Origin of the sequence: Ruegeria sp. HKCCA5929 (assembly GCF_013034525.1) — a bacterium.
Taxonomy (GTDB): Bacteria; Pseudomonadota; Alphaproteobacteria; order Rhodobacterales; family Rhodobacteraceae; genus Ruegeria.
The window spans coordinates 169,731-626,429 of the sequence record NZ_WQGE01000001.1; the positions used below are offsets into that span (position 1 = coordinate 169,731).

The window sequence follows — 456,699 nt, forward strand, 5'->3', positions numbered from 1 at the left end:
TCTTGCGCTGTTGTCGTGGTAGCGATCTAGAAAAGAACAAAGTGGGGTGGTCGCATCGTTTTGATGCCTGCTTCGAACACAGAACGAGGTTGAGATGGCAAACGAACCCCAGATCATTGGTGCTGCGCCGGGGCGTAAGGAAAAGCCGCAGGCCGACAAGGCAACCAAGCGCAAGAACACCAAGGATGCAATCCGCCGCACGTTTCTGTCGCGCCTTCCAAAAGGAGGTGTCGCAGTTGAAATCGGTGTCTGGCAAGGAGAGTTCTCGCCGACCATTCTCAAACTGATTGAGCCCAGTCAGCTGTTTCTTATCGATCCTTGGAAACACATCGGGGAAGAGTCGCACACAACCGCATTTGTTGGCCGGACCGAAGACGAAAAGATGGAGGCCATCTTCCAGAAAGTGGTCAAGTCGTTCGAAAAAGAGATTGAAGAGGGCAAGGTCGGTATCATCCGGGATTTCTCGGTGCCTGCGCTTGAACTGTTTGATGACGAAAGCATCTCGTTTGCCTATGTCGATGGCGACCACTCTTATGAAGGCGTGACTGCCGATCTGGCGGCACTGTTTCCCAAGATCAAACCTGGCGGGATCATGGCCTTTGATGACTACCACCGTCGGGGCTGGTGGGGTGATGGCGTCATCCGGGCGGTGAACGAGTTTCTTGGTAAGTATCCACGCGCGTTGCGCATCCGGGCAATTGCCGGTGCTCAGATCGCCATTGAAAAGATTGTTCCGCAGGATGACAGCAAAGGGCAGGCCAGTTAAGCGACGGGATTGAGTGGCAGCGATGGTTAAGCCTGAAAAAATCCTCATCACGGCGATGAAGAACGAGGGGCCCTATATTCTGGAATGGGTCGCCCATCACAAGGTTTTGGGGTTCGACCGGATCATTGTCTACACCAACGATTGTACGGACGGCACAAACCAAATACTTCGCCGTTTGCAGGACTTGGGCCATGTCGAGTTTCACAAAAACCGCGTTGGAACAGGTGGGATTCACCGGTCCGCTCTCAGACAGGCGCGCCGTCTGCCGGTCGTGAAAGAGGCCAAGTGGATTTACGTGGGCGATGCGGACGAGTTTCTGAACATTCACGTCGGCAATAACAAGCTGGACGACCTGATCGAAGCGACACCGGGGGTCGATGTCATCTCGATCCCGTGGAAGATTTTTTCGAACAACGGTCGACACGTGATGCGTGATACGCCTGTGACGCAGCAATTCTTTGACGGTGAGTTGGACTATGAACAGGGTGGGGCAGGGCGCCGTTTTGTGAAATCCATGTTCCGGCAAGGTGAAGTTTATTTACGCTATGGGCTTCACAACCCTCATCCCCGGGCCGAGTTTCAGGCGGCGGTATTCCGTTCCGTGCCCGGAGGGCATGCCAAAGAACCCGCGCCTTTTGGCAATCACGTCTCGCCACCCTTTGGCTTTGAAATCGCGCAAATAAATCACTACGCGGTTCGATCTACTCAAGCTTACCTGGCCAAACGAAGTCGGGGCAGGGCGAACCACTCATCTCAGACGCTTGGTACGGACTATTGGGATCGCTGGAACCGCGGCGGCGCAACGGATGAAACTATCCTGCGATACAAGGATGAGGTTGACGCGGTGTTAGAGGAGTTTCGAGCGGATGACCGGCTTAAACGGTTACACAGAAAGTCTTTCCGCTGGCACAAGGCGCTGATCAACGATCTTCTGAAACAGCCAGATTACAACGAACTGTACCAGAAACTGCTGGCAAAACCGGCGGTGGAGTTTGTCAAAAAAGACCGCATCGTGCGGGAGCGGCTTTCGGCAGAGCCCACCCCTGCATCCGGTGAACAGACGCCAGAAACCTAACAGATCACCCCTCGGAGAAAAAACTATGGTTGCGGATCGCTCTCTTCCGACGATTGGGATGCTCTGGATGGAAGGCCGTCTGAGCTTTCTGGAACAGATGTGCATGCTTTCGTTTATCGAACAGGGCCACAGGCTGGTTTTGTTTCACTATGGGCAGGTCGAAAACGTACCGTCTGGCGTTGAATTGGTATCTGCCAACGAAGTGCACGAGCCGAAACAGTTCATCATGAACAACCAATTCAAAACGCCGGTTCCGCAATCTGACATCTTCAGATTACAGTTGATGAAAAAGACGGATTTCCTGTGGTGCGATACGGATGTGGTGGCACTGTCTCCGATCCCTTGGGCTGATCACATCTTTGGCTACTTCAACAGAGACACGATCTGTAATGCCGTGATGCGGCTGCCCTCGGACAGTCCGGCACTGGACGCGTATATTGAGTACAGCAATGATCCTTACCCGATCCGTCCCTGGGTCGAAGGTGATGAACGGGCAGAGCTTGAGCGGATGAAGCGCGCCGGCGAGTTGCCGCATGCTTCGGATCAAGAGCACAGCGTTTACGGACCGGGTGTCATGACATGGTATCTGCGCCAACATGACGAACTGAAACATGCCAGTCCAATCCCGGTGTTTTATCCGTTGCCGTTCCGTCAGGCCGGGCAAGCCAACGATATTCACGTCCGAGAGTTCAGAAAGACATACATCAAGGACGACACTCTTGCGGTGCACCTGTGGGGTCGCCGGATGCGGTGGTGGATCGCAAATGGCATCAAACGGCATTCTTTCCTGGACAGACGCTTGCGAAACCTGGGCATCCGAGCAAGCGATGCGCCTCTGCCGCGCCATGGCAGAAAGGGGCCCAAACCGATCGAGTTTCCGGCCGACCTGCCCGCGTTACGGCCAACAACAGTAGACATCCGAAAAGCCACAGGCGGTGCAATGTCTACGGCCCTGCTGTCAGACAGAGAAGACTATTTGAAAGTCGCGCAGGCAGAGCTGGACAGGATCCAGTCTGACAATCTCTATGGCGTGAATGATCTGCCCCGTCCGGGCCGTTTGCGTGGCTGGGATCACTACGGCAGTGAGGCTGCGCGTCTGAATGCGCTTGCCATGTCGCTGTTCAACTATGCCGAAAGCCACCGCCGTCTACCTGATCTCTGCGCGCCGAAAACCTTTTCGGAAAAGCTGTTGGTGATGAAGCTGTTTGGTGTTGTTCCCGAAGCGCTTGTCGCAGAACAAGACAAAACAGTGGAGCAGGTGCCGGACGGTCTGACTGTGCCAAGGTGTGTATGGCATTCACACATACCGACCCTGCCTGAAGCGCTTTCTGACGAGCCCGGTGAATACAGCCTGAAAGGCTCGGCCAGCGTTGCGCACAGGATTGGCGTGTCGCTTCCGCTGGATGACGCTGAGCGCGACGCGGCAAACAATCAGATGGCCGCGTGGCACAAAACCAAAACGCCGGAAGGGTTCTGGACCGGGGACTGGTGGCGCGTTACCCGGCAGCCCAACTATTGTCTTGAGGAAGATCTGACAGCCGGTGAACACACAGTCACCGATTGGAAGTTCTGGGTGATCGCTGGCTGTGTTCATTTGGTGCAGGTCGACCGTGACCGGGGGCGCGGACGCATTCAGATGCTGCACGACCGAGACTATACATTCCGTCCAGATGAGTTGTTTTTCCCAACCAGTTCGGACACAGAGCCGCGGCCCGCGCAATTCGACGAGATGGTCGGGATCGCAGAAGCTCTGGCGCAAGAGGTCGAATTTGCCAGAGTAGATTTGAGCTTGGTGGGGGAAAGGATCTGCCTGCGCGAGGTTACTCTGTCTCCGCTTGTCGGAAAACTGAAAATACGGTCAGACGCGCTGGATCAGCGATTGGGCGCGGCGTGGGTTGGTACGTCGTTGTTCCCGAACGAAAATTAAGCTGCATGCCAAATCTGGTATGGGGGCAAGGCGTTCGCTCTTGCTTACTCGACCACTATTTCCTGACGCAGCTTTCCGGTCGTTTTGTCAAAGATCAGAACACGGTTGTCATCCGTGACAACCGCGTACCAGTTAGAGCCGATGGTCAGCGCCTGGGCCTTCGCACCGTCCGGCAACTCGATCTGATCCGGAAGGGTGGGGGTGCGGTCCGATAGGCGGATGACAATCAGGGCGAATGTCACTAGAACCCCGCCAATCATCACCGCGGTCAACAACATGACCATCCGCCGCAGCAATCGCAGCTGCGGTGTTTCCTGCGGTTCTTGGGGTTCGGAAGGGACAGTCATGGGCACCCGCCAGATTGAGTTTCAGATCGCGGCTGATCCGCCGTCACGCCTTGATAAGGCGCTTTCAAGGGATGTGCCAGATGGTGAAAACCTGTCGCGCACCCGGCTCGCGCGCCTGATCGAAGAAGGTGCCGTCCAGATCGATGGGCGCGAGGCGCGTGACCCTAAGGCAAAAGTTGCGGAAGGAGCGCAGGTTACCATTGTCGTGGCCGAGGCCGAGGACAGCCATATCGGCCCCGAAGACATCCCGCTTGAGGTCGTCTTTGAAGATGCGGATGTGATTGTTGTGAACAAACCCGCAGGCATGGTCGTGCATCCCGCGCCGGGTTCGCCCAGCGGTACGCTGGTAAACGCGCTGCTGCACCATTGCGGGGATGATCTGTCAGGTGTTGGTGGGGTCAAGCGCCCGGGCATCGTGCATCGCATCGACAAGGAAACCAGTGGCCTTTTGGTGGTGGCAAAATCGGACGCTGCACACCACGGCCTGGCCGAGCAATTCGCAGCCCATAGTGTCGAACGGTATTACCGCGCCGTTTGCTACGGGGTGCCGGACGCCAACGATCCACGTTTGCGCGGTGTCAAAGGGGTCAGTTTCGAACCCGGCAACATCATGCGCGTGACCACGCAGCTTGCGCGGCACAAGACCGACCGTCAGAGGCAGGCTGTTCTCTTCCATGGGGGTCGCCACGCAGTAACGCGTGCACGGGTCGTTGAGAGTTTTGGTACACCCGCAGGGCTGGCTCTGATCGAATGCTGGCTGGAAACCGGACGCACCCATCAAATCCGGGTCCATATGGCCCATGCAGGGCATGGGCTGGTCGGAGACCCGGTTTACGGCGGCAAGCGCAAGCTGTCTGCCAAGGCCTTTTCGGTTTCGGCTGCTGAATCTGTCCGCGATTTCCCGCGTCAGGCCCTTCATGCAGCGGTTTTAGGTTTCGAACACCCGGTGACCGGCGAAAACCTGCGGTTCGAGGCCGACCTGCCGCAAGATATGAAATCCCTGATTGCAGGCCTGCGCACACCAGTGTCACAATAAGCAAAGTCCCGTGAGAAAGAGTTTCTTATCTTCCCTTAACAGAAGTTTAATTTCAGACTGATAGCAGCACCTCTTGAATAGGCAGGGTTCCTTACCCATATCCTATGTTAAAGACTTAAACATTTGTCGGAGGGACATCATAATGGCAAACTACGCAAATCTCCCCGCACCGACGCCCGAGGGCGGCCTGAATCGCTATATGCAGGAAATCCGCAAGTTTCCTCTGCTGGAGCCGGAAGAAGAATACATGCTGGCCAAGCGCTGGGTCGAAGAGCAGGATACTGAAGCCGCACATAAGATGGTGACATCTCACCTGCGTCTGGCGGCCAAAATCGCTATGGGTTATCGCGGCTACGGACTGCCGCAGGCCGAAGTGATCTCCGAGGCGAATGTCGGCCTGATGCAGGCGGTGAAACGGTTTGACCCTGAAAAAGGCTTCCGTCTGGCAACCTACGCCATGTGGTGGATCCGCGCCTCGATCCAGGAATATATCCTGCGGTCGTGGTCATTGGTGAAGCTGGGTACAACCTCGGCTCAGAAAAAACTGTTCTTCAACCTGCGCAAGGCCAAGGCCCGTATCGGCGCGTTGGAAGAGGGCGACCTGCGTCCTGAAAATGTCAAACAGATCGCCAATGATCTTGGCGTGACCGAAGAAGAAGTCATCAGCATGAACCGCCGTATGTCCGGTGGGGATGCCTCGCTGAACGCGACCGTAGGGTCCGAAGGTGAAGGCACGATGCAATGGCAGGATTGGCTGGAAGATGAAGATGCCGATCAGGCGGGCGACTATGAAGCGCGCGACGAACTGGAAGCACGCCGCGAGTTGCTGACTGCTGCTCTGGATGTGCTGAACGATCGGGAAAAGGACATCCTGACTCAGCGCCGGTTGATGGATCAGCCGGTGACTCTGGAAGAGCTGAGCACGCAGTATAACGTCAGCCGCGAACGTATCCGTCAGATCGAGGTGCGCGCGTTTGAGAAACTGCAAAAGAAAATGCGGGATTTGGCCCGCGAAAAAGGCATGCTGGCAACCAGCTGAGCTAAACACCAGCCCGCAATCTCTGCGGGCTGGTTTCGTTTTACCCCTTTGAAAATTCGTTATGGACCGTTGATCTATGTGACCGGATCGACCCGTGAATTGACTCGCGAACGCCAAAAGCGGCAGAGAGGTCACAAAGAAACGGATGGAGAGTGCGATGCAACAGCCTGTTCAGTTTGGCGTTTTGGGGGCCGCGAAATTCGCGCGCGAGCATATGGCTCCGGCAATACATGCAGCAAATGGAGCTCGTTTGGCTGCATTGGCAACATCTGACGTAGCAAAGGCAGATTCATTTCTGTCCTTTTGCCCGGACCTCAGGGTGTTGGACAGTTACGAGGCTTTGCTGTCAGATCCCGGCATCGACGCGGTCTATATCCCCTTGCCGAACCACATGCATGTCGAGTGGAGTCTAAGGGCAATGGACGCCGGTAAACATGTACTGTGCGAAAAACCAATGACCATGAAGGCCGCTGAGTTTGACCAACTGATCGCCAAGCGCGACCAGACCGGAGTGCTTGCGGCCGAAGCCTATATGATTGTGCATCACCCCCAGTGGCAGCTGGCACGTGATCTGATCGCGGATGGTGCCATCGGGAACTTGGTGCATGTGACCGGCGCGTTCAGTTTTGACAATCGGGCGGACACGGGGAACATTCGCAACCGGGCCGAAACGGGCGGCGGCGGATTGCGAGACATTGGTGTCTACGTCATCGGCGGCGCGCGCTTTGCCACTGGGGCAGAGCCTGTGGCGGTTCAATCTGCAATCCGCTGGCAGAACGACATAGACACCTTTACCGAAATCCGCGCCCAATTCCCTGGCTTTACTTATTCGGCTTACGTGTCCATCCGAATGCACCCTCATCAGGAAATGGTGTTTCATGGCGAGGGCGGTCTGATCCGTCTGACAACGCCTTTCAATGCGCGTGTGTTTGGCGAGGCACGGGTAGAGCTGCACCGCCCAGGTCTTGAAGTGCAAGTCACCAGGTTCCCTGCGGCAAACCATTACAAGTTGCAGGTAGAAGCGTTCTGCCGGTCGATCCGGGACGGTGCGGATTATCCCTGCCCACTAGAGTTTTCGCGCGGCACGCAAGAGGTGATTGATCGTGTGTTTGAAGACGCGGTGCCGCTGTAACTTGCTCAGAGCCTAGAGGCTCGGCTATCCTGTTGTTCCATGTTTCAGGAGGAAACCCATGGCAGGTGGCTGGGCACGCGATGGAGCGGTAAGCGAACAAATCGAAGCTTCGATTTCGGACGAGCTGGCGCGGATGCAAGCTCAGAAGCGCCCCGTCGGCGAAAGCCTGACCCATTGTGCGGAGTGTGAAGAGCCGATTCCGGAAAAGCGACGCGCTGCGTTGCCGGGCGTTAAGCTGTGTCTGGATTGCCAGCAAGACCGCGATGGCGTGACTAAAGTTCGGGGCGGAATGAACCGCCGGGGCTCTAAAGACAGCCAGCTGAAGTAAGTGCGGCTCAGTGATGCTCGGAACCAAACTGATGCAAAACGGTCTGGTCCTGGGGTTTCTGGCGGCGTTCCTTTGGGGCACGCACAGTGTCATCGTGCGCTATCTCACAAGTGATCTGGGCGGATTACAGATTGCTGTCACACGCCTGTTTATCGCCGCTCTGGCGATTTATTGCATGTTGCGGGTGATGCGGGTTTCTGTGTCGATTCAACTGGGCGATTGGAATTTTCGTCTGGCGGTACTGGCGACTGTGGTCAACTACATCCTGTTCCATATTGGCCTCGAGCACACAGGCGCGGCAAATGCGATGGTGCTCGAGAATACCGCGCCGTTCTTTGTTCTGGTTTTCCTCTATTTCTTTGCAGATACGAAGGTGACGCGCATAGACGTTTTGGCAACAGCACTCGCAATTTTTGGCGTTTTCTTAACGGTTTACCGGGATTTTCAGGGGGGCGGCGAACCTTTGTTCGGCGATCTTCTGGAAATCGGTGCGGGACTCAGCTGGGCTGTGTTTCTAATTTCCAGCAGCCGTGCAATGCGCAGTTCGAAATCGCCGGGAGAGAGGTTGAATTTCCTGTTCGGCATTTTCCTTTGTTCCGGCGTATTGCTGATACCAATGGCCGCCTTTTCATTGCAAATACCAACGGCCAACGACGTTTTGTTTTTGATCTTGTTGGGGGTTCTGCCAACCGCGTTGGCCTACTATCTTTGGTACGAGGCCGCCGCGCGGGTTTCGACTTTGACTGCGACGTTGCTTTTTGCAGCTTCGGTCGTGTTTACTTTTGTCAATTCGGCCTTGTTTTTGGGCGCAACAATCACGCCGCTTGCCATCGTGGGGGCGACGCTGATCGTAGGGGCTATCTTTCTGACATCAATGAAGAAAGCGGAATAGGCGTTCGTCGCTACACTGCCGTTGCTGATAAGGGCAGGGACATTATGTATTGGGGCCCGGCCTCGCCATGAGGCCAGATATCTCCGGTCTCTTCGAAACCAGCGCGGCGATACACAGCGACGGCAACGGGATTTTCGAGGTTTACGGTCAAAAACAGAGCATTCGCCTTTGGGTACAACGCAGGCAGGCATGTCCTCAACAGGCTCATGGCGGCGGCTCCATGCCCTTGGCCCTGAACGCTATGGTCGAGGATAACAGCCCTTAAGCCAAGATCGGTTTGAGAGGCAAAAGGATAGTCTTGCCAGTAAAAGCGATCGATTTTGAACAGGCCCACAGGGCGTTGGTTCAGCATTATTTGATGGAGATCGAACCGTTCGGCAGGCTCGGCCAAAGCTTCTTCTACAGTACCCGCGAATTTTAACTGATCGGGCCGCAGCGTGATACCCTCGACCCGGTCTGCCTCATTGCGGTTCAAAGGTTGGAGTGCAATCACCCCTCCATCGCTTCCAGCTCATCAATAAAGCCCGAGATCATCGACAGACCTTTGTCCCAGAATTTCGGATCGCTTGCGTCTAGGCCGAACGGGGCCAGAAGCTCTTTGTGATGTTTGGACCCACCGGCGCGCAACATTTCGAAATACTTGTCTTCAAACCCGTCCGCGCCGCTTTCGTAAACAGAATACAGCGCGTTCACGAGGCCATCGCCGAAGGCATAGGCGTAAACGTAGAAGGGTGAATGGACGAAATGCGGGATATAGGCCCAGAAGGTCTCGTACCCTTCCATGAATTCAAATGCGGGCCCAAGGCTTTCGGCCTGAACGCTCATCCACAGGGCGTTTATGTCGTCCGGAGTCAGTTCGCCCTCGCGACGCGCAGCATGCAGCTTGCATTCGAAGTCGTAGAAGGCGATCTGGCGGACCACAGTGTTGATCATGTCCTCGACCTTACCGGCCAGCAGGACCTTGCGTTGCTCTTGGGTTTCGGCCTGTTCCAACATCTTGCGGAAGGTCAGCATTTCGCCAAAGACAGACGCTGTTTCAGCCAGTGTCAGCGGGGTTGATGACAGCATCTCACCCTGATCGGCGGCCAGCACCTGATGCACGCCATGGCCCAGCTCGTGTGCAAGTGTCATCACGTCGCGCGGTTTGCCTAGATAGTTGAGCATCACATAGGGGTGGACATCAGTGACTGTCGGGTGGGCAAAAGCACCCGGCGCTTTGCCGGGTTTCACCGCTGCATCAATCCAGCCCTTTGAGAAGAAGGGCGATGCGATCTCTCCCATGCGTGGATCGAAGGCATTGTAAGCGTCCATGACGGTCTTTTCCGCCTCGTCCCAATTGACAACACGCGAGTCTTCCATAGGCAGTGGCGCGTTGCGGTCCCAGACCTGCATCACGTCAAGACCCAGCCATTTACGCTTCAGCTCATAATACCGGTGGCTCAGCTTGGGGTAGGCGGCCACAACGGCCTCGCGCAGCGCCTCGACCACTTCGGGCTCTACATCGTTCGACAGGTGACGCCCGGTTTGGGCGCTGGGCATGTTGCGCCAGCGGTCGACAATTTCCTTTTCCTTGGCCTGTGTGTTGTGAACACGGGCAAAGGTCTTGATGTTGTCCTGAAACACCGATGCCAGTTCCCGCGCAGCTGCTTCACGCTTGGCGCGGTCCTGCTCGGTCAACAGGTTCAGGGTGCCTTCGATGTTCAGCTCTTCGCCATTAACGTCAAAGGTCAGCCCGGCTATGGTTTCATCAAACAGACGTTCCCACGCATCGCCGACAACGCCCAAGTCGTGCAGGAACTTTTCCAGCTCATCGGACAGCTGATAGGGCTTCATCGCGCGGATGCGGCGGAAAACGGGCTCATAACGGGCCAGATCGGCATTGGCGTCGAAATGCGCCTTGAGCACGTCATCGTCGATACGGTTGAGTTCCAGCGTGAAAAACACAAGCGGCGTGGTGAAGATCGTGATTTTTTCCTGCATGTCCGACAGGAACTTGGCGCGCTCGGCATCCGTGGTCAGTTGATAATAGCGCAGACCGGCAAAGGACATGATGCGCCCGGCAATGGAATTGATCTTTTCGTTGCGCAACACACAGGCCAGCAAGCCGTCTGCGTCCAGATCGGCCAGTTTGCCTTCGTAGTCTGCGGCAAAGGCGGCGCATTCGCCTTCCAGCCAGCCCAAGTCGCGCTCAAGCTCGGGTGCGTCTTCCGAGGTGTATAGATCGCTCAGATCCCATTCCGGAAGGTTGCCAAGATTGTCGGCACCGCCCATTGCGTTTGCGTCTCGGACAGGAAAGGGAAGGTCGCGCATGGATCACCTTTTGTAGATAGCTTTTGCAAACATCTAGGGCTGGTGCGCGCAGATCACAAGCGGCCAGTCCAACAAGAGGCCAGACGGAAGCAGGGTTTTCGGATCGCAGTTTAACTGGTTCGATTGGACAGAAAATGCGCGGCCAACTGATCCAGAACCGGCCCGCGTACATCAGGGGCCTCCATGAGCACTTCGTGTTCGCCGTCTGGGATTTCTACGAGTGTACCGTTTGGCCAGTTTTTCATGCGCGCGCGTATGGCCTTGCGGTCGACGATTTGTTCATGTCTGCCAAGGAAGGTCAGGCCAGGTGTGTCAGGTGCGGGCTGCTCCATCAGCCATACACATTCGTCCAGCGATTCGCGCAACCAAAGATTCGAGGGTGCCCCAAGCGCCAATTCAGGATGGGCTTTCAATTGATCCTGCATCATCCGAAACATCGCCGGATCGCGGGTCAGCATATTGCCCTCGAAGGGTTGCGACAGAACATAGCTTTCCAGCGTTGTGGTTGGTGGCGTTTTTTCGCCAAGACCAAGTGCTGTGCCCCAATAGGCCGTTACGCGGCTGAGGGGTTTCATAACCGGGGTAAAGAAAATGCCCCACATCGGACCGGTGAAGGCGCAGGCTGCAAAGCACTTCTGCTCAATCACGGCGCGCAACCCAATGGCACCCCCCATCGAGTGTCCGATTACGAACCAGGGCTTCGGCAGATCAAGCGTTCGGGCAAGGTCAAGCGTGGCCTGAACGTCGCGCTGATAGTCTGTAAACTGATCGACATGTCCGACACGAGGGTCGTCCAGCAAGCGATCTGCCAGTCCCTGACCACGCCAATCAACAGCAAGCATGGCAAAACCGCGTTGGATGAACTCGGCAGCGGTGCTTCCGTATTTTTCGATGTATTCGGTTCGACCGGGAAACATCAGCACGGTGCCCTGCGCTTCGCCTTCAGGCAGCCAATGGCCAACGCGGATTCGAATCTGGTCCGAGGTCATCACCCAATGGGCATTCCCACCGGCGGGACCGCCGGCCACGTCTTCAAAGAAAGGGGCCGGCGTCAATTCCATCAGGCCAACACCGACGCAAGCTTCATCGCAACGCCCATGTCGCCGTCAATGGTCAGTTTGCCGGACATGAACGCACCGGTGGGGTTCAGTTCACCGCTGAGGATTTGTTCGAACGTGTCGGCGTCGGCGCTCATGGTCACGTCAGCGTCATCGTCGCTGACACGGGCACCGTCAGAATCCAGAACGATTGCGCCCAGATCGGCGATTGCAAACTTGGCCGAAGCATCAAACGCGCCGCCTTCCAGTTTTTCATTCAGCGCGGCTGCTGCCTTTTCAAGAATCTCGCTCATGCTTTTCCTCATTTTGTTAGTGCGCCGTGAATGGACATCCCCGGTCGCAACGCTACACTGACTATTGTTATGAGCATTGCAATCCACAATCTCAAAGGTACCGTTGCGGCACTTGCCGTTCTAGTCACGTTTTCCACCAGTTGCTTCGCGCAGCAGGCGGATTTGCGTGATGAAGACGCGCTGTTGCAGCAACTTGCCCAATCGACACCCGAACAAGCAATGGCCCTGGACAGGCAGCTGCAAGCCTTGTGGGCGCAATCCGGCTCAGCCTCCGCGGATCTACTGCTGGAGCGAGGTCGAGAAGCGCTTGAAGACGGGGACATAGATGCCGCGCTGGATCACCTGACGGCATTGACAGATCATGCGCCCGAGTTCGCCGAAGGCTGGCATGTACGCGCTTCGGCGTTTTTTGGGATCGAACGGTTTGGCATGGCAGCCGCCGATCTTGAACATGTACTGACCCTTAACCCCAACCACTACGAAGCGATTTATGGGCTGGGTTTGATCTTTGAAATCGTAGGAGAGCCTGAGAAAGCGTATGATGCTTATTCGCGGGCCTTGGCTATACATCCCCACCACGAAGAAGTAACCAATGCGGTGAATCGACTGAAGCCTCAAGTTGAAGGCGCAGCGCTGTAAGGTCCGGGGCAGGGGGCAATGGTGAGCGGGTCATCCCGAGTAGTGGCCGTATTGGGCCCGACAAACACAGGCAAAACCCATTACGCAATCGAACGGATGCTGGGGTACCGCACCGGCGTGATTGGTCTGCCGCTGCGGCTGTTGGCACGCGAGGTCTATGACAAGATTGTCGCTATTCGCGGACCGTCGGTTGTGGCTTTGGTCACGGGCGAAGAGCGCATCGTGCCGCCCCGCACGCAATATTGGGTCTGCACAGTCGAAGCCATGCCTGAAGGCATGGGAGCAGATTTTGTAGCAATCGACGAAATCCAGCTTTGTGCCGATCCCGAACGAGGTCATGTTTTTACCGATCGTCTGCTGCGGTCCCGTGGCACGAACGAGACGCTTTTCCTGGGTTCGGATACCATGCGCGGCCCCATCGCGGCGCTGGTTCCCGAAGTGCAGTTCGTCCGACGTGAACGGATGTCGCAGCTTGTCTATACAGGGTCCAAAAAGATCAGCCGGATGCCCGCGCGCAGCGCCATCGTCGGATTTTCGGTCGACAATGTTTATGCCATCGCGGAATTGCTGCGCCGTCAAAAAGGGGGGGCGGCGGTTGTCATGGGCGCGCTCAGCCCGCGAACGCGCAACGCTCAGGTTGACCTCTATCAGAATGGCGAGGTCGACTATCTGGTTGCCACCGACGCCATCGGGATGGGGCTGAACCTGGATGTGAACCACGTCGCGTTTTCATCCCTCACCAAATTTGACGGCCGCCGGATGCGCCCGCTGGCCCCGAACGAACTGGCGCAGATTGCGGGCCGGGCTGGTCGTGGGATGTCTGATGGCACCTTTGGCGTGACGGGCGAGGCTCCGCCGTTAGATGAAGGCGTGGCGCAGGCCATCATGGACAGCCGCTTTACGCCGATGAAAAAGCTGAACTGGCGGAATGCCGCCTTGCGGTTTGGCTCCATCGACGCGCTGATCACTTCGCTTGAGGCCAACCCAAATGACGAGCATCTGATCAAAGCACGCCCTGCGGACGACCTGAATGCGCTGAAATCCCTATCACAAGTGACCGAGATCGTTGCCCGCGCCAGCGACCCGCAATCGATCCGTTTATTGTGGGACGTGTGCCGAATCCCCGATTTTCGCGGCATCAGCCACGCAGAACACGCCAGCTTGCTTGAAGTGATCTATGGTCACCTGCACGAGCGCGGATCGATCCCGGATGATTTTATGGCGCGGCAGATTCGTCGTATCGACCAGACCCAGGGTGACATAGATGCGCTGTCCAAAAGGTTGGCATATATTCGCACTTGGACATATGTTGCGCAACGAAACGGCTGGGTCCGTGACGAATCGCATTGGCGTGACGAAACGCGCACTGTAGAAGACAGACTGTCAGACGCCTTACATGAGCGTTTGACTCAGAGATTTGTGGACCGGCGTACATCTGTTTTGCTGCGCCGGCTCAAACAGAAGGAGGCCCTTTTGGCCGAAGTAAATGACAAGGGTGAAGTGACCGTCGAAGGCGAATTCGTCGGTCGTCTGGAAGGGTTCCGGTTTACACCGGACAAAAGCGCGCAAGGGACCGAGGCGAAAGCTTTGAAATCGGCTTCTTTGCAAGCACTCGCGCCGCAATTCCATCTGCGCGCCGATCGCTTCTACAATGCGCCCGATACCGAAATTGATTTCACGGATCAGGGTGGCCTGATGTGGGGCGAATATGCCGTCGGCAAACTGGTTGCCGGGGCGGAACCTCTCAAGCCAATGGTCGAAGTTTTTGTGGACGAGTCCGCAGGGCCGGATGTCGAACAGAAAGTGCAGCGCCGATTGCAGCATTTCATCGACCGTAAGGTGGCGGCTCTGTTTGAACCGCTCTTGAACCTGTCGCGCGATGAAGAACTGACCGGTCTGGCAAAAGGGTTCGCGTTCCGCATGGTCGAAGCACTGGGCGTTCTGCCGCGTGCGCAGGTCGCGCAAGAGGTCAAGGATCTGGATCAGGATGCCCGAGGCGCGCTGCGCAAGCATGGCATCCGCTTTGGCCAGTTCACGATCTTCATGCCTCTGCTGCTGAAACCCGCACCCACGCGCTTGCGTCTGGTGCTGTGGGCGTTGTCCAGCGGTTTGCAGGAATTCCCCGAAGCGCCACCTCCGGGTCTGGTCACTGTGCCCGTCGCCAAGGATGCGCCGCAGGGCTATGACACCATGTGCGGTTACCGTGATGCGGGCGAGCGTTCGATCCGGATCGATATGCTGGAACGTCTGGCCGATATGCTGCGCGCCGAAGACAGCCGGGGCGGGTTCGAAGCCAAGCCGGACATGCTGTCGATCACCGGCATGACGTTGGAACAATTCGCAGACCTGATGCAGGGCCTGGGCTACAAGGCCGAGCGTGGCGAGCGTGAAAAGGTGAAAGCGGTCGCCGCTGAGCAACCTGCGGCGGAAGCGGCGGAACAGCCTGCCGCCGAAGATTCTGCGGCACCTGAGGCTACGTCGGAAGAGGCCGCCGCACCCGCCGAGGCGTCAGCCGAGGCCACGACAAGCACCGAGGCGGCAGCCGAGGCACCAGCACCTGACGCCGCACCGGATGAGCCTGAGGCCGAGGTTTTCTATAACTTCACCTGGGGCCGTCAACGCCAGCAAAACCGTGGCCCGCGCCGCGAGCAGGGGCAGGGCAAAGGCAAACCGCGTGGTAAACCGCAGGACGGTCGTGGCAAGCCGCACGGCAAGAAGGGCGGCAAACCACAGGGTGCGAAATCGTTCTCGGCGCGGCCTCCGAAGAAGGAAAAAGCCATTGATCCCGATAACCCGTTTGCAGCAGCGCTGATGGGTTTGAAGGACGGCAACTGATCCGTCATGGATCAGGCCAAACTGCGGATCGACAAATGGTTGTGGCAGGCGCGGTTCTTCAAGACCCGCAGCCTGGCCGCCAAACAGGTCAGCAGCGGCCATGTCAGATTGAACGGAACCCGGGTGCTGAAACCGGCGCAGGCTGTAGGTCCGGGTGACGTTCTGACCTTTCCGCAAGGGCGAATAGTGCGTGTTGTGCGTATCGAAAAACTCAGGGACCGCCGTGGTCCGGCCCCCGAGGCGCAAACGCTGTATTTCGATATGACCGAAAAGCAGGACGTACCGCCTAAGAATCCGGGTTTTGAGGGAAAAGGTCGTCCAACCAAGAAGGATCGGCGCGCTCTTGATCTTTCTCGCAAAGAAGATCGCTGATCCCATCTTGAAGAGAAGGCCAGACTGAATTAGCTAATCGCACAAACCGCAAACGGGAATCCGCTCATGACCTATGTTGTCACCGAAAACTGTATCGCCTGCAAATACACCGACTGTGTCGAAGTGTGCCCGGTGGACTGTTTCTATGAAGGTGAGAATACATTGGTTATTCACCCGGATGAATGCATCGATTGTGGCGTTTGTGAACCTGAGTGCCCGGCAGACGCAATCCGCCCGGATACTGAGCCGGGAATGGAGCAATGGGTCGAGTTCAATCGCAAGTTCTCGGAACAGTGGCCGGTGATTGTGACTAAGAAAGATCCGCTTCCCGACGCTGAAGAGCGCGACGGTGAAGAGGGCAAAATGGAGAAGTATTTCTCTGAGGCACCCGGCGAAGGCGGCTAAGCGATTCGCGACTGCAGCCTGACGTCTGGCACGAAGTTCACGAAGTAACCCGTTGAAGGTGCGTGTAATTCGAAAAATTCCCGTAGGGTAAACTTTCGGGTGTCATATTTTTGTGGTATACTCCTGACCTGTATGATGACCGAGATTGGGATGCACTCCGAAAGTATGCTCACTTTGGAGTTCTGAATTTGTGACAGAAACGCCGCCTGACGGGGCTGAGACAGTCCCCGCATGTGGTGCTTTTGTTGTCTGTGTCCCGGTCCGCAAGCAAGGAAAAAACTGAATGACAAAGTCGAAAAAGCTTGAGTTCCGCCCCAACGACTATGTTGTCTATCCCGCCCATGGTGTGGGTCAGATCATCTCGATCGAGGAGCAGGAAGTTGCGGGCTTTTCGCTCGAACTGTTTGTCATCTCATTTGAGAAAGACAAAATGACATTGCGCGTGCCGACCAACAAAGCAACCGAATCCGGTTTGCGGTCGCTAAGCTCGCCCGATGTTATCAGTCAGGCGATGAAGACACTGAAGGGCAAGGCCAAGGTCAAACGCGCCATGTGGTCCCGCCGTGCCCAGGAATATGAACAGAAAATCAACTCGGGCGATCTGATCTCGATTGCTGAAGTTGTCCGCGACTTGCATCGCACCGACGATCAGCGCGAGCAGAGCTATTCCGAGCGTCAGCTTTATGAAGCCGCGCTAGAGCGTCTGACCCGAGAGGTCGCAGCCGTGTCCGGTGCTGGCGAAGTTTCGGCCGCGAAGCAGGTGGACGAAGTCCTGACCTCGCGCGCTGCTTGATCGCATCAGATTACTGCCTGAGGCCGCTCCAAACGGGGCGGCCTTTTTCGTGGCTTGGTGATTTGTGCAACTGCCGTTAATTTCACTTTAGATGCAGCACGATACAGGGCGGATATGAAGCAAACGGTGAAATACCTGTATATCGGACATGACCCGATTTCGGTCTGGTTTCGCTACGGCCTGATCCTGTTCGACATTGTGTCGATCATCTTCTTCGTCGCCACTGCTCATTTTCCTCACGGGCCGGGCGTCACTGTCGCAAGCCTGCTGATTGGTTTTCTGATTTTGCTGGATTTCTCAGCGCGGCTTTGGATCGCCAAGGACCGTTGGAAGTTGTTGCGCCAGATTTACACGCTGGCGGATATCGTTGTTATCGTATCCCTGGTGCTTGATCCGTTCCTGACGGGCAACCTTGCGTTTTTGCGGATCTTGCGCGCCTTGCGGTTGATCCATTCCTACCACTTGCTGCGGGACTTACGGCGCGACAGCAATTTCTTCCGCACCCACGAAGACGCGGTGATCGCCGCCATTAACCTCATGGTTTTTGTCTTTGCAACTTCGACCGCCGTTCTGGTGTTCTTTATTCCCGCAGATTCGCAAACGCCCTATATTGACGCGCTCTACTTCACCATGGCGACCCTGACGACCACCGGGTTTGGCGATATCACCCTGCCCACGCCAGGTGGTAAGCTGTTTTCGGTCTTCATCATGGTGGTTGGCGTGGCTCTCTTTGTGCGACTGGCGCAGGCTATCTTCATGCCTCAGAAAGTCCGTCACAAATGCCCAAGCTGCGGTTTGTTCCGGCATGATCCTGATGCCGTGCATTGCAAACACTGCGGTGCCACTTTGCGGATCGAAACCGGAGGCGCGTCTTAAATCAAAGCGACGCAGGTCAGCAGAAAGGTAATTTCGGAGACCAATTGAGTGGCCCCCAGAATGTCACCGGTCTGACCACCAATTTTTGCCTTGGCGATAAGGGCGATGACTGCTGTGCTGCCAGCCGCAAAAACCACGGCAACAATAGCGCCTGCGCCCAGAAAGAGAAGGGCGAGTGCTGCGGCCAACCCCAGGGCTGCTAAGACGGATGTCACTCCGGGCGTGCCGACCGAACGGCTCAGGCCTGACGTACGCGCTTGTGGTAATCCGGTCATCACCACAGGCATCAACGCCCGAGATACGATGCAGGCGGACAGGATCGCCCCAAACGCTCCGGCGGTCAGCAAGGCAGAGATGGCCGAGATTCGAACCAGTTGAGACAGGATCAAGGCAAGTACGCCGTAAGTCCCGATATGGCTGTCCTTCATGATCTCCAGGCGCCGTTCGCGGGTAAATCCACCCCAGAGGCCATCGAACATGTCGGCAAGGCCGTCCTCGTGCATAGCGCCGGTTGTGGCGATCAGTGCGGCCATCAGCAGACCGGCAGACGCCATGACAGGCAGCCCCAATGCAAGCGCGCTCCACCCCACAAGGCAGGCAAGCCCTCCGACGATCAGACCCACAAAGGGAAAAGCCCAGACCGACTGAGCTTGCCGTGAGAAAACCGGATCAGGCAAACGCGGCACGGGCAGGCGGGTGAGAAGCACCAGCGCCAGCGGAATATCCATCAGAGAAAAGAGTTTCGTGTCGTTTTTATGCACGCCCGTGCCTTTCGGGGTCTTGTTGGATTCAGTGCTTCGGTTAAACACACAGGACCACTCTGATGCAATGAGGCTTTCATGCTGCCTGAACTGAATGATTTGAACGCGTTCCGCGCTGCACTGTCGGCGGCTCCGGGCCCGGATGCCGCTGCGGCGCAAGGCGCGAGCGAGCGTAACGGACAACTGACCAAACCCCCCGGTGCGCTTGGCCGGCTTGAGGACTTGGCGATCTGGTATGCGGGATGGCGCGGGGATGCGCGTCCGCAGATCTCAGCCCCGCAGGTCATCGTCTTTGCCGGAAACCACGGTGTCACCGCGCAGGGCGTATCGGCCTTCCCGCCGGAAGTCACCGTGCAGATGGTTATGAACTTTGAACATGGCGGTGCGGCGATCAATCAACTGGCCAAGGCGGCGGGCGCAATAATGAATGTGCACGCGTTGGATCTGGACAAGCCGACAGCGGATTTCACGCAAGCTCCGGCCATGAGTGAAGATGAATTGCTGAGCGCATTGCGCACCGGCTGGCAGGCCGTTGATCCGCAGGCCGATCTGTTGGTTGTGGGTGAGATGGGTATCGGCAACACAACCCCGGCTGCGGCCATCGCCTGCGCGCTGTTTGGCGGGGATGCAGAGGATTGGACCGGTCGCGGGACCGGCGTGGATGACACAGGTCTTGCCAACAAAACCCGCGTTGTGGCTGAGGGTGTGGCGAAACACTCCTCAGAGGACGGCCTTGAGGTTCTGCGCTGCCTGGGAGGGCGCGAGATCGCCGCAATGGCCGGGGCGATTGCCGCCGCGCGCGTGCTGCGCATTCCGGTTATTCTGGACGGTTTCATTTGTACTGCCGCCGCAGCTTGCCTTTGGAAACTTTCAGACAACGCATTGGATCATGCGATTGCAGGGCACCAAAGCGCGGAAGCGGCGCATGGGGCCGTATTGTCAAAGCTGGGCAAGGACCCGTTGCTGAGCCTTGGTCTGCGTCTGGGCGAAGGCTCTGGCGGGGCGCTGGCGATCAATATTCTCAAAAGTGCTGTGGCGTGCCATTCTGGTATGGCAACATTCGCCGAAGCAGGCGTTTCCGACGGCTAAGGTATTGCCTGACCCAGGGTTTAATCTGGGTCAGGCAGATTTCTTTGCGTGCTCTTCCGCTAGTTCAAGCAATGCGGTTTCCAGATCCTTTTCCAGCTTCTGAGCGCGCTCGATGTATTTCTTGTTCTCGGCTGTTGGCATTCCGGGAACCCAGAGCTCGGCCAGATCACGGACTGACGTCCGGTCGTGGTGATAAAAGGTCTGTTCGGCCTGCGCGGCCTCGTATTCACTCAGCCCAATATTCTCCAGAACATAACGCCCTGCGCGAAGCGAGCTGTCGAACAATTCACGGACAATGTCGTTGGCCCCCGCCTGATACAGCTCGTACACGTGGGTCCGGTCGCGGGCTCGGGCGATAATGTGCAGATCGGGGCGCTGCCGTCTGGCATACCCAACCAGCCGCGTCACCTGCTTGTGGTCATCCATTGCCGCCACAAGAACCGACGCTTTTTCCAACCCCGCAGCGCGCAGCAATTCGGGGCGCGTCGGGTCGCCCAAAAAGCCTTTAACCCCAAACCTGCGCATCAATTGAACGGTTTCAATGTCATGGTCCAGAACCACTGTTTTGAAACCGCTGGCGCGTACCAGCCGGTTCACGATCTGACCAAACCGTCCGATGCCCGCAATGATCACAGGGCCTTTTTCGTCAATCTCGTCGGGTTCGGGATCTTTGGCGGTGTCGCCTATTTTCCGAGATAGAAGATCATAGATGATGAACAGAAGGGGGGTGATCAGCATGGTCAGGGCAATGATCATCAGCAGTTTCTGTGACAGATCAGGCGGGATAACGTTCTGCTGCGTGGAAAAGGCCAGCAGCACAAATCCAAATTCACCGGCCTGCGCCAACCCAAGCGTGAACAGCCAATGGTCGCGCCCGCGTAGTTTAAAGGCTTTGCCGACCAGAAACAGGATGATCCCTTTTGCAAGGATCACAAGCAGTGCCAAGCCGATCAGGTCCAGCGGGTCATCGAAGAAATAGGCAACGTCGATCCCGGCCCCAACCGTGATAAAGAACAGCCCAAGAAACAGCCCTTTGAACGGTTCAAGGTCGCTTTCCATTTCATGGCGAAATTCTGAACTGGCCAGCACGACGCCCGCCAGAAACGCGCCCAAAGCGGGCGACAGTCCAACAAGCGTCATCAGGAAAGAAATACCAACCACAATCATAAGCGCCAAAGCGGTATACATCTCGCGCAGGCGCGTCGCGTGGATAAACCGAAAGAGAGGGCGGGTAAGATAGACGCCTGCCAGAATAACAAAAGCAATTGCGCCAAGAGTGACCAGAGTGACGGCCCAACCCGGCAAACCTTCGACCAGCGAAAGGCTGTGATGGCCCGCTGCGTGCAGATCACCAGCCCCCCGATCAATCGATCCATCTGCTTCGATATGAGGCATCGCGGGCAAAGCCAGCAGCGGCAATAGCGCCAGGATCGGAATAACTGCAATGTCTTGTGTCAGAAGCACCGAAAACGTGGCTCGCCCACCATTTGTCTGCATAAGACCCTTTTCTGACAGGGTCTGCAGGACGATTGCAGTCGATGACAGCGACAGGGTCAATCCGACCGCCAACGCGACGGACCATGGGTGGTTTGCGTACATGGCCACTGCAGCAATCGCGGCAGTAGACAGCACAACCTGAAGGCCGCCCAGGCCCAATAAACGATCTCGCATGTCCCAAAGGGCACGAGGTTCAAGCTCCAGCCCGATCAGGAACAGCATCATCACAACACCGAATTCGGCGACATGTTGAAGGTTTTCCGTTTCGGCCCCAACCAGCCCCAGCACTGGCCCGATGATGATCCCGGCGGCCAAATAGCCCAGTACCGACCCCAGCCCCAGCCTTGCGGACAGAGGCACCGCGATCACAGCCGCAGCCAGATAGATCGAAGCCTGATATAGAAAATCGTCCATTTGTCTCCTCGTGAGCCCGTTCAGGTGGGCAGGGGGGCGTCGCGTTTCAGTTGGTCCATGACTATCTGGCTTTGGACTCGGGCAACAGCAGGATGCGGCAGGATGACCTGATGGAGCAAGCTGTTGAGCGCGGAAAGATCGTCGCAATAGACATGTAACAGGTAATCTGCCTCTCCTGTCATCGTCCAGGCGCTGGTAATTTCGGGGCGGGTATCGACCATGCGGGCAAAGCTTTGGGATTGTTCGGGGCCATGTGTACCCAAATGAACCTGAACAAATCCTTGCACCTGCAAACCAAGCTTCAGCGGATCGAGCCGGGCGGCATAGCCCGTGATGTAGCCTTCGGCCTCAAGCCGTTGTCGGCGTCGACCTGCCTGGCTGGGGGAGAGGTTCAGCATCTCACCCAGTTGATGCGCGGTCAGATGCGCGTCCTTTTGCAGGGCAGATAGAAGACGTTTGTCAGTAGCATCCAACACGTGCGGAAGAATCCCGGTTTCTTTGAAATTCATGCGCGTTTTGCGCGTATACTATGAGTTTACACGAAAACAATGCGCAGAAACAGCGTCTGGAAAGTCATATTTTTGAATCAGCAATAAATTTTCTGTCTTCAAAGGAGACGCGCCATGGGTCCTTTCCCGCATAACGCCCCGAAATCTGTGATCAGTGAAGAAAACCCCGCCGGGACCGACGGGTTTGAGTTTGTTGAGTTTGCTCATCCCGAACCGCAGGAACTGCGCGATCTGTTCGCCAAGATGGGCTTCGATCTGGTGGCCCGTCACAAGGACAAGCCGCTGGTCGAACTTTGGCAGCAAGGGGATGTCACCTATATCCTGAATGCCGATCCGGACAGCTTCGCGGATAAATTTGTGGCCGAGCACGGTCCATGTGCCCCGTCGATGGGGTGGCGTGTTGTCGACGCACAGAAGGCGTATGATCACGCTGTATCGAAGGGCGCCGAACCTTATGATGCACCAGACAAAACGCTGGATGTTCCAGCGATCAAGGGTATCGGCGGGTCGCTGATCTATTTCATCGATCAGTATTACGATACGTCGCCCTACAATCAGGAATTCGAGTGGATCAAGGAATCCAAGCCGCGTGGTGAGGGATTCTATTACCTCGATCACCTGACCCACAATGTCTACAAGGGCAACATGGACAAATGGTTCAAGTTCTACGGTGACTTGTTCAACTTCCGCGAAATTCGTTTTTTCGACATTCAGGGCAAGTTCACAGGGCTGTTCAGCCGCGCCTTGACGTCACCTTGTGGCCGTATCCGAATTCCGATCAACGAAGACCGCGGCGAGACCGGGCAGATCGTGTCGTACCTCAAGAAGTACAAGGGCGAAGGGATTCAACACATCGCTGTGGGCAGCGAAGACATCTATGCCTCAACCGACGCGATTGCCGAGAATGGTTTGAAGTTCATGCCCGGCCCGAACCGCGCCTATTACGAGATGTCGAAAGATCGCGTAACGGATCATGACGAGCCGTTGGATCACATGATGAAGCACGGCATTCTGATCGACGGTGAGGGTGTCGTGGATGGCGGCGAAACCCGCATTCTGCTTCAGATCTTCTCAAAGACCGTGATCGGCCCGATCTTCTTTGAGTTTATCCAGCGCAAAGGGGATGACGGTTTTGGCGAGGGCAATTTCCAGGCCCTGTTCGAATCCATCGAACGTGAGCAGATCGAAAGCGGCGAAATCTCTGCCGCCTGACATTTTCGCGAAACGCCGGGGTAATCTCCGGCGTTTTTCTCCCTACTAGCGATCAGCTGCGGGGCATCGAAAGCGTCACGTTGCGGCCCTTTTTCTGATAGCGCAGTTCGCTGTCACTGATGGCGATGACCTTGCCGCCGTCAATGCGATCCCCGACTTTCAATTTCTTGTAACGACCGCTGGGCAAGCGCACCAAGGCGCGACGATTGGCAGGCGTGCCATAGACCCCGATCAGGTTCAGCTTGCGCAGGTTGATGGCGTTGTCGATTGTCGCCTGTCGGGCCACTGACGCGGTTGACGGGATCTTAGGCGCAACGGCTTTGGGCTGAAATGATCCCGCGTCGTCAGAGTTTTCTACCAATGCCGCAGTTGATGCCAAAGTGGACGGCTTCGCAACGGTCGGTCTGGCAGCAACCAGTCCTGCCGGTCGCGCCTTGGGGCGGGGGACGCGCATAATGTCCAGCTCGGCGACAGGTACTTCGACCTCTTCTGGGGCTTCCAGGCCCGCAGGGCGCGCTTTGGGTCGTTTTCCAGCAAGTTCCTCCAGCGACTGGCCGCCAAGCTGCTGACGTTCAAACGTCTCTTCAAGGTTTTCTGGGCGCGGTCTAGGGCGTAGCCCCGCCAGCCTTTCGTCGACCTCTTCAACAACAGGTTCTTCCTCGAACCGCAGCGGAGCTTGCGGTGGCACCTTGGATGGACGACCCAAATAGACTGTGATGCCTTCCGGGTTCAAAGCACCTTCAGGCGTGGCGACAACAAGCCCCCGATCATCCAGATCGAACCGCGTGCCTGCAGCACTGGGCAATCCCTCTTGGCTGAACGGCGCGTCCGTGTCGAAGCTTGATGCAGGCGGCAATGCCACAGCATCATTGGACAGATCAGATTTGTCGATTGACGTCAGATAAAGGTCTTCCGGCTCAACGGCTTCAGGCTCTTGCAGGGGTGCGGGAGGCGTTACGTCAACTCCTGTTTCCGCAAGGACCTCCTTTGGAGCTTCCGGGTCTTGAGCAATCGGCTCGACCGGTGTTGGCGCGACTTTGAGCGCCTCAAGGATCGCCGCATCCGTAGGAGATAGCTCGGGCTGCTCGCGGGCCTCGTCAACTTGTGGCTCCGGGGACGCGCTTTGCTGGGGATCGACGGCTGCTATTTCGGGCGTCGAATCAACGACGGGCTCCGGCTCCGATACAGCCGACTCAAATGGGTTTGGCTGAGCTTGTTCGGTCTGTTCCTCGGCCTGTTCTAAAGCCGGTTCGGCGAGGGGGCTCTGCTCGGGCTCGACTGTCGCAACCTCGGGCAACGGATCAGCGGGGGCCTCGGGCTGCGGCTCTGATACGTCCGGAGCAATCGGGGTCAGCGCGGCTTGCTCTGGCGGCTCAGAGGGGCCCGAGGCCAGCCACGCGCCAAATACGCCGCCAAGCAAAACCACGGCGGCAAAGGCGGGAATGGCAAAGCGCCTTGAGGCAGGTTGAGCTGTGGCACGTGCGGCCGGGGATACGTCCGGCGCGCGGAACGTATCCGGTGCCGCTTTGCCCGCAATGGGATGAGCTGGCAGATCGGAAGCGTCATCTTCTTGGGGCGGGACCGTTTCAATAGTTTCCGGAGGCTGCGTCGTTAGGGACGGCTCAGGTTGATCGGTCTGTTCTGTAAACTCAGGTTCTCGCGGGAAAGCGCTTGCACCTTCTTCCGAGGTGAACACTGTCGGCACAAAACCATGACCCACGGCGAAGGTCCGCGCTTCGGCTAATGTCTCTTTGGCTACGGCGGCGACATGGGTTGTGCCGCCGGTGGTCTGGCTGTCATAGCTGAGGTCGGACAGAGCGTAAGGGGTCGCATCGGACAGCGCCGCCTCAATCCGGGCCGTCCGGTCCGCGTCAGGCAAATCATCTGTTTCGACGTCCAGAAAGCGCACCTGATCAGGTGGCAAGACGATCTTGCAGCTCAGGTCATTTTCCAGCGCAAATGCTTTTTCCCGCAACGCCTGCATTTGCTCGGGCAAATCCTGCGCGTCCAATGGAATCGAGCCAATGGCGTACCAATCCCCCTCCGATTGGTGGTGCAGTAAGATTCCGGTTGTTGAAAAAGACAGCGCAAAGGCAGGTTTCATAATCCGGAGGAACCATAATTATCAGCGTCAATGCAAACGACTTTGTGTTCGCAGACCGACAATAAAGCAGGAACCCGCCGAGGGAAAGAAAAAGGCTGGGTCTGCTCTTGCATGGCCATGGGGCGACAACCCATTTTGAGACAGAGTAAATTGGAGTGATAACCTTGAAGACATTCGCTTTTCTGGCTGCGATGATGGCAGCAACAGCCGCAGGCGCAGCCCATGCGGAAGAACGTCGCATCACCGTGGACGCCACCGGAACGGTGCAAGTTGCGCCCGACATGGCGACGATCACGCTGGGTGTGACCAACGAAAACGCTGAGGCCGGAGCGGCCATGCAGGCAACGTCGGATGCGGTTGCCAAAGTCCTGGCGCGGTTGGCCGATATGGGCATCGAAGACCGGGATGTTCAGACCCGTGATTTGTCACTGTCACCGGTTTGGTCGGGGCGGCATGGGCAGAATGGGGAAAAGCCCGAGATCACAGGGTTTACCGCGTCGAACCGAGTGTTTGTGCGTGTGCGCGATCTGACACAGTTGGGAGCGATCATGGATGCGGTCATCCAGGACGGCGCCAATGACTTTGGCGGGCTGAGCTTTGGTGTGCAGGACCCGAAACCGCTTGAGGCGCAGGCCCGAGCGCAAGCTGTTGGAGAAGCCACTGCCAAGGCCGAGCAACTGGCGCAGGCGGCCGGTGTCACGCTTGGCCCGGTCCAGACAATTTCGGAACGTGTGGCCGGTGTCCGCCCAATGGCCGAGATGCGCGCCATGAGCATGGCCGGTGCAGGCGGGGTTCCTGTTGCAGGCGGAGAGGTCTCAGTCTCGGTCAGTGTCTCGATGGAATTCGAGATTTCGGACTAAAATCAAGATTTTGCACGGGCCATCAGCGGTTTGCGTTGTTGGCCCGCAGCGTCGAAATTGTCCGGTGAAAGCCAGGCTTCGAACGCATCCCGAATGCGCGGCCATTCGCTGTCGATGATTGAATACCACGCAGTATCCCGGTTGCGCCCTTTGTAATGGGTCGCTTGCCTGAAAATCCCCTCAAAGGTAAAGCCCAGCCGCTCTGCCGCGCTGCACGATGGCGCATTCAGAGCATCACACTTCCATTCATAGCGGCGATAGCCCAATTCATCGAACACCCGCTTCATCATCAGATACATGACTTCGGTGGATTGCGGTTTGCGCTGCAACAGGGGCGAGAAGTGGATATGCCCCACCTCGATTGCGCCTGCAGCGGGCTCGATCCTCAGGTACGAGGCCATACCAATCGGTACGTCATTGCCGTCCAGTACGGTGTGAAACATCGGGTCCGCATCCATGCAGGTGGCGCGGGTCCAATCTTCGAACGCAGGCTCGTTGTCGAAAGGGCCGTAGGGCAGATACGTCCAGTTGCGACCATCCCTGTCATTGGCAAACGCCCGGAAAAGTCTGGGCGCATGCCTGTTCACGTCCAAAGGCACGACAGAACAATACCGTCCTTCCATCGGAGTATACGGCGGGGTCGGGCGTGGAAATTCGCCCGAAACCGGCAGGCCGATGGGCTGGCCAAGGTCGTTAGTGTCGTGCCCGGCCATCGTCAGGCGCTGGCCTTGGACAGGGCCTGATCCAGATCGGCGATCAGGTCGTTTGCGTCCTCGATCCCGATGGACACGCGCACAACACCCGGACCTGCGCCAGCGGCTTCTTGCTGTTCCGGGGTCAACTGACGGTGGGTGGTGGAGGCCGAGTGGATAATCAACGAGCGCGCATCGCCCAGGTTGGCCACATGGCTGAAGATTTCCAGCGCGTTGACCAGCTTGATGCAGGCGTCATAGCCACCTTTAACGGCAAAGGTGAACAGCGCACCGGCTCCGCGTTTGTATTGCGACTTGACCCGGTCGTGATAGGGCGACGAGGGCAGACCCGCATAGGTGACGTATTCAACGCGGTCATCCGCTTCCAGCCAGGCCGCGATCTTCTGGGCGTTCTCAACGTGGCGTTCCATCCGCAGTGACAGGGTTTCAATCCCCATCAGCGTATAATGCGCGGCTTGCGGGTTCATGGTCATACCCAGATCGCGCAGACCGATGGCGATGCCGTGGAAGGTGAACGCCAGCGGGCCAAATGTTTCGTGGAATTTCAATCCGTGATAGGCAGGCTCGGGTTCGCTGAGCGAGGGGAACTTGTTATTTGCGGACCAGTCAAACTTGCCCGAATCCACGACGCAGCCGCCGGTGACTGTACCGTTGCCGGTCAGATATTTGGTGGTCGAGTGCACAACCAGCGTCGCACCGTGTTCAATGGGTCGGCACAGATAGGGAGTGGCCGCGGTGTTGTCGACGATCAGCGGAATACCCGCCGCATCAGCAACGTCCGCTAAGGCGCGGATATCAGTGACATAACCGCCGGGATTGGCGATGGATTCACAGAACACAGCACGGGTGTTTTCGTCGATGGCGTCCTTCACCGCGTCCAGATCGTCAGTGTCGACAAACTTGGCCGACCAGCCAAAGCGTTTGATCGTCTGGCTGAATTGCGTGACCGTGCCACCGTACAGTCGGGTCGAGGCGACAACGTTGCAGCCCGGTCCCATCAAGGGGAACAGTGCCATGATCTGTGCTGCGTGACCGGACGAGCAACACACGGCCCCAACGCCGCCTTCAAGCGTCGCTACACGTTCCTGTAGAACGGCGACGGTTGGGTTGGTCAGGCGGGAATAGATGAAGCCCACTTCTTGCAGGTTGAACAAGGCCGCCGCGTGATCGGCATCGCGAAACACGTAAGCTGTGGTCTGATAGATAGGTGTCTGGCGCGCTCCGGTCGCCGGGTCGGGGCGGGCGCCCGCGTGAATCTGCAGCGTGTCGAAACCGTAGGTGGGGCCGTCAGACATCTTGAAAATCTCCTGTTGGAATTTGTGTTGCTGAATCTTTAGGTGAATGCGCGCTTGCGCACAACGATCCTGTCAGCGCAGCCAAAGCCCTTTGCTTTTGATCGTGTTGCGAATGGCCTGTTCGCGCCGCGGCAGGTTGTCCTGATCAAACAGGGCGCGAATTTTCGCGCCTTTCCCCTGCAGGACCAGCTTTTTCAGCGGATCATATTGCTTGAGCACTTTCTTGACCTTGTTCGGTGCCACAACGGTTTCCAAAACGTCGATCACATGGTCGCTTTCACGGGCGTAGAGCAGGGGGAAAAGGCGGTAGTGACAACTGACAAAGCCGTCGAGCAAACCGTCGGGCAGCGCATCCCGACCTCCTCCCAACGAATGTACCACAAGGGGCAGAGCGGCCTGATCCAGCCATGGATCCAGGTTCTGGCCCGTCAGTTCGGGAATATGCGCGTCTCGGATCGTTCTGGCATAGTCCAGATATCGTTCGCCAAAAACCCTGGGGCAATTGAAAAAGAAATAGCCCGCGTTGAAATACAGATATCGCCGCCAGTAATCATGCGGTTGGCTAGTATCCAATGAGCTTTCGAAATCCAGCCCGAACCGCTGGTACAGCGCGCGCCAGATGCCATCGAAGCCAGGGCCGTAGAGTGTTGGCTTTGGCCATGTTCCTTCAACCTTCAGCGACGCGCCGGGGCGGTCGAAATCAAAAGGTACGCGTGCGATGTCTCCGGTGATCAATGTGTCGGTGTCAAAGAACACAAACGGCTCGCCCTCTGGCAAGGCCAACAGAGCCTCGATCTTGTTGCCGTAGGGATAGCTTTCTCCAAAGACATGCGAGTCGAATGGCAGGACTTCGGCGTCCAACTGTTTCAGCGCCTTTAGAACGTCTTCGTCCTGAATGCTGGGGTTTTGATTCCAACGCGGCCCCGGGTTGGGCGTGGCGACAAACAGCCTGCCTTCAAATTGCGGTGAGCTGTGACGCAACGATGCGGCAAACAACAGGGCCTCGTACTGCAGGCGGTTGTTTTGCCCGACAACTGCGATGTTAAATTTCTGTGGATTTGCCTGCATCTGCGCCTGTTCCCGATAGGTGCGCGACCCCGCACCCTTCGTCTCGGAGTACAACACCTGACCCAAGCCGTCAAAAGCCGAAAATTTGCAATTCCAGTATAAGATCCCATTTCTATCACGGTCGTTAGATGAAAGGGGCGAACATGCGGATCAACGCGGATTTCACGAAACGGGTTGCGGTTCATTTTGACCAAACCGAATGGATTGCGTCCCCGGCCGCAGGGGTCGAGCGGAAAATGCTGGATCGCATCGGCGAAGAGGTCGCCCGCGCTACGACTATTGTCCGCTTTGCACCCGGCAGCGCGTTTTCTGCACACACGCATGATGGTGGAGAGGAGTATCTGGTTCTTGACGGTGTCTTTCAGGATGAAACCGGGGACTTTCCTGTTGGAAGTTATGTGCGCAACCCGCCAACGTCGTCTCATACCCCATCTGCCGCTCAAGGGGCGACCATTCTGGTCAAGCTCCACCAGTTCGATCCGCAAGATCGGACCGAGGTGCACAAGTCTGTGAACGGTGAGGCTGATCTGCATCTGTTCAAAGACGATCATGAAGATGTTCACGTGCAAAGCTGGGCTGCAGGGGACAAGATCGAATTGGATGCAGGTGAGGGGATGGAGATCTTTGTCATCGCCGGTGGCTTTTCCGAGGGCGGCGAACACTTTGCCAAATGGGACTGGTTGCGCCTGCCGCCGGGTACGCGCACGCAGGCGATTGCAGGGCCGGATGGCGCACGGGTTTGGACCAAATCCGGTCATCTCGGCGGAATGATCTGAGGGTCTTCGCCTCAAAATTATGCAAAACCACAGGAAACCGGGTCTTTTGGTCCGGTTTTTCAATTTTTTGACCATTTGATAAATTTTACCAATTGATAAAATTTTTTTTTGTGGCAAGCTGAGGTCATAACAAACATATCTACAGGGAGTAGAGTGATGGCACAGGGCCAGATGGCACCCGGCATCGTTGCTGGGCGGCTTTCCAGCGATGAGCTGACCTCGAATTTCACCGATCTGCATCCGCCACTGGCCCCGCATGAGGCCGCCGTTGCCGCTGATCGATGCTATTTCTGCTATGACGCACCATGCGTGACCGCGTGTCCGACGGATATCGATATTCCGTTGTTCATTCGCCAGATTCAGGCGGGACAACCACAATCGGCAGGGCGGACCATTCTGGAACAGAACATTCTGGGCGGCATGTGCGCTCGGGTCTGTCCAACCGAAACCCTTTGCGAAGAAGCCTGTGTGCGCGAAGCGGCCGAAGGCAAGCCGGTTGAGATCGGACGCCTGCAACGTTTTGCGACCGATGACATCATGGCCTCTGGCGCGCATCCGTTCGAAAGGGCGGCGCCTACGGGCAAGACTGTTGCTGTTGTTGGGGCAGGACCTGCCGGTTTGGCCTGCGCGCACCGTCTGGCCATGTTAGGCCATGACGTCGTGATTCATGAAAGCAAGCCCAAGCCGGGCGGCCTGAACGAATATGGGATCGCTGCTTACAAATCGACCAACGATTTTGCACAGGCCGAGGTGGACTGGTTGCTGAAAATCGGCGGGATCGCGATCGAGACCGGATCGGTGCTGGGTGACAGTATCTCGCTGGATGGTCTGCTTGAGAATTACGACGCGGTATTCCTGTCCATCGGTCTGGCTGGGGTGAACGCCCTGCGCGCTGGGGGGGGCGACAAGGATGGCGTGCGTGCTGCTGTTGATTTCATCTCGGACGTGCGGCAGGCCGACGATCTTGCAAACCTGCCCGTTGGTCGCAACGTCGTCGTCATTGGTGGCGGCATGACGGCTGTGGATGCTGCTGTGAAATCCAAGTTGCTGGGCGCGGAACACGTTACAATTGCCTACCGCCGCGGCCGCGACGCCATGGGAGCAAGCCGCTATGAGCAGGACCTTGCGGCCTCGCACGGCGTTCGGATTCTGACCAATGTGCAGCCGGTGGCCGTGCATGGAAACGGAACTGCTGCCGAGATCGAACTGGAATACACCTCCAGCCAGAACGGTCAGCTTACGGGCACCGGAGAGACGATCCGTTTGCCAGCAGATCAGGTGCTCAAAGCCATCGGTCAGACGCTGGATGGCGCACCCGAAGGGCTTTCGCTTGACGGCAATAAGATTGCTGTCACCGGGGCCGGGCGCACCTCAATGTCGGGTGTCTGGGCTGGTGGGGACTGTGCGGCAGGGGGCGAAGACCTGACCGTAACCGCAGTTGCCGAAGGCCGGGATGCGGCGATGGACATCCACGCGACACTCGTTTCGTGATAGGGTGGGGTATTCACCCCATTCCTTTCGCTGCTGAGGTATTCTCATGTCCCAGATCGAACAAGCTGTTGCTCAACACTACACCACCGGTGCCCTGACCGAACGCGTCCGTGCGGCGCTAGAAGCCAGCGGTATTGACCCGGATGCGGCCACCGTTGCTGATCTGAAGGCAGGGGACGAGTTCCATACGGGCGGTGTTCTGGCGACCGACAACCTGTTTGCGCAACTGTCGCCGACCCATGCAACCCGTGTTCTGGATGTGGGATGCGGGATCGGGGGCACTTCGCGTTATATCGTGGACCGTTATGACTCGATGGTTACCGGAGTCGATCTGACACCCGAATTTGTTGAAACGGCCACCGCGTTGAGCAATCTGGTCGGGCATTCGGAAAAGGCCACTTTTCATGTGGGCAGTGCCTTGGACATGCCTGTGCCAGATGCCGGGTTTGACCTGGCTGTCATGATGCATGTGGGCATGAACATCGAAGACAAGGCCGGACTGTTTGCGGAAGTGTCGCGGGCGCTGGCCACGGGCGGAACCTTTGCCCTGTTCGATGTCATGGGCGGAGACGTCGATGAACCCCTGGCTTTCCCGCTTCCCTGGTCCACGTTGCCGGAGACTTCGTTCGTGCACGCGCCAGATGTGTACAAAGACGCAGCCGAAGCGGCGGGGCTGGAACTTGAGACCGAAACCGACCGCACCGATTTCGCGATACAGTTCTTCGAAGATGTCTTTGCCAAGATCGCTGAAAGCGGCCCCGCGCCGCTGGGGATTCATCTGATGATGGGCGAGACGGCGCCCGAGAAATTCCAAAACTACGTCACAAACCTCAAAGCCGGGCGCATTCGCCCGACTGAAATGATATTCAAAAAATCCGGCTGAGCCGGGAAGGGAGAAGCCATGGCCGATCTGACGACAAACTTTCTGGGCATTTCCAGCCCCAATCCCTACTGGCTGGCCTCTGCGCCGCCGACCGACAAGGAATACAACGTTCGCCGCGCCTTCGAGGCCGGATGGGGCGGTGTGGTTTGGAAAACGTTAGGGTCCGAGGGCCCTCCGGTCGTGAACGTGAACGGCCCGCGCTATGGAGCGATTTACGGCGCGGATCGGCGGTTGCTTGGTTTGAACAACATCGAATTGATCACAGACCGGCCATTGGAGGTGAACCTCGAGGAAATGGCGCGGGTCAAGGCCGATTACCCGGATCGCGCGCTGATCGCTTCGATCATGGTGCCGTGCGAGGAAGCGGCTTGGAAGGCTATCCTGCCACGCGTTGCTGAAACCGGCGCGGATGGGATCGAACTGAACTTTGGCTGCCCGCACGGTATGAGCGAGCGCGGCATGGGCTCGGCCGTCGGGCAGGTGCCGGAATACATCGAAATGGTGACGCGGTGGTGTAAGCAGTACTACGACCGCCCGGTCATCGTGAAGCTGACGCCGAACATCACCGATATCCGCAAACCTGCAGCTGCGGCAAAGAACGGTGGCGCGGACGCCGTGTCGCTGATCAACACGATCAACTCAATCACAAGCGTCAACCTGGATACGTTCAGCCCCGAACCCTCAATCGACGGCAAGGGCAGCCATGGTGGCTATTGCGGTCCCGCAGTGAAACCGATTGCCCTGTCGATGGTGTCCGAGATCGCGCGGGCCGAGGCAACGCATGGTCTGCCGATTTCCGGTATTGGCGGCGTCACCACATGGCGCGATGCGGCCGAGTTCATCTCATTGGGTTGTGGCACGGTGCAGGTTTGCACCGCTGCAATGACCTATGGCTTCAAGATCATCGACGAACTGACCGCCGGTCTGTCCGAATGGATGGATGAAAAAGGATACAGCAGCATCGACGAAGTAATCGGTCGTGCCGTACCCAACGTCACCGATTGGCAGTATCTGAACCTGAACTACATCGCAAAGGCAAAGATCGATCAGGATCAGTGCATCAAATGTGGTCGCTGTTATGCGGCATGCGAAGACACCAGCCACCAGGCGATTTCGATGTCGGAGGACCGCGTGTTCGAAGTGATCGACGAAGAATGCGTGGCGTGCAACTTGTGCGTCGACGTGTGCCCGGTTGAAGACTGTATCTCGATGGTGCCGATGGCACCGGGTGAGGTCGATCCGCGCACAGGTAAAGAGGTGCAGCCGACCTATGCGAACTGGACGACGCATCCGAACAATCCGATGGCCAAGGCGGCCGAATGAACCGATTTGGAAAGATCATCAAGGGGCCGTTCTTGCGGCCCCTTTTTTCAAGGGGTCAAAAGCTTTCGGTACAGGGTGTCCACAAAAGGGTCGGCCCCTTCAAACGGATCCTCTTCCCCCAAGATCGCACGCACCTGAACTTCGAAATCTGCGTAGTGCTGCGTCAGCGCCCAGATCGAAAACATCAGGTGATAGGGGTGCACCCGCGCGATTTTGCCCTGATCCATCCAGCGCGTCAGGATCACGGTTTTTTCGTCAACCAGTTCCTTGAGATCCTTGGACAAAGCCTCGTGGATACGCGGCGCGCCCTGCACCAGTTCATTGGCAAAAAGGCGGCTTTCGCGTGGTAACTCCTGACTCATTTGCAGCTTGCGCCGAATATAGGCCAGGATTTCCTCCATCGGATCGCCATCCTGGTCCAGATCGTGCAAGGGGGCCAGCCAGGTTTCCAGAAGGCCGGACAGCAGCTCGGTGTGGATCGCCTCTTTCGACGGGAAATAGTACAGCAGGTTTGGTTTGCTCAGTCCTGCCTCTGCGGCAATCTGATCCACGGTCGATCCACGAAACCCGTGGGCTGAAAACACGTTCAGGGCGGCCTCGAGGATCGCAGCACGGTTCTTTTTCTGAATGCGAGTCGGTGCGCGGTCTTTCGGCATGTTTTCAGCGTGTCTCTTTTTTCGACTATAGGCGCGGAATTCAGTGAAAATTCAAGCTGTGCCGCGCAATTTCTTGACTGATCTCGAACCCGTGATAGCGTGAGTTTGACCAGATGGTCAAATCAAGACACCAAAAGCGAGCCAAATCGCAAGCAAACAGGGAAGATGAACATGGCAGCTCCGGCGCAGAATCTCAGGATCAATGGCGACAGGTTGTGGGACAGCCTGATGGAGATGGCCAAGATCGGCCCCGGTGTGGCCGGCGGCAACAACCGCCAAACGCTGACGGACGAGGACGCAGAAGGCCGCGCCCTGTTCCAGAAATGGTGCGAAGAAGCGGGCTGTTCTATGGGATTGGACCAGATGGGCAACATGTTCGCCCACCGCGAAGGGACGGACCCTGACGCGTTGCCGGTTTATGTCGGATCGCATCTGGATACGCAGCCGACGGGCGGGAAGTACGATGGTGTCTTGGGCGTTTTGGGGGGACTGGAAATCATCCGGACCCTCAACGATCTTGGGATCAAAACAAAGCACCCGATCGTGGCGACCAATTGGACCAATGAAGAGGGCACGCGATATGCGCCCGCCATGCTGTCTTCGGGGGTGTTCGCGGGAATGCACACGCAGGATTGGGCGTATGAACGCGAGGATGCCGAGGGCAAGAAGTTTGGAGATGAACTGAACCGCATCGGCTGGCGTGGCGATGAAGAAGTTGGCGCACGGAAAATGCACGCGTTCTTTGAGCTGCATATCGAACAAGGCCCGATATTGGAGGCTGAAGGTAAGGATATTGGCGTTGTCACGCACGGGCAGGGGCTGAGCTGGACCCAGATCACGGTGACCGGCAAGGATGCCCACACCGGGTCAACCCCGATGCCGATGCGAAAGAATGCCGGGCTGGCAATGGCGCGCATTCTGGAGAAAGTGGACGAGATTGCCTGGTCTCATGCGCCTCATGCGGTGGGTGCGGCTGGTCATATCGATGTCTATCCGAACTCACGCAACGTGATCCCGGGCAAGGTGGTATTCACGGTCGATTTCCGCTCGCCCGAATTGGATGTGATCACGGACATGGAGAACCGCCTGCGGGTGGCGGCCGAAGACATTGTGGAAGACATGGGCTTGCAGATCGAATTCGAAAAAGTTGGTGGATTCGATCCGGTGAAATTCGATGATAGTTGTGTGTCCGCCGTACGCAACGCGGCTGAGCGGTTGGGCTATTCGCATACGGACATCATCTCGGGTGCCGGGCATGACGCCTGTTGGATCAACCGCGTGGCGCCAACCGCGATGATCATGTGCCCATGCGTAGATGGTTTGAGCCACAATGAGGCTGAAGAGATCAGTAAGGACTGGGCGGCAGCCGGGGCGGATGTCCTGTTGCACGCGGTCGTCGAGACGGCTGAGATCGTGGAATAGGGGGCTCTGCCCCCGTCGCCCGATGGGCGACTCCCCCGAGGTATTTTTAGCCAGATGAAGCAAGCGGCGCAGACCGCATCAGGGAGTTTGAAATGAGCACAGTTATCAAGAACGGAACCGTCGTCACTGCTGATTTGTCGTACAAAGCGGACGTCCTGATCGAAGGTGGCGTGATCACCGAGATTGGGATGGATCTGAAGGGTGACAAAGAGTTGGACGCCACCGGTTGTTATGTGATGCCGGGCGGGATCGATCCTCATACCCATCTGGAAATGCCGTTCATGGGCACGTACTCCAGCGACGATTTCGAAAGCGGCACGCGCGCGGCTTTGGCTGGTGGCACGACAATGGTGGTGGATTTTGCGCTGCCCAACCCGGGGGAAAGCTTGCTTGATGCGTTGAAGCGCTGGGATAACAAATCGACGCGGGCGAATTGTGATTATTCGTTCCATATGGCGGTGACGTGGTGGGGCGAGCAGGTGTTCAACGACATCAAGACCGTGATTGAGACGCGGGGCATCAACACCTTCAAGCACTTCATGGCCTATAAAGGCGCGCTGATGGTGAATGATGATGAGCTGTTTGCGTCATTCAAGCGTCTGGCCGAATTGGGTGGAACCGCAATGGTCCATGCCGAAAACGGCGATGTCGTGGCCGAGTTGAGCGCCAAACTGCTGGCAGAGGGCAATACCGGGCCAGAGGCGCACGCCTATTCCCGTCCGCCGCAGGTAGAAGGTGAGGCGACGAACCGGGCCATCATGATTGCGGATATGGCAGGCGTTCCTCTTTATGTGGTGCATACGTCTTGCGAAGAGGCGCATGAAGCCATTCGTCGCGCCAAGATGCATGGCAAGCGGGTATGGGGCGAGCCCCTGATCCAGCATCTGACCCTGGATGAGAGCGAGTATTTCCATCACGACTGGGAACACGCAGCGCGGCGAGTCATGAGCCCTCCGTTCCGCAACAAGCAGCATCAGGACAGCCTGTGGAACGGTTTGCAATCTGGAACGCTGAGCGTTGTGGCGACGGACCATTGTGCGTTTACGACTGAGCAAAAACGCTATGGCGTTGGTGATTTCACCAAGATTCCGAACGGGACCGGAGGGTTGGAAGACCGAATGCCCATGCTGTGGACCTATGGTGTGAATACGGGGCGACTGACGCCGAACGAATTTGTCGCTGTCACATCAACAAACATCGCCAAGATATTGAATTGCTACCCTAAAAAGGGTGCGGTTCTGGTCGGCGCTGATGCTGATCTGGTGGTTTGGGATCCAAACAAGGCCAAGGTGATTTCGGCTGAGACGCAGCAATCATCGATCGACTACAACGTCTTTGAGGGCAAGGAAGTGCGCGGGTTGCCGCGGTTCACGCTGACCCGTGGTGCGGTGGCCGTGCATGATGGTGAGATCAGGACTCAGGAGGGGCACGGGAAGTTCGTGGCGCGTGAAGCCAATACGCATGTGCACAAGGCGCTGAGCACCTGGAAAGAACTGACCGCGCCGAGACCGGTTGAACGGACGGGTATCCCGGCAACCGGGGTTTGATCAGTTTGGGCTGCTGCGCAGGCAGCCCTAACACCACTCTTTTCAAGGCACTAGAATGAATACTGCAAGCACGACCCAGCCCGTCATCGAGGCAAGGCAACTGGACCTGACGTTCCAGACCAACGACGGGCCCGTTCACGCGCTCAAGGATGTGAACCTGACCATCGACAAAGGCGATTTCGTCAGCTTCATTGGCCCTTCGGGCTGTGGCAAGACCACATTTCTGCGCTGTATCGCGGCGTTGGAAACCCCGACGGGGGGAACGCTGACGGTAAACGGGATGACCCCGGATGAGGCGCGACGGAACCGGGCCTATGGGTATGTGTTTCAAGCGGCGGGTCTGTATCCTTGGCGGACCATTGCAAAGAACATCAAACTGCCGCTTGAGATCATGGGCTATTCGGCGGCTGAGCAGGAAGAGCAAGTTAAAAACGTCCTGAAACTGGTTGATCTTGAAGGGTTTGGCGGCAAGTTCCCCTGGCAACTTTCAGGCGGCATGCAACAGCGGGCCAGCATTGCACGAGCCCTTGCCTTTGATGCTGATATCCTGCTGATGGATGAACCCTTTGGCGCCTTGGATGAAATCGTACGCGATCACCTGAACGAACAGCTGCTGGCGCTTTGGGCCCGCACTGAAAAGACGATTGGGTTTGTGACCCATTCGATCCCCGAGGCAGTATACCTGAGCACCAAAATCGTGGTCATGAGTCCAAGGCCGGGCCGAATCACCGATGTGATCGACAGCCCGTTGCCCAAGGAACGGCCATTGGACATTCGGGATACGCCGGAGTTCATAGAAGTTGCCCACCGTGTGCGCGATGGCTTGAGAGCAGGGCATTCTTATGACGACTGAACTGAACGCAGATCGAATCCGGCGCGCGGTGCCTGAAGACGTGATTGCCTGCGCCACGGTCGTGCACAATTGGGCCATGCAAACGGATTGGATGCCAGAGGAACTACCGGTGGAAGAACTCTCGACCATGATCGGTGATGCGTTCGACAGCCGTGAAATCTGGGTCGCTGGTGATCCGGTTGATTGCTATATGTCAGTGGATCCCGCGCTCAATAAAATCGGAGCGTTGTATTGTGGTCGGACGGGACAAGGCATTGGCAAGCGCTTTGTCGACAAAGCAAAAGAGGGCAGAAATTTTCTCTGGCTGACAACGCACAGACCCAACACCGCTGCGCAACGCTTTTATCGTCGCGAAGGGTTTGAGGTGACCGCGGAAGAACCTCCTGTACCTCCTGACACCGTGCCTGTCTTTCGGATGGAGTGGCACGCATGAAGCAGATCGTTGCCGTACTCACTGTTGTCGTTGCAATTGCTCTGATCTGGTACGTGGCCTGTGTGCCGATGAATATCAAAGGTGTTCTGAGTGAGCTTGAGCGTGGCGGGGCCGAGGTGCAGCCGCCCACCGCAAGCGCGCGCCGCGATTTGGGGGAAATCGGGCTGGTTGCAGGCAACACGTTTGCGATCCCTGTCGCTTGGGAACAGAAAAAACCCCGCTTGCCTTCGCCCCATCAGGTTGTGATTGAACTGTGGGAAACGACGATTGAGAAGAAAGTCACCTCGAAACGATCGCTTATCTATCATGGTTGGGTGACGCTCAGCGCGACGATGCTTGGCTTTGTGATCGGTACCGGGTTGGGTATTCTGCTGGCAGTCGGCATCGTGCATAGCCGCGTGATGGATTTGTCGGTCATGCCCTGGGCCATCGTGAGCCAGACGATCCCCATTATTGCGTTGGCACCAATGATCATCGTCGTCCTGTATTCGGTTGGCGTTCAGGGGATCATTCCCAAGGCGATCATCTCAGCCTATCTCAGCTTCTTTCCGGTGGTCGTTGGCATGGTCAAAGGGTTGCGTAGTCCCGACACTATGCAGTTGGACCTGTTGCGAACCTATAGTGCTAGCCTCTCGCAGGGTTTTTGGAAACTGCGCCTGCCTGCGTCGATGCCTTACCTGTTCACATCTTTGAAAATCGGTATTGCTGCCTCTTTGGTAGGCGCGATCGTGGGAGAGTTGCCGACAGGGGCCGTTGCAGGGCTGGGTGCGCGTCTGCTCGCGGGCAGTTACTATGGTCAGACGGTTCAGATCTGGTCGGCCTTGTTCGCAGCGGCCATCCTGGCCGCCTGTTTGGTCGGGTTGCTCGGACTGATTGAACGAATGGTCTTGAAGCGAATGGGGATGGCGCAATGATATTTGTTATCTTTGCTCTGCTGCTGTGGGCTTTTGGCTGGTGGTTGAACAGCCGCCTGGCCAGTGGACCTCACGCGGACAGTCAGATCGTACGCATTCTGGCACCGGTGATTTTTGGGCTGACTGTTGTCGGCGCGTGGGAGTTGTTGGTTCGGGGGCTTGAGGTGCCGCTGGTCATCCTGCCCGCGCCGTCAGCTATCGCGTTACGCTTTGCCGATAGCCTTGACATTTTGTGGGCGGATTTTGTTCAGACCATCCTGAAAGGTGCGCTCAGCGGCTATATCATCGGCTGCGGGTCAGCGTTTCTTATGGCCATTGCCGTGGATCGGTGGGACTTTCTGCGCCTTGGGCTGTTGCCTGTCGGGAATTTCGTGGCGGCACTTCCCATCGTTGGAACGGCACCTATCCTGGTTATGTGGTTTGGGTTTGATTGGCATTCCAAAGCGGCTGTGGTCGTTGTGATGGTGTTCTTTCCGATGCTGGTCAACACAGTGGCCGGTCTGCGTGAAGCCGCGGCGATGCAGCGCGACCTGATGGAGACTTACGCTGCAACCTATTGGCAGAGTTTTATAAAACTTCGTTTGCCTGCGGCGATGCCTTTCATTTTCAACGGGTTGAAGATCTCGACAACTTTGGCTTTGATTGGAGCCATTGTGGCCGAGTTCTTTGGCTCGCCAATCGTGGGGATGGGCTTTCGGATTTCCACCAGCGTGGGTCAGCTGTCGCTTGATATGGTCTGGGCCGAGATCGTGGTGGCCGCGCTTGCCGGTACCGCCTTTTATGGCCTTGTCGCAGGCATCGAGAAGGTCGTGACGTTCTGGCACCCGTCACAACGTGGATAAAATGGGAATAACTCAACAGACCTCGAAAACGGGGCAACCAAAAGCAACTAGGAGAAATGAAGATGAATAAGCTACTTAGCGGGGCGGTCGCCGCCTTCAGTTTGGCAGCCAGCACGGCGCTTGCGGCGGACGAGGTGACGCTGCAGTTGAAATGGGTCGGACAGGCGCAATTTGCCGGCTATTTTGTAGCAGAAGCAAAAGGTTTCTACGACGAAGAAGGTCTTGATGTCACAATCAAACCGGGTGGCCCGGACATCGCGCCGGAACAGGTTATTGCTGGAGGTGGTGCCGACGTCATCACCACATGGATGGCCGCTGGTCTGGCGGCGCGTGAGCGTGGCGTACCGCTGGTGAATATCGCACAGCCGTTCAAAACCGGTGGCCTGCAGGTCAATTGCCTTAAGTCCACTGGCGTCGAAAGCCCTGAGGACTTTCCCGGTCGCACCATGGGTGTTTGGTTTTTTGGCAATGAGTATCCGTTCTACGCCTGGATGGCGTCCTTGGGCATCGAAACAGATGGAGCGGACGAGAATGGGGTGACTGTTCTGAAACAGGCGTTTTCCGCGGACCCTCTGATCCAAGGGCAGGCGGATTGCATTTCCACTATGACCTACAACGAATACCGCCAGATCCTTCAAGCCGGTATCACACCTGAAGAGTTGGTGACATTCAACTATCTTCAGATGGGTTTCGGGATGCTCGAAGATGGCCTGTATGTGATGGAAGAGAATCTGAGCGATCCTGCGTTCGTCGACAAGATGGAGCGTTTTGTTCGGGCCTCGATGAAAGGCTGGAAATACGCGGCTGAAAACCAGGAAGAAGCTGCTGAGATCGTGCTGGAATTCGATGAGACCGGTGCACAAGAACTGGACCATCAGGTCTATATGATGGGTGAGGTTGCAAAGCTGATTGAAGGATCTGATGGCGCGCTGGACCCCGCTGATTATGAACAGACAGTAAAAACACTGCTGTCCGCCGTTTCTGCGGAAAATCCAGCCATCACAAAACAGCCTGACGGTGCCTGGACGCATCAGATTACCGACGCAGCGCTGAACTAACGCAAGCCGTCAGTTCAAGGCTTTCAGCGCGGCCCCAATTGGGGCCGCGTTTCTCGTTTCAGATGCCGGATTTGTGTCTGTACTCGATGGAAAAACAGAGTAGTATTTACCTGTAAATGAACGCATTTCATACGAAATGCAATCTTTCAGGAATAAAATGCAGGGATTTGCATCAGAATTCAGCTCAGCCATCGCTCTGATCTTTCAAGGAGACTCGGAGCTTTGGGCAATTGTGCTTCTGTCCCTGAAAGTTTCCATATTTGCGGTGCTGATTTCAGCGCTGATTGGTATGCCGGTTGGGGCTGCTTTGGCCGTGGCCCGGTTTCCCGGACGGCGGGTTCTGATCGTTTTGATGAATGCCCTGATGGGGTTTCCGCCGGTCGTTGTGGGGTTGCTGGTTTACCTTATGCTGTCGCGTTCAGGGCCTCTGGGCGTTCTGGAACTTCTGTATACACCAACTGCGATGATCATCGCTCAGGTGGTTCTGGTTACCCCGATCGTTGCGGCATTGACGCGGCAGGTGATCGAGATGCTGGCCGAAGAGTATTCCGAGCAGCTTCGATCCCTTGGTGTGTCACGGCTGGCATCCGTTCCGGTTTTACTGTGGGATGCGCGGTTGGCTTTGGTCACAGCTTTGCTGGCTGGGTTTGGACGCGCCATTGCCGAAGTGGGGGCGGTGATCATCGTCGGTGGCAACATCAATCATGTGACACGCGTGATGACAACAACCATCGCGCTGGAAACCTCGAAAGGAAATCTGGCGCTTGCGTTGGCGTTGGGCGCAATTCTGATCGGGATTGCCGTGGCCGTGAATGCAATGGTCAGCGCCGTAAGCCTGAGGGCCGAGCAGGAGGGGTTACGCCATGCGTGATGTCATCTGCGATATGGTGAACCGCATTGAGGTTGAAGACCTTCAAATCCGCAACAAGGGCCGTGCGTTGCTGGATGTGCCTTCATTGGTTCTGGATGGTCCGGGCCCAACCCTTATTCTTGGCCCAAACGGTGCGGGCAAAAGCCTTTTGCTGCGCTGCCTGCATGGTTTGATCGCACCTGACCACGGCCGTGTGGTGCAGGATGGACAGCCGCTGAGCGCTGCGCAAAAGGCGCGTCAGGCTATGGTATTCCAACACCCGGTTTTGCTGCGCCGCTCTGTGTCCGGCAATCTGGACTTTGTTCTAAAACGCCAGGGGCTGGGGCGGGCGGTCCGAAAGACCCGTATCGCTGAATTGCTGGTCGAAGGTGGGCTTGACGGCAAGGCGCGTCAGCCTGCGCGGTCGTTGTCGGGTGGCGAGGCACAAAGGCTTGCGGTCCTGCGTGCGCTGGCGTTGGAGCCCGACACGCTGTTTCTGGACGAGCCCACCAGCGCGCTTGATCCGGCTGCAACGCAGATGATCGAGCGGATGGTGCTGCGCGCCTCGGCGCGTGGGGTGCGGATCGTGATGGTGACGCATGACATCGGGCAGGCACGACGGTTGGCATCGGATGTGGTCATGATGCAGGGCGGGCATGTGGTAGAGCATGGCGCTGCAAAACAGGTGTTGGACGCACCGGAAAGCGACGCATCGCGCCGCTATCTGGCAGGCGGGTTGGTTACTTAAAAAGAAAATCGGAGAAAATGATGTTCCGGGCAGTTATTCGGGCAGCAGCAGTGGCTCTTGGCTTAACGGCGGGGTCGGTTTCGGCGGAAACACCGTTCATAGTGGTGCAATCGACGACCTCGACACAAAACTCTGGACTGCTGGAGCATATTTTACCGTGGTTCGAAGCCGAATCCGGCATAGACGTGCGTGTCGTCGCGGTGGGAACAGGTCAGGCGATCCGTAATGCAATCAACGGGGACGGTGACGTGCTGCTGGTCCATTCCAAGCCTGCGGAAGAGAAGTTTGTTGCCGATGGCTGGGGCGTTGAACGCAAAGACCTGATGTACAACGATTTTGTTCTGGTTGGCCCGAATTCTGATCCGGCCGGAATTCGTGGCGGCACGAATATTCTGGCTGCTCTGAGTGAGATCGCAGAGGTTGAAGCGCCCTTCGTATCGCGTGGAGACGACAGTGGGACGCACAAGGCTGAGATGGGCCATTGGTCGGATGCTGGCCTTGATCCTTCGGGCGCCTCAGGAACGTGGTATCGCGAAACCGGCTCGGGCATGGGCGCAACCTTAAGCGTGGCCAGCGGAATGGACGCCTATACGCTGACAGACCGGGCCACGTGGTTGTCCTTTGGGAACCGAGGCAATCTTGAAGTATTGGTCGAGGGCGATCCGCGCCTGTTCAATCAGTACGGTGTCATCCTTGTGAACCCTGAAAAGCATCAACATGTGCGGGCGGCATCCGGTCAACGCTTTATCGACTGGTTGACGGGTCCGGACGGGCAGGAGGCGATCGCGTCCTTCAGGCTAGAAGGACAGCAGGTGTTTTTTCCCAATGCCCAGTAAATTGGCCTGCGGCCAACCCTTGCGGGGCGAGTATTTTTGAAAAGATGAAGCGGTGGGCGGGGGATCAGCCGCTGGCACCATTGTGGTGGATCGTACCGAGGCCCGACAGGTCATAACCGCCGAATTCGCGGGCCCGTTGTGTGAAATGATCCGAGCGCAGCAGTGTCATCAGCTTTTGCAGCGGCGGATCGAAAAAAGATCTGCGCCAGATAGCCAGGTCCAGCCGCTCGGAATGGGTGGGGACAAAGCCAAGGTTGTACAGCCCGGCCAAGGCACCCAGTCCAAAACCAGCCTCGGCCTTTTGATCGTGCAGCGCTATGGCAAGTTCTTCTTCGGTGCGGGCGCAACCGGGGAAAACGTCCAAGTCTTCGCGATTTAGCCCATGTGCCTCAAGTTGCGCCTCAAACAGGCGCTGGCTGGCTGCACTGTCCTGACGCAGGATGACGCGTCTGGATCTGAGGTCTTGGAACGATTTGATGCCCGATATGCCCGGAGCAAGCAGTAATCCCCGTTCCCGTCGGGCGATTTCACAGAGAACGACCGGGGCTTCTCCCAAGGCGTCGCGCAGGGAATTGGTGTTGAACCCACCGTCTTCGTGGATGTGCAATACCGCGGCCTGCGCAGTGCGGTCGCTCAGCCGCGTCAATCCATCGAAAGAGCCATCATAGTAGGTGGCAAGCCCTGATCCGCTTTCGCGCAATGCCCAGTCCAGCAAAGGATCATGACTGCCAGCAACAATCGGGGGCAGGGGCGGTTCAGCCACCTGCGGACCGGACCGCGAGGCGTTGAGCCAGGCGATGATTTCGGTTCTTGGGAACAGCAGCTTGCCCATGGCGCGCACGCAGGGCACCTCGCCCGAAGAGGCAAGGTCATAGGCTTTCCGCTCGCCAATGCGCAGCAGATCGGCCAGTTCTCGGGTGGTCAGGTATTGAGACATTCAGTCGAGGCGCACCGCTGGACCCGACGTGGTATCAGCAGCACTGAACCCGAACCGATCCAGTGTGGATGGGGCTGCGACTGTAATCACGACCATCGCGGCAACTGCGGCAAAAAAGGCTTTCATAGTCTCCTCCGGTTCAGTTCTGGTCGTCCGTCGCGCGGCGCAGGAAGGCGATCAGGTCGTCCCGATCCTGCTGTTCTGTAATTCGTTGCATCGGCATCTTCGACCCCGGAATGTAATGATCCGGCCCCTCATCGAAAAGGGCATTTATTGTCTGTTCATTCCAAACAATATCAGAGTCTTGCAGCGTATCCGAGTATAAATATCCGGGCAGGGTTCCGGCAGGTCGTCCAAAGATACCGTGCAGCGTCGGCCCAGCTCGGCGTTCGCTGTCGGGTGTCAGGCTGTGGCAGATCGAGCATTTGCGGGCGAATTGGCGCTCTCCGTTTTCCATTTCGTCGGGATCTTTTAGAAAACTGGGCTCGGAAGAGGCCATTTGCTGTTGATCCGACAGGTCACCCACGGGCCAGCTGTACATGGCCGCGTCTATGCCACCGGCGTGGATGTTCTGACCATCGTCCGAGAATGACAGCGCCCAGACCGGTCCGCGCAGCGTTGCGCGAAAATCCTGCGTGATGCGCCATTCGGTTGTGTCGATCATCATGATATAGCCTTCACCGTCGCCGACGGCCAAAAGGCTTCGGTCCGGGCTGAGTGCAAGGGCCAGGATCGGGCGGCGATCCAGAGTAAAGTCGCGTTCTTCACCGGTTGTCAGATCGAGGATTCGCGTCACTCCGTCCACCGCGCCATAGGCGATCCAGTTATCCTGCGCATTAAAGATCAATTCGTTGATGCCAAAGCCGTGTTCAACCAGCCGGTCCGTTTCTTCGCCGGTTGCGACATCCCACACGCGTAAGGCCCCATCGACGCCAGCAGAAAAAAGCTGTGACCCATCCGGTGAAAAAGTGACCGCATTCACGCCGCTGCCCGTAGGGCCGAACAGGTCGGGGGTGGTGCCATCAATGGGCCAAATACCGATTGTGCCGTCCCAACTGGCCGTTGCGACATGCGTTTTGGACGCGGCCACGGAAACGATCTTGCCTTTGTGCTGACCGACAATCTCTCCGCCCGGCCAACGGCGCAGGGTAAAATCATCTCCGGCGGAATAAATTGCTGTACCGTTGAAAACGACCGCGTTCACGGCGGCTTCGTGTCCTTCCAGCCATTGGGGTGTCTGGTCCGACCATAGCCCGACAGAATTGTCGAAACTGGCTGTTGCGATCCGACCGTCTGGCGCGGTGGCAATTCCCATGATCGGCCCGCCATGGCCTTTGAGCGTGAGGAACTCCGCCCATGCGGGCAGGGGGGTCAACGCACAGGCAAGGATCAGCCAGCGCATCTATTCGGCGGGTGAGGCCGCTGCCTTGCCAGCCTCTTTTTCCTGCACCTCTTCCAGCCACAACGAGTGGTGTTCGCGCGCCCATTGTTCTTCGACTTCGCCCGAACCCATGGCGTCAAACGCGCCCTCCATTCCGACCGAGCCGAGGTAGATATGCGCGATAATGATGGCGATGAAGACATAAGCGACCATCACGTGCCAGACTTGGGCATATTGCATCTCTTCCTGAGGCGACATTTGCACGGGCAGGTTCAGGCCAAGCGCTTGTGGAATGCCGGTGGCATTGGCAACCGAGAAGGTCTTGGCGAACATCGGCAATTCAAACGGAAACAACAGCGACAGACCGGACAGGCTGATCGAGACGCCCAGCAATATGCAGGCCCAAAAGATGATCTTTTGCCCTGCGTTGAACTTCTTGGCGGGCGGGTGGCTGTTTTTGCTGAACAAGCCTCCTCCGGCTGCCAGCCATTTCAGGTCGGTGCGGTTGGGGATGTTATGGGCAATCCAGTTCACCGTGATGATGATCAGCCCCAACATGAAGGCCCATGCCAGATTGTTGTGTAGCCATTTGCAGCCTTGCGCGATGGTTGCGAAACCTTCCTTGCCGAAAATCGGGATCAGGAAGTCGCGGCCATAGAGCGTCAGCAGGCCGGTAATTGCGAGAACGATGAAAGACCCAGCGAACAGCCAATGACCGAAGCGTTCAAAACTGGTGAAGCGCAGGACGGTACGGCCGGTCTTTTCTCCGTCGATGCGAATCTTGCCTCGGATCAGGAAAAACAGAACGATGATGGCCAGCATTCCTGCTATGATGTAACCGCCATATTCGCGTAACGGCCCAGTGCGGAATTCCCACCACCACATGCCGCCATCTTGGATCAGTACACTGTCAGCAGGTCCGCGCGAGGATACGGTCACATCGGCCGAGCCAAAGCGCAGCGCGCGGTACACGTCACTGTCCGAGGATACGCCGCTGGGTCCAAACTGGCCCAACAGACCTTCGACATTGCCCTGGCCAGTGTTTTCTGAGCGAAAACTGTTATCGACTTTCTCTCCACGCTGACGCGCGAGAATATCCTCAAGCGTGGTCGCACCACCGGTCGAGGCGCGCTCATTCGTGGTGGCGGGTGCCTCAGCCTCGTTGGTTTGCGCAACGGTGGCCTGTGCCAGCCCAATGGTGAACAGCAATGCGATGAGTAAGCGGAACATCTGAACCTCGGTCAAAATCCCTGATCAGGCGACCCACGGATGCGGGTCGCCTGTTTGGCTCATGAAAAAGCGGTCTTAGCCGTCTTTCTGGTCGTAGGCGGTGCCCCAACCCCACGCGCCCGAGCCGAACCCGCGCGCAACGACGCGCTCGCGGTAGATGGCCGAGACCACGTCGCCGTCACCGGCGAGCAGGGCCTTGGTGGAACACATCTCAGCGCAGATGGGCAATTTGCCCTCGGCGATCCGGTTGCGACCATATTTTGCGAACTCTGCGGTCGAGTGCGTTTCCTCGGGGCCACCGGCGCAGAAGGTACATTTGTCCATCTTGCCGCGCGATCCGAAGTTGCCTGCCTGCGGGTATTGCGGTGCGCCGAAGGGGCACGCGTAGAAGCAATAACCACAACCAATGCACAGGTCCTTGGAGTGCAGGACGACCCCTTCTTCGTTCTGATAGAAGCAGTCGACCGGGCACACCGCCATGCAGGGCGCATCCGAACAATGCATACAGGCCACCGAAATCGAGCGTTCGCCCGGGTCACCGTCATTGATCGTCACCACCCTGCGGCGGTTCACGCCCCACGGCACCTCGTGTTCGTTCTTACACGCGGTGACGCAGGCATTGCACTCGATGCAGCGTTCGGCGTCGCAGAGAAACTTTGCTCTTGCTGCCATGTTCTCTTCTCCTCCCTTACGCTGACCAGATTTTGCAGAGAGTCGCTTTGGTCTCTTGCATCTGGGTCACGGAATCATAGCCATAGGTCTGGGCGGTGTTGGTACTTTCACCCAGCACATAGGGATCGGCGCCTTTCGGGTATTTCTCCCTCAGGTCTTCACCCTGGAAATGGCCACCAAAGTGGAACGGCATGAAGGCCACGCCGGCACCGACCCTGTTGGTCAGCATCGCCATCACCTTGACCTTGCCACCCTCAGGACCTTCGACCCAGACCTGCGATCCGTCACGAATACCAAGGTTGTTGGCATCGCGCGGATTGATCTCGACGAACATGTCCTGTTGAAGCTCGGCCAGCCACGGGTTCGACCGTGTCTCATCGCCGCCGCCTTCATATTCGACCAGACGACCTGACGTGAGGATTATCGGGTAATCCTTTGAAAAGTCGTTCTTTTGGATCGAAGCATAAAGGGTGGGTAGGCGATAGGCTTGCCGGTCTTCGTAGGTCGGATAGTCCTCCACCAGATCGCGCCGGTTGGTATAGAGCGGCTCGCGGTGCAGTGGGATCGGATCCGGGAAGGTCCAGACGACCGCGCGGGCTTTGGCGTTCCCGAAGGGCGCACAGCCGTGCTCGATCGCGACCCGCTGGATACCGCCGGACAGGTCGGTCTTCCAGTTGGTCTCTGGCCCCGCAACGGCGTCGATGGCCGCGCGTTCCTCAGCCGTCAGATCACCGTCCCAGCCAAGATCCATCAGCATTTGCATCGTGAATTCAGGGTATCCATCCTGAATTTCCGATCCAACGCTATAGACCCCTTCGGCCAGCAGGTTGTCGCCATCGCGTTCCACGCCAAAGCGCGCGCGGAAGGTCAGGCCACCTTCGGCCACTGGTTTGGACATGTCATAAAGGTTTGGTGTTCCCGTATGACCCATCTCCGGTGTTCCCCAGCAGGGCCAGGGCAGACCGTAATATTCGCCATCGTTGGGTCCACCAATGGCTTGCAGCGTGGTTCTGTCGAACGTGTGCTGGTTGGCCATATGGCTTTTCAAACGCTCTGGCGACTGACCGGTATATCCGATGGTCCAGAGACCCGCGTTGAACTCACGTGTGATGCTTTCAACATTGGGGGTTTCCGGATCGTCCATCTCGATATTGCGGAACAATCGATCCGCCCAGCCAAACTTGTTGGCGAACTTGGCCATGATGACCTCGTCCGGCAGGCTTTCGAACAACGGTTCTACCACCTTGTCGCGCCATTGCAGCGACCGATTCGACGCCGTGACCGAGCCACGGGTTTCGAACTGTGTGCAGGCCGGCAGCAGGTAGACGCCATCGGTGCGGTCATGCAGCACGGCCGAGACGGTGGGGTACGGGTCGATCACGACCAGCATGTCCAGCTTCTCCATCGCCGTCTTCATTTCCGTCATCCGGGTCTGCGAGTTGGGCGCGTGGCCCCACAAAACCATGGCGCGGACATTGTTGTCCTGATCCATGTTGGCCGGGTCTTCCAGAACACCATCAATCCAGCGAGAGACCGGGATGCCACGTTCGTTCTGAAGCGGTTTATCCTTGCCTTCCTTGTCCTTGATCGTGGCGAACTGGCCTGCCAGCCATTCGGGATCTTCACCCCAGACACGGGCCCAGTGACCCCATGCACCCTTCGACAGGCCGTAATAGCCGGGCAGGGTGTGGGACAGAACACCAAGGTCCGTCGCGCCCTGCACGTTGTCATGGCCGCGGAAGATGTTGGTGCCGCCGCCCGAAGTGCCCATGTTGCCCAAAGCAAGCTGGAGCACGCAGTAAGCGCGGGTGTTGTTGTTGCCGTTGGTGTGCTGCGTCCCACCCATACACCAGATCACAGTGCCGGGGCGGTTGTTGACCATGGTACGAGCAACGCGCTTGAGCTGTGAGCCGGGAACACCGGTTACACGTTCGGTCTCTTCCGGGTTCCAATTGGCAACTTCGGTACGGATCTGGTCCATCCCCCAGACGCGGGTGCGGATGAACTCTTTGTCCTCCCAACCGTTGTCGAAGATGTGCCACAGGATACCCCAGATCAACGCAACGTCTGTGCCGGGACGGAACCGCACATATTCATCCGCATGCGCCGCGGTGCGCGTAAAGCGCGGGTCGCAGACGATCAGCGGAGCGTTGTTCTGCTCTTTCGCGCGCAGAACGTGCAGCAGCGAGACGGGATGCGCCTCGGCCGGGTTGCCGCCGATGATGAAGATGGCCCGTGAGTTGTGGATGTCATTGTACGAATTGGTCATGGCGCCGTAGCCCCATGTATTCGCAACACCCGCAACAGTGGTCGAGTGGCAGATACGGGCCTGGTGGTCCACATTGTTCGTGCCCCAGTAGGCGGCGAACTTGCGGAACAGATAGGCCTGTTCGTTATTGTGCTTGGCCGAGCCCAGCCAGTACACGCTGTCCGGCCCGGATTCCTGACGGATGTTCATCATGCCGTCGCCGATCTCGTTGATCGCCTCTTCCCAGCTGATGCGCTTCCACTCGCCGCCTTCCTTTTTCATCGGATACTTCAGGCGACGCTCGCCATGGGCGTGCTCGCGGACCGAGGCCCCCTTGGCACAATGTGCACCCAGGTTGAACGGGCTGTCCCAGCCGGGTTCCTGCCCGATCCAGACGCCATTCTGCACTTCGGCAACAACGGTACAGCCGACCGAACAGTGGGTGCATACGGATTTAATATTCTCAACGGCGGTGTTGGCCGCTGTTTGGGCGCTGGCAGGCGTCACGGTTCCACCCGTGGCGCTGATCGCGGCAAGGCCGCCGATCGTCAGGCCCGAGCCACGCAGGAATGCGCGGCGGTCGACGGTTTTCTCGCCGACCTGGGACAGGATACTTGTCCGCTGGGGGCGTCTCGCAACCCCGTTGGTCTTTTTCCTAAGCATTTCTTTCCTCCCTTGCTGGCCATGAGGATCACGGCTGGCTTGGTAACTGCGAAACCGACGTCAGGGCCAATCGCAACCGTCAGTCGGGTAAGTGACATCGTCCGGCTGATGCGCCGGGCGCAGTCGAGGCGGCTTAGAAGCGCGCGCTTTCCAGATATGCGCGGGTATGCGCTGTATCTTGCATGCGGGTCTCGTCCGTCGGCAGCTCGGCTGCTTCGGCTTGACCGCTCAGGCTGGCGGCGGCAACGGCAGCGGGCGCTGCGGTTCCGGCCAGTTTGAGGAAGTCGCGGCGCGTTGCGCCTTCTTCCTTGGTCTTGCTCATGGGCTTCTCCTCTCCCATTTGCGATCTAGCGCCAATTCAAGCGCTGGCGAGTGGCGGGTTATGCCGCCGTCATTCGGAAGGCCTCGCGTTCGATTTCCATGAACACCCGACCGGCGGTGCCGACCGAGGCATAGAGAACCGACGCTTCGGCGGCTTCCAAATCCGAATAGAAATGTGCGGCCCAGGGGCCGATATGTTTGTTCCAGAACGTTTTCTGGTCTTCTAACGTCGCCGGCGATCCGAAACGGCCAACGATCATGCCCGCCATCATCTCCATCAGTGAGGCAACGTTGTCTTCGGGTTCAAAAACGTTCTGCGCACGGGTGATCCCGCGTACAGCCATATCGTTGCGCAATTGCGCCAAAGGTTTTTCGTTCAGGAACCCGGTCAGATAAAAACTGGCGTAAGGCAGCAACTCACCACGTCCCAAGCCAATGAACAGCGCGTTGAACTCGCGCTCGGCAGCAGCAGGTTTGGTGACCTTGGCGACGCGTGCCATAGCCTGAATGGCCTCGCCCAGATCGGTGTCATCTCCGCTTAGGCCGGCCATCTGGTCCAGAAGCAACTGATCTGGCGGACCAGCCAGAAGCAGGCCCAGAAAGTTGTAGAAATCCGCGCGCAGCCGATCCTCGGCTGAGATATCCATATTTTGCGCGTTGCTTGCGGTCATTCGTTATCCTTCGAATTCAAATCTCATGCGGCGCGGGGCCGGGGGCATTTCGATTTCGTCCTCGACCTCGGTTTCTGCTTCTGTCTCTGCCAGGACCGCCTCTTGAACAGGGGGAGTATCACTCGGGGGCTCTGCATTTGTCGCCGGATCAGGTGTTGGCTCATCTTCAAGGGCGAACTCATCCTCAGGAGGGTCTTCAGCCGCCGCCAGGGCTTCGACATGGGCCAGCATACCCTTGCCAACCTGATACGCTGTTTGGAGGTTCTCAATCACACAGGCCGCGTCTGTGTAGTCCTCACCATAGTCGACCAGCCCGTCGACGTTGGCCAAAACGGGGTTCAGTCGCCACAAGCGCCGCAAGGCACGGCGGCGCAGCCGGTCGGGTACAGCTTTGGCCATGAAACCCGATACATCATCTCCGGGCTGCAATGTGTCCGGGTCCGGCAGATCAAACTCGGCCAATAGCTCAGCATCGCTTTTTTCCTCAAGTTCAGCGTGCTGTGCAGCGATCGCCTGTTCTTCAGCCGCGACAACCTCAGCCTCGGCTTCAGCCTGCACGGCTGCCTTGCGTCGGGACCAGAAGTCGCGGACCTGGGTCATTGCACAACCCTCCGCGGCGCGCGGTAGACATCCGAGGTTTGCCTGATCCGTGGGTCGCCTTTGCCGTCCTCTACCAGATCGGTACGCTTTTTATCCCGCCGACGCTTGATGAACACCTCGTCTTTATGATGCTGAAGGGTGAAATCCCGCACCCAGGCAATCAAGCCTTCGGTCATGGGGATTTTCTCGACAATTTCCTCGCCGGTGTCCGCATAGTCCTGCCCTTCAAACGGTGAGGCAGTGATGAGAACCGCGTTCAACGGAACGTCGCCCTGCAATTCGTCGCGCAACACCAGATAAAGAGAAGGCAGGCCGTCTGACAGATTGACCATGTAGGCTTCGGTCTCATCCGCCCAAAGTGTCAGGGGCAGGGTGGCTGCGTGGTATTCAACCGCATCGCCCTCACGACGCAATTCCTGCCAATCAGCAGGGCCGGCGCCGGGCAATACGGCGACTGCACGCCAGTTCCAACGGGCCCAACGCGTGACCCCGGGCGTTTTGCGTACGATGACGCCAACCGGCATTTCGATCTGGCTTGCGGCCTTGGCCACTGGCTCCTCCCCGAAAGGCGCTCCCCTGCCTTTGCATGAACACTATGGTACACAATTTGTGTTTGTGCCAAGCCTGCGCTTTAGTACTTTGGTCGTAGGTTTGGGTCGCAACTGCGTGATTGAGGCCAAAAACACTTTTGTTTCCATCGATTTTAGGTCCGAATGCAGGCTGGCAAACGGTTCGCGACAGGGGGTTGAAGTTGCCGTGCCCTGCGTACAGCCTAAGCTTCATGGGATCAGGAGAGCGTCCTGCGGGAGGGAAAATGGGCACCAAAATACTGCTATGCGATTGCGCTGGAACTCAGGTTTTGGATCCCGACAGGATCGAAAGCGCCTGTGGTGTCAGCTGCTCCAAGGTACACACGGCGCTTTGTACAACCCAACTGCAATCCGCGGTCGAGCTGATGCAGGAGGGAGCAACCACAATTGCCTGCCTGCAGGAACAAGAGGTGTTCCAGTCTCTGGCAGAAGATCTGAATATTGAAATGCCCGGCTTCTTTGATTTGCGCGACCGTGCGGGCTGGTCCGATCAGGGTGCAGATGCAACGCCTAAAATGGCGGCGCTGGCGGCTGAGGCGCAGTTGCCGCAACCCGTGACGCCCAGCGTCGATGTCGTAAGCGAAGGAACCTGTTTTATTGTTGGTCCCGGCGCAGTGAGTTTTGATCTGGCTGAAAAGTTGGCAGGAACCTTGGCGGTGACCGTTTTGGCGATCGATCAGGCAGAGCCAATCTCGCGCGCGTATGACGTGATACGTGGGCAGGTGAAATCAGTATCCGGAGCGCTGGGCGGTTTTTCACTTCGTCTGGACGCGTTGCAACAGGTTCTACCGGGTGGGCGCGGTGCCTTCGCATGGACTGACCCGAAAGACGGGGCGCAATCCACATGTGACATTATCCTGGACCTTGCAGGTGGCACGCCGTTTGTACAAGCCCCGGCCAAGCGTGAAGGGTATCTGCGCGCTGATCCAAAAGACGCGGTGGCTGTCGAGCGTTTGGCTTTTGAGGCCGCACAGCTTGTTGGGACATTCGAAAAACCCTTGTACGTGCGGTTGGAAGAAACCCTCTGCGCCCATTCGCGGGCGGAACAAGTGGGCTGTTCAAACTGTCTGGATGTTTGCCCAACCGGTGCAATCACCCCAGCGGGTGAACATGTGAGCATCGACCCGATGGTATGTGCCGGATGCGGTGCGTGTGCCGCACTGTGTCCGTCGACGGCGATCACTTACGAGGATCCGACCGTTTCGGCGCTGTTGTCCCGGATGCACATCCTGGCGCGCACCTATCGACGAGCAGGAGGGGCCGCGCCCCGGTTGCTTGTTCACGATGCGCATGGGGCCGAGATGATCCGGCTGGCAGCGCGTTTTGGTCGCGGTTTACCTTCGGACGTTATCCCGCTGGAACTAAATGTAATATCTGGTTTCGGTCACGCCGAGATGTTGGCTGCTTTGGCGCATGGATTTGCCCGGGTCGACGTGTTGCTTGCACCCACGACGGAACGTGGCGCGCTGGATCGTGAGGTAGCGTTGGCACAAGCGATTGCCGGATCAAATGTTATCGGGCTAATTGATGAGGCTGATCCGGATGTCATGGCTGATCTGCTCTATGGTCAAGACGTGCCGCTGCCGCTGGCCGATCCTGTTCTTCCGCTGGGCAACCGGCGGCAGATTACACGATTGGCCGCGCAGGCGCTAAATCCGCAGGCCGAAGCTCCACTGGCGCTGCCCGAAAACGCACCTTACGGGGCGGTGGCGGTGAACACCGACAGTTGCACCCTGTGCCTCAGCTGTGTGTCACTGTGCCCGTCGGGGGCTTTGATCGACAACCCGGACAAACCGCAACTCAACTTCCAGCAGGATGCCTGCCTGCAATGCGGAATGTGCAAGACGATCTGCCCAGAAGACGCGATTACTCTGGTACCGCAACTGGATCTGAGCGATGCTGCGCTGTCTCAACAGGTGCTCAACGAAGAAGAACCCTTTGCCTGTGTCGAATGCGGCGCATTGTTTGGGGTGAAATCTACGGTCGAGCGGATCATGGAGAAGCTTTCCGGCACGCATCCGATGTTTGCCAGTTCGGATCAGGCGCGGATGATCCAGATGTGTGACAATTGCCGGGTGAAAGTGCAGTTCGAACAGCAGGATAACCCGTTCCAGTCAAAGCCCAAGCCGCGGGTTGTCACGACCGACGACTATTATTCGGACAGAAAGGATCATTGAAGCTGCAGCGGAGCCCCCAAATCTGCGGCTTTCATCCGTGACACAAAGGCGAGTATTGCGTCCAGATCGCCCAAGGTCATTTCAACAGGATGAATCGGAGAGGGGCGCTCGGGGTCAAAAGGTGGCGTCAGCCCGTCGATCTGTGTAAATGCGGGGTGGGGGTTGAGCGCAAAAAACGCCTCGAACCGTTCGGACCAATCCGGCATGGCGCGCAAGACGGCAAAGGAAGGGGTCGAACCCAGCCCGTTCATTCGGTTCTTGGGCCCGATCACATGACACCGTCCGCAATGGGTCATCGACAGTTCTTCGCCCAGCACGGTGTCGCCGTCGACAGCCTCGTCTGCCTGAACGACATTCAGATCGAAGCTGACGGTGAAGGCTCCTCCCTGAGAAGGTGTAAAACTCTCGACGGTGCGTTTGCCGATATCCGAGAGCAGCCAGTCGCGAAATCGGGCCTGACGCTTTTCGTCTTCAATGCTCAGGTGATACACCACCCCCTCACGGGCAAAGACGGGATCACCTGGCGGCGCGGAATTAAGCACCATAACACCCGCATCGTCCGCAATAACGCGTATCCCGGTCTTGAGAGAGAAGCGAGGAAGAATATGTTGCAACAGACCCGAGTCTTTCACCTCGGCCGGGGCCGCAAGGCCAATCGCCTCCTGAGACAAGGAGGGGGTGGCAGAGAACGTCAGGCTCAGGCACAAGAGGACAAAGCGCATGGCTCAGCCTAACGGGGCAGGGCGCGGTGCGTCAAATAAACTGAAAGAGACGGAGACACATGCAATGAGCGGCAACCAGACAATGGTGATGCGCACGCCCCTGTCAGCAGGGCACATCGAAGGAAACAAGGCATGAGTGTTCGTGACGCGGTTCTGGCGAACCTGAAAAAGATCACCGACCCGGTATCCGGGCAAGATATTGTGAGCGCGGGCATCGTGCGTGCGCTGAACGTTGAAGGCGACACAGTACGCTTTGTGCTTGAGATCGACCCAAAGCACGCGGAAAAGATGGAGCCCGTGCGCGCGACGGCCGAGAAAGCCGCGCAGATGGTTGACGGTGTGGCCAATGTGTCGGCGATGATGACCGCGCATTCCGATAAAGCGCCGCCGGATCTGAAACCGAAACCCAAACCGTCTCAGACCGGGCCGCAGGCCGTTCCCGGTGTAGACAGGATCATTGCCGTTGCTTCGGGCAAAGGCGGCGTCGGCAAGTCTACTGTCTCGGCTAACCTCGCCTGTGCGTTGGCGGCTGAAGGACGGCGCGTGGGTCTGCTGGACGCGGATGTCTACGGTCCCTCTCAGCCCCGAATGCTGGGTGTATCCGGTCGCCCGGCCAGCCCTGATGGCAAGACCATCCTGCCGCTGCGCAATCATGGCGTGACCATGATGTCCATGGGGCTGATGACCAACGAAGGTCAGGCCGTGGTTTGGCGGGGCCCGATGTTGATGGGTGCGCTGCAACAGATGATGGGGCAGGTGCAGTGGGGCGCGTTGGACGTTCTGATCGTCGACCTTCCGCCCGGCACCGGGGATGTGCAGTTGACGCTGAGCCAGAAGTTCCAGGTGGACGGTGCCATCGTGGTTTCGACCCCGCAGGACGTGGCCTTGATCGACGCCCGCAAGGGGATTGATATGTTCAATCAGCTCAAAACCCCGATCGTGGGCATGATCGAAAACATGTCCACTCATATCTGCTCGAATTGCGGTCACGAAGAACATGTGTTTGGTCATGGCGGTGTCGCGTCCGAGGCGGAATCGCTGGGTGTACCGCTGCTGGGTGAGATCCCGCTGCATCTGGACATCCGCGTGGCCGCTGACGGAGGCGCGCCTATCGTGGTCAGCAAGCCCGATAGTCCGCAGGCCGAGTCGTTTCGCAAGATCGCACGCGACCTGATCTCGAACGGTTTCGCATGAGCCAGCCGGTCTTTCCCCCTTTGTTGACGGGTCACCCGGTTCAGGGTGGGGAAGACCCGTTTGACAGGGCGCAGGCTATGGCCGCGCTGGGATGCGACGCGGGAACGGTCGTTTACAACGTTCAGGCCGACCGTCTGCGCGTTGCCATCGTCTTTGCGCCTGAAGTGCCGCTTCAGGACGCAATGGCGATGTTGCCGCTGTGCGCTGTGGGATTTCAGAATGCGCTGGGCGCTCTGGCCCCGCCAGAGGTTGCTGTGCATCTGGGGTGGAATGGTTTGATTTGTGTGAACGGTGCGAAATGCGGGATGTTCCGGGTTGCTGCGTCTAGTACATCGCCCGATCAGGAACCTGACTGGCTAATTGTTGGATGGGAATTGGCGCTGTTGCAAACCAGCGAAGCACCGGGCGCAACACCGGAAGTCACCGCGCTTTATGAAGAGGGGTGTGCTGATGTTTCCGCAAGCCAGTTGGTAGAAAGCTGGTCGCGTCATACGCTGACTTGGCTGAACCGCTGGCAGGAAGATGGCAACGCACCGCTGCATGCCGAATGGATGGGCTTGCTGCGCGGCGTCGGTGATCCACTTGACGATGGCGGAGTTTTTCTGGGCACCGACGAGCGGTTTGGAATGCTGATCCGGGACGGGTCTGATACGCGCCTGCGTCCCCTGACCGACGTTTTGGAGAACGGATGATGAAACTGGCCCGCGCAATCCATTTCGACGAAAGTGATATGAACGTGTTTCATTCTCCGGCGCGAACCGGAGAGTGGTGTGTGTCTGGCGGGTTCGAGTTTTCGAACTGGAGCGACGCCGATCTTGAGGGCAAGGCACGGCAAGCTTTCGCAAATGGCTGGTTGGGTCTGGAAACCTTTGGTCGTGTGACGTTTGTAGCGGTGACGCAGATCGAACCGGCAGAGAAAGATCAGATCACGCGCAATCTGGCCGAACATTTTGTGCAATTCTATGGCGCGCCTTCGGTCGAGGCGGCAATGGGCGTCGCACAATCCGAAGTCGAGCACATGTCTGACCTGTGCGAAGACCATGCCGCCAATACGCTGCTGACCGTGGCCCGTGAGTTGAGTGAGGCGGGCGTGCACGAAAGCTATCGCGTCATTACGCCCCAAGATGCTCAGCTTGAGGCGCTGGCCGTGCATGGATCTCTGGATGACTAGATCAGATCGACAAATCCGCCGAACTGGCCGCGTTTGAAGATCAAGCCTTTGCCGGTGCGGTACATCACCTGTTCCACTTGACCGACAATTATCAGGTGATCGCCAGCGTCGTGCCGTGCGTGCAGACGGCAGTCAAACCTCGCCAGACATTGGTTCAATTGCGGGCGACCGGTCTCGTCCTCGGTCCAATCTGCATGAGAGAAATCCGTACCGTCACGCGCAAATCGCAGCGCCTGCTCTTGTTGATCCTGTGCCATCACATGAATCGAATAGTGTTCGCAGCTGCTGAAAGCGCCGAAACGGAACGATTCCTTGGCCAGACACCACAACACCAGCGGGGGGTCCAATGAGACCGAGGCAAAAGAATTCACGGTGATCGCGTGCGGTCCACCTTCGGTTTGCGTGGTGATCACGGTGACGCCGGTGCCAAAGCACCCCAATGCCTCGCGAAAGGCAGGGCTTTGATCCGGGGTTGGTGTGAAGGTCTTTTCCGTCATTACGCGCGTCTTCCTTGGCCGCGCATCAGGTGCCACGCGTGGCTCGGTTTGTCTATGAAAAGCTGACTGTTGCTTGCGATTTAAACTGTCAGTTCAGGTCTTCCAGCAAACGCCCGTGTTTTCGGGTTTCCATTATGACTTCGCCAAAGGTGGTAAAACCACGCGCCTGTAGGATCGGCAGCATCTTGATCAGCGCTTCTGCCGTGGCAACCGCATCGCCGAGCGCCGTATGGCGCAGCGCCTCGGGGATCGTGATTTCCAGCCGTTCGCACAGCGCGTCCAGCGTATGCGTGTCGCTGGCTCCGAACAGAACGGCAGACAGCAAAACGGTGTCGAGGATCGGGTGATCCCACTCGACTTCCATGCGCTGAGCGTGACGACGCAGGAACGCCATGTCGAAGGGCGCGTTATGCGCCACGATCACGGCATCGCGTGCAAATTGGTGAAATACGCGTCCGGCCTCAGTGATGTCGGGTGCTCCCTGAACCATACGGTCACTGACCTTGTGCACTTTGGTCGACGCAGGTGGTATCGGAATGCCCGGATCCACCAGCATGTCCAGATGCTCGCCCTGAACGATCCTGCCGTTCAGTACGCGCACCGCGCCGATCTGTACGATTTCATCTTTGTGCGGCAACAGCCCGGTTGTTTCCGTATCGAAGACCACGAAACACAGGTCGGACAAGGTGCGATTCTCGAACGCGTCGTCGCCCGGTGTGTCGAGAAGTTCGAAATCGTAAACCAGCGGGCGTGCTTCGTCCGGGGAAATCTGGGCGGCGCTGTCTTCGAAGACCAACATATAACCGGGCGCGTCCCCAAGCGGTTTCATCCGGGCGGAATAGGTCTGTCGGCCATCCACACTGGATAGGGTGCAATAAACGTCCTTGCCGGTTTTGCACAGTTTGGCATAGGCATCCGTGAGGCCCGTGGTTTCGAGGTATTCAAAAAGTGACGCATTCAGGCGGGGATGTGCGATCTGGGCCAAAACCTCGGCGGCCTGACCGTCATAAAGCACAATCTGGTGTTTTGGGCTGGCCAGCAACATCGCGACCGGAATCTCGGTTAGCAGGGCGGTAAGGCGTTGTTTCTCAGCCGCCAGATGGGCGGTTTCCGAGGCTACAGCTTCGGCAGTTCGCATCGCATTTGAGGCCACTTGTTCCGCCAGTCCGGCTGCTGCCGGGGCCAGATCGCCGAGATAACGCGCTGCCTGCATGTCCAGATCCGTGCTGACCCCGGCATGTGCGCGTGCGCGCAATTGGGCCGAAAGGCGTTCGATTGGCTTGGCAACATTGTCGTCAAACAACAGCCATACGCCGGCAATCAGAGCCAGCAAGCCGAACGTGATCAGGATTTCGGCAAAAATGAAAGAGTCCAGAAGTTCGGGGTTCTCGGCGCGGGCATAGGTGATCCAAAGGGCGATTGCGCTGATCGCAATTCCCCCCAACGCCAGCAAACAGAAGAACAGAAAAATCCTGAGCCTCAGGCTCAATTTGGTTAGCATGATCAGACCCCGCAGGTGGTCTCGATAATCGGATCGGTGCCCTCAGCCCGGTACCAGCTTGCGTTGATCAGGCGACCGTCGTCGGCAAATTCCGCCCCGTCTACAAGGTTGGCGCGACTGTTTTCGGCACAATTGACGGCCACAGGCAAATGCGTGACAGGGGCCCAACGCCCGAACAGATACAGGTCGACCAGCCGTTGATCGGGAACCTGATCATTGGTTCGGACCGATTGTGTGTCGATGGCCGAGAAACGGTCTACAAAAGGCACTGCGTAGGTCCAGGGACGATAGAAGGCGCGGCTTTCGATCTCGTGCACAATGGCCATTTCGTCAGGCAGTTGATCGCGGGTGCGGTCATACCATGAATACTCGCTGGCAATGGTCATGCCGATCATGCCCAGACCTGCCGCAACCGGAGTGGTCCATTTTGGCAAGCGCCCACCGGTCAGCTTGTTCAGCACAAGCACGACGCCCGCAAACGCGAAGCCCGCAAAGATAGTGCCGATCAATTCCAGAAACATGAGGTCTCTCCGTTCTTGGGGGTCTTAGCCCAGCATACCTTTGCCGTGGCCAACCGCCGATTGCATCGTTTTTACCACAACAAACGCATCGCGTAGATGACTTCGCTCAAAGTCCGAAAGATCGGACGGGGGTAGATAATTGTCGGGTTTTTCACCTGATTTGACCAGCCGAACCTGATGCTCCAGCCGGGTTTCTGCGATCAGGTCATATGCGTCTAGCAGATCCCGCGCGCCAGACGGACTAAGGACACCGCTGGCCTCGGCCGCTTTCAGGCGGGCCCGTGTGTTGGCTTCGGTCAACTCGCCCCGCAATGCGTAGATCCGTGCCAGATCAACGATTGGGACGACCCCGTTGTGTTTAAGATCCAGCGTGTTGCGATGTTCGCCCGAGCGGATCGTTGCAAATCCGCGCAGCAGACCCAGTGGCGGCGTATGTTTCAACGAGTTCGAAATCATGTGCGCGACAAAGATCGAGTTTGCTCTGGCGGCTGCAAGAGTGTCGGCCTGCAGGTCGGCAAACAACTCAAACGTGCCGCCGATGGGGCGCAGGTCGAACATGACCGACGCCAGCATTTGCGCTTCGGGGCTTGGCTTGGCGATCCAGCCCTTGAAATAGTCGCGCCAGACGCGCACCGGCTGGCACCAGCGCGGATTGGTCGCCATCATGTCGCCGGGACAGTAGAAATACCCGCAAACGTCTAACCCGTCCGAGACGAATTTGGCGAGTTGCGTGAAATAGGCCATGTCTGCGTCGGTTACGCTGTCATCCAGCATCAGACAATTGTCCTGATCCGATACGCCCGTTTGTTCCTGCCGCCCCTGAGACCCACATGCAAGCCACAGATAGGGCACCGGAGCCGGGCCTAGTTCCGCTTCGCCGAGTGCCAGCAGGCGGCGTGTGACCGTATCCGCGATATCAGTGATCAGGCGGGTGACAATTTCGTGCCGGTTTCCGCCGGCGACCAATTGTACAAGAAGCTGCGGGATTTCTTCGGTCACGCGTGCCATTTCTTCGGCGGTGTCAGCCTGCGCGATACGGCGTACCAGCTCGGCCGAGTTGACCGCCTGATAATGAGTCAGATCGGTCTGGGTCACGATCCCAACCAAACGACCGCCCTCGGAAATCGGGATATGGCCGATGCCACGCTCCATCATGATGTGCAGCACATCCGATCCGATATCGCTGGGCGACAATGTAACCGGGTTTGCGGTCATGATTTCAGAAATGGGCGTAGAGGCAGGCAGGCCGTCTGCAACGTATTTGCCCGAGATGTCCCGCAGGGTCGCAATGCCCTGCAAACTTTCACCGTCCGTGATGCAGAGCGACGAGATATGCTTGTCGCGCATGATCCGCGCTGCATCCTGAACTGACGTGTCAGCGGGGCAGGTGGCCGGGTTATGCGCCATTAATACGTCGATCGAACTAGTGGCCAGGCTTTGCGGACCACTTCGGTCGCCACGTGTGCGGTCAAAGAACTTTGCCACCACATCATGGTTATCGATCAAACTCCGCACAAGATCCGGTGGCAGAACCATTAGGACCGAGGGCGTGTGCGCGCGGGCTTTGGTGGCGGCTTTGCCGTCTTTCAGCAAGCCCCTTTCGCCAAAGGAATTGCGCAGACCCAGATGAGAGACGATGGCACCGTTCTCATCGGTAATTTCGACCTGTCCTTCATAGATCACGAACACCCCGGGTAACTTGTGGCCAAGCTCGTAGACTGAGGCGTCTTCCTCAACTTCCCAGACCTCGATCTGTTTGACGATCTGATCCAGGGCGTCGGCAGGCAACGCGTCATAGGGGTGAACGGATTTCAGAAACCGGGCTATTTCGTCATGGGACAGGGGCATGTGTTGTCTCCGGTGTTCTGGTTAAAAAATCCCGCCCAGTGATGTGCTGGGCGGGAACAGTGGATCGAAAGACGCGGTCGAAGGCAAGAACCAACGACCGCATCAAGCTCATTTGTTCTGAGCTGCGCCCGCACCACGGGGAATGCGCACGCTTTCGACCAGATCCTTGATCTCCTGCGGAGTCTCTTTGGTCATGCCTGCAACAACGTAGGCAGTCGCAAAGTTGATCATCGCACCGATTGCACCGAACGAGGTCGACTTGATTGGACCCAGCAGCGGGTCAGCATCGGTGAACGAGTTGGTGCCCGGAATGAACAACCAGCCCTTGTGCAGGAAGATGTAGACCAGGGTCACAACCAGACCAGCCAACATACCTGCAACCGCGCCGGTGTTGTTGATGCGGGTCGAGAAGATCCCCATCATCAGCGCCGGGAAGATCGAGGCTGCCGCCAGACCGAACGCCAGGGCCACGGTTTGCGCCGCAAATCCGGGTGGGTTCAGACCCAAGTAGGTTGCAACAACGATGGCTACGGCCATTGCGATACGTGCAGCCAGCAGTTCACCCTTTTCAGAGATTTGCGGGTTGATCGCACCTTTGACAAGGTCGTGGGACACAGCCGACGAGATCGCCAGCAACAGGCCCGCAGCGGTTGACAGAGCAGCAGCAAGACCACCTGCCGCGACCAGACCGATCACCCAACCCGGCAGGTTGGCGATTTCGGGGTTGGCCAGAACTAGGATGTCACGGTTGAACTTGGTCAGTTCGTTTCCAACCCAGCCCTTTTCTTCCGCGATTGCGGTCATGGCTTCGGACTTGTCGTTGTAGTACTGGATCTTGCCGTCACCGTTCTTGTCTTCCCAATCCAGAAGACCGGTTTTCTGCCAGGTTTTCATCCAGTCATAGCGCGGATCGGTATCGATTTCCTCAACCGAAACAGCGCCACCGTCGATGCCACCATTGGGCCACATCATGTCGGTGATGTTCAGACGCGCCATTGCGCCAACCGCAGGGGCGGTCAGGTACAGCAGGGCGATGAAGACCAGCGTCCAGCCAGCCGACCAACGTGCGTCAGACACTTTCGGCACGGTGAAGAAGCGCATGATCACGTGCGGCAGACCGGCGGTACCGATCATCAGCGACAACGTGAACAGAACCATGTTCAGCGTGTTCGAATGGTGTGCTGTGTACTCGTTGAAGCCCAGCTCGGTCACGATCGCGTCCAGCTTGGTCAGCAGGGGCTCACCGCTGGCGGTGTCACCAAACAGACCCAGAGCAGGGATCGGCGTGCCGGTCAACTGCAGCGAGATGAAGATCGCCGGGATGGTGTAGGCTGTGATCAGCACGCAGTACTGAGCAACCTGAGTGTAGGTCACACCTTTCATCCCGCCAAACACCGCATATGCAAAGACCACACAAGCGCCGATCAGTAGACCGGAGGTGTTGGATACCTCAAGGAAGCGGCCAAAGGCCACGCCCACACCGGTCATCTGACCAATCACGTAGGTCACCGAAGCAACGATCAGACAGATCACCGCAACAACGCGCGCGGTCTGGCTGTAGAAACGATCACCGATGAATTCCGAGACGGTGTATTTGCCGAACTTACGCAGGTAAGGCGCAAGCAGCAGAGCCAGCAGCACGTAACCACCGGTCCAACCCATCAGGAAGGTCGAGTTGTCATAGCCAGTAAAGGCAATCAGGCCCGCCATCGAAATGAACGAGGCCGCAGACATCCAGTCCGCCGCTGTCGCCATACCGTTGGTGACCGGGTGAACGCCGCGACCGGCGGCGTAGAATTCTGATGTGGAACCCGCGCGGGCCCAGATCGCGATGCCGATGTATAGCGCAAAGGACGCGCCAACAAACAGCAGGTTGATGGTAAACTGATCCATTGTCCCCGCTCTCCCTTATTCTTCGTCTACGCCGAATTCGGCGTCCAGCTTATTCATGCGCCAGGCGTAGTTGAAGATCAGCACCAGAAAGACCAGGATCGATCCCTGTTGTGCGAACCAAAAGCCCAGATCGGTTCCGCCGACGGCGATCCCCGACAGCAACGGACGCAGCAGAATGCCGAATCCAAACGACACCAGCGCCCAGATGATGAGGCTGATGTAAATGAGGCGCAGGTTTGCTTGCCAATAGCCCTTATCGGCTTCGGACGCCTGCGCGGAGTTTGTTGAATGATCCGCCATCGCGGGTTCCTCCTTCGCTTCCTCGTTGGGCGGCCCGTGCCCAATTCCTCCAGTGACGCGGACCGCTTCTCGATGTTACCAAACGCCCCGTGACGCCCGGCAAAACTTCTCTGTTCCGCCAAGGCGGTTCATTGAAGTATTCCTTTAAGGATCAAGGCCTTGCGGCCGATCTCCTCCCCTTACTTCATCGCGCCGCTGACGATCTCCTCCAGGTCGCGGGCGATGTCTTCAATCTTACCCATGGCATTGGTGCGTTGCAGCACGCCATGGCTTTCGTAATAGGTGATCAGCGGCGCGGTCTGCGCGTGATAGGCTGCCAACCGTGACGCCACGGTTTCGGCATTGTCATCGGCGCGACGCTTGAATTCAGTGTGACCACACTTGTCGCATTTGCCGTCTTCGGCAGGCTTCTTGAACGTGTCGTGGTAACCTTCGCCACAACCGGCGCAGGTGTAGCGGCCCGAGATACGGATCACCATTTCGGCGTCTTCGACTTCTAGGCTGATCGCGGCGTTGATCTTCTGATTGTTCGACGCGAGCAGTTCGTCCAACGCTTCGGCCTGAACCGTTGTACGCGGAAAGCCGTCCAAAATGACACCCTTGGCGCAATCTGGCTGGGCCATGCGGTCACGCAGGATGGCGATGACGATGTCGTCACTGACCAGATCGCCCGCTTCCATGACGGCTTTGGCGGCAAGACCAGCTTCTGTACCGGCCGCAACGGCCTCGCGCAGCAGGTCGCCGGTGCTGAGTTGAACCAGCCCGAACTTTTCTTCCAGCATTCGCGCCTGTGTGCCCTTCCCGGCGCCGGGAGGGCCGAGAAGGATCAGAACGGCGGGAGTGGTGAGCGTGGCAGCGTCCATCACATCCTCACTTGTTCGCACGGTTTTCGATCAGGTCTTCGACCACCGACGGATCGGCCAGTGTCGACGTGTCACCCAAGCTGCCAAAGTCGTTCTCGGCAATCTTGCGCAGGATACGGCGCATGATCTTGCCCGAGCGGGTCTTGGGCAGGCCAGGGGCCCACTGGATCACGTCCGGCGAGGCAATCGGGCCGATTTCCGTGCGGACCCAGGTGCGCAGCTCTTTCAACAGCTCATCCGAAGGCTCGCGGTCATTCATCAAGGTGACGTAGCAATAGATGCCTTGTCCTTTGATTTCATGAGGATAGCCCACTACAGCGGCCTCAGCTACAGCGGCATGAGCCACCAGCGCGCTTTCGACCTCGGCCGTGCCCATGCGGTGACCGGATACGTTGATCACGTCATCGACGCGGCCGGTGATCCAATAGTCGCCATCTTCGTCACGGCGGCAGCCGTCACCTGTGAAGTAGTAGCCTTTGTAATCCGAGAAATAGGTCTTCTCGAACCGTTCATGATCGCCCCAGACGGTGCGCATCTGACCGGGCCAGCTGTCTTTGATACACAGAACACCCTCGACGCCATTGCCTTCGATCTCAACGCCCGACTGCGGGTCCAGAACCACGGGCTCAATTCCAAAGAACGGCTTCATGGCCGAGCCGGGCTTCATTGCATGGGCACCGGGCAGGGGGGTCATCAAGTGACCGCCGGTTTCCGTCTGCCACCATGTGTCCACGATCGGGCATTTGCCCTTGCCGACGACGTCATTGTACCAGTTCCAGGCTTCGGGGTTGATCGGCTCACCCACGGTGCCCAGTGTGCGCAGATCGCTGAGGTCGCATTTCTCAACGAACTCATTGCCTTGACCCATCAGAGCACGGATCGCAGTTGGTGCGGTGTAGAACTGGTTCACCTTGTGTTTTTCACAAACCTGCCAAAAGCGCGAGGCATCGGGGAAGGTCGGAACGCCTTCGAACATCAGCGTGGTCGCACCGTTGGCCAGCGGGCCATAGACGATATAGCTGTGTCCGGTGACCCAACCTACGTCCGCCGTGCACCAGTACACATCGCCTTCGTGATAATCGAAGGTGATCTCATGCGTCATCGAGGCATAAACCAGATAGCCGCCGGTGGTATGCACAACGCCCTTGGGCTGTCCGGTCGAACCGGATGTATAAAGAATGAACAGCGGATCTTCGGCGCTCATCTCGGCGGGTGCACAGTAGTCGTCCGCCTCAAGGGCCATTTCGTTGTAGTCAAAGTCGCGCCCGTCGATCCAGGTGGTCTGACCACCGGTGCGCTTGACTACCAGACATTTCACGCTGTCTTTGCAGTGCAGCAGGGCCGCATCCGCGTTGGACTTCAGCGGTGTCTTGCGACCTCCGCGGGGCGCTTCATCAGCAGTGATGACAACCTTGGCGTCACAGCCATTAACCCGCGCCGCCAGTGCGTCGGGCGAGAAGCCTGCGAAAACAATCGAATGGATGGCACCGATCCGGGCGCAGGCCAGCATCGCATAGGCGGCCTCGGGGATCATCGGCAGATAGATGACAACGCGGTCACCCTTCCGAACCCCCAGCGATTCCAAGATATTGGCCATCCGGCAGGTGCGGCGGTGTAGTTCGGCATATGAAATATGCTGCGCCGGATCATTTGGATCGTCCGGCTCCCAGATGATCGCGGTTTGATCGCCACGGGTCTTCAGATGACGGTCAAGGCAGTTGGCCGAGACGTTTAGTGTGCCATCGGCATACCAGTTGATCTTGACCGAACCGAAGTCGTAATTGACATCCTTTACCGTTGAGAAGGGTTTGATCCAGTCGACGCGCTTGCCTTGCTCGCCCCAGAATGAGTCTGGGTCACTGATCGAGGCTGCATACATGTTGGCATATTTTGCAGCATCGACATGCGCACGGGCGACGGTTTCTGCGGATGGCGGATATGTCTTGGCATCTGCCTGGGCAGCGGTTGTCATCGTTGAGGCTCCTCCCTCTGGACTGGATTACGTTGGGTCGTTTTTGCCCGATAGTTCAGCAAAGTCGATCCCGTTCCTCCCCAATCGAAGTATTACCGGCTTTGGAAAATAAATAAATAAATTGCCGTAATCTTTGAATTTGTTTGTAAAGAAATTTTAATCCGTATTTCATATTTGTAAATTATGCGGCCAATGTTTGTAAAAAAGTATGTGAAACAGGGTGTTAATTGTAACAGCTACTTTCGGTTGTTTTATGCTGACACAGGGACGTCCGACCTGGCTTCAACTTATTCTCGATGTCTGGACAGTGCATCAGCACGACCGTCAGGGTTGGCACATCCCAATGTTGGCGCTAGCTTCTTTTGCAAGCGCTTCGGGAAGAGGCGCGTCAAAGGGAGAGAAAATCATGAATAAGATGTTGAGCGGTGCCGCCGTTGCCGCCCTGAGCTTTGCGTTCGTTAGCGAAGCTGCCGCGACCGAGTGGAACGCTTCTGTCTGGGGCAAGCGCCGCGCGTTCACTGAACATGTCGAAAAGCTCGCTGAGCTGGTCAATGAAAAGACTGGCGGGGACTTTACGATCAATGTCAGCTACGGTGGCCTATCCAAGCCGCGCGAAAACCTGGACGGCATCGAAATCGGGGCTTTCGAGATGGCTCAGTTCTGCGCTGGCTATCATCGCGACAAAAACCGCGCGATCACTGTGCTGGAACTGCCGTTCCTTGGTGTGAACAACCTTGAAGAAGAGGTTGCCGTCAGCCACGCGGTGTACGACCATCCAGCAGTCAAGGATGAGATGGCGCAGTGGAATGCCCGCATCATCATGACCTCACCTATGCCCCAGTATAATATCGTGGGCACGGGCGAACCTCGTGATCAGTTGGCGGAATTCGATGGAATGCGGGTTCGTGCAACCGGTGGTTTGGGCCAAGCCTTTGAGGCTGTGGGCGGTGTGCCGACCTCGGTCCCCGCGACCGAAGCCTTCAACGCGATGGAATCGGGTGTTGTGGACACAGTGGCCTTTGCCCAGCACGCGCATCTGTCGTTTGGCACGATCAATGAGGCCGATTGGTGGACGGCCAACCTAAACCCTGGCACGGTGAACTGTCCTGTGGTTGTGAATATCGACGCCTATGAAGCACTGCCTGCCGATCATCGCGAAGCGCTGGACAGCTCAATTGACGAGGCGATCGATCACTATCTGGCAAACTACGGCGGCCTACTGGAACAGTGGGACAGCGTCCTTGAGGAAAAGGGCGTGCAGAAGGTCATGATTGACGACGCCGTGATCGAGGAATTCCGCACCAAGGCCGCAGATCCGATCCGGGAAAAGTGGATTGCGGATATGTCGGATCAGGGGCTGCCGGCTCAAGATCTGTATGATCTGGTTCAATCCACGCTGCAGCAACAGCGCGGCGGTAACTGATCCTTTAAGCCGGGTGCCCCGTTGGGTGCCCGGTTCTCTCTCAAATAACAAGGAACGACCGGAATGGCAGGACAGGCCACGGTGCTGGAAGACGGAAGCCGTCTGAGCCAGCTGGACCGGCATTTGTTAAAGCTTGAACGTTTTCTTGCATTAATCAGCGGCCTGGCGGTTTTTGGTCTGATGGTATTGGCCGTGGTCTCCGTCAGCGGGCGCAACGCTTTGAATGCGCCGTTGCCCGGTTATGTCGACTGGATCGAACAGGCGATGCCTTTGATTGCCTTTCTGGGCATCTCATTCGTGCAGCGTGATGGTGGGCATATTCGAATGGACATCGTCATCTCGCGACTTCACGGTCGGGCTTTGTGGCTGTTCGAGCTGATCTCGGTTCTTCTGATCCTGGTGTTGATGCTGGCACTGGTGTGGGGCAGCTGGTCCCACTTCGACCGATCTTTCGATTTTGGTGCGCCGCTCTGGAGCAGGGACAGTTCCATCGACATCGGTATTCCTCTGTGGCCTGCCAAGCTGTTGGCACCCGTCGCCTTTTCAGTGCTGTGCGCACGGCTGGTGCTTCAGGTGTGGGGCTATGGGCGTGCATTTGTGCTGGGGCTCGAGACCCCTGTTGCGGTGCCGCTCCTTCAGGATGCTGCGGCCCAAGCGGCGGCTGAGGCCGAGCAGTTCGAAGGGCAGGACTAGAACATGGACACGATTGATATTGGCCTGTGGGTCACAGGTGGTCTGCTGGTTCTGGTTGTTGCCGGTATGCGGGTGGCTTTCGCAGCAGGGCTTGCGGGTTTGGTTGGGCTTGTTTGGATATTCTGGGCCAAGTTTGGCTATGACCCGGACCGGTTTGGCAAAGCCTTGACGGTTGCGGTCAAGACCGCGGGGCAGGTTCCGCATTCCAAGGTTGCAGCGCATACGCTCAGCCTGATCCCAACCTTCATCCTGATTGGCTACCTGGCCTACTACGCGGGCCTGACGCGCGCCTTGTTCGAAGCCGCCAAACGTTGGGTGGCCTGGGTTCCGGGCGGGCTTGCTGTGTCTACGATTTTCGCAACGGCTGGTTTTGCCGCCGTATCCGGGGCGTCGGTTGCCACTTCTGCCGTCTTTGCCCGCATCGCGATCCCAGAGATGCTGAAAGTTGGGTATAATAAACGCTTTGCAGCGGGTGTTGTCGCTGCCGGTGGCACGCTGGCCTCGCTCATCCCGCCGTCGGCCATTCTGGTGATCTACGCCATCATAGTCGAGCAGGACGTGGGCAAGTTGCTGCTGGCCGGATTCATCCCGGGCGCGTTTTCCGCAATCATTTATGGCCTGCTGATTGTCGGGATTGCAGTGATCTTCAAAACCGTAGGTCCACCGGTTACAGGCTTCACCTGGAAAGAGCGTTTCTCCGCTTTGCCTGGTGCTATACCAATTGTGGCTGTGATCCTGATCATCATTTGCTTTGTCTACAACCCGTTCGGAGACAAAGCCTGGGGCACCCCTACGGAAGGTGGCGCAATCGGGGCCTTTATTGTGTTCTGTTTCGCCCTGTTTCACGGAATGCGCTGGAAGGAATTCAAATCCGCGCTTTTGGAAACCGCCAAGCTGACGGCGATGATCTTTTCAATCATCTGGGGCGTTTTGATCTATGTGCGGTTTTTGGGCTTCGCAGATCTTCCCGGAGCGTTTTCCGACTGGATTACCGGGCTTGAGATGTCCCCGATGATGATCCTGATCTGCATCCTTCTGGCCTATGCTGTACTGGGCATGTTCATGGACGCAATTGGGATGCTGCTGCTGACATTGCCCGTCGTCTATCCAGCGGTCATGGCCCTGAACGGAGGTGAAACTGTCAGCGCAGCCGAGAGCGCCTTTGGCATGTCTGGCCCGATGTGCGCCATCTGGTTTGGTATTTTGGTGGTCAAGATGGCCGAGTTCTGCCTGATCACGCCGCCCATTGGGCTGAACTGCTTTGTCGTGGCCGGGGTGCGCCCGGACCTGAGCGTTCAGGACGTGTTCAAAGGCGTGACACCGTTTTTCATCGCCGATGCGATGACGATTGCAATGCTTGTGGCATTCCCAGGGATTGTGCTCTACCTGCCGTCGCTTGCGGGTTAGCAGGGAAGCGAGGCTCTGCCTCGCGCTCCGAGGTATTTATGGCCAGATGAAGCAAGGGATCTGATCTTCATCTGGCTGAAAATACCTCGGGGGAGGCGCGCGTAGCGCGGCGGGGGCAGAGCCCCCATGACAACGCCTCACCCAGCTCGCATCAGCATTCCGAACAGATCGCGCGGATCATCGGGATCGGCCAGCATGTCCAAAGGCTCAAAGAAACCTGTGCCTTCGATCGCTTGCTTTACATAGCGCAGGGCTGAGAAGTCTTCGATTGCGAAACCTACGCTGTCGAACAACGTAATCTGACGATCATCGACACGCCCTTTGGCCGCGCCAGTGATGACCTGCCACATCTCAGTTACCGGATGATCCGCGTCCAGGGCCTGAATTTCTCCTTCGATACGGGTCTGTTCCGGGTATTCAACGAAAATGTCCGAACGGAGCAGGATGTCGCGATGCAGTTCTGTTTTGCCCGGACAGTCGCCACCGATGGCATTGATGTGAACACCGGGGCCGACCATGTTATCGGTCAGGATCGTGGCGTATTTCTTGTCTGCGGTGCAGGTGGTGATGATCTGGGCGCCTTCGATGGCCTCCTCTGGCGTGGTGCAGGGAACAACAGTCAAACCCTTGCCCTGCAGGTTTTTGGCACATTTTGCCGTTGCGTTCGGGTCAGTGTCGTAGAGCCGGACGGTATTGATGCCACACATTGCCTTAAAGGCCAGACACTGGAATTCAGACTGCGCGCCGTTGCCGATCATCGCCATCGTGGTGGCGTTTGTTGGGGCGAGATAACGCCCAACCAATGCCGAGGTTGCCGCTGTACGCAGGGCGGTCAACAGCGTCATCTCGGTCAGCAGTGTTGGGTAGCCAGTATAAACATCCGCCAACAGACCAAAGGCCGTGACTGTTTGCAAACCTTCCGAGGTATTCTTGGGATGGCCATTGACGTATTTGAAGCCGTAGGCCTCACCATCCGAGGTCGGCATCAGCTCGATCACGCCATGTGGTGAATGCGCTGGAATACGTGGGGTTTTGTCAAAACTTTCCCAACGTTTGAAATCGGCTTCGATCTGTGCGGCGATCTGGGTGATCATCTGCTCGACGCCAATGTGATGAACCAATCGCATCATGTTGTCGACGGATACAAACGGCACGAGGGCTTTGTCAGAAGGTTGGGTCATCAGAAACTCCGGGTGGGGCGGTCAAAAATGCGGCGGCCCATAAGCGAGGCGGCCAGATCGACCATCAGTTTGGCGGTGCGGCCGCGTTCATCCAGAAACGGGTTCAATTCAACAAGATCCAACGAACTGACCAGCCCACTTTCATGTAGCAATTCCATCACCAAATGGGCTTCGCGCTCGGTTGCCCCGCCAGGAACCGTAGTGCCAACGGCGGGCGCTATGGCGGGATCGAGGAAGTCAACATCCAGCGACACATGCAGCAGGGCATTTTCGGCGCACACCCGGTCCAGAAAGGCCAGCAGAGGTGCTTTTATCCCATGCTCATCAATACTGCGCATGTCGGCCAGCATGGCGTGGTCTTGCTCGAGTGCTGAACGTTCAGCTGGATCGACAGAGCGCAGGCCAATCATTCCAACGCGGTCCGTTGGGACCGTGGCAGACAGGGGGGGAAAGGCATCAAAACCGGGTCTGCCGGTAAAATAGGCCACCGGTGTTCCGTGCAAGTTGCCGCTGCCTGTGCTGTCCGGTGTGTGAAAGTCGCTATGGGCGTCCAACCAGAGCACAAACAGCGGCCTTTCGACCTGTGCCGCATATGCGGCCATCCCGGCGACGGTGCCCATGGACAATGCATGATCGCCGCCCATGAAAATAGGTACGCCCTGACGCGCGGCCGCCTGCGCCGTCGTGCTGAGAGCGCGGGTCCAGCCCACACATTCGGGCAAAGAAAAGAGGTGAGGGTGGTCGACTAGGCCGGTTTCTTCCGGGGTTACGTCACCCTGGTCCTGAACGGAATGGCCAAGATCGGTCAAAGCCTCTTGCAGCCCGGCCACACGATAAGCGTCCGGGCCCATCCGGCATCCTTGACGGCGTTTTCCGGCGTCCATGGGGACGCCCACCAATATGATAGTTTTCATGTCCATATGCTCATTTAGGCTGGCAGAGTGTCTTGCGTGAAGGCAGCAAAATGCTCAAAATGGGTCAAGAAAGTCCTTAATGAGAAAAAGATATGGACGATTTGGACAATCGATTGCTCAATGCGTTGCAACGTGATGCGCGCGCCAGCCTGTCTGAGCTGTCAGAAACGCTCGGCGTGACGCGCACCACGGTGCGCAGCAGGTTGCAACGGCTGAAGCAGTCCGGTGAAATTGTCGGCTTCACCGTTCTGACCCGAAGGGATCTGGCACAAAGCCCGGTGCGCGGTTTGATGATGCTGGAGATTGAAGGGCGCGGGACAGAGCGTGTCATGGCGCGTATAGCGGCCTTGCGGCAGGTGACAGCAGTGCATTCGACCAATGGCAGTTGGGATCTGATAGCCGAGATCTCCGCCGAAACCCTGGCCGAGCTGGATGAGGTTTTGTTTCAGATCCGCCGCTTTGACGGTATCACACGATCCGAGACGAATCTGCTGTTGTCCACACGAAAGGGGCGGCTCTAGTTCTTTGAGATGAATACAATTTGTGCCAGTGTTTCTTGGCAAAAGATGACAAAGCGATCGCTGGATCGATTGGATTTGCAGACAGGCAGGGACGTGCAGCATGACCACTTCGCAGAAATCTGACGAACCGCTCGCCTTGCAATGGGCAGAACGTATTACGACGATTCTGGAGAAGCCTTGGCTGCGCATTGCGATACCCATTGTCGTAACGGGCATTGCCCTGACGTTTTTGCACGAGTTGTCGGCCCATGTGAAATGGTCGGATGTGCAGAACGACATTTCGGCGACGTCTTGGAAACTGATGTTCATTGCGCTGTGCTGGACGGCGTTCAGTTTCTTTTCCTTGTCACTTTACGACGTGTTCGCTGTGCAGAGCGTGGCTGATGGCAAAGTACCCTTGCCGGTGGCCGGAATGGCAGGAGCCAGCGGTTATGCTGTATCAAATTGCCTCGGTTTCTCTTACATCACCGGAACCGCGATCCGGTATCGGATCTATGCATCGCTTGGTCTGGATCTGGGGCGCGTGGCCGGGGTGATTGCGACCTCTTGGGTGGCGTTCTGGATGGGTCTGGTTCTGATAGTGGGTCTGTTGTTGACCTTTCATCCCGACGGCATCTCGAAGGTGGTGCCGGTCAGCGCAACAGTGGAAACCGCCATCGGGCTGTGTCTGCTGGGTGGGCTGCTTGTCCTCTTCATCTGGTTGTCCACCGGTGGACGGCGGTTTTCATTGGCCGGTGTGGGGTTCAACCTGCCGGGCGGAAAACTCGCAAGCCTTCTGACGCTGGCCGCGATTGGCGATCTGTTCGGCGCATCCATGGTGCTGTATGTCCTGATGCCGGACGATCTGGGCGTTGGCTACCCGTATTTCTTCACGATTTTTATTGCCGCTATCGCTGTAGGTATCCTCAGCCACGCACCGGGTGGTATTGGCGTGTTCGAGGCGACACTGATTGCCGGGCTAGGGGCATCGGGACGATCTGACGTTATTGCCGCGCTGTTGTTGTATCGTGTGGTTTATACCTTTCTGCCATTCACCATTGCCAGCCTGTCGATTGCTGTGGCGTCGGCTCTGACACAACGCCGCCGGATCAGCGGGGCTGCAACCTGGGTGTACCGCGCGATCCGACCAATGGTGCCGATTGTTGCTGCCGGTGTGGCAGCGGTGGCAGGGGTGATCCTGCTGGTGTCAGGGGCGCTGCCTGCGGGGTCACAAAACCTTGGCGTTTTGAAGGATGTTTTGCCGCTGTCCTTTGTTGAAGCCTCGCATCTGGTAGGCAGCGCTATCGGAGTTCTGCTTTTGCTGGTTTCGCGCGGCTTGTTCCGCAAGCTCTACCGCGCGTGGGTGGTGGCGATGTTGTTGATGGCGGCGGGCTTCTTCGCGTCCCTTGCCAAGGGTTTGGACACGCACGAAGCGGTGTCGATGTTGGGGACGATAGGTGTTTTGGCCCTGTTCCGTGGTGCGTTCTACAGGGTCAGCGGCGCTTCGATCTTTCGCCTGAACATCCCATGGCTGATCAGTGTTGTTGTGTTGCTGGCGGTCATTTTCTGGATCGGGCTGTTCGCGTATTCCCATGTGGAATACCAAAACGCTTTGTGGTGGGAGTTTGCTTGGAATGGCGACGCTTCGAGGTTCTTACGCTCGAGCTTTGTTGTGGCTGTGATCGTCGGAGTGGTGGCCGTGAACTCTCTGTTCGGACGCGAAATTCCAACACCACAACGCACCGAAATCCCCGAGGTTGTCGAACGGTTGGTGATGGAATGCGAGGATACCGAGTCCCAGATCTCGTTGACCGGCGACAAGCAGTTTCTGATCTCACCGGATGAAACGGCCTTCATTGCTTATGCCGATACGGGCAACGCGGTGATCTCAAAAGGGGAGCCAGTAGGGGATGAGGTCGCAGGCCGTCAATTGATCTGGCAGCTTCGGGAAATGGCGGATCGTGAAGGAAAGCTGTGTGCGTTCTACAGTGTCTCGACCAAATATCTGCCAACCTTTCTGGATCTGGGTCTGTCGATCCTGAAAATAGGTGAGGTCGCGCGCGTGCCGTTGCAAGATTTCTCGCTGGACGGAAAGTCGCGCAAGCGGTTCCGGCAGGCCAAGAACAGGGCCGAGCGGGAAGGCTATGTATTCGAGATTATCCCAAAGGAAAAACTAGCACCGGTATTGCCAGAATTGCGCGAGATTTCAGATCATTGGCTCGAGCAAAAGGCCGGTGCCGAAAAAGGATTTGCGCTTGGGGGCTTTGACGATCAGTACCTGTCTTATTTCGATCACGCGGTATTGCGCGACGGAAACTCCGGCAAGATCAAGGCGTTCGCCAACCTGTTCCAAGGCGGCAACAAATCCGAACTGTCGCTGGACCTGATGCGCTATGAGCCTGACAGCCCCAGCTTTGTGATGGACGCACTGTTTGCCGAGATGATGGTGTGGGGCTCGGAACAGGGCTTTCACTGGTTCTCGCTGGGGGCTGCGCCGTTTTCAGGCATAGAAAACCGGCAACATGCCTCGCTCTGGAACCGGATCGGAGGGTTCGTTTATGAGCACGGCGAACAGTTTTATCATTTCGAAGGCTTGCGCAGCTTCAAGCAGAAGTTTGACCCGGAATGGAGCCCGAATTATCTGGCCAGCCCCGGCGGGTTGGCCGCGCCGCGTATCCTTTATGAGGTCAATATCCTGATCTCAGGCGGGCTGCGCGGTCTGACAAAGTAGGATCAGTTCAGGCTGGCACCGGTTGGGGTTTTCTGCAGCAGATCGCCCCAATCGGTGCGATAGGCCATTTCGGCCAACACGGTCTCGGGCAGAAACTCCTGATTTTGACGGATTTGCCAACCGCCGCCCAACCCCTTGTACACCGCGACCAGATTGCTGGATACTTGCTGACGCGCTTCGATCAGATTGGCTTGTGAGCGTAACAACGCGGTTTGCGTGTTCAGAATACGAGAATAGCTGGCAATGCCGTCCGTGTACTGGCTGACCGCAATCTCAGCCGCCTTGCGCGAGGCGTCGACGCTTTGCTGATAGAATCCAACCTGTTTACGTGCCTGCGTATAGGCGACCATGGCGCTTTCAACCTCGGAATACGCGGTCAAAACGGTGTTCTGGTAATTGGCGATCAGCGCTTGATAGGCAGCATCCTGTGCGCGGACATTGTTCTTGATGCGGCCATAGTTCAGCACGTTCCAGACGACGCCAGCGCTGGCCAGACCGGTGGTGCTGTTGCCGCTGAACAGGTCGCGCCCGCCCGAAGCCTGTAGGCCAATCGAGCCGGACAGCACGAATTGCGGATAAAGATCCGCCATCGCGATGCCCACCTGTGCCGATTGCGTCGCAGCAGCCAGTTCCGCGGCCCGCACATCCGGGCGGCGGCGCAGAAGTTCGGCAGGTACACCCACGGCGACATTTGTCCTCGCGGACGGGATGCGGCCCGAGTTCCCCAACAAGCTTGTCATCCGGGATGGCGTGACACCCAACAGCACGGCCAGAGCATTTTTGGTCTGTTGCAAGTCACTTTCCAGCTCGGGCACCAAAGCTTTGGTGTTGTTGAGCAGGGCGGTAGACTCCTGCACGTCCAACTCGGTGGTGACACCGTTGTTGAAACGCAATTGGGTCAGGTCCGCAGAGTCTTGCTGCAACTTGATGTTTTCGCGGGCGATTGCCAAAGATTCCTGTAACGCGCGGATGTTGACGTACAAAGCAGCCACATCCCCGGTCAGTGTCACCAACGCGTCGTCGTAATTGGCCACCTGAAGTGCCAGATTAGACCGCGCGGCCTGCACCCCGCGCCGCTGTGCGCCCCAGACGTCCAGCTCCCACTGGGCATCGAAACCGACTTGCGAAGTTGAAAATTCCGTATCTAGTGGGATGATGCGGTTGATATCGGCAATGGGTCCAAGACTGTCGCTGATTTGTCGGCGCTGCAACGACCCGCCAATTGCTTGGGATTGCGGGTAAAGCTCACCAAATGCGATGCCTAACTGTGCACGGGCCTGCAACACGCGAGCCCCCGCGACCTGAAGGGTCAGGTTTTGCGCGTAAGCTTCGGCAATCAGCCTGTTGAGGGTGGGGTCATTGAACGTCTCCCACCATTTCACCACGGGTGCGCTGCGCGATGTCAGGCCGCTTTGGCCGGTGCTGGGGTTGTTCACTTCGATCCATTGCTTCACGACCGGAGAGTTCGGGCGCACGAAATCCGGTCCCACTGGTGCGCAAGCCACCAGAGTAGCAGCGCAAAGGGCAGTTCCCAGAAAACGGCGGAGTGTCATGGCGCGCATCCTCAGATATCCAGCGGTCGGATGAAGTTGGCGAAGGAATAGAGGCGGATGTTGATGCGCCTCAGGAATTCAAAGCTTTTTCCCATGCCCGTGTAAATTGCCACGGCCGCATGGCCACCTGCGGGGAAAGTATGTCCTTCGGGTAAATCGACCGTGATCTGTACAGCGATCCGACCGGGCAGTTTGGGCAATTCAAAACCGGGCAGGCGCCCAGATGGGATGAGCTGCCCTTGCCGTGTCGCCCACCAGATCGCCTCGACTTTGCCGGTCAGGATTTCACCGGGGTAAAGGTCAAGCGCCACTTCAACCTCTTGCCCCGGCTCAACAAACTTCAGGTTCTGCTGGCGGAATGTGGCAAGGAGATAGGGGTTGTCCTCGGTTACGAAACTGGCAATCGCGCCCAAACGAATATCACCAACGACAAGCCCCGGGCGCGCCTGCTGCGAGACGATCATCCCGTTTTCAGGGGCATAAATCGTTGTGTTTTCCAGGAAATACTCGGCCTCAGAAAGCTGCGCCTGGGCCTGAAGAATGCCGGTATTCACACCGTCGATCTGCGATTCCAGCGCCAGCTGTGCCTTGTTCAGATTGGCCTCGGCCTGTTTCACGCCGGCTTGATCTTCGGCGACTTGCTCGTTCCAACGGTCCAGCTCGTCCTGTCGTGCGCCGCCGGCAGGTACCAGGTTCTCGTACCGGGCCTGTTCCGTTATGGCATAGGCCAGTTGCGCATTCGCCCGCTCAACAGCTTCGGTTTTGGCGATGACATCCTGTTCCAGAATTTTCGCGTTCTGCTCGGCCGCGACCAGTTGCGCCTTGGCATTGTCCACCGCTAGCGAAAACACCGTATCATCGAAACGATACAGCGGGTCGCCCTTGGTCACTTGAGTGTTCGGCTCAACCAGCACCTCGGTCAAAATTGTGGGCTGCGTCAGTTTAGGTACGATCTGTATCGTCGAACGCACCACATGGCTGTCTACCGAAAAAGGCTGAAAGAAGCGCAAAGCCACAAGAAAGATCAACAGCAGGTGTGCACCCACCCAGAACGAGACGATGCCCCAGGCAATGTTGAATTTCAGCAATTCCAGCTTGAAGAAAATGAGCCAGACAAAAATGATGTAGAAAAGAGTGATGCCAAGGGCGACGAACATAGGTCTTGCTTTCCTTCGGTCTTAGCCTTGCTGGGTATCGTCTGTGTCCAGACGATCCTGGTATTCCGATTTTACCTTGCCGCCCAGACGTTTGATTTCATCGCGAATGGCGTCTTTCTCTTCGTCCGGACCACGGCGCATGTCGACGGTGACACCATCGTGAAACGCCCACATAAAGGCGTGAACCCAAGGAACCACGGCTAGAAATCCCATCCATCCCATGATCTTGACAGCTTCTGCGTGCGGGTGATTGCGTTTGATCGCGATCCGTCCCGGAAGCCCCATCAGAAACAAGAAAACTGCCATCACTGCAGCAAGCAGCAGGATCAATGCCACAAATGTCAGGTAATCGTAATAGCCCAAAGGCTGGCCCAATAGTCCCATGTTGCCTCCTGCCGGGGTGCGGGTCCCGCTGGTTGTTTTCTGGGGATCGGTCGGCGTGTTTTGTTACCGGGCTTGGCAGAAAAACCTGACTCGGGTGCATCACCGCCCAGGCTCCCCATCCCTGCAATGATCACTTTGTGGCGATACTGTCAGGCCATTACCCGTCTGGCAAGAACAGGTCGGGAAAAGACACGGATAAATTACGTCAATCGGCAATGTGCAGCGCCGTATTCCAGTCTACGCATTTTTGACCAAGTTCGTGGGGCAGGTGCTTATCGGTATAGAAACTGTCGATCTCGCTGAGCGAGGCGATCCGAGCCGGAGCAGAGCGTTGGAATTTTGATTGATCAGCGACCAAACAGGTACGACGCGCCTGTGCGATAATGGTTTGGCTGACCTGAACCTCCTGAAAATCGAAATCCAAAAGATCACCGTCGCTATCTAGGGCCGAGCATCCGATAACGGCCAGATCGAACTTGAATTGCCGGATTGTCGATACAGTCAAATTTCCGATCAACCCGCCATCAGCCCGCCGAAGCACGCCACCTGCCATCACGATTTCGCAGTCTGGGTTTTCAATCAGAATGTTGGCGACATTCATATTGTTCGTCACGACCATCAGGTTCTTGTGGTTCAGCAATTGCCGTGCCACGGCCTCGGTCGATGTGCCGATATTCATGAAGATCGACGCCCCATCCGGAATATCCAGGGCGCAGGCTTTCGCGATGCTGGTTTTGGCATCCGCATTCAGGGCACGGCGATCTTCATAACCGATATTTGAGACGCCAGACCGCAAAACCGCGCCGCCGTGGACCCGGTCAAGCTTGCCCGCATCCGCCAGCTCCGTCAGATCGCGTCGGATCGTTTGAACAGTAACGCCAAATCGTTCGGCTAGCCCCTCAACGGTGACGCGCCCCTCAGAGCTGGCAATTTCCAGAATGTCGGATTGGCGAAAGGAAAGAGACATAGGGCGGGTCCAAGGTAATGCGTTCTTTCGTTTTTGTTCTTTTGGGTGAAATTGGCAAGAAGCGCTGCGTATTTTTCATATCAGCGTTGCAAAAAGAAAATAAACGAACATAAACATTGACCATACGAAGAACATTCTGGCTAATGCGCCTGATCATGCCTGGCGGGGAATCATTGGACATGCAGTCGACAGAAGACCAGATCACAGACCTTTTCATCATCGGCGGCGGCATCAATGGCTGCGGTATTGCCCGAGACGCCGCTGGACGGGGCCTTTCAGTGGCGCTGGCGGAAATGAACGATCTGGCATCGGCTACGTCTTCGGCCTCGACCAAGCTGTTTCACGGCGGGTTGCGGTATCTGGAATATTTTGAAATCCGTCTGGTGCGCGAAGCGCTGATCGAACGTGAAACCCTGCTGCGGGCCATGCCGCACATCAGCTGGCCGATGCGATTTGTGTTGCCATATCACAAAGATATGCGGTTCGATTCCGAGACACCGACATCGCGTTTGCTCAGCACGGTGATGCCGTGGATGCGGGGGCGGCGTCCGGCATGGCTGATCCGGTTGGGGTTGTTCTTGTACGATAATCTGGGTGGGCGCAAAATTTTGCCCGGAACAACGTCACTGAACCTGCGTACGGCCCCTGAAGGAAACCCTCTGCAGGACAAGTTCGAAACGGCCTATGAATATTCCGACTGTTGGATCGAAGATTCCCGTCTGGTGGTCCTGAATGCGCGGGATGCTGAGGCGCGCGGCGCACAGATCATGGTGCGGACCGAGGTGATCTCGGCCGAGCGTGTGGGAGATCTGTGGGAAGTGACCGTGCGGGACCGCGACAGCGATGAGACCCGTGTGATCAAGGCGAAAATGCTGATCAACGCGGGCGGTCCGTGGGTTGGCGACATCATCCAGACCAAGATCCGTGTGAACTCGCGCGAGGGTGTTCGGTTGGTACGCGGCAGCCATATCGTGACGCCCAAATTGTACGATCACGACAAGTGCTATTTCTTTCAGGGCGAAGATGGCCGCATCATTTTTGCCATTCCATATGAGCAGGATTTTACCCTGATCGGCACAACTGATCAGGATCATCCGAATCCGTCCACCAAGCCGGTTTGTACCGAGGCTGAGCAGGAGTATCTCTGCGCCTTCGCATCGAAATACTTCAAACGCGCCGTGACCCGCGATGATGTTGTATGGACCTATTCCGGTGTGCGTCCTCTGTATGACGATGGGGCCAGCAGCGCCACTGCAGCGACGCGTGATTATACGTTGAAGGTCGATGCGCAGGGTGGGGCACCCGTTTTGAACGTGTTTGGCGGCAAGATCACCACCTATCGCAGGCTTGCGGAAAGCGCGCTGGAAAAGGTGGCCGAGTTCTTTCCGGATCTGTCCGGTTCGTGGACAGCAGGTGTCGCTTTGCCCGGTGGAGACTTTCCAGTTGATGCCGTCGACACTCTAAAAAGCGACCTTCTTGCAAAGTATCCGTTCCTCACCACCGCTTGGGCCGCACGCTTGATCCGCGCATACGGCACTGAGGCGCGTGATGTTCTAGTTGGTGCAAAACAGGCCGCCGATCTGGGCGAAGACTTTGGCGCAACCTTGACTGCGCAAGAGGTCGCTTGGCTGATGGACAAGGAATATGCGCGCACCGCCGATGACATTGTATGGCGGCGCAACAAACTGGGTCTTCGTCTGAACAAGGATCAGATAGCGCGGATCGATGAATGGATGGCTGAGCGTCGCGCCGCGTGACAGGGGTCGTAAGACCCTTGGCGGTGGACTCCTGTTGTGTTAGCCCTTGGAGACGGTCGGCAGACACCGAGGCGCCGCTGCTCTGGTTCAGAGTGCTAAACCTGCCTGTGAGACATAATTGACATCGCAACACTCAGGGCGTTGCTTCGTCAGGTCAGCGGCCAACGAATGCGCAGAACGCCCGATGTGGATGTGTGATGAGCAAAACGCCAGTCCCCTTACATATTGATGATCTGACCCCGTTCGTTCGAACCTTGTCCAACCAGCTAGGAGCCGCCAGCCCATCGCACCTGACGCTGATGAACATGGTCGCGCGTGCAGCCGGGTTTCAGAATGTGCAACATATGCGGGCCGACAGTGCCGCAAACCGCAGGCTACAGAACCGGTCCGATCCACCAGCGCCGAATGCCCGGTTGGTTGAACGCACGCTTCATCTGTTCGACATAGAAGGCAGGTTGAGGCAGTGGCCTTCGAAGCGTTCGGTGCAAACCCTTTCGCTTTGGGCGCTCTGGGCTGCTGTACCGTCAAGCAAGACTTTGCATGAGGCCGAGGTTAACGCGTGTCTCAATGCCGAGCATTGTTTTGACGATCCGGCAACTTTGCGCCGCACGATGATTTCCTGCGGGTTGCTGACGCGGCGCAAGGACGGATCAGAGTATCGCAGGGTCGAACAAGAACCGCCGGTCGATGCAAAACAGGTGATCCACAACATCGCCAGACGACGGCGCGAAAGATCGCAATAAGAAAAAAGCCCCGCTGAACTGCGGGGCTTTTTTGGATCATGCGGCGGTTTCGGACGGGCCGGGATCGTTTTTACTACCTTTCAACCACTCTCGCATGCTTTGCATCAACGCGTAGAGAACTGGCACCACGATGACACCGACCACGGTTGCAGCCAGCATGCCGCCAAAAACGGCAACACCAATCGCCTTTTGGCTGGCGGCACCCGCGCCGTTTGCAGCCAAAAGGGGAACAACGCCCAGCAGGAATGATAAGGCTGTCATCATCACAGCCCGGAACCGCTGGAAAGCGGCCTCTGCCGCAGCATCTTTGATCGACAAGCCATTGGCACGTTGCTCCATCGCAAATTCAACGATCAGAATACCGTTTTTCGACGCAAGCCCCACAAGCATGATCATCCCGATCTGCGTGTAGAGGTTGATGTCGCTGCCAACGATCGCCACGGCTGCCACGGCCCCGAACAGGGCCACAACAACGGAAAGAAGGATCGAAACAGGCATCGTCCAGCTTTCGTATTGTCCGACCAGGAACAGGTATCCAAACAGGATCGCAAGCCCGAGGATGATGATCACCAAACTGCCCGAGGCCAGCTGTTGCTGCGCCGTGCCGGTCCATTCGAACGCATAGCCGGGGGGCAGGGCGGTTGCAGATTCTTCCGTCATCACCGTGATGGCGTCGCCACTGGACAGACCCGGTGCGGGCACTGCCGTTACCGTCGCCGAGCGGAACAGATTGTGGCGTTTCAGAAGAACCGGGCCAAGCACGTTTTCCACATCAATCAGCGTACCCAGCGGAACCATGTCGCCTTTTTGAGACCGGACATACAGGTTGGCAATGTCTTCGACATTGTCCCGATAAGTGCCGTCCGCCTGAATCATCACACGGTAAACGCGACCAAACAGGTTGAAGTCGTTGACATAGTAGGACCCCAACTGCGCCTGCATCGTCTGGAAAACCTCGGCCACTGAAACGTCCAGCGTCTTGGCTTTTTCTCGATCAAGATCGACAAAAAGCTGCGGAACGTTGGCGCGGAACGTGGTGTAGGCTTGCCCAATCTCGGGCCTCTGGTTCGCAGCGTATACGAATGACCCTACGGCCGAGGCCAGATCCTGCGGTGAGCCACCACCGGTCTGCTGTACCTCCATCTCGACACCCGCCGACATGCCCAGACCTTGAATGGGCGGCGGGTTGAAGGCCACGATTGAGGCGGCAGATTCGGCGTTGGCGATGGCAAGGACCTTGGCCAGGATTGCATCCGCGCTCAGGTCTTCTTCCTGCCGGTCCGCCCAGTTGTCGAGGTTCACAAAGATCGCGGCACCGTTGGTGATTGTGCCGTTCAAAAGCGAGAACCCGTTGACCAGAACTGTGCTGGCCACTCCGGGGATTTCTCGTATCTGATCGTCCAGACGCGCCGTCACGGTTTCCGTCCGTTCCAGAGTGGCGGCGTCGGGCAGTTGAACGTCAACAAAGAGATAGCCGTTATCTTCAAGCGGGATAAACCCGGCCGAAGTGTTCGACATGATTGTTCCGGTGCCCAGACCAAGACCGACGACGACGGCCAGTGCGATGGCAGGGAAGACCAGCAGCTTACGTACAATCGCCACATAGCCGTTTCGAACCGTGCCGATAAAGCCTTCGAACACAGCCAGCAGCCCCTTGGGCGGGCCTGAACGTTCCCGCAGAACCAGACCACACAGGGCAGGCGACAGCGTCAGCGCGTTGATGGACGAAATCACAACTGCGGTCGAAATGGTGACGGCGAACTGCGAATACAGTCGTCCCGAGATGCCGGGCATAAAGGTCACCGGCACAAACACAGCCAGCAGAACCAGTGTGGTTGCAATGACCGGGCCGGTGATTTGGCCCATCGCCTTGCGGGTTGCTTCGGCAGGAGGCAGCCCTTCGTCTGCGATGATACGTTCAACGTTTTCGACCACCACGATGGCGTCATCCACCACAATGCCGATGGCCAAAACCAGCGCGAACAGCGAAATCGTGTTCAGCGACATGCCAAAGGCCAGTAGGAACGCAAATGTCCCGATCAGTGACACCGGGATGGCGACCGCGGGGATGACCGTTGCGCGCCAACTGCCCAGAAATACAAACACAACCGAGATCACAAGGATGAAGGTCAGGATCAGGGTCGATACAACGTCGTTCAGAGATGCCTCGACAAAGTCGGTGGTGTTGAACGGCACTTCATATTCCACGTCTGTCGGGAACGCACGGGACAGGCGTTCCAACTCTGCCTGCACACGCTCGGACACCGCCAGCGCGTTTGCGCCAGGCGCTTGGTAGATGCCGATCACCGTGGCCGGAACAGCCTGGAAATAGCCTGAGGCCGAATAGAATTGCGCCCCAAGTTCCGTCCGGGCGATGTCCTTGACGCGCACGATAGCGCCGTCAGCCCCGGTACGGATGACAATGTCCGCGAACTCATCCGCTGACGTCAGGCGACCCTTGGATTTGATTGTATATTGAAACGTTTGCCCTTCAGGCACCGGAGGAGAACCGATGGATCCCGCAGACACTTCGATGTTTTGCTCGCGGATCGCGTTGATGACGTCGCCGGGTGTGATGGACAGGGCTGCCATCTTGTCCGGGTCCATCCAAATACGCATGGCGTATTCAAGGTTGGTCAGGACGTCCGCCTTACCCACGCCCTGCACACGCGCCAGCGCGTCACGCAGGTTGATTGAGGCATAGTTTGACAAAAACACGCTGTCATAGGTGCCGTTGGGCGAGGTCAGCGTGACCAGCATCAGCATGTTGGTCGACGATTTCTGCGTGACCACACCCGAAGACGTCACCTCGGTCGGCAACGACGACATCGCCTGCGCAACGCGGTTCTGAACGTTTACCGACGCGATATCAGGGTCGGTGCCGACCTCGAATGTGACGTTTAGCGAGTAAGATCCGTTGTCCGAAGACGTGGACGTCATGTAGATCATGTCGTCCACACCGTTGACCTGCGCTTCGATTGGTGCGGCGACGGTGTTTTCAACAGTTTCGGCGTTGGCGCCGGTATAAGTGGTTGTAACGCTGACCACCGGTGGCGTGATGTCTGGGAACTGCGCGACGGGCAGAACCATATAGCCGATGCCGCCCATGATGGTCAGCACCAACGAAATGACAAGCGCCAGCTTTGGCCGGCTGATGAACAGGGCTGAGAACATCAGTTATTCTCCCGGCTGCTCAGAGGCTACGACCGCGTCTACGGCCACGCCGGGGCGGACCCGCTGCAGGCCCTCGACAATCACACTTTCGCCTTCACGCAAACCGTCGGTCACGATGATCGCAGTGCCAACCGTGTCGCCGGTGGTGATATAGCGTTGCTCGACCATCTGTTGGTCATTGACCACCAGAACAAACTCACCCCGCTGATCGCGTTGCAACGCGGCCTGAGGCACCAGTACCTGCAAGGTTGGTTCCAGCGCTTCGATCTGAACGTTCACAAAGGCACCATCCAGGATCAGACGGGCGGTATTGTCGAATTGCGCCCGGACCGTGATAGCGCCCGTTAACGGATCGATGCGGTTGTCGACGAACACGATGCGGCCAACTTCATCCAGTTCGGTGCCATTGGGCAGAATGACATGCACATTGGGGCTCTGCGAGCTTTCCGCCAATGAAGCGGAACTTTCACCGTAGGTTTGCAAAACCGACGTAAACAGCTTTTCGTTCAGTGAAAAGTTCACGTAGATCGGCGTTTCACTCACGATATTGACCAGCGGCGGATTTGTTGGCCCCACAACGTCACCCACGCTGGTAGTGATGCTGCCGATACGCCCATCGAACGGCGCGTGGATCTGTGTATAGCTCAGGTCTAGTTCAGCCTGCTGGATCGCTGCGTTTGCGGCTTTGACTTCGGCCTCAGCCACCAGTTCGTTGGCGCGGGCAATGTCGCGTTCCGATTCCGGTGTGGCGTCGCGCTTATACAGCTCTTCCTTCCGGGCCAGATCGACCTTGGCCAATTCAAGATTTGCTTCAGCCCGGTTCAGATCGGCCTTGCGGGCTTCAAGCGTGGCCTCATAGAGGTCGGGCTCAATCGTGAACAGAAGATCACCTTCCTTGACGGTTGCGCCATCCTCGACCTCGCGGCTGTTAAGAAACCCGTTCACGCGGGCAACAATATCGACGTTGTTGATCGCCTCGGCGCGTCCGATAAAGGTGGCTTCGTCGGTAATCTCTTCAGTGTACGCTGCCGAAATTGACACTTTCGGAGGCGCGCTTTCTTCCTGGGCGGCGAGTGGAGACGCCAATCCCACAGACAACAGCACAATCGCTGCGGCCAATGGCCTGCTGGTCCGGGTGGAAGAAAAAAGTGCTGGGGACATGGCGAAAGCCTCGTGCGTGACGGTAAGAAATAATGCCGGGCACACCGCGTTAGAGGCCCGAGTCGGAAGAACTTGGTATCAGGATGACTTTTTTAACTTGGTTTCTCAAGCGCGATGACACGGGAAACGGCTGCAGGCAGCACAAATTATTTCAGCGCTTTGGCTGGTTTAGAAGTTCACTTTGCTTTCGTTCGCAAACAAAACGGGGGTCGTATGGCCCCCGAAGATCAATTGCACTGAAAGAGGGTCAGGTGCGCGTACCTGCAAATCTTTCCTGCCAGTCTTCGCGCTGCTCGTCCGTGATTTTCGCGAATAGAACATCTGGCACAGTAAATGCGTGACCGGCGGGCAGGGCGTCCAATGCCGCGGCCACATCTTCGGGCCAGCCTGTGTCCAGTGTGTTCATCGCGCTGAGCATACGGGCTGAGGTGTCCGGTACGAACGGCGCGCTGAGCACAGCGTAAAGACGGATCAGGTTCAGTCCCAGTCGCACCTGAGCGGCGGCCTGTTCAGGGTTTTCTTTGAAGGTCGACCATGGGGCCGCAGCTTGAAGGTATTCATTGCCCGCAACCCAGATCGCTCGTAGCTCCTGCGCGGATTTGCGAACCTCCATCGCTTCCATATGGCCTTCATAGGCGCGGACGCGGCGGGTCAACTCGTCGATCAAGGCGTGTTCGCGTTCACCATAGCTGCCGCCTTCTGGCACAGCTTCGCCAAACTTCGAGCGGCAGAACTTGGTGATGCGACTGACGAAGTTGCCCAAAACATCAGCTAGGTCCTTGTTCACCGATTGTTGGAAATTTTCCCAGGTGAACTCACTGTCGCTGCTTTCGGGCGCATGGCTCAGCAGCCACCAGCGCCAATAGTCGGCGGGCAGGATCTCAAGCGCCTGATCCATGAACACGCCGCGCCCCTGGCTGGTCGAGAACTGGCCGCCATCATAGTTCAAGTAGTTGAAAGACTTGATATAATCGACCAGCTTCCAGCGCTCGGACGATCCGGTGTCTTCATTGTGCGAATTTGTGCCCAGGATGGTGGCCGGGAAAGACAAGGTGTGGAAGGGGACGTTGTCTTTGCCCATGAATTGCACATATCGCACGTCATCCGCGCCTCTGTCGGTGCGCCACCAGCGCTCCCAATCGGCATCGGTTCGGCCGCTGGCATCCGCCCATTCCTTGGCGCAGGCGATGTATTCGATGGGCGCATCGAACCAGACGTAAAAGACCTTGCCTTCCATGCCGGGCCAGTCCTGATCTCCTTTTTTGACCGGAACCCCCCAGTCCAGATCGCGGGTGATGCCCCGGTCTTGAAGACCGTCGCCGTCATGTAGCCATTTCTTGGCAATCGATGTGGTCAGGACCGGCCAATCGGTCTTGCTGTCGATCCACGCGTCCAGTTGATCCTTCATCGCCGACTGGCGCAGATAAAGATGCTTAGTTTCGCGCACTTCCAGATCGGTCGAGCCGGAAATGGCCGAGCGTGGCTCAATCAGATCGGTCGGATCCAATTGCTTGGTGCAGTTCTCGCACTGATCGCCGCGTGCGCGGTCGTACCCGCAGTTGGGGCAGGTGCCTTCGATATAGCGGTCGGGCAGAAACCGACCATCTGCGTTGGAATAGACCTGTTTCTCGCTGACCTCTCGGATCAGGCCGGCGTCGTCCAGCTTGCCTGCGAAATGCTGGGTTAGGCGTTTGTTTTGTTCGCTGGACGAGCGGCCAAAGTGATCGAAGCTGAGGCCGAACCGGTTGGCGATATCGGCCTGAACCGCGTACATGTCAGCGCAATATTCGGCCACGGGCTTACCGGCTTTGGCCGCCGCGAGTTCCGCGGGCGTGCCGTGTTCATCTGTGGCGCACAGGAACATGACCTCATTCCCCCGGCCACGCTGGTAGCGTGCGTACAGGTCGGCTGGCAATTGCGAGCCGATCAGATTGCCGAGGTGCTTGATCCCGTTGATGTAAGGGATCGCCGAGGTGATGAGAATCCGAGCCATTTTGCGTGTCCACGTAACTGTCTGCGCGCTCGTCTACCTTATGTAACCCGCCAGCAAAAGGCCGGGTTTTGCGTGGATGTCCTGAAATGCCACGATCCGGTCAAAAAACGCTTTATCAATTGAATAGCGATTGCAGGTCAACAGATGTCCACACTACCCATAGGTTGAAAACAGAATCACGATCTCTTGTATTTTTATTACGACTACCCATATTGATTGTATACAAAAGTATACAAAAACGAGGGCATATTGCTAATGTTCGACTTCCTGCTTGAGGGTGCATTCGTGCCCTTTACCATGGCGCTTGCGCTGCTGTTTGGCCTGCTGGCCCTAGAGCTGATCGCTCTGGTGCTGGGTGGAAGCCTGCTGGCAGGCGAGGGCGAGGTCGATCTGGATGCTGTGGACGTCCCGGATCTGGATGTCGCAGACTTCGATCTCGACATAGATGCCGACATTGAATTGGGCGAGTTTGAACTTGCCGATATTGAGACGGACGTGCCTGATGCCGCCGCTGCCGGGCCGATGGCTTGGTTGGGGATTGGCAAGGTGCCCTTCATGATCTGGCTTGTTGTGTTGCTGGCGGGTTTTGGTCTGTCGGGCATCGGCCTGCAATTGGCGCTGCGTGATTTGTTGGGCTTTGATCTGCCAAGCTGGATGGCCGCAATCCCGGCAGGTGCGTTTGGTCTGTGGTTCGCACGTGGCTTTGGAGCCGTGTTCGCCCGCCTGTTGCCGAAGACCGAGACTGAGGCGATGTCCGAACGGATGCTGGCCCGCCGTCGCGGAGTGATCTCACAAGGAACGGCGTCTCGTGGCCGCCCTGCCGAGGTGCGCGTGATGGACCGGTTCGGAAACACCCATCACCTGCGCGCCGAGCCGCTGCAAGACAAAGACATCCTTGAGCAAGGCACCGACGTGTTGGTGCTGCGCGACAGACGGCGCGACCGGTTCGTTCTGGTCGGCTTGTCGGACTAACCAAATTACCAACTCTTAAATCGGAGGATTTTGCATGGAAGTTTCATTCCTGGCGATTACGGTCGTCACCATTCTGGCCGTCCTGTTATTCATGGGCCTTGTCCTTGGCCGCCTTTATAAACGCGCGACCCGCGAAGTGAGCCTGGTGAAAACCGGGGCGGGCGGTAAAAAAGTCATCATGGATGGCGGTGTGGTCATTGTGCCGTTGCTGCACGAGGTCAGCCCTGTGAACATGAAAACCCTGCGCCTTGAAGTGCAGCGCAGCGGTGAAGCCGCGCTGATCACTCAGGACCGCATGCGCGTGGATGTGGGCGTCGAGTTCTACGTCTCGGTCATGGCGACTGAAGAAGGCATCGCGCGCGCCGCACAGACGCTGGGCTCACGCACCTTTGACGTCGAACAGCTGCGCGAGATGATCGAAGGTAAACTGATCGACGGTTTGCGTGCCGTGGCCGCGCAGATGACTATGGACGGGCTGCACGAGAACCGCGCTGACTTCGTGCAAGAGGTGCAGAATGCGGTGTCCGAAGACCTGTTGAAGAACGGCCTGTCGCTGGAATCCGTGTCGCTGACTGCGCTTGACCAGACACCGTTCGAAGCACTGGACGAGAATAACGCCTTTAACGCTGTGGGTATGCGCAAACTGGCCGAGGTGATTGCAGCCTCGAAAAAAGAGCGTGCGCAGATTGATGCGGATGCCGAGGTTGAAGTGCGTCGCGCCGCGATGGAGGCCGAGCGTCAGAAACTGCTGATCGAGCAGGACGAGGCACAGGCGCGGATCGAACAGACTCAGAAGGTCGAAACCCTGCGCGTGGCTCAAGAGGCCGAGATTGCGGCGCGGACCGAAGACTCGGTGCGCGAAACCGAACGTGCCCGGATCGCCCGTGAAGAAGCCATCCGCGGGGCCGAGATCGAGCGCGAGCGCAAGATCCGCGATGCTGAGATTGCGAAAGAACGTGAGATCGAAGTGGCGGAACAAGAGCGTCAGATCATCATCGCGCAGAAATCCGAAGAGGAAAGCCGTGCGCGTGCATCTGCTGACCTCGCCCGGGCCGAGGCGACAAAGGCGACCGAGGCCGTCGTGACCGCCCGCGAAGTGGCCGATGCTGAACGCCAGAAGCAGATCGTATTGATCGAAGCGACGCGCGAAGCGGAACGTCAGGCGACTGCGATCCGTCTGGCCGCGCAGGCCGAGAAAGAGGCCGCCGCTGACCGTGCCGAAGCGCGTCGTGAAGAAGCTCAGGCCGAAGCGGATGCGTTGAACATTCGAGCCGAAGCCAAGAAGAACGACATGCTGGCCGAAGCGGAAGGTAAGCGCGCCATTGTTGAAGCCGACAACGCTCTGTCCGCGGCGCAGATTCGTATGAAAGTCGATATGGCGCGCATCGAGACGATGCCGTCGATCATCTCGGAAATGGTGAAACCGGCCGAAAAGATCGACTCGATCAAAATCCATCAGGTTGGTGGGATCGGTGCCGGTGCTTCAGGCGGTGGAGCGGCCAACAGCGACAAGCCGGTGGTCAATCAGGCGTTGGACTCGATCATGGGCATGGCTGTGCAGATGCCCGCGCTCAAGAAGCTGGGCGAGGAGCTGGGTCTGTCGATGGAAAACGGTGTCGGCGGAGTAGTGAACGGTGCGTTAGAGGCGACGCCTGAACCAACAGACGCGGTCGAGATTGTCGAGGAAGAGACGTCGCCGACTCAGTAAAAAACGAGCAAAGAACAAATGGGCCGGGAATTTCCCGGCCCTTATTTATTCTTCCCGAGAGCGTTTCAACAGGCGCCCGACGGTAAAGGATGTACGCGGAGCGTAGACATAGTTTGTCCGCTCTTCCGGCGTCGGGCGAGTGCGCATCCGTGCAAGACCAAATATGATCAACCCCAGATGTCCGACGGCCACAAAGGCAAACAAAGCGCCGGGGCCAAACTGCTCGATCAGTGTCGAGGAAATATAGGGCGATGCAATTGCGCCCAAGGCATACCAGAACATCAGGGCCGCAGACAGTTCGACCCGTTCTTCACTGGTGGCAAAGTCATTTGCGTGGGCCGAAGACAGCGAAAAGATCGGAAAGGTCGTCAGACCAAAGAACCCGGCGGCCAGCATCACCCCAAGTGTCCCGGTCCCGCTTGCAGCCATCGTGAACCCGCAGCTCAGTACAGCAGCGGCAGACAACCAGATCAGAACCCAGCGTCGGTCATATTTGTCGGCCAGCCAGCCCAGTGGATACTGTGCCAGCGCCCCGCCCAAAACAAACGAGGCAAGGAAGAACGCGATCTGGTCCACGCCCAGCCCGACTTCTTGCCCGTAGACCGGACCAACCATGCGGAAGGACGCAGAGCTGAGCGCCGAGACGATCACGCCGGCCACAGCCAGCGGGGAACATGCCCATGCAAGCTTGGGCCGCAGCCGCTGCGTGTTCGGTGTTTGCGGTTGGCTGGCACGTGTCAGGGTCAGGGGCAGCAGCGAGGCACAGCATAGGATCGCCAAAAGGTTGTAGGACACGTAAGAGGCAGGCGGCAGTACCGCGATCATCAACTGTGCGCCCAGCGAGGCACCCAGATCTACAAGCCGATAGGTCCCCATGGCCCGCCCGCGCGTTTCATTTGTGACCTTGGCGTTCAGCCATGCTTCGATCACGGTGTAGCATCCCGCAATACAGGTGCCCGACGCGATCCTGAGAACCGCCCAGATGTAGGGATTGTCTGTCAGGGTGTGACCGATCAATCCCATCGCGCCCAAGGCGGTGCAGACTGCGAAAGCACGAGAATGGCCGACACTGCCCATCAGGCGCGGTGCCCACCAGCACCCTACAAAAAAGCCAATAAAATGGGCTGAACCCAGCAGACCGATCTGCTCGGTCGTGAATTCCAGCGTGATTCCGGAAATAGCATCGAGCGGACCAACCCCGCCCGTCGACAGCTGCAACAGAATGGCCGAAAGAAAAAGGGCGGCAAAGGAAATGATCGTGCGCATAGTGATCTCAGATTGGCGTCGTTGCCGCACAATGCGCGCATCTATTCGACTTTATCGAGTCATTTTTTGCGCTTTGTTAGTTAACGCGCACGGCTGATCTCGGCATGGATGTCCAGACCGACGTTGTCGCGAACCAGATCAGGATAGCCTGACGCGCCAAAGTCATGCCGGTTGAGGGCTCCGGTCAGGCCGATGGACAACGTGTTCAGATCGTCTGCCGCTGTGCCTGCCTGCCGATATAGATTGGCGTTCAGCGTGATCGGCCGCGTTACGCCTCGTACGGTCAGGTCCCCCGTAATGCGGGCCCCGTCCGAGATGCGCCCCTGTTCGCCAAGCTCAATTTTCGTTGAGACAAACCGGATCGTTGGGTGCTGTTTGGCATCCAGTACACTTGGGCTGAGCATGGGCATTCGGGCAAAAGGCAACCGCGTTCTGGCCTTGCTGACGTCCAGCACAACCGAGACTTGACTGTTCTGCAGTTGGCGCGTGTCGATGTTAACATCGGCGGATCGGATTGGCATGGATCCCGACTGCATTACGCCCGACAGATTGAAGCTGAAGCCGACCCTGGTGTCTGTTGTCGACAGAACGTAGGGGCTGAGCGTCGCGTGCGACGGTCGGGCAATGGGCAGGGACGCCAGCCCGGCAAGGAAAATGCGTCGGTTCATTACTGTCATGCCCGAAGGCTAGGGCGTGCACTGTGACCGGCCAATCAATCATTGCGTGATCGCGGCTTTTTCAGGCCGGGGCTTCGTTGGTCGCGATGCGCTTGAGGTGCAAGCCGGACCGGGCGGCGGTCATGGTGGCCTGCCATGTGACCGGGGGCAGGGCACGGGCGCGGCGGCGGGTCAGGGTCCAGCGCCGGGCCTCGCCCTGATGGGCCGCAGCCATGTGCCAGCGCGTCTCGATCCCCTGCGCGCCACCGTCACCAGGTGTCAGCAGCAGGCCAAGCGGAGCCCGCCCCATCGTGCCGCCCTGTTCGGCGGCCAGATGCATCCGGCGCACCGGTGTCAGACCCGGCGCGCCTGGCAGATCGCCGATGATCAACGGGATCGCCCCGCTGCGGAGCGCCTCTTCCATGCACCACAACAGATCTTCGGCGCGGGTGGGGTGGACAAAGATGAACCGGGCCGGATCGGCAAAGGGCATCATCCCGTCCGGGTTCAGCTGACCTGGTTCCCACGCGGGCGAGATCCACAGCACGGGCCCCTGCGCCTGACTGGCCAGCCACACGGCAAAGCTGCGCCGGGCAGGACCACATGCCTCGTGCACGCGGCCCAGTTGCAGGGTGATTTGACTATGTAGGTTCAACCCCGGAGCAGCGCGCGCGGGTTTTTGATCAAGAAGATGAGCCGCCATGCAGGCAGGCTAGCATGTTCTCATTTTGTTCTCAATGATCGAATGCAGCCCTGAAAGGGTCAGCGCGACAGGATCATGCGCCCGTTTGCGAATTGGATGTTGGAAAATCGATGAAGGTAATCCATCCCCAGCAAGGACTTGTGCAGCTCGCCCTCATTAACCCAGGCAGATACGTTTTGATCGGTGATGGGGCCGACGGTCAGAGTTTCAAGCCGGACCGGGGCGGTGCGCACCTCGCCATTGGCGGTCAGGGCGCGTCCAAAGTAATTCAGTTGATCCGGGTCGATACCTGCACGTTTCGCGTCCTGTGCGCTTAGGACAATTTGGCTGGCACCGGTGTCGACAAGAAAGTTGATCGGCTCGCCATTCACCAGAACGGGCAGATAATAGTGGCCATCATATGCGCGGGGTACCTCAATCGTTTCGCCAGTAACCGTCATCTGCGGAGCAGGGTTAACCGTAGAACGGATATCTTCCCAAAGACCAATAATCGCGATGACGCCGACAAAAATGAACACCCAGGCCATCACCTGTTGCAACGTCTTGTTCAGGGACTGTCGATTGTATGAGATGAACCAGAACACCAGCACTGTGCCAAGTATGACCAGATACACCAGTTGTCCAAAGCTGCCGCCATCCATGTGGTTCACCCCACCAAAGTTACGTGCTGTTTATATGGGGGTTTAAGATGCAAAACCAAAGGCCTTGAGGCCATCCAGAATGAACTGCACCGACAAAGCCGCCAGCAGCATCCCCAGCAACCGGGTCAGCACATTCAACCCGGTTTTGCCCAGAATACGTGCGATCAGACCGCCTGACAGGAAGAAGATCAAAACGACGGCCATTACGGCCAGCATCACCAAGATTGCCTCGGCGATGCCCAGAAACCCCGGGTGCTGACCGGCCAGAAGGATGATCGTCGCAATCGACCCGGGCCCCGCCACCAAAGGAATAGCCAAAGGAAAAACGGACGGATCCGGGTGTTCTTCTTCTTCGGCCCGATCCTCGCGCCGTTTGGTGCGCCGTTCGAACAGCATGTCCAGCGCGGTCAGGAACAGCAGCGCACCGCCTGCAACTTTGAACGCCTCCATCGAGATGCCGACAAAGCCCAGAACCGCCTCACCAAAGGCTGCAAAGGCGATCAGGATGCCCGAGGCCACAGCACAGGTGCGATAGGCCGTCATGCGACGGGTCCGGGCATCCATACCCTGCGTCATCGCAACAAAAATCGGAGTTGTGCCAAACGGATCGATGACCACGAACAAGGTCGTGAACGCGGTGATGAAGAAAGCGAGGTCGATCATCCCGCAGCCTCCTGTTGCAGGTCTTTCAAAACAGCCAAAGCCTTTTCAGCCAAGGTGCTGGGAACGTACACGTGGTCATGGTGATAACCGGCAACCATGTTTGCCGGAATGTTGTTTTCCGCAAGGGCGGTCGAAACGGCAGCGGTCAGGCCCACCCCCTCAAGCGACGAATGAACCTGCAGAGTGATGCAGCGCATGGGCACCGCGTCTTCCGGTGCGGCGCCAACGGGGATGATCAGCGACAGACCTTCGGCTTCGATGCAGCTTGCCCGTGTGCCTTCGGGCCAGGCTTCCTCTTGTGGCCAGACAACAAACGCAAATTCGCCCGGCTGAAGCGCGGGGCGCATGCCTGCAATCATGGCGTTGGTTTCAACGACAGGCTTCATCATGCCACGTTTTCTGCCTGTTCCAGCCGTTCTGCCGCAGCAACCCATAGTGCCTCGGCCTTTTGCATCGCCTCGGTCACTTCCGCGAATTTGCGGTTCCAGGTTTCCAGATCGTTGATCTTGTCGTCTTCATACAAAGCCGGGTCCGACAGTTTGGCCGAAAGTTTGTCATGCATATCCGTCAGCTTTTCGATCCGATCCTCGCATTTGCGCAAATCGGCCCGCAAGGCCAGCATAGCCTCGCGCGAGGGGCGTTTGGGCTTGCTGACTTGCGGCTTTTCTTTGACCGGTTTGTCCCGTGCCAGCAACAGAGAGCGGTACGCTTCAAGGTCGCCGTCGAAGGGCTTGACTGTCCCGTCCGAGACCAACCAAAGCCGGTCCGCGACAAAGCTTAGAAGGTGCATGTCGTGGCTGACTAACACGACTGCACCGGAATAGGCGGTCAGTGCTTCGACCAGAGCCTCGCGGCTTTCGATATCAAGGTGGTTGGTCGGTTCATCCAGGATCAGCATATGCGGCGCATCAATCGTGGCGATCAGCAGCGACAGGCGCGCTTTTTGGCCACCGGACAGACGACCAACCTCGGTTTCGGCCTGATCCGCGTTCAGTCCAAATCCAGCCAGCCGAGAGCGCCACTTGCCCGGGGCTTCGTCAGGACGCAGACGGCGCAGGTGGTCCAATGGCGTTTCGTCCACATAAAGCTCATCCACCTGATGCTGTGCGAAATAGCCAATGCGCAGCTTGTTGGAACGGCTCATCTTGCCCGCCATCAGGGGCAGGCGGTCTGAAAGCAGCTTGGACAGGGTCGACTTGCCCTGACCGTTTTTGCCCAACAAGGCAATCCGGTCGTCCTGATCAATCCGCAGGTTCAGGCGACGCAGCACCTCGGTCTCGCCATAGCCGGTGACACCACCTTCGATCTGGATGATCGGCGGCGAAAGTTCTTCAGGTTCGGGAAATGAAAACGCACGCAGGGCGGCCTCTTGCGGGGTTGAGACCAGTTGAATGCGCTCGATCATCTTCAGGCGGGATTGGGCCTGAACGGCCTTGGACGCCTTATAGCGGAAGCGATCCACGAAGCTTTGCAAATGCGCAATACGGGCCTTGGCCTTGGCGTTTTCGGATTCCGCCTGCGCCAGACGTTCGGCGCGTCGTTCGGCGAACTTGTCATAAGGCACCGCGTAATAGGTCAGCTTGCGGTCTTCCAAATGCAGGATCGAGCCGACAGCACGGTTCAATAGCCCTCGGTCGTGGCTGATGATGATCACCGTGTGCGGATATTTGGCCAAATAGCTTTCCAGCCACAACGCGCCTTCAAGGTCCAGATAGTTGGTTGGTTCGTCCAGCAACAGCAGATCGGGCTGCGAGAACAACACCGCCGCCAGAGCGACACGCATTCGCCAGCCGCCCGAGAATTCAGAACAGGGCTTTAGCTGGTCTTCATCGTCAAAACCCAAGCCTTTGAGGATCGAGGCAGCGCGCGCCTCGGCGGACCAAGCGTCGATGTCAGCCAATCGGGTCTGAATCTCGGCAATCCGCGCAGGGTCTTCGGCGCTGTCGGCTTCGGCCATCAAAGCGCTGCGTTCTGTGTCAGCGGCAAGAACCGTGTTGATCAACGAGACATCGGACGAGGGCACTTCTTGCGCGACACCGCCGATCCGTGCGCGTTTGGGGACCGAGATATTGCCCGATTCCAGCGCCAGTTCCCCTCGGATCAGGCGGAACAGGGTGGTCTTGCCGGTGCCATTGCGGCCCACTAGGCCAACCTTGTGACCGTCTGGAATAGTTGCGCTTGCGCCGTCAAATAAGGGACGGCCTTCAACGGCATAGGTGATGTCTTCGATCCGTAGCATGGGCCGCTCTTAGCAGAGGCGTGATGCCGCCGCCAGCGGCTTGGCATGTTCAAGCGTCACGCAATGTGTTAGCGCTGTGTCGTTTGCTTTTCTGAACGGTTTTTCCCATGCGCGCGGCCCAAACGCCCCCTCATCTGATCACGCTGATCTTTGCCACTGCGTTGTCGGTGCTGTCGCTGAACATGTTCCTGCCGTCGCTGGCCCACATGAGCGAAGATTTCGGCGTGGATTACGGCCTTATGAACCTGTCGGTTGCCGGTTATCTGGCGATTTCAGCCGTGCTGCAACTGATCATGGGGCCGCTGTCTGATCGCTTCGGGCGCAGGCCGATCCTGTTGATGTGCATGACGATCTTCGTCGTCGCCTCAATCGGTTGCACACTGGCCGAGTCGATCTGGGTGTTCCTGGGTTTCCGTCTTTTGCAGGCCGCAGTGGTGGCCGGGTCGGTTCTGTCCAGCGCATCGATCAGAGACCGGTATCCACCGAACGAGGCGGCCAGCAAACTGGGGTATGTAGCGATGGCCATGGCTTTGGCGCCGATGCTTGGACCGATGCTGGGCGGCGGGCTGGATATGCTCTTTGGCTGGCGCTCTGGCTTTGTGCTTTACACTGTGCTGGGGGCAGGGCTGTTGGTTTTGCTGTGGTTTGACATGGGCGAGACCAACATGAACCGCTCGTCCACCTTTTCAGCCCAACTGCGCGAATACCCGGATCTGTTTCGCGCCCGCAGGTTCTGGGGTTACGCCCTTTGCGCGTCGTTTTCGATTGGCGGGTTCTACAGCTTCATCACCGGCGCGCCACTGGTCGCCGCCGCTTGGTTCGATCTGAGCCCTGCGATGATGGGCCTTGGCATTGGAATCATCACCGGCGGGTTCATGGTGGGTAACTTCGTCACTGGCCGGATCGCGGCGCGGACACGTCTGACCACGATGATCCTGATCGGACGGATTGTGGCCTCGACCGGGCCATTCCTCGGATTGCTGCTGTTTCTTGCTGGCCTTGGGTCGGTCTGGGTGTTCTTCGGTTCGGCCATATGCGTGGGATTCGGCAACGGGCTGACCAACGCCAATGCCTCGGCAGGCGTCATGTCCGTGCGCCCCAGGCTGGCAGGCAGCGCAGCAGGGTTGTCTGGTGCGATGGTGGTGGCGCTGGGCGCAATCCTGACCTCGATGACGGGTGCATTTGTCAGCCCCGAAAACGGGCCTTTTCTGGTGCTGGGCATGATGTGGGCATGCAGCTTTGCCGGGTTGCTTGCAGTGCTATATGTCCGTCGCCTCGACCGGATCGACCCGTTGCCGGACACATTCTGAACGCCAAAGCGGCGAACGGGCCATCATAACGCTTTTCATAAGCCAAAGACCGTGATACGCGGCGCGCGATGGATTTCGGCGCGGGCCCCGCGCCACATTGTAAGGAGAGGCCGACATGGCACTGGAACGCACATTCTCGATCATCAAACCCGATGCAACCCGCCGCAACCTGACTGGCAAAATCAATGCCAAGTTCGAAGAGGCCGGCCTGCGCATCGTTGCGCAAAAGCGCATCCACATGACCAAAGAGCAAGCCGGCAAGTTCTACGAAGTGCACGCCGAGCGTCCGTTCTATGACGAACTGTGCGAATTCATGTCGTCGGCTCCGGTCGTTGTTCAGGTTCTGGAAGGCGAAGGCGCCATTGCAAAGAACCGCGAAGTTATGGGTGCAACCAACCCTGCAGACGCGGCAGCTGGCACCATCCGCGCCGAGTTTGCCGAGTCGGTTGGCGAAAACTCGGTCCACGGTTCGGACGCACCTGAAACCGCAGCGGTAGAAATCGCGTACTTCTTCTCGGGCATCGAACTGGTCGGCTAAGCCACCGCTTCTGCCAAAGCATTGGGCCGCTCCGCTTGGGGCGGCCTTTTTTGTTCAGACTTGCTTTAGATCTTGTGGTGCAACGCGCACGCCAATGGCATCCAGATCGGCGATCATCTTATTTTCCGGCGCGGCACTGTTGCCTGCCTTTATCGCGTCAAAGCGCTGCCGTAGGGCTTTCTTTTCTTCGCCTTTGCAGTCGTTCCATGGACGGCCCTGCAACCCCATCACCAGAACGTAGTAGCCGATAAAATGGGCCTTGGTTCCGGCGCGTAAAAGACGGGCATAAGCCTCGTCTGGCCCCAGCTCTCGCAATTCTTCCGCCGAATGAATACCTGCACGGGCGCAGGCTTGTTCGAAAGCCGGGCCAAGGTTTCGGATCGATGAAACAGGGTCGCTCATTCGTTCGTTTTACGTTCATCCCGCAGCCCTGTCACCCGAGGATTACGTTTGGTCAAAACGGAATGTCTTGATGTTTTCTCAAGCTTGCGTTTGCATGAGGCGAGGCTTTCGCGGAGGGTCGAGTGTTTGAACACAAAAAGACCAAGGAAGGATCGGCAGAAGGGGGAATGACTGTGCCGCCTGAAGCTCTGTTCTTTCTGTCCTCGCTGATGGACACGAAAGCTCTTGAAGCTTCTTTGACGGGTTTAACTTTGGTGATTGAGCAAAAAGGCACAAGCAAGCCTTTTTCGCTGTTGGATTGCCATGATCAGACCCAGCGCGCAGCGGGTCGAGTGCTGATCGAAAGCGGTGCGGCGTTGCACTTGCTGCAAAAAGGCCAACGCCCGTTGTCCCAGAACGGCATGGGTAAAGGGCGATTTGTTCAGGACCTGCCTGACGGTGAAGTTCGGGCAGCGTTGCAGGATTTTCCAAAGCTCAGGGCCCTGATGCAGATCGGGGTTGGTAAGCTGGAAGAGAAGTCTTTTGTCGTGCTGGATGAGCTGCAAAAGACCCAGGTCAGAGGGGTGATCTGGTCTATGAGGTCAACCTCGGGGCGGGCTACGGTTGTTCGATTGCATGGATTGCGCGGTTACGAGCGTGCCTATCAAAAGGTCTGTTCTTCAATCGTTGAACTGCCGGGCTGCGCACAGGACGTTGAAGCGTTGTATGCGGGGCTGTTTCCGGGCTTGGTGACCTACCGGGCAAAGCCCGAGATCGCGCTTGGGAAAACGGAACCTTCGCTTGAAGTGGCGACAGATATTATCCACACCTATCTGAAGGTTGCCCGGCAAAACGAAGAGGGCATAGTCGCCGATATTGATACAGAGTTTCTGCATGATTACCGTGTGTCGTTGCGTAAAATCCGGTCTGTGGTCAGCCTGTTCAAAGGGGTGTTTTCCGAAGACCAGACCGCCGATCTGAAACGCGTTTTTTCGGACCTCATGGCACCAACCGGGCGGCTGCGCGATCTGGATGTGTATCTTTTGGAAAAAGATATGTATTTCAGCCTTATACCGGCCAATCTTCATTTAGGATTGCGGGCGATGTTTGACCAGTTTCAGAAAGAGCGCAAACAGGAATTGTCGCGCTTGTCTCGCAGATTGCGCAGCCGTGACTACGACGCCTCGATGAACCGGCTGATCGAAAAGTTTGACGGCACCGCTCATTTGCAACCCGGGCTAAATTCGGACCGGGGCGCTTATGACTATGCCTGTGCGCTGATCTGGAAACGTTATCGCAAGGTATGCAAAATCGCACGTAGCATCACCGATGACACTCCGGATGAGACGGTTCACGACCTGCGTATCGACTGTAAGAAACTGCGCTATTTGATGGAGTTCTTTGCCCCGCTATTTGACGCCAAGGCATTCAAAAAAATCCTCAAGCCTCTGAAAAAGCTGCAAGATAACCTGGGCCTGTTCAATGATTATTCCGTGCAACAAGAGGCGCTGCTGACATTTGTCTCGCAGCAAAGCAACGCGCAGGGTCGCGTGGACGCACAGATCGGTTTAGCCGCGGGAGGGTTGATTTCTGTGCTGGATCAACGCCAAAAATTCGAGCGCAGCCGTGTCATCACCAGTTTTCAGCATTTTGACAGCCCTGAAACCCAGCATCTGTTCCGCAGTTTGTTTCACCAGAATGAGGAGTAAGGGATGAAGATCATTGCCTGCTACAGCAACAAGGGCGGTGTCGGCAAAACCGCAACCTCGGTGAATCTGGCATATGCCTATGCGCAGGCGGGGAAGCAGGTTTTGGTGTGTGATCTCGACCCTCAGGGCGCGTCGGGCTTCTACTTTCGTGTGAAGCCCTCAAAGAAGCTGACGGACGCGCGGTTTTTCGAGGACGTGGAACGGTTTACCAAAGCGATCCGGGCCAGCGATTTCGAAGGTTTGGACGTGCTGCCTGCAAACCTGACTTTCCGTGATTTCGATGTCTTCCTGTCCCGGATGCGGAACAAACGCTCGCGCTTGAAAAAAGCACTGGTTTCGGCCGGCAGTGACTATGACGTGATCATTCTGGATTGCCCGCCGAACTTTTCGACCCTGTCAGAAAACATCTTCAAGGCGGCGGATGAAATCGTCGTGCCGGTTATTCCCACAACGCTGTCTGAACGCACATTCGACCAGTTGGTAAGCTTTTTTGATGAACACAGGCTGCGAAAGAAAAAGCTGAGGGCGTTCTTTTCGATGGTCCAGCAGCGGAAGGTTCTGCATCAGGAAACGATGGTATCGATGCGCAAGCTGTATCCTAAACGGTTTCTGCAGACGACGGTGCCTTTTGCGGCGGACATCGAAAAGATGGGTCAGCTCCGCGCCCCGGTCAGCACCTATGCCGGGCGCAGCGTGGCCTGTGCATCCTACCGGGCGTTGTTCGAAGAATTGGAAAATGGAGTGGTTGCAACCCAATGAGCAAGGAAATCGAACGCAAGTTTCTGGTGGCTACCTTGCCGGACCTGAGTAGTGCGCAGAAAGCCGTTGTGCGACAGGGATACTTGACGGCGCCTGATGACTCGACCGAATTGCGGTTGAGGCAAAAGAACGATGCGTTTTTTCTGACTTTGAAAGGTGGCGGTGGTTTGGTCCGTGTTGAGCGTGAGGCACAGATTACGGAAGAACAGTTTGAAACGTTCTGGCCCGAAACCGAAGGTCGCCGTGTCGAGAAAGAGCGGTACACCGGACAATTGCCGGATGGGCTCATGTTCGAGCTGGATATCTTTTCGGGCGATCTGGCGTCTTTGCGTCTGGTTGAAGTGGAATTCGACTCGGAAGAAGATGCCGCGGCTTTTTTCCCACCGGATTGGTTCGGGGCGGATGTGACAGAAGACAAACGCTATAAAAACAAGACGATGGCGACAGAAGGTATCCCTGTTTAAGGGTTCTGGGCCAGATAGATCGTCGCCTGTAGCCCAGGATCACAGTTTTGGGCTGCAAACCTGCCGCCATGCATATGCGAAATCGCCGCGACCAATGCCAGTCCCAACCCGGCGTTGCGCTCTGTCCGCGCAGGGTCAAGTGTAACGAATGGAAGTTGCAGGCGATCCAGTTCTTCGGGTGGGACGCCTGGGCCTTGGTCGCGCACGTGCAGGCATGCAAAACCGTTTTCGGCATCCAGCGAAATCGTGATGGTCGAATCCGCAGGCGCATATCGCATCGCGTTTTCAAGCAGGTTGGACAGGGCCTGTGACAGAAGCGGGCGGTGCCCTTCGATCGGGGGGGCAGAGCCAATGACGTCTAGTGAAATACCCTGATCGGCGGCAACAGGGTCGTATAGTTCAACCACATCACCGACCAATTGCTGCAAGTCGATGGTTTCAAACTGTTCGCGCCCAAGCCCGGCTTCGGCGCGTGAAATCTCGGTCAGTTGTGCCAGCACGCGCAGCACGTGGTCTATTTCAGCCGTTGCACGGGCGACATCGACTTCACGGTCCAGATCGGTTTTTCCCGGCTCTGACAGGGCCTCGACACGCTGGCGCAGGCGCGAGAGCGGAGATCGCAGGTCATGCGCTATGGAATTCGACGTGGTGCGCAGGTTGCTGATCAATTCTTCGATCCGGTCCAGCATGTTGTTCAACGTGCCCGAGACCTGGTCAAATTCGTCGCCTGTTCCGCGCAGGGGCATTCTTTTGGATAGATCGCCAGACACGATGTTTTCGGCCGTGCTGGCTATGTCCGAAAGTCGTGCAAAGACCAGACGCGTGAACAGCCAGCCGGTGATCACGCTCAGCACAAAGGCGATCCCCAGTGCCAATGCGACCGACCTGAACAGGACGCGATCAAACTGCTGACGTGTGGCGGCATCGCGACCAACCAGCAGACGTTCGCCGCCCGGCAGGCGGATTGAGGCGGCAGAAACCGGGACAAGCTGGTCATTGTCGGCGCGGCGAAGCTCCAGATCGACCCAACCGCTACCTGCTGCCACATTTACGGGCCAGGATTTCAGGTTGCCGACCAGCTTGACGCCCATCCGATCCGTCAAAAGGTAAAGCGCGTCACGTTCAGAAGCGCTTGGCAGGCGACGCTCAATTGCGGTGATCAGCCCAAGCAGACCTCGCCGTTCATATTCATCCGCCAATCCCGTCAACTCGGCAGAGACGACCGAGCGTGTCTCGGATTCAATGCTTCGGTTTGCGGTGACGTACACCACAGCCAGCACCGAAGCAGTCAAAAAGGTGCTGAGAAACATGCTGGTCGCGACCAGCCTTGTTCTGGAATTGTTCAGGGAAAGCCGCAGGTTATCCATCAGACATCATGTAACCCGCACCGCGGACGGTTTCAATCAACGGGGTATCGCCGCCTTCATCCAATTGTCGACGCAGCTTTGAAATATGGACGTCGACAACATTGGTGTTTGGATCGAAATGATAGTCCCAAACGCCTTCCAGCAGCATAGTGCGCGACACCACTCGGTTCTTGCGACGCAGAAAAAACTCTAGGATCTGGAACTCGCGCGGGGTGAGCGTAATCTCGTGCCCGTCGCGGGTGACTTTTCGGGTCAACAGATCCATCTCAAGGTCTTTGCAGGTGAGCGTTGGCGTTTCTTCGGATTCCTGCGGACGTCTCAGAAGAGCTTCGATTCGGGCATGCAATTCCTGAAAGGAGAACGGCTTGACCAGATAGTCGTCCGCGCCCGAGCGCAGACCCTTAACCCGTTCGTCCACCGCGCTCATGGCGGTCAGCATTAGGACGGGTGTTTTCAAACCGGCTGCGCGAAGAGATTTGATCAATGACAGCCCATCCAAGCCTGGCAGCATCCGGTCCAGTACAATGGCGTCGAACCCTCCATCTGTGGCGTGATACAACCCTTCGCGGCCATCTTCTGCAGTTTCAACCACATAGCCTTCTTCGCCGAAGCCTTTGGCGATGAAGTCCCTAGTGTCAGCGTCATCTTCCACGATCAACAGACGGCGGCTCATGGGCGGACTCCTTTCTATCGGGATTTAAACACAATTTTCAGGTGATGCACATTGAATTCGGGGGATCTTGCCGGGTGCTGGGCATGCACCCGGCAAGCCCGGCGGATAGTGGACAACTCTGTTCCGCCGGGTGAGGCGCGCGCCGAAAATCCCCATCAAGCGGCGCGCGCGTGTTCAAGGTTAGGCCAGTTCAACCGCGACGAAGATCTGGCTGCCACCGCGATTGATCAGCACCAACGCCGGATCGGTTTTTTCGCTGTCCAGTGCCGCCTTCAACGCGTCAGGCGTGAACGTGTCCTGGTTGCCAAGTTTGACGATGACGTCACCACGCTGCAGACCGGCCTTTGCGGCTGGGCTGTCCGGTTTCAGGTCTGTAACCACAACGCCTTCGACCGTCTCGGCCACACCGGTCTCGGCGCGTACCGTCTCGGTCAGCGGGGCGACTGTGACGCCCAGCGTCGTGCCTGCAACTTCAGCTTCGACCGGCGCATCGGCCTGAGCAGACGCCGTCTGGTGTTGGCCAACGGTCAAAGTCAGCGTTTCCTCTTTACCGTCACGCAAGACTTTCAAAGTACTGTCAGTACCAACTTTGGTTGTGCCGACCAGAATGGGCAAATCACTGCTGGAATCGACGGCTTCGTCATTGAAGGACAGGATCACATCACCCTGTTTCAGAACGCCATCCGCCGGGCTGTCGGTTACCACGTCGGAAACCAATGCACCGGATGACGCATCGATCCCCAGGGCTGCCGCGAGTTGCGGGCTGACGTTTTGGATCGAAACACCCAGCCAGCCGCGGCTAACCTGGCCATCGTCACGCAAATCGGCGGTGATGTGTTCTACGATGTTCGACGTCACGGCAAAGCCCAGGCCCACCGACCCACCGCTGGGTGAATAAATGGCTGAATTCACTCCAATAACCTCACCATCCATGTTGAACAGGGGTCCACCTGAATTGCCCTTGTTGATGGCCGCGTCCGTCTGGATAAACTCTGCGTAGGGGCCTTCGGAAATGTTGCGACCCTTTGCCGAGACGATACCGGTGGTTACGGTTGAACTCAGACCAAACGGGTTACCGATGGCCACAACATCTTCGCCGACGCGGATGACATCGCTGTCGCCCATCTCAACGGCCTGAAGTGCGGTGTCTGCATCGATTTTCAAAACGGCGATATCGGTCAGTGGGTCTGTTCCGATCACCTCGGCCTCAAAGGTACGGTCATCGTTCAGCCGCACGGTCACGGTTGAAGCGTTTTCCACGACATGGTGATTGGTGACAATGTATCCCGCTTCATCCAGAACAAAGCCCGAGCCCAAACCCTGTGCTGGGCCTTGCTGGGGGGCGTTGAAGCCTTCGGGCGCGCCGAAGCGTTTGAAGAATTCGCCAAACGGATGCCCGTCGAAGTCAAAGTTTTGCCCGGGTGTCGCACCGGGTACGATTTCTTGTTCCGCGATGATGGTCACGACCGAAGGTGAAACGGTTTCGACCAGATCAGCCAATGCCTCGTCCGCCATGGATGGAATGGCAGTTGTTGCCAGCATGGCTGCGCCCAAGGCACTGATGCCCATCCAGTTGGAGGTCCGGGGAAGTAATAGCGATGATTTGCGGATGCTCATTTCTGTCTCCTGTATGTGTCGCGCAGGTGCGACTGCGCGTTGAAACAAGAGATGGACCGGCAGGATTGGTCTTTCCTTAGGGATATGTGAAGAAATCTTAATTTTGCCACAAACCCAGTGTTCTGTGTCGGCCGACGTCAGTACGGGATTCGCTAAATTTACCGGGTTGTCGGCGTGCGAATCGGAGGATTGTTGCTGAAATCGACGTCAAACTTTCAAAAGCATTGAATTATTTTTGTTTTGTTGACAATGATCCGTCGACAGGATGGGGAAAAATACAGCTCCCTCAATGGTTGTGTTCAGGTTGGCGTTTTGCTGGACTTGACGTGAAAACTTTGACGTGAGCGAGGTGTAAGCACGAATAAGTTTGTGCATAACCTCGAATCGTTATCGTGTGTACAATCGTTCAATCCCCTATAGGTTGATTGACCCGTGGAGCGTTGTTGCCCAAAAACCATTCAAAGTTGAGCTAAGTTAACCATACCTTCCAATTTTACGTTGTTTCGCGTGTTCAGATCAGTGAGGATGAACATGCCCAAGTGAGGGGGAGCCAAAAGCGCTAGGGGGCGCTGCTGGTTCACTCAGTCACCGAGAGTTTTAGCGGCGTGTTAACGAGGGGGTCTTGTTTAGGTTTGGTTGCTATGTAGTCGGGTTGTCGTGAAGGCAAGCTGACCAGACTTTTGGGATTGAGAAAAGTGGTAGTCCTGTTTTGGGCACCGGCCCGGTCTTCAAGACCGGGCCGTGTTTATTTTAGGAGCCGATTTTTGAGCCAAGCGTTCCAGTCATCGGGTGTATCCAGGTCCAGCAGAGCGTTTCGGTCTGGCAAGCGGTGCAGATGTACTTTGCCTTGATGAGCCCGCACCACCTGCTGAGCACCGTCATCGCCCTGCAAATCTGAGAGTTGGCGAAAAAGGCTTCGGTCAAAGATCACCGGATGACCGGGTTTGCCCTGCGCGGTGGCACCGCGCCAGACAAGGTTGTCGGGGTGGGTTTTGCGTGCGTTCACAACCGCAGCCAAATCGGTACTGGAAAGATCCGGCAGATCGGCCAACAAGACCATAACTGCCGGAGCGTCAGGTGAAACCCGTCGCATCGCAGCGCGCAGGCTTGCATTCATGCCCTCTGATGCGTCCGGGACCGGTACTGTCTGAACATCCATGCCACTCAGCGCGTCATATCTAGGGTGCGGGTTTGGGGGCAGGGCAGCAAGCACGGGGCCGACAGCCTGAGCGCTGCGTGCTGATCGCGTCAACAAGGGGACCCCGTCAATCATTTGCATCAACTTGTCCACGCCGCCCATGCGGCTGGATTGTCCGGCGGCCAGCAGGATGATGGGAATATCAGTCATGCCGTCACAATGCCGCCGGTCAACCGGAGTGTCATCCCCTCATAAGTGCACCGTCCGGGTCAAACAAAGGCGTTGAGAGTACTTTTGCCTTACACATCTGCCCAAGGATTTCGATTTCGACCTCTAATCCATCGGACACGCGGTCAGAAGGTAAGAAACCCATCGCAATAGATTTCTGTGCGAAGTGAGAGTACCCGCCCGATGTACAGAAACCGACCACAATACCGTCCAGCCAGATCGGCTCATAAGCGTTCACATCTGCGTCGTTTGCATCAACTTCGAAGGCGACCAATGTGCGGGCGGTTCCGTCAGCACGTTCCGCCTCGGCAACGGCGCGGCCGATAAAGTCGCTGTTCTTACGGAATGAGATAAAGCGGTCCAGCCCAGTTTCCGCAGCGGTGTAGTCGGGCGAGAATTCTCGCATCCACGAGCCGAAAAACTTGTCCAGCCTCAGGCTCATCATTGCGCGCATCCCAAATGGAACCATGCCATGCGCTTGGCCGGCTTCCCACAAGGTCCACCAGAGTTGCCGCTGCGCCATAGGATCACAGTAGATCTCGTACCCAAGATCGCCGGTATAGCTGACCCGCTGAACGATGCATTCGGTCATGCCAACGGTCATGCGGCGAACATCAAGAAACCGAAAATCACTCAGGTCATCTCGGGTGCAGGCGGCCAGAACCTGCGTTGCCTTGGGACCGGCGATCTGAAACCCGTTCAAGCGGTCGCTGATGTTCTCGATGGAAACGCCATCCTGCGCATTTTGCAGGAACCAGCGCATGTGGAACGCCTGGCTGCCATAGGAGGCCGTCAACTGAAACTCGGTTTCGCTCAGGCACGACACGGTGAAATCGCCAATCAGTTTGCCTTTAGGCGACAGCATCGGTGTCAGGGACAGGCGTCCGGGTTTTGGAATGCGCCCCGCCATGATCCGGTCCAGCCAATCCCGGGCCGCTGGTCCGGTGATCCGGTATTTACCGAAGTTATGGACCTCGTTGATGCCAACGTTCTCACGCACGGCACGCACTTCGCGTCCCGTCGCTTCAAAGGCATCAGAGCGGCGGAATGAAGGCGTTTCGTAGTCCGGCTCATCCCCTTGGGCAAAGTAGTTGGCGACCTCGAGCCCATATTGCTGGCCCCAGACTGCGCCCAGATCGCTGAAGATGTCGTACATCGGCGTCGTGCGGTTTGGGCGCGCTGCTGGCAGTTCCTCGTTCGGGTAGGCGACGCTGAAGCGTTTCTGATAGTTCTCGATGACTTTGGGGCGGGTATAACCGGGGCTGATCCAGTCGCCGAACCGGGCCACGTCCATGGCAAAAACGTCGCGTTCTGGCTCTCCCTCGATCATCCATTGCGCCAGCGTCAGGCCGACACCGCCACCCTGGCTGAAGCCCGCCATGACTCCGCAGGCAGACCAGTAGTTGCGTATGCCTGGAACAGGCCCGACCAGCGGATTTCCGTCGGGCGCGAAAGTGAATGGTCCGTGGATCACCGATTTCACGCCAGCCTCGGCCAGAACCGGGAAACGTTTGTAGGCGAACTCGATGCTATCGGTGATTTTGTCATAGTCATCAGGCAGCAGTTCGTGACCAAACTCCCACGGCGTGCCGTCCACGGCCCAGGGTTTGCAAGGCTGCTCGTAGAACCCGATACAAAGCCCAGGTCCTTCTTGTCTAAGGTAGCTTTCGCCAGCCGGGTCCATCACATGAGGATGCTCGCCACCCGCATCAATGATCGCTTCGATCTGCGGGATCGAATCCGTGACCAGATACTGGTGCTCCATCGGGTGCAGAGGGAAGTATACACCGGCCATCGCGCCCACTTCACGCGCCCATAGGCCGCCTGCGTTGACCACATGCTCGGCGTGAATGGTGCCCTTGTCGGTGACCACATCCCAAGTACCATCGGGACGTTGGTTGGTTTCGCGTACCATGCAATGGGTTTCGATTGTTGCCCCACCCATGCGAGCGGCCTTGGCATAGGCATGAGTGGTGCCCGACGGATCCAGATGCCCGTCCAGAGGATCATACAGCGCGCCGATGATGCCATCGGTATTGGTGATAGGCGCGATCTTCTTGATCTCGTCCGGTCCGACGATTTCCGTCTCAAGCCCCATGAAACGGTGCTTGGCGCGTTCTGCCAACAGCATGTCGAAGCGGTCCTGATTGTCGGCCAGCGTCACGCCGCCCACATGGTGCAGGCCGCAGGACATGCCAGTGATCTCTTCCAGTTCCTTATACAGCCGGATGGTATAGCCCTGCAGCGCGGCCATGTTTGTGTCACCGTTCAGCGTGTGAAACCCGCCCGCCGCATGCCAAGTCGACCCGCTGGTCAGTTCAGAGCGTTCCAGCAGCATGACATCTGACCAACCCAGTTTGGTCAGGTGATACAGAACGGAACAGCCGACGACACCGCCGCCGATGACCACCACGCGGGTTTGCAATTTCATAGGGACCTCCGATTGATTTCCGCCAGTGTGCGCAGCGCGCCCTTGGGCGCAATGCCAAATGCGACAAAACTTGTCGTGGAAGTCATTTGCGGGGCGGGATAGACGCGCCAGACGTTGGTCACGCGCTTGTTACAGAATCAATCTAAGGGCCGCGCGACTGCACCTTCATGAGACACTCAGATAGGAAATGAAATGAGTAAATTCGATCTCAACCCCCAAGCGCTGAGCCGCCGGGAATTCATGGCGAAATCCGCGGCCCTGGGCCTGAGCGCAGCTGTGGCCAGCACGATCTGGGCCGAAGCGGGTCTTGCGGACACGCCCAAGAAAGGGGGACATTTTGTTCTGGGATTGAAAGGGGGCGAAAGCACCAACACGCTGGATCCTGCCCTGTCGGCGTCGCATGTGACCGCCAAGGCGTTGCGGGCGTTTGGCAACACGCTGACCGTTGTCACAGCGGAGGGCGGCATTGCCCCAAGCATCGCAGAAAGCTGGGAAGCAACAGAGGATGGCAAGGTCTGGACCTTCCGTATCCGCAAAGGCGTAGAGTTCCACAACGGCAAAACCCTGACGCCAGAGGATGTTCAGCTGACATTAGCGCGTCACTCGAACGACGACGCTCAATCCGGTGCGCTGGGGATCATGCGCGGGATCGAGGATATTCGGGTCGATGGCGACAACCTGGTCATCACCCTGACCACTCCGAATGCTGACCTGCCTTATCTGATGTCGGATTATCACCTGATCATGCAGCCGGGCGGCGGCATGGACAACCCGGCAGACGGGATTTCGACCGGGGCCTATAAGGTGGTCGCGGATGAACCGGGTGTGCGTTACGCATTTGAAAAGTTCGCCAACCACTGGGATGACAGCGTTGGCCACTATGACAGCCACGAGATTTTGGTTCTGAACGATGACACCGCCCGCTCTGCTGCTCTGCAGGCGGGGCAGGCGCACGCGATTAACGTCGTTCCGCCACGCACCGCCAAACTGTTTGGTCGCGCACCAGGCGTAACGCTCAACGCATCGTCGGGCCGTGGGCACTACATCTTTGTCATGCATTGCGACACCGCGCCTTTCGACAACAAGGACCTGCGTTTGGCGCTGAAATACGCCATCAACCGCGAGGAACTGGTGGAAAAAGTGCTGCGCGGCTATGGCTCGGTTGGCAATGATATTCCGATCAACGAAGCCTATCCTCTGTTCGACGACTCGATGGAGCAGCGTGCGTTTGATCTGGCCAAAGCTGCCGAGCATTACAAGGCATCCGGGCATGACGGATCACCCATCGTTCTTCACGTCTCAGACGCGGCATTTGCTGGTGCGATTGACGCGGCGCAGCTGTTTCAGCTGTCAGCGCAAGAGGCGGGCATCCCGCTGGAGATCCAGCGTGAACCGGCAGATGGCTATTGGTCCGAGGTGTGGAACAACAAGCCGTTCTGCGCGTCTTATTGGGGCGGGCGCCCGGTGCAGGACCAGATGTGGTCCGTCGGTTACCTGTCCACCGCAGACTGGAACGATACCCGCTTCAAGAACGAACAGTTCGACGCCCTGCTGCTGAAGGCGCGCGCCGAGTTGGACGAGAGCAAGCGCAAAGAGATCTACGGTCAGATGGCCCGGATCGTCTGGGAAGAAGGCGGTCTGATCAACCCGATGTTCAACCAGTTCATTGATGGGTATTCGGACAAGGTGACAGGTTGGTCCGCGCATGCGAACGGCGACCTGATGGATGGTTACGTCGCCAGCCGGACCTGGTTCGCCTAAGGCTTTGACAACGACCGGTGCCCGGATTTGGGGCACCGGTTTTCGCTATGCTTAAAGCGGACGCACTTTCAGAGCAGTGATGCGATTGCCTTCGCGAGCGGTGACCTCGAACCGGAATCCGTGGAACGAAAACACCTGACCCACGACCGGAATCATCTGTGCTTCGTGTATGACCAAACCCGCAAGGGTGTTGGCTTCTTCATCCGGCAAGGACCAGTCCAGCGCACGGTTGGCGTCGCGGATGGTCATAGCACCTTCCACAACGAACTGACCATCATCTGTACGGGTGACCGGCACCTCTTCTTCGATGTCAAATTCGTCTGCGATTTCGCCTACGATCTCTTCCAGAATATCTTCCAGCGTAATCAGGCCGCGCAAAGATCCGTATTCGTCAACCACCAGTGCAAAATGGCTGTGCATCCGCAGGAATTCACGCATCTGGTCGTCCAGAGTGGTGGTTTCCGGCACGAAATAGGGGTCATTGGCAACTTTACCGATATCAAAGCTGGCCAGACGGTCAGTGCCGCCATCGCTGCCACCGGCTTGCGCATACATGGCGCGGAACAAGTCTTTGGCGTGCACAACACCCACAATGTTCTCCGGTTCGTCCCGAAAGACGGGCAGGCGCGTATGTGGGCTTTCCAGGCATTGTTTCAGGATCGCTTCGGGCGGGGCGTCGGCATCAATCATCTCGATGTTCGAGCGGTGCAACATGATCTCTTCCACCGCGCGGTCACCCAGATCCAGCGCGCCCAGAATTCGGTCGCGGTCTTCCTTTTCGACCACGCCTTCGGAATGGCCAAGTTGTAGGGCTCCGGCGATTTCCTCGCGCACGGCCAGAATGTTGCTGTCGGGATCGATCTGCACCCCAAACAGGCGCAAGACACCGCGCACCAGCAATCGCACAGCGGCAACGATAGGCGAAAACACCGTTACAACCACGCTGATGATGGGTGCAACCGCAGATGCGGCTTTTTCAGAATTGGTGATGGCGTAGGTCTTCGGCAGCACTTCGGCAAAGATCAAAACCAGCAAGGTCATCACCAACGTTGCCAAGGCCACGCCGCTTTCACCAAACAGTCGTGTGAAAAGTGCAGTCGCCAGAGACGCCGCCAGAATGTTGACCAGGTTATTGCCCAGTAGAACCGATCCGATCAGACGCTCGTTGTCATCGGTGATCTCGAGCGCCTTTTTTGCCCCGCGTGATCCTTTGTCGGCCTGCGCCCTGAGTTTTCCGCGAGAAGAGGCCGTAAGCGCTGTTTCCGAGCCAGAAAAGAAGCCGGACAAGACGAGCAAAAGGAGGATAGCACCAGAGGTAAACCAGAAAGTGCTGTCGATCAGAGAAGGTGAGGGTTCCATTGGTCCTTGAGAGTTAGAGTTCTGCATCCGTTATGGGGATGCCACCCCGCCGGATCAAGGGCTTAGCCTTCGTCTTTCTTGGGGTCTTTGCTCAGCGGGTGATGCTGCAACACCAGTTCCGCCAGACGTTCGTCCAGAACATGGGTGTAAATCTCGGTTGTTGCGACGTCGGCGTGACCCAACAGGGTCTGGATCGAACGCAGATCAGCGCCATTGGCCAGAAGATGCGTGGCAAAGGCATGTCGCAATGTGTGTGGCGTGACTTTTTCGGGTGAAACACCGCCGTGTACGGCCAGTTCCTTGACCAGCAGAAAGAACCTGTGTCGCGTCAGATGGCCCGATTTTCCGCGCGAAGGGAACAAAAAGCGGGACCGTTGGCCACCTTTCTCCACGGTCTGCTCTTCGGCGTCGTCGCGCACGGTCAGCCAAGCGGCCAATGCATCCCGCGCGGGTGGGGACAGGGGCACCATCCGTTCCTTGCCGCCTTTGCCCAGCACCAGCAGCATACGCGGATCGCCGCGCGCCGAAGAGACGGGCAAGGACACAAGCTCGGTCACGCGCATGCCGGTCGCATAAAGCAATTCCATCAGACATGTGTTGCGCACGCGGTCCGCCTGGGTGCGTCCGGTTTGCCGTGCGGCGTCCAGCAGCCGGTCCACCTCGGGCACATCCAAAGTTTTTGGAAGACGTTTCTGCCGCCCCGGACCTTTGATTTGAATGGCGGGGTTCACGTCGCGCCAACCTTCCTCAAAAGCAAACCGATAGAGTTGCTTGATGGCCGACAAGCGCCTTGCACGCGTTGATCGGGACAATCCCTGCGCATCGCAGTCGATCAGGTAGGCTTCGATCTGATCACGGTCGGCCTGTTCTAACCCGGTCGCTCTGTGCTCCAGCCAAGCAGCAAGATCTTTCAGATCACGACCATAAGCCAGCAACGTGTTTGTCGCCGCGCCAAGTTCGGCCGCCTGTGCTTGCAGGAAGGTTGAGATCCAAAGCTCGTTAGATGCCGGACCGTTCATGGTCACTGCGCTTGCAGGATCAATAGTGTCAGGGCGGCGCGGCGGGCTGTATCCTCTAACCCCACCTTTCTAAAGGTCGCGATTGCTCCGGTCAGATCCACCAGATTACCGCGCGCGCCATGGGCAAACAGTTGCATTGCTTCCAAAATGGCCTCGCCCAACTGACCGTTGGACAGCAGTGTGTCGATATCACTGGGTACGGGTGCCGACCATTCAAACCCTTGTGCGATGGCATCTGCCTTGGGTGAAGGCGATATGGCCCGGCCAGGATCGCCCTGGGCAAGCGCCGCCAGGAACAAAGTGTCGGTCGAACTGTCCGGTGTCGCAAGGGCCGCGCGTTCGTACATGTCCGACAACATCAGGATGCGCCATCGCAGGTTTTCAGTCGCGGGCACTGGTAAGGAAACCTGCGATAAACGTTCTGCGAAAAGCTCTGCAAAGGGAACCTCAAGGCCCACACTGCGCATTTGTTGCCAAACAGCAGGCAGTGTTTTTCCGATGGCGTCCGCGTTGTCCGTGTCCAACGCGCTTTCAAACCGTTGTACTGCCGAAACTCGGTCCCAGACAGCGCCGGATGCGGCGGGATCCCGTTCGGTATATAGGCCCAAAAGCTGATTTGGGGTCAAAGCGCCAATCCGCGTCAGCCGTTCTGCGGCTTCGATCTGGGCTTTCCAGCCTGCAACGTCGCGCAGATCTGCATTTGCAAATGCACGAGGTAAAGGTGCCGATGGCAGGCGTTCTCCGATAGCCTCAAACAGGCGGAAGTTCAGCGGGTCGGGGGCCTCGGGCTGCGGCAGATATGCCGCGTCTTCGTACAGCTCGGGGCTGAGAAACCGGTCAAGAACCGCCAATTCTTCTGGTGGAAGAAGTTCTAGCGCATGTGCGGCTTCCAGGGTCAGCGCTGCGGACACCCAATCCCCGCGTCGGGCTTTGCAAAAGATCTGCGCCGCATAGTCCCGCGACAGATGCGGTTCAGCAATAAGCGCAGTGCAGCTGCGGTCTTCATCGCCGGTCAGTAGTGTCGCGTCAAACCAGCGTTGAAACCGCTCTTGCGTGTCCGTGGGTCCAGCCAATTGCACAAGCGACTGCACCGGATCTGCGGCGCCCAGTTGCATCAGCCGATCCAGACGCGCCAACAGCAAAACCTCTTGCGCGTCTGACCCGGATGGGGCGCGTGTTTCCGACAAGAGCAACGTGAACAACAAGCGCTGCATGGCGGGGTTGTGACGGACCGGGGTCTTGGCAATCAGGTCAGCCAGACGCTTGGGATCACTGCTTTGCCAAAGATCAATCGGAAGGCCTGTCACAGATGATGACACAAGACCGAGCGGACGCGACAAGGCTTCCAATGAGGTGACTTCGATATCCGGTAACGCGCCGTTCTGCGTCACTGGCGGTTCCAACAGAACAGTTCCGGGCAGGTTTTCAGGAGGGTTTGTCAGCCATTCGATGGCCGACAAAGGGTCCTGTGCCTGCGCCGATCCTGCCAGAAAGATGGCGAAAAGCGCCGATTTAGTTGACATCCAGTTCGACCGGTTCGCGGATTTCACTTTGAGGCGCCGAAAAATCCGCGCCGAAGAACGGCCCGACATAGGCATAAGCCACCAGCCCAATGAAACCCAGGCAAAGAACATATATCACGAATTTGATCAGACGGCCCATGGCGCCACGCTGCCTCAATTTTTGATTTTGGCCAAGTTATAACTGGCATTTTTCCCAAGATCACGTCATTCACGGTGAAATGAGCGAAATTAAGCATAACAAGCACATCTCGGACACACAGGGCAGATTTCATCTGCACAAAACCGTGGTTCTGGTGGGGATGATGGGGGCAGGCAAGACCGCTGTGGGCCGCGCCTTGGCCGCGCGCCTTGGCGTTCCGTTTCTGGACAGCGACGCTGAGATCGAATCAGCCGCCAACATGACCATCCCGGAAATCTTCGAACGGGATGGCGAACCCTTTTTCCGTGCGAAAGAAACGCAGGTTATCGGACGTCTTCTGGAGGAGAAAAAGGGCATCCTGTCCACCGGAGGAGGGGCGTTTCTGCAACCTCAGAATCGCCTTGCAATCAGCCAGAAGGGCGCTTCGGTCTGGCTTCGGGCCGACCTGAACGTTTTGTGGAACCGGGTACGTCACAAAGACACGCGTCCGTTGCTTCGAACGGCTGATCCTTATGCGACACTAAAGGCTCTCTACGAGGCGCGCGTGCCCGTTTATGCCGAGGCGGATTTGATCGCAGAGTCGGATGGCGAAACCTCGATCGAAAATATGGTGGACAGGGTTGTCGACGCTTTGTTGGCGCGCCCCGATGTTTTGGAACTGAAGTAATGCATCAAACAGTACATGTGGATCTGGGCGACCGTTCGTATGATGTTGAAATCGGGCCGGATCTGCTGGCGCGGGCAGGAGAGTGGATTTCGCCCTTGCTACCGCGCCCCAAAGTCGCTGTCCTAACCGATGAAAACGTGGCTGACCTGCATTTGGACGCGTTGCGCGCGGGACTCAGTGCTGCGGGGATCGAGATGACCGCGCTGGCTTTGCCCGCTGGCGAAACCACAAAAAGCTGGCCACATTTCGAACGCGCGGTTGAATGGCTGCTGGCCGAGAAAGTCGAACGCCGTGACGTGGTTGTGGCTTTGGGTGGTGGTGTCATTGGCGACCTTGCAGGTTTTGCTGCGGCTGTCCTGCGCCGCGGGGTCAGGTTTGTGCAGATCCCCACCTCGCTGCTGGCACAGGTCGACAGCTCGGTTGGGGGCAAAACCGGGATCAATGCGCCTCAGGGTAAAAACCTGATTGGGGCGTTTCATCAACCATCGCTGGTTTTGGCCGATACCTCGGTCCTGGGGACCATGACCCAGAGGGATTTTTTGTCGGGCTATGGTGAGGTCGTGAAATACGGTCTGCTGGGTGACGCGGAATTCTTTGACTGGCTCGAACAAAACGGCCCAAGCGTGTCCACCGGAGACATGGCGGCGCGGGTGCGGGCCGTCACGCGTTCTGTGCAGATGAAAGCCGATATCGTTGCACGGGATGAAACTGAACAGGGTGATCGTGCTTTGCTGAACTTGGGGCATACGTTCTGCCACGCGCTTGAGGCGGCAACAGGGTATTCCGACCGGTTGCTGCATGGCGAAGGCGTCGCCATCGGCTGTGCGCTAGCGTTTGAACTGTCCTCGCGTCTTGGCTTGTGTTCGCAGGAAGACCCAAGCCGTGTGCGGGCGCATCTGCGCGCGATGGGGATGAAAACCGATCTTGCCGATATTCCGGGTGATCTACCAAGTGCCGACGCGTTGGTGGAACTGATGGGGCAGGACAAGAAGGTTGTTGACGGGCAATTGCGCTTCATCCTCGCGCGCGGCATCGGGCAGGCTTTTGTTACGTCTGATGTTCCGAAAGACGCTGTTCTGTCAGTCCTGTCAGACGCTTTGGCAACGGTGTGAAACAGGGCCCTAGCGGCCCTGAATCACCATGAGTTCACCGATATTCTCACGCGTGATATAGCCCACCATGCGCCCGTCCTGCGTGACAACTGCAATGGCCGGTGCACCTTTGTGCAAATGTGCCAATACGCCCTCGAGCCCTGTCGTCAGCGAAACCGAAGGGATATTGGCATCCATCACCGAAAGCGCAGTAGTTGATCGAGGCTGATCGCTGGCCAGAGCGGCGAACAAGCGATCTCGGGTTACGAAACCCAGCAGGCCACGATCATCCTCCAGGACAGGAAATTCGTGCTGTGTTGTATGAATGACGGCTTGCGCCGCTGTGCTGAGCGTGTCGCCGGGGGATAAGGCGTGAAACTCGGTGATCATGGCGTCCCGGGCCAAGACGCGGCGGGCGGCGGACCGCAATGCAACATCTTGGCTTTCTGCGTTGGCTGCGATGAACACAAATACCGCAATCAGGACAAGGATGGGGTTTGCGGTGCTAAGACCAAGAAAGCCAAGGCCGATGGCGACGATCTGGCCACCTATTGCGGCCAAACGCGTTGCCTTGACCCGGTCCATGCGCAGGCACAGCAGAGCCCTGAACACCCGCCCCCCGTCCATGGGAAAGGCGGGTATCATATTGAAAGCAGCCAGCAGCAGGTTGATATAGGCCAGCCTGTCCAACAACCCTGTGCCGGGCGCGTCTATCTGCGAAAAAGTTTCAAAGGGCGTCCCCGCGCCAAGGGCAACAAGCACGATCCAGATGACGATGTTCACTGCAGGACCCGCAAGCGCCACATAGACCTCTTGCATCGGTTTTTCCGGCATGCGTTCAAGCCGGGCCAACCCACCGATGGGCAGCAGAGTTATGTCAGGGGTTTTGATACCATAGCGCCGGGCCATGAGGGCATGGCCAAATTCATGCGCAACCACACAAGCAAACAGCGCGAGGACAAATACAAGGTTGTCGATGGCCGCCGGAAGGCCGCCCACGGAATAGGCTGCAAAGCCGACCCAGGCCAACAGCAGAAAGAAGGTGACATGGACCCTCAGTTCGGACCCGAGCAACCGGCCGAGAGAGAAGGACCATGTCATGTTGTATCTCCGTTTCGTTTAGAACGGAATCTCGTCGTCGTCGATTCCACCCGATGCAGGCGCTGGTGAGCTGGACGGGCCACCGTAAGGGTCGCCGTAGCCACCGCCAGCTTGGCCGCCGCCATAACCACCGCCACTGCCGCCGCCACTTTCGCCACGGCTGTCCAGAAGGGTCAGTTCACCGCGATAGGGGCGCAGAACCACTTCGGTCGAATAACGGTCCTGACCGGACTGGTCCTGCCACTTGCGGGTTTCCAGCTGACCTTCGATGTAGACCTTGCTGCCCTTGCGCAAATATTGTTCAGCAATGCGGGCCAAAGGCTCTGAGAAGATGGCAACCGAATGCCATTCCGTACGTTCGCGACGCTCGCCTGTGTTGCGGTCTTTCCAGTTTTCCGAGGTGGCAATGCGCAGATTGCACACTTTGCCGCCGTTCTGAAACGACCGAACCTCGGGGTCGCGGCCAAGATTACCTACCAGAATGACCTTGTTGACTGAACCCGCCATGTAATTCCTCGTTCTGTTTCGCGTATATGCGCCGAATCCGGCGCGGCTTGTTTCGTGAGACCCTATACGGCCTGCATCGTGGTTGGAACACAGTTGATACAACAGTGTTCAACAAGAGTCTTACTTTGATGTTTACCAAGCTTTCATTTTTGTCGGGAATACCTATACTCCCACTGGTTTCTGATCGAGCAGGATTGGCATTGATGCGTTCTTGGGTTGCTGGGTTTTCTGTTGTCTGCCTTGTGCTGGCTGTTGCGCCTGTGCAGGCGCAAACGCTGTCTACCAAAAGCCGAAAGGATATTTTCCTGAAGCAATCCAAAGTGTTGGATTCGCGCGCAGCCACGCAGTATCGGGATTCTGAGCGTCTCAAGCCCAAAACCTCGCGTGCGCAGACCAGCAAGCGTTATACCGGCAAGTATCGCGGCCAATATCTGGATCTGGCGCGTCAGGCAGCCCGGTTGCACAACATCCCCGAAGATCTGTTTCTGCGGCTCGTGCAGCAGGAAAGCGGTTGGAACCCGCAGGCGAAATCTCACAAAGGCGCGCTGGGACTGGCGCAGCTGATGCCTCAGACCGCTGAGCTTTTGGGGGTCAACCCACACGACCCAAAACAAAACCTTGAGGGTGGGGCGCGTTATTTGTCGTGGCAGTATCGCAAGTTCAAATCCTGGCCGCTGGCCCTGGCCGCTTATAACGCAGGTCCAAAAGCGGTCGAAAAGCACGGTGGCATACCGCCATACAAAGAAACCCAGAACTACGTGAAGGTCATCTGGGGCGGATAGGCATGATGCTGCGGCGCAGAGGGCGCGTTTCTTGATTCTCTGCATTCGGACCAACTAACCTGATCGGGTATCGCCCAGTCACAACTGAGGTCTGCCATGCCCGCTGATCACCCACAGATTCCAAAGGAAACGCTGGCCAACTGGCAACAATTGGTCGATCTGGTGGCTGAGTTGGCAGATGTGCCTGCAAGCCTGATCATGAAGACCGATGCGCCGGATCATGCAGTTCTGATTACATCGGACCATCCAGAAAATCCCTATCCGGTTGGGATGAGTTTTCAGTTGAATCCCAAGCTTTATTGTCAGGGTGTGCTTCAACGGGACGGAGAACTGGTGGTCGAGGATGCCTCCTGTGACCCGGTTTGGTCCGACAACGAAGACCTGGAACACGGGATGACGTTCTACATCGGGCTGCCCTTGAAGTGGCCGGACGGATCGGTGTTTGGCACAATCTGCGTTCTTGATCGCAAACAAAACCGCAGGGCGTTGTTGTTTCGCGAAGGGTTGACCCAGTTTGCGCGCATGGTCGAGTCAGATTTGGCTTTGTTGCAAGAGGTTTACCTGCGTCGCGCTCTGGAAGAAAAGCTGAACGAAACGCTGGCGCAACTTGAAACCCGTGTTTCGGACCGCACCCGTGAGTTGCAGGAAACGAACACCGCATTGCGGGTGTTGCTGTCTAGTCTGGAGGATGATCGAAAGAGCCGCGATCTCGAGATCGTTGAACAGGTCCGTGGCCGGGTTTTACCGTATCTTGAGAAAGTGCGCGCGCAACTTGCCGATGACGAGGCACAGAATGTCTATCTCGATCTGGCAGAAAAAAACCTGAGCGAGATAACGTCGTCTCTGTCAGACAAACTAACAGACGCCTTTGCGGTCATGACCCCGACCGAGATTGAGATCGCGCAGATGGTCATGTTTGGAAAAACAACCAAAGACATTGCCAAGGCTCTGTCCCGAGAGACGTCAACAATCGATTTCCACCGCAACAACATCCGCCGAAAGCTGGGTCTTGAAGGGCGCGACCAGAACCTGCGAAGCCATCTGCTCTCGATTTCGTGAACATCAAATATGGGGAACGCCCCCATATTTCACCCCTATTTTTTCGGTCTGAGCCAATATGCATTGGCTTGTTACGCTCTGTCATGAGGTGCGGACGAACTGCACACATCCAACAGAGAGGAACATCCCATGGATCGCAAAGATCTGAAGCCGACCATCATGAAAGGGGACAAGGATCACCTTGCACCAGGGCTTTCACGACGGTCGTTCTTCATGGTGGCAGGCGCTGCTGGTGTTGGCGCGACAGCTTCTGTTCTGGGGGCGAACCCAGCCCAAGCGCAATCACAGGCGTGGTTGCAACCCGGGAACAACAACCATGTGATCGACCTGCAGGGGTCCACCGGGCAGGCCAGCACCGGGGCGGTTGGTATCGATTATTACGGTCATTGCGCTATCAAGATCACGTCACCCAACGGGGCGACGGCTCTGTTCGATCCCTGGCGTGATGATCCGTCGGGGGCGTGGGGTTTGTGGTTCCGAAACGAGTTTCCTCAGATCCCTGTGGATATCACTCTGTCGACGCACGCGCATTTTGACCATGACGCAATTGAACGGCCAAGTTCGACCATGGTGCTGGACCGGATGGTAGGCAATTTTGAATTCGCCGATCTCAAGATCACCGGCTTTGCAGACAAGCACGCCTGCGTTGCGCCCGGGTGGTATGATTGGACCAACGCGCTGGCCGAGTTCGGGGCAGAAGCCTGTCCGCCGAACAATGTGGGCCACATGGATATGGTGGTCTATCTGGTTGAAACCGGCGGAATTCGAACTCTGATCTGGGGCGACAACCGTCATAACCCGCCTCAGGAGTTCTGGGATGCCATCGGACAGGTGGATGTTCTAACGCTGCCAGTGGACGGATCAGAACATATCCTCAGCTTTGAGCAGGGCAATGATATTGTGTCTAAGCTCAAGCCTAAGGTTATCATTCCTACCCATTACCTGAACGAGGTCACCTCTTACACACTGACCACGCTGCAATCGGCGGATGATTGGGTGAAAGGGCAGCAAAGCTATAAAATGCTCGAAAGTGCCAGCTTGCAGCTTGAGGCCGGTGACGTTGCCGGAATGAACCAAGAGTTCATGCACTTCGGAAACAATGTCATGACAGGCTGAGGACACACCGGGAACCGCTACTCACGCATATTCCTAAGCGCCGCCTGTCTCCCCGCAAAACGCGGCGCCAACAGAAAGGGCCGGTCAATGACCGGCCCTTTTTAGGTCTAGTTGGCAAGGTTACTCTGCGGCGACTTTGATCACCGGCTCCATCTTCGCCAGAATGTCTTCGGTTAGATGGCATTTCACCTGATGCCCATCCGCGAGGGTCTGCACCGGTGGCACATGAGATTCGCAGCGTCCATCCGGCACTTCGGACTTCCAGCGGCATCGTGTCTGGAACGGGCAACCCGGGGGCGGGTTCATGGCAGAAGGGATATCGCCTTCCAGAACGATATGCTGTTTCTCGATCGAGGTATCCGCAATGGGAACCGCACTCAGCAGCGCCTCGGTATAGGGGTGGTAAGGTGGGGCAAAAACCTGATCGGTGGTGCCCAGCTCGACCACATGGCCCAGATACATCACCATCACGCGGTCGCTGAGGTAACGCACAATGGACAAGTCGTGGCTGATGAACAGCAAGGTGGTTTTATGCTCGCGCTGGATTTCCATCAGCAGGTCGGTCACGGCCGCCTGCACCGACACATCCAGGGCCGAGACCGGCTCGTCCGCAACCACGATGCGTGCATCACCGGCAAACGCGCGCGCGATACCCACGCGCTGCTTCTGACCACCCGACAACTGACGCGGCATCCGATCTGCAAAGGCGCGCGGCAGTTTCACAAGATCCAACAGCTCCAGCATCCGCTTCTTGCGCTCGGCCTCAGAGTTTCCGACGCCAAAAATCTCTAGCGCGCGAATAATCTGACGCCCCACGGTCATCGATGGGTTCAGCGTGTCGAATGGGTTCTGGAACACCATCTGAACTTCGCCAACGGTCTTGGCATCCCGTTCCTCAATGGGCACCTGTTCGATATTGCGGTTGTCTAGAAGGATTTGACCGTCCGTAGCGGTTTCAAGCCCCATCAGTACTTTGGCGAAGGTAGACTTGCCGCAGCCGGACTCGCCAACAATTGCAAGCGTTTCGGACTCGTGGGCCTCAAAGCTCAGCGTCTCGTTGGCCTTAACGACCTTCGTTTCGCCGCCACCAAACAGAGCATTTGCCGCAACCTCGTAGTATTTCTTAAGGTTGTCCATCTTCAGGACGGTCCGGCCAATCTCACCTTTCTCTTTCTGCTCACCCACGGTGATGGGGGCGTTCCAGTCGATTTCCTGGAATTTCAGACAGCGCGTGTGGTGCCTGTCGTTTCCGGGCACAGCCTCCATCAGAATGTCTTTTGCGTCGCAGCGCCCTTCTTCGAAATAGTCGCAGCGCGGCCCAAAGTTACAGCCTGGAGGCCGCTCATGGGGCAGGGGGAAGTTCCCCGGAATGGCTACCAGTGGGCGAGAGTTCTTGTCGGCACCCGGCAAAGGGATCGAGCGGAACAGCGCCTGCGTGTAGGGGTGTTGCATCTCGTCAAAGACGTCCTTGATCGAGCCGCGCTCGACCGCTTCACCCGAATACATCACGCACAGACGGTCGCACGTTTCCAGCACCAGACCGAGGTTGTGCGAAATGAACAGCATCGACGTGCCGTACTTTTTACCCAGGTCCTTGACCAGTTCGACCACCGCGGCCTCAACAGTCACGTCCAATGCTGTTGTAGGCTCGTCCAGGATCAGCAGCGCCGGTTTTGACATCAGCGCCATCGCAATAACGATCCGCTGCTGCTGACCACCTGAAAGCTGATGCGGGAAAGAATTCAGCATACGCTCCGGGTCAGGCAGACGCACATCCGTCACCACTTCCAATGCCCGTGAATAGGCTTCTTCCGCGCTCACGCCTTCGTGGATCATCGGCACTTCCATCAGCTGTTTGCCGATTTTCATCGCCGGATTCAGCGAGGCCATCGGTTCCTGATAGATCATCGCGATTTCATTGCCGCGAATGTCGCGCAATTCTTCCGCCGACATTTCCGCCAGATCCCGACCTTTGAACTTGATCGTACCACCCACGATCCGACCGTTCTTGCCCAGATCCTGCATGACACCCAGCGCAACGGTTGATTTTCCGCACCCGGACTCGCCGACCAAGCCCACAGCCTCGCCGGGCTGCACACTGACCGAGAAGTCCATCACAGCGGGAATTTCCCGCAGGCGGGTAAAGAATGAAATTGACAGCTTGTCGATCTCCAGGATCGGGCCGTCATATTCCGCCATCTTGCTCATTTTGCTTACTCCTCACCAAATGCGGGGATCCCCTTCATCTGGCTAAAAATACCTCGGGGGTCCGGGGGCAGAGCCCCCGGCCTCGATCACATCAGTCCTTCAGACTTTCTTCGCGCAAACCGTCAGCCAGCAGGTTCAGACCAAGAACCAGCGACAGCAGGGCAAAGGCAGGCGGAAGGGCAGGGTGCAGGTAGATCGACAGAAGCTTGCGCCCCTCGTTGATCGTGGATCCCCAATCCGGGCTTTCAGGTGGAAGGCCCAGTCCGAAGAAACCCAAAGTTCCCAGAAGGATCGTTGTATACCCGATACGCAGACAGAAATCGACGATTAGTGGACCACGCGCGTTCGGCAAAATCTCCCACAGCATGATGTACCAAGGTCCTTCGCCACGGGTTTGCGCCGCCGCGACGTAATCCCGGGTTTTGATGTCCAGTGCCAGACCACGCACGATACGGAATACCGTGGGCGAGTTGACGAACACAACTGAAACGAACACCACCAGAATACCGCCTGGAATGTCGAACAGATCCAGATAGGTGGGCAGGCCCCAAATTCGATAACTCTCGGTGTTGATGATGTAACCGCCAGTCGAGATCAGTGACAGGTACAACCATATCGCTACACCCAGAACCCCGATCAACAGAGGCGTGCGGAAATTCGGGCGCGTATAATAGCGCGAATTCAACAATACTCCGATGAACAGGATTGGGAAGATGAACAACACGGCTGCCATATAGTTCGGCACACCTGTCGCCACGATTTCCGGTGTCACCAACAGGTAGAACAGCAGAATGACCGGGAAAGCGAGGATCAGGTTTGCCAGAAACGACAGGAACGTGTCGAGGCGACCACCATAGTATCCCGCAGGCAGACCCAAGGTGATACCCACCATAAAGGCAAACATCGTCGCCAGTGGAGCAATCTGCACCACGATCCAGGCACCGCTGACCATGCGGCTGAATACGTCCCGTGCCAGATTGTCTCCGCCCAGAAGATACCAGGCAAACTGGCCTTCTTCAGGGTTTGGAATAGGCGTGCCGGGGACCTTGTTCTTCATGCCAGACAGCTGAACAAGCGGGTCATGTGTAACGATCAGGTCCAGTGCGCCGAAGATGCCGGTGAACACCCAGAACATCACAAGGCCAAAGCCGATCATGCCGATTGGGCTGTCGTAAAGTTTGCCATACAATCCCAGCCGCCGTTTGAACGCGATGGACATGGCAAACATGATGATCAATGCCACCCAAACGGGCAGGAACTGCTGTGAAATCGCGCCGATTATTCCGGCGCCGGTGCCCATAAGGACACCAAGCACCAGATAAGCGAGCACCAATCCGACACAGGCCAGGAAGCTGTACTGCAACGCCAAGTTAATCAGGCCACGAATGCCGCCGCTTGAACTGACGGACCCATCCGAGTTTACGACAATTTGCTGCTCTGGCAGAAAGATGCTGGCAACGATCCAGGTTACGATTGAGATAATCAGCGCAGCCAGTGCGATCATCAGCAATGGGTTCAGGAAGGCGATAGAGCCGGTCCAGGTCAATGGTTCCATAATCTCACCCTCCTTAAGAAATGCGGATACGCGGGTTAAGGTAAACGTAGCCGATATCCGAGATCAGCTGGGTGAACAGCACCACAAAAACCGACACAACAGAAATCGCCAGCAACAGCTGGATGTCGTTGTTGCCTGCCGCCTGAACCAGCGCCCAGCCAAAGCCCTTGTAGTTAAAGAGGGTCTCGACGATCACGACACCATTCAGCAGCCACGGGAACTGCAGCATGATGACCGTGAAAGGCGCGATCAGCGCATTACGCAACGCGTGCTTCATGACGATGTTGCCGAAGGACACACCCTTGAGGCGCGCGGTTCGGATATATTGCGCGGTCATCACCTCGGTCATCGAGGCGCGCGTCATGCGGGCGATGTAACCCATCCCATAGAGCGAAATTGTTAGAACCGGCAGGAAGAAGTTCTCGAATGTCGGGTTTTCCATTGCCGACGTCGCCGTGCCCTTGAACCATTTCAGGCCGACGGTCGAAGAGGTGAAGATCGCGATGAAAATCACGCCGGATACATATTCAGGCGTCGCGGTCGTGATGATCGAGAAGGTCGACAGCGACCGATCCATGGCAGATCCTTCGCGCATCCCCGCCAGCACACCAACAAGCAGCGCCGAAGGCACCATCAGAACCAGAACCCAGAACATCAAGTAGCCGGTATTGCCAAGCCGCACACCGACGATTTTACCAACCTCGTCCTTGAAAACTGTGGAATAGCCCCAGTTTCCTTGCAGAACACCACAATAGCGGGGCGTGTTTTCCTCGGTCGAACCGGGTCGTACGCAAGAGCCCAGAAAAGTCCCGTCGTCCAGTGTTTTTGTGAAGCCCGGCATCACGCCAAGCCACTGGCCGTATTTGATCAGTGTGGGTTGCAGGTAGCCTCGATTGTCCAGCCAAGTTTCAACTTGCTCGTCTGACATCCGCTGGTTGCCTTGGGTTTTGGCCAGCTTTTCAAGGTTCGGGTAGAGGTTGGTCAAAAAGAAGACCACGAAAGTAAGACATAATGCCGTAAGTAGCATCACGCCGAACCGTCGGAGGATAAAGAGTCCCATGTTGGCCCCTGTTGTTCGGGTGTTCCGCAGATCAGTGGACCATTTTCTGGCCTCGGACATCCGACCCCGTGTCGGCAATGTCTGCGGCTGGAAAGGGGCGCCCGATCAGGCGCCCCTAGTGAGAAGCAGGCTGGCTTTACGCGGCCCAACCCCACTTATAGTGATGGTGCTCGAACGACACGTGCATGTCGGTACCGACCAGACCGTCCTTCATGTGACGATAGAGCGACCGCCAGTAAGGCTGGATTGTTACGCCTTCTTCTTGGATCATCGCTTCGCCCTTGGCGACCACTTCGCGCCGTTTGTCGGCATCCGCAATGGCCAGCGCTTGGGTTAGCAGCGCGTCGAACTCCGGGTTAGCCCATCCGAATTCGTTCCAAGCCTCTCCAGAACGATAGGCCAGTGCCCAAATCTGAACGCCCAACGGCCGGTGGTTCCAGTTGGTCGAACTGTACGGGTACTTCGCCCAGTCGTTCCAGAAGGTGTTGCCCGGAAGAACCGTCCGCTTGACCTTGATACCTGCGTCACGCAGCTGAGCGGCGACAGCGTCGGTTGTATTCCGACGCCAGTCGTCGTCGATCGAGATCAATTCGTGCTCGAAATCGGCCATGCCGGCCTCTTCCATAAGCTTGCGAGCGCCTTCCGGATCAACTTTCTGTGGCGGCAGTTCGAAATAATCCGGATGGATTGGGCCGACATGGTGGTTTTCGGCAGGCGAGCCACGGCCACCAAAACCCAGCTCAAGGCAAACAGCGTTGTCTACGGCCATTTGCAACGCCTGACGCACACGTTTATCAGCGTAGGGCTGCTTGCCGTCGACTTCTGCCAGCTGGTTCGGGCGGATTACGATAGTGTTCATCGTGACAACCTCGGACTTTACATAGCCAAGACCGTCCATCACGTCGATGAATTCACCGACTGATTCATACAGCATGTCGACTTCGTCGGATTCCAATGCCGCCAACCAAGCAGACGGGTCGGTGCCGTAGTCAATATACTCGATGCTGTCCAGCGCCGGGCGACCAAAGACCTCTTCACCCCACCAGGTGTGGTTTTCGTTGCGTGTTAGTACGGCTTTCACGCCGACTTCCAACTCGCTCATCAGGTATGGGCCTGTGCCGACATTGTTCAGTAGGTCGGTTTCGTTGAACGAGCTGTGAACGATGGCCGCCGGATAGTCAGCCATACCCGCGATCAACGAGATGTCCGATGCAGGCAGGTTCAGTTGGACAGTATTTGCGTCAACAACCACGATACCACCTTCAACGGCCTGGCCTGTGTCCGCGTCAACCAGTGTCGCAAAACGACCAGCCATCGAGTTGGTTTCCGAGCTCTTGTCACACCAGCGCGCGACGTTGCGAGCCACGTCGTCCGCTGTGAAGTCGTCGCCGTTGTTCCACTTGACGCCCGGACGGACTTTCAGAGTGTAAACAGTCGCGTCTTCGTTGACTTCCCAGCCTTCCAGCAGCATGCCGCGGAATGTACCGTCCGAGTTGTACTCGACCAGATATTCCAGCGTTCCGCGTGATACGTTGGCGATTTGCGACCAGTCATAAGTGCGTGGATCTTTCAGCGCGCGTACTTCCTGTTGAACGCGTAGTGTACCGCCTTCTTTCTTGGCGTCTTCGCCTTCAGCATATGCTGGTGCTGCCATGCCGATCATGCCGTAGGCGGCGGCTGCGGTAACGCCCAGACCAGTGGCGCGGGCCAGGAACTCACGACGGCTCAGTTTGCCGTCACGGTATTCCTGTGCGTGCATCTCGGCCGCCCAGTGCACCTTGTCATTGGTGGTTACGTCATTCGTCATAGATGTCTCCCTGTGACATTAGATTTTGTTGATTGATTATGCTTCTACGCGACTTGGTTGTTACCTGTCGCCAGATTAAAGGGTTCTGATTGTTGGTCTCTGAGCATCCCCATGGCGGTATTCGGCACCAGAAATCAGGCTAGGTCAATGTTCGAATTCGTCATTGAGAGTACAAAAACGACATTCTCGCTATGTTGAACACCTCGCTTCGCAACTGCGGCGAGCTTTGGGTTTGTGCGGTATAGCTTCCATGCATGGCGCAAGGTTAAGCAAAAAAATATTCAAAAACAATTTGTTATGCGGTATTTTTTGGTCAAGGCCAGAAAGGCGTCAAGTTTGGTATCATTTTGAGGGGTCGATCTGATTCCATGCCTTCATGCGAGCCCGAAACCAGGTGCGTTGTCGTTTAGCGAATTGTCGTGTCGCAATCGTTGCGCGATCGCGGGCTTGATCGAGCGTCATTGAGCCGCTCAGATACGCTCTGAGCTCTGGTACCCCGATTGCTTTGCAGGCTGGCAGGTTGGGATCAAACCTGTCCAGCATTGCGCGTACCTCTTCAATAGCGCCTTGCTCTAGCATTTGATCAAACCGGCGTTCTATTCGTGCCAAAAGCCAAGCCTTATCAACGTCTAACACAATCGGCACTGTGTCTTTCAGATTCAGAACCGGCGGCGGAGTGTCGGACTGCCAGGACAGCAGGCTGCGTCCGGTGGCGCGCTGCACTTCCCAGGCGCGCTGCACACGCGCCCGGTTCTGTACGTCCAGACCGGCCAGTGTTTCATCATCGACCCCTGTAATGAGCTCAGGCAGTGAGATCTGGTCTGCCTCAGCCCGTATCTCTGCTGGGGTGGTAGGGATCTGTGCCATGCCTTCGGTCAGCGCGGTGAAATACAAACCAGTGCCGCCCACAATGATCGGACGTTGCGCACCGTTCAGCAAGGGCGTTACCTCCCGCAGCCAATGCCCGGTCGAATAGTCCTGATCGTATGCGATATGACCATACAGGCGATGCGGCGCGCGGGCTTCTTCTTCTTCTGACGGGCGCGCCGAGACAACCCGCCAGCAATCATACACTTGGCTGGCATCCGCGTTGACGATCACGCCACCAAATCGTTCGGCAACCTCAAGCGCCAGGGCGGATTTCCCGGAAGCAGTGGGACCTGCGATCAGAACCGGTTTGTCATCGGGAACAGGAGGCAGCTGTTGAAAATACTGTGCTGTTGATTGCTGGGTCATTTGCGGTTGCCTCAATCCTCACCAACCGCATTGAACCTGCGGAGCTTTTGCTTCATTTTGCGCCGGAAATTAAACCCGTGCCAGCCCGGAGCGCAACATGAGCCTTTCCCCTTCGTTAGAAACCGCTGAATCCCCGAAAACAAAGTATAACAGGGTGATGCTGAAAATCTCGGGCGAGGCGTTGATGGGAGATCAGGGATTCGGCCTGCACCCGCCAACAGTTCAGCGTATCGCGCAAGAAGTGAAGTCGGTTCACGATCTGGGCGTAGAGATCTGCATGGTCATTGGCGGCGGCAACATCTTCCGGGGGCTGAGCGGATCGGCGCAAGGAATGGAGCGGACCACAGCCGACTATATGGGTATGCTGGCCACTGTAATGAACGCACTGGGAATGCAGTCGGCACTGGAAGAGATAGGGGTGTTCACCCGCGTGATCTCGGCCATTCGCATGGATGAGGTGTGTGAACCCTATATCCGCCGCCGCGCGGTACGGCACCTAGAAAAAAAGCGGGTTTGCATTTTCGCTGCCGGTACTGGCAACCCGTATTTCACCACAGACACTGCAGCCACTCTGCGCGCCAATGAAATGGCGTGCGAGGCCATTTTTATGGGTAAAAACGGTGTTGATGGGGTTTATGACAAAGACCCCAAACAACACGCCGACGCCGTGCGGTATGACACCGTGACCTACGATGATGTTCTGGCCAAGCGTCTGCGCGTTATGGATGCCTCGGCCATTGCGCTGGCGCGCGACAACAATCTGCCTCTGATCGTCTTCGGTCTGGACGAACCCGGCGGGTTCCGTGGAATTCTGGCGGGCGAGGGGACGTATACCAAAGTTCAGGGTTAAACCGGACGCTGAACTGCTTACAAAACCTCGACGCTGTGCCGGGGTTTTCTTTTATGCTGCGCCTTGACGGTCATGGATGTGACTGTCTATGTGTCCGTGCTCTTTTTACGAAAGAGCTGCCCCGTAGTTCGCCACTTTGACGTGCGACTACAGGCTGGGCTGGAAGACCTGCCGTGATTTCTGAGATGCCCGGAAACATGTGCGGGTATCTCATTGATCAAAATGCGAAATAATAAGGAGCAATGAGGCATGAGCTCTCTGGATATTGACTTCGTGCGGGCGCAGTTCCCGGCTTTTTCCGAACCCAGCTTGCAAGGGCAGGCGTTCTTTGAAAACGCAGGTGGGTCATACACGTGTAAACCGGTGATCGACAGGCTGACGCGGTTTTACACCCAACGCAAAGTCCAACCCTATGCGCCTTACGAGGCAAGCCGTCTGGGTGGTGCGGAAATGGACGAGGCCCGCGTCCGCATGGCTGCAATTCTGGGCGTCGACACAGACGAGCTGAGCTTTGGCCCTTCGACAACGCAAAACACCTATGTTCTGGCGCAAGCGTTCCGGCAATGGATGAAGCCTGGCGAAGCTATTGTCGTAACAAATCAGGATCACGAGGCTAATTCTGGTCCTTGGCGGCGTTTGGCCGAGGCAGGGATCGAGATAAGGGAATGGCAGATTGATCCTGAAACCGGCTCGCTGAACCCTCAGGACTTAGAGAACATGCTAGACGAAAAGGTTCGTCTGGTTTGTTTCCCTCATTGTTCAAACGTGGTGGGTGAGATCAACCCAGTAACGGAAATCACCGCCATTGCGCATGCCGCCGGTGCATTTGTATGTGTGGACGGCGTATCTTACGCCCCGCATGGTTTCCCGAATGTTGGTGATCTGGGGCCGGATATCTATTTGTTTTCTGCCTACAAAACCTATGGTCCGCATCAGGGCTGCATGGTCATCCGCCGCACGTTAGGAGAGTTGCTGCCCAATCAGGCGCATTATTTCAACGGTGATGTTCTGCACAAGCGCTTTACCCCGGCAGGTCCGGATCATGCGCAGATCGCAGCCAGTGCAGGCATGGCGGATTATGTCGAACTGCTAAATGCACATCATGGTGGGCCAGACAGTGACGCAGCCGCGCAAGGCGAGTTTGTGCATAACCTGATGCGCATGCGCGAAGTGTCTTTGCTGCAACCTGTGTTGAATGCTGTCAAGGATCGCAACGCAGTCCGCCTGATCGGAACATCCGATGCGACCCGGCGCGCACCGACAGTTGCGTTGTCCCTGAACCGACCTGCGGGCCCTGTTGCCGAGGAACTGTCCCAATACGGCGTCATGGCGAGCGGTGGTGATTTTTATGCCGTACGTGCGTTGCAGGCCATAGGGGTCGAGCCAGAGCAGGGTGTGTTGCGGGTGAGCTTCACGCACTATACCTCGCAACAGGAAATTGATCAGCTTTTAGACGCACTTGAACGCGTTTTATGATCCACTTTCCCTGAGCCTTCGTAGTACGAAGAAAACCTCAGGGCGGACATGAAAGACGAGCACACTCCGATTATTATGTGGTTCCGACGGGATTTGCGCCTGTCGGACCATCCAGCCTTAACCGCAGCGGCTGAAAGCGGTCGCCCGGTTGTTCCGGTCTTTCTTCACGATGACCTTGTCGAACAGTTGGGGGCCGCCCCAAAGTGGCGCTTGGGGTTGGGGTTGGAGGCGTTTTCCAGATCCCTTGACGGTCTCGGCAGCCGATTGATCCTGCGTCGCGGCGACGCGCTGGCCCAATTGCAAGCTCTCATCCAAGAGACAGGTGCCGGCGCTGTCTATTGGTCCCGATCTTATGATCCCGCATCGATAGCGCGCGACAAAAAGATCAAGTCGGTGTTGACGGAACAGGGTGTCATGGCAAAGTCCTTTGCCGGGCATTTGCTGTTTGAACCCTGGACTGTGGCGACCAAAACCGGCCAGCCGTTTCGCGTCTACACGCCCATGTGGCGCGCTGTTCAAGGGCGGGGTGTACCTGCGCCTAACGCCTCTGTGACGGGATTGCTTGCTCCTGCAAAATGGCCGTCAACTGAAGAACTGCACAAGTGGCAGTTGGATCGTGCCATGAACAGGGGCGCGTCGATCGTGCGCCCCTATGTACACCCCGGCGAGCAAGCTGCCCACGAACACCTAAACGTGTTTTTGGACCGTGTTGCGCTGTATTCCAAATACCGCGATCGGCTGGATATGGACGGAACATCCAATCTGTCGGAATATCTCTCGCTAGGCGAGATAAGCCCGCGTACAGTCTGGCATCGGGTTCAGCAGGCCGCATTGATGGGCGTATCAGGCACAGATGCCTTCCTGCGCCAGCTTGTTTGGCGCGAGTTTGCCTATCACCTGATGTACCACACGCCACAGTTGGTCACGGGCAACTGGAAGCCGGAATGGGACAGTTTTCCGTGGAACACAGATCCGAACCACCCCGAAGTTGTTGCCTGGACGCAGGCAAGAACCGGTGTCCCCGTGGTCGACGCAGGCTTGCGGCAAATGTATGTCACGGGCCGAATGCACAACCGAACCCGGATGATTGTCGCCAGTTACCTGACCAAGCATTTGATGACAAACTGGAAAATCGGAATGCAGTGGTTCGATGACTGCCTGATCGATTGGGACCCGGCCTGCAACGCAATGGGATGGCAATGGGTGGCGGGCTCGGGCCCTGACGCGGCACCGTTCTTTCGCATTTTCAACCCGCAGACGCAGGCTGAGAAGTTCGATCCGGATGGAACTTATCTGAAGCGCTGGATCGCTGAAGGCGAGAAAAGCCCGAGTGACACGGCCATTTCGTATTTTGAGGCTGTTCCAAAGTCTTGGGGTTTGCGCCCAGACGCAGATTACCCTGCACCGATTGTTGCTTTGGCCGAGGGGCGAACCCGTGCGCTCAGTGCATATGAAAGCCGAAAATCCCACTAAGGAATTGAAAACTTGCCAGAAACAGAATCGCGGCCTAGCCTTACATCAATACCGCAGAGGGGAGAGCGGATGATCCTGACGACAACCGAAGGGCAGAAGGATCTGCCCAGATATTTCGCGCAAGTCTTCAAGATGCTGACCAATATGGAACATGGGCGTCTGGATATCACGTTGCCAGATGGCCGAACATTTCGCGCCGAAGGCACCAAGCCGGGGCCGGTGGCTCAGGTCGACGTCCATGACGATGACGTCTTTGCGCGTTTGATCCGCGAAGGAGAGCTGGGCTTTTCCGACGCCTATCTTGATGGTCACTGGAGCACGCCCGACCTGCGATCCTTCATGGACGTCGTGCATTTGGGCTCTGAAACCGTATATGACGGGTTTACGGGAAAATTCCTAGTACAAGCCTATGAACGGCTGAGATTTTGGTTGCACCGCAACAACCGGGCGCAGGCAAAGAAAAACATCTCGTATCACTACGATCTGGGCAATGATTTCTACGGCCTGTGGCTGGACGAGACGATGACCTATTCCAGTGCGATCTTCGAAACAGGGCAAGAAAGCTTGGAAAAGGCACAAACCGCGAAATATGCAAGCCTTGTGGATGAGATGGGCGCGAAGCCGGGCGATCACATACTGGAAATCGGCTGCGGCTGGGGCGGGTTTGCGGAATACGCCGCCAAGGAACGTGGCCTGCGCGTCACATGTTTGACGATCAGCCAAGAGCAGTTCAAGTATGCCAAAGAACGTATTGAAAAGGCGAGATTATCAGATCTGGTAGAATTCAAGCTGCAAGATTACCGCGACGAACAGGGCCAATATGACGGCATCGCTTCAATCGAGATGTTCGAGGCCGTCGGTCAAAAATATTGGCCCGTTTATTTCGAAACGGTACGAGAGCGACTAAAACCCGGTGCGCAAGCGACGTTGCAGATCATTACCGTGGGTGATCATCGCTGGGACTACTACAAGAATGGCGTTGATTTCATTCAGAAATATATCTTTCCGGGCGGAATGCTTCCATCGCCGTCGATCTTGCGACAACAGATCGACCAGGCTGGCTTGAGTGTGGTGAATTCGAAAGAGTTTGGCAAAAGCTATGACCTGACACTGCGCCGCTGGTACGAGACGTTCAACGACAAGTGGGATCAAATTGCTGAGATGGGCTTTGATGAGCGTTTTCGCCGCATGTGGAATTATTATTTGACCGCATGTGGCGCGGCCTTTGACACAAGCAATTGTGATGTGACACAGATCACCATAGCAAAACCAAGTTAATGAACGGACTGTCATATGCCCACAGCCTCGCGTCTTGTCGCCGCTCTTTGCCTTGTCGTGCTGGCTTTCATTGTCTCAGGGATGATCATCGACAATGGTGAAGAGGGTAAGGACTATGGTTACTTTACCTATGTGAACATGGCGTTAGGCGCGGTCTGTGGCTGGACCATCATGGGTAAGCGCGCCGGGCGAGGATGGACGGCGGGGATCAACAATGGCCTGACGGGTGTCGCGTCGCTGGTGTTTTGGGCCTTGTTCGTGCAGGGGTGTTACGAGATGTTCCGCCTCGCCATGCGCAACAGATATGGCGGTCCCTTCGAGGCAGTTCTGGCTATTTTCAAAATCGGGGTCGATTATGGCAAACTGCTGATCACACCTGAAATACTTCTTGCGTTTGCTATTGGGTCAGTTGTTGCCGGTTTGGCCACCGAACAGGCCCACCGCCAATGGCGTTGAAGCAATCCATTATCTGAGAGTTCGAGTTTGCCTAACTTATTTTTCTATGGAACGCTGCGGTATTTGCCGTTGCTCGAACGTGTTTTGGGCCGCTCTTTACAAGAGATTTCAGTTCAAACGGCGATGTTGCCTGATCATGCCGTTTGGGCTGTTCAGGGTCAGGATTTTCCTATGATCCAGACGTCACGGGGTGACAGCGCCCAAGGCGTATTCGTTCAAGATTTGTCGTCCAAAGACCTGGCTCGGTTGGCATTTTATGAGGGTGCGTTTGATTATGACCTGACACCCGTAAAGGTGGTTCTGCATGACGGGACCAAACAGGAAGCACAGGTCTTTTTCCCTGCACCAGGCAGTTGGGAGCCGGACGGGCCCTGGTCTTTGCAACGGTGGGTGGACCGGTTGGGGGAGATTACCGCTCTGGCTGCGGAAGAAGAGATGGCATATTTCGGTCGGCTGGAGCCTCAGGACATGGCTGGCAATATTCGCGCTATCCAAACCCGGGCGTGGGCCAAGATTCTTGCGGGCAAACGGCGCACTGGCGATCTGAGAGATACAAGAAAGGACGTTATCGTGCATCGCCACAATCGTGCCTATGTGAACTATTTCGGGATGGAAGAGGTTGACCTTCAGCATCGGCAGCATGATGGCACTATGGGCCCCGTGCTGCAGCGGGGCAGCCTGATGCAAGGCAGTGCAGTGTCCGTTCTGCCTTACGATCCGGTGCGCGATACTGTGCTTGTTGTCGAACAATTCAGACCACCGGCTTTTTTGATCAACGACCCCGAACCCTGGCTGTGGGAGGCCGTGGCCGGGATGATAGATCCAGGCGAAGAGCCGGAACAAGCAGCCCATCGTGAGGCGATGGAAGAAGCAGGTGTAACGTTTGACCGGCTGGAGTACGCGGGCGGGGCATATTCGTCTAGCGGGTCTTCCACCGGTTTCATGTATCTGTTTGTCGGATTGGGTGACTTGACCCATACCACCACAACTGGCGGCCTTGATACCGAAGGCGAAGATATTCGAAGTCAGATACTGCCTTTTGATACGTTCATAGAGATGACGGATCGTCATGTTTTCAAAGACGTACAACTTGTGGCACTGGCCTATTGGCTGGCGCGCCACCGGGACAGGTTGCGCGCATGACTATCATGCTTGTGGTCGCGGCGGCGCGGCTGTAAATCTTCTCTGATACCAAACGACAAGAGGGCGCCATGCGCATTGCACGAGACCTTGCCGACGCAGTCGGGAAAACACCACTGATCCGGTTGAAGCGCATCAGTGAAGAAACCGGTTGTGAGATCCTCGGAAAGGCCGAGTTCATGAATCCCGGCCAGTCCGTCAAGGACCGTGCGGCGCTTTACATCATCCGTGATGCGGTAGCCCGAGGCGAGTTGAAGCCCGGCGGCACGATTGTCGAGGGAACGGCGGGCAACACCGGGATTGGTCTGGCACTGGTCGGTGCGTCCATGGGGTTCAAGACGGTGATTGTAATCCCGGAAACCCAGTCGGAAGAAAAGAAAGACATGCTGCGCCTTGCGGGTGCGCAGTTGGTTCAGGTTCCGGCCGCACCCTATCGCAACCCCAACAACTTTGTGCACTATTCGCGTCGTTTGGCCGAGCAATTGGCAAAAACCGAACCCAATGGCGCGATTTGGGCAAACCAGTTCGACAATGTTGCCAACCGTCAGGCGCATGTGGAAACAACCGGCCCTGAAATCTGGGAGCAAACCGACGGCAAGGTCGATGGTTTTGTCTGCGCTGTTGGCTCTGGCGGAACTCTGGCCGGCGTGGCCGACGCTTTGCAGCCCAAAGGTGTGAAAATTGGCCTGGTCGATCCGATGGGGGCAGGGCTTTATTCTTACTACACCACTGGTGAAATCGCGATGGAAGGCAGTTCCATTGCCGAAGGCATCGGTCAAGTGCGCATCACCAAGAACCTTGAGGGCTTCAAGCCGGACTTCTCGTACCAGATGACGGATAATGAGGCGTTGCCGCTGATCTTCGATCTGCTGCGCGAGGAAGGGCTGGTCATGGGTGGCTCGACCGCCATCAACATGGCCGGAGCGGTGCGTCTGGCAAAGGATCTTGGGCCGGGCCACACCATCGTTACCATTCTGTGTGACTACGGAACCCGCTATCAGTCCAAGCTGTTCAACCCGGAATTCCTGCGCGAGAAGGAACTGCCGGTACCGGATTGGATGACCGAGGCCCCCCGAGGCATTCCGGGCGTGTTCGAGGACGTATGATGCTGGCGCAGGTCCGCCTGTTTCTTACCCTGTTCTTTCTGTGCCTAGTTGGGTTCGCAGGCGGCGCGGATGCGCAGCTTAGTAACCGGCAGAGCGAATATTATCAGGGGTGGTTGAAAACGGCGGACCGTGCAGAAGATGTGATCGAGGCGAACCGTGCCTCGGACGCAGCTCTGGAAAATTTACGTTCAGAAATTAATAGTTACAGGGACGACTTTAACAGAGCGAGAAGCGCCAACACCGACCGTATTTCCACGTTGGACAGTCAAATCAACGCACTTGGTCCCAAGCCCGAAGGGGACGCGACCGAGCCGGAAGATATTGCAACGTTGCGGGCGCATCTGGAAAAACAGCTAAACAGCTTGCGCGTGCCGCGGATTATTTCCGAGGAGGCATATAGCCGTGCCAACGGTTTGATCAGCGAAATAGATCAGATCCTGCGTACGCGGCAGACCAAGGAGTTCTTTGAACAAGGTCCGTCGCCGATAAACCCCGCATACTGGGGTCCGGCATGGGTGGACGTAAAAGAAGCAATCCAGAGCCTCGGAAATGAAACGATCACCAACTTTCGTTCAGACGTTGTGCGCGAACAAATCCGTGACCGCGGATTGGCAATTTTCGTACTGCTGGCCCTTTCCGCTGTACTGCTGATTTTTGGCAAAAAGTGGTCCGAACGTGGGGGGGAATACTTAAGACTTTGGGGCGGGTCCGGCACTGGGGTTTGGTCTTTCGTCATTTCGCTTTTACGCATTCTGTTGCCTTGGATTGGGGTTCTGGCCGCGGTAACTGCGATAAGCCTGACTGGTGTTACGGGACTGAGGGGAAGCCTGCTGCTGCAAAACATCCCGTATTGGGCAGGGATAATCCTGTTCTACGACTGGATTGGTCGGCAGGTATATGTGATCGGCGCGTCGCAGGGGTTCAAACGGCTGTCCGCTGCAAAAATAAGAGAGCTGCGCCTGTACATCGACCTGCTTGCCGTGATGCTGATTTTGCACGAATTGGCACTGCTGTTCGAACGGATCGAAAACATCTCGGATGCGACCCGAGCCGTTGTCAGTTTCCCGGTCATTGTCGCAACAGCTTTGTTGCTGCTGCGCATACGCCAGATTCGCACCACGGACGGTCCGCCTGACCAATCTGCATCAACTCGAGCGGCAGGCTTCAGCCAATTGGTCGAATTCTTGCGCCGGGCATTGTTCTTATTAGGGATAGCGTCTCCTATTCTGGCGATCTTTGGGTACACCAATGCGGCCGAAGCAATCGTGTTCCCTGCTGTGAAGACTCTGGTGCTCATCGGGGCGTTGGTCATCCTGCAAAGATTCATCAGCCAGATTTACGGCTGGATTACCGGGCAAGGGGACGCGGCTCGTGAGTCTCTTTTTGCGGTACTCGTCGGTTTTGCACTGGCCATAATTGCGCTGCCTATTCTGGCGATATATTGGGGTGCGCGTGAAACCGATCTGTTGGAAGCGTGGTCACGCTTACTGCTTGGTTTCGACATTGGCGGTGTCACGATTTCACCGACCAACTTCCTGACTTTTGTAGCTGTCTTCGCGATCGGTTACGCGTTGACACGGTTGCTGCAAAGCGGGTTGCGCAATTCACTTCTGCCGAAGACCAAAATTGATCCGGGTGGCCAAAACGCGATTGTGGCTGGTTCGGGCTATGTCGGCATATTTCTCGCTGCGCTTGTGGCAATCATGGTAGCCGGGTTTGACTTGTCGTCGCTTGCGATTGTCGCCGGTGCTTTGTCGGTCGGCATTGGCTTTGGTCTACAAACCATCGTGTCCAACTTTGTCTCTGGCATCATCCTTTTGGTGGAACGCCCCATTTCCAAGGGGGACTGGATTGATGTGAACGGTATGATGGGTTATGTGCGCGATATCTCGGTCCGCTCGACCCGGATCGAAACCTTCGACAGAACAGATGTGATCGTTCCAAATTCGGATCTGATCAGCGGCGTGGTGACGAACTATACCCGAGGCAACACAATTGGGCGTGTCATCGTGCCCGTTGGTGTCGCCTACGGTACCGATACGCGCCAAGTCGAAACCATTCTGGGTGAGATCGCCAATAACCATCCGATGGTTTTGGCAAACCCGGCGCCCAGTGTTGTGTTTCAGGGCTTTGGCGCGGATTCCCTTGATTTCGAGATCCGCGCAATCCTGCGTGACGTAAACTGGGTGCTGTCGGTGAAGTCCGACATGAACCACGAGATCAACCGCAGATTCTCGGACGCGGGTATCGAGATTCCGTTTGCTCAGCGCGACATCTGGTTGCGCAATCCCGAAGCTTTGCAGGCGGATGTCAAAGATCAGAGAGACCCTGCCAAACCCGTGGAAAGCAAGCCCGAGGCCCCATCACAAAAACCCGCTGACCTTACAGAGGCTGATTTGGATCCAGACGCTGGTGACGAAGTTTAACGGCGTTATCCAACGTCCTTGAAACGATCTGAAATGGCCGGGTGAGAGCCGCACGGGGGCAGGGCAACTTATTTGGGTCATTCCCGATTTTTCGCCGCATTGGGGCCTTGCAAATCTGACCACATTCGTTCACATATCGCCGGCACGGAGAGGTGGCCGAGTGGTCGAAGGCGCACGCCTGGAAAGTGTGTAGGCGGGAAACCGTCTCCAGGGTTCGAATCCCTGTCTCTCCGCCATAATCTTCCTAACTGTGATGATCTTTGGTGCACGGGTGCAGATCGGTTTGATTCACCGATGCCGCCACTGAAAATCACATGAAGGATGAAGGGGCAGGAGAAGCTTTTGAAACCAGCTGGGTGTGTTGGCTTCATCTACTCGTTTTACTGTTTTAAGTTATTCGGGTGCAAAGACCTGCGGCAGTTTTCAATTGACTTGCCTGAAAACTCTTTTCCGGTCGGAGCATACTGATCATAAACGTTAACAAAAATATCAATTTGATATAGAGTTGTGGTGTTATTGATCAGTAACGCGCGGGTATTCGTGTGACACAGACACTTTATGAAAAGTATGGCGGCTTCAAAACAATCAGCCGCGTCGTGATGACCTTCTATGAGATGGCATTGGATTCTGACGACATCGGCCATTACTTCGAGGACATTGACATGCCCCGTTTGATTGACCATCAGACGAAGTTTGTGTCTTCGCTAATCGGAGGACCTGCATCATTCAACGACGACAGAATTGAAGCTGTTCACCGGCATCTGAACATCTCACATGATGAATTTGACGTCATGGCGGAACTGTTCGGCGATGCGCTGAGCGCCCATGGCATGTCGGACGGGGATATCAAAACAGCGCTGGCCGCAATTGAGGGCAAACGGTCCATCATCGTCGTCCGGACTGCGGCATGAGCATACTGGCAATCAATGAGCAACTGTTGCGTGCCATTGGTGTTGGTGTCGCCGTGGTGCGTGCCTCGGATCTGGAGTTCGTGTTTCACAATGGACCTTTCGCGGAATGGTTTGGGACCCCGGAAGAAGGGAATACGCTTGGAGATATTCTGCCGGATCTCGACCCCAAAGAACTGGAAGATGTCAAACAGTCTGGCCTGAGGTACTCGGTTGAGCTTCAGATCAAACCAAAACGCCGGACGTTGATCTTTGCGGTGACAGTGTCGCTGGCCAATGGGTTGTCGGAGCAGGTGCTGATTGTGGAATGCCAGAACATCACCCGCATTCGCGAGCTGGAAAGCATGATCGACAGCTATTCCACCATGGTCGAGCGCAATACCCGAGAACTTGAGCGCGAAAAAGAAAGGGTTGAACGCCTGTTGCTGAACCTGATGCCACGGGCCGTCTATGAAGAATTCAAGACATTTGGCGTCGTCACACCTCAGCTGTATCAGCAGGTTTCGGTGGTGATGTTGGATTTTGTCGGGTTCACAGATTTTGCAGCCAAGACCGACCCAACCGTGACCCTGAGCGAGCTGAACGATATCTTCACGGCTTTTGACCGTATCGTCGAACAGTTTGGGTGTGAGCGGATCAAGACAATAGGTGACGCATACCTTGCTGTGTCCGGTATGCCTGACCCGACCCCTGATCACGCCACGGCTGTTGCGCATTGTGCCGTGCGGTTCCTCCGTTATCTCGAGCGCCGGAACGAAAGTCATCCGCACAAATGGCAGGCCCGGATTGGCCTAGGGATGGGGGCTGCGGTCGGATCGGTCGTTGGAATTCAGAAATATGTCTATGACGTTTTTGGCCCGGCTGTGAACATAGCGTCCCGCTTGCAAGTCTTCGCCAACCCAATGAACATCGTGGCACCGGAAGAGATGAAGTATGCACTGATCGATGAATTTCAGGTTTCCGACCTTGGTTGTGTTGACATCAAGGGAATGGGCGAGATGGACCTGATTAATGTGACCTCGGGTCTGAGTATGCCACAAGGTAACCGGTTGCTGTGACCCGTTTCAGTCGTCTTGAGGAATGAGGCCCAAACCGCGTAGGTAAATGCCAATCCCACTTTCCAGCAAATCCTCTGGCGGAAATGGAGAGGTTGCGCCAGTGTTGCGGGCAAAAAGCTCAACAACACCGTGGCTCATCGCCCAGATATGGGCACTGAACATCGATGCAGGTGGGCGCTTTTCTGGCGGAATATGTTGGGACAGGTCCGCCGCCGCTTTTTCCAGAACCGACTTGGCGCGGTTAGCGGCCAAAGAAAGCTCGGTCGTGCGGTTCAAAGAGATTCCGCTTTCGAACATCGCGATATAGTGGCCGGGGTTCTTGCGGGCAAAGGCCAAATAAGCCCGTCCGGTTGCCTCGAACGCTGCCAACGCTGATGGCTGCCCCTTGTCATAGGCATATTGCATCAGATCTGCGAACATCTCGAACCCTTGCCGCGCCGCCTCGGCAATCAGGTCTTCACGTCCCTGAAAATGGCGATAGACGGCTGCAGGAGTTACTCCGGCGGTTTTTGCGGCTTCGGACAGGGTGAAACCAGTAGGCCCTTTTTCTTCAATCAGGGACAACGCGGCTTCGACCAAAGCCTGTTTCAGGTTCCCGTGGTGATACCCGCGTTTCGTCATTCCGGCCTCAGCTGTCTTGATGCAGTGTTTGAAAACAACGAGATAGAGCAAACACGCAGATCCGTCCAACCCTGTCCGTCAAAACACTTCGTTGGAGTGCAGGGTTACGCATCCCAGACATCCGGGCCACCGCAAATCTGCGGATCAATCTTGCCGATGCTCTTCTTGTCTTTCTCATCATAGTCCAACGCATGTAGGACTGTACGGATGGCTGCAAGACGCGCACGCTTCTTATCGTCTGAACGCACGATCGTCCAAGGGCAGGCGTCGGTGTGCGATCTGGTCAGCGTTTCCGAGATCGATTCCGTATACTCATCCCATTTGTTCAGACCCGCCACATCAATCGGGCTAAGCTTCCACTGTTTGAGCGGATCCGTCTCGCGCGCCAAAAAGCGGTTCAACTGCTCGGCACGCCCGACATTGAGCCAGAATTTGAAGAGATGGATCCCGTCATTCACCAAACCCATTTCCAGCGGCAGAACTTGACGGAAGAACCTCTCACGCTCTTCCTGCGTGCAAAAACCGAAGACATTCTCGACGACACCCCTGTTGTACCAGCTCCGGTCAAAGAAAACGATTTCACCAGCGGCGGGCAGGTGGGCGATATAGCGTTGAAAATACCATTGGCTGCGTTCCGCGTCTGAAGGTTTTGCAAGCGCCACATTGCGCGCGCCGCGCGGGTTCAGGTTTTCGCGGAACCGCTTGATGGTGCCGCCTTTACCAGCGGCGTCACGCCCTTCAAAGATGATCGCCACCCGATGACCTGTTTCTTTCACCCAGGACTGCATCTTGACCAACTCAATCTGGAGAAGCTCCATCTGAGCGTCATAATCTTTGGTCTTCATCTTCTCGCGATATGGGTATGTGGCGTTTAGAATATCGCCTTTTCCCGATTTCTTGATTTCTTCCCGTACCGCCTTGGGGGCGTCTTTTTGATAATATCTTTCGATAGAACCTTTTTCGGACCGGGCCATATGTCACCTCGCGATAAAATCCATATCTTACTATGGATTAGAGCCCGGATTAACGCAAACCCGCACGCTGGGCCGCACGATCTATGGCGGCGGCGACCTCGGGGGCGGCGACCACCTGCGGCATGTGGCCGATGCCGGGCAAGTCGATCAACTCGGCCCCTGGGATTTGGTCGATCAGGCGTTCGGAATGCCATTCAAGACCAACCGTGTCGTCAGCGGTTCCGTGAATGATTTCCGTTGGTACAGAAATCTCGCCATATCTGGGCTGCAGACGGGTAATCTCATCCAGCAGATTGGCGCGTTGCTTGGCATTTGCATGCATTGAGCCACGCCGGATCGTGAGGCCGGGGCCGAAGTGCTCCGCGTACCCCTCAGGCGCGGTCTGTGGCGCAAATACTTTGTCCAACGCTTGCGCTACATACCAGTCGGGCACGAAAGAGCTGATCAGGGGCAGGACCAGCGCATTGCCTGCGGTTGTTGAGGCCAGCCGGTTAAACCCATCCAAAGGTGTTTCCCACGGGATGGCCGCAGGCGCGATCAGAACCAGGGCCGAGATGTGTTCAGGACGCGTTACTGCCCACGCAAGCGAGACCGACCCGCCATAGCTTTGGCCTGCAACGATGGGTTTTTCGGCCCCAAGCTGAGCTGCTGCCCGTTGCAGGATATCTGCCTGCTCGATGATGGTTTCGCCGTCGGGGTTGAAGCTTTCTGAATACCCCAAGCCGGGGCGGTCGAACACGATAACCCGAAAGTTCTGTGCCAGAATGGGGGCCAGCGCGAAGGTCATATCGCGCGTGTTCCCGCTAGAGCCATGGATCAGAACCACGTCCGGGCCTTCGCCCATCACAACGGCGTGTACGGCGATGCCATCAACATCAAGAACCTGACCTTCGGGTGGAAAGGCCGCTTCGGCCATCGCCTCATTCCTGGCGCTGCGCCAAGCGGTCAGCACGGCAAGGCCCAGTACGATGAGGCCAAGGAGTATGAACGCTTTACTTGCCAATTTTGCTCATATCGAAAGGCGTGGACTGGTAGATTTCGTTGATCCAGTTGCCATAGAGCAGATGCGCATGGCTGCGCCACCGGTTTTGTGGCGTTTCTGATGGATCATCATCCGGGTAATAGTTGATCGGCACGTTGATTGGTGTGCCATTTGCTACGTCCCGGTCATATTCCTGCTTCAGCGTATCGCTGTCATATTCGAAATGGTTGAAGATATAGAGCGCGCGGTGCTCAGGATCCTCGACCAGGCAAGGCCCAACATCGTCGCTGCCCAATAGAGTGTTCAAACCGGGGGCGCTGTCGATTTCACCCTGTTTCATCTCTGTCCAGCGGCTGACAGGGATCACGCAGTCGTCTGAGAACCCGCGTAAAAACGGCGAGGCCGGGTTCAGGTTCCGGTGACGGAAACAACCAAACGCCTTGGCGTCCAGCATGTGTTTTCGCACGCCGTGGAAATGGTTGATCATCGCCATTCCGCCCCAACAAACACCAAAGGTCGAATGAACATTCGTCTGCGTCCACTCGAAGACTTCGCTGATTTCGTCCCAATAAGTAACGTCACCAAATTCCAGATGCTCGATCGGAGCGCCCGTGATGATCAGGCCGTCGAACTTCTCGTCTTTGACCTCCTGAAAGGGGCGGTAGAACTCAGACATATGCTCGGCCGCAGTGTTTTTGGTACGGTGTTCGGTCATGCGGATCAGGGACAGGTCGATCTGCAAGGGGGTTGCACCGATCAGGCGCGCGAACTGGTTTTCCGTCTGGATTTTCTTGGGCATCAGATTCAGCAATCCAATGCGCAACGGGCGGATATCCTGACGCATGGCCTGATCTTCGTCCATAACCATGACGCCCTCTTTGGTCAGGACGTCAAAAGCGGGAAGATCAGATGGGATTTTGATGGGCATGTGTCAGACTTCGAAGAGAGTAAGGAAAACTGCTAGTTAGGCGTTCTTGGGTTCGTTCTCAAGGGTGCGTTCGATCAACTCATCGAAATCACCGGCGTCGCGGATCTTGCCGATATCATCGGCTGCAATCGTCACACCCCAGTTCTTGGCCATCGCCTCATAGCGCGGTTGGCGGTGCGCCAGAGCCTGCGCATAGGTCCAGCGAACGAAATCGTCAGGGTCCACATCAGATTCGGCACACCCTTTTTGATCCAGATACTCGGCCCATGTGCGGGTCAGGAAATCTGCCTGATAAGACATTGGTTTCGGTGCTTTATCGAACCTGCGCACCAATTCGGCTGTATGACCTTCATCCCCCTGCAACCAGATCATCAGGGTTTGGCGCGACAGTTCTGACAAGATCTGATCTTTGGGATCCTCGGGGTCGACCCATTCACAGATCGAGCCACCCGTATCACAGATAAAGTGCGGGTATTGATACAAACGCTCGGCGCGGTCGATAAAATATTCGGTATCCAAAAGGGCGTGGATCTCGGCCAGACGAAACTGCTCCTGCCGGCGGCGGTACTCTGGCATTTCCAACCCGCCAAGCGCCGGATTGCCCGGTTTGCCAAGATAGGCGGCAACAGGGGTCAGGTTTTCAAACGAGATATTCGAGCCGATATAGATCGAGTCCGACAACAGTAGGTCGCGCAGGAACGGAACCTTCATAGCCTCGGCCTTGGCGTTGTCGGTGATGTATTCACCCATGTAACGCGTGCCGATCCGGTAATCGATCGAGTAGTGGAACCAGTTCCCCGAATCCCTGAGGATGTTCGAGACATACGTTTTGCCCAGGCCGGACATGCCAAAGAACAGCACTTTCTTACGACGTGCGGTGCGCCAGTCTTCGGCTGAGGAGTAGATCATTATGCGCTGTCCCTTTTTTGCCTTTGCTAAATCGGGCAACGGGCGGCGTCAATCACGACGGCCAGAGTGATTGAGAACCAAAAGACCTGCGGCAAGAATAGCAAAGCCAAAATAGGCATTGGGCGACAAGGCTTCGCCACGCAGTAACGCCCCCAATACGATGGCGACTGGGGGAATCACCAGCGTCACCAACATTAGGTTGCCGCTGCCGGCCATGGCCAGAACACGGTAGTACAAAAGGTACGCCCCGGCAGTTGCAAAAATTGCGTAATAGCCAATGGCCGCCCAGGTGATTGCTGGCAGCGCAAGACTTGGCAAACCATCCGTTATCAGGGTTAGCGGCAGCACCAAGATGGTCGATCCGGTCAACATGCCTGCTGCGGCAACGATTGGGGGAAGATCGGTCAGCGCATATCGGGCCCATGCGGCTGCGAAAGCGTATGATACTGTTCCAGCCAGAACAGCAAGCTGGGCTGTGCTTTGCAGGCTGAACGCTGTGAAGTTTTGTACGCCAATTGCAATCGTGACGCCGACGAAGCCCAGACAAACGCCAATCAGTCGGGATTTTGTCAGCCGTTCATCGCGAAAAAAAATAGCTGCAACCAGCACCCCAAACACGGCGGTCGAGGCGTTCAGGATCGCGGTCAGGCCGGTGTCGATGTAAAGTTGCCCCCAGGCCATCAGACTGAAAGGGATCACGTTGTTAAGAAGACCCATGACCAGGAAGGCAGCCCAAACCCTTGGAGCACGCGGAAATTCGTGCCCCTGAGCCCAGACCACCAGCCAAAGCACCAGCATGGCCCAGAACGTCCGATGAAGCACGGACGTCATGACCGGAATAGTATCCAGCGCGATCCGGATTGAGACAAAGGACGCGCCCCAGATGATGCCAAGTAGCAAAAGCTCGGCCCACGCGCGGGGCGAAAGGTGTTTTTGTGCATTCATGGCGTCACTGTCTCATTCGGAAGGTGAAACTGCGACCCGGTTCTTGCGAAAAAGCCCCGCTGAAACAGCGGGGCTTTGACATGTTCTAAGATGGTGGCGATCAGTTCAGAGCGTAGGTGATCTGGAACCCAACACTCCAGGCGCTGTTGCCCGTGAATGTTGCGCGCGCACCGGGGCCAGCGCCGTCTGCTGTTGCGTCGCCAATATCCGTATAGCGAATGCCGCCAGAAATCTGTGCATTTTCAAGCGAGTAGGTGCCACCTACGCCAATGCTCCAGAAACCGTCGGTCGGGCCGAGGTTTGAAACCGGTGTACCTTGAGACGACTCGTAGCCAAGAGTCACAGCGCCGGAGAACTCTTCCGAGAACTGGTAGCCCAGTCCCAATGAGTAGGTGAAGGTGGCATCGTCATAGTCAACAAGGTTGCTGGCCAGCGGATAGTTTGGCGGATTGTAGACCAACTGTGGCCAGTCGACCCAACGAACAGATCCGAACAGAAGGGTTTTCGGGGCAACACCTGTCTGGAAGTCCAGATTGACGGATTGTGGCGTTTCAATTTCGCTGTTTGAGTTGAACGTCGCAACCGTTCCCGGTGGGATTGGGGGAATTGGCGGTGGGTTCAGAGATTCGGTCTGTGAAAGATCGTGGCTGATCTTCGAGTTGTAGGTCAGAGACACACGGGCCGCGATCTCGGGCTTTTCCCAGGCTACACCGATTACGTATCCAAACGCTGTATCGGCGTTCGTATCTACGTTATAGCCTGCGACAAGCGGTACGGTGACTGATGCTTCAACGCGCTGCGCGCGAATGCCGCCGATTGCGCTAAAGCCTCCGTCGAATTTATAGCGCAGCAATGCAGTGATCGCGTCGGTGTCCGCTGTTGCTCTCAGAACGTCAGTCCGACCGCCTGGAATTGGGTTTATCGACAGCGGATAGCTGGCTGCATACTGGATGTCAGCACCAAACGGCTGGTCATACATGATTGCAAAATCGAGTTTTTCGGTCAGGGCCGCCTTGTAGCCTAGGTGCGGCGTGAAGAAATCATTAGCCACTTCGCCAGAGTCCTGAGGCTGGCCAATGTTTGGACCCGCCAACGCGGGCATAGTGCCGCTCACACTCGGATCAGTGTAGCCAAGACGGAATTGAACAACTGAACCTTCTTCGAAAATCAAATTGATCCCCTGACCGCTTCGGTCAAGGCCACCTGCATGGGCAGTTGCTGCCCCAACGCACAGCGCGCAGGTTGTAAGTAGCGTTTTTTTCATTCTGTCCTCCCTATGGGTCTCCTGCGGGTTATGTTGGCGACTGTTGTGAGTGAAATGATCGCCTGCCCGTTTTATTCCGCACGATACTTTCTTTTTGGTTACTTTAAGGTCAACTGGTGACGGAGCGTTACTTGGTGCGACTCATGTTTGGAGTTGTTGCCAAATTGCTACGATTTTCGGACCAGATGTTTAAGAAGATGCCAGAGAAAATGACCACAGCGCCGATCATGACCCAATGGTCGATGGGCTCGTGATACAGGATCATCCCGACCACTGCGATCGTGGGAAGACGGGCAAAGTCGAAGGGAACCACGACAGTGGCCGGGGCAATGGCCAGGGCATTGGTGATACAGAAATGCGCCAGTAATCCGGCTAGCCCAACAAGAACCAGATAGGGAGCAGTGTTTGTGTTTGGCAGTGAAATCTGACCATCGAATCCGGCCGCTGCGGCACCCAGGACAGCCTGCATGGCCGTCAGCCAGAAGACGATGCATCCAATACTTGCAAACCGGGTGAGTTTCTTGGTGGTAATTGTTGTAAACGCGAAGAAAACAGCAGAAAGCGCCGCGGTAACAAGACCCGGGCTTAGCGGGGCAGAACCGGGGCGAGTGACAATCAGAACGCCTGCAAACCCAATAAGCGCTGCGACTATCTTAAGTGGGGTCAGACGTTCCTTCAGGAACATAGGGGATAACAGTATGACCCAGAGTGGTTGCGTGAACTCAAGGGCAAAGACTTGTGCCAACGGCGCAACTGCTACGGCGTAGAACCAAAGGTTCTGTCCGGTGAAATGCAGTGTGTTTCGTATCGCGTGCAGCCCCAGGCGTTTCGTTGAAACCTGCGCCCAGTTCTGGGTGATTGTCAGGACAAGCGCCACAACAAGAAACCCGACGATGCTGCGATACATCATGATCTCGAACGTGTCGTGGGTGAGGCTTAACTCTCGTCCGGCAACGGCCATGGATGAAAACGAGGCGATGGCACCCGTCATCCATAGAGCAGCCTTAAAGACGTGACTTTGCCCGTGGCTCATTACTAACGCACCCAGAATTAGTCGCGTGGCCAAACATGCGATGGAGTGCAAAGCCAGGCATTAGAAAAGACAGTTAAATGTGTCTAGCAAATCAAACGCCGAAGAAGGAGTGGATGCAAGAATGTTTCAGTGTATTTCTGTGGAAGCGCGTTGAACGCACACAACATTCCGCGCGTTCCACCTTTTATCTCAGTGCGGCGTTCGCCTATCATTCCCACTCAATCGTGCCCGGCGGTTTTGAGGTAATATCATAGGTGCAGCGGTTGATGCCCTTAACCTCGTTGATGATCCGCGTCGCGGTTTCACCAAGGAACTCGTGGCTGAAGGGATAATAATCTGCGGTCATACCATCAACCGAAGTGACAGCCCGCAGCGCGCAGGCATAGTCGTAGGTACGGCCATCGCCCATGACGCCCACGGTGCGCACAGGCAAGATGGCGACAAACGCCTGCCAGATTTCATCATACAAGCCGTGCTTGCGAATCTGGTCGATATAGACGGCATCGGCTTCGCGCAGGATCTCCAGCTTTTCGCGGGTGATTTCACCGGGGCAACGAATGGCCAGACCCGGTCCGGGGAAGGGGTGGCGGCCAATGAAACTCTGCGGAAGGCCGAGTTCTCGGCCCAGTGCGCGGACTTCGTCCTTGAACAGCTCACGAAGCGGTTCGACCAGCTTCAGACCCATCTTCTCGGGCAGGCCACCCACATTGTGGTGCGACTTGATCGTCACTGACGGACCGCCCGAGAAGGACACCGACTCGATCACGTCAGGATAAAGCGTGCCCTGAGCCAGGAACTCGGCCCCTTCGATGGTGTCGGCATGTTTCTGGAACACGTCGATGAACAGCTTGCCGATGGTCTTACGCTTAGTCTCCGGGTCGCTTTGACCTTCGAGCTCGCCCAAGAACAGCTCGGATTCGTCCGCATGGATCAACTGAATGTTGTAATTGTCGCGGAACATGCCCACGACCTCTTCGGCTTCGTTCTTTCGCAGTAGACCGTGATCGACAAAGACACAGGTCAACTGATCCCCGATTGCCTCGTGAATCAGAATCGCAGCAACCGAGCTGTCGACACCACCGGACAAACCACAGATTACCTTTTTGTCGCCGACCTGCTCGCGAATCTTGCGGATCATCTCTTCGCGATAGGCGCCCATGGTCCAGTCGCCCTTGAAGCCCGCCAGTTTGACGAAGTTTTCGTATAACTTCGCGCCCTTGGGAGTGTGATGCACTTCGGGGTGGAACTGCACTGCATAGAAGTGGCGCGCAGGGTCCGCCGTGATCGCGTAAGGCGCGTTGGGCGAGGTGCCAAAGACCTCAAAGCCGGGTGCGATCTCACTGACGTGGTCGCCGTGGCTCATCCAGACCTGCTCATCCCCATCAGCGAACCAGCCATCCAGAATATCCAACGTGTTTCCGGGGGTGACAAAGGCCCGACCGAACTCGGCAGTGCCGTGACCACTTTCCACCTTGCCGCCCAGTTGATGCATCATCACTTGTTGGCCGTAGCAGATGCCAAGAATTGGAACGCCGTAATCGAATATCTCTTGCGGAGCACGGGGCGAACCCTCGCGCGTCACGCTGTCAGGGCCACCCGAGAAAATCACGGCACGGGGGGACATTTCCCGCACGAAATCCATCGTGACATTCTGGTAAGGGTGGATTTCACAATAAACATTCAGCTCACGCAGGCGGCGGGCAATAAGCTGCGTTACCTGGCTACCGAAGTCGATGATCAGAAGGCGGTCGTGGGATGTCTGGGTCATGTCTGCGCCTTAGGGCAAGCCCGGTGATTTCGCAAGGGCGACGTCCAATTCCTTTGGATTTTCGGGCCTCCACAAAAACCCAATTGTAAAAGTTTTGTAACAAAAATATGACAACCTGAAAGGATCCAAGTCTGGATTCGTCTGGATAAGGATCATGAATTGCCGATTTCGATAGAAATTGCCGCGCTGAATCTGGCGCTTGCGTTGTTTTGCGGGGCACTAATAGGGTCCGAACGGCAAGTCCGGCAGAGAATGGCCGGTTTGCGGACAAATGCGCTTGTAGCCCTGAGCGCCGCGGCCTTTGTTGTGTTTTCTGCTCTTTTTCCGGACGAAGTCAGCCCAACCCGTGTGGCCGCACAGGTCGTGTCGGGCATTGGCTTTTTAGGGGCCGGAATCATTTTCCGCCACGGATTCACGATCCACGGGCTGAACACGGCGGCAACCTTGTGGTGTTCGGCCGCTGTTGGAATGATGGCGGGGACGGGGGCTTGGTTATTCGCCTTGATGATGACTGGCTTTGTCATTTTTGTGAACCTTGGCCTTAGGCCCCTTGTCAAATGGCTCAAACGGACAACGCGCGCCGGCGTTCCGCTGACGCAGGAATTCAAGATTCTTTTGCAATGCAAAGAAGAGACGCAGGCCGATGCGCGCGTCGCGGTTCTCAAGGCGCTGGCCCAAAATGACATTCGCATCGTTGGGTTCGAGAAAGGGGACAGTGCTGACGGTTCGCAGACCATAGCGGTTCTTGTTTCGATGGAGGATCACCCCGAAGAGCTGCAGCACAAGGTGGTCGCGCCGTTGATGCTGGAGCCGAGTATCGAAAGCATTGAGTGGGATAGTGTTTCAGAGGCCTGATTAACTTTGAGGACGTGTTTGCTGCTCGGCAGGGTACCAATGTCGCTTTTCCCCCCAGAGCGCCGCAATCCCGATGCCCGAGTTCTGGTAAACCTGTATCACAAGCTCCAATCTAACCAACCAGACGGGATTTTCTCATGGCAGAGGCAAACACCCGACGCAGGGCAAGAGGTGGCGGTGGCGCCGCCCGCCGTGCCGAGCGTACCGCGGTCCGTATCGAGACCGCGAAATACATTGAACGGAACATTCCGAATTTCGAGATCCTCAATGAAGAGGCGCTTGAAATCATCGAGAACAACGCGGAAACCGTGTTGGAAGAAATCGGTGTCAACTTCGTTGACAACCCCGCTGCGCTTGAACGCTGGCGCGATGCTGGTGCGGATGTTGATGGTGAACGTGTTCGCATCCCGCGTGGCCTCGCGCGCGAGCTGATCAAAACCGCCCCCAGCGAGTTCACGCAGCACGCCCGCAACCCCGAGAAATCGGTGGTCATCGGTGGCCGCAATATGGTTCTGGCACCTGTTTACGGCCCTCCTTTTGTGCGTGATGCGCAAGGCGGCCGTCGCTATGCGACCATGGACGATTTCAACAAGTTCGTGAAACTGGCCTATATGTCCAAGTGGTTGCACCATTCGGGCGGCACGGTGTGCGAACCAACCGACATTCCGGTGAACAAACGCCACCTGGACATGCTGAAGGCGCATATGACCTTGTCAGACAAGCCTTTCATGGGATCGGTGACAGATCCTAGCCGGGCGCAGGACTCGGTCGAGATGTGCGAGATCCTGTTCGGTAAGGAGTTCGTACAGGAAAATACAGTGATGACCTCACTGACCAACATCAACTCGCCGATGACGTTTGACGATGTGATGATGGGCGCGCTGGAGGTTTATGCGCGCAACAACCAGGCTTGCATCATCTCGCCCTTTATCGTGGGCGGCGCGATGGCTCCGGTTTCGGTTGCAGGTACCCTGACGCAGGTTTTGGCCGAAGTTTTGGCTGGTGTGGCCTACAGCCAGATCATCCGACCCGGTGCGCCAGCGATCTTTGGTGCATTCGTGACCTCGATCGACATGAATTCGGGCGCACCCACCTTTGGCACGCCTGAAGCAGCACACATTACCTACGGTGCGGGTCAGTTGGCACGGCGCTTGAACCTGCCTTACCGGTCTGCAGGGTCCTTCTGTGGTTCAAAACTGCCAGACGCGCAGGCGGCTTACGAGACAGCAAACTCACTGAACATGGGCCTGTTGTCCGGCGTGAACTTCATGCTGCATTCCTGTGGCTGGCTTGAGGGTGGCCTTGTTGCCGATTTCGAAAAGTTCGTCATGGATGCAGACCAGTTGGGTATTCTGCATTCATTGGCCAAGGGTGTCGCGTACGATGGCAACGCGCAGGCCATGGACGCAATTCGCGAAGTGGGTCCTGGCGGTCACTATCTTGGTTGTGCGCACACGCAGGCAAACTTCAAGGAATCCTTCTGGAAGTCTGATCTGCTGGACTACAAGCCCTACGAAACCTGGCAGGAAGAGGGCGCACGTGACACGCGCGCATTGGCGTCCGCGCGGGTCGAGCATTTGCTGGCAAACTACCAGCAACCGCAAATGGATCCGGATACCGCCGCAGCGCTGGAAGCCTATATCGCCGAGAAAAAGGCTTCCATGCCGGATGCGTTCACCTGATCACTGAAAAGCTGAGGCGCGGTTGGCTTGATACAACTGCGCCTCACCCAACAGCGCGATAAGCAGATCCAGATGCCGCACCAGGGAATAGGCCGCATCTTCTTCTTTGCGCCGTTCGTTTACTTCTTTCTCCATCTCCATCAATCGCAGTAGGGCCTGTCCGGATCCGGGTAGCGACCCGTATCCCAGAATGCGCTGCAAGTGCCTGTCCCGATTGTAATCTCTGGCCCCGAACTTGGCCGCCCGCGCCAGCATACGAGGGCGGCGAAGGGTTGCGATCATCGTCATCAGGTCCTGCATATTTTGTCCCTTTTCCTTAAGATTTCCGGGATCCCTTGTTGCACAACCTAAGCGGGTGTTGCCTTTGCGTCAGTCTCGCCGAACGATGGTTTCACGACTGTTTATCTTTTTGAATCAAATCTGGTTTGTGCCTCGTGCGGTTAACGAACGAGTAACGAATGGACCTCTAGTTAGAATTGGTTAACCCGCATTCCGAGGGCGAAAAGTAGCAGTTTGTTTTGTCGATGAGGGCAAATAATGATGGAAAACAACATGGCTTTCACCATTCCGGCATGGGTTCCAGAGGGGGCGCAAAGATACCTTGCCCATACCGAAACCGGCCGTTCGATCCGCGATATAGCGCGATCAGCTGGATGCCATGCGTCAACCATCCTTAGGCAAATTCGACGTATCGAAATGCGTCGCGATGATCCTCTGGTTGATGCGGCCCTGCAATCGCTTGCTGAAACGCACTTTTCTGTTTCCGGCACGGGTAACAGGTCATTTGCCTCTCAGGATGAGGCTGCTGAAGAGCAGGAGTTTGAGCGCGAAGCTTTGCGTATTCTGCGTCGCCTGAGCGAAACCGGATCCGTGCTTGCTGTAGCCGAGGAGATGGACAAGGCCGTTGTTGTCCGCGACACAGGTAACAGCGCTGCAACCAGAACTGCAGTAGTCGATTGCAAGATTGCACAGGCCTTGGCGCTCAAAGACTGGATTTCCTGCGACAATCCTGGGCGTATCTCGCGTTATCGGATCTCGTCAGCGGGACGAACGGCATTAAGCCACTTGATCGCTCAGGCCGAAAACCAGGCCCGGGCCGGGACAGAGCCTGGATTCGCCGAAGCGCAAAGCGGGTTTCAGGCAAAGCCGTCAGGTGGGCTTGCTCAAAGCATTAGTCGTATTCGATATAGCGCCACGGAAAGTCCATTGACCGCTTTGGCACGGCGCCGCGATCGGGACGGAAAACCGTTTCTGGATGAAACACTCGTGAAGGCCGGAGAGCGTTTGCGCGAAGACTTCGAACTGGCGCAAATCGGTCCGCAGGTTTCTCAGAACTGGGATCATTTCCTGACCGCGGGTGGTCGCGGCACCTACGACAGTGACGCGCATGGGGGCAGGGGGTTTTCCGATGCTAGGGATAGAGTTGCGCGCGCACTGTCAGATCTGGGTCCGGGTTTAAGTGATGTTGCGCTGCGCTGTTGCTGTTTTCTTGAAGGGCTGGAACTGGCGGAAAAACGCATGGGGTGGTCGGCCCGGTCCGGCAAGATTGTCCTACGCATAGCTTTGCAGAGGCTCAAACAGCATTACAAGGATCAGGCTGAACGTGACCGCATGATCGGTTGAGAGTCACTAGAAACAAAAAGGCCCGCGCAAAGCGGGCCTTTTTCATGCCTTAAGCCAGTGATCAGGCCAATTCCGGTTCCGCCGCTGCCTGAAGATGCGTCATCAGATTTTCCGGCGAAGACACGCCATAGGGATCTTCGGGGCAGTTATCCATCAGGCCGGGCTCTTCGAACCACGCTTCGACCACGCCATCATTGACGATGGCGGCATAGCGCCACGAACGCATGCCGAAACCCAGATTGTCTTTGTCGACCAACATACCCATCTTGCGCGTGAACTCTGCCGAACCGTCCGGAATGACTTTGACGTTTTGCAAGCCTTGATCCTGCGCCCATTTGTTCATCACAAAGCTGTCGTTGACGGACATGCAGTAAATCTCGTCGATCCCTTGGGCGGTGAAATCGGAAAAGCCTTTCTCGAAACCCGGCAGTTGGTAGGTCGAGCAGGTCGGCGTGAACGCACCGGGCAATGAGAACAGGATCACGCGCTTGCCAGCGAAGTAATCGGCGGTTGTCTTGTCTTCCCAACGGAACGGGTTTGGGCCTTCAACAGCCTCGTCCCGGACACGTGTGTGGAAGGTCACGTCGGGCAGTTTCGCTCCGGTTTTCATGCTCAAGCTCCTGTGAGTCAGATGTGATCTGCGCGGGGCTTAAAACAGTTCCAAAACACCTTCAATCGAAGAAGTGCTGCGCTTGCGAAGTTTTTTCTTGCCTTTGCGCTTTGAAAACAAAAGGTAAAAATATAGTTTAGCCTTAAATCATTTTGCTTGCGGAAAATACGCGCATAGCGGCTATGCGTCGCTGGTGTAACAATGGCGACTTGTTTATGTTATAGGTACACAAAGTTGACCCAAAGTCAGGATAACAGCCCGTGCGAGATCTCAAGATCCCAGAACAACGCCATCCGGAAAAAGCGCATCGCCCGGATAACGCGCAACCCAAAAAACCGAACTGGATCAGGGTCAAGGCACCGGGTGGCAAGGGCTATGCGGATACCCGCAAGATCATGCGTGACAACAATCTGGTAACGGTTTGCGAAGAAGCGGGTTGCCCCAATGTTGGCGAATGCTGGAGCCAGGGTCACGCCACCATGATGATCATGGGTGAGATCTGTACGCGCGGCTGTACCTTTTGCAACATCGCCACCGGGCGACCTGACGAGTTGGATGCGTTTGAACCGGGTCGCGTGGCACATGCGGTTGAAAAGCTGGGCCTGAACCACGTTGTTATTACGTCGGTGGACCGCGACGACCTGAATGATGGTGGAGCAGAGCATTTCGCGCAGACCATTCGCGCAGTGCGCCACCGTTCCCCGAAGACCACGATCGAGATTCTGACACCTGACTTCCTGAAATGTGAGCCTGAGGTGTTGGAGGTTGTGGTTCAGGCGAAACCCGATGTGTTCAACCACAATCTGGAAACCGTGCCGGGTTTATACCCCGAGGTCCGACCCGGCGCGCGGTATTTTCACTCGCTGCGTTTGCTGCAACGTGTGAAAGAGCTGGACCCGTCGATTTTCACCAAATCCGGCATCATGGTTGGATTGGGCGAAGACGAACAACAAGTGCGTCAGGTCATGGATGACATGCGCGCCGCGGATATCGATTTTTTGACCATTGGTCAGTACCTGCAACCGACCCCAAAGCACCATGGTGTGGATCGCTTCGTCACGCCGGAAGAATTCGCCTCTTACGAAAAGGCGGCCTATGGAAAAGGCTTCCTGATGGTGTCGGCAACGCCTTTGACCCGTTCGTCTTATCACGCGGGTGACGATTTCGCCCGTCTGAGGACCGCGCGTCAAGAAAAGCTGCAGCAAGCGTGACCCCGGATCTTGTCGCACGGCTGACCCGCCTGCGCCGCGAATTGCATCAGAACCCGGAACTTTCGGGGCAGGAAGTGCAAACTGCGGCGCGCGTCGCTGATTTGTTGCGCGAAGCCGGAGCAGATCGAGTTCTGACGGGCATCGGGGGACATGGGGCTGCCGGTGTTTTCGAAAGCGGACAACCGGGTCCAACTCTAGCCATTCGGTGCGAGTTGGATGGCCTTCCGATCCAGGAAGTGGCTGATCTGCCTTATGTCTCGCAAACAGATGGCAAAGGGCATCTCTGCGGCCATGACGGCCATATGACAATGGTTCTGGGTGTCGCTGACGCTTTGGGTCACAAACGTCCAAATTCCGGTCGTGTCGTTTTGATTTTCCAGCCTGCCGAAGAGACAGGGCATGGCGCGGTCGCATTCCGGGCAGATTCCCAGTTTGCCGGAATTTCCCCGGACATCGTGTTGTCCTTGCACAACTTACCGGGGTTGGAGCTTGGAGCGGTCGAACTCTGTACCGGTCCGGCAAACTGTGCCTCGCGCGGTATGCAGGTTGTGCTGACGGGTAAGACCTCGCACGCGGCTGCGCCTCAAGATGGCGTGTCACCAGCGGGTGCCTTGGCCAAACTAATGCCAGCCTTGGCTGATTTGGGGGCGGGTGGCGACTTGAACGACGACTACGCCTTAACCACCGTCACGCACGCCAATCTGGGCGAGCGCACTGTGGGTGTTGCCCCCGGACGAGCTGAATTGTGGGTGACGCTGCGCACAGTCTCGGACCAACGGATGACGCGCCTGATCGACGAAGCTGAAGCGATGGTCCGCAAGACGGCGCAGGACGAGGGACTTTCGGTGGAGATTTCTTACGATGAGGTCTTCGAAGCTTGCGTCAATCACCCGGAAACCGTCTCAATTCTGAAGCGATCCTGTGTTGATCAGGGAATTAAATGCCGGTTGGTCGATCAGCCGCAGCGATTTTCCGAGGATTTCGGGCAGTTTGGCAAAAGCGCAAAAGCCGCGATGTTCTGGTTGGGATCGGGTTGGGATCATCCCCAACTGCACAATCCGGACTATGATTTTCCAGATGCGTTGATACCCGTAGGTGTTGGGATCTTCCTTAACGCTATTGATGCCACTCTTGGAAGGCGATCGTCAGTTTGAATTCATTCAGTTGGCGAGATCACCAACAATTCCAACGGCTTCTATGACTGTTTTTGTGTCATCCGATATCGACAAAATCTCGTCGTCCACCCGAATATATCTTTGACCCGGGCCCAGTGGCTTGAGCTTCCAATTGTCGAGATCGTCAATGTAGTCAAATCGCAAGTCATCCGGCAACTTTTGGCCGCGCGTATATCTTTTGATTTGGCCGGGTGGAACCGCCTTGCCGTTTGACTTGATGGCTTTTTCCACCTTGTTTTTGTTGGCCCCTTGCCCTTTGCCTTTGTTGTCCTTTGCAGCGCCTGCACTGGCAAGAGCTACGACCGCCATAACAACACCAACTGTCGCGACAATACGCTTCATCAACAGATCTCCATCGTTTTAAAGAACTTTAGAGGAAAATATGAGCTTATGTCTATTTATATTCAGATAGCAGAATGGTTGGTTGGGAACCTACCCAAAAAGCAGTGAGTGAAGGCCAACCTATTCGCCCGTAAACCGAACTTTGCCGATAAACGGCAGATTTCTGTTTCGCTGCGCGTAGTCGATGCCGTAACCGACCACAAATTCGTCCGGGATCTCGAACCCGATCCAGTCTGAGCGGAAATCCACTTCACGACGACTTGGCTTGTCGAGCAGAGCAATGGATTTCAAGCGTGCAGGTTTGCGGCTTTGAAGAAGTTTGGTGACATGATTCAGCGTGTGACCTGTATCCACAATATCTTCAACGACCAGCACATCACGCCCTTCAATTGCGCCACGCAAGTCCTTGAGAATACGAACTTCCCGACTGCTTTCCATGGCGTCGCCGTAAGATGACGCCTCAAGGAAATCCACTTCGATCGGCAAATCCAATTCGCGGACCAGATCGGCGATAAAAACAAAACTGCCGCGCAACAAGCCCACGACAACCAGCTTGTCGGTGTTGCCGAATTCTGCTGTGATTTCGCGACAGAGCTCTTCAATTCTGGCAGCGATGGCCTTGGCCGAGATCATCTCATCTATCACATATGCGCGGTCAGTCATCGTTGCCCCCTTGATCTTTGGCGCGCAACATACGACATGACGCGCCATTGTCACCTGCAAATACCGGACGTCATGCCTATCCATTCGGAAACTCGCCACCTGCCATACACGGCCCAGCAGATGTATGATCTGGTGGCGGACGTGGCCAAGTATCCGCAGTTTCTACCGTGGTGCGCTGCAGCTCGTATCCGCAAGACATATTCAGTGGGCGAAGCGCAGGTGATGGAAGCTGATCTGGTCATCTCGTTCAAAGTGTTCCGCGAACGTTTTGGCAGCCGGGTGACTCTGTTTGCAGACCAGAAGAAGATCGATACCGAGTATCTGGATGGCCCCTTCAAATACATGAAGTCCGACTGGCAATTCGAGGATGCGCCGGATGGAGGCTGCAATATCTCGTTCCACGTGGATTTCGAGTTCAAGAACGCGATTCTGCAGGGGATCATTGGCGTCGTGTTCAACGAAGCCATGCAAAGGATCGTACGTGCGTTCGAGGCGCGGGCCCAAGAACTCTACGGCTAGGTCTTTACGCCGCAATTGCGCTCGCTAGACTGCGCCCATGACGGAATTCACTACATCATTGGCCGCGTTTGCGGCGGGACCGATTTCAACAACATCTCAGGCGCGGATTGTGACGTCTCTGTCCTTGCTGGACTGGGTTGCGGTTGGTCGAGCGGGTGCGAACGAACCTGTCTCATCCATCATTCGCAAGATGGTTCTGGACGAGGGTGGCCAGGCACAGGCCCATCTATTTGGCGGAGGTGAAGCGCCATTGCGCGGAGCCGCGTTGGTGAATGGCACAGTGTCTCATGCGCTGGATTACGACGACACGCATTTTGCCCATATCGGGCATCCGTCTGTTGCCATCCTTCCGGCGGCGCTTGCTGTGGCCGAGTGGGATGATCGTATTCTGGTCGACTTGCTCGAAGCCGCTTTGATTGGGATGGAAACCTCAATTCGTGTTGGCCTGTGGTTGGGTCGGGGCCACTATCAGGTCGGGTTTCATCAGACAGCCACGTCTGGTGCATTTGGGGCCGCCGTCGCCGCAGGGCGATTGTTGGGCTTCGATATAAACCAGATGCGATCCGTTTTGGGTCTGACCGCCACCCGTGCAGCCGGACTGAAGGCGCAGTTCGGGACGATGGGCAAGCCATATAACGCGGGCCTTGCGGCGTCAGCCGGGATCGAAACAGCTTTGCTGGTTCATCACGGGTTTCAGGCCAATGCCGATGCGCTGGAAGGGCCTTTTGGATTTGGCGCAACTCATCAGGGCGCGACGGATTTAAGCGCGCTGGACGGTTTGGGCGATGAATGGTTGTTCGAAAGCGTCAGTCACAAATTCCATGCCTGCTGTCACGGCTTGCACGCTGCGCTCGAAGCGGCACGGGAACTGGACATCGCCGAGCCTGAAGTGGCCGAGATCAAGATCAAAACCCATCCGCGTTGGATGAGTGTGTGCAATCAGCTGACACCTGCAAGCGGGTTAGGGGCTAAATTCTCATATCGCACTGTCATCGCGATGCAGGCCTTGGGATATGATACCGCCTTGCCCGGCAGTTATACGGATAAGGTTTGCGCTGACCCACGCATTACGTCCTTGCGCGACCGCATCACTGTTGAAGCAGATGAAAGCTTGTCAGAGACACAGGCGCATTTGGCCTTGCTGCGCCGCGACGGTATTCGTCGTGAGGCAACGCATGATCTGCTGACCCCAATGTCACTGTCTGACCGCGAGGATCGTGTACGTGCCAAAGCGGCCAAGTTGATCGGCACGGATGAGGCGGACGCGATCTGGTCAATGCTGCGCACTGGAGGTCGCGCCCGCGATCTGGCTGTCAAACTGACAGGTTAAACCACGCGCCAATGCAACGGAAAGCCGGGGTCGAAAACGGTGACGGGTCCGTCTCCGGTTTCGATCTTGTCGGGGTATTCGACCGGCTCGCCCTTGGTCAGCGTGATGGTGTCCTCGTTCACGGGCATTCGATAGAAAGCGGGACCATTCAGCGACACAAAGCCTTCCAGCTTGTCCAATGCACTTTCGCGGTCGAACATCTCGGCCACCAGGGACATAGTGTTGGTTGCCGTGAAGCATCCCGCGCAACCACAGGCCATTTCCTTGTTGTCATCCGTATGCGGAGCGCTGTCGGTGCCAAGGAAATAACGCGGATCGCCCGAGGTGGCGGCTTTCAGCAACTCCAACCGATGCTCTTCGCGTTTAGCGACGGGCAGGCAGTAATAATGCGGTTTGATCCCGCCAACCAGAATGTGGTTGCGGTTGATGATCAGGTGATGCGCTGTGATTGTCGCGCCCAGGTCTGCCTCATTGGCTTTGACATACTGAACACCGTCTCGGGTGGTGATATGTTCCATCACCACGCGCAGACCCGGAGTGGCCTTGCGGATTGGGTCCAGTACACGGTCGATGAACACGGCCTCACGGTCAAAAATGTCAATCTCCGCGTCGGTGACTTCACCGTGCACACACAGGGGCAAGCCAATCTCGGCCATACGCTCCAGCACAGGACGCACGTTGTCAAAGTTCCGCACACCGGAATGCGAGTTGGTCGTAGCCCCTGCGGGGTACAGCTTCACGGCCTTGACCAAACCGCTTGCATGGGCAGCCGCCAGATCGTCTGGGTCCGTATCCTCGGTCAGATAAAGTGTCATCAACGGCTCAAACGTCATATCGTCGGGCAGCGCGGCCATGATGCGGTCGCGATACGCTGCGGCGTGCGCGCCGATGACGACCGGGGGCACCAGATTGGGCATGATGATCGCACGGCCAAAATGGCGTGCAGTTTCGGGCAGAACGGCCTGCAGCATGGCGCCATCGCGCAGATGCAGATGCCAGTCGTCGGGGCGGCGGATCGTGAGGGTATCGGTCATGGCTTTCCGCTAGCATAGCTGTTTAAAAAGACCAACCGCGACCGCGCGCCTTGGCAAAAAAACTTGTCAACCAACCCGAACGTCGTAGCTGTGTCTTGGCGCGAGGTCTTGACGCGCAGGTCGGTGCATGACCTGTTTGTCCGCTAAGGAGAGAGGGGTCCATGACGCAACCAAATTCAATTGATGCCGTGCAGCAGATGTTGGGAGCCCAGGGCTATGTCTGTGGACGCGCCCTTGCGACTGTTGTTTTTCTGTCGTTGAAACTGGGCCGACCGCTGTTTCTGGAAGGTGAAGCGGGCGTTGGGAAAACCGAGATCGCCAAAGCGCTGGCCGCGGGGTTAAATCGTCGCCTGATCCGCCTGCAATGCTACGAAGGTCTGGATGCGTCCTCCGCCGTTTACGAATGGAACTTTCCCGCGCAGATGGTGGCGATCCGTACGGCTGAGGCGTCGGGCGGGGCGGACCGAAGCGCGCTTCAGGCAGAATTGTTCTCTGACGAATACCTGATCGAACGCCCCTTGTTGCAAGCGATGCGGCCTGATGAACATGGCGCGCCGGTTCTGCTGATCGACGAGCTGGACCGCACCGACGAACCTTTCGAAGCCTTCCTGCTTGAGGCCCTCAGCGATTTTCAGGTCACGATCCCGGAACTCGGCACCGTCAAAGCGCCCGTGCCGCCCGTTGTCATTGTCACGTCAAACCGCACGCGCGAGGTGCATGACGCCCTCAAACGCCGCTGCCTTTATCATTGGGTCGATTACCCGGACTTCGAGCGCGAGATGGCAATCCTGCACGCCCGTGCACCTGAAGCGGCTGATGCGCTCAGCCGTGAGGTCGTGGCCTTTGTTCAACGACTACGCACCGAGGACCTGTTCAAGAAACCTGGTGTGGCCGAGACCATTGACTGGGCCAAATGCCTGCTGGCGCTGGATGTGATGAACCTCAGCCCAGAGGTGATCGGCGACACTCTGGGCGCAATCCTGAAATACCAGGACGACATCCAGAAACTGCAAGGGTCCGAGGCGAAACGCATTCTGGACGAGGCCAAGGCCACCCTCGAACCGGCCTGATGCTTCATCTTTTCACAAATACTCCGGGGGTATGGGGGCAGAGCCCCCATGGATGCTGATGGCAGAACAACTCCCTCTGGACATACCGGACAACCCAAAGCTGGCGCAGAATATCACGCACTTCGCCCGTGCCCTCAGAAAGGCGGGTTTGCCAATTGGCCCAGGGCGCGTGATTGATGCCATCAACGCCGTGCAGGCGGCTGGGTTTACTAAGAAACGGGACTTTTACTGGACGCTGCACGCCTGTTTTGTGAACCGCCCGGAACATCGAACGGTGTTCGCGCAAGTCTTCCGAATGTATTGGCGCGATCCACGATACATGGAACACATGATGGCCATGATGCTGCCCGCCATTCGCGGCGTGCAGGAAGAGCGTAAAGCGGATGCGGGAGAAAAACGGGCGGCCGAGGCACTGTTGGACGGCGTCGAACGGGATATGCCTGAACCTGCCGCGCAAGACGAAGGCGAAACTGAAATCGAGATAGACGCCACTCAGACGGCGTCATCCGAGGAACGACTGCGCAATCTGGATTTTGAGCAGATGAGCACCGCTGAAATAGCGCAAGCCAAACGCGTCTTGGCGCGGATGACTCTGCCGGTCAAACCCATCGAATCCCGCCGGGGGCAGGCAAGTCATCTCGGGCACCGCATAGACCGGGCCCGCACTTTGCGCGGGGCTATGCGGCAAGGCGGCGAGCTGCACGACATTTACAGGCTACGGCCCAAGCCACGCTGGCCTAACCTTGTGGCGTTGTGTGATATCTCAGGATCGATGAGCCAGTACAGTCGGATTATCCTGCATTTCCTGCATACGGTATCGAACGCCAAGGGGGCGGGCTGGGCCAAAGTTTATGCTTTCACTTTCGGCACCCGCCTGACCAACATCACCCGACATTTACGTCAACGGGATGTGGATGCAGCGCTTGCCGCTGCCGGGGCCGAGGCGCAGGATTGGGAAGGCGGCACGCGCATAGGAGAGTGCCTTCACCAATTCAACCGTGACTGGTCGCGCCGCGTCATGGGGCAGGGGGCGGTTGTCTTGCTCATTACCGATGGGTTGGAGCGGGGCGATCCTAAGGTTCTGCAGAAAGAGATCGAGCGCCTGCACCTGTCTTCAAAACGGCTGATCTGGCTGAATCCGTTGCTGCGCTGGGACGGGTTCGCCCCAAAAGCGCAAGGCGTGGCGACCATGCTGCCGCATGTGGACAGTTTCCGGGCAGGGCATTCCATTGCCTCACTCGAAGACCTGGCCGACGTGATCTCAAAACCCGACGACCAGGGTCAGAAAGCCCGGCTGATGGCCGCGCTTTCCGGTTAGTCGATTACGACAGCTGCTCGTCATTGCACTTACGCGCCATTTCCATGGCTTTGTATGTGCCGGTCAGATCCACGGTGAAGGCATACGCTGTCTCGGGGAACACGATCATGACCTTTTTCTTGGCCAGATCGTCCGCGAATTGAGGGTTGTCCGACAGAATGTAACCACCTGAATAACCCTTGGTGATGTTGCCTTTCATACCAGTGGCTTCACCCAAGTAGATGTTGTCACCAATCAGGATGGCAACCTCTTGCGTCTCACCCCGTTTGATATCGGTATCGGCTTTGGTGAATACGCCGACATAACCGACGCTGCGATCTTCGGTCAGACCCATCTGCACGACGTTTTCCGCATCATCCACGGCCTCAATCAGGCAGGATTTCCGTTCATTGTCGATGAAGACTTTCCAGCCCTCAACTTCTCCATACCGTTGGAATGTGTCAGCCCACGCCGCCGTCGAGGCCAAAAGACCTACTGCGGCACCCAGTGTCAAAAAACGTTTCAACTGCTTGTCTCCGATATATAAATTTTGGATACGCAGTCCGGTATAATACCGGTTGCATGTGCAAGCTAGAGCTCTGACACCTAACAATCAATCCTATGATTTGTTGAATGTGGTTCAGCCATTGATAGCGTTGAAAAAGAGCAGACATAGACCTTTTGGCAAGACTGCTGCGCTTTTCTTCGCGTCAATCCTGCCTATGTTGGAAACGGGTGACATCTGGAGGGTTTGATGGAGCGATTCGACAACAGCCCGGAAACGGCTTTGGACTGGCACCGCAGCGGGCGGGGCGCGGCCCTGGCGACCGTTGTCGAAACCTGGGGCAGCGCGCCGAGACGCGTAGGGTCTCAACTGGTGATCGGTGGCGACGGGCGGATTGAAGGCTCGGTTTCCGGCGGCTGCGTAGAGGGTGCGGTGATCGTTGAATCGCTTGAAGCCTTGGATGAGGGCGAAGCCCGGCTTTTGGAATTTGGTGTCAGCGACGAGGATGCCTTTGCCGTTGGTCTGGCCTGCGGCGGAACGATCCGTGTTCTGGTCGAACCCATTGGAAAGGTCCTGCCCGAGCCCATGCTGGCCGAACTGGTTGCGGCGCGCGCCGCACGCGCGCCGGTGGCGTATGAAGTGAATACAAACACCGGGCACAGGGCTTTGCGCCGCAACGCGTATGCGGAACGGCTGCGTATGGATCGGTCCGGTTTTGAGGAGGACGGCGAAACCTTTGTGGCGGTTCACAACCCACCTTTGCGGCTGATCGTTGTGGGTGCCGTCCATATCGCACAGGCACTTGTACCGATGGCGCGCATTGCGGGCTATGATCCGGCCATCATCGATCCGCGCGATGCCTTTGCATCCAGCGCGCGATTTCCGGGGGAAACGATCCTGACTGATTGGCCGGACGAAGCGGTGGCCAAGCTGGGGCTGGACGCGCGGACCGCCATTGTCTTGCTGACCCATGATCCCAAGCTGGACGACCCGGCGCTGCAAGCGGCACTTGATGCAGGTGTATTTTATATCGGCGCTCTGGGCTCGACGCGCACCCATGCCAAACGGGTGGATCGCATGAAAGCTGCAGGGTTCACTGAGGAACAGATTTCCAGAATTCACGGCCCGATCGGATTGGATATTGGTGCTGCGGGACCTGCAGAAATCGCCGTTGCTATTCTTGCTCAGATGACAGCGGTCTTGCGGGGCAAAGCATGAGGTTTGGCCCGGTTCCCGTAGCGCAGGCCGAAGGGGCCATTCTGGCGCATTCGGTCACTGCAGGTGGGCGCAAGCTGCGAAAGGGACTGGCATTGCAGCCCGAACATATCGTGCAGTTGACGCAAGCTGGTCTAAGCGAAGTCATTGTCGCACAGCTTGATACCGGTGACTGCCATGAGGACGAGGCCGCACGTAACTTGGCGGCAGCCCTTGCGCCTGATGCTGCCGCAGCCAACCTGCGCGTGACCGAGGCGTTTACCGGGCGGGTCAACCTTTTGGCCGATGGACCGGGGGTGGCCGTTCTGGATGTCGCTGCGCTTGAGCAGTTCAACCAAGTCAATCCGATGATCACAGTGGCCACGGTGCCCCAGCATCAGCAAATGGGACCAGGTGGTATGGTGGCGACCATCAAGGTCATCTCTTACGCTGTGCCGGCAGAGGATGTCCAACGCGCCGCCGGTTTGGCACAGGGCGCAATACGTTTGGCGCGTCCGGTTCACCAAACAGCCGGGCTGATCGTGACGGACATTCCGGGCGGACCATCAAATGAGAAAGGGATTGCCGCCATTCGAGGGCGGGTCGAGTTGCTGGATATGAACCTGTGTGATGTGCAGATCGTTCCGCACCGGGTCGAAGCTCTGGCCGAAGCAGTCTCGCAAAGCGATGGGGATGTGCTGATGATCCTGACAGGGTCTGCGACGTCGGACACTGAAGATGTAGCACCGTCGGCTGTGCGTCTGGCTGGCGGGCAGGTGGATCGCTTTGGAATGCCGGTGGATCCGGGAAACCTGTTGTTTTTAGGCGCTTTGCAAGATCGCCCGGTGATTGGATTGCCCGGTTGCGCGCGCTCTCCGGCGTTGAACGGTGCCGATTGGGTTCTATCCAGGATCGCGTGTGGAATTGAGACTAGGGGTGCAGACATCGCAGCGATGGGGGTTGGCGGGCTTCTCAAGGAAATCCCGACCAGACCGCAGCCCCGTGCCAAACGTAAAACCTAGCCGTATAGCTGCGCGCGGGCCGCGACGCAGCCAGGTTGTTAGGGCTTCCTGAGCTTTGGCAAAACACCGGGCCGCCAATAGGCGCCCGTGTCTTCCCTTGCTTTTTGATACTGTTCCACGCGTTCCCGGGCCTCTTTGCCGCTGGCCTCAAAAAGATGCCCGAGCAAACATTCCAACACGACCATCGCGCCGGAAAAGCTTGAGAATGGGTGCAATGTCCGGGTGCTGACAGGCAGGACCACATCCGGTTCAACCCCGGGCGCGATCACCTCGCTGTCCGACAGCAACACGATGCGCATGGACCTGTCACGAGCAAATCGCATCGACTGGATTGTGTCGGCGGAATAGGGATGGACGGTGATGGCAAACAAACAATCTTCATCTGTGGCCTCGACTAAATCGTCGATAGCTGACCCCATGTGGCGGGGCACCAGTTGCAATCCGGGATGGGCCATGCGGCCTGCGTAGTGAAAGTAATAGGCCAGGGCGTGGCTGGACCGGGTCGCGGTAACGTAACAGCGCCGCGCGGAAACCATGTGCCCGATGGCGTGTTGCGTCAGATGCGGATCCATCAGGCGCAGGGATCGCGAAACAACATTCATCTCGTTCTGAGCGAATTTGACTTGCGCCAGATGAAACGGGTCTTGCCCCGCCGAAGCTTCTAACCAGCCTTGCCCCAGCCGGTCTTCGCTGTCCGTTGTCAAGGCGCGGCGAAACGGTTGGCGAAAAGCATCGAAGCTGTCAAAGCCCATGCGCTGTGCAAGCCGTACCAACACGTTTGAACTGATGCCGATCCTGTCGGCGGTTTCGCGGATCGGGTTCAGCCCAAAGTCGCCAGGATGATCGACAACATACTTCGCCGCGACCTGCATTTGCGCAGGCATCTGATCGATCTCGCGCCTTAACTGATCCGTGAGTGCCATCAGGGTAGGGGTCATGGCTAAAATAAAAACATATGTTTTATATGGGGTAAATTGAAAACGAATGGAGTGGGGTCTAGGTGCACCCTTGTACAAGGAAAGAACAGATGAATCCCATCCCTGCCGACGACAACAAAACCCTCTATATTCTAGTCGCGCCCAATGGCGCGCGGCGAACTGCAGCAGATCATCCTGCCCTGCCGGTCACGATAGATCAGATCGTCAAAACTGCGCGGGCCTGCCACCTTACAGGGGCGCAGGGCACTCATGTTCATGTACGGGACGCGAAGGGTCAGCACTCGCTGGACGCTGGATCATATCTGGAAACGATCGCCGAATTGCGCCGCATCGCGCCGGGGTTGGATGTTCAAATCACAACCGAAGCGGCAGGGATATTTGACGTTCCCGCGCAGCTGGCCTGCTTGGAGCAGGTGCGTCCAGACTGGGCCTCGATTTCGGTACGAGAGATTGCGCGCGACCCCAACCTTGCACCGCGTGTCTATGCGCTCTGCGCTGATCAGGGAACGCGGGTGCAGCATATTCTGTACGATGCGGAAGACGCTCGGCTGTTGGACCAGTGGCAGCAAGATGACATTGTCCGTAAGGATCAGACGGACCGGCTGTTTGTTCTGGGACGCTATAGCGACGGTCAGCAATCTGTACCGGCAGATCTGGATGCCTTCCCGAACTGTCAAAACCATTGGATGGTCTGCGCGTTTGGCACACAAGAACACGCCTGTCTGGCCGAAGCAGCGCGGCGCGGGGGTGATGTGCGCGTTGGATTTGAAAATAGCCTGACGGGGCCGGATGGCACGCCGTGGGCGGATAATGCGGCTTCGGTCGCGGCTTTGGTTGAACTGCTTGGAAAGGCCAGAACATGAGTCACGTATTCCCGCGCCACACCAAATCGGATCTGCCCATCGCAGCAGGTGGGGATGGCTGCTATCTGATCGACGCGCAAGGCAAGCGGTATCTGGACTGCGGTGACGCGGCCGTGTCTTGCCTGGGGCATTCCAACCCTGCAGTGATCCGCGCGGTTCAAGAACAGGTGGAACAGATCGCCTTTGCCCACAGCGGTTTCATGACCTCTGAACCGGCTGAGGCGCTGGCGAATCTGTTGATCCAGCATGCGCCGGGCGATTTGGACAGGGTCTATTTCGTATCGGGCGGGTCTGAGGCAACCGAGGCGGCGATCAAACTGGCACGTCAGTATTTCCTTGAAATCGGTCAGCCCGAGCGTCGGCATGTCATCGCGCGAAAACAAAGCTACCACGGCAACACGCTGGGCGCTTTGTCTGCCGGGGGAAACGCCTGGAGACGGGCTCAGTTCGCGCCCATGCTGATCGAGATGACGCATATTTCGGCCTGTTATGAATATGCCGAAAAACCCGAGGGCGAAAGCAGCTTTGACTATGGTCAGCGCGTTGCCAACGAGCTTGAGGCCGAAATCCTGCGCCTGGGCCCCGAGACTGTCATGGCATTCATGGCGGAACCGGTGGTTGGTGCAACGCTCGGCGCGGTTCCGGCGGTTGAAGGGTATTTCAAACGTATCCGAGAAATCTGCGACCAATACGGGGTGCTTTTGATCCTGGATGAGGTAATGTGTGGCATGGGGCGCACAGGCCATCTGTTTGCCTGCGATCATGACGGCATCGAGCCTGATATACTGTGCATCGCTAAAGGCTTGGGGGCCGGATATCAGCCGATCGGAGCCATGCTGTGCACTGGTGCGATCTATGATGCAATTCGGGATGGGTCAGAGTTTTTCCAACATGGGCACACCTATATCGGTCACCCGGTTGCCACAGCTGCTGGGCTCGCGGTGGTTCGTGAGCTGACGGGCCGAGACTTGCCAGCCCGCGCCAGGGTCATGGGAGACAAAGTGCAATTGGCCCTGGAGGCTGCGTTTGGTCAGCACCCTAATGTTGGCGATCTGCGTGGGCGCGGGTTGTTCCGAGGTATTGAGTTGGTGTCGGATCGGGGTACCAAAGCTACGTTCGATCCGTCCCTAGGCATCGCCGGAAAGGTGAAGAAGGCCGCAATGTCTGAAGGCTTGATCTGTTACCCCATGGCAGGGACACGGGATGGGCGAAACGGGGATCACATTCTGCTGGCACCTCCGTTCATCATCGAAGACGCGCAGATTGACGAACTTGTCGGCAAGTTAGAACGGGCGCTGAACGCAGTCATCTGACAGCTGTAGAAACGAAAAGGCTCTCGCCAATCCAGCGAGAGCCTGTGATCTTGCAGCCTGTGTTCGGCTTATTTCTGGGGAAGCGGGCCGATCATCATGATCATCTGACGGCCTTCCATCTTCGGCATGTTTTCAACCTTGCCGATTTCCTTGATGTCCTCGGCCACACGCTCCAACAACTCGCGCCCCAGGTTCTGGTGCGCCATTTCACGTCCGCGGAACCTTAGCGTAACTTTGACCTTGTCACCTTTCTCAAGAAACTTGACGACGTTCTTCATCTTGACGTCGTAGTCATGGGTATCGGTGTTGGGCCGGAATTTGACCTCTTTCACCTCGATGACTTTTTGCTTCTTGCGGGCTTCGCTTTCGCGTTTTTGCTGTTCGTATTTGTATTTGCCGAAATCCATGATCTTGCAGACCGGCGGGTTCGCATTGGGCGAGATCTCGACAAGGTCAAGGCCGGCATCGGCCGCAAGTTGCATGGCTTTGGCGGGATGAACCACCCCGACATTTTCACCTTCGGCACCAATCAGGCGAATTTCGGGGGCACGGATTCTGTCATTGACGCGCGGGCCGGTTTCTCGTTGAGGCGGCGCGTTGTGAGGTCTGCGAGCTATGGGTTCATTCCTTTGATAATTGCAGAATTTCGAGCCCGGAATTTAAACCGGGCTGCGCCGCACTTCAAGCGGCATAAATACAGGATGATGTGAAAAAACTTGTTTTATCGGGCATTCTTCGCGTTCAGAGCCGGAAAGCCCCGAACGCAGATTGGAATTACCCAACAAAGGCTTTTTCGATCACGAATTCCTTCGGGTCGGAATTTGCTCCTTCGCGCAGGCCGAACCCTTCGAGGATTTCTTTGATATCCAGGTTGAAGGCCAACGATCCACAAACCATCGCGCGGTCGGTTTCAGGCTTGATACCGCCTTCGATGCCCAGATCTTCAAACACGGTGCCGTCCTGAAGCAGGGTGGTGATACGGCCCATTTTGGGGCTGTCTTCCCGGGTAGTGGTCGGGTAATAGCGGATTTTGTCCGCAAACCCTTCGCCCATCAGTTCAGCCAGCAGTTCGTCCTGACGGATGTTTTCGATTAGCTGACGGCCATATTCCAGTTCGGCAACTTCGCGGCAGGTGTGGGTGATGATGACCTCGTCATAGTCCTCATAGGTCTGCGGTTCACGCAGCAGCGAGGCAAAAGGTGCAAAGCCAGTGCCGGTGGCAAAGAACCACAGGCGTTTGCCGGGCAGCAGGGCGTCATGCACCAGCGTACCAACCGGCTTGGGGCGCAGGATGATCTGATCGCCAGGCTTGATGTGTTGCAGTTTCGAAGTCAGCGGGCCGTTCTGAACCTTGATCGAATAGAACTCCAACTCTTCGTCCCAGGACGGCGACGCAATCGAATAGGCGCGCAGCAACGGTTTGCCGTTATCACCCAAAAGGCCGATCATCACAAACTCACCCGAACGAAAGCGCAGCGAGGCCGGGCGCGAGACCTTGAACGAGAACAGGCTATCAGTCCAGTGCTTCACCTCGGTGACAGTCTGGGCATCTGGCAGAACGGGGGCCTTAACGGCGGTTGCTTCACTCACGGATTTCATCTCTGTCATCATTTCACTGCCGGTCAGCTAAACCGACATCTCCGTTTAATCTTTGATCCAAGTCAGGAAAAGGGGACAGATTGCCCCCTTACATCACAAGCTGGCGATGGCGGTGTCAGCCGCGCAAGCGGGCCTGATAGTTGTTGTCTTGCCATTTGGAACGCGCCAACCACTGATCTTCGGGCTGACGATCCGCAAGGGCGTGATCAATTTCGACCTCATCGAAACCGCTGCGGCGGGCCATGGCGTATTGGTCCGCCAGCACGTGGCCTTTGGCGCGCAGGCGGCCTGTGTAGCCTTTCAGGCGCAGGACGCGCGCAATGGTAAAGCCGCGTCCATCCGCTGAGGACGGGAAATTGACGCGCACCATCTTGGCACTGCCCAAACGGTCTATCAGTTCATCCGGGTCGGCGTCCGAAGCGACATCCAGCGCGACCACATCATTGGCGGCATCGTCCAGAGTGACAAAGCCGTCGGTCCAGTCATCGGGCGAAAAGCCCTCATCCGTTACGATTACGTTCATGTTTTCTCTCCGGCGCGCATCATCTTGCCATCGACAAAATGGATGCCGCATTCTTCCTTGTTCTGGTCGCGCCAGCGCCCGGCGCGGGGGTCTTCGCCCTCTTTGACCGGCGAGGTGCAGGGCGCACAACCGATCGAAGGGTATCCTTTGGCCGCCAGCGGGTGCCGGGGCAGGTTGTTTTCTTCCATGTAGGCGCGCACATCTTCGCGCGCCCAATGGGCCAGCGGGTTGACCTTGATCCGGCCCGTGCCGTCCTCGACCTCAAAGAAGTCAAGCGCGGCGCGAGTGCCCGACTGAAACCGTTTGCGCCCGGTGATCCAGCCGCAATAGCCCGTCAGAGCCTTTTGCAGCGGGAAAGTCTTGCGCAGGTTGCAGCACGCATCCGTATCCCGCAGACGTAACGCACCATAAGGGTCGTCACGCTGAACATCCTCATCATCTGCACGAATGATTTGAACATTCTTCAGGCCCAGACGCTCGCTGACCTCCTGCTGGTACTCCAGCGTTTCGGTGAACAGCATCTGCGTGTCTACGAACAGCACCGGGGTCATCTTGTCGACCACCGCGGCCATGTGCAGCAACACAACCGACTCAGCCCCAAAGCTTGAGACCAGAGCCAATTTGTCAATTTCCTCCAACGCGCCGTGCATGACGTCATGCGCACTGTGGTGTCGGAACCGGGCGTTCAGCGTTTCGACTTTTTCGGTCAGCTCGCTGCGGTCTTTGCCCAGTTCCGTCTGGATCAGGTCAAGCGGCATTCGCCTGAGCCTCGGGGTAGAGAGCGGCCTTGAACGGAGCCATACCGACGCGGCGGTAGGTCTCCAGGAAGGTTTCTTCAGCGCTCTCCCGCTGGGTCAGGTATGTGTCGACGATGCGTTCCACTGCCGGCACGATTTCATCATAGGCAAATCCTGGGCCTGTGCGGTCGCCGACTGCGGCGGTTTCAGTCGCGTCGCCACCCAGGGTGATCTGGTAATTCTCGACGCCTGCACGATCCAGACCCAGGATGCCGATGTGGCCCACATGGTGGTGACCACATGCATTGATGCAGCCCGAGATCTTGATCTTCAGGTGGCCAATATCATGCTCCAGCTTCAGGTCTTCGAAACGTGTTGCGATTTCCTGCGCCACGGGGATCGAGCGGGCCGTTGCCAGCGCGCAGTAATCCATGCCGGGGCAGGCAATAATGTCGCTGATCAGGCCGATATTGGTGGTCGCCAGTTCGTACTCTTTCAGCTTTGCATGGATCGCAGGCAGGTCCGACTTGTGGACATGCGGCAGGATCACGTTCTGCTCGTGGCTGATGCGCAGCTCGTCATAGGCGAACTGTTCGGCCAGATCGGCCATTACGCGCATCTGCTCGGCAGTCGCATCGCCCGGCGTCGCGCCATGTTTCTTGATCGAGATCGTGACAATCGCGTGGTCCGCGTTTTTGTGCGGTGCGATATTGGTGTCGACCCACGAACGGAAAACCGGATCGTTGGTGTAGGCGCTTTCGAACGACGCAACCGAACCTTCGCGGAAGGCAGGGGCAGCAAAGTGGCCCTTGATTTCTTCCAGCAGCGCCATGTCGGCACCTTTGAACTGCGGGCGAACCTGCAGGAAGCGCTCGTTGACCTTGGCGCGGATGGCATCGATACCGTGCTCATGCACGGTGATCTTGATGCGCGCTTTGTATTTGTTGTCACGGCGGCCGATCTGGTTCCAAACCGAAACGGTGGCTTCGAGGTAAGCCAGGAAGTCGTCAAACGCGACGAATTCGGACAGTTCCTTGCCGATCATTGGGGTCCGGCCCAGTCCGCCGCCCACGATCACGCGCGCGCCCAGAACACCATCACGCTCCACCAGTTGCAGGCCGATGTCGTGGGCTTTGATCACGGCGCGGTCGTTTTCGCTGCCGGTGATGGCGATCTTAAATTTACGCGGCATGAACTGGAATTCCGGGTGGTCGGTCGACCACTGGCGCAGCAGTTCTGCATAGGGGCGCGGGTCAGCGATCTCATCCGCGGCGGCACCGGCAAAGTGATCTGCCGTCACGTTGCGGATGGTGTTGCCCGAGGTCTGAATGGCGTGCATGCCAACCTCGGCAAGCGCGTCCAGCATATCTGGCACGTCGTTCAGCTTGGGCCAGTTGTACTGAATGTTCTGACGGGTGGTGAAATGGCCATAGCCTTTGTCCCACTTTTCGGCCAGCAAGGCCAGCTGGCGCATCTGCGCGCTGGACAGGGTGCCGTACGGAATGGCGACCCTCAGCATGTAAGCATGCAGCTGCAGATACAGGCCGTTCATCAGGCGCAGGGGTTTGAATTCGTCTTCGGTCAACGACCCGTCAATGCGTCGCTCGACCTGGGCGCGGAACTGTGCGTTACGCTCTGCCAGAAACTCGTGGTCAAACTCGGAGTAGCGATACATGTCTAGCTGTCCTTGGTTGCAGCCCCGAACCTTGGGGCCATAGAAGGGGAGAGAGAGGGCCTGAGGTCAGGCCCGGGGCTGCGAGGAAGATTCCTGTTTGCCGTGGGCATAGTTGGACGGACCAGTCCGGCGGAAGTCTTCCCGAAAATGGGTGGGCTCAGGGCCGTGTTCACCAGCAACGGCGTCAGCCAGATAGGCACCCACAATCTTGTTCGCCTGACGCGCGGCATCCAGCAGACGCACCTGAGCGTGCGCTTCGTCGGTGATCAGTTCCGCATCGGAAAGATCGCGCGACCAGCGGTCGTCTTCGGTTTGATAAATCACATCACCTTCCAGCAGATCATTTGCGGTGACGACTTTGGGGGTGAAAGCGCGGGCCATCAGGCAAGCTCCTTATTGAATTCAGTCACGGCCTGAGCCGCTTCGCGCGGGGCAAGGCCATAGAAGGTCAGGGCAGGGCCGTCCAATTCAGCGGCGGCCAGATCAGTTGGCAGTTTGTCCAATGTGGTGGCCAGAATGCGTTGGTTCGGGCGCGAGGCGTTTTCGACCAGCGTGATCGGAGTTGCACGATCCGCACCGTGCATAATCAGACGCCCTTGGATGAACCGGGCCGATTTCTTCCCCATGTAAACCGCAGCAACCGATCCTGCGCGGGCCAGCGCGGCCCAGTCGTGATCGGCAAAGCCTTTCATGTCGTGCCCGGTCAGAAACCGCACGGAAGAGTTGCGGCCCCGACGGGTCAGGCTTTGCCCAATGCTTGCAACAGCCGCAGATGCAGCTGTAATGCCGGGGATGATTTGCCAGTCAATGCCAGCGGCCTCGACCGCTTCGATTTCTTCATCCAGACGACCAAACACGGTTGGGTCCCCTGACTTGAGGCGCACCACCCGCTTGCCCTTTTGGGCATAGTCCACCAGAAGCGCATCAATATCGCTTTGCTTCCAGGACGGACCAAACCCGGCTTTGCCAACATCAACCAGTTCTGCGGTTTGGCCGGCCAAATCCAGCACAGGTGCACTGATCAGGCGGTCATGCAGAACGATATCAGCCTGCTCAAACGCGGTGAGCGCTTTGAGCGTCAGCAATTCGGGATCACCGGGACCGGCGCCGACAAAGTCGACATGTCCTTTGGATCTGATTGTGAGCATGTCCTGCATTGGATCGTCTCGGGTGTGGTTTGACTTGGCTTCCAATATAGGAAATATTCCCACTAAAGCGCCATATGGGCGGATAAATAAGAACACATGTTCCATTATTGTTGAGAATTGGAACGAAAACCTCGAATTGGAAGGAAAACTGGAATGTCGGTTCGAATAGACGAAACGGATCGGAAAATTCTGGCCGAGCTGCAACGCGATGCGGGTCAGTCGCTGGATGAAATCGCGGCCCGTGTAGGCAGTTCCAAGACGCCGGTGTGGAATCGCATCCGTAAGCTCAAAGGGGCCGGTATCATTGGTCAGCAAACAGTTTTGCTGGACGCCGAAGCGCTTGGATTCGAGGCGACATTCTTTGTCTTGATCCGTACGTCCGAGCACGAGGCCGAATGGCAGCGCAAGTTTCTGAAAGCGTTGCGCGATCACCCCGAAGTGCAAGAGGCCCACAGGCTGGCTGGCGACATCGACTATATCCTCAAGGTCAGGGTCAAGAATGCACGCGCCTATGACGTTTTCTATCAATCACTGATTTCAGAGGTGCGGGTGCACAACGTCACGGCGCTTTTGTCGATGGAAGAAATCAAATCCACCACAATGCTGCCGTTGAACGCATTGGTTGATAAGGCGTAGCAGTTCGGGCTGACAGCAAGGTGGAAACGCGACTTCAGATTTGTACCAGAACCTGCTCCAAGCCATGGAAATGATAACTGTCCGAATAAGTCGGGGGCGCGGCCAGCCGTAGGTCTGGACAGGCAACGAACAGGATTGGAAGCGCGATACGCATTTCCAACCGTGCCAAAGGCGCACCAACGCAGAAGTGGATTCCGCCACCAAAGCTGGTGTTCACATCGATGGACCGCGTGGGGCGGAAAGCGTTCGGTTCTTGCCAGACAACGGGGTCGCGGTTCGCGGCCCCCAGCAACAAAGCAACCTGATCGCCGCGTTTGAATCCATGCCCAAAAATATCGACATCCTCGTAGGCATAGCGCGTAAACATATGCAGGGGCGGGTCAAAACGCAGGATTTCTTCGATCGTGGCATCAATCTTGTCTGACCGCAAAACGCTTGGGTCGGTCTGTGTTTCAAGCAGGGTTTTGACCCCATTCCCCAAGGAGTGCACTGTTGCCTCGTGACCGGCATTCAACAGCAGAATACAGGTCGCGACCAACTCCTCTCGGGAAAGTTTCTCGCCTTCTTCTTCTGCAGCGATCAATCGTGTAATCAGATCGTCACGCGGATCACGCCGCCTCTGGTCGATGTAGTCTTCCAGAAACGTTGTGAATTCCTGCGCCGATTGTGCAGCCTTGTCTTCGGTGTCCCGCGTTCGATTGGCTTGGTACATTGCCACCATGTCGTGCGACCAGCGCAGCAAGTCCGGTGCCATTTCTTCGGGTACTCCCAGCAGACGACAGATCGTAATCACGGGGACCTGAGTGCAATAGGCATGCAAAAGGTCAAACGGCTCTTGTGGGAAATCCCGGATCAGATCGTAACAAAGAGTTTCAATCGAAGGCTGCAATGCCGAAATCGCCCGCGACGTGAAGGCCCGCATGACCAACGCCCGCAGACGCGTGTGCCGTGGTGGCTCGGCTTCAAGCAGCGAATGGGCCTCGACCGACAGCCATGGGGCCAGATGCGCAGGGCCTTGTGTTGCGTGTTCGGGCGGAACTTCGCGCCCGAACCGGCGATCCTTCAGCAAGGTGCGGACGGCCTGGCAGGACACAGCGGCAACCATGCTGTAATCGGTCCAATAGAACAGATCTCCGGCTTGTCGGGCTGTGTCGTAAAACGGATAGGGGTTCTGGACGAAACCCGGTTCTGTCGGGGATTGTGAGAGCGACTTCATGCGACGCACACTTGCCACGCGCCGCGTTGAATGCAAGACCCTGTACATGCACAGGGTTTGGTTCATAGCCGGTTTTCTGATTGCCGTTGGGGTACTGTCCGGATTCGTCTGGTCTTATGGCTACCGTCAGGCATTGTCCCAGCTCAGCGAAAAGGCCGAGGCCGATCTTGAACTGGCGGCCGACCGGCTGAGCACGCAAATGCAAGTGTATCAAGAGCTTGCAGTGCTGATGGCGACCCATCCGATTCTGCAAGAATTAGATCAACAAGCCGACAAGCGACAAGCTCAGGCAATTTTTCTGGACGTTGCCGACAAGACAGCGGCAGTCAACATGATGTACCTGGACCAAAATGGGCAGGTCTTGGTTTCAGCGCAGCCTGTTTCTCAGCCCAACATGGCCGAACACCCCGCTTTCCGTCGTGCAATGCAGGGGGCCTTGGGCAGTGCGCATGAGGTTACGCCTGTCGGAGATGATCGGATCTATTCCTATGCTGCGCCCGCTTTTGGCCCATTTGGTCAGATCACAGGTGTACTGATGGTTGTCGCCGATGTTCAGGATGTCGAGCAGACATGGCGTGGCAGTACGGAGGCGGTTTTCTTTGTTGATGCAGAAGGTGTTGTGTTCATCTCGAACAGGTCGGACCTGCTGTTTTGGTCTCGCCAGGAAGGAGAGGCAGGGCTTACACCGCCCAATGGCGCGACGGTCGACTTTGCTTCGACGCGCGTCGGGGGGCACGAGCTGTGGAAATTGAACTGGGGGCGCTATCTTCCGCGCGATGCTTTGCACCTTACCCTCGAATTGCCGGTCATCGATATGACTGCCGAGGTATTGGTGGACGTGGCCCCAGCCCTGCAACTTGCGCGACTTCAGGCAGCCGCAGTCGCAGCAATCTGTTTGGCATTTGGTGCAATGCTTTTTCTTGCGATGGAACGGCGGCGGACGCTGGCCGAAGCCAATGCGGTTCTGGAAAGCCGAGTGGCCAAACGGACCCTCGACCTGACGGTTGCAAACGACAGCTTGCAAAAGGAGGTCGCGGAACGACAGGAAGCCGAAGCGGCGCTGCGGCGCGCACAGGCGGATTTGGTACAGGCCGGAAAGCTCAGCGCGCTTGGTCAGATGTCAGCAGGGATCAGCCACGAGCTGAACCAGCCCCTGATGGCGATCCAGCAGTTTGCTGATAACGGCAAAGCGTTCGTGGAACGGGGAAAACCCGAGAAAGCGGGCGAGAACTTGGGCCGCATTTCTGAGATGGCTGCGCGCATGGCGCGGATCATCAAGAACCTGAGGGCCTTTGCCCGCAACGAAAGCGAACCGATGGGGCGCGTGGATTTGGTGCAGGTTCTGAATACGGCCGTTGAACTGACCGAAGCCAGGCTGAACACGGAAAACGTGGCCATGGATTGGCAACCGCCAAACGCGCCTGTTTACGCTTGGGGTGGTGAGGTAAGGCTTGTGCAGGTCTTTGTGAACCTGATCAACAACGCCGCAGATGCGATGAGCCAGCAGGATGAACGCCTTATTCAAATAGTGATCAATAATGGCGAGAGGCTTTCTGTCACTGTGCGAGACATAGGCCCCGGCATCGAAAACACGGAAAAGCTGTTTGAGCCGTTCTACACCACCAAGGCCGTAGGTTCGTCCGAAGGTATGGGGCTGGGGCTTTCGATTTCTTACGGGCTGGTTCAGAGTTTCGGTGGAAACATTCGCGGGACCAACGCGCCCACTGGCGCGATGTTTACTGTGGAACTGGAATACTATCGGGAAGACGAGGCGGCATGACCCGAAAAGTTCTTTTGGTCGATGATGATGCAGCCGTGCGCGAGGCTTTGGCACAAACGCTTGAGCTGGCGGATGTTCAACCGACGACGGCAGGCTCTTTTGTCGCGGCCAAGGATCATATCCGAGCGGACTTTCCTGGTGTCATCATCTCGGACATCCGAATGCCGGGTCGGGATGGGTTTCATCTGTTGACCTACGCAAGAGAGGTCGATCCCGATCTTCCCGTCATTCTTCTGACCGGTGAAGGGGATATTCCCATGGCTGTTGATGCAATGGGTAAGGGCGCGTTCGATTTTCTGGAAAAACCCTGTGCCGCGTCCGATCTGCTGGATGTGCTGGAGCGTGCATTCGCAGCCCGAGCCGAGGTTATCGAGCAGAGGGCAATGAGATCCGAACTGGAACGCGGTGACCCGGCCGCACGATTGCTGTTTGGCCTTTCTCCGCAGGCCGAGGCGTTGCGCGAAAGGGTTCGCGCCGTTGCACCCACACGGGCCGAAGTTCTGGTGACTGGCCCTCCTGGCAGTGGCATCTCTAAAGTGGGCGAGGTTGTGCACCTGATGTCATCTGTGGGGCAGGGACCGTTTGTGAAAAGACCGGCCTCGACGCTCAGCCCCGAAGATCTGGCCCGCAGTTATGAGGATGCAGCGGGTGGGTCGCTGTTTCTAGACGAAGTTTCGGCAATGCCGCAGGCCACGCAATTTGCGGCGCTTGAACTGATCGAACAAGGGCCGGGTGGTCGGATCATTGCTGGCACCACCGCTGATCTGTCTGCCTTAAGTGCCGAAGGCCGTTTCAATGCCGATCTTTTCTATCGGCTGGACGTGATGCGCGTTCGGATTCCATCTTTGGCAGAGCGGCCAGACGATATTCCCGTTATCTTTCGTCACTACGTGGCTCAGGCAGCTGAGCAGGCAGGGATTCCGGTTCCTGAAATCTCATCGGAACATCTGGCAGCGTTGATGGCCAACGATTGGCCCGGGAATGCGCGGTCGCTTATGTCCGCTGCGATGCGCTTTGTTCTGGGGATGCCGGAAGAGGTCGCACAGGCCACGGATCTGGGCCTCAGTGAACAAATGGCGCGTGTTGAACGATCGTTGCTGATCGCGGCGTTGGGGCGGCACAATGGAAAAGCGTCTGATGCGGCAAAGGCGCTGAAGCTTCCGCGAAAGACCTTTTATGACAAGCTGGCGCGCTACCAAATCCGGCCAGAGGATTACCGCAGGTAATTCAGCCGACAAACGCAACCTCCATATTGATTCGCATGGATGATTCGGAAACTGTGCGGAAATCCGCACAAGTGGCATTTTCATGTGTGCGGATTTTCGCACGTTGAAGAAAAGGTGATTCTTGGCGTTGTGTTTGGTTTGATGTAACACAATGAAATTACATGAATAAATGCCCTCATCTGACTGTCAGACGGAAATGTTGTGTGGTTGCGGCTGAGTCGGTTCACTGCACGCCATACGGCGCCAACCCGGCGCTGATCGCTTGTTTCTTGGAAGTCTGGGAGGAAAACAGATGAAGATTTTGACAACAGCAGCAACGGCTCTGGCGCTGACGGTCACCGCAACTGCGGGGATGGCGGCATGTGACGACGGTGAGATTGTTGTGAAGTTCGCGCATGTGACAAACACCGATAAACACCCCAAAGGCATCGCGGCCTCGCTGCTGGAACAGCGCGTCAATGACGAGATGAACGGCGTGATGTGCATGGAGGTCTATCCGAACTCGACCCTCTACAACGACGACAAGGTGCTTGAGGCGATGCTGCAAGGCGACGTTCAACTGGCCGCGCCGTCCTTGTCCAAGTTCGAGAAATTCACCAAGCAGTTCCGCCTGTTCGACCTGCCATTCATGTTCAAAAACATTGATGCCGTAGACGCATTCCAGGCGTCGGCCGATGGTCAGGCAATGAAAGACAGCATGCAGCGTCGTGGTCTGCAGGGTCTGGCCTTCTGGCACAATGGCATGAAGCAGATGTCGGCCAACAAGCCGCTGGAAGATCCGTCAGACGCAAACGGCCTGAAATTCCGCGTACAGTCCTCGGACGTGTTGGTTGCACAGATGGAAGCGATCGGTGGCAGCCCACAGAAAATGGCGTTCTCGGAAGTTTACGGTGCGCTGCAGCAGGGTGTTGTGGACGGGCAGGAGAACACCTGGTCAAACATCTATGGCAAGAAGTTCTTCGAAGTTCAGGACGGCATCACCGAGACCAACCACGGTATCATCGACTATCTGGTTGTGACCTCGGTTGACTGGCTGGACAGCCTGGACCCGGAAGTGCGTGATCAGTTCACAACCATTCTGGCCGAAGTGACCGAGACCCGGAACAAAGAAGCCTTTGCAGTGAACGAAGCGGCCAAAGCCTCGATCACTGACGCGGGTGGTATCATTCGTGAGCTGACACCTGAACAGCGTCAGGCGTGGGTTGATGCAATGAAGCCTGTCTGGGATCAGTTCGCAGGTGACGTTGGTCAGGACAAGATCGACGCGGCACAGGCCATCAACGCCGGTTTCTAAACCGGATCGAGGCCACGCGTCCGGGGACTGGGGAGTATTCGACGCGTAGGCCGGGCGGGCTGACAAAGCCCGCCCACACACACTCTCTCATCATCAAAAAATGCGGGGACAGATAGATGTCTGGTGCGAAATCCGGCCAAGGCGGGCTGGTCGACCATATCGAAGAAACCCTGATTGCGTTGCTGTTGGGCCTGATGACGGTCGTAACCTTTGCCAACGTGATTGCGCGGTTTGTATTTAATTCCAATATCCTCTGGGCGCTTGAACTGACGGTGTTCACCTTTGGCTGGCTGGTGCTGCTGGGTGCGTCTTATGCGGTGAAGAAACATGCGCATTTGGGTGTGGACGCTATTCTGAACATGCTGTCGCCAGCACCACGACGCATTCTGGCGCTGATTGCAGTGGGCTGCTGCCTGGTGTTTTCTTTGCTGATGCTGAAAGGGGCCTACGACTATTGGGCCGTCTTTGCCGATTTGCCGCCCACATCCGGGCGCTGGTTCCCGACCGGGTTCAATTTCGACGCCCGCAGCCAGAGTTTTTATGAGGTCGACGACATTCCGATGGTCGCGCCTTTGAGGTTCCTTGAGGACCTGATCAACTACGGCGAGTATTACGAAAAACTGCCCAAGGTTGTCCCGTATTTCATCCTGCCTTTGTCGATGTTGCTGCTGGTCATCCGTTTTGCGCAGGTCGCAGTTCAAATTTGGCGTGGTGAGACGGATCGCCTTGTCGCCAGCCACGAAGTCGAGGACGAGATCGAAGAAGTCCGCGCTCAGCAAGGAGAGCATAACTGATGGACGTCATTCTTCTTTTCTCGATGGTCATCGGCCTGCTGCTGATCGGGGTTCCGATTGCGGTTGCGCTTGGCCTCAGCTCGACCCTGTTCCTGCTGATTTATTCCGACAGTTCTTTGGCCTCGGTCGCGGGAACTTTGTTCGAGGCGTTCGAGGGGCACTTTACCCTTCTTGCGATCCCGTTCTTCATTCTGGCTTCGTCCTTCATGACAACGGGCGGCGTGGCGCGGCGGATCATCCGGTTCTCGATTGCCTGTGTTGGGCACTTGCCCGGTGGTCTGGCGATTGCAGGCGTGTTTGCCTGTATGCTGTTTGCCGCACTTTCGGGTTCGTCCCCGGCAACCGTTGTGGCCATCGGTTCGATCGTCATCGCCGGGATGCGGCAGGTGGGCTATTCCAAGGAATTTGCTGCTGGTGTGATCTGTAACGCGGGTACACTTGGCATTCTGATCCCACCATCCATCGTGATGGTTGTCTATGCCGCTGCCGTCGAGGTTTCGGTTGGGCGCATGTTCCTGGCGGGTGTCATTCCGGGCCTGATGGCGGGTCTGATGCTGATGATCACAATTTACGTCATGGCCAAGGTCAAGAACCTGCCCAAAGGTGAATGGAAAGGCTGGGGAGAGGTCTTTATCTCGGCCCGCGAAGCCGGTTGGGGCCTGTTCCTGATCGTCATCATTCTGGGCGGCATCTACGGGGGTATCTTTACCCCGACTGAAGCCGCTGCTGTTGCCGCTGTCTACGCGTTCTTTATCGCCAGCTTTGTCTACAAAGACATGGGGCCGCTCAGCACAGAAGAAGGTCAATCGAACCTTTCATTGCTGAAGAAGCCATATGCGCTGGTGACGGCTTTCTTCCACCCGGACACGAAGCACACGCTGTTCGAGGCGGGCAAGCTGACGGTCACGCTGCTGTTCGTCATTGCCAACGCGCTGATCCTGAAACACGTGCTGACGGATGAGCAGGTGCCCCAGCATATCGCAAGTGCCATGCTGTCAGCGGGTCTTGGGCCGGTCACTTTCCTGATCGTGGTCAACGTGATCTTGCTGATCGGCGGTCAGTTCATGGAACCCTCGGGTCTGCTGGTCATCGTGGCCCCGCTGGTGTTCCCGATCGCCATCGAACTGGGTATCGATCCTATCCACCTGGGTATCATCATGGTGGTGAACATGGAGATCGGGATGATTACTCCTCCGGTCGGGCTGAACCTGTTCGTGACCTCTGGCGTGGCCGGGATGCCGATGATGAGCGTTGTGAAGGCAGCACTGCCGTTCCTGGCGGTCCTGTTCGTCTTCCTGATCATGGTGACGTACATACCGTGGATATCGACCTTCCTGCCCAACACCTTCATGGGGCCGGAAATCATCACAAACTAGCGGGCCTGACCTGTATCGCCGGGCGGTTGCGACTGCCCGGCCTTTTCATGCCTTGAAACACCCGCGCAGGTGCTTATCTCGAGGACAGAGGACGACCTCCCCAACATGGGTAGATCATGCGGGACGACCCGCTTTGACAAGAGGTCATCTCATGGCATGGATCATGCTGCTTATTGCCGGAATTCTTGAAGTTGTCTGGGCGGGTGCGATGAAGCAATCCGCCGGGTTCACGCGGCTTTTGCCGACCGCGATCATGGGAGTGTCCATGATCGGGTCTTTCGGTTTGTTGGCGCTGGCGATGCGCGAGTTGCCGCTGAGCACCGCCTATACGATCTGGGTTGGTATCGGCGCGGTGGGGGCTTTTGTGGTGGGGATCACTCTGCTGGGTGAGGCGGTAACGCCGCTACGCATTCTGGCGGCGCTGCTGATCATTGCCGGAATTATCACCATGAAGCTGGCCTGATCCGTTGACGGTCGGGGCGTCATTGGGCAGGCTGCCGGTACACGCCCCAACCAAGGATCATCCCTATGTTGACCGAGACCGACAGCCGCCTGCTGCGCATCGCCTTTGATGAGGCGAAAGTCGGGTATGATGAGGGCGGCTGTCCCATCGGTTCGGTCCTGGCCCGTGGGGGCGAGGTTGTGGCGCGCGGACGGAATCAGAGAGTTCAGGGCGGTGATCCGATTGCCCATGGCGAGATGGACGCGTTACGCAAGGCCGGGCGGCAGAAAACCTATCGCGACACGGTGCTGTATACGTCGCTGTCGCCCTGCATGATGTGTTCGGGCACCATCGTTCAATTCGGTATTCCGCGCGTCGTGATCGGTGACACGCAGAACTTCGGAGGCAACGAAGACTTCCTGCGCGAGCGCGGGGTCGAAGTGGTTATAGCCAACGACCCCGACTGCATCGCGCTGATGCAACGATTTATCGAAGAAAAACCAGAGCTTTGGGCCGAAGATATTGCCGAATAACGACCGGGGTCAGATGCTTTCCAGCGCCTGAATAATGCCCGAGAAATCCGTAGCCTTCAGACTGGCCCCACCGACCAAAGCGCCATCCACATTCGAGACCGCAAAGATATCGGCCGCATTGCTGGGTTTGACGGACCCGCCGTAAAGCAGTCGCACTGACCGGCCCACGCCTTCGCCAAAACGACGTTCCAGCCGGGCGCGCATGAAGTCGTGAACCTCGCCGATCTCTTCCAGGGTGGGAACCTTGCCAGTTCCAATCGCCCAGATCGGCTCGTATGCGACGATCAGGTTTTCACCTGTTGATTGATCCGGGATCGAGCCGGACATCTGACCGCCGATAATATCGAGCGTGTTGGCCGCCTCACGCTGTTCCAGACTTTCACCGACGCAAATGACCGCTTTTAGGCCCGCGTCCATCGCCGCGCGGGCTTTGGCGCGTACGTCCTCGTCATGCTCTCCGTGATCCACACGACGTTCTGAATGGCCCAGAATGACCGAAGTCGCACCGGCATCCAGCAGCATATCTGCGCTGATGTCGCCTGTATGCGCCCCAGAATGTTCCGCGTGACAATCCTGCCCACCAACAGTTATCGCCGAGCCAGCCACAGTATCGGTGGCGCGGCTGAGCAAGGTGGCGGGAGGGCAGATCAGAATATCGACCGACGCTTCGGGATGGCTTTGTGACAGCGTTTCAAGTTCACTCAGCGCCGCGCCGGTTCCGTTCATCTTCCAGTTTCCAGCCGCCAGCTTCCGCCGCATACCCGTATCTCCCTGATCATTCGATGATTTAAGGATGCGGATAGCATTGTCTGCGCAATCTTACAATTCCGCTTGCAGACCTGACAGGGACTGGTGCCTCGACCGATGATTTAGCTTTGCTGAGCGATGGTTTCGTCGAACTTGATCGATTCACCGCAGCCACAGGAATCAACAACATTCGGGTTTTTGAACTTGAACCCCGATTCCAACAGTGAGACTTCGTAGTCGATCTCGGTTCCGAACAGGAACATCTGGGCCATCGGTGCGATCATGACGCGCGCGCCGTCCTGTTCGACCACCTCATCATGAGGATCTGCCTGATCAACATATTCCATGGTGTATTCCATGCCTGCGCAGCCGCCTTTCTTGACACCAATGCGCAGGCCAGCGTGACCGCCTGAATTCATCAGGCGGGTGATCTGCTCTGCGGCTTTAGGCGTCATGGTCACAGCCTGTTTGCCGGGAATGCCGAACATGTAAGTCTCCGTTGTCGCGCGTCCTACCCAATTTAGGGCTCAATGGTCGCAGGCTCAAGATCGACCGGGTTAAAGATTTACGCAAGAACGCTCATGTTGCGATGCAAGGTTGACGCCGTGCAACCTTGCATCGCGCAAGAAAGCGGGTTTAGCTGTGTCTGAACACGCAATTTGCAGTGTTGGGAGAGAACATTTTGGGATGGAAAGGATATTGTTATGAATAAGTTATTGAGCGCTTCTAAACCTGTTCTGCAAGGATCGATCTTTGCTCTGGCGGTTGCCGGTTTCCCATCCGGGGATGCATCAGCCGCCACGGACGCTGAAAGGCATCCGGTCAACTGTGCAACAGCCGAGGGCGATCTGCGCGCGATTGAGGCGGAAAAGAAACATGCCGAAGACAAGCAATTGGAAAGCGTTGCCTCGCTGACTCCTGCAGGGGCTTTGCTGGGTCTGGTCACGGGAACCGAGCACAAACACTTGCAAATGCTGTCTGGCGACTATGTCAAAGCGCTGAGCGACCGGGCGGCAGAAATCAAAGAAACCTGCAATCTAAATTGATTTGCATTCGGGCAAACAGGCAAAGCGCAGGGCTATCGGTTTACATAAAGCCTAGTTCCAGTCGCGCTTCGTCTGACATCATCTCCATGCCCCAGGGCGGTTCCCAGGTCAGTTCAACGTCAACTTCTTTGACGCCCGCGACCGGTTCGATTGCTTCCATGATCCAGCCGGGCATGTCACCGGCGACGGGACAGCCGGGCGCGGTCAGGGTCATGATCACCTTAACTGCGTTATCCGCAGTAATATCAATCGTGTAGATCAAGCCGAGGTCATAGATGTTGACCGGAATTTCCGGGTCATAGACTGTGCGGCACGCTTCGACCACGGCGTCGTACAATGGGTGTTCAATTGTTGACGGCGCAATCAGCGGGGTGCCTTCAAACTGTTCGCTCGGGTGAGTCATCTTTGCCTCGGGTCAGTTGCCTGACTGATTATATAGGGAATAGCCGCAACAGCGTCCAGTGGTGGCGTGGCGCTCAGACGAGCGCCATCGCGATTCAGTCATTAATATCATGCTTGAAGGTTTTGACCTGACCATGCGGCAGCGCAAAGAGTTTGCGCAAGACAAGCCATGCGATCAACGACAGCACTGCAAAGACCAGCGCGAGGACATGCAGTGACATTGTCAGGCCCGGAATCACGAGAACAAGACCCGTAATCGCTGCGCCAATGGCGAAGCCAAGAAAGATAAACCCTGGCAGAACAATCTCGAGAATCCCCAGCGCCAGCGCGGCGGCCAGCCAGATCCACCAGGTCAGCCAAAAGGGATCTGCCATCATTTTCCTCCCTTCAGCATTTTGAACGCATCTCCAAATGCTTCAAGCGCGTTTGCGGGCACAACTATGGTTTGCTTGCCAGAACCGTTGCCCAAAGCATTAAGGGCTTCAACCTGTTTCAAAGCAACCTGATATTGCGCGGCCTCGATCCCGTTGTCCTGAATGGCCTTGGCGACCACGCCCGTAGCATAGGCTTCGGCCTCGGCCTGAATACGGCGGGCCTTGGCGGTTTGTTCAGCGGCATAAAGTTCGGCATCAGCGTGCAGTTCCACGGCGCGTTTCTGACCCTCGGCCTCGGTCACTTGCGCGCGGCGGGCACGTTCCGCGTTCAACTGCTGCAGCATGGCATCACGCGTGGCCTGATCCAGATTCACATCCAAAATTTCAGCGCGGGTGACTTCGATACCCCAATCGTCAACGGCGGTTTCGACGCTTTCCTGAATGCGTGTGATCAACTGCGCGCGGTTCGATTGTACCTCGTCCAGATCCATCTTACCAATTTCAGCGCGCACGATCCCGGCTACAGTCGTTGCAATCGCGCCGTCTACGTCCCGGATGCGGTAAACCGTCTTTTCCGGTTCAAGAATGCGATAGAAGACCGAGGTGTCGATCTGCACCAGCACATTGTCCTTGGTAATCGCGTCCTGCGTCGCATTCGGCAATTGGCGTTCCAGGATCGAGATTTTGTGGCGTGCAACATCCAGAAACGGAACGATGAAGTTAATGCCGGGGCCAAGCACCGAATGCAGGCGGCCAAACCGCTCAACCACGTATTTCTCAGACTGCGGCACAATCTTGATGCCTTTGAGAATAACAACAATCACCAGCACAGCGGCCAGCAGCAAAACAATGTTTGACGAAATCAATCCGATGATTTGATCTTCGATCATTCTGTCCTCTTATTTTTGTGTACTATGGTATACATATTGGGATTGAGTCGCCCAATTTCAACTCTGGTATGAGTGGAATGGGCCGGTATGCAAATGCCTGAACGTATGAAAGTGGTCTGGAAATTTGCCGCTGTGGCGGCTTTGCATCCAACAGCGTTTGCGGTATCGGGCGGGGATGAAACTGATTATCGACACTGATCCCGGCATCGACGATGCCATGGCCATTGCTTATGCCGCCGCAGCACCGGAAATTGACCTGATCGGTCTTACCACGGTGTTCGGAAACACGTATGTTCACCAATCCAGCCGCAACGCGCGGTTTTTACTTCACAAGCTGGGGTTGGACTTGCCTGTGGCCGAAGGGGCTGCGGTGCCGATGGGGGCGGACACACACGCCCCGTCAGAGCACGTTCACGGCCCCGAAGGTTTTGGTGATTTGACCGATATCCCCCAGATCGGACAGAACCACGCGTTGCCAGCAGCCGCGTTTCTGGTTGAGATGGCCCGAGCCCACAAGGGCGAACTGGTGGTCTGCGCCGTGGGTCCGTTGACCAATATTGCAAACGCGATGCGCCTGGACCCGGAATTCGCAGGCAACCTGCGCGAACTGGTGATAATGGGGGGCGCGGTCTATTGCCCCGGCAACATCACCCGGCACGCCGAAGCCAATATCTATCACGACGCTCTTGCCGCTGAGGCGGTCTTTTCCGCACCGCCCAACACTGTTCTTGTTGGTTTGGACGTGACGCTGAAGACGCTGTACGAAACGGCGGACTTCGAAGCATTGGCGCAAAAGTCACCCGATATGGGGGCGTTTCTGCGCGACATCTCCAGATTCTATCTGAAGTTTTACAAAGAGATCGGGGGGCTGGAAGGTTGCGGCCTGCACGATTCAACAGCCGTGATTGCGTGTTCCCATCAAGCCATGTTCGATATGGTTGAAACCGGGCTGCGGGTTGTCACCGACGGCGATCAAATGGGGGCGACACAACCAGATCCTGAACGACCCGCGATCCGGGTGTGCCGCGATGTGGACGGGACAGGGGTTGTAAGTCTGTTCACGGACCGCGTGGCCTCGTTGCCCTGACGGGTTGCAAAGACGGAACGGATCGGGCAAAGCCTGCCCGGTTCGGCGATCCGAGGCGATGACATGGCGCAGAAATTCTCATTTGAGCTTAAGGCAACAGACGGCAAGGCACGCACGGGCGTGATCAGCACACCGCGTGGAGAGGTGCGGACGCCGGCCTTTATGCCTGTGGGCACAGCCGCGACCGTCAAAGCAATGATGCCCGAAAGTGTGCGTGCCACCGGGGCGGATATTCTGCTGGGCAACACCTATCACCTGATGCTGCGTCCAACAGCGGAACGGATTGATCGTTTGGGCGGGTTGCACAAGTTCATGAACTGGGACCGCCCCATTCTGACCGACTCGGGCGGGTTTCAGGTCATGTCCTTGGCAGGGCTGCGCAAGCTGACCGAAAAGGGCGTGACCTTCAAATCTCATATCGACGGATCAAAACACGAACTGACGCCCGAGCGGTCAATGGAGATTCAGCGCTTGTTGGGCTCGGACATTGTGATGTGTTTTGACGAATGCCCCGCGCTGCCCGCCGACCGGGATCGCATCGCCGAGTCCATGTGGCTGTCGATGCGTTGGGCCGAACGGTCGCGTGACGCGTTCGGCGATCGTCCGGGTCATGCACTGTTTGGCATCATGCAAGGTGGTCTGGAGCAGGACTTGCGCGAAGAAAGCGCCGAAGCACTTAAATCCATTGGGTTCGAAGGCTATGCAGTAGGCGGGCTGGCCGTGGGTGAGGGGCAGGAGGCCATGTTTGGCTGTCTCGACTACGCCCCCGACTTTCTGCCTGAAGACAAGCCACGTTATTTGATGGGTGTTGGCAAGCCCGACGATATCGTTGGCGCCGTCGCGCGTGGGATCGACATGATGGACTGTGTGTTGCCGTCGCGTTCGGGTCGCACGGGGCAACTGTTCACTCGTCGCGGCGTGGTCAACATCAAGAACGCGCGCCATGCGGATGACCCACGCCCGCTGGACGAGAATTGCACATGTCCCGCCTGTTCGAACTATTCGCGCGCTTATTTGCACCATGTATTTCGGGCAAACGAGATGATCTCGGGCATGTTGCTGACCTGGCACAACCTGCATTACTTCCAAGAGATCATGCAGGGCATGCGCGATGCGATTGCTGCGGGAACCTTTGACGTCTGGCAGGCCGAGTTTCACGCGCAGCGTGCGCAAGGCGATATTGAACCCTTGTAACCTTTCCCTTCGGGTGACTATTGCATGGTTTCCTGGTATTCTGGGGCCACTTCAAGCAATGCCATTTTAGTTAATGACCCCGGAGAGTTTTTTATGTTTCGCCTTGTTCTCGGCGCAGCAATTTTCTGCGCGACGCCAGCCATGTCAGATGTCTGGACTTTTGAAACCCCATCCGAAAACATTCAGTGCTCGGTAGGGGAAAGTGCGTCGTCCTCGGATATTCAATGCACCATCATAGAAAAATCCGGCCCACCAGCGATGCCGCGCCCTGCGAATTGTCAATCGGACTGGTGGCATGATTTTCTGATGTTCGACACCGGCCCGGTAGAGATATTGTGCCAGCCGCTGAATCGTAACAAAGACGGCTACGATCGTGCTGAATATGGGGTCACCGGTCAGTTCGGAGGATTCAGCTGCAGCTCTTCGACAAAAGGTCTGGAATGTCGCAACAAAGACGGTCACGGTTTTTTCTTGTCTCGCGCAGTGCAACGGGTGTTCTGACCTTTGAAGTGCGTGTTGCCTATGCATGTCGTGTTAATTTCGGTGGATATGTTCTTTGGACGTCTTGCAGTCCCGAAAACCTCGGTTCATGCTGAAACACGATACACGGCGGTAAGGTTGAAAAAGGGCGATGAGGCCCCACCTTTATCGTCCAAGACAGGAGACGACCAAATGTTGCCTCGATGAGGGACAAGCGCCGTCTTGCCAACGATAAGGATAGAGCATGCAAGAGCCTCTGAATTCCTCATACCCCGTCCTGCCGCTGCGCGACATTGTGGTGTTCCCGCATATGATTGTGCCTCTTTTTGTAGGCCGCGATAAATCGGTCCGCGCGCTGGAAGAGGTAATGCAGGATGACAAGCAAATTCTTTTGTCCAGCCAGATCGATCCCGGCGTCGATGATCCCGATGTAGACGGTATCTATCGCTCGGGCGTTTTGGCCAATGTTCTGCAACTGCTGAAATTGCCCGATGGCACCGTGAAGGTGCTGGTCGAAGGGCAGGCACGTGTGCAGATTACCGAGTTTCTTGAAAACGAACAGTTTTTTGAAGCCCGCGCTGAATATCTGACCGAAATCCCTGGTGACGTTACCACAACCGAAGCCCTGTTGCGCACTGTCGCGGATGAGTTCGAGCGCTATGCCAAAGTGCGCAAGAACATCCCCGAAGAGGCGCTGGCGGCCGTGGGTGAAACCACCGAGCCTGCCAAGTTGGCTGACCTTGTATCAGGTCATCTGGGCATTGAAGTGGAGCAAAAGCAGGAACTTCTGGAAACCCTCAGCGTCAGTGAGCGGCTTGAGAAGGTCTATGGCCTGATGCAGGGCGAGATGTCGGTTCTGCAGGTCGAGAAAAAGATCAAAACCCGCGTCAAATCCCAGATGGAGAAGACGCAGCGCGAGTACTATCTGAATGAGCAGATGAAGGCCATTCAGAAGGAGCTTGGCGACGGCGAGGACGGCTCGAACGAAGTTGCCGAGCTGGAAGAGAAAATCGCCGAGACCAAGCTGTCGAAAGAGGCGCGCGAAAAGGCCGAAGGCGAGCTGAAGAAGCTGCGCAACATGAGCCCGATGTCGGCTGAGGCCACAGTCGTACGCAACTATCTGGATTGGATCCTGTCATTGCCGTGGGGCACCAAATCCCGCGTCAAAAAGGATCTGGGCCGCGCGCAGGACATTCTGGATGCCGATCACTATGGGCTGGAGAAAGTCAAAGAGCGTATTGTTGAGTACCTCGCGGTTCAGCAGCGTTCGAAAAAGCTGAAGGGCCCGATCCTGTGCCTTGTTGGCCCTCCGGGTGTCGGTAAAACCTCGCTTGGTAAATCGGTTGCAAAAGCCACGGGGCGCGAATTCATTCGCATCTCGCTGGGTGGTGTGCGCGACGAATCCGAGATCAGGGGTCACCGTCGGACCTATATCGGCTCGATGCCCGGCAAGATCATTCAGGCGCTGAAAAAGGCGAAAACCACGAACCCACTGATCTTGTTGGATGAAATCGATAAGATGGGTCAGGACTTCCGTGGCGATCCAGCCTCGGCGATGTTGGAAGTGTTGGATCCGGAACAGAACAGCACGTTCATGGACCACTATTTGGAGGTCGAATATGACCTGTCCAACGTGATGTTCCTGACCACGTCGAACAGCTATAACATGCCTGGGCCTCTGCTGGACCGGATGGAGATCATCCCGCTGGCCGGTTACACCGAAGAGGAAAAGAGCGAGATCGCGAAACAACACCTGATCAGCAAGCAGGTCAAAAACCATGGTCTGAAAGCCAAGGAGTTTGAACTGACAGATGAGGCGTTGCAATCGATCATCCGCACCTACACCCGTGAGGCGGGCGTTCGGAACCTTGAACGTGAAATCGCCAAAGTGGCGCGGAAATCGCTGACCAAGATCATCAAGAAAGAGGCGGAAACCGTTGAAGTTACGCCGGAAAATCTGGATGAGTTTTTGGGTGTGCCGAAGTTCCGGTATGGGCTGGCCGAGCAGGATGACCAGATCGGTGTTGTAACAGGTTTGGCCTGGACCTCGGTTGGGGGCGATCTGCTGCATATCGAGGCGCTTAAACTGCCGGGCAAAGGGCGGATGAAAACCACCGGTAAGCTGGGCGATGTGATGAAGGAATCCATCGATGCGGCTTCGTCTTATGTGCGGTCCATCTCGCCCAAGATCGGGGTGAAGCCGCCACAGTTCGACAAGATCGACATTCACGTCCACGTGCCGGATGGGGCGACGCCCAAGGATGGTCCGTCGGCTGGTCTTGCGATGGTGACGTCGATTGTTTCCGTACTGACTGGCATTCCGGTGCGCAAAGATATCGCGATGACTGGTGAGGTTTCTCTGCGCGGGAACGCAATGCCGATTGGTGGTTTGAAAGAAAAACTGCTGGCCGCACTGCGTGGTGGGATCAAGACAGTCCTGATCCCGGAAGAGAACGAAAAGGATCTGGCGGATATCCCGGACAATGTGAAGGAAGGGTTGGAGATCATTCCTGTCAAACATGTCTCGGAAGTTCTCGAACAGGCGCTGGTGCGTACACCCGAGCCGATTGAGTGGGACGAAGCGGCAGAGGAAGCTGCAGCTGCGGCTGCTGCTTCAACCAAATCCGCGGATGCATCTGCTACAGCGCACTAGGCTGCGTATACAAAAAACGGGGAAAGGCAGAGCGTTGCTCTGCCTTTTTTTATAGTCCGATTACAGGCTGTTTTGGATCAAGTATTTCTTCTTCCGCTATGTATTTCATGAATTTTTCATCCGACAGCGCTGAACGTATGGCCAGCGCGAAGATGATGGCGGAAAACACGACGCAAAGCACAATATCCCACCCAAACGGGATCTGTTTCAAAGCCCCGGTTCCGAATTGACCCAAGAATGAGATTAACCCGAGCCCGGCAAAGTAAGGCATCAACCAAACGGCTTCGGTCAGGTCCATTTCATCAAGGCGCCCTCGGAACCGGATAAGCAGCAGAATTTTTCCGACGATCAGCGCGATCCCAAGGCGCCAGACGGTGTCCCAACCGCTCCAATACACTATCAGTGTTGCAATGGCGAAGGCGGTCAACGCGACCAGACGTACCGCTGGAATGCGGATCGAACGGGGTTGGTCTGGAAGAAGATCCCTTAGGCAAACCACGGCGATTGGGCCAACCGCGAATGACAAAACAATAGCGGCACCGTTCAGGGCGATGACGGTGGTAAAGGGAACGGTCAAAAGGAACAGGGTCCCGATCAAAAAATTCAACGCCAAGGCCCATACCGGAACCCCAAACGAAGACAGGTTTTGCAAACGTTTTGGCAGAAAACCGTTTTGGGACAGGGCAAGGGCAATACGGGCATTCGACCCGGTCGCGACCAATCCGTTGCCAAAGGGGCCAACGACTGATCCGACATTCAACAGGCTGATGAACCAGACCAATCCAACCGACATGATTACAGCGTCTAACGGGCCTTCGCCGCCAAAATTCAACTGTGCCCAACCATTGGTTAGCAGTGATGGATCCAACGCGCCGATGAAAGCTACCTGGAGGCCAAGATAGATTGCGGCGCACATGATGATCGACAGGACCAATGCTGCGGGGATGGCGAACTTTGGATTGCGCACTTCACCCGCCATATCAACGACATGACGGAAACCTATGAAAGAGAAAATGACGCCTCCGGTCGAAACCGCGGCCATGATCCCCTGCAGCCCATATGGTGCAAATCCGTCTGGTTGTGTGAAATTGTCGGCATTGAAACGGCTGGCAATCAGCAATGCGGACAGGACCACTGGAATAGCTATCTTTGCCCAGGTCAGCGCCGCATTGACATGTGTGAAGAACTTGACCCCAAGCGCGTTGACCGCAACGAAAAGCAGCATGAAGACAAGGGCTACAAAAACTCCGGCTCCTGTTAGATCGCCCGTATCGGCAGCGTGCAGCCAGGGGGCGTAAGGCGCGAGGTATTTCAGCATCGCCTCCACTTCAATGGGGGCAGTGGTGTTGTAGCCAATCCATGCCGTCCACCCCATGGCCATCGAAACGATATTGCCGTGCGAAAACTGCGGGACCCGGGCAATTCCGCCGGGAATGGGCAGCATGGCCGAAATTTCCGCGAATGTGATCGCCAAGATGAACATCGCAGCCGCACCGATCAGCCAAGAGAGGATAGCCGCAGGCCCGGCGTGCTGAACCGCCAGAAGGGGGCCGAACAACCAGCCCGAACCGATGATTCCTCCAACCGAAATGAACGTCAGTCCGATCAGGCCAATGTCCCGCTTAAGCTCTGCCATGATGACCCCTGACGTTGCTGTCGGCACAAGGCTTGGCCGATAGTGCACGATAGTCATCGAGGCCGCGCGCTGGCAAGCCTTTCAATTTCAAGCGTAATCTTAGATCGGGAATGGTGGGTGATAAGAGATTTGAACTCCTGACATCTTCGATGTGAACGAAGCGCTCTACCACTGAGCTAATCACCCATGGGACGCGTTGATATCTGTCCTGTGGTTCGGCTGCAAGTGGATTTGGCTTTGTTCTACGTGCAAAAAACGGCGGGCAAACAAAAATCTGGATTCTGACAAAAAACTTCAAAACGCCGCTTGACGCTGCCCGAGCGTAGCCATAATACACCCCAACGTTCAGCAATGAACGTGCAGCGGGCGGTTGTAGCTCAGTTGGTTAGAGTACCGGCCTGTCACGCCGGGGGTCGCGGGTTCGAGCCCCGTCAACCGCGCCATCGCTGCACTCCTTGGTCCAGGGTAAAGGCCACGAAAATAGATGCGCGGTTGTAGCTCAGTTGGTTAGAGTACCGGCCTGTCACGCCGGGGGTCGCGGGTTCGAGCCCCGTCAACCGCGCCATTTTCCCTTCAAAAACATCCTGCGTCACTGAAACAGGTCGCTTGGCGCATTGTAGCTGTGCATGATGTCAGGAAGTGTCGGCAATAATCCGTCTGTTCACAGTTTGTTCTAACTTTTCTGTTGGAGACTCAGCTCTGCTCGCCTATTTCTGAGGGACGTATTTGTTGGGGGCCGGAAATGGCTGAGCTGAAGAATATCGAGGTGCGCGGCGCGCGTGAGCATAACCTCAAAGGCATTGATGTTGATATCCCTCGGGATCAGCTGGTGGTGATCACCGGTTTGTCTGGTTCGGGCAAGTCCTCGCTGGCGTTTGATACCATCTATGCCGAAGGGCAGCGGCGCTATGTGGAAAGCCTGTCAGCTTATGCGCGTCAATTCCTCGATATGATGGAAAAGCCCGATGTGGATCACATCAGCGGCCTGAGCCCGGCGATTTCCATCGAACAGAAGACAACGTCGAAGAACCCGCGTTCAACTGTTGGGACGGTTACGGAAATCTATGACTATTTGCGCCTGCTGTTTGCACGCGCCGGAACACCCTATAGCCCTGCAACCGGACAGCCGATCGAGGCGCAGCAGGTACAGGACATGGTCGACCGGATCATGACCATGGAGGAGGGCACGCGAGGTTATTTGCTGGCCCCGATCGTGCGCGATCGCAAAGGTGAGTACAAAAAAGAATTCCTGGAGCTGCGTAAGCAAGGGTTCCAGCGCGTCAAGGTCGATGGTGAGTTCTACGAACTGGATGAACCGCCGACGCTGGACAAGAAATTCCGCCACGACATCGACGTGGTGGTGGACCGACTTGTTGTCCGAGAGGGTATGGAGACCCGTTTGGCCGACAGCCTGCGCACAGCCCTGGATTTGGCGGACGGTATTGCGATTCTGGAAACGGCCCCGCGTGAGGGTGATCCGGAACGCATCACCTTTAGCGAAAACTTTGCCTGCCCGGTCAGCGGGTTTACCATCCCCGAGATCGAACCGCGCCTGTTTTCCTTCAACGCGCCGTTTGGAGCTTGCCCCGATTGTGATGGGTTGGGGGTTGAGTTGTTCTTTGATGAGCGGCTTGTGGTGCCCGATCAGTCGCTGAAACTTTATGATGGGGCCTTGGCACCGTGGCGCAAGGGTAAGTCTCCCTATTTCCTTCAGACCATCGAAGCCATCGCGCGGCACTATGAGTTCGACAAGAACACGCCATGGAAAGACCTGCCCAAGAAGGTGCAGCAGGTGTTCCTGCGCGGCTCTGGCGATGAAGAGATCCAGTTCCGCTATGATGAAGGCGGACGCGTTTATCAGGTGACGCGCAGTTTCGAAGGCGTGATCCCGAATATGGAGCGCCGCTATCGTGAAACGGACAGCGCTTGGATTCGCGAGGAATTTGAACGGTACCAGAACAACCGTCCATGCGGCACGTGTGAGGGGTATCGCCTGCGGCCCGAGGCGCTGGCGGTCAAGATCGCGGGTCTGCATGTCGGGCAGGTGGTGCAGATGTCAATCCGGGAAGCTCTGGCCTGGATTGAGGACGCGCCGAACCATCTGAGCGCCCAGAAAAATGAAATCGCGCGCGCCATTCTGAAAGAGATTCGCGAACGTCTTGGTTTTTTGAATAACGTTGGTTTGGAATACCTTACGCTGTCACGTTCAAGTGGAACGCTGTCTGGTGGTGAAAGCCAGCGTATTCGTTTGGCCAGTCAAATCGGCTCGGGTCTGACTGGGGTTCTTTATGTGTTGGACGAGCCGTCAATTGGTCTTCACCAGCGCGACAATGACCGGTTGTTGGGGACACTCAAGAACCTTCGGGATCAGGGCAACACAGTGATTGTTGTCGAACATGATGAGGAGGCCATCCGCGAGGCCGACTATGTGTTCGACATTGGCCCCGGAGCGGGCGTTCACGGGGGTCAGGTCGTCAGCCATGGTACACCTGCGGATATCACGGGTGATGCGGCCTCGATCACCGGGCAATATCTGGCGGGGACGCGTGAAATCGCGGTTCCGGCCGAACGGCGCGCGGGCAAAAAGCAGAAAGTGACTGTGGTGAAAGCCACTGGTAACAACCTCAAGAATGTCACGGCTGAGTTTCCTTTGGGCAAGTTTGTGTGTGTCACTGGGGTATCTGGTGGCGGCAAGTCTACGCTGACCATTGAGACACTGTTCAAAACCGCATCGATGCGCCTGAATGGTGCGCGACAAACTCCAGCGCCGTGTGAGACGATCAAGGGGCTTGAGCATCTGGACAAGGTCATCGACATTGATCAGCGGCCGATTGGACGGACTCCGCGTTCGAATCCAGCCACTTACACCGGGGCCTTCACCCCGATCCGCGACTGGTTTGCTGGACTACCCGAGGCGAAAGCGCGGGGATACAAGCCGGGCCGGTTCAGTTTCAACGTTAAGGGCGGCCGGTGCGAGGCATGTCAGGGTGACGGTGTCATCAAGATCGAAATGCACTTTCTACCCGATGTCTACGTGACTTGTGAGACTTGCAAAGGCGCGCGCTACAACCGCGAGACGCTTGAAATCAAGTTCAAGGGCAAATCCATCGCGGACGTGCTTGATATGACAGTGGAAGACGCGCAGGAGTTCTTCAAGGCCGTGCCGTCGATCCGCGATAAGATGGATGCTTTGGCCCGCGTTGGGCTGGGCTATATCAAGGTCGGTCAGCAGGCCACCACGCTATCCGGTGGCGAGGCACAACGCGTGAAGCTGTCCAAGGAACTGTCGAAGCGGTCAACAGGACGGACGCTTTATATCTTGGACGAACCGACCACGGGTCTGCATTTCGAAGATGTGCGCAAGCTGTTGGAAGTGCTGCATGAACTGGTCGATCAGGGGAACACAGTTGTTGTGATCGAGCATAACCTGGACGTGGTGAAAACTGCGGATCATATCATCGACATTGGTCCCGAAGGTGGCGATGGCGGTGGTGAGATTGTTGCCGTAGGCACACCCGAAGATGTCGCAATGGTCGAGCGCAGCCATACCGGTCGCTATCTGAAATCGATGTTGGACAATGCGCGCGTCGCGGCAGAATAGCCGTAGCGACGCCAGCTCAGTTCAGAATATCGGCAACCGCACCGATCAGGTTCAGCACTTTACGTGTATCGGGATCGACCCGGTACACATAGTCGCCTGCGCGGATGTAGGAATAGTTCCGGTTCAGCCCATAGCGATAGGGATTGTCGACCCAACGGTAATCGTTTCGGATGAAATCACCGTTTCTATAGATCTTTTTTGCTTGCCCGGGCGGCACGCAAGGAATGGACTTTTTGGCCAAACCCGGTGGGCAATGTCCATTTTTGTTTTTTGCTACGGCTGTAACAGGGGCAAGCGCCATCGCCGCAAGCATTGCAATTGTCACCAGGGATTTTGTCATGCCGCTTTCCTTTGCGAACAGGCTGAAGACGCCTTGGAACATGACGGTTAGATGGCCTCTTGCCGCCTGTCTGTCAAACGACTGGGCAAGAGGCCGCCGAATTGCCTATTCGCGCCCGCGTTTTTCAAAACGTGGTAGCATCGCGCTGAAATCCCGGCCCAATCCGTCTTCATTTTCAACAAATTGTTCGTACAGGGCAGTCGCGATTTGACCCATCGGTGTATCCGCATCAGCGCTGTCTGCTGCTTGCTGGCTGAGACGGAGGTCTTTCAGCATGAGCTCGGCGGCGAATCCAGGCGTGTAGTCATTGTCGGCCGGGCTTTGCGGGCCAACGCCGGGGGCGGGACAATAGGCGTTCATCGTCCAGCTATAGCCTGACGACGTGCTGACCACGTCGAACATCTTTTGCCGGTCCAGCCCCAGTTTGTCCGCCAGTGCAAAAGCCTCGCAGGTGGCAATCATGGTGACGCCAAGGATCATGTTGTTGCAGATCTTGGCGGCTTGTCCGGCCCCGGCTTCGCCGCAGTGAACCGCTTTTTGCCCCATGATCTCGAACAGGGGGGCAGCTTTGGCGAATGCGGCTTCCGATCCGCCGGCCATGAACGTCAGCGTACCTGCCGCCGCACCGCCGATACCGCCGGAAACCGGCGCATCCACGGACAAAAGTCCAGCTCCCATAGCCTGATCCGCAACCGCACGCGCGCTGTCCACGTCAACTGTCGAGCAGTCGATTAACACAGCCCCTTTCGACATGGCAGGAATGACCTGATCCGCAACGGCCCTTAGAATAGCACCGTTTGGCAGCATGGTGATGACCGCATCAGCACCCACGACCGCGTCAGACGCCGTTTCGACGTGGGTGACACCCTCTACATTGACGCCTGCGGTATCAAACCCCAGAACCTGATGCCCGGCCTTTGCCAGGTTGGCCGCCATGGGCGCGCCCATATTTCCCAGCCCAATGAAACCGATTTGCATCTTTTAGTCCTCCTCAAAAGTCAGGGTATCCGCGCCCAGCGGTTGCAGCATTTTCGAGACGGCCGTCAAAGGGACGTTCATATCGGGAAACTGCCAGTTCGGGCTGCGGTCTTTATCGATGATTTGCGCGCGGATACCTTCCAGAAAGTCACCGTGTTCCATCGACCGGTGGGTGAAACGGTATTCCAACTCCAGGGCGCGCCGTATGGACAAAGCGGGGCCGCGCAGACGGTGCAGCATTTCAACCGTACAGGCCGTGGAAAGGGGGGCGTTTTTTTCCAGAGTCGCTAGGGTTTTCTGCGAAAAATCGTGGTCGCTGTTGCGCAGGCTCGTCACGATGTCGCCAAGTGTTTCGCCCGAGAAATGCTGATCAATGTCGGCCTGCAACTCGGCCAGTTCTCCGGCGGGTGGTGTTTCGGCATGTTGTGAAATCAGCCCTGCGTCGCCAGAGGCCTCAAGCATCTCAGTCAAATCGGACCAGTGTGATTGAGGGATGTAATGGTCCGCGAACCTTGCCAGAATTGCATCCGCAGGGCCCATTCGGAACCCAGTCGTTCCCAAAAACTCGCCCAACCGACCGGGGGCGAGGGCCAGCATAAGCGAGCCGCCCACATCCGGTACCAAACCAATCGAGCATTCTGGCATCGCGATTTTCGAGCTTTCCCCGACAACGCGATGGCTGCCATGGCACCCGATGCCGACACCGCCGCCCATGGTAAAGCCCTGAAGAAAGCTGATGACCGGCTTGGGATATTCGAAGATCATCGCATTCAGACGGTACTCGTCACGCCAGAATGTCTGCCCGTAGGCATAGTCGCCCTTGGTCCCGGTTTCGTAGAGCTCGGCGATGTCTCCACCTGCGCAAAAGGCTTTTTCACCTTCGGCGTCCAGAATGATAAGGTCAACGGCATCGTCTTCGCGCCAGTTGCGCATCGCCGCGTCGATGGCCATGCACATCTCGTAGCTCATTGCGTTCAAAGCATGTTGGCGGGTCAGGGTGATGCGTCCGGCACGGCCTGTGGTGCGGATTTCAATGTCTGACATGTGGCCCTCAGCGGTTGGCAAGCATCTGACGCGATACGATCACGCGCATGATCTCATTTGTGCCTTCCAATATCTGATGCACCCGAAGATCGCGCACAAGCTTTTCAATGCCGTAGTCGGCAAGATAGCCATAACCACCATGCAGCTGCAGGCACTGATCCACCACCTTCGATCCGGTTTCGGTCACGAATTTTTTGGCCATGGCGCAGAACTTAGTGGCGTCGGGCGCGCCGTTATCTAGTTTCCAAGCGGCTTGACGCAGAAAGGTCCGTGCGGCTTGTAGTTCAATCTCCATATCCGCCAGGCGGAACTGAAGGGCCTGGAACTGGTCGATGGATTGGCCAAACGCCTTGCGTTCGGACATGTATTGCAACGTCATATCCAAACCGGTCTGCGCGGCACCAAGGGAACAGGCCGCGATGTTCAGTCGCCCGCCGTCGAGGCCCATCATGGCATATTTGAAACCGTCGCCTTCGGTGCCGACAAGATTGCCTGCCGGGATTTTGCAATCATCGAACTGCACCTGCGCGGTGGGCTGACTTTTCCAGCCCATTTTTTCTTCCAGTGCTCCAAAGCTAAGACCCGGAGTTCCGTCCTCGACATAAACGGTTGAAATACCCTTGGGGCCGTCCTGACCGGTGCGCACCATGCATACATAGGCATCGGAATACCCACCGCCCGAGATGAATGCCTTGGTGCCGTTCAACGTATAGCCTTCGTTCGTGCGTACGGCGCGTGTCTTCAAGGCCGCCGCGTCCGAGCCGGAACCGGGCTCGGTCAGGCAATAGCTCAGCACCGTGTTGAGGCTGAGAACATCGGGCATGATGCGTGCCTTGAGGTCTTCATCCGCAAAATTGTCCAACATCTTGGCGCACATGTTGTGGATTGACAGGAATGCCGCGACCGAAGGGCAGGCCATCGACAACGCCTCGAATACCAAGGTGGCATCCAGGCGGGTCAGGTTCGAACCGCCGCTGTCCTCGGATACATACAAAGCCCCAAAGCCAAGCTCGCCGATCTGTGGCCACAAGGTTTTTGGAATGGTGCCATCGGATTCCCACTGCCGCGCAAAGGGTGCGATATTTTCCTGCCCAAACGAATATGCCATGTCGAAAATGGCTGTCTGTTCCGCGCTGAGTGCGAAATCCATGGCGTTCCCTCCCGTCGGCAATGAATTGAACGGTTGTTTATTTCCGAATTCTTACAGAAATTTTGCAGGTTCAACAATGGGGCGCAAAACGCTGGAGCAGTCTAGAGATCCGCGTGGAATTCCTCGATCAGATGGCGCACGACTGCTTGCCCGGGATCGTCCCCGCGCGCGACGGCCTCGGCGTGGACACGGCGTTGACGGGTGGCCGAAGTGCCGTTTTCGGCGATCTGCCGTAACCGCGCAAGTTCGGTCATCGTTCCAAGCGCTTCGGTGTCTTCCGCCAACAACCCCATAAGGTCGCCGATCAGTTCGGACATCGGCTTGACCGAGCGGTCGCCGAAGTCAATCAATCCTTCGCCCACGCCATAACGCTGCGCACGCCAACGGTTTTCTCCGATCAGGAAGCGATCATATTGCCGCCAACGCAGGTTGCGGTCTTTCAGTCGACACAACATTCGGGTCAGTGCCTGGACGAGTGCCGCCAGGGACAACGTGTGCTCCAGCCGGGGTTGCACGTCCATGATCCGGGTTTCAAGCGTAGGGAAACGATGCGACGGGCGCAGGTCCCACCATATCTTGGTCGTGTCCTCGATCACGCCCAGTTCGACGAGTATACCTGTGGTGCGTTCATACTCAGCCCAACTGCCAAAAACTGGGGGCAGGCCGGTTCGGGGAAGGTTGTCGAACACGGTCAAGCGATATGAGGATAGGCCGGTATCTTCGCCGTTCCAAAAGGGTGAGGATGTGGACAAGGCCAAAAGATGGGGCAAAAAGTAAGACAGCTGCGGCATCAGATCGGCGCGCAGGGCGGGGTCTTCGACCCCCACGTGTACATGCATCCCGCAGATCAGCATCCGACGTGCTACGCCGCCTAACGCGTGTTGCAAGGCGTCATATCGTTCCTTGCGGGTGTGATGTTGATCCTTCCAATTGGCGAAGGGATGACAGGATACTGCGATCGGGGACAGATTGTATTCGGCAGCACGTTTTGACACGCAGGATCGCAGGCGTTTCAGGTCTTCCCGCGCCGAGGCGATTGTTGTGTGCGGGCGCGTGCCGACTTCAATCTGACATTGCAGGAACTCGGGGCTCACCTGACCTTCGAAATCGCTTTGACAGGCCTCCATCAGCGCTTCGGGCGCTTCGGACAATTGCAGGCTGTCGCGATCTACAAGAAGGTACTCTTCTTCAATGCCCAGTGTGAATTCCTGCTGCATGGCGACCCCTTTGCCTGTCGTGCGATCCAGTGAATACGGAAATTTGCCTTTTGCCAAGGGTTTGCCCGGCTTGTCCTTGCACTTGTACGGGCGGCAATTGTAAGGAACGGATCAGCACAGACCGTGGAGCCATCGCCGTGAAACCCAGAAAATTCCCAAAGATTAACGCCGCTCTGGACGAGTTGGGGGTGAGGCTGATCGACAAGGTTACCGAACAGGATGAACGCGCGCGGCTTGAGGCTTTTGAAGCTGCCGGTGGGCTGACACGCCCGGCCTACGCGTTATCTCCGGGTATGGAAGGTTTCGACATCGCGCAACTGGTGGCGGAGTATGACCGTCACAAGGCGGATCTGCAGGCGTTGAAAGACCCGGCGCGCAATCAGACTGGCTATCGCACAGGCAACGGCTATTATGACAGCCCGGATGCAGATGCGTTGTATCTGATGATCCGCCGCTTTCAGCCCAAGCGCGTGATCGAGGTGGGGTGCGGGAACTCAACCCGCGTGACCCGGCAAGCGATTATTGACGGCGGGTTGGACACTAGGATCACTGCCATTGACCCATACCCGCGGGCCGATATTGCGCATGTCGTGGACCACTTCGAACAAAAACGTCTTGAAGAAGTTGACCCGTCGCTTTTTGCCGAGCTTGAAGCCGGAGACGTTCTGTTCATCGATTCAAGCCACGTAGTGCGGATGAGCAACGACGTCGCCCATCTGTTCTGCCGCATCATTCCTGCGCTGAAACCCGGTGTGGTCATTCACGTGCACGATGTTTTTTTACCCTACGAATATCCTAAACGTTTCTTCTATGATTGCCCCGGTTGGGGAGAGCAGTACATGCTGCACGCGTTGCTGCAATCTGGCGCGTATTCAATGCTTTGGCCGGGATATTACCTTCAACAGGAACGCCCGGATGCCGTTGCCGCCTTGCCGTTTCTGACTGAGGGACGAGCACAGAGCATCTGGGTGCAACTCAAAGAAAAATGATTTCAGAGTGATCCGCTGCGGCAAAAGGTCCGTACCCCTTTCCATAACACGCTGGAGAGGAGAAGACAGCTATGTTCCGTCGCACATTCATGGGCGCAGCCGCCGCACTTGCATTTGCCATGCCGCTTAAGGCGCAGGCCGCTGACATTGTCGATACGGCCGTTGCCGCCGGATCGTTTAATACTTTGGTTGCTGCCGTTCAGGCTGCTGGACTGGTTGATACGTTGAAGGGCGATGGTCCATTCACCGTTTTTGCCCCAACTGACGAGGCATTCGCAGCATTGCCTGAAGGTACGGTGGAATCTCTGCTGCTGCCCGAGAACAAAGAACAGCTTGTATCGATCCTGACCTATCACGTTGTGCCGGCCAAAGTGATGTCTGGCGACATTGCTGGAAAGCGCGCCAAGGTTCTGACCGTTCAGGGTGACCGGCTGAGTGTTAACGCCAAAAACGGTGTAAAAGTGAATGATGCCAAGGTTGTGCAGGCCGATATTGAGGCAAGCAACGGCGTGATTCACGTGGTCGACGCAGTTATCCTGCCGGAATAAACCACGGTTCAAAAACAACAAAGCCCCGGCGATTGACCGGGGCTTTTGCTTTTTACGACTGGCAAATCAGACCAGACGCACCTGTGTCCCAATCTGAACCAGTGGATACAGTTCTTCTACGTGCTGATTGTAGAGTCCGATACATCCAGACGAGCTCTGCCGGCCAATCTTGCGCGTGTCATGGGTTCCGTGGACCAGATAAGCTGGCCAGCCCAGATACATGGCACGGGTGCCCAATGGATTGCCAGGGTCGCCACCTTCCATCCGTACAGGCAACGAGGGATCGCGCTCACGCATGGACGCCGTTGGTGTCCAGCTTGGGAATTCGGTTTTGCGTACGACTTTTGTGTAACCGCGTTTGGTGAGTTCTTCACTCATCGGGACCGAACTTGGGTAAAGCTTGTAAGTTCCGTCCGGGCTCCAGTAATGCACAGCTCGGCTGGTGATATCGGCCAACAGGCAGCCCACACCAAGCTCATCAAAGTGATCCTGCCAGTTCTGCTGCGAGAAGGAAGACACGTTGCGGCGCACCGGCAATTGCGTGCTGATGGCATCTTCTGTTTCTGGGAAAGCATCTGTGCTTTGCGCCCGAACAAGGGCAGGGGTTGCCACCAATGATGCTGCGCCCAACAGGGCGGAACGACGGGTCATACGGGAATGTGACAAAACTGCCTCCGATAATTTTACTGCTCGGTACACACTTGGCGGACAAAATATTTGTCTTCGAGGCATTTTTCCAGTGGGCCGTGTCTGAATTTCTTGTGATGGCGAGAACGCAGAGCGGTTTATCGGCGGAAAGATGCAAAAACCCGGCCCGCAATCGGGCCGGGTTTGAAAATTCAATGGACGTTCAGATCAGTCCATGGCTTTGAAGTTGAACTCGCCACCTTCCTTGATGCCCGACGGCCAACGGGACGTGACGGTCTTGGTGCGGGTATAGAATTTGAAGCTGTCAGGGCCGTGCTGATTCAAGTCACCAAACATCGATTTCTTCCAGCCACCAAAAGTATGATAGGCCAGCGGAACCGGGATCGGCACGTTGATACCGACCATGCCGATATTGATCCGGCTTGCAAAATCACGCGCGGTGTCACCGTCACGGGTGAAGATCGCGGTACCGTTGCCATATTCATGGTCCATCGCCAGTTTCAGAGCCTCTTCATACGAACCGGCACGCACGGTGGACAGGACCGGGCCAAAGATCTCTTGTTTGTAGATATCCATGTCCGGGGTGACGTGGTCGAACAGATGCGGGCCAACAAAGAAGCCGTCTTCGTAACCCTGAAGGCTGAAATCGCGGTTGTCGACTACCAGCTTTGCGCCTTGCTCTACGCCCGAGTTGATCAGACCCAGGATACGTTCTTTGGCGGCTCCGGTCACAACCGGACCCATGTCAACGTCATCACCGGCGGTGTAAGGACCAACTTTCAGCTTTTCGACACGCGGGATCAGTTTTTCGATCAATTTGTCAGCGGTTTCTTCACCAACGGGAACCGCGACTGAGATTGCCATGCAGCGTTCGCCTGCTGCGCCAAAGCCGGCACCGACCAGCGCATCGGCCGCCTGATCCATGTCAGCGTCCGGCATGACGATCATGTGGTTCTTGGCGCCGCCGAAGCACTGGGCGCGTTTGCCGTTGGCGGTTGCGCGGCTGTAGATATATTGCGCAATCGGCGTCGAACCCACAAAGCTGACGCCCTGAATGATTTCGCTGTCGAGGATCGTGTCAACGGCTTCTTTGTCGCCGTTCACGACCTGGAACACACCCTTGGGCAGACCAGCTTCGATGAAGAGTTCAGCCAGCATCAGCGGAACAGACGGGTCACGCTCGGACGGTTTCAGAACCACCGCGTTGCCACAAGCAAGCGCCGGGCCTACGTGCCACAGCGGCATCATGGCAGGGAAGTTGAACGGCATGATCGAACCAACAACGCCCAGAGGTTGGCGCATGGAATACATGTCGATACCGGGGCCTGCGCTGTCAGTGAATTCACCTTTCAGCATCTGAGGCGCACCGATGCAGTATTCAATCACTTCCAGACCACGCTGCAAGTCGCCTTTGGCATCGGGGATGGTTTTACCATGCTCGCGGCTTAGCGCTTCGGCCAACTTGTCCATGTCGCGGTTCATCAGGCCAACCATGGCCATCATGACACGCGCACGCTTTTGCGGGTTGGTCGCGCCCCATGCGGGCTGGGCCGCTGCCGCCGCTTCAATAGCTGCGGTGGTTTCTGCCGCGCTGGCCATTGGGCATTTGTACTGAACTTCGCCGGTCGCCGGGTTGTAAACGTCGTCGAAACGACCGGATGTTCCGGCGACCATTTCGCCGTTCAAAAAATGGGTCAGGTCTTGCATCAAGAGCTCCTCCGATAGGTTTGCGCGCAGAATAGACTTGCAGAAATCCCGCGAACAGAGGCAATGTCCCAAAAGAGTTTTGCAAAAATGCAAAAGGGTTGTGGATGACACCGAACTGGGACGATATGCGGATCTTTCTGGCCGTGGCACGGGAAGAAAGCCTGTCATCCGCTGGTCGCATACTGAAGATTGATCCCGCCACTGTAGGGCGTCGCGTGGCCCGGCTCGAATCCACCTTAGAGTCCACTTTATTCACCAAATCGCAGCAGGGTTATGTTCTGACGTCGGCGGGACAACGCCTTTTGGAACATGGGCTGCACGCCGAAGAGGCGATGCGCGCAGCCGCCGGGGCGGTGGCCGGGTCAACGAAATCGCTGAGCGGGCAGATTAGGATCGGCGCGCCGGATGGCAGTGCCAATTACCTGTTGCCGCAGGTCTGCGCAAAAATCAGCGACGCGAACCCTGATCTGGACATTCAGATACTTGCGCTGCCTCGGGTGATTAACCTGTCTCGGCGCGAGGCGGATATGGCCGTGACAGTGAGCGCGCCAACAGCCGGACAGTTGCGGGTGAAAAAAATCAGCGACTATAAACTGCACATGGTTGCCACGGACGACTATCTTCAAAAGTATGGTCCGATCCAATCTGTGGCGGATCTGAAAGGGCACAGGTTGATCGGTTACATCCCCGACATGATCTTTGACCGAGAGCTGGATTACCTGAATGACATAGGCATTGACCGTGTCGCGCTTGCATCGAACTCGGTCTCGGTCCAATTGCGACAGGTCACGCTGGGAACCGGGGTTTGTGTGGCTCATGATTTCACGCTGCCGTTTCACTCGGATCTGCGGAAAATCCTGACGGATCAAGTGAGTTTGACGCGCAGTTTCTATCTTGTTCGGCACGAAGGAGATCAGCGCAACGAACGGTTGAACCGCTTTGCTGATGCCCTGACACGCGGTATTCGCGAGGAAGTGCTTCGTTTGGAAGCAGAGGCCGACGCTTGACAGGTCGCCACAATCGCGCAACGCTTTGGAATAAGTGTCATTATTTCCGGAGGTATTCTTCATGCTTGTACAGGCCATCCTGAAGTCCAAGGCGACAGACGGCGTTGTGACTGTTGCGCCAACGGCGACGGTCTCGGAGGCCTCGAAGATTCTTGCGGAGAAGCGGATCGGGACGGTCATCATTTCCGAAGACGGCGGTGAAACGGCATCTGGTATCCTGTCGGAACGTGACATCGTCCGGGAACTGGCGGCCAGTGGCAGTGGTTGCCTGAACCAGCCGGTCCAGTCCTATATGACGCAAGATCTTGTCACGACGACGCGTCAAGCGACGGTCGAAGACATCATGTCCCGCATGACCGAAGGACGGTTCCGCCATATGCCAGTGGTGGAAGATGGCAAGCTGGTCGGTATCGTCACACTTGGCGATGTCGTGAAAGCGCAGCTGGCCGAATTGGCCATGGAAAAAGATGCTTTGGAAGGCATGATAATGGGGCACTGACGGCAAGGGTTGCCACAGCAATCACTTGCACCTGCAGCAAAGTTATGTTTGCTTGCGCAGAAATTTTGTTGCGCAGGAGGGCGCGATGCGGGTTGGATTGTATCCTGGAACCTTTGATCCCATCACAATGGGCCACATCGACATCATTCGTCGGGCGGCAGCTTTGGTCGACAAGCTGGTGATTGGTGTTGCCATCAACCGGGATAAAGGACCTTTGTTTTCGTTAGAAGAGCGTGTGGCCATGATTGAAGCCGAATGTGCCCAGCTCTCTGAACAGACCGGGACCGAGATTGTCGCCCATCCATTTGAAAACCTGCTGATCGATTGTGCGCGGGATGTCGGTGCGCAGATCATTGTGCGTGGATTGCGCGCTGTTGCCGACTTTGAGTATGAATTTCAGATGGTTGGAATGAACCGTGCATTGGACGATTCAATCGAGACTGTCTTTTTGATGGCAGAAGCGCGCCATCAGGCAATTGCCTCGAAGTTGGTCAAGGAAATCGCCCGGTTAAATGGGGACGTGTCGAAATTCGTCACGCCCCGCGTCAATACCGCGCTGAAAGAACGGTTAGGCTAGGGCGCCCATCGCGGCGGCTGTATCCAGCATCCGGTTCGAGAATCCCCATTCATTGTCGTACCAGGCCAGTACGCGAACAAGTGTGCCGTCGGTGACTTTGGTTTCGGCCAGCGACACGGTCGAGCTGTGCGGATCGTGGTTGAAATCAATGGAAACCAATGGACGGCTTTCTGCCGCCAACACGCCGGGGATTTTGGCGGCGGCATCAATAAACAGCTGATTCACTTCCTCTTCGGTGGTTGGTCGGGAAACCTCGGCCACAAGATCAACGACCGAAACGTTCGGGGTCGGGACACGGATCGCCTGACCCGTCAGTTTGCCTTGTAGTTGCGGCAGAACCAGACCAACTGCAGCAGCCGCACCGGTTGTGGTGGGGATCATCGACAACGCAGCGGCGCGTGAGAGGTAAGGGTCCTTTCCAACCAAGTCATGTACCGGCTGGCTGGCAGTATATGCATGAACAGTGGTCATATTACCGTGCTTGATACCAAGCCCAGCATCCAAGGCTGCGGCAACTGGAGACAGGCAGTTGGTGGTGCAGGATGCGTTCGACACGACCAAGTCTTCGGCGGTCAGTTCGTGATCGTTCACACCAAATACGACGGTCCTGACGTTGCCATCACCGCGGGCCGGGGCCGAGATCAGAACCTTTTTCGAGCCGTTCTTGAAGTGACGCTCAGCGGCCTCTCGGGTGCGGAACACACCGGTGCATTCGAGCACGACATCAATATCCGACCACGGCAGGTCTTCGGGGTTGCGTTCGCTGGTCAGACGGATCGGACCACGACCCACATCCAAACCTGCATCGCTGAGTGTAACCGGGTTGGCATAGCGACCATGCACACTGTCGAACTCAAACAAATGCGCGTTCATGTCCGGCTTGCCCAGATCGTTGATCGCCACAATCTCAACGTCTGTGCGGCCACTTTCCATTACCGCGCGCAGAACGCCGCGCCCAATCCGTCCAAATCCGTTGATCGCAAGTTTCAGGGTCATGGTCCGCTCCGTCGAAATTTCTCTGTCAGATTAGTTAGCGCTAACAACTCCAGATCAACGAAAGAGTCAAGAAAAACCTCGGTCAGCGCCAGAAAGCAAGCCAGTCCAGAAATTCGTAGAGCTTCTTGGCAAGGAACAGCAGGTGGTCGCCGCTATACAGCGTCATGTCCAGCATCACGCCCCCAAGCAGAAGTATGCCGAGCCAGATGGCGATTTGATTGGTCATGGCCGTCCCGAACAAAAATGCCCGCTCAGATAACCTGAGCGGGCATTAAGGTACAAGCGAAGTCCGAAGGGTCAGTTAAGACGGCCCATCGCAACGGCCACATCGGCCATACGAACCGAGAAGCCCCATTCGTTGTCATACCAGGCCAGAACACGGACCAGGCGATTGTCAACAACGCGGGTCTGATCCGGCGCGAAGATCGAGCTTTCTTCGGTGTGGTTGAAATCGGTCGAGACCAGCGGTGCGGGTTCAAAACCCAGTACGCGCTGCATCGGGCCTTTGGCGGCTTCTTCGACGATAGCGTTGACTTCCTCGACGGTTACATCGCGCGCGGCACGGAAGGTCAGGTCAACAGCCGAGACATTCGGGGTAGGGACGCGGATCGCGGACCCGTCCAGACGGCCTTTCAGGTTTGGCAGAACTTCGCCCAACGCCTTGGCGGCTCCGGTCGAGGTCGGGATCATCGACATAGCTGCGGCGCGGGCGCGGTACAGGTCGCTGTGGCGACGGTCCAGGGTCGGCTGATCGCCAGTATAGGCGTGGATCGTGGTCATGATGCCGTTTTCGATGCCGATACCTTCGTCCAGAACCTTGGCCAGCGGGGCCAGGCAGTTGGTGGTGCAGGAGCCATTTGAAACCATGTTATCGTTTGCGGTCAGCGTGTTGTGGTTCACGCCGAAGACGATGGTCTTGTCGACATTCTTGCCAGGGGCGGACAACAGAACCTTGCCAGCGCCACGCTCAAGGTGGGTTTTCGCCTTGGTGCCGTCGTTAAACTTGCCGGTGCATTCCAGAACGACGTCGCAGCCTTCCCAGTCCAGCTCGGCCATGTCGTAGGTCGAGAACATCTGCATCGGACCGCGGCCCAGATCCATGGTGTTGCCTTCGATGGAAACCTCGCGGGGGAAACGTCCGTGGATACTGTCATATTTCAGCAGATGCGCCGAGGTTTCCAACGGGCCGGTGGCGTTGACTTTGATCACTTCGATGTCGTTGCGCCCCGAAGCGGCGATGTGCGACAGGGTGCAGCGGCCAATACGGCCAAAACCATTGATACCGACCTTGATGGTCATGTGACGTCTCCAGATGCGCTTGCTTTGTGGGCCATATAGCGGCGAAATGGGAATCTCAAAAGGGCAAAAACGGCATATTTTTAAGGTGTTAGCGCAAACCTGCGCCGATTGCGCTAACGCTTGCGCTAGCTGAGAGATCAGGTAGGGTCCGGGTGCGGCAGGTGACAGGAAAGGAAACGCGATGAGCGGACTGTTGGCCCTTTTGGATGATGTGGCGGGAATTGCCAAAGTGGCGGCCGCTTCGGTCGACGACGTGGTTGCGGCGGCAGGTAAGGCCGGGGCCAAGACTGCCGGGGTGATCATCGACGACGCGGCGGTCACACCGAAATATGTTCAGGGGTTTGCGCCTGCTCGTGAGTTGCCGATCATCTGGCGTATTGCGCGAGGGTCGATTTTCAACAAGATCATCCTGTTGCTGCCGGTGGCACTGTTGCTTGCCAATTTCGCGCCTTGGCTGATCACCCCGTTACTTATGATTGGAGGGTCATATCTTTGTTTTGAGGGGGCCGAGAAGATATTTCACGTCTTGTTCCCCCATGGCAGCCACGCCATCGAACAAGACATGGACGTTCGTGACCCCGGTCATTTGGAGGAACAAAAGGTCAAAGGCGCGATCAAGACGGACTTTATCCTATCAGCTGAGATCATGACCATTGCTTTGGCAGCGATCGAAGCGCCTAACCTGTGGATGCAGGCCGCTACGCTGGCCGTGGTCGGGATCGGGGTAACGGTCGCAGTTTATGGGTCCGTCGCGCTGATCGTGAAAATGGATGATGTCGGGCTTTATCTTGCGAACAACGCGCCAACACCTATCGGTCGCGGTCTGGGCCGAGGGTTGGTCAAGGCAATGCCCGGCGTGATGAAAACCCTGTCTATAGTCGGAACTGCAGCGATGCTGTGGGTGGGGGGATCGATCGTCATCCACGGGATGGAGGTTCTGGGTTTTGGCTGGCTGGGTCATCACATCCACGATTGGGCATATGCCATTGGACATTCGGCGTCTGAACAATGGGTTGGGGCAGTTGAATGGATTTCGAAAGCTACAATGGATGGCATTTTCGGTTTGGCATGGGGCCTGGTGTTAATCCCGATAGCGACCAAGGTTATCGGGCCAGCGCTGGGTATGTTCTCTGGTTCTGAAGCAAAGCATTGAACTCTTGCCGACAAGTGACGTTAGGTTGCAATGGCGACATGCCGCCAAAAGGTTAGTGTCGCCGAAGGAGCAACAGAACTGGTTTCCTCATGTCCGCTTATTCATTGGTCGATGTTCTTGAAGCGCGAGAGACAATTGACAACCGGCTAAAGTTTCCTGTCCCGGCGAACTGGATGCAGGGCCGCACGACTTTTGGTGGGTTTTCGTCTGCGCTGATGCTGGCTACCATCTTCGAACGGCACGACGGGTTACCTCCTTTGCGGTCCGCATTGATCAATTTCACGGCCCCGATCGGCACCCCGCCAACGATTGGCACCGAAATTCTGCGGCAGGGCCGTAACGTGACGATCATCAACGTTCGAGTCGAAATCGAAGGAAAAGTCGCGGCGCTGGGTACGTTTTCGTTTGGTGTCCCTCAGGACAGCCACGTCGCGTTTGATCATCCTGCGCAACCAGCCCCGAAACCCGAAGAAACCGAACCCTATTTCCCGCCGGGTTTACCCCGACCACCCATTCCGTTTCTTGAGAATTTCGATGTCAGACTTGTTGACGGTGCTTTGCCGTTTTCAGGAGCAGAGAGAGGCTACCTGCGCCTTTGGGCGCGTCACAAAGATCCGCGGATGTGGAGCCGGATGGAAGGGTTGATCTCGGTCGCGGATCTGCCGCCGCCTGCGATCTATCCGACCCTCAAGAATCCCGGCCCAAATTCTTCGATGAACTGGATTTTCAATGTGTTGTCAGAAGAAATTGAGACACGTGAAGGGTGGTTCCTGTTGGAACATCAACTGACAGCTGGGCACGATGGCTACAGCTCGCAAGTCATGCGTGTGTGGAATACTGACGGTGATCTGATTGTGGACGGGATGCAGTCAGTTATTATTTTCGTCTAACAAAAAAGCCCCGGCAAAAACCGGGACTTTTTTAACTGACAAGCAGGGATTAACCCAACAGTTCTTTGACCTTGGCTACGGTCGCTTCTGCGGTGATGCCGAAGTGCTTGTAAAGCTCGCCTGCCGGGGCTGATGCGCCGAAGCTCGACATGCCGATGAATCCGGCCTTGGCTTCGCGGCCACGCTCGCCCAACAACCAACGGTCCCAGCCACCTGCGCGAACAGCGGCTTCGATGCCAACGCGGACGGGGCCAGCGGGCAGAACGCGCTTGCGATAGGCTTCTTCCTGTTGCGCGAACAGCTCCATACAGGGCATCGAGACGACACGGGTGCCGATGCCTTCGGCCTCGAGCATCGCTTTGGCTTCCATGGCCAGCGACACTTCGGACCCGGTGGCGATCAGGATGGCCTGACGCTTGCCCTCGGCTTCGGCCAGAACATAAGCACCCTGTGCAACCAGGTTCTTGGTCTTGTGCTGGGTGCGCACTGTCGGCACACCTTGGCGGGTCAGCGACAGAACCGAGGGGCTGTCCTTGAAGGTCAGCGCCAGTTCCCACGCTTCAGCCGTTTCAACCGTGTCAGCGGGGCGGAACACATAGGTGTTCGGCGTTGCGCGTGAGATGGCCAGATGTTCAACCGGTTGGTGGGTCGGGCCGTCTTCGCCCAGACCGATGGAGTCATGGGTCATCACGAAGACCGAGGGGATTTTCATCAGTGCCGCCAAACGCATGGACGGGCGGGCATAGTCGGTGAAGGCCATGAATGTACCGCCATAGGGGCGGATGCCACCATGCAGTGCCATGCCGTTCATCGCAGCGGCCATGCCGTGTTCGCGAATACCGTAATGGATATAGCGCCCTTTGCGGTTTTCCGGCAGGAACACACCCATATCGGCCGATTTGGTGTTGTTCGAGCCGGTCAGGTCGGCCGAGCCGCCAACGGTTTCGGTCATGATCGGGTTCACGACGTTCAGAACTTTTTCCGACGAAGCGCGGGTAGCCAGCTTTGGTTGATCTTCCGAAACTTGCTTTTTGAAAGAACGAATGGCGCCAGCCAGCTTTTTAGGGGCTTCAAACGCGTAGGCACGATTGAATTCGGCCTGCTTGCGTTCGGAAAGTTGTGCGAAACGCTCTTCCCAGGCTGCTCGTTCTGCAGCACCACGTGCGCCAATGGCTTCCCATGCGGATTTCACGTTTGCAGGCACTTCGAACGCGTCGTGAGGCCAGTCATAGGCTTCTTTGGCTGCTTTCAACTGATCCTGATCGGTCAGCGCGCCGTGGCCTTTTGACGTATCCTGTGCTGCATGACCCAGCGCGATGTGGCTTTCACATGCGATCATGGTCGGTTTGCTGGATTTCTTAGCGTCGACAATGGCCGCATCAATGGCTTTTGGATCATGGCCATCGATCTCGATCACATGCCAGCCCGAGGCTGCGAAGCGGCGCACCTGATCGGTGCGGTCGGCAATATCGACGGTGCCGTCGATGGTGATGTTGTTGTTGTCCCAGAAGACGATCAGTTTGCTCAGTTCATGACGACCGGCCAGGGTGATCGCTTCTTGGCTGACGCCTTCCATCAGGCAGCCGTCGCCCGCGATGACGTAGGTGTAGTGATCAACAACCTTCTTGCCGTAATGCGCGCGCTGGATTTCTTCGGCCATGGCAAAGCCCACAGCGTTCGAGATGCCCTGACCCAGCGGGCCGGTGGTGGTCTCGATACCGTCGACCAGGAAGTTTTCAGGGTGGCCTGCCGTTTTTGCGCCCAACTGACGGAAGTTCTTGATCTCTTCCAGTGTCACGTCTGCGTGGCCGGTGAGATACAGCAGCGAGTAAACCAGCATTGAGCCGTGACCAGCCGACAGGATGAACCGGTCGCGGTCGGGCCAGCTTGGGTTTGATGCGTCGAATTTCAGGTGCTTTTCGAACAGTACGGTCGCAACATCCGCCATGCCTATGGGCATACCGGAATGGCCGGAGTTGGCGGCGGCGACGGCATCAAGGGTCAGGGTGCGGATGGCCGCAGCTTTGTCCCAGTGTTCGGGGTTGGCATTGCGCAGCGCAGTCAGGTCCACGGGCGTTGTTCCTTTGGGTTTTGAAGCAGATTGCGCGCTCAATACCATTCAATACCCAAAGTGCAAGCGGAACCGGGGTGAATCGGGGTGGGATGCATGAAGAGCGGGGCTCAAGTCGTTGAAAGCAAACAGTGGGTATTTTCTGTCGCATTCCGCTAGACTGTCAGAAGGCGGGATTCGGTTTTGATTCGGATCGCATCGAAACAGAATGAACCTTGATAAAGAGGTGACAGGGGCATGAGCCAGATAGAAGACTTACAGCACCGCATTATTGCTGCGATGGACCGCATCGGCGCGGGTGTCGATGCATTGGGCGCTGCACCCCGGGATATTGCACCGGACGAGGGGCTTCAAACGGCACTTGAGGACGAACGCGTCGCCAACGCGCAGCTTCAGGAACGGCTGAAATCTCTGAAACAACAGCATGAACAGCAAGTTGATGGCTTGCGCGCCGATCTTGAGGAACTACGCGCTGCCCCGTCTGACAGCGCTGAAACCGACGCACTGCGCGCCGAGCTAGAGGAAGCCCGTGCCAAGATCACTTCGGTGGAAGCGGCACGTGCCGAGCTGGCCGAGGCCAAGGCAGCGCTGGACAACAGCGCGGAGCTGGACTCACTAAAAGCCGAAAACGAAAAGATGCGGGCAGAGTTGGACACATTGGAAGATCCTGAGCCGTTAAAGGCGGAACTGGAACAGCTGCGCGGAATGCTGGATCAGGCCAAGGCGGTTGAGGCGGAAAACAACCGCCTAAAAGCCGAGTTGGAAGATACCGTGCGTGTCGATGATCTGAGCGCTGAACTGGAAATGTTGCGTGCTGAACGGGCCAGTCATGGGGCAGCAATGTCTCGTCTGGATGACGATTTGCAGCGCATGCGCAAAGCGAATGAACAATTGCGCAGCGCCGTTGACGAATTGCGTGCAGCGGCCACTGAGGGTTTGACAGACGCGGAACTCTTGAACCGCGCAACAGTCGCCGAACTAGAGGCCACGCGCGCGGCGCAAGCCTCGGACGCGGCTGAAGCGCAGGCTGTTCTGGCGCGGCTGGAACCTCTGCTGTCGCAGGCGAAACTTGTAGAAGGTGAGGTAGAATAATGCCTGAAGTGACCATAAATATCGGCGGTCGCGGCTTTGACGTCTCGTGCCGGGACGGTGAGGAGCCCTTTCTGCATTCCGCAGCCAAAATGCTGGACGATGAAGCTCAGGTTTTGTCCGATCAGATCGGCAGGATGCCTGAATCCCGGATGCTTCTGATGGCGGGTCTCATGCTGGCTGACAAAACAGCGGCGACAGAAGACAAAGTAAAGTCGCTTGAGGCCAAGCTGGCCGAGGCTGAGGCTGAACTTCAGGGCCTCAGGAACGCTCCGCCACCAGAGCCGGAGCGGGTCGAAGTGGCGGTGGTTCCACCCTCTGTCACGGATACACTTGCGGAGCTGGCCGCGCGGGCAGAAGCCCTTGCGGCAGTTGTCGAGGAGAAGAAAGCATAATGACTTTGTTGCGAAACGCGCTGTTCGCTGCTGCGCTGGCTTTACCTGCGACATCTGCAATGGCAGAGATTGACATATTGTCAGTCACGTTCACCTGCGAGAACGGCGTACCTTTGCCGGTGACTTACTTCAACGCGCCAGATGGTTCAGGCGCGGCGGCGACATTGGTAGACAACACTTTGGTCGCAATGCGCCAGGTGGAAAGCGGATCAGGTATCCGCTACGAATCCACCGGCGACGAGGGAACTTATATCCTGCGCTCAAAAGGCTGGAACGCGTCGATCAGCTCATTGGCGGCAGGTGCCGCCAATGAGCAGACGATCTATCAGGACTGTTCCAGCCGGTAAGTTCGCTTAAGCGTTTGCTTCGCGAATTTTGTCGGCTGCATCTTTATTGTAGCCGACACCGTTTTCGTCAAACAGTGTGTCCAGTTCACCCGACAAGGTCATTTCGGTGATGATGTCGCAACCGCCAACGAATTCGCCTTTGACATAAAGCTGCGGCACGGTCGGCCAATCCGAATAATCCTTGATACCCTGACGGATTTCTTCGTCTGCCAGAACGTTCACGTCGGCATAGTCGACGCCCATATAGTTCAGTACGCCCGCCACACGGGATGAGAAGCCGCACTGGGGCATCTCTTTGGTGCCTTTCATATACAGCACCACGTCATTGGCTTTGACGGTTTCGTCGATCTGGGTCTTCACATCGGTCATTTCGCGTTTCCTTTGCTCTTCGGCATTATTGCTTTGGCGTAGTTTTGTGGGTCTTTGCGGATATGGGTCTGCGCCGAGCCAATTGCACCGTCATGTGATGAGTAAGATGAGTGGAGAAGGTGGTTTCCACGTTCAGGTGACGATCCTCGGTTTGTATTGCGCTCAGTCTTTGAATGGTTCAACGCTATCAGCGCGATGAGCACGACAAAGACGGAAACAGCAATCAAAATAACGATCGCGTGCTCCATATCACTCCGGCACTTTGGTGGTCAGCGCCAGCGCGTGCAGTTCTCCATCCGGGCCGTCCATTTTGCCTTTCAGGGCCGCGTAAACAGCGCGTTGCTGTTGAACGCGGTTCTTGCCGCGAAAGCTTTCGTCCACGACCATGGCGGACATATGCACGCCATCGCTGCCGCCAACCTGAATTTCCGCGTTGGGAAAGCTCTCGCGCAGCAGGGTTTCAATCTCGTGGGCGCTCATCGGCATGTAGGTTCACTCCTGAAAGTCTTTCCCAAGATGTAGAGCGATGGGGCGGGGCGTGCAAGATGGCACGTGTCGACAAACTCGGCAAATCCTACGCGCGGTTAGACGCATAGGATTTCCGTGTTTGAGACGAGCTGAAGCCTGTATTTTAGGCCACAGCCGCGGCAAAGCTGGTGCGGAAGGTGTCCGTCAGCTCGGCAAGCGGAGCCTCGGAGCCACCGACTTTCACGCTATCACCGGTGAAGCGCCCAACCGAGACCAGCGGAACACCGGCCTGACCGGCAGCAATCATCAGTGCCTCGGCCTGGTCGAAGTTGCAGGCGACCAGATAGCGGGCCTGATCTTCGCCAAACAGGAATTCGGTCGGGGCCTCGTCCAGGTGAACACCAACGCCAGCCGCTTCGGCCAATTCAAAGGCGGCCAGTGCAAGACCGCCATCGCCAAGGTCGGTACACGCTTTGACCATCTCGCGGTTGGCGCGAATGAAGTCACCGTTGCGCTTTTCAGCATCCAGATCGACATGCGGCGCATCGCCGTCTTCGCGGTTGAACACTTCTGCAAGCAGGGCGGATTGACCAAGATGGCCTTTGGTTTCACCAATGATCAGCGCGACGTGGCCTTCGCGAACCTCGTTGCCGATGATCTCGTCCGAATGGGACAACAGGCCAACCGCACCGATGGTCGGTGTTGGAAGGATCGCTTGACCGTCGGTCTCGTTGTACAGCGACACGTTGCCCGAAACGATAGGCATATCCAACGCGCCGACGGCAGCACCGATGCCCTGAATGGCGCCAACAAACTGGCCCATGATCTCGGGTTTTTCAGGGTTGCCGAAGTTCAGGTTATCGGTGGTGGCCAGCGGTTTGGCCCCAACAGCAGTCAGGTTGCGATAGGCTTCGGCCACAGCTTGTTTGCCGCCTTCAACCGGGTTGGCGCGCACATAGCGTGGGGTCACGTCACTGGTGAAGGCCAGCACCTTGTCGGTTCCATGGACGCGCACCATGCCTGCGCCCAGACCCGGTGTGCGGGCGCTGTCCGCCATGACCATGGTGTCGTATTGTTCGTACACCCACTGCTTGCCCGCGTAGTTGGGCGAAGAGAGCAGGGCGCGCAGCCCGTCAATAGGGTCGATCTGAGGGACTTCGGCCAGTTCTTCGGCCTCGGGCGTCGGTTCCCATGGACGGTCATATTCCGGCGCGGTCGAAGACAGTTTGGACAGAACCAGATCGGCTTTCACCGCGCCATTGTGCATGATCAGAAAGCGGTCTTCGGCAATGGTCTCACCGACTATGGCAAAGTCCAGATCCCATTTCTCGAACACGGCGCGGGCCTCAGCCTCAAGTTCGGGCTTGAGAACCATCAGCATGCGTTCCTGAGATTCCGACAGCATCATCTCATAGGCTGTCATATTCTCTTCACGCTGAGGCACGTTTTCCAGATCAAGACGTACGCCCAAGCCACCCTTGTCGCCCATTTCAACAGCGGAGCAGGTCAGGCCAGCGGCACCCATATCCTGGATTGAGATCACGGCACCGGTCTGCATCAGTTCCAGCGTCGCTTCCATCAGGCGCTTTTCCGTGAAGGGGTCGCCGACCTGCACGGTGGGGCGTTTTTCTTCGATGGTGTCGTCAAACTCGGCAGACGCCATGGTCGCACCACCGACGCCGTCACGGCCGGTTTTTGCGCCCAAATAAACGACCGGCATGCCCACGCCGGAGGCGGCCGAGTAGAAAATCTTGTCGCTGTCGGCCAGACCTGCCGCGAATGCGTTCACAAGGCAGTTGCCGTTATAGGCCGGGTGGAAACGGACTTCACCGCCCACGCATGGCACGCCGAAGCAGTTGCCATATCCGCCAATGCCTTCGACCACGCCATTCACCAGCTGGCGGGTTTTGTGGTGGCCGGGTTCACCAAAGGACAGAGCGTTCATCGAGGCGATGGGACGTGCGCCCATGGTGAATACGTCGCGCAGGATGCCTCCGACACCGGTCGCGGCACCTTGGTAAGGTTCGATATAAGACGGGTGGTTGTGGCTTTCCATCTTGAAGACCACGGCCTGACCGTCGCCGATGTCAACCACGCCGGCGTTTTCACCCGGACCACAGATCACCTGAGGGCCCGAGGTGGGCAGGGTGCGCAGCCATTTCTTGGACGACTTGTAGGAACAATGTTCGTTCCACATGGCCGAGAAGATACCCAGTTCGGTAAAGGTCGGTTCACGCCCAATGATCTCGAGGATCATGTCGTATTCCTCGGGCTTGAGCCCATGTGCAGCAATCAGATCGGGTGTGATGGCGGGCTCTTGCATCTTCTGTCCTGTGTCCAAGTGGGCCGAGATTGCGCGCCTTTTAGGGCAAGCGGGCGCGTGTGGAAAGGGTCAAGACGGCGCAGGGTGCGTCTTTCAAAGAAAAACGGAACCGACGGTAGGGTCGGTTCCGAAAAGGCACTTCGTAACAAGCGCAAATCTTGGAGGCAAACCGCGAAGGTTACGCTGAACCTTGATCCTTGTTGAGTTCGGCTGCCGCCGCGGCACCAACTGCCGTCTTCTGTTCCGGTGTCAGGTTCTCGGCCTCGTCCAGACCCGGGATCGCAACGCGCACCTCGCGGCGGGCAAAGTCGATGCCGTTTTCCTTGAAGGCGGCCTTGACGCGGTTGAAGATCTCCTTGCGCAGGGTGAACTGCTTGCCGGGCTTGGCCATGAACTTGCCGCGGATGATCATGCCGACATCGTCAAAGTCGAAGACACCCTGAGATTTGAAGGGCTGAAGGAAACCATCCTTGTGGGTTTCGTCCTCCATCATCTCGGCACCGATCTTCTTGAAGATCTTCTTCACCTTGTTGGGGTCAGTGTCGAACGGCACGGTGAACTTCAGCTTCATGATCACCCAGTCGCGGCTGAAATTGGTCAGTTTCTGAATCTCACCGTAAGGAATGGTGTGCACCGGACCGCGGTGGTGACGCAGTTGCATCGACCGGATCGAGATTTTCTCGACTGTGCCCATCGTGCCTCCAACATCCACATACTCACCCACGCGGAAGGCGTCGTCAATCAGGAAGAAAATGCCGCCCACGATGTCGGCAACCAGTTTCTGCGCGCCAAAACCGATGGCCAGACCCAGAACACCGGCACCTGCCAGCAGCGGCGTGATGTTGATGCCCAAAGCGCCCAAAGCCAAAAGGCCGAAGATGACCGCAATGGTGATCTGAGCGGTGATCCGCAGCAGCGGCAGCACCGTTGCCAGACGCGATCCGCCAGCACCGCCGCCTTCGCCGCCGGCTTCTTCATCCAGCGCTTCTGCCGCTGTTTGTTCACGCGCCAGACGCCTGTTGATGTAGAGCGACACGAACTCGTTCAGAATATAACCGACAGCGATGATCAGCAGGAACTCGATCACGGCGCCACCCACTTCGGCGCTGACTCCGGCCGAGGCGACATTGCGTAGATCCAGCTGCCAAGCCCTTGCAATCATGAAGACCACAAACAGACCAGCCACAACGCGCCCGATGCGGATATAGCTGCGCTTGGCAGATCTGTAGGCCCGTTCGGCCAGCGGGCCTTCGCCAGACATCGGAGGTTGCAGGTGACGCACCAACCCGCGGATGAGCGTGTCGAGCGCAGGTGCAATCAGCAACCAGAACATCGTTGCGAAATGCGCGCCGCCGACAAGCAGTCTGAGCGTTGCGGGATTTCGCTGGGCAACCAGAAACTCGACCAGCAGCCAAATGACCACCGAAACCCCGATTGCGAAGTAGGGGTAATACCGGGCCACTTCCTCGTCGAACTTGGTGTAATCGGGGTCTGTTCCCAGCATCATCTGCGACAACCCTTCGCGGGCGGTCCAGGCGATCCAACCGATATAGATATGGATAGCCGCGTTGAGCCAGAACCCGATCCGTGTCTCGTCACCCGAAATGCCGTTCAGCGCGTTGAAGCGCAGGATGAACAACGTAAAGCCAATCAGGACCAAAAGTCCGATCAGGTTGCGGTGAAGGTATTTTGCCCAATGGTCGTTGATATTGACCAACCTATACTGTGGTTTCTGCGGGGCCAGCACGAACCGAGAAACCGCCGCGCCCAAGCGTGGAACCCAGATCAGGTAGAAGACAAATGGAGCAGCATAAGTGATCTGTTCAGGTGTCAGTAGACCGCGACCAACTGCGCGTATGACGACGTAGAAAACGATCAACCCGGCAATTTCTCGGCAAAAGCGGCTGAAAAGGTAGCGCGCGGCGCCCCAAAGATCCGCTTCGTCCGCCACCTCGGTTGTTTTGTGCCAACGGCGGGTGAACAGGCCGAACAGCTTTTCTGCGATATACCCAACCACCAGGACCGAAAGGATAAGCCCCAGTAGGGTAAAGACCCCGGTTGTTCCAAATGTACCAGAAAAATTGCTGAACGCAGTTATCTGGGCTGTGACGATATTTGGCATCGTCGTCATAACATGAGTCCAGGATGAAACCATTTCGGCCCAGATCTCATTGATCTCGGTCAGAGGGTCTTCCTGCTTCTCTTTTTCTTCGGCTTGTTTCTTGGCGACGGCATCCAGACGTTCAAGCAGGATTGCGCGCACCTGATCGTCAGACATGCGTGCGACCAGGTCGTCAACTTGTTCAGGGGTCAGATTTTCAGGGATAGAAACTGAGGATGCCGAACCGGACGAGGCGGTGTCCTGTGCAAAAGCTGGTAAAGAAAGAAAGAAAACGGAAACCAGCGCCAAACAGAGGCGGAGTGGATTAAGCATGGATTTGTTGCCCTCGATCACGAGATTTTTGGTTGTTTTTCCGGATCATATGAAAAATTGAGCCGGTTTCCCAGAAGATTTCACGTTATGAAACGGGGAAATTGCGACGGCGCAAAAAAAAGGCCGAGCTATAAGCTCGGCCGTAGTCCAACAGGGAGGTATGAAGATGATGAGCGTTTCAGCATCACCGCCTTCGAGTGCTCATTTAGGGGTCAGTTTGTGAACGTTCAAGGAATTTAACTCTGAAAAGACCTCATGTCCGATATGCTATGGGCGCATAGCTAGAGTTTTCCCATCTGTTTCAGTTGTTTGCGCTGTGCAATGATCTCGTCCTGGACAAAATCTCGGAACGCACCAACGCGTTTAGAATGTCTGAGTTCTTCGGGATAGGCCAAATAAACAGGAACATCAGCGGTTTCGATGTCAGACAAGACAGGGACAAGATGCGGAAAATCCTGGGTCACATAGTCCGGCAGAACGCCAATGCCCAAATTGTGCAGAACCCCTTGCAGGACACCGAAATAGTTGTTCACGGTCAGCAATGAGCCGGGATTATAAGTCATCAGGTGACGTACCATGGCGGCACTTGCACCGACCTGCGGTGCCGCAGGGGTCTGGCAAATCAGGCGGTGATCTTTGATTTCCTCAAGCGATTTCAGCATTCCGCCATGGGTCTCGATATAGTCCTGAGTCGCGTACAGCATCATTTGCACTGTCATCAGGCGCTTGCGAACCAGATCGGCCTGGCTGGGCTCTTTCATTCGAATGGCAACATCTGCCTCGCGCATGGGTAGGTCCAGAACCCTCTCTTCCAGCATCAGATCGATATTGAGGTCGGGATACTCCTCGTACAATTTTGGCAGGCGCGGGGCCAGCCAGAGTGTGCCGAAACCAAAGGTCGTTGTGACGCGCAAGACGCCAAAAACCTCTTCCTCACTATCCCGAATGCGCGCTGCTGCTGCATCAAGACGTTTTGACATGGCTGACGTGGCATCGAACAGCAATTCACCCTGTTCGGTGAGAATCAGCCCTCGGGCGTGACGGTGGAAAAGGGTGGAATCCAGCGATTCTTCCAGGGCACGGATCTGCCGGCTCACGGCAGATTGAGACAGATTGAGCTTATCACCCGCATGGGTGAGGCTGCCTGCATCGGCTACCGCGTGAAATATTCTAAGCTTGTCCCAATCCATCGCCGCAACTTTCGTTATCCATTTGAACGCCTATATGAAAGAGGTGACAAGTTCTACATTCAAAGGGCGAAATCGTTACTTATCAGTGGATAAATCCTATACAGGTCAGAAATTATGACCTAAAATGCACCGAAATAAAGCACACTGATCTGACGAGGGGAGACGTCTGATGAGTCAGCCACAGATAACATTGAACGACCGGTTCGATCTTGAGAAAAACCCCGTTCTGTTGAACGGAACTCAAGCGCTTGTTCGGTTGATGCTGATGCAAAAAGCCAGAGATCGGCAGGCGGGCCTGAATACGGCGGGTCTTGTAACCGGGTATCGGGGTTCGCCCCTTGGCGCTGTTGATCAGCAAATGATGCGGGCTCAAAAACCGCTGGCCGAAAACGACGTGACGTTTCAGTTCGGCTTAAACGAAGATCTCGCCGCGACCGCCCTGTGGGGCAGTCAGCAAGCAGGGTTGCGGGGCGACGGCAAGTTCGACGGGGTTTTCGGACTTTGGTACGGCAAAGGTCCAGGGGTTGATCGATCCGGTGACGTTATGCGCCACGCGAACATGGCAGGTACGGCCAAACACGGCGGCGTCCTGATGGCCATGGGCGATGATCATACCGGCGAAAGCTCGACTGTTCTGCATCAATCCGAATGGTCTTTGGTCGACATGTATATGCCGATTGTCAGCCCTGCTGGTGTTCAGGAAATTCTGGATTATGGGATTTACGGCTTTGCACTTAGTCGTTTTGCTGGCGTCTGGGTTGGTTTGAAAACGATGAAAGACACGATCGAGGTCACATCGGTTGTGGACGGCAGCCCTGACCGAATGCAGGTTGTTTTGCCCGAGTTCGACATGCCGGACGGCGGGTTGAATATTCGTTTGGGCGATACCCCGCATCTGCAGGAAACGCGTGTCATCGACTACAAGAGGTTCGCGGCCGAAACGTTTTCCCATGCCAATAAGCTCGACAAGCGGATGTGGGGCAAGCCGGGGGCCAAGATCGGATTCGTCGCAGCGGGCAAGAATTGGTTGGACCTATCCCATGCTCTGTCGCTTTTGAATATTGACGAGTCCGAAGCCGAACGGCTGGGGATCACCACTTACAAGGTGGGGCAGACTTTCCCGTTGGATATGGCCGGGTTCCATGACTGGGCCGAAGGGCTGGATCTGATCGTGATCGTCGAGGAAAAGCGCAAGCTGATCGAAGTTCAGGTCAAGGAGGCCATCTTTGACGACCGGCGCGGCCGCAGAGTTTATGGCTGGTACAAAGGTGGGGCGGGGACGCTGCACCGGGAAGAACTATTCCCCACGCGTGGCGCGCTTGATCCGATCATGATCGCCGAAAAACTGGGTGAAATCCTGATCGAAGAGGGGCGCGAAACTGAAGGAATCAACGCCGGGATTGCATCCTTGTCCGAAGCTCGCCGGGCCGACAACGCGCAGGAAATCGCGACGCGGCTTCCGTATTTCTGTTCGGGCTGCCCGCACAACAGTTCCACCAAAGTGCCCGATGGCAGCCGCGCCTATGCCGGTATAGGCTGTCACTATATGGTTCAGTGGATGGACCGCGAGACGACAGGTTTCACCCAAATGGGCGGAGAAGGCGCGAACTGGATAGGTGAAGCTCCGTTTTCGACCACCAATCACGTGTTCCAGAACCTGGGCGACGGCACTTATAACCATTCGGGCGTTCAGGCGATCCGGGCGGCGTTGTCTGCAGGAACGAACATCACCTTCAAAATCCTGTTCAACGACGCGGTCGCCATGACTGGTGGGCAGGACAACGAAGGCGACCTGACCGCAGAACGGATCGTTGCCGAGGTCAAGGCGATGGGCGTCCGCGAGGTCGCTTTGGTCTATGACGAAAAGGAAGACGTAAACTTCAAGGCGCTGCCTGCAAGCGTTCAGACATATGAGCGCGCGGATCTTATGCAGGTGCAGGAGAAATTCCGCGAGATCGAAGGCGTCTCGGTCATTGTCTACGTTCAGACCTGCGCGGCTGAAAAACGTCGCCGTCGCAAGCGAGGCACATTCCCGGACCCGGACAAACGTGTGTTCATCAACACCGATGTTTGCGAAGGCTGTGGCGATTGTGGGGTGCAGTCGAACTGCGTATCGATCGTGCCGAAACAAACTGAACTTGGCCGTAAGCGAGCCATTGATCAGTCAAGCTGCAACAAGGACTTTTCCTGCCTGAACGGGTTCTGCCCCTCGTTCGTGACACTTGAGGGTGCGAAGATTCGTAAAGAGGCAACGACCGAGATCGATCTGCCGGATTTGCCGATGCCGGAGCTTCCCGCGATCAAGGGAACGCACAACGTGGTAATCACGGGTGTTGGTGGTACAGGCGTCGTCACCCTTGGGGCAATTCTCGCTCAGGCCGCGCAGATCGATGGCAAAGGCGCGGGCATGATGGAAATGGCGGGCCTGGCACAGAAAGGTGGCGCGGTTCATATCCACTGCCGTCTGGCCAACCGCCCCGAAGATATCAGCGCGATCCGCGTTGCCACCGGTGAAGCTCACGCGCTGATCGGCGGTGATTTGGTGGTTTCCGCCGGGGCGAAGACCTTGGGCCTGACGCGCACCGGACGCACCGGCGCAGTCGTAAACAGCCATGAAACGGTTACGGGCGATTTCACACGCAATACAGAGTTTCGCATTCCAGCCGATCAGTTGGAACTGGCCTTGCAGGCCCGGCTGAAAGAAGATGTCTCATTGTTTGACGCAACTGATCTGGCACGCGCCGTGATGGGGGATTCGATCTATTCCAACATGATGATCTTTGGCGCGACCTGGCAGCGCGGGTTGTTGCCCGTCAGCCATCAGGCGATCTTTGACGCCATTGAGTTGAACGGAACGGCGGTCGAACGAAACAAGCGTGCGTTTGATATCGGTCGTTGGGCGGTGCTGCATCCGGATGAGGTACAGTCCATACTGTCCCCAACCGTGGCCGAGATGCCCAAAACCCTGGACCAGGTCATCGAGTCCCGTGCACAGCACCTGACCGAATACCAAAGCGCCCGGTTGGCGAAACGGTATCGTAAGTTGGTCGACAGCGTTGAGGATGTCGAGGTGCGCGAAGCGGTGGCAAAAGGCTATCACAAGCTGCTGTCATACAAGGATGAATACGAGGTTGCGCGCCTTCTGCTGACCAGTCGGGAAAAGGCGGCGGCCGAGTTTGATGGCGACTTCAAGATGACGTTTCATCTGGCGCCGCCGATTTTCGGAGGATCGGGCAGTAACGGCAGGCCCAAGAAGCGCGCATTCAGCGAATCTGTCATGGGTCCATTGAAGCTGCTGACCAAGTTGAAGGCCCTGCGCGGCACGCCGTTCGATGTTTTCGGATATTCGTCCGAACGCAAGATGGAGCGTGCTTTGATCCGGCAGTACGAAAAGGACATGCGCGAAGTGCTGCCTTTATTGTCGCAGGACACGCGTGATGCGATCTCTGCCTTGGCTCGACTGCCGCTGGATATCCGTGGTTTCGGACCTGTTTTGCAGGAAAACGAGGCCAAAGCAGCCAAGCGGCGCGAGGAGTTGCTGGCATCGATCCGAAGCGGTGGGCCTGAGTTGAAGGCTGCGGCGGAGTAACTCGTCACAACCCTGTCACGATGGCTAGGCAAAATTGTTACTTGCACTTATTTTGCAGGCAACAAACCGGAGACCCAAATGCCTTCTCGTCGTCATGCTGTTCGTGACATCTCTTATGCCCATTCCGCTGAAACCAAAGGCGGGCGAATGGTCATCAAACTTATGGAGAATACCACGGGTCGAATGCGCCTGATCAAACGCGCGGATGGATACGAGAAAGACGTTGCCAACGGGCGCGACTTTTGGGCCGTTATGGTCGAACGCTATGGGCTGACATTGGATGTTGTGGGGGGATCTCTTGCGAACATTCCGGCAGATGGCCCCCTGATCCTGATCGCCAATCATCCCTATGGCATTCTGGATGGCCTGATGATGGGGCACATTCTGTCTGAGACACGCGGAGATTTCCGAATTCTGGCGAATCGAGTTTTTCGCAAGGCCGAGGATCTGAACCGTATCATTCTGCCCATTTCGTTTGATGAGACGAAAGAAGCGATGAAGCTGAATTTGGAGACGCGCAAAACGGCTCTCAACTATCTGGGCGAGGGCGGGGCGATTGGTATTTTCCCCGGAGGTACGGTCAGCACCGGCGTCAAGCCGTTTGCCCATCCTATGGATCCGGGTTGGCGCGGCTTTACCGCTCGGATGGCGGCAAAGTCCAATGCCACCGTGGTGCCGGTTTTCTTTGATGGGCACACGTCGCGCCTGTTCCAGATCGCAAGCCATTTGCACAACACGCTGCGCATGGGCTTGCTGATCAAAGAATTCAAAAAGCGCGTGGATACGCCTGTCAAAGTGGTGATCGGAGAGCCTATAGGGCGCGACGTTCTGGATCCATTGGGTAAGGATACGCGCAAGATGATGGATTTCCTGCGCAAAGCCACGTATGAGCTGTCTCCAGAGCCGTTGGAGTCATATGACTACGGCTATGAATTTGAGGAACGGCATCGCGCCTGAAGGGGCAAATGGCAGTAGGTATCTTTGATTCCGGTTTGGGCGGTCTGACCGTCCTGAACGCCGCGCAGCAACGGCTGCCCGACGTGGATTTCCTGTATTTTGCGGACAGTGCACATGCACCTTACGGTGTACGTGATGCCGAGGATATCTATCAGCTGACCCGCAAAGCCGTGCACGAGCTGTGGGATCGCGGGTGCAATCTGGTGATTCTGGCCTGCAACACCGCAAGCGCTGCCGCTCTGCGACGGATGCAGGAAGAAGGCGTGCCCGACGGCAAGCGGGTGCTGGGCGTCTTTGTTCCCTTGATCGAAGCGCTGACCGAGCGGCAATGGGGGGACAACTCTCCACCACGCGAAGTGGCTGTCAAGCACGTGGCGTTGTTCGCCACGCCTGCCACTGTGTCCAGCCGGGCCTTTCAACGGGAACTGGCATTCCGCGCAATCGGTGTGGATGTCGAGGCGCAGGCCTGTGGCGGCGTGGTCGATGCTATTGAAGATGGCGACATGATCCTGGCGGAGGCTCTGGTTCGTAGCCATGTGGATGCTTTGAAACGAAAAATGCCCGAGCCGCAGGCCGCGATTTTAGGCTGCACACACTATCCGTTGATGGCCGAGACCTTTCAGGCCGCCTTGGGTTCAGATGTTCAGGTCTTTAGCCAAGGGGATCTGGTGGCCGAAAGCCTGGCCGATTATCTGCAACGCCACCCCAATACGTTGGGTGATGGCGCAGGTGGCTACCTGACCACGGGCAAGCCGGGTTTTGTCAGTGATCGTGCAACGCAATTCCTCCGACGACAAATCTCGTTCGAGGCGGCCTGATTTAGGTCAAGGACGCACTTCCCCGAATTTTCTAATTCAAAGACCGTCACATCGGCGGTCGTGATATGTGACACATGCAAAGAAGAGGTCTGACATGACCCACAAAATCGCAATTCTGGGCGCTTCTGGGTACACCGGCGCTGAACTGGTGCGGCTGATCGCCGAGCACCCGAACATGGACATTGTTGCTTTGGCTGCCGAACGGAAGGCGGGCATGAGCATGGCGCAGGTGTTTCCGCATCTGCGGCACATGGACTTGCCGGATCTGTGCAAGATTTCCGAGATCGATTTTTCCAATGTTGATCTGTGTTTCTGCGCTTTGCCGCACAAAACCAGCCAAGAGGTGATCCGGGACCTGCCGAAAGACTTGAAGATCATTGATTTGTCAGCGGATTTCCGGCTGCAGGACCCGGATGAGTATGAGAAGTGGTATGGCAACCCGCACAGCGCTTTGGAACAGCAGGAAGAAGCCGTTTATGGTCTGACCGAGTTCTATCGGGATGAAATCAGGTCAGCGCGGTTGGTCGCTGGTACAGGCTGCAACGCGGCGACAGGGCAGTATGTGCTGCGTCCGTTGATCTCTGCCGGTGTCATTGATCTGGATGATATTGTGCTGGATCTGAAATGCGCCGTGTCGGGCGCTGGCCGGTCGCTGAAGGAAAACCTGCTGCACGCAGAGCTTAGTGAAGGTGCCAATGCTTACGCAGTCGGTGGCACGCACCGGCATCTGGGTGAGTTTGATCAGGAATTCTCGAAGCTTGCAGGTCGCACTGTGCATGTACAGTTCACGCCGCATTTGATTCCGGCAAACCGGGGCATTCTGGCAACGACCTATGTAAAGGGTGATCCACAAAGCGTTTATGAAACGCTGGCAAAGACTTATGCAGACGAGCCCTTTATCCAGATGCTGCCTATGGGAGAGGCACCTTCGACCCATCACGTCAGAGGGTCGAACTTCTGTCATATCGGAGTGGTCGCGGACAGAATCGAACGTCGCGCAATCGTGATTGCCGCGCTGGATAACCTGACAAAAGGTAGCAGTGGCCAAGCCTTGCAGAACGCCAACCTGATGTTAGGTGAGGATGAAACTTTGGGCCTGATGATGGCCCCTCTATTCCCGTGAGGACGGTATGAAAACGCTCAAGAAACGTCGTCGAGTACAAGTCATTCTGGTAGCGGTCGTTGCCTTGGTGGCATCGACGGCTTTGATTGGGTGGGCCTTGCAGGATGGCATCAACTTTTTCCGTTCACCCAGCGAGGTGATTGCCGAGCCGCCGAAACCGACCGAGGTGTTCCGCATTGGCGGGCTGGTGGAAGAAGGCTCGATCATTCGCGGGCAGGGTGAAACCGTGCATTTTGTGGTTACAGATGGGGGCGAGAGCGTCCCGGTTTCGTTTACCGGTGTCCTGCCGGATCTGTTTACCGAGAACCAGGGTATGGTTGGCACCGGAAGCTATGTGAACGGGGTGTTCGAAGCGACTGAAATCCTTGCCAAACATGATGAAACCTACATGCCGAAAGAGGTTATGGACGCGCTGAAAGAGCAAGGCGTTTATAAAGAAGCAGAGGGAAGCTGAACGCAGCTGCGCTGCGTGCCTCTGGCAGAGGTATTTTTGAACAGAAGAAGCAGGGCGTTGCGCGCAATAGGCGGGCAGCGCCCTTTGCAATTACCGTGTTGTAAGGCGTTTGCAGGACCGTTGCTCTGATCAACGAGTTGGGGAAGATGATGCAAACGGTTCGGCAGATCGCGAAAGAGATCGTGGCGCGGGAAGGCGGGTTTGTGGATGATCCGGACGATCCCGGTGGGGCCACAAAATATGGCGTAACCACTCACACTATGCGGCGTTTGGGATTGGATTTGAATGGCGACGATGTGGTTGATCGACGTGATGTGCAGGGTTTGAGCCAGCGGCAGGCGGTCGAGATATTCGTACGTCATTACTTTGAGAAACCAGGCATCTCGCGGTTGCCTGATCTACTGCAGGCTTCGGTCTTTGACATGTATGTGAACGCCGGGGCGCAGGCGATAAAGATTCTGCAGCGGTTGTTGCGGGACATGGGATTCAATGTGGTTGTGGATGGCGTAATTGGTGCCAAGACCGCAGCAGCTTGCGAAAAAGCAGCGCAGCCGGAGCCAATTGCTTTGCGGGATGCCTACGGGGTGGCGCGGCGGAACTACTATTTTCGCCTTGCTGATCGGCGACCGGCCTCGAGAAAATATGCGCGCAGCCGGTCGGGGGGCAAAGGTGGCTGGATCAAACGCGCAGAAGAGTTTTTGTCAGAGCGATACCATCTTTCTGACGCCGAGTTTCTGGGAAGGGTTGCGGCATGGGGGTGATCTCGGGTGTTTTGGCGCTGTTGTTCGGGAACGGGCGGAACGCGGTTCGGGAAACCGTTGAGATTTACCGTGAGAACACTGAAGCAAGTGCGCAGAGAGGTGCCGAGGCGCAAGCGCAGGCCATGTTGCAGTTTGGTGGTGAGTTTCAAACTGCACAAAAAGGATCATTTGACCGATTCATGGATGGGGTAAACCGGTTGCCACGCCCGGCTTTGGCCTTGGGAACATTGGGTTTGTTTGTGGCCGCCATGGTGGACCCGTTGTGGTTTGCTGCAAGGATGCAGGGCATGGCCTTGGTGCCAGAGCCCATGTGGTGGTTGTTGGGTGTCATCGTGTCCTTCTATTTTGGGGCGCGGCATCAGTTGAAAACGCAAGAGTTTCAGAAGGATATCAGTGCGACCATGTTGCGATTGCCTGCCGTTCTGAACAATCTCGAGCAGCTGCGCGAACTGCGCAGCGATAGTCCGGGCGCTGCGGATCCCGGATCAGGTTCCGCTTTGTCGCAGGACATTACGCACCCCGATGCCAACCCGGCGCTGGACGATTGGCGCAAGCATCGCAGGGCGTGACCCGCGACACTATGTGCCCCCGGATCGGGCGAAAGTTATTGGCCCCCGGATTGGCCCCGGAGTATATTCCGGGGCATGATTACAGAACTCGGCCACTTCGCCCTTATCCTCGCCTTCTTTGTCGCCATCGTGCAAAGTGTCGTGCCCTTGATCGGGGCTTCTAAACGTTGGGCCGGATGGATGGCATTTGCCGAGCCTTCCGCCATCGTTCAGTTCCTGCTGACGGCGTTTTCCTTCGGTGCGTTGATCTGGGCTTTTGTCGTGTCGGACTTTTCCCTGAGGATCGTGGTTGAAAACAGCCATTCGGCCAAGCCGATGATCTACAAGATCAGTGGCACATGGGGGAACCACGAAGGATCCATGTTGCTGTGGGTGTTGATTGTCACCTTGTTTGGCGCATTGGCCGCGTTCTTTGGAGGTGGGTTGCCGCCGACGCTCAAGGCCCGCGTGCTGGCGGTGCAATCGTCTATAGCGGTCGTGTTTTTTGCCTTTATCCTGTTCACGTCGAACCCGTTTGACCGACTTGCAATTGCGCCGTTTGACGGGCGCGACCTGAATCCGCTGTTGCAAGACCCGGGTTTGGCGTTTCATCCGCCCTTTCTGTACCTCGGCTATGTCGGGCTGAGCATGGCGTTCAGCTTTGCCATCGCAGCCCTGATCGAAGGGCGTGTCGATGCAGCATGGGGGCGTTGGGTACGGCCCTGGACATTGGCCGCCTGGGTCTTTTTGACCATTGGTATCGCGCTGGGGTCGTGGTGGGCATATTACGAATTGGGCTGGGGTGGGTTCTGGTTCTGGGATCCGGTCGAGAATGCGTCGTTCATGCCCTGGCTTCTGGCGGCTGCTTTGCTGCACTCTGCCATTGTTGTTGAGAAGCGCGAGGCGCTAAAAAGCTGGACTATTCTGCTGGCGATTATCGCGTTCGGGTTTTCACTGATCGGCACGTTCATTGTGCGTTCGGGTCTTTTGACTTCGGTTCATGCCTTCGCCACCGATCCTGAACGTGGTGTGTTCATCCTGATGATCCTGGTGTTCTTCATTGGTGGGGCGCTGACATTGTTTGCCGCGCGCGCCCAAGCGATGGAGGCCAAGGGCGTCTTTGGCATGGTCAGCCGCGAAAGCGCTTTGGTGGCCAACAATGTTCTGCTGGCCGTCAGTTGCTTCGTTGTTTTTGTGGGCACCATGTGGCCAATGGTGGCCGAGATGATGTTCGACCGGAAGCTTTCGGTCGGGGCTCCGTTTTTCAACGCCGCATTCTCTCCGTTTATGGTGCTACTCGGGCTGATCCTGCCGATCGGTTCGATGCTTCCTTGGAAACGTGGAAGGATTGGAAAGACGGCTTGGTCTCTGCGTTACGCCTTTGGGCTGGCGCTGGCGATTGCGTTGCTTGTTTGGGCGATGCAGACCGGACGCAGCGCGCTGGGGCCGGTGGGTCTGTTCCTTGGGGCGTGGATTACGTTTGGGGCCGCCATCGATTTGTGGAGCCGCACGGGCCGCAACGGCAGCCTGAAACGCCTGTTCCGCCTGCCGGGTGCAGATTGGGGTAAAGCGGTCGCGCATACGGGTCTGGGCGTCACCATCTTTGCCGTGGCTGGTCTGACCGCTTGGGAGGCCGAAGATATTCGCGTCGCGCAACCTAATCAGCCCTTTGAAGTGGGGCAGTTCAAGCTGACTCTACAAGACGTACGGTTGGTTGAAGGGCCGAACTATTTCTCGACCACGGCAGATGTTCTGGTTGAAAAGAATGGACGGCCGATTGGGACACTTCACCCTGAAAAGCGGGACTATCCGGTTGCCCGAATGCCCACGACCGAGGCCGCGATTGATTACCGTTTCCTGGGTGATCTTTACGTTGTGATCGGTGATCAACAGGCAGATGGGGGCTGGGTCATGCGCACCTATATCAAACCGCTCGCGAACTGGATCTGGGCTGGCTGCATCCTGATGTCACTTGGCGGTATCCTCAGCCTGTGTGACAGGCGGTTCCGGGTGGCTGCAGGGGCGCGAAAAACACCGGTTGGCGGAGTACCCGCAGAATGAAACGCCTTGTACTGATCCTGATGATGCTGGCGACACCCGTGTTCTCGGTGCAGCCGGACGAGGTTTTGGATGATCCTGTGCTGGAACAACGGGCTCGCGACCTCAGCACCGGATTGCGTTGCCTTGTTTGTCGGAACGAAAGCATCGACGAAAGCAACGCCGATCTGGCGCGTGATTTGCGTTTGTTGCTGCGGGAACGTCTGGTTGCAGGTGATACCGACGAACAGGCCATTGCGTTTATCGTGGATCGCTACGGTGAATACGTTCTGCTTAAGCCGACCACCAGCGGCTCGAACCTGTTCCTTTGGCTCGCTGGCCCTATCATGCTGTTGATTGCGGCTGGGGTTGGGCTGAACTTTCTACGCAACCGTGCCAAAGCTCATGCGTCAGTTGAAAGCACGGCGCTGAGTGAAGACGAAAAGGAGCGTCTGCGCCGAATTCTTGAAGACTGACGTTTGGTTCTGCCTTTACCTTCTTGTTTGGGCCAGTAAGTGTTCGAAAACGCTTGGCGCGACGGGAGGGTTTTCATGCATTACGAAACAGTTGTTCTGGACATTACGGACGGTCTGGCGGTTCTGACCTTGAACAGACCTGACAAAATGAACGCTCTGACAACTCAGATGCGCGCTGAAATTACCCATGCAATGAAAGACGCGGCAACCCGAGCCCGGTGCATCGTGATCACCGGCGCTGGTCCCGCTTTTTGTTCCGGGCAGGATCTGGGCGATGCCTCTTCAACAGGCAAGATCGATCTGGAGCGGTCTTTGCGCGACGAATACGAACCAATGCTGGAAACGATCCACAGCTGTCCGGTTCCCACAATTGCGGCTGTAAACGGTGCTGCGGCCGGGGCAGGGGCGAACCTCGCCCTTTGCGCGGATGTCGTGATCGCAACTGAAAGCGCCTATTTCCTGCAAGCCTTTGCGCGGATCGGTTTGTTGCCGGATGCCGGAGGAACCTGGTTCATGCCGCGCCAGATGGGGCTGGCCAAGGCGATGGGTGCGGCGTTGTTCGCCGACAAGATCAGCGCGCAACAAGCGGATGACTGGGGCTTGATCTGGGAATCTGTACCTGATGACAATTTCGCAGCGCATTGGCGGAAACGGGCAGAATATCTGGCCAATGGTCCGACAGCAGCCTACGGCGCGATCAAACAGGCCATTCGTGGAACTTATGAAAATACACTACCTCAGCAGCTTGCGACCGAAGCGCATCTGCAGGGCGAATGTGGTCGCTCGCGCGATTTCGCCGAAGGTGTGGTGGCTTTCATGGGAAAACGCCCTCCGAAATTCGAAGGGCGCTAATTCACTTCAGGCGCGGCGGCGGCGGCGCGTGCGGCGTTCAGGGACAGCCTCGTCGCCCGTTCCATCAGAGGCCGACGTGAACGGACCCAGCGCATCAGTGATCTGATCCAAAGTCGGGCGTTCGCCGCGCGAGGTTGTGTCCAAAGCTTCACGCATCTTACGCAGGTGATCTGGCATTGTTCCGCAGCAACCGCCAATGATTGTCGCACCGGCATCACGTGCCATAGCTGCATACTGGCCCATAAGTTCGGGCGTGCCGTCATAATGGATGTGACCATCCACGTATTTCGGAATGCCCGCGTTACCCTTGGAGATCAGGGGACGCTCTGTGCCTTGAGCGGCAAAGCCCAGAATTGTGCGCAAAATGTCTGATGCGCCGGTTCCACAGTTTGCACCAAAGGCGATGGGTGGGTTGGGCAGCGTTTCGACCATTTGCGCCAGATCGGCCGAGGTCACACCCATCATTGTGCGCCCAGCGGTATCAAAGCTCATCGTGCCACACCACGGCATGTCAGCCAGTGCAAATGCTTCGGCCGCGGCGCGGAACTCTTCAGGGGCGCTGATGGTTTCCACCCAGAGCACATCAACTCCGCCTTCTTTCAGCGCTGCTGCTTGTTCGTGGAACATTTCCACCGCGTCGGAATGCGTCAGGCTGCCGACCGGTTCCATGATTTCACCGGTTGGTCCAACAGATCCTGCAACCACGACGGGACGCCCGGCCTTGTCTGCCACCTCGCGTCCGAGTTCAGCGCCGATGCGGTTTAACTCGCCCACGCGATTCTGAGCATCGTGCAGCTTGAGCCGTGCGGACGTACCGCCAAAGGTGTTGGTCAGAAACAGGTCACTGCCCGCATCCACCGAACCCTGATACAGCGCCCGGATCTTGGCGGGGGCGTCCACGTTCCAAAGTTCAGGTGCGTCACCAGACTGCAAGCCCATGTTGAACAGATTTGTCCCGGTCGCACCATCAGCCAAAATGGCATCTTTGGTTCCCAGAAGCTTGCTCAGCGCGTTTGTCATTGGGTTATTCCAGAAAAAGGCGCAAAGCGCCGTTAAAAATAGAGACGCCCCATGTCACATGACAGGGGCGTCAAATCAAATTCATAAAACTCATGAAGATCATGAGCTGTGTAAGAAAACCTTAGTCGGCCTCGCTCATGACCTGAGCTTTGGCTTCGGGCAGAATCTCGGCCATCTTGGCGCGGATTTCTTCGGCCGAAGACAAATCACCCAGATCACCGGCGACTTTGCGGACAACGTCTTCGTGTCCGGCTTCTTCGAAGTCGGCGACTACTACGGTCTTGGCATATTCTTCGGCTTCTGCGCCGGATTTGCCCAGCTTTTCTGCCGCCCACAGGCCCAGCAGTTTGTTGCAGCGGGCCTGCGCCTTGAACTGCATTTCTTCATCATGGGCAAACTTGGCTTCAAAGGCGTTTTCGCGTTCGTCGAACGTGGTCATTGGGTGAGGACCTCTTGGGTTACATCTTCTTTCCTGATGATATGACCATACGACGTCCCGGGCGCAAGGTATTTGCGCTGCGTCAAAGCCTCTCGGGTACATGAACTTGCGGGAAAAGAGTGCTTGCACTATGAGGACGCCAACGAGAGGGGACTCATTCCCTTTGCTCAGACTGGAAAGGTCGCTTATGGCGCGTCGCAAGAAAATCTACGAAGGCAAAGCCAAGATTTTGTATGAAGGCCCCGAACCGGGCACGATCGTGCAGTATTTCAAGGATGACGCCACAGCATTCAACGCTGAAAAGAAGGATGTGATTGACGGCAAAGGTGTGCTGAACAATCGCCTGTCCGAATTTTTCATGAACGGCCTGACTCAGATCGGTATTCCGAACCACTTTATTCGCCGCCTGAACATGCGCGAACAACTGGTGCGCAATTGCGAGATCGTTCCGTTGGAAGTGATCGTTCGAAACTATGCCGCCGGATCGATGTCTAAACGTCTGGGCATAGCCGAAGGGACACAGCTGCCGCGCCCGATCGTTGAATACTGCTATAAAGACGATGCGTTGGGTGATCCTCTGGTCACCGAAGAACATATCGCTGCCTTTGGCTGGGCCAGCCAACAGGACATGGACGATATCCTCAGCCTAGCGCTGCGCGTGAACGACTTCATGAGCGGTGTGATGCTGGCGGTTGGTATCCGCCTTGTGGACTTCAAGATCGAAATCGGACGCATTTTCGAAGGGGATTATCAGCGTTTGATCGTGGCTGACGAAATCAGCCCCGACAGCTGCCGCCTTTGGGACATCGAAACCGGTCAGAAGCTGGACAAAGACGTGTTCCGTCGTGACCTGGGCAATCTGACCGATGCGTATTCAGAAGTTGCGCGCCGTTTGGGTGTGCTGCCGAATACCAATGTCACCAAGCCGACACTGATCAACTGACCCGTTCAGGGAACTTTTGTTTCAACTAAAATGCGCCGCGGCAAAAAACACGGCGCATTTTGGTTTTTGCGGTCTGGGCAGGTTCATCTGTTGATTATCAACCAAAAGAGTCGCTTTGCGTGATGACAACTGCGGCAAACTGCTTGGGAAACAGGGTTGTCGAAAACGGTCAGGCACGCTATCCCCCGCGCAACGAAATGGGCCATGGATAGCGGCCCGAAGGTGGAGTTGCCAAAATGAAAGCACGGGTTCATGTGATGCTCAAGAACGGGGTGCTGGACCCGCAGGGCGAAGCAGTTCGGCACGCATTGGGCGCAATGGGCTTTGATCAGGTCGAAGGTGTCCGTCAGGGCAAAGTGATTGACCTTGAACTGGCTGATGGCGCGACCGAGGCAGATGTGACCGAAATGTGCGAAAAGCTGTTGGCCAACACCGTCATCGAACGCTACGAGATCGAACTGGTCTGATCGAATGCGGGCCGCGCGTCTGATCACCTACCGTCAACCGCTTGAGGTTGCGACCGTGCCCGATCCTGAACCCGCCGAAGATGGTGTTGTGGTTCGGGTTTTGGCGTGTGGCGTGTGCCGATCCGATTGGCATGCATGGTCTGGCGCGGACCCGGACGTAATCCTTCCGATGACACCCGGTCATGAATATTGTGGTGAGGTTGTCGCGGTCGGTTCTCGGGTCACCCGCTGGCGGGTGGGCGACAAGATCATCGCGCCGTTCATTCTGGCTTGCGGGCATTGCGCAGACTGCGCGCAGGGGCACCAGACAATCTGCAATGACCAGATTGTTCCTGGGTTCACCTGTGATGGTGCTTTTGCTGAATATATCGCAGTGGCCCATGCGGATGCCAACCTCACAGCACTGCCTGACAGCATTGCGCCCGAAGTTGCTGCAGCCTTGGGGTGTCGTGTGACAACGGCCTGGCAGGCTTTGGTCGGACGGGCGCAGGTTCAGGGTGGGGAATGGATTGCTGTCTTCGGCGGCGGCGGTGTTGGGATTTCCACGCTGCTTTTGGGCAAGGCCCTTGGCGCAAGGGTCGTCGTGGTCGACATTGTGGATGACAAGCTGAGCTATGCACAGTCTTTGGGGGCTGATGCGGTTGTCAATGCCACAACATGTGACGCGCCGCAGGCAGTAAAAGACATCACTGGCGGCGGCGCGCATGTTGCGATTGAGGCTTTGGGCATCGAAGTCACAACCGTATCTGCGATGCGGTCACTGCGCAAAATGGGCCGCATGGTGCAGATCGGCATGCCGGCCGGTGATCACACACAGATGGCTTTGCCGATGGACGTGCTTTATTCCGGCCAGCTTTCTGTTTTCGGAACGCGGGGCATGCCAAGCTGGCGCTACCCGTCTTTGTTGTCGCTGATCGCCGGGGGCAGGATTGACCTGAGCCCGCTGGTCACGCGCAAAATAACTCTTAACCAGGTGAGTGCTGAGCTTGCCGACTTTGACCACCCAACCCCTCCGGGCGTTGCAGTGGTTACAGATTTTGTCTCGTAGGAGGGCCCGCCATGCGCGCAGCCGTAATCGTATTCCCCGGATCCAACTGTGACCGAGACCTCGCCGTCGCATTCGAACAGGCCGGTTTCAAGGTTGATATGGTCTGGCACAAAGACGCGGCCTTGCCCAACGGTGTTGATATCGTGGGCGTACCGGGTGGCTTTTCCTATGGAGACTATCTGCGCTGCGGTGCCATCGCCGCCAAATCTCCGATCTGTAAGGCGGTGGTCGAGCATACCGAACGCGGCGGTTATGCCGTGGGTATTTGCAACGGATTTCAGGTTTTGACGGAAACCGGCATCCTGCCTGGCGCGTTGTTGCGCAATGCCGGTCTGAAATACATCTGCAAAACAGTGGGCTTGAAGGTCGAAACAAGCGACAGCGTGTTTACCGGGGGCTATAATGCAGGCGACGTGATCGGTATCCCAATCGCGCACCATGACGGCAACTACTTCGCGGATGACGAAACACTTGCGGCCCTGAAGGATCAGGACCGCATCGCGTTCACCTATACCGAGAATCCCAATGGCTCAGTCGGTGACATCGCTGGCATCCTGTCCGAAAACCGCCGTGTACTTGGGATGATGCCTCATCCCGAGCGTGCAGCAGATGAAGGGCATGGTGGCACGGACGGAGTGGCGCTGTTCCGCGCATTGTCAGGCGTGTTTGAAGCAGCGTGACTTGAGGTCGCGCGCGCCCGCGCGTAACGTCTGGCCATGAACTCGGACGTGCGATCAGCTTGGTCAAATATGTTGAAACCGCTTCGCGGTGCTCCGCTGGGCTGGCGGTTGCGCATTGCTGTTCTTGTTCTTCTTCTTGCGACTATTACCACGGTCTGGATTACCAATAGCCTGTTGACCGACAGGTTCACGGAATCAACGCGAAACCGGGCAGAGCTGCGACTGGCCCTGTATTCCGGTAACCTGCTGAGTGAGTTGCGTCGAAACTCGATCGTGCCACAGTTGCTGGCACGAGACCCGACCCTGATTTCAGCGCTGCAATCCAGTGATTATACGTTGTCGACCCAGCGCCTGATTTCCTTCGTTGAAGAAATTGGCGCGGCCTCGCTGATGCTTTTGGACAGCGATGGTCGAACCGTTGCCGCAACGGATCGGAACAAGCTGGGTGAAGGGCACAGAAATACAGCTTATTATGTGGATGCCATCCGGTCTAATGCCACGATCTTTTCGGTCATTCCCAGGGAATCCGGCGGATACAGCTTCGTCTATTCCCGGCGACTGGAAAACGGATCGGAAATTTTGGGGGTCATCGTTGTCGAGGTCGACCTTCAGAAATTCGAACGCGCCTGGGCCGGTATTTCGGACGCGGTGATGGTCACCGACAGTACCGGAACCATCATCCTGTCCACCGAGCCCCGCTGGCGTGGGTTGGAAGAGAGCACGGCGATGCTGCGGCAACCGCCGCAAGGCGCAATTCAACGCGCCATTCGGGCCACAACCGATTGGACGGCTTTGCCGCCGGACGCCTACCTGCAAGGCGAGGCCGTGATGCGCATGGAAACACGCATCCCGTTCCGGGGTTGGCAAATGACGTCGTTCACCACCTTTGAGTCGATCCGCGAAAAGGTGAACAGTGTGCTTGCGCTGGAAATCATGGGATTTGCGATTCTTCTGGCGCTGACGTTTTATGCGCTCAGCCGTCGGGCGACCCTTCGCATGGCGCTGTTTCAGCGCGAGTCGGCAGAGCTTCGCGCATTGAACGCACGGCTACAGCGGGAAATTGCTGAGAGGGAACGGGTTGAAAAGACGCTGGATTTGGCGGAACAGACCCTTGCGCAAAGTTCGAAACTGGCCGCCTTGGGCGAGATGTCGGCTGCGGTCAGTCACGAGCTTAATCAACCTCTGGCTGCAATGAAAACATATCTCGCCGGGGCGCGTCTGTTGTTGCGGCGCAACCGACCGGAAGAGGCGCTTGCCAGCTTTGGACGCATCGACGGTCTGATCGAGCGGATGGGGGCGATCACGCGCCAGCTCAAGTCTTATGCCCGCAAAGGGGCGGATGCGTTTTCGCCTGTAAACCTTGGTGAAGCGCTGGCCTCGGCCTTGTCCATGATGGAGCCGCAACTGCGTCAGCGTCATGTGAAGATCACTCAGATCCTGCCGGAAGAACCTGTCATGGTGATGGGGGACCGGATGCGGATCGAGCAGGTGATGGTCAACCTCTTGCGAAACGCGCTGGATGCCACCAAATCAGTGGCAGAGCCAGATGTGGAAATCATCCTGGCGGCGGGCGACATGGCGGTTCTGACCGTGCGGGACAACGGGCACGGTATCGAAGATATCGAGAACCTGTTCGAGCCGTTCTATACTACCAAACAGCCTGGCGACGGGGTTGGACTGGGGCTTGCCATCTCGTCGGGGATCGTGAACGACCATGGGGGACGGCTGACTGCGCGCAACGGCCAATATGGTGGCGCGGTGTTCGAAATGCAGTTGCCGGCACTGGGAAGCGACGGCCTTGAGGCCGCGGAATAACGAGGAATGACTATGGCACAGGCCATGAAAATTGCCATTGTGGATGACGAACAGGACATGCGCCAGTCGATCAGCCAGTGGCTTGCTTTGTCCGGATACGACACTGAAACCTTTGCCAGCGCGGAAGATGCGCTCAAGGTTCTGGGACCGGATTATCCGGGGATTGTGATTTCGGACATTAAGATGCCGGGGATGGATGGCATTCAGCTTTTGAAAAAGCTGATGGGGGCCGACAGCACCCTGCCAGTTATCATGATCACGGGGCATGGCGACGTTCCGATGGCGGTTGAGGCGATGCGCGTCGGTGCGTTCGATTTCCTTGAAAAGCCGTTTAACCCTGATCGCATGTCCGAACTGGCCAAACGCGCCAGCAATGCACGCCGTCTGACACTGGACAACCGGGCGCTGCGGCGTGAGCTGTCGGGTGGCACGCAGATCATGAACAAGCTGATCGGTGCCAGCCCCGTAATGGAGCGGCTGCGTGAGGATATTCTGGATCTTGGGCAAGCCGACGGTCATGTGTTGATCGACGGTGAGACGGGAACCGGCAAGACGCTGGTGGCGCATGCGCTGCATGCGGTGGGTAGCCGCGCAGGCAAGAAGTTTGTTCTGGTGTCCTGCGCCGCGTTGGAGGAAGACGCGCTGGCCAAACGCCTGTTTGGCCCGATGATGCCCGAGGATGCGCAACTGCCGGCCATCGAAGAAGCACGCGGCGGGACACTGGTACTGGAAGATGTCGAGGCGCTGAGCGATACCTTGCAAGCCAAACTGCTGAGCGTGATGAACGAGCAGGGCACCCCTGCTGAAACGCGGATTGTTGCGATTTCGAACCTGCAGGAAGCGGGGAAGACATCCGAAGACGTTCTGCGCCCCGACCTGTTCTATCGGTTGGCGGCATTGCGGATCACCATGCCGCCACTTCGTCAGCGGGGTGAGGACATTCTTACCCTGTTTACGCGCCTCAGCGAGCAATTTGCAGAGGAATATGGCTGCGATGCCCCTCAGGTCAGTGCGCAGGAAGCGGCGCAGCTGCTGCAAGCGCCTTGGCCGGGCAATGTGCGGCAACTGATCAACATTGCCGAGCGTGCCGTGCTGCAATCACGTCGAGGATCAGGAACGATTGCGTCGTTGCTGATGTCCGACCATGAAGAGATGCAGCCAGTGATGACCACCGAAGGCAAGCCGTTGAAGGAATATGTCGAAGCGTTCGAGCGGATGCTGATCGACAATACAATGCGCCGCCACAAGGGGTCGATCGCGTCGGTCATGGACGAATTGTGCCTGCCGCGCCGGACGTTGAACGAGAAGATGGCCAAATACGGACTTCAGCGGTCGGACTATCTTTAACCGTTGCGAATGGGGGCTCTGCCCCCGTCGCCTTTGGCGACTCCCCCGAGGTATTTTGGGCCAGATGAAGAGATCCCGCGCTGCGTCGGCGGTCTTGATGCAGTTTGCCCATTGTCTTTTCCACAGGACTGCTTTTATTGTGTTCGGACGGGCCGGGCCTTTTTAGCGCTCTTAAGTCCCGAATCTTTGAGTTTCGCTGCTTTGCTGCACGTTAATTTCGCTGCGAAGCAGACCGATTGTGCCCCGATTGCGGGCAGTGGAGTACCTGAGCCCGATACGTCGGGTGAAAGGAATAAATGGGCGGGCTGCAGAAACTGCGCCTGTCGGAGAAGAACCGCGATGACGCGCGCGCAACGATTGAGAGACCGGGCAGGGGGCCACAGCGCCAGACCCTGCCGCGCGCCGTCTGAAATCGCCCAGACAAGACACCTCCCCAAAAGCGCCTGTCCGCCTGGACAGGTCAGGACAACGCGTTTGGCGCGGTGCACCAAGGAAACATGGCTAAGAAAATGCTTATCGATGCCACCCACGCGGAGGAAACCCGCGTCGTGGTGGTCGACGGAAACAAGGTCGAGGAGTTCGATTTTGAATCCGAAAACAAGCGCCAGCTTGCTGGCAACATCTACCTTGCAAAAGTAACACGGGTTGAGCCGTCGCTGCAGGCGGCGTTCGTCGACTATGGTGGGAACCGTCACGGATTCCTGGCCTTTTCGGAAATTCATCCGGATTACTATCAGATCCCCGTCGCCGACCGTGAGGCGTTGATGGAGGAAGAGCGCGCCTATGCCGAGGCGATGAAGGCGCGTGACGAAGCCGAAGAAGCCAAGCCCAAAAAGCGGCGGTCTCGGTCGCGTTCCAAGGCGGCAGATGTGAAGTCGGACGATCCGGTTGAGACAATGGAGGTTTCTACCGAGCCAACCGGTATGGAAACCATCGATTTGGCCGATGGCGAAGATGCAGAGGTGCCCGAGGGAACCTCTCCGATGGAGATCGTGGCTGAAACACCGGTAGAAGAGCCGGAAGACAGCGATGCGACTTCGGCAGAAACTGCGTCAGATAACGCGGCAGAAGAATCTGTTTCTGAGGTGGAAGACACGTCTGCATCGCCCGAAGAAGCCGGTGACGAAACAGGTGAAGTCAGTAAAGACGCTGGTGAGGCCTCAAGCGATGAGACAGAAGTAAGCGCAGAAGCTGATAGCGCATCGGCGGATGAGGCGGTTGCTTCTGACGATGTTGAGACCTCGGGTGAAGCTGCTGCAGATGCAGACGGCGATCAGGGTGCGGATGACGAGGATGCTGAAGGCAAGAGCGCCGATGCCTCGTCGAAAGACGACTCGATTGAATCTGTAGCTGACGAAGATGACAGCGAAGACATCCGTCCGCCACGCAAACCGCGCCCGCGTCGTTACAAGATTCAGGAAGTCATCAAGGTTCGTCAGGTCCTGCTGGTGCAGGTGGTCAAGGAAGAACGCGGCAACAAGGGCGCTGCGCTGACAACCTATCTGTCTTTGGCCGGTCGCTATTGTGTATTGATGCCGAACACCGCGCGCGGTGGCGGTATCAGCCGCAAAATCACCAACGCCGCCGACCGCAAGAAATTGAAAGAAATCGCGGCGGACATTGATGTGCCGACTGGGGCGGGTCTGATCATCCGCACTGCGGGTGCTAAACGCACCAAGTCCGAGATCAAGCGTGATTATGAATACCTGCAGCGTTTGTGGGAACAGATCCGCGCGCTCACGCTGGAGTCGATTGCGCCAGCGAAGATCTATGAGGAAGGCGATCTGATCAAACGGTCGATCCGCGATCTTTACAATCGAGACATTGATGAGGTTCTTGTTGAAGGCGAAGGCGGTTATCGCATCGCCAAGGACTTCATGAAAATGATCATGCCGTCCCACGCCAAGAACGTGAAACGGTACGAAGATGCCCTGCCTTTGTTCGCGCGATATCAGGTGGAAAGCTATTTGGCGGGCATGTTCAACCCGACGGTTCAGCTGAAATCCGGTGGTTATATCGTGATTGGTGTGACCGAAGCTCTGGTCGCCATCGACGTAAACTCGGGGCGCGCGACCAAAGAAGGCTCGATCGAAGAGACCGCGCTGAAGACAAACCTGGAGGCCGCCGAAGAGGTAGCGCGCCAGCTGCGTCTTCGGGATTTGGCCGGTCTGATCGTCATCGATTTCATCGATATGGACGAGCGCAAGAATAACGCGGCGGTGGAAAAACGTCTGAAGGACAAGCTGAAAACTGACCGCGCGCGTATTCAGGTCGGCCGGATTTCGGGCTTTGGTTTGTTGGAAATGAGTCGCCAGCGACTGCGCCCCGGAATGATCGAGGCCACGACGCAGCCATGTCCGGCATGTCACGGCACAGGTCTGATCCGTTCGGACGACAACATGGCTCTGTCGATTCTGCGTCAGATCGAAGAGGAAGGCACACGCCGTCGTTCGCGTGAAGTTTTGGTGCGCTGCCCGGTCAGCATTGCCAACTTCTTGATGAACCAGAAGCGTGAGCACATTGCTCAGATCGAAGCCCGGTATGGCCTGTCTGTGCGGATCGAAGGCGACATCCACTTGGTGAGCCCCGATTTCTCGATGGAGAAATTTAAAACCGCCAGCCGGATTGTGCCTGAAGCCACTGCGCCTGTCGTTTCTGTGGATGCGTCTCTGATGGACATGGTGGACTCGTCTGACGAGGAAGAGGTCGAGGACGATACCACCCCAACCGAAGATGATGCCAAGCCCAAGCGCAAACGTCGCCGTCGTCGGCGCAAGAAGGGTGGGGGCAATGGTGATGCCGCAGAGCAATCCAACGAAAGCTCCGAAGGAGAGGCGCAGGAGAACGCTTCTGGTGATGCCGCCGATGAAGAAGGTGCGGCTGACGTCGTAGAAGCGGAAGCGGCAGAGGAAGAAAAGCCTGCCAAGCCCAAGCGTAAACGTGCTCCGCGTCGCCGGAAAAAGGACGTTGCGGCCGAGGAAACGGTTGAACAGGCTGAAGCAACTGAAGGTGTTGAAGCTGAGACCGTAGCTGAGGCGCCTGTGGCCGAGGACGCTGCAGAAAACCCTGAGGCCGAGGTGCCCGAGGTGGCTCAGGAACAAGGCGAAACTCTTGAGGCGGAAGCTGAGACTGTTGATGTTGCACCAGAGGAACCGGTGAACGCAGAAGAGGCCAGTGTCGAGGATGCGCCAGCCGAAGAGACGTCTGGTGTTGTGGAAGAACTCGCGGCGCAAGCGGTTGAAGAGGTCACTGCTGATGAGGTTGAGCCCGCAGTAGAAGCTCCTGTGGAAGAGACGCCTGAGCCTGTGCTGGAAACAGTAGCAGAAGAACCGGAACCAGGCCCCGCCAAGCCGAAGCGACGCGGGTGGTGGTCGCTGGGCAAGTAATGAAAAGGCGGGCTGAGGAGCCCGCCTTTTTAGTAATCCGAAGGATTTTTAGACGGCTTTTTGGATCAGATAAACCTGATGCGCCCCGTCAAGTTCCTGAGACAGCAGCGTATGTCCGGCTTCGGAGCAAAAATGTGGAACATCGACGATGGCCGCCGGATCATCGGCCAGCACCCGCAGTACGGCCCCTGCAGGCAAGGATTTAAGCCGTTTGCGGGCTTTGAGGACGGGCAGAGGACACAAAAGCCCAAGGGCGTCCAATGTATCTGTTATATCGGTCATGCATTTCGGGATAGGACCAAGTTGAAATATTGTCCAGATTCCAACCACGAGGATGTGACTGAATGGCCCCGTGACGGATCGACATTCATCACTTATGTGCAGAGACATGTTCGGAATTGAAATCATAGACGCGGGACTGTTGCCCGCCATGTTTGTCGCGCTGTTGGGTGGCTTGATCAGCTTTCTGTCACCATGCGTGCTGCCCATCGTGCCGCCTTATCTGGCGTATATGAGCGGCGTCACAATCAACGAGATGCAGGACGAGGCCCGTGCGCGGCGCAAGGCAACGATGTCGGCATTGTTCTTTGTGATGGGTCTGTCGACCGTCTTTCTGCTTTTGGGCTTTACCGCGTCTGCCTTCGGGGCGTTTGTTCTTCAGAATCAGGTGCTTTTTGCCAAGCTTTCGGGTGCGGTGGTGATCGTGTTTGGCCTTCACTTCCTGAACGTATTCCGCATCCCGTTTCTGGACCGCGAAGCGCGGATCGATACCGGTGATTCCGGTGGCTCGGTTTTTGGGGCGTATATTCTGGGTTTGGCGTTTGCCTTTGGCTGGACGCCCTGCATTGGGCCTCAGTTGGGTGCGATCCTATCGCTGGCGGCGAATGAGGCATCAGTGGCCCGTGGTACGGTATTGCTGGGCGTCTACGCGGCGGGGCTGGGTATTCCATTCCTTCTGGCGGCTATGTTCCTGAACCGATCGATGACCGTCATGAACCGCATCAAGCCTTACATGGGTACGATCGAAAAGGTCATGGGTGGATTGCTGTTGTTCGTGGGCATCATGCTGATCACCGGTCTGTTCACACGGTTCAGCTGGTGGTTGCTGGAAACCTTCCCGGCATTGGCAAATTTTGGATGAACCGCTGACCCCCTTACCTTGACCTCAAGCCTGCGTTAACCTGCACGGCAGAAGGTAAGGGCATGAGCAGTCAGACAAATCAGCCTCAGGTGCGCAAACGTCGGGTGTTTTACATTCCCGGTTATGATCCGTTTCCGCCCAGACGATACCGGGAGCTGTATCGGTCTGAGTCACAGGCCCAGGCTGAGATTTCCGGCTATGAGATTTCCGTGTCAGCCAAGCCGCGAGCTGACGTCTTTGGCTGGCATGTCACATCGCTTCAGGATGGCGAACGGGTGCACACGGATGTCGATGTGCTGGTCTGGTCGGATATCGTGCGGGACAGCATGACGGGATCGATCCTGTCCACCTATCTGCAACTGGCGCGAACCGCTTGGACCTACATCTCAACGGGTACTCTGCGTCGGTTGATGGGGCTGAGAAAAGGGCCGGTGATTGCTGCACTCTATCCGGTTGGCATGTTGCTTTTACAATTGCTGGTCGCGCTGCTGTTTGCGTGGGCGACGGCGAAACTGCTAGTCCCAATGGTTGGGCTGTGGGCTTTGGTTCCGGCGGGTATTCTGGCTTATGCGGTGTTACGTTGGTTTCGCACAATCGACAACCGGCTGTTTGCCTATTACCTGATGCATGACTACGCATATTCCGCGCAGTTAAAGGGGGAAACTCCGCGGCAGTTGCAGTCGCGATTGGACACATTCCAAGACCTGATCAAAGACGCTTTGACTGAAGAGGTGGACGAGGTTTTGGTGATCGGTCACAGCTCGGGCGCGCATCTGGGTGTGTCGGTGCTGGCCGATCTGATCCGTGATAGTGATGTGTCTGACCAAGGACCGGTTTTGTCGTTTCTGACTTTGGGGCAGGTGGTTCCCATGGTTTCCTTCCTGCCAAACGCACACCGTCTACGCGCGGATTTGCAGTTTCTATCCAAGCAACCCACTGTGGCATGGGTCGATTTTACCGCCCCCGGCGATGGCTGCGCCTTTGCGCTATGCGACCCGGTTGCAGTCAGCGGTGTGGGCAGCCCTGATAAGAAGTGGCCTCTGGTTTTGTCGGCAGCGTTTACTCAAACACTGTCACCTGAGCGCTGGAAGGCCGATCGTTGGCGGTTCTTCAAACTGCATTTTCAGTATCTCTGCGCCTTTGACCGTCCGGGTGCATACGATTATTTTCGGATCACCGCGGGCCCCCAAACCTTGGCTGCACGATTTGCCGGGCGGGCGCCTTCACCGTCACGTATTGATCAGCCCGTTTCAAAATACACTACGGTTCACGCATGATCCCGCCAAAACCGACCCCACGCCCAGACAAAGTTTCGCTGTGGCAGTATCTGAGACTGTTTCGGAAAGACCTGCTTTCGGCACAGCCCCAACGGCTCTATCGCGCGTGGATGGCGGAATTTCGAACGCCGTTCTTTAGATCTTACATGATCAATCAGCCGGAACTGGTTGATCTGGTTTTGAAAAAGAGGCCCGAAGATTTCCCGAAATCCAACCGGATCAGCGAAGGTTTGCGGCCGCTTTTGGGTGAGTCTGTATTTCTGACAAACGGTGAGGCATGGAAGCGACAACGTCGTATCATTGATCCAGCGTTCGAAGGCGGGCGGTTGAAAGATACGTTTCCGGCGATGCGAGACGCGTCACAAGCCTGCGCGGATCGGCTGTGCTCCAGTGTTGGAATGGAGATTGAAGTTGAAGAAATCACCAGCCATGTCGCCGCAGATGTCATTTTCAGAACACTTTTTTCGGTGCCTATCGAAAATGAAATCGCAGCCGAAGTGTTCCAAAAATTCCGCGCCTATCAAAGGCGGCAACCGCTTTTGAACCTTGCAGCCTTTTTGCCCCTGCCTCGTTGGGTTCCTCGTCTACATGCCGGCGACACGCGGCGGAATGCGCGTGATATCAGGCGTTTGATCCAGAAACTTACAGCGGTTCGCGCTGCGGCCATTGCTGATGGGACGGCACCAAAGGATCTGGCCACAAAAATCATGACAACACCCGATCCCGCCACTGGGAAGTGTTTTGAAACCGACGAGATGATTGATCAGGTCGCGATCTTCTTTCTGGCGGGCCATGAAACCAGCGCTTCGGCTCTGGCCTGGACGCTTTATCTGCTGGCGCTGTACCCCGACTGGCAAGAGAAAGTCGCCGAAGAGGCACAGGCATATCCGGACCCGTCCTTTACGACCATGTCCAGGCTGAACGTCGCCAGGGATGTATTTCGCGAGGCGTTGCGACTTTATCCACCGGTGCCAATGATGGTTCGGGAAACGCAATGTCCTGAACAGTTTCGCGATCGAGAGGTTCCGAAGGGTGCACAAATTGTCGTCAGCCCGTGGCACCTGCATCGGCAAGAAAGGCTTTGGGACAATCCCGACGGGTTCGATCCCTCGCGCTGGAAGACAGAGAACGGCAAAACATGTCAGCGCAATGCCTACATTCCGTTCTCCGCCGGACCAAGAGTGTGCACGGGGGCGGGGTTTGCGATGGTTGAGGGCCCCCTGATCCTGTCGGTGCTGTTGCGTCAATTCAAATTCGAAACAATCCCCGGAAAAACGCCGGTTCCGGTGGCGCATCTGACCGTTCGGTCCAAGGACGGGATATGGTTGAGGTTGGTTGAGCGCTAACAAACTACCATCGTCCATCACCGTGCTGTATGCGAGGAATGAAATCGGAATCATTCTTGAACGGGAAATCATTATGTCGAAAGCAGAACAGCGCGCACAGATGTCCAACGGAGCAGGCTTTATCGCCGCACTGGATCAAAGCGGTGGATCGACCCCCAAGGCGCTGGCGCTGTATGGGGTGGACGCGTCGGATTACGCCTCGGAAGAAGAGATGTTTGGCGAAATCCAGAACATGCGCGCGCGGATCATTCTGGCGGACGACTTCACCAAGGATAAAGTGATCGGTGCGATCTTGTTCGAACGCACGCTGGGTGAAGATATCGACGGCCGCAAGGTTGCGGATTACCTATGGTCGGTCAAAGGCATCGTTCCGTTCCTGAAAATCGACAAAGGTCTGGAAGAGACCGCGAATGGCGTCCAGATGATGAAACCGATCCCGGGTCTGGCCGAAACGCTGGCCAAGGCAGCGGGTGTGTTTGGCACCAAGGAACGTTCGGTGATTCATGAAGCCAACGCCGAAGGCATCGCTGCCGTTGTGGTGCAGCAGTTCGATGTGGCCCGCGAGGTCGTTGCCGCAGGCATGGTTCCGATTGTCGAGCCCGAAGTTAACATCAACTCGGAAACCAAGGCCGAGGCGGAAGACATCCTGAAGGCTGAAATCCTGAAAAACCTGGACCAGTTGGCCGAGGGGCAGGACATCATGCTGAAACTGACGATCCCCAGCACGGCAAATCTTTATGATGAATTGGCCGATCACCCGCGCGTGGTGCGCGTGGTTGCCTTGTCAGGTGGGTATTCGACTGAGCAGGCGTGTGATTTGCTGGGCCAGAACGGCAAGATGATCGCGTCGTTTTCGCGTGCGCTGACCGAAGGTCTGTCGAAACAGCAATCTGATGCCGAGTTCAATGCCGCCCTGGGCAGCAACATTGAAAAGATCTTTAAGGCTTCTGCTTAAGTCGCTGATAAAACAAAAGAAGCGGCGTGCATGCGCCGCTTCTTTTTTCTGATCGCTCGGCTTAAATCCGGTATTCGATTTCAAAATTCCGCAAAGCTGAGCGTTCAGTTTTAACGCCGAAATAGCGCCATTTGGCGGAAGCTATCTCGTGTTGGGCTCCTCAGGATACCGGACACGTGCCCCGGTCAAATTTTTGAACCGCGCCTTTGACCATCATGTCGTATTTCAAGCTGTCATAGTTCACGACAAACGTGACGACCTGCCCGTCCTGCATCAGCAAAAACGTCATTGATTCTCCGACAGGATAAATTGCGGCTTCGCCTTCAAGGTCGCCTGTGGAAAGATGGCCTTTGTCCGAACCGCCTGACCGTTTCAAAGTTACGTTGCTGCCGTCCACATCTGATACACATTCAACTGAAAAATCATCTTGTTTCAGAGCGTTATTTGCCAAAACAGGGGTTGCTGCCGCAGCCGCAACCGCGAGCACGCAGAGGTATTTCTTTGCCATTTTGAAGTCCAAAGTTGGGGGTTTTCTGTTCGCTGGGTCCGGCAATATGGGCAATCATTACATCCGAACCTGACGAGCAGGTGCCTTCCATTTGCGCCAGGAATGAGGCGTATGTTTGAACTTTAAGTGTCGTTGGAGATACCGGGTCAGCGCGCATTGCGCTGATGGGGAAACTTCGCAATTCAAGCTCATATATGCGGTTTGAGGCGGTCAGACCGGGCGGCGGCCTTGACAATCAGCGTCTCTGAATGAAACCTCACAAGGGTTGGGAGAAATTGGAAAATTCAAAGAGTTGTACCTGTTGCGGGACGGGCCGGATTGTATTATCGGCACGCTTCCCAGAGCAGGCCGACCCATTTGGGTTCCAACTGCCAGATAAAAAATTGGGAGTTAAAACATGAAAAACAGCAGCAAACTGAGCCTTGGCGCGTTTGTGACGGCGGCCATGATGGCACCAGCCGCGTATGCGGAAGAGTTCATCACAATCGGCACCGGTGGCGTAACCGGCGTGTATTACCCGACAGGAGGCGCGATCTGCCGTCTGGTGAACAAAGGCCGTAAGGAACATGGCGTGCGCTGCTCGGTCGAATCGACCGGTGGTTCGGTCTACAACATCAACACCATTCGCGAAGGCGAACTGGAGTTTGGTGTGGCACAGTCCGACTGGCAGTACCATGCCTATAACGGCACCTCGAAGTTCGAAGAGGCTGGCCCGTTCGAAAACCTGCGTGCAGTCTTCTCGGTTCACCCCGAGCCGTTCACCGTTGTGGCCCGCGCAGATTCCGGCATCACCAATTTTGAGGACCTGAAAGGCAAGCGCGTCAACATCGGCAACCCCGGTTCCGGTCAGCGCGGCACCATGGAGGTTCTGCTGGGTGAAATGGGCTGGACCACGGGCGATTTCGAACTGGCGACCGAACTGAAGGCGGCTGAACAGTCGGCTGCACTGTGCGACAACCAGATCGATGCGATGGTTTACACCGTCGGTCACCCTTCGGGTTCGATTCAAGAAGCCACCACCGCATGTGACTCGGTTCTGGTGAATGTCAGCGGCGAAGCCGTAGACAAACTGGTCAACGATAACTCGTTCTACCGCACCGCAACCATTCCCGGTGGCATGTACCGTGGATCGGACGGCGACACGTCGACCTTTGGTGTGGGCGCAACCTTTGTGACGTCAGCGGACGTATCGGAAGATGCGGTCTATGCGGTTGTCAGCTCGGTCTTCGAGAACTTCGATGACTTCAAAAAGCTGCACCCTGCATTTGCCAACCTGAAGCCCGAAGAGATGATCGCGGACGGCCTGTCGGCACCGCTGCATCCGGGTGCTGAAAAGTACTACAAAGAAAAAGGCTGGATTCAGTAAGCCAGACCTGACGCAGGGTGCCTTCGGGCGCCCTGCACACAACCCGTGTCAAACGGGGTTCCAAAAGGCCGAAAAAGGCCGTGACGGGGAGACATTTTATGAGTTCCGACACACAATCCAATCGCCCGCTATCCGAAGAAGAGCTTCAGGATCTGGTTGCGTCTTCCGACGCCGGCGGGCGCAACCCGGTCGGCAACGTCGGGATTTTTCTGGCCATCGTGGCTGCAATCTGGTCGATTTTTCAGGTTGTTCTGGCCTCGCCAATCTCGAACTATGTCCTTCCCGGAAGCGTTGTGAACAACTCGCGCCAATTCCATCTGGCTTTTGCGATGTTTCTGGCCTTTGCGGCTTATCCGGCGCTGAAGTCCAGCCCTCGGAACTATATCCCGATTCAGGACTGGATCATGGGTATTCTGGGCGCGTTTGTCGCGCTTTACGGTTATTTCTTCTATGACAAGATCGTCAATGCAGGCGGTTTGGCCGATGACACGGACAAGTGGATCGCATTGGGCGGCCTGCTACTGTTGTTCGAGGCCGCGCGCCGCGCGCTTGGCCCGGCCATGGCGATTATCGCGACGATTTTTTTGGCTTATGTCTTCTTCGGTTCATCCGAGTGGGTGCCCGAAGTGATCCGTTGGAAAGGCGCGAGCCTGAAAAAGGCGATGAGCCATATGTGGATCACGTCAGAAGGTGTGTTTGGCATCGCTCTTGGCGTTTCCACGAAATTCGTCTTCCTGTTCGTTCTGTTTGGCGCCTTGTTGGATAAGGCCGGGGCAGGGAACTATTTCATCAAAATGGCCTTCGGTGCGCTTGGCCATCTGCGTGGCGGTCCTGCGAAGGCTGCCGTTGTGGGTTCGGCCGCGACCGGCCTGATCTCGGGTTCGTCGATTGCCAATGTTGTAACCACCGGCACCTTCACCATTCCGTTGATGAAACGCGTGGGCTTTTCCAGCGAACAGGCGGGTTCGGTCGAGGTTGCGTCTTCGGTGAATGGCCAGATCATGCCACCGGTTATGGGCGCTGCGGCCTTCCTGATGGTGGAATATGTGGGCATCTCATATGTCGAGGTCATCACCCACGCCTTCCTGCCTGCTGCGATTTCCTACATCGCGCTGGTCTATATCGTCCATCTTGAAGCGGTTAAGCGGAACATGCCGACCCTGGGCGACCGGGATGTACATTTGGCGCGGACCGTTGTTGGGATGTTGTCTTTCTTCGTGGTATTTGCCGGTCTGTGCTATAGCTCGCAATTCCCGGTGGATGCGGTGACAAGTTGGGCACCTTCGGCGGCTGGATTGATCCTTAGCCTGATCGTTTGCGCGATCTATGTCGTGTTGCTTTATCTGGCCGCTCAGGTGCCGGATCTTGAGCCCGACGATCCAAACGCCAAAGAGGTCACGCTGCCGGTCATTGCGGACATCTACAAGGCAGGTCTGCACTATCTGTTGCCGATTATCGTGCTTGTCTACTTCCTGATGATCGAACAGAAATCTCCTGGTTTGTCAGCCTTTTGGGCAACCGCGTTGCTGTTCGTGATCCTGCTGACGCAAAAACCGCTCAAGGCATTCTTCCGCGGCGAAAGCGATGTGTACAATCGCTTTATCGACGGTGTCGCTGACCTGTGGCAGGGCCTGATCGACGGGGCGCGGAACATGATCGGGATCGCTTTGGCCACAGCCACGGCGGGCGTGATCGTGGGTACGGTGACGCTGACCGGTGTAGGACAGGTGATGGCCGATCTGGTCGAGTTCCTCTCGGGTGGCAACCTAATCCTGATGCTGATCATGGTCGGTATCCTCAGCCTGATCCTAGGTATGGGCCTGCCGACCACGGCGAACTATATCGTTGTCAGCTCGCTGATGGCAGGCGTTGTGGTCGAACTGGGCGCGCAAAGCGGCTTGATCGTGCCGCTGATTGCCGTCCACCTGTTTGTCTTCTACTTCGGCATCATGGCGGATGTGACACCGCCTGTGGGTCTGGCTAGCTTCGCTGCCGCTGCTGTCTCGGGTGGGGACGCGATCAAAACCGGCTTCACGGCGTTCTTCTACAGCCTGCGCACTGTGGCGTTGCCGTTTGTGTTCATCTTCAACACCGACCTGTTGTTGATTGATGTGACATGGGTCGAAGGCATAATCGTCGCCATATTCGCCACCATAGCCATTCTGGTCTTTACTGCCGGTACAATGGGGTATTTCCTGACCCACAGTCGGATTTATGAAAGCATCGCGCTGATCTTTGTGGCCTTTGCCTTGTTCAGGCCGGACTTCTTCATGGACCGCATTTCGCCTCCGTTCCAGACGGTTGAACCTGCTGCGTTTGAAGAGACAATCGGTCAGGTTCCACCCGGAACAGAGATGCGGCTTGTTGTGTCCGGGCCAGACTTCGACACGCTTGAAATGACCGATACAACTGTTGTGGCCACGGTGGGTTCGGAAGACGGCGGCGCAGCGCGGGTCGAGGCGTTGGGGCTGATCCTGATCCCTGAAGACGGCGTTGTTAAACTGGACGAACCGTTCCCAGGAACACCGCTTTCGGGCGATCTGGATATCTTCGATTATTACGGGGATGAGGCCGTAAGCCTGACCTCGGTCAGCCTGCCGTCCAGTCAGCCGCCCAAGCAGTTGGTCTATATCCCTGCGATGGTTCTTCTTGGCCTCATCGCACTTTTGCAACGCGGCCGGGCCGCCAGACGAGAGGTGCTTGCATGACACGTTCAGTTCTATGCGCCATTGATATCAGCAATGGTGAGATTGATGTGCCGGTTCTGCAAAAGGCGGCCGCTCTTGCGGATTTGGAAGGAGCGCAGCTGGATGTTGTGACCGTGCTGCCGGATTTTGGTGAAAGTTGGGTGTCGGGGTTCTTTGAGCCCGACTTCCACGACAAGGCATTTGAAGAGGCGCAGGCCACTCTGACATCGCTGTGTGTCAAAGCACTGGGGTCAGAGAGAAATGAGAGTATCCGCCATGTTGTGGCGACAGGAACGGCCTATCAGGAAATCCTGAAAACCGCTGAAAGCGCCGGGTCCGATTTGATCGTAATCGGTGCGCATAAGCCGGATTTCAAGGATTACCTGCTGGGTCCCAACGCATCACGCGTTGTGCGGCATTCTTCGGTTTCTGTTTACGTCGTGCGGTGATCAGACATTAGGGATCAATACCCTGTCATCTCAAGGTATCCGATGCCTTCATGGCTTCCGGTTACGGTGACAGGGCCTTCCCAATACTCAAAGCGGGTTCCCATCCATGCTTCGGGTGTGATGGCCGAAACGTCAACTTCAACACCCCGATCCGGTAAGGCAACGCGCCAATGTGTTGGAACCTCGCGCCCCGCGATCTGATGCGTGGCCAGCGGCGTCATTTGGACGGTTCCGTTAGGGATAGCCTCGGTACTGCCGTCGGCATTGATCCAAGTGGCCGAGGTGAAGTCGCCGCGCCCCCCACGCAACCGAAAAGCCATCATCTTGTCGCCGCCCTCGAAGCTGAGGGAAAACCAATCCCATCCACTTTGATCCGCAGCAAGCGGCTGCGACGACCATTCACGGTCCAACCAACCCTGGCCTGTGACGTGCACATCGCCGTCTGGCAGTCGAAGAACACCTTCAACCGCGTAAAAAGGCTGCGAGTAATAAAAGCTAGCCTGACCATCCGCAGATTTGACCGAATACCCTGCATCGCCGTGAAACACCAATGGTCCCTGAGCGGTCAGCGACAGATCATAGCTGAAATCCTCTCCGTTGGCCGTCAGGGTCAGAGTGTCGAAATCAGGACCGGCCATGCGCCATTCGTCGATCCAAGCCTCAAAGGGTTCAGCGGTTACGCCTGCCTGACCAATCCCGCCACGCGAAAGACGCTCAGCGAAGTAATGCGTGTCAGGCGTTGTTGTCGCCGCGTGACCCATCCAGATTTGCGGGCTTTGCCAACCGGCGGTTTCAAAGGGCTTCAGAGCAGATCGGAACAGGGTCCACTGAACACCATAGTCGCGCCCATCTTCACCCTTGAGGTTGGCCGTCAGATACCACCATTCGATCCGGTAAGCCGGATGGGGCCCATGATCCTTGGGGAAATCGAACGCATATCCTTCTTCGGGAACATCAAAGCCCTCGGCTGATCCGCCCAAACCTGCATAGCCCTGTGCCCACAATGGAAGTGGGAAAATGATGATCAGGCAGAGGAAAAGGGTTCTAACGTTCATTGGCGAACACTCTCAGCAAGTCGGCAGGGGGCAGGCGCAGCATCCGCAACGCGGGCAGGGCTGCTGCGATTATGGCCGCCAGAAGCGTCAACAGAAACAGCAACAGCCAGTCCCATGGGAAGACGAACATGGGAAGCCGCCAACCGAAGGCCTGTACGTTGATCACTGCCAGCAGAACCCATGCCAGGATCAGTCCTAGCGGCAACGCAAGGACTGCCGTCAGTGCAGCCAGCAACACGCTGCGCAAAAGCTCCAGCCGTGCCAGTTGCGCCCGGTTCAGCCCCAGCGCCCAAACAGGGGCGATTTGCGGCAGGCGTTGTGTCCACAGCGTCAACAGGCTGGTCAGGATGGCGAATCCCGCCACGCCAAGGGTCAGAACGTTCAGCGCCGATGTCACAACAAAGGTCTTCTCAAAGATCGCCAGTGATTGCGCCTTCATGGCCGCTTGCTGAACCACTGCGCGCGGCGGCAGGTCAAATTGGGCGCGCAGGGTTTGTGCCATCGTAGTCGCGTCTTCCGGTGGCATGCGGATACCAAACCTCCGCATCTCGGCCCCCGGTACGATACGATCCAGTTGCGCCATTGAAACGATGGCTTGACCCGTTGGATTGCCATAGTCGGAATAGACCCCCGCGATCGGCAAAACGTGGTTCTGGGCAAGTTGTAGCTGGGCACCGGGCCACAAGGACGCGCGGCGCGCCAATTGTTCGTTGATAAGCACCGCGTCTCCGGCCATCACGTCATCCCAAACGGTGGCGGTTGAGGCAATCAAGGGCCAGTGTTGCCGGTACACGGTATCATCCACCACGCCGTATATGAATAAAGGGCCGGTTTCATGGGGCAGTTCTACGCTGCGGATCGGCAAAATGGCATCGACCTGAGGGCGCAGCCAAATGATCATCTCGCGTGCCTGATCTTCATCACGCGCAGTCACGTACAACTCGGCCGTCAGCCGTTGATCCAGCCAGCCGATAAAGGTTAACCTGAAGCTGGAAACCATTGTTCCCACGCCGATATTTGCCGCCAAGGCCAGTAACAGGGCCATCAGGGCCAAAGACAGGCCAGGCAATTGCGCCCGTAGGTCCGCCCAGACCCATTGCGCAACAGGACCGCGCGCCGTACGCGCCAGTACAGACAGAGCCATGGCCAGAAGCGATGGCAACAGCAAGGCCGCACCTGTCAGCAATCCGGCCAATAAAGTGAAACCTGCAACAAGCCCTCCAATGCTGACATAGGCCAGCGATCCTCCGACAATCAGGATCAGACCGATTGCTCCGGCGATGTGGCGCGCGCGGGAATTGCTTTGCCACGCCTGCACGCCCGGTCCTTCGAGCAAAGGCATGTTGGACAAGCGCCACAATGCGTGACCGCTGGCCAGCAGGGTTCCGAATACTGCCATGGCGATTCCAGCGACAACCCACTGAGGTTGCAGCGTCAGTTGTCCGGTCACAGGCGCGCCATAGAGCCCACGCAAAGTTGCGGCGACATCAGGCAGCAACGCTCCGGCCAGAAAGAAGCCCAACAGCAATCCAAGACTGCCTCCGATCAGGGCCAACAGTGTTAATTCGGTCAGTACCAGCCAAACCAGCCGGCTCATAGACACACCCAAAGCACGCAAGGTGCGGATCATGCCGCGTCGCTGTGCAAAGGCCAGACCAACAGTGCCATTGACGATGAACAGCCCAACGGCAAAGGACAGAAGTCCAAACGCCGACAAGTTCAAATGAAAGCTGTCGGTCAACTGAGCGGTATCGACTTGCGCTGAGGGGCTGATGCGGTCCAGTTCAGGTGCGACCTGATTGAGAGGGGGCAGGTCGCGCGGTTGGTTCGGCAGTATGACAAGCCGCGAGATGACGCCTGTTTGGTTCAACAGGCGCTCGGCCACGCCGATGTCGGTCAGAATGACGTCCGAGGGAAGGGCTGTGGTGGTCAGAATGGGAGGCAGGTTGTCTTGATCACGCAGCAGCACCTCTAGCTCGGGTGATACAAGAACACGGCCCGGAGAAGTCAACATGTCCACAGGCTCGGGCGGTGCTGCGCTCTGTTCTGCTTCAGTCACTGCAGGCAGGGCCGGGTAGGCAACCATATCCACGCCCATCAGGCGCAAGGTTCGCCCGCCGATACGGTATGGGCCTTCCAGAACGGCTGCAACCTGCCAGCCAGCACGGCGCAGGTCGACATAACGAGAGACTGAAATCGGTCCCGACGGGTCTCGAAGCTCGTCAAATTGGCCGATGGCCAATTGAGCGTTGGCCCGCGCATAGCTTGCACGCGCTTCGGCGTTGATGGCTTGTACAGCCGACCACAAACCGGTGGCCAAAGCGATGCCGATCAGCAAGGTCGCTAACTGCAATCGATGCACCCGCCAATGGGACATCAGGGCCTGAATGACGGACCATGTCATTGAATCCGCCCGCCGCTGAGCGTGACTTGACGGTCCAGTCGCGCGGCGATTTGTTGGGAATGGGTCACCAGAAGCAGTGCCGCTTTGGTATCAGCGACAAGAGACAACATCAGGTCCAGTACGGTTGCGCTGGCGGTTTCGTCCAGATTGCCGGTCGGTTCATCAGCCAGCAGCAGCTTGGGACGCGCGGCCATGGCGCGCCCAATGGCAACCCTTTGTTGCTGACCGCCCGACAGGTTCTCGGGGTAACGGTCCTGCAAGTCTGACAGGCCCAGTCGTTCCGCCAAATGGCTGTTCCAAGCAGTATCTTCGACACCGGCAAGACGCGCGTGAAAGGACAAGTTTTGAGCAACCGTCAGGGACGGGATCAAATTGAATTGTTGAAACACCAACGACACATGATTCCGGCGCAGTGCTGCCCGTCCTGCATCATCCAGCGTGGACAGACGTGTATCCCCCAATATGATCTCGCCCCCGTCAAAGCTGTCCAGGGCTGCGGCAAGGTTCAGCAGGGTGCTTTTGCCGCTGCCGCTTTCACCGGTCAGGGCCAAAGTTTGCCCTTGATCCAGAACCAGAGATACATCGCGCAGCACCGGACGCCCGCCGGGATAGGATTTCTGCACCTTGTCTACGGTCAACACCATGGCTCGCCCCGCTTTTGTTCCGCAAGATGTGCAACAGTTTTTATCCATGTCCAGTCCAGACCGACCAACGGAGCGTTTCGCCGCAGGTGCAAATGACGTCTGGTGGTCTTGTGCGCAACCGCAGCACAGTCCATTCTGTGCGGACGCGTTTCCTTTGCAAATCAGGATGACATTACATGACCTTGTTGCACCAGATCATGTGGGGCAGTACTTTTTTGGGCCTTTGCTTTTTGGTCGAGATAATTCTGTTGACCTGGTGCACTTTGGTCCTTCTAAAGCTCGAGCCGAAGTTGACGGTGAAAAGCAACTTCATGGCTGTTGCCATTCCGATTGCGGTGGCCTTGGTTTTCATTGTTGCAACACACACAATACAGGTCTGGCTTTGGGCCATTGTCTGGGTGTTACTGGATGTACTTCCGACCTGGAACTCGGCCGTCTATTTCTCACTCGTGACGTTTACGACACTGGGTTATGGCGACATCGTTCTGGGTGAGGCGCTGCGCATCTTTGGGTCTTTTGCTTCGGTTGCCGGTCTTTTGACCTTTGGCTTGTCCACCGCCTATATGGTGGCGCTGATGACACGCGTGTTAAACGACAGGTTCTTTTCTTAAAGGATCGGAGCGAACAACCGCGCCAGAGGAGCACCAAAACGAATATGCGCCGGCTGCTGGGCGAGGGTGCGTGTCAACTCGTAACTGTTTTCGAAATCTGCTTGCAGCATCTCGGCGACCCGGTTCGCAGCTTGGGTATCGAAAAACAGCGCCATAGCTTCGAAATTCAGCCGGAATGAGCGATTGTCCAGATTGGTTGTGCCAACCGCCGCCAGCGCATCGTCGACGACAAACGCCTTTTGATGCATGAAACCGTCGGTATAGCGAAAGATACGCGCGCCGCAGTCGCGGGCCTCGTCAAAATAGGCGAATGCGGCCAGCCAGGGCAGGCGGTGGTCGATCATATCGGGCACCAGAATGCGCACATCCACCCCGCGCATTGCCGCGTGTTGCAGAGCGGTCATCACGTCGATATCCGGTACAAAATAAGGTGAAGCAATCCAGAGCCTTTCCTTAGCTGCAGCAATGGCGGCAAAGAACATCATCGCACCGGTTTCCGTTTCGTCACCGGGGCCGGTGGCAACTAACAAGGCGTTCATGTCTTGCTCGGCTTCGGAGCCCGCCCAATCCAACTCGTCAATCAGATCTTCGTCCCGGGCCCAGTGCCAGTCTTCGGTGAAAATCAATTGCAATTGGCGCACGATATGGCCGGTCATCTTCAGATGCGTGTCGCGCCAATGACCGAAATGCTTGTCCTGCCCCAGATATTCCACGCCAACGTTGTGACCGCCAATGAACCCGGTTTCCCCATCGATGACAACGGTTTTGCGATGGTTTCGATAGTTGAGTTGAAATCGGAAATTGGGGCCGCGCTGATCCTTCGGATTAGCCACGTCAATCCCGGCCTCCTGAAGTGCCTCAAGATAATCCGAGGGGAGGCCGTAACTGCCCACCGCGTCGGCCATGAAACGGACGCGCACCCCTCGCTTGGCCGCAGCAATCAGCTTTTCCTGCAGCTGCAGGCCCAACGCGTCAGCGCGCACGATGTAGAATTGTATCAGGATATAGCTTTTGGCCACATCGATGGCGTCGAAGATTGCGTCAAATGTGGCCTGCCCATCGATTAGTAGCTCGGCCCCGTTCCCGCGTGAGACCGGCAAATGCGCCAAAACTTCGAACGGACGCGGGTTAATCGACATGCGCGCGGGATCGGGTTTTGAAAAGTCGGCGAAGGTTTTGATGCCTTCGACAACGCGTTCGCTTTCCTGACGTGCGATGCGGTATCCGCGAAAGCGATGGTGGCCCAGAAACAGGTAGGCGGGCACTGCGATAAAAGGGGCCGAGACCAAAAACACAACCCAGCCTACGGCGCCTTGAGGGGTCCGCGCTGTTTGCGCCGCGCGCACCACGAACACTGCTGCCGTCGCATAGAGGGCAAAGACGACGGCAGAAACAAGCAATGTCCACATAGGGTTAAGGCTCCGGGTTTGTCAGTTTGCCCCAGTGTAGACCCGAGTCCAATCCTGCGCCATATCCACAATGACCCAACCCATCTCGGGGCCTTTGTCCAGCCCGTCTGCCAGCTTTCCAATGGCGCTTTCGCGGTCATAGGCCCATTCGCGGTCAGCATCCGTGTGATGAATCAGTACGCCCAATCTGGGACCGTCACCGGCGGTGACCCACTGCATCATCGCAAAATCACCGTCCGAGTTTCCGCCGGCCAGAATCGGGCGCTTGCCGATTGTTCGTTCGATGTTGATGGGTTTGCCTTCTTTGTCATCGATGAACGCGATACCCGGCGCCTTGACGATCGTTGGCGTGCCATCAATCACCTCATAGCTTGTGTTGCCATATGTTCCCAAAACCTGATTGGGCGGAATGCCATAGGCTTCTTCGGCGAACACACGCATGAAATGCAGGCCGCCGCCCGAGACAATGTACGTGGTGAACCCTTCATCCCGCAAATAACGCAAAAGTTCGACCATCGGCTGATAAGTCATCTGGTCGTAAGGAAGATCGGTATCGGGATGACGCTCTGTCGCCAACCAATCGGCCACAGCAGCCTGGAACTCTTCAACGCTGTCACCGGAATGCGTGGTGTTCACGACTTCAATCAACGCGTCATGGCCGCCTTGTAATACCGTTGCCAAATCTCCTTTGGCGGCGGCTTCCAGTACGGGTGTTGTCAGGATCGACGGATCTTGTTCTGCCATTTCTGCAAGGCGGTCCATGGCAAATATGAACTGGAAATAAACGGGCTGTTCCGCCCAAAGCGTTCCATCGTTGTCGAAGACAGCTATTCGGTCCGATGGGGTAACATAGTTGGGACTGTCTTGGCTGGTCACGCCGTCGACAAAGGCCACAATCTGGTCTTTGGCATGACTGTTGGTCCAACTGGGCAGCGGGTCGGCAAGCAGTGATAGCGGGGCGCAGGCAAGAACTGCGCTGAGAACTAAGTGTCGCATGAATTGCTCGTTTAATTTCAAGAAAAAAAGGGCCGCCATTGAAGTGGCGGCCCGGTTTGGATTTACACGCAACTTAGTTGTTTGTCGGTGTCGTCAGCTTTTCCATAACCTGATCCAGGTTGAAGCTTGCGGCTTTCTGGCGCGGTGGGAATTCCTCGAAGGTTGCGAGGAAATTGCCCACATATTGCTGTGCCGGTACCAGGAAATACGCGCGATCCAGCAGCCAGTCATAATAGGTGTTGGACGTGCGATAAGCGCGCTCATACGGGTCACGTCGCAGGTTCACGATCAGCGGGATGCGCAACTCGGTCCAGGGTTCGATCCATGCGCGCAGCGTTGCCCAAGCTTTCTGCTCAAGGAAGATCAGCTTCCAGTCGTCGTAGCGCAGCGCTGTCAGGTCGCCGTCATCCGAGAAATAGAAGATCTCGGCGCGCGGGCTTTCAGTCGTCTCACCGGTCAACAGGGGCAGGATGTTGTAGCCATCCAGATGCACTTTGTAGTCACGCCCCATGCCGGACGAGCTATAACCCGCTTTCAGCTTTTCCTTGATGTCGGGATCGCCAGCAACCGCCAGATAGGTCGGCAGCCAGTCCATATGGTGCACGATCTCGTTCGTAACCGATCCGGCTTCGATCTGACCGGGCCAACGGACCATTGAAGGAACGCGCCAGCCGCCTTCCCAGTTTGTGTTTTTCTCACCCCAGAACGGTGTGGCCGCGGCATCCGGCCATGTGTTCATGTGCGGGCCGTTATCGGTCGAGTAGTGAACGATGGTATTGTCGGCAATGCCAAGTTCGTCCAACAGATCAAGCAGTTGTCCAACATGCATGTCGTGTTCGATCATGCCGGCTGTGTACTCGTCGGCAACGCCACCAAAGATTTCGTTGGCCTGTTGGCGCATTTCATCTTTGACATGGGTGCGGAAGTGCATGCGCGTTCCGTTCCACCAGACATAGAAGGGTTGACCCTGCTCATGCGCACGCTTGATGAAGTCGATTGCGGCAGCAACAGTTTCATCATCCACCGTTTCCATGCGCTTGCGGGTCAGCGGACCAGTGTCCTCGATCGTGCCGTCCGCCTTGGACTTGATCACGCCACGCGGACCATACGCTTCGCGGAACGTGCGGCCATCGGCCAGAACCTGATCGCCGGGATAGTCTTCGTTTTCCGGCTCTTCTTCCGCATTCAGGTGATACAAGTTCCCGAAAAACTCATCAAAACCATGGTTTGTCGGCAGATGCTCATCTTTGTCGCCAAGGTGGTTCTTGCCGAACTGACCGGTAACGTAACCGTGGTCCTTCAACAGGCCCGCAATTGTTGGATCTTCGACTTGCATACCCAGATCAGCACCGGGCAAACCCACTTTCGACAGACCTGTGCGGAACACCGACTGACCCATGATGTACGACGACCGACCGGCGGTGCAGGACTGCTCGCCGTAATAATCTGTGAAGATCATGCCTTCTTTCGCAACGCGGTCGATGTTCGGCGTCTGGTAGCCCATCAGGCCCATCGTGTAGGCCGAGATGTTGGACTGACCGATATCGTCACCCCAGATAACCAGGATGTTGGGCTTTTGATCCTGCGCCCACGCGGGCAGGGCCAGTGCAACAGCGACCGAAGCTACCGCGACTTTGCGTATCGTGCTGCGCCAACTTTCTGTAATCGAACGAGGTGGTGACATAGTTTGCTCCTGAACTGACCGGGTCTTAATGACCCGTTGAAGTAAAAGTAATTGAAGGCGATCATTATTTTATCAGATCGGCCAACAAGGTATTGATTCCCGAAAGGAAAAATTCGCATTACGTCGAGAATCGAATAGCCTTACCTTAGGCTATGACAATGTCTTGGAACCTATCATATGATGAGATTGAAGAATACTAATGTTTGATAATCCGCGTGATAGAAAGCGATTGTTGGGCCGTGGCTGGTTTGGTGCGCGTGGGGCGCGGTTTCAGGCGGACCTGCTGGCCTGCGGGACAGAAAAAAACTTCAAAGCGGACGAAGCGCTTTATCTGTACGGGGATTTGGCCAATGGGGTTTATGCGGTCCTGGATGGCGCGGTTCAGATCACGGCTCCTGCTGACGACGGTCAGGAATTCGTAGTGCACAGGCAAGGCGGTGGGTTCTGGATCGGTGATCTGGCACTGTTTGCCGACGCCAACAGGCTGGTGAGCGTCGTTGCCACTCAAACCACGCGAACGCTGTTTTTCCCGTCGTCGCGGTTGGACAGGCTGGTCGACGACAATCCCGATTACATCCGTGATTTTTACGCCTTGTCGCATGAAAACATGCAAACTGCTTTGCGTATTATGGCCAATCTTGCCGTGACAGGAACGGAAAAGCGTCTTGTTCTGCGTCTGTTGCACTTGGACGAGGGGACCGCGAAATCCGATGGGTGGATCGTGATATCCCAGGATGAACTGGCAGCAATGGTGGCTGTGTCCCAACCGACGTTACATCGCAACTTGCATCGTCTCGCGGATTTGGGGCTGATCGAGCTTGGGTATGGGCGTGTGCGCCTGAAGGACCGACGGCAGTTGATTGCCTCATGTCAGTGCTGAGCTCAGGGGTTGAGCGGCGGTAACGGGTTCGCTGGCGATTGCGCGGATTGCTTCAGTGACGCGAGCGCCGACAACGCCGCGGCCCAATCCTCGGTCTTGGTGTCGGGGTGCGCCGAGTATCTGGCGGCTCCAATCTGGGCGAGGTGCTGGTCCAAACTGGTGGTTTGACTGACCATACCGCTGCGGGACTTCCACATTTCCAAAGCTGTGTAAGCCGCTACAATATCATGATTTTGTAATGATTTCTTTAGTTCACTCAACGCATAGTCTGGCGAAGCCAGGAACGCATCCCGACGAAGCTGGCGCCAGCGGTCGATGCGCGGGCGCAGGAAACGGATGGTAAGCCATAAGAACAGCGAAAAAGCCACCAACCAAACTGCGAACCTTAGTATGGTTTCCGCGTCCGGCGGTTGCCATTGCGGTCGGGCCAGTGTCAAGTCGACCGGGGCAATGTCGATGGTTTCGACCTGGTTGCTGTCCAGATTGTACCAGCGAATCGAGATCGGAGGCAGCTGCGTCTGGCCGCCGTCCTGCGCAAGGTAGACGACCTCGTCCACACGCTGCCCGGACAGAACGCCCCGGTCCTCATTTTCAGTAAAGCGTGGCTCTTTAGGATAGGCTCGCAGCAGCGGGTCCGGGTTGCCGGGGATCAATTCGGGCACCAGAAACGGCGTTGTTCCAGAGATCTTGGCGGTCAGGCGGCGCGTGATTGATCCACCATTCTCCATATTTGTGTCCCCATCGATCTGCTGATCTACCGTAAGACCGGTTGCGATGATAAGCGGATCCAGGTCGCGTGCGCCCTCTGGGACCACGGCGTTTAGGGTCAAGTCCGGCAAGGGCACGCTGACCTGAACCGGCGCATTTGTTTCGGGGTCGGCAAAGGTGACTACGACGTCCTGCGCACCAAACGCAATTTCTCCGGCGCTCAGAGGATAGAGGCGATTACTGCGTTGAACGCCGGACCAGGTTTCACCTTCGACGGTTTCACTCACTGGTCCCGAAGCACGTTCCGGCAGGCGCACCAACAGGTTCTCTTGCTCAAGCGACGGGAACACCGGAGGCGAGGGCATGAAAGTTGGCACTAGCACCTTGATGCGCACAATTGCGGGTTGCCCAACGATAACGGGTTCCGTAGGTGTTTCGGCGGACACCTGCGGCTGGACGCCGGTCTGGGCGAACAGTTCAGTCGGGATTAGAAGCATAAGAAGGGCGAGGTATCTCATTGCTTATGCTCCTGATTTTCTAACAGGAACCGGTTGCGAAGAAAGTCCTGCATGTCGGTATCAATCGTGCTGATCCATTGATCAGCGGACATGGCCTGCGATCCGTCTTTCGGAGCCTGAATTGTCGTCTGTTCACCACGCCCTGCGTCGTTGTCAAAGACCGTGTCATCAGCCCCGATCCCGGCTTCTTCACCTGTATCAGACTGTTCGCGCGTAGTTTCAACATAGTCGAGGATCGCTTTCGAGACCTCGAGGTTATGCTGAGCTTCTGGCCAATCCGGCCGGCGTTCCAATGCGACTTCAAAGGACGCGATGGCCGGACGATACTCGCGGTTTCGTATGCGCGCCATACCTTCGGAAAACGCGGCTTCGGGCGTATCCAGCTCGGCAAAGATCGCAGCAGCTTCAGGGTATTGCCCGGCCTTTAGTCGTGCATAGCCTTCCTGATACGGGTCCTGAAACAACTCGGCCGCTTCTGCATAGCGCTTTTGGTTCATCGCGATTTGGCCCTGTTGGTCCGGGGTCAAGAACCAATCCCGCCAGCCATCGGCATAAGCCGGGCCAGACGGGGACCAAATGCAAAAGGTGAGCAGTATCAACCGGATCACCCAACCTCTGCGAAACCAAAGCAATGACAGAAAGGCGGCTGGCCAGGCCAGCAACCATCCTTTGTCTTGCCAGTCTAGGCGGTCTTCATCATCCAGTGCGGCTGTGTAAGCCGATTGAATTTGACGTTGTAAGCGGTTGATATCCCGATCATCGCTCGAGAACGGAACCACAGTTGTCCCTTTCAAGCCGTCGAGTTGCGCGATGCTTTGACCATTTGGCAGCATTGTCAGAAAGAACACTGGCACGGTGGCGGTCTCGAAATCCGACAGTTGCGAGGGGTCGAGGTCGTCCAACACGAACAGGACGGCTCCGGGCGTTTCGCTATCGTTCAGGATCGTCTCGGCCAGCGTCAGCGCATTCGCGGCTGCATCCCCCTGTTTTGGCATAACGGCGGGGTTGAGGCCCTCTAGCAGCGGGCGCAGGATATTGGCGTCTTCGGTCAAAGGTGCGACGCGATGCGGGGTGCCGGCATACGCTATCAAGGCAGTTCGGGCACCCACGCGCGCATTGATCAGATCGGTGACTTTGAACTTGGCGCGATCCAGACGAGACGGGGCCAAGTCTGGTTCTTCCATACTGTCGGTCACCTTCAGGGCGATCACCAATGGAGCGGTGTCCGCAACCAGCGGGTTGGGTGCCCGTGACCATGTTGGCCCCGCAGCAGCCAGTGTGACCAGAATCGCCGCAATCATCGCAACGTCAATTGGATAGAGGCGTCTCGCATTGTCAGCCCCCAACTCAAGTGCAGCAGCAAGGTGCGGTGCAATCCCGGACACCTCTTGAACACGAGGTTTGGGCTTGGGGCGCATCAGCCACCATAGAACTGCAATCGGTATGAGGAGCAGGAGCCAAACCGCTCGAATAAAATGGAAATCCGCTAAAGCGCCAGTCATGCAGCACCTTTGCGCTGTCGGGCGACGTGCTGGACAGACAATGTCATCAGCATCAACACAACGACCAATCCAAGTGGATAATGCGCAAGGCTTTCTCGTGGTCGATAGCTTTGCGTTTCCACAATTCTTGGGTTGAGCTCATCAATGCGGGCGTATGTTTCGGCCAGCGCATCCTGATCATTGGCAAAGAAATACGCTCCACCTGTTCTGTCTGCGATATCCTTTAGCGCATCCAGGTCGACGCGATCCTCGCCCGACGCGTCTGGGTCGCCAACGCCGACCGTATAGATGACAACGCCTTCTTCCGCTGCAATAGCCGCCGCATTGACCGGTGTCATGCGGCTAGAGGTGTCAGCGCCGTCGCTCAGGACGATCATCAGACGTTGGTCAACCTCGCTGGATTCAAAGGTGCGGATACCCAGTCCTATGGCATCCCCAAGAGCCGTGTTTGGTCCGGCCATGCCGACCTGAGTTTGGTCCAGAAAGCCGTTCAAACTGTTGAGGTCTTCGGTAAACGGGGCTTGCACAAAGGCGCGGGTGCCAAAGATGATCAAGGCCATCCGGTCGCCTTGTCGCTCCGCAATAAACTGGCGCAATACGTCCTTGACCGCAGCAAGGCGTTGAGTTGGCGCGCCGTCTGACGAGGTGAAATCCCTCTGGTCCATTGAACCCGAGATGTCCAAAGCCAGAACCACGTCTCGAGCTGACTTTTCAACAACGACCGGTTCTCCCAACTTTTCAGGCCGGGCCATAGCAAAAATCAGAAGGCACCAGATCACAACGACGGTTCCCGTCTGAAAGGCCGCACGGCGCGGGATGACGGACCCTGATCGGGGCTCGACACCAGCGGCCTTTGCAACATGGCGGAAGAAAGGAATGCGGATCGAGCTGCTTTTCTCGCGGTGAGGCGGGGCAAGCCAGTACACCAAAGCGGGAAGCGGCAGCAGGACGAAAACCCAAGGCGCGGCAAAAGAAAACATTACGCTTTCCTTTCGCGTTTGTGGGACCTGATCCATTGCTGTGCTAGCTTCGTCAGTTCGGGACTGGCTGGCATGGTGGTGTAGGGCGCCGCCGTAAGAACGCGAGCCTCTACATCAGAAAAATGCGTATGGTCAGAAGTTTGCGTCAGAAATCTGACCCACTCGTCTCCATGAAGGGAAGCAACCTGACTACGTGGAAAGGCAACAAGTGCTGTGCGGCGCATGATCTCGGCGATCTTCGCGGGATTGTCTTTTGCCACCGCCAGTTCAGTCAGCGCCTCGCGCCGATAGGCATTCATCCGTCGATGGCGAAGATATGCAAGAACACTAAAAACGATCAACCCCGCAACAAGAACGCCAAGAACGACCCATCCCCAAGTCTGCGGCACCATGGAAACCGGGTCCGGTGCAGGAGCGGGCTCAAGCATGTCCAGCAGATCGACCAGTGATTTGCCTTCGACGTCTACACTCATCTGCGGCCTCCGGCATGGCCAAATAGCCTCAGCAGTTGGTCGAGGGTTGGTTCCCCCGTCGTCAATGGCACGATGGGGAAGCCATAGCGGCGTGACCAAGTTTGCAACTGAGACAGCCGATCTTCCATCGCATGACGGATACGGTCCGACAAACCTGTGTCCGCGCTGTTCAATTCGATCTGGTTGTCTCCATCCGAAACAGTCAGCCTGAGGTTGGGAACCAACTCGTGAGAGCTTGGGTCTGAAATATTGAATAAAATTAAATCATTAGAAGCGGCAAGTTCACGCACCAAAATCTCGGAACTGTCGTCCAACCCGTCGAAATCCGAAAAGACGCAAATCAGTGTGTTGGTATGCGCAATGCGGGCGGCCTGTTTCAGCACGGCGTTCAAAGTCACGGTCGCATCGTCGCGCTGCGAGGCGCGCAAACTACTGTTCAGCGCGCCCAGTGATGACAAAAAACGCGTTAGCGCGGCAGGTCGCCGTTGCGGGCGATGTTCCGCCAGATCAGTGTCGCCAAAGACGAGCCCTCCGACCCGGTCGCCTTGGCCCAACACTCTGTGGGCGGAAATCGCCGCAGCCTCGGCCGCGATCACGGACTTCATATACACTTGTGTGCCAAAAAACATCGAAACGCGCTGGTCGACCAGCAAAAGGGCCGGGCGGTCGCGTTCTTCGGTATAAACCCTAACGTGCGGCTTTCCTGTGCGAGCCGTGACTTTCCAATCGATGGTTCGAATGTCATCGCCGGGCAGATAGTTGCGCAGCTCTTCAAAGTTCAAACCGCGCCCGCGCAAGCGCGAAGCGTGCCGTCCGTTGAGGATGGAACGGGCGGGTTGACGTGGCAAAAGGCTGATCGCGCGCGACTTTGGCCCCAACCGTAGCAGGTGGTCCGAATCCACATGGATGCGCGGGTCGTCGGGATATGCGGCGGTCTGGGACACGCGGCGTTCCTTAGCTATCAGGGCAGCGCAACAAGCTGCAGGATTTCCGATATCACATCATCGGCGGATTTCGCGCTGCCTTGCGCCTCGAAGCTTAGGGTGATGCGATGTCGGAATACGTCATGGGCGATGGCGCGTACGTCGGCTGGGTCTACATAATCACGCTGGTTCATCCAGGCATGGGCGCGTCCACATTTGTCCAGTGCCAGCGAAGCGCGCGGGCTAGCGCCGATGTCTATCCAACTGGCCAATTCCTCGCTCAGCGCACCGGGGGTCCGTGTGGCTTGCACCAGATCGGCCATATAACGGTCCATCGCATCAGAAACGTGGATCTGCCCGATCTCGGCGCGTGCGGCAAATACGGCGTCCTGCGGGATCGTCGGCGGCGCATCCTTGGCCCCGCCTTGGCCTGCGGCAATCTCTTCTCCGCGTACTAGTCGGATTACTTCAACTTCGTCTTCGACCGGGGGGTAAGTGATTTGGACATGCATCAGGAACCGGTCCATCTGCGCTTCCGGCAAGGGGTAGGTACCCTCTTGTTCGATCGGGTTCTGCGTTGCCATCACGATGAACAACGGTTCCATTTTATGTGTGGAACCTGAGATGGTTACCTGCCGCTCTTCCATTGCCTCAAGCAGCGCTGCCTGAACCTTGGCGGGTGCGCGGTTGATCTCGTCCGCAAGAACGATATTGGCAAAGATCGGGCCAGGCTCGAACCGGAAGGTTCCGCCATCGTCGGTTTGCTGAAAGACCTCGGTGCCAGTGACGTCCGAGGGCAAAAGGTCGGGCGTGAACTGGATGCGGCTGAAACTGGCGTCCAGATTACGGGCCATCGCCTTTACCGCGCGGGTTTTGGCCAAACCGGGCAGTCCTTCGATCAGCAAATTGCCGTTGGCCAACATCCCGATCAACAAGCGGTCGATTACGTCTGTTTGTCCGATGATGGATTGCCCCATGCGGGCCTTGAGATCATTTATCTGATTAAGTGCATTCATTTAGCGGGTCCAATCGGCGTCCACATTCGGCGTTAGCAACGTGGTTGTTCAAAAAAGGCTGAGAGCAGAAAATCTGTCGTGACGCCCGTATGTTAGCAATGTTCATTCAGACGATCTACCACGAAATCCGCGCGGCTAATCGGCGCAAGTCCTGTTTCAGTTCATCTTGGATCGGCCCGAAATTAGGAATGTCCCGCAGCGTGTCCAACCAGTGCGAGGGTGGGTTCCGGCCTGCCGACCGGTTCCAGGTCAACGCACGTAGAATTGCTTGGGTGTCTATGTCTAGCCTATCGGGAATATCGAACTCGTTCAGAGTGGCCCACACTCCGGTCCACAAACGCCCGACGGACCACGGATTGTAGCCGCCGCCGCCCAGAACCAGAAATCGCGGCGCGAGTTCTTTCAGCGCGGAGACCGCTTTCCAGTGCGAAGAGTTGGACAAGGTCAAACGAGACAGGGGATCTTCGGCCACTGCATCTGCACCGCATTGCAGGACAACAGCCTGTGGCGAAAAGGCCTGAGTCGCGGGCAGGATCAACTGGTCGAGGATTGCTGCAAACTCATCATCATTCAGATTTCTGGCCACTGGCAAATTGAACGCAGCATCACCAGCATCGTCCTCAAGGCGTCCGGTAAATGGCCAGCGTCGGGTTTCATGGACCGAGATTATGCGAACCTTGTCCGAGCCTTGGAACGCGCCCTCGACCCCGTCGCAGTGATGCGCGTCGATATCCACATAGACGATCCGGTTCAAACCCATTTGCAGCAGCGTCTGGATAGCCAGAACAGGGTCATTTAAATAGCAATACCCATTGGCGCGATCGGGCAGACCGTGATGTGTGCCACCGGCAGGGTTGTAGACGATGCCTCCGTCGCGGATCAGTTCAGCACCCAACATGGAACCTCCGGCTGCAGTGGCGGGGCGGCGGTACATCTCGGGGAAGACGGGATTGGACAAGGTACCAAGCGCATAGGTTGAGCGGACATCGTCAGAAACAGACTGCTCAGTCTCGGCCGTTTGCAGTGCGTCTATATAGTCGGGTGTATGAAACCGGTGCAGAGCACTGGGTTTCGCGCATGGGCTGACACGATAGTTGCTCGCATCCAACCAATTCAGCGCGGAGCACAAGTCAATTACGGTGGAAACACGCGGAATGGCCAAAGGGTGTTTTGAGCCATAGGTGGAATGGCGGTAGATTTCTGATCCTATGAAGATGGGGCTGTTCACAGGCTAGTTGGCCTTTGCCGGTGGCGTGTCATCGCCGAGACGACCGTCAAGCGACATCAGGATCGCCACAGGGCGCAGTGCGGGTATGTGGCTGAAGATGATCAGAATGCAGACGGTCAAGGGCACGCTAAGGAACGCTCCGATCAGCCCCCAGACGGTGGTCCAGAAGGTCAGCGCCAGGATCACCAGAAACGTGGACATATTCAGCGATCTGCCCAACATGGCAGGGTCTAGAAAGTTGCCGATCATGAACTGGATCGTGCCGCAACCCAGTACGATGATCAGAAACGGTCCGATCGTTTCGAACTGCACCAAAGCAATCATCGCCGGGAAAATCACGGCGATGATCGAGCCGATCGATGGGATGAAGTTCAGTGCAAAAGTCAGCACGGCCCATGTCTCTGCATATTCCAGTCCAAGCACCTTGAAGACGCTATAGCTGATACCCGCCGTGACAAGGCTGATAAATGTTTTGACGCCGACATAGCGCTGCAGGCTATAGGTGATGGCGTCCAGAATGGCCGTGAATTCGGCCCCGGTCTCAGGGCTGCCAGCGGCCAGCCGGATTTTTTTGCGAAAGGCCAGGCGTTCGGCCATCAGGAAGGCGACATACAGGCTGATCAGAAAGAACTGGTTCAACAGCGATGTCGCACTGCTGAGCAGCACGCGGGCGACATAGGACATATCTATGCTGACCAGGTTGTCACGGATGAAAGTTGTGACATCATTCCCAACCAGCCCCGTGACGCGGTGCACGGCACCGTCGAACTGGTTCTCATAGGTGCTGATGGAGCGGGCGAACTGTGTAGCCTGACTGCCCAGAATGTACATGATCATGAACAAACCGGCCAATACCACCGTGACAGCGGCGATGTTGGCCAGCCAGATGGGAACGCGTGTCAGGGCAATCACACGATCACTGAGGGCGATGATCAGAACGTTGATCAATAGCGCCATCGTCAGTGGGATCAAAAAGGCTGACCCGGCGTAGAGGCCCAGCACGATCAGCGTAGCAACGATGGTCGTGTCACGCACGACCGACAGTTTCAACCGTGGGCCGCTTGTGTTCTGATCAGGTTCCAAAGTCATCGCTCAGCCCGCCTGTGATACCGCGTGGTACGTTAAACCGATAGGTGGTCGGTCTGAAAGACGATCCTGCATGGCCGGGCGGGATTTTGCAATGTGAGCAAATGTTTGGCTGGGATAATTTACGTTCCAGCCCGGATTTGCCGTTTCAGAGGAATAGCCCCGCGGGTTAGGCTTTGCCAATGAGCGCTCAAGTGATTCTCTCCTTAAGCCGGCCTATCAAGGCGCTGCGGCTTGCCATAGTTCGGTTCAGCAACAAAAACGGCTTTGTCATGAGCAGCCATGTCGCCATGTCGCTGATGCTGGCGCTGTTTCCCTTTGTGCTGTTTACCGTGGCTTTGGCCGGGTCATTGTCGCAAGGCTATGTCACCGACGAATTGATCGAGCTTGTATTCGGAGCCTGGCCCAAAGACGTGGCGGGCCCGATCGTTTCCGAGTTGCGAGCGGTTTTACAGGAATCCGGCTCTGGTGTGATTACCCTTGGTGGTCTTTTGGCGATCTTTTTTGCCTCGAATGGTGTGATGGCGGTACGTGCCGCGATGAACCAAGCCTATCACGACCGGGACGTCTGGCCGTTCTGGAAAACCCGACTGCTGTGCTTAGGGCTAGTGATTGTCGGTGGTGTAGCCATTCTGGGCATCGCCGCGGTCGAGGTTGTCTTGCCTGTCTATACTCAATTGGTCAGCGAAAAGACGGATGTGGACCTGTCGGACTGGTTGTCAATCGAACGCCTTCGCTGGACCTTCACAGTTGCGGTTCCGGCAGGCACCGTTCTTTTGGCACATCTGATCCTGCCAACGCGGCGGCACAAGATCATGCAAATTCTTCCCGGAGTTATTCTGACACTGGCTCTTTGGGCGGCAGGTGGGTGGGGGTTTTCGATCTACATTGCCCAATTTGCGACTTACAGCGCCACATATGCGGGTCTGGCCGGTGTCATGGCGGCGTTGATCTTTCTTTACCTGTGCGCGGCCATTTTGATTTTTGGCGCCGAATACAATGGTGCTCTGATGGATATGCAAAACGATCACGGACAGGGGGCAGCATGAAGTCTTTGGTTCTGGCATTCGGGCTGCTAATGCCCGTGGTTGCTTTGGGTCAGCCCGCGGCCTATGTCGGGTCTGATCAGTGTGTCGAGTGCCACAAGGATGAGGCGGCAGAATGGTCCTCATCCCACCATGCGCTGGCCTGGACCGAGGTAGGGAAAGGGGCCGTTGTCGCTGATTTTAACCGTACACAGTTCGAACATGACGGTATGTCGGTGGAGTTCTCGGACAAGGACGGAACGCTGAGCGCGGCAGTCTCTGAAAAAGACGGGGTCACCACCGAGTATGATGTACATTCTGTCGTCGGGATCGAGCCGTTGCAGCAGTACCTGTTTGAAACCGAACCGGGGCGTTTACAAAGCTTTGACGTGGTCTGGGATACGGAACGCAAGGAGTGGTTTCACCTCTATCCCGATCAGGACTTACCGCCGGATGACGGTTTGCATTGGACGGGCCCTTACAAGAATTGGAACAGCCGCTGCGCCGAGTGCCACGCCACAGGGTTTGAAAAGAACTATTCCGCTGAAACCCGATCCTATGCGTCGCAACAGGTTGAAATCGGCGTGGGGTGTGAGGCCTGTCATGGTCCGGGATCCGCGCATATCGATTGGGTGAATGGTCGGGACATTTCCGAAGACCTGGGACCAGCAGGATTTCTGATGAATTGGGGCAAGGGACACACCGAGGCGGAAATCCAGCAATGTGCCGGGTGCCATTCCCGGCGCGAGGCGCATGGCGATGGCAACCCTATGCCCGGCACGCCCTATCACGACGCCTATAACTTGGCCCTGCTGCGCCCCGGATCGTACCACCCGGACGGGCAGATATTGGATGAGGTGTATGTCTACGGTTCGTTCCTGCAATCCAAGATGTACGCGCAAGGCGTTGGGTGCATGAACTGCCATGAACCCCACAGCGCTGAACTGAAAGCGGAAGGAAACGGTGTTTGCACTCAGTGTCATTCTCCGGCAGGGAACCCGGACTTTCCGACGCTTACAGCAAAAGAATACGATACGCCCGCGCATCATCATCATCCTGAAAACAGTGACGGCGCGCAGTGCAAAAGCTGCCATATGATCGAAAGGGTTTATATGGGCATCGATGGGCGCCGCGATCACAGCTTCCGCATCCCACGGCCTGATCTGGGGCTGGGCGTCGATGCCTGTACCGACTGTCATGAAGATCGGGATCAGGGCTGGGCGGCCAATCAGATCGAAGGGTGGTTCCCGGATGCCGCTCATCGTGGCCCGCATTTTGGGACGGTCTTCAAAGCTGCTGCTGAAGGCAGGTTAGACACGCCCGAAGGTTTGCTGGCCGTTGCGATGGACCCATCCAATGCCGGAATCGTGCGGGCAACAGCGGCCTACTTGCTGCAACCCTTCGCTTCCCCGGACTTGGCCGCGGCGACTGCGTCATTGCTGCAAGACGACGACCCCCTTATCCGCGCCAATGCAGCTGCTCTGCAGCGTCAGGCCAACCCAGTTGAGCAGGTGCAGCGTTTGGAGCCTTTGTTGTCAGACCCGTTGCGCAATGTACGTATTGCTGCCGCGAAAGAGTTCCTGACGATACCACCGCAAGCTCTGTCACCTCAGCAACAATCGCTGGCCGGGCAGGGCATGTCAGAGTGGCAGCAGGCGATCGCGAACCGATTGGATTTCCCGGAAACCCATCTTGTTCTGGGAGGTATGGCTTTGACACTGCGCAACGCGCCAGCAGCCGAGCAGGCGTTTCGCGAAGTCGTAACTTTGGACCCGCAAAGGGGCGAAGCGTGGCCCATGTTGGTGCAACTGGCGCATATCAATCGCGGTCCCGACGCCGCGCGCGCAGTGCTGCGTGAGGCGCTGCGCCTGCTACCAAACGACCCGAACCTGCAACAATTGTCGCAACAGCTTGGTCCCTGATCCGGCACATCCCCGCCCGAATTGCTCCATTTTCACGGCAAAATTTCACGTTACGGACGGGATGAGTGTGCTGTTCAGAGGTGAATCATGTCTAAAAATGCGAAAAAGCGACCAACAGTGGGTGTCAGTTCGGTTTCACTTGCGCAACGCATAGAAGAGCTGCGCGGACGCGCACCGGTATACGTGTCACATGGGGAAGCTTTGATGTTGCAGGGCATGGCAAACGCCTCTTTCCGTGCGCAGTGCCTGACCGAAGATCGTATTCGTCTCGAGGATTAATCTCCGCCGCGAAACCCTGTTGCCACAACAAATTTTTCGGAACTGTCCGAGCGTGAAGCAGGAGGTTTCACGTTGGCGACTTTCTGGAATTTCTGCTTCAACAGCTTTTGCAAATCGCCCTCGGCGCCTCCTGCCAGAACCTTGGCTACGAAAGTGCCACCTTCTTCCAACACATCAAACGCAAAGTAAGCCGCCGTTTCGCACAGGGCCATGATGCGCAAATGGTCTGTCTGTTTGTGGCCCGAAGACGCAGCGGCCATGTCTGACATCACAACGTCGGCCTTGCCGCCAAGCCATTCTTTGACTTTTACGTCGGCGTCGTCTTCCATGAAATCCAGAACATGGGCGGTTGCTCCAGCAACGGGTTCGACCTCTTGCAGGTCGACGCCCAAAACGGTCCCGATCCGTTTACCGCTTTTCTCGCCCAGCGCGTTTACGCGTTTGACCGCGACTTGCAGCCAGCCTCCGGGTGCACAGCCCAAATCCACGACGCGCGCACCCGGTACGAGAAACCTGAATTTATCGTCCAGTTCCAGTATCTTAAAAGCCGCGCGCCCGCGATACCCTTCGGCCTGAGCGCGTTTGACATACGGGTCGTTCAACTGTCGTTCAAGCCACCGGGTCGAGCTGAGCTTGCGCCCGCGCGCGGTTTTAACCTTGACCTTCAGGTCGCGCTGCCCGCGGCCCGAGTTGTTTTTACCAGTCGGTGTCTTCGCCATCAGAACGGTCCGTCTTCTAATACTCCGTCCGCGCTCATCTGTGCATAAAGCAGACCCTCGCGCAGCCCACGATCCGCCACGGAAAGGCGATCAGTGGGCCAACAGCGTAGCAATGCCTGCAAAATGGCCGAGCCGGACATGATCAGGGCCTGCCTGTCGTCCCCAATCCGAGGATCCCGGCGTCGCCCGTGAGGGCCGAGTTCTAAATACCCGCGTATGACTTTGTCAATCTGATCGCTGGTCATGCGCAGACCGTCCACTTTGGTCCGGTCATAGCGCTTGAGCCCCAGATGCGAGGCCGCGACGGTTGTCACCGTGCCGCTCGTTCCAACGATCTGAAACCCTTCGCGGGTTTGTTCGTCTTTGTAGGGTGCAAAATCGGCCAGATTTTCTTCAAAAAACCAGCTCATAAGGGCGAAGCGGGCGGCGTCATCTTCCACGTCGTGGAATTGGTCGCGCAACGTGGCCACGCCAAGGGGAACACTGATCCAATCCACGACTTTTGCCGCAGGAAAAGGGCTGTCGGCAGTGTGAAACCCGTTGTGCAAGCGCATGATTGCAGCCGGGCGATCACGGCGCGGAACGGACGAGATGTCGATCCATACCAGTTCGGTCGAACCGCCACCGATGTCGACGACCAACAGTTGTTCGGTCTTCGTCGAAACCAGCGGCGCGCAGGAGATCACCGCCAGACGCGCTTCTTCCTCGGGCTGGATAATTTCCAAGGTAAGCCCGGTCTCGCGCTTTACCTGCCGGATGAACTCACGCGAATTCTTGGCGCGACGGCACGCTTCTGTTGCAATCAAACGCATGCGTTTGACCTTGTTGCGCTTCAGCTTTTGCTGACAGATCCGAAGTGCTTGCACGGTACGCGACATAGACGCCCGCGACAGCCGTCCGGTGCGTTCCAAACCCGAGCCTAGTTGCACGGATTTGGAGAAGCTGTCGACCACATGGAACCCGCTCCCCTTGGGTTGGGCAATCAACATGCGGCAACTATTTGTTCCCAGATCCAGCGCCGCATAGAGCGCATCTGGATCGGGTCTTGCCGGCGCGGGGCTTTCAACCGCCTTTGGGAACGCGCCCGCACCTTTGGGACGCTTGGGCGTCATTCGTCACGCCCTCCGATTTTCGAGTTAATTTGACCCTAGGCGGGGGATCGCCGACGCGCAAGCAAATTCAATTTTGAAATTAACGTGAGTGTCACACAGCGTTCATACTGGAATGCGATCCCCACGCGGGATCCCCGATACGGGATTCTCTACCAGCTTTCAGCCAGATACGGAGATTGCCATGAAAGACGAACGCACCCTTTCCTTCGATGAATATGATGAGGTCGTAAACCCACGTCCTGAAGAATGTGAATTTGACCGAGTGGTCGAGCGCGCCTTGTCACGTCGCGGATTCCTGGGCGGTGTTCTTGCGATGGGCAGTTTCACAGCCGTTGGTGGTGCGCTGATTCCTTCGGGCGCACGTGCGGCAGCTGACCGGTTCTCGTTCGAGGCGATCCCTGTATCGACTGCAGACGACGTGATTGTACCTCCGGGCTACAAAGCCGAGGTTATGGTGCGTTGGGGCGACCCGTTGTGGTCTGACGCGCCCGAGTTCGATCACGCGACCCGTGGCACCGCTGCCAGCCAAGAGCGTGCATTTGGCGACAACACCGACGGTCAGGACGTGTTCTTCCATGATGGCCACGTGCTGCTGGTCGTAAACAACGAATATACCAACCGTGACATCCTTTGGGGCAACAACCCGGATGCTAAGGCGGCCTCGGACGACGATGTTGCCAAAGGTATGATGGCGCATGGCGTGACTGTGGTCGAGATTGCCAACACAGACGGTACATGGGGCATCGTCAAAGACAGCCCGTACAACCGTCGTATTACACCGCAGACCGATATGACGATTACCGGCCCTGCGGCTGCTCATGATTTGATGAAAACCGCCGCGGACTCGACAGGCACAACCTCGAAAGGGACCTGGAACAACTGCGGCAACGGTATGACGCCTTGGGGCACCTACCTGGCCTGTGAAGAAAACTTTAATGGCTACTTCTCGGCAGAAGACGAAAACCACGAGGTCAGTGCGGAGCTCAAACGCTATGGCGTATCGTCGAAAGATTGGGGCTATGGCTGGGCCAAGATCGATGATCGGTTCGACGTGTCGAAAAACCCCAACGAACCAAACCGTGCCGGCTATGTGGTCGAGATCGACCCGACCGATCCAACCTCGACCCCGCGCAAGCTGACCGCCCTGGGCCGTTTCAAGCACGAAAACGCCGAGTCGGTAGTGAACAATGACGGTCGTGTTGTTGTGTACATGGGCGACGATGAACGTGGCGAATTCCTGTATCGCTTTGTTTCGGATGGCGTTTACGCCGCAGGCGTTGACACCAATGCCTTGCTGGAAAACGGCACCTTGTCTGTTGCCAAGTTCAATGACGACGGCACTGGCGAATGGCTGAATCTGACGCCTGAGACAACTGGTTTGGCTTCGCAAGCTGAAATCAGCATCCACACCCGTCAGGCCGGTTCTGCCGTAGGCGCGACCACCATGGACCGCCCGGAGTGGGTTGCTGCTAACCCGAACGTGGCCGAGGTTTACTGCTGTCTGACCAACAACAAGAACCGAGGCGTCAAACCGAATGCCGGTGGTGATGACACCTCGGTCAACGGTCCGAACCCGCGTGAGGCCAACAACTACGGCCAGATCGTGCGCTGGCGTCCGGAAGGTGGTGATCATACCGCTTCGGGCTTTGCTTGGGATCTGTATGTGCTGGCGGGCAACCCCAGCGTGCATCAGGATGCCTACGGTGGGTCTGACAACGTTAATGCCGACAACATGTTCAACTCGCCCGACGGTCTGAAATTCGACAGCAATGGCTTGCTGTGGATCCAGACCGACGGCAACTATGGCAATGAAGGCGACTTCGAAGGGCAGGGCAACAACCAGATGCTGGCAGGTGACCCGGTCACCGGTGAAATCCGCCGTTTCCTTGTCGGCCCGAATGAGTGTGAGATCACCGGCCTCAGCTGGTCACCGGATCGCCGCACCATGTTCGTGGGCATCCAGCACCCAGGTGAGGATGGCAATAGTCACTGGCCCGAAGGCGGTGATGCAGTTCCACGTTCGGCGATCATCGCGGTTACTCGTGAAGATGGTGGTCTGGTCGGCTAAACCGCACTGACCTTTGAAATACCGCCCTGGACGGACAACTCCGTCCAGGGTTTTTGCGTTTTATGCAGCGCTTTCATAGTGACGTTGAGAATTATGATATGCGCGTCTGTGGTTTGTTTGTGTAAAAGCGCCCCTGGCTAGCTTTGGCAAAAAGGTCGCTGGAAAAGCGTCGTGTGTCGAAAACCGACCGACCAAAGCTAAGTTTGAAGTTTAGAACCGGCCCATCGGGTTAGGAGGAATCACAGCAATGCCTGACGTCACAATCGTGTATTGGCGCGACATTCCCGCTCAGGTCATCGTCGGCAAAGGCCGTCGTGGCGCAAAGCGGCAGTTGGAAGAACGGTTCGAGCAAGCCATCGACCGGGCTGCCATGAAGGTGAACGCCAAGGACAGTGATGCCTACCTGGCCGAATGGCGCAAAGCCGCACCCTTTGCAGTAGATGGCGATCCCGCCGAGATTGCCGAGACCGAGGCGGTGCGTCTGGAAACAGAATACGATCAGGACCGCATCAAAGCGCTGATCGCCAATGACGGTTGGGCATAAGCCCAGATTTTAAGGGAGGCCGAAATGGCTTTGCTGAACTTCAAAAAACGTGATGCGGTCGAAACCGGCCCTGTGAACCCAACCGTCGAAGCCTTTCTGCAAGGCTATTCGATCGAGGTGATGCCGCGTACCGCTGAAAAGGTCGACGATTTCCGCGCGCTGCTGCCCGAAGGCACGCGCGTCTATATCGCTCATATCGAGGGCACCCCGATTGAGGACATGGTCAAGACCGCCAAGCGCATCGCGGCCGAAGGCTATCCGGTGATGCCGCATTTCCCGGCGCGGATCATCAAAGACGCGGCGACTCTGGAAAACTGGATTTCGATGTATCAGGGCGAAGCGGGCGTTGATCAGGCGTTGCTGCTGGCCGGTGGCGTTGCCAACCCGCATGGTGATTTCGACAGCTCGATGCAATTGTTGGAGACTGGTCTGTTCGACAAGGCGGGCTTTAAGCGATTGCACGTTGCCGGTCACCCGGAAGGAAACAAGGATATCGACCCCGACGGTTCGACCAAGAATGTGGACGACGCGCTGCGTTGGAAGCAAAAGTTCTCGGAAACCACCGATGCGGAAATGGCTTTGGCGACACAGTTTGCCTTTGACGCCAAACCGATCATCGCATGGGCTGACAGCCTGAAAGAGGCGGGTATCGATCTGCCGATCCATATCGGTATCGCGGGTCCAGCCAAGCTGCAAACGCTGATCAAGTTTGCCATTGCGTGTGGCGTTGGCCCGTCGCTGAAAGTTCTGCAGAAACGCGCCATGGACGTGTCCAAGCTGCTGCTGCCGTATGAGCCGACCGACGTGATCACCGAATTGGCCGACCACAAAGCTGCCAACCCGGATTTCAACATCACCAACGTGCACTTCTTCCCGCTGGGTGGAATCAAGACCAACGCCAACTGGGCGATCAATAACGGCGGCGCTTCGGCAAAGCCTGTAAACTCCTAAGGAACGGACATGACCCGTACAGTCGTAGAATCAAAAACAAAAACCGCCGTTCTGGGCTTTGACGAACCGTTCTGTGTGATCGGTGAGCGGATCAACCCAACCGGCCGCAAGAAACTGGCGGCCGAGCTGGAAGCGGGCGATTTCTCGACCGTTGAGAAAGACGCGCTGGCGCAGGTGATGGCTGGTGCAACCGTTCTCGATATCAACGCAGGCGTTGTCTACAACTCGAACCCCAACCCAAACGAGACCGAGCCGCCGCTGATGCGCAAGATCGTCGAGCTGGTGCAGGGTCTGGTTGAAGTTCCGTTGTGCATCGACTCGTCGGTTCCGGGCGCTCTGGAAGCCGGCCTTGAGGCCGCAGAAGGCCGCCCGCTGCTGAACTCGGTCACTGGCGAAGAAGAGCGGCTGGAACTGGTTCTGCCGCTGGTCAAAAAGTACAACGTACCGGTTGTGGCGATCTCGAACGATGACACCGGTATCTCAGAAGATCCCGATGTCCGCTTTGACGTTGCCAAGAAAATCGTTGAGCGTGCTGCTGACTTCGGCATCCCGGCACATGACATCGTCGTAGACCCGCTGGTCATGCCGATTGGTGCGATGGCGACGGCCGGTCAACAAGTGTTTGCTCTGGTCCGTCGTTTGCGCGAAGAGCTGGGCGTGAACACCACCTGCGGTGCCTCGAACATCTCGTTTGGTCTGCCGAACCGTCACGGCATCAACAACGCTTTCCTGCCGATGGCAATGGGCGCTGGTATGACCTCGGCCATCATGAACCCGGTCGCGTTGCCGGTGACACAGAAAAAGATCGCCGAGAAGAAAGAAGCCGTAGCCGCAGCTGGCATCATTCTGCCTGAAGGCATGGATGACGAAGCTTTTGTACAGATGTTCGGTTTGGGTTCGACCAAGCCGCGCGCTGGTAAAGAGATGGAGGCCATTCGCGCCGCCAACCTGCTGACCAATAACGACCCGCATGGCGGCGAGTGGATCCGGTTCAACAAAGCGCCTGACGAAGCCGGTGCTGCAGGTGCGGCCGGTGGCCGTCGCGGTGGTGGCCGCCGCCGTCGCGCCTGAACGGATCTAATTTGACACCAAAGGCCGGGCCCAGTGCCCGGCCTTTTTGACTCTGATCAATGTCGATTGCGCAGAAGGTTTCACAATAGCTGGATCATTCGCACAAAGATCAGGTGGCACCATGAGCAAACATCATCCCCCGAAACTTTCGGATGCAGACCTGACTAAGCGTCTCAATAAGAAGGATTATTTTGATCAGCTGATCGATTTACAAGCCAAGCTTGCCAGAATTCAACAAGCGTATCTGTTTCATGGCCTCAAGGGTGTTTTGGTCTTTGAAGGATGGGATGCTGCAGGAAAAGGGGGAACTATTCGCCGGATCAGCCAAGCGCTGGACCCGCGCAGTTTCAAGGTTTGGCCCATCGGAGCCCCGCGAAACTACTACCTCAACCGGCACTATCTTTTGCGGTTTTGGGAACGATTACCGCCCGCGGGCGCGATCTCGGCTTTTGACCGCAGCTGGTACGGTCGCGTTCTGGTCGAACGGATTGAAAAACTGACGCCGGAAGAACGCTGGCGCGCTGCCTATCAGGAAATCAACGATTTCGAGAGGATGCTTGTTGATGACGGCACGCGGATCGTCAAACTGTTCTTTCATATCTCGCAGGATGAACAGATGCGCCGGTTTACCGAAAGGCTGACAAACCCTTTGAAGCGCTGGAAGCTGACCTATGAAGACTTCCGAAATCGTGAGAAATGGGATGTTGCCGAGGTCGCTGTGGACGAAATGCTGGCGCGTACCTCAACCGAGTTGGCCCCCTGGCACGTCATTCCTGCGAACAACAAGAAACATGCGCGTATCAAGGCGATGCAAGCCATTGTTGATGTGTTTTCTGATGGCGTTGACCTGAACCCGCAGCACTTGGACAAACGAACTTTGGAAGCCGCCGGAGAAGCGCTGGACGTTGACCAATCGTTGATCGACAGCCTGCGCGCCCGGACAGAGTGATAATTTACGCCTGATCTGTCCCGTGCCGGGTTGAACCTCTGTCCGCACTGGTGATATTCCACAGGACGCGGCGGGTATGATGTAATGGTAGCCTGTCAGCTTCCCAAGCTGAACGCGCGGGTTCGATTCCCGCTACCCGCTCCAAACCTCCGGAAAAATGTTCGCCTCGCTTATCCTGTCGCTGCCTGTAAGGACGCGCGGCATATCAGTCTTGTAGACAGTTCCACAGAACGACCGGGCGCGTTTGATTCGATCATGTGAATCAACTCCAGCGCTGCTTTTTGACCCATCTCGCGATGGGGGACGTGAACTGTCGTAAGGGCGGGGGAAACGATACGGGCCAGTTCGATGTCGTCAAACCCAGTGATCGAGACATCGTCAGGTACACGCAGCCCCATCTCTTGGGCTTGTCGCATGGCCCCTACGGCCAGAACGTCGTTGCCACAAAGAACCGCTGTAGGTGCGCGCGCGTGAGACATGAGGTCCCTGAAAGCCTCGGCCCCGTTTTCGATTTCATAAGTGGTTTCCGCAACGATCAGATCATCGGACGCCAGACCGTTTTCAGTCATCGCATCCTGGATACCTTCAATTCTCAGCCGAGCGCGATCGTTTCCCTTGCTAAAGCCCGAAATCGTTGCAAGACGTGTATGACCCAGTCCAATGACCTGCTGAGCCAGGGTTTTCATGGCTTGCCGGTTGTCGAATCCAACTGACGGCATGCGGTTGTTCGGACTGAACGACCAGGCAACCAAAGCTGGCACCTTTTGACGTTCCAGATAGTCATAAATTCGTTCATCGCGATCATGGCCAATCAGCAAAAGCGCATCCGCGCCACGGGCCACAAGGGTTCGGATCTGTTCTTGTTCGACTTCGGGTTTGTAGGCAGAGCTGGATACCAACAGCGTGTATCCGCGTTTGTGAATTTCCTCCTGAAAAGCTTGCAAACCCCTTGCAAAAATGGCGTTTTCCATCGTTGGAATGATTGCTCCGATCGTAAAAGAACGTTTCGCCGCCATTACACGCGCCGCAAAATTCGGGGTATATCCCAAAGCGTCGACCGCAGATAAAACACGCCTCCGCGTCGCTTCGACGACCTGCTGCGGATTGTTCAGGCACCGCGATACCGTGGCAGTTGAAACACCCGCAGCCTTGGCGACGTCATCCAACGTCGGAGCGGATCGATGTTTTGACATTTTCAAACTCATAGTTCCGTTTGCCCTAAGTTATGCGTTTTTTGCGGACTATGAAAGTGAGGATGTAAGCGCTTGCATTTATCATGTAAGCGCTTACAAATGAATTGGAGAGCCGATTCTGTAGGGAGCCCTGAAATGTTTGTTGCTGCATCAGCCGTCGTTTTTGCGATCTATTTCGCCAACGTCGCCTTGGGTGCCTATGCGAACAGTGCGTTTCTTGGGGACGTAGGAGAGATGTTGGTTCTGTTCGCGGCGTCGATCTTGTTCGTTGTCGCAATTCTGAAAAAGGAGGCTGACCGCGACGCAACAGACGGCAGCTGAACTTTTGCTTGGGAGGGCAATTCATGAACAACGACAAGACCGAACTGGCGTCAGCCGAACGTCGCAATTTCCTAAAGCTGAGCGCAAGTGGTGCGTTCACGGCTGCTTTGGTCGCCGGAGCAGGCGGGGTGTTGTGGTCGTCTGAAGCCGCAGCGCAGACCGCCAAGGAAGAAAGCGAGCGGGAAAAGGCGGCCGATCATGTGATGACCATCGCGACGGCGTATGTTTTGGGGGCATCGCGTAGCTATCCGATCATGCAGCTGGATCTTAAAGAAAACATCCAGAACGCCACCAATGGTAAAGTCTATGTCAAACTGGCTCCGGGTGGGCAGCTGGGTGCCGGTGGATCCCTTGTGCAGAAAGTGCAGGGCGGCACCATTCAGGCGGCGCAGCATTCGCTGTCGAACTTCGCGCCATTTGCGTCGACCGTTGATCTGATCAACATGCCGTATCTGTGCGGTTCGAACCAGCGTTTCACCAACCTTGTCCATTCTGACACGTGGAAGAATGAGGTTCATCCCAAGGTCGAAGCTGCGGGCTTCAAGGCGCTATTCTATGTGAACATCGATCCCCGTGTTGTTGCGGTTCGTCAGGGTGGCAATGCAGTCATCACGCCGGGCGACATGAGTGGTATCAAATTCCGTGTTCCCGGCTCGAAGATGCTCCAGCAATATTACCGTATGGTCGGCGCCAACCCGACGCCTGTTGCCTGGGGTGAGACACCATCGGCCATCAAGCAGGGTGTTGCCGATGCGCTTGATCCTTCGGTTGGCGCGCTGTTTGTCTTCGGCTTCAAGGACATACTGAGCCACGTGACCTTCACACAAGCGGTTCCGGACAGTCAGGTTTATTCCTGTAACCTCGAGTGGTTCAACTCGATGCCCGTTGACGTTCAGGAAGGCATCATGTGGGGGTCTGAAATGACCGCGCACCAGAACCTGTCCAAGGTTCCGTCGGCACGCGCGTATGCCATGGCCGAGCTGAACAAGGCAGGCGTCCAATTCCATTCGCTCAGTGAAGACCAACTGGCCGAATGGCAGGATGCGGGCGGCTATCAGAACGCCGACTGGGATCCGTTCAAGACCGAACTGGCCGGGTCGATGGAAAACTTCGAAAAGCTGGTCGAAGCTGCTGGAACGCAGGGCAAATACTACGTTCACGACGCTTAAGGCGCTATGCGTGGACGCCATCCAGGCGTCCACGATTATTTTCTACAGTCAGGCTGTAATCGGCCCGCCACGGCAGGCGCGGGTCTGGCTGTCCTATCGCCGGAGGATCAGATGACCGTTCTTCAAAACATTGACCGAAACGCAGAGCGTTGGCTGTTGCTGGTGTTCTACGTGATGCTGGTGATCACCATGGCGATCGAAGTGCTGCGGCGTGAGATCTTCGCTTACTCTTCGATCTGGGGCGAAGAGATTGTGCGCTATTCCTTCATCTACCTCGCCTGGATCGGGGCCGCCGCTGCGGTCAAGGAACGTGCGCATATCCGAATTGACGTCATCATGCATTACCTTGGACCGCGCCCCAAGGCGTTGCTTTATATCTTCGGCGATCTGGTGATGTTCGTCGTGGCCGTTATCGCGCTCTATTGGTCTTACGAGGCGGTTCATGTCTCAGCCAAGTTCGGCTCAGTTACAGATGGGTTGCGGGTTTCCAAAGTCTGGTTCCTGATGGCTGTACCCACTGGATTTGCGCTGATGATCTGGCGGCTGATCCAATCCCTGATGCGTGATCTGAAATGTCTGCGAGACGGCACCCCCGTGTTCGAAGGCGACAAGCTGTTTGACTGAGGAGAAATTGAATGCTTTGGAATTCCCTCAATCAAACCGTTGAACTTGGGTGGGATTTTTATGTCCCCGTGATCCTGTTCGTTGCTTTGATCGCCATGGCTGTGCCCGTTTGGGCCGCCATTGGGTCGGCAGCTATCGTCATGCTGATCATGTCCGGCGACTTGCCGCTAAGCTTGGTGGGCGAAAGCCTTTTCACCGGTATCGATGCCTTTGCGTTGACCGCTGTGCCCCTGTTCATTCTGACCGGGGACGTTCTGGTTCGCACAGGGTTATCGCGCAAGTTTCTGGACGTGGCCGAAGCGCTGACCTGCTTTGCCAAAGGCGGCTTTGGGTCGGCCACCGTGCTTGTCTGTGGCATGTTTGCGGCGATCTCGGGCTCGGACGCGGCGGGCGCTGCTGCTGTGGGTCGGATGACCATCAACCGTCTGGTTGAAAGCGGGTATCCGCGCCCCTATGCCTGTGCGCTGGTAGCCGCCGGGGCCTGTACCGGCATTCTGATCCCGCCGTCGATTGCCTATATCATCATCGGGCTTGTGCTGGGTATTTCAGCTTCGACGCTGTTTCTAGCCGCTCTGATCCCCGGACTGGCCATTCTGGTATCGATCCTGATCACCAACATCATAATGAATCGCCTTTATGCCTACGAAGGCGGTGGCATGATGACCATGGGTGAGTGGCTGTCCAACTTGGGCAAGGCGCTCAAATCCGGCTGGTACGCCTTCATCGTGCCGGGCATCATCTTCTACGGCATCTTCTCGGGCCGCCTGACTCCGACCGAGGCCGGTGCGACCGCTGTTGTCGTCACCATCATCATGGGCTTCATCCTGCGCACACTTACGCTGGCCGACTTCCCGTCGATGCTGGTGAGTTCGGCGAAAGTGAACGGGGTGATCCTGCCCATCATCGCTTTCTCTGCGCCGCTGGCCGAAGCGCTGGCGATTATGGGTGTGCCTCAGGGCTTTGTGACTTCGGTCACGTCGTTGACGGATGATCCTTATCTGCTGATCCTGTTGATGATCGGCATCTTGATCGCGGCAGGCTGCGTGATGGAGACGACGCCCAACATCGTGATCCTTGCACCGATCCTGAAACCGCTGGCCGACAACATTGGCATGAACGAGATCCAGTTCTGCATCATGATGATCACCGCGCTGGGTGTTGGTTTCATCACACCACCGCTGGGTCTGAACCTGTTCGTTGTATCTGGCATTACCGGCGAGTCGATTCTGAAGATTGCCGCCCGGGCTGTGCCCTTCGTATTGACCATGCTGATCGTGGTGCTGCTGATCGCCTACGTACCAGCTGTCTCGACCACCTTGCTTCCTGAAATCTACCAATAGGACCTTTTGAACATGCCCCGTGACTATCTGAAAAAGGCGACCCTTACGGCGCAGTCTCATGCGACCGAGGTGCATGATACGGTCAAGACAATCCTGTCTGATATCGAGGCAGGAGGTGACGCCAAGGCCCTGGAATACGCCGCTAAGTTCGACAAGTTTGAGGGAAATGTCCTGATGACTCAGGACGAGATCGACGCGGCCATTGCGCTGGTGCCCGAAAAGTTGAAGGCCGATATCCGCTTTGCCCATGACAACGTGCGTCGCTTTGCCGAAACGCAAAAGGCCACCGTGTCGGACGTTCAGACCGAGATTGTGCCCGGTGTTGTCGCAGGGCAAAAGGCCATCCCCGTCGATGCGGCAGGATGCTATGTGCCCGGTGGACGCTACAGCCATATCGCCAGTGCGATCATGACTGTGACCACAGCCAAGGTTGCCGGATGCCGTCACATCACAGCGTGCTCTCCGCCTCGTCCGGGCGAAGGGGTTGCGCCTGCGATTGTCTATGCGGCCCATATCTGCGGGGCTGACAGTATTTTGGCGATGGGCGGTGTGCAGGGTGTGGCGGCGATGACCTACGGTCTGTTTGGTTTGCCGCGTGCAAACATCCTTGTTGGGCCGGGCAACCAGTTCGTGGCCGAGGCCAAGCGTATTCTCTACGGCAAGGTCGGTATCGATATGATTGCGGGACCAACTGACTCCCTGATCCTGGCCGATAGCAGTGCAGATGCACATGTGGTTGCCACCGACTTGGTCAGTCAGGCTGAACACGGGTATAACTCTCCGGTTTGGCTGGTGACGGATGATCGTGCTCTGGCCCAGAAAGTCATGGACCTTGTACCACAGTTGATCGACGATTTGCCCGAATTGAACAAGGAAAACGCCACAGCCGCGTGGAGGGACTATGCCGAAGTCATCGTCTGCGATAATCGCGAAGACATGGCTGCGTGTTCCGATGAATACGCCCCCGAACACCTGACCGTGCAGGCCGAGGATCTGGATTGGTGGCTGGACCGGTTGACCTGCTATGGTTCGTTGTTTCTGGGTGAGGAAACCACCGTATCCTATGGCGACAAAGCCACCGGAACCAATCACGTTCTGCCGACCTCTGGCGCGGCCAGTTATACCGGCGGTCTGAGCGTCCACAAATACATGAAGATCGTGACCTGGCAGCGGGCAACGCGGGAGGGGTCCAAGCCCATTGCCGTTGCAACTGCGCGGATTTCGCGGCTGGAAGGGATGGAAGGGCACGCGCGTGCCGCAGACGTGCGTCTGGCCAAGTATTTCCCGGATGAGCAGTTTGATCTGACCGCAGATGGATGATCCGCGTGCTTTGTTTGACCTGACGGGGAGGGTGGCTTGTGTCACCGGTGCAAGCTCGGGTCTGGGGCGGCAAGTGGCGCGCGCGCTTGCAGCAGCAGGTGCGCAGGTTGTTGGCGTGGCGCGGCGCCAAGATGCGTTGGCGCAGATGCAAGCCGAGATTGGATCTCGGTCCGCTTCAGTGGAAGCCGATGTTGCTGATCGTGACGGAATTGATCGCGTGGCGGAAGCCGTCAGCGCCAAGTTCGGCGCGCCCGACATTCTGGTTCATGCGGCTGGGTTAAACACGCGTGAGGCCGCCGATGATGTGACACCAGAAGGGTGGGACGCCACGCTGGCGGTGAACCTCAGCGCACCGTTTTTTCTAAGTCAGGCCATGGTGCCTGCGATGAAAGACAAGGGGTGGGGGCGCATTGTCAATTTTGCTTCGCTGCAAACAACGCGTGCGTTTCCCGGTGGTATCGCCTATGGCGCAACGAAGGCGGGGATCGGGCAATTGACCCGCGCGATGGCCGAGGCATGGTCGCCCTTTGGCATTACAGCAAATGCCATCGGACCAGGGTTCTTTCCCACGGAGCTGACGCAGGCCGTGTTTGATGACCCAGTTCGTGCGGAGCGAAATGCGGTGCAAACCTGCATTGGGCGCAATGGTCGGATGCAGGATATCGACGGCCCGATTCTTTTCCTGTGTTCACGGGCCTCGGACTATGTGACCGGACAGGTTTTGATGGTGGATGGGGGGTTCACGGCCAAATGAAAGCTCTGGTTTACAAAGGTGTGGAGCAGATGGAGTTTGGCGATGTGCCGAATGCAGTGCCCGCTGCATCTGAACATCTGATCAGAATTGAAGCCGTAGGCATCTGTGGATCAGACATGCACGCGTATCTCGGCCATGATGCGCGGCGACCGGCCCCTTTGATCCTTGGGCATGAGGCCGCCGGGGTGATTGTCGAAGGTCTTCGCGCAGGAGATCGCGTGACGATCAATCCGCTGGTGAGCTGCGGTCAATGTCCAGCCTGCGTAGCAGGTCGTGAAAATCTGTGCCCGGATCGTCAGATCATTTCAATGCCACCACGCGAAGGGGCCTTTGCCCAGTTTGTCTCGATGCCGGACAGAAATCTGGTTGTCGTACCGGATCATATCTCGTTTGCGAAGGCCGCGTTGGCCGAACCACTGGCTGTCAGTTGGCATGCGGCGCGGTTGGCGCTGGAAGCGTTGCACCCGGCGATGCCCCGTCGCGCTCTGGTCATCGGCGGCGGCGCGATCGGGCTTGCCGCCGCATTGGCCTTGCGTGCGATGGAGGTCGAAGATGTCACAATTGCAGAACCCAACGCCTTACGCCGGACTTTTCTGCAGCAGGTTGAGGACTTTAAAATCGCGGACGCTGCGATTGGAAACTTCCCGCTCGTTATCGACGCTGTGGGATATGCGGCAACACGATCTGTCGCATCAGCCGTCGCGGACCCCGGCGGCGTGATCGCGCATGTTGGTCTTGGCGAAGACACCGGCGGTCTGGACGTGCGCCGCATGACGTTGCAGGAAATAACCTTTATCGGCACATACACGTATACCGCTCGGGATTTCCGCGAAACGGCAGAAGCGATCTTTGACGGACGGCTGGGCGCGTTGGACTGGGCTGAGGAACGCGCCTTGGCTGAAGGGGCGCAGGCATTTCGCGATATCCGCTCTGGTGCTGTGGCAGCCCCTAAGATTATCCTGAGACCCTGGGCATAGTCCCGCCAGATTTGGAGGCCTCGATGTATAAAAAAGTTCTTGTCCCTATGGCATTGGATCACGGCATATCGCAGCACACGCTGGAAGTTGCACGCGCATTGTCGGAAAACGGGGCCGACATAATCGCATTGCACGTTTACGAAATGCCACAGGGATCTGTCAGTGCCTACCTGGATAAATCCGTTGTCGCAGAAGGGTTTGACCGTGCGCGACTGAAACTGTTGGAAAAGGTTGAGGGCCTTGAAGGTGTGACACCCGAAATCGTCAAAGGCCACACTGCCCGGACGATCATTGATTATGCCACAAGCAAGAGCATCGATTGTATCGTCATTGGTTCTCACCAACCGGGGTTGAGCGACTATTTCCTGGGATCGACAGCTTCGCGCGTTGTTCGTCACGCGCCGTGCGCCGTGCATGTGCACCGCGGTCTGACTTGATTCCTGGCATTGACGGCCATTGAACTTGGAATTTCTGCAAGGAACGACCGGCAACCAAGTGCCGGTCGTTCCAATGTATGATTATCCGCGACGCCGACGGCGACGGCCGCCACCGGCTTCGGCGTCGGCACCGCCTGTGTTGAAGCTTGGGTGGGGCAACGTGACAACCTGCGCCAGTTCCGGGAATGGATCAGTTTTGTGTGGAATCGCGTTGGCCGCGACGAAGTGATCCTGGAACTTTGGTTCGATAGCGGTTTCAATTTTCGTGATCTCGCGTACGACGCGTTCAATCTCAGTCCGTGCTGCGATATTGCACAGTGCAATACGTGCACCGGTTCCTGCGGCGTTGCCCGCGCTAGTGACCTTGTCCAGCGGCGCATCCGGGATCATCCCCAGAACCATCGCATGCTTGGTCGAGATATGCGCCCCGAACGCACCGGCCAGAACCACACGATCGACACGGTCGACATCCATCTCATCCATCAACAGGCGCGCACCGGCATAAAGCGCCGATTTTGCCAGCTGGATGGCGCGAATGTCGCCTTGGGTGACGGTGATGCGCGGGCCACCTTCGGCGCTGGCGTCGTGGATCAGATAGGCATGGGTTCGTCCTTCGGGGACACAGCGTGCTGTACCGGTCTGCTCGGCCGAACCAATCAATCCGCTTTCATCCAGCAAGCCGGCGATACGCATTTCAGCAACGGCCTCGATGATGCCGGAACCACAGATGCCTGTGATGCCAGTGGTTGCTATATCTTGGTCAAACCCGTCCTCATCCGACCACTTTTCGGACCCGATCACGCGGAAACGTGGTTCTTTGGTAACAGGGTCGATCTCAATCCGCTCGATTGCGCCGGGGGCCGCGCGCTGCCCCGAGCTGATCTGAGCACCCTCAAACGCAGGTCCGGTTGGCGAAGAACAGGCTAGAACGCGGCTGGTGTTGCCCAACAGGATTTCCGCGTTGGTGCCGACGTCCACGATCAAGACCAGATCTTCGGATTTGCCCGGTTCCTCCGACAGCGCCACGGCTGCGCAGTCCGCGCCCACATGGCCCGCAATGCAAGGAAGGATGTAGATCTGTGCGCGCGGGTTCATGGTCGTCAGATCCATCTCGCGCGCGGGCAGGGACATGCTTTCCGATGTGGCCAGCGCAAAAGGCGCTTGCCCCAGCTCAACCGGATCCAGCCCCAACAGCAAGTGGTGCATGACCGGGTTACAAACAAATACGGTTTCCACGATCAGTGCGGCGTCGATCTCGGCTTCTTCGGCAATTGAGGTGGTCAGATCGTTGATCGCCTCGCGCACGGCCTTGGTCATTTCCTGATCGCCACCGGGGTTCATCATCGAATATGAAACGCGGCTCATGAGGTCTTCGCCAAACCGGATCTGCGGGTTCATCAGACCCGAGGACGCCTTGACCTCACCCGTTTCCAGATCGGTCAGGTGGGCTGCGATGGTGGTCGAGCCGAGGTCGATTGCCAAGCCATAAAGCCCGCCTTCATGCAGGCCCGGCCAGATTTCGACAATGCGGGCAACGCTGTCGTTGTGGCCTTTGTGAACGGCCACCGTGGCCTCCCATTTTCCCTTGCGCAGAACCGGCTGCAGCTTGGACAAAAGCGACAGATCGGCTGTTACAGCTTCGATCTTCCACTGCTCGCGCAGGGCACGTTCCAGACGCTCAAGATCGCCGGTGGGCGAATGCATGTCGGGTTCTTCGACGACCACGAAGTACAGGCGGGTGGCCGGGTCCATGGTGATGGCACGGGCCGCGGCCGCCTTGCGCACGACCTGACGGTGCACCTGACTTTCGGGTGGGACATCAATCACGACATCACCTTGCACGGATGCCTGACATCCCAGACGACGGCCCGGTTTCAAGCCTCGCTTGTCGTCATAGCGCTGTTCAACCGCGTTCCATTCGCTCAGCGCGTTTTCGGATACGGTGACACCATGCTTGGGAAATTCGCCATAGCTGGGTGTGATCTGGCATTTGGAGCAGATCCCACGCCCGCCACAAACTGAATCCAGATCCACGCCCAACTGACGGGCCGCAGTTAGAATCGGAGTTCCAACAGGGAAATGTCCGCGTTTGCCAGAGGGCGTAAAGACGACAAGTGGGTCGGTGGTCATCAGAGACATACCTTTTCATATTCGCGCGTATTGGGCGCAAGATATGATGTTGAGCGCAAAGGGAAAGGGCTATCAGCGGCACGATTTGCTCAGCTTGCGGCGTTTTCTGCACCGCCATTGCCCTGAGTTGCTTTGGGGGGCTTTCCCTTTGGTTCAATCCATGCGATAGGGTCGCCGTCAAACGGGCTTTTGCATGGGGTTTTCAGATGCAGATTCGTGAGGCACTCACCTTTGACGACGTTCTTCTGGTTCCGGGCGCATCTTCTGTGCTTCCGGCGACAGCAGATACTACCACACGTGTGACGCGTGAAATCACCATGAACATACCGCTGCTGAGCTCGGCCATGGACACCGTGACTGAGGCGCGCATGGCGATTGCAATGGCTCAAGCCGGTGGCATCGGGGTCATTCACAAGAACCTTTCGGTCGAAGAGCAAGCCCGCGAAGTGCGCCGGGTCAAGCGGTTTGAATCGGGTATCGTATACAACCCTGTCACGTTGCGCGCGGATCAGACGCTGTCAGATGCACAGGCCCTGGTAGAACGCTACAACTTCACCGGTTTTCCTGTCGTGGATGCGGAAGGTCGCGTTGTGGGTATCGTGACCAACCGAGATATGCGGTTTGCGACTTCGGACGATACTCCGATCAAGGCGATGATGACGGCTGACAATCTGGCCATGCTGCAAGAACCCGCAGATCTGGAAGAAGCCAAAAGCCTGATGCGGGCCCGACGCATCGAAAAGCTGCTTGTGGTAGACGCTCAGGGGAAACTGACCGGGCTTTTAACTTTGAAAGACACTGAACAAGCCGTCTTGAACCCTACAGCTTGCAAGGATCGGCTGGGCCGTCTGCGCGTAGCTGCCGCCACATCGGTCGGTGACGCGGGCTTTGAACGCTCGGAACAACTGGTGGATTCCGGTGTGGACATTATTGTGGTCGACACTGCTCATGGCCATTCGCAAGGCGTGTTGGACGCAGTAAAGCGCGTTAAGACGCTATCCAATGAAGTTCAGATCATCGCAGGAAACGTGGCCACGGGTGAAGCGACCAAAGCATTGATTGATGCGGGGGCTGACGCCATCAAGGTTGGTATCGGTCCGGGGTCGATCTGCACCACGCGCATGGTGGCGGGCGTTGGCGTACCGCAGCTGACCGCGATCAGTGATTGTTCGGCAGCCGCAGGTGACGTGCCTGTCATCGCTGACGGAGGCATCAAATTCTCGGGCGATTTCGCTAAGGCGATTGCGGCGGGGGCATCCTGCGCCATGGTCGGTTCGATGATCGCGGGCACCGATGAAAGCCCAGGCGAAGTCATTCTGTATCAGGGGCGTTCGTTCAAATCCTATCGTGGGATGGGCAGTCTGGGCGCCATGGCGCGCGGCTCGGCGGATCGGTATTTTCAGAAGGACGCGGCCAACGACAAACTGGTGCCTGAAGGTATCGAAGGGCAGGTGCCTTACAAAGGCTCCGCCAGTGCTGTGATCCACCAGCTTGTGGGCGGCCTGCGTGCCGCAATGGGCTATACCGGCTGCGCAACCGTTGAAGAAATGCGCAAGAATTGCAGCTTTGTTAAAATCACCGGTGCCGGTCTGAAGGAAAGCCACGTGCATGACGTTCAGATCACCCGCGAAAGCCCCAATTACCGGGTGATGTGATCTGCTGACCTGTTGCATGCGGCGCCCAGACACGGGCGCCGTTTTGCGTTCACCCACACCTTTAGGGAGGTCGACATGACCCCGGCAGCTCGTGTTCAGGCCGCGATTGAAATCTTGGACGAGATTTTGACCGGAGCGCCCGTTGAAAAGGCGTTGACCGGATGGGCACGTCGCAGCCGCTTTGCAGGATCAAAAGATCGCGCAGCGGTACGGGATCATGTGTTTGATGCACTGCGCTGCCAGCGATCCTTTGCAGCGCTTGGCGGTGGCCACACCGGGCGCGGTTTGATGATTGGCGCAACGCGGGCTCAGGGTGGGGACACAGCAGCCGTATTCACAGGCGACAGACATGCGCCTGATCCCGTGCAGCCGTCAGAGATCGCACGGGCCTTTCGGTCAGACGCCGAACGACTTGATATTCCCGAATGGCTTTGGCCCCGGTTTTCGGCTTCGTTGGGATCTGAGACTCCGGTCGTGGCCGAGGCGCTGCGATTACGGGCTCCGGTGCATTTAAGGGTGAACTTGCTCAAGGCTGATGCAGCGTCTGCGATAGCCGCGCTGCAGGCCGATGGCGTTACAGCGCAGCCGCACGCGTTTTGCACGACAGCTTTGGAAGTGACCGAAGGCGCGCGCAAGATTGCGCAGGGCCGCGCCTATCAGGACGGGTTGGTCGAACTACAAGACGCTGCCAGTCAGGCGGTTGTTGCGGCGCTAGAGCTTCAGCCGGGCATGCGTGTCCTTGACTACTGCGCAGGGGGCGGTGGCAAATCGCTGGCCTTGGCTGCGTTTAATGGTGTCCAAGTCTTTGCCCATGACGTGAATGCAGCCCGGATGCGGGATCTTCCTGCGCGCGCAAAACGCGCCGGGGCCCACGTGAAAATTCTGACGTCAAAGGAACTAGATGAACAAGAGCCTTTTGACATCGTACTTGCGGATGCTCCGTGTTCTGGTAGCGGGTCGTGGCGGCGCGCACCTGCGGGAAAATGGGCTTTGACCGAAGAGCGCTTGCAAGATCTCACGCAAATCCAATCCGGAATTTTGCAAAATACGACCGCTTTAGTTCGAAAGGGCGGTGTGTTCGCCTATGCGACCTGCTCGGTTCTGACTGACGAAAACGGCGCAATCGTTGATTCCTTTTTGGCGCGAAACCCGGAATGGGCCGAGACATTCCGCAAATCATGGCAAGTCGCACACGGGTCAGACGGGTTTTTCACGGCACACTTGACGAGATAAGGCTCGGGCAAATAACAACCTAAGGTAGATAATTTCCCGCATTCTTTAGTTAAGCGGGCATTAACCATTTTGGATGTTACTTCCGACACCTTTTTGCGTTTGAGCCGTTTATGTCTGACACTGCATTTTCTGTACGCGACCTCTCTTACACCCAACGGCCTTCAGCGACGCGCGTAGGATCGCTTCTGAGCTTGGCTCTTTTGATCGCCTTAGCGCCAATCACAGGTCTGTTGCCGCCGGAGTGGAGTTCTGGCCTTACAGTGGCCGGTGTTTCCCTTTTATTTGCGGTGCTTTGCGTCACGATAAAGGGGCGATTGGCCATCCGATCCGCACAGCGCAGTGCAGCCCTGATGAGGGCATTTGCGGAACTGGAGGTTGCCCCCTTTCTGGTGGCCGACAGGTTTGGCGATATTCTGGTCGCGAACATACACGCACAAAAACGGTTTGGGGCCGAAACTGGTAAGTCCCTGAGTTTATGCTTGCGATCGACCTTTTCGAACCCTCAGGCCGTTTTGCTTCGGTTGCAATCTCAGGCACAATCGCATGGCCGTGCCTATGATGAGTTTCCCAACAGCGCGAACATGGTGTCCCTCACCGTGTCTCGGCTGGACACCGAGTTGTTTTGTTGGCGCTTTGAAGAGGGCGAGGGGGCAAACAGCCGTGACTTGGCCATCCCGGTTCTTTCCGTTGGGCATAAAGGCGAAATCCAGCATGCCAATTCCGCTGCCGAAAAGATGCTTGGTTCTGACGTGAAACGTGTTCAGGACGTCTTTTATGACGGTGCACCGGTAATTGGGGCCACAAATTTGGTGAACACCCGTGACGGTCTGGTCTCGGCCGCCGTCGCTAATTTGTCGACCACGGGGTCGAAGCATCATTTGGGCCTGATCCCTGTCGGCACGTCCACAACACAAGGTGCCGGTGCGTCTTTCGAGGATCTTCCGATTCCAATCTTGACCCTTTCGTCAGACGGCACAATCCTCGACACGAACAGGCTGGCGATAAAGTTGTTGGGGAAAGACAGCCTAAAGGGAACCTGTATAGACGACATCATGCGAGGGCTGCGGCTTCCACTTCGGGATTGGCTTGCAGGGGTCGCTTCGGAAGAGGATGTACCTAAGTCAGAGTTTCTGCAGCTGAGCCGGGACGACAAAGAAATCTTTGTTCAAGTTACGTTGAGCAAAGTTGTCATCGACGGCAAGGTGGGTCTGATAGCAGTCCTGAACGACGCGACCGAGTTGAAAACGCTGGAGGCGCAATTCGTTCAGGGTCAGAAAATGCAAGCCGTGGGGCAATTGGCCGGAGGCGTTGCGCATGATTTCAACAATCTGCTAACAGCGATTTCCGGTCACTGCGATTTGTTGTTGTTGCGGCACGACCAGAACGATCCGGATTTTGGGGATCTTGTTCAGATCAACCAAAACGCCAACCGTGCCGCGGCCCTGGTCAGTCAGCTTCTGGCGTTCTCGCGAAAACAAACGCTCAGACCCGAAGTGTTGGATCTGCGCGACACGATTTCGGACCTTATTCACCTGCTCAACCGATTGGTGGGTGAAAAGGTGCAATTGACGCTCAGCCATGACCCGGTTCTCAAACCGGTGCGGGCCGACAAGCGCCAATTGGAACAGGTTCTGATGAACCTTGTCGTCAACGCCCGAGACGCCATGCCTGACGGCGGAGAGATTCGTATCGAAACCGAAATAATGCGGCTGTCCCGACCGCTCAGCCGAGATCGGGCGACAGTTCAACCTGGCGAATACGTCACGGTCAAGGTGGTGGGCAGCGGGACAGGTATTCCAGCCGACAAGCTGCAAAAAGTGTTTGAGCCGTTTTATACAACAAAACGAACAGGTGAGGGTACTGGACTTGGTCTTTCGACCGTCTATGGCATTGTGAAACAAACAGGCGGGTTCATCTTCGTCGACAGTGTTGTCGGGCGCGGTACAGAGTTCACAGTCATTCTGCCAGTGTGCGCGACTGATGAAAAAACCGAGATCACAACCCCGGCAAAACCTGACGCGCAAAGTGCACGGCAAGGCGAAGGGGTGGTGCTGCTGGTCGAAGACGAGGCGCCGGTTCGCGCCTTTGCCACCCGCGCGCTGCGATTGAAGGGTTATACCGTTCTCGAAGCGGATTCGGCCGAAGAGGCGCTGAAACTTCTCGAAGACGCGTCATTGAACGTGGATGTCTTTGTGACAGATGTGGTCATGCCGGGTATGGACGGGCCTACCTGGGTCCGCAAAGCTCGGGAAACGCGCCCGGACGCGCGCGTTGTCTTTGTATCAGGGTATACCGAGGGCGCATTCGGCGAGTCCGGGCCGGGCATATCAAACTCAACCTTCTTGCCCAAACCTTTCTCGCTCAATCAGTTGACCGAGGCTGTTTTTCAGCAAATGAACTGATCAAAGCGCCGCGTTATGAATGGCAAACTCCGCTGCATGTGAATTGCGGAATTGTCGTTCAGTACTCGGCGAAAGGCTCAGATCTCCTGCAGGTGACACGTTTTCACGTGGCAAGACGATGTCAATGTTCAGCCGCGTTTGCAAAAAGTCCAAAATCCCAGTCTGGTTTTCATATTTGAAGACATGTGTCGCTCCACGCCCATTGCTTCGGGTGCGGAAAAACTGACTTTGGCTTCCAACATCGGCAAACTCAGGGCGTTGGTTTTGCATATAGGCTTGCACAAACTTGTCAAAACTTATGTCGCGGGTGGAATGAGGGTGACCAATCAGGTCTTCGCGACTCCGAAACCGATACCAACTGCCCAGCCAGTCGATGGGTTCACGTACAACAGCCATGATTTCCATTTCCGTGTCGTACATTTTCAAAAACATGTTTTGAAAAAAGCGGTCAAACCGACGCACCGGCGCGTGTTTCAGTTCTGGTGGATGAGTGACCACAAGATCAGCTCGATCACGCAAGGCCGTATGATAAGCCGTGCTGCCAGTCTTGGGAACGGCAAGAAAAGCCAGACGTTCTTCAAAGAAAACAAGCATGTACCGCGTTCCGCCTTGTCCTGATTGCTTGCACAGATTGTCGTAAACGACTCTTTAACACAATTGCAGAAGAGTGAGTTCTGTAAGTTTTAGTTGAAATGTTCTCTTTTTGGTCCCATAAGGAACAAGAGGCGAACAAAGCAGCGATTGCCGCCCGATCAAGGGTGTGACAAAAGGGAAGGCGACAGGACAATGGCGGATCTTCTGACAATGAGCGACAAGAAAAACGCAGACAAGCAAAAGGCGCTCGACAGCGCACTGGCCCAGATCGAACGGCAATTCGGTAAAGGCTCGATCATGAAGCTGGGCGAAGGTGCCACGCAGGATATCGAAGCAAGCTCAACCGGCTCGCTGGGTTTGGACATCGCGCTGGGAATCGGCGGCCTGCCGATGGGGCGGATTGTAGAAATCTACGGCCCGGAAAGTTCGGGTAAAACGACGCTGACACTGCATTGCATCGCAGAGCAGCAAAAACGTGGCGGTGTTTGCGCCTTTGTGGATGCGGAACACGCATTGGACCCGCAATATGCCCGCAAACTGGGTGTTGACCTTGATGAGCTGCTGATTTCACAGCCGGACACCGGTGAACAGGCCCTGGAAATCACCGATACGCTGGTGCGGTCGGGTGCGGTCAACATGGTTGTTGTCGACTCGGTGGCAGCGCTGACACCGAAATCCGAGCTTGAAGGCGATATGGGCGACAGCAATGTTGGCGTTCAGGCCCGTCTGATGAGCCAGGCAATGCGGAAACTGACCGGTTCGATCAGCCGTTCGAACTGTATGGTGATCTTCATCAACCAGATTCGGATGAAAATCGGCGTGATGTTCGGCAGCCCGGAAACCACCACCGGTGGTAACGCGTTGAAGTTCTACAGCTCTGTGCGTCTGGACATCCGCCGCATCGGTGCGATCAAGGACCGGGACGAGGTTGTCGGCAACCAAACACGCGTCAAGGTCGTGAAGAACAAAGTTGCTCCTCCGTTCAAGCAGGTCGAATTCGACATCATGTACGGCGAAGGTATTTCGAAAATGGGTGAGCTACTGGATCTGGGTGTCAAAGCTGGCGTGGTCGAGAAATCGGGGTCTTGGTTCAGCTATGGCGACGAACGGATCGGGCAGGGGCGTGAGAACGCCAAGCAATATTTGCGTGACAACAGCCGGATCGCCTTGGACATTGAAGACAAGATCCGCGCTGCACATGGGCTGGATTTCGATATGCCACCGGGTGCTGCTGAGGATGATGACATCCTCGAAGCGTGACCGTCGCTGATTGGAAAACCGGAAGTTCGGTTATTTCCAAACGAAAGTAGGTAAGAACGAAACAAGGCGGCCCATCGGGCCGCCTTGCTACATTCTGGCACACCTCTGCTGTGGACACTTTTCTGACAGAGGGATAAACCTGCGGGGACCAAGATTTATGTGCGCCGAGAGAGCCCTATGCCAACCCTGAACGACATCCGATCGACCTTTCTGAACTACTTTGAAAAACAGGGGCATGAGGTTGTGGCATCCAGCCCGCTGGTGCCGCGTAACGACCCAACGCTGATGTTCGTGAACTCGGGCATGGTCCAGTTCAAGAACCTGTTCACCGGTCTTGAAAACCGCGACTATACACGCGCCACGACGGCGCAGAAATGTGTACGGGCCGGTGGCAAACATAACGACCTCGACAATGTGGGCTATACCGCGCGTCACCACACGTTTTTCGAGATGTTGGGCAACTTTTCATTCGGGGATTACTTTAAGCATGACGCTATCCCGTTCGCCTGGAACCTGATCACCAAGGAATTCGGCATCGACAAGAACCGCCTGTTGACCACGGTCTATCACACCGATGACGAGGCGTTTGAGATCTGGAAAAAGGTTGGCGTGCCCGAAGATCGCATCATCCGGATCGCGACCAATGATAATTTCTGGCAGATGGGCCCGACCGGACCCTGCGGACCATGCACCGAGATCTTCTATGACCATGGCGATCACATCTGGGGTGGTCCTCCGGGATCGGCCGAAGAAGATGGCGACCGTTTCATCGAAATCTGGAACGTCGTTTTCATGCAAAACGAGCAATTCGAAGATGGTTCGATGATCGAACTGGACATGCAGTCCATCGACACTGGTATGGGACTGGAACGGATCGGCGCGTTGCTGCAGGGCAGCCATGACAACTATGACACTGATCTGTTTAAAACCCTGATCGAGGCGTCTGCCGATGCAACCGGTGTGGATCCCTATGGTGACCAGAATGTGCATCACCGCGTGATTGCTGACCACCTGCGTTCCACCTCGTTCCTGATTGCCGATGGGGTCATGCCCAGCAATGATGGGCGTGGTTACGTTCTGCGCCGGATCATGCGCCGCGCCATGCGCCATGCGCACCTGTTGGGGGCGAAAGACCCGGTTATGCACCGCCTCGTGCCATCGTTGGTGCAGCTCATGGGAGGGCATTACTCGGAACTGACCCAGGCCCAGCCCTTGATCGAAGAGACGCTGTTGCTTGAGGAAACCAAGTTCAAGCAAACACTGGATCGCGGTTTGAAGCTGTTGGATGACGAGGTTGCAGGGCTGGCCGAAGGCGCGCCGTTACCAGGGGCAGCGGCCTTCAAACTCTATGACACCTATGGTTTCCCATTGGACCTGACGCAGGATGCGCTGCGCGAGAAGGGTCGTGCCGTCGATACCGACGGGTTTGATTCCGCAATGGCAGAGCAGAAAGCCAAGGCGCGGGCCGCCTGGGCCGGGTCTGGCGAAGCTGCGGATCAGGCGGTGTGGTTTGACGTGCTGGACTCAGCCGGTGCGACGGATTTCCTTGGGTATGAGACAGAGAAGGCCGAAGCGCAAGTTGCCGCGCTGGTCGTAGATGGCGCTTTGGTCGACACTATTGAAGCAGGCGGCAGCGGTTGGGTTGTCGTGAACCAGACCCCGTTTTATGGCGAGGCCGGTGGTCAGATTGGCGATACGGGTGAACTGCGCCGAGTCGAAGACCGCGATGACCTCAGCCGGGTGGAGGACACCCGGAAATTCGCCGACGGCAAAGTCTATGCGCATAAGGTAACGGTCGAAAACGGCAAGCTGTCCAAAGGCGACGCGGTCGAGCTTGAGGTGGATCACGCCCGCCGTACTGCCATTCGCGCCAACCATTCGGCCACGCACCTGCTGCACGAAGCACTGCGGGAAGCGTTGGGGGATCATGTGGCGCAGCGTGGCTCGCTGAATGCGGCGGATCGTCTGCGGTTTGATTTCAGCCATTCCAAAGCGCTGAGCCTTGAGGAAATCCAAAAGGTAGAGCGCGAGGTGAACAGCTTCATTCGCCAGAACTCAACCGTTGAAACCCGGATCATGACGCCTGACGACGCGCGTGAGCTTGGAGCCCAAGCGTTGTTTGGCGAGAAATACGGCGACGAAGTGCGTGTTGTCTCGATGGGTAAGGCGCCAACTGGCAAGGGACAGGATGGTGAAACATGGTCGATCGAACTGTGCGGCGGTACGCATGTGCGCCAGACGGGCGATATCGGCACGTTTGTGGTACTGGGCGACAACGCCAGCAGCGCCGGTGTGCGCCGGATCGAGGCGCTGACCGGAGATGAGGCAAACCGTTACCTTTCGGCTCAGGATCACCGACTTGCGCAGGTTGCACTGGAACTGAAAGCGCAACCGAACGATGTTGTCGCGCGGGTGAAGAGCCTGCTGGATGAACGCAAATCGTTGCAAAACGAAGTCGCTCAGCTGCGTCGCGATTTGGCAATGGCGGGCGGCGCCGGGCAGGGTGGTGGAACCGAAGCGCGGGACGTCAACGGCGTCAAGTTCCTGGCACAAGCCCTGAGCGGTGTGTCGGGTAAAGACCTTCCGGCGCTGATCGACGAACATAAAGCCCGTCTTGGAACAGGTGCCGTACTGCTTATCGCAGATACCGGTGGAAAGGCTGCTGTTGCAGCCGGTGTGACCGACGACCTGACCGGAACCGTTTCGGCGGTAGATCTGGTCAAGGCAGCGGTTATTGAGCTGGGTGGCAAGGGCGGCGGTGGTCGACCCGATATGGCCCAGGGCGGCGGCAAAGACGCTTCGAACGCAGATGCCGCGATCAAAGCCGCAGAGCAGGTATTGGGAGGATAAGATGGCTGCACTCTGGATTGCACATGTCACGGTCACGGATGCCGAGGCTTATGGGAAATACGCCGAGCTGGCCGGGCCAGCCATTGCCAAACATGGTGGTGAGTTCATCGCTCGGGCCGCGCGATACGTTCAGTTGGAAGGCAAAGAGCGTCCGCGCAATGTGGTTGCCCGGTTCCCATCGTTAGAATCAGCAGTCGAATGCTACAATTCCGATGAGTATCAGCAGGCGCTGAATCACGCCCGCAATGCCAGCGAAAGAGAGTTGGTTGTGGTCGAAATCACCGAATAGGTGTGTGCCCGTAGACCGTTTGGCTGATTTCAGCGATTTTCAGCTTACACATGACGCGCGTATCTGGAAAACAGCCCGCTTTTGCGGGCTGTTTTTATTTTGTTATGATTACAAATGCTTACGGACAACTCTTCACAATTTTCCGTTGATGGATCCGCAAGATTGTGGCGGTCCTTTGGCAATTCCTGCTCGAAATTGTCAAATTAAGGAACGAAATTTCGCCCTTTTTCATTTGCACGTTCTCAATGATTGCGACTGAGGATCGTTAAAGGATAGTTTCCAAAAGTGGAATATGGTCCTTGAGTATCGGCAGTCGTTGGAACGATACTGTCTCGGGGAATGGGCATGACATCAGTGATCAAATCGACCAACCGCCGGTTTGCAAAGGCTTTGACCTCTGCTGTATGTGCTGTTGGTCTAAGCGCCATGTTCCTTGCATCGCCTTTTGGGACAACAGATGCCCAAGCATCTGAAGGTCGCTTTATTCCCGCTGTCGCTTCATCGCCGCCACCGAGCGGGGCAAGAAATCTTTGCAGCCAATATCGGTGGGCGTGCACAGCAAAACGATCTGCGGCACTTTCCAGTCAGTCGGAAATGCAGATTGTGAAGCAGGTGAACCGACGTGTGAACGCCTCGACCCGAGAAGTCACTGATCAGTCGCAGTACAAAACAAGAGAGTTGTGGGCATTGCCAACGACCAGAGGTGGCGATTGCGAAGACTTTGCACTGCTCAAGAAGCGGGATTTGATAAATGCGGGGGTGGATCCGAACAAATTGCTGATTGCCACCGTTCTGGATACACGCCGAACCCCTCATGCGGTCCTTATATACCGTTCAGCCAACGGTGATTTAGTTTTGGACAATTTGACCAATCGCATCAAGCCTTGGAAAGCAACGCGGTATCTCTTTCTCCGCATGCAGGATCCGAACCAACCCGGTCGTTGGGTAGGTGTCTACGGGCGGAGCTAATTGGTTAGCTTACGAAAACATCTGTTTCACTCTGAATGTGTGGGCATTGATCGCCTCAGCGCCCACACGTCCGGTGCATTTGTTTTCGACCGCAGCACCCCCAAACATCAAGTGACAGGTCCCTAGCGTAGAACTTCAGGCTCTTCCTGTTCGGGTTCCTCCTGCTCGGGCTCTTCCTGTTCAGGCTCTTCTTGTTCCGGTTCACCTTGTGGGTCGGGATCGTTTTGCGGACCGGGATCACTTTGTGGGCCTGGATCACCTTGTGGACCAGGATCACCCTGCGGACCGGGATCACCTTGTGGGCCATCACTGTCGGGTGTGTCACCAAATCCGCCAAAGCCGTCGGTTCCGGTGCCTTCATTTGCCGGCCCATCGCCCGCGCGTGTGTCCGACGCTCCAACTGATGCCGTTGGAAGGTCTGTCAGCAGATCCGCAAGCGGAGAGCATTCGGCACCCAGACGGGCCACGATTTCATCGAAGTCCGCTCGGCGCTGAATATACCGCAACATTCCAGTCGTCACAGCATCACATTCGCACAAGAGCGACGGCGACCCCGCGGATTGACGGGCTGTTTTCACGGTACACGTTCCGCTTGCAAACGCATCGCTGCCAGGCAGAACAAAAACCGCAGTTACGGCAAAAAAGACTGGTAACTTAAGGGAACGAAAAACCATCATTAACTCCTCGGAACTCGGCACCTTACACGTGCATTCCTATGCACCATTTAAACTATTATGTGAGTGAACGACGTCACACTTCGGGCACATTTACACCTTTAGATCGACTTATTCGCAAGATGTGGTCGGGGCGAAAAGTTCAAAATTAATACAACCCGTGGAAGAAAACCCTATCTTTTCAAGAAAAAGCCGGGCGATTTACCCGGCCTTTCAAAAATCGTTTTTTGATCAAGTGGAAGCAAAAATGCCACAGTTATGCCATTGTTTCCCATTGAGCCGGTCACAAGTGCAGGTTGTTCAGGCCGATTTGGCCATCCGCTTGCGTTCATGTGGGTCCAGGTAACGCTTTCGCAGACGGATTGCGTTGGGTGTTACTTCGACAAGTTCGTCGTCGTCGATATAGGCAATGGCCTCTTCCAACGAGAACTGAACGTGGGGTGTAAGACGGACCGCATCGTCTGAACCACTTGCACGCACGTTGGTCAGTTTCTTGCCTTTCAGCGGATTGACCTCCAGATCGTTGTCGCGTGAATGCTCTCCGATCACCATGCCCTGATAGACATCGGTTTGCGGACCGACAAACATGCGGCCGCGCTCTTCCAGGTTCCACAGCGCATAAGCAACGGCTTGTCCGTTCTCCATCGAGATCAAAACGCCCGCGCGACGGCCGGGGATCTGGCCTTTGTGGGGCGCCCAGTCGTGGAACACGCGGTTCAGAACGCCAGTGCCGCGTGTATCGGTCAAGAACTCACCATGATAGCCGATCAGGCCGCGCGAAGGGACGTGGGCGATGATGCGGGTCTTGCCAGCGCCAGCCGGGCGCATCTCGACCAACTCGCCTTTGCGGGCTCCGGTAATCTTCTCGATGACAGCGCCGGAATATTCGTCATCCACGTCAATGGTGACTTCTTCCACGGGCTCCAACCGTTGACCGTTTTCCTCGCGGAACAGAACCTGCGGTCGGGAGATGCTGAGCTCGAAACCTTCGCGGCGCATGTTCTCGATCAGAACACCCATCTGCAATTCGCCACGGCCAGCGACTTCGAAAGCTTCGCCGCCAGGGGTGTCGGTGATGCGGATCGCAACGTTCGATTCGGCTTCTTTCATCAACCGATCACGAATGACGCGGGACTGAACCTTTTTACCGTCGCGACCTGCCAGAGGTGAATCATTAATGCCGAAGGTCACGGTGATGGTTGGCGGGTCGATGGGCTGCGCGGGCAAGGCCTCTTCAACCTGTGGGGAAACCAACGAATCCGCCACAGTGGCCTTGCTCATACCTGCAATGGTCACAATGTCCCCGGCTTCGGCGACATCGATGGGCTGTTGGGCCAGGCCACGGAACGCCAGGATCTTCGAGGCGCGGAAGTTCTCGATCAGCGTGCCATCACGGCTGAGCGCTTTCAGGCTATCGCCAGCTTTCAAAGTGCCGCTTTCCACACGACCCGTCAGAATTCGACCGATAAACGGATCACTGCCGAGCGTGGTGGCCAACATGCGGAAGGGCTCTTCCTTGTGCTCGGTCTGCTTGGGAGCAGGGACGTGATCGACGATCAGATCGAACAGGGCGCTTAGGTCCTTGCGAGGCCCGTCCAGCTCCATGTCCGCCCAACCAGAACGGCCTGAGGCGTACATAGCTGGGAAATCCAGCTGATCATCATCCGCCCCAAGGTTGGCAAAAAGATCGAAACATTCGTCCAGCGCACGATCAGGTTCGGCATCGGGTTTGTCGACCTTGTTCAGAACCACGATTGGACGCAAGCCAAGAGCCAGCGCTTTGGAGGTCACAAACTTGGTCTGCGGCATAGGACCTTCTGCGGCGTCGACCAGCAAAACAACACCGTCAACCATGCTGAGGATCCGCTCAACCTCGCCACCGAAATCGGCGTGGCCGGGGGTGTCGACGATGTTAATGCGGGTGTCTTTCCATTCGACCGAGGTGGCTTTGGCCAGAATGGTAATGCCGCGTTCACGTTCCAGATCATTGCTGTCCATGGCACGTTCCGCCACAGCCTGATTTTCCCGGAACGCACCGGATTGTTTGAGCAGCTCATCCACCAGGGTCGTTTTGCCGTGGTCCACGTGAGCGATGATTGCGATATTGCGCAGGTCCATGAGAGGTCAGCCTTTGAACGGGAAGTTGCCGCGCGCATAACGCGGCGCGGCAAAATATACCAGCCCTAACCGTGGATCAGTGGCCTGCAGTCTTCGAAAACAGGTGAATGATCAGAATTCCAGCCAGAATCATGCTCAGCCCAAGCACCGCAGGCCAGTCCAGCTTTTGACCAAATACCATGAATCCGATGATCGCGATCAGAAAGATTCCCAGCCCGGACCAAATTGCATAAACGATGCCGACAGGCATGGTCTTGAGGGTCAGCGCCAGGAAATAAAAGGCGACCCCGTACCCCAAAATAACAAGAACGGACGGCCAAAACCGGGTGAATTGCTGGCTGGCCTGCAATGCGGTTGTGCCGATGGTTTCCGCCATCACGGCGAGTAACAGAAACAGATAGGCTTGAGGCATTTTGGTCTCTCGCAGAGCTATATGGTTTGAGCGCCTTGAACACGGAACACGCGCGACAAGCAAGACAAGTCTCAAACTAAAATTTCCGTCAGGTCAGGTATACCTGACTATTCTCGGGTTAGAATAAGTGTAAGGTTTGGCTCATATTTTATGATTTGTTAAAGAGTATTGTTCGATGACGACATTCGCAAAGTCGGTCATTCTTGTTTCTGGTCTGATAGTGGCAGTTGGGTGGCTTGCCGACGGGGGGTCCGTCGATAATGAGGCAGCCATTGTGGTTCAACAGTTCGATGGTAGTCGTGTGTTTTAATGCCACTCGGAACTTGGAAGGAAAAAAGGAGCCTTTGGGCTCCTTTTTTCTGTTACGCGTCCAGTAGCGTAGTTTCGCGGCTATCGAAAAATCCGACGAGCATGGGGTACAGCCAATTCCAAAGATCCGGTGCCCCATTTCTGATCGCCGGTCCCACACGTGCTTCGAGTTGGGTAAAAGTTACGTTGTATTCGATCCATGAACCGCCGCCGTTTTCCAGGTTGGCAATCGGTGTCTGAAACCGGTCGACTGATTTTGCAAATCGAGCGTCTGCACTCTCGCAAGCTTCGAATTCCCGCCACAAGTCCGTGAAAAATATCTGCTGCGCGTCCGGCAATAGGCCAAACAACCTTTCAGCTGCCGCTTGTTCCTTTGCCTCCTGCTCGGCGTGGTTGACCTGACCGTGAATAGGGTGATCTCCGGCATCGATTTCAACGATATCGTGCAGAAGAAGCATCTGAAGCACCCGATCCACACGAATTTCGGAGTGCGCGTGTTCTGACAAAACCCAGGCGTAAAGCATGATATGCCAGGAATGCTCTGCCGAGTTCTCTAACCGATCCGAAGCAATTAGGCGCGAGGCGCGTATCACCGATTTCAACTGATCTGCCTCGGTCAGAAAGTCGAGCCGCCTTGTAAAGGCATTGTCCTGAGACGCTGACCTGTTCAGCAGGTCGCTTGCGTGGCGGTAGGCCAGTGGAAAGACCTGTGAAAGATAGGCCGCGCGTCCACTGTCCAGATTGGCGCGGGCAATATCCACATGGTCTGGTTTGGGATCAGACGCGCACAGCACCTGAAACAGCGGCTGGCAGCGATCCAGAACTTTTGCAAACCGCGCATCTGGTGTCTGGTCTGCTTCGAACTCTTGCCACAAGGATAAAAGGAAATGCGCCTGATCTTCCGGTAGCAGACCAAACAGCTGTGACGCTGCATTTTGTTCTGCGTCCGCCAGCTCATCCCAGTCGGTTTCCAAATGGATTGGATGGTCGCCTACGACGATCTCAACCAAATCATGCAACAGCAACATCCGGATAACCCGATCAATCGACACATCTGGCCCGGCCAGAGGGGCCATCACCATGGCCCACAATGCCAGATGCCAGCTGTGTTCCGCAGAGTTTTCGGGTCGGGACTGGTCGAGCAGGACGTTTGCGCGCTCGACCGTTTTCAGCATGTCAGCCCGTTTCAGAAACGCAATCTGGGCCGACAAACGTTCACTCATTGTTTTTCTATCGCTTTTTGTTTGGAGCGGTGGGCAGCCAAGCGTCTGATGACAAACTGTCTGGCCTTACGCTCGGCCAGGCGCACGCGGATTTCGGTTAGAAATGCCTCTTCCAAAGACTGCGAGGCCGCCCCCAGTACTTCGCCGACTTCGACAAAGAAACGGTCTTCCCCGGTTTCGTCCATAACCTTCATCGTATCTTCGGCCAGTTTAGCCGCAAGAGTTGTGATGGTGTCGGACATCAGCGGGTGTTCTCAGTCAGGCGGCGTTTCACATAGTCGCTGACATCGGTAATCAACGTGTCCATGTGACGATCCTGGAAGAAGTGATCTGCGCCTTCAACCTCGTTATGAGTGATCGTGATGCCCTTTTGCTCATGCAGCTTATTCACCAGTGACGTGGTGTCTGCCGGAGGGGCCACACGGTCGGCGGATCCGTTGATGATCAGGCCGGATGAGGGGCAGGGCGCCAGGAATGAAAAGTCGTACATATTGGCCGGTGGCGACACGCTGATGAACCCGGTGATTTCAGGCCGGCGCATCAGCAACTGCATTCCGATCCATGCCCCAAACGAAAACCCTGCGACCCAGCAGTGTTTCGAGTTGTTGTTCATCGATTGCAAGTAATCCAGTGCCGAAGCCGCATCGCTCAGCTCACCTACACCCTGATCATACTCGCCCTGACTGCGGCCCACACCGCGGAAGTTAAAGCGCAACACGGTGAAGCCCATGTTGTAGAAGGCATAGTGCAGGTTATAGACCACCTTGTTGTTCATGGTCCCGCCAAATTGAGGATGCGGGTGAAGCACGATTGCGATCGGTGCGTCTTTTTCCTTTTGCGGGTGGTAGCGGCCTTCCAGGCGGCCTTCGGGTCCGGGAAAAATCACCTCGGGCATGTGTGCTTTGGTCCTGTCTTTTTCGTGCGGGTGCCCGGATATACTTGACGATAATCGTCGGACACCTTAGAACGGTTCTAATTACATTTCACTGCGCGTCAGCGCTGTCAGTCGGAGATACGCACTGGCAGCGTCGCCGTCAATGATTTCGCGCAATTCCTGCAAAGAGGGGGCAAAAGATGAAGCTGTCGACCAAAGGGCGATACGCGATGGTTGCCTTGGCGGATATTGCTCTGCAACCAAGCGACCGGCTTGTGACCCTTGGAGAAATCTCGGAACGCCAGGATGTGTCGCTGCCGTATCTGGAACAGCTTTTTGTAAAGCTGCGCCGGGCTGAGCTGGTTTCATCGGTGCGCGGACCGGGTGGCGGATATCGTCTTGCGCGCCCTGCGTCTGAAATTCGCGTGGTCGAAATTCTGGCCGCCGTGGATGAGACAGTTGATGCCCTTCAAAAAGGGGCCGGAGCTTCGGGTGCGTCTTCCGGCAGCCGCGCGCAATCGCTGACCAACCGTCTTTGGGAAAGCCTGAGTGCACATGTTTATGTGTTTTTGCATCAGACGCGCCTGTCTGACGTGATTAAAAACGACCTGGCCCCATGCCCCGCAGTGCCGAGCTTGTTCTCGGTGGTGGACGAGTAATCCAAAGAGGCGACACAGGCATATGAATTTTGTTGGCAAAAAGATGCATCCATGAATCGTGTTTATCTGGATCATAACGCAACGACACCTCTGCGCCCTGAGGCACGAGAGGCGATGATTGCCGCGATGGAAGTCTGCGGAAATCCGTCTTCTGTCCATGCCGAGGGCCGTGCCGCAAAGGCACTTGTCGAACGAGCACGGGCACAGGTTGCAGCCGCCTTTGGTGCGGATGGTGCGGACATCGTTTTCACCTCTGGCTCCACCGAAGGCGCATCTCTTACTTTGGCTGGGCGTCACCTGCATGGTGCCGCAGTCGAACATGATGCCGTAAGGGCTTGGATCAAAGAAGACCTCTGCGTTTCTGAAGCTGGCGAGGTGTTGGTAACAGAACCCGAAGCCTCGACCCTTCAACTGGCAAATTCCGAGACCGGAATCGTTCAGTCCTTGCCGCCCGGATTGGCCGTGACAGATGCCACGCAGGCCTTTGGCAAGCTTCCGATTGCGTTCAACTGGATGTATGCCCAGATGGCCCTGGTGTCGGCGCATAAACTGGGCGGCCCCAAGGGTGTTGGCGCGGTTGTTATGAAACGCGGAACTGATCTGCCAGCTCAGATCAAAGGCGGTGGTCAGGAAATGGGTCGTCGATCTGGAACGGAAAATGTCATTGGAATCGCGGGTTTCGGTGCCGCAGCTGAAGCGGCGGCACGGGACCTGGCCAGTGGTGTTTGGGAGCAGGTTGAAGAATTTAGAAATATTCTAGAAAACGCTCTTGAGGCTGCTGTAAAATCACCTATTTTTGTCGGGAAAGGGCGGCAACGCCTGCCCAACACCCTGTGTTTTGCCGCCCCCGGCTGGAAAGGTGAGACCCAGGTCATGCAGATGGATCTGTCGGGTTTTGCGGTCAGTGCGGGCTCTGCCTGTTCAAGCGGCAAGGTTCGCGCCAGCGCGGTGCTCACCGCAATGGGATACGACGAGGTGACAGCCAGCAGCGCAATCCGCGTTTCGCTGGGCCCTCGGACAACGAAAGAAGATGTGCTGCGTTTCGCCGAAACGTGGCTTGAGAAAGAGAAAAAGCATCGCGCGCGGGCCGCGTGATCTGACGGAGGGTAAGTTATGGCCGCTTTGGACCAGACCCAGGTGAAAGAGGGTGTCGATCAGGAAACCGTGGATGCGGTACGCGAGGTCGGCACCTATAAGTACGGCTGGGACACGGACATTGAGATGGAGTACGCGCCAAAAGGCGTGAACCCGGATATCGTCCGCCTGATCTCGGATAAGAATGATGAGCCGGAATGGATGACCGAATGGCGTCTGGCAGCATTTGAACGCTGGACCAAGATGGAAGAGCCCAAATGGGCGATGGTCAACTACCCTGAAATCGATTTCCAGGACCAGTATTACTATGCGCGTCCGAAATCGATGGAAGAAAAGCCAAAGTCGCTGGATGAGGTCGATCCCAAGCTGCTTGCTACCTACGAGAAGCTGGGTATCCCACTGAAAGAACAGATGATTCTGGCTGGAGTAGAGGGCGCTGAAGATGCACCAGCCGAAGGCCGTAAAGTTGCTGTGGACGCTGTGTTCGACTCGGTTTCCGTGGGTACAACCTTTCAAGCCGAGTTGAAAAAGGCTGGCGTGATCTTCTGTTCGATTTCAGAAGCGATCAAAGAACACCCTGAACTGGTCAAGAAATACCTTGGCACTGTTGTTCCTGTTTCGGACAACTTCTATGCGACGCTGAACTCAGCCGTCTTCTCGGACGGGTCGTTTGTGTACATCCCGCCGGGTGTTCGTTGCCCAATGGAGTTGAGCACCTATTTCCGCATCAACGCCGAAAACACCGGCCAGTTCGAACGCACGCTGATCATCGCCGACAAGGGCTCGTACGTCTCTTATCTGGAAGGCTGCACCGCGCCTCAGCGTGATACGGCCCAACTGCACGCGGCTGTTGTCGAGATCATCGTCGAAGAAGACGCCGAGGTAAAATATTCGACCGTTCAGAACTGGTTCCCCGGGGATGAGAACGGCAAAGGCGGCATCTATAACTTTGTGACCAAACGCGCCGATTGCCGGGGTGATCGATCCAAAGTGATGTGGACGCAGGTTGAAACCGGCTCGGCCGTAACCTGGAAGTACCCGTCCTGCATCCTGCGCGGCAACGAAAGTCAGGGCGAGTTCTACTCGATCGCGATTGCTAACAACTATCAGCAGGCCGACACCGGCACCAAGATGGTACATCTGGGCAAAAACACCAAATCGCGCATCGTGTCCAAAGGCATCAGCGCAGGTAAGGCGCAGAACACTTATCGTGGTCTGGTTTCGATGCATCCGAAAGCCAAAGACAGCCGGAACTATACGCAGTGCGACTCTCTGCTGATCGGAGACAAATGCGGCGCGCACACGGTTCCGTATATCGAGGTCAAGAACAACTCATCCCGCGTGGAACACGAGGCGACGACGTCGAAAGTGGATGACGATCAACTGTTCTACTGCCGTCAGCGTGGCATGGACGAAGAAGAGGCCGTGGCGCTGGTGGTCAACGGGTTCTGCAAGGACGTGCTTCAGGCGCTGCCGATGGAATTCGCCATGGAAGCACAGCAGTTGGTGGCAATCTCGTTGGAAGGTTCCGTTGGTTGATGACGCGCGCGCGCCGCACTCGCACCCGGAAAGGTGATGTGGTGGCCTGGATCGGGTACATCCTTCCGGTTCTGGGTGGGTTGCTGGGCGTGGCCTACGTCAACATCAATCATATGGAGTTCATTAACCCGGTATAGGCGGTGGGCGGAGGATCAATCCTGGGTTGGATTACCGCGCGTCTGATCCGCAGAATTCTGGGCTAGAAAATTAATGGGGCGAATGCGCCCTTTGCGATACGCAAAAGGACAAAAAATGCTGGAAATCAAGAACCTGCACGTGCAGCTTGAAGAAGAAGACAAGCAAATTCTCAAAGGTGTGGACCTGACGGTAGAAGCCGGAAAGGTACATGCGATTATGGGTCCTAACGGGTCGGGGAAATCGACGCTCAGCTATGTTTTGTCTGGTCGTGATGGATATGAAGTCACCGAAGGTTCGGCCACCCTGGATGGCGAAGACCTGTTGGAAATGGAACCGGAAGAGCGTGCCGCAGCAGGTGTATTCCTGGCGTTCCAGTATCCCGTTGAGATCCCCGGCGTTGGCAACATGACTTTCCTGCGGACCGCTGTGAATGCGCAACGCAAGGCACGCGGAGAAGAAGAACTGTCGGCAGCCGACTTCCTGAAAGAAGTACGCGCAAAGGCGAAAACCCTGAAGATCGACGCTGATATGCTGAAGCGCCCGGTCAATGTGGGCTTCTCAGGCGGTGAAAAAAAGCGCAACGAAATCCTGCAGATGGCTATGCTGGAACCCAAGATGTGCATCATGGACGAAACCGACTCGGGCCTGGACGTGGACGCGATGAAGCTGGTTGCCGAAGGTGTGAACGCCCTGCGCGATGAAGGCCGTGGCTTCCTGGTGATCACGCACTACCAGCGCTTGCTGGATCACATCAAACCGGATGTCGTGCACATCATGGCCGATGGCCGCATCGTAAAAACCGGTGGCCCGGATCTGGCGCTTGAGGTTGAAAACAACGGTTATGCCGACATTCTTGCCGAGGTGAACTGATGGCCTTGCCCGAAGTCAAACAATCCGCAACCGAGGCGCGGCTGTCTGCGCTGACGATGCCCGACGCTGGCTGCACACGAGCCGCTCGTGAAGACGCTTTGGCACGTGTTCTGGAAATCGGTCTTCCGGGGCGGCGCGATGAATACTGGAAATACACTCAGCCCGACACACTTGTCGCGCCCGACGCGATCCCCGCTGCAGTGTTTGCCGATGATGAGCCTCTGGTGTTCAGTGAATTTGATCGGCTCAACATCGTCTTCGTGGATGGGGTATTCAGCGCCGAAGAGTCGGACGATCTGTCGATGGAAGGCGTAAGCATCGACCGTCTTGAAGACATTTGCTGCAAAGACATCCATTGGGCCAAAGACCTGTATGGCGTTTTGGAAGCCCGCGGCCAGTCTCCGGTTCAGCGCCCATTGGCTGCGCTGAACACAGCTTTTGCGTCGGATGGTGTTGCCATCCATGTAACAGGTAAACCGTCTAAACCGATCAACCTGATCTATCGCCATGCGACGCCGACGTCAGACGCGATCCTGCATCATGTGGTTCGTGTGGAAAGCGGGGCCGAGGCCACCATTCTGGAAACCGGTCCAGCAGCTTCGCGCTTTAACAAATGCATGGAGATCGACATTGCGGACAACGGTACGTTGCACCACGTCCGTGCGCAGGGTAGGGACCATGAACGTCGCGCCGCGACCCATATGTTCACCCGTCTCGGAACAGAGTCGGTCTATAAGTCCTTCACGCTGACCGTAAACGGCGTCCTGACCCGCAACGAACAAGTCGTTGAACTGACAGGTGATGACGCGGTGGCCCATGTGGCCGGTGCCTGCGTTGGAGATGGCGATTTTCACCACGACGACACGGTCTTCATCACCCATGATGCTGTGAATTGCGAAAGCCGTCAGGTGTTCAAGAAGGTTCTGCGCAACGGAGCAACCGGTGTGTTTCAAGGCAAAATCCTTGTAAAGGAAGGGGCCCAGAAAACTGACGGATACCAGATCAGCCAATCGCTGCTTCTGGATGACGACAGCCAGTTCCTTGCCAAGCCCGAGCTTGAGATTTACGCCGACGATGTGGCGTGTTCGCATGGCTCGACTTCGGGCGCGATTGACGAAACCGCACTGTTCTACCTGCGCTCGCGCGGAGTTCCGACCAAGGACGCGACCAATATGCTGACACTTGCATTCCTGGCCGAAGCGGTGGACGAAGTCGAAGACAGCGCATTGGCAGAAGCGATTGTCAGCCGTCTGGAGGGGTGGCTCGCCCGCCGCAGCTGATGGCTCTTTCGTCAGACATTTTGGCAACTTACCGGGGGCCGGGGCGTGTTGTTCGCCGGCTTCTGGATTTGGGGCCACGCGAAGACCGGGCATTGGTATTTGTGATGGGCTTTTGCATCGTCGCGTTTATTGCGCAGATGCCCGGCCTCGCGCGCCAGGCGCATCTGGAAGGTGTTGAGCTGAACATGCTGCTGGGCGGTGCGCTGCTGGGCACCGTGTTCATTTTGCCGTTGTTCTTCTACACTCTGGCTTTGGTCTCGCACTGGGCCGCGCGATTGGTTGGCGGCAAGGGCTCGGCCTATGGGGCAAGGCTGGCCTTGTTCTGGGCGCTGCTTTCGTCTGCGCCGCTGGTTTTGCTGAATGGTCTGGTGGCTGGGTTCATCGGACCCGGACCTGCTTTGTCAATTGTGGGCATCCTCTGGGTTGCTGTTTTTGTGTGGTTCTGGTTATCCGGTCTCAGACAAGTGCAAAGGTCGGCTGAATGACTATTCCACAATTGGGCCCACTGGTGGTTCTGACGCTCAAAAAACCTGCCGAAGCAGCCCGTCAGATATTGGCATTGAATCTGGGGCGGGAAGCGGTCTGGCTGAGCTTTTTTCTGGTGGTGGTTTTTAACTGCCTGATCCAACTCAGCACGGACCTGATCTTTATGGCGCCCGAAGCCCCAGTGAACCCTGAGGCCGAAAGCATCCCGTTCATTCTAATCCGATCCGCTGGTGCGATGCTTCTGAGCGTTGTCGCCTTTCTTTTGGTCGGACGGGTTCTTGGCGGCAGTGCAACGCTTTCCGGCTTGTTGATCCTGATGATCTGGCTGAGTTTTTTGCAAAGCGGCGCGTTGCTGGCCATGGTTATTGCCAGCGTGGCTTTGCCTGCTCTGACGCTTCTCTTGCTACTGGCGACCTTGGGATGGAGCCTTTACATAACGCTGCATTTTCTGAATGAGGCACATCAATTCGGCTCGCTCGGCAAGGCATTTGCCGTAATTCTTTTGGCCGCTATTGTCGCCCTTCCCATTGTTCTGATGTTCAATCCAACCGGACCCGTCTAGGAAACACGCCTATGTACGATGTACAGAAAATCCGCTCTGACTTTCCGATCCTGTCGCGTCAGGTCAATGGCAAGCCTTTAACCTATCTGGACAATGGCGCCTCGGCTCAAAAACCGCAGGTCGTTATTGACGCTGTGACGCGCGCTTATGCCGAGGAATATTCGAACGTCCATCGCGGCTTGCATTACCTGTCCAATCTTGCAACCGAGAAGTACGAATCCGTGCGCGGCACCATTGCCCGCTTTCTTGGTGCTTCGAATGAGGACGAGATCGTCCTGAACTCGGGTACGACCGAAGGGATCAACCTTGTTGCTTATGGCTGGGCAATGCCGCGACTTGAAGCCGGGGACGAGATCGTTCTGAGCGTCATGGAGCATCACGCCAATATCGTACCCTGGCATTTTCTGCGCGAACGGCAGGGCGTTGTTCTTAAATGGGTGGATGTGGACTCTGACGGTGGGCTGGACCCTCAGGCCGTGATTGATGCAATTGGCCCCAAGACCAAGCTGGTTGCCGTAACCCAGTGTTCAAATGTGCTGGGCACGGTCGTAGATGTCAAAGCCATCACCGAAGGTGCCCATGCCAAAGGTGTTCCGGTTCTGGTGGACGGCAGCCAAGGCGCGGTCCATATGCCGGTGAATGTGGAAGAGATCGGCTGTGATTTTTACGCGATCACCGGTCACAAGCTGTATGGCCCGTCCGGGTCAGGCGCGATTTACATCAAATCCGAACGTATGGCCGAAATGCGCCCCTTTATCGGCGGCGGTGACATGATAAAAGAGGTCAGCAAGGAACAGGTCATCTACAACGACCCTCCAATGAAGTTCGAGGCCGGTACACCCGGTATCGTTCAGACGATCGGTCTGGGTGTAGCACTGGATTATATGATGGATCTGGGTATGGCGAACATCGCGGCCCATGAATCAAGCCTGCGCGACTATGCCATGCAGCGCTTGAACGGTCTCAACTGGTTGCAGGTTCAGGGCACACGTCCCGACAAGGCGGCCATTTTCAGTTTTACACTGGACGGAGCAGGCCATGCGCATGATGTGTCTACCATCCTGGACAAAAAAGGCGTGGCTGTTCGCGCAGGCCATCACTGTGCCGGGCCGCTGATGGACCATCTTGGCGTGACAGCAACATGCCGCGCCAGCTTTGGTCTTTATAACACCACGGAAGAGGTCGACATTCTGATCGATGCCCTTGAATTGGCACATGATCTTTTCGCCTGACTTTGATCTGAAACTGGGTGCGACAAGCACGATTTCCAGTTGCACCCAAACCGGATCAAGGTTAGCTAACGACCAAGGCACCTGTAGCTCAGCTGGATAGAGCGCTGCCCTCCGAAGGCAGAGGCCAGAGGTTCGAATCCTCTCAGGTGCGCCATTTTCTTACATGTTCTGAACCATTTTCATGGAACCAAATTTCGGTTTCGCTAGGTTTTAAGAACGACCACAGGCGCTCTCATTTAAGCGTAAATTTTTCTAGCGGCACGTTTTGCGATACACTTTCCCGATGGGGTTGGTTCGCGTCACCGTTGATGGAGGAAAGAACGTGCAAGTCATCTCTTCAAAAAAAATGTTTATCGTTGTGGTCGTAATAGTTGCGGTTTTGGGCTGTACTGTTATTTCGGGTTATTCACTCCCCAGCGTTGTAAGCTGGGTTATAGTCGGTGTCGTGCTTGCATTCATCCTTGGCAAGCTGACCGACGACGATTCCGACAGCGACGATGAAGCAGAGAGCAACAATGTGTCTGCGTCTAATGTTGAATCGGATGTCGACAAGGAAAAGACGCGTGAGACTGGCAGCTCGACTGCCGAAGCTCCATCAACTAGCGACTCTGGAGGTGGTGACGCAGGCGGTGGAGGAGGAGGAGATGCAGGGATATAGCAGGTAAAACCAGTATTCCTGCTAAAAGCGTTTCAGATATGCGAGACCCGTTTTGGTTTGCGTTTTAACCGCGCCAAGAACGGACAACTCCGCAATCCATGTGAACGAAGTTCGATCCATAATACTGGCCGACACCACCTGCACGGCACGACATCGCGGCTTTGGCCATCTGCGAGACTGAGCGAGACGCCAGACGCAGGTCAGCAGCCTGACCTTCCATATGAAGCGACTTGCGCGCAACGCGACGCGACCGGGAACGCAACATCGCGTTGGTCTGCGGAGAGCGATAGCCGGACAGCAACATATACGGTTCATTCACATCCAGAAGATTGTGTGATGCCGCCATGATATCAATCGTGCGCAAATCAATGGATTTAACCTGATCCGTGCGCCAATCGCGCATGAAATGGTTCACTTCTTTGACAGCGTCCTTGATATACTTACCATCGACCCAATAAATCATATCCAACCGTTCGCCCGTGCGACCGGAATACATACGAATGCGACGAATATCGCCGCCACCGCGCAAAAAGCCTGCTGCATTGGAATATGTGGGGGCTGCCGCGACTGCGGTAGCTGCAAATGCACCCAATAGGGCACGCCGGGTCAAGCCCGAGGAACTGCTCTTGGTCATTTTTGGTTCGTCCCGTACTGTTCCTGCCTGCGCACGATGTTACGCGCGCGGTATTAATTTTTTCCCATCCCAGATGCGATTTTTATGACACAATCGGAATCAGCGGCCAAGAAGTGTTTCAGATTCACCATTTCCAGGGGGAATTTTCGGCAGTTTTTTGCGCAAATGACACAGTGCCACTTAGAATTTGTGCAGCAGTGAGGTTTTTGCCAACCGGCCGATGCAAACACGCATCAGACACTATCAGAAGCGATTTGGTAAGGGATTTGTGAATAGACAAGTAATCGATGGCAAATCCATAGTTGCCTGACGCACATATCCCAAGTTCAATCTTTTGAATATTCAAGGCCCCGTAATGCTTTCTGTTTTCCGCACCAGTACCAGTATCCTTGTCACCGCTTGTTTTGCAGCAACCGCTGGTTTTGCGAACACAGCGTCTGCGCCCGAACCTAATACAGCGTTTCAAATGGCGATTGCGGAACACACGCCGCAGGCATCGACAATTGCCGAGTTTTACCGGGCGAACGGCTTTGCTCCAATTTGGGTGGGTGAAACCCCTGAGCATATGCAACGCAGGACCGCGTTGATTGAAACACTGTCCAACGCACATCTTCACGGTTTACCCCATGCAGATGCTACCGTCTCGGCATTGATTGATCAGATGGAACAGGCCCGGTCTGTTCGTGACCTTGGCGCGGTCGAGGCCGAACTCAGCCGGGTGTATGTGGAGTACGCTGATGCGCTGTATTCCGGGACCCTTGAACCTGGGCGTGTAGACGACGGACTGGTTCGGGGAGTGGAGCGCCGAAGCGCAGCCGAGCATTTGGCAGGGCTGGCGGAGCAAGGCGCGCAATATCTGGAACAACTGCCACCGCAAACCCGGCAGTACCGCGCGCTGATGAAACAAAAGCTGCTTTTGCAAGCTTTGGTGGATCAAGGCGGTTGGGGGGCGACGGTACCGGTCACGAAACTAGAGTATGGTGACACCGGGCCGAATGTCGTCAAACTGCGCAATCGTCTTGTGGCGATGGGGTACATGAAACCGTCGGCCAGCCCGTCTTTTGACGATGCGCTGCTGGCTGGCGTTCAGGCTTTTCAAACGGCGCATGGGCTGGAACCTGACGGTGTCGCTGGCCAAGGCACAATTACCGAGTTGAACCGTCCGGCCTCGGACCGCCTAAAGGCAGTCTATGTCGCGCTGGAAAGAGAACGCTGGCTGCCGCGAGAGCGTGGCGGGCGTCATATTCTGGTGAATCAGGCTGATTTCTCGGCCAAGATCGTCGATGACGGGCAGGTTACGTTTGAAACCCGCGCGGTGATTGGCAAGAACACACATGATCGCCGCAGCCCCGAGTTTTCGGATGTGATGGAGCATATGGTGATCAACCCCAGCTGGTATGTGCCACGCTCGATCATCACCAAGGAATACCTGCCTAAACTGCAGTCCAATCCTAACGCGGTGGGTCATATTCAAATCACTGACCGCAGCGGGCGGCAGGTTAATCGTGGGGCTGTGGATTTCACTCAGTTCACGGCACGGAACTTCCCGTTTGCGATGCGCCAGCCCCCCAGCAAAAGCAATGCGCTGGGTTTGGTGAAGTTCATGTTCCCCAACAAGTACAACATCTATCTGCATGATACTCCACAGAAAAGCCTGTTCGCACGTGAGGTGCGGGCATTCTCGCACGGGTGTATACGCTTGGCGCAACCTTTCGAATTCGCCTATGCGCTGCTGGCAAAACAAGAGGAAGACCCCAAGGCGTTCTTTCACCGTGTTCTCAAGACCGGCAAGGAAACCAAAGTTGAACTGGACCAACATGTGCCGGTGCATCTGATCTATCGGACGGCCTATATCGGGCCGAAGGGCGAGGTGCAGTATCGCCGCGACGTCTATAACCGCGATGCCAAGATTTGGGACGCACTTCAAAAGGCAGGGGTAGCCCTGCCGGACGTTCAGGGGTAAGCACGGGTCAAATCCTGCCAAAAGGAAGCCCGTCATGCAGTTTACCGTTCAACAAATCGCCGACGCTCTGAGCGCAGAATGCCAGGGCGATACAGGCCTGACGATTGTGCGGGCTGCCGAACCCAGTGATGCTGGTCCGACAGATCTGGCGATGGCGATGTCTCCGAAATATGCTGATGCGCTTTCAGGTGGAGAGGCGCGCGCAGCGGTTCTTTGGGAGGGCGCGGATTGGCAGGCTATGGGGCTACGTGCGGCGATCTTTGTCAAACGTCCCCGTATGGCCATGGCGGGCATCACTGCCATGCTGGATCGTGGACAAGGGGTAGAGCCGGGAATTCACCCGTCGGCTGTGATTGATCCGACGGCAGAGATTGCTGCAGACGTTTCTATCGGGCCTCTTACAGTTGTCGGTGCCCGCGCCCGGATCGGGGCGGGATCTGTGATTAGCGCGCATTGCACGATCGGCATCGATGCCACGCTGGGAGAGCGTGCGTTGCTGCGCGAGATGGTCAGTATTGGTGCCCGCGCGCAAGTCGGAGACCGCTTTGTCGCGCAACCGGGCGCCCGGATCGGGGGCGATGGCTTTAGCTTTGTCACCCCCGAAGTCTCTGGCGCTGAGAACGCTCGCAAGACCATGGGTGATCAAGGCGAGGCCAAAGCACAAAGCTGGCTTCGCATCCACTCTTTGGGAGCGGTCGAGATAGGCGATGACGTCGAGGTTGGATCAAACTGCACCGTCGACAACGGCACGATCCGCAATACCCGGATCGGAGACGGCTCGAAACTGGATAATCTGGTACATGTGGGGCACAATACGCGTGTGGGGCGCGATTGCCTTTTGTGTGGTCAAACCGGTGTTTCGGGATCTGTCGAGATTGGCAATAACGTTGTTCTGGGTGGTCAGACTGGCGTTGTTGATAACATCTTTATTGGTGACGGTGTGATTGCCGGTGGAGGCACAAAAATTCTGTCCAACGTTCCGGCAGGCCGCGTCATAATGGGTTATCCGGGCATCAAAATGGATACTCATACGGACATCTACAAAGCCCAACGCCGTTTACCGCGCATGGCCCGCGACGTTGAGGCACTTAAAAAGGCTGTTTTCAAACAGTCGCCGAGCGATTAAATCATCCTCAGAACGAAAGTCAGGGGACCGACATGAGCATCAGCGACCGCGTCATCGCAATCATTGCAGAGCAGGCCGTGCTGGAGCCATCGGATGTGACGCCCGAAAGCACGCTTGAGGACTTGGGTATCGACAGCCTGGGTCTGGTAGAAAGCATCTTTGCAATCGAAGAAGAGTTCGACATTTCGGTTCCGTTCAATGCCAACGAACCCGAAGCCAATGATTTCGATATCTCCAATGTGGCCGCCATCATTGCCGGGATCGAACAGCTTGTGTCGGAAAAGGTCTGACCTGCTCTCATGAAACGTGTTGTTATTACCGGCGCAGGTACGATCAACTCACTGGGCCATTCGGTTCCTGATACTCTGGAGGCCATGCGCGAAGGTCGTTGTGGCATCTCGGAACTGGAATTTCGCGATGTTGATCGTCTGGCCATCAAGATCGGCGGTCAGGTCCGGGGGTTCGAGGCGGAAGGGCGGTTTAATCGTCAACAGATGTCCTTGTACGACCGGTTCACTCAGTTCACCCTGACGGCTGCCAAAGAGGCTATTGAACAGTCAGGCATCGAGTTTCACGGTGAATTGGCGGCCAGATCAGGCGTCGTGCTTGGAACCGCAGGTGGAGGCGTTTCGACCTGGGATGACAATTACCGTTCGGTCTACGAGGATGGTAAGAACCGTGTGCACCCGTTCGTTGTTCCCAAACTGATGAACAATGCCGCGGCGAGCCACGTGTCGATGGAGCATAACCTCAAAGGGCCCAGCTTTACCGTCTCGACGGCCTGCGCGTCGTCGAACCACGCCATGGCACAAGCCTTTCAGATGGTGCGCAGCGGGGCGGCTCCGGCGATGATCACAGGCGGGTCAGAATCCATGTTGTGTTTCGGCGGGATCAAAGCATGGGAAGGTTTGCGCGTGATGTCGAAGGACGCCTGCCGCCCTTTCAGCGCCAACCGCAACGGAATGGTTCAGGGCGAAGGGGCTGGCATATTTGTGTTCGAAGAATACGAACATGCGCGCGCACGCGGGGCTGAAGTTCTGTGTGAAGTTGTCGGCTTTGCGATGTCTTCGGATGCGGCCGACATTGTGATGCCCAGTAAACAGGGGGCCGCGCGGGCCATGGCGGGCGCTCTGTCGGATGCCAGGCTGAACGCCAGCGATGTCTGTTATATCAACGCCCACGGCACAGGCACGGCAGCCAATGACAAAACCGAGTGCGCAGCCGTTGCAGATGTATTTGGACCGCATGCAGATGATCTGATGATATCGTCCACAAAATCCATGCACGGCCACCTGATCGGTGGGACCGGAGCTGTGGAATTGCTGGCTTGTATCATGGCCCTGCGGGACGGGGTGATTGCACCAACCATCGGCTATGAGGAGCCGGACCCGGAATGTGCGCTGGATGTGGTGCCGAATGTCGCCCGTGAAGCGAAAGTTGACGTGGCCCTGAGCAATGCGTTTGCCTTTGGCGGGCTGAATGCTGTCTTGGCGCTGAAGCGGGTTTAGAAAAACCGACGCTCAAATAGAAAAGGCCGCCACGGAACGGGCGGCCTTTTTGTGGCGTGCACTTAGTTTTGCAAGACGTCCAGCTTGTCGTAACCACTGGTGAAACCGGCCAGCGACATTTCGATTTGCAAGAGCTGATTGGGGGCTAGGATGGACACCATAGAAATAGTGGCCGTGCTGCCCCCCTTCATTGCGTCGATGTCGCCTTGGGTAAAGCCCAACTGCGCCACGCAGCCCACGGGGTTGCAGTGATGATAGTTGTACCTTTTGCTGGGTGCACCATCGATGGATATGGCGATTTGGGCCTGCAGCAATGTCTCAAGCGGTACAATCAGGCTGGCGGCAGCAACGGCTGTAGCACCTTCGGGCAGTTTGTTGACTGAGATTTCCGCAACCGGTTGTCCCTCGGCACCAGACAGAATTTGACGCAGCAGGCAAGGATCATTGTCTCCTTCGGTCTTTAAGCACGTGATGTTCCAGTCACCGCTTTCTTCTTTGACGTATTGGTCGCCAACGCGGGGGCCGCTTTCACCCAGATCCAATTCCTGTGTAGCTTGGGTCTGGGGTACCTCTGTCTGCGCTTGTGTGTCGTCAGTGGTTTCCTGGGCAAATGCCGCGCTGCTTACAAAGGCGGCTGCCAGTACATTCGCGGAGAGAAGTTTCTTGATCATGAATGCCTCGATTTGATGATTGAGCTTTTGGCCTCGTTTAGCATTCTTCCGAACCGGTGTCAGGCACTAACAGAGCAGCCCGGAGGAACGTGAACAGATTCTTGCCCGACGCTTTAGAAAAGGCCCTTCCACACATAGAAAAAGGGAGCCGTTTTATCAGCTCCCTTCCTCAAAAGGTTCTCCCCGTCGGACTGGCCGACTTATTTATGCGCAAACCCTACGAGAGCGGTGCCGGTGGGTCAACAGCTATCCTGAAATTTTAATCCAACCCTCAGGACTTGAACATGTGTTGGCGCAGGCAAAAAAAGCCGTGCCCGAAGGCACGGCCAGTCGACAGGGAGGAAGTCTGCCCTGCGAGATCAAAAAACCACCGCAAGGCAAAAGGACTATCGCAGTCAAAGGTTAACTTTGTATGCTGGTCACGGATCGGTGAGCTATAAGGCAGTGTTAATGGGCAAGACTATTTTTTTGGGCGGCGGTGGCGAAGGGTATGGCACACCGCAGGAATTGGCGTTGAACTATGCAAATCGCCATGGATTGATCGCGGGTGCGACTGGAACGGGTAAAACCGTGACACTGCAAATACTTGCCGAAGGATTTTCACAAGCAGGCGTCCCGGTGTTTCTGTCCGACGTAAAAGGCGACCTGTCCGGTCTGGCCGTAGCTGGAAGCGCGTCGCACAAACTGCATCAGGCCTTTATGGACCGCGCCGAACGCATCGGGTTTTCGGCGTTCAACTATGCTGCTTGCCCCGTGACGTTCTGGGATCTTTTTGGTGAACAGGGCCACCCGGTGCGCACAACCGTTACAGAGATGGGACCGCTTCTGTTGTCGCGCCTGCTGGAACTGAGCGAAGCGCAGGAAGGCATTCTGAACATCGCCTTCCGGGTGGCTGATGAAGAAGGGATGCCGCTGCTGGATCTGAAAGACCTTCAGGCATTGCTGGTCTGGATCGGAGAAAATCGCGCGCAGCTGTCCCTGCGCTATGGCAACGTGTCGACGTCTTCGATCGGCGCAATTCAAAGACGATTGCTGGTGCTTGAAAATCAGGGTGGCACCAAATTGTTTGGCGAACCGGCGCTGGATCTGGCTGATCTGATGCGTGTTGACGAAAACGGGCAGGGGATGGTGAACATCCTCGCGTCGGACAAACTGATGGCCTCACCCCGGCTCTATGCCACCTTCCTGCTCTGGCTATTGAGTGAATTGTTTGAAGAACTGCCCGAAGTTGGCGACCCCGAGAAACCAAAGCTGGTCTTTTTCTTCGACGAAGCACACCTGCTGTTCGACGACGCCCCAAAGGTTTTGGTGGACAAGGTTGAACAGGTGGCACGACTGATCCGATCAAAAGGCGTTGGGGTCTATTTCATCACGCAAAACCCGGCTGATATTCCCGAAGACATTCTGGGCCAACTGGGCAATCGCGTCCAACACGCCTTACGGGCCTTCACAGCGCGCGACCGTAAGAACCTGCGCATGGCCGCTGAAACGTACCGAGAGAACCCGGCTTTCGACACCGAAGCTGCGATCCGAGAGGTTGGCGTTGGTGAGGCCGTGACCTCGATGCTGCAAAAGAAAGGGGTTCCCGGCATTGTCGAACGCACCTTGATTCGTCCTCCGGGATCTCAGCTAGGGCCGATTTCTGGCGCTGATCGCAAAGCGATTTTGGCGGCGTCCCCGATGGCAGGAAAATATGACAAGGGTATAGATCGCAAATCTGCCTTTGAGATTCTGCAGGCGCGGGCCGAGGCGGCCGCAAAAGCTGCGGAGCAAGCGGAATTGGATGATGTGCTAGAAGCTCAATCGCCAATGGAACGCGAGTTTTCCGCGGCTCGCAGATACTCTGGCAGTCGGGTCGGGCGGTCGTCTTCACGTGTGCAGCGCAGAAAAGACACGTTTGCAACGGCAATGACAGACGCTGTGATCAAAGAGCTTAAGGGAACAACCGGGCGTCGTATTGTGCGCGGTATTCTGGGCGGTCTGTTCAAAAACAGATAGCGGCGCGGCGCCCGTGAAGGGCGCCGACGTAATTATTTCAATCGGCGCTGACCTTCCTGGCGGCAATAGGCGTCGGCCTGCGGGACCGACATTTTGGTTGCAGGAAAATCGATAGCGCGATCCCATGTGACCCGATCCTGGCGGTACAGCTGACAGGTTACGACCCCCTGGGGCGTCTGCACCTTAACAGGCGTCGTTTCAAGATCCTCGGGTCTGGGTATACAGGCGGCTGTTGTGGCGACAACAACCGCAAGTAAAAGAACTGTTCCGAAGCGTGGTGCTTTCATTTTTTACTCGTATCAATAAGTTAGAATGATCGTTTCAGATCGGCTTTAGCAGGTGTGAGTGCCAGCAACAGACCGCAGAAGAAGAACACTGCGGTGGGTCCGTTTAGTCAAAATTCCATCATGAATCAAGAAACCGCGCCCGTTTACAGGCACGGTTTCACGAACTGGTTATAGATCAGTTTTATTTTTCAGGGATCAGGCCCCTTGGGCTGAATCTGAGAACAATCAACAGGATAAGACCCATAGTGAACAGGCGCATATGGGCAGCGCTTTCGATCAGGTGCGCTTTTAGCCAACTGCCATCCGGCATGCCGGAGGTGATCAGGTTCATCAGCCACAGGCCGATTGGCTCCACCTGAACCCACAGGAACCAGATTAAGAACGCGCCAAGAACAGACCCGAAATTGTTCCCCGAGCCGCCAACGATTACCATCACCCAGACCAGAAAGGTAAAACGTAGGGGCTGGTAGGCGCTTGGTGTCAGCTGACCGTCCAGCGTGGTCATCATGGCCCCTGCGATCCCGCAAATGGCCGACCCCAGGACAAAGATCTGCAAGTGGCGGCGGGTCACGTCCTTGCCCATCGCCTCGGCCGCGACCTCATTGTCACGGATCGCGCGCATCATGCGGCCCCACGGGCTTTTCAATGCCATCTGGGCCATCCACAGCAACGCCAGCAGGACGATCAGGAACAGCAGCGAATAACCAAGCTTGACCGAAAGAGTAGAGGCCGTGACCGGATCAAGCCCGAACCATTCCGCGCGCGCCAGAAACGCCGGATCTTGTTGCAGCTCAACTTCGTACCCGACAACAGGGGACGGGCGCGGAATGCCGTAGACATTTTTAACGCCCCGGGCCAGCCAGTCTTCGTTCTTCATGACGGCAATGATGATCTCGGCAATACCCAGCGTGGCAATCGCCAGATAATCCGACCGCAGACCCAAAGCCGTTTTACCGATCAGCCAGGCAGCGCCCGCCGCCAGCAAACCACCGGCAGGCCAGGCCAGCAGAACCGGGAGGTTCAGACCGCCGATATTACCTGCAATCGCTGGGTCGATAGCTTCGACTGCAGCAACATTAGGGTCAAACACAGCACGGTAAATGAAGAACCCAACAACCAGAACTGCGATGATGGTCAGGGTCTGTGCCCGGCCTTTCGGCATCTTGGTCGCCACCAGAACAGCGGCAACAACGGTCGCGGCCCCCAACAGCAAGGACAACACAATCCCGTAGCCGCCAGCACTCCAGGCCCCTGGTGTAGGCGGTGTTGACACCAGCACCACGGCCAAACCGCCAAGCGCGACAAAGCCCATCACACCTACGTTGAACAGGCCCGCAAAGCCCCATTGCAGGTTGACCCCAATCGCCATGATGGCCGAGATCAACCCCATGTTCAGGATCAGAATGGCGGTATTCCAGCTTTGGGTGAAACCTGTCAGCAGGATCAAACTGGCGACAACAGCAAAAAGCAGCGTGTTCTTGACAGACTCGGTCATACCGCTTTCCCCTTGAACAGGCCCGTGGGCTTAAACAGAAGCACGATCAGCAGGATCACGAAGCTGACGGCGAATTTGTAATCGGTGGACAGGAACTGGACCAAGCCTGAGGGTTCCAGACTTTCCGGAGCCAGATAGGTCAGCACCTTTTTCCAAGCGTAGGTGATGGTCACCTCGGAAAACGCGATAATAAACCCACCTGCGATGGCACCCAGCGGATTGCCAAGCCCGCCCACAATGGCCGACGCAAAGATTGGCAGCAGAAGTTGGAAATAGACGAAGGGCTTAAAGCTCTTGTCGAGACCGTAAAGAACCCCAGCCGTGGTTGCCAGTGCGGCGACGATGATCCATGTGATCATCACCACACGCTCGGGGTTGATGCCGGACAGCAGCGCCAGATCTTCATTATCCGAATAAGCACGCATGGACTTGCCGGTGCGGGTTTTGTTGAGGAACCAGAACAGCAACGCCACGGCGACAACGGCCACGATCACGGTGATGCCCTGAGAGGTTTTGATCGCCAATCCCTCGCGCAGTCCGGTCAGTGCCTTGAAATCGCGCGCCGAGATAATGAACCGTGCACCGTCCGAGAACCTCTGGTCATCAGGCCCGATGATAAAGCGCACGATGCCGTTCATGATGAACATCACGCCCATCGAGACGATCACGAGGATCACCGGTTTGGCCTTTTGTTCCCGGTAGAACCTGTAAACCAGCCGGTCAGTGATCAGCACCAGAACGATACAGCCCAGAATGGCAAAGGGCAGGGCGAGCAGAGCAGTTGGCAGCGGCCCAAAACTGACCCCGGCGGCTTGTAAACCCCACGTGACCAGAACAGCGATCATCGCGCCAAAAGCCATCGTGTCGCCGTGTGCAAAGTTCGAAAACCGCAGGATGCCATAGATCAGCGTTACCCCCAAAGCCCCCAGCGCCAACTGGCTGCCATAGGCGATTGCGGGAACAAGAACGAAGTTGGAGAGCGCCACAAAGGCGTTGAGGAAGTCCATTAGCCATTTACCTCGCAGCGGCCAAGGCCGGTCAGGCTTATACCTTTGCCTACAAAGACGTGGGTCGTGTACGCGACAATCCCATCAGCGAACAAGCTGAAGGTGTAAGATGCTGATCGATCAGAATCCCAGCCATGTGCGGTCATCAAGTCATCTGTCACTTGCTGGACCTTCAGCAACGGCAACCCGCGATCTCCAAGGTCAAGACGAAGCTGGTTGTCAGGCAAAGCTACAAACTCGAAATCAACACCGAGACCCGTTTTTGTTGTCTGACATGCATCGATATTAACGCACGTGTATTCCAACTTACATCTCGTGACGTCTTTTGCGGTGGCCGCACCGGTAGTGGCAGACAGAACTGCTAAGAGGGCCAAAACTTTCATCCTCACCCCCCCAAGAAACTCTTACGAACCTCAGGATCGGCCAGCAGTTCTTTGCCTGTGCCGGTATAGGCATTCCGCCCCTGAACCAGCACATATCCCTTGTCCGCGATCTCCAGTGCCTGACGGGCGTTCTGTTCGACCATCAGGATCGGCAACCCGGTGCGGGATACCTCGATGATCCGATCAAACAGCTCATCCATCACAATGGGAGAGACACCGGCAGTGGGTTCGTCCAGCATCAGAACCTTGGGCTGAGTCATCAGCGCGCGACCCACGGCGACCTGTTGGCGTTGACCGCCTGACAGCTCTCCGGCGGCCTGATTGCGCTTGTCGCGCAGGATGGGGAAGAGGTCATAGACCTGCTCCATCGTCTCGGTGATATCGTCGCGGCGGATGAAGGCCCCCATTTCAAGGTTCTCTTCCACCGTCATGGACGTGAAGATGTTCGAGGTCTGCGGCACAAAGCCCATGCCTTTGATCACGCGGTCCTGCGGTGACAGCTTGGTGATGTCTTCGCCGTCCAGCCGAACCGAACCGGCACGTACGTCCAGCATTCCGAAAACGGCTTTCATCGCCGTGGACTTGCCCGCGCCGTTGGGGCCAACGATCACCGCGATCTCACCCTTGTCGACCGCAATGGTGCAGTCATGCAGGATGTCCGGCCCCTTGCCATAGCCGCCGGTCATCGTGTCGCCAATCAGGAAGGGGCCGCCGCCACCAACGTATTGCGCTTCACCACTTTTGGGATGCGCAGGCGTCATCGTGCCAACGCCGTGCGTGTTGGTGATTGAGGCGTCCTTGTTCCCTTTGTCGTCGTGGTAAGGATTGTCGCTCACGCGCCTGCCTCCAGCTTGTCTTTGTTCTTCAGGCCGGTGCCCAGATAAGCCTCGATCACATGCTCATTCGCTTTGATCTCGTCCAGAGTGCCCTCGGCCAGAACCTTGCCCTCGGCCATACAGATGACCGGGTCACAGATCTTGCCGATGAAATCCATGTCGTGCTCGATGACTACGAAGGTGTAGCCGCGTTCCTTGTTCAGGCGCAGAATGGTGTCGGCAATGGTCATCAGCAGAGTACGGTTCACACCGGCACCGACCTCGTCCAAGAACACGATCTTGGCGTCGACCATCATGGTGCGGCCAAGTTCCAGCAGCTTTTTCTGCCCGCCCGAGACCTGACCCGCCTTGTGGTCGGCCAGGTGTTCGATGGTCAGAAACTCAAGCACCTCATCGGCCTTGGCCCGCAGCGCGCGTTCTTCATCCGCGATGCGCTTGCGGCCAAACCAGGTGTTCCACAGCGATTCACCCGTTTGCGCACCGGGCACCATCATCAGGTTTTCACGGCAGCTCATCGAGGAAAACTCGTGCGCAATCTGGAAGGTGCGCAGCAACCCCTTGTGAAACAGCTCATGCGGGGGCAGGCCGGTTATATCCTCACCATCCATGAACACCTTGCCGCTGGTAGGTGGCAGAACGCCCGCGATCACATTGAACAGTGTGGTTTTTCCTGCACCGTTCGGCCCGATCAGGCCGGTGATCGACCCTTTTTGGATTTCCAGCGATGCCCCGTCCACCGCGTGAAATCCGCCGAAATGCTTGTGCACGTCTTCGACGACGATCATGTTATCCCCTTGCCTTTGCCTCGCGTCGCGAGGTGCAGCCTTTTGTCATTGAAACAGCCCGGACACAAGGCCCGGGCTGCTTGTTTTTATGGTATTTTACGTTTGATCAACGGAAGTTTACGGTCTTGTTTTCGCCGTCGGTCACTTCAATCTCGCGATAGGAACCGGCGCTTTCACCGGGGCCGATCAGTTCAACGCCAGACGCGCCGACATAGTCGATGTCCTGACCGTTGGCCAAAAGCTCCAATCCCTTGGCCAGCTCACCCGGATAAATCTTTTCACCCGGTGCGTTGGCTACTTCCATGACCTTGCCTGCGTAATCGGCCGGATTGGTCGATCCCGCAGCCTGCATGGCGAACATGAACAGCGCCGCAGCGTCGTAGGATTCCGGCGAGTACGGCGAAGAGCCGTCAAAACCAGCAGCTTCGGCCAGAGCGAAGTACTTTTCAGGACCTTCGCCACCCGCACCCGCGATCTGACCGAAAGAACCGTTCAGATCGGGTCCGACATTGGCCGGCAGCGAGTCACCGATCATGCCGCCCGGCAGACCGAATGTGTCATATGCACCGCTGTCCAGCGCCGATTGGATGATGCCAAGACCACCTTGGTCCAGATAGCCTGCGACAACCAGAATGTCGCCACCTGCCGACGCAAGTGCGCCAACTTCAGCGGAATAGTCCGCCTTGCCGTCTTCATGCGCGGCCACGATGGTCACTTCGCCACCTGCGGCCTCGAACGACGACTGGATCGCATCCGCCAGGCCCTTGCCATAGTCATTGTTGGTATAGGTCAGGGCGATGGATTCGATGCCGCGATCCTTGAGGATGTCGGCCATAACCTGGCCTTCACGTGCATCCGACGGGGCGGTGCGGAAGAACAGACCATTGTCTTCCATTGTCGACAGGCCCGGAGATGTCGCCGAAGGCGAAATCATGACCATGCCGTTTGGAATCGCAACATTCTGCAAAATCGCACCGGTCACGCCCGAGCAATCGCCGCCAATGATACCGGCAACACCGTCCGCGATCATGCGTTCACCGTTCGAGGTGGAAAGGCCGTTATCGATACAACCCGTGTCGGCACGCATACCGGAGACGGTGGCGCCATCCATGAACTTGCCGGACTCGTTGACTTCGGCAATTGCCAACTCGGCACCGGACCCCATTGCTGGTGCGAGAGATTCAATCGGGCCGGTAAAGCCGATCAGAATACCCAGTTTCACATCGTCTGCCATGGCCGCGCCGGCCAGAAGTGCAGTTGCTGCAGTTGCTGTAAGCAGCTTTTTCATACGGTTACTCCCTGTTATGAACAACTTTGTTCTGGCCCTGACCCTAGGCAAGCTGCCGGAAAAAGAAAAGTCCTAACGCAAACGTGTTTTTGCTGATCGGGAAACTAACTGTTTTGCTAGAAATTCTTCTGTGACCGTCACCGAAAGGGACCAGCATGTTTCGTGTCTTTATGATTCTGTTTCTCTCGCTCAGCGCTGTTTCAGCTACGGCACAGACCCTGCCGACATCCGCCGGGAACATTGAAGTGACCAAAATGGTTGGTGGCCTGGATACACCTTGGGCAGTGGGCATCCTACCGGACGGGACGTTCCTGGTAACCGAGCGGGACGGTGATTTGCTGTTCGTTCGGAACGGCAAGACCAACACGGTGCGCGGTGTTCCCAAAGTCGCTGCCACAGGGCAGGGCGGACTGCTCGACGTGACGATCCCCCGCGATTTCGCGCAAAGTCGCGAGGTCTTTCTGACCTTCTCAAAACCTCAAAACCAAGGGGCTGGAACAGCGGTCGCTGTGGCGCGCTTATCCGAGAACGGAAAACGCCTGACCAATGTGCGCGTGATCTACGAGGCCACGCCCGGCGGATCAGGTGGCAGGCATTTTGGCAGCCGCGTTGTTGAGGCACGGGACGGAACGTTGTTTGTAACGATCGGCGATCGTGGAAAGCCTGACAGCGCGCAAGACAGGTCATCTCCGATGGGTTCGGTCATTCGGATCAATCGGAACGGGTCTATCCCAGCTGACAACCCATTCGTCGGGCAATCGAACGTCAAACCCGAAATCTGGTCTTTTGGGCATCGCAACCCTCAGGGGGCCGCGCTGGATGCGCGGGGGCGGCTATGGATTTCAGAACATGGGGCACGTGGCGGGGATGAAGTTAACCAACCGCGCGCGGGTCGAAACTACGGCTGGCCCGTCATTTCTTATGGCACGCATTATTCTGGTCAGAAGATTGGCGAGGGCACCGCAAAGGCCGGATTGGAACAGCCGAAACTGTTTTGGGACCCTTCCATCGCACCCTCTGGTCTGCTGGTCTATTCCGGTAAACTTTGGCCGCAGTGGAAAGGCGACATTTTCGTTGGGTCGTTGAAGTTTGATTATATCGCCCGACTTGCAGGCAACCCGCTGCGCGAAGTCGAGCAAATCAAGGGCCCCGAGACTGAGCGCGTGCGCGACATTGTCGAGGCCCCGGATGGATCGATCTGGTTCATTTCGGTTGGGAAGGGTGCCGTGTACCGAATGGCACCCCAGGGTTAAACTGACAACCGACCGCTTTGCGCCCCACGCTCACGGTAGGGGGTGGTGTTGTAGTGCGCGCGGTAGCACTTTGAGAAATGACTGGGCGAGGCAAACCCGCAGGCAAGCGCTACGTTGATCACACTCATGTCCGTCTGCATCAAAAGGTTCCGTGCTTTGTGCAGTCGAAGCTCCATATAATAGCGCTTTGGCGAACGGCTAAGGTAACGGCGGAAAAGACGCTCCAGCTGTCTGGTCGACATTCCTACATCCTTGGCCAGAATCGAAGGTGAAATCGGTTCTTCGATATTCTTTTCCATCATCAGGATAACCTGGCTGAGTTTGGGATGGCGCACACCAATCCGGGTCGGTGTCGAAAGGCGCTGCGTGTCCTGATCCGTCCGGATCGACGAATAGATCATCTGGTCCGCCACCGCATTTGCCAGATCTTCCCCAAAATCATCCGCAATCAGTTTCAGCATCAAATCGATCGAGGATGTTCCGCCCGCAGTTGTCATGCGGCTACCGTCGATCTGGAACACCGATTTCGTCAGCTCTACCTCGTCAAACTCTTCGACAAAGCTGTCCGAGTTTTCCCAATGAATCGTTGCCTTCTTGTCGTCGAGCAAACCGGCTTTGGCCAACGTGTAGGCTGCGGTGCACAGCCCACCGATTCGCAGCCCTCGGCGCGCTTCGCGCCGAAGCCAGTTCAGAACGCGCTTGGTGGTCGCTGTTTGAACGTCCACGCCGCCGCAGATCAGAACCACATCATCGCGTTGCAGCTCCTCAAGATCCGTATCCAGCTTGAATTCGGTTCCCGCTGAGCATGTCACGGTTTCACCGCCTTCGCCCGACAGCGTCCAAGTATACAATTCCTGGTTCGCCATACGGTTTGCGATCCGCAAACTATCAAGGGCCGAGGCAAAAGACAGCAACGAGAACTTGTCCAGAAGAACAAAAACATAATGGCGCGGGATGGCCTCAGCGTCTTCCACTGTGACTGCCTGGCGTTGCACTTGCATGGCGGGTTGTCCTTACTTCGGCGCTGAATACGGCCGTATCCAGCGACAGATTTAGAACTCACCATGATCAAAGCTTGTTTGCGCCGTCAAGAGGCGCAAATGGGATATGGTCACTCTTCAAAGCTTTTTGTATAGAGGCCACCTGAACACTTCAGCGGAGATCAAAGCTATGACCGAATGGCAAAAAACGAACTGGCGCAACAAGCCCCGGGTTCAGATGCCAGACTATACCGACGCGGCCGCTCTGGCCAAAGTCGAGGCTCAGCTTTCACAGTATCCCCCGCTGGTCTTTGCCGGTGAGGCGCGGCGTCTCAAACAACACCTGGGTGCCGCCGGTCGCGGCGAGGCCTTCCTGCTGCAAGGCGGGGATTGTGCTGAAAGCTTTGAACAATTCAGCGCGGATGCGATCCGTGACACCTTTAAGGTGATGCTGCAGATGGCAATGGTTCTGACCTATGGCGCAAAAGTGCCGGTGGTCAAAGTCGGCCGTATGGCGGGACAGTTTGCCAAGCCTCGCAGTGCACCAACCGAGGTGTTGGATGGTGTGGAACTGCCCAGCTATCGTGGTGACATCATCAACGAACTGGCCTTCACGCCCGAAGCGCGCATCCCGAATCCTCAGAAAATGCTGCAAGCCTATACACAGGCTGCTGCCACTCTGAACCTGCTGCGGGCATTTTCGACCGGTGGTTTCGCAGATATGAGCATGGTTCATTCTTGGACCCTTGGGTTCACCGATGAACAGGACGTGCAGAAGTATTCCGAGATTGCCGATCGCATTCAGGACACCATCGACTTCATGGAAGCGGCCGGGATCACGGCGGACACCACACACGAGTTCTCGACCGTCGAATTCTACACCAGCCACGAAGGGCTGCTGCTGGAGTATGAAGAGGCGCTGACGCGTCTGGATTCGACCTCGGGCAACTGGCTGGCAGGGTCTGGCCACATGATCTGGATCGGCGACCGCACGCGTCAGCCGGACGGTGCTCATGTGGAATTCTGCCGTGGCGTTCTGAACCCAATCGGCCTGAAATGCGGCCCAACGACAACGGCTGAAGACCTCAAGGTTCTGATGTCCAAACTGAACCCCGAAAACGAAGAGGGTCGCCTGACCCTGATCGCGCGCTTTGGTGCGGGTAAAGCAGGTGAGCACCTGCCGCGTCTGGTCAAAGCCGTGAAGGAAGAAGGCGCCAATGTTACCTGGGTCTGCGACCCGATGCACGGCAACACGATCAAATCGGCCACGGGTTACAAGACCCGTCCGTTCGATTCTGTCCTGCGCGAGGTGCGTGACTTCTTTGGCGTACATCAGGCCGAAGGCACCATCCCCGGTGGCGTGCATTTCGAGATGACTGGTCTGGATGTAACCGAATGCACCGGCGGCGTGCGCGCGGTGACCGAAGAAGATCTGTCGGATCGCTACCACACCGCCTGCGATCCGCGTCTGAACGCGTCCCAGTCGCTGGAACTGGCTTTCCTTGTGGCTGAAGAGCTGACAAACCTACGCCGCAACGGCAGCAAACGCGCCGCCAGCTAAACGGTCGTAAATCAATTGAAGCAGCGGGCCATTGGTCCGCTGTTTTTCGTTTTGTAAAACGTTAGTCGTCGCGTGACACCACCAATCGCAAGTGATTGGCAGGGCGTTTGAATTCGCCTTCGTCTTCCGCGAACCCTTGAACAGGTTGTGGTGCTACTGCGCTTGGGGTCTGAATATCAGCAACCGGCTTGACCCGCGTATCCGAGATTGAGAACCGTCGAGGTGTTTTACCAATAGTTCCGTCAGCGACCATGACACCCAAAACGCGGCTGACATCGCCGAGATCACTTTTCAACGGCAGCAGGATCATTCGGGCCTGCATCCGTGCGCGACCCATTATTCCGCCCGAGATCAGACCCAACTCTGCAGCAGCGGGCGCAGCAAACACCTGCTCAAGCACATCTTTGACCCCCACGCGATCGTCGGGCTGGAAGAACGCGGTCAAGGGCATGCCCCGCACTTCCATCCCCGCAAGCGCGTTTAAATGGCTTCCGGCCAGACGAAACCGGGCAAGACCGGGCGCGATACGCTCTAGTATAAACGTGTATTCCAGGATGTTTTCCAAACCGCGCGGATCGATCTGAGAGCGCATGGGAACGCTGTCACCGCCCAGCAACGCGGTCCAATACGCCTCGGCCTGGCGGATCGGCGAAAGGCTGCGCCCATTGTCAAAGCGATCCATTGCGACGATCTTTCCAAATTCTGACCCGGAACCAATCCCGAAAAAGGTTTTCATCTTCTTACCCTTACGCCAAAAGGCCGCCATTTTCCTAAAATGCAACACATCGGGAGCATCCGCGGCCTGCAACCCATTGCTTTGGGCAGTTTGACTCGGGTTAATTCAATTTTGGAGCAATTCTTTAACGAATGGTTAACCCGCACCAAACAATTGCCACGTCAGCAAATACTTGCTCTGCACCGGCCTATAGCATTAGGTGCAGCAGATGTTTGAGGTTGCAGAACCGCTAGAAAGGGCAGGAATGATCAGATCCATGACCGGGTTTGCCTCGGGAAAGGGGCAGCACGGGCCACATAGCTGGACGTGGGAACTGCGCAGCGTAAACGGCAAGGGCCTTGATATGCGCCTGCGCGTGCCGGATTGGTTGACGGGTTTAGAAGCCGCGCTGCGGTCAAAACTGTCCAAATCCCTCAGCCGCGGGAATGTTACTCTGTCGATGCGTCTGAGCCGCGAAGACTCGGCCCCGGACCTAGTCCTGAATGAAACCGCCATGAACGCGGCGCTGACCGCGCTTGAGCAGACAGAGCAGATGGCGTCGTCGCGCGGAATTTCTTTGGCACCAACGCGGGCATCAGACCTGTTGGCCTTAAAGGGGATGCTGGATGCAGGTTCGGACGCAGATGATCCAGGCCCATTGGTTGCGCATCTTACTGCTGAATTTGACACCCTCGTAAGCGCCTTCCTCGACATGCGCAGGGCTGAAGGCGACGCCTTGACCACTGTCCTGAACACGCAACTGGATCAGGTCGCCACTTTGACCGCGAAGGCAGCTGAACTGGCGGAAAAGCGCAAGGACAAGATGGCAGAAGCCCTACGGGAAAACCTGGCACGGGTTCTGGACAATTCTCAGGGTGCGGATCCCGAGCGCGTAGCACAAGAACTCGCTATGATCGCCGTCAAAGCCGATATCACGGAAGAGATCGACAGGTTGGCGGCACATGTTACAGCCGCGCGCGATCTGTTGGGGCAGAACGGTGCCGTGGGCCGCAAACTGGATTTTCTGATGCAGGAGTTCAACCGTGAGGCCAACACGCTGTGTTCAAAGGCCCAAAGCTCGGACCTGACGGCGGTTGGGCTTGAGCTTAAGGCGGTAATAGATCAAATGCGCGAGCAAGTGCAGAACGTAGAATGAGTATGGGAACAACTGACATGGCGGATCGCCGCGGCCTTTTAATCATCCTGTCATCTCCGTCCGGGGCGGGCAAATCCACATTGGCCAAACGGTTGATGGCCTGGGATACGGATCTGGAATTTTCGATCTCGGCCACGACCCGCGCACCGCGCCCCGGTGAAGAACATGGGCGCGAGTATTTCTTTCTGTCAGAGGACGAGTTCAAGCAGCAGGTTGCCGAAGGGCAGATGCTGGAGCACGCCCATGTTTTCGGAAACTTCTACGGCTCACCCGCTGAACCCGTGCGCAATTCGATCAACACTGGCAAGGACGTTCTGTTCGACGTTGATTGGCAAGGTGAGGTGCAGATCAGAAATTCCGATCTCGGTAAACACGCCCTGTCGATCTTTATTCTGCCACCGTCGATCCCCGAACTGCGCCGCCGTCTTGAGACACGTGGTCAGGACAGCGATGACGTCATTGGCAAGCGGATGCTCAAAAGCTGGGATGAGATCAGCCACTGGGGCTACTACGACTATGTCCTGATCAATGACGATCTTGAGGCGACCGAAGAAAAGTTGAAGACCATTGTCAGCGCCGAGCGAATGCGCCGCATCCAGCAACCAAAGCTGCAACAACATGTGCGTAAACTGCAAAACGAATTCGAGGGCCTTTCATGACCATTTACGCGCTGGGGGATCGTACGCCCGAGATTCACGAAGACACATGGGTCGCACCTGATGCCAACCTGATCGGCAAAGTGGTGTTAGAGCAGGGTGCCTCGGTTTGGTTTGGCTGCACGATCCGCGCCGATCACGAGGAAATCCGTGTCGGCACAGGCAGCAATGTTCAGGAAAACTGCGTCATGCATATCGATGCGGGCTTTCCTTTGACCATCGGTGCAAATTGCACGATCGGGCACAAGGTAATGCTGCATGGGTGCACCATTGGCGACAACTCTTTGATCGGCATGGGCGCAATTGTTCTGAACGGTGCCAAGATCGGGCGGAATTGCCTGATTGGGGCAGGGGCCCTGATCACCGAGGGCAAGGAAATTCCAGATAATTCGCTGGTCATGGGTGCGCCGGGCAAAGTCGTGCGTCAATTGGACGAGGCGGCGGCGCAACGCATCACGCTCAGCGCGCTGCATTATCAGGAAAACATGCGCAAGTTTCGCAAAACTTTAAAACCCGTCTCGTAAGGCGTCCGGGCCAATTGAGATGTAAGTCATGTCCACCAACCTGTTAGACGAATTTGTCCGAGCTATTCCGATGCCTGCGCTGATGGTGGATCAGACAGAACGGATAATAGCTGCAAACACCGATGCAACGACTCTGCTTGGCCTGAATATAGTCGGTCGGCATTTCGCCACGATCTTGCGGCAACCTCAGGTATTGGAAGCCATCGAACAAAGCCTTCAGTCCAAGAGCACGAAAAAGACGCGTCACCTGTCCAATGACGGCGCGCAGGACACGACATTCGAAGTTGAGTGCCGCTATATGAAGGGGATTGGTGCTGTGTCCGGCGGTGCCATACTGGCCACGTTTCAGGACATCACCCATCTGGAACATGCCAGTCAAATGCGTCGGGATTTCGTGGCCAATGTCAGTCACGAGCTGCGTACTCCACTGACTGCGTTGATGGGCTTTATCGAAACCCTGCGCGGACCGGCGCGTGATGATCCCGGCGCACGTGACAGGTTTCTCCAGATCATGACAGATGAAGCCAACCGGATGAACCGTTTGGTCGGTGATTTGTTGTCGCTCAACCGCGTCGAAAGCGAAGAACGCGTGCGACCCAGTGAGCAACTGGAACTTACCGGGTTGCTACAATCCATTCTGAATTCTGTTCGTCCGCTTGCCGAGGATGCAGGCATAGACCTGACGCTTGAGGCTCAGGACGGTCCGGTCTCAGTGACCGGCGACAGTGACCAGCTGCGTCAGGTTTTCACCAACCTGATCGAGAACGGCATAAAATATGGCGGCAGCGGCGGAAACGTTTTGGTTCGCGTTTTGTCTATGGACCGGGACACAGCGATGCGCGGCCCGTCGGTGCGCGTACAAGTCATCGACCGGGGCCCCGGTATTGATCCGATTCACCTTCCACGATTGACCGAGCGATTCTATCGCGCGGACAGCCACAGATCCCGACAATTGGGCGGAACCGGACTTGGGCTTGCCATCGTCAAACATATTGTCAATCGCCACCGGGGCCGGCTGCGTGTTGAAAGCGAGCTGGGTAAAGGCTCTGTTTTCACGGTGATTTTGCCACGTTAGCCCCTTGTCGGGTCGAACCTCGCGCAGCTTACGTTTGCAAAGCCGGGTCACTTTACGACAAGTAAAGCGTTACAAAACGCAGGTTGTCATAAAACCGTTACACACTTGTCACAAAAGGCTTACGCACGCGGCCTAGGGGTTCGCGCAGGATCATCATGGGGGTGATCAAACATACCTTTTCAGGGAGACTGAAATGTCCTTTGTCAAACTGTCGGCTTCTGCGCTGGCGATTGCTGCCGTCTCGGCAACCACTGCTGCTGCCCGTGACAACGTACAGGTTGCCGGTTCGTCGACCGTTCTGCCTTATGCTTCGATTGTTGCTGAACTGTTCGGTGAAAACACCGACTTCCCGACCCCGGTTGTAGAATCCGGCGGCTCTTCGGCCGGTCTGAAGCGTTTCTGTGAGGGTGTTGGCGAAAACACCATCGACGTTGCAAACGCATCGCGTAAAATCCGCGAAAAAGAAATCAAAGCCTGTGCCGAAAACGGCGTGACCGACATCATGGAAGTCCGCATCGGTTATGACGGCATCGTATTTGCCAGCCAGCAATCCGGCCCTGCCTTTACCGCGTTCGAGCCTGCCGACATTTACAACGCCATCGGTTCGAAAGTCATGAAAGACGGCGCGCTGGTCGACAACAGCTTCAACAGCTGGGCCGAATTCAACGCCGATCTGCCGGACGTTGAAATCGCAATGTTCATCCCGGGCACCAAGCACGGCACTCGTGAAGTGTTCGAAGACAAAGTTCTGCTGGAAGGCTGCGAAGCCACTGGCGCCATGGAAGCCATGGTTGCAGGCGGCATGAGCGAAGATGACGCCGAAGACGCATGCCTGGACGTCCGCACCGACGGTAAGTCGGTCGACATCGACGGTGACTACACAGAAACTCTGGCGCGCATCGACACCAACCCCAACGGCATCGGCGTGTTTGGTCTGGCGTTCTATGAGAACAACACCGACAAGCTGAAAGTGGCCACCATGGGCGGTATCGCACCGTCGACCGAGACCATCGCTTCGGGTGAATACCCTGTGTCGCGTCCGCTGTTCTTCTACGTCAAGAAAGCGCATATCGGCGTGATCCCTGGCCTGAAAGAATACGCACAGTTCTTTACTGCTGACGAAATCGCAGGCGGTTCCGGCCCTCTGGCCAACTATGGCCTGGTTGCAGATCCTGAGCTGGCCAAGACCCAGGACGCCATCGCAAACGAAGTTACCATGGGTTCGGGCAGCTAATCCCGCCTTTGGCTTGAATGACCGGGGGCGGCAGCTTATGCCGCCCCCAACTGTGTTTTCCGAAATTCCCAGCCAAGACCTTACGGGGGTGTCATGCCGATACTATGGCTCTTTCTGATCGTGCTTGCGATCGCCGCAGTCGGTTATGTGTCAGGACGCGCACGCGCCTTGCAAAGCGCAGGCGGAGACAGCAGGAACCTGCACTCGCTGCCAACTTACTACGGCGCAAATGTAGCCCTTAAAGCGATTGTACCCGCCTTTGGTCTGCTGATCATTTGGCTGCTGGCCCAGCCGCTGTACGTGTCGTCTCAGGTTTCCGAAATGATCCCAGAGACTTCCGTCAAAGAAGGCTCGTCCCTGAGCCTGGTTATGGCTGAAGTGCGCCGCACGGCGGACGGGCTGAACAACGCTGTGGCAGCCGGCGTGCTCTCGGAAGATCAGGCCAGCAACGCGCGCGCGGACGTAACCGACGTGACGCAACGCCTGAAAGATGCCGGGCAGGTGGTGACGTCCGAGATCACTCAACCGGTTCTGCGGGCTGCACAAAGCTACCGCGCCATGAATTCCACCGGTTACGCGATCATGACGGGTGCGGTCATCCTGGTGGCTCTGATTGGAGCCGCAATCAGCTGGTTTCAGACACATTCCGACTACCGTGCCCGCAACGTGGTCGAGCAGGGGGTCCGCTTTCTGCTTCTGGCTGCGGCCTCTATCGCGATTCTGACGACCATCGGAATCGTTCTGTCGCTGGTTTTCAACACGTGGGAGTTCTTCAAACTCTATCCCGCGTCTGACTTCTTCTTTGGTACAACCTGGGCGCCCAGCTTCTCGGGCCGCGGCGGCGCATCGGATCTGGGGATCATCCCTCTGCTGTGGGGCACGTTCTATATCTCGTTGGTGGCTCTGCTGGTGGCTGTGCCCATCGGACTGTTTGCCGCGATTTACCTCAGCGAATACGCCTCATCCCGCGTACGCTCTGTCGCCAAGCCGCTGCTTGAGGTTCTGGCCGGAATCCCGACCATCGTTTACGGTCTGTTTGCCCTGCTGACTGTCGGCCCGCTTTTGCTGGATGTGTTCGGCGATAACGGTTTGGGCTGGATGAAGGCAGGTACAGCCGTAATGACCGCCGGTATTGTCATGGGCATCATGCTGATCCCATTTGTTTCGTCTCTGTCTGACGACATCATCAACGCGGTACCTCAAGCGATGCGCGACGGATCTTACGGTTTGGGTGCGACCCAATCTGAGACCATTCGCCAAGTAGTTCTGCCAGCCGCATTGCCTGGGATCGTCGGCGCGATCCTTTTGGCAGCGTCGCGGGCGATCGGTGAAACCATGATCGTAGTTTTGGGGGCAGGGGCCGCTGCAAGGCTCAGCCTCAATCCTTTTGAAGCTATGACAACCGTCACCGCCAAAATCGTCAGCCAGTTGACCGGTGACGCAGACTTTGCCTCGCCCGAGGCGCTTGTCGCCTTTGCCCTTGGCATGACCCTTTTCATCCTCACGCTGGGGCTCAACGTTTTTGCCCTCTACATCGTGCGTAAGTATCGGGAGCAGTACGAATGACCGACGCAAGCATGGACACCCCGAACGCAGGCCGTCACGCGACTTCGTTGATGGCCACGGACGCACGGACAAAGAAGCGAGCGAATGCAGAAAAACGCTTCCGGGCCTACGGCATCGTTGGAATTGCGACCGGGCTTTTCTTTTTGATCGTGCTGTTCGCTTCGATCCTGTCGCAGGGCATCCCGGCCTTTCAGCGTACCGTCGTGAGCGTCGAGTTCACTCTGTCGCCGGCACAACGCGACGAAGCGGAAGGCACTCTGTTCAAGACCAAAGCCTATTCCGACCTGTTTATCGGTGCGCTGAACGATCAGTTGACCGAAAGCGGTGTAACCGTCGATTTCGATCAGGACGCGATTGAGCGTCTTTTGGGTAAAGTGGGTGGCACGATCCGCACCTTTTACACGGACAACCCAGACAAATTGGGGGAACCGGTGCAGTTCGATCTGGCCGCCTCAAGCCGGGTTGACGGGTACTTCAAGGGTCGCGTTTCGCGTGACACCCTGCAAGACAGCCGCTTCCTGCAGCTCAGCGACCTGGATCTGGTCGATGCCCTGAAAGAGGCAGGTATCATCAAACAGGCATTTAACTGGCCCTTCATTACAGGTGCAGACTCGGGCGTGGACAACCCCGGAGGGGCGGGCATCGGCGCTTCGGTTGTTGGTTCGTTCTTCATGATGCTGGTGGTTTTGGCGCTGTCATTGCCCATCGGTGTCGCGGCTTCAATTTACCTTGAGGAATTCGCACCGCAGAACCGGTTTACGGACCTGATTGAGGTGAATATCTCTAACCTCGCAGCCGTTCCGTCGATTGTGTTCGGTATTCTGGGTCTGGCCGTGTTCATCCAGTTTATGCATCTGCCGCAATCGGCGCCCTTGGTCGGTGGACTGGTGCTGACCCTGATGACGTTGCCGACAATCATTATCTCGACCCGCGCTTCGCTGAAGGCGGTTCCCCCGTCGATCCGTGACGCGGCATTGGGGGTAGGGGCCTCGAAAATGCAGGCCGTGTTTCACCACGTTCTGCCCCTGGCCGCACCGGGCATTCTGACCGGCACCATCATTGGTCTGGCGCAAGCCCTGGGCGAGACCGCACCGTTGCTTCTGATCGGCATGGTGGGCTTTGTGGCGCGTGGTTATCCCGATGGCTTCGTTGCTGGCTTTACCGAGCCGAACTCGGCCATGCCAGCGCAGATCTACACGTGGGCCGCGCGCGCCGACGTTGGGTTTTACGAGAAAGCCTGGGGCGGCATTATCATCCTTTTGATGTTCCTGCTGACCATGAATATCATCGCAATCATCCTGCGCCGCCGCTTTGAACGCCGCTGGTAAGAGGGGGGCAACAATGAACGACATGACACGAGTGGAGAGAGCCGTGGACTCCAAAGACATCAAGATCAACGCCAAAAAGGTTCAGGTCTATTACGGCGACACTCACGCCATCAAAGACGTGGATGTTGCGATTGAAGACAAGACCGTGACCGCCTTTATCGGCCCGTCGGGCTGCGGCAAATCCACGTTTCTGCGCTGTCTGAACCGGATGAACGACACCATCGACATCTGCAGGGTCGAAGGCGATATCCTGCTGGATGGCGAAGACATCTACGACAAACGCGTTGACCCGGTTCAGCTGCGCGCCAAGGTGGGAATGGTGTTCCAAAAGCCGAACCCGTTCCCCAAGTCGATCTATGACAACGTGGCCTATGGCCCACGCATTCACGGCCTTGCAAAGAACAAGGCAGAACTGGATGAAATCGTTGAAAAATCCCTGCGTCGTGGCGCGATCTGGGATGAGGTAAAAGACCGTCTTGATGCCCCTGGCACCGGCCTTTCGGGCGGTCAGCAACAGCGTCTGTGCATCGCCCGCGCCGTGGCCACTGAACCGGAGGTTCTGCTGATGGACGAGCCATGCTCGGCGTTGGACCCAATTGCAACCGCGCAAGTTGAAGAACTGATTGACGAACTGCGCTCGCGCTATTCGGTGGTGATCGTGACCCACTCGATGCAGCAGGCCGCACGTGTCAGCCAGAAAACCGCCTTCTTCCATCTGGGAAATCTGGTCGAGTTCGGGGAAACCGGACAGATCTTTACCAACCCTGTAGATCCGCGCACGGAAAGCTACATCACCGGCCGTATCGGCTGAGTTCAGGTATTTGACAATGAGCGAACAACATATTGCATCCGTATTCGATCGCGACCTCGAGGCGATCCAAGCGCATATCATGAAGATGGGCGGGCTTGTCGAAGCCGCCATCATGAGCGCCGCGCGCTCGTTAGAGACCCGCGATGTGGAACTGGCGCAGCAAGTGCGGCAAGGCGACAAAGCCATCGATGCGCTGGAAGATATCATCGACGAAGAAACCGCGCGCCTGATCGCACTGCGTGCGCCCACAGCCAGCGACTTGCGGTTGGTGCTGTCTGTCCTGAAAGTCTCGGGCAATCTTGAGCGGATCGGTGACTATGCCAAGAACATCGCCAAACGCACCACGGTCCTGGTCGATGCGGGCGAGATCAACGGAAGCGCTGCAGCTCTGCGTCGTATGGCGCGCGAGGTCGAACGGATGCTGCGCGATGCGCTGGACGCCTATATTCAGCGTGACGCAGAACTGGCGACTGATGTCATAAATCGCGATGAAGACGTGGATCAGATGTATAACGGTCTATTCCGCGAATTCCTGACCTTCATGGCTGAGGATCCGCGCAATATCTCTTCCTGTATGCACCTGCATTTCATCGCCAAAAACATCGAGCGCATGGGAGATCACGTCACCTCGATTGCCGAGCAGGTGGTCTATCTGGTCACCGGGGAACGCCCAACCGAGGCACGGCCCAAGGCCGACACCACGTCGCAAACCGTGTAGGAGACGACCGAAATGTCCGCAGATCAACCGACAGTTCTGGTGGTTGAGGATGAACTGGCCCAACGCGAAGTGCTGGCCTACAACCTCGAAGCAGAAGGGTTTCGCGTCTCGAAAGCCGCCAGCGGCGACGAGGCCATGTTGCTGGTGGATGAAGATTGCCCCGACATCATCGTTCTGGATTGGATGATGCCGAACCTCAGCGGCATCGAAGTCTGCCGCCGCCTTAAAAGCCGGCCCGAGACGCGTTCAATTCCGATCATCATGCTGTCGGCGCGTACTGAAGAAGTCGACAAGGTGCGTGGTTTGGAAACCGGTGCGGATGACTATGTGGTCAAACCTTATTCTGTTGTCGAACTGATGGCGCGCGTTCGCACACAACTTCGCCGGGTTCGTCCGGCCACTGTTGGCATTCGCCTGGAGTTCGACGATATCGTTCTGGATTCTGAGACGCACAAAGTGAGCCGCGACAGCAAGCCTCTGAAACTTGGTCCAACCGAGTTCCGGCTGCTCAGCACCTTCATGGAAAAGCCGGGCAGGGTCTGGAGCCGTGAGCAACTTCTGGACCGTGTCTGGGGCCGCGACATCTATGTCGACACAAGAACGGTTGATGTTCACATTGGACGTTTGCGCAAAGCCTTGACGCAACACGGTGGAGAAGATCCCGTTCGCACGGTACGCGGCGCTGGATACGCGCTCGGCTGAAGTTGGGGCAGAACTGAAGTTTTCCGGATTATAGTTGTCCAAAGCACGTCGTATGAGATTTCGACGTGCACTGTGTTTTACCGTATAAACCAGTTAGTTGAAACACTCAGTTGTAGTTCCTCAGGTAAGAACAGAATATCGTGTAATTTGTATTATGGTAATAATACAGAAGTAGCTTGTCTAACGTTACGCACACGTACACTGTTTCTGTACTGGCTTTAAGCGTTCAGGAACGTAAATGAACTTCAAAGATAAAACAGTTGTTGTAACAGGTGCCGCGCATGGCATTGGTCGTGGATTGGCCGAACGGTTTGCGCATGAAGGCGCGCGTGTTGTGTGTTCGGACATCAACCAAGACGGTGCACAATCTCTGGCAGCTCAGTTAAATGGACATGCGTTTCCCTGTGATGTTTCCAGCGAGGACCAAATCAAGGCGTTGATCGACTTTACCGAAGATACGGTCGGCTCAATCGATTTGTTCTGCGCAAATGCCGGAATTTTGACGCTAGGTGGAATCGAAACTGCGGATGAAGACTGGGACCGCATCTGGAAAATCAATGTGATGTCACATGTTTGGACAGCGCGACATCTGGTTCCCCGTATGATTGCGCGCGGCGGCGGATATATACTGACGACCGCCTCGGCTGCCGGTTTGCTAAATCAACCAGGCGCAGCTCCGTACGCTGTCAGTAAACACGCAGCTGTTGGATTTGCCGAATGGCTTGCGCTGACATACGGATCACAAGGTTTAAAAGTCTCGGTTTTGTGCCCGCAAGCTGTCCGTTCGAAGATGACCGAAGGACATGAAGTCTCGGTGGCGTCCATCGACGGAATGCTGGAACCCAGTGATGTCGCCGAAGCCTGTGTCAAAGCCATACAAGCCGAACAGTTTCTTGTACTGCCGCATCCACAAGTTCTGGATTACATGCAGCTCAAAACTGCGGACTATGACAGGTGGCTATCCGGAATGTCTAAGTTACATCAGAAGTTTAATAGCTAATTTTAGCGTTTGGGATGAGCCTTGCGCATCAACCCTTCCTGAGCGACAGATGCCACCAAAGTGCCATCTTCGGAGTAGATTGAGCCTCGATTAAAGCTGCGCCCCTGCCCGGTCCAAGGTGAGTCCATCACATAGAGATGCCAATTCTGAAACTGAACAGGTGCATGGAACCAAAGCGTGTGATCAAGACTCGCGCCATTGAATTCGCCGCTAAACCAACTCAGGCCATGGGGACGCAAGCCTGAAGACATGAGGTTCATGTCCGAGGCATAGGCCAGCAAAAGATGCTGCGTTTTCGCGTCGGCCGAAGCCGCTGCAGCCATACGAAACCAGGTCTGGTTCCGGTCGTCAGATACTTTTGGAGTAAACGGATCCAAAGGATCCACATCGCGCACCTCGATCGGGCGTTCACGCAATAATTCACCGCGCAAGCGCTCGGGCACACGGTCAACATAAGATTGCCGCAGCTCGGAGCGGGACGGGTAGGTTTCGGGTGCATTCACAGATGGCATTGGATGCTGATGGTCCCAACCTTCGTCCTGAACATGGAAGGACGCAGACATGTTCAGAATTTGTTTGCCGTGCTGAATGGCAACCACGCGACGCGTTGTGAAAGAACCTCCATCTCGCGCCCTATCAACCTGATAAATAACAGGTATTTCAGGATCGCCCGGTCGGATAAAATAGGCATGAAGAGAATGGCACAAGCGGTCTTCAACTGTCCGATACGCGGCTGCCAAAGCCTGTGCAATGACTTGTCCGCCAAAGATACGTGTCGGCGTTTCACCACCCGAACCCGTGCCTCGGAACAAATCAACTTCCAGTCGTTCAATATCCAGAAGATCCAGTAAGACACGTTCCGCTTCGGTCATCTTAAGCTCGTACAATTAGGTAATCGCGCTTTGGGTACCAGCCCGGTTGAGATCATTCAATCATGGCCGCATGAACCAGTGCCTTAAGTTCAGCACGGGATGGGTATGAGCTGGATGGCGACAACTGGGTGAAGAAAACTGCCGTCAGGTCGTTCTGCCAATCGATCCAGAAATAGGTCGAAGCCATGCCGCCCCAACTGAAATCCCCAATCGAACCGGGCACCCGGACACGTCCGGGATTCAATACAACCGACCCTGCAAGTCCAAAACCCATCCCTTCCATTGGTTGTTCAGCAAAACTTTTTGGCCCCATCGAGGCGATGTCCCCTGGCAAATGATTGCGCATCATGAACTCGATGGTCTTTGGCCCAAGCAGGCGCTGGCCGTTACCAATACCGCGATTACGCAGCATATCTGCGAACTTAGCGTAGTCATCAAGCGTCGAGATCAGCCCGCCACCACCTGAAAAGGTCGTGGTTTCGAAGAACGGTGATCCGGCACAACTATCGACCAGTCGCAGGCTGTCATCGCCTTGATTGGCTGAGTTCAGCGCCATGGCGTCCCCAGCAAGGGGTGTGTAGAGCGAGGCAAATCGGTCCCCTGCCCCAGATAACACCGAAAAACCGGTCTCGCGCATGCCCAACGGTTCAAAGATATGCTGTTCAAAGAACTGCGCTAGTGTCTGGCCAGAGACAACCTCGATCACCCGGCCCAGAACATCGGTGCCGACCGAGTATTCCCAGCGGGTGCCTGGTTGAAATGCCAGTGGAAGACTAGCCAAATCTTGCACGCGATCTGCCAGAAGTCCTTGATTTGGTTTGAACATGAGATTTTGCTCATCCATGGCTTCGGGCAGAATTCCAGGGTTGAACGGATAGCTGAAACCGCTGGTGTGCGTCAGCAACTGATGCAGAGTTGGTGCTGGGGTATCTTCGGTCTGATCTATGGATTTAGCTTCTGGAACAAGCGCTCGCATCTCTTTGAATTCAGGTAGGAAGTCGGACACTGGCGCGTCTAAATGAAACAGACCGCGTTCCACCAACATCATCAAGGCAACGGATGTAATCGGCTTTGTCATCGAATAGATGCGCACCAGCGTATCGCGCTCAAATGGCAGATCGTTTTCCACTGACCTGAGACCAGTTGCATGAAAGAACGCTTCGGACCCGTTTTGGCGCAATAAAAAGGACGATCCTGCGTACTTCCTTTGCTCGACATAGCTGTCCATCCAGACCCGAATTCGATCCAGGCGCGACTGATCAAACATCACTGGCTGCAGAGGCATGAGACCTTCTTTCATCCGATTAACTTCTTTGAGTGTGTCGGTTTGAAGCCTGAGTTAACAGCGAAAATTTAACTTACCCATGGTTTCGCCTCAGACGACGCAAGCTTGCCCTGCATTGAAGTGTTAGACTGCGGTTATCTCGGATTCGCAGTGTGATGATCCGAACAGAGCCCCGAAACGGATGGAAGGGATCACCATGACGCAAAGCATCGATTTCGTTTACGACTTTTGCAGCCCAAATGCCTTTCTGGCCCACAAAGTGCTGCCGGATCTGGCCGCGCAGCACGATGTTGAGATAAATTACGTTCCTGTACTTCTGCCGATCGTCTTTAAGGCGACCCACAATCAAAACCCATTTCAAGCGTTTTCGGAAAACCGACAGAAAACCGCCTATTTGACCCATGACCTTCATCGCTTTGCGCGGCGACGCGGGTTGAGTTTTCACATGAGCCCGCATTTCCCCATGAACACCAAATTCGCAATGCGCGGAGCTAATTTTGCGAAAGGTAAATCTTGGGAAACCAAATATATAAACGCGATTTTTGATGCGATTTGGGTGCATGGGCAAAAGGTCGACGAAATGGCGGTGCTTGTCGACATCTTGCATGAAAACGAATTGCCCGTGCGCAAAATCCGTGAAGCCATGACCGGCCCTGACGTCAAGCAAGACCTGAAAGATCAAACCAAGGCCAGTGTTCGCCGCGGCGTTTTTGGCGTGCCTACCGTGTTCGTCGGGACCGAGATGTTTTTTGGCAAGAACAGCCTGCCGAACGTAAAGGTAGAGTTAGAGAGAGCACAAAGCGATTGATTTCCAAGGCTTACACAGTCAATTGAATGTGCTTCGCAGCGCCTCCAGCCCGTGCCGCGCAAACAATGGAACATAGGCACCATATGCTTTGGCCCGCTCCGGGTCCGAGGCATTTCCGTCCAAAGCGCGCTTGTAGACGCCCTGCAAAATGCCGGCCATTCGAAAGAAGTTGAAAGCCAGGTAGAACCCGAAGTTGTCAATGCCCGGCAAACCCCGTCGCTTGCAATATTGGTCGACAAAATCCTGATCATTGGGCAGTCCCAGGCTGGCGCGATCTATCCCCGCCAGACCCCGCCCCTGTTTCCCCGGTGGCAGCTGCCATTGCATGATCACAGCGGCCAGATCCGCATATGGATGGCCAATTGTTGACAATTCCCAATCCAACACTCCAATGCAATCCGTGCCGTCCGGCGCGAACATCAGGTTGTCGATGCGATAATCCCCGTGCACCAAGGTGCGCTGCCCATCATCCGCGGGAACCGAGCGATCAAGCTCGGTTGCCAAAGCATCCATGTCTTCGATCACCGACGTCTCGGACGCGCGATATTGCTTGGTCCAACGCGATATCTGCCTCTCGTAGTAGTTACCAGCAGGTCCAAAATCGGACAGGCCGACAGCATCGATATCGACCATATGCAAACTGGCAAGCACCCGGTTCATTTCATTCAACACCGCAGTGCGGGTTTCGTTGCTTTCGCCTTGCAGGGTTGGTTCGGGAAAGATCCTGCCGTGCAAACGTTCCATCACGTAAAACGCTGAACCGATTACAGTGTCATCCTCGCACAACAGGAACATTTCAGGCACCGGAACCTGACTGCCTGACAGCGCGCGTAGCACTCTGAACTCGCGATCGACGGCATGGGCAGATTTCAGCAGCACACCCGGAGGTTTTCGCCGCAGCACATAGGCGGCTTCGGGCGTTCGAAGCTCAAATGTCGGGTTGGATTGCCCAACCGTGAATTTAGTTGCCTCCAACGGTCCTTTGTATCCTGAAAGATGCGCGCTGAGATACGTATCCACGGCAGCCAGATCGAGATTGGTGTCATTGCTCATGGCTTATCTTCCGATCACAAGGCTTCCGCAAAAATATTACCAGCCGTCACCACATTGATCCCGCCGGAAACCGGAATTACGGCTCCGGTCACATAGCTGCCGCCCCGGCCGCACAGAAACAGCATGCACCCTGCAATGTCTTCGTCACGTCCGACCCGGCCCAGCGGGACGGATTTGCCAACTTTGTCCCGTGTGGTCTCATCCGCTGTGGCAAACGCTGTCATCCGGGATACAAACGGCCCCGGTGCCAGTGCGTTGACGGTGATGTGGTATGGAGAAAGCTCTTTTGCCATGATCTTTGTCAGATGCAGAACCGCAGCTTTAGACGCCGAATAGCTATAGGCCCCGTCCCCCATGGGCACTTCACCCATCACAGACCCCACATTGACCACACGGGCGGGATCGTCGGCGGTACCTGACTTCATGAGTATTGGCAAAAGCCTTTGGGTCAGTTCGAATATCCCCGTCACATTGACAGACATCACCTTGTCCCAGGCGTCATAAGGAAACTGCCCCAGCGGCGCGCCCCACGACACACCCGAGTTATTCATAAGAATATCAAGTGTTTCTGTTCGCTTCTGAATGTCTGATACAAGGTTGGCTATACCTGCCTCGCTACCTATGTCGCCTGCAAAGCCCTCGGCGCGTCCCGACGCATCCAACGCGTTCAGCTCAGCCGCAACCTCGGCGCAGGCGTCCCCTTTGCGCGAGGCGATCAAAACGCGCGCGCCTGCTCGCACGAGCGCCTCGGCCGCCATACGCCCGATGCCTGTTGCGCCACCTGTGACAAGTGCGGTTTTGCCCTCAAGCGAAAATAGGGTGTCTGGCGTCATTCTGGTGCTCCTCACTCTCGTTGATGCCTGTCAGAGCTTGTCGTGATCCACCTGTTACCGTTACGGCAGGCGGCCGTCGTTCACGTTGACAAACTTTAAAGCGGCACCAAAACTTCACAATGACACGTTACAGGCAGAACAGAGGTCGTATGCAAGCATTACTCAGCGTCGCACCGGGCGGACCCGAAACACTAGAGCTGACCACCCTGCCCGACCCTCAACCAGGAAAAGGCCAACTTTTGGTTGCTGTTAAAGCTGCAGGTGTGAACTTTCCCGATACATTGATCATCCGGGACCTGTATCAGATTAAACCGCCACGCCCCTTTGCTCCCGGCGGTGAGATCGCAGGCGAAGTGCTGGCATTGGGCGAAAACGTAACTGGATTTGAAGTCGGCGATCGCATTCTTGCCCTGACGGGGCATGATGGTTTTGCGACCCACGCGACGATCCGGGCGGACACCGCCATCAAAATTCCTGAGAGCATGCCGTATGAAGACGCTGCTTGTTTCATTTTCACCTATGGCACCTCCTATCACGCACTTAAAGACCGGGCTGACCTAAAGACCGGCGAAACACTACTGGTGTTAGGCGCAGCCGGTGGTGTTGGATCTGCTGCCATTGAACTTGGCAAAGCTATGGGTGCCAAAGTGATCGCGGGCGTTTCATCGTCTGAAAAGGCCGCGTTTTGCCGCCAGATTGGAGCAGATGAGGTCATCATCTATCCGCATGATTTGGACAAAGACGCACAAAAGGCTTTTTCTGCCGAGGTTAAGAAAATCGCCGGACCCAATGGGGTGGATGTCGTTTATGACGCGGTTGGTGGTGCTCTGGCCGAACCATCCTTGCGCTGCATGGCGTGGAACGGGCGCTATCTTGTGGTTGGATTTCCGGCAGGCATTCCCAAAATCCCCCTAAATCTGCCTTTGCTGAAAGGATGCCAGATCGTGGGCGTCTTTTGGGGTGCGTACGTTTTCCGCGACCCCAAGGGCCATGCCCGGAATATTTCTGATCTGTTTGCCCTTCATGGATCCGGGGCAATAAAACCCCGTATCAGTGCCCGGTTTCCCCTGGCACGCGCCTCTGAGGCGCTTGAGCAGATGTCACAGCGATCTGTGCTTGGAAAACTGGTCATAACGATGGAATGAGCTAAACCGAAAATACAGCTTTTGTACAAGTCTTGCACCAAAGCCGCAGGCGAAGCTTTGTTGTGTGAAGCCAGGTAGACAACCCGGCCGTTAGATGTCTATGAACCACTAATGGGGATTGTGAAGACATGCATAAAGTACTGGTATTAAACGGCCCAAACCTCAACTTGCTTGGCACGCGTCAACCTGAGGTCTACGGCAGCACAACTCTGCATATGATCGAAGAACAATGCGTGCAGCATGGCGCGTCTGTTGGGCTGGATGTCACGCATCTGCAATCCAACCACGAAGGTGTGTTGCTTGACGCAATCCATGCCGCGCGTGGCGTGCAATCAGGCCTTGTTCTGAACGCCGGTGCCTTTACACACACATCGATTGCGTTGATGGACGCGATAGCCTCGGTCGAACTGCCATTGGTTGAGGTACATCTTTCCAATATTCATGCCCGCGAACCGTTCCGGCACAAATCCTATATCGCGCCGGTTGCTCTGGGTCAGATCTGCGGGTTCGGTGCGAAAGGTTACATTCTGGCTCTGGATGCATTGGCTGCGCATTTGAAAGCAGGTGGCGCGGCATGACACTCAACGAATACCTGCGGTACGTCAGCTATACCAAGACCATGGAAGACCTGTGGGATGCGCATTGTCGTCAAATGGGCAAATTCGGGTTCGATCGCCTGATCTATGGATATACGGTCTATAGAACGGCGACGTCCTTAGGCGACCCTGAAGACTTTGTTATTCTTACCAATCACAAGCGCGCTTATGTGGACGGATTCCTGAAGGGCGGCCTTTATTTTCATGCTCCCATGTTGAAATGGGCATTGGACAATGAGGGCGCTGCCAGTTGGAAAATGATTCAGGACATGAACGCCAGCGGAACTTTGACGAACGAAGAACGCAGAGTGTTCGAGTTCAACAAGTCTATGGGTGTTGTGGCTGGCTACACAGTCAGTTTCAACTCTGTCTCCATGCGGTCCAAAGGCGCGATCTCACTTTCGGCCCAAAACGGGATGAGCCAGGAAGAAATCGACGCCGTCTGGCAAGAGCATGGCGAGGACATTCTATTGATGAACAACGTCGCGCATCTGAAAATTCTCACTTTGCCCTTCAACCCGCCAAACCGTGCTTTGACGAAACGGCAGCGAGAAGCTTTGCAATGGGTTGGCGACGGCAAAACCACACAAGACATCGCGTTGCTGATGGGGCTGACTTCTGCCACGGTTGAAAAGCACCTCCGACTCGCGCGCGAGGCATTGTCGGTCGAAACAACGGCACAAGCCGTTCTCAAGGCATCGCTACACAATCAGATGTTTATAATGGAAGCCTGACCGCTAGATTTTGACGCTATCCCGCGTCAGTTTACCCTAGGTAAGGAAATCACTACTTTTCAAATCCGGCGAAAAAGTTGCAAAGTGAGTGTGTTCCGTGAGTGGTGGCTTTAGCCAGGGAACATTCGATTGGATCTTTGCAATTTCAGAGCTCTCCGATCACTCTGACAAGGGGGCGCCTATTTGTCCGCGTACCTGTGTCGGAATTTTGGGGGGCCCCGACCATCCCCATCAAGCGGGGCCCTCCATTTCATCCTCAGACGACAAAAAAGCACACGTTCAGCGCGTCTTAATTTGCGCGAGCAAAAAAGGGCTACGCACAGCGTAACCCTTTCGTTTTGCAGAGATAAGGCCCCAAGTGGAGCCTTTCCCGATAACGTGCTTAGCCCTGAGCGGCCTTGGCAACTTCGGCTGCGAAGTCTTCTTTTTCGACCACGATGCCTTCGCCAACTTCCAGACGGATAAAGCCAGTGATGGTTGCGCCCGCTTCTTTGGCCGCTGCTTCAACGGTCAGGTCAGGGTTCACAACGAACGACTGGTTCAGCAGGGTCGATTCGGCGACGAATTTCTTCATACGGCCTTCGATCATCTTCTCGATCACCTGCTCCGGCTTGCCGGATTCGCGGGCGATGTCCATCTGAACCTGCTTTTCTTTTTCGACAACGGCCGGATCCATGTCGGCCTCAGACAGAGCAGCGGGGTTCACAGCTGCGATGTGCATCGCAACCTGCTTGCCGATGGCTTCGTCGCCGCCCGACAGCGCAACCAGAACGCCGATTTTGCCCATGCCGTTGGTGGCCGCATTGTGGACGTAAGACACAACAGTGTCGCCCGACAGTTTGGACATACGGCGTACCGACATGTTTTCGCCGATGGTGGCGATTTTGTCGGTGATGGTGTCTGCAACGGATTTTCCACCCAGATCAGCAGCCAGCAGAGCTTCGACGTTGTCGACGCCTTCAGCAGCGTAGGTGATCTTGCCAACCATTTCCTGGAACTCAGCGTTCTTCGCGACGAAGTCGGTTTCCGAGTTCACTTCGACAGCAACACCGTTGCCACCGTTCACGTGAACTGCAACCAGACCTTCTGCTGCGGTACGGCCCGATTTCTTGGCCGCTTTGGCCAGGCCCTTGGTGCGCAGCCAGTCAACGGCTTCGTCCATGTTGCCGCCGGTTTCGGTCAGCGCTTTTTTTGCGTCCATCATGCCTGCGCCGGTCGAGTCGCGCAGTTCTTTAACCATTGCTGCTGTGATTGCCATCTTTTGGCTCTCCTCAATTCAAACGGAATTGGGGCAGGTCTACCCTGCCCCATATGTCAATTACGTGACGGGCAGCTTACGCTTCAGCAGGTGTTTCTGCTTCGGCAGGCGCTTCTTCAGCAACGGCTTCTTCAACCGGTGCTTCTTCGAAGGCACCCAGATCAACGCCAGCAGCACCCATCTGAGCGGTCATACCGTCCAGAGCGGCACGTGCGGCCAGGTCGCAATACAGCGAGATTGCGCGCGCTGCGTCGTCGTTGCCGGGGATGATGTAGTCAACACCATCGGGCGAGCAGTTGGTGTCGACAACAGCCACAACCGGGATACCCAGCTTGTTGGCTTCGGCGATGGCCAGTGCTTCTTTTTTGACGTCGATGACGAACAGCAGGTCAGGAACGCCGCCCATCTCACGGATACCGCCCAGCGAAGCTTGCAGCTTGGCCTGGTCACGTTCCATGCCCAGACGCTCTTTCTTGGTCAGGCCTTCGGCGCCCGATTCCATGGCTTCGTCGATCTGGTTCAGACGGTTGATCGACTGGGAAACGGTTTTCCAGTTGGTCAGCGTGCCGCCCAGCCAGCGGTGGTTCATGTAGTACTGAGCCGACTTTTCAGCCGCTTCAGCAATCGGGCCAGCGGCCTGACGCTTGGTGCCAACAAACAGAACGCGGCCACCTTTGGCAACGGTGTCACGAACAGCCTGCAGCGCCTGGTCCAGCATCGGAACGGTCTGGGTCAGGTCCATGATGTGGATGCCATTGCGCGAGCCGTAGATGAACGGGCCCATGCGGGGATTCCAACGCTGTGTTTGGTGACCAAAGTGAACGCCAGCTTCCAGCAGCTGACGCATGGAGAACTCGGGAAGAGCCATGCTATTTTCCTTTTCCGGTTTACGCCTGGGCGGGGGTGAAAGAAGCGGATGCTCCAACCGGCGGTCTTGATGAGGATGTCTCCCTCAAAAAGCCCAAACCCCGCCTGTGGGTTTGAATGGCGCGCGTATACGGCAGGTTTTGATGCAGTGCAAGGGCCAATCGCCCTTATTTTTCAAGCAAAGCCAAAGCATGCGCGTGCCTGACCGCCTCCTCACAATGTGCCGCCAGTGCCTTTCGGTTTTCAAAATCACTGACCTTTGCCGGAGCGTGATAAATCAGTTCAACAGAACCTTGCCTGCGCGCCCCAAGTGTCTTGAGCAAATGCGGGCCGAACTCCATATCGCCCCACCAGCCGTAGAACCGTTTGGGTTGCCCTTTGGGCGCATGAAAAACAACCGAAACCGGTTGGATATACATGAAGTCGCGCAACTCATCTGCGAAGAACGCAGCGAAAAGCGTTGTTTTGAATGGCAAAACTCGCAATCCATCCGTCGAAGTGCCTTCGGGAAAGAACAACAGCTTGTGGCCCGCTTTCAGGCGGGTTTCGAACAGTTTGGTCTGTTCTTTGGCTTTTGCACGGTCCCGTTGGATGAACACGGTGCCGGTGGCGCGAGCCAACCATCCGATTCCGGGCCATTTCGCGACTTCGGCCTTAGACACAAAATAGACCCTCTTACGCGCGTTCAGGGCAAAGATGTCCAACCAAGAGGTATGATTGGCCACCACCGCCCCCTGCTCTTTCATCAACACGCCCGAGGTTCGGAACCCCATCCCAAGAATGCGAAATGCGTTACGGCACACAAATTGCGTGATGAAGGGCGTGACGGGTCTGCGCACCCCGCACAACGGATACTCAACCATTCGCACGGCCAAAAGCACGATCAAGCCACCAAAGACCAGAACGGCCAGAGGCAGTCCTCGAAGGATTACCAGCAGCCAACCAATCACTCCAAGGACGATCGGATCGGGTTCATCCTCACTGTTCCAAAGCGGATCGTTCACAGATGTCAGGCCCCGCTGTAGATACGGCGCTGTCGGTCGTTCATACGCGCAGTGTCGAGGATCAGGCACACATCGGTGGTGTTGAACTTATGATCGATAAAGGCGCCTTCACCCACAAAACCGCCAAGTCTCAGGTAAGCTTTGATCAAAGCAGGCACCTGAACCATGGCCGCCCGCCTGTCCAACGCGTCCTTAGCGACCAGATCCATGGATTGAAAAACGTCAGGCTGCGCGCGCACCCGCAATTCGGGCGGGGCCAGATGGTTGTGATGCAACATGGACAAAGGTTGTGCCAGCGTTGTGACGTCCGTGCCGTGAAAGCTTGCGACCCCGAACAGCACTTCGATCTCACGTTCCGTGACATAGGCCGCCAGCCCGTTCCAAAGATGATACATGGCGGTGCCACCACGATAGTCGGGATGCACACAGGATCGGCCCAGTTCCAGCAACTTGCGGCCACTGTTTTTCAAAACCGTCAGATCATATTCATCTTCTGAATAGAATTGGCCCACCTCTGCTGCACGTTCACCCGGTAACATCCTGTAAACGCCAATGATTTCGCCAGCGCCGTCGTCATAGGCCAACATGTGATCAAAATAGGGGTCAAACCGGTCTCTCTCTAACCCCGCCTCATGATCCACCAAATCGCCACCACCACCGAGTTCGCGCACAAAGACGTCATAACGCAGACGTTGCGCAGCCTGCAGCTCTGACTCGGTTTCGGCCAGCTTGACGGTAAAGGATGGGCCTGTATCCGGCATAATAGATGCGTCCGTTTTTCTTTTCGCCGCTGATACCGCAGTTGGCCAATCAAAGGCAACAACTGGCGGTTTGGTCAGAGTTGTTAACCTTTCCTAAACCAGTTTCACGGATCAAAGACCGGCATCAGGGCGATGCGCGTTCCGTCGATTACCACTTTCCCCTGCTCGCGAAAGTTCACGGTGATCTTGCCTGCGATGTTGGATTGAACCTGTCCAACGCCCCATTCGGGAAAATCCGGGTGGCGGACAAACATGCCCGGTGCAAGAATGGCATTCATGTCTGTCATGCGGGGCTCCTGAATCCGGCGGCAGATACAGCAGGAGGTACGCATGGGCGCTTCGGACGTCAACCTGGCCGACTTGATCGGCTCTAGGATCTGCCATGATCTGATCAGCCCGATTGGGGCCATCACCAACGGGCTTGAGCTGTTGGATATGCTTGGCGCTGTTCAAGGCCCCGAGATGGAGCTGATCTCGGGCAGTGTTGGCAGTGCGGGCGCGCGTATTCGCTTTTTCCGCGTGGCCTTTGGTTCGGCCAGCGACCAACCGCTCGGGCGGGCCGAAATCACCGAACTGCTGAATGACGTCGAACGTGCTGGGCGTGTGCGGGTAAACTGGAACCTGACCGAGCCCGTGCCGCGCAATCAGGTCAAACTGGCCTTTTTGGCATTGATGTGCTGCGAAAGCGCTATGCCTCTGGGGGGCACCGTCGACGTCACAAGTCAAGGCGCGAACTGGATTGTGACCGGTTCCGCCGACAAGCTGAATGTGGATAGCGACTTGTGGAAACACGTGGTCACAGGACGTTTCCCGAACAAACTGACGCCCGCGCAGGTACAGTTTGCCTTGTTGCCGGAAACAGCCAAGGCGATTGGACGGCGAGTCGCGGCAGAAACCACCGCAACACGCGTTTCGCTTAGGTTTTAAGCCCGGGTCGTTCCGTCCCCACGAACCAGATACTTGAAACTGGTCAGTTGCGCCGCACCCACCGGGCCGCGCGCGTGCATCTTGCCTGTGGCGATCCCAATTTCCGCGCCCATACCGAACTCACCGCCATCTGCAAACTGGGTGGAGGCATTGTGCATCAGGATAGCACTGTCGAGACGTTCAAAGAATCGGTCTGCCGCCGCATCGTCTTCGGTCATGATGCAATCGGTGTGGTTGGACCCGAATTTCCGGATATGGGCAATCGCCGCGTCAGTATCCTCAACGGGTTTCGCAGCAATCACACTATCAAGGAATTCCTTTCCCCAATCCTCTGACGTTGCGGCCTGTGCACCTTCGACTGCCAAAGCACCTTCGGCGTGAACCTCGACACCTGCGGCCAGCAGGGCCTCGATCACACTACGCCCCAGTGTTTCAACGACATCCTGATGGATCAGCAAACATTCGACGGCCCCGCAGATGCCGGTGCGACGGGTCTTTGCGTTAAGCACGACATCGAGCGTCTTTTGCGGATCAGCAGCTTTGTCGATGTAAATATGAACAATGCCTTCCAGATGAGCAAACACAGGGACACGGGCCTCGCGCTGCACCAGACCCACCAGCCCCTTGCCACCGCGCGGAACGATGACGTCGACATAATCGGTCAGCGTCAGCAATTCCTGCACTGCTGCGCGATCTCGTGTGGGTACCAATTGAATTGCATCCTCGGGCAGGTTGGCCGCTTTCAAACCTTCGACCAGGCATTCATGAATTGCAGCTGAAGAATGAAAACTCTCGGACCCACCGCGCAAGATGACGGCGTTGCCGGACTTCAGACACAGCGCACCGGCATCAGCGGTCACGTTGGGCCGGCTTTCATAGATCACGCCAATGACGCCCAAAGGCGTACGGACCCGCTGAATCTTCAATCCAGTGGGGCGCTCCCATTCGGCCAGAACCTCACCCACCGGGTCTGCCTGATCGGCCACGGTGCGCAGCCCGTCGACCATGCCCTGAATGCGGGTCTCATCCAGCATCAGCCGATCCATCATCGCCGGGCTCAGGCCCTTTTCACGGCCAAACTCCAGGTCTTTTTGGTTCGCTTCGATGATCTGTTCACGATTGGCCCAAACCGCATCCGCAGCGGCAATCAATGCAGCGTGTTTGCGCTCAGCGCTTGCAAACGCCAGATCACGCGAGGCCTCTTTGGCGCGTTTCCCAAGATCGGCCATCAGAGCGGGAATGCTGTCGAAATCTTTCATATCGCGTGCCTTTCAGGTCGTCTTTTACAGTGCTTACAGGGCCAGATCATCCCGGTGGATCAAGGCTGCGCGGCCAGGGTAGCCCAACGTTGCCTCAATTTCAGAAGACTTGCGCCCTTTGATCGCGTCCGCCTCTTGCGCGGTGTATCGGCTGATGCCCTGAGCCAGTCGCCGTGCTTTGGCGTCAAGAACAGCGACAGGATCGCCGCGCCCGAAATCGCCAGTCACCTCGACTATACCCGCAGGTAGCAGGCTTTTGCCATTGGCCAGAGCATTGGCGGCCCCGTCATCCACGGTGATCTCTCCGCGTGGTTTCATCGCAGAGATCCAACGTTTGCGGGCGGCGTGCGGGTCCAGCGTGGCCGTAAACCACGTTGAATTCGCGTCGTTTTCCAACGATTTCAGAGGGTTCAGCACCGAACCTTCAGTAATCGCCATCGCGCAGCCGCCAGCCGTGGCCATCTTGGCGGCCAGCAGTTTTGTCTTCATCCCGCCTTTGGACAGGCCCGAGCCTGCATCACCCGCCATGGCCTCGATCTCGGGTGTGATCCGATCAATGGTTTCGAACCGAGTGGCTGTGGCGTCCTCGTTCGGATTACCGGAATAGAACCCATCCACATCGGACAGCAGGATCAGTTGATCGGCCCCGACCGTTACAGCAATCTGCGCGGCCAGACGATCATTGTCACCATATCGGATCTCGTCCGTGGCAACCGTATCGTTTTCGTTCACGATCGGAACAACCCCAAGACCCAACAAAGTTTCCAGCGTGGCCCGTGAGTTCAAATAACGGCGGCGATCCTCGCTGTCCTCAAGCGTCACCAGCACCTGCGCCGTCGTTATCTGGTGCGGGGTCAAAGCTTCTTCATAGGCCCGCGCCAGACGAATCTGACCCACTGCGGCGGCGGCTTGTGATTTCTCCAAAGGCAATGCAGCCATCGGCAACCGCAATACACCGCGGCCCAACGCGATTGACCCGGAAGAGACCAAAATGACATCTGTCCCCTGCCCCTTAAGCCAGGCCACATCCTGCGCCAACGAGGTCAACCAGTCCGACCGAAGCAAACCGGTGTCGCGATCCACCAGCAAAGCGGATCCGATTTTCACCACCAGACGGCGGGCAGAGGTCAGGGCTGCCAAGGCTGCGCCTCCTCAGCGGGTTTATGGCGCACGCGATTGTCGTCGATCTGCGCCCGCAACGCGCGCAGAACCTCGGTCACGCCCAGATGGGCCACACCCGACATGGTCATGACGGGGCCACCCACGGCTTCCTCCAGTTCAGCTTTGGTCAATTCCCGCTCTTCGTCATCCAGTGCGTCGACCTTGTTCAGAACGGTGATCCGAGGTTTTTCAGCCAGCTCACCGCCATAGGCTTCAAGCTCGTGAATAATTGTCCGGTAATCTTCGGCAACTGACTCAGAGGTGCCATCAACCAGATGCAACAGCACGGCGCAGCGTTCAACATGGCCAAGGAACCGGTCCCCGATGCCGCGTCCTTCATGCGCGCCTTCGATCAGGCCGGGAATATCCGCAACTACGAATTCAACGTTGTCGACCCCCACGACGCCCAGATTTGGGTGCAACGTTGTGAAGGGATAATCCGCAATCTTAGGGCGTGCGTTTGATGTGGCTGCCAGAAAAGTAGACTTGCCCGCATTAGGCATACCCAGCAATCCCACATCCGCAATCAGCTTAAGCCGCAGCCAGATGGTACGGTCGATCCCCGCCTGCCCCGGATTGGCCCGGCGCGGTGCCTGATTGGTAGCGGACTTGAAGTGCAAGTTTCCAAACCCGCCATTGCCGCCCTTGGCCAACAGCACGCGCTGTCCAACCTCAGTCAGATCACAGATAACGGTTTCTTCGTCTTCATCCAGAATTTCAGTACCCACAGGTACGCGCAGAACGATATCGTCGCCGTCCTTACCGGTACGCTGCTGGCCCCGGCCCGGCTGGCCGTTCTTGGCAAAGAAATGCTGCTGATAGCGAAAGTCGATCAGGGTGTTCAACCCGTCCACAACTTCGGCCCACACAGACCCGCCTTTGCCGCCGTCCCCGCCATCGGGACCGCCGTATTCGATGTATTTTTCGCGTCGGAAGCTGACGCAGCCGCTACCGCCGGCCCCGGACCGGATGTAGACCTTTGCAAGATCGAGAAATTTCATGGTCTGTCCCCTACTGCAAAGGCCCCATCGGCCACAAGTCAGAGTTTTTTACTGTATGTCCAGGTGGGCACATTCGCATCACGCGCCACCGAATAGCTTTCCGCGTCACCCAGATACTGGAACCCGCAATGGGTAAGCACCCGCGCCGAGGCGGGGTTATCCTGAAACACACTGGCAAACATGGTCGCGTTCTGCAGAGGGTTGGCATTGACCAATGCTTCAACGGCCAAAGACGCAATGCCTGTGTTCCAATAAATAGGCGCAACCCAATATCCGACCTCGGACTGATTCCGATCCAGTCGTTTCAGTGTGATCAGGCCGATCAGTTCCGGGCCACCGTCCTTGATTGCATCCATCACCCAGACATCTTCGTCCCGGTCTTCTGCCATCGAACGGGTGACAAAAGCCTCGGTCGAGCCGGGCGCCAGCGGATGCGCGATGCTTGTGGTCATGCGTGCCACGCGCTCATCCCCCGCGTAGTGCTCGATCAGTCCCATGTCCGAACGGCGCAGCGGGCGCAGATCGAACCGCTCGGTTTCTATGACCGGCTGATTTATTATTGCTTCAAGCTTCATTGGTGTGTTCCTCCTCCGAACAACACAAAAAGGACGGACGCAACCGTAAGCCCGGCCAACGTCCACATTAGATATTTTTCCGCAGGGCGACCTTCAACCGCATGGGCAATTCTATCGCCTGCGAAGGTCCAGATCGGGTGCAAAACAACCTGGCAGATGAACAAACAAAGAGCGATCGTGAACGTTGCGTCCAAACTGGACGTGCCAGCCGCGACGAAACCGGTAAACCCGGCAATGATCATGGCCCAGGCTTTGGGATTCAGCGGATGCACGATCAGTCCGGCCCAGAACCCCGGTACCGAACCACCTGCCCCATCCCGCGACAATCGAAGATTGGCAATCTTCCAAGCCAGCCAGCACACATAACCAGCAGAGGCGTATTTCAGTGCAGAAAACACAAATGGCGCTTGTTCCGCAATTTGCATGAGGCCAAAACCCACCGGCCAGATAATCAACTGCTTGCCCAGAACAACACCGGCAACAAACGGCAGGGCCGCCCGGAAACCATAGCGCGCACCTGTTCCCAGCAGGACCATATTGGCCGGTCCCGGCGTGCCAACCTGCGAGGCGGCAAAGATCAGGAAGCTGGTGGTTGCAACGGTCATCGGCTCTTTGGATCACGACTGTGTTAAAACGAAAAAGGGACCGGCATTTTCTGCCGGTCCCCCATGAATTTTTTATTAACCTTCTGGGTCTCGGCTTACTCTGCGGCCTCCGCCACTGGCAGGACCGAAATGAAGGTGCGGTTTTTGAGTCCCTTGTGGAACTTCACGGCGCCATCGGTGGTTGCAAAGATGGTGTGATCTTTGCCCATGCCTACGCCTTCGCCCGGCCAGAACTTGGTGCCGCGCTGACGTACGATGATGTTGCCTGCGATGGCTGCCTGGCCACCATACAGTTTCACGCCAAGGCGGCGACCAGCTGAGTCGCGACCGTTACGGGAGGAACCGCCAGCTTTTTTATGTGCCATTCTCTCTCTCCTTAGCCCTGAGCCAGCTCTTTGGCTTGCTCAACCCATTCGGGTTTCACTTTGATGGTGTCGATAGCAGCAATCTGCTCGTCCGACAAGGCGGCCAGAGCGGCAAAGCTCTCGATACCGGCTTCAACCAGCTTTTTGGCTGCGGCAGGGCCGACACCGTTCAGCTTGGTCAGATCGTCCGCGGCAGCAGCAGCGGCAGGTGCCTCTGCTTTGGCTTCAACTTTCTTGGCAGGCTTTGCAGCAGGTGCCGCGTCGCCAGCCGGAGCTGATCCGGTTGCAGCTTTGATGCCCGACTTGTCAGCGCCCGACGACAGGATGTCGGTGATCTTGACCAGTGTCAGCTTCTGACGGTGGCCAACGGTACGCTTCGAGCTGTGCTTACGACGGCGCTTGACGAACTTGATGACCTTGTCACCTTTGATCTGTTCGATCACTTCGGCCTGTACGCCTGCGCCTTCAACGAAAGGTGCACCAACAACCGGAGCGTCACCGCCCAGCATCAGAACATCGTTGAATTGAACTTTTTCACCTGCGTCGGCAGCCAGTTTTTCAACGCGGAGGATATCGCCCGCCTGAACCTTGTACTGCTTGCCGCCAGTCTTGAGGACCGCAAACATGCGTCTTTCCTTTTCATACCCGCGTTCTGTGGTCCCCTTTCGGGCGTTTCTGGCTTAAGCCACCTCGAACAGCGCGCCCTTTTCGGGCTGTGTGACAGACCCTTTCGATGTATATCTAAGGGTCAAATAATAACGAGACCCGGCGCGGATGACCGGCCGGGATGCGCGCTTATCCATAGATTGCAGAAGAAAGTCAACACCAAACAAGCCTCAAAGGTCAGACGCCCTGAGAGCACGGGCAACCGCTTGTCCCAACTGATAGGAAATATCGTTAAACATACGATCAAACCCATCAAACAACGCGTCGTTCAGCGCTTGTCCGGTCTCCGTTCTGGAAAAAGCTATATTCTCTCGCATTTGCGCCTCGTCCAACGGGCGATATGCCAGCAGTAGAAAGGCATAAAGCCACGCTTCGGTGTCTGCTGTCCTGCTGTCCTTCTGCGACAAAAGCTCTGCCAGTAAGTCCTGAGTGTCTGCTCTTGAATCCACATCCAGACCGCGAAAGAAGTTATAATCTGACGTCAAAGACCCCTGAACGTTCTTCTCAACCAGATTGTTCGCTTTGATGTATTCCTCAACCAAAGCAAACCGCGTTGTTGTGCGTGCGGTTTCTTCAAACGCGTCGCGCGCCATATCTTCGATTGTCGGATCCGACATCGCCTGACGGGCCGAGTTTTCAAGTGTTACGATTGTTTGGCCCAGATCACTCTCAAAAAACACAATGGCCTGATCAAGCTGCGCATCCGACATACCTGCCTCGAACGCTTCAGTCAGGTGATCTTGCATCCACATGGGATCATAGATGTCATTCACCTGAGCTGCGAAAAGCGCCCCTCCGGTGTTGCTCAGCATGGTTTCATCAAGGTTTTTCCGGTGTTCTTGCCCTTCCTGTACCAAAATCTCCATCACGTCGGGCAGGTGCATGGCCTGAGCCAACCGGTCTATCTTTTCGTTCGCCAACGCGGGCGACGCCAAAAGTACAAGGACCAGAACCTGAGCGAACCGCTGCATCAAATATCCTGTGCGGGATGCAATTCTGCCATCCGCGAGGCAAGAACCTCGAACCGTCGGGCCATGATTTCGAATTGTATAACGTTCAGAAGTTCATAAACTTCCTGCATCAAAGGCTGTTCCAACGCATCGACATAGGCGTTCACGTCCTCGTCCGAGAAATCCTTGTACGTGTAAGCCGCGCCTGCAAGGCTGGACAATTGAAGCGATTGACGCAGAGCGGGCTCGTTTCTTTTCAAAAGCTCTCGCAAATCTTCTGCATCCATTTGCAATTCGATTACGCCGGAAGCGCTGGCCGCCAGCAGGAAGCGAAACTGTATCTCCTGCCATGCTCGAAGCGCTGTATCGGTCGAATCGATGGCCGCACCCATTCGCTTGAAGCTTTCGACCCGCTGTGATCCTTCTTTGATCAGATCTGAGATGATCTGCTGGCCTTCCAGTTGCTTGGCCTCGTTGTCTTCTTTCATGTGCGAGGCGTTCTCGACCTCAACCAGACGCTGCCCTAGATCGGAGGCATAGAATTCAACCGCATGTGTCAAAGCCTCATCGCGCAGCGTCTCTTCCAAGATGGAAACGGCCGTCTTGTGCATGGCCTCGACGTCAAACACCTCATCCGTCAGGCGCGCCCAGTCCGAGCCGAACCCGTCCGGATCAATGCCAAGCATTTGCGGTGCAGACCGAGAACTCAACGCGATGCTTTCCAGCGCAACATCAAATCCGGTTGTGGTCAGAAACGCCTCGATCCGATCCCGGTTGGCCGCAAACAAAGGAGCAGCAGCCATAATAAACGCCAATAGCGGCGCCAAAAACAGAAAAGCAAAGCGGTGTGCAGGCTGTGTCATAGTATTCAGAGTAGGTGTTTTCCGTCCGCTGGCAATGGAAAAACCCGGCTTTGTCAAATTCTGGAATTTTCTGCTTGCACCCCCGCCCGTTCCTCACTAAATCCCCCCCTCACAGACCCCCGCGGAGAGGTGCCGGAGTGGTCGAACGGGGCGGTCTCGAAAACCGTTGTGGGTGCAAGCCCACCCAGGGTTCGAATCCCTGTCTCTCCGCCATTTTTCAAATTGGCTATATTAACCGGGCGCAGCGAATACTTGCCCTGTCGCGCGACATCAATGGCGGATCGCTGCGCAGTCTTGAAGGGTATGTCCCGAAAGCAGCGTGATCTTGCCGGGTTCGATACGCCCGATCAGCACAGCCCGGCTCAAACCTCTGTTTTGCCGAGACTTCACAAGATTTCCCCTTTGTCTTTGCGTTAGTTTTGGATCATCCCAGCGACACAAATTCCAAAGGAGATTCACATGTCGCGTACTTTAATTTTGATCATAGTCCTCGCCGCAATCGGCGTTGGCGGATATTATTACCTAAACCAACCGGAACCAACTCCGGCTGAACGTTTGCAGTCAGCAGCCGAAGACGCCAGTGACGCATTGGCCGATGCTGCCACTGCGGCACAAGACGCCGCCTCCGACGCGGTTGACGCCGCCACAGAACAAGCCTCGGAAGCGGCTTCATCATTGACTGAACAGGCATCCGAGGCGGCATCTTCTGTTGCCGATCAGGCATCAGAAGCCGCGCAACAAGCAAGCGATCAGGTCGCTGCTCTGACTGGACAAGGGCAAGAGCTGCTGAACTCCTGGATCGCGGAAGGCAAGTTGAACCCTGCCAATTTCGACTATGACGGCATCATGACATCGCTAGAAGAAAGCACATTGGCAGCGGACCTGAAAGAGCAAGCGATCAAGATCGTGAATGACATCAAAGCATCGCCTGAAACCATCGCTCAGAAAATTCAGGAACTGACCAACCTGCTGACCCAACAATAAAATAAATGGGGCTGCCCGTTTGGGTAAGTCCCACTCTTCGGGGGCATCTTGGATGCCCCCACGTTATTTCGGCATTGAATTGACGCCCTAAGCGGCTTTTGATTGGCTCATTCTGACACCCTACCCGCGCCATGCCTTCTTGAACATTTGTTTCGATACGGCGCGTGTCACTCCAGTTTAGTCAAGGATGACCAAATGACAGATTTGCCGCACACCATGTTTGCCACCATTTTGAAGCATGACGGATATTCCGGCACATCCAGCGGACCGGTGATCGCGGATGCAGCCGAATGGCTTGAACCCGCAGAAGTACCTGTACCACAGCCTGGTCCGGGTCAGGTTTTGATCAAACTGCGCACCGCATCCGTCAATCCATCCGACCTGCACTTCATCAAGGGTGAGTATGGCCAACCCCGAGTAAAGGGATCCCCAGCCGGTTTCGAAGGATGTGGTGATGTTGTGGCCACCGGCAAAGGTGCCGAAGCCCTGCAAGGTCAGCGCGTTGCATTTGTCGCTGCTGGGTCCGGTGCGTGGGCTGAATATGTCGTCACTCAGATGCAGATGTGTATCCCCCTGAGGCCGGATATTTCAGACGACGACGGGGCCGCGCAAATTGTCAATCCGCTGACCGCGATGGCGATGGTGGACATGGCCAAGGTCGACGGCGACGCGTTTGTCGTGTCTGCTGCAACCAGCCAGCTCGGAAAGCTCATGTGCAGCCTTGGCCGCGATCTCGGGCTGAAACCCATAGCGCTCGTGCGGCGCGCTGAGACTGTTGAAACGTTGAAGAGCCTTGGCGCCGCCGAAGTCCTGGTGACGACAGATTCAGATGTTGTTGAGCAATTTGCCGGACTGAGCACATCCATGAAGCCACGCGTATTTCTTGACGCCGTGACTGACCAACTGTCGGAACAATTGTTCTGCGCCATGCCCAACCGTGCACGCTGGATCACCTATGGCAAGCTTTCGACCGAAGCGCCGACGCTCACTCAAACCGGCCAGTTGATCTTTATGGGCAAGCGGATCGAAGGTTTTTGGCTGACGCAATGGATGATGTCGACGCCAACAGCGGATCAGATGCGGGTGGTGGCCGAGGTTCAGGCGCGTTTTGCAGACGGGCGCTGGAAAACAGATGTTTCTGAACACCTTACACTCAGAGATCTGGTGCCAAATTTAGCCAATGCGCTGAAAAAGAGTGACGGAAAGGTGATAATCACGCCATAGTAGAAGAACCCCACGCAACCCGAAGACTTGCGTGAGGCTGACGGCACCTGTTGCTCGTTAGAGGGAGGACAGTTTGGATAACGCACAGCTGCTGATCAGCGGACTGGCGAATGGCTGCGTCTATGGCCTGATCGCACTTGGCTTTGTTCTGATTTACAAGGCGACCGAAGCGGTGAATTTCGCGCAGGGCGATTTCATGATGCTGGGCGCCTTTGTGACTATCGGCCTGACAAATACCGAGTATATGGGCCTGCCCTTCTGGATGGCCCTGCCGATCTCACTGGGGATTATGGGTGCCTTAGGCTATCTGCTGGATCGGCTGATTATTCGGCGGCTGTTCGGTGAAAGCCAGACCGCCGTCGTCATCCTGACCATCGCTTTGGGGTTCGTGATCCGATTTGTTGCGGGGTTGATCTGGGGGCATGAACCGCAAACGCTGCAAAACCCGCTTGCCGGTAAAGAGGTCCGTTTTGGCGGTCTGGTACTGGGGATGGAGGATGTGGCGGTAATTGTTGTCACGATCCTTCTGACCGGGGCGCTTTATGTCTTTTTCAGCCGCACAAAACTGGGCCTTGCGATGCAGGGCGCGTCGCAAAACCAATTGGCGGCCTACTACATGGGCATTCCTGTCAAACGCGTTCAGGGCTTTATCTGGGCACTGGCCGGGGTCGTTGCCGGGATCGCCGGTATCCTGTTTGCCGCCAAGGGCGCGGTGGATCCAACCACAGGCTTGCTGGGCATCAAGGCCTTTGCAGCAGCGGTCATTGGCGGCTTTGGCAGTCTGCCGGGCGCATTGGCCGGAGGGCTGATCGTCGGCGTGATTGAACCCTTTGCCAGCCGCTATATTGCCGCGGGTTACAGCCAGGTTGCCCCCTATGCTTTACTGCTGGCCGTGCTGATTTTCCGGCCCAACGGGCTGTTCAGTCAGGTTCGGGTCAAAAAGGTCTGAGTCATGCGGATTGTATTCAAAACCAACTACATGCAGGATATCCGACCTTGGAAAGACCGGTATCAACTGTGTCTTTACCTGATCCTTCTGGCCGTCGTTGCAGCGGCCCCATGGTGGCTGGACGCGTTCTATCTGGGCGAGCTGACAAACGTTCTGATCTGGGCCATAGCAGGGCTGGGCCTGATGATCCTGACCGGGCATACCGGGCAGGTCAGTCTGGGACATGCCGCTTTTCTGGCTTTTGGCTGCTATGCCAACGTCGCCCTGATCGAAGCAGGTGTTCCTTTTCTGATCGCCTTCCCGCTGGCCGGAATTCTAACCGGCATTGCAGGTGTGACAGTCGCCATCCCTGCCCTGCGGCTGCACGGTATCTATCTGGCCATCTTCACCATGGCCCTTTCGATCCTGATGGATGACATCATCGTTCTGTCTGAACCCATCACTGGAGGCGTCGCAGGCAAGTATGTCGGCGGGGTCGAGATCTTTGGCCATTTGGTAGACCGCTGGGGTACGCCGGATCTGTTCTTCTGGTTGGTTCTGACTGTCGCTGTCCTTGTGACGCTGGGCTATATCAACCTGCTGCGCGCGCCTTTGGGGCGCAGCTTTATCGCAGTTCGCGACTCTGAGGTTTCGGCGCAGGCGATGGGCATCGATATTGCGCGGACCAAGATGATCTCATTTGCCTTGTCCTGTGCAGTAACGGGCTGGGCCGGAGCGCTGATGGGGCTGTTTGCCGGAGCCTTCAACAACGAAACCTTCAGTGTCCTGATCTCGATCCAGTTGCTGATGATGATCGTGATTGGCGGACTGGGTTCGATCCACGGGGCATTTCTGGGCGCGATCGTGATCGGGTTCCTGCCTCAGTTCCTGTCAATCTCCAAAGAATATGCCGGAGCTTTGTTCGGCGGCAACACAGTTGCCATTCCGGGCCTTGAATTTGGCATCTTTGGCATGATCTTGATCGCCTTCATCCTGTTCGAACCCATGGGGCTTTATGGTCGCTGGCTCAAGATCCGCACCTGGTTCGAGCTGTTCCCCTTCTACCGTAAGGACATGTTCAAACGGCAAAAATCTTATCTTAAGACGGAGCGTCTGAGATGAGCCTGTTGGAGTTTGAAAACGTTACCCTGAAGTTCGGTGGCCTAACAGCTGTTGATAACCTCTCGTTCGAAGTGCTGGAGGGCGAGGTTTTTGCCATCGTCGGCCCCAACGGTGCTGGCAAATCGACCGTATTCAACCTGATCTCGCGGTTCTACGAGCCCTATGCCGGGTCGATCCGGTTCGACGGCCATGATCTGCTGCGTGTCAAACCCTCGGGCGTTGCTGCTTTTGGCGTGGCGCGGACGTTTCAGAACATTGAACTGTTCGAGCACGCAACCGTTTTGCAAAACCTTCTGGTTGGGCGGCATCGGCATCGACAAACAAATCTGCTGTCTGAGCTGTTGTTCCTTCCGTCTGCCCGATGGCAGGAAATCGAAAACCGCGAGAAGGTTGAAGAGATCATCGATTTCCTCGATCTTCAGGCCTATCGCGACAAGATGATCGCAGGGCTGCCCTATGGCGTGCGAAAAGTGGTTGAGGTCGCGCGCGCACTGGCAACTGATCCCAAACTGCTGCTGTTGGACGAACCCGCCTCGGGCCTTTCAGTCGAAGAAACCAGTGACATGCGGTGGTGGATCGATGACATCCGGCGTCAGATGGGCATCACCGTGCTGATGGTGGAACATGACATGGGCCTGGTCTCGGGCGTGTCAGATCGGGTTTTGGCGATGGCAGACGGCGCGGAATTGGCACTGGGCTCTCCTGCACAAGTGCAGGCTCACCCGGCCGTTATCGAAGCGTATCTGGGGAAAGCTTCATGACTGAGCCGATCCTGAGAATACGCAATGTCGAAAGCTTTTATGGCCCCATCATGGCCATTCGCGGGGTGTCATTGGATGTGCACGAGGGGCAGATCGTGTCGATCCTCGGGGCCAATGGCGCGGGAAAAACGACGCTGATGAAAACCGTCTCGGGTGTGATGGACCCGGAAAAGGGACAAGTTACCTTTGATGGTGAAGACATTCAGGGGGCAGAACCACATAAGGTCGTGCAACGCGGGATCGTGCATATTCCCGAAGGGCGCGAGGTCTTTCCCCTTCTGACTGTTGATGAAAACCTCAGCCTTGGTGCCTATTCCCGCAAGGACAAAGACCAGATCGAACAGGATCGAGAGCTGGTCTTCAGTTACTTCCCGGTTCTCAAAGACCGCCGCGGGCAAGAGGCTGGCACCCTGTCAGGCGGTCAACAGCAAATGTTGGCGATTGGACGTGGGCTGATGGCCCGTCCTCGTATCATGTTGCTGGACGAGCCATCACTGGGCCTGTCGCCGATGCTGGTGCAAGAGATTTTCGAAATCCTCAGACGCCTCAACCAAGAACAGCAGATGACTATGATGCTGGTCGAACAGAACGCTCATGCGGCACTGGATCTGGCCCATCATGGCTATGTGATGGAGGTTGGGCGCATCGTCATGGACGGTAGCGCCGAGGCTCTGTTGAAATCCGAGGACATCCAGAACTTCTATCTTGGTGTGCGTGAAGACGGCGCGCGGGAAAACCGGCGCTGGAAACGGAAAAAGACGTGGAGGTAAGACGGATGGATGCCAGCCCCCTGCCCCCGCAGACCACAATCAACGGCGTGCGCTTTAACGCAACAACAGGGCAAAGGCCGCTGCGGGTGGACGGCTGCATCACCATCAGTGAGCTGTTTCAACACCGCTGCGCCGAGCTGGGCGAACGCACCGCGCACCGGGAAAAAGATCTGGGCATCTGGAAATCCTATTCCTGGGCCGATTACTGGCAACACGCCAAATGGATTGGTTTGGCGCTACGGAAACTGGGGCTGGAACGGGGCGATGTGGTCTCGATCCTCTCCGAGGACCGCAAGGAATGGGCCTGGTTCGACATGGGTATTCAGGGCGTCGGAGGGATAGCCTCGGGCGTTTACACCACCGATTCAGCCAGTCAGTTGCAATACCTGATCAATGACAGCGGCAGCAAATTCCTGATTGTCGAAGATGAAGAGCATCTGGACAAGTTTCTGGAAATCGAAGCTGAAGTTCCGGACCTGATCAAGGTGATCATTCTGGAAGACGAAGGTCTGCACGACCTCAAACACCCGCGCTGCATGATGATCAACGACCTCTACGCTCTTGGCCGAGAGGTAGAAGCAGCCGATCCCGGGCGGTTCGAGGCCGAAATCGCGCTGGCGAAACCGCAGGATACGGCGCTGCTTGTCTATACCTCCGGCACCACGGGACAGCCCAAGGGCGCGATGCTGAGCCACGAGAATATCCTTGCTGCCATTGAATCCGGCGCGCGGGCCTTGCCGGTTCTGGCCAGTGATGAGCAGCTTTGCTTCCTGCCGCTGTGTCATATTCTGGAACGGGACGTGTCGGTCTATTTCCCACTGGCAGCCCGATGCACGGTGAATTTCGCGGAAAGCCCGGAAACCGTATTTGCGAACTTGCAAGAGGTCTCGCCCTCCACCTTCACGGCTGTGCCGCGCGTGTGGGAAAAGATTTATGCGCATGTGCAAATTCTGACGCAGGAGGCCACACCGTTGGGGCGCGCGGCCTTTGGGATGGCATTGAAAGCTGGCGCTCGCCGCGCGGAATACAAGGCGGCAGGGAAACACGTTCCGATCGGTATCGCAGTGCAGTTCTGGATATGGGATCAACTGGTTCTGAAGAACCTGCGCCGTATGCTGGGCATGGACAAACTGCGTCGTGGCGGCACCGGAGCCGCACCGATTTCGACGGACCTGCTGAATTGGTATTGGGCCATCGGCGTGCCTTTGGTCGAAGGCTTTGGGATGACTGAAACCGCCGGGCTTGCCACGCTCAACACCGTTGAAAGCAACAGGATCGGGACCATCGGCCAAGCTGTCGAAGGTTGCGACATTCGCATCTCAGAAGATGGTGAAATCCAGCTGAAAGGCATGAACATTTTTCAGGGATATTGGCGCAACAATGCCAAGACGGCCGAGACGTTCACTGCCGATGGTTGGCTGCGCACGGGGGATATGGGGCATTTCGACAAGGATGGCTTTGTCACCATCACGGGTCGTCTGAAAGACATCATCATCACAGCAGGTGGTAAGAACATCACCCCGGCCGAAATCGAAAGCCAGTTGAAGTTCAGCCACTATATTTCTGACGCGATCCTGATTGGTGACAGGCGTAAATACCTGACGGCCCTGATCATGATCGATCAGGAGAATGTCGAGAAATATGCACAGGACCGCAAAATTCCGTTTTCGAATTTCGCCTCACTCTGTGCCGCGATCGAGATCCGCGATCTGATCGGCGCCGAAGTTGCAGCTGTGAATACCCAATTTGCACGGGTCGAACAGATCAAGGATTTTCGTCTCATCGACGTGCTTTTGACGGCCGAAGACGATGAACTGACCGCTACGATGAAGCTGAAACGGGGTTTGGTGGAAAAGAAACACGGACATCTGATTGAAGACATGTACAGTTAGACAAGGGAATTTCGGGAGGAGAGAAATGAGAAAGTCATTCAAACTATTGGCTGTCGCCACGGCCTTGACCGCCTCGGCGACTATGGGTTTGGCGCAAACCCAAGGCGTAACCGACGAAGAAATCGTGATCGGATCGGTCAACGATCTGAGTGGTATATTCGCAGCCGTAGGCGTTCCGGCCACCAAAGGCGCTAATGTCGTGTTTGACCGCGTCAATGCAGCCGGTGGCGTGCATGGGCGACAAATTCGATATGTCGTCGAAGACAATGGCTATCAGATGCCACGGGCCATGCAGGGCTACAACAAACTGCTGAACCGGGACAAAGTGTTTGCGATGCTGCAATCACTGGGCACGCCGATGAACATGGCGGGCTTCAAACTGCTGGATCCAAAGGGAATTCCCAACGTTGCCCCCCTGACAGCCGCGCGGCAGATGTTGCAAGAGCCGATGCGCAACAAGTTCACCTCGTTTTCGACTTACTATGATCAAGCCCGCATTGGGGTGAAATACCTTGCCGGAGAATTCGGATCGCAAACCGTTTGCAGCATGTACCTGCCCACCGATTTCGGTGAGGAAATACTGGAAGGCAGCAAAGCCGGGGCTGAAGAGGCCGGGATCGCATTTGGATCCGAGACCACGCATAAGCCAGACGAGACCGATTTCGTGGGCTCGCTCAGCAAACTCAAGGAAGAAGGCTGTGACATTGTCACGATGGCGCTGGGTGTTCGTCAGGCGATCACTGTGGTGGGTACTGCCAAGAAGATGGGCCTGACGGATATGAAATTCCTGGGCACTTCGGCTAGCTTCCTGACTGTTGTCGCACAGGTTCCCGGTGGCGTGACCGATGGCTTCTATGCCGCCGCATCGTGGCAGGATCTGTGGGCCCGCGCCGATGAACCCGCCCCCGCCGCGTTCATTGAAGAGTACAAGGCCGCCACGGGTGAAGATCCGGTTGGGTTTGCAATGCTGGGCTATTCCGCCGCCGAGATGATGGTCAAAGCGCTGGAGGCTGCAGGTCCGGATCTGACCCATGACAGTTTCATCGCAGCCATGGAGTCGCTGGATTATCAGGACGATCTGGTCGGCAACCACATCACCTATGGGCCGGATGATCATCAAGGCGCGGATACCGTGTTCGTAAACGTTGTTGAAAACGGCGCGTGGAAATTGGTCTACGAGGAATAAGACACCGTAAACGCAACGAAAAAGGGCTCGCAGATGCGAGCCCTTTCTTTTTGGATCGTCCCGGCGATTAACGCTTCGAGAACTGGAACGAACGGCGGGCTTTGCGCTTACCGAATTTCTTACGTTCCACAACGCGGCTGTCGCGGGTCAGGAAGCCTGCGGCTTTCAGAGCGCCACGCAGGTTCGGGTCGTACAGCTGCAGCGCTTTCGAGATGCCGTGCTTTACCGCACCGGCCTGACCGGTCAGGCCACCGCCTTTTACGGTTGCTACAACGTCGAATTCACCTTCCACACCAGCAACCTGGAACGGCTGGCGCAGGATCAGCTGCAGAACCGGACGCGCAAAATACTTGTCCTGGTCTTTGCCGTTCACGGTGACCTTACCAGAACCCGGCTTGATCCAAACGCGGGCAACAGCGTCTTTACGCTTACCGGTGGCGTAGGAGCGGCCCAGCTCGTCACGTACGGGTTCACGCACGATGACTTCTTCGGCCACGGTTTCAACGCCTGCGACGGCGCTCAGCTCTTCGAGAGTATTGATCTGATCAGCCATCGGTCATTAGCTCCGGGTGTTTTTCTTGTTCATGGACTTGACGTCCAGAACTTCGGGGGCCTGGGCTTCGTGCGGGTGCTCGGCACCAGCATAAACGCGCAGATTGGTCATTTGCTGACGCGACAGACGGTTGCCCGGCAGCATGCGCTTAACCGCTTGGGTCACAACGCGCTCGGGGTGTGCACCCTCCAGAATCTGCTGTTTGGTGCGCGACTTGATGCCGCCCGGGTGGCCAGTGTGCCAGTAGAAGTTTTCTTCGCGCTTCTTGCCGGTCATCTGGATTTTGTCAGCGTTGATTACGATGACATTGTCGCCCATGTCCATGTTCGGGGTGAACGACGCTTTGTGCTTGCCACGCAGGCGCATGGCGACGATCGAGGCAAGACGGCCCAGAACAACGCCCTCGGCGTCGATCAGGATCCATTTCTTGTCGATGTCTGCAGGTGTTGCAGAAAAGGTTTTCATGGCAGGATAGTCCTGTTTGATGTGAAAGACCGCCCCAAGACAGAGCGGCCCGAATTCGATGGAGGGGTTCTATGGGGTGCTTGCGCACACGTCAAGCGCAGCAAATCAGTTTTTATCGTTGCAAAACAATATCTTGTAAAATAGGTATTATTTTACCCCAATCTAAACGCTGATTTGCTCGGGTGGATTGTCCAGTAACGCACGCAGGCGAAGCATTGCATCCTCGAACCGTTGCAACGAGACATGCCCGTTCATCGCAATGCGAACCGCATTTGGTGCCCGGCCATCGCGCAGGGCGAATTCGTCCGCCGAACGCAATTGTATTCCTTCCCGCTCTGCCGCCCGGCTGAAGGCCGCTGCCCGCCACCCAGATGGCAGGTTCAGCCAGACAAAGGGTACATCTGGTGCCCACGTGAGGTCAAAACCACCCAACGCATTCACCGTGACGCGCACATACTCTCCCATTCGAGAACGCACATCTTTGGCGATCTGCCGCGTACGGGGATCAGACAAAAGCAATCGGGTGAGCTCTGCCAACGGCTGCGCCAGCCCAAAATACCCGTACTCTGCCGAGCGCCTCAGATCCACACTTCGCTCTTTCGGAGCAATGGCAAACCCGACGCGCAGCGATGGCGTCAGCACTTTTGAGATCGACGAGACATGCCAGCCCCGCTCGGGCGCCAAGGCACGATAGCTGGGCTCTTTAGCCTCACCCATTCGGTAACAATCATCTTCAACGATCTGCACATCGAATTTTCGCGCGACTTCAACCACTTCTTTGCGACGTTCGAGCGGAGTGTGCAGCGCGGTCGGGTTCTGCACCTCGGGCGAAACGCAAATCGCCTGCGCGGGTGTTTGACGCAAAACATGCTCCATTGCCGTGGGATCAATGCCCCACTTGTCCATCCGAATGCCGACCACTTCGGCCCGCATCAATTCACCGGCGCGGCGAAAGCCCGCGTAGGACAGGTCTTCGACCAGAACGACCGGTTTGGGACCTTGAAGGATGCTTTGAAACACAAGACACAATCCGTTCTGACCGCCATGAGTCAAAACGATGTCGTCATCCGTCAGCGGACCCAACGGCAAATCCGACAGCCACTCGACCACCGCCTGGCGCATGGGCTTATAGGCATCGCGGGTTGGATAGTTCATGAACAAAGCCGGATCGGACTGCGCAACTTTCTGCAAACACTCCCGTATCAACGACACCTGCCCCATATCCGCCAGCCTTGGACTGAACAGGCTGACGTGATTGGCGCTCTGTGCTTCGGCCAAATGCAGTTGACGAGACCAGACATCATCCAGAATCGGCGATTTCGGTGGGGCCACGAATGTACCACGTCCGACCTCAGCTTTTAGCAAGCCTTCATCCGTCAAAATCGTATAGGCCCGTGCCACCGTCCCCGGCGTGATTTGCAATCGATACGCCAGTTCACGCACCGGCGGTAGCTTAGTTCCAATGTCTAACGCCTTGCTCTCAATTGCCTTTCGTATTGTGTCGGCAACCAGTGTATACTTTGGCCCCTTGGCTTTCGGCAACACATCCGGCCAAATTGTATCCATTACAATTCTTCCTTTGCTTTTGACACAATATTGAATGTATCAACACCTTGTACCGAACATTACTGCTTTGTGTCAATACAATTTGAAAGGAACTCCGAGATGACGCGCACAATGCACAACCCCGCCCTTATGCTGCTGAACGCCAGCCCTCGGCTGCCGCTGATCGCTGTGCTGGCCGTGCGGTTTGCGGCTGCGGTCACTCAATGGGAACGCCGCCGCCGCAGTCGCGTCAATTTGGGGAATCTGGATGACAGGTTGCTGAAAGACGTTGGGCTTACCCGCATGCAGGCGGACCGTGAAGTAAAACGCTACTTCTGGCAGATCTAAATCATCCCCAGTCCCAATTTTTGGGACCTCTTCCTGGGCCGGGGCCTGTCCCCGGTCTTTTTTATCCGAACCGCGCCGCGGCCGAGCCTGCAGGCGGAATGGAATACGTCATTGCCGCCCGCGCAACCGGCTTGTCCATGCCTTCGGAAAAGATCAGCACATCACCGACGGCCAATGTTCGACCCAGTTTGAGCAATCGGCATGTCGCAATCAGATCGGCGCCACCTGTAGGTTTGCGAAGAAAATCCAATGAACTGTTGGTCGTCACAGCCAAAGATTGCCGCCCCACTCGCGCCAAAATCATTGCATAGACACTGACGTCGGCCAAACCGAACATGGACGGGCCTGAAACCGTACCTCCGGGGCGCAGGTGCCGATCCTGCACCACAAGGCGCATGGTAATGTTTTCTTCGGCCAATTCTTCGACAACGAAATCTTCATGCACCTGGGGAAACACCTCTTTTAGGTATTGCGACAGTTCATCCCGGTTCATTGCCAAAGCCATACTTTCCCTCCTGCTCTTCCCGACCTAGAGTTGGCCCAACTTGGGATCGGAGGGCAAGATGGCAATTCTGGAACGTAACGACACTGGCGCGGTGGCACGGCTTACAATGACCGCGCCCGAACGCTTGAACGCGCTGAGCGAAGAGATGCTGACCGCGCTTCAGGATGAACTTGACGCTTTGCGCGATGACAGATCCATCCGAGCAGTGATCCTGTCAGGCGCTGGGAAAGCTTTCTGTGCCGGGCACGATTTGAAGCAAATGACAGCCGGACGTCAGTCCGAAGACGGTGGCAAAGCCTATTTCCAGGACTTGTTCGCGCGCTGCGCCCGGATGATGATGTCGATCCAATCGATTCCTCAACCCGTTATCGCTCAGGTCCATGGCATCGCCACCGCCGCCGGGTGCCAGCTAGTTGCGACCTGCGACATGGCTGTTGCAGCCGAGGGTACGCGTTTTGGCGTGAACGGGGTCAACATCGGGTTGTTCTGCTCGACTCCGATGGTGGCGCTCAGCCGCAACATCCCCAGAAAGCAGGCTTTCGAGATGCTGACGACGGGTGCGTTCATTTCAGCCGAAAAAGCCGCAGAGCTTGGATTGATCAACCGCGTCGTCCCGGAATCGCAGCTTGAACATGAGGCCAATGCATTGGCTGAGCTTGTAGCCTCAAAGCTTGGCGTTGCCGTGAAAATCGGAAAAGAGGCGTTTTATCAACAACTTCAAATGCCCCTGGGTCAGGCCTACACCTATACCGGAGAGGTAATGGCGCAGAATATGTTGCACCGGGACACAGAAGAAGGCATTTCCGCCTTTATCGAAAAGCGCCCCCCAAATTGGACCCAATGAGGCAATTATTTTGCACATTTTTTGCCACTGTTTTGATTTTAGCACTTTTCAAAACGGCGACTCTGTGGCAAAGCTGGGTCGAGGCTGAGGCCTCAGGACACTTTTGGGTCGCCGTGGGCGGAAGGTCCCTCCAGCTGGTCTCTCTCACCAGCGCTGACATTCCCGCAGCGGCGACCCCAAGACCCCTTCTGTAAATTTGGTAATTTTGCACCGCCTGAGTTGCGCCCGATTGTGGTCTGCCCTATGTGGCAGCGCATGACACAAGTTTTGCATATTGTAGGCGGCGGAATGGCCGGGTCCGAGGCCGCATGGCAAGCCGCTGAGGCAGGCGTCGATGTGGTGATTCACGAGATGCGCCCCACGGTTGGCACCTTTGCGCATCAGACCGGAAACCTGGCTGAAATGGTGTGCTCGAACTCATTCCGGTCGGATGATGACGAACAGAACGCTGTGGGCCTGCTTCATTGGGAAATGCGGGCTGCCAACGGGTTGATCATGACAACGGCCGACGCCCATCGCCTGCCGGCCGGTGGGGCGCTGGCAGTGGATCGGGATCCTTTTGCCGAAAGCGTCACCGCAAAACTCCGCGCCCATCCGCGTGTATCGGTCACGGATGAAGAAGTGACCACCCTGCCCGATGACGGCCAATGGATCTTTGCAACCGGCCCGCTGACCTCGCCTGCACTGAGTGAAGCGATCCGCTCGGAAACAGGTGCTGAGGCGCTGGCCTTCTTTGATGCCATTGCGCCCATCGTCTATGCCGACAGCATCGACATGTCGAAGGCCTGGATGCAGTCGCGCTATGACAAAGGCGAGACCGAGGAAGAGCGCACAGCCTATCTGAACTGCCCGATGGACCGCGACCAGTATGAGGCGTTTATCGACGCGCTTCTTTCCGCCGACAAGACCGAGTTCCATGAAGGGGAAACCGCTGGTTATTTTGACGGCTGCCTGCCCATCGAGGTCATGGCAGAACGCGGGCGCGAAACCTTGCGCCATGGTCCGATGAAGCCGGTTGGTCTGACCAACCCACACGCACCGGACGTGAAACCTTATGCCGTGGTGCAGTTGCGCCGCGACAACGCATTGGGCACCCTGTTCAATATCGTGGGCTTCCAGACCAAGATGAAATACGGCGCCCAGACCGACGTCTTCCGCATGATCCCCGGCCTGGAAAACGCCAGCTTTGCCCGACTGGGTGGGATTCACCGCAACACATTCATCAACTCACCCACGTTGCTTGACGCGCAGATGCGGTTGAAATCCAAGCCCAACATCCGGTTTGCTGGACAGATCACCGGTGTTGAAGGCTATGTTGAAAGCGCCGCGATGGGGCTACTGGCCGGGCGTCTAGCTGCGGCTGAGATTCTGGGGCGTGACTTGCCGGACGTCCCGCAGGACAGCGCAATGGGCGCTTTGATCCACCACATAACCGGCGGGGCCGAAGCTAAGACGTTTCAGCCGATGAATGTGAATTTTGGTCTGTTCCGCCCCGTCGACGGTCTGAAAGGCGGACGGCGCGGCCGCAAGGACCGGTACAAAGCCTACACCGACAGGGCCAAGGCCGAATGGCAAACCTGGTTGGACCACTGCTGACTGGACGCACAATGCTGTCTCGGCCTAGCATGCTTCTATGACCGACAAGTTCCTAGACAGCACTTACAGCCTCGACACCCCACAAGAGACAGTATCGCACTACAAGAACTGGGCCGCGACCTACGATAAAGAAATCGAAGATCACGGATACGTCACGCCGACTCGTGTGGCGGCGGCTTTGTGGTCTGCCCACCCCCACCCTGAAACCCCGATTCTGGACTTTGGATGCGGAACCGGACTGTCCGGTCAGGCTTTGCGCGCAGTCGGATTCGAGCTTATCGACGGAATGGACCCCACCCCAAAAATGCTAGAAGAAGCAAAGGCAAAAGGTGTTTACAGAGCGTTGAGCGGCTTTGATATCACCAAACCAGCCCCGCTCAAGCGTGGTGCATATTCGATTGTCACAGCCATTGGTGTCATCGGTAAAGGCGCAGCCCCGGCAGAGACAATCGACGCATTGATGCACGCTTTACCCAAAAGAGGGCTGTTTGCGTTTTCTCTGAATGATCACGCGCTGGCAGATAACACTTACACGTGCCGCATCACCGATTGGGTCGACATGGGGGCTGCACGTTTGCTATTTCGTGAATACGGGCCGCATCTACCCGGAATCAACCTTAACTCTGACGTGTATATATTAGAAAAAGCTTGACTTTCCTGACACGCTTCGCGCCATCACCAACCGGGCCACTTCATCTGGGACACGCTTATTCCGCGTTGCTGGCCAGCAACATGGCCATAGCTGAAAGTGGTCAGTTTCTGCTGCGGATCGAGGATATCGATCAGTCTCGTTCAAGACAGCATTGGGAGGATCAGATCTATGACGATCTGACATGGCTTGGCCTGACATGGCCAAAGCCGGTTGTGCGTCAGTCGGACCGTATGGGGGTCTATGACCAGGCCTTAGATCGTCTTTGGGGACAGGGTTTCTTGTTTCCCTGCACTTGCAACCGAAAAGATATTGCCGCCGCTGCCAGTGCTCCGCAGGAAGGCGCTCCAATGCACGGACCTGACGGAATAATCTACCCCGGAACGTGTCGAAAAGCTCATCAGGACAAAGACTTAAGGCAGCATCCTCGACCACGTAACGAGCCACTACGGCTGGACATTGCCAAGGCGTGTCAAGCGATCAAAGACCGGTCCAGATTTCAGTTCATCGAACTTGGCTCAGGGCCTGATGGTGAAACGGGCACCATCACTTTCACCCCCGATGAGTTAATAGACACAATCGGCGACGTTGTATTGTCCCGCCGTGATATGGGGACATCGTACCACCTCTCCGTTGTCCTTGACGACGCAGCGCAAGGCATCACTCATGTGGTCCGGGGGCGGGATCTGTTCGAAGCCACGCGCATCCACGTTCTATTGCAGGCATTGCTGGATTTACCCACGCCTGCGTATTTGCACCATGATTTGATCCGCGATGAAGCCGGCAAACGACTGGCGAAACGGGACGATGCCCGTGCGATTTCGAAATACAGGGCCGAAGGCTACAGCCCTGCAGACATTCGACGCATGGTCGGTCTTTGACCGTTAGTCTTATTCCATCGGGGCCATAAGTTCAGTTTCAGTGCCATCACGAACAGCAGTATAGAAACAGGTCCGGCGGTTGGTGTGGCAGGCAGCCCCTGTCTGGCGTACCAGAACCAACAGGCAATCGCGGTCACAATCGATCCGAAAATCCACCAGCTCCTGCACGTGGCCCGAGGTTTCGCCTTTGATCCAGAAAGACTGACGAGAGCGCGACCAATAGGTCACCCTGCCCGTTTCCAGTGTCTTTTCAACGGCCTGAGCATTCATCCACGCCATCATCAGGACTTCGCCTGACGCGTCATCCTGCGCAATGGCCGGGATCAGACCCGCTTCGTTATATTTCAGCGTCGATGGATCGAACACGACGGGATCAGTCATCTCAAAAACCTTTTGCATCCGGTGGGCTGGCCACTATGTATGAGGAACACACGACGAGGGAAAGCCATGAGCGGCGAGAACGACCTGATTAAGCTGTATTCCGGGCGCATCCTGGCGCTGGCTGCGGATATTCCGCATCTTGACCGGCTGGACAACCCGGATGCGACGGTAAAGAAACGCTCGCCATTGTGCGGTTCGACTGTGACTGTGGATGTGAAGGTTGACGATGGTCGGGTCAGCGCCTTTGGTCAGGACGTAAAAGCCTGTGCCTTGGGTCAGGCATCGGCAGCAGTTGTCGGGGACGCCATCATTGGTACGACGCGTGCTCAGGTTGAAGCCGCGCGCGATCAACTGACGCGCATGTTGAAAAAAGACGGCCCCGCCCCGGATGCACCGTTTGACGGGCTGGAAGTTCTGATGCCCGCACGGGACTACAAGAACCGGCATGCATCAATCCTGTTGGCGCTGGACGCCACAGCCGAAGCGCTGGCACAGGCCGAACAGGCGCATTGCGCGTGAACTTGGCAAACTAGGGTAAACCCGTTACCCCTCTGATCAGGTTTTAGGAGGGATGGGTTTGGACAATCTGCTTGAGCATTTTGTAACGCTTTGGGTCGTTATCGACCCGATCGGCACAATTCCCGTGTTTATCGCCGTCACTGCGGGCCTAGGCGTCGCAGCCCGGCGCAAGACCGCGTTACTGGCATCGTTGATCAGCGCCGGGGTTTTGTTGTTCTTCCTCGTTTTTGGGCAATTGCTTATCGAAGCGTTGGATATCGGCCTGAATTCCTTTCAGGTCGCGGGTGGCATCATCCTGTTCCTCTTTGCGCTGACCATGATCTTTGGCGAAAGCAAGCAGGACATAGAACAACGTCAGGCGGAAGACGATCTGGAAGACAAATACCACAAGCAAAACCCGGCAATCTTCCCATTGGCGGTCCCGTCCTTGGCCTCACCCGGAGCGATGCTGGCTATTGTCATCCTGACAGACAATCACCGCTACAGCGCTGCCGATCAGGGGATCACCGCTTTGGTGATGCTTTCGGTGCTTTTGGTTGCGTTCTTTCTGATGCTTCTGGCAGAGCCGATCATCCGTTGGATCGGGCACTCGGGCGCGGCGATCATCAGCCGTATCATGGGGATGATCCTGGCCTCAGTCGCGGTCAACTCTGTTCTGTCCGCGCTGCTTGAGATTTTCAAAACCGGACAGCTGTAAAAAAAACCGCCGCACCTTCCGGGCGAAAGGGCGGCGGCAGGCATTGCGTGTCTCGCGTGGGGTCCGGTTCACCGCGCGGGGCCGAGGCATGGCCCCTCAAGGGGTTTGGGACAGGCAGGTCACCCTTGACTGAAATGGGGATGACAGCGCGGTTTTTTCGGCACGAGATCGCAGGCAGAAAGTCTTAAAAACCAACAGGCAGGTGCAACGCGACCATCAGGATCACGACCAGAGACATCACGCCAACCGCATCCTGCAGGATGGTCGATTGCGCGCGGCTGAAAGCGGTCTTTATCTGAGTCAGCATAGGGTCACCTCCGGTCAGAGTTTTAATCCTTTGTTGACCTTTTGTTCTCATATTTACCCGAGTCGGTAAAGAACTTTTTGCGAACATTTGTGAACTTTTTAGAACGTCTGGTCTAACCTACTGAAATCAAACGGATTGCCTGATCCTGTTTCATCAGCCACAAAAGAACACGCGCGGCGCGGCCCCGTTCCGACGTCAGTTTAGGGTCCGCATTCAGCAAAGCCCGCGCATCCGACTGGGCGACAGCCATCAACCCGGCCTGACGTTCAAGATCAGCGATACGGAACTTAGGAAGGCCGGACTGCGCGGTCCCGATCAGATCCCCGGCCCCGCGCATCTCAAGATCGGTTTCGGAAATGCGGAATCCATCCTCGGTTTCGCGCAAAACCTCCAGCCGTTTGCGCCCACCTTCGCTGAGCGGCGGTTGGTACATCAGCAGGCAAGTCGAGTCCGCGTCGCCACGCCCCACACGCCCTCGCAATTGGTGTAACTGTGCAAGCCCGAAAATCTCGGCCCGTTCGATCACCATGATCGTTGCGTTGGGAACATTGACCCCAACTTCGATCACGGTTGTCGCCACCAGAACCTTGGTGTCACCGTTCTGAAAGGCGCTCATGGCAGCGTCTTTATCAGTGGGTGGCATCTGACCATGAACCAGCCCCACAACGCCTTCCCCCAGAATAGCGCGCAACCGTTTGAACCGATCTTCGGCGGCGGTCAGGTCCGAAACCTCGGATTCATCCACCAACGGACAAACCCAGTAACACTGCCGCCCCTCTTCGATCGCGCGGCGCAGATGCGACACGACCTCGTCCATACGCTGCGTGCTGACAATCGCCGTTTTGATCGGTTTTCGCCCGGGCGGCTTTTCGTCCAGCACCGAGACGTCCATGTCCCCGTATTGCGCCAACGCCAGGCTGCGCGGGATCGGTGTCGCCGTCATCACCAGAACATCCGCACCCTGCCCTTTTTCCGACAGTTCCATCCGTTGCCGAACACCAAATCGGTGCTGTTCGTCCACGATAGCCAAGCGCAGAGCCTTGAATTCCACGTCATTTTGAAACACGGCATGAGTGCCGACCAGAATCTGAATATTACCCTGTTTCAGCGCCTCAAGCTTGGCACGACGCTCGGCCCCCTTATCCCGCCCGGTGAGCAGTTCCAAAACCACCCCGGCCTCTTCGGCCAATGGGCGCAACCCTTCCAGATGTTGACGCGCGAGAATCTCGGTCGGGGCCATCATCACACCCTGCCCACCGGCTTCGACGGCGATCAGCAGTGCCATAAACGCCACCAGTGTCTTACCTGCACCAACGTCGCCCTGTAGCAAACGGTTCATGCGGGATTCAGATGCCATATCAGCCGCGATTTCATCAATCGCCCGGCTCTGAGCGCCGGTCGGGCGATACGGAAGGCTGGCCAGCACCTTGGATTGCAATCTTCCGGTCGCGACGCTGACGATACCTCGGGATTTGCGCTCTCGTTGACGGGCCAATGCCAGGGTCAACTGATGTGCAAACAATTCGTCATACGCCAAACGCTGCCGCGCGGGTGCAAATGGGGCGACGTCATCCGCCCCCTGAGGGTGATGCCCGGCGTGAATGGCCGAAGCCCAATCCGGCCATTTTTGCTGGGCCAGCTGCGCGGGGTCGATCCACTCCTCAAGCTCAGGCGCCCGCGCCAACGCGCTGCGACTGGCCTTGAACGCCGTTTTCTGGGTCAGCCCTTGTGTCAGATGATAGACAGGTTCGAATTCCGGAATCTCTCCGGCCTGTTCGACCGGCAACATATGGTCCGGATGCACCATCTGGGCCATGCCGTCGAACAATTCCAACTTGCCTGAAATTACCCGGCGCGATCCCTGCGGAAGCAGCTTTTTCAAATAGTCTCCACGCGCATGAAAAAAGACCAACTGGAAATCGGCCTGACTGTCTTCGACATGAACGCGATAAGCTCCGCCCTTGTTGCGCGACGGACGATGAGCGCCAACAGTGACTTCAACAGTCAATGTAGCCGGCAGGTCAGCACCCTGAATCGTGTCGCGCCTGCGCCGATCAACCACCGCATATGGCAACCCGAACAAAACATCGCGCGGGCTTTCTACGCCGGTCTGCGCCATAACCTGCGCGGTTTTGGGACCAACACCCTCAAGTGTTTCCAAACCCGCAAACAGCGGGAAAAGCTGTTCAGGCCGTCCGCTCATGCGCCTTCGATCAGCTGCAGCCAGCCATCCTCATCCAACGTTTCGATCCCAAGCTCTGCCGCTTTCTTCGCCTTCGACCCAGCTCCGGGGCCGGCAACCAGAATATCGGTTTTCTTGCTGACAGAGCCAGACACTTTTGCACCTAAAGCTTCGGCCCTAGCCTTGGCTTCGGCGCGCGTCATCTTTTCCAGCGTTCCTGTGAAAACAACCGTTTTGCCTGCGACCGGGCTGTCGGACGCAGGTGCATCGGGTGCGATAACGGTCAACTCCTGCCGCAGTGTATCAAACGCGCGCCGCTCTTCCGCATTTGCAAATGCATCTGACAGAGACAGCCCAAGCGTTGCTCCGATCCCATCGATACCGATCAGATCGGACCATGCGGCATTGGCCTCTGCTGGTACGCGAGCTGCGACAATCGCTGCATCACGCACTTCCTTAACGCGTGCACGACGACCTTCAGCCAGTGCTGCGGCCCGCTCGGCGTCTTCTGCCTCATCAGCTTGCCGTTGCGCCAAAGCCGCCGGGCGCGCAGCATCCAACGCTTTTGCCATGGCATCCCACTCGCGGTAATACAACGCCAGATCACGTGCGCCAACTTCGCCCACATGGCGAATGCCTAATGCAAACAATAGCCGCGCAAACGGAATGGTTCGCTTTTCATCGATCGCTGCAAACAGGTTTCCGGCCGAGGTTTCCCCCCACCCGTCGCGGTTTTTCAGCCGGGCCAGATTCCCCTTGTCACGCTGTTCCAGTGTAAAGATTTCCGCAGGGGAATTAATCGACAGCACCGGATCATCGTAGAACATTTCGATCTGCTTTGCACCCAGTCCTTCGATGTCAAACGCCTTTCGCGACACGAAATGTTTGAGTTTTTCCACCGCTTGCGCCGGGCAGATCAAACCACCCGTACAGCGGCGCACCGCGTCACCTTCTTCGCGGATCGCCGCGCTTTGGCACTCGGGGCACAGCGTCGGGAAGGCAAAGGGCTGAGCATCAGAGGGGCGCTTCGTCAGGTCTACGTCCGCCACTTTCGGGATCACGTCACCCGCGCGATAGACTTGCACCCAGTCGCCAACGCGAATGTCTTTGCCGTCGCGGATCGTACCGCCTTTGGCATCACGCCCAGCGATATAATCTTCGTTATGCAGTGTGGCGTTGGATACCACGACCCCGCCCACAGTCACCGGATGCAACCGAGCCACAGGGCTGAGCGCACCCGTGCGACCGACCTGAATGTCGATTGCTTCCAACCTCGTCCAGGCCAGTTCAGCAGGAAACTTATGCGCAACGGCCCATCGCGGCGTGGTCGAGCGGAACCCCAAGCGCGCCTGAAGGGACAAATCGTTGACCTTATAGACAACCCCATCAATGTCGTAGCCCAAGGTAGAGCGTTGCGCTTCAATATCCCGATAATGCTCCAACATGACTTGGGTTGTTGCGCACAGACGGGTCAGATCATTCGTTGAAAACCCAAGCGACTTGAGCCGATCAATCGCTTCCATTTGCGTACCCGCCAGAGGCTCAGACACTTCACCCCAGGCATAAGCAAAGAACTTCAGGGGACGGGATCGCGTGATTTCCGCATCCAATTGACGCAAAGATCCGGCCGCTGCGTTACGGGGGTTGGCAAATGGTTTTCCGCCCCGCTCTGCTTGCCGGGCATTCAGTGCCTCAAAATCGGCATGAGACATATAGACCTCACCGCGGACCTCAAGAACTTCGGGCGCGTGGTCCAATTGCTGAGGAATATCCGAGACGGTGCGTGCATTTGCGGTCACGTTCTCGCCGACCTCACCGTCCCCTCGTGTGGCCGCCTGCACAAGCAGCCCTTTTTCATAGCGCAAGGACAGGGACAAACCGTCAATCTTTGGTTCAGCCGTGAAAGACAGAGGCTCCTGCGCGCTTAGGCCAAGATACTTGCGAATGGATCTGTCGAAATCAGCCACGTCTTCGTCATCAAAAGCGTTGCCCAGCGACATCATTCGAATAGCATGCGTGACTTTCGAAAACCCGTCTGCCGCCTTTGAACCCACTTGCTCCGACGGGCTATCACCACGTTTAAGGTGAGGGAATCGCGCCTCAATTTCTGAGTTGCGGCGTTTCAGTGCATCGTATTCAGCATCTGAAATCTCCGGTGCGTCTGCACCGTGATAGAGCGTGTTCGCCCGCAACAACACATCCGCCAGACGCGCCAGTTCGGCGCGTGCTTGGTCTTCGGTCAGATCAGAAATGGAGATTGAGTTGCTCATGGCCTCGCCCTGTCACGCGTTCTTGGACCTCAGTGATAGGGCGAGGTCATGGCCAGGTCCAGACGTGCTGAGCCGTGAGTGCAATGTGCTGCCCCGGACCGCCGACAGCACAGGTGGTTCAAATCAGAGGCCGACAGCCATTCGTGTTTCTTCCAAACTGTTGCTTTGCGGGTCGCGCAGCACATATCCACGCCCCCAGACGGTTTCGATATAATTCTCGCCGCCGGTTGCGTTGCTGAGCTTTTTGCGAAGCTTGCAAATAAACACATCAATGATCTTCAGCTCAGGTTCATCCATACCGCCATAGAGGTGGTTCAGGAACATCTCTTTGGTGAGAGTCGTGCCCTTACGCAAGCTGAGCAGTTCGAGCATTTGGTATTCTTTGCCGGTCAGGTGAACAGTTTTTCCATCCACTTCCACGGTTTTGGCATCCAGGTTTACCGCAACCCGACCGGTATGAATGATAGATTGCGAATGCCCTTTCGACCGGCGGATAATGGCGTGAATACGCGCCACCAGCTCTTCCCGGTGGAATGGTTTAGTCAGGTAATCATCTGCACCAAAACCAAAGCCTTTGATCTTGCTTTCGGTATCATCGGCCCCTGAAAGAATCAGGATCGGTGTTTCAACACGTGCGATGCGTAACTGAGGCAGAACCTCGTGCCCGTTCATGTCCGGCAGGTTCAGATCCAGCAAAATCAGATCGTAATCATAGAGTTTCGCCAGATCGATGCCTTCTTCGCCAAGATCCGTAGCATAAACGTTCAGGTTTGCATGCGTCAGCATCAATTCGATGCTTTTGGACGTGGTCGGATCATCCTCGACAAGAAGTACGCGCATTTTTCACTGCTCCAATTCGGTCAACAATTCCAATTAAAATTAAACCTGAACAAGAATGGTTAATCTGACGTTACCGTTGAATCATTTATTCATACTCTCCCTTAGGTTGTCGATATTTTTTTAAAGCGGTGGCCTTCAACGCCTCGACACCATGTTCAGCGACAAGAGACACCCAGCTGTTGAACTCTTCATCACTGATCCCGTACTTTTTCTTGGCATCAGACAAGCCGATCAGGCCGTAAAGCACGCCACGCACAACCAAAATCTTGCGTGAGGCCACCCAGCGGCGCGTATTTGCAGGCGGCAGATCCGCGCGTGTCAAAACGGACCCATCGGGCAGTGTCACGGACCTTGGGCCCTCAACTTTGTGCAAAAACATCTTTCAACCCTTTTCTTCCTGCTCCGTTACTGACATCAGGCTACTTAAGACCGCATGAAACCGCCCCTTGAGAATGTGTAGAATTTTCTTATATTCCGGCGGTCTTCCTTAACCCGAAACGGAACTGATCATGGCCCTCGATACCGAGACCCCGCTGAACTCGCTTGGTTTTGCTAAACCGCCCTCGGAAACGCGGGTGGTTGTTGCGATGTCCGGTGGCGTCGACAGCTCGGTTGTGGCGGCCTATCTGGCGGATCAGGGGTATGACGTCGTTGGGGTTACGTTGCAGCTTTATGACCACGGAGCGGCTTTGGCCAAGAAAGGCGCGTGTTGCGCCGGGATCGATATTCACGACGCGCGCCGTGTGGCCGAGGAGCGTGGCTTTCCGCATTACGTCTTGGATTATGAGAACATCTTTAAAGACGCCGTGATCGACGAATTTGCTGACAGCTATCTGGCGGGCGCGACCCCTGTGCCCTGCATTCGCTGCAATGAACGGGTGAAGTTCAAGGATCTGCTGGAGACTGCCAAAGATCTCGAGGCCGACTGCATGGCCACCGGTCACTATATCCAGCGCAAGATAGGCCCCAATGGGCCAGAGCTTCACAGCGCCGAGGATGCGAACCGCGATCAGTCTTATTTCCTGTTCTCGACCACGCCGGAACAGTTGGACTTCCTGCGTTTTCCTCTGGGCCACTTGCCGTCCAAGGACGCGACGCGTGAAATGGCGGCGCAATACGGGTTGTCCGTTGCGGACAAGCCTGACAGCCAGGACATCTGTTTCGTGCCCAATGGCAACTATGCCAGTGTCATCGAAAAGCTGCGCCCCGGTGCAGCGGAACCCGGCGAAATCGTACACGCCGATGGCCGCGTTCTAGCGCAGCACGACGGTGTGATCCATTACACCATCGGGCAACGGCGCGGCCTTGGCATCGGCGGCCTGAGCGAACCGCTTTACGTCGTCAAACTGGACGTCGACAAGAAACAGGTTGTTGTCGGCCCCAAAGAGATGCTGGCCACCCGAGTTGTACCGGTGCGCGAGATCAACTGGCTGGGCGATGAACCTTTTACCTCGCGCGATGAATGGCACCTGAAGGTCAAAGTTCGCTCAACCCGCCCGCCGCGTGAAGCCATCATTCGTCCGCTGTCCGACACAACAGCAGAAGTTGAACTGCTGACGCCGGAAGAAGGCATCTCTCCGGGTCAGGCTTGTGTGTTTTATGCAAGTGAAGGCAGCCGCATTTTTGGCGGCGGCTGGATCTGGCGCGGATACTAAGCCGATACAGGTTCGACCTCAGACTCGATCTGGATTTGCAGCGCATCGTTGAACCGGTTGAACGCTCCGCACAACGCGATGCGCCAGGTCAATTCAACGATCTGTGCATCGTTGAACCATTCTCGCAGGTCGGACACTTCGGCGTCCCGCATACGACCGGACCGTGTTGTCACGGCTTCGGCATAGCGCACAACAGCTTTGTCACAGGCATCAAGTTCAGGATGATCCTGGACATCCGGGAGGCGCGCAGCCCCTTCCGAACTAAGGCCCGCGACCGTTAGCAGCGGCGTATGATGGGAAACGCAGTAGTCGCAAGCATTCAGCTTTGACACCGTTACCATCGCCAATTCCAGTGCGCGGCGTGGCAGGTTCTGCTGTTCGCGCAACGTGGTCAGCATTCCGGTGACATGGTCCAGAACGGGCGGGCAATAGGCAGCCACGCGGGCCCAATTGTCGAACGGGCCATACGCGCCCAAAGCTTCACGGGACGCGCGTGCTTCTTCCGTCATCTCATGATCCAACAACGGGGGAATGCGGGTCATTGCTAAGCTCCTTTTTCGATCAAGATATCTCAGGCCCACGCCGCTGCAACAACCGGGCTGAGATCACTTATGCGCGTCACGGGCGCGTCTTGAACCCGCTACACAATATCTGTGGGCGAGTTAAAGAGAATGTAAAGCCCAACGCAGACCATGATGTAAGGAGCGATCCGATCCAGACGTGCGACACGAGGGCCGAGGCTTTTGGCGCGGGGCGCCCCCCATGTCGCAACAGCGACCAGACCGGCGGCGGCCGCTACTGCACCAACCAGTGCTGCCACGCGATAGGAGGGCGCGGAGTCCGCAAGCAAAGGGGTCATAACCGCAAAACTGTCGATCGAGAGGCTCAGGAAAAGCGTGACGACCGAGGTTACGGCGCCTTTCGGTTCTGCCTCTTCCACTTCCTCTTCCCGAAATTGCTTCCAAATACCACGCAAGCCAAATGCCAATGGTACGATGCCCAGATACCCAATCCAGAAGGGCACACCGCTTTGGTTCAACCCCAACGCCACGGTCAAAGCCAGAGTCAGAACAAGTGTCTGTGCGACCGCAAAACCTAAAATGGCGCGGCGTTGCTCCATAACCAAGATCAGGCCAAGCAAGACAGCCAGATTGTCGAGATTGGTGGACACCATCGCAATCCCGGCAGACACCGCGAACAGCGCATGATCAAGCATAATCGACCTGCATTCTGTCTAATACAGCCCGTGCTGCCCGCAGACCAGGGGCTTCGCCACCTCGGCCCAATCGGTCCATGGTCAGACTCATGGCAAGCTGCTGCGCATCCGGGGCGTTGATCACATTGTGCAAGGCCTGGGCGATCTTTTCGGGTCGACAGTCATCCAGCAGACATTCCGGCACAGCGCGCGTATCTGACACCAGATTGACCAGCGTTACGGTGTCCAGTTTAACCATCCGTTCGGCCATCTTCTGTGTAAGCCAGTTGAGTTTGTAGGCTATGACCATCGGCGTATTCTGCGCAGCAAGCTCAAGTGACACAGTCCCTGACGCCGCAAGCGCCAAACTGGCCGCGCCAAACGCGGAACGCTTGTTGGCCAGGGCTTGATCCGCGTCTTCGTGGCGTGGGTCCAGCACAACCGGGTCTCCGGGCCAATCCGTGACCAAGTCTTTCACGAGATCGGTTGTCGCGCCTACGGTTGGGATCACGACGCGGTAGTCCGGATGGTCCTTGACAAACAGCCGCAATGCGCCGCCAAAGGACTCCGCAAGCCGTTCGATCTCTCCCCGACGTGATCCGGGCAAAGCCAGAAGGATCGGCGCGTCTCCCAGATCAAAACGGCTCCGAAATGCGGCGATCTCGTCCCGAGTGGCAACCGGTTCACTGGCCACCGGATGGCCGACAAAGTCGCACTCCATCCCTGCCCGTTCCATATACGGCGGCTCAAAAGGAAGCAGCGCCAGAACATGGTCTATAACCTTGGCCATCTTGTCGGCCCGTCCCGGCCGCCAGGCCCAGACGCTTGGGGCGACGTAGTGAACCGTGCGGGTGTTGCTTGCGGCCTTTACGATCTTGGCAACTCGCAGGCTGAAATCCGGGCTGTCGATGGTGATCAACACATCTGGGTTCGTGTCCAGAACGGCCTGCGCAGTCTCGGAGATCCTACGCTTGAGGTGAAAGAACTTCGGCAAAACTTCGACAAGGCCCATGACCGACAGTTCAGACATAGGGAACTGGCTTGTGAGGCCCTGCGCCTCCATCAGTGGGCCACCAACCCCGTCAAATTCCACATTTGGGACCAGAGTTTTCAAGCCTTTCATCAACGCGCCGCCCAGCCGGTCGCCCGAAGGTTCTCCGGCGACCAGAAAAACGCGCATCAGGCTGCCCGCTCGCGGATGAAAAGGAACAGACCCAGTCGGTTACATTCGGCTATGACCTGCTCTTGCCTCAGAACAAGCACGCCGCCTTTTTCCAACACGATCCCGGACAACCCGGCCGCGACCGCGTCTGTGACGGTATCGGGTCCGATGGCAGGTAGATCGGCGCGCCGGTCTTGATCGGGTTTGGGCCCTTTGAACAGTATGCCTCCACCCGCGTCTGGTCGTTGGATCAAAGACTTCAGCATCCAGGCAGTGCCGAATATCCCTTCTATCGCGAGCGCCTGACCTTTAGAGACCGCACATGCTTGTCCGGTATCAGCAGCCCCCATTGCGCGCAGAATACCAGCCGCACGGTCTGCATCGGCCATGTCAGCCTCAGAGGGTTGCGCATCCGTCAGACAGCCCAAAGGTGGAAGCAAACCGGGCGCAATGTCATGTGCGGCGCGCATTTGCAGCCCTGCATCCTCAAGGATTCCGATGACCGCACGCAACGCGCCGTCATCGCCGGACATGATCGCCTTTTGGATCACCGGAACCAACGGCAGGGTCGCAGCGTCAATGCGGCTTGGGTTGATGGGCGGGCGTTGAACTGCACCAGCCAGACAAACTTGCGTCACGCCCCGCGCCTTGAGATCGGCAATGAAGCTGCCCAGCTGCTCCAGCGGGAATTCTATATCCACGGTCAGATCGTCAGGTGGAAACCCTTCCAGTGCGCAGATCAAAGGTCGGTCTGCGAGCTGAGCCACAACTTCGGTTGGCAATGCCCCTGTTCCCGCAATCAACGCCAGCATGGGTTTATTTCCCTGGTGTCAGGAATGAGCGATCACTGTGGCCGGTGACAAAATCAACGATCCGTTGCACGTAATCACTTTCATTGCCTTCGCCGATCCGGCTGGCGCGGTCCATGAAGGTTCCATCGCCCTCGGACAGTTCCTTGAAGGCCGCGCGCAGCGCCGAGATATCCTCGCGCGAAACACCCTTGCGTTTAAGACCTACAAGGTTCAAGCCGTCCAGCTCACCACGTGAGGCCTGCACCAGACCGTAGGGAATAACGTCTTTGGGCACCATGGTCAGCGCCCCGATGATCGCGCCACGCCCGACGCGCACCCATTGATGCAATCCCGAGATGCCGCCGACGATCACATCGTCTTCCACGATACAGTGACCGGCTGCTCCTGCATGATTGACCATGATGACCCGGTTGCCGATCTGCACGTCGTGCGCCACGTGAACGCCCGCCATAAACAAGCAATCGTCGCCAATCCGCGTCACACCGCCGCCACCGTCGGTACCGGTGTTGATCGTCACATGTTCCCGGATCCGGTTACGTTGACCAATTTCCAGACGGGTGTTTTCGCCACCAAACTTCAGGTCCTGAGGAATTTCACCAATCACCGAGAAATTGAAGATAATAGTATCTTCACCAATCGAAGTGTCACCGGTCACGACCACATGGGATTTCAGTTCAACCCGATCCGCAAGTTTGACCTGCGCACCCACATAGCAAAATGGACCGATCGAGCAGTCCTGCCCGATCTGCGCGCCCTCTTCGATAATTGCGCTGGGATGGATTCCGCTCATGTCGTTTTTTCCATGTCCCAATCTACATAGGCCGAAAATTCGGCCTCGGCCGCCACTTCGCCCTCAACAGTGGCCCGGCCGCTGAACTTGAACAGCTTGCCGCCTTTTTTGCCGCGCACGGTTTCAACATGCATCTCGAGAACGTCACCGGGCACAACCTTGCGACGGAACTTGCACTTGTCGATGCTCATGAAATAGATCAGCAGCTCGGTGTCGATGACGTCCATGCCAACACCCAGCATTACACCTGCGGTCTGGGCCATGGCCTCAACAATTGTGACGCCCGGCATGATCGGTGTGCCTGGGAAATGCCCCTGAAAGTGCGGCTCGTTCATGGTCACGTTCTTGATGCCGCGCGCCGACTGATAGCCCGAGATGTCCACGACCTTGTCGACCAGCAAAAACGGATAGCGGTGCGGCAAGATCCTTTGGATCAGCTGAATGTCGGCGCTTTTGGTTTCCGTGGTCATTGATCAGGTATCCCGTTTTGGATGTTTCTTTTGCGCGTGGTTAACAATACCGCATTCCAAGAGCAAGCAACCCTATTCGCCATTGCCTTCTTGCAGCGTGCTGCCATCACCGATTGCGGCGTCGATGCGAGCGATCGCGGCCTCGGTAATGTCTGTCGTACTAACCACGACATTCGACCGTTCGATCATCACACTGGCACCGAACTCGCGCAGCAGATCAACAAGAATTGGGCGCACAATTTCAAAAAAAGTCTGTTGCGCTTCTTCGCTGCGCCGCGCCAATGCGTCCAGTTTGGCGCGCTGGCCTTCTCGATGGGACTGAACCTTGGTGTCGAAAGCCTCGGCCAACGGGCGGAATTCCTCGGCAGGCAAGGTCGCACGCTGTTCCGTAAGTTCTTTTTCTTCCTGGCTCAGCTCGACCACAATCCGTTCGTTTTCTTCTGCCAACAAGGCGCTTTCAGCCTCAATCTCTCGTAGAACGCGCTGCCCGAAAGCCGAGTCGGCAAAAAGTTCTTCGCTGGAAAGCGTAACGACGCTGGCCTGCGGCACGCCAAGTTGTTGTGCGTCCAATGCAAGCGGCATCACAAGGGCCGAAAACACACACAGGGCCCGTAATGGGCCCCGTGCTATCGTCATGAGTATATTCAGCATTTGGGATCAGAACCGAGCCTGAATGGTAAAGTCAAAGTTCTGTTCCTTGTCGAAGGACTCTTTCTTGAGAGGCTGAGAGAAGTTGAACTGCAGCGGCCCAAACGGCGTGTCCCAGAGAACCGAAATGCCGATCACATGGCGGATTGATCCGCTCGCACCCACAATAGTTGCGCCTGCCGTGTTCACATCGTCGATGTTATAGAGGTTGCCGACGTCATAGAACAAACCACCGCGCAGACCAAGTTCTTCTGGCAAGCCAAGCGGGAAGTCGGTTTCGAACCGGGCAACCCAGTAGTAGTTGCCGCCGATGGCATCGTCCTGACCGTTGGACAAGTCACGTGGGCCAATACCAGCGGGCTCAAAGCCACGGAAGGTGTTCGGGCCCAATACAAAACGGTCGACAGTACGGCTGAAGTCGTTGCCTCTCCAATGCAGCGCGCCCAATTCCATGGTCGCCCGCAGCACGACTTCTTCGTTCCAAACACGGGTTTGTGCGATACCGCGCGCTGTGGTTTTGAAGTACTTGTTGTCTCCTCCAAGACCGGCCGCATCAACGCCAACCTCGAACAGAACACCGGAATTCGGATCCAGACCACCGAGTCGGCTGTCATACACGTAAGATACACCCAACGAGCTAGAGGTTCTTTTGCCTTGCGCAATTTCGGACGAAATAACGGCGCCATTGGTTTCGTTGTCCTGTTGGGTCATCTCGCTGCGATCCCAACCATAGCGCAAGCGCAGCGATGACAACTCGCCGATGGCGTAGGTCAGCTGCGGCGTGAAGAACAGCGAGCTTGTGTCATAGCTGGCAAAACCAGAGTTCGTTCCCGACAGCCCCAGCCCCAAGTCAAAACGCAACTTGCGGCCTAAAAGATAGGGTTCTGTAAAGCTGATCGCATACTGCTCGGAGTCCTGCGCGGTTGAAATGGTCAGACCCAGGTTTTGACCACGTCCCAAAAAGTTGGATTCGTTCAGGCCGATTGCAATCCCGAAACCGTCCGTGACCGAGTAGCTACCACCAAGGCTAAGCGAGCCTGTCGGTTGTTCTTCAACATCCACATCTAGGATCACCTGACTGGGCGAAGACCCTTCACGCGGCTCGACATCTGCGGTGGCGAAGAAGCCCAGAGCATTGATCCGCTCGGCCGCCTGACGAATTTCGCGCGGATTGAACGGGTCGCCTTCTACAGTGTCGAACTGACGTCGGATGACACGGTCCAGCGTGGTGGTGTTTCCTTCAATGTCGATCCGCTCAACAAAGATGCGCGGCCCTTTTGTCAGAACGAATTCGACGTCCAGTGTCAGGTCGCGATCATTGCGCGTGATGCGAGGTTCGACCCGCAAGAAGTCCACACCCTGTTTGACGCCCAGACGTTCCTGACGCGCAATCGAGTTTTCGATCAGCGATGGCGTATAAGTCACGCCCGGCTTGATCTTCAGTGCATCCTGATATTCAGCCGCATTCACGCCGGGGATTTCACTTACTGTTGTGATCTTGCCAAACGAGAATTTCTGCCCTTCAGTGACGTTCATCACCAAGAAGAAGGCGTCGCGTTCACGGGTGAATTCCACATTGGCGCTGTTTACGCGGAAATCGACATAGCCGCGCGACAGGTAGAAATCGCGAATGACCTGTTTGTCGAATTCGATGCGGTCGCCGATAAATGTATCATTGCGGAAGAAGGTTCGCAGGAACGTCGCCTGCTTGGTTTCGAGAACACGGCGCAACCGGCGATCCGAGAAGGCGCGGTTGCCAACAAAGCTGACGCGTTCAACTTCGATGGTGGTGCCTTCCGATACTTCGAAAACCAGATCGACGCGGTTGTCACTGCGGCGGATGATCCGCGGGATGACTGTTGCCGCGACCCGGCCTTGCGCAGAATAAATTTCGGCGATCAGGTCAGCGTCTGCTTCCGCCGCCTGAGGGGTAAACACCCGGCGCGGTTCAGACTCGATGGCGTCCAGCAAAACATCGTCTTTGACGCGTGCGTTTCCTTCAATGCTGATCTGGTTGATCGTGGGGTATTCCTGAACTTCGATCACCAGAGTCGTGCCGCGCGGCGTCAGCTCGACTGTTTCAAATACACCACTGTCAAGCAAACGCTGATAGGCATCATTGATCTGACCAGCGCTGACTGTTTGCCCGGGTTCGATTCCGGTTCGGGCGATGATCGTGCCCGTTTCAATCCGGCGATTGCCTTCCACCTGAAACGAATTGATCGTGAAGTTCTGCGCCTGCGCTGCATTCGGAAAAGCCACCAAACACGCCGCAACAAAAAGGAAAAGAACCGTTAGCGCCTGCCACAAAATATTGTTTGTCGGCATTTGCCCCCCGCAGGATGTGCCCGCGTCTCGCCTGTCAGTCATTTTGTGCTCTACCCAGAATTTTAAGACTTTAATGCTGAGTAACGAGATTAAATGAGCTTGTCAAAAGGCGAAATAGAAGCATTCCAGTGCGACGCGGCACAGCAAGCTTTCTGCATTTCGGTGAGAATCAGAATCCGGCCAGATAAACCCCGGCCAGATACATTGCGCCAGTCAACGCCAGCGCTGTCATGGCAAAGCTCAACAATACGTCACGGTTCAGCATGAAAAGAAAGCTGAACCCCTGGTATGATTTTTTTAGCGCTTTGGTCATGGCGATACCCTTTCAACGCAAAAAGTATAGCCATGAATTGAGGCGGGAATGCGGCCTAAACTTGCACCAACCGCCACATTTAGCAGAACAGATCGTTGCTGACCGAGAACAGCATAAGGGTAAGGATGATAGTGATCCCCAGCCCCATAAGAATCCTCAGCGCGCCATCACTGGGTGGTTTTCCGGCGACCGCTTCATACGCGTAGAATACCAGATGACCGCCATCCAAGGCCGGGATCGGGAACAGGTTCAACAAACCGACAGCCGTCGACAAAACCGCGATAAAGAAGATGAAATTCTGCGCCCCTTGGCTGGCCATTGCACCCGAGGTTTCAGCAATCCCGATTGGCCCGGAAATGTTACAGGTGCTGATCGCTCCCGTAATCATGTGCCACATGCCGGACAGAGACCCTTCGATGATACGGCCGGTCTGAATGACGCCGCCACGCAGTGAATCCACAAAACCGGCGGGCTCAGTGGCGGGCTCTAACATCATGCCGCCGATGATCCCGATCCGCCAATGTGTGACAAACCCGCCTTCCGGCTTTGGTTCATCCGTACGGCGTGGGGCAAGCGCGAACTCAAGATCAGAGCCGTCTCGCCATACATTCAACAGCAAAACGCGCCCATCCGAACTTTCGACAAAATCCTTCAGTTGATCGAAGGCAAAGATCGGTTCGCCGTTCACGGCTGTGATCACATCACCCTGCTCTAACTGGATGTCCATGGCCGCACTGCGCGGGGCAACCTGACGGATCAGCGGTGGGAACATCCAGGGGGCCTGAACGTCCAGTGTTTGTCCATCGCGAATGACCGTGTAATCCAGAACCGGTTGCACCGGCAACGCGTCGATGAAATCCTGCCAGGCACCCTCTTCATCGTAGTCTGGCGTAGGAACACCGGCAATTGCGGTGATCACATCACCTTCCCGCAGTTCCTGTACCGTCCCCGGCAACGGCTGCAGAGAGCCCACGGTCAAGGGTTCGCGCGACACGCCCTGAGACCAGAAGATCATACCGAAAACAAAAATGGACATGGCAAAGTTAAATGCAGGACCCGCCGCAACTGTGGCAGCCCGCGCCCACAACGGGGCCCCGTGCATGGTGCGCCGCAGCTCTTCCGGGCTTTGGGCGGCGATTTCGCCCATCGCCTCTTCATCCTTGCCCGACGCAGCATTGGCGTCGCCCAGGAATTTCACATATCCGCCAAATGGGAGCAGCGCGATCTGCCACCGGGTTCCACGTTTGTCGACGCGGCTCCACAGGACCGGACCGAACCCGATCGAGAACACCTCGGCATGGATGCCCGACCACCGGCCCACGATGTAGTGGCCGTATTCATGCACGGCCACGATGACCGACAAGGCGATGACAAAGGCAACAATCGTCCAAAGAAGATTGCCAAATTGAGGGATCAGCGAAAGTACGTCCAAAATTCTATCCTGCTCGTTCCACCACGGTGTCATCGACCCATTGACGTGCCAAATGGTCCGTTTGCTGCACGTTATCAAGGGTCATCGCGGCATCAATAAGGCCGTCTGATGCATCAAATCGGTCGAGAACGGCAGCAACTGCATCGGCCATATCCGTAAATGAGATATGGCGAGCAATGAAATGGTCCAGCGCTCGTTCTTTTGCAGCATTGAATACCGAGCCCGCCAAACCGCCGCGATCCATGACATCCCATGCCAGTTTCAGTGCAGGATACCGTGTCAGGTCCGGCGACTTGAAGTTCAGTTGGCCCAGTTTCGTAAGATCGAGCCGTTCCACAGGAAGGTTGCGGCGCTGGGGCCAATGCAAGGCATAGCCAATTGCGTGACGCATGTCCGGTGCGCCCAAATGGGCAATCACCGCCCCATCCCGGTATCCAACCATCGCGTGCACGATGGATTCCGGATGCACCACAACTTCGATCTGCGTCGGGGAGACCGAAAAGTATTCTTTGGTTTCTATGACTTCCAGCGCCTTGTTGAACATGGACGCACTGTCGATTGTAATGCGTTGGCCCATGTCCCAATTCGGGTGGCTGGACGCTTGTTCAACCGTTGCAGTGGCCAGGTCTTCCAGCGGCCAGTCCCGAAAGGCTCCGCCGCTTGCCGTAATAATCACGCGCTCGACCGCATCGATGTCTTCACCGACCAGTGCCTGAAACACGGCCGAATGCTCGCTATCGACGGGCAGCAACCGCGCATTATGGGTCTTGGCTGTTTCCAGAACCAATGACCCGGCGCAAACCAGCGTTTCCTTATTGGCAAGCGCCAGCGTCGCCCCTTGTTTGAGCGCTTCAATCCCCGGCGCAAGTCCCGCTGAACCTACAATGGCCGACATAACCCAGTCCGCCGGGCGCGCCGCGGCCTCGGCAATGGCACGCGACCCAGCCGCCACTTCCACGCCGCTACCTGCAAGTGCACTGCGCAGGTCGTCCAACTTATCTTCATGCGCAGTCACGGCCAGATTGGCCCCAAGGCGGCGCGCATCGTCGGCCAATTGCTGAATATTCGCACCACCGGTCAGAGCCACGACGTCGTAGTCGTCTGGCGCGCGTGCGATCAGATCAATTGTATTTTGCCCAATCGATCCTGTGGCCCCAAGAACAGTTACTTTGCGCATTACATCCCACCTGGCGCGTAAATCAGCCCTGCGATCAGAACAAACAACGCAGCGCCCATCATGCCGTCGAAGCGATCCAGAAAGCCACCGTGGCCCGGGATCAGATTTGAACTGTCTTTGACGCCAAACTTACGTTTGACCGCGCTTTCGATAATATCACCGATCTGACTTGCCATTGAAGCCAGTACCGAAACAACGACAAAGGCGAATCCGAAACCGGCATGGGTTGCAAAGGCGATCCCTACACAGGCCGCTGCAGCCCATCCACCTGCGGTTCCCGACCACGTTTTCTTCGGGCTGACCCTGGGCCAGAACTTGGGACCGCCGATTGTTTTGCCGACGAAATAACCAGCGACATCCGTTGCCACGACCACGGCGATCAACCACACCATCCAGCCAAAGCCGAAATTTTCGCGGATCGAGATAAAACCCAACCCGGCCCCAACGATCCAAACTGCAAACAGCCCGTACAGAATTTTCGACCGGCTCACCTGCCCCATACCCACCAATGCAGGCGCGACAACAACAGGCAATGTATACAGCGGTGGCACATGATAACTGAGCAGAACCGCAGCGCTTGTCAGGATACCCAACTGAATACCCGTGCTCTGACTGTTCGGCTCAATCATCCGAACCAGTTCCCAGGTCATCAGACCACAGGCCACCGCGATAAAAATCTCGAACCAGATACCGCCCAGCCACACCTCGACCGCGCCAATCAGGACCAGTACCGCAGCAGAAAGAACCCGTGCTGTCAGGTCAGACCATCGGCCTTCGCTCATGCCAGCACCGCTCCGAACCGACGCTCTCTGGAGCCGTAGTTGCGGCACAAGGCTTCCAATTCGGCTGCTGTGAAATCCGGCCAAAGCGTATCGATGAATTCGTATTCCGAATACGCCGACTGCCACAAAAGAAAGTTAGAGATTCGTGCTTCGCCACTGGTCCGAATAACAAGATCCGGATCCGGAAGAACGCGCGTATCCAGATACTTAGGCAGCGTTTCTTCATCCACCTCTTCAGGCTTCAAACGCCCTTCGGCAACATCACGCGCCAACCGTTTAGTAGCGCGTGCAACCTCATCCCGACCACCGTAATTCAACGCTACGGTCAAATGAACAAGGTCGTTGTCCTTCGTTTCCTGTTCCAGAGAATCCATCAGCTCGGTCAGTTTTGAATCCAGACGGACCCGATCACCGATGAACCGCACGCGAATTCCATTGTCGGCGAGAGTTCGGGTTTCCTTGATGATGTATCGACGAAACAGGCTCATCAGGCCCGCGACCTCAACCTGGGTTCGTTTCCAGTTCTCAGTCGAAAACGCAAACACAGTCAGATACTTGATCCCCAATCCCGGGCAGGCCTCTACCACCTCACGGACACGCCGTGCACCTGCGTGATGACCAAACAGTCTAGGACGGCCACGCGCCTGTGCCCAACGACCGTTGCCATCCATAATGATAGCGACGTGGCGCGGGCCGGAAACCGGATCGGTTTGGGGATCTTTGGGCATCAAACCAGCTCAGACCTGCATGATTTCAGATTGCTTGGTCTCAAGTGCGGCGTCGACGGCCTTGATCATGTCATCGGTCAGATCCTGAACTTCGCTTTCCCAAAGCTTCTGGTCATCTTCCGACATCCCGTCCGCCTTGGCCTTCTTGATCTGGTCCATACCGTCGCGGCGCACGTTACGGATCGAAACCCGAGCACTTTCCGCATATTGCCCCGCAACCTTGCCAAGCTCGCGCCGACGTTCTTCGTTGAGTTCCGGGATCGGCAACATGATGATTGTGCCGTTCAGCTGAGGGTTGATACCAAGCCCGCTTTCGCGAATGGCCTTTTCCACCTTACCAACCAGTGACTTATCCCACACATTTACAGTCACCATCCGCGGTTCCGGCACGTTCACCGTCCCCACCTGGTTGATCGGAGTCAGCGAGCCATAGGCGTCAACCATGACAGGCTCGAGCATAGATGCCGAAGCCCGACCCGTACGCAGCGAGGCAAATTCAGTTTTCAGATTGGCCATGGCGCCATCCATGCGGCGCTTGAGATCATCGGTGTCCAGTTCGAAGTCGTCAGACATGCTGCTCACTCCCCGTTTTCAGGTACTCTTTGGATGGGTCTTACGCCATCACAATTGGGATGTATAGCAATCATGGTCGGGAATTGTATCAATGGCCAGAGGTGTTGCGACCATTTTGTACCAACTCCGATCCGATCCTCGGCCAGGCGCGCCCGCCCGAGGATGCAGTACGCGTCAACTTCAGGCGTTCACATCAACAACAACGCGACCTTTGACCTGACCCTTCAGAATATCCGCACCAAGCTGTGGTAGATCTGACAAAGCGGCTGGCTGAACCATCGCCTCCAGCTTGTCCATCGGCAGATCGGTCGCGATCCGCTGCCACGCGCGCAGTCGGTTGTCGTAAGGCTGCATCACGCTGTCGATGCCCAACAGGTTCACGCCCCGCAACAGGAATGGAATCACAGTCGCAGGCAGGGCCGCGCCTCCGGCCAAACCGACGGCAGCAACCGAGCAGCCGTATTTCATCTGCCCCAGAACACGCGCCAACATATCTCCGCCCACCGCGTCCACACAGCCAGCCCAGGTTTCACTTTCCAACGGGCGCTTGGTGGTTTCATTCAACTCTTCGCGGGGCACAATCGTTGTCGCGCCAAGCGATTTCAAATAATCACCGGTTTCGGGGCGCCCGGTCACAGCCGCCACCTCATACCCCAGATTGCCCAGAATGGCTGTGGCCACCGACCCAACACCACCTGCAGCGCCGGTCACCAAAACCGGTCCCCGATCCGGGGTCAGCCCATGATCTTCCAACGCCATCACCGCAAGCATGGCCGTAAACCCAGCCGTACCCACAGCCATGGCCTGACGTGCGTCCAGCCCGTCGGGCAGCGGCACCAGCCAGTCCGCCCGCGCATTGGCTTTCTGAGAATAGCCGCCCCAATGCGCCTCGCCCACACGCCAACCGGTCAGAACAACCTTGTCGCCGGGTTTGTATCGCTCATCTGACGAGGCTTCGACCGTACCGGCGTAATCGATACCCGGCACATGCGGATATGCCCGCACCAGCCCACCCCCTTTGGGTGACAGGCACAGACCGTCCTTATAATTCACGGTTGAAAACTCCACCCCCACGGTCACCTCACCATGTGGAAGATCATCCAATGAAAGCTGCTTGACCGATGCACTCGCCAAGCCGCTCTCTTCGTCCTTTTCCATCACCAACGCATTGAACATTCTCAAATCCTTTCGTGTTTCTTTGACCAGACCAGTCCTTCACCTGGCCCAAAATACCTCGGGGGAGTCGCGCAGCGACGGGGGCAGCGCCCCCAACCCTTGTGTTAAACCCAGAAATGCGACTGCACAGTTGCACGCCGCATCCCGCCCGGCACCTCGATATCCAGTTCCGTTCCCGCATCCCAATGGCTCAACCGCACCATTCCAATAGCCACATTGGTCTTGAAATCCGGGGACCATGCCGCCGATGTTACCTGCCCAACCCACTTTCCGTCCGCGTAAAGGCCCCAGGGTCGATCACAACCCGGAACAGGGTCGCCCGCAATCGCGATAGGTCGGATTTGCTGAATCGGCCCCTCTTTCGCCACCCGCAGCAACGCGTCGCGCCCAATGCACCCAATTGCGGTGTTGGTGTTGCAGAATTTGCCCAACCCACATTCGTGTGGCGTGTTATCGTCGGTCATGTCATTGCCATAAGACAACAAACCGCCCTCAATCCGCTCGATCAGGTTCGGACAGCCAGCGCGCACCTGAAGATCTTCGCCTGCTGCAAACAACGCGTTCCAAAGGGGCATGCCGATCTCGCTGCCCTCAACATAGATTTCAAACCCGCCCTGTTTGGAATAACCCGAACGCGCAATCGCCAGATCGCGCCCTTCAAACTCGAACATATCGAACCTGAAGAACCGGATGTCCCGCACGCAGTCGCCAAACACGCGCGCCATAAGCTCATCTGCCTTGGGGCCCTGAACCGCAAGCGGAGATACATCCGGCTCGTCAACCAACACATCCAAACGGTATCCGACGGCGATCCCTTTGACCCATAGCAACAGGTCACTGTCAGCAATCGAAATCCACCACCGATCTTCAGACAGTTTCACGGCCACCGGATCATTCAGCATTCCACCGGTCTCATCAACGATCGGCACATAGAAACACTGGCCCGGCAACATCCCCCGCAAATCACGCGGAGTGAGCATCTGCATCAGCCGAGCAGCATCCGGCCCGCGCAGTTCGACCTGCCGTTCACAAGCCACATCCCACACCTGCACATGGGTCTTCAAATGCCGATAGTCAGCCTCGACGCTTTCGAAAACAGTAGGCAATAACATACGGTTATATACCGTATATCCTTTGACCCCAGCAGCTTCGACCCCATCCGAGAATGGCGTACGCCTCAGACGGCGCGAAGGAGATATTTGCGGCATTCAATCCTCCTGCGGCATGAAGACTAGATCGCTGACCGGCGCTTCAGATCCCGCCTCGGTCAGCATCTTGTGCACTTGTCCCCGGTGGTGAGTTTGATGATTGAACATATGGATGACGCAGCGCGCATAAGGCAAAGTAATGTCAGCCTCTTTCGCGGCTGAATACCACGTGAACGGACCCGTCAGAGGTTCGTCCCCCAACCTGTCAGCCCATCGGATGATGCGGGCGTCAATCTTTTCTCGCAGGGGCAGCCATGCAGATAGGTCGGGGCACAGATACACGCTTTCATGAATTCCACCGCCCGTTCGGTGAATGTTGCTCTCCGGTCCATCTGCCTTTTCAAAGCGAGACATCCAGATCCAATCCCCCCAGAGCAAATGGTTGGCTGTTCCCAGGATCGACCCGAAAAACGCTCCGCGTTCAAGGACCAGTTCCTCATGAGTCAATTCTTTTAGAAACTCCGCCAACTGCTTGTTTTGCCAATGATTGTATTGCGCCAACTCACGCGCATATGCACCGGTGATCATTACTTGGGCCCATGCCAGTCAATTGGACAAATCTCGGCCGACTTACCGCCAAAGTCCCAGACACGGCCATAGTCACGTACTTTGGACTTGGTGCCACGGGCGACAATAATATCGGGGCCCATCCAGTATTTCGAGTTCGACACCATGACGGGATGCTCTGGGTCTTTACCGCCCAGCATCTCAATCTCGCCCTGTATTTTTCGGCCAATCATGATGCGGCGCTTGGTGCCGTCTCGTTCGATCTGAACGGGCGCGCGCTCGGCCCCGATGATCTCACTCACCAGCATGGTGAACAGCCCGGTGGTTCCACCCGCCTGCCCGCTGAAGATTTGCAGCAACCCGTTATACGCCTTGCCACTGGCACGTTCGTCTACATAAGCCGCCACTTTCCACTGACCTTCGCCCATCCGGCCCGGAATATCGACCAACAAACCAACATTCAGCCCCGAAAGATCTTCGCCCTCGTAATGCCCGTCATCGATGATGATGCCCATCCAGGCATGACAATGGCCTTCGGTCGGAGGGTGCGCACCCAACGACACAACACAGGGACAAAAAACATCGCACGAACAGTTCAGGATCAATTCGCCTTTGATCGACCAATCCGTTGGGCTCATTTCGCGCCGCTTGGGGTTAGGCATCCGGCTGTCGATCCGTTGACTGATAGGTAACCGATCGGCTTCTGGTTTTCTGTTTTTTGCCATTGGCTTAACCTCCGTAGCTAATTGGATAGACGAGCAGGACCAAACCACCCGCAATCAGTGCAAACCCCATAGGCCGCGTTATCGCGTGCCCGATTTGTGGGAGTTTTTCCAAAACCATGAACAGTGTTGCAAGACCCATCCACAACAAGCTCATGACACCACCCACAAATCCCAGCGCCATAAAACCCCAGCAGCAGCCCACGCAAAACGCGCCCAGGCCCAAACCCATGCGAACACCGCCTGCGAAACCGGTTTTCCAATGGCCCAAAAAATAGGTCATCGGGGCATGGCAAACGCCGTGGCAGACCTCTTTCGCGCGGGTGAACTGAAACGCCCCCACTGCGATCATCAATCCGCCAGCAACCCAGCCAGACTTGGCGATGCCCAGCATATCGACCACACCGCCAAACAGCAAAATCAGTTGAATCCCGGTGATCAGAGCCGCAAATCCGACCCAAACGAGCCAGTACCCCGCCAGAACGCCCAGCCAGCCTGCGCGGCTACCATTTGCGCTGCGGATCAGGTCATCATAGCTGCGCAGGGTTGGTACAAGTGTCGGCAGCATCATCGCCGCCATCATGATCGCCCACATTGAAAACAGCGGCCCGAACTCGGCCATGGGCATATACATGTCCATGCGCGGATCCATGGCCGCCATGGTCTGTCCCATGGGTCCGGGGCGACCTATCAGATCAAGGTCCATGTCCCGGCTCATCGAGAACATGACCCACCACGCCCACAGGATCAGGACATAAAAGCCCAGCCACATTCCGCTGCGCAGCCACGTACGACTCACTTCGGCCTCCCGACTCAACTCCCTTGCTTTTCAAATGTCAGACTTTTAAATGTCAGACAAATAAAAATTTGCCCAAGGTCCTCTGAAGATGAAAGCCGCGCCCCGGAAAACCGCTGACCTGTCCGCTCAGATCGCTCAAGCCATTCGGGATGCGATTGTATCAGGTGAGTTGATCGTGGATGCCCGCTTGCCGTCTGAGGCCGAGTTGTCAGAACAATTTCAGGTATCGCGTCCAACCGTGCGTGAAGCGTTAAAACGATTGGCGGCGCAATCCCTGATCCGCACACAGCGTGGGGCATCGGGCGGCGCGTTTGTAAATCGGCTGAGTTTTGAGGACGCCTATTCCCAGCAGATCACAACCTCGACCTTGCTGCTGTCGATGAACGCGGTCAGCTTTGATACCGCCTGCGAGGCGCGTTATGCTTTGGAAAGGGCCTGTGCGCCTTTGTCCGCGCAGCGACGCACCGCAGATCAATTGGCCACCATGCGGGCCGAGATATTTCGTCAATCTCAACCGGGTCTGACTGACGAAGCTTTTTGTGCATCTGACGTGACCTTTCACCGTGCCTTGGTGGATGGGGCTGGAAACCCGGTCCTGTCATATCAATTGGCGGGGGCGGTCGAGGCGATGCAACCCTTGATGAACATGATCACTTTCACCGCGCGGTCTCGTGAGCAAATAATAGCGTTGCACAGCAGAATAGTTGACGCGCTTGAAGCGCAGGACGCCGAAACCGTGGACGCCGCGCTGAACGATCTGGAACACTACACCCGCCAATTGGCGCAGGACGTGGCCGAGCGTAAACGCAAACCAGCTTAAGTGCCCAATGCGCGCTTAGGCAACGAAAGGAAGACGAGCAGGCAGAATGTCATCCGGCGCCAAGACCGGAACTCTCAATACGAATTGAAGATCAATGACTTACGGGAGGACGTTATGAACACTAGACCGGACCCAACCTTTTACCCATCCGCCAAGCTCGCGATGGAGGGGCCTACTGAAACGCTTGCTTTCACCTTGATGCTTAGCCCGGATTTTTCGCAACCAGACGGGTTGGCGGTTGTGAATGTCGATCCAACATCCGACGATTTTGGAAAAATAGTTCATCAGGTGATCATGCCTGAGAAAGGCGATGAGTTTCACCATTTCGGATGGAATGCCTGCTCGTCCGCCCTGTCACCGTTGACCGGGCACGCCTTTCTGGAGCGGCGCTATCTGATCATCCCCGGCATTCGATCCAGCCGGATTTACGTCATCGACGTTAAAAACCCACTTGAGGCGAAGATCCACAAGATCATCGAACCCGAAGAAGTCTTTGCCAAGACTGGATATTCCCGCCCACACACAATCCATTGCGGGCCTGAGGGCATCTATGTCAGCACGCTGGGCGGCGGTGGCGCGGACGGCACTGATGGTCCTCCGGGCATCTTCATTATGGATTGTGAGAGCTTTGAGATCATCGGCCGCTATGAGATCGAGCGCGGTGTGCAGGACAAGCATTATGATTTCTGGTGGAACCTCCCGCGCGATTACATGGTCAGTTCTGAATGGGGTCTGCCGCCTCAGTTCGAAAACGGGATAGTGGCCGAAGACTTGCTTTCGAACAAATACGGTCACCGCATCCATTTCTGGAACCTGCGTAACCGGACCAATATCCAGACCATCGATCTTGGTGAAAACCACCAGATGGCACTGGAAATCCGTCCGGCCCATGACCCGGTCAAGCAGTATGGGTTCTGCGGGGTTGTCGTAGACACCACCAACTTGCAAGGTGCGATCTTCACCTGGTGGCGCAATGATGACGGCACATTCGAGGCCAAGAAAACAATCACCATCGATCCGCAACCAGCCGATCCCGATGATCTGCCAGATCTGCTCAAAGGGTTTTCGGCGGTGCCGCCGCTGGTCACTGACATCGACCTGAGCCTTGATGACAAATACCTCTACGTCTCGTGCTGGGGCACCGGTGAGATGCATCAATACGATGTGTCAGACCCAATGAACCCCAAGCTGGCTGGTATGGTTGAAATCGGGGGGATCGTTAAGAAAACCAAGCATCCAAATGGCCAGAGTTTTGGTTACGGTCCGCAAATGGTTGAAATCAGCCGTGACGGCAAACGCGTCTATTGGACCAACTCGCTCTATTCCACCTGGGACGATCAATTCTATCCGGGCGAAGGCGGCGCGGCCATGGTCAAGGCCGATGTTGGCGAGAACGGAGGGTTGACGTTGGATCCGAATTTCTGGGTGACGTTTCCCGACGGCTACCGCAGCCACCAGATCCGGCTAGAAGGCGGAGACTGTTCAACCGACAGCTTCTGCTACCCCTCGGTCTGAGTTGGACGTTTTGATGACATCAACGGCTGGCCTCTGGCTGGCCGTTGTTCTGAGCGGCGCCTATCACGGCCTGAACCCTGGCATGGGCTGGCCGCTGGCGGTCTCTTCCGCGCTGATGGAGCAGCGCCAATCCGCGCTTTGGCAAGCACTGGCGGCTTTGGCGGGCGGGCATTTTGTGGCCATGTTGGGAGTGCTGCTGCCTTTTGCGCTGATGGCGGTTCTGGTCGACTATCAAAAGGAAATCCGAATTGGTGCAGCGCTGATAGTCATCGCGATGGGGTTGTTCATCGCAATCACCCGTCGCCATCCCCGTTTTTTGTCACGGATTCCCCCCAGCAAACTGGCTCTATGGTCGTTTCTGGTGGCCCTTGCGCATGGGGCCGCCCTGATGCTGGTTCCGATCTATCTGGGGCTGTGTGCCGTAGATGAACTAGACGCCGGCCATCAAGCGATATCCCAGATCATGACAACAAACACACTACTGGTTCTGGGCGTCGCCGCGCTGCACACAGCCGCCATGGTTCTGGGCGGCGGTCTGCTGGCTTTTGCCGTCTATCGTTGGCTGGGCCTGCAGGTTCTGTCGCGCAGTTGGTTCAATCTTGAGCTCATCTGGGCGCTAAGCCTGATATTGGTTGGCGGCCTTGGTCTTTGGTCAGCGCTTGGTTGATCTTGTACTTTGATTTGAAACGCGCTTTGTCTGCGGCAAGACAAAAACGGAGTTTCCGAATGCTGGACCAAACCCGCCCGACCGAAATGCTGCGTCAGGGCAGAAGTGATGACTGGCAAGCCGCCACCTCCCACGCCTTTACGCGCGAGCTGTCCGACGGCACCCTGCCCGAGGACAAAATGCGCTGGTACCTTCAGCAGGATTATCAGTTCGTGGACGGATTTGTGCGTTTGCTTGCCAGTGCCATCGCGCACGCTCCGACCCTCGCAGACAGCGTACCAGCTGCGCAGTTTCTCGCGGTGATCACAGGCCCCGAGAACACTTATTTCCTGCGCGCGATGGAGGCTTTGGGCACAAAACCCAGCACAGAACCCGCCCCCGCCACACGGGCGTTTCAGGACCTGATGGCCGAGGCCGTGGCCTCGGGCCGTTATCAGAACATGCTGGCCGTGCTGGTCGTGGCCGAATGGGTCTATCTGAGTTGGGCCAGCCCGGAAAACCCACCCAAAGACGACCTGCCCTTCTGGTTTGCCGAATGGATCACGCTACATGCGGGCGAAGGGTTTGAAAGCGTGGTCGAATATCTGCGTGGACAGCTGGATAAGGTTTGGCCGACGTTGGATGCGGCTGAACAGGCCGAGGTCACGCGATTGTTCCATCGCGCAGTCGAACTGGAACGTGATTTCTTTGACGCCGCCTACGCGGCCTGAACCATAAGGGGGCCGGAATGGTCACAACTCTGAACGTGATTGCTGCGTTGCTGACCATCGGGTTTGGCGCGTTTGGGTTTCTGGCCCCGGCCCACACTGCCTCGGCCCTTGATCTGGCCCCGACCAACAGCACGATGGGCTTGTCTGAAATGCGCGCCTCGGTCGGAGGTCTGTTTGTCGTCACCGGAATCGCCGTTATCTGGCTGAACAATCCGATGGCCTATGTCATGCTGGGCATCGTCTATTCGGGGGCAGCGTTAGGCCGATTTGTATCGGTCGCGCTGGACAATCCGCCGTTGGCCAAGGCGATGATCTTTGGGGGAATCGAACTGGTTCTGGCCGTTTGGCTGATTGCTGCAAACTTTAATAAAACAACCTAACCAACTGAGACTATTGGGTTGATTGAGGTGCAATCTGAGTTTGCATCTAACCATCACCTCACCTATATATGGAATGTCCTTCGGGACTATGGACATAAACGCGCTCGTAATAAGCGGATCGGACCCGGGGGCGGTACCCGGCGGCTCCACCAACCATCCTTCGTTTGGGGATTTTGGGGCCGAAACAGGATCGACGAACGTCTAAAGGGGTTAGCTTTGTCTCGGCTGTCTGCCACCGTTATCGGCGAAACTAGTACAATTGCAAACGACAATCGTGCTCCGGTTGCAGTTGCTGCGTAAGCAGTAACAAGACCGAAATCTAAGCCCTTGCGCCTAGCCGCGTAAGGCGGGGTTCGCAGGTACCTGGCAACAGAAACCTGCATTATTCCCTGACATGTCTGACCTTATTCCCTTTTTTAGGGCACATTCAGAGTTTGTTCATTCCTGCCTGTCATCGTGCCCTCACTTGGACAGGAGAGCTTGGATGACAAATTCAGAGATACTCAGGGCGTGGTATTCCGAAGTTTGGGAAAACGGAAATACCGAGGCAATCGATCAATATTTTGCGCCGGAAACGATGGCCGAAGGGCTGATCCCCGAAATGCAAGTTGGTGCAGATGATTTCCGCGACCTGGTCACCGCGTTCCGCCATATCCTGGGCGACATCAAGGTTGAACTGCCCAAGATCATCGAAAACGGGGATTGGGTGTCAGCGATTTTGAACGTTCGCACCTTCCGCGCCGACAACGGCGCGCCTTTGGAGGTCACGGGACAGGTCATGGCGCGGTTCAAAGGCGACAAGATGGTTGAGGCCTACAATCACTTTGATTTCATCTCGTTCTTTGAAGAGTTAGGCCAATTTCCATCCGACACACTGCCCATGTGCATGACAGGTCAACGTCTGGACTGGGCCTGAACCCAAAGCAATCTTGACCCCAATTGCGCTTGCACGTTAGCAAGCGCCAAGGGGTCCAAATGCGAACACCCCAAGGCGGTGCCGCAAGTTTCGCATCTTTCGGGACTTGCAGGATTAAATGTTGTGACTTGGCCACCCGACATTGAACAGCAAGTCTTAGTGCTTTTGGCTGCCTTCGACACTTCCAAATTCTGGAACCAGTCTGAGCTTTTGGGCCATACAGCATGAGCGGTTCCGTGACGCCCTCGGTCCCAGAGTTAATTCGCGTCTTTGGCAGGATCGGGTTGCTGTCCTTTGGCGGACCAGCGGCGCAGATATCTCTGATGCATCAGGAACTGGTCGAACGCAGACCATGGCTGGATGAGCAAACCTACCTGCGTGCCTTGTCACTGTGCATGTTGCTGCCGGGTCCAGAAGCCATGCAATTGGCCACTTACGCCGGATGGCGTTTGCGTGGGGTTTCCGGGGGGCTGATCGCTGGCAGCTTGTTTGTCTTGCCCGGCGCAATAGTCATCGCTGTTTTGGTCGCGCTCTACTCTGCGTTTGGAGACCTTCCATTGGTGCAATCGGCCTTCATCGGCGTCAAGGCAACAGTCATCGTGATTGTCTTGCAAGCGCTGCGCAACCTTTCGCGCAAAGCTTTGACGGACAAAGACCACTACGTCGTCGCCGCACTCTCATTCCTTAGCATTTTCCTGCTGAACCTCCCCTTCCCGCTGATCATCTTTGCGGCCGCATTTTGGGGATACGCGACTTTCCGAGGCCCGACGGAACCATATGAGCCGAACCAGCCGTCGCACCTGAAGCCATCCCTGCGAACCATCGCTGTTTGGTTACCTCTTTGGCTTGGTCCCTTGGTTGCATTGACCATAAGCGGACACCAATTGCTGAGCGATTTGGGCTGGTTTTTCGCACGGTTGGCCGTCGTCACATTTGGTGGTGCTTATGCTGTACTCGCCTATATGACCCAGACGGTTGTGGATCAGTATCACTGGATCAGCACTGACCAGATGATCGACGGATTGGGCCTTGCGGAAACCACACCCGGCCCTTTGATTCTGGTCACTCAGTTTGTCGCAATGCTTGCGGGAGAGTTGAGCGGAGGCTTTGGCCTGGCTTTGGCGGCCGGCGCGGTCGCTCTTTGGGCAACTTTTGTGCCGTGCTTCCTGTGGATCTTCCTGGCCGCCCCGTACCTTGACCGGCTGGCTGCGCGACCGCGCCTGTCGGCCGCCCTTCACAGCATCACCGCTGCTGTTGTCGGAGTGATTCTCAACCTTTCCGTGTGGTTTGCCCTGAACGTTCTATTCGAATCAGTTCCCCACATATCCTGGGGCCCACTGGCAATACCCACGCCGCAACTTTCGCAAATGGATTTCACCGCTTTGGGTTTGACAATTCTGGCTGGGGCCTTGATTTTTCGACTGAAATTAGGGATGGGCACCGTGTTGGCCCTGATGTCTGTCGCCGGGCTGGCCGCACACACTATATGATCAATCCGGCCATACCTGCCCTTTCGTTTCCGAACAAAAGCCCTATGCTGGGCATAACCACTTTTGAGGATCACACATGTCGCAAGGCATCGATTACGGCAACCTGATGCACTCCGCCATGCGCGGGCTCATCAAGAAAGTGCTGACGGATGTTTCCGAAACCGGCTTACCCGGGGCGCATCATTTCTTTATCACCTTCGACACGCGCGAGGACGGTGTAGACATCGCTGACTGGTTGCGTGAACGGTATCCGGAAGAAATGACTATCGTCATGCAGCACTGGTTCGAAAACCTTGAAGTTGGCGAATCCGGTTTTGCCATAACGCTGAATTTCGGCGACGCGCCTGAACCGCTGTACATCCCCTATGCCGCGATCAAGACCTTCGTGGATCCGTCTGTTGAATTTGGCCTGCGCTTTGAAAGCCCCGAGGGTGAGTTAGACGATGATCATATCATGGAAGAGTCGATAGAAGTCGAAGAAGAAGAGCCACATCACGACGCAGACGTGGTTTCACTCGACAGCTTCCGGAAATAACCACCTCAACCCCGCCGCGCGCGGGGTTATTTCTTTTGCAGAAATGTTTCGACAGACCGGGATTTTACACCGTCTATGAAACGCGAAAAGGACAGGTTCAGCCCGCCTTCTGCAAGCGTTCGATCAAATTGCTGCAGTTCGTACCCGCCATCCTGATCGATGAACAAAGAAAACACGGTCATCGTATCCCCCACGATTCGACCCCAGACAAACGGTTCCCCTTTCATCGGGTCCAACGGCACTTCGTGGCCAAAGACATTGCGCTTCATTGCGGCCGAAAACAAATCCCCGCGGCCCGAGGGCACAAAGTCGATAGAAAACTTCTGTTCCTTGACGCGCCCGTCCAACTTGTAGGTCGTGGTCCGCCAACTGACATTGAACCCATTTTGGGTTTCAACAATGGAAACGCTCATGTCCCGAGGGGTTGAGGTGCCATCAGCATCCACGACGTTAGCAGACCCGATATAATCCCCCACAAAAGGTGCAATGTCCTGAGCCCGTGCAGAATCGCTGAAAACGGACAGCCACAATGCGCAAATGGCAAAGATTGTGACGGCTTTTGCAAGCGCAATACGATGGAAATTTGGCATCTTGTCCTCCACGGCGTTCACCTTCTTATTGTAGCTCACAGAGACCCACGCACAATGGCACTTTCCCCGGCTTTCTTAAGTAAAGTGACGCACCCCGCCACCTATACCTTTGCGACGCCTCTGGCTAAGGTGCGCGCAACTGGCCGATTGCGTCACGGCTTTGCTGCGGCTAAACGGCATACAACTGCATACCAGACGGAGTGACAGATGTCTCAGACCCGCACCGAATCCGACAGCTTTGGCCCGCTTGAGGTTCCTGCCGACAAATATTGGGGCGCGCAGACGCAGCGCTCGATCATGAATTTCCCCATCGGTTGGGAAAAACAGCCCGTCGCCATCGTCCGCGCGCTGGGCGTGATCAAAAAAGCCTGCGCAATGCAGAACAAAGCCACCGGCAAACTGGATGCAAAAATTGCCGACGCGATCATTCAAGCCGCTGGTGAAGTGATCGAGGGCAAGTTTGATGACAACTTCCCACTGGTTGTCTGGCAGACCGGCTCGGGCACGCAGTCGAACATGAACTCGAACGAGGTCATTGCAAACCGCGCCATCGAAATTCTGGGTGGTGTGATTGGTTCAAAAGACCCGGTGCATCCGAACGACCACTGTAACATGGGTCAGTCTTCGAACGACACCTTCCCTACCGCCATGCATGTGGCCACCGCGACCAGCGTGCGTGACGTGCTGCTTCCGGGGCTCGAGAAACTTGCCTCGGGGCTGGAACAGAAGGCCGAAGAGTTCAAAGACATCATCAAGATCGGTCGGACCCACACGCAGGACGCGACGCCTCTGACGCTGGGACAGGAATTCAGCGGTTACGCCCATCAGATTCGCCAGGGTATTGCCCGTGTTCATGCAGCCATGCCTGGGATTTACGAGCTGGCGCAAGGCGGTACCGCAGTTGGTACAGGGCTTAACACCCAACACGGCTGGGGCGAGGCCGTCGCAGGCCACATGGCTGATATTACCGGCCTGCCCTTCGTCACCGCACCGAACAAGTTCGAGGCACTCGCCGCCCATGACGCGATGGTCTTCCTGTCAGGCGCTTTGGCGACGATTGCGGGCAGTTGCTACAAGATCGCCAACGACATTCGTTTCCTGGGCTCGGGCCCACGGTCGGGTCTGGGCGAACTGATTCTGCCCGAGAACGAGCCAGGTTCGTCGATCATGCCCGGCAAGGTGAACCCCACACAGGCCGAAGCGTTGACCCAGGTCGCCGCCCACGTGATGGGCAACAACGCCGCGATGACTTTCGCAGGCAGCCAGGGTCATTTCGAGCTGAACGTTTACAACCCGATGATGTCTTACAACCTGCTGCAGTCAATCCAGCTGTTGGGCGATGCTTCTGACAGCTTTACTGAGCGGATGCTGATGGGCATCAAGGCCAACGAACCGCGCATCGACAAGCTGATGAAGGAATCACTGATGTTGGTCACAGCGCTGGCGCCAACTATCGGTTACGACAACGCCACAACAGTTGCCAAGACGGCGCATAAGAATGGCACAACCCTCAAGGAAGAGGCCATCGCGCTGGGCTTTGTGGACGAAGCAACCTTTGACGCCGTCGTCCGCCCCGAGCAGATGATTGGTCCAAAAGACTGATGGGCAAGCCGGTTAACCTGAACCGGTATCGTAAAGAAAAAGCGCGGGCTGAAAAGAAAGCCCGCGCGGATCAGAATGCTGTCGCATTCGGCCGCACCAAGGCCGAGAAAGAAATCGCCAAGTTTGAACAGGACAAGCTGAAGCGTGACCTCGACAAGCGCGAGTTAGACGAATGAGCGGCCGCCCAATCAAGCGCTCTCTGACTCTCAAGGGGCACCGAACATCCGTGTCGCTTGAAGATGAATTCTGGCGAGCTTTCCGCGACATAGCGGCTGAAAAAAGACTTCCGATCAATGTTTTGGCCGCAGAAATTGATGTTGAACGCGATCCTGAAACTGGCCTTGCATCGGCCATTCGGGTGTTTGTTCTGAAATGGTATCAGAACAAGGTTTGAGGCATATGCCCGGCTTCGCCTTTGGCCATGAAGTTAAAAACTTGCGATGAACAATTGAAGCGCAGCGCCGTAATTGTTTCCCATTCCCCCTGTCTCGTTTTCTTGGACCGCTCAGTTTTCAGGCGTTGTAGAAAACCACGCCAGATCGTCGCCGTTTCGTTTTTGTATCCAAGTATTCGCAAGGCGGTATAATCGCGCGTCTCAAGGCTGCGGCAACAAAAGCTACGACAATACAGCAACGCAACCATCTGATCGCGAAAGACAAATAGCAGGTTAAAAGAGGATGTGGTGCCCAAGGAGAGACTCGAACTCTCACGCCCGTGAAGGCGGGGGATTTTGAATCCCCTGCGTCTACCATTCCGCCACTTGGGCCACGGACACTGGATTAGCGCCCAAGCGCAGGAAGGTCCAGAGGCAAAAAACATCCCATATTCCATTTGTTTCAATCTGGGCGGTTGACGGTCCGTCAGGTGCATGGTTTGCCTTCTTGGGGCCGCAAACGGGATTTGAGTACTGTTTATGTTACGATCGCTTTATGACTGGACCATTCGTCTGGCCGAACACCCTCATGCCCTGTGGGCCTTGGCCATTGTCGCCTTCATCGAAAGCTCGTTTTTTCCGATTCCCCCTGACGTCCTGATGATCCCGATGATTCTGGCCCGCCCGTCACGCGCCTGGTTGATTGCAACCGTTGCGCTGGTGGCTTCGGTTTTAGGCGGGATGCTGGGCTATGCGATTGGCGCGTTCTTCTATGAAAGCATCGGTCAGCCCATTCTGGAATCCATGGGCAAGGCGCACGCGATGGAAGAGTTCAACACGCGTTTCAACGATTTCGGCTTCTGGGCTGTGCTGGCTGCGGGTGTGACGCCCTTCCCTTACAAGGTCATCACCATCATGTCCGGCTGGACCGGAATGCCGCTAGGCACCTTCATCGCCACATCGATTCTGGCGCGTGCCATGCGATTCTTTCTGGTTGCCGGCCTGCTTTGGGGCTTCGGCGAGCCGATCCGGGACTTTATCGAAAAGCGTCTGGGGCTTATGTTCACGCTGTTCATCATCCTTCTTTTCGGCGGGTTCGTGGCGGTTAAATATCTATGACAAGACAATCCGTACTTGTGGCCCTCGCCACGATTGGCTCAGCAGCCCTATTGTTGGCTGCGTTTGGCTTTCAGCATTTGGGCGGGCTTGCACCGTGCAAGATGTGCATCTGGCAGCGCTATCCACACGCTGTGGCTATTGCGATCGGTGCGGTGGCACTGGCCTTGCCAAGATTTGGTATCCTGCCGTTGCTGGGTGCAGCAGCAGCCGCGACAACTTCGGTCATCGGCGTTTTTCACGCTGGCGTCGAACAAGGGTGGTGGGAAGGCCCCAGCAGCTGCACCTCGGGCGATATCAGTGGATTGAGCACGGATGACCTGTTCGATCAGATCATGAACGCGCCGTTGGTGCGTTGCGACGATATCCCGTGGGAGATGTTCGGCATCTCGATGGCAGGCTGGAACGCCATCGCCTCGGCAGTGCTGATGCTGATCTGGATCGCGGCCTGGCGGGCGCGCGCTTAAAACTCGTCCAGTTCCGCATCCCAATACAGGAAGTCGATCCAGCTTTCGTGCAGATGGTTCGGCGGGAACTTCCGCCCAATATTGCGCAGCGCCTCAGCATCAGGTTGACGTGGCGGCTTGCGCAATGTCATCCCCGCCTGACGCAGCGATTTGGACCCTTTACGCAGGTTGCAGGGGCTACAGGCCGCCACCACGTTCTGCCAACTGGTCACGCCGCCTGCCGCGCGCGGCACCACATGGTCAAAAGTCAGGTTATCGCGGCTGCCGCAGTACTGGCAGCGGAATTCATCCCGCAAAAATAAATTAAAGCGCGTGAAGGCCACGCGCTTTCTGGGTTTTACATAGTCTTTCAATACAACGACCGAGGGTATTCGGATCTCGGTGCTCGGGCTTCGGACGACCTCGTCATATTCGGCCACGATGTCGACCCGATCCAGCCAAGCCGCTTTGATCGCCTCTTGCCAGGGCCACAAGGACAGCGGGTAGTAGGACAAGGGGCGGTAATCGGCGTTCAAAACCAGGGCCGGGTGTTGTTTGAGCATACCCGGCTCTCTTACAAATTCGGTCCTGAAATCTCCGTCCATCACAGAATCGCTCCTCGCTCTCAGCTGCCCGTTTGTGACACCAGAGCGGGGAGCACCCGCCCCGGCCTTAAGATAACTATATATCGTGTTAAAACTCTGACAAGCCCTGAGTTTCCACAATATGTCGCAGACTGGGTAAGCCGAATCTGTGACAGGTACGTGACACTTATCCACAGCTTGCGTCGGGTGCGTCCTTCGGGCTATGCGCGGGTCATGTCCTGGTTCATTCGCTTCAACAAACCGTATGACGTGCTGCCGCAGTTCACCGACCGCGCCAATGCCGAAAGCCCGCGCAGCACGCTGTCCGATTTCATCGACCTGCCCGGCGTTTATCCCGCCGGTCGTTTGGATCGTGACAGCGAAGGTTTGATGCTGCTGACAGATCACGGAAAACTGCAAGCCCAGATATCTGATCCAAAGCACAAGATGGCAAAGACCTATTGGGTTCAGGTCGAAGGCAACCCTGATGAGGCAGCTTTAAAAGCGCTGCGCAACGGGGTTGAGTTGAAGGATGGTCTGACGCGCCCTGCAAAGGTACGGCAGATTGATGAGCCCGAGGGGCTCTGGCCTCGCATTCCACCCATCCGAGAGCGTAAAAGCGTTCCCGACAGCTGGCTGGAACTGACCATCCGCGAGGGCAAGAACCGGCAAGTGCGGCGGATGACAGCCGCGGTGGGTCTGCCAACCCTGCGCCTGATCCGCTATCGCATCGGAGACTGGACCCTCGATGACTTAGAGCCCGGTCAATGGGACAGCCTGCCGATGCCGACGCTGAATGCCGCGCCTCAGCGCAAACGAGACCGTCGCCCGCGCCGGTGACAAAACCTGCCCTGCTCTGATACAGTTGGGGCATGAAACTCACGCCAGATATACCTGCCCCTTCTGCCATACTGGAGGCAGCGCTTTACGCAGACGATCTGGATGCTGCGGAACAGTTTTACGGCGAGATTCTGAATCTTGAGCGGATACAGCGTGTCGACAATCGCCATGTTTTCTTTCGCATTGGCGGGTCGGTCCTGCTGATCTTTAACCCCGACCAAACGGAACAGCCGCCTCTAAACCCTGATATGCCTGTCCCACCTCATGGTGCGCGCGGCCCCGGCCATGTGTGTCTTGTATTGTCACGCGATGAGATTGCGGCCATGCGCAAACACCTGCTGGATTGGAACATCCCCGTGGACGCCGAATTTGACTGGCCCAGCGGTGCACGGTCTTTGTACGTGCGTGACCCGGCTGGAAACTCAGTCGAGTTTGCCGAAGGTCACTTGTGGGACTAGCCCAGTTCAAACCGTTTTGAAACTCTGTTCACGGGCGTGCCGTTGCGCAACGGGACACCATAAGCGACGGAGTAATCCCGGAAACCCATTTTTTCATAATAGCTTAAACCCGGAACATTATCTGCCCGAATTGTCGCGTTTATTGTTCGAAATCCCAGCGAGCCCGCCACTTTAGTCGTTTCATGGAACAGCGCACGTCCGGCTCCGCGCAGTGCGGGGATACGCCGTGTAAATGTTGCGATGTCAGCACAATCCCCGGGCAACGCGTCATGGGTACCCAACCATTGAAAGCCCGCAACTTCGCCCTGATCATCCAACGCGACATTGCAGCAGATTTTATCTGCGCCCTTCAGATAGCTTTGCGCGAACAACGGTTCCGAAAATGGAACTTCGAACGCCGTTGTGCCTCCGATCTCGATAATCTGGTTGAGGATGCGGCACGACGCGGCCACATCCTCAGGCATCATCGGCCGGACCGCAATCACGCCTACAGACTCAGCTTGTCGCGCATGAAGGCCAGCGCAACACTCAGCCCGTCCGGAGCAATGCCATGGCCGGTACCTTTCATGACATGCGCGTAGACCTCTTTGAAATCGGCAGCTTGCAGCGCTTCGGCTGCCTCAGGCAGCGATTGTGGCGGCACGACATCGTCCGCATCGCCATGTACCAGCAGGATCGGCATCCGACTTACTGTTTCATCGGGTAGCAGATCTGGTTCCAGCAACCGGCCAGAAAAGGCGACGATACCCGCAACCGGATCCTCGCGGCGTGGTGCAACATGCAAGCTCATCATCGTGCCCTGGCTGAAGCCAAACAGCACAACCTGCTCGGGAAGCACATCTTCGTCCACCATCAGGGCGTCCAGAAAAGCGTTGAAGTCTTCAACTGCCATTTCTATGCCACGGCGCGCTTCTTCTTCGGACGAGCCATCAATCCACGGAATCGGGAACCACTGAAACCCGTTTGGCATTCCTGGAATCTGCTCGGGCGCATCAGGGGCCACAAACAGCGTGTCAGGCAGATGCTCGCCCAGCGGATCGGCCAACCCCAACAGGTCAGCGCCATTTGCGCCATAGCCATGCACGAACACCACAACTGATCGCGTGTCGCCGGAAACAGGCTCTTTCCTCAGCGCATTCAAAACCCGTGTCATCTGATCCCTTCTCTTTGTTTATCAACCCGGTAATAGGCCCACAGAACCCGCGCCGCAACCGACCGCCAGGGCGACCACGCTTCGGCCATTTGGCGCAGTTCCTTGTCCGTTGGGCGTTTGGGCAGGTCATAGAGGACACGCGCGGCTTCTTGCAGCGCCAGATCGCCGGGTGCGATCACGTCGGCGCGGCCCAGGGAAAACATTGCATAGATCTCGGCCGTCCAGACGCCGATCCCGGACACTTGCGTCAAAGTTTCAACAACCTCGGCGTCAGACGCTTCGCGCAACGATTTGAAGTCAATGCGCGCCTCAGCCAGCGCCCGTGCATAGCGGATCTTTTGGCGGCTCAAGCCCGCAGCGCGCAGATCCTCATCCGTGGCCCACATGATCTTGCGCGGACCGGTCAGTTTCGCGTCCTGCAACCGTTTCCAGATCGCACGAGCCGATGCCACGCTGACCTGCTGGCTGACGATTGCGCTCAGCAATTGCGCAAAGCCATCCGGACGGCGGCGCAGGGGCAAAGGGCCAGTCTGTTCGATCGCATACGCCATGCGCGGGCAGGCTTGAGCCAACCATTCGGCCCCTTCTGCCACGCAATCGTTGGTTTCGATAATACGACCTACGGACATGCGACCTCCCTGCTCGGCGTTCATCGGCACGTTAGGCGCATGTGCCGCAGATGCAAGTCGCTTGTGCCCCAAACGCTTAGCCGATAACCATTCGCCCATGACAATGACCTCAACAGCTCCAGATGACCGTCAGGCCAAGCGTAACGTGGCCGTTTTGGTGGCCGCACAGGCTGTTCTGGGCGCACAAATGCCGATGATGTTCATTGTCGGCGGGCTGGCAGGCCAGTCCCTGGCCTCGAACCCGTGCCTGGCGACATTGCCCATTTCCCTGATTGTTCTGGGATCCATGCTGGCGGCCACGCCGATCTCAGCCATAATGCAGCGTTGGGGCCGGCGCGCGGGGTTCCTTGTCGGTGCAACTGCGGGCGCATTGGGGGGGCTTGTGGGCGCATATGGATTGTTCCTTGGGTCTTTCCCTGTCTTTCTTGTGGGCAGTCTGCTGACTGGCATCTACATGAGCGCTCACGGGTTCTATCGTTTCGCCGCTGCGGACACAGCGTCGGACGCCTATCGCCCCAAGGCTATCTCCTATGTCATGGCCGGTGGCTTGGCTGCGGCGATCATTGGTCCGCAAATCGTGAAACTCACCTCTCAGGCCTATGTCATCCCGTTTCTCGGCACCTATCTGGCTGTGATCGGGATCAACGTTCTGGGCTCTGCCCTGTTCTTCTTTCTCGACATCCCAACGCCGCCAAAACCCACTGAGAACGAACCCAAAGGACGTTCTCGGCTTGAGTTGTTGAAAACGCCGCGTATCGCTGTGGCGATTATCTGTGCGATGGTGTCTTACGCCCTGATGAATCTTGTGATGACCTCGACCCCGCTGGCCGTCGTTGGGTGTGGATTCTCGGCCAACGACGCAGCGGATATCGTTACAAGCCATGTGTTGGCCATGTACATCCCAAGTTTCTTTACCGGTCATCTGATCGCCCGTTTCGGGGTTGAGAAGATCGTGGCGCTGGGCCTTGCCATTTTGGCAAGCGCCGGGGTTGTTGCCTTGCAAGGGGTTGAACTTGGGAACTTCTTCCTCGCGCTGGTTCTTCTGGGCGTCGGTTGGAACTTTGGCTTCATCGGCGCAACCACGATGCTGGCAGACTCGCATGACCCGCAAGAGCGTGGCCGGATGCAGGGCCTGAACGACCTGCTGGTTTTCGGAGGTGTCACATTGGCCTCGCTGGCCTCAGGCGGGTTGATGAACTGCTCGGGCGGCTCTGCGATCGAAGGCTGGACGGCAGTGAACCTGGCCATGGTGCCACTTCTCACGCTGGCAGGCGGCGCGTTGCTGTGGCTGGTGCTGCGTCCCGCCGACCCGGAACGGGCCTGATCACCAGCGCCCGCTGCTGACCGTCCACATCAGGGACACTCGCTGCCGCATTTCGCCCGGTATCAAAGCGCCAGCGGCAACACGCTCAGGCCGCGCAACGGCCTGCTTCAATACCCAGTCCGCCTGCCACCCGGCAGAAAGCGCAGGACGGGCTTCGGCAGATATCGCAGCCCGGTTTGCCCTTGCCTTATTCAATCGCTCCAGCGCAGTTTGTGCAAGGGTACGCACCCCATCAGGAGTGCCATCCAACAAGGGAATCCGCCCCCTGTTTTCCAGTTCGGGAATCGCGCGAAGCCAGTTTGCAACACCAACGGCGTAACCAAAGTCGCGAAGAACAACTTCATCCGCCATTCCCAGCGCTTGAGCCGAAGCCACAAACAACGACCCGGCGCTGTGGTTGATATAGGCGTCGAAATGTCCCTGATCTTCAAACGGATCACGGTATATATCCCAACGCCTTACGGCTACGTATTCATCCAGAACACCGGCAAGATGCGGCGACAGCACACGAGACAAAGGTGTTACAACTTCATGCCGTCGAACGGTGGCACCTTCGGCAATTTCCTGTAGGGCGTCGCGCCACCATTGCAGCCGCATCTCGGCTATCATCGGTTCCTGCGTGACCCAGGGCGCGCGTGCCACTTCGACATTCAGCGCATAAATCGGGAACAGAACGGCGCGGGCCGCCACCGGGGCCGCCATTGCGGCACGGAATCGGTCAGGATCAGCCCGTTGCACCAGCGCGGCGCAGGCTTTGACGTCGTCGTCAAAGACCACGCTCACTCAGCCGCTGCCTTCTGCGGGTCGCAATCGCGCACCAGTTTCCACTGAATTGCATCCAGCAAAGCTTCGAACGATGCGTCGACTATGTTCGCGCTGACGCCGACAGTGGACCAGCGCCGCCCCTGCCCATCTTCGCTGTCGATGATGACGCGCGTAACCGCTTCGGTCCCGCCTTGTGTGATCCGCACCTTGAAGTCGACCAACCGCATATCTGACAGGACTTGCGAATACCGCCCCAAATCCTTGGCCAAGGCTTTGGACAGGGCGTTCACCGGTCCCCGGTCGCTGCCAGAATCATCCATGGATTCGCTGACGGACAGTTTCTTTTCGCCATCCACTTTCACAACAACAACAGCCTCGGACAGACTGACCATCTTGTTGTACTTGTTCTTCCGCCGTTCAACCGTGACCTTGTAGCGTTTGACTTCAAAGAACTCGGGCAGTTGTCCCAGCTCGTCCCGCGCCAACAGCTCGAAACTGGCTTGCGCGGTGTCATAGGAATACCCATCCGCTTCGCGCGTTTTGATCCGTTCAAGGATCCGACCGAGCGCGGGATCACCCGCCTCGACACTCAGCCCGGCTTCGGTCAGACGTTTGCGCAGGTTCGACTGCCCGGCCTGGTTCGACATCGGAATGATGCGTGAGTTGCCCACACTTGCAGGCTCAACATGTTCGTAGGTCGACGGATCCTTGAGGATCGCACTGGCATGCAGCCCGGCCTTATGCGCAAAGGCAGACGCCCCCACATAGGCCGCCTGTTTGCTGGGAACCCGGTTCAGAACGTCATCCAGCATCCGGCTGATGCGGGTCAACCCCGCCAATGCATCCAGACTGACGCCGGTCTCAAACTGAGAAGCATAGGGTTCCTTCAGCAGCAGCGTCGGAATCAAAGCCGTCAGGTTGGCATTGCCACAACGCTCTCCCAAACCGTTCAGAGTACCCTGAATCTGTCGCGCCCCTGCCTCGACCGCTGCCAGAGAACAAGCCACTGCGTTCTCCGTGTCGTTATGGGTGTGAATACCCAACCGATCACCGGGCAGCCCTGCCGAGATCACTTCTGACACAATCCGTCCGACCTCGGACGGCAAAGCACCACCATTGGTGTCGCACAGCACCACCCACCGCGCGCCCACGTCCAGCGCGGCGCGACAGACCGCGACCGCATAATCAGGATTGTCCTTGTAGCCGTCAAAGAAATGCTCGGCATCGAACAGCGCTTCGCGACCCTGCGCCACGATATGTGCAACCGAGGCGCGGACGTTCTCGACATTGTCCTCAAGCGAAATCCCCAGCGCATGGGTTACGTGATAATCGTGCGACTTGCCCACCAGACAGACGGCCTGCGTACCCGCATTCATCACGGCTGCAAGCACATCGTCATTCTCAGCCGAGCGCCCTGCCCGCTTGGTCATTCCGAACGCCGTCAAACGGGCCGAGGTCTTAGGCGCAGCCTCGAAAAACGCGCTGTCGGTCGGGTTCGCACCGGGCCAGCCACCTTCGATGTAGTCCACACCTAAGGCATCCAGCGCCTGCGCGATCTGCACCTTTTCAGCGGTCGAGAACTGAACGCCCTGCGTTTGTTGTCCATCGCGCAAGGTGGTGTCGTAAAGGTAGAGGCGTTCTTTGGTCATCAAACCTCCTCCAGTTTGGAGACATCGAACCCCGCACCGGGCACCAGTTCCACACCTTCCTTGCTCATGCGTACTTCAAGCCCTGCGGCAACATATGCGGCCTTGAGGCGGTCAACTTCCGAAAAATCCTTGTTCTGCATGGCGGTCGCCCTTGCGTTGGCCAAACGGTCAGCATGTGCAGTCAAGTCAACAGATGCCGTGTCCGCCCACGCGCCCATCTCTGGCAGCAACAGCCCCAGCAACTGCGCGCTCGCCAACAGCCCCGCTGCGTCACCGTCCGAGGCAAGACGGTAAAGCTCGGTCATAGCTCCCGCAGTGTTCAGATCATCGCTCAGCGCTGCTACCACCTCAGGTGCCGCGCTGGCGGCGGGCTCGACGCCCGCTGTCAGCGCCCGCCACTTGCGCAACGTCGCTTCGGCCTCACGCGCCTTTTTCTCGGTCCAGTCCATCGGCTTGCGGTAATGGGTTTGCAGGAACACAAACCGGATCACTTCACCCGGCACGCCTTGCTCCAACAGATCGTGCACGGTGAAGAAATTGCCCAGAGATTTGGACATTTTCTTACCTTCGACCTGCAGCATCTCATTGTGCAGCCAGTAGCGCGCAAACTCACCTTCCGGGTGCGCGCAGCAGCTTTGCGCGATCTCGTTCTCGTGGTGCGGGAACATCAGGTCGTTGCCGCCGCCGTGAATGTCAAAGCTCTCGCCCAGCAACTCATAGCTCATGGCCGAGCATTCGATATGCCAGCCCGGACGCCCCCGCCCCCACGGGCTGTCCCAACCCGGTAGTTCGTCAGTCGAGGGTTTCCACAACACAAAATCCATCGGGTTCTTCTTATAGGGTGCCACCTCGACCCGCGCGCCTGCGATCATGTCATCAACCGAACGGCCCGACAGCTTGCCATAGCCCTCTTTCCAACTGTCGACTGCAAACAGGGCATGGCCTTCGGCGGCATAGGCATGGCCCTTGGCGATCAGTTCCTCGATCATCACAATCATCTGGTCTATGTATTGGGTCGCCCGCGGCATCTCGTTGGGTTCAAGAGTTCCCAAAGCACCCATGTCGTGCAGATACCAGCCGATGGTCTCATCGGAACGCTCCTGCACCAACTGCTCTAACGAGCCTTCCGCGCCCGCCTGTTTACGCGCCAGCGCAGTGGCGTTGATCTTGTCGTCCACGTCAGTGAAATTGCGCACATAGGTCACGTGATCCGCGCCATAAACATGGCGCAGCAGACGATACAGCACGTCAAACACCACCACTGGGCGGGCGTTGCCCAGATGCGCGCGGTCATAGACTGTCGGACCACAGACATACATCCGCACATTTTCAGGGTCGATCGGAGCGAAGTCTTCCTTCGTCCGCGTCCGCGTGTTGTGCAGCTTGATCGTCGTCATCGGTCGTGCTCCTCAGAAACAGCATGTGCTTGCGCGTTGGCGCGGGCTTAGCAACTTGTCTCAGGGATGAAAACGAAAGAAACCGGCCCGCTTGATAAATCAGCAGGTAATGCAGCAGATAATGATGCAGGTCACCGGGTTCATGTGCATCGGTTAGCACGGGATCAGGTCCAAGCCAAGCATTGAGTTTACGCACCCCCTCGGGCACAGTCCCCGATATGGACCGCGACTACATCAACTCCATTTGCCAAGAGTTCCCGGGGGCCGAGCTTTCTGACCCATGGGGCGGCGGCCATGATGCATGGAAAGTCGGTGGCAAGATGTTCGCTTGTATTGGCATCGCAAATGATGGGGTGTCCGTCAAAACCCCGGACGTGGAAACGGCTCAGATGGTCATCGACGCTGGTGTCGGCTTAAAAGCCCCATACTTTCATCGCAGTTGGGTCCGCCTTCCGTTCGATGCAGAGGCTGAGGAACTGCGGCATCGACTGACCGTTTCTTACGACCTTGTCCGCGCATCGCTAACAAAAAAGCTGCAGGCGACCTTGCCGCCGCGAAGCTGATTGACAAAGCTGTGCCGCTCTGCCCCATTCAGCGAAAGGCAATCCGGGAGCGGTCCAATGAACCTGTCAAAACGCATCACGCAGATCACCGGCGGTGGCAGCGACGGCTGGGACGTGTTTTATCGCGCCCGAAGGATGCTGAGCGAAGGTCAGGCCGTCACCGAGTTGACGATTGGCGAACATGACATTCGGACCGATCCATCGATCCTGCATGCGATGGATCTTTCTGCCCGTGAAGGGCACACCGGCTATGCCATGGTGCCCGGCACGGATCTTTTACGCGATACGGTCGCTGCACGTGTGCAAACGCATACGGGTGTACCCACAACGCGCAACAATGTTCTGATCACCCCCGGTGGGCAATCAGCCTTGTTTGCAGCCCATATGGCTGTCTGTGATCCGGGCGATGTAGGCCTGTTCCTCGATCCCTACTACGCCACGTACCCGGGCACGATTCGCGGGGTCGGAGCGGTTGCCCGCGCGGTTCAGACCGCGGTGGAAGATGCCTTTCAACCCAGCGCCGAAAGGATTGATTCTGCCGCTGACGGTGCCGTTTCGCTTTTGATCAATACACCCAACAATCCGACCGGAGTTGTCTATTCCCGTCAGTCACTTGAAGCGGTTGCAGAAGTTTGCCAACGGCGTGGACTTTGGCTGATTTCAGATGAGGTCTATGACACGCAAGTCTGGGAAGGCGAACACCTGTCGCCGCGCGCGTTGCCCGGCATGAAGGAACGGACGCTGGTTGTAGGGTCCATGTCCAAATCCCATGCCATGACGGGGTCGCGTTGTGGCTGGATCGTCGGTCCAGAAGAAGTCATCACCCATCTGATCAATCTGGCCACCCACACGACCTACGGCGTGCCGGGCTTCATTCAGGACGCGTCGAGTTTTGCGCTGACCGCAGGGTCCGAGTTGGAGGAGAAGATCGCCGCCCCGTTCCGCCGACGGCGGTCGATGGCGATGAAGATACTTCAGACTCAGGACACCGTTGGCCTGGTGCCGGCGCAAGGTGCGATGTACCTGATGCTGGACGTGCGCAAGACCGGATTGTCAGGGGAAGGGTTTGCCAACGCTCTGCTCGATTCGCACGCCATTGCCGTCATGCCGGGCGAAAGCTTTGGGGCGGCCGCCGCTGGGCACATTCGGGTGGCCATGACGGTTGATGATGATCGTTTTGCGAGTGCCCTGAGAACGCTATGTTCATTTGCCGAACAGCTCGCAAAGCGCCACGCGGCTGAATAGAGTTCAAAAGCGGAACGTGGTGCGCAGGTTGAAAACGTTGGAATCCAGACGGCCATTGGAACGGGTGACATCGTCGAAATCCTGACGCAGCGCCTCGCCGCTGATAACAAAATTCTCGCCGATCGGATAGGCAACGCCAATGCCGTAAACGGCTGCTGTGTCGTTATCGACCGAGGTTTCGGCGCGCGCCGCGCCGACAACCACATACCCAAGAGCGCTGCCGAAATCGTATCCACCGCGCAGCTTCAGACGAGTCATGCTGTCCAGGCTACCCTGGGTTGACCCTAAATCCAGAGAGAGGCGGTTGTATTCAAACTCGCCCCCCAGCACAAAGTTGCCAAAGTCCTGATCATACCCGATATGCGCCCCAAAAACGGTATCGTCACCGCTGGCACCCCCCGGTCCGTCCGCATCTGCATATCCAAAGCTGAGGCCGACATACCCACCTGTCCAATCCTCGGCCGATACCGGGCTTGCGCTTGCGATGAAGGTCGCAGCAAACAGGACAGAAAGAGGTTTTGCACACGGGTTCAAAGCTATGTCGCTCTTGTTTCGATCCAAAGACGCAAACGAATTCTAATTTGTGATCCACTCCGTCAGAATTCAATTTCAGGAGCGTAACGCTCAAAAGTAAGTGAATGCAGTATAACAGAATTCTTCCAAAACGGGAGAAAATCTAACCAACACTCTTCCACTCGGCAGATTACCGGCACAATCGTCAGCAAATTCCAACAAAGGTCGTAAACAGGACAGATTGTGTCGCAGCATTTTGGAAAGCATTGAGAAGTTGTTGAGAGGCCACATGACAGATCACGATTGGAAGATCAGCCTGATTAGCCGCACCATCGGTGCGGATCGTGGCCGTGCCGCGCGGGGGCGACCGTAAGGGGGATTACCCTCACCCCAACGCATCACACAACGACCGGATTTTGAAATGAACGACCAATCCCGCAACACTTCACGCAGCGGTGGCCGCGCTGCACGCCGTGCCGCCCGAGCCTCAGCCCTGCCTGACCATTTGCGCCCTATACGCTCCGGAATGGAAGGCGGCGTTCTGAATGTTCTGACGCAGGCACAGATTGAACGCATTCATGAGGCCGCCTTGACCGCGCTTGAAACCATTGGGCTGGCGGATGCCCCGCAAAGCGGCATCGACTACCTTGTGGGCGCCGGTTGTACCCTTGGCGACGACGGACGCATCCGGTTTCCGCGTGCGCTGGTCGAAGATACAATCGCCAAAGCGAACCGCTCGGTCACGCTCTACAGTCGCGACGGGAAAACCGATCTCGAGCTGATGGGAACCAAGGTTCATTACGGCACTGCGGGCGCTGCCGTGTCCATGGTCGACGTACACGGACGGGAATACCGCGATTCAACCGTGCAGGACTTGCACGATGCCGCGCGCATCTGCCAACAACTTGATAACATTCACTTTGTTCAACGGCCCATGGTTTGCCGCGACATCGCGGACAATCTGGAAATGGACCTGAACACGATCTACGCCAGCTGTTCCGGCACTTTCAAACACGTCGGAACCTCGTTCACGGAACCCAGCCACGTCGCGCCCGCGATGGAGATGATCTATATGATCGCGGGTGGTGAGAATAAGTACCGCGAGCGGCCATTTGTATCGAATTCGAACTGCTTTGTGGTTCCGCCAATGAAATTCGCAACGGAAAGCTGCGAAGTGATGGAGGAATGCATCAAGGCCGGAATGCCTGTTCTGCTGCTCTCGGCTGGGATGGCCGGTGCCACCGCGCCCTCGACAATAGCCGGAGCAATCACGCAGGCAACCGCCGAATGCCTTGCTGGTTTGGTTTACGTAAACGCCGTAAGTCCCGGAGCACCAGCCGTTTTTGGCACTTGGCCCTTTGGTCTGGACCTACGGACAGGCGCGATGTCCATCGGGTCTGGAGAACAGGCCCTGCTGACGGCTGGATGCGCACAGATGCACCGGTTCTACGACCTGCCCGGCGGTGCGGCCGCAGGGGCATCGGATTCGAAACTTCCCGACATGCAGGCCGGTTGGGAACAGATGTGTTCCAACGTGATGGCGGGTCTGTCCGGTCTGAACATGGTGTATGAAGCGGCGGGCATGCACGCCTCGTTGCTGGGTTTCTGTTTCGAAAGCCTTATCCTTAGCGATGACCTGATCGGTCAGGCCCAACGCTGTGTACGCGGGATCGAGGTTACAGATGATACCCTCGCTCTGGACCAGATGGCCGAGGTCTGCATGGGCGGTCCCGGTCACTATCTTGGAACGGAAGCTACGCTCAGCCGGATGCAAGCTGACTATGTTTACCCCACATTCGGAGATCGATCGTCGCCAAAAGAATGGGTCGAGCTTGGCAAGCCCGATCTGATCGACAAGGCAACGGCGCGAAAAGAAGAAATCCTGTCTGCGCCATCCGAGGCTAAGTTCGATCCGTTACTGGACATTGAGCTGCGCGAAAAGTTCAAAATTCACCTGCCCGGATGACAGAAAACAAGCGGCCCGATGATGATCGGGCCGCCCTTACGTTTATCCGTCACTTGGCGGAAGCAAACCGGCTTCCTGTGCAACGGCTACTTCATCTGCGTCCAACGCGCCGTCGCCATTTGCATCCATGGCCGAGAAGGTGTCGGCATCCACGCTTGGTGCTACCACCTGCACTTCTTCAATCGTCAGAACGCCATCACCATTGGCATCTGCCGTCGATTGCGCCGATACGAGACCCGGCAAGGTCAACGCAGCGATGGAAATCCCAATCAAATACTGCGGTTTCATTTTGGTGCCTCCTGATAGGTTGATTATCTTTCGTCCGGACAGCTCCCAGAAACACCGCAACACCTCAGTGCGTCACCCGTATTGCGCGAAAGCTGGGGATTCGCGCCAATCCTTGCGTGTTTGACCGAGTCGAGCGCGCAATGCCCCGCCGGGCAAAATTTCGCCGGACCCATTTCGGCAGGTCTTGCCCGACGGATTTCACCAAATCCGGCAAATCCGCGCTTACGCGGGCCGTGTGAAGCAAAAAAGAAAGGGGGCCGAAGCCCCCTGTCAGTTTCGCCTTCCAGGCTCATGTCGTTGACCGCCCGGTGTTTTTTTGCCTGCGGCCTGGACTGCGCATGGGGCGAGCGCACCCGCCCCGTGAAAGAGTGGGAGGGAGCAAATATTCCGCCCCACCCTGTTCCCGGCCAACACGGGCATGTCGGCCGAGTGGAAAAAGGCAAACTTGGTAAGTCTCAGTGCCTTTTTCCGTATTCGTCGGGGTCGGTAACCAAGGGCAGCGTCCGACCCCTACGCCCCGGGGTGCCGGGGCGTTAATAGATTCCTAATTACATTCCTGGAACTTCTCCTGAGTTCTGGAACATAAGCAGTTCAGATAATGGGTTTACCCTCGATTGAAGCACCAAATCGAAACAGTCACCGTCTACTGTCCTGAACTTCCAAAGAAACTCTGATGACGGGTTCATCAGAACCAAACGCATACGATCCGTCACGGGCAGAGTGCATTCGGCCCATTTCCTAAGCCGGTCTCCTTTCGCTTCCAAAGAGATTGTCATCTCCTCGGAGTAACTCTCGCCGTTGATTAGGTGGCCTGTAAAATCCTTTCTCATCAGCTACACCCGCTTGTCGCGCCGCAGGTGTTGCATTTCATGCAGGTACCGTTGCGCACCAGCGTGTAATTTCCACACTCACCGCACGGATCACCCTCATAGCCTTGCATCTTTGCTTTGGTTCGGGCGTCCATGCCGGTTGCCACTGCAGTTTCAGCCACAGGTGCTTCGAATGCAGCCGCTGTTTCAGCCATCCCGTTCAGCTCAGCCTGACCTGCATTGAACACAGCCAGATCCTGAGGCAGACGCTTGCGCAAATAACCGGTCGAGCTGATTTGTTTCAGCACTTCCAATGACTTGGACGCAGCACTTTCACTGATCTCAGAGATGTTGGACACACCTTCTTCTTCGCCTCGACCCAGATCGTCAAAGGTCGCGCCTTCGGGTTTCACATGCGCCAGATCGGTGCGGTCCAGGTAGGACACGGCCAATTCGCGGAAGATGTAATCCAGGATCGACGTTGCGTTCTTGATCGAATCGTTGCCCTGCACCATCCCTGCCGGTTCGAACTTGGTGAAGGTGAAGGCATCGACAAACTCTTCCAGCGGCACGCCGTATTGCAGACCGACCGACACGGCAATGGCGAAGTTATTCATCATCGCACGGAAGCCAGCGCCTTCCTTGTGCATGTCGATGAAAATCTCACCCAACTTGCCGTCTTCGAACTCACCGGTGCGCAAGTAAACCTTATGGCCACCCACGATCGCCTTTTGGGTATAGCCCTTGCGGCGATGCGGCAGTTTCTCGCGGTGGCTGCGGATCATTTCCTTGACCACGACCTTCTCGATCACTTTCTCGGCCAGAACGACAGCTTTTTCCTGCGTCGAACCGCTTTCCAGCACTTCAGCCGCCTCGTCGTCATCCTCGACCAGCGCCGCGGCGAGAGGCTGCGACAGTTTCGAGCCGTCACGATAGAGTGCGTTGGCTTTCACACCCAGAGACCAGCTGAGCTCGTATGCCTTCTGGCAGTCCTCGATGGTCGCATCATTCGGCATGTTGATCGTCTTCGAGATCGCGCCCGAGATGAAGCTTTGCGCCGCCGCCATCATCGTGATGTGACTATCAACCCCAAGGAAACGCTTGCCTTTCTTGCCGCAGGGGTTGGCGCAGTCGAAGATCGAATAGTGCTCTTCCTTCAGATGCGGCGCGCCCTCCAGTGTCATCGTCCCGCAGACGTGGTCGTTCGCTGCGTCGATATCCGCGCGGGTAAAGCCCAGATGGCGCAGCAGATCAAAAGTCGGGTCATTCAGCTTGGTCGCCGGGATGCCCAGAACGCCGGTGCAGAAATCCTCGCCCAGTGTCCATTGGTTAAAGACAAAGCGGATGTCAAAGGCGCTTTCCAGTGCAGCATCCACTTTGGCCAGCTCATTGGGGCCAAAGCCGTGACCGGTCAGCGAGGTGTGATTGATCCCTGGCGCGTTCCCGATGGTGCCGTGACCAACCGCGTAGCTGACGATTTCTTCGATCTGAGACGAGGAATAACCCAGCTTCTCCAGCGCCGACGGCACCGAGCGGTTGATGATTTTGAAGTAACCGCCACCGGCCAGCTTCTTGAACTTGACCAGAGCAAAGTCCGGCTCGATCCCGGTGGTGTCACAGTCCATCACCAGACCGATGGTGCCGGTGGGCGCGATCACGGTGGCCTGCGCGTTGCGATAGCCGTTTTTCTCACCCAGGCTCAGCGCCTCGTCCCAAGCGGACATGGCCAGATCGATCAGACGCTTGTCCGGGCAGTTGCCGTGGTCCAGAGGCACCGGTTTCACGGCCAGTTTCTCATACCCGTCGGTTACACCCTGCGACGCACGGCGGTGGTTGCGGATGACGCGCAGCATGTGATCAGCGTTGCGCTCGTAACCTTTGAAGGCGCCCAGTTCTCCGGCGATCTCAGCCGACGTTGCATAGGCCACACCAGTCATGATCGCAGTCAGTGCGCCACAGATGGCCCGGCCCTCGTCCGAGTCGTAGCTGTAGCCCATGTTCATCAGCAGACCGCCGATATTGGCATAGCCCAGACCCAAGGTGCGGAAATCATAGGACAGTTGCGCAATCTCTTTCGACGGGAACTGCGCCATTGTTACCGAGATTTCCAGTGTCAGGGTCCACAGGCGCGAGGCGTGCATATAGTCCGCCGCCTGGAACTCACCATCCTTGAGGAAGGTCAGCAAGTTCATCGACGCCAGGTTACAGGCCGTGTCATCAAGGAACATGTACTCCGAGCACGGGTTCGAGCCACGAATCTCGCCGTCCTCAGGGCATGTGTGCCATTCGTTTACTGTGTCGTGAAACTGGATGCCCGGATCGGCGCATGCCCATGCGGCGTGACCGACCTTTTCCCACAGGTCGCGCGCCTTGACGGTGCGGGCGACCTTGCCGTCGGTGCGGTTGATCAGTTCCCAATCGGCGTCTTTTTCGACAGCGGTCAGGAACGCATTGGTGACGCGGATCGAGTTGTTCGAGTTCTGGCCTGAGACCGAGCTGTAGGCTTCCGAATCCCAGTCCGTATCGTAGGTCGGGAATTCGATGCTGTCATGGCCCTGCTTGGCATAGTCCAGAACGCGTTTGATGTAAGTCTCTGGGATCGCGACTTTTTTCGCTTCGCGCACTGCCTTTTTCAACGCATCGTTCGCGTTTGGATCATAAGCATCATCTGCCGAGCCGTCCCACGAACGGATGGCCTCGAAAATGCCGTTCAGCATCTTTTCGTGCATCTTCGATCCGGCAACGATCGAGGCCACTTTCTGCTCTTCGATCACCTTCCATTCGATGAATTGCTCGATGTCCGGGTGATCCGCATCGACGATCACCATCTTTGCTGCTCGACGGGTTGTCCCGCCTGATTTGATCGCGCCAGCCGCGCGGTCGCCGATCTTGAGAAAGCCCATCAGGCCCGAAGATTTGCCGCCACCCGACAGCGCTTCGCCTTCTGCGCGCAGGTGGCTGAAATTGGTTCCTGTGCCCGAGCCGTATTTAAACAGGCGCGCCTCGCGCACCCACAGATCCATGATGCCGCCTTCGTTCACCAGATCATCATCAACGGACTGGATGAAACACGCGTGCGGCTGCGGATGCTCGTACGCGGATTTCGATTTGGTCAGCTTGCCGGTTTTGTAATCGACATAGTGGTGCCCCTGCGCCGGTCCGTCGATTCCATAGGCCCAGTGCAGACCTGTGTTGAACCACTGAGGGCTGTTCGGTGCGGCGCGCTGGGTCGCCAGCATATAGCGCATCTCGTCAAAATAGGCACGCGCGTCTTCTTCATCCGAGAAGTATCCGCCCTTCCAGCCCCAATAGGCCCATGCACCCGCCAGACGATCGAACACCTGCTTGGACGAGGTTTCTCCGTTAAATTCAGCGCCTTCGGCAGGTACCGAACGCCACAGGAATTCTGGAACGTCTTTTTCTTTGACCTTCTTCAGCTTGCTGGGAACGCCTGCCTTGCGGAAGTATTTCTGAGCGATCACGTCGCTTGCCACCTGCGACCAGCTTGCGGGCACTTCAATGTTATCCAGGCGGAATACAATCGTTCCATCCGGGTTACGGATTTCAGACGTTGCAGACACGAAATCAAGGTCCGAGTAGGCATCCTGATCTGGTTTGGTGAATTTTCTGTCAATCTTCATGTCCGCAGCCTTGGTTAAATTCCGCCCAATTTTCAGTTCCCGGCACCAAATGTTGTGTTGCAGGGTGCCGCCCACAACGCCCAGAGTTATACGGACAAGGGCATCCTTCGCTGTCAAAGACAGCGGAAAAACCGCAAAAACGGCGCACTTAAATTAGATGTGCTTTCCGACCCTCGCCTGCTGCCTCTTCCAGCTTCAACACCAGATATTGTGGCAATCTCTTCGGCTCATACAATTTGGCGTATGAACACATATAAGGTCAACGCCCTTTTTCCGCCTTTTTTGAAATCTTTTTTGTTGACCTGACGACGTTTCAGGAGTGTGACCCAACGGTGCGCGATTCCTCCACAGGATCATTAACGGCAAATTTTCGCCGAAATCTCAAAGTCTCAAATCGAATTCCCGTTTTTACCAGCATAGTTATCTGCATTTGATCAACCAATGCGACAACGTCTAGGCTGATCGGGAATCATCTGGTTCTGTTCTGAGGCGCTCGAATTTGATCGCGGCCCGTTCGTTCAATTGTTAAAAGGTCCAAAGGTATGAAGCTGTTCACCTTTATTCCGTTCTTGGCCTGTATCGTGGCCTGCGCACCACAAGATGTGCCCTATGCGTCACGCAGCGCCCAGTTCGAAACGTATCCGCAAAGACTGTTCGATGTTTTTGAAACCAGTTGTTCCGGCCCGGGGGAATCTTTTGAAAGAACCAGCGGCCAAACATTTGAATGCCGCGAGTTTCTGCCCGCAGAGGCATCTGCCTATTTGATTCTGAATTACGACGGCAATCCTCAGGACCTGCCACAAAGCGTTATGCGCCTGACATCAAGCAAGAACGCTGACGGTTACCGCATAGATGCAAACGTGTTCTTCAAAGTCCCGCAGAGAACCGGTTCTGTGGTCGAAGTGCCATTGGACAGCACCGAGCTGGATCAGTCGATCAGCCGGCTGTTCCAAGCAATGGGCGGATCGCCCTCATGATTGAGTGGAAGTGGTCGGGGCGGCAGGATTCGAACCTACGACCCCCTGTACCCAAAACAGGTGCGCTACCAGACTGCGCCACGCCCCGGACCGTGCGCCTTCCTAACGATGCCAATCTGATTTGAAAAGCCCTAACAGGGCCAAATTGCAGGACCTGACGAAAAAATTTCGTGCTGCATCTGTGTGCCGGGCGTAATGGAATAGCGCGCCGACAATCCGGCGTTGATTTCCAGCACTGCAAAAACGGAATCTCCGCCCTCGATTGGGGTCAGATCGCCAGGAATCGCCCCCTCATGCACGTGCGTTACCAAGCCAGTGCGATCCAGAAAAATCATGTCCAGGGGAATCAAAGTGTTCTTCATCCAGAACGCGACGCGTTGAGGCGGGTCAAACACAAACAGCATTCCGGATCGATTCGGGAGTGTTTCGCGAAACATCAACCCTTGGGAGCGTTCCTGAGGTGTAACGGCAAGTTCGACGTCAAAACGCACCGTTGCGTTGTCATTTCGCAAGGTAACACGATCAGCGCTGCACGCTGCAAACGCCCCACCCGTCCAAAGCACTAGGAACAGGGGCAGAAGCGTCAGAAACCGTTTCATGAAAAAGTCAGCCGTCCAGTGCGGCTTCCCAGGCCAACACCTGAGCCGCCATCCGGCCCCGTTTGCCATCGATCACACGCATGGCCAGCGCTTCGCCCGGTTGCAGATCAGCAAGACCAGAACGGCGCAGTACTTCGATATGAAGAAAAACGTCTTCGCCACGGCCAAAGACGTTGGCAAAACCAAAGCCCTTACCCTTGTCGAACCACTTTACGCGCGCGGCTTCCAATGGTGCCTCGGCGATCGTCACGGGATCCAACTCGGCAAAATCGGCCAGCATCATCGAGTCGGTCCGCGCCGGAGGATCAATCGCGACCACTTCGACGGCCTGAACGCCCCGATCCGTGCGGTGCGTCATGATCTCGATCCCTGCGCCATCTGCGACCGAGCTCTGGCCAAAGTTACGCAAGACGTTCACGTGCAACAGGATATCCGGGCCGCCATCGTCGGACACAACAAATCCGTACCCCTTCGCAGGGTCGAACCATTTCACGTGTCCACGAACGCGATACATGTTGTTCATATCTTCTGGCACGGTATTCCCATCGCGAGTTTTAGCCGTTCGTTAAGGGTTTGTTGTTTATGGGAATGACAGGTAAATTCAAGCCGAAAAAATTGTTTATTTTCTGCCTGTTGCATTTCACGACACGTGAACGTCATGGATTCAACCTTTCCACATGCCATGCCAATCCCGGCTCTGCGCGTTTCCATCTGAACCGATCATGTAGACGGAATGCCCCGTCAGCCCAGAATTCAATTTCAGTTGGCGTCAATCTATACCCGCCCCAAAACGGTGGCCGGGGCGGATTCGGACCCAGCTTAGCAGTCACCTTGGCCACCTCAGCCATCAAGGCTGTACGGCTTGATAGGGGTTGAGATTGCTTCGACGCCCAGGCCCCCAAACGGCTCTTCAGCGACCTCGATGCGTAATATTCATCCGCCTGAGGCCCATTTTCGCGGGTGATTGTACCACGAACACGCAATTGTCGCCGCAAAGATTTCCAATGCATGACAAATGCAGCTTTTCCGGCTGCATCCAATTCGGCCGCTTTTGCGCTTTCGTAGTTCGTATAGAACACAAACGAATCTGCTTCGATCTCCTTCAGCAGTACCATACGCGCGTTTGGCATTCCATCTGGGTCGACGGTTGCCAGCGCAATCGCATTAGGGTCGTTCAATTCTGTCTTTTCAGCCTCACTCAACCACCGACCCGCGATTTCAAACGGATCGGAGCCAGCAAAGATGCCATCACGCTCGGTCATTTCCATCCCCTGGAAAGTATTAACGACGAACCTAAGGCGAGAACCCGCTGCGGGCAAGAGCGCACGGCCTTGATGCAACGCTACCAATGGCATAAACCAACTCAACACATCGCGAAGACAGGCGGAGAACCAAACATGTCAAATCAGTTGATGGCCGGCAAACGCGGCCTCATCATGGGACTGGCCAATGACAAATCAATCGCATGGGGAATCGCCCGCGCCTTGTCCGAAGCCGGGGCCGAGCTTGCTTTTTCCTACCAGGGCGACGCTTTGAAAAAGCGCGTCGACCCGCTTGCAGCGCAATTGGGTAGCGAAATTGTCCTGCCATGTGACGTGAGCGATGAGGCATCCGTTGATGCGCTGTTCACTGCGCTGGAAGAGAAATGGGGTAAACTGGACTTCATCGTTCATGCCATCGGCTTTTCCGACAAGAACGAACTGCGCGGTCGCTATGTCGATACCAGCCGGGCGAATTTCAAGCTGACAATGGACGTGTCGGTTTATTCCTTCACCGCCGTTATGCAGCGCGCCGAAAAGATGATGGGCGAAGGCGGCAGCGCCATCACCCTGACCTATTATGGCGCCGAACAGGTTATGCCCCATTATAATGTAATGGGCGTCGCCAAAGCCGCGCTTGAGGCATCGGTCAAATATCTGGCCGAGGATCTGGGCAAGGACGGCATCCGCGTCAACTCGATCTCCGCCGGTCCGATCAAAACTCTGGCCGCCAGCGGCATCGGCGATTTCCGCTATATCATGAAGTGGAACGAATATAACTCGCCCCTGCGCCGCAACGTGACCATCGATGATGTGGGCAAGTCAGCACTCTACTTGCTGTCTGATCTGTCCAGCGGTGTGACCGGAGAAAATCTGCACGTGGATTCGGGTTATCACATTGTCGGCATGAAGGCCGTTGATGCACCTGACGTGGAAAAGGGCTAAGATCATGAGCGCCAAAGACCGCCTGCCCCACGAAAAAGGATTTCACATCAGCTGGGACCAGATCCATCGCGATTCGCGCGCGTTGGCCTGGCGTCTTGATGGACAAGGCCCAGACGATGGTGCCTGGCGCGCCGTTGTAGCCATTACGCGCGGCGGCATGGCCCCTGCGATGATTGTGAGCCGAGAGCTGGACATCCGCACGGTCGACACGATCAGCGTGCGGTCGTACCACCATCAGGAACAAGGCGAAGCCGAAGTTCTGAAAGCCCCCGACGCAGATCTGATGGGCGATGGCACCGGCATTCTGATCATCGATGACTTGGTAGACAGCGGTAAAACGCTGGAGTTGGTCCGCAAAATGTACCCCAACGCACATTTTGCGACTGTTTATGCCAAACCCAAGGGCCGCCCTATGGTGGACACCTTCATCACCGAGGTCAGCCAGGATACGTGGATCTTCTTCCCCTGGGATATGGCACTTCAATATGTCGAGCCATATCGCGGCACCGACTGATCCCTTCTTCTGTTTAAAAATACCTCGGAGCGCGAGGCAGAGCCTCGCAAATAGACCGGTACGCCATGACCCAGACCCGCACCAGCGCCACTTTCCCTCCTCCGGTGATGGAGGCGCGCCGTTGGGTTGAAGGTGTCACCTTCCCAGCTGACCGCCCGCTGATCAATGTCAGCCAGGCCGCGCCGGTCGACCCGCCTCCGCTTGCTCTGCGTCAGGCCATGGCCGATTTTGCCGTGCAGGAAGACAGCGCGCATTTATATGGGCCGGTCTTGGGGAACGACGACCTGCGCACTGAACTGGCAGCACATATCAGCGCGCATTACGCAGCACAGGTTGATCCGGCTCAGACCGCGATCACTTCGGGCTGCAATCAGGCCTTTTCGGCTGTGATCTCGGCAATCACCGACGAGGCCGATGAAGTGATTCTGCCAACGCCATGGTATTTCAACCATAAAATGTGGTTGGACATGGCTGGGGTGAAGGCCGTTGACCTGCCAACAGGAGATGACCTTTTGCCTGATCCGGATCGTGCGCGCGCACTGATCACCAAAAAAACGCGCGCCATCGCCCTGGTCACGCCCAACAACCCCGGTGGTGTTGAATACCCGGCTGATCTGGTCCGGGCCTTCTATGACCTGGCGCGTGATACCGGAATTCGCCTCATCGTCGATGAGACATATCGCGATTTCGATAGCCGCAGTGGTCCACCACACGATCTGTTCCAGCAGCCTGACGGGGATGAGACGTTGGTCCATCTCTATTCCTTTTCCAAAGCTTATCGCCTGACAGGCCACCGGGTCGGGGCCATAGCGACAAGCCGCGTGCTTTTGGCGGAAGTCGAGAAATTCCTCGACACCGTTGCCATTTGTCCCGGTCAGATCGGTCAGTTCGCAGCCCTTTGGGGGATGCAGAACCTGTCACAATGGCTGGCAGGTGAGCGGGACGAGATTCTGGACCGCAGGGACGCAATCAAGGACGGGATGCCAGCACTTGAAGCGCAAGGATGGCGTCTTTTGGGGCTTGGTGCCTATTTCGCCTATCTTGAACATCCATTCGATATGGCTTCGGATGAACTGGCCCGCCGTCTGGTGGCAGAAGCAGGCGTGCTTCTGTTGCCCGGCACCATGTTCATGCCCGCTCACGACCCCGCCGGCAAACGGCAGGTGCGGGTGGCCTTTGCCAATCTCGACCGTGCTGGATTGGGTCAATTGTTCGACCGGTTACAGGGCCTGTCCTTCTAAGCTTGCCCCTCGGCTGTGTGCGTCGTATTCAGGGCCGCAACCGACAGGGCAGAACGCTGCCGCAATAACAAGAGGGCACCATGGCCGCAGGCGCTAAAAGTCTTTCGAAAACCTTTGTCTGGATTCTGATGGGCCTGCTGATGCTGGGCCTCGCAGGCTTCGGTGCCACCAATCTCAGCGGAACGGTTCGAACCGTTGCACAAGTGGGTGATGAAAGCATCTCGGTCGATGAGTATGTGCGCGAATTGCAGCGGGAAATCCGCGCCGTGGAAGCGCAGACTGGCCAACCGATGCAAATGTCGCAGGCGCGTGATCTGGGATTGGATCAGAACGCGCTTGCCCGCCTGACCGCGCTGGCGGCTCTGGACAACGAAGTTGGGCAACTTGGAATTTCGATCGGCGACGAAAACCTGCAGCAAGAGATTGTAGCGATCCCCGCATTTCAGGGCGTCGACGGCAGTTTCGACCGGGAAGCCTATCGCTTTCAACTTGAACAGATCGGCATGACCGACTCTGAGTTTGAAACGGATCTGCGCAAGGAAACTGCACGCACAATTGTGCAAGGCGCGATCATGGGCGGAGTCGAGATGCCAGCGACTCTGACAGATACGATGACCGACTATATTGGCGCGCGACGCAGCTTTACTGTGGCCACGGTCGGGACCGAGGCATTGGAAAACCCAATTGCTGAACCAACCGACGCGCAGATTCAGACTTACTATGATGAGAACGGCGACCTGTTCACCCTGCCCCGGACCAAGCAACTGACATACGCGATCCTGTCGCCTGCGATGCTGATCGACAGTGTTGAAGTGGATCAAGACGCCCTGCAGAAACTCTATGAAGACCGCTCAGACGAGTACAACCAGCCGGAACGGCGCTTGGTTGAGCGCCTGAACTTCCCGGATGAGCAAGCCGCAAGCGAAGCAAAGGCCCAGCTTGAGGTTGGCGGTACTACGTTTGAGCAACTGGTTCGTGAACGCGATCTTGAGCTCAACGACATCGATCTCGGCGACGTGACCCGCGAGGATCTGGGCGAGGCGGCGGATGCAGTATTTGCAGCCGATCTTGATACTGTTGTTGGCCCCCTGCCTTCGGTTTTTGGCCCGGCCTTGTTCCGGATCAACGGCTCTCTGGCAGCCGACAACGTGCCTTTCGAAGAAGCTGAACCGACCTTGCGCGAAGAGCTTGCAGCCGAGCGGGCCCGCCGCCTGATCGAGGCGCAGTCCGAAGATATCAATGACATGCTGGCTGGCGGGGCCACACTGGAAGAACTGGCAGATGAGACCGAAATGGAACTGGGTCAGATCGACTGGACCCGCGAAAGTTCGGACGAAATCGCCGCCTATGACGGATTCCGCGTTGCAGCCGAAGCCGTGCAGGAAGGTGACTTTCCCGAAATCGCATTCCTCGAAGATGGGTCGATCTTTGCCCTGCGCCTGAATGAGGTTCTGCCGCGCCGCCCCGAGCCGCTGGACAGCGCACGTGATCGCGTAGCCGCCGCATGGCTTCAGGCTGAAACCAACAAAGCGCTGGAAGATCGGGCGAATGCAGTTCTGACGCAATTGGCAACAGATGGCGACTTTACGACCACCGGCCTACCCTTCCGCGTTGAAAATGCCCTGACACGCACGGCGTTTCTGGATGACGTTCCAGCAGATTTCATGAACGAGGTGTTCCAGATGGAACCCGGAGAGCTGCGTGTCATCGGTGGAAACGGCGCAGCACTGCTGGTGCGCTTGGATGAGGTTCTTCCGCCCGCAGACACAGACGAACTGCGCCAACTGCGTGAAGCTCTGTCCGCGCAGATGAATCAGGCCCTGTCACAGAATATTTTCAACGCCTATGTGCGCGATGCACAGACACGCGCGCGTCCGGTCGTAGACCAACAGGCGCTGAATGCCGTGCAATCGAGCTTTTAAACGAGACCGAAATGGCACTGACACCCGAATTCGACACCTTCGCGCGCGCTTATGAAGCGGGCGAAAATCAGGTGGTTTACACACGGCTTGCCGCTGATCTGGACACCCCTGTGTCGCTGATGCTCAAGCTGACGGGCGCACAGAAAGATGCGTTCATGCTGGAATCCGTGACGGGCGGCGAAGTTCGTGGCCGTTACTCGATCATTGGTATGAAGCCCGACCTGATCTGGCGGTGTCGCGGTGAAGCATCCGAACTCAACCGCTCTGCCCGGTTCGATTCCGAGGCGTTCTCGACGCAAGACGGCAACCCGATGGACAACCTCCGCGCTTTGCTGGCCGAAAGTCGCATCGACCTGCCGGATGACCTGCCTCAGGCTGCAGCGGGGCTGTTCGGGTATTTGGGCTATGACATGGTGCGGCTGGTGGAATACCTCCCGAACGTGAATCCGGACCCTCTGGACCTGCCCGATGCGATCATGTTGCGTCCTTCGGTCATCGCTGTGCTGGATGGCGTAAAGGGTGAAGTGACCGTTGTATCACCGGCCTGGGCCAGTGATGGTCAATCCGCCAAGGCTGCCTATGCACAAGCTGCTGAGCGCGTTATGGATGCAGTTCGCGATCTGGAGCGTGCCATGCCTGCGGAAACCCGCGATTTGGGTGATGCACGTGAAATCGCACCTCCTGTGTCGAACTTTACCAAGTCCGGCTATATGGAGGCGGTTGAAAAGGCCAAGGAATACATCCGCGCAGGTGATATTTTCCAGGTTGTCCCAGCGCAGCGCTGGACGCAGGAGTTTCCGCTGCCGCCCTTTGCGCTCTATCGGTCGTTGCGGCGCACCAACCCGTCGCCTTTCATGTTCTATTTCAACTTCGGCGGCTTTCAAGTCGTGGGTGCAAGCCCTGAAATTCTGGTGCGCGTGTTCGGCAGTGAAGTCACCATTCGCCCCATTGCTGGCACCCGCCCCCGAGGCGCGACACCGGAAGAAGACAAGGCAAACGAACTGGATCTGCTGGCCGACAAGAAAGAGCTGGCCGAGCACCTGATGCTGCTGGACCTGGGCCGCAACGATACAGGGCGCGTTTCCAAAATCGGCACCGTGCGCCCGACCGAAGAGTTCATCATCGAACGCTACAGCCACGTCATGCATATTGTATCTAACGTGGTGGGTGAACTGGCCGAAGACAAAGACGCGCTGGATGCGTTTTTTGCCGGAATGCCTGCGGGTACCGTCTCGGGCGCGCCCAAAGTGCGCGCGATGGAGATCATCGACGAGTTGGAGCCGGAAAAACGCGGCGTCTATGGCGGCGGCGTAGGCTATTTCAGCGCGGGGGGCGACATGGATATGTGTATCGCGCTGCGCACTGCCATCGTGAAAGATCAAAAGCTGTATATTCAAGCCGGTGGCGGTGTTGTTTACGACAGCGACCCCGAGGCCGAGTTCATGGAAACCGTTCATAAATCCAATGCAATCCGGCGCGCTGCGGCAGATGCTGCGCGGTTCACGGGTAACGGAAACAGTTAAACGAAAAAGGGCGGCAGATCATAAGATCGCCGCCCTTTTCTTAACACTCGTTTTCGCAGATTACTGAATCTGTCTCATCATGACCGCGGAAATCGGGGCCATCGCCACGCGGCTGCCGCGGTCTTCCAACCCCCAAAGCAGCAGGGCTGAAATCGTTTCCGGGCGGACCCGACCCAGCATGACAACAGCACCTTCCTGCCCGGCGCGGAACGCCGCCTGATCCAGGAACCGGCGCATCACTTTAGGGTCCTGACGCGCACCGTCGATGTCACGAAATACAACACCCGACGGCGTGCCATTGCGGGCTGCCAGCTTCTGCACAGTGTTCAACCCATTGTCCTGCGTGATCAGGCCACGACCTGTTCCGGCAGCAATTTCAGCAACCTGATCGGCCAGTTTCCGATTGCCATGAATGCCGCTGTCCACCCCTTCCAGAATGCCAACGGTTTCGGGCAGAGTGTCAAGCCAGACGGACAGCGAAACCTCAGCGTCTTGCGCAGTTGCAGCTTCGGGCAAATCAGCCAGAGCCATGACTTCGAACCCGGCCGCGCGGTGCCGCGCCATCTTTTCTACAGCATCTGGATCAGACGGGTTCACGGCAAAACTGATGGGATAGGGAAAATCCTGAAGCGCCTCAGCCCCAAATGCGCCCTCGTCATCGATCAGGATGATGGACATCAGCGGTTTGGCCTCAGGGTTTTCGAATTTGGCCGCATAGCGTTCGATCGGCTTGCCCGCCGGTTTTGGCTCTTCTGCCGAGGCTTGCTCGGCCACAGGTTCATCATCGCGTTCGGTTAGCGGAATGATACGTTTTCCAACCGTTGAACTTGCACTTGCTTCCTGGTCCCCGCCAATCTGCGGCAGCGCAGCGATACGCGGTAGCTTGCGCGGCAGAACGTCTTCATCCCCCTCTACTGCGATTGGGCTGCTTTCAAACGGGTTTTCCTCGTCTGTGTCCTCAGTTTGCGGCAACGGATCTTCTTCCGGCTGAAGAAGAGCAACCTCGGTCGTCTCGGGCTCTATAGGAGGGGCCGGCGTATCGTCGTTCACGGCTGGCCCCGCCTCGTCCTGCGGAGCCGAAGGCGCCAGGCTGGGTTCTGGCGGCGCTGCAGGTGCTTCGGTCACAACTGAAACTTCGGTCGCAACCGCAGCCTCGGGTTGGTCCACCGCCTCAGCTGCTGCGCCCACCTCTGGTTGCGTGTCCGAGGATGATTCAAGCCCGGACAAGTCAGCCAGATCCTCGGTTGAGTCATCGGCGGCTTCCAGCCCATGCGGAGCCAATTCCACAACATCGGCATCGGATACGGCCTCGGTCACCTCAGTCGGTGCTGCAGGTGTTTCAGAAATTACCGGCGCCGGTGCTTCGGTGACAACAACCGGCGTATTGGCCATCGGTGTCTTGAGCGACACGAACACACCCAAGATCAAAACAACGATCGCCCCAGCGACCATTCCCCCGAAAAATCCGCCCATATTTCCAGCCTTTCGCCTCTTTTCTCTGCCTCGTCCAGCTCTGCGCCATCTGATGTGGCGCTCGGCCAATTGGACGCGTCAGAAACGGTATGTCCTCTTGACGCTGCCGCTCAAGCCTGAGCATGTATGTGCGGACATTATACCGTGGCCCGGGGCTGCATCGCCAGCCTGAAATGCCCAAGCGAAGATAAGTGCCCATATGCTGCTGCTGATCGACAACTACGACTCGTTTACCTACAATTTAGTACATTATTTAGGCGAACTTGGTGCCGAAATGGTCATTCGCCGAAATGATGCGCTGGATGTTCAGGAAGCGATGGCCATGAACCCCGCCGGTATCCTGCTAAGCCCCGGCCCCTGCGACCCGGATCAGGCTGGTATTTGCCTTGCGCTGACCGAAGCCGCCGCAGAAACCAAAACACCTTTGCTGGGGGTTTGCCTTGGACACCAGACCATCGGTCAGGTTTTTGGCGGTAAGGTCATCCGATGCCACGAGATTGTCCACGGCAAAATGGGAACGATGAATCACACAGGCAAGGGTCTGTTTGCGGGGCTGCCTTCTCCGTTTGAGGCAACGCGCTACCATTCATTGATCGTGGAACGCGAAACCCTGCCAGACTGTCTTGAGATCACGGCTGAATTGGAAGACGGCACCATAATGGGGTTGCAACACAAGGAACTGCCCATTCATGGCGTCCAGTTCCACCCGGAATCCATTGCCTCCGAGCACGGCCACGCCCTGCTCAAGAACTTCCTGCAAGAACTGAAAGTCCCCGCATGAGCGACGCGCTGAAACCGCTGATCGGAGCCGCTGCCGATCGCCCTTTGACTCGTGACGAAGCTGAAAAAGCCTTTGCCATCCTGTTTGATGGCGAAGCCACGCCCAGCCAGATCGGTGGGCTTTTGATGGCCATGCGCACACGCGGTGAAACCGTCGATGAATACGCCGCTGCCGCCGCTGTGATGCGGGCAAAATGCAACGCTGTGACCGCCCCGGCAGGCGCGATGGACATCGTGGGCACAGGCGGCGACGGCAAAGGCACACTGAATATCTCGACCGCGACGGCTTTTGTGGTTGCGGGCGCCGGTGTCACCGTTGCCAAACATGGCAACCGGAACCTCAGTTCGAAATCGGGTGCGGCGGACGCGTTGGGTCAGATGGGGATCAACGTCATGGTTGGCCCGCAAGTCGTTGAATCCGCTCTGGAAAACGTTGGTATCGGCTTCATGATGGCCCCGATGCATCATCCGGCCATCGCTCATGTCATGCCATCACGCCAGGAGCTGGGCACACGCACGATCTTTAACATTCTTGGACCTCTGACGAACCCTGCTGGTGTCAAACGGCAATTGACCGGCGCGTTCAGTCGTGACCTGATCCGGCCAATGGCCGAAACGCTTGGCTTGCTTGGATCAGACCGCGCGTGGCTGGTGCATGGCTCGGACGGGACGGACGAACTCACGATCACCGGCATCAGCTGGGTCGCCGCTTTGGAAGATGACACGATCAAAGAGGTCGAGCTGCACCCCGAAGATGCGGGTCTGCCCGTGCATCCATTCGAAGACATCATCGGCGGCACACCGGAAGAAAACGCTGTCGCTTTCCGCGCCCTGTTGGACGGAGCCCCATCCGCGTATCGTGACGCTGTACTGCTGAACTCGGCCGCCGCTTTGGTTGTCGCCGAAGCCGCAAACGACCTGCGCGACGGTGTTGCCATGGCCGCCGAGAGCATCGACAGCGGCAAAGCCAAAGAAAAAATCGCCGCTCTGGCACGCAAGACACAGGAAGCCGAATGACCGAGACCGTACTGGACAAAATCAAAGCCTACAAACTAGAAGAGGTCGCGGCCGACAAAGCGCAGAAGTCTTTGGAAACACTGGAAAGTGAGGCACGGGCTGCATCGGAAACCCGTGGCTTTGCCGAAGCTTTGCAATCCGCCTCGCGGCAAGGCTATGGCCTGATTGCCGAGGTCAAGAAAGCCAGCCCGTCCAAGGGTCTGATCCGTCCGGATTTCGACCCGCCTGTACTGGCCAAAGCCTATGAGGATGGTGGTGCTGCGTGTTTGTCCGTGCTGACCGACACCCCAAGCTTTCAGGGTGCAAAGGAATATCTGACGCAGGCCCGCGAGGCGACTTCCCTGCCTGCTTTGCGCAAGGATTTCATGTACGACCCCTATCAGGTGGTCGAAGCCCGCGCGCTTGGCGCAGATTGCATTCTGATCATCATGGCATCCGTCAGCGATGATCAGGCGGCGGAACTGGAACAAACCGCTTTCGATTGGGGTATGGATGTTCTGATCGAAGTGCATGACGAAACGGAACTGGAACGCGCAGCACAGCTGAAAAGCCCGTTGATCGGCATCAACAACCGCAATCTCAAGACCTTCGAGACCACTTTGGACACCACGCGGCACCTGTCCAAGCTGGTGCCGGCAGACCGCACCATCGTTTGTGAAAGTGGCCTTGGAACATCAGACGACCTGAGGGAGATCGCCCGC

443 protein-coding genes, 9 tRNA genes and 1 other RNA gene (1 of these 453 cut by a window edge) are annotated in these 456,699 nt (G+C 56.7%); 236 read left to right on the forward strand and 217 right to left on the reverse strand.

Annotated elements, in window-relative coordinates; genetic code table 11:
* The first annotated feature begins 94 nt into the window (after positions 1–94).
* The 3 genes from GOV90_RS00860 to GOV90_RS00870 are packed head-to-tail and all read left to right on the forward strand — an operon-like array spanning position 95 to position 3,768.
* Complete coding sequence (locus tag GOV90_RS00860) at positions 95–766, forward strand: class I SAM-dependent methyltransferase (protein ID WP_171089425.1); 672 nt, start codon at positions 95–97, stop codon at positions 764–766.
* A gap of 22 nt (positions 767–788) precedes the next feature.
* On the forward strand, positions 789–1,841 hold the full coding sequence (locus tag GOV90_RS00865; RefSeq protein WP_253284723.1) for a glycosyltransferase family 2 protein: 1,053 nt from the start codon (positions 789–791) through the stop codon (positions 1,839–1,841).
* Positions 1,842–1,866: 25 nt separating this feature from the next.
* On the forward strand, positions 1,867–3,768 hold the full coding sequence (locus GOV90_RS00870; RefSeq protein WP_171089429.1) for an ATP-grasp fold amidoligase family protein: 1,902 nt from the start codon (positions 1,867–1,869) through the stop codon (positions 3,766–3,768).
* 44 nt (positions 3,769–3,812) lie between these two features.
* Here GOV90_RS00870 and GOV90_RS00875 read toward each other — a convergent pair whose 3' ends face one another.
* Positions 3,813–4,115 carry a DUF6476 family protein gene (locus GOV90_RS00875; protein WP_171089432.1) on the reverse strand — a complete coding sequence of 101 codons (303 nt, stop codon included), beginning with the start codon at positions 4,113–4,115 and terminating at the stop codon, positions 3,813–3,815.
* On the opposite strand from GOV90_RS00875, the gene GOV90_RS00880 reads away from it, so the two are divergent.
* The 5 genes from GOV90_RS00880 to GOV90_RS00900 all read left to right on the forward strand — a co-directional run bounded on the left by GOV90_RS00880 (position 4,114) and on the right by GOV90_RS00900 (position 8,542).
* The gene (locus tag GOV90_RS00880; protein ID WP_171089433.1) at positions 4,114–5,151 is read left to right on the forward strand and encodes an RluA family pseudouridine synthase; all 1,038 of its coding nucleotides are present in this window, start codon (positions 4,114–4,116) and stop codon (positions 5,149–5,151) included. The two genes, GOV90_RS00875 and GOV90_RS00880, sit on opposite strands and share 2 nt — an antisense overlap.
* Positions 5,152–5,293: 142 nt before the next feature.
* The gene (gene rpoH / locus GOV90_RS00885) at positions 5,294–6,190 is read left to right on the forward strand and encodes an RNA polymerase sigma factor RpoH (protein ID WP_171089435.1); all 897 of its coding nucleotides are present in this window, start codon (positions 5,294–5,296) and stop codon (positions 6,188–6,190) included.
* A gap of 157 nt (positions 6,191–6,347) precedes the next feature.
* Positions 6,348–7,322 (forward strand): Gfo/Idh/MocA family protein, encoded by a 975-nt coding sequence (locus GOV90_RS00890; RefSeq protein ID WP_171089437.1) that lies wholly within the window; start codon positions 6,348–6,350, stop codon positions 7,320–7,322.
* A gap of 58 nt (positions 7,323–7,380) precedes the next feature.
* Positions 7,381–7,650 (forward strand): DksA/TraR family C4-type zinc finger protein, encoded by a 270-nt coding sequence (locus GOV90_RS00895; protein WP_171089440.1) that lies wholly within the window; start codon positions 7,381–7,383, stop codon positions 7,648–7,650.
* A 31-nt stretch (positions 7,651–7,681) separates the two neighbouring features.
* The gene (locus tag GOV90_RS00900; protein WP_171089442.1) at positions 7,682–8,542 is read left to right on the forward strand and encodes a DMT family transporter; all 861 of its coding nucleotides are present in this window, start codon (positions 7,682–7,684) and stop codon (positions 8,540–8,542) included.
* A 10-nt stretch (positions 8,543–8,552) separates the two neighbouring features.
* On the opposite strand, the gene GOV90_RS00905 is transcribed toward GOV90_RS00900, so the two are convergent.
* The 4 genes from GOV90_RS00905 to GOV90_RS00920 form a co-directional block, all read right to left on the reverse strand.
* Complete coding sequence (locus GOV90_RS00905; protein ID WP_171172803.1) at positions 8,553–9,035, reverse strand: GNAT family N-acetyltransferase; 483 nt, start codon at positions 9,033–9,035, stop codon at positions 8,553–8,555.
* Complete coding sequence (locus GOV90_RS00910; RefSeq protein WP_171089446.1) at positions 9,032–10,852, reverse strand: M3 family oligoendopeptidase; 1,821 nt, start codon at positions 10,850–10,852, stop codon at positions 9,032–9,034. Before GOV90_RS00910 ends, GOV90_RS00905 begins: the two co-directional genes overlap by 4 nt.
* A 110-nt stretch (positions 10,853–10,962) precedes the next feature.
* Positions 10,963–11,913, reverse strand: coding sequence for an alpha/beta fold hydrolase (locus GOV90_RS00915; RefSeq protein ID WP_171105195.1), 951 nt, complete (start codon positions 11,911–11,913; stop codon positions 10,963–10,965).
* Positions 11,913–12,203 carry an SCP2 sterol-binding domain-containing protein gene (locus tag GOV90_RS00920; protein ID WP_171089449.1) on the reverse strand — a complete coding sequence of 97 codons (291 nt, stop codon included), beginning with the start codon at positions 12,201–12,203 and terminating at the stop codon, positions 11,913–11,915. Before GOV90_RS00920 ends, GOV90_RS00915 begins: the two co-directional genes overlap by 1 nt.
* A 30-nt stretch (positions 12,204–12,233) precedes the next feature.
* On the opposite strand from GOV90_RS00920, the gene GOV90_RS00925 reads away from it, so the two are divergent.
* From GOV90_RS00925 to GOV90_RS00950, 6 genes are all read left to right on the forward strand, one after another.
* Positions 12,234–12,842: a tetratricopeptide repeat protein gene (locus tag GOV90_RS00925; protein WP_171089451.1), complete on the forward strand. Its 609-nt coding sequence runs from the start codon at positions 12,234–12,236 to the stop codon at positions 12,840–12,842.
* An 18-nt stretch (positions 12,843–12,860) separates the two neighbouring features.
* Positions 12,861–15,677 (forward strand): DEAD/DEAH box helicase, encoded by a 2,817-nt coding sequence (locus tag GOV90_RS00930; protein ID WP_174825367.1) that lies wholly within the window; start codon positions 12,861–12,863, stop codon positions 15,675–15,677.
* A 6-nt stretch (positions 15,678–15,683) separates the two neighbouring features.
* Entirely contained in the window at positions 15,684–16,049 is a 366-nt protein-coding gene (locus GOV90_RS00935; RefSeq protein ID WP_171089455.1) for an RNA-binding S4 domain-containing protein, read from the forward strand.
* Between the two features lie 66 nt (positions 16,050–16,115).
* A complete protein-coding gene (fdxA, locus tag GOV90_RS00940) occupies positions 16,116–16,454 on the forward strand; it encodes a ferredoxin FdxA (protein WP_074735041.1) in 339 nt (112 codons plus the stop codon).
* A 283-nt stretch (positions 16,455–16,737) separates the two neighbouring features.
* A complete protein-coding gene (locus GOV90_RS00945; protein WP_171089457.1) occupies positions 16,738–17,247 on the forward strand; it encodes a CarD family transcriptional regulator in 510 nt (169 codons plus the stop codon).
* A 114-nt stretch (positions 17,248–17,361) separates the two neighbouring features.
* Complete coding sequence (locus GOV90_RS00950; RefSeq protein WP_171089459.1) at positions 17,362–18,123, forward strand: ion channel; 762 nt, start codon at positions 17,362–17,364, stop codon at positions 18,121–18,123.
* Here the strand turns inward: GOV90_RS00950 and cobS are convergent.
* A complete protein-coding gene (cobS, locus tag GOV90_RS00955; protein ID WP_256367927.1) occupies positions 18,120–18,884 on the reverse strand; it encodes an adenosylcobinamide-GDP ribazoletransferase in 765 nt (254 codons plus the stop codon). The two genes, GOV90_RS00950 and cobS, sit on opposite strands and share 4 nt — an antisense overlap.
* Positions 18,885–18,962: 78 nt before the next feature.
* Here cobS and cobT point away from each other — a divergent pair, with 78 nt between their 5' ends.
* Complete coding sequence (gene cobT / locus GOV90_RS00960; protein ID WP_171089462.1) at positions 18,963–19,973, forward strand: nicotinate-nucleotide--dimethylbenzimidazole phosphoribosyltransferase; 1,011 nt, start codon at positions 18,963–18,965, stop codon at positions 19,971–19,973.
* Between the two features lie 30 nt (positions 19,974–20,003).
* Here the strand turns inward: cobT and GOV90_RS00965 are convergent, their stop codons facing one another.
* Positions 20,004–21,884 (reverse strand): monovalent cation:proton antiporter-2 (CPA2) family protein, encoded by a 1,881-nt coding sequence (locus GOV90_RS00965; protein WP_171089464.1) that lies wholly within the window; start codon positions 21,882–21,884, stop codon positions 20,004–20,006.
* Between the two features lie 20 nt (positions 21,885–21,904).
* Positions 21,905–22,360: an Lrp/AsnC family transcriptional regulator gene (locus tag GOV90_RS00970; protein ID WP_171091132.1), complete on the reverse strand. Its 456-nt coding sequence runs from the start codon at positions 22,358–22,360 to the stop codon at positions 21,905–21,907.
* A 147-nt stretch (positions 22,361–22,507) separates the two neighbouring features.
* On the opposite strand from GOV90_RS00970, the gene hppD reads away from it, so the two are divergent.
* Positions 22,508–23,605, forward strand: coding sequence for a 4-hydroxyphenylpyruvate dioxygenase (gene hppD / locus GOV90_RS00975; RefSeq protein ID WP_171089466.1), 1,098 nt, complete (start codon positions 22,508–22,510; stop codon positions 23,603–23,605).
* A gap of 52 nt (positions 23,606–23,657) precedes the next feature.
* Here hppD and GOV90_RS00980 read toward each other — a convergent pair whose 3' ends face one another.
* Positions 23,658–25,709 carry a hypothetical protein gene (locus tag GOV90_RS00980; RefSeq protein WP_171089468.1) on the reverse strand — a complete coding sequence of 684 codons (2,052 nt, stop codon included), beginning with the start codon at positions 25,707–25,709 and terminating at the stop codon, positions 23,658–23,660.
* A gap of 155 nt (positions 25,710–25,864) precedes the next feature.
* Here GOV90_RS00980 and GOV90_RS00985 point away from each other — a divergent pair, with 155 nt between their 5' ends.
* Positions 25,865–26,569 (forward strand): SIMPL domain-containing protein, encoded by a 705-nt coding sequence (locus GOV90_RS00985; RefSeq protein WP_371732473.1) that lies wholly within the window; start codon positions 25,865–25,867, stop codon positions 26,567–26,569.
* Positions 26,570–26,571: 2 nt separating this feature from the next.
* Here the strand turns inward: GOV90_RS00985 and GOV90_RS00990 are convergent, their stop codons facing one another.
* The 3 genes from GOV90_RS00990 to GOV90_RS01000 form a co-directional block, all read right to left on the reverse strand.
* Positions 26,572–27,282 (reverse strand): GNAT family N-acetyltransferase, encoded by a 711-nt coding sequence (locus GOV90_RS00990; RefSeq protein ID WP_171089470.1) that lies wholly within the window; start codon positions 27,280–27,282, stop codon positions 26,572–26,574.
* Between the two features lie 2 nt (positions 27,283–27,284).
* A complete protein-coding gene (locus tag GOV90_RS00995) occupies positions 27,285–28,577 on the reverse strand; it encodes an O-acetylhomoserine aminocarboxypropyltransferase/cysteine synthase family protein (RefSeq protein ID WP_171089472.1) in 1,293 nt (430 codons plus the stop codon).
* A gap of 72 nt (positions 28,578–28,649) precedes the next feature.
* Positions 28,650–29,645 (reverse strand): hypothetical protein, encoded by a 996-nt coding sequence (locus GOV90_RS01000; RefSeq protein ID WP_171172818.1) that lies wholly within the window; start codon positions 29,643–29,645, stop codon positions 28,650–28,652.
* Between the two features lie 143 nt (positions 29,646–29,788).
* Here GOV90_RS01000 and GOV90_RS01005 point away from each other — a divergent pair, with 143 nt between their 5' ends.
* The 4 genes from GOV90_RS01005 to preA all read left to right on the forward strand — a co-directional run bounded on the left by GOV90_RS01005 (position 29,789) and on the right by preA (position 34,118).
* Positions 29,789–30,421 (forward strand): cupin domain-containing protein, encoded by a 633-nt coding sequence (locus GOV90_RS01005; RefSeq protein ID WP_171089474.1) that lies wholly within the window; start codon positions 29,789–29,791, stop codon positions 30,419–30,421.
* 156 nt (positions 30,422–30,577) lie between these two features.
* A complete protein-coding gene (locus GOV90_RS01010) occupies positions 30,578–31,912 on the forward strand; it encodes an NAD(P)-dependent oxidoreductase (RefSeq protein ID WP_171089476.1) in 1,335 nt (444 codons plus the stop codon).
* A 46-nt stretch (positions 31,913–31,958) separates the two neighbouring features.
* On the forward strand, positions 31,959–32,795 hold the full coding sequence (locus GOV90_RS01015) for a methyltransferase domain-containing protein (RefSeq protein WP_171089477.1): 837 nt from the start codon (positions 31,959–31,961) through the stop codon (positions 32,793–32,795).
* A gap of 18 nt (positions 32,796–32,813) precedes the next feature.
* Complete coding sequence (gene preA / locus GOV90_RS01020) at positions 32,814–34,118, forward strand: NAD-dependent dihydropyrimidine dehydrogenase subunit PreA (RefSeq protein ID WP_171089480.1); 1,305 nt, start codon at positions 32,814–32,816, stop codon at positions 34,116–34,118.
* 47 nt (positions 34,119–34,165) lie between these two features.
* Here the strand turns inward: preA and GOV90_RS01025 are convergent, their stop codons facing one another.
* Positions 34,166–34,774: a TetR family transcriptional regulator C-terminal domain-containing protein gene (locus tag GOV90_RS01025; RefSeq protein WP_171089482.1), complete on the reverse strand. Its 609-nt coding sequence runs from the start codon at positions 34,772–34,774 to the stop codon at positions 34,166–34,168.
* A gap of 171 nt (positions 34,775–34,945) precedes the next feature.
* On the opposite strand from GOV90_RS01025, the gene GOV90_RS01030 reads away from it, so the two are divergent.
* The 10 genes from GOV90_RS01030 to GOV90_RS01075 all read left to right on the forward strand — a co-directional run bounded on the left by GOV90_RS01030 (position 34,946) and on the right by GOV90_RS01075 (position 44,277).
* On the forward strand, positions 34,946–36,196 hold the full coding sequence (locus GOV90_RS01030; protein WP_171091138.1) for a Zn-dependent hydrolase: 1,251 nt from the start codon (positions 34,946–34,948) through the stop codon (positions 36,194–36,196).
* A gap of 92 nt (positions 36,197–36,288) precedes the next feature.
* Positions 36,289–37,743 (forward strand): dihydropyrimidinase, encoded by a 1,455-nt coding sequence (hydA, locus tag GOV90_RS01035; protein ID WP_171089484.1) that lies wholly within the window; start codon positions 36,289–36,291, stop codon positions 37,741–37,743.
* Positions 37,744–37,798: 55 nt separating this feature from the next.
* Positions 37,799–38,596 (forward strand): ABC transporter ATP-binding protein, encoded by a 798-nt coding sequence (locus tag GOV90_RS01040; RefSeq protein WP_171089486.1) that lies wholly within the window; start codon positions 37,799–37,801, stop codon positions 38,594–38,596.
* Complete coding sequence (locus tag GOV90_RS01045; protein ID WP_171089488.1) at positions 38,586–39,029, forward strand: GNAT family N-acetyltransferase; 444 nt, start codon at positions 38,586–38,588, stop codon at positions 39,027–39,029. Before GOV90_RS01040 ends, GOV90_RS01045 begins: the two co-directional genes overlap by 11 nt.
* Positions 39,026–39,943 (forward strand): ABC transporter permease, encoded by a 918-nt coding sequence (locus GOV90_RS01050; protein WP_171089490.1) that lies wholly within the window; start codon positions 39,026–39,028, stop codon positions 39,941–39,943. Before GOV90_RS01045 ends, GOV90_RS01050 begins: the two co-directional genes overlap by 4 nt.
* Entirely contained in the window at positions 39,940–40,785 is an 846-nt protein-coding gene (locus tag GOV90_RS01055; protein ID WP_171089492.1) for an ABC transporter permease, read from the forward strand. The genes GOV90_RS01050 and GOV90_RS01055 overlap by 4 nt, the downstream gene beginning before the upstream one ends.
* Positions 40,786–40,847: 62 nt before the next feature.
* The gene (locus GOV90_RS01060) at positions 40,848–41,843 is read left to right on the forward strand and encodes an ABC transporter substrate-binding protein (RefSeq protein WP_171105202.1); all 996 of its coding nucleotides are present in this window, start codon (positions 40,848–40,850) and stop codon (positions 41,841–41,843) included.
* Positions 41,844–42,000: 157 nt separating this feature from the next.
* Positions 42,001–42,714: an ABC transporter permease gene (locus GOV90_RS01065; RefSeq protein ID WP_171089496.1), complete on the forward strand. Its 714-nt coding sequence runs from the start codon at positions 42,001–42,003 to the stop codon at positions 42,712–42,714.
* A complete protein-coding gene (locus GOV90_RS01070; RefSeq protein WP_171089498.1) occupies positions 42,707–43,441 on the forward strand; it encodes an ATP-binding cassette domain-containing protein in 735 nt (244 codons plus the stop codon). The genes GOV90_RS01065 and GOV90_RS01070 overlap by 8 nt, the downstream gene beginning before the upstream one ends.
* A gap of 20 nt (positions 43,442–43,461) precedes the next feature.
* Positions 43,462–44,277 (forward strand): substrate-binding domain-containing protein, encoded by an 816-nt coding sequence (locus GOV90_RS01075; protein ID WP_171089500.1) that lies wholly within the window; start codon positions 43,462–43,464, stop codon positions 44,275–44,277.
* 64 nt (positions 44,278–44,341) lie between these two features.
* Here the strand turns inward: GOV90_RS01075 and GOV90_RS01080 are convergent, their stop codons facing one another.
* The 10 genes from GOV90_RS01080 to GOV90_RS01120 form a co-directional block, all read right to left on the reverse strand.
* Entirely contained in the window at positions 44,342–45,214 is an 873-nt protein-coding gene (locus GOV90_RS01080) for a helix-turn-helix transcriptional regulator (RefSeq protein ID WP_171089502.1), read from the reverse strand.
* The gene (locus GOV90_RS21285; RefSeq protein WP_256367925.1) at positions 45,215–45,340 is read right to left on the reverse strand and encodes a hypothetical protein; all 126 of its coding nucleotides are present in this window, start codon (positions 45,338–45,340) and stop codon (positions 45,215–45,217) included.
* A 13-nt stretch (positions 45,341–45,353) separates the two neighbouring features.
* Complete coding sequence (locus tag GOV90_RS01085) at positions 45,354–46,616, reverse strand: c-type cytochrome (RefSeq protein WP_171089504.1); 1,263 nt, start codon at positions 46,614–46,616, stop codon at positions 45,354–45,356.
* Entirely contained in the window at positions 46,617–47,825 is a 1,209-nt protein-coding gene (locus GOV90_RS01090) for a formate dehydrogenase subunit gamma (protein ID WP_171089506.1), read from the reverse strand.
* Between the two features lie 75 nt (positions 47,826–47,900).
* A complete protein-coding gene (gene fdh3B / locus GOV90_RS01095; RefSeq protein ID WP_039530246.1) occupies positions 47,901–48,497 on the reverse strand; it encodes a formate dehydrogenase FDH3 subunit beta in 597 nt (198 codons plus the stop codon).
* 16 nt (positions 48,498–48,513) lie between these two features.
* Complete coding sequence (locus GOV90_RS01100) at positions 48,514–51,408, reverse strand: formate dehydrogenase subunit alpha (protein WP_171089509.1); 2,895 nt, start codon at positions 51,406–51,408, stop codon at positions 48,514–48,516.
* A 133-nt stretch (positions 51,409–51,541) separates the two neighbouring features.
* Complete coding sequence (locus GOV90_RS01105; protein WP_170376587.1) at positions 51,542–51,730, reverse strand: ubiquinol-cytochrome c reductase iron-sulfur subunit N-terminal domain-containing protein; 189 nt, start codon at positions 51,728–51,730, stop codon at positions 51,542–51,544.
* 58 nt (positions 51,731–51,788) lie between these two features.
* Positions 51,789–52,400 (reverse strand): molecular chaperone, encoded by a 612-nt coding sequence (locus GOV90_RS01110; protein WP_171089511.1) that lies wholly within the window; start codon positions 52,398–52,400, stop codon positions 51,789–51,791.
* A gap of 3 nt (positions 52,401–52,403) precedes the next feature.
* Entirely contained in the window at positions 52,404–53,000 is a 597-nt protein-coding gene (locus GOV90_RS01115) for a DUF3306 domain-containing protein (RefSeq protein WP_171089513.1), read from the reverse strand.
* Entirely contained in the window at positions 52,997–53,551 is a 555-nt protein-coding gene (locus GOV90_RS01120; protein WP_171089515.1) for a DUF3305 domain-containing protein, read from the reverse strand. The genes GOV90_RS01115 and GOV90_RS01120 overlap by 4 nt, the downstream gene beginning before the upstream one ends.
* Positions 53,552–53,814: 263 nt before the next feature.
* On the opposite strand from GOV90_RS01120, the gene GOV90_RS01125 reads away from it, so the two are divergent.
* Entirely contained in the window at positions 53,815–55,767 is a 1,953-nt protein-coding gene (locus tag GOV90_RS01125; protein WP_171089517.1) for a 4Fe-4S binding protein, read from the forward strand.
* Here the strand turns inward: GOV90_RS01125 and GOV90_RS01130 are convergent.
* The gene (locus GOV90_RS01130; RefSeq protein ID WP_171089519.1) at positions 55,761–56,489 is read right to left on the reverse strand and encodes a hypothetical protein; all 729 of its coding nucleotides are present in this window, start codon (positions 56,487–56,489) and stop codon (positions 55,761–55,763) included. The genes GOV90_RS01125 and GOV90_RS01130 overlap by 7 nt on opposite strands.
* Between GOV90_RS01130 and GOV90_RS01135 the strand changes: the two genes are divergently transcribed.
* The 4 genes from GOV90_RS01135 to GOV90_RS01150 are packed head-to-tail and all read left to right on the forward strand — an operon-like array spanning position 56,488 to position 58,854.
* The gene (locus GOV90_RS01135) at positions 56,488–56,625 is read left to right on the forward strand and encodes a hypothetical protein (protein ID WP_171089521.1); all 138 of its coding nucleotides are present in this window, start codon (positions 56,488–56,490) and stop codon (positions 56,623–56,625) included. The two genes, GOV90_RS01130 and GOV90_RS01135, sit on opposite strands and share 2 nt — an antisense overlap.
* Positions 56,622–57,683, forward strand: a complete 1,062-nt coding sequence (locus GOV90_RS01140; RefSeq protein WP_171089523.1) for an Mrp/NBP35 family ATP-binding protein — start codon at positions 56,622–56,624, stop codon at positions 57,681–57,683. The genes GOV90_RS01135 and GOV90_RS01140 overlap by 4 nt, the downstream gene beginning before the upstream one ends.
* Positions 57,680–58,375, forward strand: coding sequence for a biotin/lipoate--protein ligase family protein (locus tag GOV90_RS01145; RefSeq protein ID WP_171089525.1), 696 nt, complete (start codon positions 57,680–57,682; stop codon positions 58,373–58,375). Before GOV90_RS01140 ends, GOV90_RS01145 begins: the two co-directional genes overlap by 4 nt.
* Positions 58,375–58,854: a DUF6505 family protein gene (locus GOV90_RS01150; RefSeq protein WP_171089527.1), complete on the forward strand. Its 480-nt coding sequence runs from the start codon at positions 58,375–58,377 to the stop codon at positions 58,852–58,854. The genes GOV90_RS01145 and GOV90_RS01150 overlap by 1 nt, the downstream gene beginning before the upstream one ends.
* Here the strand turns inward: GOV90_RS01150 and GOV90_RS01155 are convergent.
* From GOV90_RS01155 to acs, 8 genes are all read right to left on the reverse strand, one after another.
* Entirely contained in the window at positions 58,851–59,351 is a 501-nt protein-coding gene (locus GOV90_RS01155) for a flavin reductase family protein (protein ID WP_171089529.1), read from the reverse strand. The two genes, GOV90_RS01150 and GOV90_RS01155, sit on opposite strands and share 4 nt — an antisense overlap.
* 88 nt (positions 59,352–59,439) lie before the next feature.
* A complete protein-coding gene (locus GOV90_RS01160; protein WP_171089532.1) occupies positions 59,440–60,852 on the reverse strand; it encodes an exonuclease domain-containing protein in 1,413 nt (470 codons plus the stop codon).
* A gap of 2 nt (positions 60,853–60,854) precedes the next feature.
* Complete coding sequence (locus tag GOV90_RS01165; protein WP_171089533.1) at positions 60,855–61,373, reverse strand: hypothetical protein; 519 nt, start codon at positions 61,371–61,373, stop codon at positions 60,855–60,857.
* A 24-nt stretch (positions 61,374–61,397) separates the two neighbouring features.
* Positions 61,398–63,221 (reverse strand): putative nucleotidyltransferase substrate binding domain-containing protein, encoded by a 1,824-nt coding sequence (locus tag GOV90_RS01170; RefSeq protein WP_171089535.1) that lies wholly within the window; start codon positions 63,219–63,221, stop codon positions 61,398–61,400.
* A 108-nt stretch (positions 63,222–63,329) separates the two neighbouring features.
* Entirely contained in the window at positions 63,330–65,114 is a 1,785-nt protein-coding gene (locus tag GOV90_RS01175) for a sodium:solute symporter family protein (RefSeq protein WP_171089537.1), read from the reverse strand.
* Between the two features lie 15 nt (positions 65,115–65,129).
* Complete coding sequence (locus GOV90_RS01180) at positions 65,130–65,414, reverse strand: DUF4212 domain-containing protein (RefSeq protein WP_171089540.1); 285 nt, start codon at positions 65,412–65,414, stop codon at positions 65,130–65,132.
* A 179-nt stretch (positions 65,415–65,593) separates the two neighbouring features.
* On the reverse strand, positions 65,594–66,277 hold the full coding sequence (locus GOV90_RS01185) for an adenylate kinase (RefSeq protein WP_171091139.1): 684 nt from the start codon (positions 66,275–66,277) through the stop codon (positions 65,594–65,596).
* A 7-nt stretch (positions 66,278–66,284) separates the two neighbouring features.
* On the reverse strand, positions 66,285–68,249 hold the full coding sequence (gene acs, locus GOV90_RS01190) for an acetate--CoA ligase (RefSeq protein WP_171089542.1): 1,965 nt from the start codon (positions 68,247–68,249) through the stop codon (positions 66,285–66,287).
* A 406-nt stretch (positions 68,250–68,655) separates the two neighbouring features.
* Here acs and dctP point away from each other — a divergent pair, with 406 nt between their 5' ends.
* The 3 genes from dctP (at position 68,656) to GOV90_RS01205 (ending at position 71,772) form a co-directional block, all read left to right on the forward strand.
* On the forward strand, positions 68,656–69,672 hold the full coding sequence (dctP, locus tag GOV90_RS01195; RefSeq protein ID WP_171089544.1) for a TRAP transporter substrate-binding protein DctP: 1,017 nt from the start codon (positions 68,656–68,658) through the stop codon (positions 69,670–69,672).
* Between the two features lie 63 nt (positions 69,673–69,735).
* Positions 69,736–70,365, forward strand: coding sequence for a TRAP transporter small permease (locus GOV90_RS01200; RefSeq protein ID WP_171089546.1), 630 nt, complete (start codon positions 69,736–69,738; stop codon positions 70,363–70,365).
* 3 nt (positions 70,366–70,368) lie between these two features.
* The gene (locus tag GOV90_RS01205; protein ID WP_171089548.1) at positions 70,369–71,772 is read left to right on the forward strand and encodes a TRAP transporter large permease; all 1,404 of its coding nucleotides are present in this window, start codon (positions 70,369–70,371) and stop codon (positions 71,770–71,772) included.
* A gap of 137 nt (positions 71,773–71,909) precedes the next feature.
* Here the strand turns inward: GOV90_RS01205 and GOV90_RS01210 are convergent, their stop codons facing one another.
* Together GOV90_RS01210 and rocF are read right to left on the reverse strand one after the other, a co-directional pair.
* Positions 71,910–72,953 (reverse strand): ornithine cyclodeaminase, encoded by a 1,044-nt coding sequence (locus GOV90_RS01210; RefSeq protein ID WP_171089550.1) that lies wholly within the window; start codon positions 72,951–72,953, stop codon positions 71,910–71,912.
* Entirely contained in the window at positions 72,953–73,873 is a 921-nt protein-coding gene (gene rocF, locus GOV90_RS01215) for an arginase (protein WP_171089552.1), read from the reverse strand. Before rocF ends, GOV90_RS01210 begins: the two co-directional genes overlap by 1 nt.
* 86 nt (positions 73,874–73,959) lie before the next feature.
* On the opposite strand from rocF, the gene GOV90_RS01220 reads away from it, so the two are divergent.
* Both GOV90_RS01220 and mprF read left to right on the forward strand, forming a co-directional pair.
* On the forward strand, positions 73,960–74,388 hold the full coding sequence (locus GOV90_RS01220) for an Lrp/AsnC family transcriptional regulator (RefSeq protein WP_171089554.1): 429 nt from the start codon (positions 73,960–73,962) through the stop codon (positions 74,386–74,388).
* 100 nt (positions 74,389–74,488) lie between these two features.
* Positions 74,489–77,098: a bifunctional lysylphosphatidylglycerol flippase/synthetase MprF gene (mprF, locus tag GOV90_RS01225; RefSeq protein WP_171089556.1), complete on the forward strand. Its 2,610-nt coding sequence runs from the start codon at positions 74,489–74,491 to the stop codon at positions 77,096–77,098.
* A 2-nt stretch (positions 77,099–77,100) separates the two neighbouring features.
* On the opposite strand, the gene GOV90_RS01230 is transcribed toward mprF, so the two are convergent.
* The 4 genes from GOV90_RS01230 to GOV90_RS01245 all read right to left on the reverse strand — a co-directional run bounded on the left by GOV90_RS01230 (position 77,101) and on the right by GOV90_RS01245 (position 81,159).
* Positions 77,101–78,651: an efflux transporter outer membrane subunit gene (locus GOV90_RS01230; protein WP_253284721.1), complete on the reverse strand. Its 1,551-nt coding sequence runs from the start codon at positions 78,649–78,651 to the stop codon at positions 77,101–77,103.
* Positions 78,652–78,662: 11 nt separating this feature from the next.
* Entirely contained in the window at positions 78,663–79,808 is a 1,146-nt protein-coding gene (locus GOV90_RS01235) for an HlyD family secretion protein (protein WP_171089560.1), read from the reverse strand.
* 21 nt (positions 79,809–79,829) lie between these two features.
* Complete coding sequence (locus GOV90_RS01240) at positions 79,830–80,192, reverse strand: DUF3302 domain-containing protein (protein ID WP_171089562.1); 363 nt, start codon at positions 80,190–80,192, stop codon at positions 79,830–79,832.
* A gap of 205 nt (positions 80,193–80,397) precedes the next feature.
* Positions 80,398–81,159 carry a DeoR/GlpR family DNA-binding transcription regulator gene (locus tag GOV90_RS01245; RefSeq protein ID WP_171089564.1) on the reverse strand — a complete coding sequence of 254 codons (762 nt, stop codon included), beginning with the start codon at positions 81,157–81,159 and terminating at the stop codon, positions 80,398–80,400.
* A gap of 179 nt (positions 81,160–81,338) precedes the next feature.
* Between GOV90_RS01245 and glpD the strand changes: the two genes are divergently transcribed.
* Positions 81,339–82,916, forward strand: a complete 1,578-nt coding sequence (glpD, locus tag GOV90_RS01250) for a glycerol-3-phosphate dehydrogenase (RefSeq protein WP_171091141.1) — start codon at positions 81,339–81,341, stop codon at positions 82,914–82,916.
* 197 nt (positions 82,917–83,113) lie between these two features.
* Positions 83,114–83,659 carry a DUF2087 domain-containing protein gene (locus GOV90_RS01255; protein ID WP_171089566.1) on the forward strand — a complete coding sequence of 182 codons (546 nt, stop codon included), beginning with the start codon at positions 83,114–83,116 and terminating at the stop codon, positions 83,657–83,659.
* A gap of 36 nt (positions 83,660–83,695) precedes the next feature.
* Here GOV90_RS01255 and GOV90_RS01260 read toward each other — a convergent pair whose 3' ends face one another.
* The 3 genes from GOV90_RS01260 to metG all read right to left on the reverse strand — a co-directional run bounded on the left by GOV90_RS01260 (position 83,696) and on the right by metG (position 89,987).
* Positions 83,696–86,833 carry an efflux RND transporter permease subunit gene (locus GOV90_RS01260; RefSeq protein WP_171089568.1) on the reverse strand — a complete coding sequence of 1,046 codons (3,138 nt, stop codon included), beginning with the start codon at positions 86,831–86,833 and terminating at the stop codon, positions 83,696–83,698.
* A gap of 3 nt (positions 86,834–86,836) precedes the next feature.
* Complete coding sequence (locus GOV90_RS01265) at positions 86,837–87,994, reverse strand: efflux RND transporter periplasmic adaptor subunit (protein ID WP_171089570.1); 1,158 nt, start codon at positions 87,992–87,994, stop codon at positions 86,837–86,839.
* 247 nt (positions 87,995–88,241) lie between these two features.
* On the reverse strand, positions 88,242–89,987 hold the full coding sequence (gene metG / locus GOV90_RS01270; protein WP_171089571.1) for a methionine--tRNA ligase: 1,746 nt from the start codon (positions 89,985–89,987) through the stop codon (positions 88,242–88,244).
* 255 nt (positions 89,988–90,242) lie between these two features.
* On the opposite strand from metG, the gene GOV90_RS01275 reads away from it, so the two are divergent.
* Positions 90,243–90,959, forward strand: coding sequence for an OB-fold-containig protein (locus GOV90_RS01275; protein WP_171089574.1), 717 nt, complete (start codon positions 90,243–90,245; stop codon positions 90,957–90,959).
* Positions 90,960–90,993: 34 nt separating this feature from the next.
* Positions 90,994–92,667, forward strand: coding sequence for a flotillin family protein (locus tag GOV90_RS01280; RefSeq protein ID WP_171089576.1), 1,674 nt, complete (start codon positions 90,994–90,996; stop codon positions 92,665–92,667).
* Positions 92,668–92,712: 45 nt separating this feature from the next.
* On the opposite strand, the gene GOV90_RS01285 is transcribed toward GOV90_RS01280, so the two are convergent.
* The 7 genes from GOV90_RS01285 to GOV90_RS01315 all read right to left on the reverse strand — a co-directional run bounded on the left by GOV90_RS01285 (position 92,713) and on the right by GOV90_RS01315 (position 98,835).
* The gene (locus tag GOV90_RS01285; RefSeq protein WP_171089579.1) at positions 92,713–93,933 is read right to left on the reverse strand and encodes an MFS transporter; all 1,221 of its coding nucleotides are present in this window, start codon (positions 93,931–93,933) and stop codon (positions 92,713–92,715) included.
* A gap of 80 nt (positions 93,934–94,013) precedes the next feature.
* Positions 94,014–94,601 carry a YceI family protein gene (locus tag GOV90_RS01290; protein ID WP_253284720.1) on the reverse strand — a complete coding sequence of 196 codons (588 nt, stop codon included), beginning with the start codon at positions 94,599–94,601 and terminating at the stop codon, positions 94,014–94,016.
* 70 nt (positions 94,602–94,671) lie between these two features.
* Positions 94,672–95,292 carry an ImuA family protein gene (locus tag GOV90_RS01295; RefSeq protein WP_171089583.1) on the reverse strand — a complete coding sequence of 207 codons (621 nt, stop codon included), beginning with the start codon at positions 95,290–95,292 and terminating at the stop codon, positions 94,672–94,674.
* Between the two features lie 59 nt (positions 95,293–95,351).
* Positions 95,352–95,933, reverse strand: a complete 582-nt coding sequence (locus tag GOV90_RS01300) for a TIGR02281 family clan AA aspartic protease (protein WP_171089585.1) — start codon at positions 95,931–95,933, stop codon at positions 95,352–95,354.
* Between the two features lie 42 nt (positions 95,934–95,975).
* Positions 95,976–96,596 (reverse strand): MarC family protein, encoded by a 621-nt coding sequence (locus tag GOV90_RS01305; RefSeq protein WP_171089588.1) that lies wholly within the window; start codon positions 96,594–96,596, stop codon positions 95,976–95,978.
* The gene (locus GOV90_RS01310) at positions 96,593–96,985 is read right to left on the reverse strand and encodes an ACT domain-containing protein (protein WP_171089589.1); all 393 of its coding nucleotides are present in this window, start codon (positions 96,983–96,985) and stop codon (positions 96,593–96,595) included. Before GOV90_RS01310 ends, GOV90_RS01305 begins: the two co-directional genes overlap by 4 nt.
* Complete coding sequence (locus GOV90_RS01315) at positions 96,982–98,835, reverse strand: ABC-F family ATP-binding cassette domain-containing protein (RefSeq protein WP_171089591.1); 1,854 nt, start codon at positions 98,833–98,835, stop codon at positions 96,982–96,984. The genes GOV90_RS01310 and GOV90_RS01315 overlap by 4 nt, the downstream gene beginning before the upstream one ends.
* A 107-nt stretch (positions 98,836–98,942) precedes the next feature.
* Here GOV90_RS01315 and GOV90_RS01320 point away from each other — a divergent pair, with 107 nt between their 5' ends.
* Positions 98,943–100,145, forward strand: a complete 1,203-nt coding sequence (locus GOV90_RS01320; RefSeq protein WP_171089593.1) for a multidrug effflux MFS transporter — start codon at positions 98,943–98,945, stop codon at positions 100,143–100,145.
* Between the two features lie 115 nt (positions 100,146–100,260).
* Entirely contained in the window at positions 100,261–100,683 is a 423-nt protein-coding gene (ndk, locus tag GOV90_RS01325) for a nucleoside-diphosphate kinase (RefSeq protein WP_155143779.1), read from the forward strand.
* A gap of 54 nt (positions 100,684–100,737) precedes the next feature.
* Here ndk and GOV90_RS01330 read toward each other — a convergent pair whose 3' ends face one another.
* Positions 100,738–101,085, reverse strand: coding sequence for a TfoX/Sxy family protein (locus GOV90_RS01330; protein WP_171089595.1), 348 nt, complete (start codon positions 101,083–101,085; stop codon positions 100,738–100,740).
* Between the two features lie 122 nt (positions 101,086–101,207).
* Here GOV90_RS01330 and GOV90_RS01335 point away from each other — a divergent pair, with 122 nt between their 5' ends.
* From GOV90_RS01335 to GOV90_RS01345, 3 genes are read left to right on the forward strand one after another with little or no spacing between them, the layout of a single operon-like run.
* Positions 101,208–102,773: a CHAD domain-containing protein gene (locus GOV90_RS01335; RefSeq protein ID WP_171089597.1), complete on the forward strand. Its 1,566-nt coding sequence runs from the start codon at positions 101,208–101,210 to the stop codon at positions 102,771–102,773.
* A 3-nt stretch (positions 102,774–102,776) separates the two neighbouring features.
* Positions 102,777–103,532, forward strand: coding sequence for a ParA family protein (locus GOV90_RS01340; RefSeq protein ID WP_171089599.1), 756 nt, complete (start codon positions 102,777–102,779; stop codon positions 103,530–103,532).
* A complete protein-coding gene (locus GOV90_RS01345; RefSeq protein WP_171089601.1) occupies positions 103,529–103,996 on the forward strand; it encodes a CYTH domain-containing protein in 468 nt (155 codons plus the stop codon). Before GOV90_RS01340 ends, GOV90_RS01345 begins: the two co-directional genes overlap by 4 nt.
* Here GOV90_RS01345 and GOV90_RS01350 read toward each other — a convergent pair.
* The 5 genes from GOV90_RS01350 to GOV90_RS01370 form a co-directional block, all read right to left on the reverse strand.
* Positions 103,993–105,363, reverse strand: coding sequence for an ATP-binding protein (locus GOV90_RS01350; protein WP_171089603.1), 1,371 nt, complete (start codon positions 105,361–105,363; stop codon positions 103,993–103,995). The two genes, GOV90_RS01345 and GOV90_RS01350, sit on opposite strands and share 4 nt — an antisense overlap.
* Positions 105,356–106,036 (reverse strand): response regulator transcription factor, encoded by a 681-nt coding sequence (locus tag GOV90_RS01355; RefSeq protein ID WP_171089605.1) that lies wholly within the window; start codon positions 106,034–106,036, stop codon positions 105,356–105,358. Before GOV90_RS01355 ends, GOV90_RS01350 begins: the two co-directional genes overlap by 8 nt.
* 180 nt (positions 106,037–106,216) lie before the next feature.
* Positions 106,217–107,653 (reverse strand): DegQ family serine endoprotease, encoded by a 1,437-nt coding sequence (locus GOV90_RS01360; RefSeq protein ID WP_171089607.1) that lies wholly within the window; start codon positions 107,651–107,653, stop codon positions 106,217–106,219.
* Positions 107,654–108,398: 745 nt separating this feature from the next.
* Positions 108,399–109,001 (reverse strand): NTP transferase domain-containing protein, encoded by a 603-nt coding sequence (locus GOV90_RS01365; RefSeq protein ID WP_171089609.1) that lies wholly within the window; start codon positions 108,999–109,001, stop codon positions 108,399–108,401.
* Positions 109,002–109,032: 31 nt separating this feature from the next.
* Entirely contained in the window at positions 109,033–111,450 is a 2,418-nt protein-coding gene (locus tag GOV90_RS01370) for an FAD-dependent oxidoreductase (RefSeq protein ID WP_171089611.1), read from the reverse strand.
* Between the two features lie 192 nt (positions 111,451–111,642).
* Between GOV90_RS01370 and GOV90_RS01375 the strand changes: the two genes are divergently transcribed.
* A complete protein-coding gene (locus GOV90_RS01375) occupies positions 111,643–113,211 on the forward strand; it encodes an ABC transporter substrate-binding protein (protein ID WP_171089612.1) in 1,569 nt (522 codons plus the stop codon).
* A 51-nt stretch (positions 113,212–113,262) separates the two neighbouring features.
* Here GOV90_RS01375 and GOV90_RS01380 read toward each other — a convergent pair whose 3' ends face one another.
* The 4 genes from GOV90_RS01380 to GOV90_RS01395 form a co-directional block, all read right to left on the reverse strand.
* A complete protein-coding gene (locus GOV90_RS01380) occupies positions 113,263–114,570 on the reverse strand; it encodes an HlyC/CorC family transporter (protein ID WP_171089614.1) in 1,308 nt (435 codons plus the stop codon).
* A 62-nt stretch (positions 114,571–114,632) separates the two neighbouring features.
* A complete protein-coding gene (locus tag GOV90_RS01385; RefSeq protein ID WP_171089616.1) occupies positions 114,633–115,589 on the reverse strand; it encodes a site-specific tyrosine recombinase XerD in 957 nt (318 codons plus the stop codon).
* A 2-nt stretch (positions 115,590–115,591) separates the two neighbouring features.
* On the reverse strand, positions 115,592–117,112 hold the full coding sequence (locus GOV90_RS01390) for a hypothetical protein (protein WP_171089617.1): 1,521 nt from the start codon (positions 117,110–117,112) through the stop codon (positions 115,592–115,594).
* Entirely contained in the window at positions 117,102–117,251 is a 150-nt protein-coding gene (locus GOV90_RS01395; RefSeq protein WP_171089619.1) for a hypothetical protein, read from the reverse strand. The genes GOV90_RS01390 and GOV90_RS01395 overlap by 11 nt, the downstream gene beginning before the upstream one ends.
* A gap of 79 nt (positions 117,252–117,330) precedes the next feature.
* Here GOV90_RS01395 and GOV90_RS01400 point away from each other — a divergent pair, with 79 nt between their 5' ends.
* The gene (locus tag GOV90_RS01400) at positions 117,331–117,918 is read left to right on the forward strand and encodes a shikimate kinase (protein ID WP_171089621.1); all 588 of its coding nucleotides are present in this window, start codon (positions 117,331–117,333) and stop codon (positions 117,916–117,918) included.
* Complete coding sequence (aroB, locus tag GOV90_RS01405) at positions 117,918–119,030, forward strand: 3-dehydroquinate synthase (protein WP_171089623.1); 1,113 nt, start codon at positions 117,918–117,920, stop codon at positions 119,028–119,030. Before GOV90_RS01400 ends, aroB begins: the two co-directional genes overlap by 1 nt.
* A 9-nt stretch (positions 119,031–119,039) precedes the next feature.
* Here aroB and GOV90_RS01410 read toward each other — a convergent pair whose 3' ends face one another.
* Positions 119,040–120,110, reverse strand: coding sequence for a site-2 protease family protein (locus GOV90_RS01410; protein WP_171089626.1), 1,071 nt, complete (start codon positions 120,108–120,110; stop codon positions 119,040–119,042).
* Positions 120,111–120,128: 18 nt separating this feature from the next.
* A complete protein-coding gene (gene ssb, locus GOV90_RS01415; RefSeq protein ID WP_171089628.1) occupies positions 120,129–120,617 on the reverse strand; it encodes a single-stranded DNA-binding protein in 489 nt (162 codons plus the stop codon).
* Between the two features lie 203 nt (positions 120,618–120,820).
* Between ssb and GOV90_RS01420 the strand changes: the two genes are divergently transcribed.
* The 3 genes from GOV90_RS01420 (at position 120,821) to GOV90_RS01430 (ending at position 123,574) form a co-directional block, all read left to right on the forward strand.
* Positions 120,821–121,399, forward strand: a complete 579-nt coding sequence (locus GOV90_RS01420) for a lytic transglycosylase domain-containing protein (RefSeq protein WP_171089630.1) — start codon at positions 120,821–120,823, stop codon at positions 121,397–121,399.
* Between the two features lie 96 nt (positions 121,400–121,495).
* Positions 121,496–122,458, forward strand: coding sequence for a LuxR C-terminal-related transcriptional regulator (locus GOV90_RS01425; protein WP_171089632.1), 963 nt, complete (start codon positions 121,496–121,498; stop codon positions 122,456–122,458).
* Between the two features lie 129 nt (positions 122,459–122,587).
* Positions 122,588–123,574: an MBL fold metallo-hydrolase gene (locus GOV90_RS01430; RefSeq protein WP_171089634.1), complete on the forward strand. Its 987-nt coding sequence runs from the start codon at positions 122,588–122,590 to the stop codon at positions 123,572–123,574.
* A 120-nt stretch (positions 123,575–123,694) separates the two neighbouring features.
* Here GOV90_RS01430 and GOV90_RS01435 read toward each other — a convergent pair whose 3' ends face one another.
* The 5 genes from GOV90_RS01435 to miaA all read right to left on the reverse strand — a co-directional run bounded on the left by GOV90_RS01435 (position 123,695) and on the right by miaA (position 131,440).
* A complete protein-coding gene (locus tag GOV90_RS01435) occupies positions 123,695–125,782 on the reverse strand; it encodes an ABC transporter ATP-binding protein (protein WP_171089636.1) in 2,088 nt (695 codons plus the stop codon).
* Between the two features lie 91 nt (positions 125,783–125,873).
* The gene (locus GOV90_RS01440; protein ID WP_171089637.1) at positions 125,874–127,337 is read right to left on the reverse strand and encodes an ABC transporter permease; all 1,464 of its coding nucleotides are present in this window, start codon (positions 127,335–127,337) and stop codon (positions 125,874–125,876) included.
* Positions 127,338–127,350: 13 nt separating this feature from the next.
* On the reverse strand, positions 127,351–128,397 hold the full coding sequence (locus GOV90_RS01445) for an ABC transporter permease (RefSeq protein ID WP_171089639.1): 1,047 nt from the start codon (positions 128,395–128,397) through the stop codon (positions 127,351–127,353).
* A gap of 136 nt (positions 128,398–128,533) precedes the next feature.
* A complete protein-coding gene (locus GOV90_RS01450; RefSeq protein ID WP_171089641.1) occupies positions 128,534–130,204 on the reverse strand; it encodes an ABC transporter substrate-binding protein in 1,671 nt (556 codons plus the stop codon).
* Between the two features lie 342 nt (positions 130,205–130,546).
* The gene (miaA, locus tag GOV90_RS01455; RefSeq protein ID WP_171089643.1) at positions 130,547–131,440 is read right to left on the reverse strand and encodes a tRNA (adenosine(37)-N6)-dimethylallyltransferase MiaA; all 894 of its coding nucleotides are present in this window, start codon (positions 131,438–131,440) and stop codon (positions 130,547–130,549) included.
* Between the two features lie 97 nt (positions 131,441–131,537).
* Here miaA and pyrH point away from each other — a divergent pair, with 97 nt between their 5' ends.
* The 11 genes from pyrH to GOV90_RS01510 all read left to right on the forward strand — a co-directional run bounded on the left by pyrH (position 131,538) and on the right by GOV90_RS01510 (position 143,611).
* Entirely contained in the window at positions 131,538–132,290 is a 753-nt protein-coding gene (pyrH, locus tag GOV90_RS01460; RefSeq protein ID WP_171089645.1) for a UMP kinase, read from the forward strand.
* A gap of 249 nt (positions 132,291–132,539) precedes the next feature.
* Positions 132,540–133,766 carry an aminotransferase class V-fold PLP-dependent enzyme gene (locus tag GOV90_RS01465; RefSeq protein ID WP_171089647.1) on the forward strand — a complete coding sequence of 409 codons (1,227 nt, stop codon included), beginning with the start codon at positions 132,540–132,542 and terminating at the stop codon, positions 133,764–133,766.
* Between the two features lie 48 nt (positions 133,767–133,814).
* Complete coding sequence (locus GOV90_RS01470) at positions 133,815–135,239, forward strand: deoxyribodipyrimidine photo-lyase (protein ID WP_171089649.1); 1,425 nt, start codon at positions 133,815–133,817, stop codon at positions 135,237–135,239.
* Positions 135,240–135,308: 69 nt separating this feature from the next.
* The gene (locus GOV90_RS01475; protein ID WP_171172804.1) at positions 135,309–136,517 is read left to right on the forward strand and encodes a cyclopropane-fatty-acyl-phospholipid synthase family protein; all 1,209 of its coding nucleotides are present in this window, start codon (positions 135,309–135,311) and stop codon (positions 136,515–136,517) included.
* A gap of 15 nt (positions 136,518–136,532) precedes the next feature.
* Positions 136,533–136,973 (forward strand): TrgA family protein, encoded by a 441-nt coding sequence (locus GOV90_RS01480; RefSeq protein WP_171089653.1) that lies wholly within the window; start codon positions 136,533–136,535, stop codon positions 136,971–136,973.
* 27 nt (positions 136,974–137,000) lie between these two features.
* Positions 137,001–138,116 (forward strand): NUDIX domain-containing protein, encoded by a 1,116-nt coding sequence (locus GOV90_RS01485; protein ID WP_171089655.1) that lies wholly within the window; start codon positions 137,001–137,003, stop codon positions 138,114–138,116.
* 68 nt (positions 138,117–138,184) lie between these two features.
* On the forward strand, positions 138,185–139,219 hold the full coding sequence (locus tag GOV90_RS01490) for a cysteine synthase A (protein ID WP_171089656.1): 1,035 nt from the start codon (positions 138,185–138,187) through the stop codon (positions 139,217–139,219).
* On the forward strand, positions 139,219–141,645 hold the full coding sequence (locus tag GOV90_RS01495; RefSeq protein WP_171105217.1) for a DUF3772 domain-containing protein: 2,427 nt from the start codon (positions 139,219–139,221) through the stop codon (positions 141,643–141,645). Before GOV90_RS01490 ends, GOV90_RS01495 begins: the two co-directional genes overlap by 1 nt.
* 146 nt (positions 141,646–141,791) lie before the next feature.
* Positions 141,792–141,881 (forward strand) — tRNA-Ser (locus GOV90_RS01500).
* 306 nt (positions 141,882–142,187) lie between these two features.
* The gene (locus GOV90_RS01505; RefSeq protein ID WP_171089661.1) at positions 142,188–142,556 is read left to right on the forward strand and encodes a group 1 truncated hemoglobin; all 369 of its coding nucleotides are present in this window, start codon (positions 142,188–142,190) and stop codon (positions 142,554–142,556) included.
* Positions 142,553–143,611, forward strand: a complete 1,059-nt coding sequence (locus GOV90_RS01510) for an adenylate/guanylate cyclase domain-containing protein (RefSeq protein WP_171089663.1) — start codon at positions 142,553–142,555, stop codon at positions 143,609–143,611. The genes GOV90_RS01505 and GOV90_RS01510 overlap by 4 nt, the downstream gene beginning before the upstream one ends.
* 6 nt (positions 143,612–143,617) lie before the next feature.
* Here the strand turns inward: GOV90_RS01510 and GOV90_RS01515 are convergent, their stop codons facing one another.
* The 9 genes from GOV90_RS01515 to guaA form a co-directional block, all read right to left on the reverse strand.
* Positions 143,618–144,232 (reverse strand): TetR/AcrR family transcriptional regulator, encoded by a 615-nt coding sequence (locus tag GOV90_RS01515; RefSeq protein WP_171089665.1) that lies wholly within the window; start codon positions 144,230–144,232, stop codon positions 143,618–143,620.
* A gap of 104 nt (positions 144,233–144,336) precedes the next feature.
* The gene (gene ppk2, locus GOV90_RS01520; protein WP_171089667.1) at positions 144,337–145,206 is read right to left on the reverse strand and encodes a polyphosphate kinase 2; all 870 of its coding nucleotides are present in this window, start codon (positions 145,204–145,206) and stop codon (positions 144,337–144,339) included.
* Between the two features lie 49 nt (positions 145,207–145,255).
* Complete coding sequence (locus tag GOV90_RS01525) at positions 145,256–146,209, reverse strand: alpha/beta fold hydrolase (protein WP_171089669.1); 954 nt, start codon at positions 146,207–146,209, stop codon at positions 145,256–145,258.
* On the reverse strand, positions 146,199–147,116 hold the full coding sequence (gene metA / locus GOV90_RS01530; protein WP_171089671.1) for a homoserine O-succinyltransferase: 918 nt from the start codon (positions 147,114–147,116) through the stop codon (positions 146,199–146,201). Before metA ends, GOV90_RS01525 begins: the two co-directional genes overlap by 11 nt.
* A gap of 36 nt (positions 147,117–147,152) precedes the next feature.
* The gene (locus GOV90_RS01535; RefSeq protein ID WP_171089673.1) at positions 147,153–148,025 is read right to left on the reverse strand and encodes an ATPase; all 873 of its coding nucleotides are present in this window, start codon (positions 148,023–148,025) and stop codon (positions 147,153–147,155) included.
* A 48-nt stretch (positions 148,026–148,073) separates the two neighbouring features.
* Positions 148,074–148,970: a DMT family transporter gene (locus GOV90_RS01540; protein WP_171089674.1), complete on the reverse strand. Its 897-nt coding sequence runs from the start codon at positions 148,968–148,970 to the stop codon at positions 148,074–148,076.
* 100 nt (positions 148,971–149,070) lie between these two features.
* A complete protein-coding gene (locus GOV90_RS01545; protein ID WP_171089676.1) occupies positions 149,071–150,234 on the reverse strand; it encodes an OmpP1/FadL family transporter in 1,164 nt (387 codons plus the stop codon).
* Positions 150,235–150,361: 127 nt separating this feature from the next.
* Positions 150,362–151,267, reverse strand: a complete 906-nt coding sequence (locus GOV90_RS01550; protein ID WP_171089679.1) for a DMT family transporter — start codon at positions 151,265–151,267, stop codon at positions 150,362–150,364.
* Between the two features lie 208 nt (positions 151,268–151,475).
* Complete coding sequence (guaA, locus tag GOV90_RS01555; protein ID WP_171089681.1) at positions 151,476–153,035, reverse strand: glutamine-hydrolyzing GMP synthase; 1,560 nt, start codon at positions 153,033–153,035, stop codon at positions 151,476–151,478.
* A 159-nt stretch (positions 153,036–153,194) separates the two neighbouring features.
* Here guaA and GOV90_RS01560 point away from each other — a divergent pair, with 159 nt between their 5' ends.
* Entirely contained in the window at positions 153,195–153,890 is a 696-nt protein-coding gene (locus GOV90_RS01560; protein WP_171089683.1) for an MgtC/SapB family protein, read from the forward strand.
* A gap of 137 nt (positions 153,891–154,027) precedes the next feature.
* Positions 154,028–155,572, forward strand: coding sequence for a trimethylamine methyltransferase family protein (locus tag GOV90_RS01565; protein ID WP_171089685.1), 1,545 nt, complete (start codon positions 154,028–154,030; stop codon positions 155,570–155,572).
* Here the strand turns inward: GOV90_RS01565 and GOV90_RS01570 are convergent, their stop codons facing one another.
* Entirely contained in the window at positions 155,573–155,872 is a 300-nt protein-coding gene (locus GOV90_RS01570; RefSeq protein WP_171089687.1) for a DUF6477 family protein, read from the reverse strand.
* Between the two features lie 240 nt (positions 155,873–156,112).
* On the opposite strand from GOV90_RS01570, the gene GOV90_RS01575 reads away from it, so the two are divergent.
* Entirely contained in the window at positions 156,113–157,195 is a 1,083-nt protein-coding gene (locus GOV90_RS01575; RefSeq protein ID WP_171091143.1) for a DUF6456 domain-containing protein, read from the forward strand.
* A 61-nt stretch (positions 157,196–157,256) separates the two neighbouring features.
* On the opposite strand, the gene GOV90_RS01580 is transcribed toward GOV90_RS01575, so the two are convergent.
* Positions 157,257–157,805, reverse strand: a complete 549-nt coding sequence (locus GOV90_RS01580) for a peroxiredoxin (protein ID WP_171089688.1) — start codon at positions 157,803–157,805, stop codon at positions 157,257–157,259.
* 260 nt (positions 157,806–158,065) lie between these two features.
* On the opposite strand from GOV90_RS01580, the gene lipA reads away from it, so the two are divergent.
* On the forward strand, positions 158,066–159,016 hold the full coding sequence (gene lipA, locus GOV90_RS01585) for a lipoyl synthase (RefSeq protein WP_171089690.1): 951 nt from the start codon (positions 158,066–158,068) through the stop codon (positions 159,014–159,016).
* Positions 159,013–160,170: an amidohydrolase gene (locus tag GOV90_RS01590; RefSeq protein WP_171089692.1), complete on the forward strand. Its 1,158-nt coding sequence runs from the start codon at positions 159,013–159,015 to the stop codon at positions 160,168–160,170. The genes lipA and GOV90_RS01590 overlap by 4 nt, the downstream gene beginning before the upstream one ends.
* Positions 160,171–160,176: 6 nt before the next feature.
* Here the strand turns inward: GOV90_RS01590 and GOV90_RS01595 are convergent, their stop codons facing one another.
* Together GOV90_RS01595 and hpt are read right to left on the reverse strand one after the other, a co-directional pair.
* Positions 160,177–160,533: a hypothetical protein gene (locus GOV90_RS01595; protein ID WP_171089694.1), complete on the reverse strand. Its 357-nt coding sequence runs from the start codon at positions 160,531–160,533 to the stop codon at positions 160,177–160,179.
* 120 nt (positions 160,534–160,653) lie between these two features.
* Positions 160,654–161,196 (reverse strand): hypoxanthine phosphoribosyltransferase, encoded by a 543-nt coding sequence (gene hpt, locus GOV90_RS01600; RefSeq protein WP_171089696.1) that lies wholly within the window; start codon positions 161,194–161,196, stop codon positions 160,654–160,656.
* A gap of 72 nt (positions 161,197–161,268) precedes the next feature.
* Between hpt and GOV90_RS01605 the strand changes: the two genes are divergently transcribed.
* Both GOV90_RS01605 and GOV90_RS01610 read left to right on the forward strand, forming a co-directional pair.
* Positions 161,269–161,715 carry a type II toxin-antitoxin system RatA family toxin gene (locus GOV90_RS01605; protein WP_171089698.1) on the forward strand — a complete coding sequence of 149 codons (447 nt, stop codon included), beginning with the start codon at positions 161,269–161,271 and terminating at the stop codon, positions 161,713–161,715.
* Between the two features lie 37 nt (positions 161,716–161,752).
* Positions 161,753–163,045, forward strand: a complete 1,293-nt coding sequence (locus GOV90_RS01610) for an MmgE/PrpD family protein (protein ID WP_171089701.1) — start codon at positions 161,753–161,755, stop codon at positions 163,043–163,045.
* On the opposite strand, the gene pyrC is transcribed toward GOV90_RS01610, so the two are convergent.
* Positions 163,042–164,079, reverse strand: coding sequence for a dihydroorotase (pyrC, locus tag GOV90_RS01615; protein WP_171089703.1), 1,038 nt, complete (start codon positions 164,077–164,079; stop codon positions 163,042–163,044). The two genes, GOV90_RS01610 and pyrC, sit on opposite strands and share 4 nt — an antisense overlap.
* A gap of 161 nt (positions 164,080–164,240) precedes the next feature.
* Between pyrC and GOV90_RS01620 the strand changes: the two genes are divergently transcribed.
* A complete protein-coding gene (locus tag GOV90_RS01620) occupies positions 164,241–165,149 on the forward strand; it encodes a MoxR family ATPase (RefSeq protein WP_171089705.1) in 909 nt (302 codons plus the stop codon).
* Between the two features lie 58 nt (positions 165,150–165,207).
* Positions 165,208–166,467, forward strand: a complete 1,260-nt coding sequence (locus GOV90_RS01625) for a VWA domain-containing protein (protein WP_171089707.1) — start codon at positions 165,208–165,210, stop codon at positions 166,465–166,467.
* Between the two features lie 4 nt (positions 166,468–166,471).
* On the opposite strand, the gene GOV90_RS01630 is transcribed toward GOV90_RS01625, so the two are convergent.
* Entirely contained in the window at positions 166,472–166,972 is a 501-nt protein-coding gene (locus tag GOV90_RS01630; protein WP_171089709.1) for a hypothetical protein, read from the reverse strand.
* A 228-nt stretch (positions 166,973–167,200) separates the two neighbouring features.
* Between GOV90_RS01630 and GOV90_RS01635 the strand changes: the two genes are divergently transcribed.
* Entirely contained in the window at positions 167,201–168,169 is a 969-nt protein-coding gene (locus GOV90_RS01635; protein WP_171089711.1) for an XdhC family protein, read from the forward strand.
* Positions 168,166–169,167: a molybdopterin-binding protein gene (locus GOV90_RS01640; RefSeq protein ID WP_171089713.1), complete on the forward strand. Its 1,002-nt coding sequence runs from the start codon at positions 168,166–168,168 to the stop codon at positions 169,165–169,167. Before GOV90_RS01635 ends, GOV90_RS01640 begins: the two co-directional genes overlap by 4 nt.
* A 38-nt stretch (positions 169,168–169,205) precedes the next feature.
* On the opposite strand, the gene GOV90_RS01645 is transcribed toward GOV90_RS01640, so the two are convergent.
* Positions 169,206–170,090 (reverse strand): MurR/RpiR family transcriptional regulator, encoded by an 885-nt coding sequence (locus GOV90_RS01645; RefSeq protein ID WP_253284719.1) that lies wholly within the window; start codon positions 170,088–170,090, stop codon positions 169,206–169,208.
* 104 nt (positions 170,091–170,194) lie between these two features.
* Between GOV90_RS01645 and GOV90_RS01650 the strand changes: the two genes are divergently transcribed.
* Together GOV90_RS01650 and GOV90_RS01655 are read left to right on the forward strand one after the other, a co-directional pair.
* Entirely contained in the window at positions 170,195–170,968 is a 774-nt protein-coding gene (locus GOV90_RS01650) for a 3-keto-5-aminohexanoate cleavage protein (protein WP_171089717.1), read from the forward strand.
* Positions 170,965–172,281 (forward strand): aspartate aminotransferase family protein, encoded by a 1,317-nt coding sequence (locus tag GOV90_RS01655; protein ID WP_171089719.1) that lies wholly within the window; start codon positions 170,965–170,967, stop codon positions 172,279–172,281. The genes GOV90_RS01650 and GOV90_RS01655 overlap by 4 nt, the downstream gene beginning before the upstream one ends.
* Before the next feature lie 68 nt (positions 172,282–172,349).
* On the opposite strand, the gene infC is transcribed toward GOV90_RS01655, so the two are convergent.
* The 7 genes from infC to cobA form a co-directional block, all read right to left on the reverse strand.
* Positions 172,350–172,898 carry a translation initiation factor IF-3 gene (gene infC, locus GOV90_RS01660; RefSeq protein ID WP_171091146.1) on the reverse strand — a complete coding sequence of 183 codons (549 nt, stop codon included), beginning with the start codon at positions 172,896–172,898 and terminating at the stop codon, positions 172,350–172,352.
* Between the two features lie 157 nt (positions 172,899–173,055).
* On the reverse strand, positions 173,056–173,889 hold the full coding sequence (locus GOV90_RS01665; protein ID WP_171089722.1) for a ferredoxin--NADP reductase: 834 nt from the start codon (positions 173,887–173,889) through the stop codon (positions 173,056–173,058).
* A 106-nt stretch (positions 173,890–173,995) separates the two neighbouring features.
* The gene (locus GOV90_RS01670; protein WP_171089724.1) at positions 173,996–174,403 is read right to left on the reverse strand and encodes a DUF934 domain-containing protein; all 408 of its coding nucleotides are present in this window, start codon (positions 174,401–174,403) and stop codon (positions 173,996–173,998) included.
* On the reverse strand, positions 174,400–175,161 hold the full coding sequence (locus tag GOV90_RS01675) for a phosphoadenylyl-sulfate reductase (protein ID WP_171172805.1): 762 nt from the start codon (positions 175,159–175,161) through the stop codon (positions 174,400–174,402). Before GOV90_RS01675 ends, GOV90_RS01670 begins: the two co-directional genes overlap by 4 nt.
* Positions 175,151–176,815 (reverse strand): nitrite/sulfite reductase, encoded by a 1,665-nt coding sequence (locus GOV90_RS01680; RefSeq protein WP_171172806.1) that lies wholly within the window; start codon positions 176,813–176,815, stop codon positions 175,151–175,153. Before GOV90_RS01680 ends, GOV90_RS01675 begins: the two co-directional genes overlap by 11 nt.
* A gap of 66 nt (positions 176,816–176,881) precedes the next feature.
* Positions 176,882–177,196: a DUF2849 domain-containing protein gene (locus tag GOV90_RS01685; protein WP_171089731.1), complete on the reverse strand. Its 315-nt coding sequence runs from the start codon at positions 177,194–177,196 to the stop codon at positions 176,882–176,884.
* On the reverse strand, positions 177,196–177,972 hold the full coding sequence (cobA, locus tag GOV90_RS01690; RefSeq protein WP_171089733.1) for a uroporphyrinogen-III C-methyltransferase: 777 nt from the start codon (positions 177,970–177,972) through the stop codon (positions 177,196–177,198). The genes GOV90_RS01685 and cobA overlap by 1 nt, the downstream gene beginning before the upstream one ends.
* Positions 177,973–178,116: 144 nt before the next feature.
* Between cobA and GOV90_RS01695 the strand changes: the two genes are divergently transcribed.
* Entirely contained in the window at positions 178,117–178,599 is a 483-nt protein-coding gene (locus GOV90_RS01695) for an Lrp/AsnC family transcriptional regulator (protein WP_171089735.1), read from the forward strand.
* Between the two features lie 34 nt (positions 178,600–178,633).
* On the opposite strand, the gene GOV90_RS01700 is transcribed toward GOV90_RS01695, so the two are convergent.
* A complete protein-coding gene (locus GOV90_RS01700; RefSeq protein WP_171089738.1) occupies positions 178,634–179,815 on the reverse strand; it encodes a cytochrome P450 in 1,182 nt (393 codons plus the stop codon).
* On the opposite strand from GOV90_RS01700, the gene GOV90_RS01705 reads away from it, so the two are divergent.
* The 7 genes from GOV90_RS01705 (at position 179,814) to GOV90_RS01735 (ending at position 187,260) form a co-directional block, all read left to right on the forward strand.
* Positions 179,814–181,595 carry an ATP-binding protein gene (locus tag GOV90_RS01705; protein WP_171089740.1) on the forward strand — a complete coding sequence of 594 codons (1,782 nt, stop codon included), beginning with the start codon at positions 179,814–179,816 and terminating at the stop codon, positions 181,593–181,595. The genes GOV90_RS01700 and GOV90_RS01705 overlap by 2 nt on opposite strands.
* Positions 181,592–182,821, forward strand: coding sequence for a sigma-54 dependent transcriptional regulator (locus GOV90_RS01710; RefSeq protein ID WP_171089741.1), 1,230 nt, complete (start codon positions 181,592–181,594; stop codon positions 182,819–182,821). Before GOV90_RS01705 ends, GOV90_RS01710 begins: the two co-directional genes overlap by 4 nt.
* Before the next feature lie 292 nt (positions 182,822–183,113).
* A complete protein-coding gene (locus GOV90_RS01715; RefSeq protein ID WP_171089743.1) occupies positions 183,114–184,115 on the forward strand; it encodes a DctP family TRAP transporter solute-binding subunit in 1,002 nt (333 codons plus the stop codon).
* Positions 184,116–184,231: 116 nt separating this feature from the next.
* Positions 184,232–184,909 (forward strand): TRAP transporter small permease, encoded by a 678-nt coding sequence (locus GOV90_RS01720; RefSeq protein WP_171089745.1) that lies wholly within the window; start codon positions 184,232–184,234, stop codon positions 184,907–184,909.
* On the forward strand, positions 184,909–186,285 hold the full coding sequence (locus tag GOV90_RS01725) for a TRAP transporter large permease (RefSeq protein ID WP_171089747.1): 1,377 nt from the start codon (positions 184,909–184,911) through the stop codon (positions 186,283–186,285). The genes GOV90_RS01720 and GOV90_RS01725 overlap by 1 nt, the downstream gene beginning before the upstream one ends.
* Positions 186,286–186,436: 151 nt before the next feature.
* Positions 186,437–186,748: a multidrug efflux SMR transporter gene (locus GOV90_RS01730; RefSeq protein WP_171089749.1), complete on the forward strand. Its 312-nt coding sequence runs from the start codon at positions 186,437–186,439 to the stop codon at positions 186,746–186,748.
* Between the two features lie 65 nt (positions 186,749–186,813).
* Positions 186,814–187,260 (forward strand): nucleoside deaminase, encoded by a 447-nt coding sequence (locus tag GOV90_RS01735; protein ID WP_171089751.1) that lies wholly within the window; start codon positions 186,814–186,816, stop codon positions 187,258–187,260.
* Between the two features lie 9 nt (positions 187,261–187,269).
* Here GOV90_RS01735 and tpiA read toward each other — a convergent pair whose 3' ends face one another.
* Positions 187,270–188,019 carry a triose-phosphate isomerase gene (gene tpiA, locus GOV90_RS01740; protein WP_171089753.1) on the reverse strand — a complete coding sequence of 250 codons (750 nt, stop codon included), beginning with the start codon at positions 188,017–188,019 and terminating at the stop codon, positions 187,270–187,272.
* 110 nt (positions 188,020–188,129) lie between these two features.
* The gene (locus tag GOV90_RS01745; RefSeq protein ID WP_171089755.1) at positions 188,130–188,495 is read right to left on the reverse strand and encodes an iron-sulfur cluster assembly accessory protein; all 366 of its coding nucleotides are present in this window, start codon (positions 188,493–188,495) and stop codon (positions 188,130–188,132) included.
* Positions 188,496–188,711: 216 nt separating this feature from the next.
* Here GOV90_RS01745 and GOV90_RS01750 point away from each other — a divergent pair, with 216 nt between their 5' ends.
* Positions 188,712–189,053 (forward strand): hypothetical protein, encoded by a 342-nt coding sequence (locus GOV90_RS01750; RefSeq protein WP_171089757.1) that lies wholly within the window; start codon positions 188,712–188,714, stop codon positions 189,051–189,053.
* A gap of 40 nt (positions 189,054–189,093) precedes the next feature.
* Here the strand turns inward: GOV90_RS01750 and GOV90_RS01755 are convergent, their stop codons facing one another.
* From GOV90_RS01755 to GOV90_RS01765, 3 genes are all read right to left on the reverse strand, one after another.
* Positions 189,094–189,456, reverse strand: a complete 363-nt coding sequence (locus GOV90_RS01755; RefSeq protein ID WP_171089759.1) for an SUF system Fe-S cluster assembly protein — start codon at positions 189,454–189,456, stop codon at positions 189,094–189,096.
* Between the two features lie 94 nt (positions 189,457–189,550).
* Complete coding sequence (locus tag GOV90_RS01760) at positions 189,551–189,829, reverse strand: NfeD family protein (RefSeq protein WP_171089761.1); 279 nt, start codon at positions 189,827–189,829, stop codon at positions 189,551–189,553.
* Positions 189,829–190,719, reverse strand: coding sequence for an SPFH domain-containing protein (locus GOV90_RS01765; RefSeq protein ID WP_171089763.1), 891 nt, complete (start codon positions 190,717–190,719; stop codon positions 189,829–189,831). Before GOV90_RS01765 ends, GOV90_RS01760 begins: the two co-directional genes overlap by 1 nt.
* Positions 190,720–190,894: 175 nt before the next feature.
* Here GOV90_RS01765 and GOV90_RS01770 point away from each other — a divergent pair, with 175 nt between their 5' ends.
* From GOV90_RS01770 to lon, 4 genes are all read left to right on the forward strand, one after another.
* Entirely contained in the window at positions 190,895–191,806 is a 912-nt protein-coding gene (locus tag GOV90_RS01770; protein WP_171089765.1) for a nucleoside hydrolase, read from the forward strand.
* Positions 191,807–191,869: 63 nt separating this feature from the next.
* The gene (gene tgt, locus GOV90_RS01775; RefSeq protein WP_171089767.1) at positions 191,870–193,000 is read left to right on the forward strand and encodes a tRNA guanosine(34) transglycosylase Tgt; all 1,131 of its coding nucleotides are present in this window, start codon (positions 191,870–191,872) and stop codon (positions 192,998–193,000) included.
* Positions 193,001–193,024: 24 nt separating this feature from the next.
* A complete protein-coding gene (locus GOV90_RS01780; RefSeq protein ID WP_253284718.1) occupies positions 193,025–193,501 on the forward strand; it encodes a DUF6636 domain-containing protein in 477 nt (158 codons plus the stop codon).
* Positions 193,502–193,724: 223 nt separating this feature from the next.
* Complete coding sequence (gene lon, locus GOV90_RS01785) at positions 193,725–196,133, forward strand: endopeptidase La (RefSeq protein WP_171089769.1); 2,409 nt, start codon at positions 193,725–193,727, stop codon at positions 196,131–196,133.
* Positions 196,134–196,182: 49 nt separating this feature from the next.
* On the opposite strand, the gene GOV90_RS01790 is transcribed toward lon, so the two are convergent.
* Together GOV90_RS01790 and GOV90_RS01795 are read right to left on the reverse strand one after the other, a co-directional pair.
* Positions 196,183–197,769, reverse strand: a complete 1,587-nt coding sequence (locus tag GOV90_RS01790; RefSeq protein ID WP_171089771.1) for an APC family permease — start codon at positions 197,767–197,769, stop codon at positions 196,183–196,185.
* A 111-nt stretch (positions 197,770–197,880) separates the two neighbouring features.
* Positions 197,881–197,955 (reverse strand) — tRNA-Val (locus GOV90_RS01795).
* Positions 197,956–198,135: 180 nt separating this feature from the next.
* Between GOV90_RS01795 and GOV90_RS01800 the strand changes: the two genes are divergently transcribed.
* The 3 genes from GOV90_RS01800 (at position 198,136) to uvrA (ending at position 201,370) form a co-directional block, all read left to right on the forward strand.
* A tRNA-Asp gene (locus tag GOV90_RS01800) sits at positions 198,136–198,212 on the forward strand.
* A 45-nt stretch (positions 198,213–198,257) separates the two neighbouring features.
* Positions 198,258–198,334 (forward strand) — tRNA-Asp (locus GOV90_RS01805).
* A gap of 177 nt (positions 198,335–198,511) precedes the next feature.
* Positions 198,512–201,370 (forward strand): excinuclease ABC subunit UvrA, encoded by a 2,859-nt coding sequence (uvrA, locus tag GOV90_RS01810; protein WP_171089774.1) that lies wholly within the window; start codon positions 198,512–198,514, stop codon positions 201,368–201,370.
* A 16-nt stretch (positions 201,371–201,386) separates the two neighbouring features.
* On the opposite strand, the gene GOV90_RS01815 is transcribed toward uvrA, so the two are convergent.
* The 5 genes from GOV90_RS01815 to GOV90_RS01835 form a co-directional block, all read right to left on the reverse strand.
* Positions 201,387–201,710, reverse strand: coding sequence for a hypothetical protein (locus GOV90_RS01815; RefSeq protein WP_171089775.1), 324 nt, complete (start codon positions 201,708–201,710; stop codon positions 201,387–201,389).
* Positions 201,711–201,815: 105 nt separating this feature from the next.
* Positions 201,816–202,688, reverse strand: a complete 873-nt coding sequence (gene mmsB, locus GOV90_RS01820; RefSeq protein ID WP_171089777.1) for a 3-hydroxyisobutyrate dehydrogenase — start codon at positions 202,686–202,688, stop codon at positions 201,816–201,818.
* Between the two features lie 3 nt (positions 202,689–202,691).
* Positions 202,692–203,732, reverse strand: coding sequence for an enoyl-CoA hydratase/isomerase family protein (locus tag GOV90_RS01825; protein WP_171172807.1), 1,041 nt, complete (start codon positions 203,730–203,732; stop codon positions 202,692–202,694).
* A gap of 7 nt (positions 203,733–203,739) precedes the next feature.
* Positions 203,740–204,882 (reverse strand): acyl-CoA dehydrogenase family protein, encoded by a 1,143-nt coding sequence (locus tag GOV90_RS01830; protein WP_171089781.1) that lies wholly within the window; start codon positions 204,880–204,882, stop codon positions 203,740–203,742.
* A gap of 101 nt (positions 204,883–204,983) precedes the next feature.
* Entirely contained in the window at positions 204,984–206,099 is a 1,116-nt protein-coding gene (locus GOV90_RS01835; RefSeq protein ID WP_171091151.1) for a carboxylate-amine ligase, read from the reverse strand.
* 137 nt (positions 206,100–206,236) lie between these two features.
* Here GOV90_RS01835 and GOV90_RS01840 point away from each other — a divergent pair, with 137 nt between their 5' ends.
* Positions 206,237–207,088 carry a class I SAM-dependent methyltransferase gene (locus GOV90_RS01840; RefSeq protein ID WP_171089783.1) on the forward strand — a complete coding sequence of 284 codons (852 nt, stop codon included), beginning with the start codon at positions 206,237–206,239 and terminating at the stop codon, positions 207,086–207,088.
* A gap of 71 nt (positions 207,089–207,159) precedes the next feature.
* Entirely contained in the window at positions 207,160–207,636 is a 477-nt protein-coding gene (locus tag GOV90_RS01845; RefSeq protein ID WP_171089786.1) for a fasciclin domain-containing protein, read from the forward strand.
* Between the two features lie 66 nt (positions 207,637–207,702).
* Here GOV90_RS01845 and GOV90_RS01850 read toward each other — a convergent pair whose 3' ends face one another.
* Positions 207,703–208,287 carry a L,D-transpeptidase gene (locus GOV90_RS01850; RefSeq protein WP_171089788.1) on the reverse strand — a complete coding sequence of 195 codons (585 nt, stop codon included), beginning with the start codon at positions 208,285–208,287 and terminating at the stop codon, positions 207,703–207,705.
* 204 nt (positions 208,288–208,491) lie between these two features.
* Positions 208,492–209,991 carry a CoA-acylating methylmalonate-semialdehyde dehydrogenase gene (locus tag GOV90_RS01855; protein WP_171089790.1) on the reverse strand — a complete coding sequence of 500 codons (1,500 nt, stop codon included), beginning with the start codon at positions 209,989–209,991 and terminating at the stop codon, positions 208,492–208,494.
* Between the two features lie 104 nt (positions 209,992–210,095).
* On the opposite strand from GOV90_RS01855, the gene GOV90_RS01860 reads away from it, so the two are divergent.
* The 3 genes from GOV90_RS01860 to coaD all read left to right on the forward strand — a co-directional run bounded on the left by GOV90_RS01860 (position 210,096) and on the right by coaD (position 212,074).
* Complete coding sequence (locus GOV90_RS01860) at positions 210,096–210,998, forward strand: LysR family transcriptional regulator (protein ID WP_171089791.1); 903 nt, start codon at positions 210,096–210,098, stop codon at positions 210,996–210,998.
* 61 nt (positions 210,999–211,059) lie between these two features.
* Entirely contained in the window at positions 211,060–211,497 is a 438-nt protein-coding gene (locus GOV90_RS01865) for a CBS domain-containing protein (protein ID WP_171089793.1), read from the forward strand.
* Positions 211,498–211,582: 85 nt separating this feature from the next.
* The gene (gene coaD / locus GOV90_RS01870) at positions 211,583–212,074 is read left to right on the forward strand and encodes a pantetheine-phosphate adenylyltransferase (RefSeq protein ID WP_171089795.1); all 492 of its coding nucleotides are present in this window, start codon (positions 211,583–211,585) and stop codon (positions 212,072–212,074) included.
* Here the strand turns inward: coaD and gap (GOV90_RS01875) are convergent.
* The 3 genes from gap (GOV90_RS01875) to gap (GOV90_RS01885) form a co-directional block, all read right to left on the reverse strand.
* On the reverse strand, positions 212,066–213,070 hold the full coding sequence (gap, locus tag GOV90_RS01875; RefSeq protein WP_171089797.1) for a type I glyceraldehyde-3-phosphate dehydrogenase: 1,005 nt from the start codon (positions 213,068–213,070) through the stop codon (positions 212,066–212,068). The two genes, coaD and gap (GOV90_RS01875), sit on opposite strands and share 9 nt — an antisense overlap.
* 82 nt (positions 213,071–213,152) lie before the next feature.
* A complete protein-coding gene (locus GOV90_RS01880; protein WP_171089800.1) occupies positions 213,153–213,296 on the reverse strand; it encodes a hypothetical protein in 144 nt (47 codons plus the stop codon).
* Between the two features lie 71 nt (positions 213,297–213,367).
* Positions 213,368–214,369 (reverse strand): type I glyceraldehyde-3-phosphate dehydrogenase, encoded by a 1,002-nt coding sequence (gene gap, locus GOV90_RS01885; protein WP_171089803.1) that lies wholly within the window; start codon positions 214,367–214,369, stop codon positions 213,368–213,370.
* 181 nt (positions 214,370–214,550) lie between these two features.
* On the opposite strand from gap (GOV90_RS01885), the gene GOV90_RS01890 reads away from it, so the two are divergent.
* Both GOV90_RS01890 and GOV90_RS01895 read left to right on the forward strand, forming a co-directional pair.
* Positions 214,551–215,522 (forward strand): DUF808 domain-containing protein, encoded by a 972-nt coding sequence (locus tag GOV90_RS01890; RefSeq protein ID WP_171089805.1) that lies wholly within the window; start codon positions 214,551–214,553, stop codon positions 215,520–215,522.
* A gap of 89 nt (positions 215,523–215,611) precedes the next feature.
* Positions 215,612–216,412, forward strand: a complete 801-nt coding sequence (locus GOV90_RS01895; protein WP_171089807.1) for a thioesterase family protein — start codon at positions 215,612–215,614, stop codon at positions 216,410–216,412.
* Between the two features lie 49 nt (positions 216,413–216,461).
* On the opposite strand, the gene tkt is transcribed toward GOV90_RS01895, so the two are convergent.
* Positions 216,462–218,483: a transketolase gene (tkt, locus tag GOV90_RS01900; RefSeq protein ID WP_171089809.1), complete on the reverse strand. Its 2,022-nt coding sequence runs from the start codon at positions 218,481–218,483 to the stop codon at positions 216,462–216,464.
* Positions 218,484–218,720: 237 nt separating this feature from the next.
* On the opposite strand from tkt, the gene GOV90_RS01905 reads away from it, so the two are divergent.
* Genes GOV90_RS01905 through GOV90_RS01915 form a run of 3 tightly spaced genes read left to right on the forward strand, consistent with a single transcriptional unit; the run spans position 218,721 to position 220,314 of the window.
* Positions 218,721–219,575, forward strand: coding sequence for a hypothetical protein (locus tag GOV90_RS01905; protein ID WP_171089811.1), 855 nt, complete (start codon positions 218,721–218,723; stop codon positions 219,573–219,575).
* A complete protein-coding gene (locus tag GOV90_RS01910) occupies positions 219,575–219,967 on the forward strand; it encodes a cell division protein ZapA (RefSeq protein WP_171089813.1) in 393 nt (130 codons plus the stop codon). Before GOV90_RS01905 ends, GOV90_RS01910 begins: the two co-directional genes overlap by 1 nt.
* Positions 219,967–220,314 carry an MliC family protein gene (locus GOV90_RS01915; protein ID WP_171089815.1) on the forward strand — a complete coding sequence of 116 codons (348 nt, stop codon included), beginning with the start codon at positions 219,967–219,969 and terminating at the stop codon, positions 220,312–220,314. The genes GOV90_RS01910 and GOV90_RS01915 overlap by 1 nt, the downstream gene beginning before the upstream one ends.
* A 6-nt stretch (positions 220,315–220,320) precedes the next feature.
* Here GOV90_RS01915 and grxD read toward each other — a convergent pair whose 3' ends face one another.
* The 5 genes from grxD to GOV90_RS01940 all read right to left on the reverse strand — a co-directional run bounded on the left by grxD (position 220,321) and on the right by GOV90_RS01940 (position 227,098).
* Complete coding sequence (gene grxD, locus GOV90_RS01920; RefSeq protein WP_171089818.1) at positions 220,321–220,683, reverse strand: Grx4 family monothiol glutaredoxin; 363 nt, start codon at positions 220,681–220,683, stop codon at positions 220,321–220,323.
* Between the two features lie 249 nt (positions 220,684–220,932).
* A complete protein-coding gene (locus GOV90_RS01925; protein WP_039530494.1) occupies positions 220,933–221,169 on the reverse strand; it encodes a BolA/IbaG family iron-sulfur metabolism protein in 237 nt (78 codons plus the stop codon).
* A 145-nt stretch (positions 221,170–221,314) separates the two neighbouring features.
* The gene (gene purL, locus GOV90_RS01930) at positions 221,315–223,474 is read right to left on the reverse strand and encodes a phosphoribosylformylglycinamidine synthase subunit PurL (RefSeq protein ID WP_171089819.1); all 2,160 of its coding nucleotides are present in this window, start codon (positions 223,472–223,474) and stop codon (positions 221,315–221,317) included.
* A 178-nt stretch (positions 223,475–223,652) separates the two neighbouring features.
* Positions 223,653–225,908 (reverse strand): mechanosensitive ion channel family protein, encoded by a 2,256-nt coding sequence (locus GOV90_RS01935; RefSeq protein WP_171089822.1) that lies wholly within the window; start codon positions 225,906–225,908, stop codon positions 223,653–223,655.
* 281 nt (positions 225,909–226,189) lie between these two features.
* Positions 226,190–227,098: a LysR family transcriptional regulator gene (locus GOV90_RS01940; RefSeq protein ID WP_171089824.1), complete on the reverse strand. Its 909-nt coding sequence runs from the start codon at positions 227,096–227,098 to the stop codon at positions 226,190–226,192.
* Positions 227,099–227,267: 169 nt separating this feature from the next.
* Between GOV90_RS01940 and GOV90_RS01945 the strand changes: the two genes are divergently transcribed.
* The 10 genes from GOV90_RS01945 (at position 227,268) to GOV90_RS01990 (ending at position 238,713) form a co-directional block, all read left to right on the forward strand.
* Positions 227,268–230,687 (forward strand): indolepyruvate ferredoxin oxidoreductase family protein, encoded by a 3,420-nt coding sequence (locus GOV90_RS01945; RefSeq protein ID WP_171089826.1) that lies wholly within the window; start codon positions 227,268–227,270, stop codon positions 230,685–230,687.
* Positions 230,688–230,765: 78 nt separating this feature from the next.
* Positions 230,766–231,644, forward strand: coding sequence for a lysophospholipid acyltransferase family protein (locus GOV90_RS01950; protein WP_171089828.1), 879 nt, complete (start codon positions 230,766–230,768; stop codon positions 231,642–231,644).
* Positions 231,645–231,652: 8 nt separating this feature from the next.
* Positions 231,653–232,462 carry a glutamate racemase gene (locus tag GOV90_RS01955; protein WP_171089830.1) on the forward strand — a complete coding sequence of 270 codons (810 nt, stop codon included), beginning with the start codon at positions 231,653–231,655 and terminating at the stop codon, positions 232,460–232,462.
* A gap of 94 nt (positions 232,463–232,556) precedes the next feature.
* Positions 232,557–233,585 carry an N-acetyl-gamma-glutamyl-phosphate reductase gene (argC, locus tag GOV90_RS01960; protein ID WP_171089832.1) on the forward strand — a complete coding sequence of 343 codons (1,029 nt, stop codon included), beginning with the start codon at positions 232,557–232,559 and terminating at the stop codon, positions 233,583–233,585.
* 7 nt (positions 233,586–233,592) lie between these two features.
* Positions 233,593–234,039: a cytochrome c maturation protein CcmE gene (ccmE, locus tag GOV90_RS01965; protein ID WP_171089834.1), complete on the forward strand. Its 447-nt coding sequence runs from the start codon at positions 233,593–233,595 to the stop codon at positions 234,037–234,039.
* 149 nt (positions 234,040–234,188) lie between these two features.
* Positions 234,189–234,800: a holin-associated N-acetylmuramidase gene (locus tag GOV90_RS01970; RefSeq protein WP_171172808.1), complete on the forward strand. Its 612-nt coding sequence runs from the start codon at positions 234,189–234,191 to the stop codon at positions 234,798–234,800.
* Positions 234,791–235,369, forward strand: coding sequence for a holin family protein (locus GOV90_RS01975; RefSeq protein ID WP_171089838.1), 579 nt, complete (start codon positions 234,791–234,793; stop codon positions 235,367–235,369). The genes GOV90_RS01970 and GOV90_RS01975 overlap by 10 nt, the downstream gene beginning before the upstream one ends.
* Positions 235,370–235,444: 75 nt before the next feature.
* The gene (locus GOV90_RS01980; protein ID WP_171089839.1) at positions 235,445–237,409 is read left to right on the forward strand and encodes a heme lyase CcmF/NrfE family subunit; all 1,965 of its coding nucleotides are present in this window, start codon (positions 235,445–235,447) and stop codon (positions 237,407–237,409) included.
* Positions 237,406–237,861 (forward strand): cytochrome c-type biogenesis protein, encoded by a 456-nt coding sequence (locus GOV90_RS01985; protein ID WP_171089841.1) that lies wholly within the window; start codon positions 237,406–237,408, stop codon positions 237,859–237,861. The genes GOV90_RS01980 and GOV90_RS01985 overlap by 4 nt, the downstream gene beginning before the upstream one ends.
* A 75-nt stretch (positions 237,862–237,936) precedes the next feature.
* Positions 237,937–238,713 (forward strand): enoyl-CoA hydratase-related protein, encoded by a 777-nt coding sequence (locus GOV90_RS01990; protein ID WP_171089843.1) that lies wholly within the window; start codon positions 237,937–237,939, stop codon positions 238,711–238,713.
* A gap of 6 nt (positions 238,714–238,719) precedes the next feature.
* Here GOV90_RS01990 and bmt read toward each other — a convergent pair whose 3' ends face one another.
* Together bmt and GOV90_RS02000 are read right to left on the reverse strand one after the other, a co-directional pair.
* Positions 238,720–239,733, reverse strand: coding sequence for a betaine--homocysteine S-methyltransferase (gene bmt / locus GOV90_RS01995; protein ID WP_171089845.1), 1,014 nt, complete (start codon positions 239,731–239,733; stop codon positions 238,720–238,722).
* Positions 239,734–239,854: 121 nt separating this feature from the next.
* Positions 239,855–240,172, reverse strand: a complete 318-nt coding sequence (locus GOV90_RS02000) for a DUF1476 domain-containing protein (RefSeq protein ID WP_171089847.1) — start codon at positions 240,170–240,172, stop codon at positions 239,855–239,857.
* A gap of 187 nt (positions 240,173–240,359) precedes the next feature.
* Here GOV90_RS02000 and purC point away from each other — a divergent pair, with 187 nt between their 5' ends.
* From purC to GOV90_RS02035, 7 genes are all read left to right on the forward strand, one after another.
* Entirely contained in the window at positions 240,360–241,115 is a 756-nt protein-coding gene (gene purC / locus GOV90_RS02005) for a phosphoribosylaminoimidazolesuccinocarboxamide synthase (RefSeq protein ID WP_171089849.1), read from the forward strand.
* A gap of 236 nt (positions 241,116–241,351) precedes the next feature.
* On the forward strand, positions 241,352–241,582 hold the full coding sequence (purS, locus tag GOV90_RS02010; protein WP_117872765.1) for a phosphoribosylformylglycinamidine synthase subunit PurS: 231 nt from the start codon (positions 241,352–241,354) through the stop codon (positions 241,580–241,582).
* Between the two features lie 4 nt (positions 241,583–241,586).
* Complete coding sequence (locus GOV90_RS02015) at positions 241,587–242,630, forward strand: zinc-dependent alcohol dehydrogenase family protein (protein ID WP_171089851.1); 1,044 nt, start codon at positions 241,587–241,589, stop codon at positions 242,628–242,630.
* Positions 242,631–242,641: 11 nt separating this feature from the next.
* The gene (gene purQ / locus GOV90_RS02020; protein ID WP_171089853.1) at positions 242,642–243,310 is read left to right on the forward strand and encodes a phosphoribosylformylglycinamidine synthase subunit PurQ; all 669 of its coding nucleotides are present in this window, start codon (positions 242,642–242,644) and stop codon (positions 243,308–243,310) included.
* A 69-nt stretch (positions 243,311–243,379) separates the two neighbouring features.
* On the forward strand, positions 243,380–245,125 hold the full coding sequence (locus GOV90_RS02025; protein ID WP_171089855.1) for an ATP-binding protein: 1,746 nt from the start codon (positions 243,380–243,382) through the stop codon (positions 245,123–245,125).
* Between the two features lie 12 nt (positions 245,126–245,137).
* A complete protein-coding gene (locus GOV90_RS02030) occupies positions 245,138–246,472 on the forward strand; it encodes a sigma-54 dependent transcriptional regulator (RefSeq protein ID WP_050603452.1) in 1,335 nt (444 codons plus the stop codon).
* Positions 246,473–246,969: 497 nt separating this feature from the next.
* Positions 246,970–249,858, forward strand: coding sequence for a ribonuclease E/G (locus tag GOV90_RS02035; RefSeq protein WP_171089857.1), 2,889 nt, complete (start codon positions 246,970–246,972; stop codon positions 249,856–249,858).
* A 48-nt stretch (positions 249,859–249,906) separates the two neighbouring features.
* Here GOV90_RS02035 and GOV90_RS02040 read toward each other — a convergent pair whose 3' ends face one another.
* The gene (locus GOV90_RS02040) at positions 249,907–250,140 is read right to left on the reverse strand and encodes a sulfurtransferase TusA family protein (RefSeq protein WP_171089859.1); all 234 of its coding nucleotides are present in this window, start codon (positions 250,138–250,140) and stop codon (positions 249,907–249,909) included.
* 106 nt (positions 250,141–250,246) lie between these two features.
* Here GOV90_RS02040 and GOV90_RS02045 point away from each other — a divergent pair, with 106 nt between their 5' ends.
* From GOV90_RS02045 to GOV90_RS02060, 4 genes are all read left to right on the forward strand, one after another.
* Positions 250,247–250,999 carry a cytochrome c biogenesis CcdA family protein gene (locus tag GOV90_RS02045; RefSeq protein ID WP_171089861.1) on the forward strand — a complete coding sequence of 251 codons (753 nt, stop codon included), beginning with the start codon at positions 250,247–250,249 and terminating at the stop codon, positions 250,997–250,999.
* A gap of 62 nt (positions 251,000–251,061) precedes the next feature.
* On the forward strand, positions 251,062–252,276 hold the full coding sequence (locus GOV90_RS02050) for a hypothetical protein (protein WP_171089863.1): 1,215 nt from the start codon (positions 251,062–251,064) through the stop codon (positions 252,274–252,276).
* Positions 252,273–253,622, forward strand: coding sequence for a cytochrome P450 (locus GOV90_RS02055; RefSeq protein WP_171089870.1), 1,350 nt, complete (start codon positions 252,273–252,275; stop codon positions 253,620–253,622). Before GOV90_RS02050 ends, GOV90_RS02055 begins: the two co-directional genes overlap by 4 nt.
* 73 nt (positions 253,623–253,695) lie before the next feature.
* Positions 253,696–254,577, forward strand: coding sequence for a fructose bisphosphate aldolase (locus tag GOV90_RS02060; RefSeq protein ID WP_171089872.1), 882 nt, complete (start codon positions 253,696–253,698; stop codon positions 254,575–254,577).
* Positions 254,578–254,737: 160 nt separating this feature from the next.
* On the opposite strand, the gene GOV90_RS02065 is transcribed toward GOV90_RS02060, so the two are convergent.
* A complete protein-coding gene (locus tag GOV90_RS02065) occupies positions 254,738–255,085 on the reverse strand; it encodes a hypothetical protein (protein WP_171089874.1) in 348 nt (115 codons plus the stop codon).
* 397 nt (positions 255,086–255,482) lie between these two features.
* On the opposite strand from GOV90_RS02065, the gene GOV90_RS02070 reads away from it, so the two are divergent.
* From GOV90_RS02070 to GOV90_RS02080, 3 genes are all read left to right on the forward strand, one after another.
* Entirely contained in the window at positions 255,483–256,451 is a 969-nt protein-coding gene (locus GOV90_RS02070) for a TAXI family TRAP transporter solute-binding subunit (protein ID WP_171089876.1), read from the forward strand.
* A 98-nt stretch (positions 256,452–256,549) separates the two neighbouring features.
* Positions 256,550–259,159: a TRAP transporter permease gene (locus GOV90_RS02075; protein WP_171089878.1), complete on the forward strand. Its 2,610-nt coding sequence runs from the start codon at positions 256,550–256,552 to the stop codon at positions 259,157–259,159.
* Positions 259,156–259,587, forward strand: coding sequence for a universal stress protein (locus tag GOV90_RS02080; RefSeq protein WP_171089880.1), 432 nt, complete (start codon positions 259,156–259,158; stop codon positions 259,585–259,587). Before GOV90_RS02075 ends, GOV90_RS02080 begins: the two co-directional genes overlap by 4 nt.
* 14 nt (positions 259,588–259,601) lie before the next feature.
* On the opposite strand, the gene GOV90_RS02085 is transcribed toward GOV90_RS02080, so the two are convergent.
* From GOV90_RS02085 to GOV90_RS02095, 3 genes are read right to left on the reverse strand one after another with little or no spacing between them, the layout of a single operon-like run.
* Positions 259,602–260,642, reverse strand: coding sequence for a lipocalin-like domain-containing protein (locus GOV90_RS02085; RefSeq protein WP_171089883.1), 1,041 nt, complete (start codon positions 260,640–260,642; stop codon positions 259,602–259,604).
* Positions 260,632–263,046: an FtsX-like permease family protein gene (locus GOV90_RS02090; RefSeq protein ID WP_171089885.1), complete on the reverse strand. Its 2,415-nt coding sequence runs from the start codon at positions 263,044–263,046 to the stop codon at positions 260,632–260,634. Before GOV90_RS02090 ends, GOV90_RS02085 begins: the two co-directional genes overlap by 11 nt.
* Positions 263,043–263,690: an ABC transporter ATP-binding protein gene (locus GOV90_RS02095; RefSeq protein WP_171089887.1), complete on the reverse strand. Its 648-nt coding sequence runs from the start codon at positions 263,688–263,690 to the stop codon at positions 263,043–263,045. Before GOV90_RS02095 ends, GOV90_RS02090 begins: the two co-directional genes overlap by 4 nt.
* 176 nt (positions 263,691–263,866) lie before the next feature.
* On the opposite strand from GOV90_RS02095, the gene GOV90_RS02100 reads away from it, so the two are divergent.
* Entirely contained in the window at positions 263,867–264,301 is a 435-nt protein-coding gene (locus GOV90_RS02100; RefSeq protein WP_171089889.1) for an ion channel, read from the forward strand.
* On the opposite strand, the gene cls is transcribed toward GOV90_RS02100, so the two are convergent.
* The 3 genes from cls to GOV90_RS02115 all read right to left on the reverse strand — a co-directional run bounded on the left by cls (position 264,298) and on the right by GOV90_RS02115 (position 268,390).
* Complete coding sequence (gene cls, locus GOV90_RS02105; RefSeq protein WP_171089891.1) at positions 264,298–265,710, reverse strand: cardiolipin synthase; 1,413 nt, start codon at positions 265,708–265,710, stop codon at positions 264,298–264,300. The two genes, GOV90_RS02100 and cls, sit on opposite strands and share 4 nt — an antisense overlap.
* 21 nt (positions 265,711–265,731) lie before the next feature.
* Entirely contained in the window at positions 265,732–266,706 is a 975-nt protein-coding gene (locus tag GOV90_RS02110; RefSeq protein WP_171089893.1) for an HAD family phosphatase, read from the reverse strand.
* Between the two features lie 73 nt (positions 266,707–266,779).
* The gene (locus GOV90_RS02115; RefSeq protein WP_171089895.1) at positions 266,780–268,390 is read right to left on the reverse strand and encodes an arylsulfatase; all 1,611 of its coding nucleotides are present in this window, start codon (positions 268,388–268,390) and stop codon (positions 266,780–266,782) included.
* Positions 268,391–268,589: 199 nt separating this feature from the next.
* Here GOV90_RS02115 and GOV90_RS02120 point away from each other — a divergent pair, with 199 nt between their 5' ends.
* Entirely contained in the window at positions 268,590–269,270 is a 681-nt protein-coding gene (locus GOV90_RS02120; protein ID WP_171089897.1) for a Crp/Fnr family transcriptional regulator, read from the forward strand.
* Between the two features lie 2 nt (positions 269,271–269,272).
* On the opposite strand, the gene GOV90_RS02125 is transcribed toward GOV90_RS02120, so the two are convergent.
* From GOV90_RS02125 to GOV90_RS02160, 8 genes are all read right to left on the reverse strand, one after another.
* The gene (locus GOV90_RS02125) at positions 269,273–270,496 is read right to left on the reverse strand and encodes a BatD family protein (RefSeq protein ID WP_171089900.1); all 1,224 of its coding nucleotides are present in this window, start codon (positions 270,494–270,496) and stop codon (positions 269,273–269,275) included.
* The gene (locus GOV90_RS02130) at positions 270,493–271,914 is read right to left on the reverse strand and encodes a VWA domain-containing protein (protein ID WP_253284716.1); all 1,422 of its coding nucleotides are present in this window, start codon (positions 271,912–271,914) and stop codon (positions 270,493–270,495) included. The genes GOV90_RS02125 and GOV90_RS02130 overlap by 4 nt, the downstream gene beginning before the upstream one ends.
* A gap of 80 nt (positions 271,915–271,994) precedes the next feature.
* Positions 271,995–272,978: a VWA domain-containing protein gene (locus tag GOV90_RS02135; RefSeq protein ID WP_171089904.1), complete on the reverse strand. Its 984-nt coding sequence runs from the start codon at positions 272,976–272,978 to the stop codon at positions 271,995–271,997.
* Positions 272,978–273,451: a DUF4381 domain-containing protein gene (locus GOV90_RS02140; protein ID WP_171089906.1), complete on the reverse strand. Its 474-nt coding sequence runs from the start codon at positions 273,449–273,451 to the stop codon at positions 272,978–272,980. The genes GOV90_RS02135 and GOV90_RS02140 overlap by 1 nt, the downstream gene beginning before the upstream one ends.
* Positions 273,448–274,395 carry a DUF58 domain-containing protein gene (locus tag GOV90_RS02145; RefSeq protein WP_171172809.1) on the reverse strand — a complete coding sequence of 316 codons (948 nt, stop codon included), beginning with the start codon at positions 274,393–274,395 and terminating at the stop codon, positions 273,448–273,450. Before GOV90_RS02145 ends, GOV90_RS02140 begins: the two co-directional genes overlap by 4 nt.
* Before the next feature lie 17 nt (positions 274,396–274,412).
* The gene (locus GOV90_RS02150) at positions 274,413–275,390 is read right to left on the reverse strand and encodes a MoxR family ATPase (protein ID WP_171105233.1); all 978 of its coding nucleotides are present in this window, start codon (positions 275,388–275,390) and stop codon (positions 274,413–274,415) included.
* Positions 275,391–275,505: 115 nt separating this feature from the next.
* Positions 275,506–276,618: an acetoin utilization protein AcuC gene (locus GOV90_RS02155; protein WP_171089912.1), complete on the reverse strand. Its 1,113-nt coding sequence runs from the start codon at positions 276,616–276,618 to the stop codon at positions 275,506–275,508.
* A 3-nt stretch (positions 276,619–276,621) separates the two neighbouring features.
* Positions 276,622–277,707 carry an AI-2E family transporter gene (locus GOV90_RS02160; RefSeq protein WP_171089914.1) on the reverse strand — a complete coding sequence of 362 codons (1,086 nt, stop codon included), beginning with the start codon at positions 277,705–277,707 and terminating at the stop codon, positions 276,622–276,624.
* Positions 277,708–277,886: 179 nt separating this feature from the next.
* Here GOV90_RS02160 and GOV90_RS02165 point away from each other — a divergent pair, with 179 nt between their 5' ends.
* The 3 genes from GOV90_RS02165 (at position 277,887) to GOV90_RS02175 (ending at position 280,930) form a co-directional block, all read left to right on the forward strand.
* Entirely contained in the window at positions 277,887–278,753 is an 867-nt protein-coding gene (locus tag GOV90_RS02165) for a YihY/virulence factor BrkB family protein (RefSeq protein WP_171089915.1), read from the forward strand.
* The gene (locus GOV90_RS02170; protein ID WP_171089918.1) at positions 278,750–280,651 is read left to right on the forward strand and encodes a multiheme c-type cytochrome; all 1,902 of its coding nucleotides are present in this window, start codon (positions 278,750–278,752) and stop codon (positions 280,649–280,651) included. The genes GOV90_RS02165 and GOV90_RS02170 overlap by 4 nt, the downstream gene beginning before the upstream one ends.
* 87 nt (positions 280,652–280,738) lie before the next feature.
* Positions 280,739–280,930 (forward strand): hypothetical protein, encoded by a 192-nt coding sequence (locus GOV90_RS02175; RefSeq protein ID WP_171089920.1) that lies wholly within the window; start codon positions 280,739–280,741, stop codon positions 280,928–280,930.
* Here GOV90_RS02175 and GOV90_RS02180 read toward each other — a convergent pair.
* Positions 280,927–281,649, reverse strand: a complete 723-nt coding sequence (locus GOV90_RS02180) for an RlmE family RNA methyltransferase (protein ID WP_171089921.1) — start codon at positions 281,647–281,649, stop codon at positions 280,927–280,929. The two genes, GOV90_RS02175 and GOV90_RS02180, sit on opposite strands and share 4 nt — an antisense overlap.
* A complete protein-coding gene (locus GOV90_RS02185) occupies positions 281,649–282,761 on the reverse strand; it encodes a Ppx/GppA phosphatase family protein (RefSeq protein WP_171089923.1) in 1,113 nt (370 codons plus the stop codon). Before GOV90_RS02185 ends, GOV90_RS02180 begins: the two co-directional genes overlap by 1 nt.
* Before the next feature lie 181 nt (positions 282,762–282,942).
* Between GOV90_RS02185 and GOV90_RS02190 the strand changes: the two genes are divergently transcribed.
* The 6 genes from GOV90_RS02190 to GOV90_RS02215 all read left to right on the forward strand — a co-directional run bounded on the left by GOV90_RS02190 (position 282,943) and on the right by GOV90_RS02215 (position 288,488).
* Positions 282,943–284,829: a PhoX family phosphatase gene (locus GOV90_RS02190; RefSeq protein WP_171089925.1), complete on the forward strand. Its 1,887-nt coding sequence runs from the start codon at positions 282,943–282,945 to the stop codon at positions 284,827–284,829.
* A 247-nt stretch (positions 284,830–285,076) separates the two neighbouring features.
* Positions 285,077–285,373 carry a virulence factor gene (locus GOV90_RS02195; RefSeq protein ID WP_171089927.1) on the forward strand — a complete coding sequence of 99 codons (297 nt, stop codon included), beginning with the start codon at positions 285,077–285,079 and terminating at the stop codon, positions 285,371–285,373.
* A 24-nt stretch (positions 285,374–285,397) separates the two neighbouring features.
* A complete protein-coding gene (locus GOV90_RS02200; RefSeq protein WP_171089930.1) occupies positions 285,398–286,324 on the forward strand; it encodes a methylenetetrahydrofolate reductase in 927 nt (308 codons plus the stop codon).
* A 9-nt stretch (positions 286,325–286,333) separates the two neighbouring features.
* Complete coding sequence (locus GOV90_RS02205) at positions 286,334–287,395, forward strand: methyltetrahydrofolate cobalamin methyltransferase (protein WP_171089932.1); 1,062 nt, start codon at positions 286,334–286,336, stop codon at positions 287,393–287,395.
* A gap of 121 nt (positions 287,396–287,516) precedes the next feature.
* Positions 287,517–288,344 (forward strand): polyphosphate kinase 2 family protein, encoded by an 828-nt coding sequence (locus GOV90_RS02210; protein WP_171089934.1) that lies wholly within the window; start codon positions 287,517–287,519, stop codon positions 288,342–288,344.
* A gap of 70 nt (positions 288,345–288,414) precedes the next feature.
* Positions 288,415–288,488, forward strand: a tRNA-Gly gene (locus tag GOV90_RS02215).
* Between the two features lie 26 nt (positions 288,489–288,514).
* On the opposite strand, the gene GOV90_RS02220 is transcribed toward GOV90_RS02215, so the two are convergent.
* Entirely contained in the window at positions 288,515–289,537 is a 1,023-nt protein-coding gene (locus GOV90_RS02220) for a LacI family DNA-binding transcriptional regulator (RefSeq protein WP_171089936.1), read from the reverse strand.
* 135 nt (positions 289,538–289,672) lie between these two features.
* Between GOV90_RS02220 and GOV90_RS02225 the strand changes: the two genes are divergently transcribed.
* From GOV90_RS02225 to GOV90_RS02260, 8 genes are all read left to right on the forward strand, one after another.
* Positions 289,673–289,858 carry a hypothetical protein gene (locus GOV90_RS02225; protein WP_050602530.1) on the forward strand — a complete coding sequence of 62 codons (186 nt, stop codon included), beginning with the start codon at positions 289,673–289,675 and terminating at the stop codon, positions 289,856–289,858.
* 23 nt (positions 289,859–289,881) lie between these two features.
* Positions 289,882–291,027: a TRAP transporter substrate-binding protein gene (locus tag GOV90_RS02230; RefSeq protein ID WP_171089938.1), complete on the forward strand. Its 1,146-nt coding sequence runs from the start codon at positions 289,882–289,884 to the stop codon at positions 291,025–291,027.
* Between the two features lie 111 nt (positions 291,028–291,138).
* The gene (locus GOV90_RS02235; protein ID WP_171089940.1) at positions 291,139–291,651 is read left to right on the forward strand and encodes a TRAP transporter small permease; all 513 of its coding nucleotides are present in this window, start codon (positions 291,139–291,141) and stop codon (positions 291,649–291,651) included.
* A gap of 11 nt (positions 291,652–291,662) precedes the next feature.
* Positions 291,663–292,991, forward strand: a complete 1,329-nt coding sequence (locus tag GOV90_RS02240; protein WP_171089942.1) for a TRAP transporter large permease — start codon at positions 291,663–291,665, stop codon at positions 292,989–292,991.
* A gap of 12 nt (positions 292,992–293,003) precedes the next feature.
* Positions 293,004–294,311: a histidinol dehydrogenase gene (gene hisD, locus GOV90_RS02245; RefSeq protein ID WP_171089944.1), complete on the forward strand. Its 1,308-nt coding sequence runs from the start codon at positions 293,004–293,006 to the stop codon at positions 294,309–294,311.
* Positions 294,304–295,065 (forward strand): SDR family NAD(P)-dependent oxidoreductase, encoded by a 762-nt coding sequence (locus tag GOV90_RS02250; protein ID WP_171089948.1) that lies wholly within the window; start codon positions 294,304–294,306, stop codon positions 295,063–295,065. The genes hisD and GOV90_RS02250 overlap by 8 nt, the downstream gene beginning before the upstream one ends.
* Complete coding sequence (locus GOV90_RS02255) at positions 295,062–296,042, forward strand: zinc-binding dehydrogenase (RefSeq protein ID WP_171089949.1); 981 nt, start codon at positions 295,062–295,064, stop codon at positions 296,040–296,042. Before GOV90_RS02250 ends, GOV90_RS02255 begins: the two co-directional genes overlap by 4 nt.
* A 23-nt stretch (positions 296,043–296,065) precedes the next feature.
* A complete protein-coding gene (locus GOV90_RS02260; RefSeq protein ID WP_171089951.1) occupies positions 296,066–296,479 on the forward strand; it encodes a universal stress protein in 414 nt (137 codons plus the stop codon).
* 81 nt (positions 296,480–296,560) lie between these two features.
* On the opposite strand, the gene GOV90_RS02265 is transcribed toward GOV90_RS02260, so the two are convergent.
* A complete protein-coding gene (locus GOV90_RS02265) occupies positions 296,561–298,609 on the reverse strand; it encodes an ASKHA domain-containing protein (RefSeq protein ID WP_171091153.1) in 2,049 nt (682 codons plus the stop codon).
* Between the two features lie 206 nt (positions 298,610–298,815).
* Between GOV90_RS02265 and guaB the strand changes: the two genes are divergently transcribed.
* The 3 genes from guaB to GOV90_RS02280 all read left to right on the forward strand — a co-directional run bounded on the left by guaB (position 298,816) and on the right by GOV90_RS02280 (position 303,899).
* A complete protein-coding gene (gene guaB, locus GOV90_RS02270) occupies positions 298,816–300,264 on the forward strand; it encodes an IMP dehydrogenase (RefSeq protein WP_171089953.1) in 1,449 nt (482 codons plus the stop codon).
* Positions 300,265–300,339: 75 nt separating this feature from the next.
* On the forward strand, positions 300,340–301,497 hold the full coding sequence (locus GOV90_RS02275) for an RsmB/NOP family class I SAM-dependent RNA methyltransferase (protein WP_171089955.1): 1,158 nt from the start codon (positions 300,340–300,342) through the stop codon (positions 301,495–301,497).
* 110 nt (positions 301,498–301,607) lie between these two features.
* Positions 301,608–303,899: an ATP-binding protein gene (locus GOV90_RS02280; protein WP_171089957.1), complete on the forward strand. Its 2,292-nt coding sequence runs from the start codon at positions 301,608–301,610 to the stop codon at positions 303,897–303,899.
* Here the strand turns inward: GOV90_RS02280 and GOV90_RS02285 are convergent, their stop codons facing one another.
* A complete protein-coding gene (locus GOV90_RS02285; protein WP_171089959.1) occupies positions 303,900–304,493 on the reverse strand; it encodes a sulfotransferase family 2 domain-containing protein in 594 nt (197 codons plus the stop codon).
* 192 nt (positions 304,494–304,685) lie between these two features.
* Between GOV90_RS02285 and recA the strand changes: the two genes are divergently transcribed.
* The 4 genes from recA (at position 304,686) to GOV90_RS02305 (ending at position 309,861) form a co-directional block, all read left to right on the forward strand.
* Positions 304,686–305,753 carry a recombinase RecA gene (gene recA / locus GOV90_RS02290; RefSeq protein WP_171089962.1) on the forward strand — a complete coding sequence of 356 codons (1,068 nt, stop codon included), beginning with the start codon at positions 304,686–304,688 and terminating at the stop codon, positions 305,751–305,753.
* Positions 305,754–305,930: 177 nt separating this feature from the next.
* Complete coding sequence (gene alaS / locus GOV90_RS02295; RefSeq protein ID WP_171089963.1) at positions 305,931–308,603, forward strand: alanine--tRNA ligase; 2,673 nt, start codon at positions 305,931–305,933, stop codon at positions 308,601–308,603.
* 1 nt (position 308,604) lies between these two features.
* Positions 308,605–308,892, forward strand: a complete 288-nt coding sequence (locus GOV90_RS02300) for a DUF1330 domain-containing protein (protein WP_171089965.1) — start codon at positions 308,605–308,607, stop codon at positions 308,890–308,892.
* Positions 308,893–309,237: 345 nt separating this feature from the next.
* Complete coding sequence (locus tag GOV90_RS02305) at positions 309,238–309,861, forward strand: transglutaminase-like cysteine peptidase (protein WP_253284715.1); 624 nt, start codon at positions 309,238–309,240, stop codon at positions 309,859–309,861.
* A 122-nt stretch (positions 309,862–309,983) separates the two neighbouring features.
* Here GOV90_RS02305 and GOV90_RS21050 read toward each other — a convergent pair whose 3' ends face one another.
* From GOV90_RS21050 to GOV90_RS02335, 6 genes are all read right to left on the reverse strand, one after another.
* Complete coding sequence (locus GOV90_RS21050; RefSeq protein WP_216602332.1) at positions 309,984–310,370, reverse strand: hypothetical protein; 387 nt, start codon at positions 310,368–310,370, stop codon at positions 309,984–309,986.
* Positions 310,371–310,835: 465 nt separating this feature from the next.
* Positions 310,836–312,653, reverse strand: a complete 1,818-nt coding sequence (gene typA, locus GOV90_RS02315) for a translational GTPase TypA (protein WP_171089967.1) — start codon at positions 312,651–312,653, stop codon at positions 310,836–310,838.
* A 76-nt stretch (positions 312,654–312,729) separates the two neighbouring features.
* Positions 312,730–313,065: a multidrug efflux SMR transporter gene (locus tag GOV90_RS02320; protein ID WP_171089969.1), complete on the reverse strand. Its 336-nt coding sequence runs from the start codon at positions 313,063–313,065 to the stop codon at positions 312,730–312,732.
* 362 nt (positions 313,066–313,427) lie between these two features.
* A complete protein-coding gene (locus GOV90_RS02325; protein ID WP_171089971.1) occupies positions 313,428–314,597 on the reverse strand; it encodes an HD domain-containing protein in 1,170 nt (389 codons plus the stop codon).
* Positions 314,594–314,839, reverse strand: coding sequence for a hypothetical protein (locus tag GOV90_RS02330; RefSeq protein ID WP_171089973.1), 246 nt, complete (start codon positions 314,837–314,839; stop codon positions 314,594–314,596). Before GOV90_RS02330 ends, GOV90_RS02325 begins: the two co-directional genes overlap by 4 nt.
* Complete coding sequence (locus tag GOV90_RS02335) at positions 314,839–315,492, reverse strand: alpha/beta hydrolase (RefSeq protein ID WP_170324952.1); 654 nt, start codon at positions 315,490–315,492, stop codon at positions 314,839–314,841. Before GOV90_RS02335 ends, GOV90_RS02330 begins: the two co-directional genes overlap by 1 nt.
* 179 nt (positions 315,493–315,671) lie before the next feature.
* Between GOV90_RS02335 and GOV90_RS02340 the strand changes: the two genes are divergently transcribed.
* From GOV90_RS02340 to GOV90_RS02390, 11 genes are all read left to right on the forward strand, one after another.
* The gene (locus GOV90_RS02340; protein ID WP_171089975.1) at positions 315,672–316,130 is read left to right on the forward strand and encodes an Rrf2 family transcriptional regulator; all 459 of its coding nucleotides are present in this window, start codon (positions 315,672–315,674) and stop codon (positions 316,128–316,130) included.
* A 51-nt stretch (positions 316,131–316,181) separates the two neighbouring features.
* Complete coding sequence (locus tag GOV90_RS02345; RefSeq protein ID WP_171089977.1) at positions 316,182–317,225, forward strand: cysteine desulfurase family protein; 1,044 nt, start codon at positions 316,182–316,184, stop codon at positions 317,223–317,225.
* Between the two features lie 18 nt (positions 317,226–317,243).
* Positions 317,244–318,764, forward strand: coding sequence for a Fe-S cluster assembly protein SufB (gene sufB / locus GOV90_RS02350; RefSeq protein WP_171089979.1), 1,521 nt, complete (start codon positions 317,244–317,246; stop codon positions 318,762–318,764).
* A complete protein-coding gene (locus GOV90_RS02355; protein WP_253284714.1) occupies positions 318,764–318,901 on the forward strand; it encodes a hypothetical protein in 138 nt (45 codons plus the stop codon). The genes sufB and GOV90_RS02355 overlap by 1 nt, the downstream gene beginning before the upstream one ends.
* A gap of 115 nt (positions 318,902–319,016) precedes the next feature.
* Positions 319,017–319,772, forward strand: coding sequence for a Fe-S cluster assembly ATPase SufC (gene sufC, locus GOV90_RS02360; RefSeq protein WP_171089980.1), 756 nt, complete (start codon positions 319,017–319,019; stop codon positions 319,770–319,772).
* Entirely contained in the window at positions 319,772–321,052 is a 1,281-nt protein-coding gene (locus tag GOV90_RS02365; RefSeq protein WP_171089982.1) for a SufD family Fe-S cluster assembly protein, read from the forward strand. The genes sufC and GOV90_RS02365 overlap by 1 nt, the downstream gene beginning before the upstream one ends.
* Complete coding sequence (locus GOV90_RS02370; RefSeq protein ID WP_171089983.1) at positions 321,052–321,537, forward strand: YIP1 family protein; 486 nt, start codon at positions 321,052–321,054, stop codon at positions 321,535–321,537. Before GOV90_RS02365 ends, GOV90_RS02370 begins: the two co-directional genes overlap by 1 nt.
* Positions 321,534–322,100: a YIP1 family protein gene (locus tag GOV90_RS02375; protein ID WP_171089986.1), complete on the forward strand. Its 567-nt coding sequence runs from the start codon at positions 321,534–321,536 to the stop codon at positions 322,098–322,100. Before GOV90_RS02370 ends, GOV90_RS02375 begins: the two co-directional genes overlap by 4 nt.
* A gap of 11 nt (positions 322,101–322,111) precedes the next feature.
* A complete protein-coding gene (locus tag GOV90_RS02380; RefSeq protein WP_171089987.1) occupies positions 322,112–323,332 on the forward strand; it encodes a cysteine desulfurase in 1,221 nt (406 codons plus the stop codon).
* A 77-nt stretch (positions 323,333–323,409) separates the two neighbouring features.
* A tRNA-Arg gene (locus tag GOV90_RS02385) sits at positions 323,410–323,486 on the forward strand.
* Positions 323,487–323,654: 168 nt separating this feature from the next.
* A complete protein-coding gene (locus GOV90_RS02390; RefSeq protein ID WP_171105244.1) occupies positions 323,655–323,990 on the forward strand; it encodes a hypothetical protein in 336 nt (111 codons plus the stop codon).
* 64 nt (positions 323,991–324,054) lie between these two features.
* Here GOV90_RS02390 and GOV90_RS02395 read toward each other — a convergent pair whose 3' ends face one another.
* A complete protein-coding gene (locus GOV90_RS02395) occupies positions 324,055–324,624 on the reverse strand; it encodes a DUF882 domain-containing protein (protein ID WP_171089991.1) in 570 nt (189 codons plus the stop codon).
* 355 nt (positions 324,625–324,979) lie between these two features.
* Here GOV90_RS02395 and GOV90_RS02400 point away from each other — a divergent pair, with 355 nt between their 5' ends.
* From GOV90_RS02400 to GOV90_RS02415, 4 genes are read left to right on the forward strand one after another with little or no spacing between them, the layout of a single operon-like run.
* The gene (locus GOV90_RS02400) at positions 324,980–326,587 is read left to right on the forward strand and encodes a murein L,D-transpeptidase (protein ID WP_171089993.1); all 1,608 of its coding nucleotides are present in this window, start codon (positions 324,980–324,982) and stop codon (positions 326,585–326,587) included.
* Between the two features lie 34 nt (positions 326,588–326,621).
* Positions 326,622–327,713 (forward strand): UDP-3-O-(3-hydroxymyristoyl)glucosamine N-acyltransferase, encoded by a 1,092-nt coding sequence (gene lpxD / locus GOV90_RS02405; protein ID WP_171089995.1) that lies wholly within the window; start codon positions 326,622–326,624, stop codon positions 327,711–327,713.
* 32 nt (positions 327,714–327,745) lie between these two features.
* Positions 327,746–328,003: an acyl carrier protein gene (locus GOV90_RS02410; protein WP_171089997.1), complete on the forward strand. Its 258-nt coding sequence runs from the start codon at positions 327,746–327,748 to the stop codon at positions 328,001–328,003.
* Between the two features lie 9 nt (positions 328,004–328,012).
* The gene (locus GOV90_RS02415; RefSeq protein WP_171089999.1) at positions 328,013–329,221 is read left to right on the forward strand and encodes a beta-ketoacyl synthase; all 1,209 of its coding nucleotides are present in this window, start codon (positions 328,013–328,015) and stop codon (positions 329,219–329,221) included.
* Between the two features lie 62 nt (positions 329,222–329,283).
* On the opposite strand, the gene GOV90_RS02420 is transcribed toward GOV90_RS02415, so the two are convergent.
* Positions 329,284–329,892 carry an invasion associated locus B family protein gene (locus GOV90_RS02420; protein ID WP_171090001.1) on the reverse strand — a complete coding sequence of 203 codons (609 nt, stop codon included), beginning with the start codon at positions 329,890–329,892 and terminating at the stop codon, positions 329,284–329,286.
* Positions 329,893–330,342: 450 nt separating this feature from the next.
* Between GOV90_RS02420 and GOV90_RS02425 the strand changes: the two genes are divergently transcribed.
* Positions 330,343–331,890, forward strand: a complete 1,548-nt coding sequence (locus GOV90_RS02425) for a helicase HerA-like domain-containing protein (RefSeq protein WP_171105246.1) — start codon at positions 330,343–330,345, stop codon at positions 331,888–331,890.
* Positions 331,891–331,922: 32 nt separating this feature from the next.
* Here GOV90_RS02425 and GOV90_RS02430 read toward each other — a convergent pair whose 3' ends face one another.
* The 7 genes from GOV90_RS02430 to GOV90_RS02460 all read right to left on the reverse strand — a co-directional run bounded on the left by GOV90_RS02430 (position 331,923) and on the right by GOV90_RS02460 (position 337,971).
* Positions 331,923–332,177, reverse strand: coding sequence for a hypothetical protein (locus GOV90_RS02430; protein ID WP_171090005.1), 255 nt, complete (start codon positions 332,175–332,177; stop codon positions 331,923–331,925).
* Positions 332,178–332,358: 181 nt separating this feature from the next.
* Positions 332,359–333,672: a branched-chain amino acid ABC transporter permease gene (locus GOV90_RS02435; protein ID WP_171090007.1), complete on the reverse strand. Its 1,314-nt coding sequence runs from the start codon at positions 333,670–333,672 to the stop codon at positions 332,359–332,361.
* Positions 333,669–334,679, reverse strand: a complete 1,011-nt coding sequence (locus GOV90_RS02440; protein ID WP_171090008.1) for a branched-chain amino acid ABC transporter permease — start codon at positions 334,677–334,679, stop codon at positions 333,669–333,671. Before GOV90_RS02440 ends, GOV90_RS02435 begins: the two co-directional genes overlap by 4 nt.
* A complete protein-coding gene (locus GOV90_RS02445) occupies positions 334,679–335,062 on the reverse strand; it encodes a hypothetical protein (protein WP_171090011.1) in 384 nt (127 codons plus the stop codon). Before GOV90_RS02445 ends, GOV90_RS02440 begins: the two co-directional genes overlap by 1 nt.
* Positions 335,063–335,064: 2 nt before the next feature.
* The gene (locus GOV90_RS02450; protein ID WP_171090013.1) at positions 335,065–335,898 is read right to left on the reverse strand and encodes an ABC transporter ATP-binding protein; all 834 of its coding nucleotides are present in this window, start codon (positions 335,896–335,898) and stop codon (positions 335,065–335,067) included.
* Positions 335,895–336,683: an ABC transporter ATP-binding protein gene (locus tag GOV90_RS02455; protein WP_171090015.1), complete on the reverse strand. Its 789-nt coding sequence runs from the start codon at positions 336,681–336,683 to the stop codon at positions 335,895–335,897. Before GOV90_RS02455 ends, GOV90_RS02450 begins: the two co-directional genes overlap by 4 nt.
* A gap of 106 nt (positions 336,684–336,789) precedes the next feature.
* Entirely contained in the window at positions 336,790–337,971 is a 1,182-nt protein-coding gene (locus tag GOV90_RS02460; protein WP_171090017.1) for an ABC transporter substrate-binding protein, read from the reverse strand.
* 155 nt (positions 337,972–338,126) lie between these two features.
* Between GOV90_RS02460 and GOV90_RS02465 the strand changes: the two genes are divergently transcribed.
* Entirely contained in the window at positions 338,127–339,224 is a 1,098-nt protein-coding gene (locus tag GOV90_RS02465; protein ID WP_171090019.1) for a PQQ-dependent sugar dehydrogenase, read from the forward strand.
* Here the strand turns inward: GOV90_RS02465 and GOV90_RS02470 are convergent.
* Positions 339,221–340,225: a GlxA family transcriptional regulator gene (locus GOV90_RS02470; protein WP_171090021.1), complete on the reverse strand. Its 1,005-nt coding sequence runs from the start codon at positions 340,223–340,225 to the stop codon at positions 339,221–339,223. The genes GOV90_RS02465 and GOV90_RS02470 overlap by 4 nt on opposite strands.
* A 169-nt stretch (positions 340,226–340,394) precedes the next feature.
* Here GOV90_RS02470 and GOV90_RS02475 point away from each other — a divergent pair, with 169 nt between their 5' ends.
* Positions 340,395–341,765 (forward strand): class II 3-deoxy-7-phosphoheptulonate synthase, encoded by a 1,371-nt coding sequence (locus GOV90_RS02475; RefSeq protein ID WP_171090023.1) that lies wholly within the window; start codon positions 340,395–340,397, stop codon positions 341,763–341,765.
* A gap of 61 nt (positions 341,766–341,826) precedes the next feature.
* On the opposite strand, the gene GOV90_RS02480 is transcribed toward GOV90_RS02475, so the two are convergent.
* Positions 341,827–342,501, reverse strand: a complete 675-nt coding sequence (locus GOV90_RS02480) for a PAS domain-containing protein (RefSeq protein ID WP_171090026.1) — start codon at positions 342,499–342,501, stop codon at positions 341,827–341,829.
* A gap of 244 nt (positions 342,502–342,745) precedes the next feature.
* Here GOV90_RS02480 and GOV90_RS02485 point away from each other — a divergent pair, with 244 nt between their 5' ends.
* The 11 genes from GOV90_RS02485 (at position 342,746) to GOV90_RS02535 (ending at position 353,250) form a co-directional block, all read left to right on the forward strand.
* Complete coding sequence (locus GOV90_RS02485; protein ID WP_171090028.1) at positions 342,746–343,636, forward strand: YicC/YloC family endoribonuclease; 891 nt, start codon at positions 342,746–342,748, stop codon at positions 343,634–343,636.
* A 17-nt stretch (positions 343,637–343,653) separates the two neighbouring features.
* On the forward strand, positions 343,654–344,295 hold the full coding sequence (gene gmk, locus GOV90_RS02490; RefSeq protein WP_171090030.1) for a guanylate kinase: 642 nt from the start codon (positions 343,654–343,656) through the stop codon (positions 344,293–344,295).
* On the forward strand, positions 344,292–344,816 hold the full coding sequence (locus GOV90_RS02495; protein WP_171090032.1) for a gamma carbonic anhydrase family protein: 525 nt from the start codon (positions 344,292–344,294) through the stop codon (positions 344,814–344,816). Before gmk ends, GOV90_RS02495 begins: the two co-directional genes overlap by 4 nt.
* 28 nt (positions 344,817–344,844) lie before the next feature.
* Positions 344,845–345,891: an ATP-binding protein gene (locus GOV90_RS02500; RefSeq protein WP_171090034.1), complete on the forward strand. Its 1,047-nt coding sequence runs from the start codon at positions 344,845–344,847 to the stop codon at positions 345,889–345,891.
* Positions 345,892–346,084: 193 nt separating this feature from the next.
* The gene (locus tag GOV90_RS02505) at positions 346,085–347,125 is read left to right on the forward strand and encodes a substrate-binding domain-containing protein (protein WP_171090036.1); all 1,041 of its coding nucleotides are present in this window, start codon (positions 346,085–346,087) and stop codon (positions 347,123–347,125) included.
* A gap of 93 nt (positions 347,126–347,218) precedes the next feature.
* Positions 347,219–348,691 (forward strand): phosphate ABC transporter permease subunit PstC, encoded by a 1,473-nt coding sequence (gene pstC / locus GOV90_RS02510; protein ID WP_171090038.1) that lies wholly within the window; start codon positions 347,219–347,221, stop codon positions 348,689–348,691.
* Positions 348,688–350,019: a phosphate ABC transporter permease PstA gene (gene pstA, locus GOV90_RS02515; RefSeq protein ID WP_171090040.1), complete on the forward strand. Its 1,332-nt coding sequence runs from the start codon at positions 348,688–348,690 to the stop codon at positions 350,017–350,019. The genes pstC and pstA overlap by 4 nt, the downstream gene beginning before the upstream one ends.
* Before the next feature lie 13 nt (positions 350,020–350,032).
* A complete protein-coding gene (gene pstB / locus GOV90_RS02520) occupies positions 350,033–350,830 on the forward strand; it encodes a phosphate ABC transporter ATP-binding protein PstB (RefSeq protein WP_171090042.1) in 798 nt (265 codons plus the stop codon).
* A gap of 16 nt (positions 350,831–350,846) precedes the next feature.
* Positions 350,847–351,548 carry a phosphate signaling complex protein PhoU gene (phoU, locus tag GOV90_RS02525; RefSeq protein ID WP_171090044.1) on the forward strand — a complete coding sequence of 234 codons (702 nt, stop codon included), beginning with the start codon at positions 350,847–350,849 and terminating at the stop codon, positions 351,546–351,548.
* Between the two features lie 12 nt (positions 351,549–351,560).
* Positions 351,561–352,250 carry a phosphate regulon transcriptional regulator PhoB gene (phoB, locus tag GOV90_RS02530; RefSeq protein ID WP_171090046.1) on the forward strand — a complete coding sequence of 230 codons (690 nt, stop codon included), beginning with the start codon at positions 351,561–351,563 and terminating at the stop codon, positions 352,248–352,250.
* A gap of 238 nt (positions 352,251–352,488) precedes the next feature.
* On the forward strand, positions 352,489–353,250 hold the full coding sequence (locus GOV90_RS02535; protein WP_171172810.1) for an SDR family oxidoreductase: 762 nt from the start codon (positions 352,489–352,491) through the stop codon (positions 353,248–353,250).
* Between the two features lie 2 nt (positions 353,251–353,252).
* Here GOV90_RS02535 and GOV90_RS02540 read toward each other — a convergent pair whose 3' ends face one another.
* Both GOV90_RS02540 and GOV90_RS02545 read right to left on the reverse strand, forming a co-directional pair.
* Positions 353,253–354,122, reverse strand: a complete 870-nt coding sequence (locus GOV90_RS02540; RefSeq protein WP_171090050.1) for an acyl-CoA thioesterase II — start codon at positions 354,120–354,122, stop codon at positions 353,253–353,255.
* Positions 354,123–354,174: 52 nt separating this feature from the next.
* Positions 354,175–355,407, reverse strand: coding sequence for a serine hydrolase (locus GOV90_RS02545; protein ID WP_171091157.1), 1,233 nt, complete (start codon positions 355,405–355,407; stop codon positions 354,175–354,177).
* Positions 355,408–355,603: 196 nt separating this feature from the next.
* On the opposite strand from GOV90_RS02545, the gene GOV90_RS02550 reads away from it, so the two are divergent.
* Entirely contained in the window at positions 355,604–356,215 is a 612-nt protein-coding gene (locus GOV90_RS02550; protein WP_171090053.1) for a 2-hydroxychromene-2-carboxylate isomerase, read from the forward strand.
* An 18-nt stretch (positions 356,216–356,233) separates the two neighbouring features.
* On the opposite strand, the gene GOV90_RS02555 is transcribed toward GOV90_RS02550, so the two are convergent.
* On the reverse strand, positions 356,234–357,268 hold the full coding sequence (locus GOV90_RS02555; protein WP_171090055.1) for a phosphotransferase: 1,035 nt from the start codon (positions 357,266–357,268) through the stop codon (positions 356,234–356,236).
* Positions 357,269–357,282: 14 nt separating this feature from the next.
* Positions 357,283–358,101, reverse strand: coding sequence for an SDR family oxidoreductase (locus GOV90_RS02560; RefSeq protein WP_171090058.1), 819 nt, complete (start codon positions 358,099–358,101; stop codon positions 357,283–357,285).
* A gap of 149 nt (positions 358,102–358,250) precedes the next feature.
* Between GOV90_RS02560 and GOV90_RS02565 the strand changes: the two genes are divergently transcribed.
* The 3 genes from GOV90_RS02565 to GOV90_RS02575 all read left to right on the forward strand — a co-directional run bounded on the left by GOV90_RS02565 (position 358,251) and on the right by GOV90_RS02575 (position 360,576).
* The gene (locus GOV90_RS02565) at positions 358,251–359,246 is read left to right on the forward strand and encodes an NADPH:quinone oxidoreductase family protein (protein WP_171090060.1); all 996 of its coding nucleotides are present in this window, start codon (positions 358,251–358,253) and stop codon (positions 359,244–359,246) included.
* A gap of 128 nt (positions 359,247–359,374) precedes the next feature.
* On the forward strand, positions 359,375–359,824 hold the full coding sequence (aroQ, locus tag GOV90_RS02570; protein ID WP_171090062.1) for a type II 3-dehydroquinate dehydratase: 450 nt from the start codon (positions 359,375–359,377) through the stop codon (positions 359,822–359,824).
* A complete protein-coding gene (locus GOV90_RS02575) occupies positions 359,821–360,576 on the forward strand; it encodes an autoinducer binding domain-containing protein (protein ID WP_171090064.1) in 756 nt (251 codons plus the stop codon). The genes aroQ and GOV90_RS02575 overlap by 4 nt, the downstream gene beginning before the upstream one ends.
* Before the next feature lie 382 nt (positions 360,577–360,958).
* Here GOV90_RS02575 and tsf read toward each other — a convergent pair whose 3' ends face one another.
* From tsf to GOV90_RS02600, 5 genes are all read right to left on the reverse strand, one after another.
* Positions 360,959–361,834 (reverse strand): translation elongation factor Ts, encoded by an 876-nt coding sequence (gene tsf / locus GOV90_RS02580; protein ID WP_171090066.1) that lies wholly within the window; start codon positions 361,832–361,834, stop codon positions 360,959–360,961.
* Between the two features lie 76 nt (positions 361,835–361,910).
* Entirely contained in the window at positions 361,911–362,702 is a 792-nt protein-coding gene (gene rpsB, locus GOV90_RS02585; protein ID WP_171090068.1) for a 30S ribosomal protein S2, read from the reverse strand.
* Positions 362,703–362,868: 166 nt separating this feature from the next.
* A complete protein-coding gene (locus GOV90_RS02590; protein ID WP_171172811.1) occupies positions 362,869–363,705 on the reverse strand; it encodes a lysophospholipid acyltransferase family protein in 837 nt (278 codons plus the stop codon).
* Between the two features lie 5 nt (positions 363,706–363,710).
* The gene (locus GOV90_RS02595; protein WP_171090072.1) at positions 363,711–364,466 is read right to left on the reverse strand and encodes a GNAT family N-acetyltransferase; all 756 of its coding nucleotides are present in this window, start codon (positions 364,464–364,466) and stop codon (positions 363,711–363,713) included.
* A gap of 104 nt (positions 364,467–364,570) precedes the next feature.
* A complete protein-coding gene (locus GOV90_RS02600) occupies positions 364,571–364,753 on the reverse strand; it encodes a DUF3553 domain-containing protein (RefSeq protein WP_050602459.1) in 183 nt (60 codons plus the stop codon).
* 43 nt (positions 364,754–364,796) lie between these two features.
* On the opposite strand from GOV90_RS02600, the gene GOV90_RS02605 reads away from it, so the two are divergent.
* Positions 364,797–365,393, forward strand: coding sequence for a histidine phosphotransferase family protein (locus GOV90_RS02605; protein ID WP_171090074.1), 597 nt, complete (start codon positions 364,797–364,799; stop codon positions 365,391–365,393).
* Here GOV90_RS02605 and GOV90_RS02610 read toward each other — a convergent pair.
* The 9 genes from GOV90_RS02610 to GOV90_RS02650 form a co-directional block, all read right to left on the reverse strand.
* The gene (locus GOV90_RS02610; protein ID WP_171090076.1) at positions 365,390–366,652 is read right to left on the reverse strand and encodes a glutamate-5-semialdehyde dehydrogenase; all 1,263 of its coding nucleotides are present in this window, start codon (positions 366,650–366,652) and stop codon (positions 365,390–365,392) included. The genes GOV90_RS02605 and GOV90_RS02610 overlap by 4 nt on opposite strands.
* A 33-nt stretch (positions 366,653–366,685) precedes the next feature.
* Positions 366,686–367,792, reverse strand: coding sequence for a glutamate 5-kinase (gene proB / locus GOV90_RS02615; RefSeq protein ID WP_171090078.1), 1,107 nt, complete (start codon positions 367,790–367,792; stop codon positions 366,686–366,688).
* Positions 367,780–368,814: a GTPase ObgE gene (obgE, locus tag GOV90_RS02620; RefSeq protein WP_171090079.1), complete on the reverse strand. Its 1,035-nt coding sequence runs from the start codon at positions 368,812–368,814 to the stop codon at positions 367,780–367,782. The genes proB and obgE overlap by 13 nt, the downstream gene beginning before the upstream one ends.
* A gap of 38 nt (positions 368,815–368,852) precedes the next feature.
* On the reverse strand, positions 368,853–369,389 hold the full coding sequence (locus GOV90_RS02625; RefSeq protein ID WP_171090081.1) for a GNAT family N-acetyltransferase: 537 nt from the start codon (positions 369,387–369,389) through the stop codon (positions 368,853–368,855).
* Entirely contained in the window at positions 369,386–369,994 is a 609-nt protein-coding gene (locus GOV90_RS02630; RefSeq protein ID WP_171090083.1) for a LysE family translocator, read from the reverse strand. Before GOV90_RS02630 ends, GOV90_RS02625 begins: the two co-directional genes overlap by 4 nt.
* Positions 369,995–370,089: 95 nt before the next feature.
* The gene (gene rpmA, locus GOV90_RS02635; protein ID WP_039535512.1) at positions 370,090–370,359 is read right to left on the reverse strand and encodes a 50S ribosomal protein L27; all 270 of its coding nucleotides are present in this window, start codon (positions 370,357–370,359) and stop codon (positions 370,090–370,092) included.
* Between the two features lie 11 nt (positions 370,360–370,370).
* The gene (locus GOV90_RS02640; RefSeq protein ID WP_171090086.1) at positions 370,371–370,985 is read right to left on the reverse strand and encodes a 50S ribosomal protein L21; all 615 of its coding nucleotides are present in this window, start codon (positions 370,983–370,985) and stop codon (positions 370,371–370,373) included.
* A gap of 210 nt (positions 370,986–371,195) precedes the next feature.
* Positions 371,196–371,996 (reverse strand): DUF2059 domain-containing protein, encoded by an 801-nt coding sequence (locus tag GOV90_RS02645; RefSeq protein WP_171090088.1) that lies wholly within the window; start codon positions 371,994–371,996, stop codon positions 371,196–371,198.
* Entirely contained in the window at positions 371,996–372,778 is a 783-nt protein-coding gene (locus GOV90_RS02650; protein WP_253284713.1) for a DUF2059 domain-containing protein, read from the reverse strand. The genes GOV90_RS02645 and GOV90_RS02650 overlap by 1 nt, the downstream gene beginning before the upstream one ends.
* 183 nt (positions 372,779–372,961) lie before the next feature.
* Between GOV90_RS02650 and GOV90_RS02655 the strand changes: the two genes are divergently transcribed.
* The 9 genes from GOV90_RS02655 to GOV90_RS02695 all read left to right on the forward strand — a co-directional run bounded on the left by GOV90_RS02655 (position 372,962) and on the right by GOV90_RS02695 (position 381,705).
* Positions 372,962–373,051, forward strand: a tRNA-Ser gene (locus GOV90_RS02655).
* A 246-nt stretch (positions 373,052–373,297) separates the two neighbouring features.
* Positions 373,298–373,822, forward strand: coding sequence for a hypothetical protein (locus GOV90_RS02660; RefSeq protein WP_171090091.1), 525 nt, complete (start codon positions 373,298–373,300; stop codon positions 373,820–373,822).
* A gap of 195 nt (positions 373,823–374,017) precedes the next feature.
* Complete coding sequence (locus GOV90_RS02665; protein WP_171090093.1) at positions 374,018–375,046, forward strand: alcohol dehydrogenase catalytic domain-containing protein; 1,029 nt, start codon at positions 374,018–374,020, stop codon at positions 375,044–375,046.
* A 73-nt stretch (positions 375,047–375,119) separates the two neighbouring features.
* Entirely contained in the window at positions 375,120–375,995 is an 876-nt protein-coding gene (locus tag GOV90_RS02670) for a branched-chain amino acid ABC transporter permease (protein WP_171090095.1), read from the forward strand.
* A gap of 3 nt (positions 375,996–375,998) precedes the next feature.
* Entirely contained in the window at positions 375,999–377,096 is a 1,098-nt protein-coding gene (locus GOV90_RS02675) for a branched-chain amino acid ABC transporter permease (protein WP_171090097.1), read from the forward strand.
* Positions 377,093–377,857, forward strand: a complete 765-nt coding sequence (locus tag GOV90_RS02680) for an ABC transporter ATP-binding protein (protein WP_171090099.1) — start codon at positions 377,093–377,095, stop codon at positions 377,855–377,857. The genes GOV90_RS02675 and GOV90_RS02680 overlap by 4 nt, the downstream gene beginning before the upstream one ends.
* On the forward strand, positions 377,854–378,627 hold the full coding sequence (locus tag GOV90_RS02685; RefSeq protein ID WP_171090102.1) for an ABC transporter ATP-binding protein: 774 nt from the start codon (positions 377,854–377,856) through the stop codon (positions 378,625–378,627). Before GOV90_RS02680 ends, GOV90_RS02685 begins: the two co-directional genes overlap by 4 nt.
* A gap of 5 nt (positions 378,628–378,632) precedes the next feature.
* Positions 378,633–380,519, forward strand: a complete 1,887-nt coding sequence (locus GOV90_RS02690) for a long-chain fatty acid--CoA ligase (protein ID WP_171090104.1) — start codon at positions 378,633–378,635, stop codon at positions 380,517–380,519.
* Between the two features lie 25 nt (positions 380,520–380,544).
* Positions 380,545–381,705, forward strand: a complete 1,161-nt coding sequence (locus GOV90_RS02695) for an ABC transporter substrate-binding protein (protein ID WP_171090105.1) — start codon at positions 380,545–380,547, stop codon at positions 381,703–381,705.
* Between the two features lie 67 nt (positions 381,706–381,772).
* Here GOV90_RS02695 and rpsI read toward each other — a convergent pair whose 3' ends face one another.
* The 3 genes from rpsI to GOV90_RS02710 all read right to left on the reverse strand — a co-directional run bounded on the left by rpsI (position 381,773) and on the right by GOV90_RS02710 (position 384,289).
* Complete coding sequence (rpsI, locus tag GOV90_RS02700) at positions 381,773–382,258, reverse strand: 30S ribosomal protein S9 (protein ID WP_171090107.1); 486 nt, start codon at positions 382,256–382,258, stop codon at positions 381,773–381,775.
* Positions 382,259–382,264: 6 nt separating this feature from the next.
* A complete protein-coding gene (rplM, locus tag GOV90_RS02705) occupies positions 382,265–382,723 on the reverse strand; it encodes a 50S ribosomal protein L13 (protein ID WP_170324880.1) in 459 nt (152 codons plus the stop codon).
* A 162-nt stretch (positions 382,724–382,885) separates the two neighbouring features.
* Complete coding sequence (locus GOV90_RS02710; RefSeq protein ID WP_171090109.1) at positions 382,886–384,289, reverse strand: PLP-dependent aminotransferase family protein; 1,404 nt, start codon at positions 384,287–384,289, stop codon at positions 382,886–382,888.
* Between the two features lie 99 nt (positions 384,290–384,388).
* Here GOV90_RS02710 and GOV90_RS02715 point away from each other — a divergent pair, with 99 nt between their 5' ends.
* Positions 384,389–384,616 (forward strand): DUF1127 domain-containing protein, encoded by a 228-nt coding sequence (locus GOV90_RS02715; RefSeq protein ID WP_171090112.1) that lies wholly within the window; start codon positions 384,389–384,391, stop codon positions 384,614–384,616.
* Positions 384,617–384,677: 61 nt separating this feature from the next.
* Here the strand turns inward: GOV90_RS02715 and GOV90_RS02720 are convergent, their stop codons facing one another.
* Positions 384,678–385,121 carry a PaaI family thioesterase gene (locus GOV90_RS02720; protein WP_171090113.1) on the reverse strand — a complete coding sequence of 148 codons (444 nt, stop codon included), beginning with the start codon at positions 385,119–385,121 and terminating at the stop codon, positions 384,678–384,680.
* 58 nt (positions 385,122–385,179) lie between these two features.
* Here GOV90_RS02720 and GOV90_RS02725 point away from each other — a divergent pair, with 58 nt between their 5' ends.
* From GOV90_RS02725 to gluQRS, 4 genes are all read left to right on the forward strand, one after another.
* Positions 385,180–385,965: an enoyl-CoA hydratase gene (locus tag GOV90_RS02725; RefSeq protein ID WP_171090116.1), complete on the forward strand. Its 786-nt coding sequence runs from the start codon at positions 385,180–385,182 to the stop codon at positions 385,963–385,965.
* Positions 385,966–386,220: 255 nt separating this feature from the next.
* Entirely contained in the window at positions 386,221–387,561 is a 1,341-nt protein-coding gene (trmFO, locus tag GOV90_RS02730; protein WP_171090118.1) for a methylenetetrahydrofolate--tRNA-(uracil(54)-C(5))-methyltransferase (FADH(2)-oxidizing) TrmFO, read from the forward strand.
* A 37-nt stretch (positions 387,562–387,598) separates the two neighbouring features.
* Positions 387,599–388,213 (forward strand): class I SAM-dependent methyltransferase, encoded by a 615-nt coding sequence (locus tag GOV90_RS02735; protein WP_171090120.1) that lies wholly within the window; start codon positions 387,599–387,601, stop codon positions 388,211–388,213.
* Complete coding sequence (gluQRS, locus tag GOV90_RS02740; RefSeq protein ID WP_171090122.1) at positions 388,210–389,091, forward strand: tRNA glutamyl-Q(34) synthetase GluQRS; 882 nt, start codon at positions 388,210–388,212, stop codon at positions 389,089–389,091. The genes GOV90_RS02735 and gluQRS overlap by 4 nt, the downstream gene beginning before the upstream one ends.
* A gap of 9 nt (positions 389,092–389,100) precedes the next feature.
* On the opposite strand, the gene hisI is transcribed toward gluQRS, so the two are convergent.
* The gene (gene hisI / locus GOV90_RS02745) at positions 389,101–389,490 is read right to left on the reverse strand and encodes a phosphoribosyl-AMP cyclohydrolase (RefSeq protein ID WP_171090125.1); all 390 of its coding nucleotides are present in this window, start codon (positions 389,488–389,490) and stop codon (positions 389,101–389,103) included.
* A gap of 48 nt (positions 389,491–389,538) precedes the next feature.
* Between hisI and GOV90_RS02750 the strand changes: the two genes are divergently transcribed.
* Positions 389,539–389,991, forward strand: a complete 453-nt coding sequence (locus GOV90_RS02750; RefSeq protein WP_171090127.1) for an iron-sulfur cluster assembly scaffold protein — start codon at positions 389,539–389,541, stop codon at positions 389,989–389,991.
* A gap of 58 nt (positions 389,992–390,049) precedes the next feature.
* Entirely contained in the window at positions 390,050–390,688 is a 639-nt protein-coding gene (locus GOV90_RS02755; protein WP_216602331.1) for a MarC family protein, read from the forward strand.
* Positions 390,689–390,872: 184 nt separating this feature from the next.
* On the opposite strand, the gene GOV90_RS21290 is transcribed toward GOV90_RS02755, so the two are convergent.
* The 5 genes from GOV90_RS21290 to GOV90_RS02775 all read right to left on the reverse strand — a co-directional run bounded on the left by GOV90_RS21290 (position 390,873) and on the right by GOV90_RS02775 (position 396,666).
* A complete protein-coding gene (locus tag GOV90_RS21290; RefSeq protein WP_256367922.1) occupies positions 390,873–390,995 on the reverse strand; it encodes a hypothetical protein in 123 nt (40 codons plus the stop codon).
* Positions 390,996–391,107: 112 nt separating this feature from the next.
* Positions 391,108–393,198 (reverse strand): ATP-dependent DNA helicase RecG, encoded by a 2,091-nt coding sequence (gene recG / locus GOV90_RS02760; RefSeq protein ID WP_171090131.1) that lies wholly within the window; start codon positions 393,196–393,198, stop codon positions 391,108–391,110.
* Positions 393,195–395,447, reverse strand: coding sequence for an NAD-dependent DNA ligase LigA (ligA, locus tag GOV90_RS02765; protein WP_171090133.1), 2,253 nt, complete (start codon positions 395,445–395,447; stop codon positions 393,195–393,197). The genes recG and ligA overlap by 4 nt, the downstream gene beginning before the upstream one ends.
* Before the next feature lie 123 nt (positions 395,448–395,570).
* Positions 395,571–396,287: a response regulator transcription factor CtrA gene (ctrA, locus tag GOV90_RS02770; RefSeq protein WP_171090135.1), complete on the reverse strand. Its 717-nt coding sequence runs from the start codon at positions 396,285–396,287 to the stop codon at positions 395,571–395,573.
* A gap of 85 nt (positions 396,288–396,372) precedes the next feature.
* Complete coding sequence (locus tag GOV90_RS02775) at positions 396,373–396,666, reverse strand: DUF1153 domain-containing protein (protein WP_171090137.1); 294 nt, start codon at positions 396,664–396,666, stop codon at positions 396,373–396,375.
* A 130-nt stretch (positions 396,667–396,796) separates the two neighbouring features.
* Here GOV90_RS02775 and mnmA point away from each other — a divergent pair, with 130 nt between their 5' ends.
* Complete coding sequence (gene mnmA, locus GOV90_RS02780) at positions 396,797–397,942, forward strand: tRNA 2-thiouridine(34) synthase MnmA (RefSeq protein WP_171090139.1); 1,146 nt, start codon at positions 396,797–396,799, stop codon at positions 397,940–397,942.
* On the opposite strand, the gene GOV90_RS02785 is transcribed toward mnmA, so the two are convergent.
* The 19 genes from GOV90_RS02785 to GOV90_RS02875 form a co-directional block, all read right to left on the reverse strand.
* Complete coding sequence (locus GOV90_RS02785) at positions 397,939–398,484, reverse strand: carboxymuconolactone decarboxylase family protein (protein ID WP_171090140.1); 546 nt, start codon at positions 398,482–398,484, stop codon at positions 397,939–397,941. The two genes, mnmA and GOV90_RS02785, sit on opposite strands and share 4 nt — an antisense overlap.
* Positions 398,485–398,582: 98 nt before the next feature.
* Positions 398,583–399,158, reverse strand: coding sequence for a hypothetical protein (locus tag GOV90_RS02790; RefSeq protein WP_171090142.1), 576 nt, complete (start codon positions 399,156–399,158; stop codon positions 398,583–398,585).
* Positions 399,151–400,317: a lipid-A-disaccharide synthase gene (lpxB, locus tag GOV90_RS02795; RefSeq protein ID WP_171090144.1), complete on the reverse strand. Its 1,167-nt coding sequence runs from the start codon at positions 400,315–400,317 to the stop codon at positions 399,151–399,153. Before lpxB ends, GOV90_RS02790 begins: the two co-directional genes overlap by 8 nt.
* The gene (locus tag GOV90_RS02800) at positions 400,317–401,111 is read right to left on the reverse strand and encodes an LpxI family protein (protein ID WP_171090146.1); all 795 of its coding nucleotides are present in this window, start codon (positions 401,109–401,111) and stop codon (positions 400,317–400,319) included. Before GOV90_RS02800 ends, lpxB begins: the two co-directional genes overlap by 1 nt.
* Positions 401,112–401,115: 4 nt before the next feature.
* The gene (gene lpxA, locus GOV90_RS02805; RefSeq protein ID WP_171090148.1) at positions 401,116–401,901 is read right to left on the reverse strand and encodes an acyl-ACP--UDP-N-acetylglucosamine O-acyltransferase; all 786 of its coding nucleotides are present in this window, start codon (positions 401,899–401,901) and stop codon (positions 401,116–401,118) included.
* Positions 401,898–402,371 carry a 3-hydroxyacyl-ACP dehydratase FabZ gene (fabZ, locus tag GOV90_RS02810; protein ID WP_050602398.1) on the reverse strand — a complete coding sequence of 158 codons (474 nt, stop codon included), beginning with the start codon at positions 402,369–402,371 and terminating at the stop codon, positions 401,898–401,900. The genes lpxA and fabZ overlap by 4 nt, the downstream gene beginning before the upstream one ends.
* A 72-nt stretch (positions 402,372–402,443) precedes the next feature.
* A complete protein-coding gene (locus tag GOV90_RS02815; protein ID WP_253284712.1) occupies positions 402,444–403,007 on the reverse strand; it encodes an OmpH family outer membrane protein in 564 nt (187 codons plus the stop codon).
* Between the two features lie 21 nt (positions 403,008–403,028).
* Complete coding sequence (gene bamA, locus GOV90_RS02820; RefSeq protein WP_171090152.1) at positions 403,029–405,389, reverse strand: outer membrane protein assembly factor BamA; 2,361 nt, start codon at positions 405,387–405,389, stop codon at positions 403,029–403,031.
* Between the two features lie 127 nt (positions 405,390–405,516).
* Positions 405,517–405,660 carry a hypothetical protein gene (locus tag GOV90_RS02825; RefSeq protein ID WP_171090153.1) on the reverse strand — a complete coding sequence of 48 codons (144 nt, stop codon included), beginning with the start codon at positions 405,658–405,660 and terminating at the stop codon, positions 405,517–405,519.
* A 79-nt stretch (positions 405,661–405,739) separates the two neighbouring features.
* On the reverse strand, positions 405,740–407,092 hold the full coding sequence (rseP, locus tag GOV90_RS02830) for an RIP metalloprotease RseP (protein ID WP_171090155.1): 1,353 nt from the start codon (positions 407,090–407,092) through the stop codon (positions 405,740–405,742).
* 4 nt (positions 407,093–407,096) lie between these two features.
* A complete protein-coding gene (gene dxr, locus GOV90_RS02835; protein ID WP_171090157.1) occupies positions 407,097–408,269 on the reverse strand; it encodes a 1-deoxy-D-xylulose-5-phosphate reductoisomerase in 1,173 nt (390 codons plus the stop codon).
* On the reverse strand, positions 408,269–409,051 hold the full coding sequence (locus GOV90_RS02840; protein WP_171090159.1) for a phosphatidate cytidylyltransferase: 783 nt from the start codon (positions 409,049–409,051) through the stop codon (positions 408,269–408,271). The genes dxr and GOV90_RS02840 overlap by 1 nt, the downstream gene beginning before the upstream one ends.
* The gene (locus tag GOV90_RS02845; RefSeq protein ID WP_171090161.1) at positions 409,048–409,779 is read right to left on the reverse strand and encodes an isoprenyl transferase; all 732 of its coding nucleotides are present in this window, start codon (positions 409,777–409,779) and stop codon (positions 409,048–409,050) included. Before GOV90_RS02845 ends, GOV90_RS02840 begins: the two co-directional genes overlap by 4 nt.
* A 9-nt stretch (positions 409,780–409,788) precedes the next feature.
* Positions 409,789–410,352 (reverse strand): ribosome recycling factor, encoded by a 564-nt coding sequence (gene frr, locus GOV90_RS02850; protein WP_171090164.1) that lies wholly within the window; start codon positions 410,350–410,352, stop codon positions 409,789–409,791.
* Positions 410,353–410,532: 180 nt separating this feature from the next.
* Positions 410,533–411,528: an acryloyl-CoA reductase gene (gene acuI / locus GOV90_RS02855; RefSeq protein WP_171090166.1), complete on the reverse strand. Its 996-nt coding sequence runs from the start codon at positions 411,526–411,528 to the stop codon at positions 410,533–410,535.
* A 104-nt stretch (positions 411,529–411,632) separates the two neighbouring features.
* Entirely contained in the window at positions 411,633–412,736 is a 1,104-nt protein-coding gene (locus GOV90_RS02860) for a dimethylsulfoniopropionate demethylase (protein ID WP_171090168.1), read from the reverse strand.
* Positions 412,737–413,264 carry a DinB family protein gene (locus GOV90_RS02865; RefSeq protein ID WP_171090170.1) on the reverse strand — a complete coding sequence of 176 codons (528 nt, stop codon included), beginning with the start codon at positions 413,262–413,264 and terminating at the stop codon, positions 412,737–412,739.
* Positions 413,264–413,968: a DUF1326 domain-containing protein gene (locus tag GOV90_RS02870; protein WP_171090173.1), complete on the reverse strand. Its 705-nt coding sequence runs from the start codon at positions 413,966–413,968 to the stop codon at positions 413,264–413,266. The genes GOV90_RS02865 and GOV90_RS02870 overlap by 1 nt, the downstream gene beginning before the upstream one ends.
* A gap of 4 nt (positions 413,969–413,972) precedes the next feature.
* Positions 413,973–414,737, reverse strand: a complete 765-nt coding sequence (locus GOV90_RS02875; protein WP_171091158.1) for a DUF2182 domain-containing protein — start codon at positions 414,735–414,737, stop codon at positions 413,973–413,975.
* 115 nt (positions 414,738–414,852) lie between these two features.
* On the opposite strand from GOV90_RS02875, the gene GOV90_RS02880 reads away from it, so the two are divergent.
* The 9 genes from GOV90_RS02880 to GOV90_RS02920 all read left to right on the forward strand — a co-directional run bounded on the left by GOV90_RS02880 (position 414,853) and on the right by GOV90_RS02920 (position 421,797).
* Complete coding sequence (locus GOV90_RS02880; RefSeq protein WP_171090175.1) at positions 414,853–415,584, forward strand: FadR/GntR family transcriptional regulator; 732 nt, start codon at positions 414,853–414,855, stop codon at positions 415,582–415,584.
* 114 nt (positions 415,585–415,698) lie between these two features.
* Positions 415,699–417,099, forward strand: coding sequence for a selenium-binding protein SBP56-related protein (locus GOV90_RS02885; RefSeq protein WP_171090177.1), 1,401 nt, complete (start codon positions 415,699–415,701; stop codon positions 417,097–417,099).
* A gap of 13 nt (positions 417,100–417,112) precedes the next feature.
* The gene (locus GOV90_RS02890) at positions 417,113–417,766 is read left to right on the forward strand and encodes a hypothetical protein (protein ID WP_171090179.1); all 654 of its coding nucleotides are present in this window, start codon (positions 417,113–417,115) and stop codon (positions 417,764–417,766) included.
* A gap of 59 nt (positions 417,767–417,825) precedes the next feature.
* Entirely contained in the window at positions 417,826–418,476 is a 651-nt protein-coding gene (locus GOV90_RS02895; RefSeq protein WP_171090181.1) for a TenA family protein, read from the forward strand.
* Between the two features lie 17 nt (positions 418,477–418,493).
* On the forward strand, positions 418,494–418,856 hold the full coding sequence (locus GOV90_RS02900) for a DUF4345 family protein (protein WP_171172812.1): 363 nt from the start codon (positions 418,494–418,496) through the stop codon (positions 418,854–418,856).
* Between the two features lie 36 nt (positions 418,857–418,892).
* Positions 418,893–419,240: a transfer-messenger RNA gene (gene ssrA / locus GOV90_RS02905) on the forward strand.
* A 100-nt stretch (positions 419,241–419,340) separates the two neighbouring features.
* Positions 419,341–419,772: an ester cyclase gene (locus GOV90_RS02910; protein ID WP_171090185.1), complete on the forward strand. Its 432-nt coding sequence runs from the start codon at positions 419,341–419,343 to the stop codon at positions 419,770–419,772.
* A 224-nt stretch (positions 419,773–419,996) separates the two neighbouring features.
* A complete protein-coding gene (chrA, locus tag GOV90_RS02915) occupies positions 419,997–421,262 on the forward strand; it encodes a chromate efflux transporter (protein ID WP_171090187.1) in 1,266 nt (421 codons plus the stop codon).
* Between the two features lie 76 nt (positions 421,263–421,338).
* Positions 421,339–421,797 (forward strand): SspB family protein, encoded by a 459-nt coding sequence (locus GOV90_RS02920; RefSeq protein ID WP_171090189.1) that lies wholly within the window; start codon positions 421,339–421,341, stop codon positions 421,795–421,797.
* 26 nt (positions 421,798–421,823) lie between these two features.
* On the opposite strand, the gene GOV90_RS02925 is transcribed toward GOV90_RS02920, so the two are convergent.
* Positions 421,824–422,387: a hypothetical protein gene (locus tag GOV90_RS02925; protein WP_171090191.1), complete on the reverse strand. Its 564-nt coding sequence runs from the start codon at positions 422,385–422,387 to the stop codon at positions 421,824–421,826.
* A gap of 207 nt (positions 422,388–422,594) precedes the next feature.
* Here GOV90_RS02925 and fumC point away from each other — a divergent pair, with 207 nt between their 5' ends.
* From fumC to GOV90_RS02940, 3 genes are read left to right on the forward strand one after another with little or no spacing between them, the layout of a single operon-like run.
* A complete protein-coding gene (gene fumC, locus GOV90_RS02930; protein WP_171090193.1) occupies positions 422,595–423,989 on the forward strand; it encodes a class II fumarate hydratase in 1,395 nt (464 codons plus the stop codon).
* Positions 423,989–424,165 (forward strand): DUF4169 family protein, encoded by a 177-nt coding sequence (locus tag GOV90_RS02935; protein WP_171090194.1) that lies wholly within the window; start codon positions 423,989–423,991, stop codon positions 424,163–424,165. The genes fumC and GOV90_RS02935 overlap by 1 nt, the downstream gene beginning before the upstream one ends.
* A complete protein-coding gene (locus GOV90_RS02940) occupies positions 424,162–424,383 on the forward strand; it encodes a ribbon-helix-helix domain-containing protein (RefSeq protein WP_171090196.1) in 222 nt (73 codons plus the stop codon). Before GOV90_RS02935 ends, GOV90_RS02940 begins: the two co-directional genes overlap by 4 nt.
* Here GOV90_RS02940 and GOV90_RS02945 read toward each other — a convergent pair.
* Both GOV90_RS02945 and GOV90_RS02950 read right to left on the reverse strand, forming a co-directional pair.
* Complete coding sequence (locus GOV90_RS02945) at positions 424,368–424,679, reverse strand: hypothetical protein (protein ID WP_171090198.1); 312 nt, start codon at positions 424,677–424,679, stop codon at positions 424,368–424,370. The two genes, GOV90_RS02940 and GOV90_RS02945, sit on opposite strands and share 16 nt — an antisense overlap.
* Positions 424,670–424,755 (reverse strand) — tRNA-Leu (locus GOV90_RS02950). Before GOV90_RS02950 ends, GOV90_RS02945 begins: the two co-directional genes overlap by 10 nt.
* Before the next feature lie 147 nt (positions 424,756–424,902).
* On the opposite strand from GOV90_RS02950, the gene GOV90_RS02955 reads away from it, so the two are divergent.
* Entirely contained in the window at positions 424,903–425,481 is a 579-nt protein-coding gene (locus tag GOV90_RS02955; RefSeq protein WP_171090199.1) for a YqaA family protein, read from the forward strand.
* A complete protein-coding gene (locus GOV90_RS02960; protein ID WP_171090201.1) occupies positions 425,478–425,945 on the forward strand; it encodes a disulfide bond formation protein B in 468 nt (155 codons plus the stop codon). Before GOV90_RS02955 ends, GOV90_RS02960 begins: the two co-directional genes overlap by 4 nt.
* Here GOV90_RS02960 and GOV90_RS02965 read toward each other — a convergent pair.
* A complete protein-coding gene (locus GOV90_RS02965) occupies positions 425,942–426,529 on the reverse strand; it encodes an HNH endonuclease (RefSeq protein ID WP_171090203.1) in 588 nt (195 codons plus the stop codon). The two genes, GOV90_RS02960 and GOV90_RS02965, sit on opposite strands and share 4 nt — an antisense overlap.
* A gap of 213 nt (positions 426,530–426,742) precedes the next feature.
* Between GOV90_RS02965 and GOV90_RS02970 the strand changes: the two genes are divergently transcribed.
* Both GOV90_RS02970 and GOV90_RS02975 read left to right on the forward strand, forming a co-directional pair.
* Positions 426,743–427,348: an rRNA large subunit pseudouridine synthase E gene (locus GOV90_RS02970; protein WP_171091160.1), complete on the forward strand. Its 606-nt coding sequence runs from the start codon at positions 426,743–426,745 to the stop codon at positions 427,346–427,348.
* Between the two features lie 32 nt (positions 427,349–427,380).
* A complete protein-coding gene (locus GOV90_RS02975; protein WP_171090205.1) occupies positions 427,381–427,806 on the forward strand; it encodes a VOC family protein in 426 nt (141 codons plus the stop codon).
* Here the strand turns inward: GOV90_RS02975 and GOV90_RS02980 are convergent.
* Genes GOV90_RS02980 through GOV90_RS02990 form a run of 3 tightly spaced genes read right to left on the reverse strand, consistent with a single transcriptional unit; the run spans position 427,803 to position 429,588 of the window.
* Positions 427,803–428,291 carry a GNAT family N-acetyltransferase gene (locus tag GOV90_RS02980; RefSeq protein ID WP_256367921.1) on the reverse strand — a complete coding sequence of 163 codons (489 nt, stop codon included), beginning with the start codon at positions 428,289–428,291 and terminating at the stop codon, positions 427,803–427,805. The two genes, GOV90_RS02975 and GOV90_RS02980, sit on opposite strands and share 4 nt — an antisense overlap.
* A gap of 2 nt (positions 428,292–428,293) precedes the next feature.
* A complete protein-coding gene (locus tag GOV90_RS02985) occupies positions 428,294–428,959 on the reverse strand; it encodes an alpha/beta hydrolase (RefSeq protein ID WP_171090207.1) in 666 nt (221 codons plus the stop codon).
* A complete protein-coding gene (locus tag GOV90_RS02990; protein ID WP_171091163.1) occupies positions 428,956–429,588 on the reverse strand; it encodes a DNA-3-methyladenine glycosylase in 633 nt (210 codons plus the stop codon). Before GOV90_RS02990 ends, GOV90_RS02985 begins: the two co-directional genes overlap by 4 nt.
* Before the next feature lie 97 nt (positions 429,589–429,685).
* Between GOV90_RS02990 and GOV90_RS02995 the strand changes: the two genes are divergently transcribed.
* The gene (locus GOV90_RS02995) at positions 429,686–430,912 is read left to right on the forward strand and encodes an MFS transporter (RefSeq protein ID WP_171090209.1); all 1,227 of its coding nucleotides are present in this window, start codon (positions 429,686–429,688) and stop codon (positions 430,910–430,912) included.
* Here GOV90_RS02995 and GOV90_RS03000 read toward each other — a convergent pair whose 3' ends face one another.
* Genes GOV90_RS03000 through cysS form a run of 3 tightly spaced genes read right to left on the reverse strand, consistent with a single transcriptional unit; the run spans position 430,913 to position 434,723 of the window.
* The gene (locus GOV90_RS03000; protein WP_171091165.1) at positions 430,913–431,689 is read right to left on the reverse strand and encodes a squalene/phytoene synthase family protein; all 777 of its coding nucleotides are present in this window, start codon (positions 431,687–431,689) and stop codon (positions 430,913–430,915) included. It abuts the gene before it with no gap.
* Positions 431,690–431,691: 2 nt separating this feature from the next.
* On the reverse strand, positions 431,692–433,326 hold the full coding sequence (gene cimA, locus GOV90_RS03005) for a citramalate synthase (RefSeq protein WP_171090211.1): 1,635 nt from the start codon (positions 433,324–433,326) through the stop codon (positions 431,692–431,694).
* A complete protein-coding gene (cysS, locus tag GOV90_RS03010) occupies positions 433,326–434,723 on the reverse strand; it encodes a cysteine--tRNA ligase (RefSeq protein WP_171090213.1) in 1,398 nt (465 codons plus the stop codon). Before cysS ends, cimA begins: the two co-directional genes overlap by 1 nt.
* Before the next feature lie 218 nt (positions 434,724–434,941).
* On the opposite strand from cysS, the gene GOV90_RS03015 reads away from it, so the two are divergent.
* Complete coding sequence (locus GOV90_RS03015) at positions 434,942–435,286, forward strand: MmcQ/YjbR family DNA-binding protein (protein WP_171091167.1); 345 nt, start codon at positions 434,942–434,944, stop codon at positions 435,284–435,286.
* A 57-nt stretch (positions 435,287–435,343) separates the two neighbouring features.
* Complete coding sequence (locus GOV90_RS03020; RefSeq protein ID WP_171090215.1) at positions 435,344–436,531, forward strand: pyridoxal phosphate-dependent aminotransferase; 1,188 nt, start codon at positions 435,344–435,346, stop codon at positions 436,529–436,531.
* A 3-nt stretch (positions 436,532–436,534) separates the two neighbouring features.
* Here GOV90_RS03020 and GOV90_RS03025 read toward each other — a convergent pair whose 3' ends face one another.
* Entirely contained in the window at positions 436,535–437,065 is a 531-nt protein-coding gene (locus GOV90_RS03025; protein ID WP_253284711.1) for an outer membrane protein, read from the reverse strand.
* A gap of 400 nt (positions 437,066–437,465) precedes the next feature.
* Between GOV90_RS03025 and GOV90_RS03030 the strand changes: the two genes are divergently transcribed.
* Positions 437,466–439,010, forward strand: coding sequence for a trimethylamine methyltransferase family protein (locus tag GOV90_RS03030; RefSeq protein ID WP_171090218.1), 1,545 nt, complete (start codon positions 437,466–437,468; stop codon positions 439,008–439,010).
* A 42-nt stretch (positions 439,011–439,052) separates the two neighbouring features.
* Here GOV90_RS03030 and GOV90_RS03035 read toward each other — a convergent pair whose 3' ends face one another.
* The gene (locus GOV90_RS03035) at positions 439,053–439,298 is read right to left on the reverse strand and encodes a hypothetical protein (protein ID WP_171090220.1); all 246 of its coding nucleotides are present in this window, start codon (positions 439,296–439,298) and stop codon (positions 439,053–439,055) included.
* A gap of 829 nt (positions 439,299–440,127) precedes the next feature.
* Positions 440,128–443,748, reverse strand: a complete 3,621-nt coding sequence (locus GOV90_RS03040) for a vitamin B12-dependent ribonucleotide reductase (RefSeq protein WP_171090222.1) — start codon at positions 443,746–443,748, stop codon at positions 440,128–440,130.
* A 542-nt stretch (positions 443,749–444,290) separates the two neighbouring features.
* On the opposite strand from GOV90_RS03040, the gene GOV90_RS03045 reads away from it, so the two are divergent.
* The gene (locus GOV90_RS03045; protein WP_171090223.1) at positions 444,291–444,725 is read left to right on the forward strand and encodes a hypothetical protein; all 435 of its coding nucleotides are present in this window, start codon (positions 444,291–444,293) and stop codon (positions 444,723–444,725) included.
* An 11-nt stretch (positions 444,726–444,736) separates the two neighbouring features.
* Here the strand turns inward: GOV90_RS03045 and GOV90_RS03050 are convergent.
* The 4 genes from GOV90_RS03050 to pdxH all read right to left on the reverse strand — a co-directional run bounded on the left by GOV90_RS03050 (position 444,737) and on the right by pdxH (position 446,586).
* Positions 444,737–444,813, reverse strand: a tRNA-Pro gene (locus tag GOV90_RS03050).
* A 43-nt stretch (positions 444,814–444,856) separates the two neighbouring features.
* The gene (locus tag GOV90_RS03055; protein WP_171090225.1) at positions 444,857–445,324 is read right to left on the reverse strand and encodes a DUF192 domain-containing protein; all 468 of its coding nucleotides are present in this window, start codon (positions 445,322–445,324) and stop codon (positions 444,857–444,859) included.
* Positions 445,325–445,331: 7 nt separating this feature from the next.
* Positions 445,332–445,838 (reverse strand): cold-shock protein, encoded by a 507-nt coding sequence (locus GOV90_RS03060; RefSeq protein ID WP_174825370.1) that lies wholly within the window; start codon positions 445,836–445,838, stop codon positions 445,332–445,334.
* A 142-nt stretch (positions 445,839–445,980) separates the two neighbouring features.
* Positions 445,981–446,586, reverse strand: coding sequence for a pyridoxamine 5'-phosphate oxidase (gene pdxH / locus GOV90_RS03065; RefSeq protein ID WP_171090229.1), 606 nt, complete (start codon positions 446,584–446,586; stop codon positions 445,981–445,983).
* Positions 446,587–446,721: 135 nt separating this feature from the next.
* Here pdxH and fabI point away from each other — a divergent pair, with 135 nt between their 5' ends.
* The 5 genes from fabI (at position 446,722) to trpE (ending at position 452,728) form a co-directional block, all read left to right on the forward strand.
* The gene (gene fabI / locus GOV90_RS03070; RefSeq protein WP_171090231.1) at positions 446,722–447,528 is read left to right on the forward strand and encodes an enoyl-ACP reductase FabI; all 807 of its coding nucleotides are present in this window, start codon (positions 446,722–446,724) and stop codon (positions 447,526–447,528) included.
* A gap of 4 nt (positions 447,529–447,532) precedes the next feature.
* Entirely contained in the window at positions 447,533–448,042 is a 510-nt protein-coding gene (gene gpt / locus GOV90_RS03075; protein ID WP_171090233.1) for a xanthine phosphoribosyltransferase, read from the forward strand.
* Positions 448,043–448,107: 65 nt separating this feature from the next.
* Entirely contained in the window at positions 448,108–449,283 is a 1,176-nt protein-coding gene (locus tag GOV90_RS03080) for an aminotransferase (RefSeq protein ID WP_171090236.1), read from the forward strand.
* 80 nt (positions 449,284–449,363) lie between these two features.
* A complete protein-coding gene (locus GOV90_RS03085) occupies positions 449,364–451,205 on the forward strand; it encodes a peptidylprolyl isomerase (RefSeq protein WP_171090237.1) in 1,842 nt (613 codons plus the stop codon).
* A gap of 11 nt (positions 451,206–451,216) precedes the next feature.
* A complete protein-coding gene (gene trpE, locus GOV90_RS03090; RefSeq protein WP_171090240.1) occupies positions 451,217–452,728 on the forward strand; it encodes an anthranilate synthase component I in 1,512 nt (503 codons plus the stop codon).
* A 60-nt stretch (positions 452,729–452,788) separates the two neighbouring features.
* Here trpE and GOV90_RS03095 read toward each other — a convergent pair whose 3' ends face one another.
* The gene (locus tag GOV90_RS03095; protein WP_171090242.1) at positions 452,789–454,201 is read right to left on the reverse strand and encodes a divergent polysaccharide deacetylase family protein; all 1,413 of its coding nucleotides are present in this window, start codon (positions 454,199–454,201) and stop codon (positions 452,789–452,791) included.
* 199 nt (positions 454,202–454,400) lie between these two features.
* On the opposite strand from GOV90_RS03095, the gene GOV90_RS03100 reads away from it, so the two are divergent.
* The 3 genes in view from GOV90_RS03100 to trpC are tightly spaced (each overlapping or abutting the next) and all read left to right on the forward strand, a layout consistent with a single transcriptional unit that may run on beyond the window.
* Complete coding sequence (locus GOV90_RS03100; protein WP_171090244.1) at positions 454,401–454,982, forward strand: aminodeoxychorismate/anthranilate synthase component II; 582 nt, start codon at positions 454,401–454,403, stop codon at positions 454,980–454,982.
* Positions 454,979–455,998, forward strand: a complete 1,020-nt coding sequence (gene trpD / locus GOV90_RS03105) for an anthranilate phosphoribosyltransferase (protein WP_171090246.1) — start codon at positions 454,979–454,981, stop codon at positions 455,996–455,998. Before GOV90_RS03100 ends, trpD begins: the two co-directional genes overlap by 4 nt.
* On the forward strand, positions 455,995–456,699 hold the 5' portion of the coding sequence (gene trpC / locus GOV90_RS03110) for an indole-3-glycerol phosphate synthase TrpC (RefSeq protein WP_171090248.1). The gene runs 108 nt beyond the window's last position; only the first 705 of its 813 coding nucleotides appear in the window; its start codon is at positions 455,995–455,997; its stop codon lies off the right edge, out of view. Before trpD ends, trpC begins: the two co-directional genes overlap by 4 nt.

Coding starts and splice junctions, on each gene's coding strand:
- GOV90_RS01005 (WP_171089474.1), top strand. CDS start 29,789: ATGCGGATCAACGCGGATTTCACGAAACGGGTTGCGGTTCATTTTGAC.
- acs (WP_171089542.1), bottom strand. CDS start 68,249: ATGACAACCGCTGCCCAGGCAGATGCCAAGACATATCCGCCATCCGCA.
- GOV90_RS01725 (WP_171089747.1), top strand. CDS start 184,909: ATGGACGTCATTCTTCTTTTCTCGATGGTCATCGGCCTGCTGCTGATC.
- GOV90_RS02750 (WP_171090127.1), top strand. CDS start 389,539: ATGAGCGGCGAGAACGACCTGATTAAGCTGTATTCCGGGCGCATCCTG.
- GOV90_RS01580 (WP_171089688.1), bottom strand. CDS start 157,805: ATGAAAACCGGAGCGAAACTGCCCGACGTGACCTTCCACACACGTGTC.
- ppk2 (WP_171089667.1), bottom strand. CDS start 145,206: ATGGCCCGGTCCGAAAAAGGTTCTATCGAAAGATATTATCAAAAAGAC.
- GOV90_RS02045 (WP_171089861.1), top strand. CDS start 250,247: ATGTTCGGAATTGAAATCATAGACGCGGGACTGTTGCCCGCCATGTTT.
- GOV90_RS01305 (WP_171089588.1), bottom strand. CDS start 96,596: ATGATCGACCTCGCTTTCTTCATCACCGCGTTCACGACCTTGTTCGTG.
- GOV90_RS02900 (WP_171172812.1), top strand. CDS start 418,494: ATGGTCACAACTCTGAACGTGATTGCTGCGTTGCTGACCATCGGGTTT.
- GOV90_RS01665 (WP_171089722.1), bottom strand. CDS start 173,889: ATGACAGAGATGAAATCCGTGAGTGAAGCAACCGCCGTTAAGGCCCCC.
- GOV90_RS02345 (WP_171089977.1), top strand. CDS start 316,182: ATGAATCGTGTTTATCTGGATCATAACGCAACGACACCTCTGCGCCCT.
- GOV90_RS01025 (WP_171089482.1), bottom strand. CDS start 34,774: ATGCCGAAAGACCGCGCACCGACTCGCATTCAGAAAAAGAACCGTGCT.
- GOV90_RS03080 (WP_171090236.1), top strand. CDS start 448,108: ATGACCCAGACCCGCACCAGCGCCACTTTCCCTCCTCCGGTGATGGAG.
- GOV90_RS02410 (WP_171089997.1), top strand. CDS start 327,746: ATGAGCATCAGCGACCGCGTCATCGCAATCATTGCAGAGCAGGCCGTG.
- GOV90_RS03040 (WP_171090222.1), bottom strand. CDS start 443,748: ATGAAGATTGACAGAAAATTCACCAAACCAGATCAGGATGCCTACTCG.
- GOV90_RS01735 (WP_171089751.1), top strand. CDS start 186,814: ATGTTGACCGAGACCGACAGCCGCCTGCTGCGCATCGCCTTTGATGAG.
- GOV90_RS02935 (WP_171090194.1), top strand. CDS start 423,989: ATGGGCAAGCCGGTTAACCTGAACCGGTATCGTAAAGAAAAAGCGCGG.
- GOV90_RS01390 (WP_171089617.1), bottom strand. CDS start 117,112: ATGTCAACTAAATCGGCGCTTTTCGCCATCTTTCTGGCAGGATCGGCG.
- GOV90_RS02150 (WP_171105233.1), bottom strand. CDS start 275,390: ATGAATGCACTTAATCAGATAAATGATCTCAAGGCCCGCATGGGGCAA.
- GOV90_RS02395 (WP_171089991.1), bottom strand. CDS start 324,624: ATGACCAAGAGCAGTTCCTCGGGCTTGACCCGGCGTGCCCTATTGGGT.
- GOV90_RS01635 (WP_171089711.1), top strand. CDS start 167,201: ATGGAGCGATTCGACAACAGCCCGGAAACGGCTTTGGACTGGCACCGC.
- GOV90_RS01670 (WP_171089724.1), bottom strand. CDS start 174,403: ATGAACGTAATCGTAACGGATGAGGGCTTTTCGCCCGATGACTGGACC.
- GOV90_RS02960 (WP_171090201.1), top strand. CDS start 425,478: ATGACAAGACAATCCGTACTTGTGGCCCTCGCCACGATTGGCTCAGCA.
- GOV90_RS02440 (WP_171090008.1), bottom strand. CDS start 334,679: ATGGACTTCCTCAACGCCTTTGTGGCGCTCTCCAACTTCGTTCTTGTT.
- GOV90_RS01990 (WP_171089843.1), top strand. CDS start 237,937: ATGCATTACGAAACAGTTGTTCTGGACATTACGGACGGTCTGGCGGTT.
- GOV90_RS01085 (WP_171089504.1), bottom strand. CDS start 46,616: ATGCGCTGGCTGATCCTTGCCTGTGCGTTGACCCCCCTGCCCGCATGG.
- GOV90_RS01410 (WP_171089626.1), bottom strand. CDS start 120,110: ATGACATGGTCCTTCTCTCTCGGCCGGTTGCTCGGGTCCGAACTGAGG.
- cysS (WP_171090213.1), bottom strand. CDS start 434,723: ATGACGACGATCAAGCTGCACAACACGCGGACGCGGACGAAGGAAGAC.
- GOV90_RS02335 (WP_170324952.1), bottom strand. CDS start 315,492: ATGCCCGAGGTGATTTTTCCCGGACCCGAAGGCCGCCTGGAAGGCCGC.
- GOV90_RS02875 (WP_171091158.1), bottom strand. CDS start 414,737: ATGTGGCTGGGCTTTTATGTCCTGATCCTGTGGGCGTGGTGGGTCATG.
- GOV90_RS02095 (WP_171089887.1), bottom strand. CDS start 263,690: ATGGTGTTGACCGTAGACAAGGTGCAGAAATCCTATCCCGGCGGGCGT.
- GOV90_RS03030 (WP_171090218.1), top strand. CDS start 437,466: ATGAACGACCAATCCCGCAACACTTCACGCAGCGGTGGCCGCGCTGCA.
- GOV90_RS02995 (WP_171090209.1), top strand. CDS start 429,686: ATGACAATGACCTCAACAGCTCCAGATGACCGTCAGGCCAAGCGTAAC.
- GOV90_RS01400 (WP_171089621.1), top strand. CDS start 117,331: ATGAGCGAAATTAAGCATAACAAGCACATCTCGGACACACAGGGCAGA.
- cls (WP_171089891.1), bottom strand. CDS start 265,710: ATGTGGACATTGCTTGTTTCTGCCGTCGTCTTTGCCCTCTATGCGACG.
- GOV90_RS01265 (WP_171089570.1), bottom strand. CDS start 87,994: ATGTCCCCAGCACTTTTTTCTTCCACCCGGACCAGCAGGCCATTGGCC.
- GOV90_RS02090 (WP_171089885.1), bottom strand. CDS start 263,046: ATGACATGGTCCGTCATTCAGGCCCTGATGTCCCATTGGCGGGTGCAT.
- GOV90_RS02735 (WP_171090120.1), top strand. CDS start 387,599: ATGACCGACAAGTTCCTAGACAGCACTTACAGCCTCGACACCCCACAA.
- rplM (WP_170324880.1), bottom strand. CDS start 382,723: ATGAAAACCTTTTCTGCAACACCTGCAGACATCGACAAGAAATGGATC.
- rocF (WP_171089552.1), bottom strand. CDS start 73,873: ATGGACATGAAAACTATCATATTGGTGGGCGTCCCCATGGACGCCGGA.
- trpD (WP_171090246.1), top strand. CDS start 454,979: ATGAGCGACGCGCTGAAACCGCTGATCGGAGCCGCTGCCGATCGCCCT.
- GOV90_RS02260 (WP_171089951.1), top strand. CDS start 296,066: ATGTATAAAAAAGTTCTTGTCCCTATGGCATTGGATCACGGCATATCG.
- metA (WP_171089671.1), bottom strand. CDS start 147,116: ATGCCCATCAAAATCCCATCTGATCTTCCCGCTTTTGACGTCCTGACC.
- pyrC (WP_171089703.1), bottom strand. CDS start 164,079: ATGACCGATACCCTCACGATCCGCCGCCCCGACGACTGGCATCTGCAT.
- GOV90_RS02255 (WP_171089949.1), top strand. CDS start 295,062: ATGAAAGCTCTGGTTTACAAAGGTGTGGAGCAGATGGAGTTTGGCGAT.
- gap (WP_171089803.1), bottom strand. CDS start 214,369: ATGACCATCAAGGTCGGTATCAATGGTTTTGGCCGTATTGGCCGCTGC.
- GOV90_RS02065 (WP_171089874.1), bottom strand. CDS start 255,085: ATGGCAAAGAAATACCTCTGCGTGCTCGCGGTTGCGGCTGCGGCAGCA.
- GOV90_RS02375 (WP_171089986.1), top strand. CDS start 321,534: ATGACTATTCCACAATTGGGCCCACTGGTGGTTCTGACGCTCAAAAAA.
- GOV90_RS02355 (WP_253284714.1), top strand. CDS start 318,764: ATGACGCGCGCGCGCCGCACTCGCACCCGGAAAGGTGATGTGGTGGCC.
- GOV90_RS02180 (WP_171089921.1), bottom strand. CDS start 281,649: ATGGCGAAGACACCGACTGGTAAAAACAACTCGGGCCGCGGGCAGCGC.
- GOV90_RS01510 (WP_171089663.1), top strand. CDS start 142,553: ATGAGCATACTGGCAATCAATGAGCAACTGTTGCGTGCCATTGGTGTT.
- GOV90_RS02115 (WP_171089895.1), bottom strand. CDS start 268,390: ATGTCACCACCTCGTTCGATTACAGAAAGTTGGCGCAGCACGATACGC.
- GOV90_RS02305 (WP_253284715.1), top strand. CDS start 309,238: ATGACATCAGTGATCAAATCGACCAACCGCCGGTTTGCAAAGGCTTTG.
- GOV90_RS02280 (WP_171089957.1), top strand. CDS start 301,608: ATGTCTGACACTGCATTTTCTGTACGCGACCTCTCTTACACCCAACGG.
- GOV90_RS02600 (WP_050602459.1), bottom strand. CDS start 364,753: ATGACAGACATGAATGCCATTCTTGCACCGGGCATGTTTGTCCGCCAC.
- bmt (WP_171089845.1), bottom strand. CDS start 239,733: ATGACAAACGCGCTGAGCAAGCTTCTGGGAACCAAAGATGCCATTTTG.
- GOV90_RS02495 (WP_171090032.1), top strand. CDS start 344,292: ATGACCATTTACGCGCTGGGGGATCGTACGCCCGAGATTCACGAAGAC.
- GOV90_RS01835 (WP_171091151.1), bottom strand. CDS start 206,099: ATGCAGCAGGAATTCACACTGGGCATTGAAGAAGAGTACCTTCTTGTA.
- GOV90_RS01675 (WP_171172805.1), bottom strand. CDS start 175,161: ATGCCGCTTGACCTGATCCAGACGGAACTGGGCAAAGACCGCAGCGAG.
- GOV90_RS02505 (WP_171090036.1), top strand. CDS start 346,085: ATGTCCTTTGTCAAACTGTCGGCTTCTGCGCTGGCGATTGCTGCCGTC.
- GOV90_RS02000 (WP_171089847.1), bottom strand. CDS start 240,172: ATGACCACGTTCGACGAACGCGAAAACGCCTTTGAAGCCAAGTTTGCC.
- purS (WP_117872765.1), top strand. CDS start 241,352: ATGAAAGCACGGGTTCATGTGATGCTCAAGAACGGGGTGCTGGACCCG.
- GOV90_RS01890 (WP_171089805.1), top strand. CDS start 214,551: ATGAGCGGACTGTTGGCCCTTTTGGATGATGTGGCGGGAATTGCCAAA.
- GOV90_RS02265 (WP_171091153.1), bottom strand. CDS start 298,609: ATGACCACCGACCCACTTGTCGTCTTTACGCCCTCTGGCAAACGCGGA.
- GOV90_RS02110 (WP_171089893.1), bottom strand. CDS start 266,706: ATGCGACACTTAGTTCTCAGCGCAGTTCTTGCCTGCGCCCCGCTATCA.
- hpt (WP_171089696.1), bottom strand. CDS start 161,196: ATGACTGACCGCGCATATGTGATAGATGAGATGATCTCGGCCAAGGCC.
- GOV90_RS01925 (WP_039530494.1), bottom strand. CDS start 221,169: ATGCCGATGAGCGCCCACGAGATTGAAACCCTGCTGCGCGAGAGCTTT.
- GOV90_RS01815 (WP_171089775.1), bottom strand. CDS start 201,710: ATGACAAAATCCCTGGTGACAATTGCAATGCTTGCGGCGATGGCGCTT.
- GOV90_RS00865 (WP_253284723.1), top strand. CDS start 789: ATGGTTAAGCCTGAAAAAATCCTCATCACGGCGATGAAGAACGAGGGG.
- mprF (WP_171089556.1), top strand. CDS start 74,489: ATGACCACTTCGCAGAAATCTGACGAACCGCTCGCCTTGCAATGGGCA.
- GOV90_RS01350 (WP_171089603.1), bottom strand. CDS start 105,363: ATGGATAACCTGCGGCTTTCCCTGAACAATTCCAGAACAAGGCTGGTC.
- trpE (WP_171090240.1), top strand. CDS start 451,217: ATGGCACTGACACCCGAATTCGACACCTTCGCGCGCGCTTATGAAGCG.
- GOV90_RS01970 (WP_171172808.1), top strand. CDS start 234,189: ATGCAAACGGTTCGGCAGATCGCGAAAGAGATCGTGGCGCGGGAAGGC.
- GOV90_RS02695 (WP_171090105.1), top strand. CDS start 380,545: ATGAGAAAGTCATTCAAACTATTGGCTGTCGCCACGGCCTTGACCGCC.
- GOV90_RS02665 (WP_171090093.1), top strand. CDS start 374,018: ATGACAGATTTGCCGCACACCATGTTTGCCACCATTTTGAAGCATGAC.
- GOV90_RS01125 (WP_171089517.1), top strand. CDS start 53,815: ATGGGCACCAAAATACTGCTATGCGATTGCGCTGGAACTCAGGTTTTG.
- GOV90_RS01845 (WP_171089786.1), top strand. CDS start 207,160: ATGTTCCGTCGCACATTCATGGGCGCAGCCGCCGCACTTGCATTTGCC.
- GOV90_RS02445 (WP_171090011.1), bottom strand. CDS start 335,062: ATGAAAGTTTTGGCCCTCTTAGCAGTTCTGTCTGCCACTACCGGTGCG.
- GOV90_RS02200 (WP_171089930.1), top strand. CDS start 285,398: ATGGCTTTGCTGAACTTCAAAAAACGTGATGCGGTCGAAACCGGCCCT.
- GOV90_RS01570 (WP_171089687.1), bottom strand. CDS start 155,872: ATGCAGGACCTGATGACGATGATCGCAACCCTTCGCCGCCCTCGTATG.
- GOV90_RS02300 (WP_171089965.1), top strand. CDS start 308,605: ATGGCTGCACTCTGGATTGCACATGTCACGGTCACGGATGCCGAGGCT.
- GOV90_RS01330 (WP_171089595.1), bottom strand. CDS start 101,085: ATGAGCGACCCTGTTTCATCGATCCGAAACCTTGGCCCGGCTTTCGAA.
- GOV90_RS01220 (WP_171089554.1), top strand. CDS start 73,960: ATGGACGATTTGGACAATCGATTGCTCAATGCGTTGCAACGTGATGCG.
- GOV90_RS02625 (WP_171090081.1), bottom strand. CDS start 369,389: ATGAAGCTTGAAGCAATAATAAATCAGCCGGTCATAGAAACCGAGCGG.
- GOV90_RS01915 (WP_171089815.1), top strand. CDS start 219,967: ATGACTTTGTTGCGAAACGCGCTGTTCGCTGCTGCGCTGGCTTTACCT.
- GOV90_RS02235 (WP_171089940.1), top strand. CDS start 291,139: ATGACCGTTCTTCAAAACATTGACCGAAACGCAGAGCGTTGGCTGTTG.
- pdxH (WP_171090229.1), bottom strand. CDS start 446,586: ATGACCGAGCGTGATGGCATCTTTGCTGGCTCCGATCCGTTTGAAATC.
- hppD (WP_171089466.1), top strand. CDS start 22,508: ATGGGTCCTTTCCCGCATAACGCCCCGAAATCTGTGATCAGTGAAGAA.
- GOV90_RS01750 (WP_171089757.1), top strand. CDS start 188,712: ATGAATAAGTTATTGAGCGCTTCTAAACCTGTTCTGCAAGGATCGATC.
- GOV90_RS01695 (WP_171089735.1), top strand. CDS start 178,117: ATGTCGGTTCGAATAGACGAAACGGATCGGAAAATTCTGGCCGAGCTG.
- GOV90_RS00910 (WP_171089446.1), bottom strand. CDS start 10,852: ATGCGCGACCTTCCCTTTCCTGTCCGAGACGCAAACGCAATGGGCGGT.
- GOV90_RS03045 (WP_171090223.1), top strand. CDS start 444,291: ATGAAGCTGTTCACCTTTATTCCGTTCTTGGCCTGTATCGTGGCCTGC.
- cobT (WP_171089462.1), top strand. CDS start 18,963: ATGCTGCCTGAACTGAATGATTTGAACGCGTTCCGCGCTGCACTGTCG.
- GOV90_RS02555 (WP_171090055.1), bottom strand. CDS start 357,268: ATGAGCAATGACACCAATCTCGATCTGGCTGCCGTGGATACGTATCTC.
- alaS (WP_171089963.1), top strand. CDS start 305,931: ATGCCAACCCTGAACGACATCCGATCGACCTTTCTGAACTACTTTGAA.
- hisI (WP_171090125.1), bottom strand. CDS start 389,490: ATGCAAAAGGTTTTTGAGATGACTGATCCCGTCGTGTTCGATCCATCG.
- gap (WP_171089797.1), bottom strand. CDS start 213,070: ATGACCCTGAAACTTGCGATCAACGGATTTGGACGGATTGGGCGCGGC.
- GOV90_RS01375 (WP_171089612.1), top strand. CDS start 111,643: ATGAGTAAATTCGATCTCAACCCCCAAGCGCTGAGCCGCCGGGAATTC.
- GOV90_RS02540 (WP_171090050.1), bottom strand. CDS start 354,122: ATGACCGAAGCGGAACGTGTCTTACTGGATCTTCTGGATATTGAACGA.
- GOV90_RS02605 (WP_171090074.1), top strand. CDS start 364,797: ATGGGCGCTTCGGACGTCAACCTGGCCGACTTGATCGGCTCTAGGATC.
- lpxA (WP_171090148.1), bottom strand. CDS start 401,901: ATGAGCGGAATCCATCCCAGCGCAATTATCGAAGAGGGCGCGCAGATC.
- GOV90_RS02630 (WP_171090083.1), bottom strand. CDS start 369,994: ATGACCGTTGCAACCACCAGCTTCCTGATCTTTGCCGCCTCGCAGGTT.
- pstC (WP_171090038.1), top strand. CDS start 347,219: ATGCCGATACTATGGCTCTTTCTGATCGTGCTTGCGATCGCCGCAGTC.
- lpxD (WP_171089995.1), top strand. CDS start 326,622: ATGCAGTTTACCGTTCAACAAATCGCCGACGCTCTGAGCGCAGAATGC.
- GOV90_RS02870 (WP_171090173.1), bottom strand. CDS start 413,968: ATGGCAAAAAACAGAAAACCAGAAGCCGATCGGTTACCTATCAGTCAA.
- GOV90_RS01275 (WP_171089574.1), top strand. CDS start 90,243: ATGTTCGACTTCCTGCTTGAGGGTGCATTCGTGCCCTTTACCATGGCG.
- GOV90_RS02565 (WP_171090060.1), top strand. CDS start 358,251: ATGCAAGCATTACTCAGCGTCGCACCGGGCGGACCCGAAACACTAGAG.
- GOV90_RS00990 (WP_171089470.1), bottom strand. CDS start 27,282: ATGGCCGGGCACGACACTAACGACCTTGGCCAGCCCATCGGCCTGCCG.
- GOV90_RS01625 (WP_171089707.1), top strand. CDS start 165,208: ATGGCAGAACAACTCCCTCTGGACATACCGGACAACCCAAAGCTGGCG.
- GOV90_RS01470 (WP_171089649.1), top strand. CDS start 133,815: ATGAAAGACGAGCACACTCCGATTATTATGTGGTTCCGACGGGATTTG.
- GOV90_RS00980 (WP_171089468.1), bottom strand. CDS start 25,709: ATGAAACCTGCCTTTGCGCTGTCTTTTTCAACAACCGGAATCTTACTG.
- GOV90_RS01880 (WP_171089800.1), bottom strand. CDS start 213,296: ATGACCAATCAAATCGCCATCTGGCTCGGCATACTTCTGCTTGGGGGC.
- tgt (WP_171089767.1), top strand. CDS start 191,870: ATGGCGCAGAAATTCTCATTTGAGCTTAAGGCAACAGACGGCAAGGCA.
- GOV90_RS01285 (WP_171089579.1), bottom strand. CDS start 93,933: ATGCGCACGATCATTTCCTTTGCCGCCCTTTTTCTTTCGGCCATTCTG.
- cobA (WP_171089733.1), bottom strand. CDS start 177,972: ATGCAGGACATGCTCACAATCAGATCCAAAGGACATGTCGACTTTGTC.
- GOV90_RS02125 (WP_171089900.1), bottom strand. CDS start 270,496: ATGAGATACCTCGCCCTTCTTATGCTTCTAATCCCGACTGAACTGTTC.
- GOV90_RS01060 (WP_171105202.1), top strand. CDS start 40,848: ATGAATAAGCTACTTAGCGGGGCGGTCGCCGCCTTCAGTTTGGCAGCC.
- GOV90_RS01175 (WP_171089537.1), bottom strand. CDS start 65,114: ATGGATCAGTTTACCATCAACCTGCTGTTTGTTGGCGCGTCCTTTGCG.
- rpmA (WP_039535512.1), bottom strand. CDS start 370,359: ATGGCACATAAAAAAGCTGGCGGTTCCTCCCGTAACGGTCGCGACTCA.
- coaD (WP_171089795.1), top strand. CDS start 211,583: ATGCGGGTTGGATTGTATCCTGGAACCTTTGATCCCATCACAATGGGC.
- GOV90_RS03035 (WP_171090220.1), bottom strand. CDS start 439,298: ATGAAACCGCAGTATTTGATTGGGATTTCCATCGCTGCGTTGACCTTG.
- GOV90_RS01295 (WP_171089583.1), bottom strand. CDS start 95,292: ATGGCGGCTCATCTTCTTGATCAAAAACCCGCGCGCGCTGCTCCGGGG.
- ndk (WP_155143779.1), top strand. CDS start 100,261: ATGGCACTGGAACGCACATTCTCGATCATCAAACCCGATGCAACCCGC.
- GOV90_RS21290 (WP_256367922.1), bottom strand. CDS start 390,995: ATGCTGACTCAGATAAAGACCGCTTTCAGCCGCGCGCAATCGACCATC.
- GOV90_RS00995 (WP_171089472.1), bottom strand. CDS start 28,577: ATGTCTGACGGCCCCACCTACGGTTTCGACACGCTGCAGATTCACGCG.
- GOV90_RS01475 (WP_171172804.1), top strand. CDS start 135,309: ATGATCCTGACGACAACCGAAGGGCAGAAGGATCTGCCCAGATATTTC.
- GOV90_RS02985 (WP_171090207.1), bottom strand. CDS start 428,959: ATGACACGGGTTTTGAATGCGCTGAGGAAAGAGCCTGTTTCCGGCGAC.
- GOV90_RS02955 (WP_171090199.1), top strand. CDS start 424,903: ATGTTACGATCGCTTTATGACTGGACCATTCGTCTGGCCGAACACCCT.
- GOV90_RS03085 (WP_171090237.1), top strand. CDS start 449,364: ATGGCCGCAGGCGCTAAAAGTCTTTCGAAAACCTTTGTCTGGATTCTG.
- GOV90_RS00945 (WP_171089457.1), top strand. CDS start 16,738: ATGACAAAGTCGAAAAAGCTTGAGTTCCGCCCCAACGACTATGTTGTC.
- GOV90_RS01770 (WP_171089765.1), top strand. CDS start 190,895: ATGAAACTGATTATCGACACTGATCCCGGCATCGACGATGCCATGGCC.
- GOV90_RS02890 (WP_171090179.1), top strand. CDS start 417,113: ATGACATCAACGGCTGGCCTCTGGCTGGCCGTTGTTCTGAGCGGCGCC.
- GOV90_RS02710 (WP_171090109.1), bottom strand. CDS start 384,289: ATGGATACAATTTGGCCGGATGTGTTGCCGAAAGCCAAGGGGCCAAAG.
- GOV90_RS02885 (WP_171090177.1), top strand. CDS start 415,699: ATGAACACTAGACCGGACCCAACCTTTTACCCATCCGCCAAGCTCGCG.
- ctrA (WP_171090135.1), bottom strand. CDS start 396,287: ATGCGCGTACTTCTTGTCGAGGATGATCCGACCACGTCCAAAAGCATC.
- GOV90_RS01240 (WP_171089562.1), bottom strand. CDS start 80,192: ATGGGACTATTGGGCCAGCCTTTGGGCTATTACGATTACCTGACATTT.
- GOV90_RS21285 (WP_256367925.1), bottom strand. CDS start 45,340: ATGAAAGCCTTTTTTGCCGCAGTTGCCGCGATGGTCGTGATTACAGTC.
- GOV90_RS00915 (WP_171105195.1), bottom strand. CDS start 11,913: ATGGAATTGACGCCGGCCCCTTTCTTTGAAGACGTGGCCGGCGGTCCC.
- GOV90_RS01940 (WP_171089824.1), bottom strand. CDS start 227,098: ATGGATTGGGACAAGCTTAGAATATTTCACGCGGTAGCCGATGCAGGC.
- GOV90_RS01650 (WP_171089717.1), top strand. CDS start 170,195: ATGAATCCCATCCCTGCCGACGACAACAAAACCCTCTATATTCTAGTC.
- acuI (WP_171090166.1), bottom strand. CDS start 411,528: ATGTTCAATGCGTTGGTGATGGAAAAGGACGAAGAGAGCGGCTTGGCG.
- GOV90_RS01425 (WP_171089632.1), top strand. CDS start 121,496: ATGCCCGCTGATCACCCACAGATTCCAAAGGAAACGCTGGCCAACTGG.
- GOV90_RS02070 (WP_171089876.1), top strand. CDS start 255,483: ATGAAAAACAGCAGCAAACTGAGCCTTGGCGCGTTTGTGACGGCGGCC.
- GOV90_RS01850 (WP_171089788.1), bottom strand. CDS start 208,287: ATGACCCGTCGTTCCGCCCTGTTGGGCGCAGCATCATTGGTGGCAACC.
- GOV90_RS00870 (WP_171089429.1), top strand. CDS start 1,867: ATGGTTGCGGATCGCTCTCTTCCGACGATTGGGATGCTCTGGATGGAA.
- GOV90_RS02815 (WP_253284712.1), bottom strand. CDS start 403,007: ATGACGATAGCACGGGGCCCATTACGGGCCCTGTGTGTGTTTTCGGCC.
- GOV90_RS00860 (WP_171089425.1), top strand. CDS start 95: ATGGCAAACGAACCCCAGATCATTGGTGCTGCGCCGGGGCGTAAGGAA.
- obgE (WP_171090079.1), bottom strand. CDS start 368,814: ATGAAATTTCTCGATCTTGCAAAGGTCTACATCCGGTCCGGGGCCGGC.
- GOV90_RS01080 (WP_171089502.1), bottom strand. CDS start 45,214: ATGTCTCAATACCTGACCACCCGAGAACTGGCCGATCTGCTGCGCATT.
- GOV90_RS02545 (WP_171091157.1), bottom strand. CDS start 355,407: ATGCCTCTGCAGCCAGTGATGTTTGATCAGTCGCGCCTGGATCGAATT.
- GOV90_RS02840 (WP_171090159.1), bottom strand. CDS start 409,051: ATGAGCGAAGGCCGATGGTCTGACCTGACAGCACGGGTTCTTTCTGCT.
- bamA (WP_171090152.1), bottom strand. CDS start 405,389: ATGACTGACAGGCGAGACGCGGGCACATCCTGCGGGGGGCAAATGCCG.
- grxD (WP_171089818.1), bottom strand. CDS start 220,683: ATGACCGATGTGAAGACCCAGATCGACGAAACCGTCAAAGCCAATGAC.
- GOV90_RS01865 (WP_171089793.1), top strand. CDS start 211,060: ATGCTTGTACAGGCCATCCTGAAGTCCAAGGCGACAGACGGCGTTGTG.
- guaA (WP_171089681.1), bottom strand. CDS start 153,035: ATGACCCAGACATCCCACGACCGCCTTCTGATCATCGACTTCGGTAGC.
- lpxB (WP_171090144.1), bottom strand. CDS start 400,317: ATGCGCGTTTTTCTGGTCGCCGGAGAACCTTCGGGCGACCGGCTGGGC.
- GOV90_RS01945 (WP_171089826.1), top strand. CDS start 227,268: ATGAGTCAGCCACAGATAACATTGAACGACCGGTTCGATCTTGAGAAA.
- fabZ (WP_050602398.1), bottom strand. CDS start 402,371: ATGACCACGGAAACCAAAAGCGCCGACATTCAGCTGATCCAAAGGATC.
- preA (WP_171089480.1), top strand. CDS start 32,814: ATGGCCGATCTGACGACAAACTTTCTGGGCATTTCCAGCCCCAATCCC.
- GOV90_RS00920 (WP_171089449.1), bottom strand. CDS start 12,203: ATGAGCGAGATTCTTGAAAAGGCAGCAGCCGCGCTGAATGAAAAACTG.
- fabI (WP_171090231.1), top strand. CDS start 446,722: ATGTCAAATCAGTTGATGGCCGGCAAACGCGGCCTCATCATGGGACTG.
- GOV90_RS01345 (WP_171089601.1), top strand. CDS start 103,529: ATGAGCAAGGAAATCGAACGCAAGTTTCTGGTGGCTACCTTGCCGGAC.
- GOV90_RS01130 (WP_171089519.1), bottom strand. CDS start 56,489: ATGCGCTTTGTCCTCTTGTGCCTGAGCCTGACGTTCTCTGCCACCCCC.
- GOV90_RS01315 (WP_171089591.1), bottom strand. CDS start 98,835: ATGCTACGGATCGAAGACATCACCTATGCCGTTGAAGGCCGTCCCTTA.
- GOV90_RS03020 (WP_171090215.1), top strand. CDS start 435,344: ATGAACCTGTCAAAACGCATCACGCAGATCACCGGCGGTGGCAGCGAC.
- GOV90_RS02465 (WP_171090019.1), top strand. CDS start 338,127: ATGTTTCGTGTCTTTATGATTCTGTTTCTCTCGCTCAGCGCTGTTTCA.
- GOV90_RS01370 (WP_171089611.1), bottom strand. CDS start 111,450: ATGAAATTGCAAACCCGCGTGGTGGTCATCGGCGGCGGTGTCGTCGGC.
- trmFO (WP_171090118.1), top strand. CDS start 386,221: ATGACACAAGTTTTGCATATTGTAGGCGGCGGAATGGCCGGGTCCGAG.
- tsf (WP_171090066.1), bottom strand. CDS start 361,834: ATGGCAATCACAGCAGCAATGGTTAAAGAACTGCGCGACTCGACCGGC.
- GOV90_RS01760 (WP_171089761.1), bottom strand. CDS start 189,829: ATGGCAGATCCCTTTTGGCTGACCTGGTGGATCTGGCTGGCCGCCGCG.
- pstB (WP_171090042.1), top strand. CDS start 350,033: ATGAACGACATGACACGAGTGGAGAGAGCCGTGGACTCCAAAGACATC.
- GOV90_RS01170 (WP_171089535.1), bottom strand. CDS start 63,221: ATGCCCCTGTCCCATGACGAAATAGCCCGGTTTCTGAAATCCGTTCAC.
- GOV90_RS01320 (WP_171089593.1), top strand. CDS start 98,943: ATGCGCGCGGCCCAAACGCCCCCTCATCTGATCACGCTGATCTTTGCC.
- GOV90_RS01910 (WP_171089813.1), top strand. CDS start 219,575: ATGCCTGAAGTGACCATAAATATCGGCGGTCGCGGCTTTGACGTCTCG.
- GOV90_RS02575 (WP_171090064.1), top strand. CDS start 359,821: ATGACACTCAACGAATACCTGCGGTACGTCAGCTATACCAAGACCATG.
- GOV90_RS02085 (WP_171089883.1), bottom strand. CDS start 260,642: ATGAACGTTAGAACCCTTTTCCTCTGCCTGATCATCATTTTCCCACTT.
- ssb (WP_171089628.1), bottom strand. CDS start 120,617: ATGGCGGGTTCAGTCAACAAGGTCATTCTGGTAGGTAATCTTGGCCGC.
- GOV90_RS02720 (WP_171090113.1), bottom strand. CDS start 385,121: ATGGCTTTGGCAATGAACCGGGATGAACTGTCGCAATACCTAAAAGAG.
- GOV90_RS01465 (WP_171089647.1), top strand. CDS start 132,540: ATGAGCTCTCTGGATATTGACTTCGTGCGGGCGCAGTTCCCGGCTTTT.
- GOV90_RS01030 (WP_171091138.1), top strand. CDS start 34,946: ATGGCAGCTCCGGCGCAGAATCTCAGGATCAATGGCGACAGGTTGTGG.
- GOV90_RS01980 (WP_171089839.1), top strand. CDS start 235,445: ATGATTACAGAACTCGGCCACTTCGCCCTTATCCTCGCCTTCTTTGTC.
- GOV90_RS01380 (WP_171089614.1), bottom strand. CDS start 114,570: ATGGAACCCTCACCTTCTCTGATCGACAGCACTTTCTGGTTTACCTCT.
- GOV90_RS02340 (WP_171089975.1), top strand. CDS start 315,672: ATGAAGCTGTCGACCAAAGGGCGATACGCGATGGTTGCCTTGGCGGAT.
- rpsB (WP_171090068.1), bottom strand. CDS start 362,702: ATGGCTCTTCCCGAGTTCTCCATGCGTCAGCTGCTGGAAGCTGGCGTT.
- GOV90_RS02250 (WP_171089948.1), top strand. CDS start 294,304: ATGGATGATCCGCGTGCTTTGTTTGACCTGACGGGGAGGGTGGCTTGT.
- metG (WP_171089571.1), bottom strand. CDS start 89,987: ATGGCTCGGATTCTCATCACCTCGGCGATCCCTTACATCAACGGGATC.
- GOV90_RS02420 (WP_171090001.1), bottom strand. CDS start 329,892: ATGATCAAGAAACTTCTCTCCGCGAATGTACTGGCAGCCGCCTTTGTA.
- GOV90_RS02160 (WP_171089914.1), bottom strand. CDS start 277,707: ATGACTTTGGAACCTGATCAGAACACAAGCGGCCCACGGTTGAAACTG.
- GOV90_RS02650 (WP_253284713.1), bottom strand. CDS start 372,778: ATGGCTGCTGCTCCTTTGTTTGCGGCCAACCGGGATCGGATCGAGGCG.
- GOV90_RS02560 (WP_171090058.1), bottom strand. CDS start 358,101: ATGACGCCAGACACCCTATTTTCGCTTGAGGGCAAAACCGCACTTGTC.
- GOV90_RS01010 (WP_171089476.1), top strand. CDS start 30,578: ATGGCACAGGGCCAGATGGCACCCGGCATCGTTGCTGGGCGGCTTTCC.
- GOV90_RS01140 (WP_171089523.1), top strand. CDS start 56,622: ATGAGTGTTCGTGACGCGGTTCTGGCGAACCTGAAAAAGATCACCGAC.
- hisD (WP_171089944.1), top strand. CDS start 293,004: ATGCCCCGTGACTATCTGAAAAAGGCGACCCTTACGGCGCAGTCTCAT.
- recG (WP_171090131.1), bottom strand. CDS start 393,198: ATGAGCGGACGGCCTGAACAGCTTTTCCCGCTGTTTGCGGGTTTGGAA.
- GOV90_RS03095 (WP_171090242.1), bottom strand. CDS start 454,201: ATGGGCGGATTTTTCGGGGGAATGGTCGCTGGGGCGATCGTTGTTTTG.
- GOV90_RS02195 (WP_171089927.1), top strand. CDS start 285,077: ATGCCTGACGTCACAATCGTGTATTGGCGCGACATTCCCGCTCAGGTC.
- GOV90_RS01860 (WP_171089791.1), top strand. CDS start 210,096: ATGACACCGAACTGGGACGATATGCGGATCTTTCTGGCCGTGGCACGG.
- GOV90_RS01450 (WP_171089641.1), bottom strand. CDS start 130,204: ATGACGAATGACGTAACCACCAATGACAAGGTGCACTGGGCGGCCGAG.
- GOV90_RS02190 (WP_171089925.1), top strand. CDS start 282,943: ATGAAAGACGAACGCACCCTTTCCTTCGATGAATATGATGAGGTCGTA.
- GOV90_RS02400 (WP_171089993.1), top strand. CDS start 324,980: ATGCTTTCTGTTTTCCGCACCAGTACCAGTATCCTTGTCACCGCTTGT.
- GOV90_RS01145 (WP_171089525.1), top strand. CDS start 57,680: ATGAGCCAGCCGGTCTTTCCCCCTTTGTTGACGGGTCACCCGGTTCAG.
- GOV90_RS02165 (WP_171089915.1), top strand. CDS start 277,887: ATGAGCGCTCAAGTGATTCTCTCCTTAAGCCGGCCTATCAAGGCGCTG.
- GOV90_RS02895 (WP_171090181.1), top strand. CDS start 417,826: ATGCTGGACCAAACCCGCCCGACCGAAATGCTGCGTCAGGGCAGAAGT.
- GOV90_RS01155 (WP_171089529.1), bottom strand. CDS start 59,351: ATGACGGAAAAGACCTTCACACCAACCCCGGATCAAAGCCCTGCCTTT.
- GOV90_RS01825 (WP_171172807.1), bottom strand. CDS start 203,732: ATGTCAGACATTGAAATCCGCACCACAGGCCGTGCCGGACGCATCACC.
- GOV90_RS01715 (WP_171089743.1), top strand. CDS start 183,114: ATGAAGATTTTGACAACAGCAGCAACGGCTCTGGCGCTGACGGTCACC.
- GOV90_RS03100 (WP_171090244.1), top strand. CDS start 454,401: ATGCTGCTGCTGATCGACAACTACGACTCGTTTACCTACAATTTAGTA.
- miaA (WP_171089643.1), bottom strand. CDS start 131,440: ATGACCCAGCAATCAACAGCACAGTATTTTCAACAGCTGCCTCCTGTT.
- GOV90_RS01360 (WP_171089607.1), bottom strand. CDS start 107,653: ATGAGCATCCGCAAATCATCGCTATTACTTCCCCGGACCTCCAACTGG.
- GOV90_RS01435 (WP_171089636.1), bottom strand. CDS start 125,782: ATGAGCAAGATGGCGGAATATGACGGCCCGATCCTGGAGATCGACAAG.
- GOV90_RS02800 (WP_171090146.1), bottom strand. CDS start 401,111: ATGCTGGCGTTGATTGCGGGAACAGGGGCATTGCCAACCGAAGTTGTG.
- GOV90_RS03060 (WP_174825370.1), bottom strand. CDS start 445,838: ATGTATCGCGTTCGTGGACACGTGAAATGGTTCGACCCTGCGAAGGGG.
- fumC (WP_171090193.1), top strand. CDS start 422,595: ATGTCTCAGACCCGCACCGAATCCGACAGCTTTGGCCCGCTTGAGGTT.
- GOV90_RS01070 (WP_171089498.1), top strand. CDS start 42,707: ATGCGTGATGTCATCTGCGATATGGTGAACCGCATTGAGGTTGAAGAC.
- GOV90_RS00965 (WP_171089464.1), bottom strand. CDS start 21,884: ATGGACGATTTTCTATATCAGGCTTCGATCTATCTGGCTGCGGCTGTG.
- GOV90_RS01745 (WP_171089755.1), bottom strand. CDS start 188,495: ATGTTCGGCATTCCCGGCAAACAGGCTGTGACCATGACGCCTAAAGCC.
- GOV90_RS02330 (WP_171089973.1), bottom strand. CDS start 314,839: ATGTCCGACACCATCACAACTCTTGCGGCTAAACTGGCCGAAGATACG.
- GOV90_RS02050 (WP_171089863.1), top strand. CDS start 251,062: ATGAGCAGTCAGACAAATCAGCCTCAGGTGCGCAAACGTCGGGTGTTT.
- frr (WP_171090164.1), bottom strand. CDS start 410,352: ATGTCTGACGACTTCGAACTGGACACCGATGATCTCAAGCGCCGCATG.
- mnmA (WP_171090139.1), top strand. CDS start 396,797: ATGGCCCTCGATACCGAGACCCCGCTGAACTCGCTTGGTTTTGCTAAA.
- GOV90_RS02320 (WP_171089969.1), bottom strand. CDS start 313,065: ATGCCTCAAGCCTATCTGTTTCTGTTACTCGCCGTGATGGCGGAAACC.
- GOV90_RS02220 (WP_171089936.1), bottom strand. CDS start 289,537: ATGTCAAAACATCGATCCGCTCCGACGTTGGATGACGTCGCCAAGGCT.
- GOV90_RS02185 (WP_171089923.1), bottom strand. CDS start 282,761: ATGACGCCCAAGCGTCCCAAAGGTGCGGGCGCGTTCCCAAAGGCGGTT.
- chrA (WP_171090187.1), top strand. CDS start 419,997: ATGAGCGGTTCCGTGACGCCCTCGGTCCCAGAGTTAATTCGCGTCTTT.
- GOV90_RS01210 (WP_171089550.1), bottom strand. CDS start 72,953: ATGACCCAACCTTCTGACAAAGCCCTCGTGCCGTTTGTATCCGTCGAC.
- GOV90_RS02940 (WP_171090196.1), top strand. CDS start 424,162: ATGAGCGGCCGCCCAATCAAGCGCTCTCTGACTCTCAAGGGGCACCGA.
- GOV90_RS01200 (WP_171089546.1), top strand. CDS start 69,736: ATGGCAGGACAGGCCACGGTGCTGGAAGACGGAAGCCGTCTGAGCCAG.
- GOV90_RS02485 (WP_171090028.1), top strand. CDS start 342,746: ATGATCAGATCCATGACCGGGTTTGCCTCGGGAAAGGGGCAGCACGGG.
- GOV90_RS02325 (WP_171089971.1), bottom strand. CDS start 314,597: ATGAGTGAACGTTTGTCGGCCCAGATTGCGTTTCTGAAACGGGCTGAC.
- GOV90_RS03055 (WP_171090225.1), bottom strand. CDS start 445,324: ATGAAACGGTTTCTGACGCTTCTGCCCCTGTTCCTAGTGCTTTGGACG.
- GOV90_RS01495 (WP_171105217.1), top strand. CDS start 139,219: ATGCTGGCGCAGGTCCGCCTGTTTCTTACCCTGTTCTTTCTGTGCCTA.
- GOV90_RS01975 (WP_171089838.1), top strand. CDS start 234,791: ATGGGGGTGATCTCGGGTGTTTTGGCGCTGTTGTTCGGGAACGGGCGG.
- GOV90_RS02430 (WP_171090005.1), bottom strand. CDS start 332,177: ATGAAAGCACCACGCTTCGGAACAGTTCTTTTACTTGCGGTTGTTGTC.
- GOV90_RS02370 (WP_171089983.1), top strand. CDS start 321,052: ATGGCTCTTTCGTCAGACATTTTGGCAACTTACCGGGGGCCGGGGCGT.
- GOV90_RS02140 (WP_171089906.1), bottom strand. CDS start 273,451: ATGAGTGTAGACGTCGAAGGCAAATCACTGGTCGATCTGCTGGACATG.
- GOV90_RS02535 (WP_171172810.1), top strand. CDS start 352,489: ATGAACTTCAAAGATAAAACAGTTGTTGTAACAGGTGCCGCGCATGGC.
- GOV90_RS02865 (WP_171090170.1), bottom strand. CDS start 413,264: ATGATCACCGGTGCATATGCGCGTGAGTTGGCGCAATACAATCATTGG.
- GOV90_RS00930 (WP_174825367.1), top strand. CDS start 12,861: ATGGTGAGCGGGTCATCCCGAGTAGTGGCCGTATTGGGCCCGACAAAC.
- sufB (WP_171089979.1), top strand. CDS start 317,244: ATGGCCGCTTTGGACCAGACCCAGGTGAAAGAGGGTGTCGATCAGGAA.
- purQ (WP_171089853.1), top strand. CDS start 242,642: ATGCGCGCAGCCGTAATCGTATTCCCCGGATCCAACTGTGACCGAGAC.
- GOV90_RS02675 (WP_171090097.1), top strand. CDS start 375,999: ATGCGGATTGTATTCAAAACCAACTACATGCAGGATATCCGACCTTGG.
- GOV90_RS01365 (WP_171089609.1), bottom strand. CDS start 109,001: ATGACTGATATTCCCATCATCCTGCTGGCCGCCGGACAATCCAGCCGC.
- GOV90_RS02130 (WP_253284716.1), bottom strand. CDS start 271,914: ATGCGCCCCAAGCCCAAACCTCGTGTTCAAGAGGTGTCCGGGATTGCA.
- rpsI (WP_171090107.1), bottom strand. CDS start 382,258: ATGGCTGATCAGATCAATACTCTCGAAGAGCTGAGCGCCGTCGCAGGC.
- GOV90_RS01280 (WP_171089576.1), top strand. CDS start 90,994: ATGGAAGTTTCATTCCTGGCGATTACGGTCGTCACCATTCTGGCCGTC.
- rpoH (WP_171089435.1), top strand. CDS start 5,294: ATGGCAAACTACGCAAATCTCCCCGCACCGACGCCCGAGGGCGGCCTG.
- GOV90_RS02970 (WP_171091160.1), top strand. CDS start 426,743: ATGTCCTGGTTCATTCGCTTCAACAAACCGTATGACGTGCTGCCGCAG.
- GOV90_RS02460 (WP_171090017.1), bottom strand. CDS start 337,971: ATGAAAAAGCTGCTTACAGCAACTGCAGCAACTGCACTTCTGGCCGGC.
- guaB (WP_171089953.1), top strand. CDS start 298,816: ATGCAGATTCGTGAGGCACTCACCTTTGACGACGTTCTTCTGGTTCCG.
- GOV90_RS02500 (WP_171090034.1), top strand. CDS start 344,845: ATGTCCACCAACCTGTTAGACGAATTTGTCCGAGCTATTCCGATGCCT.
- GOV90_RS02075 (WP_171089878.1), top strand. CDS start 256,550: ATGAGTTCCGACACACAATCCAATCGCCCGCTATCCGAAGAAGAGCTT.
- GOV90_RS01040 (WP_171089486.1), top strand. CDS start 37,799: ATGAATACTGCAAGCACGACCCAGCCCGTCATCGAGGCAAGGCAACTG.
- GOV90_RS02965 (WP_171090203.1), bottom strand. CDS start 426,529: ATGGACGGAGATTTCAGGACCGAATTTGTAAGAGAGCCGGGTATGCTC.
- GOV90_RS01755 (WP_171089759.1), bottom strand. CDS start 189,456: ATGACTCACCCGAGCGAACAGTTTGAAGGCACCCCGCTGATTGCGCCG.
- GOV90_RS02240 (WP_171089942.1), top strand. CDS start 291,663: ATGCTTTGGAATTCCCTCAATCAAACCGTTGAACTTGGGTGGGATTTT.
- GOV90_RS01855 (WP_171089790.1), bottom strand. CDS start 209,991: ATGCAAGACCTGACCCATTTTTTGAACGGCGAAATGGTCGCCGGAACA.
- GOV90_RS01000 (WP_171172818.1), bottom strand. CDS start 29,645: ATGCAGGCAAATCCACAGAAATTTAACATCGCAGTTGTCGGGCAAAAC.
- GOV90_RS01550 (WP_171089679.1), bottom strand. CDS start 151,267: ATGAGCCACGGGCAAAGTCACGTCTTTAAGGCTGCTCTATGGATGACG.
- GOV90_RS01430 (WP_171089634.1), top strand. CDS start 122,588: ATGGATCGCAAAGATCTGAAGCCGACCATCATGAAAGGGGACAAGGAT.
- GOV90_RS01655 (WP_171089719.1), top strand. CDS start 170,965: ATGAGTCACGTATTCCCGCGCCACACCAAATCGGATCTGCCCATCGCA.
- GOV90_RS02680 (WP_171090099.1), top strand. CDS start 377,093: ATGAGCCTGTTGGAGTTTGAAAACGTTACCCTGAAGTTCGGTGGCCTA.
- GOV90_RS01640 (WP_171089713.1), top strand. CDS start 168,166: ATGAGGTTTGGCCCGGTTCCCGTAGCGCAGGCCGAAGGGGCCATTCTG.
- GOV90_RS01645 (WP_253284719.1), bottom strand. CDS start 170,090: ATGGCACTCACGGATCAGTTAAGGCGCGAGATCGATCAGATGCCTGCG.
- GOV90_RS01185 (WP_171091139.1), bottom strand. CDS start 66,277: ATGGACGCTGCCACGCTCACCACTCCCGCCGTTCTGATCCTTCTCGGC.
- aroB (WP_171089623.1), top strand. CDS start 117,918: ATGCATCAAACAGTACATGTGGATCTGGGCGACCGTTCGTATGATGTT.
- gmk (WP_171090030.1), top strand. CDS start 343,654: ATGGCGGATCGCCGCGGCCTTTTAATCATCCTGTCATCTCCGTCCGGG.
- GOV90_RS01165 (WP_171089533.1), bottom strand. CDS start 61,373: ATGTTTCTGGAATTGATCGGCACTATCTTTGCGGGCTTCGCGTTTGCG.
- GOV90_RS02415 (WP_171089999.1), top strand. CDS start 328,013: ATGAAACGTGTTGTTATTACCGGCGCAGGTACGATCAACTCACTGGGC.
- GOV90_RS01055 (WP_171089492.1), top strand. CDS start 39,940: ATGATATTTGTTATCTTTGCTCTGCTGCTGTGGGCTTTTGGCTGGTGG.
- GOV90_RS02610 (WP_171090076.1), bottom strand. CDS start 366,652: ATGAAAGATTTCGACAGCATTCCCGCTCTGATGGCCGATCTTGGGAAA.
- GOV90_RS02640 (WP_171090086.1), bottom strand. CDS start 370,985: ATGTTTGCGGTCCTCAAGACTGGCGGCAAGCAGTACAAGGTTCAGGCG.
- GOV90_RS01935 (WP_171089822.1), bottom strand. CDS start 225,908: ATGCTTAATCCACTCCGCCTCTGTTTGGCGCTGGTTTCCGTTTTCTTT.
- GOV90_RS01300 (WP_171089585.1), bottom strand. CDS start 95,933: ATGGATGGCGGCAGCTTTGGACAACTGGTGTATCTGGTCATACTTGGC.
- sufC (WP_171089980.1), top strand. CDS start 319,017: ATGCTGGAAATCAAGAACCTGCACGTGCAGCTTGAAGAAGAAGACAAG.
- GOV90_RS02790 (WP_171090142.1), bottom strand. CDS start 399,158: ATGCTTGATCATGCGCTGTTCGCGGTGTCTGCCGGGATTGCGATGGTG.
- GOV90_RS01245 (WP_171089564.1), bottom strand. CDS start 81,159: ATGTCTCTTTCCTTTCGCCAATCCGACATTCTGGAAATTGCCAGCTCT.
- GOV90_RS01565 (WP_171089685.1), top strand. CDS start 154,028: ATGGCAGAGGCAAACACCCGACGCAGGGCAAGAGGTGGCGGTGGCGCC.
- GOV90_RS02425 (WP_171105246.1), top strand. CDS start 330,343: ATGGGCAAGACTATTTTTTTGGGCGGCGGTGGCGAAGGGTATGGCACA.
- GOV90_RS02685 (WP_171090102.1), top strand. CDS start 377,854: ATGACTGAGCCGATCCTGAGAATACGCAATGTCGAAAGCTTTTATGGC.
- GOV90_RS01605 (WP_171089698.1), top strand. CDS start 161,269: ATGCCTATCCATTCGGAAACTCGCCACCTGCCATACACGGCCCAGCAG.
- GOV90_RS01235 (WP_171089560.1), bottom strand. CDS start 79,808: ATGTTCGTCGCCCTTGGCATCACTCTTTTCTACATCATTTTTGTCTGG.
- GOV90_RS01205 (WP_171089548.1), top strand. CDS start 70,369: ATGGACACGATTGATATTGGCCTGTGGGTCACAGGTGGTCTGCTGGTT.
- GOV90_RS01090 (WP_171089506.1), bottom strand. CDS start 47,825: ATGTTCCGCTTACTCATCGCATTGCTGTTCACCATTGGGCTGGCACAG.
- GOV90_RS01255 (WP_171089566.1), top strand. CDS start 83,114: ATGAGCAAAACGCCAGTCCCCTTACATATTGATGATCTGACCCCGTTC.
- GOV90_RS02785 (WP_171090140.1), bottom strand. CDS start 398,484: ATGACCCGCATTCCCCCGTTGTTGGATCATGAGATGACGGAAGAAGCA.
- hydA (WP_171089484.1), top strand. CDS start 36,289: ATGAGCACAGTTATCAAGAACGGAACCGTCGTCACTGCTGATTTGTCG.
- GOV90_RS02135 (WP_171089904.1), bottom strand. CDS start 272,978: ATGTTTTCTTTTGCCGCGCCTTGGGTTTTCGTCCTGCTGCCGCTTCCC.
- GOV90_RS01680 (WP_171172806.1), bottom strand. CDS start 176,815: ATGTATCGCTACTCCGAGTTTGACCACGAGTTTCTGGCAGAGCGTAAC.
- GOV90_RS01620 (WP_171089705.1), top strand. CDS start 164,241: ATGACGCAACCAAATTCAATTGATGCCGTGCAGCAGATGTTGGGAGCC.
- GOV90_RS01790 (WP_171089771.1), bottom strand. CDS start 197,769: ATGGCAGAGCTTAAGCGGGACATTGGCCTGATCGGACTGACGTTCATT.
- GOV90_RS02030 (WP_050603452.1), top strand. CDS start 245,138: ATGGCACAGGCCATGAAAATTGCCATTGTGGATGACGAACAGGACATG.
- GOV90_RS00935 (WP_171089455.1), top strand. CDS start 15,684: ATGGATCAGGCCAAACTGCGGATCGACAAATGGTTGTGGCAGGCGCGG.
- GOV90_RS02860 (WP_171090168.1), bottom strand. CDS start 412,736: ATGCCGCAAATATCTCCTTCGCGCCGTCTGAGGCGTACGCCATTCTCG.
- GOV90_RS02040 (WP_171089859.1), bottom strand. CDS start 250,140: ATGACCGATATAACAGATACATTGGACGCCCTTGGGCTTTTGTGTCCT.
- GOV90_RS02775 (WP_171090137.1), bottom strand. CDS start 396,666: ATGTTTTTGCACAAAGTTGAGGGCCCAAGGTCCGTGACACTGCCCGAT.
- GOV90_RS01595 (WP_171089694.1), bottom strand. CDS start 160,533: ATGAAGCGTATTGTCGCGACAGTTGGTGTTGTTATGGCGGTCGTAGCT.
- GOV90_RS02645 (WP_171090088.1), bottom strand. CDS start 371,996: ATGCAGCGGTTCGCTCAGGTTCTGGTCCTTGTACTTTTGGCGTCGCCC.
- typA (WP_171089967.1), bottom strand. CDS start 312,653: ATGGACCTGCGCAATATCGCAATCATCGCTCACGTGGACCACGGCAAA.
- GOV90_RS00900 (WP_171089442.1), top strand. CDS start 7,682: ATGCAAAACGGTCTGGTCCTGGGGTTTCTGGCGGCGTTCCTTTGGGGC.
- GOV90_RS01150 (WP_171089527.1), top strand. CDS start 58,375: ATGAAACTGGCCCGCGCAATCCATTTCGACGAAAGTGATATGAACGTG.
- GOV90_RS01575 (WP_171091143.1), top strand. CDS start 156,113: ATGGAAAACAACATGGCTTTCACCATTCCGGCATGGGTTCCAGAGGGG.
- GOV90_RS02175 (WP_171089920.1), top strand. CDS start 280,739: ATGTCTAAAAATGCGAAAAAGCGACCAACAGTGGGTGTCAGTTCGGTT.
- pyrH (WP_171089645.1), top strand. CDS start 131,538: ATGAGCCTTTCCCCTTCGTTAGAAACCGCTGAATCCCCGAAAACAAAG.
- GOV90_RS02595 (WP_171090072.1), bottom strand. CDS start 364,466: ATGCCGGATACAGGCCCATCCTTTACCGTCAAGCTGGCCGAAACCGAG.
- GOV90_RS02380 (WP_171089987.1), top strand. CDS start 322,112: ATGTACGATGTACAGAAAATCCGCTCTGACTTTCCGATCCTGTCGCGT.
- fdxA (WP_074735041.1), top strand. CDS start 16,116: ATGACCTATGTTGTCACCGAAAACTGTATCGCCTGCAAATACACCGAC.
- GOV90_RS02910 (WP_171090185.1), top strand. CDS start 419,341: ATGACAAATTCAGAGATACTCAGGGCGTGGTATTCCGAAGTTTGGGAA.
- GOV90_RS01545 (WP_171089676.1), bottom strand. CDS start 150,234: ATGAAAAAAACGCTACTTACAACCTGCGCGCTGTGCGTTGGGGCAGCA.
- GOV90_RS02120 (WP_171089897.1), top strand. CDS start 268,590: ATGTTTGATAATCCGCGTGATAGAAAGCGATTGTTGGGCCGTGGCTGG.
- GOV90_RS01015 (WP_171089477.1), top strand. CDS start 31,959: ATGTCCCAGATCGAACAAGCTGTTGCTCAACACTACACCACCGGTGCC.
- GOV90_RS02990 (WP_171091163.1), bottom strand. CDS start 429,588: ATGTCCGTAGGTCGTATTATCGAAACCAACGATTGCGTGGCAGAAGGG.
- GOV90_RS02845 (WP_171090161.1), bottom strand. CDS start 409,779: ATGCCCAAAGATCCCCAAACCGATCCGGTTTCCGGCCCGCGCCACGTC.
- GOV90_RS02455 (WP_171090015.1), bottom strand. CDS start 336,683: ATGATCGTCGTCGAAGACGTGCACAAGCATTTCGGCGGATTTCACGCG.
- GOV90_RS02880 (WP_171090175.1), top strand. CDS start 414,853: ATGAAAGCCGCGCCCCGGAAAACCGCTGACCTGTCCGCTCAGATCGCT.
- GOV90_RS02365 (WP_171089982.1), top strand. CDS start 319,772: ATGGCCTTGCCCGAAGTCAAACAATCCGCAACCGAGGCGCGGCTGTCT.
- GOV90_RS02715 (WP_171090112.1), top strand. CDS start 384,389: ATGACGCGCACAATGCACAACCCCGCCCTTATGCTGCTGAACGCCAGC.
- GOV90_RS00875 (WP_171089432.1), bottom strand. CDS start 4,115: ATGACTGTCCCTTCCGAACCCCAAGAACCGCAGGAAACACCGCAGCTG.
- pstA (WP_171090040.1), top strand. CDS start 348,688: ATGACCGACGCAAGCATGGACACCCCGAACGCAGGCCGTCACGCGACT.
- GOV90_RS01160 (WP_171089532.1), bottom strand. CDS start 60,852: ATGCTAACCAAATTGAGCCTGAGGCTCAGGATTTTTCTGTTCTTCTGT.
- GOV90_RS02025 (WP_171089855.1), top strand. CDS start 243,380: ATGTTGAAACCGCTTCGCGGTGCTCCGCTGGGCTGGCGGTTGCGCATT.
- dxr (WP_171090157.1), bottom strand. CDS start 408,269: ATGCGCAAAGTAACTGTTCTTGGGGCCACAGGATCGATTGGGCAAAAT.
- GOV90_RS02210 (WP_171089934.1), top strand. CDS start 287,517: ATGAGCAAACATCATCCCCCGAAACTTTCGGATGCAGACCTGACTAAG.
- GOV90_RS02205 (WP_171089932.1), top strand. CDS start 286,334: ATGACCCGTACAGTCGTAGAATCAAAAACAAAAACCGCCGTTCTGGGC.
- mmsB (WP_171089777.1), bottom strand. CDS start 202,688: ATGCAAATCGGTTTCATTGGGCTGGGAAATATGGGCGCGCCCATGGCG.
- GOV90_RS02285 (WP_171089959.1), bottom strand. CDS start 304,493: ATGCTTGTTTTCTTTGAAGAACGTCTGGCTTTTCTTGCCGTTCCCAAG.
- GOV90_RS02055 (WP_171089870.1), top strand. CDS start 252,273: ATGATCCCGCCAAAACCGACCCCACGCCCAGACAAAGTTTCGCTGTGG.
- GOV90_RS01340 (WP_171089599.1), top strand. CDS start 102,777: ATGAAGATCATTGCCTGCTACAGCAACAAGGGCGGTGTCGGCAAAACC.
- gpt (WP_171090233.1), top strand. CDS start 447,533: ATGAGCGCCAAAGACCGCCTGCCCCACGAAAAAGGATTTCACATCAGC.
- GOV90_RS02660 (WP_171090091.1), top strand. CDS start 373,298: ATGTCGCGTACTTTAATTTTGATCATAGTCCTCGCCGCAATCGGCGTT.
- GOV90_RS00925 (WP_171089451.1), top strand. CDS start 12,234: ATGGACATCCCCGGTCGCAACGCTACACTGACTATTGTTATGAGCATT.
- GOV90_RS01610 (WP_171089701.1), top strand. CDS start 161,753: ATGACGGAATTCACTACATCATTGGCCGCGTTTGCGGCGGGACCGATT.
- GOV90_RS01115 (WP_171089513.1), bottom strand. CDS start 53,000: ATGACCCAGGTCCGCGACTTCTGGTCCCGACGCAAGGCAGCCGTGCAG.
- GOV90_RS01950 (WP_171089828.1), top strand. CDS start 230,766: ATGCCTTCTCGTCGTCATGCTGTTCGTGACATCTCTTATGCCCATTCC.
- GOV90_RS01230 (WP_253284721.1), bottom strand. CDS start 78,651: ATGACACTCCGCCGTTTTCTGGGAACTGCCCTTTGCGCTGCTACTCTG.
- GOV90_RS01985 (WP_171089841.1), top strand. CDS start 237,406: ATGAAACGCCTTGTACTGATCCTGATGATGCTGGCGACACCCGTGTTC.
- GOV90_RS02100 (WP_171089889.1), top strand. CDS start 263,867: ATGACCTTGTTGCACCAGATCATGTGGGGCAGTACTTTTTTGGGCCTT.
- argC (WP_171089832.1), top strand. CDS start 232,557: ATGACCCACAAAATCGCAATTCTGGGCGCTTCTGGGTACACCGGCGCT.
- GOV90_RS01065 (WP_171089496.1), top strand. CDS start 42,001: ATGCAGGGATTTGCATCAGAATTCAGCTCAGCCATCGCTCTGATCTTT.
- ligA (WP_171090133.1), bottom strand. CDS start 395,447: ATGAGCAACTCAATCTCCATTTCTGATCTGACCGAAGACCAAGCACGC.
- purL (WP_171089819.1), bottom strand. CDS start 223,474: ATGCAAGAGCCCGCCATCACACCCGATCTGATTGCTGCACATGGGCTC.
- GOV90_RS01045 (WP_171089488.1), top strand. CDS start 38,586: ATGACGACTGAACTGAACGCAGATCGAATCCGGCGCGCGGTGCCTGAA.
- GOV90_RS01535 (WP_171089673.1), bottom strand. CDS start 148,025: ATGATCTACTCCTCAGCCGAAGACTGGCGCACCGCACGTCGTAAGAAA.
- GOV90_RS02060 (WP_171089872.1), top strand. CDS start 253,696: ATGTCGAAAGCAGAACAGCGCGCACAGATGTCCAACGGAGCAGGCTTT.
- GOV90_RS02435 (WP_171090007.1), bottom strand. CDS start 333,672: ATGACCGAGTCTGTCAAGAACACGCTGCTTTTTGCTGTTGTCGCCAGT.
- GOV90_RS01780 (WP_253284718.1), top strand. CDS start 193,025: ATGGTTTCCTGGTATTCTGGGGCCACTTCAAGCAATGCCATTTTAGTT.
- GOV90_RS01385 (WP_171089616.1), bottom strand. CDS start 115,589: ATGAACGGTCCGGCATCTAACGAGCTTTGGATCTCAACCTTCCTGCAA.
- GOV90_RS02225 (WP_050602530.1), top strand. CDS start 289,673: ATGTTTGTTGCTGCATCAGCCGTCGTTTTTGCGATCTATTTCGCCAAC.
- GOV90_RS01180 (WP_171089540.1), bottom strand. CDS start 65,414: ATGGCGGATCATTCAACAAACTCCGCGCAGGCGTCCGAAGCCGATAAG.
- GOV90_RS02690 (WP_171090104.1), top strand. CDS start 378,633: ATGGATGCCAGCCCCCTGCCCCCGCAGACCACAATCAACGGCGTGCGC.
- GOV90_RS02170 (WP_171089918.1), top strand. CDS start 278,750: ATGAAGTCTTTGGTTCTGGCATTCGGGCTGCTAATGCCCGTGGTTGCT.
- glpD (WP_171091141.1), top strand. CDS start 81,339: ATGCAGTCGACAGAAGACCAGATCACAGACCTTTTCATCATCGGCGGC.
- GOV90_RS02080 (WP_171089880.1), top strand. CDS start 259,156: ATGACACGTTCAGTTCTATGCGCCATTGATATCAGCAATGGTGAGATT.
- GOV90_RS00890 (WP_171089437.1), top strand. CDS start 6,348: ATGCAACAGCCTGTTCAGTTTGGCGTTTTGGGGGCCGCGAAATTCGCG.
- phoB (WP_171090046.1), top strand. CDS start 351,561: ATGTCCGCAGATCAACCGACAGTTCTGGTGGTTGAGGATGAACTGGCC.
- GOV90_RS02035 (WP_171089857.1), top strand. CDS start 246,970: ATGGCTAAGAAAATGCTTATCGATGCCACCCACGCGGAGGAAACCCGC.
- cimA (WP_171090211.1), bottom strand. CDS start 433,326: ATGACCAAAGAACGCCTCTACCTTTACGACACCACCTTGCGCGATGGA.
- GOV90_RS01100 (WP_171089509.1), bottom strand. CDS start 51,408: ATGCTTAGGAAAAAGACCAACGGGGTTGCGAGACGCCCCCAGCGGACA.
- GOV90_RS01110 (WP_171089511.1), bottom strand. CDS start 52,400: ATGACCGCAAGCAACGCGCAAAATATGGATATCTCAGCCGAGGATCGG.
- GOV90_RS03015 (WP_171091167.1), top strand. CDS start 434,942: ATGGACCGCGACTACATCAACTCCATTTGCCAAGAGTTCCCGGGGGCC.
- GOV90_RS01955 (WP_171089830.1), top strand. CDS start 231,653: ATGGCAGTAGGTATCTTTGATTCCGGTTTGGGCGGTCTGACCGTCCTG.
- GOV90_RS01290 (WP_253284720.1), bottom strand. CDS start 94,601: ATGAACCGACGCATTTTCCTTGCCGGGCTGGCGTCCCTGCCCATTGCC.
- GOV90_RS01310 (WP_171089589.1), bottom strand. CDS start 96,985: ATGATGAAGCCTGTCGTTGAAACCAACGCCATGATTGCAGGCATGCGC.
- aroQ (WP_171090062.1), top strand. CDS start 359,375: ATGCATAAAGTACTGGTATTAAACGGCCCAAACCTCAACTTGCTTGGC.
- GOV90_RS01355 (WP_171089605.1), bottom strand. CDS start 106,036: ATGAGCCGCCGTCTGTTGATCGTGGAAGATGACGCTGACACTAGGGAC.
- GOV90_RS01765 (WP_171089763.1), bottom strand. CDS start 190,719: ATGATCGAAGATCAAATCATCGGATTGATTTCGTCAAACATTGTTTTG.
- GOV90_RS00880 (WP_171089433.1), top strand. CDS start 4,114: ATGGGCACCCGCCAGATTGAGTTTCAGATCGCGGCTGATCCGCCGTCA.
- GOV90_RS01685 (WP_171089731.1), bottom strand. CDS start 177,196: ATGGCCCGCGCTTTCACCCCCAAAGTCGTCACCGCAAATGATCTGCTG.
- GOV90_RS21050 (WP_216602332.1), bottom strand. CDS start 310,370: ATGTTGCGGTATATTCAGCGCCGAGCGGACTTCGATGAAATCGTGGCC.
- GOV90_RS02470 (WP_171090021.1), bottom strand. CDS start 340,225: ATGCAAGTGCAACGCCAGGCAGTCACAGTGGAAGACGCTGAGGCCATC.
- GOV90_RS01260 (WP_171089568.1), bottom strand. CDS start 86,833: ATGTTCTCAGCCCTGTTCATCAGCCGGCCAAAGCTGGCGCTTGTCATT.
- GOV90_RS02475 (WP_171090023.1), top strand. CDS start 340,395: ATGACCGAATGGCAAAAAACGAACTGGCGCAACAAGCCCCGGGTTCAG.
- GOV90_RS02925 (WP_171090191.1), bottom strand. CDS start 422,387: ATGCCAAATTTCCATCGTATTGCGCTTGCAAAAGCCGTCACAATCTTT.
- GOV90_RS02015 (WP_171089851.1), top strand. CDS start 241,587: ATGCGGGCCGCGCGTCTGATCACCTACCGTCAACCGCTTGAGGTTGCG.
- GOV90_RS01050 (WP_171089490.1), top strand. CDS start 39,026: ATGAAGCAGATCGTTGCCGTACTCACTGTTGTCGTTGCAATTGCTCTG.
- GOV90_RS00950 (WP_171089459.1), top strand. CDS start 17,362: ATGAAGCAAACGGTGAAATACCTGTATATCGGACATGACCCGATTTCG.
- GOV90_RS01420 (WP_171089630.1), top strand. CDS start 120,821: ATGCGTTCTTGGGTTGCTGGGTTTTCTGTTGTCTGCCTTGTGCTGGCT.
- GOV90_RS01075 (WP_171089500.1), top strand. CDS start 43,462: ATGTTCCGGGCAGTTATTCGGGCAGCAGCAGTGGCTCTTGGCTTAACG.
- GOV90_RS01730 (WP_171089749.1), top strand. CDS start 186,437: ATGGCATGGATCATGCTGCTTATTGCCGGAATTCTTGAAGTTGTCTGG.
- GOV90_RS02275 (WP_171089955.1), top strand. CDS start 300,340: ATGACCCCGGCAGCTCGTGTTCAGGCCGCGATTGAAATCTTGGACGAG.
- fdh3B (WP_039530246.1), bottom strand. CDS start 48,497: ATGGCAGCAAGAGCAAAGTTTCTCTGCGACGCCGAACGCTGCATCGAG.
- GOV90_RS02975 (WP_171090205.1), top strand. CDS start 427,381: ATGAAACTCACGCCAGATATACCTGCCCCTTCTGCCATACTGGAGGCA.
- GOV90_RS02230 (WP_171089938.1), top strand. CDS start 289,882: ATGAACAACGACAAGACCGAACTGGCGTCAGCCGAACGTCGCAATTTC.
- GOV90_RS01440 (WP_171089637.1), bottom strand. CDS start 127,337: ATGGAACCATTGACCTGGACCGGCTCTATCGCCTTCCTGAACCCATTG.
- recA (WP_171089962.1), top strand. CDS start 304,686: ATGGCGGATCTTCTGACAATGAGCGACAAGAAAAACGCAGACAAGCAA.
- GOV90_RS01905 (WP_171089811.1), top strand. CDS start 218,721: ATGAGCCAGATAGAAGACTTACAGCACCGCATTATTGCTGCGATGGAC.
- phoU (WP_171090044.1), top strand. CDS start 350,847: ATGAGCGAACAACATATTGCATCCGTATTCGATCGCGACCTCGAGGCG.
- GOV90_RS00895 (WP_171089440.1), top strand. CDS start 7,381: ATGGCAGGTGGCTGGGCACGCGATGGAGCGGTAAGCGAACAAATCGAA.
- GOV90_RS01490 (WP_171089656.1), top strand. CDS start 138,185: ATGCGCATTGCACGAGACCTTGCCGACGCAGTCGGGAAAACACCACTG.
- GOV90_RS01395 (WP_171089619.1), bottom strand. CDS start 117,251: ATGGGCCGTCTGATCAAATTCGTGATATATGTTCTTTGCCTGGGTTTC.
- ccmE (WP_171089834.1), top strand. CDS start 233,593: ATGAAAACGCTCAAGAAACGTCGTCGAGTACAAGTCATTCTGGTAGCG.
- GOV90_RS02480 (WP_171090026.1), bottom strand. CDS start 342,501: ATGAAAACCTTTTTCGGGATTGGTTCCGGGTCAGAATTTGGAAAGATC.
- GOV90_RS01445 (WP_171089639.1), bottom strand. CDS start 128,397: ATGGGACTCTTTATCCTCCGACGGTTCGGCGTGATGCTACTTACGGCA.
- GOV90_RS01480 (WP_171089653.1), top strand. CDS start 136,533: ATGCCCACAGCCTCGCGTCTTGTCGCCGCTCTTTGCCTTGTCGTGCTG.
- GOV90_RS02550 (WP_171090053.1), top strand. CDS start 355,604: ATGACGCAAAGCATCGATTTCGTTTACGACTTTTGCAGCCCAAATGCC.
- tpiA (WP_171089753.1), bottom strand. CDS start 188,019: ATGCGGCGGAAGCTGGCGGCTGGAAACTGGAAGATGAACGGAACCGGC.
- GOV90_RS01895 (WP_171089807.1), top strand. CDS start 215,612: ATGTCCGCTTATTCATTGGTCGATGTTCTTGAAGCGCGAGAGACAATT.
- GOV90_RS02920 (WP_171090189.1), top strand. CDS start 421,339: ATGTCGCAAGGCATCGATTACGGCAACCTGATGCACTCCGCCATGCGC.
- GOV90_RS02825 (WP_171090153.1), bottom strand. CDS start 405,660: ATGACCAAAGCGCTAAAAAAATCATACCAGGGGTTCAGCTTTCTTTTC.
- GOV90_RS01830 (WP_171089781.1), bottom strand. CDS start 204,882: ATGGATTTCGCACTCAGCGCGGAACAGACAGCCATTTTCGACATGGCA.
- GOV90_RS02725 (WP_171090116.1), top strand. CDS start 385,180: ATGGCAATTCTGGAACGTAACGACACTGGCGCGGTGGCACGGCTTACA.
- uvrA (WP_171089774.1), top strand. CDS start 198,512: ATGGCTGAGCTGAAGAATATCGAGGTGCGCGGCGCGCGTGAGCATAAC.
- GOV90_RS01710 (WP_171089741.1), top strand. CDS start 181,592: ATGACCCGAAAAGTTCTTTTGGTCGATGATGATGCAGCCGTGCGCGAG.
- GOV90_RS01540 (WP_171089674.1), bottom strand. CDS start 148,970: ATGAATGCACAAAAACACCTTTCGCCCCGCGCGTGGGCCGAGCTTTTG.
- GOV90_RS01720 (WP_171089745.1), top strand. CDS start 184,232: ATGTCTGGTGCGAAATCCGGCCAAGGCGGGCTGGTCGACCATATCGAA.
- purC (WP_171089849.1), top strand. CDS start 240,360: ATGGCGCGTCGCAAGAAAATCTACGAAGGCAAAGCCAAGATTTTGTAT.
- GOV90_RS01135 (WP_171089521.1), top strand. CDS start 56,488: ATGGCTCAGCCTAACGGGGCAGGGCGCGGTGCGTCAAATAAACTGAAA.
- GOV90_RS01700 (WP_171089738.1), bottom strand. CDS start 179,815: ATGAAGTCGCTCTCACAATCCCCGACAGAACCGGGTTTCGTCCAGAAC.
- lon (WP_171089769.1), top strand. CDS start 193,725: ATGCAAGAGCCTCTGAATTCCTCATACCCCGTCCTGCCGCTGCGCGAC.
- dctP (WP_171089544.1), top strand. CDS start 68,656: ATGAATAAGATGTTGAGCGGTGCCGCCGTTGCCGCCCTGAGCTTTGCG.
- GOV90_RS01705 (WP_171089740.1), top strand. CDS start 179,814: ATGCGACGCACACTTGCCACGCGCCGCGTTGAATGCAAGACCCTGTAC.
- GOV90_RS01515 (WP_171089665.1), bottom strand. CDS start 144,232: ATGACGAAACGCGGGTATCACCACGGGAACCTGAAACAGGCTTTGGTC.
- GOV90_RS01105 (WP_170376587.1), bottom strand. CDS start 51,730: ATGAGCAAGACCAAGGAAGAAGGCGCAACGCGCCGCGACTTCCTCAAA.